The organism is Pantoea sp. JZ2 (genome assembly GCF_035191405.1).
Lineage (GTDB): Bacteria > Pseudomonadota > Gammaproteobacteria > Enterobacterales > Enterobacteriaceae > Pantoea > Pantoea stewartii.
The window spans coordinates 2,925,482-3,384,517 of record NZ_CP045247.1 but is presented as its reverse complement, the minus strand read 5'-3'; the positions used below and the strand labels follow the sequence as shown (position 1 = coordinate 3,384,517).

The 459,036-nt window shown below is 53.8% G+C and carries 438 protein-coding genes, 8 tRNA genes, 8 pseudogenes and 1 riboswitch (2 of these 455 only partly in view); of the genes and pseudogenes, 285 read left to right on the top strand and 169 right to left on the bottom strand.

Going from position 1 to position 459,036, the window contains the following annotated elements:
• Positions 1–106 carry the 3' portion of a nicotinamide riboside transporter PnuC gene (gene pnuC / locus GC087_RS16235; RefSeq protein WP_324028707.1) on the top strand. 617 nt of this gene lie to the left of the window's left edge, so 106 of the gene's 723 nt are visible here — the last part of the coding sequence; its start codon lies off the left edge, out of view; it ends in the stop codon at positions 104–106.
• Here the strand turns inward: pnuC and zitB are convergent.
• The 4 genes from zitB to GC087_RS16215 form a co-directional block, all read right to left on the bottom strand.
• Positions 100–1,122, bottom strand: a complete 1,023-nt coding sequence (zitB, locus tag GC087_RS16230; protein ID WP_033737748.1) for a CDF family zinc transporter ZitB — start codon at positions 1,120–1,122, stop codon at positions 100–102. The genes pnuC and zitB overlap by 7 nt on opposite strands.
• The gene (locus GC087_RS16225; protein ID WP_324028706.1) at positions 1,100–4,171 is read right to left on the bottom strand and encodes a hybrid sensor histidine kinase/response regulator; all 3,072 of its coding nucleotides are present in this window, start codon (positions 4,169–4,171) and stop codon (positions 1,100–1,102) included. Before GC087_RS16225 ends, zitB begins: the two co-directional genes overlap by 23 nt.
• Positions 4,153–4,737, bottom strand: coding sequence for a LuxR C-terminal-related transcriptional regulator (locus GC087_RS16220; protein ID WP_006118477.1), 585 nt, complete (start codon positions 4,735–4,737; stop codon positions 4,153–4,155). The genes GC087_RS16225 and GC087_RS16220 overlap by 19 nt, the downstream gene beginning before the upstream one ends.
• Positions 4,738–4,838: 101 nt before the next feature.
• Positions 4,839–5,192, bottom strand: a complete 354-nt coding sequence (locus GC087_RS16215) for a YbgS-like family protein (protein ID WP_006118479.1) — start codon at positions 5,190–5,192, stop codon at positions 4,839–4,841.
• A gap of 290 nt (positions 5,193–5,482) precedes the next feature.
• On the opposite strand from GC087_RS16215, the gene aroG reads away from it, so the two are divergent.
• The gene (aroG, locus tag GC087_RS16210) at positions 5,483–6,535 is read left to right on the top strand and encodes a 3-deoxy-7-phosphoheptulonate synthase AroG (protein WP_324028705.1); all 1,053 of its coding nucleotides are present in this window, start codon (positions 5,483–5,485) and stop codon (positions 6,533–6,535) included.
• A 60-nt stretch (positions 6,536–6,595) separates the two neighbouring features.
• Here the strand turns inward: aroG and gpmA are convergent, their stop codons facing one another.
• The 6 genes from gpmA to modE all read right to left on the bottom strand — a co-directional run bounded on the left by gpmA (position 6,596) and on the right by modE (position 13,268).
• Complete coding sequence (gene gpmA / locus GC087_RS16205; protein ID WP_006118488.1) at positions 6,596–7,348, bottom strand: 2,3-diphosphoglycerate-dependent phosphoglycerate mutase; 753 nt, start codon at positions 7,346–7,348, stop codon at positions 6,596–6,598.
• 148 nt (positions 7,349–7,496) lie between these two features.
• Positions 7,497–8,531: a galactose-1-epimerase gene (gene galM / locus GC087_RS16200; RefSeq protein WP_006118489.1), complete on the bottom strand. Its 1,035-nt coding sequence runs from the start codon at positions 8,529–8,531 to the stop codon at positions 7,497–7,499.
• On the bottom strand, positions 8,525–9,673 hold the full coding sequence (gene galK, locus GC087_RS16195; protein WP_006118490.1) for a galactokinase: 1,149 nt from the start codon (positions 9,671–9,673) through the stop codon (positions 8,525–8,527). Before galK ends, galM begins: the two co-directional genes overlap by 7 nt.
• Positions 9,670–10,716 (bottom strand): galactose-1-phosphate uridylyltransferase, encoded by a 1,047-nt coding sequence (galT, locus tag GC087_RS16190; RefSeq protein ID WP_039341534.1) that lies wholly within the window; start codon positions 10,714–10,716, stop codon positions 9,670–9,672. Before galT ends, galK begins: the two co-directional genes overlap by 4 nt.
• A 220-nt stretch (positions 10,717–10,936) precedes the next feature.
• On the bottom strand, positions 10,937–12,409 hold the full coding sequence (gene modF, locus GC087_RS16185) for a molybdate ABC transporter ATP-binding protein ModF (RefSeq protein WP_324028704.1): 1,473 nt from the start codon (positions 12,407–12,409) through the stop codon (positions 10,937–10,939).
• 76 nt (positions 12,410–12,485) lie between these two features.
• Positions 12,486–13,268 (bottom strand): molybdenum-dependent transcriptional regulator ModE, encoded by a 783-nt coding sequence (gene modE / locus GC087_RS16180; protein WP_006118493.1) that lies wholly within the window; start codon positions 13,266–13,268, stop codon positions 12,486–12,488.
• Between the two features lie 141 nt (positions 13,269–13,409).
• Here modE and GC087_RS16175 point away from each other — a divergent pair, with 141 nt between their 5' ends.
• From GC087_RS16175 to modC, 4 genes are all read left to right on the top strand, one after another.
• Complete coding sequence (locus GC087_RS16175) at positions 13,410–13,565, top strand: AcrZ family multidrug efflux pump-associated protein (protein WP_006118494.1); 156 nt, start codon at positions 13,410–13,412, stop codon at positions 13,563–13,565.
• Between the two features lie 135 nt (positions 13,566–13,700).
• Positions 13,701–14,474 (top strand): molybdate ABC transporter substrate-binding protein, encoded by a 774-nt coding sequence (gene modA / locus GC087_RS16170; RefSeq protein ID WP_324028703.1) that lies wholly within the window; start codon positions 13,701–13,703, stop codon positions 14,472–14,474.
• Entirely contained in the window at positions 14,471–15,166 is a 696-nt protein-coding gene (modB, locus tag GC087_RS16165; RefSeq protein WP_054634292.1) for a molybdate ABC transporter permease subunit, read from the top strand. Before modA ends, modB begins: the two co-directional genes overlap by 4 nt.
• A complete protein-coding gene (gene modC / locus GC087_RS16160; protein WP_054634291.1) occupies positions 15,160–16,221 on the top strand; it encodes a molybdenum ABC transporter ATP-binding protein ModC in 1,062 nt (353 codons plus the stop codon). Before modB ends, modC begins: the two co-directional genes overlap by 7 nt.
• A gap of 34 nt (positions 16,222–16,255) precedes the next feature.
• Here modC and GC087_RS16155 read toward each other — a convergent pair whose 3' ends face one another.
• Positions 16,256–17,074 carry a pyridoxal phosphatase gene (locus GC087_RS16155; protein WP_263758902.1) on the bottom strand — a complete coding sequence of 273 codons (819 nt, stop codon included), beginning with the start codon at positions 17,072–17,074 and terminating at the stop codon, positions 16,256–16,258.
• Between the two features lie 155 nt (positions 17,075–17,229).
• On the opposite strand from GC087_RS16155, the gene pgl reads away from it, so the two are divergent.
• The gene (gene pgl / locus GC087_RS16150) at positions 17,230–18,228 is read left to right on the top strand and encodes a 6-phosphogluconolactonase (protein WP_006118499.1); all 999 of its coding nucleotides are present in this window, start codon (positions 17,230–17,232) and stop codon (positions 18,226–18,228) included.
• A gap of 49 nt (positions 18,229–18,277) precedes the next feature.
• Here the strand turns inward: pgl and GC087_RS16145 are convergent, their stop codons facing one another.
• Complete coding sequence (locus GC087_RS16145) at positions 18,278–18,754, bottom strand: kinase inhibitor (protein ID WP_033737738.1); 477 nt, start codon at positions 18,752–18,754, stop codon at positions 18,278–18,280.
• A 73-nt stretch (positions 18,755–18,827) separates the two neighbouring features.
• On the bottom strand, positions 18,828–20,120 hold the full coding sequence (bioA, locus tag GC087_RS16140; RefSeq protein WP_006118501.1) for an adenosylmethionine--8-amino-7-oxononanoate transaminase: 1,293 nt from the start codon (positions 20,118–20,120) through the stop codon (positions 18,828–18,830).
• A gap of 85 nt (positions 20,121–20,205) precedes the next feature.
• Here bioA and bioB point away from each other — a divergent pair, with 85 nt between their 5' ends.
• The 4 genes from bioB to bioD are packed head-to-tail and all read left to right on the top strand — an operon-like array spanning position 20,206 to position 23,795.
• Positions 20,206–21,237: a biotin synthase BioB gene (gene bioB / locus GC087_RS16135; RefSeq protein WP_058707651.1), complete on the top strand. Its 1,032-nt coding sequence runs from the start codon at positions 20,206–20,208 to the stop codon at positions 21,235–21,237.
• Entirely contained in the window at positions 21,237–22,388 is a 1,152-nt protein-coding gene (bioF, locus tag GC087_RS16130; RefSeq protein WP_324028702.1) for an 8-amino-7-oxononanoate synthase, read from the top strand. The genes bioB and bioF overlap by 1 nt, the downstream gene beginning before the upstream one ends.
• A complete protein-coding gene (gene bioC / locus GC087_RS16125; RefSeq protein WP_324028701.1) occupies positions 22,372–23,127 on the top strand; it encodes a malonyl-ACP O-methyltransferase BioC in 756 nt (251 codons plus the stop codon). Before bioF ends, bioC begins: the two co-directional genes overlap by 17 nt.
• The gene (gene bioD / locus GC087_RS16120) at positions 23,124–23,795 is read left to right on the top strand and encodes a dethiobiotin synthase (protein WP_205949948.1); all 672 of its coding nucleotides are present in this window, start codon (positions 23,124–23,126) and stop codon (positions 23,793–23,795) included. The genes bioC and bioD overlap by 4 nt, the downstream gene beginning before the upstream one ends.
• Here the strand turns inward: bioD and GC087_RS16115 are convergent, their stop codons facing one another.
• On the bottom strand, positions 23,796–24,518 hold the full coding sequence (locus tag GC087_RS16115) for an ABC transporter ATP-binding protein (RefSeq protein WP_033737785.1): 723 nt from the start codon (positions 24,516–24,518) through the stop codon (positions 23,796–23,798).
• Positions 24,519–25,400: 882 nt separating this feature from the next.
• Here GC087_RS16115 and uvrB point away from each other — a divergent pair.
• Positions 25,401–27,422 carry an excinuclease ABC subunit UvrB gene (gene uvrB, locus GC087_RS16110; protein ID WP_033737734.1) on the top strand — a complete coding sequence of 674 codons (2,022 nt, stop codon included), beginning with the start codon at positions 25,401–25,403 and terminating at the stop codon, positions 27,420–27,422.
• Position 27,423: 1 nt separating this feature from the next.
• Here uvrB and GC087_RS16105 read toward each other — a convergent pair whose 3' ends face one another.
• Complete coding sequence (locus GC087_RS16105; RefSeq protein WP_006118508.1) at positions 27,424–28,329, bottom strand: gluconeogenesis factor YvcK family protein; 906 nt, start codon at positions 28,327–28,329, stop codon at positions 27,424–27,426.
• 201 nt (positions 28,330–28,530) lie between these two features.
• Positions 28,531–28,664: riboswitch (molybdenum cofactor riboswitch) on the top strand.
• On the opposite strand from GC087_RS16105, the gene moaA reads away from it, so the two are divergent.
• The 5 genes from moaA to moaE all read left to right on the top strand — a co-directional run bounded on the left by moaA (position 28,653) and on the right by moaE (position 31,351).
• The gene (moaA, locus tag GC087_RS16100) at positions 28,653–29,642 is read left to right on the top strand and encodes a GTP 3',8-cyclase MoaA (RefSeq protein ID WP_172912616.1); all 990 of its coding nucleotides are present in this window, start codon (positions 28,653–28,655) and stop codon (positions 29,640–29,642) included. (Overlaps the previous riboswitch by 12 nt.)
• Before the next feature lie 14 nt (positions 29,643–29,656).
• Positions 29,657–30,172 carry a molybdenum cofactor biosynthesis protein B gene (gene moaB, locus GC087_RS16095; RefSeq protein WP_006118510.1) on the top strand — a complete coding sequence of 172 codons (516 nt, stop codon included), beginning with the start codon at positions 29,657–29,659 and terminating at the stop codon, positions 30,170–30,172.
• A 2-nt stretch (positions 30,173–30,174) separates the two neighbouring features.
• Positions 30,175–30,660 (top strand): cyclic pyranopterin monophosphate synthase MoaC, encoded by a 486-nt coding sequence (gene moaC / locus GC087_RS16090; protein WP_033737733.1) that lies wholly within the window; start codon positions 30,175–30,177, stop codon positions 30,658–30,660.
• Positions 30,653–30,898, top strand: coding sequence for a molybdopterin synthase sulfur carrier subunit (gene moaD / locus GC087_RS16085; RefSeq protein WP_006118512.1), 246 nt, complete (start codon positions 30,653–30,655; stop codon positions 30,896–30,898). The genes moaC and moaD overlap by 8 nt, the downstream gene beginning before the upstream one ends.
• Complete coding sequence (moaE, locus tag GC087_RS16080) at positions 30,899–31,351, top strand: molybdopterin synthase catalytic subunit MoaE (RefSeq protein WP_033737732.1); 453 nt, start codon at positions 30,899–30,901, stop codon at positions 31,349–31,351. It abuts the gene before it with no gap.
• On the opposite strand, the gene GC087_RS16075 is transcribed toward moaE, so the two are convergent.
• Positions 31,348–32,133 (bottom strand): OBAP family protein, encoded by a 786-nt coding sequence (locus tag GC087_RS16075; protein ID WP_006118514.1) that lies wholly within the window; start codon positions 32,131–32,133, stop codon positions 31,348–31,350. The two genes, moaE and GC087_RS16075, sit on opposite strands and share 4 nt — an antisense overlap.
• 106 nt (positions 32,134–32,239) lie before the next feature.
• Here GC087_RS16075 and GC087_RS16070 point away from each other — a divergent pair, with 106 nt between their 5' ends.
• Together GC087_RS16070 and GC087_RS16065 are read left to right on the top strand one after the other, a co-directional pair.
• Complete coding sequence (locus tag GC087_RS16070; RefSeq protein WP_324028700.1) at positions 32,240–33,334, top strand: DUF1615 domain-containing protein; 1,095 nt, start codon at positions 32,240–32,242, stop codon at positions 33,332–33,334.
• A 95-nt stretch (positions 33,335–33,429) separates the two neighbouring features.
• Complete coding sequence (locus tag GC087_RS16065; protein ID WP_324028699.1) at positions 33,430–34,137, top strand: Bax inhibitor-1/YccA family protein; 708 nt, start codon at positions 33,430–33,432, stop codon at positions 34,135–34,137.
• A 38-nt stretch (positions 34,138–34,175) separates the two neighbouring features.
• On the opposite strand, the gene GC087_RS16060 is transcribed toward GC087_RS16065, so the two are convergent.
• The 3 genes from GC087_RS16060 to GC087_RS16050 are packed head-to-tail and all read right to left on the bottom strand — an operon-like array spanning position 34,176 to position 37,143.
• Positions 34,176–35,141, bottom strand: coding sequence for a lysylphosphatidylglycerol synthase domain-containing protein (locus GC087_RS16060; protein WP_033737727.1), 966 nt, complete (start codon positions 35,139–35,141; stop codon positions 34,176–34,178).
• Positions 35,141–36,385, bottom strand: coding sequence for a cardiolipin synthase ClsB (gene clsB / locus GC087_RS16055; RefSeq protein ID WP_033737726.1), 1,245 nt, complete (start codon positions 36,383–36,385; stop codon positions 35,141–35,143). Before clsB ends, GC087_RS16060 begins: the two co-directional genes overlap by 1 nt.
• A complete protein-coding gene (locus GC087_RS16050) occupies positions 36,382–37,143 on the bottom strand; it encodes an endonuclease/exonuclease/phosphatase family protein (RefSeq protein WP_324028698.1) in 762 nt (253 codons plus the stop codon). The genes clsB and GC087_RS16050 overlap by 4 nt, the downstream gene beginning before the upstream one ends.
• A 177-nt stretch (positions 37,144–37,320) precedes the next feature.
• Here GC087_RS16050 and GC087_RS16045 point away from each other — a divergent pair, with 177 nt between their 5' ends.
• The 3 genes from GC087_RS16045 to dusC all read left to right on the top strand — a co-directional run bounded on the left by GC087_RS16045 (position 37,321) and on the right by dusC (position 40,294).
• Positions 37,321–37,713 carry a YbhQ family protein gene (locus tag GC087_RS16045; protein WP_033737724.1) on the top strand — a complete coding sequence of 131 codons (393 nt, stop codon included), beginning with the start codon at positions 37,321–37,323 and terminating at the stop codon, positions 37,711–37,713.
• A gap of 224 nt (positions 37,714–37,937) precedes the next feature.
• Positions 37,938–39,287 carry an ATP-dependent RNA helicase RhlE gene (gene rhlE, locus GC087_RS16040; RefSeq protein ID WP_006118521.1) on the top strand — a complete coding sequence of 450 codons (1,350 nt, stop codon included), beginning with the start codon at positions 37,938–37,940 and terminating at the stop codon, positions 39,285–39,287.
• A gap of 2 nt (positions 39,288–39,289) precedes the next feature.
• Positions 39,290–40,294 carry a tRNA dihydrouridine(16) synthase DusC gene (dusC, locus tag GC087_RS16035; protein WP_052133227.1) on the top strand — a complete coding sequence of 335 codons (1,005 nt, stop codon included), beginning with the start codon at positions 39,290–39,292 and terminating at the stop codon, positions 40,292–40,294.
• Between the two features lie 12 nt (positions 40,295–40,306).
• Here dusC and ppk2 read toward each other — a convergent pair whose 3' ends face one another.
• Together ppk2 and GC087_RS16025 are read right to left on the bottom strand one after the other, a co-directional pair.
• Positions 40,307–41,224 (bottom strand): polyphosphate kinase 2, encoded by a 918-nt coding sequence (gene ppk2 / locus GC087_RS16030; protein WP_039341492.1) that lies wholly within the window; start codon positions 41,222–41,224, stop codon positions 40,307–40,309.
• Positions 41,225–41,238: 14 nt separating this feature from the next.
• Entirely contained in the window at positions 41,239–42,843 is a 1,605-nt protein-coding gene (locus GC087_RS16025; protein ID WP_006118524.1) for an inorganic phosphate transporter, read from the bottom strand.
• A gap of 162 nt (positions 42,844–43,005) precedes the next feature.
• On the opposite strand from GC087_RS16025, the gene GC087_RS16020 reads away from it, so the two are divergent.
• On the top strand, positions 43,006–44,028 hold the full coding sequence (locus tag GC087_RS16020) for a transporter (protein WP_033737718.1): 1,023 nt from the start codon (positions 43,006–43,008) through the stop codon (positions 44,026–44,028).
• Between the two features lie 115 nt (positions 44,029–44,143).
• Here the strand turns inward: GC087_RS16020 and GC087_RS16015 are convergent, their stop codons facing one another.
• Both GC087_RS16015 and GC087_RS16010 read right to left on the bottom strand, forming a co-directional pair.
• Positions 44,144–45,283 carry a L,D-transpeptidase family protein gene (locus tag GC087_RS16015; protein WP_033737717.1) on the bottom strand — a complete coding sequence of 380 codons (1,140 nt, stop codon included), beginning with the start codon at positions 45,281–45,283 and terminating at the stop codon, positions 44,144–44,146.
• 195 nt (positions 45,284–45,478) lie between these two features.
• Positions 45,479–47,293 carry a glycoside hydrolase family 15 protein gene (locus tag GC087_RS16010; RefSeq protein ID WP_164483077.1) on the bottom strand — a complete coding sequence of 605 codons (1,815 nt, stop codon included), beginning with the start codon at positions 47,291–47,293 and terminating at the stop codon, positions 45,479–45,481.
• Between the two features lie 156 nt (positions 47,294–47,449).
• Here GC087_RS16010 and GC087_RS16005 point away from each other — a divergent pair, with 156 nt between their 5' ends.
• The gene (locus GC087_RS16005; RefSeq protein ID WP_324028697.1) at positions 47,450–48,223 is read left to right on the top strand and encodes an SDR family oxidoreductase; all 774 of its coding nucleotides are present in this window, start codon (positions 47,450–47,452) and stop codon (positions 48,221–48,223) included.
• Here the strand turns inward: GC087_RS16005 and GC087_RS16000 are convergent.
• A complete protein-coding gene (locus GC087_RS16000) occupies positions 48,217–48,795 on the bottom strand; it encodes a DedA family protein (protein ID WP_033737714.1) in 579 nt (192 codons plus the stop codon). The genes GC087_RS16005 and GC087_RS16000 overlap by 7 nt on opposite strands.
• Positions 48,796–49,001: 206 nt before the next feature.
• On the opposite strand from GC087_RS16000, the gene GC087_RS15995 reads away from it, so the two are divergent.
• The 3 genes from GC087_RS15995 (at position 49,002) to GC087_RS15985 (ending at position 53,300) form a co-directional block, all read left to right on the top strand.
• Positions 49,002–49,589, top strand: coding sequence for a Yip1 family protein (locus tag GC087_RS15995; protein ID WP_033737713.1), 588 nt, complete (start codon positions 49,002–49,004; stop codon positions 49,587–49,589).
• 175 nt (positions 49,590–49,764) lie between these two features.
• A complete protein-coding gene (pbpG, locus tag GC087_RS15990) occupies positions 49,765–50,712 on the top strand; it encodes a D-alanyl-D-alanine endopeptidase (RefSeq protein ID WP_263758862.1) in 948 nt (315 codons plus the stop codon).
• 134 nt (positions 50,713–50,846) lie between these two features.
• Positions 50,847–53,300: a DUF3772 domain-containing protein gene (locus tag GC087_RS15985; RefSeq protein WP_033737711.1), complete on the top strand. Its 2,454-nt coding sequence runs from the start codon at positions 50,847–50,849 to the stop codon at positions 53,298–53,300.
• 50 nt (positions 53,301–53,350) lie between these two features.
• Here the strand turns inward: GC087_RS15985 and dld are convergent, their stop codons facing one another.
• Complete coding sequence (dld, locus tag GC087_RS15980) at positions 53,351–55,054, bottom strand: D-lactate dehydrogenase (RefSeq protein WP_324028696.1); 1,704 nt, start codon at positions 55,052–55,054, stop codon at positions 53,351–53,353.
• 151 nt (positions 55,055–55,205) lie between these two features.
• Between dld and bglX the strand changes: the two genes are divergently transcribed.
• From bglX to GC087_RS15940, 8 genes are all read left to right on the top strand, one after another.
• Positions 55,206–57,503: a beta-glucosidase BglX gene (gene bglX / locus GC087_RS15975; protein WP_033737709.1), complete on the top strand. Its 2,298-nt coding sequence runs from the start codon at positions 55,206–55,208 to the stop codon at positions 57,501–57,503.
• Positions 57,504–57,699: 196 nt separating this feature from the next.
• On the top strand, positions 57,700–58,806 hold the full coding sequence (locus GC087_RS15970) for a suppressor of fused domain protein (protein WP_039341470.1): 1,107 nt from the start codon (positions 57,700–57,702) through the stop codon (positions 58,804–58,806).
• A 178-nt stretch (positions 58,807–58,984) separates the two neighbouring features.
• The gene (locus GC087_RS15965) at positions 58,985–60,880 is read left to right on the top strand and encodes a methyl-accepting chemotaxis protein (RefSeq protein ID WP_058701065.1); all 1,896 of its coding nucleotides are present in this window, start codon (positions 58,985–58,987) and stop codon (positions 60,878–60,880) included.
• A gap of 147 nt (positions 60,881–61,027) precedes the next feature.
• The gene (idi, locus tag GC087_RS15960; protein ID WP_033737707.1) at positions 61,028–61,561 is read left to right on the top strand and encodes an isopentenyl-diphosphate Delta-isomerase; all 534 of its coding nucleotides are present in this window, start codon (positions 61,028–61,030) and stop codon (positions 61,559–61,561) included.
• 231 nt (positions 61,562–61,792) lie between these two features.
• Positions 61,793–62,650, top strand: coding sequence for a glycine betaine ABC transporter substrate-binding protein OsmF (locus tag GC087_RS15955; RefSeq protein WP_050504735.1), 858 nt, complete (start codon positions 61,793–61,795; stop codon positions 62,648–62,650).
• A 2-nt stretch (positions 62,651–62,652) separates the two neighbouring features.
• The gene (locus tag GC087_RS15950) at positions 62,653–63,828 is read left to right on the top strand and encodes an ABC transporter permease (RefSeq protein WP_058701064.1); all 1,176 of its coding nucleotides are present in this window, start codon (positions 62,653–62,655) and stop codon (positions 63,826–63,828) included.
• Positions 63,821–64,768 carry an ABC transporter ATP-binding protein gene (locus GC087_RS15945; RefSeq protein ID WP_058701063.1) on the top strand — a complete coding sequence of 316 codons (948 nt, stop codon included), beginning with the start codon at positions 63,821–63,823 and terminating at the stop codon, positions 64,766–64,768. The genes GC087_RS15950 and GC087_RS15945 overlap by 8 nt, the downstream gene beginning before the upstream one ends.
• On the top strand, positions 64,756–65,487 hold the full coding sequence (locus GC087_RS15940) for an ABC transporter permease (RefSeq protein WP_033737703.1): 732 nt from the start codon (positions 64,756–64,758) through the stop codon (positions 65,485–65,487). The genes GC087_RS15945 and GC087_RS15940 overlap by 13 nt, the downstream gene beginning before the upstream one ends.
• 172 nt (positions 65,488–65,659) lie before the next feature.
• Here the strand turns inward: GC087_RS15940 and GC087_RS15930 are convergent, their stop codons facing one another.
• Positions 65,660–66,394 (bottom strand): MerR family transcriptional regulator, encoded by a 735-nt coding sequence (locus GC087_RS15930; RefSeq protein ID WP_006118575.1) that lies wholly within the window; start codon positions 66,392–66,394, stop codon positions 65,660–65,662.
• Between the two features lie 147 nt (positions 66,395–66,541).
• Here GC087_RS15930 and GC087_RS15925 point away from each other — a divergent pair, with 147 nt between their 5' ends.
• The 4 genes from GC087_RS15925 (at position 66,542) to ybiB (ending at position 70,976) form a co-directional block, all read left to right on the top strand.
• Entirely contained in the window at positions 66,542–67,105 is a 564-nt protein-coding gene (locus tag GC087_RS15925; protein WP_058701062.1) for a helix-turn-helix domain-containing protein, read from the top strand.
• Positions 67,102–67,620, top strand: coding sequence for a GNAT family N-acetyltransferase (locus tag GC087_RS15920; protein WP_058701061.1), 519 nt, complete (start codon positions 67,102–67,104; stop codon positions 67,618–67,620). Before GC087_RS15925 ends, GC087_RS15920 begins: the two co-directional genes overlap by 4 nt.
• Before the next feature lie 197 nt (positions 67,621–67,817).
• A complete protein-coding gene (gene dinG, locus GC087_RS15915; RefSeq protein ID WP_324028695.1) occupies positions 67,818–69,980 on the top strand; it encodes an ATP-dependent DNA helicase DinG in 2,163 nt (720 codons plus the stop codon).
• A gap of 27 nt (positions 69,981–70,007) precedes the next feature.
• Positions 70,008–70,976, top strand: coding sequence for a DNA-binding protein YbiB (gene ybiB / locus GC087_RS15910; RefSeq protein WP_058707632.1), 969 nt, complete (start codon positions 70,008–70,010; stop codon positions 70,974–70,976).
• On the opposite strand, the gene GC087_RS15905 is transcribed toward ybiB, so the two are convergent.
• The 3 genes from GC087_RS15905 to hutH form a co-directional block, all read right to left on the bottom strand.
• Positions 70,973–72,136 carry a M20 aminoacylase family protein gene (locus tag GC087_RS15905; protein ID WP_164483081.1) on the bottom strand — a complete coding sequence of 388 codons (1,164 nt, stop codon included), beginning with the start codon at positions 72,134–72,136 and terminating at the stop codon, positions 70,973–70,975. The genes ybiB and GC087_RS15905 overlap by 4 nt on opposite strands.
• A 410-nt stretch (positions 72,137–72,546) precedes the next feature.
• Positions 72,547–74,229 carry a urocanate hydratase gene (hutU, locus tag GC087_RS15900; protein ID WP_006118568.1) on the bottom strand — a complete coding sequence of 561 codons (1,683 nt, stop codon included), beginning with the start codon at positions 74,227–74,229 and terminating at the stop codon, positions 72,547–72,549.
• 10 nt (positions 74,230–74,239) lie between these two features.
• Positions 74,240–75,796 carry a histidine ammonia-lyase gene (gene hutH, locus GC087_RS15895; protein WP_185199729.1) on the bottom strand — a complete coding sequence of 519 codons (1,557 nt, stop codon included), beginning with the start codon at positions 75,794–75,796 and terminating at the stop codon, positions 74,240–74,242.
• Positions 75,797–76,099: 303 nt separating this feature from the next.
• Between hutH and hutC the strand changes: the two genes are divergently transcribed.
• A complete protein-coding gene (hutC, locus tag GC087_RS15890) occupies positions 76,100–76,855 on the top strand; it encodes a histidine utilization transcriptional repressor HutC (RefSeq protein ID WP_039341448.1) in 756 nt (251 codons plus the stop codon).
• On the opposite strand, the gene GC087_RS15885 is transcribed toward hutC, so the two are convergent.
• Both GC087_RS15885 and GC087_RS15880 read right to left on the bottom strand, forming a co-directional pair.
• Entirely contained in the window at positions 76,839–77,384 is a 546-nt protein-coding gene (locus GC087_RS15885) for a HutD/Ves family protein (RefSeq protein WP_324028694.1), read from the bottom strand. The genes hutC and GC087_RS15885 overlap by 17 nt on opposite strands.
• Positions 77,381–78,736: a formimidoylglutamate deiminase gene (locus GC087_RS15880; RefSeq protein WP_324028693.1), complete on the bottom strand. Its 1,356-nt coding sequence runs from the start codon at positions 78,734–78,736 to the stop codon at positions 77,381–77,383. The genes GC087_RS15885 and GC087_RS15880 overlap by 4 nt, the downstream gene beginning before the upstream one ends.
• Before the next feature lie 84 nt (positions 78,737–78,820).
• Between GC087_RS15880 and hutI the strand changes: the two genes are divergently transcribed.
• Together hutI and hutG are read left to right on the top strand one after the other, a co-directional pair.
• Entirely contained in the window at positions 78,821–80,038 is a 1,218-nt protein-coding gene (hutI, locus tag GC087_RS15875) for an imidazolonepropionase (RefSeq protein WP_054634266.1), read from the top strand.
• Positions 80,035–80,823, top strand: a complete 789-nt coding sequence (hutG, locus tag GC087_RS15870) for an N-formylglutamate deformylase (protein ID WP_033737692.1) — start codon at positions 80,035–80,037, stop codon at positions 80,821–80,823. The genes hutI and hutG overlap by 4 nt, the downstream gene beginning before the upstream one ends.
• A 191-nt stretch (positions 80,824–81,014) precedes the next feature.
• Here hutG and GC087_RS15865 read toward each other — a convergent pair whose 3' ends face one another.
• Positions 81,015–81,644 (bottom strand): flavin reductase family protein, encoded by a 630-nt coding sequence (locus GC087_RS15865; protein ID WP_375093134.1) that lies wholly within the window; start codon positions 81,642–81,644, stop codon positions 81,015–81,017.
• 325 nt (positions 81,645–81,969) lie between these two features.
• Between GC087_RS15865 and GC087_RS15860 the strand changes: the two genes are divergently transcribed.
• Both GC087_RS15860 and rlmF read left to right on the top strand, forming a co-directional pair.
• On the top strand, positions 81,970–83,076 hold the full coding sequence (locus tag GC087_RS15860; RefSeq protein WP_324028692.1) for an SDR family oxidoreductase: 1,107 nt from the start codon (positions 81,970–81,972) through the stop codon (positions 83,074–83,076).
• A 206-nt stretch (positions 83,077–83,282) separates the two neighbouring features.
• Positions 83,283–84,206: a 23S rRNA (adenine(1618)-N(6))-methyltransferase RlmF gene (gene rlmF, locus GC087_RS15855; protein ID WP_324028691.1), complete on the top strand. Its 924-nt coding sequence runs from the start codon at positions 83,283–83,285 to the stop codon at positions 84,204–84,206.
• An 80-nt stretch (positions 84,207–84,286) separates the two neighbouring features.
• Here rlmF and glnQ read toward each other — a convergent pair whose 3' ends face one another.
• The 5 genes from glnQ to rhtA all read right to left on the bottom strand — a co-directional run bounded on the left by glnQ (position 84,287) and on the right by rhtA (position 88,559).
• Positions 84,287–85,009: a glutamine ABC transporter ATP-binding protein GlnQ gene (glnQ, locus tag GC087_RS15850; RefSeq protein ID WP_039341430.1), complete on the bottom strand. Its 723-nt coding sequence runs from the start codon at positions 85,007–85,009 to the stop codon at positions 84,287–84,289.
• On the bottom strand, positions 85,006–85,665 hold the full coding sequence (glnP, locus tag GC087_RS15845; RefSeq protein ID WP_033737688.1) for a glutamine ABC transporter permease GlnP: 660 nt from the start codon (positions 85,663–85,665) through the stop codon (positions 85,006–85,008). The genes glnQ and glnP overlap by 4 nt, the downstream gene beginning before the upstream one ends.
• 79 nt (positions 85,666–85,744) lie before the next feature.
• On the bottom strand, positions 85,745–86,491 hold the full coding sequence (gene glnH, locus GC087_RS15840; protein WP_205952901.1) for a glutamine ABC transporter substrate-binding protein GlnH: 747 nt from the start codon (positions 86,489–86,491) through the stop codon (positions 85,745–85,747).
• A gap of 331 nt (positions 86,492–86,822) precedes the next feature.
• Positions 86,823–87,326, bottom strand: coding sequence for a DNA starvation/stationary phase protection protein Dps (dps, locus tag GC087_RS15835; RefSeq protein ID WP_033737686.1), 504 nt, complete (start codon positions 87,324–87,326; stop codon positions 86,823–86,825).
• A 321-nt stretch (positions 87,327–87,647) separates the two neighbouring features.
• Positions 87,648–88,559 carry a threonine/homoserine exporter RhtA gene (gene rhtA, locus GC087_RS15830; RefSeq protein ID WP_324028690.1) on the bottom strand — a complete coding sequence of 304 codons (912 nt, stop codon included), beginning with the start codon at positions 88,557–88,559 and terminating at the stop codon, positions 87,648–87,650.
• A 369-nt stretch (positions 88,560–88,928) separates the two neighbouring features.
• Here rhtA and ompX point away from each other — a divergent pair, with 369 nt between their 5' ends.
• Positions 88,929–89,441, top strand: a complete 513-nt coding sequence (ompX, locus tag GC087_RS15825) for an outer membrane protein OmpX (RefSeq protein WP_033737684.1) — start codon at positions 88,929–88,931, stop codon at positions 89,439–89,441.
• Positions 89,442–89,447: 6 nt separating this feature from the next.
• On the opposite strand, the gene GC087_RS15820 is transcribed toward ompX, so the two are convergent.
• Complete coding sequence (locus GC087_RS15820; protein WP_324028689.1) at positions 89,448–89,621, bottom strand: hypothetical protein; 174 nt, start codon at positions 89,619–89,621, stop codon at positions 89,448–89,450.
• A 227-nt stretch (positions 89,622–89,848) separates the two neighbouring features.
• Positions 89,849–90,034, bottom strand: a complete 186-nt coding sequence (locus GC087_RS15815; protein ID WP_033737683.1) for a hypothetical protein — start codon at positions 90,032–90,034, stop codon at positions 89,849–89,851.
• Between the two features lie 212 nt (positions 90,035–90,246).
• Here GC087_RS15815 and mntR point away from each other — a divergent pair, with 212 nt between their 5' ends.
• From mntR to GC087_RS15780, 7 genes are all read left to right on the top strand, one after another.
• Positions 90,247–90,705, top strand: coding sequence for a manganese-binding transcriptional regulator MntR (gene mntR / locus GC087_RS15810; RefSeq protein WP_033737682.1), 459 nt, complete (start codon positions 90,247–90,249; stop codon positions 90,703–90,705).
• A 24-nt stretch (positions 90,706–90,729) separates the two neighbouring features.
• Positions 90,730–91,839: an SLC13 family permease gene (locus GC087_RS15805; protein ID WP_324028688.1), complete on the top strand. Its 1,110-nt coding sequence runs from the start codon at positions 90,730–90,732 to the stop codon at positions 91,837–91,839.
• Between the two features lie 143 nt (positions 91,840–91,982).
• Positions 91,983–93,131: an HlyD family secretion protein gene (locus GC087_RS15800; RefSeq protein WP_324028687.1), complete on the top strand. Its 1,149-nt coding sequence runs from the start codon at positions 91,983–91,985 to the stop codon at positions 93,129–93,131.
• Positions 93,128–94,696: a DHA2 family efflux MFS transporter permease subunit gene (locus tag GC087_RS15795; RefSeq protein WP_033737679.1), complete on the top strand. Its 1,569-nt coding sequence runs from the start codon at positions 93,128–93,130 to the stop codon at positions 94,694–94,696. Before GC087_RS15800 ends, GC087_RS15795 begins: the two co-directional genes overlap by 4 nt.
• Position 94,697: 1 nt before the next feature.
• Positions 94,698–96,227 carry an efflux transporter outer membrane subunit gene (locus GC087_RS15790; RefSeq protein ID WP_324028686.1) on the top strand — a complete coding sequence of 510 codons (1,530 nt, stop codon included), beginning with the start codon at positions 94,698–94,700 and terminating at the stop codon, positions 96,225–96,227.
• Between the two features lie 702 nt (positions 96,228–96,929).
• Positions 96,930–97,331: an H-NS family histone-like protein gene (locus GC087_RS15785; RefSeq protein ID WP_014606234.1), complete on the top strand. Its 402-nt coding sequence runs from the start codon at positions 96,930–96,932 to the stop codon at positions 97,329–97,331.
• A 321-nt stretch (positions 97,332–97,652) separates the two neighbouring features.
• On the top strand, positions 97,653–99,245 hold the full coding sequence (locus GC087_RS15780; protein WP_039341417.1) for an ABC-F family ATPase: 1,593 nt from the start codon (positions 97,653–97,655) through the stop codon (positions 99,243–99,245).
• Positions 99,246–99,338: 93 nt separating this feature from the next.
• Here the strand turns inward: GC087_RS15780 and moeB are convergent, their stop codons facing one another.
• Positions 99,339–100,106 carry a molybdopterin-synthase adenylyltransferase MoeB gene (gene moeB / locus GC087_RS15775; protein WP_324028685.1) on the bottom strand — a complete coding sequence of 256 codons (768 nt, stop codon included), beginning with the start codon at positions 100,104–100,106 and terminating at the stop codon, positions 99,339–99,341.
• Entirely contained in the window at positions 100,107–101,342 is a 1,236-nt protein-coding gene (gene moeA / locus GC087_RS15770) for a molybdopterin molybdotransferase MoeA (protein ID WP_324028684.1), read from the bottom strand.
• Between the two features lie 218 nt (positions 101,343–101,560).
• On the opposite strand from moeA, the gene GC087_RS15765 reads away from it, so the two are divergent.
• The 6 genes from GC087_RS15765 (at position 101,561) to GC087_RS15740 (ending at position 108,349) form a co-directional block, all read left to right on the top strand.
• The gene (locus GC087_RS15765) at positions 101,561–102,520 is read left to right on the top strand and encodes an isoaspartyl peptidase/L-asparaginase family protein (protein WP_033737675.1); all 960 of its coding nucleotides are present in this window, start codon (positions 101,561–101,563) and stop codon (positions 102,518–102,520) included.
• On the top strand, positions 102,483–104,372 hold the full coding sequence (locus tag GC087_RS15760) for a dipeptide ABC transporter ATP-binding protein (RefSeq protein ID WP_324028683.1): 1,890 nt from the start codon (positions 102,483–102,485) through the stop codon (positions 104,370–104,372). The genes GC087_RS15765 and GC087_RS15760 overlap by 38 nt, the downstream gene beginning before the upstream one ends.
• 54 nt (positions 104,373–104,426) lie before the next feature.
• Positions 104,427–105,962, top strand: a complete 1,536-nt coding sequence (gene gsiB / locus GC087_RS15755; RefSeq protein WP_082999195.1) for a glutathione ABC transporter substrate-binding protein GsiB — start codon at positions 104,427–104,429, stop codon at positions 105,960–105,962.
• Positions 105,963–106,071: 109 nt separating this feature from the next.
• Positions 106,072–106,998 (top strand): glutathione ABC transporter permease GsiC, encoded by a 927-nt coding sequence (gsiC, locus tag GC087_RS15750; RefSeq protein WP_058701044.1) that lies wholly within the window; start codon positions 106,072–106,074, stop codon positions 106,996–106,998.
• On the top strand, positions 106,998–107,903 hold the full coding sequence (gene gsiD / locus GC087_RS15745) for a glutathione ABC transporter permease GsiD (RefSeq protein ID WP_039341402.1): 906 nt from the start codon (positions 106,998–107,000) through the stop codon (positions 107,901–107,903). Before gsiC ends, gsiD begins: the two co-directional genes overlap by 1 nt.
• Positions 107,900–108,349 (top strand): DUF4385 domain-containing protein, encoded by a 450-nt coding sequence (locus tag GC087_RS15740; RefSeq protein WP_033737673.1) that lies wholly within the window; start codon positions 107,900–107,902, stop codon positions 108,347–108,349. Before gsiD ends, GC087_RS15740 begins: the two co-directional genes overlap by 4 nt.
• On the opposite strand, the gene rimO is transcribed toward GC087_RS15740, so the two are convergent.
• Entirely contained in the window at positions 108,346–109,674 is a 1,329-nt protein-coding gene (rimO, locus tag GC087_RS15735) for a 30S ribosomal protein S12 methylthiotransferase RimO (RefSeq protein WP_039341398.1), read from the bottom strand. The two genes, GC087_RS15740 and rimO, sit on opposite strands and share 4 nt — an antisense overlap.
• A gap of 375 nt (positions 109,675–110,049) precedes the next feature.
• Here rimO and GC087_RS15730 point away from each other — a divergent pair, with 375 nt between their 5' ends.
• The gene (locus GC087_RS15730) at positions 110,050–110,685 is read left to right on the top strand and encodes a carbonic anhydrase (RefSeq protein WP_033737671.1); all 636 of its coding nucleotides are present in this window, start codon (positions 110,050–110,052) and stop codon (positions 110,683–110,685) included.
• A 159-nt stretch (positions 110,686–110,844) separates the two neighbouring features.
• Complete coding sequence (locus GC087_RS15725; protein WP_058707616.1) at positions 110,845–111,981, top strand: PQQ-dependent sugar dehydrogenase; 1,137 nt, start codon at positions 110,845–110,847, stop codon at positions 111,979–111,981.
• A 1-nt stretch (position 111,982) separates the two neighbouring features.
• On the opposite strand, the gene GC087_RS15720 is transcribed toward GC087_RS15725, so the two are convergent.
• Positions 111,983–112,639, bottom strand: coding sequence for an HAD family hydrolase (locus tag GC087_RS15720; protein ID WP_039341391.1), 657 nt, complete (start codon positions 112,637–112,639; stop codon positions 111,983–111,985).
• Positions 112,640–112,912: 273 nt separating this feature from the next.
• On the opposite strand from GC087_RS15720, the gene GC087_RS15715 reads away from it, so the two are divergent.
• Positions 112,913–114,115, top strand: a complete 1,203-nt coding sequence (locus GC087_RS15715; RefSeq protein ID WP_110267737.1) for a serine hydrolase — start codon at positions 112,913–112,915, stop codon at positions 114,113–114,115.
• 91 nt (positions 114,116–114,206) lie between these two features.
• On the opposite strand, the gene ybjG is transcribed toward GC087_RS15715, so the two are convergent.
• Together ybjG and GC087_RS15705 are read right to left on the bottom strand one after the other, a co-directional pair.
• Complete coding sequence (gene ybjG, locus GC087_RS15710) at positions 114,207–114,812, bottom strand: undecaprenyl-diphosphate phosphatase (RefSeq protein WP_033737669.1); 606 nt, start codon at positions 114,810–114,812, stop codon at positions 114,207–114,209.
• A 366-nt stretch (positions 114,813–115,178) separates the two neighbouring features.
• Positions 115,179–116,867, bottom strand: a complete 1,689-nt coding sequence (locus GC087_RS15705) for an aspartate:alanine antiporter (RefSeq protein WP_033737775.1) — start codon at positions 116,865–116,867, stop codon at positions 115,179–115,181.
• 254 nt (positions 116,868–117,121) lie between these two features.
• On the opposite strand from GC087_RS15705, the gene ybjM reads away from it, so the two are divergent.
• Positions 117,122–117,487, top strand: a complete 366-nt coding sequence (gene ybjM, locus GC087_RS15700) for an inner membrane protein YbjM (protein ID WP_039341385.1) — start codon at positions 117,122–117,124, stop codon at positions 117,485–117,487.
• Between the two features lie 105 nt (positions 117,488–117,592).
• On the opposite strand, the gene GC087_RS15695 is transcribed toward ybjM, so the two are convergent.
• Positions 117,593–117,856 carry a GrxA family glutaredoxin gene (locus tag GC087_RS15695; RefSeq protein ID WP_033737667.1) on the bottom strand — a complete coding sequence of 88 codons (264 nt, stop codon included), beginning with the start codon at positions 117,854–117,856 and terminating at the stop codon, positions 117,593–117,595.
• A gap of 236 nt (positions 117,857–118,092) precedes the next feature.
• Between GC087_RS15695 and GC087_RS15690 the strand changes: the two genes are divergently transcribed.
• The 10 genes from GC087_RS15690 to rlmC all read left to right on the top strand — a co-directional run bounded on the left by GC087_RS15690 (position 118,093) and on the right by rlmC (position 126,970).
• Positions 118,093–118,347 carry a DUF1418 family protein gene (locus tag GC087_RS15690; protein WP_054687954.1) on the top strand — a complete coding sequence of 85 codons (255 nt, stop codon included), beginning with the start codon at positions 118,093–118,095 and terminating at the stop codon, positions 118,345–118,347.
• Positions 118,348–118,363: 16 nt separating this feature from the next.
• On the top strand, positions 118,364–119,086 hold the full coding sequence (gene nfsA, locus GC087_RS15685) for an oxygen-insensitive NADPH nitroreductase (RefSeq protein ID WP_033737665.1): 723 nt from the start codon (positions 118,364–118,366) through the stop codon (positions 119,084–119,086).
• A gap of 22 nt (positions 119,087–119,108) precedes the next feature.
• Positions 119,109–120,011 carry a 30S ribosomal protein S6--L-glutamate ligase gene (gene rimK, locus GC087_RS15680; RefSeq protein ID WP_033737664.1) on the top strand — a complete coding sequence of 301 codons (903 nt, stop codon included), beginning with the start codon at positions 119,109–119,111 and terminating at the stop codon, positions 120,009–120,011.
• An 86-nt stretch (positions 120,012–120,097) separates the two neighbouring features.
• Positions 120,098–120,577 (top strand): type III secretion system chaperone family protein, encoded by a 480-nt coding sequence (locus tag GC087_RS15675; protein WP_033737663.1) that lies wholly within the window; start codon positions 120,098–120,100, stop codon positions 120,575–120,577.
• Positions 120,578–121,067: 490 nt separating this feature from the next.
• A complete protein-coding gene (gene potF / locus GC087_RS15670; protein ID WP_058701039.1) occupies positions 121,068–122,177 on the top strand; it encodes a spermidine/putrescine ABC transporter substrate-binding protein PotF in 1,110 nt (369 codons plus the stop codon).
• A gap of 110 nt (positions 122,178–122,287) precedes the next feature.
• Positions 122,288–123,421: a putrescine ABC transporter ATP-binding subunit PotG gene (potG, locus tag GC087_RS15665; protein WP_033737661.1), complete on the top strand. Its 1,134-nt coding sequence runs from the start codon at positions 122,288–122,290 to the stop codon at positions 123,419–123,421.
• 9 nt (positions 123,422–123,430) lie between these two features.
• Positions 123,431–124,393, top strand: a complete 963-nt coding sequence (gene potH, locus GC087_RS15660) for a putrescine ABC transporter permease PotH (RefSeq protein ID WP_039341374.1) — start codon at positions 123,431–123,433, stop codon at positions 124,391–124,393.
• Positions 124,390–125,235, top strand: a complete 846-nt coding sequence (gene potI / locus GC087_RS15655) for a putrescine ABC transporter permease PotI (RefSeq protein WP_324028682.1) — start codon at positions 124,390–124,392, stop codon at positions 125,233–125,235. Before potH ends, potI begins: the two co-directional genes overlap by 4 nt.
• A gap of 73 nt (positions 125,236–125,308) precedes the next feature.
• Positions 125,309–125,776: a YbjO family protein gene (locus GC087_RS15650; protein ID WP_033737659.1), complete on the top strand. Its 468-nt coding sequence runs from the start codon at positions 125,309–125,311 to the stop codon at positions 125,774–125,776.
• 48 nt (positions 125,777–125,824) lie between these two features.
• Positions 125,825–126,970, top strand: coding sequence for a 23S rRNA (uracil(747)-C(5))-methyltransferase RlmC (gene rlmC / locus GC087_RS15645; protein ID WP_324028681.1), 1,146 nt, complete (start codon positions 125,825–125,827; stop codon positions 126,968–126,970).
• A gap of 60 nt (positions 126,971–127,030) precedes the next feature.
• Here rlmC and GC087_RS15640 read toward each other — a convergent pair whose 3' ends face one another.
• The 6 genes from GC087_RS15640 to GC087_RS15615 form a co-directional block, all read right to left on the bottom strand.
• A complete protein-coding gene (locus tag GC087_RS15640) occupies positions 127,031–127,762 on the bottom strand; it encodes an arginine ABC transporter substrate-binding protein (protein WP_058701038.1) in 732 nt (243 codons plus the stop codon).
• Positions 127,763–127,878: 116 nt separating this feature from the next.
• A complete protein-coding gene (gene artM / locus GC087_RS15635; RefSeq protein ID WP_058701037.1) occupies positions 127,879–128,547 on the bottom strand; it encodes an arginine ABC transporter permease ArtM in 669 nt (222 codons plus the stop codon).
• Complete coding sequence (gene artQ, locus GC087_RS15630; RefSeq protein WP_033737656.1) at positions 128,547–129,263, bottom strand: arginine ABC transporter permease ArtQ; 717 nt, start codon at positions 129,261–129,263, stop codon at positions 128,547–128,549. Before artQ ends, artM begins: the two co-directional genes overlap by 1 nt.
• Positions 129,264–129,269: 6 nt before the next feature.
• Positions 129,270–130,001: an arginine ABC transporter substrate-binding protein gene (gene artJ, locus GC087_RS15625; RefSeq protein ID WP_033737655.1), complete on the bottom strand. Its 732-nt coding sequence runs from the start codon at positions 129,999–130,001 to the stop codon at positions 129,270–129,272.
• A 15-nt stretch (positions 130,002–130,016) separates the two neighbouring features.
• A complete protein-coding gene (artP, locus tag GC087_RS15620) occupies positions 130,017–130,745 on the bottom strand; it encodes an arginine ABC transporter ATP-binding protein ArtP (RefSeq protein ID WP_110267732.1) in 729 nt (242 codons plus the stop codon).
• A gap of 222 nt (positions 130,746–130,967) precedes the next feature.
• Positions 130,968–131,507, bottom strand: coding sequence for a lipoprotein (locus tag GC087_RS15615; protein WP_058701036.1), 540 nt, complete (start codon positions 131,505–131,507; stop codon positions 130,968–130,970).
• Positions 131,508–131,612: 105 nt separating this feature from the next.
• Here GC087_RS15615 and GC087_RS15610 point away from each other — a divergent pair, with 105 nt between their 5' ends.
• A complete protein-coding gene (locus GC087_RS15610) occupies positions 131,613–131,933 on the top strand; it encodes a heavy metal-binding domain-containing protein (protein WP_039341355.1) in 321 nt (106 codons plus the stop codon).
• 20 nt (positions 131,934–131,953) lie between these two features.
• Entirely contained in the window at positions 131,954–132,754 is an 801-nt protein-coding gene (locus tag GC087_RS15605; RefSeq protein WP_416383438.1) for an N-acetylmuramoyl-L-alanine amidase, read from the top strand.
• Between the two features lie 90 nt (positions 132,755–132,844).
• Here the strand turns inward: GC087_RS15605 and ltaE are convergent.
• From ltaE to GC087_RS15590, 3 genes and pseudogenes are all read right to left on the bottom strand, one after another.
• Positions 132,845–133,843: pseudogene (gene ltaE, locus GC087_RS15600) on the bottom strand (low-specificity L-threonine aldolase); the annotation flags it as partial.
• A 62-nt stretch (positions 133,844–133,905) separates the two neighbouring features.
• Positions 133,906–135,627, bottom strand: coding sequence for a ubiquinone-dependent pyruvate dehydrogenase (gene poxB, locus GC087_RS15595; RefSeq protein ID WP_033737651.1), 1,722 nt, complete (start codon positions 135,625–135,627; stop codon positions 133,906–133,908).
• 123 nt (positions 135,628–135,750) lie between these two features.
• Positions 135,751–136,650, bottom strand: coding sequence for a LysO family transporter (locus GC087_RS15590; protein WP_058701034.1), 900 nt, complete (start codon positions 136,648–136,650; stop codon positions 135,751–135,753).
• A 135-nt stretch (positions 136,651–136,785) separates the two neighbouring features.
• Here GC087_RS15590 and GC087_RS15585 point away from each other — a divergent pair, with 135 nt between their 5' ends.
• Positions 136,786–138,435 carry a DUF2813 domain-containing protein gene (locus GC087_RS15585; protein ID WP_324028679.1) on the top strand — a complete coding sequence of 550 codons (1,650 nt, stop codon included), beginning with the start codon at positions 136,786–136,788 and terminating at the stop codon, positions 138,433–138,435.
• 67 nt (positions 138,436–138,502) lie between these two features.
• Here the strand turns inward: GC087_RS15585 and cspD are convergent, their stop codons facing one another.
• Positions 138,503–138,727 (bottom strand): cold shock-like protein CspD, encoded by a 225-nt coding sequence (gene cspD, locus GC087_RS15580; RefSeq protein WP_006118603.1) that lies wholly within the window; start codon positions 138,725–138,727, stop codon positions 138,503–138,505.
• 318 nt (positions 138,728–139,045) lie between these two features.
• Between cspD and clpS the strand changes: the two genes are divergently transcribed.
• Complete coding sequence (gene clpS / locus GC087_RS15575) at positions 139,046–139,366, top strand: ATP-dependent Clp protease adapter ClpS (protein WP_006118604.1); 321 nt, start codon at positions 139,046–139,048, stop codon at positions 139,364–139,366.
• Between the two features lie 53 nt (positions 139,367–139,419).
• Positions 139,420–141,696 (top strand): ATP-dependent Clp protease ATP-binding subunit ClpA, encoded by a 2,277-nt coding sequence (clpA, locus tag GC087_RS15570; protein ID WP_006118605.1) that lies wholly within the window; start codon positions 139,420–139,422, stop codon positions 141,694–141,696.
• A 90-nt stretch (positions 141,697–141,786) separates the two neighbouring features.
• On the opposite strand, the gene infA is transcribed toward clpA, so the two are convergent.
• The 5 genes from infA to trxB form a co-directional block, all read right to left on the bottom strand.
• Positions 141,787–142,005 carry a translation initiation factor IF-1 gene (gene infA, locus GC087_RS15565; protein WP_002211347.1) on the bottom strand — a complete coding sequence of 73 codons (219 nt, stop codon included), beginning with the start codon at positions 142,003–142,005 and terminating at the stop codon, positions 141,787–141,789.
• A gap of 344 nt (positions 142,006–142,349) precedes the next feature.
• Positions 142,350–143,042, bottom strand: a complete 693-nt coding sequence (aat, locus tag GC087_RS15560; RefSeq protein WP_033737648.1) for a leucyl/phenylalanyl-tRNA--protein transferase — start codon at positions 143,040–143,042, stop codon at positions 142,350–142,352.
• A 33-nt stretch (positions 143,043–143,075) separates the two neighbouring features.
• Entirely contained in the window at positions 143,076–144,806 is a 1,731-nt protein-coding gene (gene cydC, locus GC087_RS15555) for a heme ABC transporter ATP-binding protein/permease CydC (RefSeq protein WP_058701032.1), read from the bottom strand.
• Positions 144,806–146,572, bottom strand: a complete 1,767-nt coding sequence (cydD, locus tag GC087_RS15550; protein WP_058701031.1) for a heme ABC transporter permease/ATP-binding protein CydD — start codon at positions 146,570–146,572, stop codon at positions 144,806–144,808. Before cydD ends, cydC begins: the two co-directional genes overlap by 1 nt.
• Before the next feature lie 135 nt (positions 146,573–146,707).
• Positions 146,708–147,676, bottom strand: coding sequence for a thioredoxin-disulfide reductase (gene trxB, locus GC087_RS15545; RefSeq protein WP_324030646.1), 969 nt, complete (start codon positions 147,674–147,676; stop codon positions 146,708–146,710).
• Positions 147,677–148,200: 524 nt separating this feature from the next.
• Between trxB and lrp the strand changes: the two genes are divergently transcribed.
• From lrp to GC087_RS15515, 7 genes and pseudogenes are all read left to right on the top strand, one after another.
• On the top strand, positions 148,201–148,695 hold the full coding sequence (gene lrp / locus GC087_RS15540; RefSeq protein WP_006118610.1) for a leucine-responsive transcriptional regulator Lrp: 495 nt from the start codon (positions 148,201–148,203) through the stop codon (positions 148,693–148,695).
• 229 nt (positions 148,696–148,924) lie between these two features.
• Positions 148,925–149,326 (top strand): annotated as a pseudogene (locus GC087_RS25840) (DNA translocase FtsK 4TM domain-containing protein); the annotation flags it as partial.
• A gap of 534 nt (positions 149,327–149,860) precedes the next feature.
• A pseudogene (locus tag GC087_RS15535) lies at positions 149,861–152,275 on the top strand (DNA translocase FtsK); the annotation flags it as partial.
• A 182-nt stretch (positions 152,276–152,457) separates the two neighbouring features.
• Positions 152,458–153,069, top strand: a complete 612-nt coding sequence (gene lolA, locus GC087_RS15530) for an outer membrane lipoprotein periplasmic chaperone LolA (protein WP_006118612.1) — start codon at positions 152,458–152,460, stop codon at positions 153,067–153,069.
• 7 nt (positions 153,070–153,076) lie between these two features.
• Positions 153,077–154,420 (top strand): replication-associated recombination protein A, encoded by a 1,344-nt coding sequence (locus tag GC087_RS15525; RefSeq protein WP_006118613.1) that lies wholly within the window; start codon positions 153,077–153,079, stop codon positions 154,418–154,420.
• A gap of 91 nt (positions 154,421–154,511) precedes the next feature.
• Positions 154,512–155,804 (top strand): serine--tRNA ligase, encoded by a 1,293-nt coding sequence (serS, locus tag GC087_RS15520; protein ID WP_058701029.1) that lies wholly within the window; start codon positions 154,512–154,514, stop codon positions 155,802–155,804.
• A 316-nt stretch (positions 155,805–156,120) separates the two neighbouring features.
• Positions 156,121–157,275, top strand: coding sequence for an MFS transporter (locus tag GC087_RS15515; RefSeq protein ID WP_324028677.1), 1,155 nt, complete (start codon positions 156,121–156,123; stop codon positions 157,273–157,275).
• Between the two features lie 96 nt (positions 157,276–157,371).
• On the opposite strand, the gene pflA is transcribed toward GC087_RS15515, so the two are convergent.
• The 4 genes from pflA to ycaO form a co-directional block, all read right to left on the bottom strand.
• Positions 157,372–158,112: a pyruvate formate lyase 1-activating protein gene (pflA, locus tag GC087_RS15510; protein WP_324028676.1), complete on the bottom strand. Its 741-nt coding sequence runs from the start codon at positions 158,110–158,112 to the stop codon at positions 157,372–157,374.
• 153 nt (positions 158,113–158,265) lie between these two features.
• Positions 158,266–160,548, bottom strand: coding sequence for a formate C-acetyltransferase (gene pflB, locus GC087_RS15505; RefSeq protein ID WP_006118617.1), 2,283 nt, complete (start codon positions 160,546–160,548; stop codon positions 158,266–158,268).
• A 72-nt stretch (positions 160,549–160,620) separates the two neighbouring features.
• Positions 160,621–161,481 (bottom strand): formate transporter FocA, encoded by an 861-nt coding sequence (focA, locus tag GC087_RS15500; RefSeq protein ID WP_033737642.1) that lies wholly within the window; start codon positions 161,479–161,481, stop codon positions 160,621–160,623.
• A 376-nt stretch (positions 161,482–161,857) separates the two neighbouring features.
• The gene (gene ycaO / locus GC087_RS15495) at positions 161,858–163,621 is read right to left on the bottom strand and encodes a 30S ribosomal protein S12 methylthiotransferase accessory factor YcaO (RefSeq protein ID WP_324028675.1); all 1,764 of its coding nucleotides are present in this window, start codon (positions 163,619–163,621) and stop codon (positions 161,858–161,860) included.
• A gap of 319 nt (positions 163,622–163,940) precedes the next feature.
• Here ycaO and serC point away from each other — a divergent pair, with 319 nt between their 5' ends.
• The 11 genes from serC to kdsB all read left to right on the top strand — a co-directional run bounded on the left by serC (position 163,941) and on the right by kdsB (position 176,914).
• A complete protein-coding gene (gene serC, locus GC087_RS15490) occupies positions 163,941–165,026 on the top strand; it encodes a 3-phosphoserine/phosphohydroxythreonine transaminase (RefSeq protein ID WP_006118621.1) in 1,086 nt (361 codons plus the stop codon).
• Between the two features lie 80 nt (positions 165,027–165,106).
• Entirely contained in the window at positions 165,107–166,393 is a 1,287-nt protein-coding gene (gene aroA, locus GC087_RS15485; protein ID WP_324028674.1) for a 3-phosphoshikimate 1-carboxyvinyltransferase, read from the top strand.
• Positions 166,394–166,582: 189 nt separating this feature from the next.
• Entirely contained in the window at positions 166,583–167,263 is a 681-nt protein-coding gene (gene cmk, locus GC087_RS15480) for a (d)CMP kinase (protein ID WP_006118623.1), read from the top strand.
• Between the two features lie 121 nt (positions 167,264–167,384).
• A complete protein-coding gene (gene rpsA / locus GC087_RS15475) occupies positions 167,385–169,058 on the top strand; it encodes a 30S ribosomal protein S1 (protein ID WP_033737767.1) in 1,674 nt (557 codons plus the stop codon).
• Between the two features lie 82 nt (positions 169,059–169,140).
• Positions 169,141–169,425 carry an integration host factor subunit beta gene (ihfB, locus tag GC087_RS15470; RefSeq protein ID WP_003849360.1) on the top strand — a complete coding sequence of 95 codons (285 nt, stop codon included), beginning with the start codon at positions 169,141–169,143 and terminating at the stop codon, positions 169,423–169,425.
• 200 nt (positions 169,426–169,625) lie between these two features.
• The gene (locus GC087_RS15465; protein ID WP_324028673.1) at positions 169,626–171,881 is read left to right on the top strand and encodes a DNA internalization-related competence protein ComEC/Rec2; all 2,256 of its coding nucleotides are present in this window, start codon (positions 169,626–169,628) and stop codon (positions 171,879–171,881) included.
• A gap of 34 nt (positions 171,882–171,915) precedes the next feature.
• Positions 171,916–173,664, top strand: coding sequence for a lipid A ABC transporter ATP-binding protein/permease MsbA (gene msbA / locus GC087_RS15460; protein ID WP_033737638.1), 1,749 nt, complete (start codon positions 171,916–171,918; stop codon positions 173,662–173,664).
• The gene (lpxK, locus tag GC087_RS15455; protein ID WP_324028672.1) at positions 173,661–174,662 is read left to right on the top strand and encodes a tetraacyldisaccharide 4'-kinase; all 1,002 of its coding nucleotides are present in this window, start codon (positions 173,661–173,663) and stop codon (positions 174,660–174,662) included. Before msbA ends, lpxK begins: the two co-directional genes overlap by 4 nt.
• 21 nt (positions 174,663–174,683) lie before the next feature.
• On the top strand, positions 174,684–175,901 hold the full coding sequence (locus GC087_RS15450) for a winged helix-turn-helix domain-containing protein (RefSeq protein ID WP_324028671.1): 1,218 nt from the start codon (positions 174,684–174,686) through the stop codon (positions 175,899–175,901).
• Between the two features lie 84 nt (positions 175,902–175,985).
• A complete protein-coding gene (locus GC087_RS15445) occupies positions 175,986–176,168 on the top strand; it encodes a Trm112 family protein (protein ID WP_006118631.1) in 183 nt (60 codons plus the stop codon).
• Positions 176,165–176,914: a 3-deoxy-manno-octulosonate cytidylyltransferase gene (gene kdsB, locus GC087_RS15440; protein ID WP_039341301.1), complete on the top strand. Its 750-nt coding sequence runs from the start codon at positions 176,165–176,167 to the stop codon at positions 176,912–176,914. Before GC087_RS15445 ends, kdsB begins: the two co-directional genes overlap by 4 nt.
• A gap of 100 nt (positions 176,915–177,014) precedes the next feature.
• Here kdsB and elyC read toward each other — a convergent pair whose 3' ends face one another.
• The gene (gene elyC, locus GC087_RS15435; RefSeq protein WP_324028670.1) at positions 177,015–177,788 is read right to left on the bottom strand and encodes an envelope biogenesis factor ElyC; all 774 of its coding nucleotides are present in this window, start codon (positions 177,786–177,788) and stop codon (positions 177,015–177,017) included.
• A gap of 125 nt (positions 177,789–177,913) precedes the next feature.
• Here elyC and cmoM point away from each other — a divergent pair, with 125 nt between their 5' ends.
• The 7 genes from cmoM (at position 177,914) to GC087_RS15400 (ending at position 188,581) form a co-directional block, all read left to right on the top strand.
• Positions 177,914–178,705 (top strand): tRNA uridine 5-oxyacetic acid(34) methyltransferase CmoM, encoded by a 792-nt coding sequence (cmoM, locus tag GC087_RS15430; protein WP_110267717.1) that lies wholly within the window; start codon positions 177,914–177,916, stop codon positions 178,703–178,705.
• A complete protein-coding gene (gene mukF, locus GC087_RS15425; protein WP_033737632.1) occupies positions 178,702–180,024 on the top strand; it encodes a chromosome partition protein MukF in 1,323 nt (440 codons plus the stop codon). Before cmoM ends, mukF begins: the two co-directional genes overlap by 4 nt.
• Positions 180,005–180,730: a chromosome partition protein MukE gene (gene mukE, locus GC087_RS15420; protein ID WP_006118636.1), complete on the top strand. Its 726-nt coding sequence runs from the start codon at positions 180,005–180,007 to the stop codon at positions 180,728–180,730. Before mukF ends, mukE begins: the two co-directional genes overlap by 20 nt.
• Positions 180,727–185,193, top strand: coding sequence for a chromosome partition protein MukB (gene mukB, locus GC087_RS15415; protein WP_324028669.1), 4,467 nt, complete (start codon positions 180,727–180,729; stop codon positions 185,191–185,193). Before mukE ends, mukB begins: the two co-directional genes overlap by 4 nt.
• Before the next feature lie 169 nt (positions 185,194–185,362).
• On the top strand, positions 185,363–187,177 hold the full coding sequence (gene ldtD, locus GC087_RS15410; protein WP_324028668.1) for a L,D-transpeptidase LdtD: 1,815 nt from the start codon (positions 185,363–185,365) through the stop codon (positions 187,175–187,177).
• A gap of 186 nt (positions 187,178–187,363) precedes the next feature.
• Positions 187,364–187,915 carry a peptidoglycan L,D-endopeptidase MepK gene (locus GC087_RS15405; protein ID WP_033737630.1) on the top strand — a complete coding sequence of 184 codons (552 nt, stop codon included), beginning with the start codon at positions 187,364–187,366 and terminating at the stop codon, positions 187,913–187,915.
• A gap of 36 nt (positions 187,916–187,951) precedes the next feature.
• Positions 187,952–188,581 (top strand): MBL fold metallo-hydrolase, encoded by a 630-nt coding sequence (locus tag GC087_RS15400; protein ID WP_058701021.1) that lies wholly within the window; start codon positions 187,952–187,954, stop codon positions 188,579–188,581.
• Positions 188,582–188,622: 41 nt separating this feature from the next.
• Here GC087_RS15400 and GC087_RS15395 read toward each other — a convergent pair whose 3' ends face one another.
• The 4 genes from GC087_RS15395 to pncB form a co-directional block, all read right to left on the bottom strand.
• Positions 188,623–189,813 (bottom strand): amino acid aminotransferase, encoded by a 1,191-nt coding sequence (locus GC087_RS15395; protein WP_033737628.1) that lies wholly within the window; start codon positions 189,811–189,813, stop codon positions 188,623–188,625.
• 209 nt (positions 189,814–190,022) lie between these two features.
• On the bottom strand, positions 190,023–191,156 hold the full coding sequence (ompF, locus tag GC087_RS15390) for a porin OmpF (protein WP_058701020.1): 1,134 nt from the start codon (positions 191,154–191,156) through the stop codon (positions 190,023–190,025).
• Positions 191,157–191,456: 300 nt separating this feature from the next.
• A complete protein-coding gene (asnS, locus tag GC087_RS15385) occupies positions 191,457–192,857 on the bottom strand; it encodes an asparagine--tRNA ligase (RefSeq protein ID WP_039341285.1) in 1,401 nt (466 codons plus the stop codon).
• Positions 192,858–193,014: 157 nt separating this feature from the next.
• Complete coding sequence (gene pncB, locus GC087_RS15380) at positions 193,015–194,220, bottom strand: nicotinate phosphoribosyltransferase (RefSeq protein ID WP_039341282.1); 1,206 nt, start codon at positions 194,218–194,220, stop codon at positions 193,015–193,017.
• Positions 194,221–194,461: 241 nt separating this feature from the next.
• On the opposite strand from pncB, the gene pepN reads away from it, so the two are divergent.
• Complete coding sequence (gene pepN, locus GC087_RS15375) at positions 194,462–197,077, top strand: aminopeptidase N (RefSeq protein ID WP_324028667.1); 2,616 nt, start codon at positions 194,462–194,464, stop codon at positions 197,075–197,077.
• 32 nt (positions 197,078–197,109) lie between these two features.
• On the opposite strand, the gene ssuB is transcribed toward pepN, so the two are convergent.
• The 5 genes from ssuB to ssuE are packed head-to-tail and all read right to left on the bottom strand — an operon-like array spanning position 197,110 to position 201,370.
• Positions 197,110–197,898, bottom strand: a complete 789-nt coding sequence (ssuB, locus tag GC087_RS15370) for an aliphatic sulfonates ABC transporter ATP-binding protein (protein WP_033737625.1) — start codon at positions 197,896–197,898, stop codon at positions 197,110–197,112.
• Positions 197,895–198,686 carry an aliphatic sulfonate ABC transporter permease SsuC gene (ssuC, locus tag GC087_RS15365; protein WP_033737624.1) on the bottom strand — a complete coding sequence of 264 codons (792 nt, stop codon included), beginning with the start codon at positions 198,684–198,686 and terminating at the stop codon, positions 197,895–197,897. The genes ssuB and ssuC overlap by 4 nt, the downstream gene beginning before the upstream one ends.
• 10 nt (positions 198,687–198,696) lie before the next feature.
• On the bottom strand, positions 198,697–199,845 hold the full coding sequence (ssuD, locus tag GC087_RS15360) for an FMNH2-dependent alkanesulfonate monooxygenase (protein WP_324028666.1): 1,149 nt from the start codon (positions 199,843–199,845) through the stop codon (positions 198,697–198,699).
• A 10-nt stretch (positions 199,846–199,855) separates the two neighbouring features.
• Positions 199,856–200,809 (bottom strand): sulfonate ABC transporter substrate-binding protein, encoded by a 954-nt coding sequence (locus GC087_RS15355; RefSeq protein ID WP_006118649.1) that lies wholly within the window; start codon positions 200,807–200,809, stop codon positions 199,856–199,858.
• 9 nt (positions 200,810–200,818) lie between these two features.
• On the bottom strand, positions 200,819–201,370 hold the full coding sequence (gene ssuE / locus GC087_RS15350) for an NADPH-dependent FMN reductase (RefSeq protein ID WP_039341268.1): 552 nt from the start codon (positions 201,368–201,370) through the stop codon (positions 200,819–200,821).
• Between the two features lie 756 nt (positions 201,371–202,126).
• On the opposite strand from ssuE, the gene GC087_RS15345 reads away from it, so the two are divergent.
• From GC087_RS15345 to GC087_RS15330, 4 genes are all read left to right on the top strand, one after another.
• Positions 202,127–203,107, top strand: coding sequence for a glycosyltransferase family 2 protein (locus GC087_RS15345; RefSeq protein ID WP_324028665.1), 981 nt, complete (start codon positions 202,127–202,129; stop codon positions 203,105–203,107).
• Positions 203,108–203,190: 83 nt separating this feature from the next.
• Complete coding sequence (locus GC087_RS15340) at positions 203,191–204,492, top strand: flippase (protein ID WP_039341264.1); 1,302 nt, start codon at positions 203,191–203,193, stop codon at positions 204,490–204,492.
• 134 nt (positions 204,493–204,626) lie between these two features.
• Positions 204,627–205,637, top strand: coding sequence for a quinone-dependent dihydroorotate dehydrogenase (pyrD, locus tag GC087_RS15335; RefSeq protein WP_033737618.1), 1,011 nt, complete (start codon positions 204,627–204,629; stop codon positions 205,635–205,637).
• 142 nt (positions 205,638–205,779) lie between these two features.
• Positions 205,780–206,322, top strand: a complete 543-nt coding sequence (locus tag GC087_RS15330; RefSeq protein WP_006118654.1) for a cell division protein ZapC — start codon at positions 205,780–205,782, stop codon at positions 206,320–206,322.
• 1 nt (position 206,323) lies between these two features.
• Here the strand turns inward: GC087_RS15330 and GC087_RS15325 are convergent, their stop codons facing one another.
• Positions 206,324–207,433, bottom strand: coding sequence for a YcbX family protein (locus tag GC087_RS15325; RefSeq protein ID WP_324028664.1), 1,110 nt, complete (start codon positions 207,431–207,433; stop codon positions 206,324–206,326).
• A 108-nt stretch (positions 207,434–207,541) separates the two neighbouring features.
• Between GC087_RS15325 and rlmKL the strand changes: the two genes are divergently transcribed.
• The 6 genes from rlmKL to rmf all read left to right on the top strand — a co-directional run bounded on the left by rlmKL (position 207,542) and on the right by rmf (position 215,509).
• Positions 207,542–209,656 carry a bifunctional 23S rRNA (guanine(2069)-N(7))-methyltransferase RlmK/23S rRNA (guanine(2445)-N(2))-methyltransferase RlmL gene (gene rlmKL, locus GC087_RS15320; protein WP_289366488.1) on the top strand — a complete coding sequence of 705 codons (2,115 nt, stop codon included), beginning with the start codon at positions 207,542–207,544 and terminating at the stop codon, positions 209,654–209,656.
• 5 nt (positions 209,657–209,661) lie between these two features.
• Positions 209,662–211,587 carry an ABC transporter ATP-binding protein gene (locus GC087_RS15315; RefSeq protein ID WP_033737615.1) on the top strand — a complete coding sequence of 642 codons (1,926 nt, stop codon included), beginning with the start codon at positions 209,662–209,664 and terminating at the stop codon, positions 211,585–211,587.
• Between the two features lie 16 nt (positions 211,588–211,603).
• Positions 211,604–212,872: a membrane integrity-associated transporter subunit PqiA gene (gene pqiA, locus GC087_RS15310; RefSeq protein ID WP_033737614.1), complete on the top strand. Its 1,269-nt coding sequence runs from the start codon at positions 211,604–211,606 to the stop codon at positions 212,870–212,872.
• Positions 212,859–214,502, top strand: coding sequence for an intermembrane transport protein PqiB (gene pqiB, locus GC087_RS15305; RefSeq protein WP_033737613.1), 1,644 nt, complete (start codon positions 212,859–212,861; stop codon positions 214,500–214,502). The genes pqiA and pqiB overlap by 14 nt, the downstream gene beginning before the upstream one ends.
• Complete coding sequence (gene pqiC, locus GC087_RS15300; protein ID WP_033737612.1) at positions 214,499–215,083, top strand: membrane integrity-associated transporter subunit PqiC; 585 nt, start codon at positions 214,499–214,501, stop codon at positions 215,081–215,083. Before pqiB ends, pqiC begins: the two co-directional genes overlap by 4 nt.
• A 258-nt stretch (positions 215,084–215,341) precedes the next feature.
• A complete protein-coding gene (gene rmf / locus GC087_RS15295) occupies positions 215,342–215,509 on the top strand; it encodes a ribosome modulation factor (protein ID WP_006118662.1) in 168 nt (55 codons plus the stop codon).
• Positions 215,510–215,578: 69 nt separating this feature from the next.
• On the opposite strand, the gene fabA is transcribed toward rmf, so the two are convergent.
• Complete coding sequence (fabA, locus tag GC087_RS15290) at positions 215,579–216,097, bottom strand: bifunctional 3-hydroxydecanoyl-ACP dehydratase/trans-2-decenoyl-ACP isomerase (protein WP_006118663.1); 519 nt, start codon at positions 216,095–216,097, stop codon at positions 215,579–215,581.
• Positions 216,098–216,165: 68 nt separating this feature from the next.
• The gene (locus GC087_RS15285; protein ID WP_324028663.1) at positions 216,166–217,992 is read right to left on the bottom strand and encodes an AAA family ATPase; all 1,827 of its coding nucleotides are present in this window, start codon (positions 217,990–217,992) and stop codon (positions 216,166–216,168) included.
• 95 nt (positions 217,993–218,087) lie between these two features.
• On the opposite strand from GC087_RS15285, the gene matP reads away from it, so the two are divergent.
• Positions 218,088–218,555 (top strand): macrodomain Ter protein MatP, encoded by a 468-nt coding sequence (gene matP, locus GC087_RS15280; RefSeq protein ID WP_146212551.1) that lies wholly within the window; start codon positions 218,088–218,090, stop codon positions 218,553–218,555.
• Positions 218,556–218,637: 82 nt separating this feature from the next.
• Here the strand turns inward: matP and ompA are convergent, their stop codons facing one another.
• Together ompA and sulA are read right to left on the bottom strand one after the other, a co-directional pair.
• Positions 218,638–219,708, bottom strand: a complete 1,071-nt coding sequence (gene ompA / locus GC087_RS15275) for a porin OmpA (protein WP_033737609.1) — start codon at positions 219,706–219,708, stop codon at positions 218,638–218,640.
• 351 nt (positions 219,709–220,059) lie between these two features.
• The gene (gene sulA, locus GC087_RS15270) at positions 220,060–220,551 is read right to left on the bottom strand and encodes an SOS-induced cell division inhibitor SulA (protein ID WP_039341244.1); all 492 of its coding nucleotides are present in this window, start codon (positions 220,549–220,551) and stop codon (positions 220,060–220,062) included.
• Positions 220,552–220,761: 210 nt separating this feature from the next.
• Here sulA and GC087_RS15265 point away from each other — a divergent pair, with 210 nt between their 5' ends.
• Positions 220,762–221,388 (top strand): TfoX/Sxy family DNA transformation protein, encoded by a 627-nt coding sequence (locus GC087_RS15265; protein WP_324028662.1) that lies wholly within the window; start codon positions 220,762–220,764, stop codon positions 221,386–221,388.
• Here the strand turns inward: GC087_RS15265 and yccS are convergent.
• Together yccS and GC087_RS15255 are read right to left on the bottom strand one after the other, a co-directional pair.
• Entirely contained in the window at positions 221,385–223,532 is a 2,148-nt protein-coding gene (yccS, locus tag GC087_RS15260; protein ID WP_058702708.1) for a YccS family putative transporter, read from the bottom strand. The genes GC087_RS15265 and yccS overlap by 4 nt on opposite strands.
• The gene (locus GC087_RS15255) at positions 223,513–223,956 is read right to left on the bottom strand and encodes a YccF domain-containing protein (protein ID WP_033737606.1); all 444 of its coding nucleotides are present in this window, start codon (positions 223,954–223,956) and stop codon (positions 223,513–223,515) included. Before GC087_RS15255 ends, yccS begins: the two co-directional genes overlap by 20 nt.
• Before the next feature lie 123 nt (positions 223,957–224,079).
• Here GC087_RS15255 and helD point away from each other — a divergent pair, with 123 nt between their 5' ends.
• Positions 224,080–226,134: a DNA helicase IV gene (gene helD / locus GC087_RS15250; RefSeq protein WP_324028661.1), complete on the top strand. Its 2,055-nt coding sequence runs from the start codon at positions 224,080–224,082 to the stop codon at positions 226,132–226,134.
• Between the two features lies 1 nt (position 226,135).
• Here the strand turns inward: helD and mgsA are convergent, their stop codons facing one another.
• Together mgsA and GC087_RS15240 are read right to left on the bottom strand one after the other, a co-directional pair.
• Positions 226,136–226,594, bottom strand: coding sequence for a methylglyoxal synthase (gene mgsA, locus GC087_RS15245; RefSeq protein ID WP_039341234.1), 459 nt, complete (start codon positions 226,592–226,594; stop codon positions 226,136–226,138).
• Positions 226,595–226,662: 68 nt separating this feature from the next.
• Positions 226,663–227,301 (bottom strand): YccT family protein, encoded by a 639-nt coding sequence (locus tag GC087_RS15240; RefSeq protein WP_033737603.1) that lies wholly within the window; start codon positions 227,299–227,301, stop codon positions 226,663–226,665.
• Positions 227,302–227,468: 167 nt separating this feature from the next.
• Here GC087_RS15240 and GC087_RS15235 point away from each other — a divergent pair, with 167 nt between their 5' ends.
• Positions 227,469–227,882: a CoA-binding protein gene (locus tag GC087_RS15235; protein WP_033737602.1), complete on the top strand. Its 414-nt coding sequence runs from the start codon at positions 227,469–227,471 to the stop codon at positions 227,880–227,882.
• 33 nt (positions 227,883–227,915) lie between these two features.
• Here the strand turns inward: GC087_RS15235 and hspQ are convergent, their stop codons facing one another.
• Both hspQ and rlmI read right to left on the bottom strand, forming a co-directional pair.
• Complete coding sequence (gene hspQ / locus GC087_RS15230; RefSeq protein ID WP_006118675.1) at positions 227,916–228,233, bottom strand: heat shock protein HspQ; 318 nt, start codon at positions 228,231–228,233, stop codon at positions 227,916–227,918.
• A 60-nt stretch (positions 228,234–228,293) separates the two neighbouring features.
• Positions 228,294–229,484 carry a 23S rRNA (cytosine(1962)-C(5))-methyltransferase RlmI gene (rlmI, locus tag GC087_RS15225; RefSeq protein WP_033737601.1) on the bottom strand — a complete coding sequence of 397 codons (1,191 nt, stop codon included), beginning with the start codon at positions 229,482–229,484 and terminating at the stop codon, positions 228,294–228,296.
• Positions 229,485–229,565: 81 nt separating this feature from the next.
• Here rlmI and yccX point away from each other — a divergent pair, with 81 nt between their 5' ends.
• Complete coding sequence (gene yccX, locus GC087_RS15220; protein ID WP_054634208.1) at positions 229,566–229,844, top strand: acylphosphatase; 279 nt, start codon at positions 229,566–229,568, stop codon at positions 229,842–229,844.
• Here the strand turns inward: yccX and tusE are convergent, their stop codons facing one another.
• Together tusE and yccA are read right to left on the bottom strand one after the other, a co-directional pair.
• Positions 229,845–230,171 (bottom strand): sulfurtransferase TusE, encoded by a 327-nt coding sequence (tusE, locus tag GC087_RS15215; RefSeq protein ID WP_006118678.1) that lies wholly within the window; start codon positions 230,169–230,171, stop codon positions 229,845–229,847.
• Between the two features lie 101 nt (positions 230,172–230,272).
• Complete coding sequence (gene yccA, locus GC087_RS15210) at positions 230,273–230,929, bottom strand: FtsH protease modulator YccA (protein ID WP_006118679.1); 657 nt, start codon at positions 230,927–230,929, stop codon at positions 230,273–230,275.
• 222 nt (positions 230,930–231,151) lie between these two features.
• On the opposite strand from yccA, the gene GC087_RS15205 reads away from it, so the two are divergent.
• From GC087_RS15205 to agp, 3 genes are all read left to right on the top strand, one after another.
• Positions 231,152–231,239 (top strand) — tRNA-Ser (locus GC087_RS15205).
• Between the two features lie 71 nt (positions 231,240–231,310).
• Positions 231,311–231,398 (top strand) — tRNA-Ser (locus GC087_RS15200).
• Positions 231,399–231,659: 261 nt separating this feature from the next.
• Positions 231,660–233,267 (top strand): bifunctional glucose-1-phosphatase/inositol phosphatase, encoded by a 1,608-nt coding sequence (gene agp, locus GC087_RS15195; RefSeq protein WP_324028660.1) that lies wholly within the window; start codon positions 231,660–231,662, stop codon positions 233,265–233,267.
• Between the two features lie 67 nt (positions 233,268–233,334).
• On the opposite strand, the gene GC087_RS15190 is transcribed toward agp, so the two are convergent.
• The 3 genes from GC087_RS15190 to wrbA are packed head-to-tail and all read right to left on the bottom strand — an operon-like array spanning position 233,335 to position 235,614.
• Complete coding sequence (locus tag GC087_RS15190) at positions 233,335–234,708, bottom strand: NAD-dependent succinate-semialdehyde dehydrogenase (protein ID WP_033737598.1); 1,374 nt, start codon at positions 234,706–234,708, stop codon at positions 233,335–233,337.
• 55 nt (positions 234,709–234,763) lie between these two features.
• Entirely contained in the window at positions 234,764–234,994 is a 231-nt protein-coding gene (locus tag GC087_RS15185; protein WP_039341215.1) for a YccJ family protein, read from the bottom strand.
• Between the two features lie 20 nt (positions 234,995–235,014).
• The gene (gene wrbA, locus GC087_RS15180) at positions 235,015–235,614 is read right to left on the bottom strand and encodes an NAD(P)H:quinone oxidoreductase (protein WP_006118683.1); all 600 of its coding nucleotides are present in this window, start codon (positions 235,612–235,614) and stop codon (positions 235,015–235,017) included.
• Between the two features lie 469 nt (positions 235,615–236,083).
• On the opposite strand from wrbA, the gene GC087_RS15175 reads away from it, so the two are divergent.
• The 3 genes from GC087_RS15175 (at position 236,084) to GC087_RS15165 (ending at position 238,781) form a co-directional block, all read left to right on the top strand.
• Positions 236,084–236,989 (top strand): DMT family transporter, encoded by a 906-nt coding sequence (locus GC087_RS15175; RefSeq protein ID WP_324028659.1) that lies wholly within the window; start codon positions 236,084–236,086, stop codon positions 236,987–236,989.
• 134 nt (positions 236,990–237,123) lie between these two features.
• Complete coding sequence (rutR, locus tag GC087_RS15170) at positions 237,124–237,759, top strand: HTH-type transcriptional regulator RutR (protein ID WP_033737596.1); 636 nt, start codon at positions 237,124–237,126, stop codon at positions 237,757–237,759.
• 47 nt (positions 237,760–237,806) lie between these two features.
• Complete coding sequence (locus GC087_RS15165) at positions 237,807–238,781, top strand: metal-dependent hydrolase (protein WP_054634203.1); 975 nt, start codon at positions 237,807–237,809, stop codon at positions 238,779–238,781.
• Positions 238,782–238,820: 39 nt separating this feature from the next.
• On the opposite strand, the gene cycA is transcribed toward GC087_RS15165, so the two are convergent.
• The gene (gene cycA, locus GC087_RS15160; protein WP_039341206.1) at positions 238,821–240,215 is read right to left on the bottom strand and encodes a D-serine/D-alanine/glycine transporter; all 1,395 of its coding nucleotides are present in this window, start codon (positions 240,213–240,215) and stop codon (positions 238,821–238,823) included.
• Positions 240,216–240,500: 285 nt separating this feature from the next.
• On the opposite strand from cycA, the gene GC087_RS15155 reads away from it, so the two are divergent.
• From GC087_RS15155 to GC087_RS15145, 3 genes are all read left to right on the top strand, one after another.
• Entirely contained in the window at positions 240,501–241,196 is a 696-nt protein-coding gene (locus tag GC087_RS15155; RefSeq protein WP_162286217.1) for an extensin-like domain-containing protein, read from the top strand.
• Positions 241,197–242,104: 908 nt separating this feature from the next.
• Positions 242,105–242,827, top strand: coding sequence for an autoinducer binding domain-containing protein (gene sdiA / locus GC087_RS15150; protein ID WP_033737592.1), 723 nt, complete (start codon positions 242,105–242,107; stop codon positions 242,825–242,827).
• A 121-nt stretch (positions 242,828–242,948) separates the two neighbouring features.
• A complete protein-coding gene (locus tag GC087_RS15145) occupies positions 242,949–243,560 on the top strand; it encodes an acyl-homoserine-lactone synthase (RefSeq protein WP_006118772.1) in 612 nt (203 codons plus the stop codon).
• A gap of 33 nt (positions 243,561–243,593) precedes the next feature.
• Here GC087_RS15145 and GC087_RS15140 read toward each other — a convergent pair whose 3' ends face one another.
• Positions 243,594–243,818, bottom strand: coding sequence for a DUF2594 family protein (locus GC087_RS15140; protein WP_006118773.1), 225 nt, complete (start codon positions 243,816–243,818; stop codon positions 243,594–243,596).
• A gap of 430 nt (positions 243,819–244,248) precedes the next feature.
• Between GC087_RS15140 and uvrY the strand changes: the two genes are divergently transcribed.
• From uvrY to GC087_RS15090, 10 genes are all read left to right on the top strand, one after another.
• Positions 244,249–244,908: a UvrY/SirA/GacA family response regulator transcription factor gene (gene uvrY, locus GC087_RS15135; protein WP_006118774.1), complete on the top strand. Its 660-nt coding sequence runs from the start codon at positions 244,249–244,251 to the stop codon at positions 244,906–244,908.
• A complete protein-coding gene (gene uvrC / locus GC087_RS15130; RefSeq protein WP_033737591.1) occupies positions 244,901–246,733 on the top strand; it encodes an excinuclease ABC subunit UvrC in 1,833 nt (610 codons plus the stop codon). Before uvrY ends, uvrC begins: the two co-directional genes overlap by 8 nt.
• 68 nt (positions 246,734–246,801) lie before the next feature.
• On the top strand, positions 246,802–247,350 hold the full coding sequence (gene pgsA / locus GC087_RS15125; protein WP_006118776.1) for a CDP-diacylglycerol--glycerol-3-phosphate 3-phosphatidyltransferase: 549 nt from the start codon (positions 246,802–246,804) through the stop codon (positions 247,348–247,350).
• Between the two features lie 190 nt (positions 247,351–247,540).
• Positions 247,541–247,616: transfer RNA gene (locus GC087_RS15120), tRNA-Gly, on the top strand.
• A gap of 40 nt (positions 247,617–247,656) precedes the next feature.
• A tRNA-Cys gene (locus tag GC087_RS15115) sits at positions 247,657–247,730 on the top strand.
• Positions 247,731–247,740: 10 nt separating this feature from the next.
• Positions 247,741–247,827: transfer RNA gene (locus tag GC087_RS15110), tRNA-Leu, on the top strand.
• Between the two features lie 344 nt (positions 247,828–248,171).
• Positions 248,172–248,489 carry a hypothetical protein gene (locus tag GC087_RS15105; protein WP_324028658.1) on the top strand — a complete coding sequence of 106 codons (318 nt, stop codon included), beginning with the start codon at positions 248,172–248,174 and terminating at the stop codon, positions 248,487–248,489.
• 630 nt (positions 248,490–249,119) lie between these two features.
• The gene (locus GC087_RS15100; RefSeq protein WP_237166121.1) at positions 249,120–249,359 is read left to right on the top strand and encodes a YrhK family protein; all 240 of its coding nucleotides are present in this window, start codon (positions 249,120–249,122) and stop codon (positions 249,357–249,359) included.
• Positions 249,360–249,478: 119 nt separating this feature from the next.
• Positions 249,479–249,751: a hypothetical protein gene (locus GC087_RS15095; RefSeq protein ID WP_324028657.1), complete on the top strand. Its 273-nt coding sequence runs from the start codon at positions 249,479–249,481 to the stop codon at positions 249,749–249,751.
• Positions 249,752–249,892: 141 nt separating this feature from the next.
• Positions 249,893–250,090, top strand: a complete 198-nt coding sequence (locus tag GC087_RS15090) for a DUF6404 family protein (protein ID WP_006118780.1) — start codon at positions 249,893–249,895, stop codon at positions 250,088–250,090.
• Positions 250,091–250,125: 35 nt separating this feature from the next.
• Here the strand turns inward: GC087_RS15090 and GC087_RS15085 are convergent, their stop codons facing one another.
• From GC087_RS15085 to GC087_RS15070, 4 genes are all read right to left on the bottom strand, one after another.
• Positions 250,126–251,631: a SulP family inorganic anion transporter gene (locus GC087_RS15085; protein ID WP_324028656.1), complete on the bottom strand. Its 1,506-nt coding sequence runs from the start codon at positions 251,629–251,631 to the stop codon at positions 250,126–250,128.
• Positions 251,632–251,764: 133 nt separating this feature from the next.
• A complete protein-coding gene (locus tag GC087_RS15080; RefSeq protein WP_058708512.1) occupies positions 251,765–252,025 on the bottom strand; it encodes a biofilm/acid-resistance regulator YmgB/AriR in 261 nt (86 codons plus the stop codon).
• Positions 252,026–252,397: 372 nt separating this feature from the next.
• Complete coding sequence (locus GC087_RS15075; RefSeq protein ID WP_033737585.1) at positions 252,398–252,805, bottom strand: PTH2-like family protein; 408 nt, start codon at positions 252,803–252,805, stop codon at positions 252,398–252,400.
• Positions 252,806–252,841: 36 nt separating this feature from the next.
• Entirely contained in the window at positions 252,842–253,687 is an 846-nt protein-coding gene (locus GC087_RS15070; protein WP_324028655.1) for an AraC family transcriptional regulator, read from the bottom strand.
• A 162-nt stretch (positions 253,688–253,849) separates the two neighbouring features.
• Between GC087_RS15070 and GC087_RS15065 the strand changes: the two genes are divergently transcribed.
• The 6 genes from GC087_RS15065 (at position 253,850) to GC087_RS15040 (ending at position 258,937) form a co-directional block, all read left to right on the top strand.
• Complete coding sequence (locus tag GC087_RS15065; protein ID WP_033737583.1) at positions 253,850–254,278, top strand: MarR family winged helix-turn-helix transcriptional regulator; 429 nt, start codon at positions 253,850–253,852, stop codon at positions 254,276–254,278.
• Positions 254,279–254,280: 2 nt separating this feature from the next.
• The gene (locus tag GC087_RS15060) at positions 254,281–255,960 is read left to right on the top strand and encodes an MFS transporter (protein WP_324028654.1); all 1,680 of its coding nucleotides are present in this window, start codon (positions 254,281–254,283) and stop codon (positions 255,958–255,960) included.
• A gap of 2 nt (positions 255,961–255,962) precedes the next feature.
• Positions 255,963–257,057, top strand: coding sequence for an HlyD family secretion protein (locus tag GC087_RS15055; RefSeq protein WP_033737581.1), 1,095 nt, complete (start codon positions 255,963–255,965; stop codon positions 257,055–257,057).
• On the top strand, positions 257,054–258,472 hold the full coding sequence (locus GC087_RS15050) for an efflux transporter outer membrane subunit (RefSeq protein ID WP_324028653.1): 1,419 nt from the start codon (positions 257,054–257,056) through the stop codon (positions 258,470–258,472). Before GC087_RS15055 ends, GC087_RS15050 begins: the two co-directional genes overlap by 4 nt.
• 115 nt (positions 258,473–258,587) lie before the next feature.
• Positions 258,588–258,731, top strand: a complete 144-nt coding sequence (locus tag GC087_RS15045) for a hypothetical protein (protein ID WP_006118788.1) — start codon at positions 258,588–258,590, stop codon at positions 258,729–258,731.
• Positions 258,732–258,763: 32 nt separating this feature from the next.
• Complete coding sequence (locus tag GC087_RS15040; RefSeq protein ID WP_006118789.1) at positions 258,764–258,937, top strand: hypothetical protein; 174 nt, start codon at positions 258,764–258,766, stop codon at positions 258,935–258,937.
• Here the strand turns inward: GC087_RS15040 and GC087_RS15035 are convergent.
• On the bottom strand, positions 258,928–260,088 hold the full coding sequence (locus GC087_RS15035; RefSeq protein WP_033737580.1) for a glycoside hydrolase family 1 protein: 1,161 nt from the start codon (positions 260,086–260,088) through the stop codon (positions 258,928–258,930). The genes GC087_RS15040 and GC087_RS15035 overlap by 10 nt on opposite strands.
• Positions 260,089–260,244: 156 nt before the next feature.
• Here GC087_RS15035 and GC087_RS15030 point away from each other — a divergent pair, with 156 nt between their 5' ends.
• On the top strand, positions 260,245–261,705 hold the full coding sequence (locus GC087_RS15030) for a phospholipase D family protein (RefSeq protein ID WP_324028652.1): 1,461 nt from the start codon (positions 260,245–260,247) through the stop codon (positions 261,703–261,705).
• A 32-nt stretch (positions 261,706–261,737) separates the two neighbouring features.
• Here the strand turns inward: GC087_RS15030 and mdoC are convergent, their stop codons facing one another.
• Positions 261,738–262,862: a glucans biosynthesis protein MdoC gene (gene mdoC, locus GC087_RS15025; protein WP_033737578.1), complete on the bottom strand. Its 1,125-nt coding sequence runs from the start codon at positions 262,860–262,862 to the stop codon at positions 261,738–261,740.
• Positions 262,863–263,142: 280 nt separating this feature from the next.
• Here mdoC and GC087_RS15020 point away from each other — a divergent pair, with 280 nt between their 5' ends.
• The 3 genes from GC087_RS15020 (at position 263,143) to GC087_RS15010 (ending at position 267,609) form a co-directional block, all read left to right on the top strand.
• Positions 263,143–264,681: a glucan biosynthesis protein G gene (locus tag GC087_RS15020; RefSeq protein ID WP_324030644.1), complete on the top strand. Its 1,539-nt coding sequence runs from the start codon at positions 263,143–263,145 to the stop codon at positions 264,679–264,681.
• Positions 264,674–267,226, top strand: coding sequence for a glucans biosynthesis glucosyltransferase MdoH (gene mdoH / locus GC087_RS15015; RefSeq protein ID WP_033737576.1), 2,553 nt, complete (start codon positions 264,674–264,676; stop codon positions 267,224–267,226). Before GC087_RS15020 ends, mdoH begins: the two co-directional genes overlap by 8 nt.
• Before the next feature lie 158 nt (positions 267,227–267,384).
• Positions 267,385–267,609, top strand: coding sequence for a YceK/YidQ family lipoprotein (locus GC087_RS15010; protein ID WP_044241856.1), 225 nt, complete (start codon positions 267,385–267,387; stop codon positions 267,607–267,609).
• Here GC087_RS15010 and GC087_RS15005 read toward each other — a convergent pair.
• The 3 genes from GC087_RS15005 to GC087_RS14995 all read right to left on the bottom strand — a co-directional run bounded on the left by GC087_RS15005 (position 267,600) and on the right by GC087_RS14995 (position 269,611).
• Complete coding sequence (locus GC087_RS15005; RefSeq protein ID WP_033737574.1) at positions 267,600–268,001, bottom strand: MysB family protein; 402 nt, start codon at positions 267,999–268,001, stop codon at positions 267,600–267,602. The genes GC087_RS15010 and GC087_RS15005 overlap by 10 nt on opposite strands.
• Positions 268,002–268,166: 165 nt before the next feature.
• Positions 268,167–268,517, bottom strand: coding sequence for a DUF3147 family protein (locus GC087_RS15000; protein ID WP_324028651.1), 351 nt, complete (start codon positions 268,515–268,517; stop codon positions 268,167–268,169).
• Positions 268,518–268,687: 170 nt separating this feature from the next.
• Positions 268,688–269,611: a Kdo(2)-lipid IV(A) acyltransferase gene (locus tag GC087_RS14995; protein ID WP_324028650.1), complete on the bottom strand. Its 924-nt coding sequence runs from the start codon at positions 269,609–269,611 to the stop codon at positions 268,688–268,690.
• A gap of 260 nt (positions 269,612–269,871) precedes the next feature.
• On the opposite strand from GC087_RS14995, the gene GC087_RS14990 reads away from it, so the two are divergent.
• Positions 269,872–270,921 (top strand): oxygen-dependent tRNA uridine(34) hydroxylase TrhO, encoded by a 1,050-nt coding sequence (locus GC087_RS14990; RefSeq protein WP_033737572.1) that lies wholly within the window; start codon positions 269,872–269,874, stop codon positions 270,919–270,921.
• A gap of 39 nt (positions 270,922–270,960) precedes the next feature.
• Here GC087_RS14990 and GC087_RS14985 read toward each other — a convergent pair whose 3' ends face one another.
• The 8 genes from GC087_RS14985 to GC087_RS14950 form a co-directional block, all read right to left on the bottom strand.
• Positions 270,961–271,536 (bottom strand): YceI family protein, encoded by a 576-nt coding sequence (locus GC087_RS14985; RefSeq protein WP_324028649.1) that lies wholly within the window; start codon positions 271,534–271,536, stop codon positions 270,961–270,963.
• Position 271,537: 1 nt separating this feature from the next.
• Entirely contained in the window at positions 271,538–272,113 is a 576-nt protein-coding gene (locus GC087_RS14980; RefSeq protein ID WP_324028648.1) for a cytochrome b, read from the bottom strand.
• A 291-nt stretch (positions 272,114–272,404) separates the two neighbouring features.
• Positions 272,405–273,523, bottom strand: coding sequence for an N-methyl-L-tryptophan oxidase (gene solA / locus GC087_RS14975; protein WP_006118801.1), 1,119 nt, complete (start codon positions 273,521–273,523; stop codon positions 272,405–272,407).
• A 96-nt stretch (positions 273,524–273,619) separates the two neighbouring features.
• Positions 273,620–273,874, bottom strand: coding sequence for a biofilm formation regulator BssS (bssS, locus tag GC087_RS14970; RefSeq protein ID WP_006118802.1), 255 nt, complete (start codon positions 273,872–273,874; stop codon positions 273,620–273,622).
• A gap of 245 nt (positions 273,875–274,119) precedes the next feature.
• Positions 274,120–274,392: a hypothetical protein gene (locus GC087_RS14965; RefSeq protein WP_006118803.1), complete on the bottom strand. Its 273-nt coding sequence runs from the start codon at positions 274,390–274,392 to the stop codon at positions 274,120–274,122.
• Between the two features lie 142 nt (positions 274,393–274,534).
• Entirely contained in the window at positions 274,535–274,780 is a 246-nt protein-coding gene (dinI, locus tag GC087_RS14960) for a DNA damage-inducible protein I (RefSeq protein WP_006118805.1), read from the bottom strand.
• 62 nt (positions 274,781–274,842) lie between these two features.
• Positions 274,843–275,886, bottom strand: a complete 1,044-nt coding sequence (pyrC, locus tag GC087_RS14955; RefSeq protein ID WP_006118806.1) for a dihydroorotase — start codon at positions 275,884–275,886, stop codon at positions 274,843–274,845.
• Between the two features lie 157 nt (positions 275,887–276,043).
• Positions 276,044–276,607: a lipoprotein gene (locus GC087_RS14950; RefSeq protein WP_058701396.1), complete on the bottom strand. Its 564-nt coding sequence runs from the start codon at positions 276,605–276,607 to the stop codon at positions 276,044–276,046.
• A 408-nt stretch (positions 276,608–277,015) separates the two neighbouring features.
• On the opposite strand from GC087_RS14950, the gene rimJ reads away from it, so the two are divergent.
• The 5 genes from rimJ to GC087_RS14925 all read left to right on the top strand — a co-directional run bounded on the left by rimJ (position 277,016) and on the right by GC087_RS14925 (position 283,045).
• Positions 277,016–277,606, top strand: coding sequence for a ribosomal protein S5-alanine N-acetyltransferase (rimJ, locus tag GC087_RS14945; protein WP_033737566.1), 591 nt, complete (start codon positions 277,016–277,018; stop codon positions 277,604–277,606).
• A 15-nt stretch (positions 277,607–277,621) separates the two neighbouring features.
• On the top strand, positions 277,622–278,266 hold the full coding sequence (locus GC087_RS14940; RefSeq protein WP_324028647.1) for a YceH family protein: 645 nt from the start codon (positions 277,622–277,624) through the stop codon (positions 278,264–278,266).
• The gene (locus GC087_RS14935) at positions 278,267–279,187 is read left to right on the top strand and encodes a Gfo/Idh/MocA family protein (RefSeq protein ID WP_324028646.1); all 921 of its coding nucleotides are present in this window, start codon (positions 278,267–278,269) and stop codon (positions 279,185–279,187) included.
• A gap of 121 nt (positions 279,188–279,308) precedes the next feature.
• Positions 279,309–280,847, top strand: coding sequence for a murein biosynthesis integral membrane protein MurJ (gene murJ / locus GC087_RS14930; RefSeq protein ID WP_324028645.1), 1,539 nt, complete (start codon positions 279,309–279,311; stop codon positions 280,845–280,847).
• A gap of 503 nt (positions 280,848–281,350) precedes the next feature.
• On the top strand, positions 281,351–283,045 hold the full coding sequence (locus GC087_RS14925) for a methyl-accepting chemotaxis protein (RefSeq protein WP_058708502.1): 1,695 nt from the start codon (positions 281,351–281,353) through the stop codon (positions 283,043–283,045).
• Between the two features lie 275 nt (positions 283,046–283,320).
• Here GC087_RS14925 and GC087_RS14920 read toward each other — a convergent pair whose 3' ends face one another.
• From GC087_RS14920 to flgA, 3 genes are all read right to left on the bottom strand, one after another.
• Entirely contained in the window at positions 283,321–283,752 is a 432-nt protein-coding gene (locus GC087_RS14920; RefSeq protein WP_324028644.1) for a flagellar protein FlgN, read from the bottom strand.
• A 5-nt stretch (positions 283,753–283,757) separates the two neighbouring features.
• The gene (flgM, locus tag GC087_RS14915) at positions 283,758–284,060 is read right to left on the bottom strand and encodes a flagellar biosynthesis anti-sigma factor FlgM (protein WP_006118814.1); all 303 of its coding nucleotides are present in this window, start codon (positions 284,058–284,060) and stop codon (positions 283,758–283,760) included.
• Between the two features lie 102 nt (positions 284,061–284,162).
• Positions 284,163–284,822 carry a flagellar basal body P-ring formation chaperone FlgA gene (gene flgA / locus GC087_RS14910; protein WP_324028643.1) on the bottom strand — a complete coding sequence of 220 codons (660 nt, stop codon included), beginning with the start codon at positions 284,820–284,822 and terminating at the stop codon, positions 284,163–284,165.
• Positions 284,823–284,975: 153 nt separating this feature from the next.
• Here flgA and flgB point away from each other — a divergent pair, with 153 nt between their 5' ends.
• From flgB to flgL, 11 genes are all read left to right on the top strand, one after another.
• The gene (gene flgB / locus GC087_RS14905; protein WP_006118815.1) at positions 284,976–285,389 is read left to right on the top strand and encodes a flagellar basal body rod protein FlgB; all 414 of its coding nucleotides are present in this window, start codon (positions 284,976–284,978) and stop codon (positions 285,387–285,389) included.
• Positions 285,390–285,391: 2 nt separating this feature from the next.
• Entirely contained in the window at positions 285,392–285,796 is a 405-nt protein-coding gene (gene flgC, locus GC087_RS14900; RefSeq protein ID WP_324028642.1) for a flagellar basal body rod protein FlgC, read from the top strand.
• A gap of 12 nt (positions 285,797–285,808) precedes the next feature.
• Positions 285,809–286,480 carry a flagellar hook assembly protein FlgD gene (flgD, locus tag GC087_RS14895; RefSeq protein ID WP_006118817.1) on the top strand — a complete coding sequence of 224 codons (672 nt, stop codon included), beginning with the start codon at positions 285,809–285,811 and terminating at the stop codon, positions 286,478–286,480.
• A gap of 26 nt (positions 286,481–286,506) precedes the next feature.
• On the top strand, positions 286,507–287,754 hold the full coding sequence (gene flgE, locus GC087_RS14890; RefSeq protein ID WP_039341129.1) for a flagellar hook protein FlgE: 1,248 nt from the start codon (positions 286,507–286,509) through the stop codon (positions 287,752–287,754).
• Between the two features lie 20 nt (positions 287,755–287,774).
• The gene (locus tag GC087_RS14885) at positions 287,775–288,533 is read left to right on the top strand and encodes a flagellar basal-body rod protein FlgF (protein ID WP_033737560.1); all 759 of its coding nucleotides are present in this window, start codon (positions 287,775–287,777) and stop codon (positions 288,531–288,533) included.
• Between the two features lie 17 nt (positions 288,534–288,550).
• Positions 288,551–289,333: a flagellar basal-body rod protein FlgG gene (gene flgG, locus GC087_RS14880; RefSeq protein ID WP_006118820.1), complete on the top strand. Its 783-nt coding sequence runs from the start codon at positions 288,551–288,553 to the stop codon at positions 289,331–289,333.
• Between the two features lie 65 nt (positions 289,334–289,398).
• Positions 289,399–290,103 (top strand): flagellar basal body L-ring protein FlgH, encoded by a 705-nt coding sequence (locus GC087_RS14875; protein ID WP_170317968.1) that lies wholly within the window; start codon positions 289,399–289,401, stop codon positions 290,101–290,103.
• A 9-nt stretch (positions 290,104–290,112) separates the two neighbouring features.
• A complete protein-coding gene (locus GC087_RS14870) occupies positions 290,113–291,222 on the top strand; it encodes a flagellar basal body P-ring protein FlgI (RefSeq protein ID WP_006118822.1) in 1,110 nt (369 codons plus the stop codon).
• Positions 291,222–292,166 carry a flagellar assembly peptidoglycan hydrolase FlgJ gene (gene flgJ / locus GC087_RS14865; protein WP_324028641.1) on the top strand — a complete coding sequence of 315 codons (945 nt, stop codon included), beginning with the start codon at positions 291,222–291,224 and terminating at the stop codon, positions 292,164–292,166. The genes GC087_RS14870 and flgJ overlap by 1 nt, the downstream gene beginning before the upstream one ends.
• Positions 292,167–292,289: 123 nt before the next feature.
• The gene (gene flgK, locus GC087_RS14860; protein ID WP_185199787.1) at positions 292,290–293,930 is read left to right on the top strand and encodes a flagellar hook-associated protein FlgK; all 1,641 of its coding nucleotides are present in this window, start codon (positions 292,290–292,292) and stop codon (positions 293,928–293,930) included.
• A gap of 14 nt (positions 293,931–293,944) precedes the next feature.
• Positions 293,945–294,907 carry a flagellar hook-associated protein FlgL gene (gene flgL, locus GC087_RS14855; RefSeq protein WP_324028640.1) on the top strand — a complete coding sequence of 321 codons (963 nt, stop codon included), beginning with the start codon at positions 293,945–293,947 and terminating at the stop codon, positions 294,905–294,907.
• A gap of 300 nt (positions 294,908–295,207) precedes the next feature.
• On the opposite strand, the gene rne is transcribed toward flgL, so the two are convergent.
• A complete protein-coding gene (gene rne / locus GC087_RS14850) occupies positions 295,208–298,477 on the bottom strand; it encodes a ribonuclease E (RefSeq protein ID WP_324028639.1) in 3,270 nt (1,089 codons plus the stop codon).
• Positions 298,478–299,048: 571 nt separating this feature from the next.
• Here rne and rluC point away from each other — a divergent pair.
• A complete protein-coding gene (rluC, locus tag GC087_RS14845) occupies positions 299,049–300,005 on the top strand; it encodes a 23S rRNA pseudouridine(955/2504/2580) synthase RluC (protein ID WP_039341117.1) in 957 nt (318 codons plus the stop codon).
• 12 nt (positions 300,006–300,017) lie between these two features.
• On the opposite strand, the gene GC087_RS14840 is transcribed toward rluC, so the two are convergent.
• Positions 300,018–300,605 carry a Maf family protein gene (locus GC087_RS14840; protein ID WP_006118828.1) on the bottom strand — a complete coding sequence of 196 codons (588 nt, stop codon included), beginning with the start codon at positions 300,603–300,605 and terminating at the stop codon, positions 300,018–300,020.
• A gap of 140 nt (positions 300,606–300,745) precedes the next feature.
• Between GC087_RS14840 and yceD the strand changes: the two genes are divergently transcribed.
• The 14 genes from yceD to ptsG all read left to right on the top strand — a co-directional run bounded on the left by yceD (position 300,746) and on the right by ptsG (position 312,976).
• Entirely contained in the window at positions 300,746–301,267 is a 522-nt protein-coding gene (gene yceD / locus GC087_RS14835) for a 23S rRNA accumulation protein YceD (protein WP_006118829.1), read from the top strand.
• Positions 301,268–301,281: 14 nt separating this feature from the next.
• Entirely contained in the window at positions 301,282–301,452 is a 171-nt protein-coding gene (gene rpmF, locus GC087_RS14830; RefSeq protein WP_003849870.1) for a 50S ribosomal protein L32, read from the top strand.
• 25 nt (positions 301,453–301,477) lie between these two features.
• Positions 301,478–302,518: a phosphate acyltransferase PlsX gene (plsX, locus tag GC087_RS14825; protein WP_033737556.1), complete on the top strand. Its 1,041-nt coding sequence runs from the start codon at positions 301,478–301,480 to the stop codon at positions 302,516–302,518.
• Complete coding sequence (locus GC087_RS14820) at positions 302,519–303,472, top strand: beta-ketoacyl-ACP synthase III (protein ID WP_006118831.1); 954 nt, start codon at positions 302,519–302,521, stop codon at positions 303,470–303,472. It begins immediately after the preceding gene.
• A 16-nt stretch (positions 303,473–303,488) separates the two neighbouring features.
• Positions 303,489–304,421: an ACP S-malonyltransferase gene (gene fabD, locus GC087_RS14815; protein WP_006118832.1), complete on the top strand. Its 933-nt coding sequence runs from the start codon at positions 303,489–303,491 to the stop codon at positions 304,419–304,421.
• A 10-nt stretch (positions 304,422–304,431) separates the two neighbouring features.
• Positions 304,432–305,166, top strand: a complete 735-nt coding sequence (gene fabG / locus GC087_RS14810) for a 3-oxoacyl-ACP reductase FabG (RefSeq protein ID WP_006118833.1) — start codon at positions 304,432–304,434, stop codon at positions 305,164–305,166.
• Positions 305,167–305,318: 152 nt separating this feature from the next.
• Positions 305,319–305,555, top strand: coding sequence for an acyl carrier protein (gene acpP / locus GC087_RS14805; protein ID WP_003849865.1), 237 nt, complete (start codon positions 305,319–305,321; stop codon positions 305,553–305,555).
• A gap of 85 nt (positions 305,556–305,640) precedes the next feature.
• Positions 305,641–306,882 carry a beta-ketoacyl-ACP synthase II gene (gene fabF, locus GC087_RS14800; RefSeq protein WP_033737555.1) on the top strand — a complete coding sequence of 414 codons (1,242 nt, stop codon included), beginning with the start codon at positions 305,641–305,643 and terminating at the stop codon, positions 306,880–306,882.
• Positions 306,883–307,003: 121 nt separating this feature from the next.
• Positions 307,004–307,819 carry an aminodeoxychorismate lyase gene (gene pabC / locus GC087_RS14795; RefSeq protein WP_039341093.1) on the top strand — a complete coding sequence of 272 codons (816 nt, stop codon included), beginning with the start codon at positions 307,004–307,006 and terminating at the stop codon, positions 307,817–307,819.
• On the top strand, positions 307,816–308,835 hold the full coding sequence (gene yceG, locus GC087_RS14790; RefSeq protein WP_006118836.1) for a cell division protein YceG: 1,020 nt from the start codon (positions 307,816–307,818) through the stop codon (positions 308,833–308,835). Before pabC ends, yceG begins: the two co-directional genes overlap by 4 nt.
• Entirely contained in the window at positions 308,825–309,460 is a 636-nt protein-coding gene (gene tmk / locus GC087_RS14785; protein WP_039341090.1) for a dTMP kinase, read from the top strand. The genes yceG and tmk overlap by 11 nt, the downstream gene beginning before the upstream one ends.
• A complete protein-coding gene (gene holB / locus GC087_RS14780) occupies positions 309,457–310,446 on the top strand; it encodes a DNA polymerase III subunit delta' (RefSeq protein WP_324028638.1) in 990 nt (329 codons plus the stop codon). Before tmk ends, holB begins: the two co-directional genes overlap by 4 nt.
• An 11-nt stretch (positions 310,447–310,457) precedes the next feature.
• Positions 310,458–311,249, top strand: coding sequence for a metal-dependent hydrolase (locus tag GC087_RS14775; protein WP_039341084.1), 792 nt, complete (start codon positions 310,458–310,460; stop codon positions 311,247–311,249).
• A gap of 290 nt (positions 311,250–311,539) precedes the next feature.
• Positions 311,540–312,976 carry a PTS glucose transporter subunit IIBC gene (gene ptsG / locus GC087_RS14770; protein ID WP_006118840.1) on the top strand — a complete coding sequence of 479 codons (1,437 nt, stop codon included), beginning with the start codon at positions 311,540–311,542 and terminating at the stop codon, positions 312,974–312,976.
• A gap of 114 nt (positions 312,977–313,090) precedes the next feature.
• Here the strand turns inward: ptsG and GC087_RS14765 are convergent, their stop codons facing one another.
• Positions 313,091–314,665, bottom strand: a complete 1,575-nt coding sequence (locus GC087_RS14765; protein ID WP_324028637.1) for a methyl-accepting chemotaxis protein — start codon at positions 314,663–314,665, stop codon at positions 313,091–313,093.
• A 616-nt stretch (positions 314,666–315,281) separates the two neighbouring features.
• Between GC087_RS14765 and hinT the strand changes: the two genes are divergently transcribed.
• The 9 genes from hinT (at position 315,282) to GC087_RS14720 (ending at position 323,148) form a co-directional block, all read left to right on the top strand.
• Positions 315,282–315,632 (top strand): purine nucleoside phosphoramidase, encoded by a 351-nt coding sequence (hinT, locus tag GC087_RS14760; RefSeq protein WP_006118842.1) that lies wholly within the window; start codon positions 315,282–315,284, stop codon positions 315,630–315,632.
• A gap of 20 nt (positions 315,633–315,652) precedes the next feature.
• Entirely contained in the window at positions 315,653–316,021 is a 369-nt protein-coding gene (locus GC087_RS14755) for a YcfL family putative periplasmic lipoprotein (RefSeq protein WP_033737550.1), read from the top strand.
• 10 nt (positions 316,022–316,031) lie between these two features.
• Positions 316,032–316,634 (top strand): penicillin-binding protein activator LpoB, encoded by a 603-nt coding sequence (lpoB, locus tag GC087_RS14750; RefSeq protein ID WP_324028636.1) that lies wholly within the window; start codon positions 316,032–316,034, stop codon positions 316,632–316,634.
• Complete coding sequence (gene thiK / locus GC087_RS14745) at positions 316,618–317,430, top strand: thiamine kinase (protein WP_324028635.1); 813 nt, start codon at positions 316,618–316,620, stop codon at positions 317,428–317,430. Before lpoB ends, thiK begins: the two co-directional genes overlap by 17 nt.
• 39 nt (positions 317,431–317,469) lie before the next feature.
• A complete protein-coding gene (gene nagZ / locus GC087_RS14740; protein WP_039341068.1) occupies positions 317,470–318,510 on the top strand; it encodes a beta-N-acetylhexosaminidase in 1,041 nt (346 codons plus the stop codon).
• Positions 318,511–318,549: 39 nt separating this feature from the next.
• Positions 318,550–319,092 (top strand): alpha/beta hydrolase YcfP, encoded by a 543-nt coding sequence (gene ycfP, locus GC087_RS14735; RefSeq protein ID WP_006118847.1) that lies wholly within the window; start codon positions 318,550–318,552, stop codon positions 319,090–319,092.
• A 202-nt stretch (positions 319,093–319,294) separates the two neighbouring features.
• Positions 319,295–320,599: an NAD(P)/FAD-dependent oxidoreductase gene (locus GC087_RS14730; protein WP_072209544.1), complete on the top strand. Its 1,305-nt coding sequence runs from the start codon at positions 319,295–319,297 to the stop codon at positions 320,597–320,599.
• A 276-nt stretch (positions 320,600–320,875) separates the two neighbouring features.
• A complete protein-coding gene (locus GC087_RS14725; protein WP_033737545.1) occupies positions 320,876–321,418 on the top strand; it encodes a glycine zipper 2TM domain-containing protein in 543 nt (180 codons plus the stop codon).
• Between the two features lie 425 nt (positions 321,419–321,843).
• Positions 321,844–323,148, top strand: a complete 1,305-nt coding sequence (locus GC087_RS14720) for an MFS transporter (RefSeq protein ID WP_324028634.1) — start codon at positions 321,844–321,846, stop codon at positions 323,146–323,148.
• A gap of 139 nt (positions 323,149–323,287) precedes the next feature.
• Here GC087_RS14720 and mfd read toward each other — a convergent pair whose 3' ends face one another.
• Complete coding sequence (gene mfd, locus GC087_RS14715) at positions 323,288–326,737, bottom strand: transcription-repair coupling factor (RefSeq protein ID WP_058701382.1); 3,450 nt, start codon at positions 326,735–326,737, stop codon at positions 323,288–323,290.
• Positions 326,738–327,145: 408 nt separating this feature from the next.
• Here mfd and lolC point away from each other — a divergent pair, with 408 nt between their 5' ends.
• The 5 genes from lolC (at position 327,146) to pepT (ending at position 333,053) form a co-directional block, all read left to right on the top strand.
• The gene (gene lolC / locus GC087_RS14710) at positions 327,146–328,345 is read left to right on the top strand and encodes a lipoprotein-releasing ABC transporter permease subunit LolC (protein WP_033737765.1); all 1,200 of its coding nucleotides are present in this window, start codon (positions 327,146–327,148) and stop codon (positions 328,343–328,345) included.
• Positions 328,338–329,042 carry a lipoprotein-releasing ABC transporter ATP-binding protein LolD gene (gene lolD, locus GC087_RS14705; RefSeq protein ID WP_324028633.1) on the top strand — a complete coding sequence of 235 codons (705 nt, stop codon included), beginning with the start codon at positions 328,338–328,340 and terminating at the stop codon, positions 329,040–329,042. Before lolC ends, lolD begins: the two co-directional genes overlap by 8 nt.
• Positions 329,042–330,286, top strand: a complete 1,245-nt coding sequence (gene lolE / locus GC087_RS14700) for a lipoprotein-releasing ABC transporter permease subunit LolE (RefSeq protein ID WP_324028632.1) — start codon at positions 329,042–329,044, stop codon at positions 330,284–330,286. The genes lolD and lolE overlap by 1 nt, the downstream gene beginning before the upstream one ends.
• 121 nt (positions 330,287–330,407) lie before the next feature.
• Complete coding sequence (gene cobB / locus GC087_RS14695) at positions 330,408–331,241, top strand: Sir2 family NAD+-dependent deacetylase (RefSeq protein ID WP_033737540.1); 834 nt, start codon at positions 330,408–330,410, stop codon at positions 331,239–331,241.
• 582 nt (positions 331,242–331,823) lie between these two features.
• On the top strand, positions 331,824–333,053 hold the full coding sequence (gene pepT, locus GC087_RS14690; RefSeq protein ID WP_324028631.1) for a peptidase T: 1,230 nt from the start codon (positions 331,824–331,826) through the stop codon (positions 333,051–333,053).
• Positions 333,054–333,124: 71 nt separating this feature from the next.
• On the opposite strand, the gene GC087_RS14685 is transcribed toward pepT, so the two are convergent.
• The 8 genes from GC087_RS14685 to rluE form a co-directional block, all read right to left on the bottom strand.
• On the bottom strand, positions 333,125–334,249 hold the full coding sequence (locus GC087_RS14685) for a ribosomal protein uL16 3-hydroxylase (protein WP_006118859.1): 1,125 nt from the start codon (positions 334,247–334,249) through the stop codon (positions 333,125–333,127).
• A gap of 57 nt (positions 334,250–334,306) precedes the next feature.
• A complete protein-coding gene (gene phoQ / locus GC087_RS14680) occupies positions 334,307–335,776 on the bottom strand; it encodes a two-component system sensor histidine kinase PhoQ (RefSeq protein ID WP_033737764.1) in 1,470 nt (489 codons plus the stop codon).
• A 2-nt stretch (positions 335,777–335,778) separates the two neighbouring features.
• A complete protein-coding gene (gene phoP / locus GC087_RS14675; protein ID WP_033737538.1) occupies positions 335,779–336,447 on the bottom strand; it encodes a two-component system response regulator PhoP in 669 nt (222 codons plus the stop codon).
• Between the two features lie 106 nt (positions 336,448–336,553).
• A complete protein-coding gene (purB, locus tag GC087_RS14670) occupies positions 336,554–337,924 on the bottom strand; it encodes an adenylosuccinate lyase (RefSeq protein ID WP_324028630.1) in 1,371 nt (456 codons plus the stop codon).
• Between the two features lie 43 nt (positions 337,925–337,967).
• A complete protein-coding gene (gene hflD / locus GC087_RS14665; RefSeq protein WP_205956313.1) occupies positions 337,968–338,609 on the bottom strand; it encodes a high frequency lysogenization protein HflD in 642 nt (213 codons plus the stop codon).
• A gap of 34 nt (positions 338,610–338,643) precedes the next feature.
• Positions 338,644–339,756 carry a tRNA 2-thiouridine(34) synthase MnmA gene (gene mnmA / locus GC087_RS14660; RefSeq protein ID WP_039341044.1) on the bottom strand — a complete coding sequence of 371 codons (1,113 nt, stop codon included), beginning with the start codon at positions 339,754–339,756 and terminating at the stop codon, positions 338,644–338,646.
• Positions 339,757–339,795: 39 nt separating this feature from the next.
• Entirely contained in the window at positions 339,796–340,269 is a 474-nt protein-coding gene (locus tag GC087_RS14655) for an NUDIX domain-containing protein (RefSeq protein WP_033737534.1), read from the bottom strand.
• A 48-nt stretch (positions 340,270–340,317) separates the two neighbouring features.
• Entirely contained in the window at positions 340,318–340,977 is a 660-nt protein-coding gene (rluE, locus tag GC087_RS14650; protein WP_324028629.1) for a 23S rRNA pseudouridine(2457) synthase RluE, read from the bottom strand.
• 110 nt (positions 340,978–341,087) lie between these two features.
• Here rluE and icd point away from each other — a divergent pair, with 110 nt between their 5' ends.
• Together icd and GC087_RS14640 are read left to right on the top strand one after the other, a co-directional pair.
• The gene (icd, locus tag GC087_RS14645) at positions 341,088–342,338 is read left to right on the top strand and encodes an NADP-dependent isocitrate dehydrogenase (protein ID WP_324028628.1); all 1,251 of its coding nucleotides are present in this window, start codon (positions 341,088–341,090) and stop codon (positions 342,336–342,338) included.
• A 479-nt stretch (positions 342,339–342,817) separates the two neighbouring features.
• On the top strand, positions 342,818–343,480 hold the full coding sequence (locus GC087_RS14640; RefSeq protein WP_324028627.1) for a CDP-diacylglycerol diphosphatase: 663 nt from the start codon (positions 342,818–342,820) through the stop codon (positions 343,478–343,480).
• Positions 343,481–343,790: 310 nt separating this feature from the next.
• Here the strand turns inward: GC087_RS14640 and GC087_RS14635 are convergent, their stop codons facing one another.
• The 8 genes from GC087_RS14635 to GC087_RS14600 form a co-directional block, all read right to left on the bottom strand.
• Complete coding sequence (locus tag GC087_RS14635) at positions 343,791–344,924, bottom strand: site-specific integrase (RefSeq protein WP_324028626.1); 1,134 nt, start codon at positions 344,922–344,924, stop codon at positions 343,791–343,793.
• Positions 344,899–345,150 carry an excisionase gene (locus GC087_RS14630; protein WP_324028625.1) on the bottom strand — a complete coding sequence of 84 codons (252 nt, stop codon included), beginning with the start codon at positions 345,148–345,150 and terminating at the stop codon, positions 344,899–344,901. Before GC087_RS14630 ends, GC087_RS14635 begins: the two co-directional genes overlap by 26 nt.
• Positions 345,151–345,294: 144 nt before the next feature.
• Positions 345,295–346,701, bottom strand: coding sequence for a DUF4942 domain-containing protein (locus tag GC087_RS14625; protein WP_324028624.1), 1,407 nt, complete (start codon positions 346,699–346,701; stop codon positions 345,295–345,297).
• Positions 346,702–346,912: 211 nt separating this feature from the next.
• Positions 346,913–347,416 carry a siphovirus Gp157 family protein gene (locus GC087_RS14620; RefSeq protein ID WP_324028623.1) on the bottom strand — a complete coding sequence of 168 codons (504 nt, stop codon included), beginning with the start codon at positions 347,414–347,416 and terminating at the stop codon, positions 346,913–346,915.
• On the bottom strand, positions 347,413–349,677 hold the full coding sequence (locus GC087_RS14615; protein WP_324028622.1) for a phage-associated endonuclease: 2,265 nt from the start codon (positions 349,675–349,677) through the stop codon (positions 347,413–347,415). Before GC087_RS14615 ends, GC087_RS14620 begins: the two co-directional genes overlap by 4 nt.
• Entirely contained in the window at positions 349,670–349,933 is a 264-nt protein-coding gene (locus tag GC087_RS14610) for a hypothetical protein (RefSeq protein ID WP_324028621.1), read from the bottom strand. Before GC087_RS14610 ends, GC087_RS14615 begins: the two co-directional genes overlap by 8 nt.
• Before the next feature lie 81 nt (positions 349,934–350,014).
• A complete protein-coding gene (locus GC087_RS14605; RefSeq protein WP_324028620.1) occupies positions 350,015–350,302 on the bottom strand; it encodes a DNA breaking-rejoining protein in 288 nt (95 codons plus the stop codon).
• Positions 350,303–350,371: 69 nt separating this feature from the next.
• The gene (locus GC087_RS14600) at positions 350,372–350,566 is read right to left on the bottom strand and encodes a cell division protein FtsZ (RefSeq protein ID WP_324028619.1); all 195 of its coding nucleotides are present in this window, start codon (positions 350,564–350,566) and stop codon (positions 350,372–350,374) included.
• A gap of 248 nt (positions 350,567–350,814) precedes the next feature.
• Between GC087_RS14600 and GC087_RS14595 the strand changes: the two genes are divergently transcribed.
• Complete coding sequence (locus GC087_RS14595; RefSeq protein ID WP_324028618.1) at positions 350,815–351,057, top strand: hypothetical protein; 243 nt, start codon at positions 350,815–350,817, stop codon at positions 351,055–351,057.
• On the opposite strand, the gene GC087_RS14590 is transcribed toward GC087_RS14595, so the two are convergent.
• Together GC087_RS14590 and GC087_RS14585 are read right to left on the bottom strand one after the other, a co-directional pair.
• Entirely contained in the window at positions 351,019–351,312 is a 294-nt protein-coding gene (locus tag GC087_RS14590; protein WP_324028617.1) for a hypothetical protein, read from the bottom strand. The two genes, GC087_RS14595 and GC087_RS14590, sit on opposite strands and share 39 nt — an antisense overlap.
• A 176-nt stretch (positions 351,313–351,488) precedes the next feature.
• On the bottom strand, positions 351,489–351,896 hold the full coding sequence (locus GC087_RS14585; RefSeq protein WP_324030642.1) for a helix-turn-helix domain-containing protein: 408 nt from the start codon (positions 351,894–351,896) through the stop codon (positions 351,489–351,491).
• Positions 351,897–351,971: 75 nt separating this feature from the next.
• Between GC087_RS14585 and GC087_RS14580 the strand changes: the two genes are divergently transcribed.
• The 25 genes and pseudogenes from GC087_RS14580 (at position 351,972) to GC087_RS25835 (ending at position 366,207) form a co-directional block, all read left to right on the top strand.
• Positions 351,972–352,232, top strand: a complete 261-nt coding sequence (locus GC087_RS14580; RefSeq protein ID WP_324028616.1) for a Cro/CI family transcriptional regulator — start codon at positions 351,972–351,974, stop codon at positions 352,230–352,232.
• Entirely contained in the window at positions 352,210–352,698 is a 489-nt protein-coding gene (locus tag GC087_RS14575) for a toxin YdaT family protein (RefSeq protein ID WP_324028615.1), read from the top strand. The genes GC087_RS14580 and GC087_RS14575 overlap by 23 nt, the downstream gene beginning before the upstream one ends.
• Positions 352,691–353,602: an LvrA C-terminal domain-related protein gene (locus GC087_RS14570; RefSeq protein ID WP_324028614.1), complete on the top strand. Its 912-nt coding sequence runs from the start codon at positions 352,691–352,693 to the stop codon at positions 353,600–353,602. The genes GC087_RS14575 and GC087_RS14570 overlap by 8 nt, the downstream gene beginning before the upstream one ends.
• Positions 353,603–353,604: 2 nt before the next feature.
• Positions 353,605–354,351, top strand: a complete 747-nt coding sequence (locus GC087_RS14565; RefSeq protein WP_324028613.1) for an ATP-binding protein — start codon at positions 353,605–353,607, stop codon at positions 354,349–354,351.
• A gap of 37 nt (positions 354,352–354,388) precedes the next feature.
• Complete coding sequence (locus GC087_RS14560; RefSeq protein WP_324028612.1) at positions 354,389–355,192, top strand: ParB/RepB/Spo0J family partition protein; 804 nt, start codon at positions 354,389–354,391, stop codon at positions 355,190–355,192.
• 336 nt (positions 355,193–355,528) lie between these two features.
• Positions 355,529–355,726, top strand: a complete 198-nt coding sequence (locus GC087_RS14555) for a hypothetical protein (protein WP_324028611.1) — start codon at positions 355,529–355,531, stop codon at positions 355,724–355,726.
• Between the two features lie 57 nt (positions 355,727–355,783).
• Positions 355,784–356,383 (top strand): DUF1367 family protein, encoded by a 600-nt coding sequence (locus GC087_RS14550; protein WP_324028610.1) that lies wholly within the window; start codon positions 355,784–355,786, stop codon positions 356,381–356,383.
• A complete protein-coding gene (locus GC087_RS14545) occupies positions 356,380–357,033 on the top strand; it encodes a phage N-6-adenine-methyltransferase (protein ID WP_324028609.1) in 654 nt (217 codons plus the stop codon). The genes GC087_RS14550 and GC087_RS14545 overlap by 4 nt, the downstream gene beginning before the upstream one ends.
• Entirely contained in the window at positions 357,030–357,410 is a 381-nt protein-coding gene (locus tag GC087_RS14540) for a hypothetical protein (RefSeq protein WP_324028608.1), read from the top strand. Before GC087_RS14545 ends, GC087_RS14540 begins: the two co-directional genes overlap by 4 nt.
• Complete coding sequence (locus tag GC087_RS14535; protein ID WP_324028607.1) at positions 357,395–357,694, top strand: DUF1364 domain-containing protein; 300 nt, start codon at positions 357,395–357,397, stop codon at positions 357,692–357,694. The genes GC087_RS14540 and GC087_RS14535 overlap by 16 nt, the downstream gene beginning before the upstream one ends.
• Positions 357,694–358,377 (top strand): bacteriophage antitermination protein Q, encoded by a 684-nt coding sequence (locus GC087_RS14530; RefSeq protein ID WP_324028606.1) that lies wholly within the window; start codon positions 357,694–357,696, stop codon positions 358,375–358,377. The genes GC087_RS14535 and GC087_RS14530 overlap by 1 nt, the downstream gene beginning before the upstream one ends.
• Before the next feature lie 115 nt (positions 358,378–358,492).
• The gene (locus tag GC087_RS14525) at positions 358,493–358,822 is read left to right on the top strand and encodes an ATP-binding protein (RefSeq protein WP_324028605.1); all 330 of its coding nucleotides are present in this window, start codon (positions 358,493–358,495) and stop codon (positions 358,820–358,822) included.
• Between the two features lie 13 nt (positions 358,823–358,835).
• Positions 358,836–359,870 (top strand): ATP-binding protein, encoded by a 1,035-nt coding sequence (locus GC087_RS14520; RefSeq protein WP_324028604.1) that lies wholly within the window; start codon positions 358,836–358,838, stop codon positions 359,868–359,870.
• Between the two features lie 173 nt (positions 359,871–360,043).
• Positions 360,044–360,120, top strand: a tRNA-Ile gene (locus GC087_RS14515).
• Positions 360,121–360,198: 78 nt separating this feature from the next.
• Positions 360,199–360,274 (top strand) — tRNA-Thr (locus tag GC087_RS14510).
• A 3-nt stretch (positions 360,275–360,277) separates the two neighbouring features.
• A tRNA-Gly gene (locus GC087_RS14505) sits at positions 360,278–360,352 on the top strand.
• Positions 360,353–360,717: 365 nt separating this feature from the next.
• The gene (locus tag GC087_RS14500) at positions 360,718–361,044 is read left to right on the top strand and encodes a phage holin, lambda family (RefSeq protein WP_324028603.1); all 327 of its coding nucleotides are present in this window, start codon (positions 360,718–360,720) and stop codon (positions 361,042–361,044) included.
• A complete protein-coding gene (locus GC087_RS14495) occupies positions 361,041–361,661 on the top strand; it encodes a glycoside hydrolase family 19 protein (RefSeq protein ID WP_324028602.1) in 621 nt (206 codons plus the stop codon). Before GC087_RS14500 ends, GC087_RS14495 begins: the two co-directional genes overlap by 4 nt.
• 207 nt (positions 361,662–361,868) lie before the next feature.
• On the top strand, positions 361,869–362,081 hold the full coding sequence (locus tag GC087_RS14490) for an Rz1 family lipoprotein (protein WP_324028601.1): 213 nt from the start codon (positions 361,869–361,871) through the stop codon (positions 362,079–362,081).
• 138 nt (positions 362,082–362,219) lie between these two features.
• Complete coding sequence (locus GC087_RS14485) at positions 362,220–362,399, top strand: DUF826 domain-containing protein (RefSeq protein WP_324028600.1); 180 nt, start codon at positions 362,220–362,222, stop codon at positions 362,397–362,399.
• Positions 362,400–362,437: 38 nt separating this feature from the next.
• Positions 362,438–363,040, top strand: a complete 603-nt coding sequence (locus tag GC087_RS14480) for a hypothetical protein (protein WP_324028599.1) — start codon at positions 362,438–362,440, stop codon at positions 363,038–363,040.
• On the top strand, positions 362,997–363,905 hold the full coding sequence (locus GC087_RS14475) for a glycosyltransferase family 9 protein (protein ID WP_324028598.1): 909 nt from the start codon (positions 362,997–362,999) through the stop codon (positions 363,903–363,905). The genes GC087_RS14480 and GC087_RS14475 overlap by 44 nt, the downstream gene beginning before the upstream one ends.
• Positions 363,902–364,519, top strand: a complete 618-nt coding sequence (locus tag GC087_RS14470; protein ID WP_324028597.1) for a methyltransferase domain-containing protein — start codon at positions 363,902–363,904, stop codon at positions 364,517–364,519. The genes GC087_RS14475 and GC087_RS14470 overlap by 4 nt, the downstream gene beginning before the upstream one ends.
• Positions 364,520–364,776: 257 nt before the next feature.
• A pseudogene (locus GC087_RS14465) lies at positions 364,777–365,268 on the top strand (ParB/Srx family N-terminal domain-containing protein); the annotation flags it as partial.
• Complete coding sequence (locus GC087_RS25835) at positions 365,257–366,207, top strand: DNA methyltransferase (protein WP_416383437.1); 951 nt, start codon at positions 365,257–365,259, stop codon at positions 366,205–366,207. The pseudogene GC087_RS14465 and the gene GC087_RS25835, both read left to right, overlap by 12 nt.
• Here the strand turns inward: GC087_RS25835 and GC087_RS14460 are convergent.
• Positions 366,204–366,428, bottom strand: a complete 225-nt coding sequence (locus GC087_RS14460) for a hypothetical protein (protein ID WP_324028596.1) — start codon at positions 366,426–366,428, stop codon at positions 366,204–366,206. The genes GC087_RS25835 and GC087_RS14460 overlap by 4 nt on opposite strands.
• Before the next feature lie 68 nt (positions 366,429–366,496).
• Here GC087_RS14460 and GC087_RS14455 point away from each other — a divergent pair, with 68 nt between their 5' ends.
• From GC087_RS14455 to GC087_RS14355, 21 genes are all read left to right on the top strand, one after another.
• Positions 366,497–366,760, top strand: a complete 264-nt coding sequence (locus GC087_RS14455) for a hypothetical protein (RefSeq protein WP_324028595.1) — start codon at positions 366,497–366,499, stop codon at positions 366,758–366,760.
• Positions 366,760–367,788: a terminase small subunit gene (locus tag GC087_RS14450; protein WP_324028594.1), complete on the top strand. Its 1,029-nt coding sequence runs from the start codon at positions 366,760–366,762 to the stop codon at positions 367,786–367,788. The genes GC087_RS14455 and GC087_RS14450 overlap by 1 nt, the downstream gene beginning before the upstream one ends.
• A gap of 9 nt (positions 367,789–367,797) precedes the next feature.
• Positions 367,798–369,123, top strand: a complete 1,326-nt coding sequence (locus tag GC087_RS14445; RefSeq protein WP_324030640.1) for a terminase large subunit domain-containing protein — start codon at positions 367,798–367,800, stop codon at positions 369,121–369,123.
• A gap of 15 nt (positions 369,124–369,138) precedes the next feature.
• Positions 369,139–370,569, top strand: coding sequence for an anti-CBASS protein Acb1 family protein (locus tag GC087_RS14440; protein WP_324028593.1), 1,431 nt, complete (start codon positions 369,139–369,141; stop codon positions 370,567–370,569).
• Positions 370,523–371,359: a hypothetical protein gene (locus tag GC087_RS14435; RefSeq protein ID WP_324028592.1), complete on the top strand. Its 837-nt coding sequence runs from the start codon at positions 370,523–370,525 to the stop codon at positions 371,357–371,359. The genes GC087_RS14440 and GC087_RS14435 overlap by 47 nt, the downstream gene beginning before the upstream one ends.
• Positions 371,340–372,677: a DUF2213 domain-containing protein gene (locus GC087_RS14430; protein ID WP_324028591.1), complete on the top strand. Its 1,338-nt coding sequence runs from the start codon at positions 371,340–371,342 to the stop codon at positions 372,675–372,677. The genes GC087_RS14435 and GC087_RS14430 overlap by 20 nt, the downstream gene beginning before the upstream one ends.
• On the top strand, positions 372,670–373,287 hold the full coding sequence (locus GC087_RS14425) for a hypothetical protein (RefSeq protein ID WP_324028590.1): 618 nt from the start codon (positions 372,670–372,672) through the stop codon (positions 373,285–373,287). Before GC087_RS14430 ends, GC087_RS14425 begins: the two co-directional genes overlap by 8 nt.
• 10 nt (positions 373,288–373,297) lie before the next feature.
• Positions 373,298–374,326: a hypothetical protein gene (locus GC087_RS14420; RefSeq protein WP_324028589.1), complete on the top strand. Its 1,029-nt coding sequence runs from the start codon at positions 373,298–373,300 to the stop codon at positions 374,324–374,326.
• A gap of 65 nt (positions 374,327–374,391) precedes the next feature.
• Complete coding sequence (locus tag GC087_RS14415) at positions 374,392–374,862, top strand: hypothetical protein (protein WP_324028588.1); 471 nt, start codon at positions 374,392–374,394, stop codon at positions 374,860–374,862.
• Positions 374,862–375,302: a hypothetical protein gene (locus GC087_RS14410; protein ID WP_324030638.1), complete on the top strand. Its 441-nt coding sequence runs from the start codon at positions 374,862–374,864 to the stop codon at positions 375,300–375,302. The genes GC087_RS14415 and GC087_RS14410 overlap by 1 nt, the downstream gene beginning before the upstream one ends.
• The gene (locus GC087_RS14405; protein WP_324028587.1) at positions 375,299–375,727 is read left to right on the top strand and encodes a hypothetical protein; all 429 of its coding nucleotides are present in this window, start codon (positions 375,299–375,301) and stop codon (positions 375,725–375,727) included. Before GC087_RS14410 ends, GC087_RS14405 begins: the two co-directional genes overlap by 4 nt.
• The gene (locus GC087_RS14400) at positions 375,714–376,658 is read left to right on the top strand and encodes a hypothetical protein (protein ID WP_324028586.1); all 945 of its coding nucleotides are present in this window, start codon (positions 375,714–375,716) and stop codon (positions 376,656–376,658) included. The genes GC087_RS14405 and GC087_RS14400 overlap by 14 nt, the downstream gene beginning before the upstream one ends.
• Positions 376,658–377,986: a hypothetical protein gene (locus GC087_RS14395; protein WP_324028585.1), complete on the top strand. Its 1,329-nt coding sequence runs from the start codon at positions 376,658–376,660 to the stop codon at positions 377,984–377,986. Before GC087_RS14400 ends, GC087_RS14395 begins: the two co-directional genes overlap by 1 nt.
• A 26-nt stretch (positions 377,987–378,012) precedes the next feature.
• A complete protein-coding gene (locus tag GC087_RS14390) occupies positions 378,013–378,441 on the top strand; it encodes a hypothetical protein (RefSeq protein WP_324030636.1) in 429 nt (142 codons plus the stop codon).
• A complete protein-coding gene (locus GC087_RS14385; RefSeq protein ID WP_324028584.1) occupies positions 378,441–379,058 on the top strand; it encodes a hypothetical protein in 618 nt (205 codons plus the stop codon). The genes GC087_RS14390 and GC087_RS14385 overlap by 1 nt, the downstream gene beginning before the upstream one ends.
• A gap of 64 nt (positions 379,059–379,122) precedes the next feature.
• Positions 379,123–381,009 (top strand): lytic transglycosylase domain-containing protein, encoded by a 1,887-nt coding sequence (locus tag GC087_RS14380; protein ID WP_324028583.1) that lies wholly within the window; start codon positions 379,123–379,125, stop codon positions 381,007–381,009.
• Between the two features lie 3 nt (positions 381,010–381,012).
• Positions 381,013–381,672, top strand: coding sequence for a hypothetical protein (locus GC087_RS14375; protein ID WP_324028582.1), 660 nt, complete (start codon positions 381,013–381,015; stop codon positions 381,670–381,672).
• A complete protein-coding gene (locus GC087_RS14370) occupies positions 381,672–381,938 on the top strand; it encodes a hypothetical protein (protein ID WP_324028581.1) in 267 nt (88 codons plus the stop codon). The genes GC087_RS14375 and GC087_RS14370 overlap by 1 nt, the downstream gene beginning before the upstream one ends.
• Positions 381,938–382,948, top strand: coding sequence for a hypothetical protein (locus tag GC087_RS14365; RefSeq protein ID WP_324028580.1), 1,011 nt, complete (start codon positions 381,938–381,940; stop codon positions 382,946–382,948). Before GC087_RS14370 ends, GC087_RS14365 begins: the two co-directional genes overlap by 1 nt.
• A gap of 7 nt (positions 382,949–382,955) precedes the next feature.
• Positions 382,956–383,564 (top strand): phage baseplate protein, encoded by a 609-nt coding sequence (locus GC087_RS14360; RefSeq protein ID WP_324028579.1) that lies wholly within the window; start codon positions 382,956–382,958, stop codon positions 383,562–383,564.
• Positions 383,561–383,908 carry a hypothetical protein gene (locus GC087_RS14355; protein WP_324028578.1) on the top strand — a complete coding sequence of 116 codons (348 nt, stop codon included), beginning with the start codon at positions 383,561–383,563 and terminating at the stop codon, positions 383,906–383,908. Before GC087_RS14360 ends, GC087_RS14355 begins: the two co-directional genes overlap by 4 nt.
• A 372-nt stretch (positions 383,909–384,280) precedes the next feature.
• On the opposite strand, the gene GC087_RS14350 is transcribed toward GC087_RS14355, so the two are convergent.
• Positions 384,281–384,526, bottom strand: coding sequence for a hypothetical protein (locus tag GC087_RS14350; RefSeq protein WP_324028577.1), 246 nt, complete (start codon positions 384,524–384,526; stop codon positions 384,281–384,283).
• A gap of 27 nt (positions 384,527–384,553) precedes the next feature.
• On the opposite strand from GC087_RS14350, the pseudogene GC087_RS14345 reads away from it, so the two are divergent.
• From GC087_RS14345 to GC087_RS14330, 4 genes and pseudogenes are all read left to right on the top strand, one after another.
• Positions 384,554–385,779, top strand: a pseudogene (locus GC087_RS14345) (baseplate J/gp47 family protein).
• Positions 385,763–386,389, top strand: a complete 627-nt coding sequence (locus GC087_RS14340; protein ID WP_324028576.1) for a hypothetical protein — start codon at positions 385,763–385,765, stop codon at positions 386,387–386,389. Before GC087_RS14345 ends, GC087_RS14340 begins: the two are co-directional and overlap by 17 nt.
• Entirely contained in the window at positions 386,386–387,885 is a 1,500-nt protein-coding gene (locus tag GC087_RS14335; protein ID WP_324028575.1) for a phage tail fiber protein, read from the top strand. The genes GC087_RS14340 and GC087_RS14335 overlap by 4 nt, the downstream gene beginning before the upstream one ends.
• A complete protein-coding gene (locus tag GC087_RS14330) occupies positions 387,882–388,322 on the top strand; it encodes a tail fiber assembly protein (RefSeq protein WP_324028574.1) in 441 nt (146 codons plus the stop codon). The genes GC087_RS14335 and GC087_RS14330 overlap by 4 nt, the downstream gene beginning before the upstream one ends.
• A 38-nt stretch (positions 388,323–388,360) precedes the next feature.
• Here GC087_RS14330 and GC087_RS14325 read toward each other — a convergent pair whose 3' ends face one another.
• The 3 genes from GC087_RS14325 to GC087_RS14315 all read right to left on the bottom strand — a co-directional run bounded on the left by GC087_RS14325 (position 388,361) and on the right by GC087_RS14315 (position 390,028).
• Positions 388,361–389,413: an acyltransferase family protein gene (locus GC087_RS14325; protein WP_324028573.1), complete on the bottom strand. Its 1,053-nt coding sequence runs from the start codon at positions 389,411–389,413 to the stop codon at positions 388,361–388,363.
• 128 nt (positions 389,414–389,541) lie between these two features.
• A complete protein-coding gene (locus tag GC087_RS14320) occupies positions 389,542–389,817 on the bottom strand; it encodes an XRE family transcriptional regulator (RefSeq protein ID WP_324028572.1) in 276 nt (91 codons plus the stop codon).
• A 37-nt stretch (positions 389,818–389,854) separates the two neighbouring features.
• Positions 389,855–390,028 carry a hypothetical protein gene (locus GC087_RS14315; protein WP_324028571.1) on the bottom strand — a complete coding sequence of 58 codons (174 nt, stop codon included), beginning with the start codon at positions 390,026–390,028 and terminating at the stop codon, positions 389,855–389,857.
• Positions 390,029–390,321: 293 nt separating this feature from the next.
• Here GC087_RS14315 and GC087_RS14310 point away from each other — a divergent pair.
• From GC087_RS14310 to GC087_RS14300, 3 genes and pseudogenes are all read left to right on the top strand, one after another.
• Positions 390,322–390,495, top strand: a pseudogene (locus GC087_RS14310) (NADP-dependent isocitrate dehydrogenase); the annotation flags it as partial.
• A gap of 268 nt (positions 390,496–390,763) precedes the next feature.
• Complete coding sequence (locus GC087_RS14305) at positions 390,764–391,846, top strand: glycosyltransferase family 9 protein (protein ID WP_324028570.1); 1,083 nt, start codon at positions 390,764–390,766, stop codon at positions 391,844–391,846.
• Positions 391,847–392,828: 982 nt separating this feature from the next.
• The gene (locus GC087_RS14300) at positions 392,829–393,332 is read left to right on the top strand and encodes a hypothetical protein (protein ID WP_172912352.1); all 504 of its coding nucleotides are present in this window, start codon (positions 392,829–392,831) and stop codon (positions 393,330–393,332) included.
• A 112-nt stretch (positions 393,333–393,444) separates the two neighbouring features.
• On the opposite strand, the gene GC087_RS14295 is transcribed toward GC087_RS14300, so the two are convergent.
• The 6 genes from GC087_RS14295 to GC087_RS14270 are packed head-to-tail and all read right to left on the bottom strand — an operon-like array spanning position 393,445 to position 399,861.
• The gene (locus tag GC087_RS14295) at positions 393,445–394,173 is read right to left on the bottom strand and encodes a fimbrial assembly chaperone (protein WP_324028569.1); all 729 of its coding nucleotides are present in this window, start codon (positions 394,171–394,173) and stop codon (positions 393,445–393,447) included.
• Positions 394,139–395,470 carry a fimbrial usher protein StbD gene (stbD, locus tag GC087_RS14290; RefSeq protein WP_324028568.1) on the bottom strand — a complete coding sequence of 444 codons (1,332 nt, stop codon included), beginning with the start codon at positions 395,468–395,470 and terminating at the stop codon, positions 394,139–394,141. Before stbD ends, GC087_RS14295 begins: the two co-directional genes overlap by 35 nt.
• A gap of 3 nt (positions 395,471–395,473) precedes the next feature.
• Positions 395,474–398,053: a fimbrial outer membrane usher protein gene (locus GC087_RS14285; RefSeq protein ID WP_416383420.1), complete on the bottom strand. Its 2,580-nt coding sequence runs from the start codon at positions 398,051–398,053 to the stop codon at positions 395,474–395,476.
• Positions 398,004–398,762, bottom strand: coding sequence for a fimbria/pilus periplasmic chaperone (locus tag GC087_RS14280; protein ID WP_205955406.1), 759 nt, complete (start codon positions 398,760–398,762; stop codon positions 398,004–398,006). The genes GC087_RS14285 and GC087_RS14280 overlap by 50 nt, the downstream gene beginning before the upstream one ends.
• A 59-nt stretch (positions 398,763–398,821) precedes the next feature.
• Positions 398,822–399,361, bottom strand: a complete 540-nt coding sequence (locus tag GC087_RS14275) for a fimbrial protein (protein WP_039341028.1) — start codon at positions 399,359–399,361, stop codon at positions 398,822–398,824.
• Between the two features lie 23 nt (positions 399,362–399,384).
• The gene (locus GC087_RS14270) at positions 399,385–399,861 is read right to left on the bottom strand and encodes a helix-turn-helix domain-containing protein (RefSeq protein ID WP_226374480.1); all 477 of its coding nucleotides are present in this window, start codon (positions 399,859–399,861) and stop codon (positions 399,385–399,387) included.
• A gap of 908 nt (positions 399,862–400,769) precedes the next feature.
• On the opposite strand from GC087_RS14270, the gene GC087_RS14265 reads away from it, so the two are divergent.
• The 3 genes from GC087_RS14265 to GC087_RS14255 all read left to right on the top strand — a co-directional run bounded on the left by GC087_RS14265 (position 400,770) and on the right by GC087_RS14255 (position 404,177).
• Complete coding sequence (locus GC087_RS14265) at positions 400,770–401,036, top strand: hypothetical protein (RefSeq protein ID WP_033737525.1); 267 nt, start codon at positions 400,770–400,772, stop codon at positions 401,034–401,036.
• 114 nt (positions 401,037–401,150) lie between these two features.
• Positions 401,151–402,350 (top strand): FAD-dependent oxidoreductase, encoded by a 1,200-nt coding sequence (locus GC087_RS14260; RefSeq protein ID WP_162287051.1) that lies wholly within the window; start codon positions 401,151–401,153, stop codon positions 402,348–402,350.
• 546 nt (positions 402,351–402,896) lie between these two features.
• The gene (locus GC087_RS14255) at positions 402,897–404,177 is read left to right on the top strand and encodes an MFS transporter (RefSeq protein WP_324028566.1); all 1,281 of its coding nucleotides are present in this window, start codon (positions 402,897–402,899) and stop codon (positions 404,175–404,177) included.
• Positions 404,178–404,211: 34 nt separating this feature from the next.
• Here the strand turns inward: GC087_RS14255 and GC087_RS14250 are convergent, their stop codons facing one another.
• From GC087_RS14250 to GC087_RS14240, 3 genes are all read right to left on the bottom strand, one after another.
• Positions 404,212–404,460: a glycine zipper domain-containing protein gene (locus tag GC087_RS14250; protein ID WP_006119721.1), complete on the bottom strand. Its 249-nt coding sequence runs from the start codon at positions 404,458–404,460 to the stop codon at positions 404,212–404,214.
• 228 nt (positions 404,461–404,688) lie between these two features.
• A complete protein-coding gene (locus GC087_RS14245) occupies positions 404,689–405,255 on the bottom strand; it encodes a hypothetical protein (RefSeq protein ID WP_324028565.1) in 567 nt (188 codons plus the stop codon).
• Between the two features lie 65 nt (positions 405,256–405,320).
• Positions 405,321–405,650, bottom strand: a complete 330-nt coding sequence (locus tag GC087_RS14240) for a hypothetical protein (protein WP_033737760.1) — start codon at positions 405,648–405,650, stop codon at positions 405,321–405,323.
• A 208-nt stretch (positions 405,651–405,858) separates the two neighbouring features.
• Between GC087_RS14240 and GC087_RS14235 the strand changes: the two genes are divergently transcribed.
• From GC087_RS14235 to GC087_RS14225, 3 genes are all read left to right on the top strand, one after another.
• A complete protein-coding gene (locus GC087_RS14235) occupies positions 405,859–406,038 on the top strand; it encodes a hypothetical protein (protein ID WP_006119718.1) in 180 nt (59 codons plus the stop codon).
• A gap of 194 nt (positions 406,039–406,232) precedes the next feature.
• On the top strand, positions 406,233–406,616 hold the full coding sequence (locus tag GC087_RS14230; RefSeq protein WP_033737521.1) for a hypothetical protein: 384 nt from the start codon (positions 406,233–406,235) through the stop codon (positions 406,614–406,616).
• 22 nt (positions 406,617–406,638) lie between these two features.
• A complete protein-coding gene (locus GC087_RS14225; protein WP_205956322.1) occupies positions 406,639–407,055 on the top strand; it encodes a GNAT family N-acetyltransferase in 417 nt (138 codons plus the stop codon).
• Here GC087_RS14225 and GC087_RS14220 read toward each other — a convergent pair.
• Together GC087_RS14220 and ldcA are read right to left on the bottom strand one after the other, a co-directional pair.
• Positions 407,047–407,712 carry an MBL fold metallo-hydrolase gene (locus tag GC087_RS14220; RefSeq protein WP_033737520.1) on the bottom strand — a complete coding sequence of 222 codons (666 nt, stop codon included), beginning with the start codon at positions 407,710–407,712 and terminating at the stop codon, positions 407,047–407,049. The two genes, GC087_RS14225 and GC087_RS14220, sit on opposite strands and share 9 nt — an antisense overlap.
• A 22-nt stretch (positions 407,713–407,734) precedes the next feature.
• The gene (gene ldcA, locus GC087_RS14215; RefSeq protein ID WP_006119713.1) at positions 407,735–408,658 is read right to left on the bottom strand and encodes a muramoyltetrapeptide carboxypeptidase; all 924 of its coding nucleotides are present in this window, start codon (positions 408,656–408,658) and stop codon (positions 407,735–407,737) included.
• Between the two features lie 155 nt (positions 408,659–408,813).
• Between ldcA and emtA the strand changes: the two genes are divergently transcribed.
• Complete coding sequence (gene emtA, locus GC087_RS14210) at positions 408,814–409,446, top strand: membrane-bound lytic murein transglycosylase EmtA (RefSeq protein WP_006119712.1); 633 nt, start codon at positions 408,814–408,816, stop codon at positions 409,444–409,446.
• Between the two features lie 45 nt (positions 409,447–409,491).
• Here emtA and GC087_RS14205 read toward each other — a convergent pair whose 3' ends face one another.
• Complete coding sequence (locus GC087_RS14205) at positions 409,492–410,439, bottom strand: sugar-binding transcriptional regulator (protein ID WP_324028564.1); 948 nt, start codon at positions 410,437–410,439, stop codon at positions 409,492–409,494.
• A 310-nt stretch (positions 410,440–410,749) separates the two neighbouring features.
• Here GC087_RS14205 and GC087_RS14200 point away from each other — a divergent pair, with 310 nt between their 5' ends.
• Genes GC087_RS14200 through GC087_RS14190 form a run of 3 tightly spaced genes read left to right on the top strand, consistent with a single transcriptional unit; the run spans position 410,750 to position 414,007 of the window.
• Positions 410,750–411,580, top strand: a complete 831-nt coding sequence (locus GC087_RS14200; protein ID WP_006119710.1) for a transketolase — start codon at positions 410,750–410,752, stop codon at positions 411,578–411,580.
• Positions 411,573–412,517, top strand: coding sequence for a transketolase family protein (locus GC087_RS14195; RefSeq protein WP_006119709.1), 945 nt, complete (start codon positions 411,573–411,575; stop codon positions 412,515–412,517). Before GC087_RS14200 ends, GC087_RS14195 begins: the two co-directional genes overlap by 8 nt.
• A 2-nt stretch (positions 412,518–412,519) precedes the next feature.
• On the top strand, positions 412,520–414,007 hold the full coding sequence (locus tag GC087_RS14190) for an FGGY family carbohydrate kinase (protein WP_283787185.1): 1,488 nt from the start codon (positions 412,520–412,522) through the stop codon (positions 414,005–414,007).
• Positions 414,008–414,056: 49 nt separating this feature from the next.
• On the opposite strand, the gene GC087_RS14185 is transcribed toward GC087_RS14190, so the two are convergent.
• Together GC087_RS14185 and GC087_RS14180 are read right to left on the bottom strand one after the other, a co-directional pair.
• Entirely contained in the window at positions 414,057–415,190 is a 1,134-nt protein-coding gene (locus GC087_RS14185; protein ID WP_033737515.1) for a mechanosensitive ion channel family protein, read from the bottom strand.
• 97 nt (positions 415,191–415,287) lie between these two features.
• On the bottom strand, positions 415,288–416,022 hold the full coding sequence (locus tag GC087_RS14180) for a flagellar brake protein (RefSeq protein WP_006119706.1): 735 nt from the start codon (positions 416,020–416,022) through the stop codon (positions 415,288–415,290).
• A gap of 210 nt (positions 416,023–416,232) precedes the next feature.
• On the opposite strand from GC087_RS14180, the gene GC087_RS14175 reads away from it, so the two are divergent.
• Positions 416,233–416,481 carry a GlsB/YeaQ/YmgE family stress response membrane protein gene (locus tag GC087_RS14175; protein WP_033737514.1) on the top strand — a complete coding sequence of 83 codons (249 nt, stop codon included), beginning with the start codon at positions 416,233–416,235 and terminating at the stop codon, positions 416,479–416,481.
• 76 nt (positions 416,482–416,557) lie between these two features.
• Here the strand turns inward: GC087_RS14175 and treA are convergent, their stop codons facing one another.
• Positions 416,558–418,243: an alpha,alpha-trehalase TreA gene (gene treA / locus GC087_RS14170; RefSeq protein ID WP_324028563.1), complete on the bottom strand. Its 1,686-nt coding sequence runs from the start codon at positions 418,241–418,243 to the stop codon at positions 416,558–416,560.
• A 216-nt stretch (positions 418,244–418,459) separates the two neighbouring features.
• On the opposite strand from treA, the gene ghrA reads away from it, so the two are divergent.
• The 5 genes and pseudogenes from ghrA (at position 418,460) to GC087_RS14145 (ending at position 421,734) form a co-directional block, all read left to right on the top strand.
• A complete protein-coding gene (ghrA, locus tag GC087_RS14165; RefSeq protein WP_324028562.1) occupies positions 418,460–419,401 on the top strand; it encodes a glyoxylate/hydroxypyruvate reductase GhrA in 942 nt (313 codons plus the stop codon).
• A gap of 37 nt (positions 419,402–419,438) precedes the next feature.
• Positions 419,439–420,176 carry a phosphatase gene (locus GC087_RS14160; protein ID WP_006119703.1) on the top strand — a complete coding sequence of 246 codons (738 nt, stop codon included), beginning with the start codon at positions 419,439–419,441 and terminating at the stop codon, positions 420,174–420,176.
• 413 nt (positions 420,177–420,589) lie between these two features.
• Positions 420,590–420,793: a hypothetical protein gene (locus tag GC087_RS14155; protein ID WP_152998346.1), complete on the top strand. Its 204-nt coding sequence runs from the start codon at positions 420,590–420,592 to the stop codon at positions 420,791–420,793.
• 149 nt (positions 420,794–420,942) lie between these two features.
• Positions 420,943–421,137 (top strand): annotated as a pseudogene (locus GC087_RS14150) (histidinol-phosphatase); the annotation flags it as partial.
• Between the two features lie 27 nt (positions 421,138–421,164).
• The gene (locus tag GC087_RS14145) at positions 421,165–421,734 is read left to right on the top strand and encodes a TorD/DmsD family molecular chaperone (RefSeq protein WP_324028561.1); all 570 of its coding nucleotides are present in this window, start codon (positions 421,165–421,167) and stop codon (positions 421,732–421,734) included.
• Between the two features lies 1 nt (position 421,735).
• On the opposite strand, the gene GC087_RS14140 is transcribed toward GC087_RS14145, so the two are convergent.
• Positions 421,736–423,097 (bottom strand): CoA transferase, encoded by a 1,362-nt coding sequence (locus GC087_RS14140; RefSeq protein ID WP_324028560.1) that lies wholly within the window; start codon positions 423,095–423,097, stop codon positions 421,736–421,738.
• Positions 423,098–423,144: 47 nt separating this feature from the next.
• The gene (locus GC087_RS14135) at positions 423,145–424,029 is read right to left on the bottom strand and encodes a DMT family transporter (RefSeq protein WP_324028559.1); all 885 of its coding nucleotides are present in this window, start codon (positions 424,027–424,029) and stop codon (positions 423,145–423,147) included.
• Positions 424,030–424,205: 176 nt separating this feature from the next.
• Here GC087_RS14135 and GC087_RS14130 point away from each other — a divergent pair, with 176 nt between their 5' ends.
• On the top strand, positions 424,206–424,928 hold the full coding sequence (locus GC087_RS14130) for a glutamine amidotransferase (RefSeq protein ID WP_058701362.1): 723 nt from the start codon (positions 424,206–424,208) through the stop codon (positions 424,926–424,928).
• On the opposite strand, the gene GC087_RS14125 is transcribed toward GC087_RS14130, so the two are convergent.
• The gene (locus GC087_RS14125) at positions 424,916–425,479 is read right to left on the bottom strand and encodes a class I SAM-dependent methyltransferase (protein ID WP_039340985.1); all 564 of its coding nucleotides are present in this window, start codon (positions 425,477–425,479) and stop codon (positions 424,916–424,918) included. The genes GC087_RS14130 and GC087_RS14125 overlap by 13 nt on opposite strands.
• 234 nt (positions 425,480–425,713) lie before the next feature.
• Between GC087_RS14125 and GC087_RS14120 the strand changes: the two genes are divergently transcribed.
• The 3 genes from GC087_RS14120 to GC087_RS14110 all read left to right on the top strand — a co-directional run bounded on the left by GC087_RS14120 (position 425,714) and on the right by GC087_RS14110 (position 429,271).
• On the top strand, positions 425,714–427,234 hold the full coding sequence (locus tag GC087_RS14120; RefSeq protein ID WP_324028558.1) for an acetaldehyde dehydrogenase ExaC: 1,521 nt from the start codon (positions 425,714–425,716) through the stop codon (positions 427,232–427,234).
• A 174-nt stretch (positions 427,235–427,408) separates the two neighbouring features.
• Complete coding sequence (locus tag GC087_RS14115; RefSeq protein ID WP_039340978.1) at positions 427,409–427,597, top strand: hypothetical protein; 189 nt, start codon at positions 427,409–427,411, stop codon at positions 427,595–427,597.
• A gap of 465 nt (positions 427,598–428,062) precedes the next feature.
• Positions 428,063–429,271 (top strand): cupin domain-containing protein, encoded by a 1,209-nt coding sequence (locus GC087_RS14110; RefSeq protein ID WP_324028557.1) that lies wholly within the window; start codon positions 428,063–428,065, stop codon positions 429,269–429,271.
• Between the two features lie 42 nt (positions 429,272–429,313).
• Here GC087_RS14110 and GC087_RS14105 read toward each other — a convergent pair whose 3' ends face one another.
• From GC087_RS14105 to GC087_RS14075, 7 genes are all read right to left on the bottom strand, one after another.
• On the bottom strand, positions 429,314–430,006 hold the full coding sequence (locus GC087_RS14105) for a DUF4440 domain-containing protein (RefSeq protein WP_324028556.1): 693 nt from the start codon (positions 430,004–430,006) through the stop codon (positions 429,314–429,316).
• 51 nt (positions 430,007–430,057) lie between these two features.
• On the bottom strand, positions 430,058–431,008 hold the full coding sequence (locus GC087_RS14100) for an alpha/beta hydrolase (protein ID WP_058701358.1): 951 nt from the start codon (positions 431,006–431,008) through the stop codon (positions 430,058–430,060).
• Positions 431,009–431,135: 127 nt separating this feature from the next.
• The gene (locus GC087_RS14095; RefSeq protein WP_324028555.1) at positions 431,136–432,608 is read right to left on the bottom strand and encodes a glycoside hydrolase family 1 protein; all 1,473 of its coding nucleotides are present in this window, start codon (positions 432,606–432,608) and stop codon (positions 431,136–431,138) included.
• Positions 432,609–432,618: 10 nt separating this feature from the next.
• Positions 432,619–434,466 (bottom strand): beta-glucoside-specific PTS transporter subunit IIABC, encoded by a 1,848-nt coding sequence (locus GC087_RS14090; protein WP_324028554.1) that lies wholly within the window; start codon positions 434,464–434,466, stop codon positions 432,619–432,621.
• A 123-nt stretch (positions 434,467–434,589) separates the two neighbouring features.
• Positions 434,590–435,444: a BglG family transcription antiterminator LicT gene (gene licT / locus GC087_RS14085; RefSeq protein WP_039340960.1), complete on the bottom strand. Its 855-nt coding sequence runs from the start codon at positions 435,442–435,444 to the stop codon at positions 434,590–434,592.
• 465 nt (positions 435,445–435,909) lie between these two features.
• Positions 435,910–436,470: a hypothetical protein gene (locus GC087_RS14080; protein ID WP_324030634.1), complete on the bottom strand. Its 561-nt coding sequence runs from the start codon at positions 436,468–436,470 to the stop codon at positions 435,910–435,912.
• A 255-nt stretch (positions 436,471–436,725) separates the two neighbouring features.
• Entirely contained in the window at positions 436,726–437,646 is a 921-nt protein-coding gene (locus GC087_RS14075; RefSeq protein ID WP_324028553.1) for a LysR substrate-binding domain-containing protein, read from the bottom strand.
• Between the two features lie 119 nt (positions 437,647–437,765).
• Here GC087_RS14075 and GC087_RS14070 point away from each other — a divergent pair, with 119 nt between their 5' ends.
• The 11 genes from GC087_RS14070 (at position 437,766) to GC087_RS14020 (ending at position 449,992) form a co-directional block, all read left to right on the top strand.
• Positions 437,766–438,155: a tautomerase family protein gene (locus GC087_RS14070; protein WP_324028552.1), complete on the top strand. Its 390-nt coding sequence runs from the start codon at positions 437,766–437,768 to the stop codon at positions 438,153–438,155.
• A gap of 391 nt (positions 438,156–438,546) precedes the next feature.
• A complete protein-coding gene (gene dgcN, locus GC087_RS14065) occupies positions 438,547–439,554 on the top strand; it encodes an N-acetyltransferase DgcN (RefSeq protein WP_324028551.1) in 1,008 nt (335 codons plus the stop codon).
• Between the two features lies 1 nt (position 439,555).
• On the top strand, positions 439,556–440,521 hold the full coding sequence (gene dgcA, locus GC087_RS14060; protein ID WP_023328925.1) for an N-acetyl-D-Glu racemase DgcA: 966 nt from the start codon (positions 439,556–439,558) through the stop codon (positions 440,519–440,521).
• A gap of 15 nt (positions 440,522–440,536) precedes the next feature.
• On the top strand, positions 440,537–442,402 hold the full coding sequence (locus tag GC087_RS14055; protein WP_324028550.1) for an ABC transporter ATP-binding protein: 1,866 nt from the start codon (positions 440,537–440,539) through the stop codon (positions 442,400–442,402).
• Positions 442,403–442,424: 22 nt separating this feature from the next.
• Entirely contained in the window at positions 442,425–443,966 is a 1,542-nt protein-coding gene (locus tag GC087_RS14050; protein WP_277281806.1) for a glutathione ABC transporter substrate-binding protein, read from the top strand.
• Between the two features lie 81 nt (positions 443,967–444,047).
• Positions 444,048–444,980: an ABC transporter permease gene (locus tag GC087_RS14045; RefSeq protein WP_324028549.1), complete on the top strand. Its 933-nt coding sequence runs from the start codon at positions 444,048–444,050 to the stop codon at positions 444,978–444,980.
• On the top strand, positions 444,977–445,861 hold the full coding sequence (locus GC087_RS14040; protein WP_033737479.1) for an ABC transporter permease subunit: 885 nt from the start codon (positions 444,977–444,979) through the stop codon (positions 445,859–445,861). Before GC087_RS14045 ends, GC087_RS14040 begins: the two co-directional genes overlap by 4 nt.
• A 2-nt stretch (positions 445,862–445,863) precedes the next feature.
• Entirely contained in the window at positions 445,864–446,907 is a 1,044-nt protein-coding gene (locus GC087_RS14035) for a DmpA family aminopeptidase (RefSeq protein WP_324028548.1), read from the top strand.
• Positions 446,904–447,725, top strand: a complete 822-nt coding sequence (locus tag GC087_RS14030) for a M55 family metallopeptidase (protein WP_205954465.1) — start codon at positions 446,904–446,906, stop codon at positions 447,723–447,725. Before GC087_RS14035 ends, GC087_RS14030 begins: the two co-directional genes overlap by 4 nt.
• 571 nt (positions 447,726–448,296) lie before the next feature.
• Positions 448,297–449,205 (top strand): LysR family transcriptional regulator, encoded by a 909-nt coding sequence (locus GC087_RS14025; RefSeq protein WP_172912623.1) that lies wholly within the window; start codon positions 448,297–448,299, stop codon positions 449,203–449,205.
• A 328-nt stretch (positions 449,206–449,533) separates the two neighbouring features.
• Positions 449,534–449,992 carry a hypothetical protein gene (locus GC087_RS14020; RefSeq protein ID WP_324028547.1) on the top strand — a complete coding sequence of 153 codons (459 nt, stop codon included), beginning with the start codon at positions 449,534–449,536 and terminating at the stop codon, positions 449,990–449,992.
• A gap of 59 nt (positions 449,993–450,051) precedes the next feature.
• Here the strand turns inward: GC087_RS14020 and GC087_RS14015 are convergent, their stop codons facing one another.
• Together GC087_RS14015 and GC087_RS14010 are read right to left on the bottom strand one after the other, a co-directional pair.
• The gene (locus GC087_RS14015; protein ID WP_133745147.1) at positions 450,052–450,234 is read right to left on the bottom strand and encodes a hypothetical protein; all 183 of its coding nucleotides are present in this window, start codon (positions 450,232–450,234) and stop codon (positions 450,052–450,054) included.
• A gap of 83 nt (positions 450,235–450,317) precedes the next feature.
• On the bottom strand, positions 450,318–452,237 hold the full coding sequence (locus GC087_RS14010) for a methyl-accepting chemotaxis protein (protein ID WP_324028546.1): 1,920 nt from the start codon (positions 452,235–452,237) through the stop codon (positions 450,318–450,320).
• 1,783 nt (positions 452,238–454,020) lie between these two features.
• Between GC087_RS14010 and GC087_RS14005 the strand changes: the two genes are divergently transcribed.
• The 4 genes and pseudogenes from GC087_RS14005 (at position 454,021) to ycgZ (ending at position 456,253) form a co-directional block, all read left to right on the top strand.
• Positions 454,021–454,188, top strand: a complete 168-nt coding sequence (locus GC087_RS14005) for a con-10 family general stress protein (protein ID WP_324028545.1) — start codon at positions 454,021–454,023, stop codon at positions 454,186–454,188.
• A gap of 126 nt (positions 454,189–454,314) precedes the next feature.
• A pseudogene (locus tag GC087_RS14000) lies at positions 454,315–454,573 on the top strand (hypothetical protein).
• 253 nt (positions 454,574–454,826) lie between these two features.
• Positions 454,827–455,666 carry an MBL fold metallo-hydrolase gene (locus GC087_RS13995; protein WP_185199838.1) on the top strand — a complete coding sequence of 280 codons (840 nt, stop codon included), beginning with the start codon at positions 454,827–454,829 and terminating at the stop codon, positions 455,664–455,666.
• Between the two features lie 365 nt (positions 455,667–456,031).
• Positions 456,032–456,253, top strand: a complete 222-nt coding sequence (ycgZ, locus tag GC087_RS13990) for a regulatory protein YcgZ (RefSeq protein ID WP_162835474.1) — start codon at positions 456,032–456,034, stop codon at positions 456,251–456,253.
• Between the two features lie 327 nt (positions 456,254–456,580).
• Here the strand turns inward: ycgZ and GC087_RS13985 are convergent, their stop codons facing one another.
• The gene (locus tag GC087_RS13985; RefSeq protein ID WP_324028544.1) at positions 456,581–457,390 is read right to left on the bottom strand and encodes a Brp/Blh family beta-carotene 15,15'-dioxygenase; all 810 of its coding nucleotides are present in this window, start codon (positions 457,388–457,390) and stop codon (positions 456,581–456,583) included.
• Complete coding sequence (locus GC087_RS13980) at positions 457,387–458,100, bottom strand: bacteriorhodopsin (RefSeq protein ID WP_039340894.1); 714 nt, start codon at positions 458,098–458,100, stop codon at positions 457,387–457,389. Before GC087_RS13980 ends, GC087_RS13985 begins: the two co-directional genes overlap by 4 nt.
• 912 nt (positions 458,101–459,012) lie before the next feature.
• On the opposite strand from GC087_RS13980, the gene GC087_RS13975 reads away from it, so the two are divergent.
• Positions 459,013–459,036, top strand: the start of a protein-coding gene (locus GC087_RS13975; protein WP_324028543.1) for a nuclear transport factor 2 family protein. Its footprint extends 384 nt past the window's final position; the window shows 24 of its 408 coding nt (coding positions 1–24); its start codon is at positions 459,013–459,015; its stop codon lies off the right edge, out of view.

The following is a 459,036-nucleotide window of genomic DNA, read 5'->3' as shown; positions in this document are numbered from 1 at the left end:
GATGTCGCTGGAGTACGCCATTCTGACGTTAATTGCGCTGAACGGCTCACGCATGTGGATCATCAGCGCACGCAAACAGGGTTCGCGTGCGCTCTCGGCTCAGTGATGATGGCTGTGATGATGAACGTGGTCACTGTGGTGAGGTGAATGATCACTGTGCTGATGGGACGTTTCAGCAGCATGATCCGAATGCCCGCCATGATGATGGCCCTCTTCAATGACCTGTCCGTTCAGCTCACAGTCAGGGCCCACGCAGGGCTGAAACTCCATCTGTACCGTAGCATGCTCAATCTGATAATGGTCATGCAGGTACGTGTGGATGCGGCGCAGCAGGCCATCATGATCGCGCGGTGGAATGACCTGGACGTGCAGCGTTAAGATCGGTTGCTCGCCCACCTGCCAGACATGTACATGATGGACATCGCGCACCTCGGGAATGTTCCGCTTCAGATCGCGCCGCAGTTTCTTCACATCCAGCGACGCAGGCGCGCCTTCCAGCAACTCATGTAAACTTTCCCGCAGCAGCGACCAGGCGCTACGCAGCACCAGCATCGACACGACGATGGATAAGATGGGGTCAATGGGCGTCCAGTTGGTAAACAGAATAATCACCGCGGCGACAATCGCGCCCACCGAACCAAGCAAATCCCCCATGACGTGCAGCGCAGCCGCCCGCACATTCAGGTTCTTTTCTTCACTGCCGTGATGCAGCAACCAGAAAGACAGAATATTCGCCAGCAAGCCGGCAATCGCAATGCCGAGCATCAGGCCGCCTGTGACGGGTTGCGGATGGGTAAACCGTTCCACCGCTTCCCAGACAATCAAAATGGTGATGCCGATTAAGGCGAGGGCGTTTACAAACGCGGCCAGCGTGGTCAGACGTAGCAGGCCAAAGGTATGACGTTCATTGGGTTTGCGTTTGGCAAACTGAACCGCCAGTAAGGCCATTAACAGGGCGGCGGTATCGGTCAGCATGTGACCGGCATCGGCCAGCAGCGCCAGCGAGCCCGACAGCCAGCCGCCAATCACTTCTGCCACCATAAAGAGTGCCGTCACGGCAAACGCGGCCATCAGCCGCGTACGGTTAGTGTCCTGACCGCTATGAGAGTGGGTGTGTGCCATACGTGTCCAGTTTATGTAGTAATCTTTCGGTCAATGATATCAGCAATTGCCACTCTGCTGAGATGTTGTGATGCTGTCTGGCGCGATCGGTCAACTTCTGACAAAGCGCTACGCCCTCATCAATGCCAATCAGCAGCCAGCTTCCTTTCAGGCGATGCGCGGACTCGGCTAACTGTCTTTCGTCACCGCTGGCAATGGCCGCGCGCAGTTGTGCCATGTCTTTCTCCACGGTATCACGTAAGGTTTTGCCCAGTCGGCTAAGATAGTTCTCGTTTTGCTGCGCCAGTGTCCACAGGTTGTTATCCAGCGCGGCCAGCGGATCGTCATGGAAGGCGGTCAGCAGGTCGCTGATATCCTGTAGCTGTACCGGTTTAATCAGCACCCGTTCATGCGGCTCAGTCTGTACATTCAGTAACTGCGCATCAGCAGAGCACAGCACCCGCAACGGCCTTCCGCCTCGCTGACGCTGGCGACGACGCAACACGCGCAGCAGGAGCATACCGTCCGGGCGCGGCATCATCTGATCGATAAACAGCAGGTCGTAAGGGCGCCGGGCATCGGCCAGCAACAGGTCGCGGCCCTGCTCAAAACAGTCCGCCTGAATCGCAAAGCGCGCCAGCTGCTGCTGCATCACGATCAGGTTTGTCGGATGATCATCCACTACGGCCACGCGCAGTTGCGGAAAACCTGGCAGCGTGGCCGGATCGCCCTCAGGGACGCTATCGCAGGGAATCAGCGGCAGGATAAGTGTGACCTCGGTGCCTTTGCCGGGCTGAGAATGCAGGTGAATCTCACCGCCCATGCGCTGCACCATTTCCCGACAAATAAACAGCCCCAGGCCACTGCCCTGAACGGAAAGCGCTTTGCCCGACGGGGCCTGGTACCAGGGATCGAACAGTCTGAGCTGTTCTTCAGGGGGAATCCCGCTGCCGTTGTCGCTGACGGTTAACTGCAATTTGTCCGTAGCCGACAGCGTCAGGCGGATCAGGCCGTGCCGGGTGAATTTAAAGGCATTGGTTACTAAGTTGTTGACGATCTGCTGCAGGCGGTCCGCATCCAGCATCACCGCGTCAGGCAGCGGCGTCAGGGCCTCTACCTGTAAATGCGGGCCATCCGGCCGCATCAGCGGATGATAGAAATGGCGCTGCTGCGCCAGCCAGGGTGCCAGTGCCAGCGGGCGGGGCGACAGGGTGAAACTGTTGTTTTCAATGCGCGCGTGATCCTGCAAATCATTCAGCAACGTCATCAGGGACTGCGCGCTCTGGTACAGAAGCTGCAGGTTTTCACGGCTGCTTTGCTGTTTTTCCAGCTCCAGTAGCCCCAGGATCGCCTGCATCGGCGTTCGCAGCTCATGGCTGACCGTCGCTAAAAACTGGCTCTTCATGGCATTCGCGTGTTCCGCCTGTTCGCGCTGTTGGCGATCCCGCCGTTGCTGCCAGTAACGCCGGGCCAGTAACAGCAGTAACACGACAATAGCAACGCCTGCCGCCGCCAACACCGCGACGGGCAGCACGCGCATCGCGCCCACGCTGCCGGGCTGGGGCGGCATTGACCAGCGATCGCGCATCTGGTTTTGCGTATCGACGGGAATCTGCTGTAACGCGCGATCCAGCAGCCCACGCAGAACAGGCTCATCAGGTGCCACTCCGATGGCCACAGGCCAGGCGATATCGCTGGCCGCGAAAGCCAGATGAATGTGGGGATCGTTACGGCTGGCAATGCGCCAGCGCGCAGACAGGACGTTATCGACCAGCGCGTCAATCTGACCGGTAGCCAGCGCGTCGTACAGGCTGTTGCGATCCGCAAAGCGTTGAACCGGGATGGTGTCAGGGACGAGGCGCTGGGCCAGATCATCCTGCAGGATACCAATACGTTTGCCTGCCAGATCGCTCCAGTGAGAGCCGGCTGCGGGCTGGCGGCTGTAAATACCCCAGAGTGCCCGCCAGACGGGCAGGCTGGTGCTTTGAGTTTCACCGTTGAGCGGTTGCATCAGCTGTAACATCACCTGATGCTGTGCCAGCAGCGTGGTCGCCTGTTGCGGATTACTGACCCAGTGCGGGGTAAAACGTAAACCGGTGCTCTGTGCGACCGCATTGAGCAGATCGATACCGTAACCGCGGGGCGTGCCGTTGCTGTCGCGATAGCTCCAGGGATAGTTATCGGCTTCAGCGGCGTAGGTAACCTGGGGATGGGCTGCTATCCATTGCCGCTCGCTGGCGCTCAGCATCAGCGTTTGTGTGTCCTGATACCGCGGCAGGCTGCTGCTCCAGCGCGCCTGTAACGTGCTCATCAACTCTGCGGGTAACTGGCGCAGGCTCTGATTCAGCCACGCAATCAGCGCGGGATCGCGGGAAACCGCGCGCAAAGTCAGTTGCCCGGCATCAATCCCCGACGCGATTTGGTAAATTTGTCCCTGCTGTAGCTGACTCAGCAAAAATCCCGCGCTGGTTTCATCGGCGACCACATAGTCGTTTTGCTGATTGAGCAGCGTGTAGAGCGCCTGAAGATCGCTGCCGTAGGTGCGCCAGTGGTGGCGGGCAGCCAGCGCAGGCGGAAGCTGTGCCAGGGTTTGCTCGCTGATCGCCAGTTGTGCATTATCACTGTTAAACATGACGGCACGCTGGTTCTGCTGATTACGGTAAATACGTAACGGGCTGCTAAACCAGCTGTCGCTGGCAACGGCGCCCGCGGGAAAGGGCGGGGCCAGCATGCCTAACGCAAAATCAATCTGCCCCGCCTGCAGGGCGCTCAGCAGAGCCGGCTGGGTGGCATAGAGGTGAAGGGAGAACTGCGCCCCGGTTAACTGGTGCAGCGCCGCCAGATAATCGGCGTCAATCCCGTACAGATCGTTGCCCACATGCATGGCCCAGGGCGCCGTATTCTCATCCAGCAGGCCCACACGCACCACTTTGCCCTGCATCAGCTCTGCGCCTTTTACCGGCATCATCATAGGCAGATTGATACTGCTGACCGGACGCACGTCGGCCTGGGCCAGCGGCGCCAGCAGGAGCAGGAGAAGTAACCAGCGTATCACTGCTGTGCTTTCCACAGATCGGCCAGCTCGACAACAGAACGCGCGCCGGTTTTTTCCAGAATATTCTTTTTATGCGTACTGACGGTTTTATTACTGATATGCAACTGTTCGGCAATTTGCAGGTTGGACAGGCCGCTGGCCAGCAACGCCAGCACCTGGCGCTCTTTACTGGTTAACGGTAATTCGGGTTCGCTGCTGTGGCCTTCAGGAAAGGCTGACTGGCCGCCCAGTACGGCAAGAATGGCACTGAGTAAATGCGCCATCCGCTGGCTTTTCACCACATAACCCGCCGCCCCCAGCGCCTGCGCACGCCGGATGTAGTGGCTGCTTTGCTGGGCAGAATAGATCAGTACAGGACAATCGGGTAAGTGCACTTTCAGGCGGCGCAGAATCTCCAGTCCGTCGCCATCGGGCAGGCCGATATCCAGCACAATGATATCCGGAGGAAGCTGGAGATAAGGGCGAGCGGCGTGCTCGCTGCTGGCCGAAATAAGCTGAATGGGGACAGGCGATTGCGAGAGTGCCGCGTCCAGCGCCACTTCAACCAGTGGATGATCGTCAATCAGAAGCAGTGAGGCCATGAACATTTCCCTGTAAATTTCACAGGCTCAGCATAGCGGAAGTCGCAGCGGGATAAAATAAAGGAGAGCCGCGGCTCTCCTCATAATGCACACAGTATACTTTACTGCGTCGTGCCGTCAGTTTTGGTATTGACGTGGCCGCCACCTTTTTTGGTGTGCACTTTTTTGTTGATATCAGGACATTTGCCATCTTTACACTGGCTATTCTGATCAATTTCGTTCGCGGTCATATGCTTGCTGCTGGAGGTGCTGTCTCGGGTTGGAGACGACATCTCAGTACCGGTATTATTAATTTTGCTGTTATCGACTTTATTCGGTGGCAGGTTCTCATTCGCCCCGCCCGCAACGGCACCTGCTGCTGCAGCCTGGTTAGAGTTTCCGTTGGCAGCCATTGCTGCGCCGCTGCCCAGAGTCATCGCTGCCGTCAGAAAAATTAGTGCAAACTTATTCATCATTATGCTCCCGTTAATCAATGATATTTGCTGTCTCTAACCCGCTGTCAGGTTTCAGACAAAAAGCGACCTGAGCAAAATAAAATTCCGCTGGTTAGCTTAAAGACAGGTATTAATAAACGTAAGCCACCGATCCTCAGTAGTTACCCTTAAAAGTCTAGACGCATAACCCATTTATGCAAATTTTACACATGCATTTTACATGGATTCAGAATTTACACCCTGTGCGCTTCCGGCTACATTGGCTGGGTTGAGCCCGGCGCGCGCCGGGCCAGAAATTATATGGAATCAGTATGAATTACCAGAATGATGATTTACGCATTAAAGAGATAAAAGAGCTGTTGCCCCCCGTTGCCCTGCTGGAAAAATTTCCTGCAACCGAACGTGCCGCGCAAACCGTTTCTCAGGCGCGTCAGGCCATTCACAAGATCCTGAACGGGGCCGATGATCGGCTGCTGGTGGTAATTGGACCCTGCTCTATCCACGATACCGAGGCCGCAAAAGAGTATGCCGCACGTCTGTTAAACCTGCGTGAGCAGCTGAAGGGCGAGCTGGAAGTGGTAATGCGCGTTTACTTTGAAAAACCGCGTACCACCGTTGGCTGGAAAGGGCTGATCAACGATCCCTATATGGATGGCACCTTCCAGTTAAATGATGGCCTGCGCCTGGCGCGTAAGCTGCTGCTGGAGATTAACGATTCTGGCCTGCCTGCGGCGGGTGAGTTCCTGGACATGATTACGCCGCAGTATGTCGCTGACCTGATGAGCTGGGGCGCTATTGGTGCCAGGACGACAGAGTCGCAGGTGCACCGTGAACTGGCTTCCGGTCTTTCCTGCCCGGTCGGTTTTAAAAACGGGACCGATGGCACCATTAAAGTGGCGATTGATGCGATCAACGCAGCCGGTTCACCGCACTGTTTCTTGTCCGTGACCAAATATGGCCACTCTGCAATTGTGGAAACGCGCGGCAACAGCGACTGTCACATCATCCTGCGCGGCGGAAAAGAACCTAACTACAGCGCCAGCCACGTCAGTGCCGTGAAGGCCGGACTGGAGAAGGCTGGCTTACCGCAGCAGGTGATGATCGATTTCAGTCACGCAAACAGCAGCAAGCAGTTCCAGAAGCAGATGCAGGTGGCTGATGATGTGGCACAGCAGATGATCAATGGCGAGCGCGGCATCATTGGCGTGATGATTGAAAGCCATCTGGTGGAAGGCAATCAGAGCCTGGAAAGCGGTGAACCGCTGGTTTACGGTAAGAGCGTGACTGATGCCTGTATCGGCTGGGAAGATACCGAAAAGGTATTACGTCAGCTGGCCGATGCGGTCAAACAGCGTCGCGGTTAACCGTGAGGCCATAAAAAAGGGCCAGACATCGCAGTCTGGCCCTTTTTACAGGTCAGTACATTACTTCGCTTTACCCTGGTTTGCCACGGCCGCCGCTTTCGCTGCGATCTCATCGGCGTCACCCAGGTAGTAGTGTTTGACGGGCTTGAAGTTCTCGTCGAATTCGTAAACCAGCGGAACGCCGGTAGGGATATTCAGCTCAAGAATCTCGTCTTCGCTCATGTTATCCAGGTATTTCACCAGCGCGCGCAGTGAGTTGCCGTGTGCGGCGATAATCACTTTCTCACCACTTTTAATACGTGGCAGGATACTTTCGTTCCAGTAAGGAATAACGCGATCGATGGTCAGTGCCAGACTTTCCGTGGTGGGCAGTTGCTCAGGGGACAATGACGCATAACGCGGATCGTGTCCCGGGAAACGCTCATCACTGCGATCCAGCTCCGGCGGGGTCACGGCGAAGCCACGACGCCACTGTTTGACCTGCTCGTCACCATATTTAGCGGCGGTTTCAGCTTTATCGAGCCCCTGTAACGCACCATAGTGACGCTCGTTCAGACGCCAGGATTTTTCAACGGGCAGCCAGGCCTGATCCAGCTCATCCAGAATATTCCACAGGGTATGGATGGCGCGTTTCAGCACGGAGGTGTAGGCGAAATCGAACACGAAACCTTCTTTCTTCAGCAGCTGTCCGGCTGCTTTAGCTTCGGTACGGCCTTTGTCAGAAAGGTCTACATCATACCATCCGGTGAAGCGGTTTTCGTTGTTCCACTGGCTTTCGCCGTGTCGCACCAGAACCAGCTTAGTTACAGCCATAGCTTAACTCCTTAATACTTGATGTTTCTGAGATAATGGAAACCTGTTGTCGCCAGCCCGCTGGCCGACCATTGCGCTCTACCATAGCGGAAAACAGCGCACTGCGTAAGTCTGTCTGTGACGCACTGCGCGTTTTTCACCCGGCGGCTCAGTGTGAGGTAAAACGATAGCGCGTAACGGATTCCCAACGATCCCCCGGCTGCAGCCAGCAATCATCCTGTGGCCACTCGGGATGATTGGGCGAATCGGGTAAAAACTCACTCTCCAGCGCAATCCCCTGGTAAGCAGTATAGCTTTCCTGCTCCCGGGCGCGCGTGCCAGCCAGATAGTTGCCGCTGTACAACTGCAGGGCAGGGGCCGACGTCGTTACACTTAACTGCAGCTTGCCGTCCTGCGACCATAACGCTGCTGCGGGCTGGCTTGCATCGCCCGCGCTGTTAAGTAGAAAGGCATGATCGTAGCCTTTAACCGCCTGTTGATCGGCATCGGCAAGGAAATCCTGCGCCAGGCTTTTGGCCTGACGGAAGTCAAAGCTGGTGCCGTCCACGGCTTTCAGCGGGCCGTTGGGAATACCCTCGCTATCGACGGGCAGATAACGATCGGCGTGCAGTTGTAAGCGATGCTGGCGCGCATCGCCATGATGCGCATCAAGATTAAAGTAAGCATGGTTAGTGAGATTCACCGGACAGGGTTGATCGCATCGGGCTTCATAGTGGATGGACAGGCAGTTATCGTCATCCAGCACATAGCGCAAATCCGCGATCAGATTTCCCGGATAGCCCTGATCGCCGTCAGGCGAATCCAGACGATAATGCACTTCGTTTTCTGACTGGCTGATAATCTGCCAGCGGCGTTTATCGAACCCGTCCGGACCACCGTGTAACTGATGCTCACCCTGGTTGGCGAGCAGTTGTCGGTTAAGGGTATTGAGTTTTGCCCCGGCGATACGGTTAGCGTAACGGCCAACGGTCGCCCCCAAATAGGCATCCTGATGCAGATAATCGGACGGCGTGGCACAGCCTAAGAGGGCCTCGCGCACGCTGCCGTCCTGAAGTGGCACGCGCGCCGACAGCCAGGTTGCTCCCCAGTCCATAAAGGTGGCCACCATTCCGTGCGCATTACGCAGCACGGTGATGCGCCATGGTTGACCATCCGGCGCATGGGAATTGACATCGCTTAACATTGACCTGCTCCTTCTGAAGCTTTACACACGTAGAAGGTCTCCTTGATGCCCGTTTTAGCTTCGTACTGGCTGGCGACGGCGGCCTGCACCTGATCAACCAGCTCAAGCGGCATCAGCGCAACGATACAGCCCCCGAAGCCGCCACCGGTCATACGGACACCACCACGATTGCCGATCTCGGCTTTAACAATTTCAACCAGCGTGTCGACAGGCGGCACGGTGATTTCAAAGTCATCACGCATTGAGGCATGCGATTCCGCCATCAGTTCCCCCATGCGCGTTAAATCGCCACGCGAAAGCACCTCTGCGGCTTCCAGCGTACGGGCATTTTCGGTAATGACATGGCGCACGCGCTTCGCGACGTCAGGATCTAACTGCGCGACCGCCGCCTCAAATTCCGCCAGGCCGACATCGCGTAGTGCTTTCTTATTAAAGAAGCGCGCACCGGTTTCACACTGCTGGCGGCGGGTATTGTATTCGCTGCCCACCAGGTTTCGGCGGAAATTAGAGTTAATGATCACCACGGCCACGTCTTCCGGCAGGGAAACCGGTTTGGTGCCGAGTGAGCGGCAATCCAGCAGCATGGCATGATCTTTTTGCCCCAGCGCGGAAATCAGCTGATCCATAATGCCGCAGTTACAGCCCACGAACTGGTTCTCCGCCTCCTGACCGTTTACCGCAATGGCGGCGCCATCCAGCGGCAGGTTGAACAACTGCTGAAAAACGGTCCCGACGGCCACTTCCAGCGAGGCAGAGGAGCTGAGGCCCGCGCCCTGAGGCACGTTACCGCTAATCACCATATCCACGCCGTTAAAATCAGGCGCGCGCTTCTGTAAATGCTTCACCACGCCGCGCACATAGTTTGCCCACATCGGCTCGCTCACGCTGGTAATGGGATCGTCCAGTGAGAAGCTGTCCTGCGCCTGATCGTAATCCACGGCCACAACGCGTACCTGACGATCGTCGCGTCTGGCACAGGCGATAACGGTTTGGTAGTCAATGGCACAAGGCAAAACGAAACCATCGTTATAATCCGTATGCTCGCCAATCAGGTTGACGCGGCCGGGTGCCTGAATCGTGTGAGTGGGCGCATAGCCAAAGGTGTCGGTAAAGACCTGCTGCGTGATGGTTTTTAAGCTCATTGTTGTGCCTCACGGAAATGAATGTCACTCACGGCGCGCAGACGTTCTGCTGCCTGCTCCGCGGTTAAATCGCGTTGGGTTTCAGCCAGCATCTCGTAGCCGACCATAAATTTGCGCACCGTGGCTGAACGCAGCAGCGGCGGATAAAAATGGGCATGAAGTTGCCAGTGGGCGTTTTCCTCGCCGTTAAACGGCGCACCGTGCCAGCCCATGGAGTAAGGGAAGGCGCACTGGAACAGGTTGTCATAGCGGCTTGTCAGCAGCTTAAGGGCTTTCGCCAGATCGTTGCGTTGCGCCTCGCTCAAATCGGTCATGCGTTTCACGTGCGCTTTGGGCAGTAGCAGGGTTTCAAAGGGCCAGGCGGCCCACCACGGCACCACGGCGATCCAGTGCTCGGTTTCCACTACGGTGCGGCTGCCGTCTTGTTGTTCACGCGCACAGTAATCCACCAGCAGCGGCGAGCCGGTTTTTGCAAAGTACTGACGTTGATGGTCATCTTCGCGCTGGGCCTCGTTAGGCAGGAAGCTGTTGGCCCAGACCTGGCCATGCGGATGCGGATTCGAACAGCCCATGGCGGCGCCTTTGTTCTCAAACACCTGCACCCACGGATAATGCTGACCCAGCTCTGCGGTCTGTTCCTGCCAGGTGCGCACGACCTCTTCCAGCGCGCTCAGGGACATTTCAGGCAACGTTTTACTGTGATCGGGCGAAAAGCAAATCACGCGGCTGGTGCCGCGCGCGCTTTCGCAACGCATCAGGAGATCATCGCTTTCGGGCGCATCCGGCGTATCCGTCATCAGCGCAGCAAAGTCATTGGTGAAAACGTACGTACCTTTGTAATCCGGGTTCACATCGCCGGTAATGCGCGTATTTCCTGCACACAGAAAACAGTCTGGATCGTGTGACGGCAGGGCATTTACCGCGGGCGTTTCCTGCGCACCCTGCCAGGGACGTTTGGCCCGGTGAGGTGAAACCAGAATCCATTGGTCGGTCAGGGGATTGTAACGGCGATGGGGATGATCGGCCGGGTTGAATTTTTGCATGTCGCATCCTGGTCAGCGTCAAAATAAAAAAATCATCGCTAAAAAATAGCACATCAAACGGCATGAAAGCGTGATCGAGTCTGAATAAATGGTATCGTTTACACAAGATGACTATTCTTATTTAAAGGCGAAAAGGCACATTATAGTCATGGAATGGGGTTTTAAATGGTAACGTTTACATTGCGGATAATATCCCCGCCGTTTGCACGGCAGGGTTGTGTCAGATCACATCTTGCTGATAACGGTAGCCGCCTGTGCCATCAGGGAGAAAATGCAGGCGATGCGTAATACAGTGCGGGGCATCTTCGGCATGATGCGAAACAAACAGCAGCTGGGTCCGGCCTTCCCCAATCAGAATATCCACAAAGCGGCGCACCAGTTGCCGGTTAAGCGGATCCAGCCCCTGCAAGGGCTCGTCAAGGATCAATAACGTGGGATGCTTAACCAGCGCGCGGGCGATTAAGACCAGCCGTTGTTGCCCCCAGGACAAACTGTGGAACGGCGCATTCGCCATCGCATTATCCATCCCTGTCAGCGCCAGCCACTGTTGCGCCAGCGCCATCTGGCGGTCAGATACAGCCTGATAGAGACCAATCGAATCGAAAAAGCCCGATAAAATCACGGTGCGCACATTCACGCTGACCCGGTAGTCCAGATGCAGGCTGCTGCTGACATAGCCGATATGCTGCTTGATGTCCCAGATGGTCTCGCCGCTGCCGCGGCGAATGCCGAACAGGGTCAAATCATTGCTGTAACCCTGCGGATGATCCCCCGTCACCAGGCTCAGTAAGGTGGATTTACCCGCGCCGTTGGGGCCAATGATGTGCCAGTGCTCACCGGGATTCACCTGCCAGTTCAGGCCGTTGATCACGGGCTGATCGTTATAGGACACCACCGCGTTGCGCAGGATCACGCGCGGCGCATCATCCGCCAACGCGGGCAACTGATCGGGCACATCGGCCTCCGGCAACGCCATACCGTCCAGCTGTTCACTGCGAGCCAGCTGGGCGACCAGGGTCTGGGCCAGAATGGTCTCGCGTGGCCCGACCTGCGTCAGGCTGCATTCGGCCAGAACGCCCACCTGATCGACATAATCCGGAATATCGTCAAAGCGGTTCAGCACCAGCACCAGCGTGACGTCAGCCTCATGCAGCGTTGCTAAGGTGGCCGTCAGATTCGCGCGGGAATCCACATCCAGGCCGTCAAAAGGTTCATCCAGAATCAGCAGATCAGGCTGTGCCATCAGCGCCTGGCACAGCAGCGTTTTTCGCGTCTCGCCTGTCGACAGGTATTTAAAGCGGCGACTGAGCAGACTACTGATGCCAAACTGCGCCGCCAGACGTTCACAGCGTGCGGCATCTTTCACCGCATCCTGAATAATTTCCGCCGTGGTGCGGCCGCTGTCGTCCTCACCTTCGCTGAGTAAATCGGTATTGTTACGTTGCCATTCCTCGGCGACCAGCTTCTGTAGCTGCTCCAGCGACAGGCGCCACGGGCGCTGAAAATCGTGCGTCACCTTACCCGATAACGCGTGAAGCTCACCTGAAAGCGCGCGTGCCAGCGAGGACTTGCCGCTGCCGTTTGCGCCAACAAACGCCCAGCGCTCACCCCGGCGAAGATGCACATCGGCCAGGGACAGCACCCGGGTATCATTAAGGTGAAATATGCCTTGCGAAATTTGCAATGAAGCCATGATTTGTTCCATTTTATGCAGCGTTAACTGACGTTTTAGCGACTGCAAACAGGGATGTCAAACCGGCCGGTGAAAATCACCGCAGTGAGGCAACAATCGCATGACTGGCGCTGAAGCTGGCGATAACATTCATGCCGATGTGAAGCTGACGCTGTTCCGTTTCACGGTTATCCAGCGTGGCACACAACGTTTCGCCACTGGGTAAGGTCATCAGCACTTCACTCACCTGCTGGCCTTTTTCGATAGCGGTCAGCGTTGCGGCAAGCTGATTCTCGGCATCAGTGGGCGCGGTATGCACACTGACCCACGGGGCCTTGATTAATACCAGCACCTCTTTTCCGGCGTGCAAATTCAGCCGTTCTGCGCTGCGCTCGGTCAGGGCAATGTTGAGCCGCGTCACGCCATCGGCAAGCAGAATCGTCAGATGCTGTATCACCTGCTGAGCATCATTGTGCACGACGGTACCAAACAGTTGATTACGTGCACTGGTTTGCAGGGAGGAGCGGGCGATAGCCGCGAGTAAGCTGTCGAGCGGCAGGGTATCCTGCTGCAGCGCATCGAAGGCATGTTGCTGAATCTTTTCCATCAGGCCAAACAGCTGTACCAGTCGTTCACCGTAGCGGGTTAACTGCGCGCCGCCACCGCCTTTGCCCCCGGTCGCGCGTGCCACGACTTCCTGCCCGGCCAGGTGGTTCATGTCGCTGATGGCATCCCAGGCGCTTTTGTAACTGATGCCCGCCAGTTTAGCGCCCTGACTGATGGAGCCGGTTTGCTGCACGCGTTGCAGCAAGGCAATGCGGCGGGGATCGGCAAACAGTTTCTGCTGCAGGCGAATATGAAGGGTGAGGTCGGCTTGCATGGTGGCTCCTGCAAAAGGTAAGTCGCGTGATCGGGCTGATGATAACGAGCTTTGCGCCTCAAAGTAAAAGCACGAAAAGGTCTGCGCAAATTTTTACTGAGCCGTTACAATCTCTTTTTTATCCGCAAAGTGGGACTTTCCATGCTGGAACTCATTAAAAGCCTCGCCGTGGCAGTGATTATGGTACCTGTGGTTATGGCGATTATGTTAGGCCTGATTTACGGTCTGGGTGAAGTGTTTAACCTCATCTCTAAAACGGGTCGCCGCGACAACACTAACGCCCGCTCTCAGCATTAATCCTCCAGCAACGTCCGTCTCAGCACGGACGTTGCTGTTTTACGTCCACGCTTTTCTTCCTCTTTTAATCATTTTGTCTGGCTGTCAGGCCGTTCGCTGTATTATTTTATATATAACGATCACTGGAGAAAAATCATGCGTTTAACCTTACTACGTTCCGCAACTGCCGCCGTAATGGCCCTGTCACTGGCCGTTCCGGCGCTGGCAGCCGATAAAATTACCGTCTTTGCGGCGGCCTCACTGACAAATGCGCTTAACGAGATTGCGGCACACTATAAGAAAACACATGGGACAGAGGTGGTGTCGTCATTTGCCTCGTCGTCAGTCCTGGCCCGTCAGATTGAGCAGGGCGCGCCCGCCGATCTGTTTATCTCAGCCGATCAGCAGTGGATGGATGATGCGGTCGCGAAAAAAAGCATGATCGACACAACCCGCTATACCCTGTTGGGCAACGATCTGGTTCTGATAGCGCCACGCAGTGAGAACGCCAGGCCGGTAACGATTAACGATAAAACCGACTGGAAACGTCTGTTGAAAGGCGAACGTCTGGCGGTCGGCGATCCCGATCATGTGCCGGCGGGCATCTATGCCAAAGAGGCACTTGAGAAGCTGGGTGCCTGGTCTTCACTGTCACCTGTGGTGGCGCGCGCCAACAATGTGCGTGCCGCCCTGGCGCTGGTGGAACGTAATGAAACGCCTTACGGCATTGTGTACGGCTCTGATGCGGTCGCCAGCCAAAAAGTCCAGGTGGTCGGCACCTTTCCGGAAGACAGCCATAAACCGGTCGAATATCCTGTCGCGATTGTTAAAGATCACGACAACGCGGCCGTTAAGGCTTTTTATAACTACCTGAAAGGGCCGGAAGCGGCCGCAGTGTTTACCCAATACGGATTCACGCCTAAAAAATGATACTCAGTGATGTTGAATGGCAGGCCGTGATGCTCAGCCTGCAGGTCTCCGGCATTGCCGTCCTGTGCAGTCTGCCCTTCGGCATCCTTATGGCATGGGTTCTGGTCCGCTGCCAGTTTCCGGGTAAAGCGCTTCTGGACGGTGTGATTCACCTGCCGCTGGTGCTGCCGCCTGTGGTGGTCGGTTATCTGTTACTGATTGGCTTGGGCCGACGCGGCTTTATTGGTGAAAAGCTGTATGAATGGTTCGGCTTTAGCTTCGCGTTTAGCTGGCGCGGTGCGGCGCTGGCGTCGGCGGTGATTGCCTTTCCGCTCATGGTGCGGGCCATTCGCCTGGCGCTGGACGCCGTGGATATCCGGCTGGAACAGGCGGCCCGGACGCTGGGCGCGGGCCGCTGGCGGGTCTTTTTTACCATTACGCTGCCGTTAACGCTGCCCGGTATTATCGTCGGTACGGTGCTGGCCTTTGCCCGCTCGCTGGGGGAATTCGGTGCCACTATTACATTTGTTTCCAACATTCCTGGTGAAACGCGCACGCTGCCGCTGGCGATGTATACGCTGATTGAAACGCCCGGGGCAGAAGGGGCCGCTGCGCGTTTGTGCATTATCGCGGTGGTGCTGGCACTGGCCTCCTTGCTGGTGTCTGAATGGCTGGCGCAATGGGGCCGGAAACGGATGGGGGCCGGATGCTGACGCTCGATTTCACACAACGGCTGGGCGAACACGAGCTGAAGATCAACGTGACGGTTCCCGCCAACGGCATCACGGCAATATTTGGCGTGTCGGGTGCGGGTAAAACCTCGTTAATCAACGCGATTGGCGGGCTGACCCGGCCGCAGCGCGGGCGCATTCAGCTGCATGACCGTGTGTTGTTTGACGCCGAACAGCAGATTGCCTTGCCGCCTGAAAAGCGCAACGTGGGTTACGTTTTCCAGGAGGCGCGACTGTTTCCGCACTATCGTGTCCGGGGTAACTTACGCTATGGCCTGGCAGCCAGTATGAAAGGGCAGTTTGACACGCTGGTGGACTTACTGGGACTCGAACCCTTACTGGACCGTTTTCCGCTCTCGCTCTCGGGCGGCGAAAAGCAGCGGGTGGCCATTGGGCGGGCGTTGCTCAGCGCCCCTGATATCCTGTTAATGGATGAACCCCTGGCCTCGCTGGATTTGCCGCGCAAGCGTGAGCTGATGCCTTATCTGCAAAAACTGGCAAAGCAGGTAGATATCCCGGTGCTGTACGTTTCTCACAGCCTCGACGAAATTCTGCAACTGGCTGAGACGGTGCTGGTTCTGGATCACGGTAAGGTGAAGGCCTTTGGCCCGCTGGAGCGGGTCTGGAGCAGCAGTGCGATGCGCCCCTGGCTGCCGGTCAGCGACCTGACCAGCGTACTGCGCGTTCAGGTGCTTGAGCATCATCCAGATTACCCGATGACGGCGTTATCGTTGGGCGATCAGCATATCTGGGTCAGTCGGGTAAATCAGCCGGTCAAAACGCCGTTACGGATACGGATTGCGTCGGCCGATGTTTCGCTGACGCTGCAACCGGCAAAACACAGCTCTGTTCGCAATGTGCTGCCGGCACAGGTGGTGGAGTTAATTGAGGTGGGCGATCAGGTGGAGGTTAAGCTGCGCATCGGTATCAGCGAACTCTGGGCGCGCATTTCTCCCTGGGCCCGGGACGAACTTAACATTCGCCCCGAGCAGTGGCTGTACGCACAGATTAAAAGCGTCTCTGTCACACCGGAATGACCCGCTGAAACCGTACTCACCGGGTCAGTGAAACTTACAGAACGAGCTGATAAAGCGTCTCGGCAATGCCGGTTTCCAGATTCGTACCGATGACCCTCTTCGCGCGGGCTTTAATGGCGTCATCCGCATTGCCCATGGCCACGCCCAGCCCCACCGTTTCCAGCATGCTCAGATCGTTGTAGTTGTCGCCGAAGGCAATGACGTCCTGCATTGTCAGCCCGACAGATTCGACCCACTGCGCCAGGCGCTTGCCTTTGCTGTTGCCGCCGCGGGCAACGTCGACCTGATCGTGCCAGGACCATTCGCAGGCCAGACCCAGCTCGTCTTGCGTACGCTGCGCAAACTGCTGCAACGCTGCTGTGTTGTCGTGAGACAGGGCAAACTTCCAGATCGACTGCGCCTCTCTGGCGGCCTGCGCCAGGCTGTCCACCTGTCTGAACACCGGACGCTGATGTGGAGGTAATGACTCACTCCATTTCAGCGTACGAATCACATGGCCGGTCGGCGTTTGATAGAGCATCGCATCGTCCACATACAGCAGACCGTGAATATGATGTTCATCCAGCATCTCGATCACACGTACCGCAACGTCGGTATCGAGCGGATCGGCAGCCAGGACTTTTTTCGCCGGATAATCGTACAGGTAGGTCCCGTTACAGCAGATGGCGGGCGTATCCAGATTGAGCGTCTGGTAGAAAGGATGAATGGCACAGTGATGGCGTCCGGTCACGATAATCACCTTGATGCCCGCTTTGCGCGCCTGGGTAATCGCTTCTGTGGATTGGGGCAGAATGGTTTTTGTCGGGGTCAACAGCGTGCCGTCAAGGTCGAGGGCGATTACACGATAGCTCATTAATCCTCTCATCTGGATAGGTTAGCGAAACAGCAAGTCTACACCTGACTGTGGCCCGGAAACAAAAATCAGGGCACAAATCATTCCAGCGAGACAGAAAAAAACGCGCTACAGTGACCTGCAGAACAACATGAGTCAGCGAAAAAGGAGAATACATGAAGCAGGTTGTCTACACCGCCAGTCCCGAGAGTCAACAAATCCATGTCTGGCAGTTGAACGATGAGGGCACCTTGACGCTACTGCAGGTAACGGATATCGCCGGTCAGGTTCAGCCTATGGTGGTCAGTCCGAAAAAAGATTTCTTGTATGTGGGCGTGCGTCCGGATTTCCGCGTGCTGGCCTTTCGTATTGCGCAGGATGGCACCTTAACGGAAGCGGGGCAGGCGCCGTTGCCGGGCAGCCCCACCCACATCTCCACCGATCACGCTGGCCGTTTCCTGTTTTGTGGCTCCTACAATGATGCCTGCGTCAGCATCAGCCCCATCGGCGCTGACGGTGTGCCCCAGGCTCCGAGCCAGGTGATCGACGGTCTGGCAGGTTGCCACTCTGCGAACATCGATAATGCCGACAGCACGTTATATGTGCCCGCGCTCAAACAGGATCGCATCTGCCTGTTTAACCTCGGGGCGGACGGTCAGTTAACGCCGCATTCCCAGCAACAGGTCACTACGGCAGAGGGCGCGGGCCCGCGTCATATGGCGTTTCATGCCAACGGCCAGTACGCCTACAGCGTTAATGAACTTAACAGCACGGTCGAAGTCTGGTCACTGAAGAATGCACACGGCAAAATGGAATCGGTGCAAACGCTCGATATGATGCCGCCTGATTTTACCGGTACGCGCTGGGCCGCCGATATTCACCTGACGCCGGACGGACGTTTCCTGTACGCCTGCGATCGCACCAGCAGCACCATTACGGTGTTCAGCGTGAGTGAAGATGGCGCGCTACTGACGGTGGAGGGGTTCCAGCCGACCGAAACGCAGCCGCGGGGCTTCAATATCGACCACACGGGCCAGTATCTGGTGGCGGCAGGACAGAAGTCGCATCACATTGAGGTATACCGCATTACTCAACCGCAAGGGCAACTTGAACCTGTCGGCCGTTATGCCGTTGGACAGGGCCCAATGTGGGTTGTGGTACATCAGCTGGCTTAACGTTCAGCGTTGCCGCTCCCGGGCGGGAGCGGCAGAAGAGCACGCGCAATCAGACGTAATGAACGGTCAATGACGCGCTGGCTAATACGTGAAAATGCACGTTGAAGCCCACCATCGCGCCGCTGGCACCTGCATCGACCTCAATGCTCTCCACATCCAGCGCATGGACGCTAAAAATGTAGCGGTGCGTTTCACCCGCCGGTGGCGCGGCCCCGCCGTACCCGGCCTGGCCGAAATCTGTGCGGGTTTGCACGGCACCTGCAGGTAAGGCGGCTTTACCGGAACCCGCACCCTGCGGCAGCGATGTGGTATCGGCCGGAAGATTGGCGACCACCCAGTGCCACCAGCCTGAGCCGGTCGGGGCATCAGGATCGAAACAGGTCACGACAAAACTTTTTGTGCCTTCCGGCGCGTCTTCCCAGGCAAGATGCGGTGACACATTTTCGCCCTGATAGCCCATCCCGTTGAAAACATGCTTTTCCGGCATTTTGTCGCCGTCGTGTAAATCCTGACTATAAACTCGCATCACATCTCCTTGGGTTTATGGTGACTGCGTCTTCATCTTAACCAAAACCGCCTGGACGTCCAGCCTTCAGGGCTCAACGCAGAAAATGGCCGGGGTTCGCCAGGGCTGCGGCCATGGCCTGGATCAGCGTATCCAGTGCTTCAGGCGCGATGATATAGGGCGGCATCAGGTAGATCAGACGACCAAAGGGCCGAATCCAGACGCCCTGACTGACGAAAAACTGCTGCAGGGCGGCCATATTCACTGGACGGTGAGTTTCTACCACGCCAATCGCGCCCAGCACACGAACATCGGCTACCGCTGGCGACTGGCGCAGTGGCGTCAGTCCCGCCTGAAGCTGACGCTCGATAGCGCTGACCTGCCCGCGCCAGTGGCCTTCCTGTACCATTTTCAGGCTCTCCGCCGCCACGGCGCACGCCAGCGGATTGCCCATAAAGGTTGGGCCATGCATAAAGCAGCCCGCCGGACTGCGGCTGATGGTATCGGCGACATCACGTGTGGTCAGCGTGGCGGCCAGGCTCATCGTGCCGCCGGTCAGGGCTTTGCCGACGCACAGGATGTCCGGTGTGATCGCCGCATGTTCGCAGGCAAACAGCGTGCCGGTGCGGCCAAAGCCCGTGGCGATTTCATCAGCGATCAGCAGGATGCCGTAACGATCACACCACTCGCGCACCTTCTGCAGGTAGCGCGGATGGTAAAAACGCATGCCGCCCGCGCCCTGTACGATGGGCTCCAGAATCACCGCGGCCAACTGATGCTGATGCTGTTCGATCAGCCGGGCGAAATCCTGAAAATCTTCTTCATTCCAGGCCGCGTCAAAACCACATTGCGGCGCCTCGGCAAAGTGGTGCTCGGGCAGATAGCCGCGCCACAGGCTGTGCATGGAATTATCCGGATCGCACACCGACATCGCCGCAAATGTATCACCGTGATAGCCACGCTTGAGGGTTAAGAACTGCTGACGCGTTTCTCCCCGACCCAGCCAGTACTGCAACGCCATCTTCATTGCCACTTCGACGGCAACGGAGCCGGAGTCTGCAAGGAATACGCACGCCAGCGCGTCAGGTGTCATCGCCACTAACTGACGACACAGCGCCACCGCGGCGGGATGCGTAATCCCGCCGAACATCACGTGGGACATCTGGGCCATCTGCTGCTGCAGGGCCTGGTTCAGGCGTGGATGGTTGTAACCATGAATCGCCGCCCACCAGGAGGACATCCCGTCTACCAGTGTGCGCCCATCCGCCAGCTGCAGCGTGTAACCCTGCGCCGCCACGACCGGGTAACAGGGCAACGGTTGCTGCATGGAGGTGTAAGGATGCCAGATATGCTGGCGATCGAATTCGGCGTCCTGAAGCGTAAACATCGTAGTTGTAAACCAAAATAAAAAGATTTAGTTTACAAGTATAACCACGTTAACTGTCGGGATGACACCTTTTTTGGAGTACGTAATGTCACAACGTTGGACGCTAGCCCAGGCACAGGCCCTGTTTGAACGCCCGTTTCTTGAACTGATGTTTGAAGCACAGCAGGTACATCGCCAGCACTTCGATCCGCGTCAGGTTCAGGTCAGCACGCTGCTGTCGATTAAAACGGGTGCCTGCCCGGAAGACTGCAAATACTGTCCGCAAAGTGCCCGCTACAAGACCGGGCTGGAATCAGAGCGCCTGATGGAGGTGGATGAGGTCCTGCGTTCGGCGCAAAAAGCGAAAGCGGCCGGATCCAGCCGCTTCTGCATGGGCGCGGCGTGGAAAAACCCCAGCGATCGCGATATGCCTTATCTGGAAAAAATGGTCGAAGGCGTGAAAGCGATGGGCATGGAAACCTGCATGACGCTTGGGACGCTGAGCGACAGCCAGGCCCAGCGTTTAGGTCGCGCCGGGCTGGACTTTTATAACCACAATCTGGATACCTCGCCGGAGTTTTACGGCAACATCATTACCACGCGCAGCTATCAGGAACGACTGGATACGCTGGGCAAGGTGCGCGAGGCTGGTATCAAGGTCTGCTCGGGCGGGATTGTTGGCCTGGGCGAAACGGTTAATGATCGCGCCGGGTTGCTGGTGCAGCTGGCCAACTTACCGACGCCGCCGGAAAGCGTGCCGATCAACATGCTGGTCAAGGTGAAAGGCACCCCGCTGGCAGACAATGACGATGTCGAACCTTTCGATTTTATCCGCACGATAGCCGTCGCCCGCATCATGATGCCTACCTCGCACGTGCGTCTGTCGGCGGGCCGCGAACAGATGAATGAACAAACCCAGGCGATGTGTTTTATGGCCGGGGCTAACTCGATTTTTTACGGCTGCAAGCTGCTGACCACGCCAAATCCGGAAGAAGACAAAGATATGCTGCTGTTCCGCAAGCTCGGACTGAATCCGGAACATACCCAGACCGCCCATGGCGATAATGCGCAACAGCAGCAGCTCAGTGAGCAACTGCTCAATGCCGACACAGAAAAATTCTATAACGCGGCGCTGTAATGGGCTGGCCGCAACGCATACAGCAGGCGCTCGCGCAGCGCCGTGCTGAAGAGGACTGGCGCGAACGGCGCGTGGTTGACGCCAGTCAGACGCGCCTGATCCGCTATGCAGGCCGGGATTATCGTCACTTTTCCAGTAATGATTATCTTGGGTTAAGCCAGCATCCGGCGGTGATTGCCGGATGGCAACAGGGCGCGGCACTGGCCGGGGCGGGGGCAGGCGCATCCAGCCATGTCACCGGTTTCCAGGCTCTTCATGCCACCCTGGAAGCGCAACTGGCCGGGTGGCTGGGTTATCCCCGGGCATTACTGTTTATTTCCGGCTTTGCCGCCAACCAGGCGGTCATTCACCTGCTCGCCGGGAAAAACGATCGCATTCTTGCTGACAAGCTGAGCCATGCCTCGTTGCTGGATGCTGCAAGTCACAGCCCTGCGCAACTGCGTCGTTTCGCCCATAACGATCCGGACAGTCTGGCTGTGCGGCTGAGTGCGCCCTGTGAAGGGCAAACGCTGGTGGTCACGGAAGGGATCTTCAGCATGGATGGTGACAGCGCGCCGTTACAGACGCTGGCGGCGCAGTCGCGTGAGGCAGGGGCCTGGTTACTGGTTGACGATGCGCACGGCATTGGCGTCACAGGTGAGCAGGGGCGCGGCAGCTGTTGGCAACAGGGCATTAAGCCCGAACTGCTGGTGGTCACCTTCGGTAAAGCCTTTGGCGTCAGCGGCGCGGCATTGCTGTGTGATGACGCGACGGCCGACTATTTTGTGCAGTTTTCGCGCCACCTCATCTACTCAACCGCCATGCCGCCAGCACAGGCCAGCGCGTTACTGGCCGCCCTGAAACAGGTGCAGGCAGGCGATGGACTGCGCCAGCGCCTGAGCCGCAACATTGCCCATTTCCGCCGGGGCGCCTCCTCCTTGCCCTGGTCGCTTATGCCGTCATCCAGCGCCATCCAACCGTTACTTGTTGGCGATAACGCCCAGGCGATGGCCTTGTCGGCCCGTTTAGCCGAAGCCGGTTGCTGGGTCAGCGCGATTCGTCCGCCTACCGTACCGCCGGGCACGGCACGTTTGCGCATCACGCTGACCGCCGCACATCAGCCAGACGATATTGATGTCCTGCTGGAGGCACTTCATGACGCTGCACATTGATAAACGTGCCGTAGCCAGAGCCTTTGGGCGCGCGGCGTCGTGTTACGACAGGCATGCCGAACTGCAACGGATCAGCGGGGATACGCTGCTGGCATGGGTGCCTGCTCAAACCGGTCCACAGGTGCTGGATGCGGGCTGTGGCACCGGCTGGTACAGCCGGCTATGGCGCGACCGGGGGAAACAGGTCATGGCGCTGGATCTGTCGCCGCAGATGTTGCATCAGGCCCGGCAAAACGCGGTGGCGCATCATTATCTGGCGGGCGACATCGACGCACTGCCGTTAGCCGATCAGAGCATTGACCTGTTATGGAGCAATCTGGTGGTGCAATGGAGCGACGATTTACCGGCCGCGCTCAGGCAGTTTACGCGGGTACTAAAACCCGGCGGCTGTATGCTGTTTTCAACGCTGAGCGCGGGATCGCTGCATGAGGTTCACGAGGCCTGGTCGCATCTTGACGCGCATGTGCACGCCAATCGCTTTCTGCCGGCGCAGGCGATCGCCGCAGCCTGTGCCGCACAACGGCTGCGCTGTCACGCGCAAACCGTCACCCTGCATTTTCCCGATGCGCTCAGCGCCATGCGCTCTCTGAAGGGCATTGGCGCAACGCATCTGCATGCCGGACGGGCCGATTATGTGCTGACGCGTCGCCGTCTGGCACAGCTTGAAGCCCACTGGCCACGGGACGAACAGGGTTTCCGCCTCAGTTATCATTTGATGTATGGAGTAAGTGAATCATGACACGCTGGTTTATCACCGGTACCGATACTGAAGTCGGTAAAACCGTTGCCAGTAGCGCCCTGCTGCAGGCGGCGAGCGCAGCAGGCTACCGCTGTGCGGGCTACAAACCGGTGGCCTCGGGCTGTACGTTAACCGCAGAAGGCATCCGTAACAGCGATGCGCTGGCGCTGCAACGTTACAGCAGTGTGCCGCTCTGCTATGAGCAGGTGAATCCACTGGCCTTTATGGAGCCGACATCGCCGCATATCGTCAGCGCAGAGGAAGGCAGGCCAATTACCTTTTCAACGCTATCGGCAGGGCTTCGCGAGCTGGAGCCGCTGGCTGACTGGATTCTGATTGAAGGCGCGGGCGGCTGGTATACGCCGCTGTCTGAGACGCAAACCTATGCCGACTGGGTTGAGACTGAACGGCTACCGGTGATTTTGGTGGTGGGTGTAAAACTGGGCTGTATTAATCATGCCATGCTGACCGCCGAGGCGATAAGGGCGCGTGGACTGCGACTGGCTGGCTGGATTGCCAATACGGTTCAGCCGCCCGGCCAGCGCTATCAGGCATACCTTACGGCCCTGAAGGAGCGACTGCCCGCGCCTTGTCTGGGTGTCATTCCCTGGTTAGCGGATGACAGCCAGCAGGCGGACTGTGGTCACTATCTGACGCTACCGGATTAATCACGCCATCGTCAGCCATTTATCGAGCGTACCGTCATCCAGCAGGGTGACGTTACCCTGCGCCACATTACGCCCGCGATGCAACAGCAAAAAGCTGTCAGCGACGCGCCGAATCAGGGAAACCCGCTGCTCCAGCAGCAGAATCGTCAGGCCGTAATCCCGGTTAAGACGCCGAATCAGGTTACCCATCTCTTCTTCCAGCCAGGGCGCCATGCCATCGGCGGGCTCATCCAGAATCAGCAGGCGTGGCTGTAATACCAGCGCGCGGGCAAGGGCCAGTTGCTGCTGCTGGTAAACCGGCAAATCCCCGCTGCGCTGTTGACGCAGTGAATAGAGAGCCGGCAGAAGATCAAAAATCATTTCCGGAATAGGCCGGTGATTTTCGCGCGATTCAGCGCCTGCCAGCAGGGCAATCAGTAAGTTATCTTCTACGCTCATCTGTGTGAAAATATGTCGTCCCTGTGGCACGTAACCAATGCCCTGACGTGCACGTTGATCGGCAGGCTGCGACAGCAGGTCCTCTGGCGGCGAGCCATCCTGCTGCCAGCTAATCGTGCCGCTGTTGATGGGAAGCTTACCCATGATGCAGTTCACCAGCGTGGTTTTTCCCATGCCGGGACGTCCCAGTATGCCGGTACAGGTGCCGGGGGGCAGGTCAAGGTCCACATTCCAGAGAATATGATTTTTTCCGTAAAACTGATTCACCGACCGTAAACTTAGCATCTGACGCGCTCCTTCCAGATAATTAACCTGAATGTTTTGCTGCTCATAACGGGTAAATCGCACTACCAGAATAGCAGGGCTATGGCTGCTGCTGTGGCGCATGACATCCTGATCACAGAGCATGCAATTACCGGGCCAGAGTCGGAGTGAACGAAGTTTGCGCGCTTAACATGCGGAATTTTGACGGTTTAAATATAAGTAAAAGTGAACAATTGACGGGCGGGACGACTGCGTAGCGCGATGAGGGTGCAGGAAAAATGAGCGTCAGGTGCAGTTGCCCATAAATGGCGCAGGCAGTCTGCTGTAAAAAACAGCAACCTGAAAAGCCAGACGATCAACGTTGAATGCGCGCCATGCATCGCGCTAAAACAACGCTATTGGCGTTAAAAATTTCGCTAAAAAAAATTTTTTTTCATCAAAACGCGGCGGCAGAAAAAATTATGCACAGCCGATATTCCAAGGCCTCTCATCAGTTATCCACTATTCCTGTGGATAACCTTGTGCATTAGATAATGAAAACAGGTTAGAAGCGAGGAAATACGCGGCCTGGTCACGTAATGATGACAATCTGGGCTTTTTTTACTTACTATTAAAAATCAGTGTGTTAGTAAAAAACAAGCCTGCCGGATTGGACGCGATTCATCAAACTGCAATTTTATGACACAGGCTTGACAAATGTTAAATCAATACGTGGCTTGGGGATAACCTTGCGCAACAAAAACGGGTGTTTGCCTGGGCAAAAGTGCCAGAGTCAAGTAAAACCTGGCGACAATACTGTGTATCATCACTGGTATTATATCCAGTATTTTTTTCTGGCAAAATTGCCATAGCAGAGTAAAATAATGGGCTGCCCGCCGTCTTTCTTCTGCAGGAACCGCATTCATGAGTAAAGATTTTAAACTGAACTCCGCTTTCAAGCCTTCTGGCGATCAGCCGGAAGCGATCCGCCGTCTGGAAGCCGGACTGGAAGACGGCCTGGCGCACCAGACGCTGTTAGGCGTAACCGGATCGGGTAAAACCTTTACCGTTGCTAACGTTATTGCCGACCTGAATCGTCCTACCATGGTGCTGGCTCCTAATAAGACGCTGGCGGCGCAACTGTATGGCGAGATGAAGGAGTTCTTTCCCGAAAACGCCGTAGAGTTTTTTGTCTCGTACTATGACTACTACCAGCCCGAAGCTTACGTGCCCAGTTCGGATACCTTTATTGAAAAGGATGCGTCGGTGAACGAACATATCGAGCAAATGCGCCTCTCCGCGACGAAAGCGTTGCTGGAACGGCGCGACGTGATTGTCGTGGCCTCCGTGTCTGCCATCTACGGCCTGGGCGATCCCGATCTGTATCTGAAAATGATGCTGCACTTAACGCGCGGCATGATTATCGATCAGCGCAGCATCCTGCGTCGCCTGTCGGAGTTACAGTACACGCGTAACGATCAGGCGTTTCAGCGCGGGACGTTCCGGGTCCGGGGCGAAGTCATTGATATCTTCCCGGCCGAATCTGACGATATGGCCCTGCGGGTTGAATTATTCGATGAAGAGGTGGAGCGGCTGTCCCTGTTTGACCCGCTTACCGGTCAGGTCGAATCGGTGGTGCCGCGCTTTACCATTTACCCTAAAACGCACTACGTTACGCCACGTGAGCGTATCCTGCAGGCCATGGAAGACATCAAGGTTGAACTGGCCGAACGGCGCAAGATCCTGCTGGAAAACAACAAACTGCTGGAAGAGCAGCGTATTACCCAACGGACGCAGTTTGACCTCGAAATGATGGGGGAGCTGGGATACTGCTCTGGTATCGAAAACTACTCCCGCTATCTGTCTGGCCGCGGACCGGGGGAAGCACCGCCGACCTTATTTGACTATCTGCCGGCGGATGGCCTGCTGGTCGTCGATGAGTCGCACGTAACCATTCCGCAGATTGGCGGCATGTACCGCGGGGACAGGGCGCGTAAAGAGACGTTAGTCGAATATGGCTTCCGCCTGCCTTCGGCGCTGGACAACCGCCCCATGAAGTTTGAAGAGTTCGAGGCGCTGGCCCCTCAGACCATTTATGTCTCCGCCACGCCAGGCAAATACGAGCTGGAAAAATCGGGCGATGAGGTGATCGATCAGGTGGTGCGTCCGACGGGGCTGCTGGATCCGATCCTTGAGGTGCGGCCCGTGGCGACTCAGGTGGACGATTTGTTGTCAGAGATCCGCCAGCGCGTTAACGTCAATGAACGCGTACTGGTCACGGTGCTCACCAAACGTATGGCCGAAGACCTGACGGAGTACCTGGAAGAACACGGTGAAAAGGTGCGCTATCTGCACTCTGACATCGATACCGTCGAGCGCATGGAAATTATTCGCGACCTGCGCCTGGGCAAATTTGATGTGCTGGTGGGCATCAACCTGCTGCGTGAAGGGCTGGATATGCCGGAAGTCTCGCTGGTGGCCATTCTGGATGCCGATAAAGAGGGCTTCCTGCGTTCCGAGCGCTCCCTGATCCAGACCATCGGGCGCGCTGCACGTAACATCAATGGTAAAGCGATCCTCTACGGCGATAAGATCACGCCTTCCATGGCGCGCGCCATTGAAGAAACCGAGCGCCGTCGTGAGAAGCAGCAGCGCTACAACGAAGAGAATGGCATCGTACCGCAGGGCCTGAATAAGAAAATCACCGATATTCTGGAACTGGGCAATAACGTGGTGAAAACGCGGGGTAAAGCCAAACCCGGCAAGCGCAACGCCGCCGAGACAGAGACGGATTACCTGGCGTTGTCACCGCAGGCGTTGCAGAAAAAGATTCACGAACTGGAAGGGCAGATGCAGCAGCATGCGCAAAACCTGGAGTTCGAACAGGCTGCTGGCCTGCGCGATCAGCTCCAGGAACTGCGCACCTTGTTTATCGCGGTGTCCTGAGTCAGTTAAACCGCTGGATGGCGTGCTCCAGCGCGCCGCGCAGCAGCTGGCGGTCGTGACGATATTTAATATCTGCGGCCTCCAGTGGCTCCTGGATGATCAGGCGGTTGTCGATCAGACTGACGTCCGTGGCCGGTCCGACAACCACGGCGTCGATGACCCGTTTACCAATCGCCTCTTCCATTATTCTCAGCTTATCCGCCACGGTCAGCGCCGCCGCCGCCGGACTGAGTTCACGGCCCAGGTTGCCGATAAACACCATGTTCGCGGGCGTGCGGCGCAGCGCCTGCGCCATCTCTTTCATTAACAGAATGGGCATCAGGCTGGTGTAGAAGCTGCCTGGCCCAATCAGAATCAAATCGGCTTCTGCAACGGCATCGAGCGCTTCGCGCGTCGGTTGCACCACAGGATGCAGCATTAACGCCTGTGGTGGTGCGCGCATCTCATCGATGGCGGTTTCACCATAAACGGCATTGCCTTCGTCATCCGTTGCCATCAAATCCACCGGATGTTCAGACATCGGGATTAAAAACGCGTCAACTTTTAGCAGATTTCGGATGATATTGACCACTTCCAGCGGACGCACGCTCAGATGATCCAGCGCTTTCAGTATTAGATTGCCCAGATTGTGCCCGGCCAGTTCGCCATTGCCGGTAAAGCGGTATTCGAACATCGCGGACGCGACGCTGGGCTCGGTAATCAACTGGTTAATGCAGTTGCGCAAATCGCCCCAGGCAATACCGCCTTCAGCCCGACGGATGCGGCCGGTGGAGCCACCGTTATCAGTGGTGGTAACGATGCCGGTCAGGCGCGAACCCAGTGGTGACAAGGCCGACATCACGCGACCTAATCCATGTCCGCCGCCCAGTGCCACGACGCGATCCAGGTCCGCCAGTGTTCGATTCATATTTCTCCTTTTTCGCGTCTGCAGAGGCGTGAAACGCGCAGGGTGCAGACGAGGATGATGTGTGTCAGTTTATGACCGGCAGTTTACCGTATCCCGGGCGCGAAATACGGTGAAAGTTAACGTTACTGCGCACACAGAGTAAAAGCCGTGGATGGCGCATTTACCCTAATCGCGCTACCATCTGTATACCGCGTTAATCAGCCGGTTAACGTACACTCAAGCCTGAATGCCTACGTCTGCGGATAGGGGATTCAGGCCGTAGCCTCCGCGCTGCCAGGGTGCAGGAAGAAATGACTGCATCTCCCGAACTGGAAAGGTGTTCTCTGGTGTCACAATTTACTGATGCATTTGCGCGTAAGTTTTATTACTTGCGCCTCTCGGTCACGGATGTCTGTAATTTCCGTTGTACCTATTGCCTGCCGGAGGGTTATCAGCCAAACGGTATCCGCAATAAAAGCTTTCTCTCACTGGATGAAATTCGCCGTGTCACGCGCGCCTTTGCGGCGGCGGGCACTGAAAAAGTGCGTCTGACCGGCGGTGAGCCCTCTTTACGTCGTGATTTCACCGACATTATCGCCGCGGTTAACGAAAATGCTGCGATTCGCCAGATTGCGGTCACCACCAACGGCTACCGACTGGCGCGCGATGTTAAGCAGTGGCGCGACGCGGGACTGACCGCGCTGAACGTCAGCGTGGACAGCCTTGATGCACGTCAGTTTCATGCGATTACCGGTCAGGACAAGTTCCACCAGGTGATGGCCGGGATTGACGCGGCTTTTGAGGCGGGTTTTAGCCAGGTCAAAGTCAACAGCGTGCTGATGCGCGATGTCAACAGCCACCATCTGGCGACCTTTCTTGACTGGATCCGTACGCGTCCCATCCAGCTGCGTTTTATCGAACTGATGGAAACCGGCGAGGGCGGTGCGCTGTTTCGCCAGCAGCATGTCTCGGGCGAAGTTATCCGCGATCAGCTGATTGCTCAGGGCTGGCAGCGTCGTATCAGCGGCCGCAGTGATGGCCCGGCCCAGGTGTTTTATCATCCGGATTACGTTGGTGAAATCGGGCTGATCATGCCGTATTCCAAAGATTTCTGCGCCAGCTGCAACCGTCTGCGGGTTTCCGCACAGGGAAATTTGCATCTCTGCCTGTTTGGCGATGGCGGGATTCCTTTACGCGATCTGCTGGCCTCTGACGACCAGCAAGATGAACTTCAGGCACGCATTGCCAGCAGCCTGGGCCAGAAGAAGCAGACGCATTTCCTGTTACAGGGAAATACCGGTATTACACAAAATCTTTCTTATATTGGCGGTTAACTGCAGGAGCAGACATGGGCAAATCAGCCAGCACGTTTCAACCGTTACAGCTCGCTATGCTGACGGTCTCTGACAGCCGTGATGCCAGCAGCGATACCTCCGGCGATTATCTGCGTGAAGCGGCAGCCGAGGCGGGCCACAGCGTGATCGATCACGCCATTGTTCCCGACAATGTTTACCGTATTCGCGCGATTGTGTCGCGCTGGATCGCCAGTGAAGATGTCCAGGTGGTCATTATTAATGGCGGCACCGGCTTCAATGCGAAAAACAGCACGCCTGAGGCGCTGCTGCCGTTGTTCGATCGGGAGATTGACGGCTTTGGCGAGCTGTTCCGCATGGTGTCTTACGAAGACATTGGCGGCTCGACATTGCAGTCCCGTGCGGTGGCCGGTCTGGCTAACCAGACGTTGATCTTTGCGGTCCCGGGCTCAACGTCAGCCTGTACCACCGCGTGGGAACGCATCATCGCTGACCAACTGGATGCGCGTACGCGTCCCTGCAATTTTGTCACTCATTTAAAGAAGCTTTAAGCATGTCACAACTTACCCACATCAACGCCGCGGGCGAAGCCCACATGGTGGATGTTTCCACCAAAGACGATACGGTACGCGAAGCGCAGGCCGACGTGCTGGTACTGATGAAGCCAGAAACGTTACAGATGATCATGGAAGGCCGTCACCACAAGGGTGATGTGTTCGCCACAGCGCGCATTGCCGGTATTCAGGCGGCAAAACGCACCTGGGAACTGATCCCACTCTGTCATCCGCTTATGCTGAGCAAAGTGGAGATCAACCTGGTCGCGGAACCCGAATTGAATCGGGTTCGCATCACCTCGCTGTGTCGGCTGACGGGGAAAACCGGGGTAGAAATGGAAGCCCTGACGGCGGCTTCCGTGGCGGCGCTGACCATCTATGACATGTGCAAAGCCGTCCAGAAAGATATCGTGATTGATCGGCTGCGCCTGCTGCATAAAAGCGGCGGCAAAAGCGGCGATTTTCAGGCGGCAGCCCATGATTAAGGTGCTGTTTTTTGCGCAGGTGCGGGAGCTGGTGGGCACGGACTCGCTGACGCTGGCCGCCGACTATCCCGACGTCGCGGCGCTGCGGACAGCGTTGTCTCAGCAGGGCGAACGCTGGGCGCTGGCGCTCGACAGCGAACGATTACTGGCGGCGGTTAACCAGACGCTACGCCCCATGACGCACCCTTTACAGGACGGCGATGAAGTCGCCTTTTTCCCACCCGTTACCGGAGGATAAATGGACACGCAAATTCGGGTCGGTCCCGCGCCCTTTGCGATGGCGCAGGAATACCAGTGGCTGGCAGGGTGCGACGAAGACGGCGCGGTTGTCACGTTCACGGGCAAAGTGCGCAATCACAACCTGGGCGATGATGTTGCGGCCCTGACGCTGGAACATTATCCCGGTATGACCGAGAAGGCGCTGCAGGAAATTACTGACGAGGCGCGCCAGCGCTGGCCGCTTCAGCGCGTCTCTGTCATCCACCGCATTGGTGAACTGTTTCCCGGCGATGAGATTGTCTTTGTCGGCGTCACCAGTGCGCACCGCAGCAGCGCCTTTGCCGCTGCGGAATTCATCATGGATTACCTGAAAACCCGCGCCCCGTTCTGGAAACGGGAAACCACCGGGCAGGGCGATCGCTGGGTCGATGCACGCAGCAGCGATCACGAGGCTGCGCAGCGCTGGGATTAAGGCGTACCACGCTGTTCGGCGGGAGCAAACTGCGTGTTGCCGTGCGCGTGTTCACCGCCGCCTTGTCCTCGCCGAAGCTGAATAACGTCACCGTCCTGCCAGGCATTGGCGCCGGGCACCACGGGATGTGCGACGATATCCGCCCGTTCAGCACGAATTTTTTGACTGTCGATGTCAAAACGGCGGTCGCGATCGGCCAGCAAGCGCGCATCCATTTGCCCGTCGGCGGTAAAGCCCATCATCAGCGCCGGAATGCCAATGGGCAGTTGCTTGTCGCGGTCGGTGTGCCAGGTATGCCAGGTTTTCCCGTACGTGTTGACGATGCGCGTCATCAGCGCTTTTTCTGCGACGGCCGGCAGGCCGGGCGCGACCAGTGAACCGGATTTCACCTCGTACTGATGACTGTGCCACAGTTTTTTCTCTTCGGCGGGCAGGGTGCGGTACAGGCGCTCACTGATAATATATTCCACGCCCATCAGGCGCGCATCGCGCGTATTACCGTCATAAATCACCGCCTGCATCACATCATCATTCAGGACCGTCACATAGTGATGGGCTTCCATCTGGCCGTTCTTGTCGCCGTTATAGAAATGAAAACCATCCAGATAGGCATTGATTGCATCAATGGGCGGGCGGGACTGCAGCACGGCCGCGCCGCTGTCCAGCGCTTTTAGCGTCGGTGAAGTGGGGGCGCCCGGCGAACTGACCTGAGCCGGTGTGTTATTGCCGCCGCAGCCGGCCAGCAGCAGGCTCAGTGCGATAAGTGTCCAGCGTTTTGACATAAAACATCCCTTTTTCGTGAAAAGAGATAACCTTAGTTCATATCATCGCATCTGCCCTGCGAAGCGGCGCAGTGTTAAGCTACTCTTTTTGCCTCAGAGGACAGGTATGTCATTCATTTCATTCCCCAAACGCCTGACGTTGCTCGCTATCCTGATACTGGCGGGCTGTAGCAGCAAAAAAACACCAGAAGCGCCCGCCAGGCAACCTGAGGATGTCAAAGCGCAGATTCAGCGCCTGCTGCCCGCCGGTGTCAGCGATAAATCAGGCTGGGCTGACGATATCTATACGTCGTTCCTTACCCAGGGCCTGACCGCCAGCGACAGTAATTTGTGCGCGGTTATTGCGGTGGCGGGCCAGGAGTCAGGATTTGACGCCAACGGCACCGTACCCGGTATGGCAAAAATCGCCTGGGAGGAGATCGACCGCCGGGCGGCGAAGGTGCATGTTCCGGCGTTTTTAGTGCGCACCGCGCTGTTAATCAAGTCCAGTAATGGCGAAAGCTACGCTGCGCGGCTGGATAAGGCGAAAAGTGAAAAAGATCTGAGCGCCATTTTCGACGACTTTATTGAGATGGTGCCCATGGGGCAGAAGCTGTTTGGCAACCTCAACCCTGTTCATACCGGCGGACCGATGCAGGTGAGTATTGCGTTTGCAGAAGCCCATGCCAAAGGCTATCCATGGCCGGTTGACGGTTCCATTCGCCGTGAAGTTTTCACGCGTCATGGCGGCGTCTATTTCGGCACAATGCACCTGCTGGGCTATCCGGCTGACTACAGCAAGCCGCTTTACCGGTTCGCGGACTACAATGCGGGCTGGTACGCCAGCCGCAATGCGGCGTTCCAGGCGGCGGTAGCCCGCGCGACAGGGATGAAGCTGGCGCTGGATGGCGATCTGATTCAGTATGGTTCGGACACGCCAGGATCGACGGAGCTGGCGGTGCGGACGCTGGCGAAACGCATTGATATGAGCAACAGCGAAATCCGCCACGATCTGGAGCGGGGCGAAAAGGCGGACTTCAGCGACAGCGATCTGTGGAAGCAGGTTTTTACGCTGGCAGACAAGATGGCCGGAAAGCCTTTGCCACGGGAAATGTTGCCGGGCATCAGACTTGAAAGTCCTAAAATTACCCGCAATTTAACTACGGCATGGTTTGCTCAACGCGTCGACAGTCGTTATCAGCAGTGCCTGTCACGTCGATAAGTACGGCGTTGTGGCACAGTTGAACAGAGCTGTGCCACACTTACTCAGACAGCCCGTTTTGGGGCACAACATATTTGTTTAACAAGAGGTGCATCATGGACCGATATCCACAGAATGATTCAATAGTTCAGCCTGCATCTCGTGGGTTGCAGGCTTATATGGCACAGGTTTATGGCTGGATGACCTGTAGTTTGTTACTCACTGCCTTCGTCTCCTGGTTTGCCGCGCGCACACCGGCGGTGATGGAGCTGGTGTTTGCAAATCGCATCACCTTCTTCGGCCTGATCATTGTGCAACTGGCGCTGGTGTTCTTCCTCTCAGGTATGGTGCATCGCCTGAGCGGGGCCGTGGCAACGGGGTTATTTATGCTCTATTCGGCCCTGACCGGGCTGACCATGGCCAGTATCTTTCTGGTGTACACCTATTCGTCCATTGCCAGCACGTTCTTCGTCACGGCCGGGATGTTTGGTGCCATGACGTTCTACGGCTACACCACAAAACGTGATTTAAGCCGCCTGGGCAGTCTGCTGTTTATGGCGCTGATTGGTATTCTGCTGGCCTCGCTGGTGAACTTCTGGCTGAAAAGCCCGGCATTGATGTGGGCCATTACCTACATCGGTGTGGTGGTGTTTGTTGGCCTGACCGCGTATGACACGCAGAAACTGAAAAATATCGGTGAGCAGATTGATGCGCGTGACACGGAAAACCTGCGCCGCTACTCAATCATGGGCGCGCTGACGCTCTATCTTGATTTTATCAACCTGTTCCTGATGCTGCTGCGTATTTTTGGCAACCGCCGTTAAAAAACAGGCTGCTCTGGTGAACCAGAGCAGCCTGTTTACTACGATTTTTGTAGCTTCTGCTCGTTCTTATGGCGCATATGTTTCGCACGGCTCTCCAGTCCCAGATACAGCACCAGTGCCAGGAGCAACGGCAAAATAAAGTACAGCACGCGGTAAGCCAGCAGCGCGGCGATGATGGTCCCGTGTGAAAGGTTCTCGCCGCCCAGCAGCGCCACGAATACCGCTTCAAGCACCCCAATCCCCGCCGGAATATGAATAATTACGCCTGCGATACTACTGATTAACAGTACGCCCAGCACCATGGGATAACCGGCATCCCGGCCCAGCAGCAGCCAGATAATCGTGCCCATAACCAGCCAGTTGGCGCAGGAGACGGCAAACTGAAACAGCGCCATGCGCAGGGAAGGCAACTGCAGGGTTTGCCCTTTCACTTTCCAGCGACGACGTTTAGAAAACGCGCACGCCCAGAGATAAAACGCGACGAGCACCAGCAGCGCGGCACCAATAAGCCGTAGTGTGGTTTCGCCGATAAACCAGCCGCCGGGAATGGGAACCAGGCCTGCACTGAAGATCACGCCCGCCAGCAGGATGTAGCCCAGCCAGTTAGTGGCGATGCTGAGGGAGAAAATGCGCGTAATCGTCGCACTGTCCAGGCCGAGCCGCGAATAGAGCCGGTAGCGCATAGCGACACCGCCAACCCAGGTACTGAGCGTCAGATTAAAGGCGTAGCAGATAAATGACACCAGCATTACCTGACGTTTGGCCAGCTTATGACCACAGTAGGCCCGACCAATCAGGTCGTAGCAGCCGTAAACCAGATAACTGACGATAACCAGTGCCGCCGCGGTCAGCACCACAAAGCGGTTGTAGTTAACAATGACCTTATAGACGTCATCCCAGTTCACTTTGCGTGCATAGATCACCAGCAACACAATGACGGCGACGAAGAAGAGCCCGGTCAGGATTTTTTTTGCCAGTTTCCAGCGTGGATGCGTGTTTGCCATCAGGAATTGGCTCCTTCATTGTTGGCTTCGACGCGATCTTGCGTCTCCATTTCGGGCTGAACCGGCGGATCCACCTGAGCCAGCTTTGGCGTATGCGCCGGTAACCAGCCGGCGATAGCCGGGAAGTGACGCAGAAAGTGGAACACGACAACGCCTTTCGTCAGCTGCCACCAGGTGCGTGGTGGTAACTTATCCTCTTCGACGCGCTGACAGTCTTCAGCCAGTAAATGCTCAAGATTATCGCGTAATGTCTGGTTAAAGTTGCGATCGTGAATGATCAAGTTGGCTTCAAGATTGAGGGACAAACTCAAGGGATCGAGGTTGCTTGAGCCAACGGTAGCCCACTGCTGATCTTTCACCGCCACTTTGCCATGCAGCGGTCGGCGGCAATATTCATAGACTTCCACGCCCGCATCCACCAGATAGTTATAAAGCAGCTCAGCGCCCACTTTCACAATCGGCATATCCGGCTCACCCTGCACAATCAATCGCACGCGTACGCCGCGCTGTGCCGCATTGCGCATCTCCTTAAGCAAACGGTAGCCAGGGAAAAAGTAGGCGTTGGCGATAATGACGTCCTGTTTGGCGGTGCGCAGCATGTCCAGATAATGCTGCTCAATATCATCCCGGTGCTGATCGTTGTCGCGATAGACAAACAGGACCTGCGCGTCGCCGGGCAGGGTGTTTTTGGCCGGACGATGTGAACGCTGTCCCCACCAGCGGCGAGTGGTGGCCTGACTGCCAATCGCCTCTTGCAGGTAGCGGGTAATGTCGGCGACCACCGGACCTTTGACCTCCACGGTATAATCCTGTTTGGCTTCCGGGCCAAAATCCGTGTAGTGCTCGGCGGAAAAGTTGATGCCGCCGACAAAGGCGATAACGCCGTCCACGACCACAGTTTTACGGTGCAGACGGCGAAAGACGTTAGTTCGCATGCCCATGATCAGCGGACGCGGATCGTAATAGATAAAGCGCACGCCCGCCTGCGTCAGACTGTTGACATAACTCTGGGACAGCTCGGAGGAGCCGTAGCCATCGACCATCATTTCGACCTTGACGCCGCGCTGCGCCGCCGCCAGCAGCACCTTGTGCAGGGCGTTGCCCACATCGTCTTCGAACAGGATAAAGGTTTCCAGCAGTACGCTGTGTTCGGCACGTGCAATCGCGCCAAATACCCGGGGGAAAAATGCGTCCCCGTTTTCCAGCAGGCGCAGTTTGTTGCCGTCTTGCCACTCAAAATTCATAGATGGATCTCCACCGCCAGCGGCGCGTGATCGGAAAGGTGTGACCAGGGTTTACGCGGCAATGCCCAGGGTTGACTGATCGTCGCATTGCGCACGTAAATACGATCCAGTCGCAGAAGGGGAAAGCGTGCCGGAAACGTCCGCGCAGGTCGTCCGCTTTTCAGGCTAAAGACCTCTTTTAGTCCCGCCCCTTTTTGCAGTATGTTGTTGGCTCGCCCCTGCCAGTCGTTAAAGTCACCGGCGGCGACGACAGGTGCGTCAGCGGGTAACGCCATCACCATGTCGTTTAACATCGCCAACTGGGCACGACGGTGTGCCTCTTTTAGCCCCAGGTGCACACAGATGACATGCAGCGTGCCCCGGCCATCGGGCAGGGTAAGCTGGCAATGCAACATGCCGCGATTTTCGCTCCCGGCAATTGAAACATCGCGATTGTCGTACTCAGCAATGGGAAAACGCGACAGCACGGCGTTGCCATGATGTCCCTCCGGGTAAACCGCATTGCGCCCATAGGCAAAATCGTTCCACATCGTGTCGGCCAGAAACTCGTAGTGGGAGGTATCAGGCCAGTTTTCATGTTGCAGAGGGTGAATGTCATGGGTTCCCATCACCTCCTGCAAAAAGACGATATCTGCTGACGTTGCGCGCACCGCTTCACGCAATTCGGGCAAGATGAAGCGTCGGTTAAACGGGGCAAAACCTTTATGGGTATTAATCGTCAGGACTTTAAATGAAAATCCTTGCTTGATTTGTGGCATACTCGCGACGCGCTCCTTTTCATCTTCATCAACAACAAAGTGTAGTCTTTGTCACAAATGGAGGGTGAAGAAGAGGAATAATTAGGGCGTTATCTGAAATTTGCTTTACATTGAGAAACCGTCCCTGGCCGGTTACGGTTGCATATGTGCAACGTGCCAGGTCTGCAGGAGAGAGAAATGAAATTGTCGAATCGCTTTCAAATTATTACCGGTCAAACCTGGGCCCACATCGCGATGCACCTGCTGGTGATTGCCGCACTGGTCTGGGGCTGGAAACATAAAGCACTGGTCGAAGTGTGCAGTACCCTGGTGGTGGCCTATGCAGCGGTGTTTATCGCCATGCTGATCACGCAGCGTAGTGCCCGTTTACGTACCCTGGGTGATTACCTGGAAGAAGCGACCACCACGTACTATTTCGGTGCCGCGATGATGACGCTGTTCCTGGTGTCGCGCATTTTCCACAACAACTTACTGTTAGCCAGCCTTGGCGTGGTGATGTTGTTGGGGCCCGCGCTGGTGTCGTTGCTGGCGAAAGAGCCGGCAGGACGCATTGAGAAAAAACGCAGCTGAATCAGGCTGTCGCGCTAAAAAAGCCACCGCAAGGTGGCTTTTGTCGTTGGGAGATATGTAATCAATTGTGAGCTATCTCGCACAGGGGCGGTAAAGCTGTTACACTCCGCCGCTTATGCATCGTAGTTTGCACCCTTTTCACGCGTCAGCCTCAGCTGGCGTCACTATCCCTCTGAAAACTACACCGCCAAACGCGGTCAGAGTGGACCGGAGTAATACTCGTCATGTCTTTTGACTCTCTCGGCCTGAGTGCCGATATTCTGCGTGCGGTAGCTGAGCAGGGCTACAGCGAACCGACGCCTGTTCAGCGCCAGGCGATTCCTGTTGTGCTGTCCGGCCGCGATCTGCTGGCAAGCGCGCAGACCGGCACCGGCAAAACCGCCGGGTTTACCTTACCTTTATTACAGAAACTGTCCGCGAATACCGGAACAGTGCGCGGCCGTCGTCCGGTGCGCGCGCTGATTCTGACACCGACCCGTGAACTGGCCGCTCAGGTCGGTGAAAACGTCAGCGACTACAGCAAATATCTTCCGCTGCGTTCGCTGGTGGTGTTTGGCGGCGTCAGCATCAACCCACAGATGATGAAGCTGCGCGGCGGCGTCGATATTCTGGTGGCCACGCCGGGCCGTCTACTGGATCTGGCTCATCAAAACGCCGTTGACCTGTCTCAGGTTGAAGTGCTGGTACTGGATGAAGCGGATCGCATGCTCGATATGGGCTTTATCCACGATATCCGCCGCGTACTGGCCAAACTGCCAGCTAAACGTCAGAACCTGCTGTTCTCGGCGACGTTCTCAGATGAGATCAAAACCCTGGCAGAAAAACTGCTGCACAACCCGGAGCAGGTTGAAGTCGCGCGCCGCAATACCGCGTCTGAGCAGGTTTCTCAGCAGGTGCATTTTGTTGACAAAAAGCGCAAGCGGGAACTGCTGTCTCAGCTGATTGGCGAAGGTAACTGGCAGCAGGTGCTGGTCTTTACCCGCACCAAGCACGGTGCCAATCACCTTGCCGAACAACTGGGTAAAGACGGCATTACGGCCGCCGCAATCCACGGTAACAAGAGTCAGGGCGCACGTACCCGTGCACTGGCCGACTTCAAATCCGGCGCGATTCGTGTGCTGGTTGCGACGGATATCGCGGCCCGCGGTCTGGATATTGAAGAACTGCCGCACGTCGTGAACTATGAATTGCCAAACGTGCCTGAAGACTACGTACACCGCATTGGGCGTACCGGTCGTGCCGCCGCAACGGGTGCAGCGCTGTCGCTGGTTTGCGTCGACGAACACAAACTGTTGCGTGATATTGAGCGCTTGCTGAAGCGTGAAATTCCACGACTGGCTGTGCCGGGCTATGAGCCGGATCCCAGCATCAAAGCGGAACCGATTGTGAACGGCCGCCAGTCACCGTCTTCACGCGGCCGTGGTCGGGGGCAGGGCGGACAAGGTGCCGGCGCGGCGCGTCCTCAAGGGGACAAGCGCGCACAGCCGCGTCGTCAGGGACCCGCAGCGGGCCAGTCTGACAAGCCTGCGTCTCGTCCACGTCGGCCCGCGCCTAAACGCAGCGGAAACGTCTGATCATGCGGGTTTTACTGGCACCCATGGAGGGCGTACTGGATTCTCTGGTGCGCCAGCTGTTGACGGACGTCAACGACTACGATTTGTGCATCACGGAATTTTTGCGCGTCGTCGACCAACTGCTGCCGGTAAAATCCTTCTATCGCCTTTGTCCCGAACTGCATCATGCCAGCCGGACGCCGTCGGGTACGCTGGTTCGTCTGCAACTGCTGGGGCAGCATCCCGAGTGGCTGGCGGAAAACGCGGCCCGCGCGGTTGAGCTGGGCTCGTGGGGCGTGGATCTGAACTGCGGTTGCCCGTCGAAGCTGGTCAACGGCAGCGGCGGCGGGGCGACGCTGTTAAAAGATCCCGACTTAATCTACCGCGCGGCCAAAGCCATGCGGGCAGCTGTACCTGACTCCTTGCCCGTTACGGTTAAGGTGCGCCTGGGCTGGGATTCCAGCGCCCGCAGCATGGAAATTGCGGATGCGGTAGCGCAGGCCGGTGCCAGCGAACTGGTCGTCCACGGCCGTACCAAAGAAGACGGCTACCGTGCTGAGGCTATTAACTGGCAGGCGATTGGCGAGATTCGTCGGCGACTGTCTATTCCGGTTATCGCGAATGGCGAAATCTGGGACTGGCAAAGCGCCCAGGATTGTCTGCGAATCACAGGCTGTGATGCGGTGATGATTGGGCGTGGTGCGCTTAACGTGCCTAACCTGAGCCGGGTCGTCAAATACAATGATGCGCCCATGGCCTGGCCGGAGGTGGTGGTGCTCCTGCAACAATATACCCGGCTTGAAAAACAGGGTGATACGGGCATGTACCATGTCGCACGTATCAAACAGTGGCTGGGCTATTTGCGTAAAGCCTACGTCGAAGCGGGTGAGCTGTTCGCTGAGATTCGCGCCTTAAAAACCTCAGCCGATATTGCTACGGCGATTGACCGCTATGCGGCATTACAGCGGCAGACCTGTCAGTTCTCTTCAGCCTCACCGGAAGTGAGAGCGGGACAGCGCGGCGCTTAGCCGCGCACGCGATCAATACTTTTCTGGCACGATCATATTTTCCGGCACCTCGTTGCGGTGGTAGTCCTGTGAGCGTTCACGCGGCGGCAGAATGATTTCGTCGTGTGGGGCGGCTTCATAAGGCACCTGCTGCAAAAGGTGGCTGATGCAGTTAAGGCGCGCCCGTTTCTTGTCTACGCCCTGAACAACCCACCAGGGGGCTTCCTGAATATGGGTGCGGCTCAGCATCTCTTCTTTTGCTTCCGTGTAATCTTCCCAACGGCGGCGGCTTTCCAGATCCATTGGGCTGAGCTTCCACTGCTTGAGGGGATCGTGGATACGGCTCATGAAGCGCAGCTCCTGCTCCTCGTCCGTGATCGAAAACCAGTACTTAATGATTTGAATCCCGCTGCGGGTCAGCATTTTTTCAAACTCGGGCACGCTGCGATAAAACTCCGCCACGTCGGCATCACTGCAAAATCCCATGACGCGCTCCACGCCTGCCCGGTTGTACCAGCTGCGGTCAAACAGCACCATCTCGCCCGCGGCGGGCAGATGCGCGATATAACGCTGAAAGTACCACTGGGTTTTTTCACGATCGTTGGGCGCGGGCAGCGCAGCCACCCGGCAGGTGCGCGGATTAAGGCGTTGCGTAATGCGCTTAATCACGCCTCCTTTACCGGCCGCATCGCGGCCCTCAAACAGAATGACCAGCCGATGGCCGGTGCGCATTACCCAGTCCTGTAGCTTCACCAGCTCACCCTGCAACTGCAGCAGCTCGCGAAAATAACGACGGCGCCAGGCTTTTTCATCGCTGCCCGTGGGCGCGGCCTCGCTAAAGCGCAGATCGTCGAGCTCCAGCTCCAGCTCTTCGTCGTAGCTGTCATAGAACTCCTGCATTAAACGCTGATTAAAAGCGTCGCGATTGAAACTGTTGTCGTGTGTTGCCATGACAATTCACCTGGTCAGATATGAATGAACAGCCCGTAGAGCAGGGCAGAAAGTAAAATCGAGACCGGCAGCGTCAATATCCAGGCGACGGCAAGATTGCGCAGGGTGGACATCTGCAGGCCAGAGCGGTTCGCCGCCATGGTGCCCGCCACGCCTGATGAGAGCACATGCGTCGTGGAGACCGGCAGACCAAAGGCATCGGCCGCGCCGATGGTCGCCATCGCCACCAGTTCGGCGCTGGCCCCCTGCGCATAGGTCAGATGGGTTTTGCCGATGCGCTCACCCACGGTGACCACAATACGTCGCCAGCCCACCATGGTGCCCAGCCCCAACGCGATTGCCACCACCACCTTCACCCACATCGGAATAAAGCGTGTGGCGCTGTCCAGCTCTGTTTTCACCGCCTTCAGGTTACGTGCCGTCTCGTCGGGGAGCGAGACATGGGCGGTTTGCAGGTGCTTGATCGATTCTGCGGCCAGGTACATTTGATTGCGGGTATTGGTCACGGACTGGGCCGGAATATTGTCCATCGAGCCGTAGCGGCGAATCTGGTCGCTGATATCCCGTAACGTCATGCCAAGCGCGGGCAAGACGTTCGGATTGACCGTGTCAGTGCTGACAAAGGCCGTCAACACATTGCGTGAATCCGGGGCGGGCGTGGCGGCCGGTTGAATATGCAGTAACTGGCGCGCCGTCACGTCACTCAGTGCGGCAACGCGCGGGATTTGCTCGGGCGGAAGTGAACGGTTCAGTGCATAGGCGATGGGCATGGTGCCGACCAGGATCAGCATGATGAGTCCCATCCCTTTCTGCCCGTCATTCGACCCGTGAGCAAAGGAGACGCCGGTGCAGGTCAGAATCAGCAGGCCACGAATCCAGACCGGCGGCGGCTCGTTGCTGTGCGGGGCTTCGTACAACTGGCGGTTACGAATCAACAGCTTCATGGCCCACAGCAGCAGGGCGGCGCAGACGAAGCCCACGACGGGCGAGAGCAGTAAGGCATAGCCGACCTTCAGCGCCTGATCCCAGTCAACGCCACTCAGGCCACTGCGACCATGCAACATCGCATTCGCCACACCCACGCCAATAATCGAGCCAATTAAAGTATGTGACGACGACGAGGGCAGGCCAAAGTACCAGGTGCCCAGATTCCAGATAATCGCCGAGAACAGCAGGGCGTAAATCATGGCAAAGCCGTTGCCGCTGCTGGCCTGCAGGATGAGTTCGACGGGCAGAAGCGAAATAATGCCAAACGCGACCACGCCGCTGGAAAGCATCACGCCAAGAAAGTTGCACAGCCCTGACCAGACGACGGCCGCACCGGGCGTCAGCGAATGCGTGTAGATCACCGTAGCGACCGCGTTGGCGGTATCGTGAAACCCGTTAACGAATTCAAAGCCCAGCGCAATCAGCAGCGCCAGGCCGAGCAGAAAGAAAGGCACATAACTGGTGACGGGCGTGTTAGTTTTTTCCACATCGTGAAACAGATTAAATCCGGCAAAGGCCAGACCGGCTATTAACAGGACATAAAAAGCCGTTTTGGTTGCGCGGCTGCCTTTGCCGTTGAAATCGGGACGTCCCTGCGTCGTGCCTGAAGAGGATAAACTGTTTTCGCTCATGCCGTACCTCTTAGCGGATGCAGATGCGGAGTTACATCTGGTTAACGCTGTGTGATACCCGCTTTTTATGACAAAAAAATGATCCAGGCGGCACAGGTCATTTTGCTGTAACAAAACTTCAGCAGGCTGTGGATCTTAATTGATGATGCTGACAGGATTGCCATGGCGACAGACGTTGTTCTCACCCCACAAAAACGTGATTTTGATGATGATGTGGCCGGACTCATCCATGGTTATCGCTTTTCTCCTGATGCCCTCCCTCAACGCCTGAATGCCCGTGAAGCGGTAAAACTCGGTGAACACCCTCCTGAAGAAGGCTTTCTCTGGTTACATATCAATCTGAATCACGCGCGGGCACAGCACTGGGTGCAGGGCCACTTTCAGGTTGATGATGATTTTTTTGACGAGATTCATTCCGCCTCGCCGCGCACCCGGTTAGCGGAACAAAGCAATGCCCTGCTGGCGGTACTGAACGACGTCACGCTGAGCCAGGAAAATCGCAGTACGCAAAATGCGACCCTGTGGATCTGGTGCCGTCATAATCTGGTCGTGAGCGCACGTTATCGCTCGTCAGTGATGATCGAAAAGATGCAGCAGGGGCTGGCGAAGCATAATTTTCCCAGTGCGGAGGCCCTGTTACTTTACCTGCTCGGTGAACAGGAGTTGCAGCTGGAACTGGTGGTGCGTCGCATCAGCCAGGTAGTCGATAACATTGAAGAGCGTTTATTAAGTCCGGCAATCAAGGCCAACCGCAGTGAGCTGGGGCATTACCGGCGCATGCTGCTGCGCATTCAGCGCCTGCTGGCACCCGAACCGGCGGCGCTGTTCCGGTTGCTTAACCGCCCACCCGCCTGGCTCAACCGCGACACGCTCCGCGAGCTGCGGGCGTTCACGGAAGAATTTAGCGTGGTGCTGAACGACCTGGCCAGCCTGATGGAGCGCATCCGTCTGCTGCAGGAAGAAATTGCAGCACGGTTGATGGAGCAGAGTAACCGGACACTTTATCTGCTGACCGTGATTACGGTGCTTGCACTGCCGATTAACATTGTGGCGGGATTTTTTGGTATGAACGTGGGCGGCATTCCGCTGGCGTCGAACCCGCACGGGTTTTTACTGCTGGTTCTGATCGTCCTGGCCTTCACGCTGCTGGCCGGCTGGCTGAGTTTTCGCCGTCCATCCAGATAGTGGTGTTGACAGTGGAGCCCGTGACCAATAAAAAAGCCAGCGTGGCTATCGCCAACGCTGGCTTTTCACTGACCTGACGACCGGGCCTGAATGGCTGGCCCGTAACAGGCGAATGTTACTGCGCCGGCTGTGGCTGGGCAGGTTGCGACTGCTGTGGTTGCTCTGGCTGCGGCTGCGAAGGCTGCACAGGTTGAGCCTGTTGCGGCGCGGGCTCTGACTGGACTGCGACCGGGTTAGCAGGCTGCGACATCACTGGCGTCATGGGCTCTTCTTTCGGCTCAGCATCTTCACCTTCATTGAAGGGAACAGGCGCAGGGGCCACGCTGTTTTCTGGCGCATTAACCTGTACAGGCATACCAGAGCGGTTCTGGATGGCCTTATCAACCTGAGACTGATTCACGCTACCGTCTACCAGTACTTTGCCAACCGCCTGAGTCAGCGTAATCGGCACCAGTTCACGAGAGTTAAACTGCTCTTCCGTGGTCGACAGCGGATTATGCACTTCCATCCAGCGTGAACCGTCTGGCTCAACAGACGCTTTCACCGGCTGGTTGATAAACTGCACGCGCGTGCCAACTGGCACGTGATCGAACAGCCATTTGATATCATCGGCACGCAGGCGGACACAGCCGTGGCTGACGCGCAGGCCGATACCAAAGTTGGCGTTGGTGCCGTGAATGGCGTACAGACGCCCGATGTAGAGTGCATACAGCCCCATTGGGTTATCCGGGCCTGCCGGGAACACGGCCGGCAGATTTTCGCCACGTGATGCATATTCAGCGTGCATCGCTTTGGTGGGCGTCCAGGTCGGGCCATCTTTTTTACGTTGAACGGTTGTGGTCCAGTTCAGCGGCGTATCTTTACCCAGCTCACCAATACCGATAGGCAGAACGACCACGGTTTTCGTACCTTTCGGGTAGTAATAAAGACGCATTTCAGCACTGTTAATCACGATGCCTTCACGCGGGGCGTCAGGCAGGAGTAACTGCTGAGGGATAATCAGTTTGCTGCCAGGCTTAGGCAGATAAACGTCAACACCCGGATTGGCTTCCAGCATATTGCTGAGGCCCATCTGGAACTGTGCTGCAAAAGCTTCCAGAGGCAGTTTACTGTCCTGAGGAATCGTAATCTCAATGTTTTGCCCGGTCAGACGGCTGTTCGCCGGCGGTAAGGGATAAACAACCGCAAGGGCTGACTGACTGAATGCCGCCAAAGCCAATGCAAGTGAAGCGAACGCGCGAATGCTTTTTTTCATATTTTACAAGTCTTTATCGCCATGTTTCAGGCTTGTCAATGTATCGAACCCATGCTGGTCACTATGACCTGCTGCGCATTATATGTTCATTAAACTGATGTTGTGAATCAGGATTTTTACCGCATCGAAATACTTTACCTGACTTACCTGCGTTATCCGCCTTTGTTCATTAACATTTTGGGCGAAAAACGCCCTCTACGGCTGCCATAACGTGACATCTCCGTTTAGCTTGCGGTTCAGGAAAAAGGCGGCGCTAATCAGGGCGAGATGCGTCAGCGCCTGCGGCATATTGCCTAGTGCCTGGCCGTGGCTGTCGAACTCTTCGGCATATAACCCCAACGGATTAGCGTAGCTCAGTAATTTCTCGAACTCAAAATGGGCTTCGCGTACGCGTCCGGCACGTGCCAGACATTCGACGTACCAGAACGAGCAGGCACCAAATGAACCTTCTCCGCCAGTGAGCCCGTCCGCCGGGGTTTCATGGATGTTATAGCGGCGCACCATCCCATCGCTGACCAGATTCGCCTTGATGGCATCCAGCGTGGCAATCCAGTCAGGGTCGGTTGCGCCGACAAAACGCACCAGCGGCATCAGCAGCATGGAGGCATCCAGGTAATCGCCATGGCGGGTCGAAACAAAATGGCCGCGTTCGCTGTTCCAGAAGTTTTTCCAGATATCGTCGCGAATCTCGCGCCGGGTACGGTCCCACCGCTCATAAGGCATCGGCAGGGAACGTTTCATGCCAAGACGCAGCCCGCGATCCATGGCCACCCAGCACATCAAACGGGAGTGCAGGAAGTGCTCCGGTTCACCGCGCATTTCCCAGATGCCAGCATCCGGCTGATGCCAGTTATCACAGAGCCAGTCCAGCATCTCTGAGACATGGTTCCAGCCCCGTTGAGAGATGGCTTCACCATATTTATTGGCAAGGTAAATGGCATCCATCAGTTCGCCATAGATATCCAGTTGTTTCTGTTGCCAGGCATCGTTGCCTATCCTGACCGGGCAGGAATCGGCATAGCCGGACAGGTTGAGCAGCGACATTTCCTGCAGTTCCGTGCTGCTGTCCAGGCGATACATCACCTGTAAACGCATCTCGTCATGATGGCTGTTCTCCACACAGCGACCAACCCATTCGGTGAAGTGCTTGGCCTCATCCACGTAGCCCAGGCGCATCAGCGCGTACATGCTGAAGGACGCATCGCGTATCCAGGAGGCACGGTAATCCCAGTTACGTTCGCCCCCCAGCTCCTCCGGCAGGCCAAAGGTTGCGGCGGCGGCAATGGAGCCGTGCTGCCAGGAGGTCAGTAGCTTCAGCACCAACGCTGAGCGCTGGACCATTTCCTGCCAGCGGCCACGATAGGTACTGTGGCAACTCCACTCACGCCAGTAGCTCAGCGTCTCTTCGAAACAGTTCGCGGTCGCCAGTTTTTCAACGTGTGCGTCATTTACGCTGCCGAATTCAAATTCGGCGTGTTCACCCGCTTTTAACTCGAAACTGGCGGTGGCGTTATTACCTTCCAGGGTCATCACGACCGTGGCGGCCAGCCGAAGCGAGGGCTGATCCGTCGCATGAAAATCGATACAACCGCGCTGAATCTCGGCGCGGGTTTCCGCGCGGGCGTAATCATGGCGAGGCGAACAGACCATGTTAAACCGGGCCTGGCCCCGCACCATTTTCACCCGGCGGATAATGCGTGGCAGTTTGTCCTGACGGTCGCAGATGGGCATGTAGTCAGTAATTTCGGCCACGCCTTCTTCGGCCAGCCAGCGCGTTTGCAGAATATTGGTATCCGGCAGGTAAATTTGTTGCCGACGGGCGTTTTGCCACTCGGGTGCGATTGAAAACAGGCCCGCTTCGTCACTGTCCAGTAAGGCCGAAAACACCGACGGGCTGTCCAGCTCCGGCCAGCAGAGATAGTCGATCGTGCCATCGTTTGCGACCAGTGCACAGGTGCGGAGATCACCTATGACACCATGATCGTCAATCTTGCGTTTAACCTTACTCATCGCGTTCTCCCTGTCAGTGTCTGACTTAACTATAGCCAGGTACCTGCATACCGCTTCGTTCGGGCACAGATCGTTAACCTGGCGAGCCCGTTGTCCGCGTCCGGCACAATTTTCAGCCCGGTATATACTTTTCATACACTTCCAGAGGAGACCGTTATGACAGCACCCCAACGAAAAGTGGCCATTGTGACCGCATCGGATTCGGGCATCGGCAGCCGTTGTGCTGAGATGTTAGCCGAACAGGGCTTTGATATTGGCATCACCTGGCGTTCAGACGAGGAAGGCGCACAGCGGACCGCCCGTCGGGTAGAAGAGACCGGACAACGGGCAGAGACGATTCAGCTCGATCTGGCCGATCCGCCAGAAGGCGGCAAGGTGTTGCAGCAGTTGATCGACAAACTGGGCCGTATCGATGTGCTGGTCAACAATGCCGGGGCAAATTTTAAAGCCGACTTTATGGACGTGACCTGGGAAGACTGGCGTAAAACCTTCAGCGTGGATGCCGATGGCGTCTTTATCTGTGGGCAGGTGGCGGCACGTAACATGATCAAACAAGGGCAGGGCGGACGCATCATCAACATCACCTCTGTGCACGAGCATACGCCCCTGCCGGGCTCAGTGGCCTACACCGCGGCAAAACATGCGGCAGGCGGCCTGACCAAATCGATGGCGCTGAGTCTGCTGCCCCACAATATTCTGGTCAATGCGGTCGCCCCGGGGGCGATTGCGACGCCGATGAACAAGATGTCCGACGCGGATGCGCATAACGTAAAAATGCCGGAAATTCCTGCCGGCCGCCCTGGCGATACGCACGAAATTGCCAGTATGGTAGCCTGGCTGAGTTCCGAGTGGGCGACCTATACCACCGGTCAGTCGTTTATTATCGACGGCGGCTTTATGCTGGCCAACCCGCAGTTTAAAGGCTACTGATCGGCCCGGTGATGATTCCAGCGGCGAATCGCCCAGCGCAGCACAAACGCAAAGACCACCGCCGCGCCCAGCCATAGCAGGTGTTTAAAGTGTTGGTCGAGTTTGTGCAGCCAGGGGGCGATAATGCCGCCTGCAAAATAGCCGAGCGTAACAAACAGCAGTGCCCAGACAGCCGCCCCGGTGACGTTGAGGAGAAAAAACTTCAGCGGCTTCAGGCGGCTTGCGCCAATAATGATCGGCCCAATAATACGAAAGCCATACATAAAACGTGCGCCAATCACGAACAGGCTGGGACGACGCTTAATCAGGCGGTTCGCCTTCACCACTTTATCCTGATGTTTTTTAAAGCGTCGCAAAATGCGGGTACCAAAACGCCGCCCAATCCAGTAGAGCATCTGATCGCCCACCACGCCGCCCGCCATCGCCGCCAGTACGACGCCACTGTAGTGCAGTAGCCCTTCGTGAGCGGCAACCCCGCCCAGCAGCAAAAACGTTTCGCCCTCGGCAATACAGCCAATAAACAGCGCAAGATAGCCGTACTGCGTAATTAACCCATTGATATCCAAATGCAAGGCTGAACTCCCTGTGTGAAGATTTTTCTTTCAGTCTATACCCGATTTGCCAGGACAGCGGATTAAGACCCCGTAAGCGATCTTTTTCGCCGTTTTTTTGCGCAGAGGCCCCAGAAATTATCCTGCCGATTATACTCAAATGACTGCTGCCCCCTTGTGGAAATGTTAACAGATCGGGTGGCCCAATCGGTCAGAGGAGTAAGCGTATGAACCATGTCTGGGGTTTGTTAGCGCATCCGAACCAGGAAATGCGCACTATCAAGCAAGAGAACGAAACGGTTTCGCACCATTACACTCACCATGTGCTGCTGATGGCCGCTGTGCCGGTGATCTGCGCCATGATTGGCACCACTCAGTCAGGCTGGAACCTGGGAGAAGGGCAATATGTGCAGCTTAATTTGCTGACGGCGTTGGGCCTGGGGATTCTGTTCTATCTGGTGATCCTGGGCGGCGTCGCCGTTATGGGGCGGGTGATTCACTGGATGGCGCGTGACTATCCCCATCGTCCCAGCATGGGGCGCTGCACCGTATTTGCGGGCTATGTCGCTACGCCCCTGTTTTTGAGCGGCCTTGTCGCGCTTTATCCGCTGGTCTGGCTATGTGTGCTGGCGGCAGCGCTGGCGCTCCTGTATACCGGGTATCTGCTGTATGTCGGCATTCCGCTGTTTCTGAATATTGACCGTGACGAAAGTCTGCGTTTTTCCAGTTCAACACTCGCTATTGGTGTGCTGGTCTTCGAAGTGCTACTGGCTCTGACCGTGGTGTTATGGGGCTATGGCCCGCGTCTGTTTTAACCTGCCGTTGCCGCCTACAGGGCGGCAACCTTTTTTTAACGCTCAGAAACAATCTCACCAGGAAAATTCCCTGACTTCAGCGTATGATGCTGCGGCCAGCCCGCGCTCTGCCTGTTCAGGCGTTGGCGGCCTGTGTTTACACAGCGCACAATCTTAACCGGGTCTTTTTTCCACGATGCCTGCAAAAATTCGCTTTTCACTGTTGTCGCTGGCGCTGCTCGTTTCCGGGCAGGTTTTTACCCTTTCAGCACAGGCGACCACCACGTTGTCGCAGATGGCCCCGATTGCTCAGCCGCAAATCGCCTCAGGGAGCGCCCTGATTGTCGATCTGACCAATGGTAAAGTCCTGTTCTCCAGTCACCCGGATCGGGTGCGCCCCATCGCGTCCATCACGAAGTTAATGACGGCCATGGTGGTACTGGATGCGCACCAGCCGATGAACGAGATGGTGAAGGTCGATATCAGCCAGACCCCCGAGATGCGTGGTGTGTTTTCGCGCGTCAAACTGAACAGCGAAATTAGTCGCCGCAGTATGCTGATGCTGGCGCTGATGTCCTCGGAAAACCGCGCGGCAGCCAGTCTGGCTCACGCTTATCCGGGCGGGTACGATGCTTTTATCCGGGCAATGAATGCCAAGGCGCGCGCGCTCGGCATGATGCACACGCATTACGTTGAACCCACGGGCCTCTCTATCAAAAACGTGTCCAGTGCCCAGGATCTGGTGAAGCTGCTGAAAGCGACGCGTGAATATCCGCTTCTGGGTGAGCTCAGCACGACCAAAGAAGAAACCGCCGTGTTTGCCCATCCGAGTTATGCGCTACCGTTCCGCAATACCAATCACCTGGTGTATAAAAATGGCTGGCATATCCAGTTAACGAAAACGGGTTACACCGATCAGGCGGGGCACTGTCTGGTCATGCGGACGATGATTAAGAACCGCCCGGTCGCGCTGGTGGTACTCGATGCGTTTGGCAAATATACCCATTTCGCCGATGCGAATCGTCTGCGCGACTGGCTGGAAACCGGCAAGGCTGCGCCGGTTCCGGCGGCTGCACTGGCCTATAAAAAACAAAAAGCGGATGAGGTTGCCAGCAACGCAGCCAGTGGGGCCGCTGTAGAATAATCCTCAGCCGGGGCGCTACGTTTCCCCGGCTGAGATTGACCTGTATTCCTATAGTTTCATGGCAGACGAAAATCTAAACTACCCGCAAATGGCGAGGGTGATTCGCCTGATTACTGTGCCGGAATCTCATTGATATGCTCAAGTTACGTTCATTTAGTGTTCTGATTTTTTTCGCGTTGATGACGCTCGCACCCGCGCTGAGTTTTGCCGACGATGCGACGCAAGCCACGCAGCAAACCGACGACAAACCCAAGGTGGATGCCTCTGTCGAGCTGCCGAAAATGCAGAAGATCCTCGATAAAATTAAAAGCCAGGTCTCCGTTGAAAGCGACGAAAATAAGCTCAGTCGTCTGAATGAGATGGCGCTGGAGCTATCAGGCAATACGGATACGCTTGCGCAGGCGTTACAGCCCGATCGTCAACAACTGGAAGCGCAGCTGGCCGTGCTCGGTCCGGCACCCAAACCGGAAAGCGGCGTCAAAGAGACACCGGACGTGACGCGCAAACGCAGCGCGCTGGAAAGTCAGAAGAGCAAGCTTGACGATCAAATCAAGCAGGCGGAAGGCATTAAAAACAGTGCACTGATGCTCTCCTCACAAATCGTCAATCTGCGCCGCGACCAGCTAAAAAATAAACTCGCCCTGAATTCAGGCAGTATTCTGGGGCCGCGCTTCTGGGCGCCCGTGTTAAGTAGTCAGGATCTGGATGCGGAAAAAATTGGCGATTTTCTCAATGAGCTGAAAGACACGGCCGCACTCTCCTGGGAGCCAGGCTGGCGCATTGGCACGGTTGGCTGGTTGCTGGCCGCGGTGCTGGTGATGACGCTCGGCCGTCGCTATGGTGAAGAGTTCCTGGCCTGGGTCAGTATCAATAAATTGCCTGAAGGGCGTTTGCGCCGTAGTTTTCTGGCAACTGCCGTGGCGCTGACCAGCCTGGCGGCCGTTGTCCTGACCTTCGTCTTTATTTCGCAGGCCTTTACGCGCCGCGATGAAGTCTCCAGCGATGTGCAGGACTTTATTTACCGTCTGGTCGAACTCAGCGTCTACTGCGGCCTGATTGCCGGGCTGGGTCGTGCCTTTTTATCTACGCGTCGTCCCAGCTGGCGTCTGCCGACGATTTCGAACGAAGTCGCCATCGCGCTTAAACCGTTCCCGCCGATTACGGCCCTGCTGGTGTTTATCTTTCAGATGGTCGAGTCCTTTAACTACACCGTCGGCACCAGCCTGAATACCAGTATTTTTGCCAACGGCCTGACGGCATTACTTATCGGCACTACGGCACTGGCGATCAGCATGCGCACCAAGCGCGTTCGTCGTCGCCTGGCGCAGTCGGGTACGCCGCCGGAAGCGCGTTCTACCCTGGTTGGATTGATTCAGATGGCGCTGACGATCACCGCGCTGACCATCCTGGCCTCGCTGGTGATCGGCTACGTCACGCTGGCGCGTTTTCTCAGCTATGAGCTGGTGTGGTGCGGCATTTTGTTTGGCTCATTTTATATTCTCAGTCATCTGGTCAACGACGGCTGTGAGAGTCTGTTCTCGATCAGTAACACGACAGGTAAACGCATCCAGAGTTCACTGAACATTGATGAACGTCATCTGCAGCAGGTGGCTACCATTCTGGCGGCGATAGGTAAAACGTTCCTGGTGCTGTTTGTGGCGCTGGCGCTGCTCAACGGCACCTTTGCCTCGTCCACGCCGATTGAGTTGTTGCAGAAAGCCATCGAATTCTGGGGCGGTAAAGGCCTGGAGTCGCTGAATATCGTTCCGGCGCACCTGGTTAATGCATTGCTGTGCCTGATTGTCGGGATTTACGTCTTGCGTTCAGTGCGGCGCTGGCTGGACAACGACTTCCTGCCCAAAACCACCATGGACAGCGGGATGCGGGTGTCCCTGGTGACGCTGTTCAGTAACGTGGGCTATGTGCTGATTATCCTGCTGACCCTGTCGATTATGGGGCTGCAATGGAACAAGCTGGCCTGGATCGTCAGTGCATTATCCGTCGGTATCGGTTTCGGCTTACAGGAGATCGTTAAGAACTTTATTTCGGGTCTGATTCTGCTGACTGAGCGCCCGGTGAAAGTGGGCGATCTGGTGACGATCAGCGGCGTGGAAGGGGATATTCGTCGCATCAATGTGCGTGCGACGGAAATTCAGCTGGGCGATAAATCTACGGTGATCGTGCCTAACTCGCAGTTTATTTCTCAGAACGTCCGTAACGCGACCATGGGTAACGCGCAGGGCGTGGTGACGATTACCCTGACGTTCCCGCTCAATATTGACCCCGTGCAGGTACGTGAAATTCTGCTTAAGGTGTATGAAGAGAATGAGCGCATTCTGGAGACGCCGGAACCGTCAGTGTCGTTTAAAGATCTTACCGCGCAGGGCATAGTACTCAGCGTAACCGGTAACGTGGCCAGCCAGCGCCAGATTGCAGGCGCAAAAAGCGATCTGCTGTTTGATATTCTGACGCGATTACGTAAAGAAGGGATCGTCCTGTCGACGCCGCAGACCATGATTATCGAACGTCGCCAGCTGCTGGCCTCGGATGTCAGCGATGACGTAACGGTCACAGAGCAACCGCGTTAATGAAACAGGCAGCCCTATGGCTGCCTGTTTTTTCATGGCCTTTTGAGGCGTCAGGGCTGCCTGACCGCCCAGCCTTTCAGCTTACTGGTTTTGCCAATACCGGGGTTAAAGCTGTTGGTCGGATCGAGCTGACGATAGAACGCGGCCAACTGCGGCTGGGCCTGATAGAGATGGCCGACGTTATGCTCTGCCGGATACTCCGCGCCGCGCGTCTTCAGAATCGCCAGCATTTGCGCTTTCAGGGCATGGACATCCACCCCTTTTTTAACGATGTAGTCCTGATGGAAGACATGGCAGAAAAAATGGCCGTAATACAGCTGATGACTGAGTGACTGCGTTATCCCGGCAGGCAGGGTTTCGAACCAGTCTCTGTCATTGCGGCGCAGCGCAATATCCAGCGCCAGAATATCTTCCACCTCTGTGGCGTGAACGGCGTGATAACGCACTGCCGCACCGGCAGCGGCAAAGCGGTGCAGGAAAGCGTGCGCGCCTTCTTTGCCTTCGCACTCAAAAAACTCTCCGCCACCTTCACGGAAAAACTCCCGCAGGTAGTTGCGCGCCTCTTCGACGCCGTCACCCGACATTTTCAGCATTAAATGATGCTGGTATTTATCGCGATACTGTTTCATGCGTTTCGGCAGATGCGCCGGAAACAGGCGACTCAGCCGTTGCAGCAGCCGGTCAGTCAGATGCGGTTTTATGAAAGACAGTTTATTAAGCCAGCCGTCAACCCGACCTTTAAGCGTAAAAAACAGGGGAATCTTGTCGGTGCCCAGCTTGTCAATCATCAGGAATGTATCTTTGCCGTACACTTCGGCGATATCGTAGATATCCCGGTGCATATATTCCGCGGCAACGGGCAGGTTTTTAAAATGGGCCAGCATATGGCAGCGCAGGTCGCTGAGCACGGCGGCATCGTTAGTGCCAATATAGAACACCTGCTGCTGCGGTTCCTGCTCAAATGTGTCCAGGCGTACCGCGAAAACCGCCAGCTTGCCTGCGCAGCCGGACGCTTCAAACAGACGACGGGCATCCGCGTTAAAACGGGCGGGCGTATCGGCATTCACATCGCGCACGCGGTCAGCATAATCATGATCGGACGCGTGACGGCCATCATGCAGGACATCGTCCGGCTGCCAGCGATCGTCATCCAGACGTCCCAGAATCTCTTCCGGCGAGGTGCCCAGGTCAATGCCCAGATGATTGACCAGCTTCAGTCGCCCCTGGGCATCAATCTGAGCAAACAGCGCCATTTCACTGTAGGCCGGGCCGCGTTTGATCAGCGAGCCGCCAGAGTTATTACAGATGCCACCCAGCACCGACGCACCAATACAGGAAGATCCAATCACCGAGTGCGGCTCACGGCCCAGCGGCTTCAGGATCTTTTCCAGTTGATACAGGGTACTGCCCGGAAAGGCCAGGACCTGTCGGCCCTTATCAATGAGCTGTAGCTTATCCAGCTTCAGTGTGCTGATAATCACCAACGGACGATCGTAGTCGTCGCCCTGCGGCGTCGAGCCTTCGGTCAGGCCGGTATTGGCCGCCTGCATCAAAATGATTGCATCCGCAGCGACCAGCGTTTGTAGTACGCGCCACAGCTCCAGCAGCGTAGCCGGAAACACCACGGCCAGCGCCTCGCCTTCACCAGAACGAAAGCCTTTACGATAGCGAGCCGTGTGCGCGGCCTCAGTCAGAATGTTACTTGTGCCAACCAGACGGCGCAGATCGGCAATCAGGACAGACGATGTCATCATGGGCAATTCCCTTGTCGTATGCATGCGTCCTTACTGTAGCACGTCAGTTGCGTCGGGCGCAGTGTGATAGCCGCAGGCGACATGCTATGCTCTGATGATGCCATCCTGCATTTAGTCGATATTGCGCAGTTACTTAAGAGAACCCAACCCGATGAAATGGATTTGCGCTGTTAGCCTCGCTGTTTCCCTTGCGCTGCAACCTGCACTGGCCGGGGAGCCCACCGTTCAGCATCCGATGACCGAAAAGGCGCGTGATGCCTACGTCAATAATCTGCTTAAAAAGATGACGCTGGATGAGAAAATTGGCCAGTTGCGTTTAATTAGCGTGGGACCGGATACGCCAAAAGAAGCCGTGCGTGAGATGATCCACAAGGGGCAGGTGGGCGCGATTTTTAATACAGTTACGCGCCCGGATATCCGGGCGATGCAGGATCAGGTGATGCAGCTCAGCCGGCTGAAAATTCCGCTGTTTTTCGCCTATGACGTCGTGCACGGTCAGCGGACGATTTTCCCGATTCCGCTGGCGTTAGCCTCCAGCTGGGATCTGGATGCCGTTAAAGAGGTTGGGCGCATTTCAGCTTATGAAGCGGCAGACGATGGGTTAAATATGACCTGGGCGCCGATGGTTGACGTCAGCCGGGAGCCGCGCTGGGGACGCGTGTCCGAAGGCTTCGGCGAGGACACCTATTTAACGTCCGAAATGGGACGCACCATGGTGAAAGCGATGCAGGGCAAAAGCCCGGCAGACCGCTACAACATTATGACCAGCGTTAAGCACTTTGCGCTGTACGGCGCGGTTGAAGGCGGACGGGATTACAACACCGTGGACATGAGTCCGCAACGCATGTTCCAGGACTATCTGCCGCCGTATAAAGCCTCTCTGGATGCCGGCAGCGGCGGCGTCATGGTGGCACTCAACTCCATTAATGGTGTGCCCGCCACGGCCGACAGCTGGCTGCTGAAAGATCTGCTGCGTCGTGACTGGAAATTTAAAGGGATCACCATCAGCGACCACGGTGCGATCAAAGAGTTGATTAAACATGGCGTGGCGAGCGATCCTCAGGATGCGGTGCGTATTGCCCTCAAATCCGGTGTCGATATGAGTATGAGCGATGAATATTACAGCAAATACTTACCGGACCTGGTGAAACGCGGCATCGTCAGTCGGGCGGAAATCGACGATGCGGCGCGCCACGTGCTTAACGTGAAATACGACATGGGGCTGTTTAACGATCCCTATAGTCATCTGGGGCCGAAAGAGAGCGATCCCCAGGACACCAATGCGGAAAGCCGCCTGCATCGTCCCGAAGCCCGGGATGTGGCACGCAAAAGTATGGTGCTGCTGAAAAACCGCCTGAATACGTTACCGCTGAAAAAATCCGGCACCATTGCCTTGATCGGGCCGCTGGCAGACAGCCAGCGCGATATCATGGGCAGCTGGTCAGCGGCAGGTGTCGCGAAACAGTCTGTTTCGCTGTTGCAGGGGATGCAAAATGCGACGCAGGGTAAAGCGACGCTGCTGTATGCCAAAGGATCCAACGTGTCAGACAACAAAGGTATTCAGGACTTCCTGAATATGTATGAACCTGCCATCGTCGTCGATCCGCGCTCCGCACAGGCCATGATCGATGAGGCGGTAGAGAAGGCAAAACAGGCAGATGTCGTCGTGGCCGCCGTGGGGGAAGCGCAGGGCATGGCGCACGAAGCGTCCAGCCGTAGCGATCTGATGATTCCACCTGCGCAGCAAAAATTACTGGCTGCGCTGAAGGCAACAGGCAAGCCGCTGGTCATCGTACTGATGAACGGTCGTCCATTGGCGCTGGTCAACGAAGATCGTATGGCCGATGCCATGCTGGAAACCTGGTTCAGCGGGACAGAAGGGGGCAATGCCATTGCGGATGTGCTGTTTGGCGATTACAACCCGTCCGGCAAGCTGCCGATGTCCTTCCCGCGTTCCGTGGGACAAATTCCCATCTATTACAACCATCTGCCGACCGGCCGGCCTTATAACTTTGCCAAGCCAAACAAGTACACGTCCCATTATTACGATGCGGAAAATGGCCCGCTCTATCCGTTTGGTTACGGCCTGAGCTATACCACGTTTACCGTGTCGCCGGTGACGCTGTCCGCTGAAACCATGCCGCACAACGGCAGTGTTGAAGCCAGCGTGACCGTAACAAACAGCGGTAAAGTTGACGGGGCCACGGTCGTCCAGCTGTACCTGAACGATCCGGTAGCCAGCATGAGCCGGCCGGTAAAAGAGCTGCACGGGTTCAAACGGATCATGCTTAAAGCCGGGGAGTCGCAGAAAGTGACCTTCAGGATTGACGTTGATGCACTGAAATTCTGGAATCAGCAGATGAAACACGTTGCTGAACCGGGCAAATTTAACGTCATGATTGGTCTGGACTCAGTACGCACCCAGAACGCCCAGTTTACCTATCAGTAAGCCCCGGCACGAACCGCGCGTCCGGTTCGTGCTGATTAACGCTTCCCCGTTCCGGGGAAGCGCATCCCGTTTCTGCTTCAGCCATCCTGCCCGGACCTCCCCACTTTGAGAGTTTTACCCTTGTCTGACATGGCGACAGGCATGATCCTGCTCTATCCTCGGGGAAAATGGATTCCTCAAGCACGAATGAGGCGCTATGACGTACCAAACACTGATTGCCGAAGCCCACAATCAGCAGCGCACCCTGACGGCCATTGTCGAACAGGATGCGCGTACTGCTTATTTCTATATCTGGCCCACTGACCTGTTTCGTAGCCAGTTTGCGGTGCGGGGCTGCTGGTTACGTAACCTCCTGCCCGCGCCGGTTGAGGACGATCACCAGGCGATGGCGCAGGGCATTGCCCCCCTGTTAAGTGCCGAATACTGTCGTAACCTGGAAGCGGAGCCGCCGCTGGATCCGGCCGGGCTGCAAATACTCTGGGAACCGGGCGACGCGGGCGCAGCACTCTGGTACTACGGTCAGCTTCTTGCCGTGATCCCGGGCTGGAGTCTTTATCAGGATAAGCAGGTCAGTTTTTCTGCAGGCTGTATTAAAAAGAACCGGCTGACCGCACCCCTGGGTTCGGCGTCCACTAACCATTATTACGCCCTGGCCGAACAGCAACGGCAGTTCTGGCGTGAATGGCATGACGGCAGCGAATGGGACAAGGTACAGCAGGATCTGATGACCTGTTATCAGGCACAGTTTGGCGAGTCGGTAAAATACTACGCGATCGATCAAGGCAACTGGCCGCCAATGGCGCTGTCGCAGCATTATCACAACGGCATCTGGTATTTTCTGACGCTGGGGATGAGTATTCGTCCCATGCCGCAGGTGGATTTTCTGTTTGATGAACTGGCACCGCACTATCGCCGGGCAGAGCTGGGGATGGCTGTTGATGGCGAGGTGATGACGGAGAGCAATGCGGTGCAAATGGCCAGTGCGCTGGCAGAATTTGTGCATTTACCATGGGCGCGCCTCACCTGGCTCGGCGAAGGCCATACGCTGGCTTCGGAAGTGGCTCCTGTGGGATTTGAAAGCTATCTGTTAGCCAACGAGCTGGCACCGGAAAGCGCGCAGTTTGTCCTGCCGAGGCGCGATGGCGACAGGCCAACGTTACTGTGGGCCACGCCGGTAACCGAAGCGGAGCGTCAGTTTGCTCAGGCTGAACCCCAGGGCGGGCAACAACTGCGTGAACGCCTTTCCGCTGGCGGAAATACCCATATTTTCCGGCCACGCGAGCAGGTCGTCGAGGCGGGATAAGCCGCGCAATCGGGTGCCGCCTGCCGCCAGGGGTAAGAAAGTTACGCACCTGGCGCAATTAAATATCTTTATTGTTAAATGACTTGTTAAATTTGTGATCTAGTCTACTCAAGTTCCCCTTTGCTGTGCCGTTAACCCGGATCAGGCAATGGCGCCACAAAAGGTCAGGGGAACAATGATGTTAAAGACCACGCAATCCCGCTTCACCGCAACACTTATCGGCTTCTTTGTTGCGTTAATGTTGGTCACTATCTGGGTAATTAATCAGTTTGTTGCGCCTCAACTGGTGGAAAATGAAAGCCGCCTGATTCGTTATCAGGTGGATTCACTGGCTACCGGCATTGTTGAGCAAATGAACCGTGTGCAGGCGCAGCAACGCGCCATCACCGAGGCTGCGGCCGTCATCGACAGCGCGGCGATCGACACCTTATTACCGGCGCTGGTCAACCAGTATCAGGACAGCAACGTCTTTGGCGGCGGTATCTGGCCCTTACCTAATCGTCGCGAAGCCGGAAAAGAGAGAGACAGCAGCTTTTTCGCGCGTGATGCCAGCAATAAGCTGCAGGTGAATACCTACTGGAACTCTGAGGCGGCTGACAAGTACTGGGAGCAGCCCTGGTACAAAGACGGGATGGCTGCACCAAAAGGGCAGTGCGCCTGGGCTAAGGCTTATCAGGATGCCGCCAGCCCACAGCCGCGTACCAACTGTGCGATGGCCATCTACCGCGACGGTTCCATCTGGGGCGTCTCAACCATCGACGTTACGTTGGGTTTTTTCAACCAACTGGCTAAAAAAATGGGCGAGGCGATTCATGGAGACGTACTGATCGTTGAGTCTGACGGCAAAGTGGTCGGCAACGCAGCGCTGGCGAACGGTACGCCGAAACTTGAGAACCTGAGCGATCTGCAGAATCCAATGGCTGGGCCATTGAAAACCCTGCTGGCTCACGCAGGCACCCAGCCGACAGAAACCACTTACAATAGTCATGACGGTGAACAGACGCTGTTTTTACAGGCTATTCCGGGCAGCCCGTGGTATCTGGCCAGTAGCGTTCCGAGCAGCCTCCTGAAAGCACAGTCCCACAACATGCTGATGCGTCTGGGCCTGGTACAGATCCCGCTGGCAGTTATTCTGTTACTGGTGCTGTTAGGCTTTGTCCGCGCGATGATGAAGCGTCTGAGAATGCTGAATCAAAATATTGAAGCCTTGTCGACAGGCGGTGCGGATTTGACCCAGCGCCTGCCGGCCAGCAACAGCCCGGAATTCAACGCGGTGGCACAGAGCTTCAATAATTTTATCAGCTACCTGCAAGGGTTAATGCAGCAGGTTGGCAGCAGCGCACTGGCCATTTCAGCCGCATCACGTGAAATTGCCAGCGGTAATACGAATCTGTCGTCACGGACGGAAGATCAGGCCAGCTCGATTGTTGAGACCGCGGCCTCAATGGAACAGCTGACCGGCACCGTGCGTCAGAACGCCGATAACGCCACACATGCGAACCAGCTGGCCGGTGAGGCGTCACAGGTGGCGGCACGTGGCACAGAGGTGGTTCGGCAGGTCGTCAGCACCATGGGTGAAATCCATCACTCTTCACGTAAAGTCGTGGATATCATTAGCGTGATCGACAGCATTGCCTTCCAGACCAATATCCTGGCGCTGAACGCCGCCGTTGAAGCGGCGCGTGCCGGAGAACAGGGCCGGGGCTTTGCCGTGGTGGCATCAGAAGTCCGTAACCTGGCGCAACGTTCCGCTAACTCCGCCCGTGAGATCAAAAAACTCATCGAAGAGTCCGTAGCCAATATCGATGCGGGTAGCCAGTTGGTCGAGCAGGCCGGGCAGACGATGGACGAACTGGTGCAGGGCGTCAGCAGCGTGACCACGCTGATGAGCGAGATTATGGCGGCCAGCCGTGAGCAGAGCATGGGCATTGAGCAGGTCAACGTGGCCATCAACCAGCTAGACAGCACCACGCAGCAAAACGCCGTGCTGGTTGAAGAAGTCTCCTCAGCCGCCCAGGCGATGGAAGCGCAAAGTCTGCAACTGGAACAGGTTGTGAAAAGCTTTAAACTGTAACGCCCATCGGGCCAGCCTCCGCTGGCCCGACATTTTTGCCGATCGGCTTCACCCTCTGACAGATTTGTGCATAAACAGCACAATTTTATCCCCTCAACCTCGCCGATCTTGTGCCAGAATGATGAGGAACACATTCAAGGAATCCTCATGTCTGCTATTGAAGTCATCCTCGTCGACCATCTTGATCGCCCCACTGGCAAAATGGAAAAGCTGGAAGTACATGAAAAAGGATTACTGCACCGTGCCGTGACGGTGTATGTTTTTAACGCCCGTCAGGAATTGCTGCTTCAGCGTCGCGCCAGCGATAAATACCATTGCGGCGGCCTCTGGAGTAATACCTGCTGCGGCCATCCTTATCCTCATGAGTCGACTAAAGACGCGGCTGAACGTCGGTTACGTGAAGAAATGGGCATGACCTTGTCGCTGACGCCGATCTTCGAACTGAGCTACAACCTGCCCCTGAGTAATGGTCTGACAGAGCATGAATACGGCCATGTGTTTTTTGCGCTCAGCGATGAGCTGCCCCAGCTTAATCCGCAGGAGGCCGACGCTTTCGACTACCGTTCGATGCAGGATATCGCCCGGCAAATGCAGCAGCAGCCGCAGCAGTTTACGCCCTGGTTTCTTCATACGTTCCCGCGTATTCCTGCCTACCTTGAGCATTTCACTTTCCCGGCATAACGATCTCGCCCTGGCTGATGTGGTCAGGGCCGGTTTCGTCACAAAACCCATCGCGCAACGCTGTTGCCAGGCTACGCTTTTATTGCAATGAATAAAAACGGTGGGGTGCCCGTGCGCGTTTCGCAGTGCTGACAACCAACGGCGACTCCAGGTGAATAACGTGATAAGGAAAGCAACATGGCAACTATTCGCGGTTGGGCGGGCATCGGTGCAGTAGTGTTTAGTCTCGGGATGGCGCATGCGGCCGAACCGGTTCGTGTCGGTTCCAAGATTGATACCGAAGGCTCACTGTTGGGAAATGTGATTCTGCTGGTGCTGGAAAAGCATGGTGTCAAAACCGTGAATAAAATCCAGTTGGGCGCCACCCAAGTGGTACGCGGTGCCATTACGGCGGGGGAACTGGATATCTACCCGGAATACACCGGTAATGGCGCGTTCTTTTTTAACGACGAAAAAGACAGTGCCTGGAAGAATGCCCGTCAGGGTTATGAGAAGGTCAAAAAGCTGGATGCAGAGAAAAATCACCTGATCTGGCTGACGCCCGCGCCCGCCAATAACACCTGGACCATTGCGGTGCGCAATGATGTGGCCGAAAAAAATCAGCTTAATTCACTACAGGACCTGAGCGCTTATCTCAAAAAAGGCGGTACGTTTAAGCTGGCTGCCTCGGCGGAATTTATTGAACGCAGCGATGCGTTGCCGGCCTTTGAAAAAGCCTATGACTTTACGCTTAAGCAGGATCAACTGTTATCGCTGGCAGGCGGCGATACGGCGGTGACTATCGGTGCGGCCGCCCAGCAAACCTCCGGGGTAAATGCGGCCATGGCCTACGGCACGGATGGCCCGGTTGCCGCGCTGGGCCTGAAAACCCTGAGCGATCCCAAAGGCGTGCAGCCCATCTATGCGCCCACACCCGTTGTACGTGAAGCAGTGCTCAAAGCCTATCCGCAAATGGATGCCTGGCTAAAACCGGCGTTCAGTGCACTTGACGAAAAGACATTGCAACAGCTCAACGCCAAAATTGCTGTGGAAGGGCAGGATGCCAGCAGTGTGGCAAAAGCGTGGCTGCAACAGCAAAAGCTGCTGTAACGGTGTCGCTTACGCGGTCGGTCATCAACTGGCCCTGGCGACAGCCTGTGGCTCTGGTCCTTGTTTTGCTCCTGAGTCTGGTGCTGGGCGGGCTGCCGTTTGTCATTGTGGCGGCCAACCGGCTGGTCAGCGGCCAGTCCCTGATGCTCTGGCAAACCGCACACGGCAGCCTGGTGCTCCCGCTGTGGCTGATGCTGGTGGCACTGTTATGGATACGATCGTCTTCCCTGCGCAGCGCCCTGCAATTCCTCACCGCCGCCCTGCTGTTGGCGGCGCTGACTGGCGTGTGCGGCGATCAGGCAACATGGGTGGCGGAGCAGGGTAGCCGGCTCGCGCGTACCCGGTTTGCCAGCGGCATGTGGTGTGCAAGTGCCATTACGCTACTGCTCATCACGGATACGGTGCGTCAGTTAACCAAACATAAGCGCTGGCAGCTCGTGCTGAATCTGTCGGTCTGGATCATCCCTCTGTTTCTGCTGTTCAGCGGTCAACTTTCACAGCTGTCTCTGCTTAAAGAATATGCCAGTCGTGAGGCGGTGTTCGATGCCGCTTTACTGCGCCATCTGACGTTATTAGTCGGCACCGTTCTGCCTGCCTTACTCATCGCGTTGCCGCTTGGCATAGCGCTCTACCGACGGCCTGGCTGGCAAAGCAGTGTGTTTGGCGTACTGAATGTCGTTCAGACAGTGCCCTCAGTGGCGTTGTTTGGTTTACTGATTGCCCCGCTGGCGGCGCTGGCAAAACGTGTTCCCCTGGCAGGTGAATGGGGCATCAGCGGCATTGGGATGGCGCCCGCGATCATCGCCCTGGTGCTCTATGCGCTGTTGCCGCTTGTGCGCAATGTGGTGACCGGTCTGCAACAGGTGCCTCCGGACGTGCGCGAAACTGCGCGCGGCATGGGACTGAGCCGCCGCCAGCAGTTCCTTGCCGTTGACGTCCCCCTGGCGTTGCCAGTGTGGCTGGCAGGATTACGTGTGGTGGTGGTGCAGACGCTGGGCATGGCGGTGATCGCGGCGCTGATTGGCGCAGGCGGATTCGGCGCCATTATTTTCCAGGGATTGCTGAGCAATGCGCTGGATCTGGTGCTGTTAGGCGTGATCCCGGTCATTGCGCTGGCGGTCGTGCTGGATGCGTTATTTCGGGTAGTGATAGCCCTGCTGGAGCGAAGCGATGATTGAGTTTGAGCGCGTCACAAAATACTTTGCGGGCCAGGCGGCGGTGAAAAATCTTTCTCTGACGCTTGCCGAGGGAAGCTTTAGCGTTCTGTTGGGTACGTCGGGTTCCGGCAAGTCGACCACGCTGAAAATGATTAACCGGCTGGTGGAGTACGATCAGGGCGATATTCGCTTTCGGGGGACGTCGATTCGTCAGCTGGATGCGCAGGCCCTGCGCCGACAAATGGGCTATGCGATTCAGTCGACGGGGTTATTTCCCCACTGGACGATCGAAAAGAATATTGCCACGGTGCCCGCCTTGCTTGGCTGGCCGAATGCACGCCGCCAGGCACGAATTGCGGAACTCATCACGCTACTGAATTTGGATCCGGCCTTATTGCGTCGCTATCCGCATCAGCTTTCCGGCGGGCAGCAGCAGCGCGTCGGGGTTGCCCGGGCGCTGGCAGCCGATCCCCAGGTGTTACTGATGGATGAACCGTTTGGTGCATTGGATCCGGTAACGCGCAGCGCGCTACAACAGGAAATGTTACGTATCCATCAGGTCTCCGGCTGCACGATTGTGTTGGTGACGCATGATATTGATGAAGCCCTGACGCTGGCCGACAACATCGTGCTGCTCCATGACGGTGAGATCGTTCAGCAGGGGAAACCGCTGACGTTGCTGACCCGGCCAGGCAACGATTTTGTCCGGGATTTTTTTGGCCGCAGTGAAAGAGGACTGCGGCTACTGGCGCTCGGACAGGTCGGCAGCGTGGTGCGTCATGGCGAATGGCTGGAAGCAGAACCGCTCAGGGCAGATCTGACGTTACGTGAGGCGCTGTCGCAGTTTATCAGTCGCGGCACCGATAAATTGCCGGTAGTCGATGGCGATCGCCGCCCGCTTGGTGTGCTTCACTTCGCTGACCTGCTGCATCATGCGGAGACGGGCCGATGCGACGGTTAGCCGATCCGCTGCTGTGGCTGGTGCTGCTCTATCTGGGTCTGCTCTGGGCGATGCCCTACAGTGGCCCGCTGTTTGCCGCCTGGTTTCCTGAACTTGCGCGCCCACTCTACCAGCAGGACAGTTTCTGGCAACTCACCCTGGCGCACCTGTTTTTAGTGGTCGTAGCCAGTCTGCTGGCAACCGTTATCGGCGTCGGCTGTGGCGTGCTGGCGACGCGTCGCAGTGGTCGCGCTTTCCGCCCTCTGCTGGAAACCATTGCGGCAGCCGGTCAGACCATCCCGCCTGTGGCCGTGCTGGCCATTGCGATCCCGGTGATGGGATTTGGCGCCTGGCCCGCGATCGTGGCATTACTGCTCTATGGTTTGCTGCCCATCCTTCAGGGCACCTTAGCAGGGCTGGACAACGTGCCTGCCAGCAGCCGGGAGATTGCCGTAGGGGTGGGAATGAGCCGTTGGCAGCGCTTATGGCAGGTGGAGCTCGCCCTGGCCGCGCCGGTGATTATTGCGGGAATGCGCACGTCGGTGATTATCAATATCGGTACGGCAGCCATCGCCTCTACCGTAGGGGCAAAAAGCTTGGGATCGCCCATCATTATTGGATTAAGCGGCTTTAATACCGCCTATGTGCTGCAGGGCGCTTTACTGGTCGCACTGTTGGCGATTGTCTGTGATCGCCTGTTTGAACGGCTACAGCGCAGATTTAGCGTGAATGGACGATGAGCGAATAGCCAACCAGCATCAGCCCACTGGTTCCGCCAAGCGCCAGAATAGCAAACAGCGTGGCGAAAAAGGTTTTTTTCCAATTCATAAATAACCTGAAGGTGTTGATGTGAAGGCGGGGATGATAGCGCGCGCAAGGCAGCCGTCATAGTGCCGAGCGTGCGTTTTTGTGTCAGTGAGCCTCATGCAAAAGAACAGAGAATCCCTGCTCCTGCCAGTGCGACAGTTGTTCCTGCTGACGACGCGTCAGTTTTTTCCCCGTAAAAACAAACATATTCAGCCCGGGAAACAGCTCCGGTCGCGGAACATCCAGCGGTTCTGACAGCACATCAATCCGCCAGCCATGCTGGGATAACCGCCAGCCTTCCAGCCAGATGCGGGTTCGATCCTCAATGCCCCAGCCAATGATCAGCGCTTCCTTGCCTGCCTTTTTGCGATTACTGGCAAGACAGAACGCCACATAGTCGATCAGAATGCCGTCCAGCAGGCTGCACATCGTGCGGGCCGTATTCTGATCAAGGCTGAGTTTTTGCCTTACGGGCATAAAAACATGATCGATCAACGAATCGACTGCATATTCGCGACCAATTAAGGCGATTTTATTGCGTAGCTTTGCCGGTCTTACATGGCGCAGTATGCTGATAAGCTCGTCCTGCATGGCCGTCCAGCCATCATGCGTATCAACATCGCCGCCTTCCAGTAGGGCTTTTACCTTGCCTACCGGGACTCCACTCTCAATCCAGCGCATAATTTCCTGGATGCGCTGAACATCTTCTTCATCGAACTGTCGATGACCGCCTTCAGTACGTTGTGGTTTCAATAATCCATAACGTCGTTGCCAGGCGCGTAAGGTAACCGGATTTATGCCACAGCGCTCGGCGACGTCGCCGATACTGTATAAGGTCATATTTACCTCTTTCACTGACCTGAATGAAACCACCATAGCGAAGCCTGTTAAGTTGTACAACCAATTTTTAAATGTACAACTTGACGGCTGCGCTTAAATGGTGTCCTATCTCATTTATGAGAATTAAATTTCATAATAGAGATAAAAATGGCTGCTGATAATACTGAACAACGCCTCGCGGCTCGCCTGGCAGAACTGCGCATAAAACAGGGCTGGTCACTGGATGAGTTATCCACCGCAACAGGCATTAGCCGGGCAACATTATCGCGTATTGAGCGCGCTGAAACCAGTCCAACCGCTGCTCTCCTGAACCGCTTATGCGTCGCTTACAGTTTAACAATGTCACGCCTGTTGAGCGAAGTTGAAGAAGGTAACGATCTGCTGATTCCGCGCGATCGCCAACCGGTCTGGCAGGACGAAGCCAGCGGTTTTATTCGCCGTAACGTATCGCCGCCTGCGGCCACCTTCCGATGTGAGCTTATTGAGGGAACGCTGCGACCGGGTGCCCGTATTGATTATAATGCGCCGCCCGTGCAGGGCATGGAGCAGCACATCTGGCTGCGACAAGGGCAACTGACGGTAACGATGGGCGCGCAGAGCTGGACACTCGGTGCGGGCGACAGCCTGCGTTTCCATCTTACGGGCGCATCCGGCTTTCAGGCGCATCTGACTGAGGGTGCGCGTTACCTGCTGGTGGTATGTAAACCATGACACTCTATGAATCACTCAGCGCCGGTGCGGCGCACCAGGCGTTAAGCGAGCTGGTCGAGGTTTTACAGGCCTGTGTCGCCGACGGGGCCAGCGTCGGGTTTATCGATCCCGATGACCGGGCGGCCATTCATCAGTTCTGGCAACGTCAGCTTGCCGGACTGGAACAGGGCCAAAGTGAGCTGCTGGTCGCCCGTCAGCATGGCATGGTTGTCGCGACGGTTATGCTGAACGCGAGCGCAATGCCGAATGGCCGACACCGGGCCGAGATCAGTAAATTATTAGTGCATCCCCGCGCGCGGCGGCAGGGCATTGCACGCCAGTTAATGCAGCAGGCAGAGCAGCGGGCACGCCAGCAGGGGAAACGCTTACTGGTGCTGGACACGCGGCGTGGCGATGTCGCCAGCGAGCTTTACCTGGCGCTGAACTGGCAGGTGGCCGGATTTATTCCTCTCTATGCGGAATCCATTCACGGTGAGATGGACGCGACCACGGTGATGTTTAAGCTGCTGACGTAGCGGATGTGCTGCGAGAGTGCGCCGGGTCAACGGGATCGGCAATCAGACATGCACTGCGCCGCGCGGTTTGTCCGGTGCTCAGCCCGCTCGCCTCGCCGCCCGTTTCTGAAGCGGGCACGAAAAAACAGACCTGAAAGCTGACGACACCGCAATACTGTGTAAAAATACAGGCCAATGAGTAACACGGTAATCTAAACATGGCCCTGACAGCAGCAATAAAAAGCCAGATAGCACAGTGGTACAAAGCGCTGCAGCAACAGGTGCCCGATTTTATTCCTCGCCCGGCCCAGCGTCAGATGATTGCTGAGGTGGCAAAATGCCTGTCGGGTGATGACGGTCGTCACCTGGCCGTGGAAGCGCCTACGGGCGTGGGCAAAACCCTTTCTTATCTGATCCCCGGTATCGCCGTCAGCCGTGCCGAAGAGAAACGGCTGGTGATCAGCACGGCCAACGTGGCCTTGCAGGATCAAATCTTCAGCAAAGACTTGCCGTTGCTGAAAAAAATCATTCCGGATTTAACCTTTACAGCGGCCTTTGGGCGGGGACGTTACATCTGCCCGCGTAACCTGGCTGCGCTGGTGGCGGATGATCATCAGCAGGCTGATTTGCTGTTCTACCTGGATGATGACGCGGTCAGCAGCACCAAAGACGAGCAGATCCTGTGCGGACGGCTGCAAAAGTCACTCGATCGCCATCAGTGGGATGGCCTGCGCGATCACAGCGATGAAAACGTCAGCGACAGCCTGTGGCAGCGCCTGTCGACGGATAAAGCCAGTTGTCTGGGCGTGCATTGTCGCTGGTATCGGGAGTGTCCGTTTTTTATCGCGCGACGTGAAATCGAGCAGGTCGATGTGGTGGTCGCCAACCACGCGCTGGTGATGGCGGCAATGGAAAATGAATCGGTATTGCCGCCCGCCAAAAACCTGATGCTGGTGGTGGATGAAGGCCACCATCTGCCTGACGTGGCGCGGGATGCGCTGGAGATGAGCGCGGATATTACGCCGGGCTGGACCAGCCTGCAGCTCGATCTGTTTGTCAAACTGGTCGAGGCGATAATGAGTCAGATGCGGCCCAAGTCGCCGCCTCCGCTGGCCAGTTCTGAACGCCTGAAAGCGCACTGTGATGAACTGCGCGAGTTACTGACCGTGATAAGCGATGCATTAAGTCCGCTGTTACCCGCGCATAATCAGCCCGGCGAGTTTCGCTTTGTACTGGGCGCGTTGCCGGAGGATGTGCTGGCGCTGTGCGCGCGTCTGTTTAAGCTGAGCGATGCGCTGCGCGGGCTGGCAGAGGGACTGATCAACGCGCTGAGTGAACAAACCGGCAGCGTTGATCTGGTCCGTCTGCATCGCAATTTATTGCAGCTTAACCGCCACTTTGGCTGGTTTGAATCGGTCAGCAAACTGTGGCGGCTGGCCGCGATGGAGAAAGCCTCTGGCGCACCCGTCTCCAAATGGATTACCCGCGAGCTGCGTGAGGGGCAGGCACATCTCTTGTTTCACTGCGCAGGCATTCGCGTCTGCGATCAACTGGAAAAAATGCTGTGGCGGAAAATCCCGCATGTGGTGGTGACCTCTGCGACACTGCGCTCATTAAACAGTTTTACCCGCCTGCAGGAGATGTCCGGGCTGAATGAAAAGGCCGGGGACCGCTTCGTGGCGCTGGACTCGCCGTTCAGCCACGTCGACCAGGGTAAGCTCGTTATCCCGCAGATGCGCTACGAGCCGCTGATGGCGAATGAAGCAGCCCATATCGCCGAGATGGCGGCCTTTTTTCGCCAGCAAATGCAGACCGATAAACACAAAGGCATTCTGGTCCTCTTTGCCAGCGGTCGGGCCATGCAGCAATTTGTCGAGGCGTTGCCCGAGTTGCGCCTGATGATGCTGGTGCAGGGCGATCAACCGCGTAGCCGGCTGATCGCCCTGCACCGTAAGCGGATAGAACAGGGCGAAACCAGCATTCTGATTGGTTTGCAGTCCTTTGCCGAGGGGCTGGATTTAAAAGGCGAGCTGCTCAGCCAGGTGCACATTCATAAAATCGCTTTCCCGCCCATAGACAGTCCGGTAATTTTAACCGAGGGAGAGTGGCTAAAAAGTCTCAAACGCTATCCGTTTGAAGTGCAAAGCCTGCCCAGCGCCTCCTTTACGTTAATTCAGCAGGTCGGGCGCTTAATTCGCAGCCACCAGTGCTATGGCGAAATCGTGATTTACGATCGCCGTCTGCTGAGCAAAGCTTACGGTGCCCGGCTGTTAGCCGCGTTGCCCGTGTTCGCCATTGAACAACCGGTGACGCCTGAGCCTGAAGCCCTGAAGGCCCGATCCAAACCTGGCGCGCGCAAACCGCGTGCGACGCGGCGTTAAGTCGGTACCACTGAACGGAAACGAGTGATGGAACTGAATAAAATTATCAAAGAAGTCGGGCGTGGTAAGAACCATGCACGTGATATTGATTTCGACAGTGCCGTTGCACTTTACGGCGCTATGCTGGACGGCAGCGTACCGGATCTTGAAATGGGCAGTATTTTAATTGCCCTGCGTATCAAGGGCGAGGGCGAGGCGGAGATGCGCGGATTTTATCAGGCGATGCAGGCGCGTATGCTGCGCCTGCAGGCACCCGCAGGCCGTCCGATGCCCGTGGTCATTCCCAGCTATAACGGTGCGCGTCGTCAGGGCAATCTGACGCCCCTGCTGGCGCTGGTGCTGAACCGGCTGGGTTTGCCGGTGCTGGTTCACGGCGTCAGCGACGATGCGACGCGCATCACCAGCGAAGCGGTGTTTGCGGCGCTGGGCATCATGCCGGTCACCACTGCAGAGCAGGCACAGACGTTGCTCGACAAGGGCGAACTGGTGTTTATCACCATCGATCACCTCTGTCCGCCAATGGCAAAACAGCTGTCGCTGCGCTGGCGCATGGGCGTCCGCAACAGCGCCCATACGCTGGCAAAACTGGCCACCCCGTTTGGCGAACGCGAGGCGCTACGCCTGTCGAGCGTCTCGCATCCCGAATACGTGCCGCGGGTGGCAACGTTTTTTAATGATATCGATGCCCCGGCTATTTTGCTGAATGGCACAGAGGGCGAGGTTTACGCCAATCCGCAGCGCTGCCCGTCCATCAGCTACGTGGGCGGTGCTGGACAGCAGGCCGAGGTCTGGGTGGAGAGGCAGCCGGAAATCAGTGTAGCGCTGCCCGCGGACAAATCGGCAGAGGAGACCGCGCGCTGGACGCAGGAGGTGCTGAATCAGCAACGTCCACTGCCCGCCTCGCTGCGTCTGCAGATTGCCTGCTGCCTGCGTGCCAGCGGTGAGGCGGCGACGCTGCAGGCCGGTCTGGACAGGCTCGCGGCAGCGGGTTTTTAAGCGCGCGTCTGTGGCAGAGCCTGTTCCACCAGGTTCTGCCAGAACTGGATTCCGGTCGGAATCAGCGCATCGTTGAAGTCATAATGGGCATTGTGCAGCGGTGCGGAGGGCGTTGCGCCATCGGCACCCAGCCAGAAGTAGGCGCCAGGGCAGGCTTCCAGCATACAGGCAAAGTCTTCCGAGGCCATGGACGGATTCACCTGCCAGCGCACCTGGCCTTCGCCGAAGGTACTAACGGCAACGTCATGCACCTGCTGAGCCGGGCCAGCATGATTCGCCGTTACCGGATAGCCGGGCAGCCAGTGAATGGCCCCACACACGCCAAAAGGTTTCGGCAGCGTCGTCACAAAATCATCAACAAGGGCATGAACCCGTTTGCGCACGTCGTCCTGCAGACAGCGCACCGTTCCGCGCAGAACAATCTGTTCCGGAATCACGTTAATCGCCTCACCGCCCTGAATCTGGGTGACGCTGACAACCGCAGATGACAGCGGCGACAGGCGACGTGAGGGAATAGTTTGCAGCGCCAGGATCAGTTCGGCGGCGACCACCATCGGATCGGCACCGCTCTCCGGCATGGCCGCATGGCAACTCTTACCGCTCAGGGTGATTTCAAAGGCGTCCAGCGAGGCCATCATTGCGCCGGGATTGACGGCCAGCGATCCCAGCGGTAAGCCCGGCCAGTTATGCATCGCGTAAACGGCATCCATCGGGAAGCGCGTAAATAAGCCCTCTTCGACCATTTTGCGTGCACCGCCCAGATTCTCTTCCGCCGGCTGAAAAATGAAATGCACAGTGCCGCTGAAGCGACGCGTAGCCGCCAGATGTTTTGCTGCCGCCAGCAAAATTGCCGTGTGACCATCATGGCCGCAGGCATGCATCACGCCGGGCGTGGCAGAGCGCCAGGCCGCATCACCTTTCTCGTTGATCGGCAGCGCATCCATATCCGCGCGCAGGCCGATAACCGGTCCGGCGCCATTTTCCAGCGTGCCCACCACGCCGGTGCCAGCCAGACCGCGAAACACCTGCAGGCCTGCAAGTTCCAGCTCCTGCGCGACCTTATCGCTGGTCTGATGTTCCTGATAACCCAGTTCAGGTTCGCGATGAAACTGATGGCGCCAGCGCAGCGCTTCGTCAAGCAGGGCAGGGGAAAGAGTCATGCAGTATCGCGCTCCATATCATTCAGGAAGCTTCACTTTAGAGATCTGACAGCGGTACGTCTATTACCGAAAAGGCGAAATAGGATGACAGGCTAAATCAAAATGGAATAAGTAATAAGCAAGTGTACAAAAATGCAGTCGTTTATGCCGGTTCTCGTTTCACGCACAGAAAGCCAATACCGATAAGGCTGTCTTAGCAGGACGGATCGGCCAGCAGGGGCACGGCACAGGCTCCCGGTAAGATCCATCGTACTCTGGCATTCGATGACGCCGTGGGTTCAACACGGTTTATGGGCGTATCATCCGGATTGTCCTAGGTTCATTACCGTCTGACGTGGCTCGATGTGACAGCAGGCTGGGGCTGTGCGGTTCCGGCATGGTGCTCGCCGGAACCGCGCGTTTTGATACCGTTATTGCATCGGTAAGTTCAGTCCGTGCTTTTGGGCACAGGTCTGCGCCAGTTCATAGCCGGCATCGGCATGGCGCATCACGCCAGTGGCGGGATCGTTCCACAGCACGCGGCCCAGACGCGCATCTGCTGCTTCACTGCCGTCACACACAATCACCACGCCGGCGTGCTGAGAGAAGCCCATGCCCACACCGCCGCCGTGGTGCAGACTGACCCAGGTCGCACCGCCCGCCGTGTTAAGCAGGGCGTTCAGTAATGGCCAGTCAGAGACCGCGTCCGAACCGTCTTTCATCGCTTCGGTTTCACGGTTGGGCGAAGCGACGGAACCGCAGTCGAGATGATCGCGGCCAATGACTATCGGCGCTTTCAACTCGCCGGTGCGCACCATGTCATTAAAGGCCAGCGCCGCAAGATGGCGTTCGCCCAGCCCCAGCCAGCAGATACGTGCCGGTAACCCCTGGAAAGCGATGCGTTCCTGCGCCATATCCAGCCAGCGATGCAGCGTTTTATGTTCAGGGAAGAGCGCTTTGAGTTTAGCGTCCGTTTTATAGATATCCTCCGGATCGCCAGACAGGGCCACCCAGCGAAACGGTCCTTTGCCCTCGCAAAACAGGGGACGGATATAGGCGGGCACAAAACCGGGGAAATCAAACGCGTTGCTGACACCTTCATCCAGCGCGACCTGGCGGATATTGTTGCCATAATCCACAGTAGGGATGCCCATGTGACAAAAGTCGAGCATCGCCTGCACATGCACCGCCATGGAGGCGCGGGCGGCTTTTTCTACGGCTTTAGGATTCGCCTTACGTTCCTGCTCCCAGCGCGACACATCCCAGTCAATCGGCAGATAGCCGTTGACGGGATCGTGCGCCGAGGTTTGATCGGTCACGATGTCCGGCTTCGGCCCACCGGCTTTGGCGCGTTTCACCAGCTCCGGCAGGATTTCTGCCGCGTTGCCTAACAGACCCACGGAGATTGCCTTTTTCGCCTGCGTGGCCGCGTGGATTAACGTCAGGGCTTCATCCAGCGAGGTGGCTTTGTGATCGACATAGCGGGTGCGTAAACGGAAATCGATACGCGATTCCTGACATTCAATGGCCAGCACGCAGGCCCCGGCCAGCACGCCGGCCAGCGGTTGGGCACCGCCCATGCCGCCTAATCCGGCCGTCAGGATCCAGCGTCCACTTAAATCATTGTTGTAATGCTGACGTCCGGCCTCGACAAACGTCTCGTAGGTGCCCTGTACAATCCCCTGCGCACCGATGTAAATCCAGGAACCGGCGGTCATCTGGCCGTACATCATCAGCCCGGCCTTATCGAGTTCATGGAAGTGATCCCAGTTGGCCCAGTGCGGCACCAGATTGGAATTAGCCAGCAGTACGCGTGGCGCATCCGCATGGGTGCGAAACACGCCAACCGGCTTGCCCGACTGGATCAGCAGGGTTTCGTCGGGTTGCAGCACTTGTAGCGAACGTAAAATTTGCTCAAAGCATGCCCAGTTACGCGCGGCTTTACCAATCCCGCCATAGACCACCAGATCCTCCGGGCGCTCTGCCACATCGGGATCGAGGTTGTTCTGAATCATGCGGTAGGCCGCTTCAATCAACCAGTTTGCGCAGTGCAGTGTATTTCCACGCGGCGCACGAATCTCGCGTGCTACCACTTTTGCCAGGGTTTCGCTCATGACGGATTCCTTATTCAACTGAATGGGTGCCCATGCTGGGTAACAATGCGGTGAGTGCCTGCGGCCAGTCGCAGCGGCTTGCCCACTGGCGCATCGCTTCGATGTCCGGTGCCAGCAGGCGGTCTTCCTCAAGGAAGGCGACGCGTTCGCGGATCGTGCCAATGGCCTGTTCTATCAGTGCAGAACTTTGCAGGGGACGATGAAACTCAATGCCCTGGGCCGCTGCCATGGCTTCAATGCCGACTACCGCCGCGCTGTTAAAGCACATGTCGCCCAGTCGGCGGGCGGCATAGGTGGCCATCGACACGTGATCTTCCTGATTAGCCGAGGTAGGCAAACTGTCGACGCTGCCGGGATGCGCCAGCGATTTATTTTCGGAGGCGAGCGCCGCCGCGGTGACCTGAGCAATCATAAAACCGGAGTTCACGCCGCCGTCGCGGACCAGGAAAGGGGGCAGACCGGACAAACCGGTATCCAGCAGCAGGGCCAGTCGACGTTCAGAGATGGCGCCCACTTCGGCGACGGCCAGGGCAATAATGTCTGCGGCAAAAGCCACGGGTTCAGCATGGAAGTTGCCACCGGAGATCACATCACCGGTTTCGGTGAACACCAGCGGGTTATCGGACGCGGCGTTGGCTTCAATCTGCAGGATGCGGGCGGCATGGCTGAGGTTATCCAGGCACGCTCCCATGACCTGGGGGACGCAGCGGACGGAGTAGGGATCCTGCACGCGCCCACAATGGGTATGAGAACCCAGGATCTCGCTGCCTTCAATCAGGGCGGTGACGGCGGCCGCCACGGCAATCTGGCCATGCTGGCCACGCGCCTGATGAATACGCGCGTCGAACGGTTTTAATGAGCCTTTAATCGCTTCCAGCGACAGCGCGCCCGCCATTAAGCCTGCGGCAAACAGATTTTCCGCTTCGAACAGGCCGCGCAGGGCCAGCGCAGTCGATACCTGGGTACCGTTGAGTAAGGCCAGCCCTTCTTTGGGACCCAGCACAAACGGCGTCAGGCCCACTTTTGCCAGACCTTCCGTCGCCGGAATGTGTTTACCGTTGACCCGTACTTCACCTTCACCTAGCAGCATCAGCGACATGTGCGCCAGTGGGGCCAGATCGCCAGAGGCCCCCACCGATCCTTTGGCGGGAATGCACGGCATCACGCCCGCATTGAACAGGGCCAGCAACGCCTCCACCAGTTCAATCCGCACGCCAGAATGACCACGGGAAAGGCTGATGATTTTGCTGGCGACCACCAGGCGCGTCACGTTATCGGGCAGAAGTTCCCCCAGGCCGACGCTGTGAGACAGCACCAGGTTTCGCTGCAGATCGGCAAGACGGCTGGCGGGGATTTGAGTCTGCGCCAGTTTACCGAAACCGGTATTGATGCCGTACACCACGCTACCGGAGGCCACAATCGCTTCAACGGTTTGTTGCGCTTCAGTGATGGCGCGGCGAGCGCCGTCATCAAGGCTGAGTGTGACGTTGCCTTGATATATTGCGCGCAACATCGCGAGATCGACCTTGCCTGGCACCAGACGTAATCCCTGAGACGAACCTGACATACTTTGCTCCTGTCTATACAAGGGTTGGCTTATTCTCTGGCCGTTCTGTTGACCCGAATAGCGGAATAACGCGAGTGAAACATAACTGTCTATTCTTGTCTATACAAGTTGCAATCGGCATGCCAGACCGATCACAAAATTGATCAGGCATTAACAGAGGGCTAACGTGGGCAGCAGGCGGGTTTCCTGCACCGCTGTAAGGCAACAGGTGCACGGTTTACGTGCCGATCTCGGGCTGGAATGTATATACATCCAGCCCGTCAGGCAGTAAACTTTGGGCATTATCAGCTTAAGGAATACGATATGGCCGAGCACACGGCAATTGCACAACTGGCAGCGGCCATGAGTGACGAACCCGCACCCATCTATCAACGGGTTAAACAGGCGATCATCAGCCAGATTCGTGAAGGCCACTGGAAAGCTAACCAACGGGTGCCTTCAGAAAGCGAGCTGGTGAATGAGCTTGGCGTAAGTCGTATGACGATTAACCGGGCATTGCGGGAATTAACCAGCGAAGGATTTCTGGTACGTATGCAAGGCGTTGGTACGTTTGTCGCGGAGATGAAAGGCTATACAGCCATGCTTGAGGTGCACAACATCGCGGATGAAATTGCGCAGCGGGGTCATCAGCACAGCTGCAAAATTCTCACCATTGGTCAGAATAAAGCCGATCCGGAGCAGGCTTCCGTTCTGGGCCTGACAACCGGACAAACGCTGTTTCATTCTCTGATTGTGCATTATGAAAATGACATGCCGGTGCAGCTGGAAGATCGGCTGGTGAATCCACAACTGGCCCCGGATTACCTGGCCCAGGATTACCACACGCTCACGCCTTATACGTACCTGATGCGCGCGGCACCGTTGACGGCGGGTGAACATATCGTTGAGGCGGTGATGCCGGATGCGCGACAGCGTAAATATCTGGCGATTGATGAGCACGAGCCTTGTCTGCTCATCCGTCGCCAGACCTGGAGCGATAACAAGATTGTGACCTATGCGCGTTTACTCTATCCCGGCTCGCGTTACAAGCTGCTGGGGCGCTTTAAAGGGCACGGGTAAGACGAATAAACAGTAACCTCGCATCCTGGCTGTCCGGCTGCAGTCGGGTGGGATGATCGACCCACCAGACGCCCTGCTGCTCCGCTAATGGCGCATCGTTCACGATGCGCCATTCTCCTGCCAGCACCCAGGCCACACCGTGCTCGCTGCTGACGGAGTCGGTGACGACGTCAGCCTGTGCCCGCCATTCGCCTCGTCGTGTCATGATGTTAAAATCCTGACTGGGCGCTTTACCCTGCAACTGAGCCTCAAGTGCCTGCTCCCCCGCAAAAGCCCAGGGCCTTTCCGGCAACAGGCGATGCGCGACGTTCTCGCCACGCAGCAGAACAGGGCTGCCGTTTAGCAGAGTGATAATGCGATCGACACCGGTAAACGCCGAGAAGGGCCCGTCGCTGGCGATGGTGGCAATACTGGCGCGCCAGGCGAAGTCGCTTGCCCCGGGCGGATAGCCGATAATTTCACGTGTTTCGCCACCGCCGTTGCGCCAGCGACTGACGGGTAAGCTGTCTAAAGAAAAAACGCTTCTCATCGCAACGCTGCCATTGCCTGCGCGAAACGGGCTGCACAGGCTTCTTCTTCTGCATGATGGCCATCGCTGATCACCCGGTTACCCGCCACATACACGTCGCGAATCTGCTCGCGCTGGCCAGCAAACAGCCAGCGATTGAGCAGGGCAGACTCATCCACACTGCCCAGCCAGGCGTCATCGCGTAATACCAGCCAGTCGGCGCGTTGCCCGACGGCCAGCGCCCCACTCTTTATTCCGCAGGCCTGGGCACCGCCCGCCGCGGCCTGTTGCCACAGCAGATCGCCGACTGAGGGCTGGTCGGGCAGCGTGATGCGATTGCGACGATGGTCGCGCAGGCGTTGGGCATATTCAAGCCAGCGCAACTCCTCCTGAACACTGAGCGAAACATGACTGTCGGAGCCAATGCCCCAGCGTCCGCCCTGGGCGATATAGTCCACGGCGGGAAAAATACCGTCACCGAGGTTGGCTTCCGTAGTCGGGCAGAGCCCGGCAACCGCTCCGCTGGCGGCAAGGCGCGTCACTTCGCTGTCATCAAGATGCGTTGCATGAATCAGGCACCAGCGTGCATCGACATCGAAACGCGTCATCAGCCAGCTCACCGGACGCTCGCCGCTCCAGGCCAGACTGTCATTGACCTCCTTCTCCTGCTCGGCGATGTGAATATGGATGGGTAACGTGGTCTCGCTGGCGCTGAGCACGGCATGCATTTGCGCTTCACTGACTGCGCGCAGTGAGTGAAAGCAGAGGCCTGCGTTGTGCAGGGGTTTATCTTTTATCCATGTCTGAAGACGTACCTGCTGTTGCAGATAGCTGTCGGTCTGCTGAATAAAGCGCTTTTGTCCCGGCACCGGCGGCTGAGCGCCAAAACCGCTGTAGCTGTAAAGCACCGGTAGCAACGTCTGACCTATGCCTGCCGTCTCTGCCGCCGCAATAAGCTGTCGCAGCATGGCATCGTCCGCATAAGGTTTACCGTCAATATCGTGATGCAGATAATGAAATTCTGCGACCTGGCAATAGCCGCCTTTTAGCATATCGATATACAGCAGGGCGGCGATATCACCTACCTGCCCGGGCGTCAGACGCTGCACCATGCGATACATCCGATCGCGCCAGGTCCAGAAGCTGTCCTGCGGATCGCCCGCCACTTCAGCCAGACCGGCCATGGCACGTTGAAAAGCATGTGAATGCAAATTCGCAATAGCGGGAATCACGTTACCGGCTAAACGTGTCGCTTCCCTGTCATCACCGTCGGGCGTAATCGCATCAATCATGCCCGCCGCGTTGACGCTGATACGCACCTGTTTATGCCAGCCTCCGGCCAGCCATGCGCGTGGCGCAAAAAAAGTTGCCATGGTTGATCCTCAAGGGATGTGGTTGTATATACATATACATACTTTAAAGTTTGCTGTAAACGGCAAGCGCATTGTGAGGCGGGAATGGCAGAAAAACTCCAGGTAGACAGCGTGTGGAGCGGGGCAGATGTGGTAACCATGCAAAGCGGCCACTATCATCTTATCGAACAGGGTGCGCTGGCAGTAAAGGCGGGCAGGCTGGTATGGGTTGGGCCCGCCGCCGCGATGCCGGCTTTTGAGGCGCGTGAACATCATCGTCTGCCGGGCGGGATCATCACGCCGGGTTTAGTGGACTGCCACACGCATCTGGTTTTTGGTGGCGATCGCAGTCAGGAGTTTGAGCAGCGCCTCAACGGCGTGAGCTATGCCGATATTGCGGCCCAGGGCGGCGGCATCCTTTCTACCGTTCGGGCCACCCGTGACGCCAGTGAACAAACGTTAGTGGCGACAGCCCGCTGGCGGTTGAATCGCTTGCTGGCCGAGGGCGTGACCACCGTCGAGATTAAATCCGGCTACGGTCTGGATGAAGAAAGTGAATTACGTATGCTGCGTGCCATTCGACAGCTCAGTCAGGAGGTGGCTGCGGATGTGCAGGCCACCTGCCTGGCCGCTCATGCGGTTCCGCCCGAATTTAAACAGGATCCCGATGGCTGGATCACGATCATCTGTGACCGCCTGTTACCTCAGATCAGCGCCGAAGGCCTGGCGGATGCGGTGGATGCATTTTGCGAACATCTGGCGTTTACCCCGCAGCAGGTCGCCCGGGTATTTGACCGGGCAACGGCGCTGGGCATGCCGGTGAAACTGCATGCCGAGCAGCTTTCCTCTTTGGGCGGTGCGGCGCTGGCCGCCCGTTATGGCGCGCTGTCCGCCGATCATCTGGAATATGCAACGGAAACGGATGTTCAGGCAATGGCAGAACAGGGTACGGTAGCCGTGTTATTGCCCGGCGCGTTTTATCTGCTGCGGGAAACGCAGCGCCCGCCGGTAGCGTTGTTCCGACGCTATGGTGTGCCCATGGCACTGGCGAGTGATGCCAACCCCGGCACATCGCCCGCGCTGTCGCTGCGCCTGATGCTGAATATGGGCTGCACCCTGTTCGGCATGACACCGGAAGAAGCGCTGGCAGGCGTGACCCTGTGGGGGGCAAAGGCGCTGGGGCTGGAGGCAAGTCATGGTTCGCTGGAGGCGGGAAAAGTGGCCAGTTTTGTTCACTGGCCGCTGGCCCGCCCGGCGGAACTGGTTTACTGGCTGGGCGGTGAACTGCCCTGTACCGTTATCTACCGCGGAGAAGTACAATGACACCTTTTCATTTTACCCAAGGGACTATCCCGCTGCTGGTCAGTATTCCCCATGCCGGCACGATGTTAACACCGGAAGTTGAAGCCGGGCTCAGCGATGCCGCCCGTGACTTACCTGATACGGACTGGCACATTCCACAACTTTATGATTTTGTGCGTGATATGGGAGCCAGTCTGGTCATTGGCCGCTACTCACGCTTTGTTGTCGATCTCAATCGTCCCTCAGACAATCAACCGCTTTATACGACCGCCACCACCGGCCTGTTTCCGGAAACCCTGTTTGACGGCACGCCGACATTTGTTGCGGGCAAAGCCCCCACGGATGCACAGCGACAGGGATATATTCAGACAATCTGGCAGCCTTATCATCAGCAGATCCAGCAGACGCTGGCGCAGATGAAAGCGGAATTTGGCTATGCGCTGCTGTTTGACGCTCATTCGATTGCCAGTGAAATTCCACGACTGTTTGACGGTCGCCTGCCGGATCTCAATATTGGTACCAATGACGGGGCCAGTTGCAGCAAACGCGTCATCGACGGGCTGACATCGGTATGCAGCGCGCAGGATCGCTATAGCTGGGTCGTCAATGGCCGTTTCAAAGGCGGCTACATTACGCGCGCTTACGGTCAACCCGATCGGCAGATCCAGGCGGTGCAACTGGAGCTGTCGCAAATCAATTATATGGACGAGACACCGCCCTTTACCTGGCATGAAGCCCGCGCGGCAGAACTGAAAAAAGTCCTGAAGCCGCTGTTACACAGCTTTGTGGCGCAGGGCAAGGGCTGACGGCGACGTTCGTGATGCGTAGCGCCCGCCTGTCAGACGCAGGAATGCCACAGTAAAGCGCACTGGTCCGCGACGCGCCTGGCGGCAACGGCGCGAAGTCGTTACCCGCTGGCAGGACGATCACTGGCTGGCACCTGAGATCGCCCGTGCGGTCAAAACGTTACGAACGCATTCGGCAGAACTGCTCTGACTTAGCTGCGGCGCGCATCGGGCCGCACCAGGTCAAAGCGCTGTGCTTCACTGATGCCATAATACGCGCTGGGCCCACCGGCGCGTAAAATCGGTTCCGCTTTCGCCGTCTGATAAATACCGTTTTCCAGCAGGCTTTCGTCAATATGGATGGCAACGGCTTCGCCCAGCACCAGCCAGCTGTCGATGGCGCGCCCGCCGGCATCCTGTAACTGAATCAGTTGTGTCAGCCTGCATTCAAAATTCACCGGACTTTCCTGTACCAGACAGGCCTTGACCTGCGAGGCGGCCAGAGGGGTTAAGCCTGCCAGGGCAAACTCGTCCTGATCGGCTGGGGCAGAAATTGAGCTTTCATTCATGGCCTCCGCCAGCGGTCGGGTCGCCAGATTCCAGACAAATTCTTTTGTTTCAGCAATGTTTTGCACACTGTCTTTCCAGCCGCTGCTGGCGAAGCCAATAATGGGCGGCTGGTAATTGAAACAGTTAAAAAAACTGTAGGGCGCAAGGTTGCGCACGCCTTTGGCGCTGGTGCTGCTGATCCAGCCTATTGGACGTGGGCCAATGATGGCATTCAGTGGATCGTGAGGCAAACCGTGTCCGGCGCGGGGCTGATAGGAATAGCGTTTATGCATCGTCATCTCCTGGATAAAAACAGAGTCTAGCCTGGCCTGTCCGCCATGCGTTAAACCGTCAGAGCCGCACCGCTTTTTTGCGCATTGTTAACCAGATTAGTCTGGTTCAGCGACAGGAGGGAATGTTCTGTACTACAGCGTTAATAACGTTAAATATCAATATATTAATTATTTATTTGATGAGAAATCCGCGAAAAGATGTGTTTAAAAAGTAAACGAAAGTTAAACGGAATCATTTTATACATTTTGTGCTAATGAAAGTTTCGTATTTGTTTAACGAAACTGAGGCATTATGCAATCTCATCAATTGTTCTCGTGGTCGAATATGAAAAAAATTCTTGTTACAGGATCTTCTGGATTCGTTGGTGGTGCAGTCGTGGCAGAATTGCTGATGCGCCAGGATGTTGAGTTATTGCTGCTCGTCAGAGCCAGCGATGCTAACCAGGGACTGGAGAGGGTTAAAGATAATTTAACCAAGTTTTCATGTTCGGCGCAGGCGATTGCGCGCCTGACAGCAGATCAGATTCTGGTCGGCGATTTGCTGGCCCCGGAGCTTTTCCTGGATGATGCGCGCATCGATCAGATCAGCCACGTTATCAACTGCGCAGCGATTGCGTCATTTGGTGAGAATAACGATATCTGGCGCGTCAACGTGGAAGGGACGTTTAAACTGGCCGCCAGAATGGCAGCCTTGCCTGAATTTGTTAAATTCGTCCACGTCGGCACGGCGATGTCGTCTGCCCCGGATCACGGTGAGATTGTAAAAGAAGATCTGGTGCTGTCTTCACGCGAAGATCACATTGTCGATTACACCTATTCCAAGTCGTATATCGAAAATAAGATCAAACAGGAATTGCCGCATCTGCCACTGGTCATCGCGCGTCCGTCCATTGTGGTGGGCCACTCTCAGGAAGGGTGCACGCCGTCAGGCAGCATCTTCTGGGTGTTTAAAATGGTCATGAAGCTGGAGAAATTCCTCTGCTCACTTGATGACCGTGTTGATGTCATCCCGGTAGACTACTGTGCCAAATCGCTGGTGTTCCTGATGGATCATGGCTGCACCAAGGAGATGGTTTATCACATCTCTGCCGGCGAGCGCAGCAGTAATACCTTCTCTGAAATTGATTCGGCTTTTGCCAGTGCAGAAAAAAGTGCCCCGTTGGCATCGAATTATCTGCAGGTTGATTTCAGCGAAATCGTTAAAGAGCGTAAGAACTTTAAAAAGATCTACGGACCCTGCAACGAACGTCTGATGTTGCGCGCAATGCGTCTTTACGGCGAGTTCGCCCGTCTGAATGTAGTGTTCTCTAACGACAAATTACTGCGTCTGGGCATGAGCTCACCGCCAGGATTCACCAGCTATATTGACCGCTGTGTTGAAACCACCCGGGGCATGCCGATTCAGGATTTAATGCGCGTCGATTTTAAATAATCCCGCAGACTTAACGCCCCGCCAGCATTGTTGCTGGCGGGGCGCATTTTGCTTTTTTGCTCACCTCGCTTTCCTGCAACGACGCCGTACCCTCGCGATTTCGCACGTCCGCAACGTCGGCCTGCTGGCCGCTCTGTCCGAGAATGCGGTTTATTTTCTGCCCGCCACAGCGTATTGTACGCGCGCCTGAAAATATGAGAGAACGTATGAAAAAGTCTGCCAGCCCGTCCCCTTTCCATGCCCGTAACCGCCACCAGGGTGAATATGATTTTGCCGCGCTGACGGCAGCGCACCCGCCGCTGGCAGAAAAAGTCCGGCCCAACGGCTATGGCGTCATGTCGGTGGACTTTGCCGATCCTGAAGCGGTCATGCTGTTGAATCAGGCGCTGCTTAAACGGTTCTACGGCCTTGACTGGCAACTGGCGCCTGGTTCGTTGTGCCCGCCCGTGCCGGGGCGCGCTGACTATCTTCACTACCTGGCCGATTTACTGGCACTGGACAACCAGGGCAGGATCCCGCCGGCGGACATCCTGGATATTGGCTGCGGGGCGAACTGTATTTATCCCCTGATCGGCGCGGCGGAATATGGCTGGCGTTTTACCGGCACGGATATTGATGACGAGGCACTAAAAACGGCGACAAAAATTGTCGCGGCGAACCCGGGCATGCAACGCCTGATCCGCCTGCGTCGGCAAAAAAATCCCGCCGTGGTGCTGAATGGCGTGGTGAACAAGAATGAAAACTTCCATGCGGTCATCTGCAATCCGCCTTTTCACGCTTCTGCGGCAGAGGCGGCGGCCGGTTCACAGCGCAAAACGCGCAACCTGGGACTGGCACCGGCTGCACCGCTGAACTTTGGCGGCCAGCACAATGAATTGTGGTGCGAAGGGGGAGAAAAGGGCTTTGTCGGGAAAATGATCGCTGAAAGCGCCAGTCTGGCTCAGCAGGTCGTCTGGTTTACATCGCTGGTATCGCGCAAAGAGCATTTACCCGCGCTGGAGAAACAGCTGAAGGCGCTGGATACCCAGGTGGTACGTGTGGTCAATATGGCGCAGGGGCAGAAGCAGAGCCGGTTCCTGGCATGGAGCTTTATGTCCGCCGCCCAACGCGCGCAGCGATTGTCCCGCTAACGCAGGCGCTTACGTCAGTTCGCCGCATCATCGTGTGGCGTCGCCAGAGAAAAACGGGCCGCCTGACGGCCCGTTCGCACTCAGGAAACGTGCTGTAAAAATTCGCGCAGACGCTCGCTGGGCGGATCACTGATCAGACGGTCCGGATCGCCGTCTTCGGCAATACGGCCTTTATCAATAAAGATCAGGCGCGACGCCACTTTCCGGGCAAAACCCACTTCGTGTGTGACGATAACCATTGTCATACCTTCTTCAGCCAGATCCTGCATGACTTTCAGCACTTCGTGACGCAGTTCTGGGTCCAGCGCGGAGGTGGGCTCATCAAACAGCATCATTTTGGGTTTCACCGCCAGTGCCCGGGCAATCGCCACGCGCTGTTGCTGCCCACCCGAAAGCTCAGAAGGGAAATGGTTGGCGCGCTCGGCCAGGCCCACTTTCGCCAGCAGGCTATGGGCCAGTTTTCGTGCGTCTTCTTTGCTGGCACCGCGAACGCGAATCGGGCCAAAAGCCACGTTATCCAGCGCACTCATCTGCGGGAAAAGGTGGAACTGCTGAAACACCATGCCGGCTTCCTGACGAATAAGGCGATCGTCTACTTTGGGATCGTTAACGTTCAGGCCATCGACGATCAGTTCGCCGCTGGTGATCTCTTCCAGCTTGTTGATGCAACGCAGCAGCGTCGATTTACCCGAACCGGAGGGGCCGATAATCACGACGACTTCACCCTGATTAATCTTCAGGTCGATATTGTGCAGCACCTGGGTTTGGCCAAAATGCTTTGAGACGTTTTTAAATTCAATCACAGGATTTTCACCCTTTTCTCAATACGGCGCAGCACAAAGCTCAACACCAACGTAATCACAAGATAAATAACGGCCACTGCGCTCCAGATTTCCAGCGCGCGGAAGTTACCGGCAATAATTTCCTGTCCCTGGCGGGTCAGTTCGGCCACACCGATCACAATAAACAGCGAGGTGTCCTTAATGCTGACAATCCACTGATTGCCCAGCGGGGGCAGCATACGACGCAGCGCCAGCGGCATGATGACGTAGCGCAGGGTTTCGCGGCCTGACAGGCCCAAAGCCAGCCCGGCCTCGCGAAAGCCTTTGTTAATGGACAGGACCGCACCGCGGGTAATTTCCGCAATATAGGCACCCGAGTTAATCATAATGGTTACCACCGCGGCGGTGAACGGATCGATGCGTAAATCCGGGAACGCCATAGGCAGGGCAAAATAGATGAACATAACCTGCACGACGATGGGCGTACCGCGAATGATTTCAATAAAAACCAGGGCGATATTATTGCTCAGCCAGCCACCGTATGCGCGGGCAAAACCCGCGACCAGGCCGATGATCAATCCACCGACCAGGCCAATAATGGAAATAATTAAGGTCAGTTTTGCGCCTTCGAGTAGCGCGGGCATGGCTGGCCAGATGACGCTCCAGTCAAAATCCATGGTGAAACTCCGCTGTTGTTGCGATGGAAAAAAGCAGGGACAGGGTCCCTGCTGAAAAATAAAAAAACGGGCTCAGTGATTATTTCGGTTCAGTTCCGAACCACTTTTTATAGAGTTGATTGTAGGTACCGTTCTCTTTAAGCGTTTTCAGCGCCCCGTTCACTTTTTCACGCAGTTCATCACTGCCTTTCGGGAACGCAATGCCGTACTGCTGGGCTTCAATAGAATCACCTACAGCTTTGAAACGGCCTTTACCTGCGGTGTTGATGAAATAGAGGATATTGGGCGTATCGTGCAGCACTGCGTCAGCGCGGTTGGTGCCCAGTTCCATGTAAGCGTTATCGATATTCGGGAACTGACGCAGATCTTTCGTTTTGATGTGCGTCTTCGCATAATCTACGGAACCTGTGCCGCTCTTCACCGCCACCACTTTGCCGTTCAGATCGTCAATGCCTTTGATGTCTTTCTCGTTGTTACGCACCATGACCAGCAGACCGCTTTTGTAGTAGCCATCAGAGAACTCAATGGCTTTCTTGCGCTCGTCAGTAATGGTAATGCCAGCCAGTGCCACATCGACGTTGTGCGTCTGAAGGGCAGGGATGATGCCGCTGAAGTCCATCGGCTTCAGGGTGTAATCCAGTTTCAGTTCCTTCGCAATGGCATCCCATAAATCCACGTCAAAGCCGACATATTTGTCACCTTGTTTGAATTCAAACGGGACAAAAGCCGTATCGGTGGCGACGATCAGTTTCTTTTCTGCTGCGGTAGTGGAGAGAGAGAAGGCCAGCGCCAACGCGGCCACAGAGATGTTAAATAGCGATTTCATCATTTTTCCTTATTGCGACCAGGCACAGGGCCCGGGTTTGCGAGCTATCATTTGCGGGCTATCATATGAAAAAAGTATGCCAACTTTTCAAAATGTAAAAAATATAATGATCAGGAGATCATCGCTGACACGATTCTGCAACCTGTCGCGCCGATGCACTATTATGGTGATCCATCATAGTGCGAAGCGCTAAAGTGGTGCAGGAGTAGTGTGCATCAGAAGGCGAAAACGGGAAGGGCGCAGCGTCAGAAATTTTAACAAAGTCATAAATTATAGTAACGCAGACGTAAAAAAGGCGGGTTTCCCCGCCTGGTAATAGCCTGTAAGACCGTTATTCGATATTAGACTCAATGAACCACAGGAATTTATCCAGGTCACGAGAAGCCGCGGTAAAGATATCGGCGGTATCTTCATCTTTCACTTCAGAAATCGCTTTGCGCGTATCGTTAGCCACCACAGCATAACGGTCGGCCAGCGCTTTCAGATGATCCTGTACGCTGTGGATATTAAGCGGATAGCTTTTCAGTGGCGTTTTATCGTTGACGACCTGAGTGGTACCCAGTGCTACACCACCCAGTTGCACCACGCGTTCCGCGATAGTGTCCTGATGATCGGTGATGGTGGTACGGAAACCGTCCAGCATTTCGTGCACACCGATGAAGTTCGCGCCGCGCATGTTCCAGTGCGCTTGCTTAGTGATCAGGGACAGATCGATGAACTCCACGACCAGGCGATTGAGCACCTCAATGGTGGCGCGCTTTTCGTCATCTGCCACGTCATTACGGGTATAAAGTAGATCAGAAGATTTTGTTTTAACCAGTTTAGCGGTACTCATTGTTTCAGTCCTCTCTTTCAATGGTTGTCCTAATCAAGTACGAAACTAAGTATAGCAGCGATTTGTCGCCTTGCAGGATTGGCTTAATCAATGGATGAAATAGCATTCACCTTAGCGTGCGTGGGTGCGCGGGTGAAATAGTTAATAAATTGTTAAAATTAAAATTTCATAAAGCACTTTAAATACATAAGGTTAAATAAAAATTCAATCGAATGATTTTTACCTGTATTAAATATTAACTTTCTATTACACATTAACTGAAATAATTATCAGCATGAGAGTTATTGTTATTTAGCCTGCCTTTCAGCAGGCGGAAACCTGTTATTTCTTTTTATTATCAGATAATTCTATTGCATTTAACTGGCGCTTTCTGGGACGCATGGTCAGAGTAGCGCCGGACGAGGCCAGGATAATCGCCAGCAGCGCCAGACACTGTACGCCAGAAAGGCTCTCATTCAGATAAAGCATGCCAGACAGTGCCGCCACCGCAGGCTCAAGGCTCATCAGCGTACCAAAAATGCGCGCAGGTAAACGGGTCAGTGCCATCATTTCCAGTGAATAGGGAAGCGCCGTTGAAAGAAAGGCCACTAAAATGGCAACCGGCACGATGCTCCATTGCCAGATGCCGCTTGCGGCAAACGTCAGCCCTACGGGAACAAAAATCAGCGAAGCGATCAGGGAGCCGATGGCGACCGTTGCCGCGCCGTGCTCTGCGCCCGCGCGCTGCCCTGACAGAATATAGACTGCCCAACAGACACCGGCACCGAGCGCAAATAGTGCACCTATCGGATCGACGGAGGTAATACCGGTACTGAACGGCAGTAAAAACCACAGCCCAATGACCGCCAGTATGACCCAAAGAAAATCGAGTGGCCGACGTGAGCCGAGCAGCGCAAGCGTAAGCGGGCCAACAAACTCCAGCCCGACCGCGATGCCAAGCGGTACCGTCCCAATAGACAGGTAAAATAAAAAGTTCATTGTACCCAATGCTAAGCCATAAATAATCAGCGGCATGCGCTGTTCAGGACGAAAACGCAGTCGCCAGGGCTTGAAGATAAGGCAAAGGATGACGGTGCCAAAGCCCAGGCGCAATGCGGTGATGCCGGTGGCACCCACGGTGGGAAAAAGTGTTTTTGCCAGTGAGGCGCCGCCCTGAAGCGACAACATCGAGATAAGTAACACGACGACAGGGAGTAAAGCTGGCGTGAGCGATTTGAGTGGCGAAACTGACATCCTGTTGATACTTCCCAATCAATGAGCTAACAAGATGACCAGTGTAAAGGAAATGTTGGTCAAAAAGGGGACGTAAACTGATTTTAATTTTGTCTGTTTGCCTGCTTTTTAAGCAGTTTTTCCGGCTGGAAAGTAAATTAATGTCAGGTTTTTTTAGGAATTTACTTAAAGAATGAAAATTTGTTTGGGGTCATTATTGCAAGGGTATGACGGTTTTTATAAGAAAAATGAATGACATAGGAAACTCCATTAACTTTCTGTTACACCAAACACTGTGTTAGACAACAAAATGCGGGCAGAGTTTCTCGCTATTTTTTGTTATATTTTTAGCGTTGTCAGGAGAGAAGTACTTTCACATTTGAGGTGGTTATGAAAAAAATTGCATGTCTTTCAGCATTAGCCTGTGTGTTAGCAGTCGCAACAGGTTCCGCCATGGCACAGAGCACCGTAACCGGTGGCTACGCACAGAGCGACTACCAGGGCGTTGCTAACAAAGCAAACGGCTTCAACCTGAAATATCGCTATGAAGACGGTTCTAACCCACTGGGTTGGATCGGCTCATTCACTTACACCGAGAAAGATCGTACCGAAGACGGCATTTACAATAAAGGCCAGTACTACGGTATCACCGGTGGTCCAGCATTCCGTCTGAATGACTGGGCAAGCATCTATGGTGTGGTTGGTGTTGGCTACGGCAAATACCAGGCTAACGACACCACTTCACGCGACAAAGCTGACACCAGCGACTACGGTTTCTCTTACGGCGCAGGTATGCAGTTCAACCCAATGGAAAACGTTGCACTGGACGTTGGCTATGAGCAGAGCCGCATCCGTAGCGTTGACGTTGGCACCTGGATTGCTGGCGTAGGCTACAGCTTCTAAGCGAGCTTAGTCGAGATTAAAAAAACGGCCCTCTTCAGGGCCGTTTTTATTGGTAACAAAAACCCGCGCTAATAACCTGCCTTTGTCTTTGTCTTTGTCTTTGTCTTTGTCTTTGTCTTTGTCTTTGTCTTTGTCTTTGCCACCGCGACTGTCCCTGTATCTGTCTTCTCCGCGCCGCATTACGTTCTGACATTAACCCGCGCCCCGGACTTCCCTGGCAGGAAGCCTTTTTTCCAGGCCCGCACAGAACAAAAGAAGGGCGCCTTACACAGCGGCTGTATTTTGACGCTTACCTTTACAGGAACAGCGCTAAGCGCAGGGCACAGAAGCGTGGATCAATGCAGGCGCGCGGCGAGGAAAGGAAAACAGGCCGCGCGTGGGTAATGAATCTGAATGTGAAAACGGATTCAGCCGCGCCAGATCAGTTTTTGGCAGTAGCGCGTTTCCGGCTGCTGGCCCAGCAGACGCTCAATAAGCATGAGGCGCAGCGTAAAAGGGGAGCGCGTCAGCAGGCACCACCAGGATTTTCCTGATGTTGTTTTTTCGGCCTGGAAGCATTTGCTGCAGTCGATACAGCTTTTCAGAGTGCTCATAGCATCACCTCCCATAAAATTTAACGCAACGGTAAGCAGAGATCGTGCTTTAATGCATCACTCTGTTTACATTATCGACAAATATAGCACTGGCTATACCGTTTAGCCAAGGCTAACGACGAAAAATTTGAGCTTATTTGCGCCTGGTTTACAATGAGCGCAGCTAAATCCACACGGAAGGGCTGGTGTGGAAAAAATAAAGAGGAAGCTGAATGAGTCGTCGTGCCAAAAGCGTGGTTTCTGCCCCGCAAGGACCACTAAAAGATATTGAAGAGCATGTCGAAGGTTTTCGGCAGGTGCGCGAAGCGCATCGTCGTGAACTGATTGATGACTATGTTGAGCTAATCTCTGATTTGATTGGTGAGTTTGGCGAGGCGCGCCAGGTCGACATGGCCGCGCGTTTGGGGGTTTCGCAACCGACCGTCGCCAAAATGTTAAAGCGGTTAGGAACTGCCGGCCTGGTCGAGCAGGTGCCTTATCGCGGCGTCTTTTTGACGCGTGAAGGGGAAAAGCTGGCTGAAGAGAGCCGCGCCCGCCATCACATCGTTGAAACCTTCCTGTTAGCGCTTGGCATTAGTCCGGAAACGGCACGCCGCGATTCTGAAGGCATCGAACATCACGTCAGTGATGAAACCCTGGCCGTATTCCAGAAATTTTACCAAAACAATTAATCCTCAGTTAAGGCGCCGGACATCATGCCCATTGTGCTTCGCTCATTTCTGCATGACTATATATTGCACTTGTTAGTCGTTGTTGGGGTTGTTCTGCTGTTTCTTGCTCATTACCACTGGGCGGATCTGCCTGCCGCAGTGGACTGGCACACCATCATCACCCTGAGTGGACTGCTTATCCTCACCAAGGGGTTAGAAACCAGTGGGTATTTTGATGTTCTGGGCGGTCGGTTAATTGCGGGGTTTAAGCATGAGCGCACGCTGGCCCTGTTTATGGTGCTGGCGGCGGCGGTGCTCTCGACCTTCTTAACCAACGATGTGGCCCTGTTTATTCTGGTGCCGCTGACGCTGACATTGCGCAAGTTTTCCCATTTACCGATTTCCCGCTTAATCATCTTCGAAGCGCTGGCCGTAAATGCCGGTTCGTTGCTGACGCCGGTGGGCAATCCGCAGAATATTTTGCTGTGGAGCCACGGCTCGCTGAGTGTAGTCGGTTTTATCTGGCAAATGACGCCGCTGGCCGTCTGGCTGCTGTTAAGCCTGCTGGTCGTCACTTGGTTTAGTTTTGCCAAACGCGCGATTGAAAAACATGAGAACGCAGAACAGCACAGCTGGCAGAAGCCACTGTTTGCCGTCAGTCTGGCGCTTTACGTCTTGTTTATCGCCGCGCTGGAGTGGCACCTGACCGGCTGGGCGCTACTGCTGATTCTTGTCTGCTTTTTTATTATGGCGCGCCAGGTATTGCTGAATATCGACTGGAGCCTGCTGGTGGTCTTCATCGTCATGTTCCTGGACGTGTTCTTGCTGACACGCTTGCCTGTTGTGCAGGCCCATTTTGATGCGATTGCCCATCTTGCCAAAGGGGAGCTTTACCTGTTGGCGATTGGCTTGTCACAGGTAATCAGTAATGTGCCTGCCACGATCCTGCTTTTGCAGAAAGTGCCGCCTTCAGACGTCCTTGCCTGGGCGGTCAATATCGGTGGGTTTGGCCTGCTACCGGGTTCGCTTGCCAACCTGATTGCGCTGCGCATGGCGAAAGATCGTGCCATCTGGTGGCGCTTCCATCTGTTCTCCGTTCCCTTACTCGCATGGTCAATGCTGACCGGCTGGCTGTTGCTCAAACTGGTTGCCTGACGCGAACCTGTCCTGCCCTCGTGGCAGGACGTGCGGACTTTCTCAAGTTAAGTAAAGTTGTACTGGATTTTGTCAGTTTTCGATCTAATGTTTAGTTGACTTTCTACGCCCAGGACTGAGGGCCTTAGCCAGCGACGGACACTATGAGCGAGAACAACAACAACCGTGACCCACACCAGAAAGATACAGAAAACGCGCCCGATAAAAACAGCCCAGAACACGATAGCCAAAGCGATAACGACGAGAAACCGCGTAAGCGTCCCGGCAAAAAGCCGTTAATTATTTTGGCGGTCGTCGTCGTGGTGATGTTGATCGTGGCGTTCTTTTTCTGGTTTACCACCCGTAATGAAGAAACGACTGACGATGCGTTTACCGAAGGCAACGCAGTGACTATCGCAGCGAAAGCCTCGGGTTACGTCGTAAAATTGCTGGTGAAAGACAACCAGCGCGTGAAGAAGGGCGATCTGCTGGTGGAAATCGATCCCAGCGATAACGAAGCCCAGCGCGCGCAGGCAAAAGCACAGCTTGGCCTGGCCATGGCACAGTTGCACCAGGCTCAGGCGCAACTGGCACTGTCGCGCGTTCAGTACCCGGCGCAACGCGACCAGGCGCTGGCCGATCAGGCCAAAGCCGAGGCCAACTACCTGAATGCGCAGGCGGATTACCGTCGTCAGCGCGGCGTCGATCCCCGCGCCACCAGTCAACGCAATATTGATTCAGCCTCGGCGCAGTTACGCTCCGCGCAGGCACAACTGCAAAGCGCCAAAGCTCAGTTGGAAGTCGCCTCGCAGGTGGCCCTGCAAATCCGTCAGCAGGAAACCAATGTTGAAGCGCGTCAGGAACAGGTCGAGCAGGCAAAAGCCCAACTGAATGTGGCCGAGCTGAATCTGTCTTACACCCAGGTTCGTGCTCCTTACGACGGGTTTGTGACTAAGCGAAATGTCCAGTTGGGAACGTTGGTTCAGGCGGGCAGCGCCTTGTTCTCACTGGTTTCCCCGGATATCTGGATCACCGCCAACTTTAAAGAGTCACAGCTGGAGCGAATGAATCCCGGCGACAAGGTAACCATCAGCGTGGATGCCTGGCCTGACATGAAACTTGAAGGCCACGTCGACAGTATCCAGATGGGCACCGGTTCGCGCTTTTCGACCTTCCCGGCGGAGAATGCCACGGGCAACTACGTGAAAATCGTTCAGCGCGTGCCGGTCAAAATTGTGATTGATAAAGGACTGGATCCTAACCGTCCACTGCCACTGGGCTTATCGGTTGAACCGAAGGTAACCGTGGAATGAGTGAATCGCAGAGCTGGAAACCCGCCAGTAATCCGTGGCTCGTGGCCATTACGGTAACGCTGGCGGTATTTATGGAAATCCTGGATACCACCATCGTGAACGTGGCCCTGCCACATATCGCCGGTTCGCTCTCATCCAGTTACGATGAATCCACCTGGGTGCTGACCTCGTACCTCGTGGCGAACGGCATTGTGCTGCCCATCTCTGCCTTCTTCAGTCGTTTATTTGGCCGTAAACAGTTTTTCTTAATCTGTATCGTCATGTTCACGATCTGCTCATTCCTGTGTGGTATTGCCACCGAACTCTGGCAGATCATTCTGTTCCGCGTCCTGCAAGGGTTTTTCGGCGGCGGCCTGCAGCCTGTGCAGCAGTCGGTGCTGCTCGACTACTTTAAACCTGAGGATCGGGGCAAAGCGTTTGGCCTTTCCTCGATTGCGATTATCGTGGCGCCTGTTATCGGCCCGACGCTGGGCGGCTGGATTACGGATAACTACAGCTGGCGCTGGGTGTTCTTTATCAATATCCCGGTCGGTATCCTGACGATCATGGCCATTTTGCCGCTGCTGGAAGATCCGCCATGGGAGCGCAAGTGGGCCAAGGGCAAACTGAAAATTGACTACATCGGTATCGGTTTAATTACGCTGGGCCTGGGCTGCCTGCAGGTGATGCTGGATCGGGGTGAAGATGAGGACTGGTTTGCGTCGCACTTTATTGTGTTATTCGCGGTACTGGCGCTGGTCGGCATTGTCGGAGCCGTCTACTGGCTAATGTATGCCCGCAAACCGGTAGTCGACATTCTGGTAATGAAAGACCGTAACTTCTGGGTTGCGGGCCTGCTCATGGCCGGGATGGCGATGATTCTGTATGGTAGTTCCGTCGTGCTGCCTCAACTGGCCCAGCAGGATCTGGGTTATACGGCGACCTGGTCAGGGCTGGTGCTTTCACCCGGAGCCGTGCTGATTGTGCTGACGATTCCGCTGGTGCTTAAGCTGATGCCGGTCGTGCAAACCCGCTATATCATCGCATTTGGTTTTAGCTGCCTGGCCCTGGCGTTTTTCTACTCGTCCACGTTAACGCCCAATGTCGATTTCTCCACGCTGGTCATGATGCGCAGTGCGCAGTCTATTGGCCTGGGCTTCCTGTTTGTGCCGCTGACCACCATTGCCTTCATTACCATCCCACAACGCCTGAACGCGGATGCATCAGCATTATTTACGATGTTCCGTAACGTTGCGGGTTCGATTGGCATCTCGTTATCCACGGCGGCAATTACGGAGCGGGAGCAGGCGCGTTCGGCCCACATGGTGCACAACATGACGCCGTTAAATGAACAATTTAACATTACCGTTCAGCACTGGGCGCAGGCGATTCGCGACTTTACGTCGGCGGTGGGCGATCCCGTGACGCTGGCAACCGGCCAGCTCTATAAAGAGATGATTGTCCAGTCACGCATTCTGGCTTATATCGACGTCTTTTCAGGCTTAAGTATTGTCGCCCTGATTTTGATTCCATTTTGTTGGCTGCTGTCGCCCGTCAAAAGCGAAGGCAGTGCAGGAGCACACTGATATGAAGGTTATGACTACGTATAGCCTGAATCCCTTTACCTTGTTGCTGACGTTATCGCTGGCAGGTTGCAGCGTGGGCCCGGACTACCAGGCGCCAAAACCTCAGCTGCCGGGCAGCTACCACGCGCTGGATTCTCAGGAGCGCTCGAAACCGCAGACGTCGGCAGTGGATACGCGCTGGTGGCGTAACTTCAACGATCCCCAACTGGACAGCCTGATTGCCCGCGCAATCGCGGGTAATCTGTCGTTACAGCAGACCGTCCTGCGCATTGCGGGCGCGCGCGAGCAGTTATCTCAGGCGCAGGGCGGCTTGTTTCCCAGCCTGAACGGTTCGGCAAAAGTCACGCGTCAGCAACTGGGGCTGGAAGGTTTGCTGAAAGCGAATGGGGTCAATGACCAGGTGGACAGCACTGTCGCCAGCCAGTTGAACGGGCTGACGCAGCCCGTCACCTTATATCAGGGCAGCTTCGATGCCAGTTGGGAACTGGATCTGTGGGGCAAGGTACGACGTCAGATCGAATCAGCCAATGCACAGCAACAGGCGGCCATTGAGCAACGTAACGATGCGCTGGTGTCGCTGGAAGCAGAAGTTGTCCGTGCCTGGTTACAACTGCGTGGGGCGCAGGCAACCGTCAACACGCTGCAACAGCAAATCGCGGTGGCGGATCAGACCTGGCAACTGACACAAAGCCAGCAGCGCAATGGCCTGGCACCCTTAACCGATGTGGAAAATGCCCGGGCGCAGTTGAGCAGTTTACGGGCGCAGCTACCGCAGTATCAGGCGCAAACGCGTCAGGCGATGAACGGTCTGGCTGTGCTTATCGGTAAAACCCCCGGTGCGCTGGATGCAGAACTGCAGACGCCGAAAGCGCTGCCAGCCTTGCCGAATGCGGTCGCGGTCGGCATTCCCTCAACCTTAGCGCGTCGACGCCCGGATATTCGCCAGGCAGAGGCGAAACTCCATGCGCAAACCGCCGGGATCGGCGTTTCTGTCGCACAGCTGTTCCCCAGCCTCTCTCTTACCGGACAGTTGGGCGTGCGCAATACCGATGCCAGTTATCTGGACGACTGGAGCAGCCACTTCTATAGCGTGGGGCCTTCGCTGTCGATTCCCCTTTTTCAGGGAGGCCGGCTGGTTTCCAGCGTGAAGCTTGCACGTGCTCAGCAGGCCAGCGCGGCGCTGGATTATCGCCAGACGGTGCTGACGGCTTTGCAGGATGTCGAAAACGCCCTTGTGAGTTACCGGGCCGATCAGCAGCGCGTCACGGCGCTGGACGAAACGACCGGTGCACTGCAACGGACCTTTGATTTGGCGAGCGACAGCTATCGCCAGGGATTATCGACCTTCCTTGAGGTGCTTGATGCGCAGCGCCAGCTCGCCCAGGCCGAGGAGCAGGCAACACAGGCGCGCATGCAAAGCGGGCTGGATCTGGTGGCGCTCTACAAAGCGCTGGGCGGCGGCTGGGAAACCTATCAAAACGTTCAGCTCCCTCAGTATGACGTGTTTGGACCTGCGACCCAGGTAAATTAATCCTTCAGGCCGTGGCCTTTCGGCAGACCACGGCCTGTTATCAGACAGTGTAATACCTGCGCTTTATTATTTATCTGTTATATCGTTCAGTAAACTCATTTAATCACCCTTAAAGCTGGTGGTTTAAAAGGGTTGCTGGCTATTTAGCCGGCGCACTTACTGTGAAGCATAAATTGTCTGTAAATGTATTCAACCTTATAACGGCTATGAAACGCCGTCGCCTTGCCTGTGCCGATGCAGCATTTTTGTCGGGGAGTGAAGGGGGACAAAGGCAATATCCCCACATTTTATTCGCCATAAAGCCGATATTATTGTGGCAAAGCGCGATAAACCTCGTACCCGACGTCAGCTATTTTGTTCACAGACCGCGTGTTCCGGGCGGAGAACGTCTGAGTCAGGACAGGCAAATTAATCCAAATTCTTCACCGGTGTTAAAAAATATTCAGCGTTAAAATTTAAAAGCGCATAGCGAATTCATACAGTAAGTGTAATCAATGAAATCGTTTACATTGTGCAAGGATAGCAGGCATTTAGTGTTAATTTGAGGTTAATTATCTCTCCACATAAGCATTCTGAATACTTCACTGACATTTAAAAAACCTATCGGAATTATCTGTAGTAATAAATTAATTTATTTTTTTATTTGAATTAGGTAATCTTGACGCTACAGTTTAATTAAACCCCTTAATCAAGGATATTGTGATGAGTGACGCATTTAAAGTTCTAAACAACATTCGCACATTACGTGCCCAGGCTCGTGAACTGCCACTGAGCGATCTGGAAGAAATTCTTGAGAAATTGACCGTTGTAGTAACGGAACGTCGTGAAGAAGCGCACGCTGAAGAACAACAGAATCGTGAAAAAGAAGAGAAGTTATCGAAATATCGCGAAATGCTGTTGGCTGATGGCATCGATCCTAATGAATTATTAGGTGCGCTGGAGCAGGGTAAAAAACGCACTAAGCGTGCGCCACGTCCGGCTAAATATTCTTACACCGACGAAAATGGCGAGAAAAAATCATGGACCGGCCAGGGCCGCACGCCAGCAGCAATTAAAAAAGCGCTGGACGAAGGTAAAAGCCTGGACAGCTTCCTGATCGATTAATCGACACAATCCTTGTAAGTGGTAGCCGGCGACATTTATGTCGCCGGCTTTTTTTATTTAAAAAACCCTGCTCTTTGCTTTATTACTCTCGCTGTCATGCACCCGGTGTGGCGTGCGCAGGTAGGGCTTCCCCTCTGCGCAGCGTCCGGTACGTTTAGCCAGCGGCTGGGTTAAGCGGCAAACGTACGGGCAGTGAAAATAAAAAGTCATGCGTTTTCAACAGACACTCATGCAAGGGTAGCCGGAGACTGGCGTGCGCTACGTCACATCTGGCATAATAGCCGCCGTTTTCCATCCACTCTCTTCACTAAGGTCAATGCCGTGTTAGTTAGCAGCAATATCACCATGCAGTTTGGCAGCAAGCCACTGTTCGAAAATATCTCCGTTAAATTTGGCGGCGGTAATCGGTACGGTTTAATCGGTGCGAACGGCAGCGGAAAATCCACCTTCATGAAGATTTTGGGTGGCGATTTGGTGCCGTCGGGCGGCAATGTTTCCTACGATCCCAATGAACGTATTGGTAAATTACGCCAGGACCAGTTCGCTTTTGAACAATATAGTGTGATTGATACGGTAATCATGGGGCACCATGAATTATGGGAAGTGAAACAGGAACGTGACCGTATTTATTCCCTGCCCGAAATGAGCGAAGAGGAAGGCTACAAAGTCGCAGACCTGGAAGTACAGTATGGCGAAATGGATGGTTACAGCGCGGAATCGCGCGCCGGTGAATTATTACTTGGCGTGGGCATCCCGGTTGAACAGCATTACGGGCCGATGAGCGAAATTGCGCCAGGCTTTAAATTACGCGTTCTTTTAGCCCAGGCCTTGTTTTCTAATCCGGATATTTTGCTGCTGGACGAACCGACCAACAACCTGGATATCGACACCATCCGTTGGCTGGAGCAGGTGTTAAACGAACGCGACAGCACCATGATTATCATTTCGCACGACCGTCACTTCCTCAATATGGTCTGCACGCACATGGCCGATCTGGACTATGGCGAGCTGCGCGTTTATTCCGGTAATTATGATGAATATATGACCGCGGCCACCCAGGCGCGTGAACGTCTGTTAGCGGATAACGCCAAGAAAAAAGCGCAAATTGCCGATCTGCAGTCGTTTGTCAGCCGCTTTAGTGCCAACGCTTCTAAATCGCGTCAGGCCACCTCGCGCGCTAAACAAATGGATAAAATAAAACTGGAAGAAGTGAAAGCCTCCAGCCGTCAGAATCCATATATCCGTTTTGAACAGGATAAGAAACTGTTCCGTAATGCGCTGGAAGTGGAAGGCCTGACGAAAGGCTTTGATAACGGTCCTCTGTTCAAAAATCTTAATCTGCTGCTGGAAGTCGGTGAAAAACTGGCGATATTAGGGGCTAACGGTATCGGTAAATCCACGCTGTTAAAAACCCTGGTCGGCGAACTGACGCCAGAAAGCGGCAGCGTTAAATGGTCCGAGAATGCCAAAATTGGCTATTACGCGCAGGACCACGCAGACGATTTTGCTGACGATCTGACGGTTTTTGACTGGATGAGTCAGTGGAAGCAGCCGGGCGATGATGAGCAGGCCGTACGCGGTATTCTTGGCCGCCTGTTGTTTTCTCAGGACGACATTAAAAAGCCCGCCAAGGTGCTGTCGGGTGGTGAGAAAGGGCGCATGCTGTTCGGCAAGCTGATGATGCAGAAGCCTAACATTCTGATTATGGATGAACCCACCAACCACCTGGATATGGAATCCATCGAGTCATTAAACATGGCGCTGGAAATGTATGAAGGCACGCTGATTTTCGTTTCCCATGACCGTGAATTCGTCAGCTCACTGGCGACGCGTGTTATGGAAATCAAGGCGGATCGCATCGTCGATTTCACCGGGAATTACGAAGACTACCTGCGCAGTCAGGGCATCGTTTAAGACCTGCGGGGTAGCGCTGACTACCCCGTTTTCTTTCGTGCATTGACCCGCCTTTTGTAATCGCTCACGCTCAGCGTTCAATCAGACCGGCCTTTAGCCTGTGCACTCAGAATGGCCACAGACTTCACAATTCGGATCCTGTGCGACATGCATCGTGCGAAACTCTGCGCGCATGGCATCATACATGAGCAAACGTGAGCGCGCGGGCGTGCCAAACCGGGTCAGCAGCTTTATTGCTTCCATCGCCTGCATGGCACCGACAACGCCCACCAGCGGCGCCATTACACCGGCTTCCACGCAGCTGAGCACCTGAGCGCCAAACAAACGGCTGATACAGCGGTAGCAGGGCGCACCAGGCTGCCAGTCAAACACACTCAACTGACCTTCCATGCGAATCGCCGCGCCCGAAACCAGAGGCACCTTCAGTTCATAACAAAGCCGGTTAAGCTGTTCACGCACGCTGACATTATCCGTGCAGTCGACCACAACCTGCTGCCTGGCGATGAGCGCCCGCAACGCGTTATCGTCCAACTGGCCGTGGACAGAATATAACTGACAGTGGGGATTGATCTCCGCCAGGCGTGCCCGGGCGGATTCGACCTTGGCCCGACCAATATCCGCATCATGATGCAGAATCTGTCGCTGCAGGTTTGAGAGCGAAACCGTATCAAAATCCAGCAGAGACAGGTGACCGACGCCTGCTGCCGCCAGATAAGGTGCGGCTGCACAGCCTAAACCGCCCAGGCCCACGACCAACACATGGCTGGCCTTCAGGGCTTCCTGTCCGTCAAAGTCAAACCCCCGCAGGACAATTTGCCGGTTATAGCGCAGCATTTCCTCGTGGCTGAGTTCGGGTAGCATTTATCCCTCCAGCAGGGCGTTGAAGGGCTCAACATCTACCCATTCTCCCGCCTCGACATAGCCGCGCTCACGCTCCAGTACGATAAAGCAGTTAGCCTGTGAAAACGAGCTGTACACATGCGAACCCTGGGCACCCGTGCTGATGACTTCTGTTTCACCCTCAGCATTTCGCCGCAGCACACCGCGCTGAAAATCCAGACGGCCTGGCGATTTTTTCAGTGCGCTTGCTGTACGCACGCGCTGACGTGGCGGTAAAGCCGAAGCTGACTGTCCGGTCAGACGGGCCAGCAGGGGCTGCACCAGTTGATAAAAGGTCACGACGGCCGAGACCGGATTGCCGGGCAGGCCGCAGAACCAGCTGTTTGCCAGGCGGCCAAAGGCGAAAGGTTTGCCCGGTTTAATGGCCAGCTTCCAGAAGCGAATACTGCCCAGTTCCTCCAGCATCGCCTTAGTAAAGTCGGCTTCACCAACAGAGACACCGCCGGTGCTGATGACCACATCGGCCTGGCGATCGGCGTCCATAAAGGCAGCCCGCAGGGCGACCGGATCGTCGCGAACAATGCCAAGATCGATTACCTCGCAGCCCAGCTTATGCAGCATGAGGGAGATGGCAAACCGGTTGGTGTCATAGATTTGCCCGTCAGACAGCGGCTGGCCCACGGGTTGCAGCTCATCCCCGGTGGAGAAAATTGCCACGCGCAGTTTGCGCAGCACCTTCACCGTGGCGATGCCTAATGAGGCCAGCAACGGCAGTTCCGCAGCGCCCAGGCGCACGCCAGGCGCAAGGACCTGATGGCCTGCCCGGATATCATCGCCGATCAGGCGGATGTTTTGTCCGGCTTTTACGGGCGCATCAATAACAATCTGTTCGCCCTGCAGGTGGGTTTGCTCCTGCATGACGACGGCATCGCAGCCGTCCGGTACCGGCGCGCCCGTCATGATTCTGATAACACTGCCCGCAGGCCAGTCACCCGAAAACGGCGCACCGGCAAAGGCTTTACCGGCAACCGTTAAGGGCTGACTCTCTTGCACATCAGCAAGCCTGACGGCATAACCGTCCATGGCTGAGTTGTTAAAAGGCGGTACATCAATGGGGGAGGTCACGCTGCAGGCGGTGATGCGCCCGGCCGCGTCGGTCAGGGGCACATCCAGGGATTCGGTGATGGGCGTCAGTTGCGCCAGCATCTTCTGTTGCGCGTCTTCAAGGGAAATCAGTCCGGCAGTAAAGCTTTCCATTATTGTCTCAGTCTGTCTGTTGCAATTGCTGACTATTATGGTGGCTTTTATCCTCAGAGTCACATCGGTATAAGCCACAACGAAAGGTTATTAGCGCGGGACCAGTTTCCGCTTTACAAGCTATGGCGGGCTTTCTATATTCAAAAATACGCTAACAAGACGTAAAACCATTCAAAATCAGTGTTTTTCCTTCTGATGCAACCACAGGGTAACGCAGTATGGCTAAAGCAGTGATCGCCATTCATGGCGGCGCAGGCGCAATTACGCGTGCTGCCATGAGCGCAGAGAAAGAACAGGCTTATCGTCAGGCGCTTCACGATATTGTGACACATGGCCAAACCCTGCTGGCGCAGGGCGCATCCGCGCTGGATGTGGTGACTGAAGCGGTGCGCAGGCTGGAAGAGTGCCCGCTGTTTAATGCGGGTAAAGGGGCTGTGTTTACCCATCAGGGCACACATGAGCTGGATGCCAGCATCATGGATGGCAGAACGCTGCAGGCTGGGGCAGTGGCGGGCGTCTCCCGGCTGCGCAACCCGGTACTGGCAGCGCGTGCGCTGTTAGACCACAGCCCGCATGTCCTGTTGATCGGGGAAGGGGCCGAAGCCTTTGCGTTTGCGCAGGGGCTTGAGCAGGTTGAACCGGATTTCTTTTCCACGCCTGAACGCCTGGAGCAACTGCAACGGGCGCTGCGCAGCGATGCCGCTGTGCTTGACCACGATGGCGCCGCCCAGGGCGGCGATCCTCTTGACCCGGATCGTAAGTTTGGCACGGTCGGTGCCGTGGCGCTGGATTTGGCGGGAAACCTGGCGGCGGCGACATCGACCGGCGGCATGACCAATAAACAGCAGGGGCGCGTAGGCGACTCACCGTTGCCTGGCGCAGGCTGCTATGCCAGTAACGACAGCGCGGCGGTGTCCTGCACCGGCACTGGCGAAGTGTTTATCCGCACCCTGGCGGCCTACGATGTGGCGGCACAAATGCGTTACGCCGGGCGGACATTACAACAGGCCAGCGTCAATGTGATTCATGACAGCGTGCTGGAGCTGGGCGGCAGCGGTGGGCTGATTGCGGTTGATCGGGAGGGCAATGTGGCACTGCCGTTCAACAGCGAAGGCATGTACCGGGCTGTTGCCCGGGTGGATGACGTCGCAGAGGTCGCAATTTACCGTGAAAGCTAACAGCCAGCCTGACAGGCTCCCTCTGTCTCCCGAACAGGTGTTGGCGGTGCGCGACCTGAACGTACGTTTTCACCATGACGGCCAGGTGACCGAAGCCGTGCGTCATCTTTCACTTGATGTGTTTCGCGGCGAAACGCTGGCTTTAGTGGGCGAGTCCGGCTCGGGCAAATCCGTCACCTCACTGGCGATCATGCGCCTGTTGGCGCAGGACAGCGCAGAGGTCAGTGGCGAGATACGGCTGCGTCGACGCAGTGGTGAGGCACTGGATCTGATGCGGATGCCGCGCGGTCAGATGCGCAGGGTGCGCGGCGCGGATATGGCCATGATTTTCCAGGAACCGATGACCTCGCTGAATCCGGTGTTTACGGTAGGCGATCAGATCGCAGAATCCATTCGACTGCATCAGGGTAAAAGCCAGTCCGAAGCCCTGACGGAAGCGCGTCGTATGCTGGATCGGGTACGCATTCCTGACGCACAAAGTATGCTGCGCCGTTATCCTCACCAGCTTTCCGGCGGTATGCGGCAGCGCGTGATGATTGCGATGGCCCTGTCGTGTAAGCCTGCGCTGCTGATTGCCGACGAGCCGACCACTGCTCTGGACGTGACGATTCAGGCCCAGATCCTGCAACTGATCCGCGAGCTGCAGAAAGAGATGCAGATGGGCGTGATTTTTATCACTCACGATATGGGCGTGGTGGCGGAAATGGCGGACCGCGTCCAGGTGATGTATCGCGGTGAGGTGCTGGAAAACGCCCCTACCGCCGAGCTGTTCAGCGCACCGCAGCAGCCTTACACCCGGGCGTTGCTGGCCGTTGTCCCGACCCTGGGTGCGATGCAGGACCAGCCGCTGCCCGCGAAATTTCCTCTCCTGCTCAACGATGCGGCACCCGACGTACCGCAAAACACCGTACGTCACGATCGCCCGCCCATCCTGCAGGTGCGCAATCTGGTCACGCGCTTCGATATTCGCTCAGGATTACTGAATCGCGTAACGAGCCGGGTGCATGCGGTCGAGAACATCAGCTTTGATCTGTATGCAGGCGAAACGCTGGCGCTGGTAGGGGAGTCCGGGTGCGGTAAATCGACCACCGGACGTTCACTGCTGAAACTAGTCGCCAGTCAGGGAGGCAGCATTACCTTTGACGGGCAGCGTATTAACGATCTTTCGGGAGCGGCGCTGGCGCATCTGCGGCGCGATATTCAGTTTATCTTCCAGGACCCTTATGCATCGCTCGATCCGCGCCTGACGGTGGGATTTTCGATTATGGAGCCGCTGCTGGTTCACAAGGTGATGCCACGACGCGAAGCGGAACAGCGCGTGGCCTGGTTACTGGAAAAGGTTGGCTTACTGCCGGAACACGCAAAGCGTTATCCGCATGAGTTTTCGGGTGGCCAGCGTCAGCGTATCTGCATCGCGCGGGCACTGGCGCTGAACCCCAAAGTGGTGATTGCCGATGAGTCGGTGTCCGCGCTTGATGTCTCCATTCAGGCACAAATCATCAACCTGATGCTCGACCTTCAGCGTGAATTTGGTATCGCCTTTTTGTTTATTTCCCATGATATGGCGGTGGTTGAGCGCATCAGCCACCGCGTAGCGGTGATGTATCTTGGACAGATTGTGGAAATCGGCCCACGTCAGTCGGTATTCGGGCAGCCACATCATCCGTATACCCAAAAATTAATGGCCGCCGTGCCGGTTGCCGACCCGACACGTCGGCAACGCGAGCGCAGTCTGCTGGTCGATGAGATCCCCAGCCCGATTCGTGCACTGGGCGATGAACCCGAACGGGTTTCGCTGATGGAAGTGGCCCCCGGTCATTTTGTGGCTCGCTCTGCCACCAGCGCGATCTGAAATAATACGCTATCGCCACGGCGATAAATCAGACAGGGATTACAGGAGAAAACAATGCAGATAACGATGCGTAGAAGCTTACTGGCAGCAGGGATATTAAGTAGCGTCATGACGCTGCCCGCCTGGGCCGCGGGTGATGCGGTGATCGCCGTCGCCTCTAATTTCACCACGCTTGATCCCTATGACGCTAACGACACCTTGTCCCAGGCGGTCGCGAAATCATTTTATCAGGGGCTGTTTGGCTTTGATAAAGATATGAAACTGACCAATGTGCTGGCGGACAGTTACACGGTGAGCGGCGATGGCCTGACCTATACCATCAAGCTGCACTCAGGCGTGAAGTTTCAGGATGGCACCGACTTTAATGCCGAGGCGGTCAAGGTCAACCTGGATCGGGCCAGTAATCCCGACAACCATCTCAAACGTTATAACCTGTTTAAATACATCGCCAGCACGGAAGCGGTCGATCCCACGACGGTGAAAATTACGCTGAAGCAGCCGTTCTCGGCCTTTATTAATATTCTGGCGCACCCTGCGGCGGTGATGATTTCCCCTGCCGCCCTGAAAAAATACGGTAAGGACATCGGTTTTCATCCGGTGGGCACCGGGCCGTTCGAATTTGTGACCTGGAATCAGACCGATTTTGTGAAGGTGAAGAAATGGGACGGCTACTGGAAAAAAGGCTATCCCAAACTCGACAGCATTACGTGGCGCCCGGTCGTGGATAACAATACGCGTGCGGCCATGCTGCAGACCGGTGAAGCGAACTTTGCCTTCCCGGTGCCTTATGAGCAGGCCAAATTGCTGGAGAAGGACAGCAAGCTGGACGTGGTGGTATCGCCCTCCATCATGCAGCGCTACATCAGCCTGAATGTGACACAAAAACCGTTTGATAATCCGAAAGTGCGTGAGGCGCTGGAGTACGCGATCAACCGCCAGGCACTGGTTAAAGTTGCGTTCGCCGGTTATGCCACACCTGCCACCGGCATAGTGCCTCCCTCTATTGCCTATGCGCAAACGTATCCGCCCATTCCTTACGATCCCGCTAAAGCAAAAGCGTTGCTGAAAGAAGCGGGTTATCCGAACGGTTTCGACACCACGCTCTGGTCGTCGCATAACCACAGCACGGCACAGAAAGTGTTGCAGTTTGTTCAGCAGCAACTGGCACAGGTCGGCGTGAAGGTGAAAGTGACCGCGATGGATGCGGGACAGCGCGCAGCGGAAGTGGAAGGCAAGGGCCAGAAAGAGAGCGGCGTGCGCATGTTCTACACTGGCTGGTCAGCCTCAACGGGGGAAGCCGACTGGGCGCTGACGCCGCTGTTCGCAACCGCAGCCTGGCCACCGGCGATCTTCAACACGGCGTTTTACAGCAATCCGAAGGTGGATAAAGACCTGGCCGACGCGCTGAAAACGACCGATCAGGCGGAAAAAGCCAAACTGTATAAAGATGCGCAGGACACCATCTGGAACGATCATCCGTGGATCCCGCTGGTGGTGGAGCAACTGGTGTCCGCACACAGCAAAAACCTGAGCGGTTTTTACATGATGCCGGACACGTCATTCAGTTTTGATGACGCCGAGATGAAGTAAGTCGCCGGACCTGTTCTGTCCTGAACAGGATGTGTGATGCCCGGTGCCTCGTCAGCAATGAGGCACCGGGCAGGTCAGCTGCGCTGCTGACTGTTGTGTGGGATGTCACATGGTTAACTATTTTCTTAAACGCCTGCTGGGCCTGATTCCCACGCTGTTTATCGTGGCAGTGCTGGTGTTTCTGTTTGTCCATCTGCTGCCGGGCGATCCGGCGCGGCTGATTGCCGGACAGGAAGCCGATGCGTCTGTGGTGGCATTGGTCCGTCAGGAGCTGGGCCTGGATAAACCGCTGCCGGTGCAGTTCGTGCACTTTATCGTCAATGCGCTGCAGGGGGATTTTGGTCAGTCGCTGGTTTCCCGGCGTCCGGTTTCGGCGGAAATCGCTACGCGTTTTATGCCAACCCTGTGGCTGACGCTCACCAGCATGGTGTGGGCGGTGATCCTGGGCATGGCGATCGGCATTGTTTCGGCCGTATGGCGCAATCGCTGGCCGGATCGCCTCGGCATGACGCTCGCGGTTTCGGGTATCTCTTTTCCGGCTTTTGCCCTGGGCATGTTACTGATGGACGTGTTTTCCGTCCAGTTGGGCTGGTTGCCTACGGTGGGCGCAGACAGCTGGCAGCACTATATTTTGCCCTCTCTCACGCTGGGCGCGGCGGTAGCGGCTGTGATGGCCCGTTTCACCCGGGCATCCTTTGTGGAGGTGATGCAGGAAGATTACATGCGCACCGCGCGTGCCAAAGGCGTCAGTGAGTACCGCGTGGTGATTAAGCACGGTCTGCGGAATGCCATGATACCGGTGGTCACCATGATGGGCCTGCAGTTTGGTTTCCTGCTGGGTGGCTCGATTGTGGTTGAGGTCGTGTTCAACTGGCCGGGGCTGGGACGCCTGCTGGTGGATTCGGTACAGATGCGTGACTATCCGGTGATTCAGGCAGAGGTATTGCTGTTTTCGCTGGAGTTTATTTTGATCAATCTGATTGTCGATATGCTGTATGCCGTCATTAACCCGGCGATTCGCTTTAAGGACACCTGATGAAAAACTGGCGACGGGAAGCGGCACTCAAACACATGCCACTGCTGGACAGCAACCGGGTAAGAACGCCCTGGCGGGAATTCTGGCGACGCTTTCGTCGTCAGCCGGTCGCTCTGCTGGCGGGCCTGTTTGTCCTGGTGCTGATCGTACTGGCGTTTACGGCACCGTATGTTGCGCCATTCGATGCAGAAAATTACTTTGATTACGACCGACTCAACGACGGCCCCTCACTGGTGCACTGGTTTGGCGTGGATTCACTGGGACGCGATATCTTTAGCCGCGTGCTGGTGGGAACCCGAATTTCGCTTCTCGCCGGCTTCGTTTCCGTCGCGATAGGGGCGATAGTGGGGACGCTGGCAGGACTGCTGGCGGGCTACTATGAAGGCTGGTGGGACAGGATCACCATGCGCATCTGCGACGTGCTGTTTGCGTTTCCCGGCATTTTGCTGGCCATTGCCGTCGTGGCCATCATGGGCAGTGGCATCAGTAACGTCATTATCGCCGTGGCGATATTCAGTATTCCTGCCTTTGCCCGCCTGGTGCGCGGCAATACGCTGGTACTGAAACGGCAAACCTACATCGAGTCAGCCCGCAGTATCGGAGCGTCAGACTGGACGATCATGATACGTCACCTGCTGCCCGGCACGGTATCCTCTATTGTGGTGTACTTCACCATGCGCATCGGGACCTCGATTATCACCGCCGCAAGCCTGTCATTTCTGGGGCTGGGCGCGCAGCCACCGACGCCAGAGTGGGGCGCGATGCTCAACGAAGCGCGCGCGGATATGGTTATCGCGCCGCACGTGGCGATTTTTCCGGCACTGGCTATTTTTTTCACGGTTTTAGCCTTTAATTTGCTTGGCGACGGGCTACGTGACGCACTTGATCCTAAACTGAAGACATGAAACCTTTTGACTATGAACAAGACTTCAGCACTATCGACTTCCGCAAACATCCTGAACGTTATCAGGTCGGGCGCGGTGAGCAGGGCGTGCTGATGGTCCAGCCCTATAAAGGCGAAATCCTGCCGCACTGGCGTTTTCGTACCGTTGAGGTTGCGAAAGCCTCGGCAGAAGAAATCATGCGGCTGTTCGAAGCCTATCGCCAGCAGGATGACTTTGTGGGCATGGACATGGCGCGCAAATTTATTCAAATGGGCTACACCCGCGCGCGCCGCTACAGCAACCATAAGGGCGGACGAAAATACGATGCGGAGGGCAAGGAGTTGCCCCGGGGCAGGGACGAAGAAAAGGCCGCTGCGGCGGCCATTTTCAAAGCGTACTGGGATAAGCTACGGGCAGATGACGACTATCTGGCGCGCAAAAAAGCGCACCAGCAGAAGTATGGTTAGACGCGGCTCGCCCACAAATCGTATTCGTCAGCATGTTCCACTTTGACACGCAGAACATCGCCCGGCTTAACGTTGCTCTCGCCATTCAGATAGACGGCACCATCGATCTCTGGCGCGTCAGCCATGCTGCGACCAATCGCGCCTTCTTCATCGACTTCATCGATGATGACCATAATTTCACGGCCGATTTTTTCCTGCAGGCGCTCGGCAGAGATCTGCTGCTGCAACTGCATAAAGCGGTCATAACGTTCCTGTTTCACTGCGTCATCGACCGGATCGGGTAACTGGTTTGCCGTTGCGCCTTCAACCGGGCTGTACTGGAAGCAACCCACACGATCCAGACGCGCTTCTTTAATAAAGTCGAGCAGCATCTGGAAGTCTTCTTCGGTTTCGCCGGGGAAGCCTACAATAAACGTTGAGCGCAGCGTCAGCGTCGGGCAGATCTCACGCCAGCGCTTAATGCGCTCCAGCGTGCGTTCCACGGCACCCGGACGCTTCATCAGCTTCAGAATGCGTGGGCTGGCGTGCTGAAGCGGGATATCCAGATACGGCAGAATCTTGCCTTCTGCCATCAGTGGAATCACGTCGTCCACGTGAGGATAAGGATAAACATAATGCAGGCGAACCCACACGCCGAGTTTCGCTAACTGCTCGCACAGGCTCACCATGCTGGTTTTCACCGGCGCGCCGTTCCAGAACCCTGTGCGGTGTTTCACGTCCACGCCGTAAGCCGAGGTATCCTGCGAAATGACCAGCAACTCTTTCACGCCCGCTTCAACCAGCCGTTTTGCTTCGTCCAGCACTTCGCCAATGGCACGACTGTCGAGATCGCCGCGCATAGACGGGATGATACAGAAGGTGCAGCGATGGTTGCAGCCTTCAGAAATTTTCAGGTAAGCGTAATGACGCGGCGTCAGCTTCACGCCCTGTTGCGGCACCAGGCTCAGGAACGGATTATGTTGGGGCTTCGGCACGTAGCGGTGCACGTGCGACAGCACTTGTTCATAGCTGTGCGGACCGGTGATTTCCAGTACCTTCGGGTGCACTTCGCGAATCTGGTCGACTTTCGCTCCCAGGCAGCCGGTCACAATCACCTTGCCGTTTTCGTTCAGGGCTTCACCGATCGCTTCCAGCGATTCCTGGACGGCGCTGTCGATGAATCCGCAGGTGTTGACGATAACGATTTCCGCATCGTCATAGCGTGGGACCACCTCATAGCCCTCGGTGCGCAGTTCCGTCAGAATGCGCTCAGAGTCGACAAGGTTTTTGGGGCAGCCAAGCGAGACAAATCCCACGCGCGGCGGCAGTGTAGTAGTAGTGGACATAAGGTGGTTTCCGGTTCAGCACAGCAATGGCGCGCGATTTTACCTGTGTTGCGATGAAAATTGTAGCGTTATCTGACCTCAGGCATAACAGTGTAAAGTCACGCAAAAAACCGTAAAGGGTTCCCGAGAGTGACAGGCGTTTAAGCCGATGATCGGAAAGGAAGAAAACCGCAGTAACCCGCCGTTTTGCAAAAGGATTTCTAATAAATAGCTAAAAATTAATTCGTTAATTTTCTTATCAACGCAGGTGATAACGCCATTTGACGGTCATATTGTTGGTTGATATTTGCTTGTTTTCATTAATAATGATTCGCTTAACAAGTGCTGAGAGCCTGGCCTTTCAGACAATGACGTGGATAATGTGAGAGCAAAATAATGAAAGAGATCATTAACGGGTTTCTGAGTTTTCAGCAGACTGTCTTTCCTGAAAGAGAGGCGCTGTTTAAAAGTCTGGCCTCAAATCAGAACCCGAAAGCCCTGTTTATCTCTTGCTCAGACAGCCGTCTGGTGCCGGAGCTGGTCACGCAGCAGGAACCCGGGCAGCTATTCGTTATCCGTAATGCGGGCAACATTGTGCCGTCTTTTGGGCCGGAGCCGGGTGGCGTGTCAGCCACCATTGAGTATGCGGTGATGGTGCTGGGCGTTTCTGACATCATCATCTGTGGTCACTCTAACTGCGGTGCGATGAACGCGATTTCGTCCTGTGCCTGCATGGACAGCATGCCAGCCGTCGAGCACTGGCTGCGCTTTGCCGATGCGGCCAAAGCGGTGGTGGAGCAGCGTGACTATGAATCACCCGAGAAAAAGCTCAACGCTATGGTGCAGGAGAACGTGATTGCGCAGCTAAACAACATGAAAACCCATCCTTCGGTGTCGGTAGGGTTACGTCAGGGCAAGCTGCGTCTGCATGGCTGGGTTTACGACATTGAGTCGGGCACCATTCTGGCGCTCACGCCCGGCGGTAAAGAGTTCATCTCGCTGGCGGATAATCCCGAGACCTTTTTCGAGTAAGTTCCGTTTGCCCGCGCCGTTCAGGTCGCGGGCCCCTTACCGCCTGTTTTTTCATCCCGTCTTTATCACGCCCACGCTGTTTAATCTTTTGTAAATCCTCAACATCATGCCGGACAGGCTGACTACGCTTAAACACACTGCCTCTGTCTGGAGAATGCTATGACCCGTGTTTCCACCCTACTGTTACTGAATGGCGCGTTACTCGTTTCCAGCCCGTTATGGGCGGATGATCTGACGGTGAAGGTGCTTCAGGATAAGCTGGACCATCCCTGGTCGGTGGCCTTTTTACCGGATAACCAGACGTTACTCATCACTGAACGCGCCGGCCAGTTGCGTAGCTGGCGACCTGATACCGGTTTATCTGAGCCGATTAAGGGCGTGCCCGCGGTGTGGGCGCAGCGACAGAGCGGCCTGCTGGATGTGGTGCTGGCCCCGGATTTTGCCCAGAGCCGTCGGGTGTGGCTCAGCTATACCAAAGCGGACAGCGACGGCAAGGCGGGGGCCGTCGTTGGTTATGGCACACTCAGCGACGATCATCGCCAGCTGACCGATTTTCATGAAGTCATCAGCCAAACGCCCCGGCTCTCAAGCGGCAACAATATTGGAACCCGGCTGGCCTTTGACCGTCAGGGGTTTGTGTGGATTGCCTTCGGGGATAATTTTGTCAGCAGCGCCGCCCAGGATCTCGACAAGCTGCAGGGAAAACTGCTGCGCCTGAACGGCGACGGTAGCGTTCCCAGGGATAATCCTTTCGTGGGCAGGCAGGGTGCCCGGCCTGAAATCTGGGCCTACGGTTTACGTAACCCACAAGGCCTGGCGCTTAATCCCTGGACACAGGTCATGTGGGAAAGCGAGCACGGCCCACGCGGTGGCGATGAGGTCAACGTGATCGAAAAAGGGAAAAATTATGGTTGGCCGCTGGCGACCTACGGCATTGATTACAACGGCAGCAAGGTTCCTGAATCGAAAGGCACGCACGTGGCGGGCACGGAACAGCCGGTATTTTACTGGAAAGTTTCACCAGCGCTAAGCGGCATGGCCTTTTATAACAGTGCCCGTTTCCCCCAATGGAAAAATTCACTCTTTATCGGGGCGCTGAAAGAGAAGCAACTGATTCGACTGCGTGTCAACGGTGAAAAAGTCGTTGAGGCGCAACGCCTGCTGGGTGAGCGAAACGAACGTATTCGCGATGTTCGCCAGGGGCCGGATGGGTATCTGTATGTGTTGACGGATGAAGCTAACGGCAAGCTCCTGAAGGTAGGGCTGGCGCAGGACGCCAGCGCCTCCCGCGGTTAACTTAACGCGCCCAGTGGTAAACCGGCCAGCCGCGTTTTTCGGCTTCCTGGCGTAACGGTTCCGCAGGGTTAATCACGTGAGCATAATCGGCCTGCACCAGCATCGGCAGGTCGTTCAGAGAATCACTGTAAGCCCAGGTATGTGAGTAGTGTTCATCCGGCCGCTGGGCTTTCCATTCTTCCACCCGCGTCACTTTGCCCTGCTGAAAGGTCATCGTTCCGTAGGTGTTGCCGCTGTAGCGCTCATCCACCACTTCCACACCGATGGCGAGGGCACCGCAGGCCCCTAACTGGCGGGCAATCGGCGTCACCAGATGTTCACCGCTGGCGGAGATAACAATGATTCTGTCGCCACGTGACTGATGCCATTTGAGACGTTCCCGGGCTTCAGGATAGACGCGCGGCATAATGTCGCGATGAATAAAGCGGCGGATCCAGCCCTCAACCGTCAGGGTCGCCATGCCGCTTAACGGGGACAGCGTTTTATGCATATAGTCTTCAATGGACAGCGTCCCGGCGTAATACTGACGCATAAGCGCCTGCTCTTCCTCAATCAGCTCACTGGACGCAAAGCCTTGTGAAACCAGCCAGCGCAGCCACAGGCCGGTGCTGTCTTCACTAATCAGCGTTTCATCCAGATCAAACAGTGCCAGGTCCATACGGGTTCTCCTCGAGTGAATAGCGTCAGGTTAACCCAGTTTTGTGACGGCCTTAACTTTCTGATGAAAATTTCGGAATTTAACGCATTTTTATGGACGACACTGTTGCCGGAAAATGGCACGCGCGCGGCGGTCATGCCAGGGTTAATCTACTAAAATCTATAAAACTTTACGATTAAGCGGTTTTTTTCAGTCACGCCAGCGGGTAGCGTTCTGACAGAGGGTTTCACGCCTTTGACTTTCCGTTTTAACAAGGACAATCCGGTCAAGCTCATGACAAAAACTAGCTTCTCATCTCACCTGCGGCGCGTCGCTGCCACCTCTTTGCTACTGATTGCACCGATGACTGTATTGGCAGTACAGGCACCGGATGCTCCTCAAATTGATGCCAAAGCCTGGATCTTAATCGACTATGCCAGCGGCAAGGTCCTGACCGAGTCCAATGCGGACCAGCGGCTTGATCCAGCCAGCCTGACCAAAATGATGACCAGCTATGTGGTTGGGCAGGCAATTAAAGCCGGCAAAATTAAGCCAGATGACATGGTGACCGTAGGACAGGATGCCTGGGCGACCGGCAACCCCAAACTGCGCGGATCGTCGCTGATGTTTCTTAAACCGGGCGATCGTATTCCGGTGCATGAGCTGAATAAAGGCATTGTGATCCAGTCAGGCAATGATGCCTGTATCGCGCTGGCCGACTATGTGGCAGGCAGTCAGGACGCGTTTATCGGGCTGATGAATAACTACGTTAAAGCGCTGGGGCTGACCAATACACATTTCATGACGGTACACGGTCTGGATGCGGAAGGGCAGTACAGTACCGCACGGGATATGGCGCTGCTTGGTCAGGCGTTGATCCGCGACGTGCCGGAAGAGTACGCACTGAATAAAGAGAAAGAGTTCACCTTCAATCATATTCGCCAGATGAACCGCAACCGTCTGCTCTGGAGCACCAACCTTCACGTTGACGGCATCAAGACGGGCCATACGTCAGGCGCAGGTAATAATCTGGTCGCCTCGGCAACCGAGGGCGATATGCGACTGATTTCGGTGGTGCTGGGCACCGCCAGCGATGCCATTCGCTTCCGTGAAAGCGAAAAGCTACTGACCTGGGGTTTCCGCTTCTTTGAAACGGTTACGCCAGTAAAAGCGGATGCCCCGTTCGCCCAGCAGCGCGTCTGGTTTGGTGATCAGAGTCAGGTCAGTCTGGGCGTGGCGAAAGATGCCGCGCTGACCATTCCAAAAGGTCAGATGAAAAACCTGAAAGCCAGCTATACGCTGTCATCGCCCCAGTTAGAAGCGCCGCTGAAAAAGAATCAGGTCGTCGGCACCATTAATTTCCAGCTGGATGGCAAAACCATTGAACAGCGGCCACTGGTCGTGCTGCAGGATGTGCAGGAGGGCGGCTTCTTCAGCCGGATGATCGATTTTGTGATGATGAAGTTCAACGGCTGGTTCGGGAAGTGGTTCAGCTAACAATCAGGGACGCAATGGCGTCCCTTTTTTACGGCAGGCGGCCCGTTCGGCCCTGAAATCCACGTACGTTTGCGCCGACATCAGCAAAAGATTAACTCTGCGTCCAGCCTTTACGAATCGGTAGCGCAAACAGCAGTCGGTAAGCGGGGTTAAGAACATTCAACAGGCGTTCACCATAAAGCTGCCAGGCAAGATGCGACGCCAGACAACCCAGCATACCTACCAGCAAGCCGCCCAGCATATCCATTGGCCAGTGCACGCCCAAATAAATACGTGACCAGGCGATTGCGGTACCTACGACCATCAGGATGACGCCTGACCAGAGGCGGTGCCAGAAGAGAAAGGCCAGCGCAAAAGTAAAAATGGTGGTGCCATGATCGCTCGGATACGAGTCGTCAGGTGCGTGATGAAGAAACTGATAACCGAAACCAATGGCGAAAGGCCGCGGATGCGGTAACAGTTGACCAACGCACCAGGATATCGCCAGTGCGTAAAGCAGCGCGATGCCGGTTTTCAGCACCAGCACACGCTGTGACGCAACCTGATCGCGCGGGCCCCATAACCACAACGCCACAATCAAAAGTGGCACGATGGCAATGACGTCTCTGGCAATAAACGTGGCAAGCTGCAGTAACCAATGAGGTGAGTCGGGCGTCGCGTTAATCGCCGTGAACAGGGTACGGTTTAATTCTTCCATTACGTGAACGGTTCCTCGTTTTACTGATGTTCAGATTTTCTCGATCCAAAAAAAGCCTGACAAGCAGGTCAAACCGGATGGAGTCTGTCGCATCTGCCAGCACACATTGCTAACAAATTAAGTCAGCTATCCTGAATCCAGATGCCCGGCGAGTCCATCACAAGGTTCTTAATCTGCACAGAGGTTGCAACGCGGTTTAACTTTTATGACTTTTTTGTGTTAAATAGGACGGGAGAAAAGCAGGCATAAAAAAACCCGCCGGGAAAAAGACCAGCGGGCTCCACAATTTGGGGATTTCAAAGAAAAGCAGTGGCACTTATTCAGACTGTGATCAAAATAAAAAGTTCTGGACGTCAGTAAAAAATTTTATAAGGGCAATAACGGCCAGATAATGACGATTAGCGTGCCGGCCAGCGTCAGCAGGACGTTGGCAATAGCATAGGTGCCGGCATAGCCTAAAGCCGGAATATTGCTGCGCGCGGTATCACTGATAATTTCCATGGCTGGCGCGCAGGTGCGGGCACCCATAATCGCCCCAAACAGCAGTGCCCGGTTCATGCGCAGTATATAGGCACCAAACAGGTAGCAAATCACCACCGGCAGCAGGCTGACCAGCAGGCCGCACAACAGCATCAGCGCCCCGTTACTGGAAATACCGTGATCGATTCCACTGCCTGCACTCAGGCCAACCCCTGCCATAAAAACCATCAGACCAAACTCTTTGACCATCGTCAGCGCACCCTGCGGAATATAGCCAAAGGTAGGATGGTTAGCCCGCAGGAAGCCCAGCATGATACCGGCAAATAACAGCCCGGCCGCGTTACCGATGCCAAAACTGAAGTTGCTGAACTGGAACGTGATCAGTCCTGTCATCAGGCCGATGATAAAAAAGGCGCAGAAAGCCAGTAAGTCGGTCATCTGGCTGTGAATAGCAATAAAGCCGATGCGATCGGCGACGCTTTTCACCCGGCGGGCTTCCCCGCTGACCTGCAACACATCGCCTTTGTTCAGCATAATATTGTCGTCGATAGGCATTTCTATCTGACTGCGAATGACGCGGTTTAAAAAGCAGCCGTGATCGGTCAGGTTAAGTTTGCTCAGCCGCTTGTTCACGGCATTGTGATTTTTAACCACAATCTCCTCGGTCACGATTCGCATGTCGAGCAAATCGCGATCAAAGACTTCTTTCCCGTTGCGGAAACTGGGATCCAGGCGCGCGTGCGCATCCGGGTAGCCCACCAGCGAAATGTCATCGCCCAGCTGGAGCACAGCATCGCCATCGGGGCTGGCGAGAATACCGTTGCGTCGGATACGTTCGATATAGCAGCCCGTCTGGCGATAGATGCCCAGCTCGCGCAGATTTTTACCGCCGCTCCATTCCACCAGCTCCGGGCCCACGCGATAGGCGCGAATAACGGGCAGAAAAACCTTACGCTGACTGTCGGCATCAAGACCGCGCTCACGCGCAATCTGTTGAGCACAGGTGGACAGATCCTGATGCTGCAGACGTGGTAGGTAACGTGCACCGAAAATCAGGCTGACCAGCCCCACCAGATAGGTAACCGCATAGCCCAGACTGAGTTGATCCTGCATGATGCCTAACTGCCTGGGGTCGCTAATGCTCTGACGCAGCGTATCGCCCGCGCCCACCAGGACTGGCGTCGACGTCATCGAACCCGCCAGAACACCGGCGGTGAGACCGATGTCCCAGCCGAAAAGCTTGCCAAAGCCCAGCGCCAGCAGCAGAGCACTGGCGACCATGACAATGGCCAGCATGAAATAATTTTTCCCGTCCCGAAAGAAAATAGAGAAAAAGTTAGGGCCGGCTTCAATGCCGACACAAAAAATAAACAGCATAAAGCCCAGGCTCAGGGCATCGGTATTCATCGAGAAGTGTTGCTGGCCTAATAATAACGAAACGACTAATACGCCAATGGAATTTCCGAGCTGGACGGAGCCAAAACGTAATTTTCCTAAGCATAGTCCCAACGCCAGTACGAAAAATAATAACAAAATGTCATTACTTCTTAACAATTCTGCGATGTTAACATTCAACATTTTAACTTCTTGTTTACGTGTAACGTATTGAAGAGTGGTCTGTTTTTCGCTATCTTGTCCAGACCGTAAGCGTGCCGTTACGTCATCCATAATGACTGCGCGGATAACGCGGGTAATATTCTAATCAGAAAATACTTTCTCAGCCATTGGCAACTTTCATTCGTACACAAAACGACTGTTTATTTTTATTTCCACCAGGCTCATCAAGGTCAAAAGCGATGTTTTGGCGTGTTTTAAATGAGTGGGGAGTTATGCCGCAGCGTTATTATTTTTGGGCGACCTGTCTGTCAGGAGGTCTGCTTTATTGTCTGGTGTTTATTTTTGCCCAGGATTTTTGTGCCCTGGATAAACATGCGTTGCACAGTCAGCCTGCATTGTTGCTTTTTTTACTGCCGGGTGGATTGATGGCGTTTATGCAGCACTCGGCACCGCTGAAAAGTACGTTGATCATGGCCTCTGTTGGCACCTTGCTGGCGGCGCTCTTGCTGCACGGTATTTTCGCTGTGCCGGCACGCTGGGACTATATTATGGTCTGGAGCCTGAGCGGGATGTTCTGGGCAGGATGCGGCGCATTGCTGGTCAGACTGATGAAGCTGATTGTGGCAATCAGACAGTAAGGCCGGAACGGCCTGCATCAGAGACCCGGCACTCTGCCAACGGCATCTGATGCAGGCAACGAAGAACTCACCCGTGAGGTCAGCGCGCTGACCGGGTGAGCGAAATCAGGCCACGAAGCCCAGATTCTCTTTCGTCCATGCGGCAAACTCGGTATAACCACCAATATGCTGCTCATCCAGGAAAATTTGCGGCACGGTGCTGACCGGTTTCCCCGCACTGGCCTCTAAATCCGCTTTAGTAATGCCTTCCGCCTGAATATCTACGTATTGATAGTTGAAATCATCACGCTCAGCTTGCAGTTTATCAGCCAGTTCTTTTGCGCGAACGCAGTACGGGCAGCCGGGACGACCAAAAATAACAGCAATCATCGAAAACTCCTTGCAAGGGACGTCGTGTGAGTGACACGGAATCACGTCAGAAAAGCGGCCTATGATGCCCGCTCGTTGCGCTTAAAGAAAGCAGGAATTACCTGTTAGTCTAATGCCCGTCCTCGATGAATCCGTCGCACGTCGGCAGAGCGGAACAATCCCGACACCTCTGATGTGCAAATTTGCGGATGTTAACCATAATTGGGGGGCGATTGGCCTTGAGGCAGGAGAAACGCATGCAAAACGTCGCTAAATTGCCGAAAGCACTGCTGGTGATGGAAGCGCTGGGTGGGTTACTGATTGCCAGTGCATTGCTGGTTGTGAATCACTGGTTCCCTGGCCTGCCGGGCCGCCTGGCTACACCCGGGCTGGCTACCGCGCTGTTTATCATCGGCATTCTGCTAATGTTGCCTGCCGCCTGGCTCCTGATGTGGCGCAGTGCGAAAGCGCTTGCGCCGCAGTTGTTCAACCTTTCCGACAAAAAAAGATAAATCAGCTGGAGACTTTATGACACCGACAATCGATTTACTGTGCAGCCACCGTTCAATTCGCGCGTTCACTGACCAGCCGGTAAGCGCTGAACAGCGCGAAGCGATTATTGCTGCGGCGCAATCGGCGTCCACGTCCAGCTTTTTGCAGTGCTCATCCATCATCCGTATCACCGATCCGGCCATGCGTGAGCAGCTGGTGACATTGACAGGCGGACAGACATGGGTAGGGGAAGCCGCTGAGTTTTGGGTATTTTGTGCTGACTTTAATCGTCATCTGCAAATTTGCCCCGATGCGCAGCTGGGCCGCGCAGAACAACTGCTGCTGGGCTGTGTCGATACGGCGCTGATGGCGCAAAATGCCATGGTTGCAGCAGAGTCGCTGGGGCTGGGCGGCGTTTTTATTGGTGGCATCCGTAACAATATCGCTCAGGTAACAGAACTGCTGGGGCTGCCAAAATTTGTCCTGCCGCTGTTTGGTTTTTGTCTGGGCTATCCCGAATCGGTGCCGGATGTGAAGCCGCGTATTCCCCAGGCCATGTTAGTGCATGAAAATCGCTATCAACCAGTGGATCCGGCCGTGCTGGCTGATTACGATAACCGGACGGCGATCTATTACGAACAACGCGACAGCAACCAGCGCAGCGAAACCTGGAGTCAGTTGATTCAGCGCCTGATTATTAAAGAAACGCGCCCGTTTATGCTGGACTACCTGCATCAGCAGGGCTGGGCAACACGCTAATACAACCCAAGGATTTTAATTGATGAAAATGGCTATTCTGTCGCGCGATGGATCGCTCTATTCCTGCCGCCGTTTACGTGAAGTCGCCGAACAGCGTGGTCATTTTGTACAAATCATTGATCCTCTTTCCTGCTACATGAACATCAATTCTGCCTCGCCCGGTATCCATTACCGTGGCGAGTTGCTGGGTCACTTCGATGCCGTGATTCCCCGTATCGGTACCGGAATCACCTTCTATGGCACGGCGGTGCTGCGCCAGTTTGAGATGTGCGGCAGCTATCCACTCAATGAGTCCGCTGCGGTCACGCGTGCCCGGGACAAACTGCGTTCCCTGCAACTGCTCGCCCGTGATGGCATCGACATGCCGGTGACCGGGTTCGCCTCGTCGCCCGATGATACACAGGACCTGATCGCCATGGTGGGCGGTGCGCCGCTGGTGGTAAAGCTCGTCGAGGGCACGCAGGGCATCGGCGTGGTTCTGGCGGAAACCCGCCAGGCGGCTGAAAGTGTCATCGATGCGTTTCGTGGACTGAATGCGCATATTTTGGTGCAGGAGTTTATTCAGGAAGCGCGCGGATGCGATGTACGCTGTCTGGTGATTGGCGACCGGGTCGTGGCGGCGATTGAGCGTCAGGCAAAAGAGGGCGATTTTCGTTCGAATTTGCACCGGGGCGGTAAAGCCCGCATCGTTGACATCAGTGAGCAGGAACGTCTGATGGCCGTTAAAGCGGCGGCGGTGTTGGGGCTGGATGTCGCGGGTGTAGATATTCTGCGTTCAAATCGCGGTCCACTGGTGATGGAAGTGAATGCCTCACCCGGTCTGGAAGGTATTGAAACTACAAGTGGTCTTAACATTGCAGGTATGATGATCGATCATATTGAGCGGTACGCTACCCCCGGGCACCGTCCTAAAACCGCAGGTTGACCCGCGCTTTTCAGTGGTTTTCATGGAAACTCACCACATTTTTCCGTAAGCTAAGTCGCTTATTTATCACCCCATGGGATTTTACAATGGATTCTCTTGTCGTTCCGGATATCGACCTGCTGCGTCGTTGGCTGGATCAGCAAAATATCACTTGGTTTGAATGTGATGCTTGTCAGGCGCTGCATTTGCCGCATATGCAAAACTTCGACGGGGTGTTTGACGCTAAAATCGACCTGGTAGACAACGTCATTCTGTTTTCAGCACTGGCGGAAGTGAAGCCGACGGCGTTAATTCCGCTGGTGGGTGACCTGTCGCAAATTAACGCCAGTTCGTTAACGGTGAAAGCGTTTATCGATATTCAGGATGACAATCTGCCGAAGCTGATTGTGTGCCAGTCGATGATGATCACAGCCGGATTAACCTTCGGCCAGTTTTCGCATTTCATGAAGCAGAGCGAAGAAGAAATTTCCATGGTCATCATGGAAGCCTTCGCCAACAACCTGCTGATGATGGGTGAAGATGAAGAGCATGTTGCCACCAGCAGCATGCATTCCGTTCTTCACTGATCCTCACCGCCGTGATTAAGCCGTCTGCCAGGACGGCTTTTTTATGCCTGTCACGCTGCCTGTCCCTGGCACAGGCTTTCCTGCTGCACGCGTCATAATCGTTTTTTTCCTTCAGCGTCAAATATTCTCAATGTTATCAATTGTGAAGGAGGTAGATTATTTTGTAACCGTAATGTTTTATTCTGCATTAAGCCCTTAATTGCCAGATTTATGACGTTCTTTATGCCGTAAAAGCCGAACCTCATAGCTTAAACATGCATAAAATATTACGTTCAGGCGTTTTTTACGCTGAGGTATGGTTAACCCCGAACGGGGCGGCTATGCTTGCGGTGCGGCACTAACCGCAGGAATACCGTGCTGGTATAGGTTTTTACTATTAAACGTCCACTGAATAATGATTCATTGTGTCACTGATTTTTAAATCATAAAAACGCAATGTCGGATCACTGATGTGCAGCGTTGTTATAACCCGCTCAGGAGGATTAAAAACATGTTCAACCAACGTAAAAAATGGTTGTCAGGTGTGGTTGCTGGGGTGCTGATGGCTGCTTCAGCCAGTACCATGGCGGAAGATAAAACGCTGCACGTTTATAACTGGTCGGATTATATTTCGCCCGATACCGTGCCGAACTTTGAAAAGCAGACCGGCATTAAAGTGGTTTATGACGTGTTTGATTCCAACGAAGTGCTGGAAGGCAAACTGATGGCCGGCAGCACCGGCTACGATGTGGTGGTGCCTTCGTCCAGCTTCCTGGCGCGTCAGCTGCAGTCTGGCGTGTTCCAGCCGCTGGATAAAAGCAAACTGCCCAACTATAAAAATCTTGATCCGGCGTTGATGGAGAAGGTTGCCCAGCACGATCCGGGTAATAAATATGCCATTCCGTATTTGTGGGGCACCACCGGCATCGGCTACAACGTTGAAAAAGTCAAAGCCGCACTGGGTGCGGATGCGCCGGTCAACAGCTGGGATCTGGTGCTGAAACCTGAGAACCTGGAAAAACTGAAAAGCTGTGGCGTCTCGTTCCTGGATGCACCTGAAGAAATTTTCGCGACCGTGCTGAACTACCTCGGCAAAGATCCGAACAGCAGCGATCCTAAGGATTATTCCGGTGCCGCGACCGATCTGCTGCTGAAGCTGCGTCCAAATATTCGTTACTTCCACTCGTCGCAATACATTAACGATCTGGCCAACGGCAACATCTGTGTGGCGATCGGCTGGTCCGGCGATATTCTTCAGGCAAAAAATCGCGCGGAAAAAGCGAAGAACGGCGTCAATATCGGCTACAGCGTACCGAAAGAGGGCGCGCTTGCGTTCTTCGATATGATGGCGATTCCTAAAGATGCCAAAGATGTGGATGCGGCTTACACCTGGCTGAACTACATCATGGACCCGAAAGTCATCGCTGATATCTCCAACAAAATGAATTATGCCAACGGCAATAAAGCGTCTCTGCCGCTGATTAATGCTGATATCCGCAACAATCCGGGCATTTACCCTACGCCGGATGCCATGGCCAAATTGTTCGTACTGAAGGTACAGGATCCGAAACTGGATCGTGTGCGCACGCGTGCATGGACTAAGGTTAAAAGCGGTAAGTAACGAAACGGCATGTCCTGCTACAGCAACAGAGGCGCAGTCCCGGCCTCTGTTGTGCCATTTTTAGCGGCACTGTTTGCCGCGTTGTTCCGCCTGGCTCCGGAGAGATATGAGTGAACGATGCCATCCCACGCCCGCAGACTAAAACGGCAAAAGCGTTAACGCCGTTACTGGAAATTCGTAATCTGACAAAATCCTTTGACGGCCAGCATGCCGTGGATGATGTCAGCCTGACTATTTATAAAGGCGAAATTTTTGCCCTGCTCGGCGCCTCCGGCTGCGGTAAATCGACCTTACTCCGCATGCTGGCAGGCTTTGAACAGCCCACCAGCGGGCAGATTGTACTGGATGGACACGATCTGTCGCATGTCGCGCCCTATCAGCGTCCCATTAATATGATGTTTCAGAGTTACGCGCTGTTTCCCCACATGACGGTGGAGCAGAACATTGCGTTCGGGCTGAAACAGGACAAGCTGGCTAAAGGCGAAATTACCAGCCGTGTCGAAGAAATGTTATCGCTGGTACATATGCAGGAGTTTGCTAAGCGCAAACCCCATCAACTTTCGGGCGGTCAGCGTCAGCGCGTGGCGCTGGCGCGCAGCCTGGCAAAACGGCCAAAACTGCTGCTGCTGGATGAGCCAATGGGCGCGCTCGATAAAAAGCTGCGCGATCGGATGCAACTGGAAGTGGTGGATATCCTGGAACGGGTGGGGGCAACCTGCGTGATGGTGACGCATGATCAGGAAGAAGCCATGACGATGGCGGGGCGCATCGCCATTATGAACCGGGGCAAATTTGTGCAGATCGGCGAGCCAGAGGAAATTTATGAGCATCCGACCAGCCGCTACAGCGCGGAATTTATCGGTTCGGTCAATGTGTTTGAAGGTCTGCTGCGTGAGCGTCAGGCGGATGGCCTGGTGATTGACAGCCCGGGCCTGAAACATCCGCTTAAAGTCGATTCGGATGTGTCGGTGGTCGATAACGTGCCGGTACATGTTGCGCTGCGCCCGGAAAAAGTGATGCTGTGCGAAACGGTGCCGGCGGATGGCTGTAACTTTGCCGTCGGTGAAGTGGTCCATATTGCCTACCTGGGCGATCTGTCCATTTATCATGTGCGCCTGCACAGCGGTCAGATGCTGAGCGCCCAGTTGCAAAATGAACATCGCTACCGCAAAGGGCTACCGACATGGGGCGATGAAGTCCGCCTGTGCTGGGACAGCGACAGCTGCGTGGTGTTGACGGTTTAAGGAGGCGGGATGAGCCAGATTTTTCAACGCACTAAAGCCCCTGCCAAACTGCTGGGCACGCCGCTGCAGCGCTGGGCAACGCGCGTCAAAATGCAGCACGGGCGCAAGCTGGTCATTGCCTTACCTTACATATGGCTGACGCTGTTCTTTCTGCTGCCTTTCCTGATCGTACTTAAGATCAGTTTTGCCGACATTGCGCGCGCCATTCCGCCCTATACCGAACTGGTTAACTGGGCTGACGATCAGCTGAGCCTGGTGCTCAATCTGGGCAACTATGTCACGCTCAGCGACGATCCGCTCTACATTGACGCCTATCTGCAGTCATTAAAAGTGGCCGCTATCTCGACAGTGATTTGCCTGCTGATAGGTTATCCGCTGGCGTGGGCGGTCGCGCACAGTAAGCCTTCAATGCGATCCATCCTGCTGCTGCTGGTGATTCTGCCCTCATGGACATCGTTTCTGGTGCGGGTTTATGCGTGGATGGGGCTGCTGAACAATAACGGTATTCTTAATCGTTTCCTGCTGTGGCTGGGGGTGATCGATCATCCGCTGATCATCCTGTATACCAACACGGCGGTGTACATTGGCATCGTCTACTGCTATCTGCCGTTTATGGTGCTGCCGATCTATACCGCGCTGACGCGCATTGATTATTCGCTGGTGGAAGCTTCGCTGGACCTGGGCGCGCGTCCGCTGAAAACCTTCTTTAGCGTGATTGTGCCGCTGACCAAAGGCGGCATCATTGCCGGATCCATGCTGGTGTTTATTCCGGCGGTCGGCGAGTACGTGATCCCTGAGCTGCTGGGCGGCCCGGACAGTATCATGATTGGCCGCATTCTGTGGCAGGAGTTCTTTAACAACCGTGACTGGCCGGTGGCGTCGGCACTGGCGGTGATCATCTTACTGATTTTGATTTTGCCGATTATCTGGTTCCACAAACACCAAAACCGCGAAATGGGAGAGAAGGGATGAACAATCTGCCAACGATCCGCTCTCCCTGGCGCACAGTCATCCTGGCCTGCTGCTTTTTATTTCTCTACGCGCCGATGCTGCTGCTGGTGATTTACTCCTTCAACAGCTCGCAGCTGGTGACGGTGTGGGAAGGTTTCTCCTTCCACTGGTATCAGGTGTTGTTCCAGGACGATGCCATGATCGATGCGGTGGTGCTGAGCCTGACCATCGCCGCGCTTTCTGCCACCATGGCGGTGGTGCTGGGCACCATGGCGGCGGTAATTATCGTGCGCTTTGGGCGTTTTCGTGGGCATAACGGCTTTGCCTTTATGCTGACCGCACCGCTGGTGATGCCGGATGTGATTACCGGTCTGTCGCTGTTACTGCTCTTTGTGGGGCTCGGTAATGCGCTGGGCTGGCCAACCGAACGCGGCACGCTGACCATCTGGCTGGCGCACGTGACCTTCTGTACAGCCTACGTGGCGGTGGTGATTAACTCGCGCCTGCGTGAGCTGGACCGTTCCATTGAAGAGGCGGCGATGGATCTGGGCGCGACGCCGTTGAAGGTGTTTTTCGTGATTACGGTGCCGATGATTGCACCCGCTATCGTCACCGGCTGGCTGCTGGCCTTTACCTTATCGCTGGACGATCTGGTGATTGCCAGCTTTGTCACCGGGCCGGGCGCGACAACGTTGCCGATGGCGATTTTTGCCACGGTGCGTCGTGGGGTCAATCCGGAGATTAACGCCCTGGCGTCACTCATCCTGTTTGTCGTGGGCATTGTCGGTTTTATCGCCTGGCGCGTGATGGCGCATGAAGAAAAACAGCGTTTAAGCGATATTCAGAAAGCTAAACGTGGCTGAAATGCCTGACGTTTGCCAATATAGATAAAGGCTGGTTTATCCAGCCTTTTTATCGCGTGGCGGAGTCGAGGACATGTCGGAAACCCTGAAGCACAGTTCTGTTTTACCGGATGCGCCGGTGCCCGTTACGGTGGCCGGCATCGCCATTATTGCCACGCGCTGCCTCAGCGTGCTGATGCTGGTGAACGCGCTGGGCTATACCGAAATCATCAACTTTCTCCATCGCAGTGCGCAGTCCTGGGATTCCACGTTGATTTTCATTGCCAGTCAGATCATTTTTTTATTTGAGCTGCGCTGTGCCTTTACCCTGATGCGCGGGAGCAATCGCGGGCGCTGGGGATTTGTCGTGGTGCAGATTGTGGTGTTGTGCTACATGCTGATGGCCTCCACGGGCGGGATCTATCCGGAAATTTTCAGTATTGACGGCGAAAGTAATCTGCAGATCATTCACCACACCTTGCAGCAAAAACTGCCCGACCTGGCGGTATTCCTGCTGTTGTTTCTGCCCGCCAGTAGCCGCGCATTTTTTCGCAAGCGGTGATACAATCGCGCTCCGCTCACCCTCCCGACAGGCAATACAGGCTTTACCATGCAATGCGCGCTCTATGACGCTAACCGCTGCCGCTCATGCCAGTGGCTCGAAAAACCCTATTCACAGCAGCTTGATGAAAAACAGTCTCTGCTGGCCCAACTGCTGGCTGATGTTCCGGTTGCAACCTGGCTGCCGCCGGTCGCCTCGGCCCAGGAAGGGTTTCGTAATAAAGCGAAGATGGTGGTCAGTGGAAGTGTAGAGCGGCCTGTTTTTGGCATCGTGCAGCGCAACGGCGAGGCCGTCGATCTGTCGGACTGTCCGCTTTACCCTGACCGTTTTTCACCAGTGCTGGCAACCTTAAAACCGTTTATCGCGCGCGCGGGGTTAACGCCATACAACATTGAACGCCAGCGCGGTGAGCTGAAGTATCTGCTGCTGACGGAAAGCACGCAGGGCGGCATGATGCTGCGCTTTGTTCTGCGCTCGCACACGAAGCTGGCACAACTGCGAGCTGCGCTGCCCTGGCTTCAGCAACAGCTGCCGCAACTGACGGTGATCTCCGCCAATATCCAGCCGGTTCATATGGCCATTCTGGAAGGGGAGGAGGAGATTGCGTTAACGCCGACCCAGTCGCTGGCAGAAACGTTCAATGGGGTGCCCTTGTGGATCCGCCCTCAGAGTTTTTTCCAGACCAATCCTCAGGTCGCCAGTGCGCTGTATGCCACGGCGCGCGACTGGGTCCGTGCGCTCCCGGTAACCAGCATGTGGGATCTGTTCTGCGGGGTGGGCGGATTTGGCCTGCATTGTGCGTCGCCGTCCCTGCAGCTTACCGGGATTGAAATCAGCGCCGAAGCGATTCGCTGTGCAGAACGCTCTGCCGCTATGCTGGGCCTGGATAATGTCAGTTTTGCCGCGCTGGATTCCACCGCGTTTGCATTGGGACGCGAAGCGGTGCCGCAGCTGGTGCTGGTCAATCCACCGCGTCGGGGGATTGGCCGTGAGTTGTGTGAGTATCTCCGTGCGATGGCACCGGATTATGTACTTTATTCAAGCTGTAATGCACAGACCATGGCGCAGGATATCGCCCGGCTCAGTGACTACAGGGTAACGCAGGTCCAGCTGTTTGATATGTTCCCGCACACCGCGCATTATGAGGTGCTGACGCTGTTGACGCATCAACGTCAGGGCGGGCCAGCCAGGTAAGCTGCTGAACTGAGGACAGTGCAGAACCGGTCAGCAGAGCACGCGGCTGGCCCATAAACCTTATTCAGGAAACCATTGCTGGTTGATTTTCTGCCAGGTGCCGTTGGCTTTAAGTGCCGCCAGTGCCTGGTTAAGTTTCTCACGCAGGCCGTCGTTACCTTTGCGTACCGCAATGCCTAAGCCGGTCCCAAAATAATCGGCGTCCGTCACATGCTCACCCACACTGGCCAGATCGCTGTTGGTTTTTAACCACTGATTGACCACCGCGCTGTCGCCAAACACGCCGTCAAGACGGCCGCTTTTCATATCCAGAATGGCATTCTGATAGCTGTCATAAGCCACCACCTTGATGTCCGGATGTTTGTCCTGCAGGTATTTCTGATGTGTGGTGCCGTTTTCGACGCCTACACGTTTACCGTTCAGATCACTTATCGCGCTGAATGTGCCTTTCGGAGCAATCACAATCGCCGAGTTGGCATAATAAGGCTGGGTGAAATCGACCTGTTTGCTGCGCTCGGCCGTGATGTCCATGCCGGCAATGACGGCATCATATCGGCGAAACTTCAGCGAGGGGATCAGGCTGTCAAATGCCGTATTGGTAAACGAGCATTCCGTTTTCATCTGCTGGCAAAGGGCCTTTGCCAGATCAATATCAAAGCCGACAATCTGGTTGTCGCTGTTCAGCGATTCAAAAGGGGGATAGGTAGCAGAGGTGGCGAAACGAATTTTCTCAGCGGCCTGCGCGCTTACCGCCAGGCTTACCAGTACTGCAGCAATCATCCATTTTTTCATTACAGGCTCCCTGGCCATCAGTCACATAACATACAGGGGAGTAAGATGCCAGATAATGAATTTTTATGCAATAAATGTGACTGAAAATTACTCAGGCAGGTTTCCCTGCCTGAAGATCAGTCGCGACGCTCGAAGGCCAGAGCGCGTTTTTCGATCAGGCGCATCAGAAGGGTAAGCAGGCCGTTAACGCACAGGTAAATCAGCCCCGCAGCCGCATAAACCGTGACATCGTAGGTCCGGCCATACAGTAACTGACCGTGTCCCATGACTTCCATCAGCGTAATCGTAAACGCCAGCGAGGTGCCCTTAAAGACCAACACGACTTCATTGGAGTAAGAGGAGAGTGCACGCTTAAACGCATAAGGCAGCAAAATGCGCAGGCTTTGTCTGGGCGTCATGCCCAGCGCCTCGCAGGACTGCCACTGACCGGAAGGTATCGCCCGCACCGCACCGTAAAACAGCTGCGTGGTATAGGCAGCACTGTTCAGCGACAACGCCAGCATGGCACACAACCAGGGTTGTGACAGCAGATGCCACAGCCACGGCAGTTTTTGCAGGCTGGGAAACTGACCGGGCCCGTAGTAGATCAGGAAAATCTGCACCAGCAGCGGGGTGCCGGTAAACAGGGTGATAAATCCTTTAATCAGGGGCGAAAACAGCGGTGTTTTCAGGGTCAGTGCGATGGTAAACATCAGCGACAGACACAGCGCGACCACCAGCGATGCCGCAGTCAGTGTCAGGCTGGTATGAAGCCCTTTCAACAGTTCGGGTAAATATTGCAGCATCAGCTGTTCCCCCGTTCAAAACGGGTCGTACGGTGTTCAATACGACGCAGCACTGCCTGGCTAAACAGCGTAATCACCAGGTAAATGGCCGCCGCAATCAGGAACCAGGTAAAGGGTTCCTGCGTACGCGTAGCGATGCTTTTGGTTTGCAACATCAGGTCGTTAACGCTGATAAGCGACACCAGCGCAGTGTCCTTCAGCAAGACCAGCCACTGGTTACCCAGACCGGGCAGCGCATGACGCCACATCTGCGGCATGATGAGACGGAAAAAGATCGCCGACCTCCTCATGCCCAGCGCCTGGCCCGATTCCCATTGACCGACCGGCACGGCTTTTAACGCACCGCGCAGCGTTTGTGACGCATAGGCGGCGTAAAGCATAGCCAGTGCAATCACGCCACACAGGAACGGGCTGACATCAAAATTTTCGATCTGCATCTTAACCGGTACGCTGAACAGACCGAAATGTAGCGTAAAACCGTCAGACAGCGTCAAAAGCAGTTGCGAGGCACCAAAGTAGATAAACAGCACCACCAGAATCTCTGGCAGGCCGCGAATCAGGGTGACCAGTGCGGTGCCTGCCCAAGCGAGCGGACGCAGCCGCATTGACTCCCAGCCAGCAAAAATCATCGCCAGCACAAGGCCAGCGATGAGGGCACAAACAGCAAGGCCGACGGTCATGCCGGCGGCGCTTGCAAGCGGAATTATTTCATTCATCAGAGATTACTGCTGAAACCATTTGTTGTAGATGGTTTTGTAAGTACCATTGGCCTTGATTTTATCAAGCGCGGTGTTGAACTTGCCTTGCAGCTCGGTATTGCCCTGACGAACGGCGATGCCCAGGCCGGTGCCAAAGTAGGCTTTATCCGTGACTTTCTCACCCACCGGGGCCAGATTCGCGTTTTGTTTCAGCCACTCGTTCACCACGGCGCTGTCGCCAAAGACCGCATCAATACGGCCATTTTTCAGGTCAAGCACGGCATTCTGATAGCTGTCATAAGGGACAACGGTGATGTCACTGTGTTTGTCGGCCAGGTATTTCTGATGTGTGGTGCCGTTTTGCACGCCTACACGTTTACCTTTCAGCGCATCAACACTGGCCACTTTGCCTTTCTGCGCCACGAAAATCGCGGAGTTATCGTAGTAAGGCTTGCTGAACAGCACCTGCTTTTCGCGCTCAGGCGTAATGTCCATACCGGCCATAACGGCATCGAAACGGCGGAATTTCAGGCTTGGGATCAGGCTGTCAAAAGACTGGTTGGTAAAGGTACAGGTTGCATCCATCTCTTTACACAGCGCATTCGCCAGATCGACGTCGAAGCCCTGAATTTTGTTGTTGGCATCGACAAATTCAAACGGAGGATAGGAGGCCTCGGTGGCAATACGAATAGTTTCAGCGGCGGAGGCGCTTAAACTCAATCCGGCAAGCAGTGCAGCAAGTACGACTTTTTTCATTTTTAGCATCCTGACTTAGTGCGAAAGATAATGTGCAAACGCCTCGGTTTGCGGCTGTGTAAAGCGGCTGGCATCACCCTGTTCCACGATATGCCCGTTTTCCATATAAACCACACGGCTGGCCGTTTTACGGGCCACGTCCACTTCGTGCGTCACGATAACCTGTGTAATCTGCGTCTGAGCCAGTTCGCGGATAATACTGACGATCTGGGCGGTGATTTCAGGGTCGAGCGCGGCAGTGGGTTCATCAAATAACAGCACCTGCGGCTCCATCATCAGCGCACGGGCAATGGCTACGCGTTGCTGTTGCCCGCCAGAAAGGTGCAGGGGGAAACGGTCGCTATAGCTGGTCAGGCGCAGACGATCGAGGAGCTTGTCGGCTCTGGCGCGTGCGTCGGCCTTGCTCAGGCCCAGTACACGGCAGGGGGCTTCCATCAGGTTTTGCAGCACCGTCAGGTGCGGCCAGAGATTATATTGCTGGAAGACCATCCCGACATTTTGACGAAGCTCGCGTATCGCGGCCTCTGAAGGGGTTTTGCTGAAGTCGAAATCATTACCTGCAATGTGCAACTGGCCTGAGCGTGGGCGCTCAAGCAGATTCAGCACGCGCAACAGCGAACTTTTCCCTGCGCCGCTTGGGCCAAGCAGCACCAGCGTTTCGCCCTGCGGACATTCCAGGTTAATGTCAAACAGCGCCTGGTGAGCACCGTAGAAACAATTAATCGCGTTTAGTTGAATACTCATGCGCCAATTTTGAATAGCTATTAGTTTTGCGGATTTTAACGTCACCAAAATAGTTATGCAATTAAGGTGGCTTAAAATTTACGAATAAGCGGTAAACACACAAAAGATTAGCACAAGATATCGCGAGACAAGGCGGTGAGAAGACGGGGAACCGGAGGTGGCGCGGGATAAAAACGCACGGCCTGGCAGCCGGCGTTTTTATCTGCAGATGTCAAAAAGCGTTTATTTCTTTGTTTTTTCAAGCAGCTGGCTAAGCGATCCTCCGCCAGGATGCGGGACATCTGCCACATAGCGGACATCATCGACGACCCAGCAACTGCCCTGATGAATCATCAGCACTTCGTCCTGCCACTGTTTGTCACCGCGGCTCATTTTCACGCGCAGGGGAATGTTACGGGCATCCCGGTTAGGAATCGTGGAAGCATCGGCAACGTCAACCCCGGTCGGCCCCTGAGCCAGGCTGGAGAAGAGATCGCCGTTGCGCCACGTCGCCGCATCCGGACGTTGACTGGCTTGCAGCAGCGCCTGATAAAGTCCATCGCTCAGGTAAGGGCGATACTGTGCCAGCGTCGCGGTATCAGGCAGGCCGGATGAAGGATGCTCAATACGCATGTCGTAAAAACGCTGGGCGACGGTGTCCGGGCCACCTTCCACGCAGGGGGCCATGCGCGGGCCATTATCCTTGATTACCGGCTCGACCGTCGTACAGGCACTCAGCAGCAGCGCAGCCGGGAGCAAAAGCGCAAAACCTTTGTTTCTCATCTCGATTTCCTTATTGTTCTCTGGCAAGGTGCTTTTTTAACATAGAGTATAGCCCTGCTTTTAGGTGAAAGAGCCTTTGACCCGTTTCGGTAACAGGAGAGTACGATGAAATTGTCAACAACCCCGACGCTGGAAGGACACAGCATCACGGAATACTGCGGCGTAGTCACCGGTGAAGCGATTCTGGGGGCCAATATATTCCGCGATTTTTTCGCCGGGATTCGCGATATTGTGGGCGGCCGCTCGGGCGCTTATGAGAAAGAACTGCGTAAAGCGCGCGAGATCGCGTTTAAAGAGCTGGAAGAGCAGGCCAGAGCGCTAGGGGCGAACGCGGTGGTGGGCATTGATATTGACTATGAAACCGTAGGGAAAGACAGCAGCATGCTGATGGTTAGCGTCAGCGGCACGGCGGTTGTTATTCGTTGAAACGCCTCCTGTGCTGTCTGATGGCGCTGCTGCTGGCGGGTTGCCACTCAGGCATTGAATCACGATCGGGCTACTGGGTTGATTTGCGCCATCCCGCACAGGGCGCGCGTCCGCGCGTGAAGGTGGTGGTGATTCACTATACCGCTGAGGATTTCTCCTCCTCGCTGACTACGCTGACTGACCGTGACGTCAGCGTGCATTATCTTATTCCCCGCCAGCCACCGCAGCGCAACGGTAAAGGCATTATCTGGCAACTGGTACCGGAGCAGGATCTGGCCTGGCATGCCGGCGCCAGCTTCTGGCGCGGCGCAACCCGTATTAACGACACCTCGGTGGGCATCGAACTGGTGAACAACGGCTATCGCCGGACGCCGGCCGGAGTGACGTGGCAACCGTTTCCCCCTGCGCAGATTCGCACCCTGGCGGCGCTGGTACGCGATATAACGCAGCGCTATGGCATCGCACCGGAAAATATTGTGGGCCACAGCGATATCGCGCCGCAGCGTAAGCAGGATCCCGGCCCGCTGTTTCCCTGGCAGCAACTGGCCGCTGAAGGCATTGGCGCGTGGCCCGATCCACAACGCGTGGCGTTTTATCTGGCCGGACGCGATCGTTACGCCGCTGTGCCAGCCGTAACCCTGCTGGAGTGCTTGCAGCGTTATGGTTATCAGGTAACGGAAGGAATGAGCGCGGACGAGCAACAGAAACTGATTGCCGCCTTTCAGATGCATTTTCGTTCTGCAAATATTCAGGGCTTCGCGGATGCCGAAACCCTGGCGATAGCGCAGGCCCTGCTGGAGAAATACGGCACAGCGCAATAATCCCTCGATCACGGCGCTGTGGCGAGGTCAGCGGCCTGCGTAAGGCGAGGCGGGCAGGTTCACCGCATCCGTTGCCGCATCAGGACGGTGCTGTGCCAGGAAGGCCCGCCAGTGACCGAGCACCGTTTCAAGCGCGGGACGCTCAGCATCCAGATGGGTCACAATCCGTGTTACCGGGCCCACACTCATCAGGACGTTGTGCGCATGCATCCACTGGCCCAGCGCCGTAACCTGATCGACCGGGATGCGCACGAACAGCATATTCGTCTGCTGCTCAGCGACGTCAATCCCCATCTTTCGCAGTTCCTGTCCCAGCCAGGCGGCGTTGTCGTGGTCCGTTTGCAAACGCGTAACGTTGTGTTGCAGCGCATACAGGCCCGCCGCCGCCAGAATACCGGCCTGGCGCATGCCTCCGCCCGCCATTTTGCGCCAGCGGCGTGCACGTTCGATATAGGCTGCCTCGCCGCAAAGTAGCGAGCCTACCGGCGCGCCCAGGCCCTTCGACAGACAAATGGTCAAGGTATCGCAATAGCGGGCAATGTTTTCCAGCGTGGTTTGCTGTGCGACGACCGCATTGAAAATGCGAGCACCGTCGATATGCAGCGCCAGTTTATGTGCTCGGGTAAAATGCCAGGCCTGCTCCAGGTAGGCAGCGGGTAACACTTTACCATGATGGGTATTTTCCAGGCTCAGCAGCCGGGTGCGGGCAAAATGGATGTCGTCGGGTTTAATAACGTCTGCCACGACATCCAGCGGCAAACTGCCGTCTGCTGCTGCGAGAATGGGTTGGGGCTGGATACTGCCCATCACCGCCGCGCCGCCGGCTTCATATTTATAATTGTGCGCCTGCTGGCCCACAATATACTCTTCGCCGCGTTCGCAGTGGCTGAGCAGGGCCACCAGGTTCGCCTGCGTGCCGGTAGGGAAAAACAGCGCTGCCGCTTTACCACTCAGACGTGCGGCTTCGGCTTCCAGTGCATTGACGGTGGGATCATCGCGATAGACGTCATCGCCGGTTTCAGCGGCCATCATCGCCTGTAACATCGCGCTGCCGGGACGGGTGACGGTATCACTGCGTAAATCGATCATCGGGCGCTCCTGGTCTGCGGAAAACAGGCGGGCAGAGAACCCGCCCGCAAGAGCACTCTGTTTTACCGTAGCCAGTTGGTTTTTGCCAGCTCCAGCACTTCGTCACCCCGCCCATTGATGATGGCACGAAGCATATAGAGGCTGAATCCTTTGGCCTGTTCCAGCTTGATCTCCGGCGGCATAGCCAGCTCTTCCTTCGCGGTGATGACATCCACCAGCACCGGGCCGTCATGGGCAAAGGCCTGTTCCAGTGCGCCATTGAGTTCTGACGCTTTTTCAACCCGAATACCTTTCACGCCGCAGGCCTCGGCAATGGCCGCAAAGTCAGGATTATGCAGATCCGTCCCGTCAGTCAGGTAGCCGCCCGCTTTCATTTCCATGGCGACAAACCCCAACGAACTGTTGTTAAAAATGACCAGTTTGACAGGCAATTTCAGCTGTGCGACGGTCAGAAAATCACCCATCAGCATGCTGAATCCACCATCGCCACAGAGCGCCACGACCTGACGGTCCCGGTTAAGCGACTGTGCACCCATCGCCTGTGGCATGGCGTTCGCCATCGAACCGTGATTAAACGATCCGAGCAGGCGACGCTTGCCGTTCATCTTCAGATAACGCGCCGCCCACACGGTCGGCGTGCCCACATCGCAGGTAAAAATAGCATCTTCGTCAGCCAGTTCACTGATTTGCTGAGCCAGATACTGCGGGTGAATGGGCTGCCTGTCGTTCGCGGTGGCCAGCGCATCCAAATCCTTACGCGCTTCCGCGTAGTGTTTCAGCGCACTGTCGAGATGATGCTGATCGGTTTTCACCTGCAGCTTCGGCAGCAACGCGCGCAGCGTCGTTTTGACATCACCGACGTACGCCTGGTCGACATGACAGTGCGATCCCAGACTGCCGGGATTAATATCGATTTGAATGATGTTGGCTTTCTCAGGATAGAAGGCGCGATAGGGGAACTGAGTACCTAACAGCACCAGCGTATCCGCATTCATCATGGCATGATAACCCGAGGAGAAACCGATTAGCCCGGTCATGCCCACATCGTACGGGTTGTCATATTCGATATGCTCTTTGCCGCGCAACGCATGCACAACAGGGGCTTTCAGCGTTGCCGCCAGTTGCACCACTTCCTCATGCGCACCGGCACAGCCGCTGCCGCACATCAGCGTAATATTGCGGGCGTCATTCAGTGTTTGTGTCAGGGTCGCCAGTTCATCGGCAGACGGCAACACGACGGGTAGCTGCGGTGGATACCACTCTGCACGCGCAGCATCGGGAGCGGGTTGCAGCGCCACATCGCCCGGCAGCACCACCACGGAAACCCCACGGTTCAGAATCGCTTTGCGCATGGCAATGCCCAATACCTGGGGCAACTGCTCGGGATTGGAGACCAGTTCGCAATAGTGACTGCACTCGCGAAACAACTCTTGTGGATGCGTTTCCTGGAAGTAACCGCTGCCGATCTCACTGGACGGGATGTGGGCGGCAATGGCCAGTACCGGAACGCGATTGCGGTGGCAGTCGAACAGCCCGTTAATCAGATGCAGGTTACCTGGCCCACAGGAACCCGCGCAGACCGCAAGCGTGCCACTGGCATGCGCTTCCGCACCCGCAGCAAAAGCTGCCACTTCTTCATGGCGGGTAGGCATCCACTCAATGGTGCCCATTTTGTTCAGACTGTCAGTGAGTCCGTTTAACGAGTCACCTGTGACGCCCCAAATACGTTTTACACCGGCGTTTTCCAGCGTTTTGGCCACCAGCGCCGCGACGGTTTGTTTCATCTTCATCTCCTTGGTCATTCGTTGCCATCCCGGGGAGGGCAGAATTAAACAGCTACCAAGAAGCGTAGACGAGAGTCATTCAACTCTACCGTAAAAAATTGCATCAAAAGTTGAATTTCGCGCTCAGGCTGCGAACAGCGCAATAAGCACGGGCGCGGCCAGGCTCATAATAAATCCATGCACGATCGCCGCCGGCACAATATCGGTACCGCCTGCACGTTGTAAAACGGGCAGGGTAAAATCCATCGACGTCGCGCCGCACAAGCCCAGCGCGCTGCTGCGGTGGCGGGCGATCAGCGCGGGAATCAGCATAATGGCGATAAGCTCTCGCAGCAGGTCATTAAAAAACGCGGCACTGCCGATCACTGGCCCAAAGGCTTCTGTCATCAGAATGCCGGAAAGGGAATACCAGCCAAAGCCACTGGCGAGTGCCAGGCCGGTTTTAAGGGGGAGCCCCAGTATCAGCGCCGCTATAATGCCGCCCAGTAAGCCACTCAGCAGGACGACACAGGCAACCGTCATCCCCCGGCGATTCAGGATAATCTGACGCAGCGTCATGCCGCTGCCGCGCAGTTGAATACCGACCAGCAAGAGCAGGAAGATCAAGGCATATTCACTGGCTGCGGATGCATGGTGCAGCCAGGGCCATTGCGTAAGGCCCAGCGCAAAGCCGAGGACTACGACGCCGCACAACGTCAGCGATTCCAGCGCCATATGTAAACGTGACGGCAGTTTTTGCTGTTTATGATGATGTTGCCAGGGCATCCGCTGTTCCAGCCAGCGCAATGCCAGCAGGTTGCACAGTAAAATACAGCCCGCAGCGACGGATGCCGTATAAAAAACGGTGATCAGATTGCTGCTAAGGTTGTCCAGAAAAGCCAGGCTGATGCCCATAAAAAACAGAATGACGTAGACCATCCAGCCCAGCAGACGATTTACCGCCTTAAGAAACCTGGCCTGCCGGACGGGTAACAGCCAGCCAGCGAAGAGCGGGAGTAGAATCAGTAACAGTCCTGAATACATAATGAAAAGATCGTCCATGTTAAAATTGACGCTACGCTAACGAAAAAGCACAGGGGAGTAAACCCTGACGGTAAAGTCACCTGACCGCCAGAGCAACGCGTTCCCTTCTTCGGTCAGCTCAGAGGATAAAGCGCTATGAATCTGGAACATATCGATATCCGGGGATTTCGCGGCATTAATCAGCTTTCTCTTCCGTTAACGCGCATTAACCTGTTGATCGGCGAAAATGCCTGGGGGAAATCCAGTCTGCTGGATGCACTGAGTCTGCTGCTGTCACCGCACACGCGCGAGTATGTTTTTACGTCTGACGATTTTCATTTTACGCCAGGTGACAGGGACGACCAGGTGCATCGCCTGTCTGTGGTTTTTCATTTTCGTGAGGATGAGGCAGAAACCAGCGGACCACTTGCGCCTTTCTGGCGAGGCGCGATACCCGGACAACGCTATCTGCGTTACAGCATCCAGGCCAGACGACACGCTGGCCAGATTCGATCCTCGCGACGCTTTATCGACAGCGAGGGCCAGGTGTTGCCAGAAGCGGGAACGGCTGAGGCGATCGATGTTCTTCTGCGTATGAATCCGGTATTACGCCTGCGCGATGCGCGTTTTAGCCGCCGCCTGCGTCCCGTTGCCAGCCGGGTGGATGAACGTCTGACGACATTAAATCAGCTGACGCAGGAGCTGGATAACCTGACGCGCGATCTGGACCGTCATCCCCAACAGTTGAGCGATGCGGTCCTGCGTCAGGGCGTGCAAACGCTACAGCAGCTGATGGAGCACTATTTTCTGGTGCAGCATCCGGATCACGGGAGCCAGGCGTTCCGCGTCGATCCACAGTCACGGGATGGCGTTGAGGGCTGGCGTTCGCTGGATCAGCTTAATCATCTGATTGCTGCGACCGATGTGCGCAGCCGTCAGCTGATTTTGCTGCGGATGTTTAGCTTACTGATGCAGGCAAGGGGCAATGAGCCGTTGCTCCCGGGTGCGCGACCGCTGTTGTTAATTGAAGATCCGGAAACACGACTGCACCCCATCATGCTTTCGGTGGCCTGGAACTTGCTTGCGCTGCTGCCGTTGCAGAAGATTGCCACGACCAACTCGGGCGAGTTATTGTCGCAGGTGGCGGTAGAGGATGTGTGTCGACTGGTACGCGAACCCACGCGCGTGGCGGCGTGGCGCATCGGCCCTGAAGGATTGAGTGCAGAAGACAGCCGTCGCATCGGCTTTCATATTCGTGTTAACCGCCCCTCAGCGTTGTTTGCCCGTTGCTGGTTGCTGGTGGAAGGTGAAACCGAAGTCTGGATTATCAATCAGATGGCACGACAATGCGGTTATCACTTCGCGGCAGAAGGGATAAAAGTCATTGAATATGCGCAGTCAGGTCTGAAGCCGTTGCTGAAATTTGCCCGACGCATGGGCATCGCCTGGCATGTCCTGACGGATGGCGACATGGCAGGAAAAAAATATGCCGCCACGGCGCGCAGCCAGCTTCAGCCGCATGATAATGAAAAGCATCATCTGACCCAGCTTCCGGCGGCCGATATGGAACAGTTCCTCTACAACAACGGCTTTAGCGAGGTTTACCATGCGGCAGCGCATCTGCCGTTAAACGTGCCTGTTAATTCCAGGCGTATTATTACCAAAGCGATTCATCGCGCATCAAAACCGGAACTGGCCATCACGGTCGCTATGGCGGCCGCAGAACGCGGAACCGCGTCTGTTCCGACCTGTCTGCAAGAGATGTTTGTTCGCGTCATCCAACTGTCGCAGGGGAAGGCGGGTTAAGGCATAAAGTAAAAATGCCAGCGCATCAGGCTGGCATTTTTGACGGAGCGGTCCAACGTTGGGGATGTCAGGCCACGGCCTGCTGCGCTTCTACGGGTACAATAAGACTGGCATGGTTGCCCTTCGGGCCTTGATGAACGTCGAAATGGACCTGCTGGCCCGCTTTTAACGTCCTGTAACCATCCATCTGTATTGTTGAGTAGTGTGCGAAGATATCTTCGCCGCCCCCGATTGGACAGATAAAGCCGAAACCTTTGGCGTTATTGAACCATTTAACGGTACCTGTCTCCATGCTTTTACTTCCCTCGCAAGACATTTTATAAGTAGGTGAGGTGACGTAAGCTGTGAGTCGGGTTTGATTAAAACTCAATCAGCTTGTGAAGCTAGAATGTAGAAAAATCGCCGCGATCGTCAAGCAAACCACCGGGCCAGGTGGGGAGAAAATCATCAAAATTTGAGGTAGTTAACGCTATTTGAAATTTTGTGATACAGGTCGCGTAACGAATTTTTGACTGACCGATTCATTAGCGGCAGTGCACTTGACACACGTGTTAAACTCTACAGATGACACCGGGTTTGATGATGACGTACTGACTCACAACGGAACACTATGGCAAACACTAAAGACTGGCTAAATTTCGAACACTTAGCCGAAGGTAAAGTACGCGAAGAGTTAAAGCCACCTTCGATGTATAAAGTCATTCTGAATAATGACGATTATACACCTATGGAATTTGTTATTGACGTTCTGCAAAAGTTCTTTTCTTATGATATTGAACGTGCAACGCAACTGATGCTGAAAGTTCACTACCACGGTAAAGCCATCTGTGGTGTATTTACCGCAGAAGTCGCTGAGACGAAAGCGGCACAGGTGAACAATTACGCGCGGGACAATCATCATCCGTTGCTGTGTACGCTTGAAAAAGCCTGAGCCTCTCTCCATACAGGAAGCAGGTCAGAGCGATTAACTGGAGGAGGTGCCTAATGCTCAATCAAGAACTGGAACTCAGTTTAAACATGGCTTTCGCCAGAGCGCGTGAGCACCGTCATGAGTTTATGACCGTCGAGCATTTGTTACTGGCATTGCTCAGTAACCCGTCGGCAAGAGAGGCACTGGAAGCCTGTACGGTGGACATTGTGGCTCTGCGGCAGGAGCTTGAAGCCTTCATTGAACAAACCACGCCTGTGCTGCCCGCCAGTGAAGAGGAGCGCGATACGCAACCGACGCTCAGCTTCCAGCGCGTGTTGCAACGCGCCGTGTTCCACGTTCAGTCATCCGGACGCAGCGAAGTCAATGGCGCGAATGTTTTGGTCGCCATCTTCAGCGAACAAGAATCCCAGGCAGCGTATCTGCTGCGCAAACACGAAGTCAGCCGCCTCGATGTGGTGAACTTCATCTCTCACGGTACGCGCAAAGACGAACCGGGCCAGGCACCTGGTGCTGAAAATCCGGTTAACGAAGAGCAAGCAGGCGGGGAGGAACGTATGGAAAACTTCACCACCAATCTTAATCAGCTTGCTCGCGTTGGCGGCATTGATCCGCTGATTGGCCGCGACAAAGAGCTGGAACGTACGATTCAGGTTCTGTGTCGTCGCCGTAAAAATAACCCCCTGCTGGTGGGTGAGTCGGGCGTCGGTAAAACCGCGATTGCGGAAGGATTAGCCTGGCGAATCGTTCAGGGCGACGTGCCAGAGGTGATGAAGGACTGCACCATTTACTCGCTGGACATTGGTTCGCTGCTGGCGGGCACCAAGTACCGTGGTGATTTTGAGAAACGTTTTAAAGCGTTGCTGAAACAGCTTGAGCAAGATAACTCCAGCATCCTGTTTATTGATGAAATTCACACCATTATCGGTGCGGGCGCCGCATCGGGTGGACAGGTGGATGCCGCTAACCTGATTAAGCCGCTGCTCTCCAGTGGCAAAATCCGCGTGATGGGATCAACCACGTATCAGGAATTCAGCAATATTTTTGAGAAAGATCGTGCCCTGGCGCGTCGTTTCCAGAAAATTGACATTACCGAGCCCTCTGTTGAAGAGACGGTGCAGATTCTTAATGGTCTGAAAACCAAATACGAAGCGCACCATGATGTACGTTACACCGCGAAAGCCGTGCGCGCGGCGGTGGAGCTGGCGGTGAAATACATCAACGATCGTCATTTGCCGGATAAGGCTATCGACGTCATTGATGAAGCCGGTGCCCGTGCGCGCCTGATGCCTGCCAGCAAACGTAAGAAAACGGTGAATGTGGCGGACATTGAAACGGTGGTGGCGCGTATTGCCCGTATTCCGGAGCAAAGTGTGTCAGCAACCGATCGCGATACGCTGAAAAATCTGGGCGACCGTCTGAAAATGCTGGTATTCGGTCAGGATAATGCCATTGAGGCATTGACTGAAGCCATCAAGATGAGCCGCGCAGGTCTGGGTCAGGATCGCAAGCCGGTAGGGTCGTTCCTGTTTGCCGGTCCTACCGGTGTGGGTAAAACCGAAGTGACCGTCCAGTTAGCTAAAGCGCTGGGCATCGAACTGCTGCGCTTCGACATGTCCGAATATATGGAACGTCACACCGTCAGCCGTCTGATTGGTGCGCCTCCCGGCTATGTCGGTTTCGATCAGGGCGGCTTGCTGACCGATGCGGTGATCAAACATCCTCACGCCGTTGTGCTGCTGGATGAAATTGAGAAAGCGCATCCGGACGTGTTCAACCTGTTGTTGCAGGTCATGGACAACGGCATGCTGACTGATAACAACGGTCGCAAAGCGGACTTCCGTAACGTGGTGCTGGTGATGACCACCAACGCCGGCGTGCGTGAAACTGAGCGTAAATCTATTGGCCTGATTCATCAGGACAACAGTACGGATGCAATGGAAGAGATTAAGAAAATCTTTACGCCTGAATTCCGTAACCGTCTGGACAACATTATCTGGTTCAGCCACCTGTCAACGGACGTCATTCACCAGGTGGTCGACAAGTTTATTGTTGAACTGCAGGCGCAGCTGGATGCGAAAGGCGTTTCGCTGGAAGTCAGTGACGAAGCGCGTGACTGGCTGGCAGAGAAGGGCTATGACAAAGCGATGGGTGCCCGTCCAATGGCACGTACCGTGCAGGAAAGCCTGAAGAAACCGCTGGCGAACGAACTGCTGTTTGGTTCTCTGGTCGACGGGGGATCGGTTTCCGTTGCGCTGGATAAAGAGAAGGGGCAACTGACCTACCACTTCCTCAGCGCGCAAAAACGCAAAACGGAAGGGACGGTGCACTAAGCACCGTTTCACAGAACGAGAAAAGGCCGGATAAAATCCGGCCTTTTTTTTGTCCGCCTGCGCGCACGCAGGCAGCAGCATCAACGCAACTCAGCGACTACGGAAGACAATGCGGCCTTTGCTCAGGTCGTACGGGGTCAGCTCGACAGTCACTTTGTCGCCCGTCAGGATGCGGATGTAGTTTTTACGCATTTTACCGGAGATATGAGCGGTAACCACGTGTCCGTTCTCAAGTTCTACGCGGAACATGGTGTTAGGTAACGTATCCAGTACGGTACCTTGCATTTCAATATTGTCTTCTTTGGCCATCGAATCCTCTGGGTGTACTACCTTTCAGTTGAATCGGCAAGATAATGCCCAATTCAACAAGTTATGTAAAGAACCGTCGGCAATAAAGCCAACGCATCGCCGTGCTTCGCGTGTCAACGCGAGCATGTCGGTTAAATTCGGGTGTTTATGTGACGTCTGCGGGGGATTAGCGGGCTAAGAATCTGAATCAACCGGTAACACGCGCACGATTGAAACAGTTCCGAGAGTGCGATGAGATTCCCAGCCTGGCAATTCCGGCTTGAAAACCAAGCGCGGACGACATACCAAACCTGGCTATTATATCACTTAACCGACTTTATGTGTGCAAAACATCTACGCAACTTTTAAAAAAGGGTTTGATTACGCCAGCAGCCGCTGTCAACGGCCAGGGATGCCAGGTTTTTTACCTGCTCAAGATAATGATCGCGTGCAATCTCAACCGCTCCCAGCGAAGCGGTATGGGGGTTAAGTATCTGACAATCCACTAACTGGCCCCCGTGCTTAATAAAATGCTGACAGAATACCAGTAAGGCCGTTTTTGACGCATTGGGTTGCAGGCTGAACATCGATTCGCCGCAAAAGATTTGTCCCAACGCCAGACCGTACATGCCACCTGCAAGGGTTTGATCGCGCCAGACTTCAATCGAGTGCGCGTGGCCCAGTTCATAGAGCTTCTGCCAGGCGCGTTTCACTTCAAACGTAATCCATGTACCTTCTTCGCGGCCCAGGGCACAGCCGTCAACGACATCGCCAAAGGCCTCATTCATCGTCACCCGATAAGGTGACTGCTGATGAAACCGCTTCATACTGCGACTGAGATGGAACTGCGTCGGGAATAACACCGCTCGCGGATCGGGTGACCACCACAAAATCGGATCGCCGGGCGAGAACCAGGGAAAAATACCCTGCTGATAGGCACTCAGCAGGCGTGCAGGGGAGAGATCGCCGCCCATCGCCAGCAGGCCGTTCGGCTCGCGCAGCGCGGTTTCCGGTGGCGGAAAGCGCAACGACTCTTGTGACAGTTGAACCAGTCTCATCGCGGTAATGTACCCCTCAGCGTTTGCTCAGCACTATAGCGCAAAGCGCTGCTGGAAACGCCAGTAACGTCCACCTTTTGCGACTAATTCAGAATGATTTCCCTGCTCGACGATCTTACCGCTGTCCATAAGGCAAATTCGGTCCATTTGCGCCAGGCCGCGCAGACGATGCGTTACCATAATGACCGTTTTACCCGTGGTGATCTGCTGCAGAAGGGCGAGAATCTGCTGCTCGGTGGTGGCATCAAGTCCTTCAGTCGGCTCGTCCAGAAGCCATAAGTCGCCGTTGTGTAACATCGCCCGGGCGATGGCCAGGCGGCGTAGCTCTCCACCCGACAGCGGACGGCCGCCTTCACCCAGCCAGGCATTAAGCCCTTCTTCATTTTCCAGCAGGCACTGAAGCCCGGTTTGCACCAGTGCATTTTCAAGCATTGCATCACTGGCGGTGGGGCAGGCCAGCAACAAATTGTCCCGTAGCGTCTGACTAAACACATGGACGCGCTGGGTGACTACGCTGATGCGCTGGCGAAGTTGGGCTTCATCCCAGTCCGCAAGCGGTACGCTGTTCAATACGATTTCGCCCTGTTGCGCCTCCCAGGCGCGGGTGAGCAGCCCAAGCAAGGTGGACTTGCCGCAGCCTGTGGGGCCGAGAAGGGCAATACGTTCACCGGCTTTCATCGTCAGTGAAAACTGATCCAACACCTTTTCAGGTCGTCCCGGATAACGGAAATCCAGCGCGTCAATCCTGAGTTGCAGCGCACCGGCGGGAACCGTGCTTGTGGATGGAAAGAGGATGGCAGGCGACTGATCGATAACGTCATTGACGCGTTGTGCTGCTGTGATTACCTGAGACAGGGGCAAAAAGGCGCTCGCGATCGGCGCCAGTGCTTCAAAAGCTGCCAGGGCACAAAACACCACCAGGGCAATGAGCGGTCCGGGCAGTTGCTGCTGCGCAATGCTTGTTGCGCTCAGCCAGAGCAGGGCAGTAACAGTGAGGCCACTGCATAACAGCAGCAGACTTTGCGCCAGCGCCTGTAAACGCTCCTGCTGACGTTGTGCGTCCTGCCACTGCTGCTCATCTTCGTCCAGCCTGGCCCGCCAGCGGGTAGCGTTACCATACAGTGTCAGTTCTGCCTGTCCCGCCAGCCAGTGCATTAACTGCTCTCGCCAGCGCGATCGCTGCCGGGCAATCGCGATGCCGGTGGGCGCGCCCAGACGGTAGAACAGCGGGGGAAAAAGGCAGAGCAGCGTAAGCAGAATGCCGCCCAGCACCAGCGCCAGGTGCAGATCAATCAGGCTGAGGCCGGCTGTTACCACGACGATAACGATAAACGTGCCCAGCAGCGGCGAGAGGACCCGCAAATAGAGATGATCCAGCGTATCCACATCACCAACAAAACGATTAAGCAGATCGGCCTGACGAAAGAGCGCGAGCTGGCCGGGAGAAAGCGCAATCAGGCGGCTAAACGTGAAGACACGCAGATGCTGTAAAACCCGAAACGTTGCGTCGTGACTTACTAACCGCTCAAAATACCGGGCGGCGGTACGGGTAATCGCTGCGCCGCGCACGCCAGCGGCGGGAAGCATATAGTTGAAACTGTACAGACCAGCCACACCGGCTACAGAAGAGGCGGCCAGAAACCAGCCCGACAACGTAAGCAAGCCGATACTGGCTAACAGCGTGACAATCGCCAGCACGATCCCTGACGTCAGACGGAAGGGATGACGCAGCCATAGCCGCAGAAAGGGACGCAGAGCCGTCATCAGAAAATCTCCTGTTGCCGGTGTTGTAATAAATCACTGAACGGACCGGACGCAGTCAGCGTCTGCCAGTCGCCCTGCTGCACGATCTGACCGGCCTGCATTACCCAGATCGCATCCCATGTCTGAAGCAGATCAATTTGGTGGGTGATCATCAGTGTCGTCTGGCGCGTGGCCGCCTGATTTAATGCCTGCATCACATGATGTTCACTTTGACTGTCCAGGCTGGCAGCGGGCTCATCCAGTAACAATAACTGGGCGGGTTTATACAGCGCGCGGGCTACGGCAATGCGCTGTGCCTGACCGACCGATAAGTGATGACTGGCATCCCCCGGTTCGGTATCCAGTCCGGCAGGCAGTCGGGAAAGAAATTCATCGATCCCACATGATGCGGTTAAAGCACTTAGCCGTGCGGGATCGTGCGGCGCATCCATGATGATATTGTCCCGTAACGTTGCGGCGGGTAGCTGGGGATTCTGGCCGACCCAGGCAAGATGCCGATGCCAGTCATGGCGTGCGATACGGTGAAGTTCAATGCCGTTAACTTTCAGCGATCCCTGATAGGGTAAAAAGCCCAGCAGGGCATTTAACAGTGCGGTTTTGCCTGCACCGCTTTTGCCCACCAGCGCGACGCGTGTGCCTGCGCGCAGGGTGAAGGTGAGCGGGCCGCAGAGCCGATGGCCATTGGGCGCGTGCACCGTCAGATTTTCTGCCACCAGCTCTACTGGCGCCGTTGCGCTAAAGGCGTCGCTGGCGGATGTGTTTTCGGCCTCTGGCGTTTCCTGCATAAAGCGTTCAAGCGCATCGGCACCGCCGATTGCCTGCGCTTTAGCATGGTAGAACGTGCCCAGATCGCGCAGAGGCTGAAAAAATTCCGGGGCCAGAATCAGTACCAGGAAGCCGGCAAACAGCGTCACGCCGCGGCCATAATCACCAAAGTGCAGTTCGCCCAAATAGGAAAAGCCAAAATAAACGGCGACAACGGCGATGGACAGCGACGCAAAAAATTCCAGTACTGACGAAGAAAGAAAGGCCAGACGCAGAACCTCCATCGTCCGTTGACGGAAATCCGTCGTGGCGTCAGCAATCGCCTGTTTTTCGGCGTCTGCCCGATGAAACAGACGCAGGGTTTCCCGGCCACGCAAGCGATCCAGAAAGTTGCCACTCAGGCGTGCGAGCGCCACAAAGTTACGGCGATTAGCCTCGGCCGCGCCCATGCCGACCAGGGCCATAAAAAGCGGGATCAACGGCGCGGTCGCGAACAGGATCAGACCTGCCGCCCAGTTTAACGGAAACAGGGTGAGCAATATGCAACAGGGAATGACCGCCGCCAGCGTCATCTGCGGCAAATAACGCGCGTAATAGGCCTGCATATCCTCGGTTTGCTCAAGCAGTAACGTTGCCCAGCTGCCGGCGGGCTTGCCCTGTATCCAGGCCGGACCCAACGCTGCCAGACGATCCAGCACCTGTTTACGCAAAGCCTGACGGATGGCCTGCCCGGCACGAAATCCAGCCTGCTCCCGGGCATAATTCAGCGCGGCGCGCAGAACAAAGCACAGGATCAGAAGTGAAAATGAGGACAAAAGGGAGGCTGGAGAATGCCTGTCAATAATCAGCGCCTGCAGTAGCGACGCTAAAAGCCATGCCTGTATGATAATCAGAAGCGCGCCAGCGCAGCCCAGCAACGACGTAACGCGCAACCAGGGGCCAGCATGATGACACTGTTGACGAAGCCAACGAGTAAGATGCTGCTGACGCGATTTATTCATGCGAAACCCAATGTGGCAAAGACAAATGAAATGAGGCTGGTCCTCACACCCGGCGCCTGAATTTAGCATGGTGATAATAAAAAAGGCGACTGAAAAACAGTCGCCTCAAACAATTAAGATCAGGTTATTAACAACTTACTTATCGTTCTTAACCAATCCGTCAAGATAACGCTCTGCATCTAACGCAGCCATACAACCGGTACCGGCAGAGGTAATGGCCTGACGGTAGATATGGTCCATGACGTCACCCGCGGCAAACACGCCAGGGATACTGGTTTGCGTGGCATTACCATGCAGGCCGGACTGTACCTTGATGTAGCCGTTTTCCAGCGCCAGCTGACCATCGAAAATCGCCGTATTCGGGCTGTGTCCGATAGCAACAAACAGGCCGGCAACGTCCAGCGTTTCGGTCTCTTCGGTATTCAGCGTTGAACGTAGCGTCAGCCCCGTCACGCCCATCTGATCGCCGACCACTTCTTCCAGCGTTCTGTGTGTATGCAACACGATATTGCCGTTGCTGACTTTTTCCATCAGGCGGTCAATAAGGATTTTCTCTGCGCGGAAGCTGTCGCGGCGGTGAATTAAATGCACTTCAGAGGCGATATTCGCCAGATAAAGTGCTTCTTCAACCGCGGTATTTCCGCCACCGATAACGGCGACTTTTTGGTTGCGGTAGAAGAAACCATCACAGGTCGCACAGGCCGAAACGCCTTTGCCTTTAAAAGCGTCTTCCGACGGTAAGCCCAGATAGCGTGCTGATGCACCCGTGGCAATAATCAGCGCATCGGCAGTATATTCGCCACTGTCACCGGTCAGACGGAAGGGACGGTTCTGCAGATCGACCGTATGAATATGATCGAAAATAATTTCCGTGTTAAATTTCTCGGCATGCTCATGCATACGTTCCATCAGCGAGGGACCTGTCAGATCATGCGGGTCGCCCGGCCAGTTTTCCACTTCCGTCGTGGTGGTCAGCTGACCGCCTTTTTCCAGCCCGGTAATCAGTACTGGATTCAAATTGGCGCGTGCAGCATAGACGGCCGCGGTATAACCTGCCGGACCAGAGCCCAAAATGAGCAACTTACTGTGTTTAGCCGTACCCATGCGTTCCTCAGTTTTATTCACCTGACATAACCTGCGATTGTAGGGAATATGCCGTAGCAATGACAACACTTGCGCACTTTTGTTAGCGATTGCTGCAAACGGCGTAGACGATGAATGGCTTTTTCGCCTGCTTCCTGTGCCAAAAGGGGGCAAAAATTCAGTTTACAGACCACCATCGCACGAAAATACTCATTTAAAAACAGTGACCCAGCGAAGTGTCTGGCATCTTGTCCTGAATTTAGACATTTTACTTTGACAATCGCCTGCGCATTTGCGAAAACAGTGTGAGAAGCGAATAACTTAGTCTGAACAAAACGGGTGTTGCCGCCGGGTTTTGGGCAGAGTACCGAACGAATTTTATCGTCTGATATTGGTCATGACGCATGCGGTGGACAGACAGCATGCGTCATACAAATAGGTACGAATGCGCTCAGACGCCGTTATTTCACTTCAAAAATGCCCCGAACAATGACCGTTTTCAGGGGATGGCAGGTAAAGGGAAGGAATGAAGAGAGACAATAATAATGGTAGATAATAAGAAACGCCCCGGTAAGGATCTCGACAGGATCGACAGAAACATTCTCAATGAATTGCAGAAAGACGGTCGCATCTCAAACGTGGAACTTTCCAAACGTGTAGGATTATCTCCTACACCTTGTCTTGAGCGTGTACGCCGTCTTGAACGCCAGGGATTCATCCTTGGCTATACTGCGCAACTCAACCCTCACTACCTGGATGCTTCATTACTGGTATTTGTTGAGATTACTCTGAATCGTGGCGCACCTGATGTGTTTGAGCAATTTAACGCCGCTGTGCAAAAACTTGAGGAAACTCAAGAGTGTCACCTGGTTTCTGGTGATTTCGACTACCTGCTTAAAACGCGCGTGCCTGATATGTCCGCTTACCGCAAGCTGCTGGGTGAAACCTTGCTGCGCCTGCCAGGCGTAAACGACACGCGTACTTATGTGGTGATGGAAGAGGTCAAACAGAGCAATCGTCTGGTGATCAAAACGCGCTGATGCGTGGCAGGTGCAAAGCCTGGGAAATTTCGGTACACTCCTGTGAATACATACAGGACCAGCGTCGGGTGAGCCCGACGCTGTCGTTTCTTACTTTACAGGCACCTGGAGAGATCTCTTGAGCCAGGAATACACAGAAGATAAAGACGTTTCGTTACAGTCGCTGAGCAGCGGACGCCGTCTGCTGGAAGCGTTACTTATTTTGGTGGCATTGTTCGCCATCTACCTGATGGTTTCCCTGGTCAGCTTTAATCCTTCCGATCCGAGCTGGTCGCAAACGGCCTGGCATGAACCTATCCATAACATGGGTGGCACAGTCGGCGCATGGCTGGCTGATACGTTGCTTTTCATCTTTGGTGTGATGGCCTATGCCATTCCGCCGGTCATACTGGGGCTGTGCTGGATAGCGTTTCGCCAGCGGGATAACCAGGATTATGTGGACTACTTTGCCATTGGTTTACGCTTAATCGGTGTCCTGGCCCTGGTCGTCACCACCTGTGGGATGGCCGCGCTCAACGCGGACGACATCTGGTATTTCGCTTCCGGAGGCGTCATTGGCAGCCTCGTCAGTAATGCCATTTCACCCTGGTTCAGTCCGGCAGGTGGCACACTGACTTTGCTCTGCATCTGGGCCGCAGGGATCACGCTATATACGGGCTGGTCATGGTTAACCATTGCGGAAAGAATCGGTGGCGTGGTCATGGGCGTGCTGACATTCGCCAGCAACCGCTCACGTCATGATGAACCCTGGCATGAAGAGGACGAAGCAGACGATTATCACGAGAGCGCACCCGTCCTTCATGCTCAGACGGACGACGACGATGACGTATTGCTAACCGCGCCGCGTAAGGCGCAGCCCGATCTGGATGCGCATGATCCACTGTTAGCCAGGGCCGCCACCGCCACCCGCGCCGCTGTTGCGGCCACAGCCGAAGTATCTGCGACCACGACACCGACGGCAAGCGCTCAGGCTACTGCCACAGCACCTGCGCAGCCTGCTGCCGCAACAATGGCGGCAACGCCTGTCAGTGCGCCATCAGCTTCACCTGAGCCTGAACAGGTTGCAGCGACGCCTGAACCTGTTTCGCCTGTTGCGGCATCGCCTCATCCTTCCCCGGTGACGCACACTGCACCGCGCGAGCCGATGCCACAGGAGAAGCCTCTCACTGAACCGCCGCGCTACCGCTTTGAGTTACCGGACGATGCACCGGCGGCTGCCCCGCACTTTACCGCTTATGAGGATGACGAACCCAAAATGGGTAACTGGCGTGAAGCCACGTCAGCAGCCTCGCTGAACAGCGCTGCTGTCGCCGGTGCTGCGGCAACCGCAGCATCGTCAGCATCCTCACCGCTGTTTGAGCCTGTCCCTGAAACGGTGTCGAATCCACAGGTGAAACAGGGGATTGGTCCGGCGCTGCCGCGGCCTAATCCGGTTAAACTGCCTACCCGACGTGAGCTGGCCTCGTACGGCATTAAACTGCCTTCACAGCGTATGGCGGAAGAAAAAGCCAAACGTGCTGAACTGCCGTCATCACAACCTACGAAAGAAGATGCGTCACTCACTGACTGGTCAGCAGAGGAGCAGGATGCGCTGCAACAGGCAGAGTTGCGTCAGGCGTTCCAGTCAGAGCAGCAGCAACGCTATGGCGAAAGCTGGCAGCAGGACGACGCGCACGAGGACGATGAGCTGGCATTGCAGCAGGCCTCGCTGGCGCGTCAGTTCGCACAGCAACAGCAACAGCGCTATGAAACGGTGCCTGAAGACAATGCACCCGTTTTCAATCTGGATACGTCAGCGGCCTTCGATTTCTCCCCAATGAAGGACCTGGTCGACGATGGCCCTGTCGAGCCGCTGTTCACCATTGCAGCATCGCCGGACGTCAGCGAGGTCGCGCCACAACATGAGCCCTGGCAGCACGTTCAGGCGGCACCAGAACAGCCCGCGGCTCAGCGTGTAGAATCAGCCCAGACCTTTGCGGCCGATCACTTTGCCGCGCCTGCGCAGCAGCCGGAGCCGGTCACGGAGGCGAAGCCATCCGTGCATGACAGCCTGATTCACCCCTTCCTGATGCGTCACGAGCAGCCACTGGAAAAACCTTCTACACCCTTACCGTCACTCGATCTCCTGACCGCGCCGCCGGAAGAGGAAGAACCGGTTGATATGTCCGCCCTTGAGCAGACAGCAAGACTGGTTGAAGCGCGTCTGGGTGACTACCGCGTCAAGGCCGAGGTGGTGGGCATTTCGCCAGGACCTGTGATTACCCGTTTTGAACTGGATCTCGCGCCGGGCGTGAAAGCGGCGCGTATCTCTAACCTGTCACGCGATTTGGCCCGCTCCCTGTCGACTACGGCAGTGCGTGTGGTTGAAGTGATCCCTGGCAAACCCTATGTTGGACTGGAATTACCCAACCGACATCGCCAGACCGTTTACCTGCGTGAAGTGCTGGATTGTCCAAAATTCCGTGACAACCCCTCGCCGCTGTCTGTGGTGCTGGGTAAAGATATTGCCGGCCAGCCGGTCGTTGCCGATCTGGCTAAAATGCCACACTTACTGGTAGCCGGTACAACCGGTTCCGGTAAGTCCGTCGGCGTGAATGCGATGATCCTCAGCATGCTGTATAAAGCCACGCCGGAAGATGTGCGCTTTATTATGATTGACCCCAAGATGCTCGAGCTTTCCGTTTACGAAGGCATTCCGCATCTGCTTACCGAAGTCGTGACCGATATGAAAGATGCGGCGAACGCGCTGCGCTGGAGTGTCGGTGAGATGGAGCGTCGCTATAAGCTGATGTCGGCGCTGGGTGTACGTAATCTGGCCGGCTACAACGAAAAAGTGGCGCAGGCGGATGCAATGGGGCGGCCGATTCCCGATCCGTTCTGGAAGCCAGGCGACAGCATGGATATGACGCCGCCAGTGCTGGAAAAACTGCCTTACATCGTGGTGATGGTGGATGAGTTCGCCGATCTGATGATGGCTGTCGGTAAGAAAGTGGAAGAACTGATTGCACGTCTTGCACAGAAAGCGCGCGCGGCTGGAATCCACCTTGTTCTGGCAACCCAGCGTCCGTCAGTTGACGTCATTACCGGCCTCATCAAAGCCAACATACCTACCCGTATCGCGTTTACTGTCTCAAGTAAAATTGACTCGCGAACCATCCTTGATCAGGGCGGTGCAGAATCGTTACTGGGGATGGGCGATATGCTTTACATGCCGCCCAACTCATCAATGCCGGTGCGTGTTCACGGTGCCTTTGTGCGCGATCAGGAAGTACATGCTGTCGTGCAGGACTGGAAAGCGCGCGGGCGTCCGCAATATATTGAAAGCATTACGGCGGGCGAAGAAAGTGAAGGCGGGGGCGGCATTGACAGCGATGAAGAACTCGATCCGTTGTTCGATCAGGCTGTTGCCTTTGTGGTGGATAAGCGACGCGCCTCGATTTCGGGCGTACAGCGTCAGTTCCGTATCGGTTATAACCGTGCTGCGCGCATCATTGAACAGATGGAAGCACAGGGCATCGTCTCGTCACCGGGCCACAACGGTAACCGTGAAGTGCTCTCTCCACCACCCCATGATATGTAAAGCCTGAACGATAAGCTTTGAAACACAAAACAATGAGCCAGTTTCCACTGGCTCATTGTTTTTTAGCGGTTAACCCCCATAGTTGATTAGTGTTTCGGTTTTTTCTCCTGTATTAAACGCAGGACAGCGACCAGGCTTAGTCACGTGATCAACGGGAAACGATTTAATAAGGATTTAAGCAGATGAAATTACGCGTAATCGCCTTAGGCCTGCTGGCCGCTTTGGGGTCAGCCAACGTTCTCGCCGATGCGTCGAGCGACCTGCAACAGCGCCTTAATAAAGTTAACAGCTTCCACGCCAGCTTTACTCAAAAGGTGACCGATGGAAGCGGTGCCAACGTGCAGGAGGGTGAAGGCGAGCTCTGGGTTAAGCGCCCCAGCCTGTTCAACTGGCATATGACCGCACCCGACGAGAGCATCATTATTTCTGACGGGAAATCGTTATGGTTCTATAACCCGTTTGTTGAACAAGCTACGGTCAGCCTGTTAAAGAATGCGACCAGCAATACACCGTTTATGTTGATTGCCCGTAACCAGGCCAGTGACTGGCAGCAATACAACGTAAAACAGCAGGGTGACAAATTTGAACTGACGCCGAAGAAAAGCGATGGCAACCTCAAGCAGTTCACGATTGATGTGACGCCAGATGGCACCATTAATCAGTTTAGCGCCGTCGAGCAGGATGGGCAGCGCAGTAACTACCAGCTAAAGAGCCAGAAAAACGGCCCGATTAGCCCGGATAAATTCACATTCACCCCGCCAAAAGGCGTCACGGTGGATGACCAACGTCAGTGAGGTGGTAGTGGGTAACCTGTCCCTGGATTTTTCCAGTGAAGATTTTAAACCGCTGGCCGCGCGTATGCGGCCAGCAACCCTGAAGCAATACATTGGACAGCAGCACCTGCTGGCTGCGGGTAAACCGTTGCCGCGCGCGATCGAAGCGGGGCACCTGCACTCCATGATTCTCTGGGGACCGCCAGGGACAGGAAAAACAACGCTGGCCGAGATTATCGCTCACTATGGCAATGCGGACGTTGAGCGTATTTCTGCGGTCACCTCTGGTGTCAAAGAGATTCGTGAAGCCATTGAACGCGCAAGGCTGAGCAAGCAGGCGGGCCGCCGCACTATCCTGTTTGTAGATGAAGTCCATCGCTTCAACAAAAGTCAGCAGGATGCGTTTCTTCCCCATATTGAAGACGGCACTATCACGTTTATCGGTGCCACGACAGAAAATCCCAGCTTTGAGCTGAACTCCGCACTGCTGTCACGTGCTCGTGTCTATTTACTTAAATCCCTGACCACAGAAGATATTGAGCAGGTGCTTGACCAGGCGATGCAGGATGCCAGTCGGGGTTATGGCAACAGCGATATCCTGTTACCTGACAATACGCGGCGTATGATTGCGGAACTGGTCAACGGCGATGCACGTCGTGCCCTGAATACGCTGGAAATGATGGCCGATATGGCCGAAACCAACGGCACAGGCAAACGCGAGCTGACGCCCCAGTTGCTGACCGAAGTGGCGGGGGAACGGTCTGCCCGGTTCGATAATAAAGGCGATCGCTTTTATGACCTGATTTCTGCCTTGCATAAATCCGTCCGGGGATCGGCGCCGGATGCCGCCCTGTACTGGTACGCCCGTATTATTACCGCCGGTGGCGATCCGCTGTATGTCGCGCGTCGGCTACTGGCCATTGCGTCTGAAGACGTCGGCAATGCCGATCCACGAGGCATGCAGGTGGCTATCGCGGCCTGGGACTGTTTCACCCGCGTTGGCCCGGCAGAAGGGGAGCGCGCGATTGCGCAGGCCATTGTCTATCTCGCCTGTGCGCCAAAAAGTAACGCCGTCTATAACGCGTTTAAGGCGGCGATGCGTGATGCACGCGACCATCCAGATTTTGATGTTCCCGATCATTTGCGCAATGCCCCCACGAAGCTGATGAAAGAGATGGGGTTGGGCGAAAGCTATCGCTATGCGCATGACGAAGCCAATGCCTATGCTGCGGGTGAAGTCTATTTCCCACCCGAAATGGCGCAAACGCGTTACTATCATCCCACTCAACGCGGTCTTGAAGGCAAAATTGGCGAAAAGCTGGCCTGGCTGGCTGAACTCGATCAAAATAGCCCGACAAAACGCTACCGCTGAAACAGACGTTGCGGTAATGTGGTCAATGTTTTCAATGCATTCCAGCGGGAGTGCGTCCCCTTCTTTTAACTCATAAATACACAGGATAAGCATGCTCGATCCCAATCTGCTGCGTAATGAGCCAGACGCAGTCGCAGAAAAACTGGCACGCCGAGGATTTAAACTGGATGTGGAAATGCTGCGTTCGCTCGAAGAGCGTCGCAAAGTCTTGCAGGTTGAAACGGAAAACCTGCAGGCTGAGCGCAACTCCCGCTCCAAATCCATCGGTCAGGCCAAAGCACGTGGGGAAGACATCGAGCCACTGCGTCAGGAAGTGAACAGCCTGGGCGAACGCCTGGATGCGGCTAAAGCAGAACTGGACGCGCTGCAAAATCAGATCCGCGATTTCAGCCTGGCGCTGCCGAATCTTCCTGCGGATGAAGTGCCGCTGGGGAAAGACGACACGGAAAACCTGGAAATCAGTCGCTGGGGTGAACCCCGCCAGTTTGATTTTGAGGTGAAAGATCACGTTGAGCTGGGTGAAGCGGCTAAAGGGCTGGACTTTGCTGCGGCAGTGAAACTCACCGGCTCACGCTTCGTGGTTATGCAAGGCCAGGTTGCTCGCCTGCACCGTGCGCTCAGCCAGTTCATGATTGACCTGCACACGGAACAACATGGTTATCTGGAAACTTACGTCCCTTACCTGGTCAACCATGCGACCTTATACGGTACAGGCCAGTTACCTAAGTTTGGTGAAGATCTGTTCCATACCCGCCCGCTGGAAGAAGAATCCGAAAGCAGCCATTACGCGCTCATTCCGACCGCTGAAGTGCCGCTGACTAACCTTGTGCGGGATGAAATTGTTGAAGAAGAGAGCCTGCCGCTGAAGCTTACGGCACATACACCCTGCTTCCGCTCTGAAGCAGGCTCCTATGGCCGTGATACGCGTGGGCTCATCCGTATGCACCAGTTCGACAAAGTTGAAATGGTGCAAATCGTCGCGCCTGAAACCTCTATGGATGCGCTGGAAGAGCTGGTTGGCCATGCTGAAAAAGTGTTGCAACTGCTGAACCTGCCGTATCGCAAGGTCTTGCTGTGCAGCGGTGATATGGGCTTTGGTGCGACAAAAACCTACGATTTAGAAGTATGGTTACCGGCGCAAAATACCTACCGTGAAATCTCTTCTTGCTCAAACATGGGGGATTTCCAGGCTCGCCGTATGCAGGCGCGCACCCGCAATAAGCAGGATAAAAAACCGCGTCTGGTGCATACCCTGAATGGCTCGGGCCTGGCCGTAGGACGTACGCTGGTTGCCGTGCTGGAAAATTACCAGCAGCAGGACGGCCGCATCGCCGTGCCAGAGGTATTACGTCCTTATATGAACGGCCTGGAATTTATTGGCTAAGCGTTCACCCTGTGTAAAATAACCCAGCTCAGGCTGGGTTTTTTTATCTTTACCGCGAGGCATCCTCAACACGTTTAAAATTTATCACAAATAAACATTATCGATGACGACGCGGGCAGAAAGCGTAAAAATCCAGATTATCATAGAGATAGCGCAAAGTTATCTGATGCCTGACAGATGGCTAACTTACTGAAGATAAATAATTTAAATGGTCACGCAGCAAAATGTGCTGCACCCTCATTCCTCCCGTTGACTTTACAACGCGCGATGGCAAACTGCGCGCAATTTCCTTCATTTCTTTTGGTTTTTATCCCCTATGTCGACCTGGTCACGTCCTGTGATATTGCTGCTCTGCGGCCTGTTATTAGTGACAGTTTCCATTGCGGTACTGAATACGTTAGTGCCCCTTTGGCTGACGCATGATGCGCTGGCAACATGGCAGGTAGGCGTGGTGAGTTCGTCGTATTACACCGGTAACCTGCTGGGCACTTTAGTGGCTGGCTGGCTGATCAAGCGATACGGTTTTAACCGAAGCTATTATCTGGCGACCGGCCTTTTTGCGCTGTCGACACTGTGCATGCTGGCGCTGGAAGGATTCTGGGCATGGACATTGCTGCGCTTCACGGCCGGTATCGGCTGCGCGTTAGTCTGGGTCGTGGTGGAAAGCGCATTGTTATGCAGTGGAACAGTACGTAACCGTGGGCAGTTGCTCGCTGCCTATATGATCGTCTATTACCTGGGTACGGTTGCCGGACAACTGCTGGTGAGCAAACTGTCTACCGAATTACTGAGTGTGATTCCCTGGGTAACCGCCACGGTCATCAGCGCCATCTTACCGTTAATCTTCACACAGGTTTCCGCCAACAGCGATACCGTAGAAGCTACGCCAGGCGGACGAATTTTACCTATGCTGCGTCGTCGCAGTTCTCGTCTCGGCATTAACGGCTGTATTATTTCTGGCATTGTTCTGGGATCGCTGTACGGCTTAATGCCGCTCTATCTTTCTCATCAGGGTATGAGTGATGCCAACGTGGGTTACTGGATGGCCTTGCTGGTGAGTGCCGGCATTGTCGGGCAGTGGCCGATTGGTCGGCTTGCTGACCGCTTTGGCCGCATGATGGTACTGCGAGTGCAGGTATTTGTGGTGATCCTCGGCGCGATTGCGATGCTGACAAATGCCGCGATGGCCCCCGCCCTGTTTGTGCTGGGGCTGGCAGGTTTTACGCTTTATCCGGTCGCCATGTCATGGGCCTGCGAAACCGTGGCGCACCATGAACTGGTGGCAATGAACCAGGCGCTGTTACTGAGCTACACCGTGGGCAGCCTGGCCGGACCAAGCATGACGGCCATGCTGATGCAAAGTTATTCCGACCGTCTGCTGTTCGTTATGATCGCGGCGGTAGCGCTGGTTTACTTAGTCATGTTACTGCGTAAGGCCGATCATCATGCCACGCCAGTGGCACATGCCTGATCATAACGATAACCAGGCGGTGACACTTAACCTTCGCCGTCTGGCTGCGCTGACTGTCAGACGGTTATCGTTTACTGACTGCGGTGACGTGGCCTGTCAATACATCACGTCATGTCCGTAGCTGGCAAGAATATGCTTGACCCGTTCCATGGTCGCTTTACTGGGCGGTTTTACACCGTCGAGCTTGTACTCTTCACCCATCGCAATCCATTTATGCTTACCCAGCTCGTGATAAGGCAGAAGCTCAATCTTCTCCACATTTGCCATGTCCTGCGTAAATTCACCTAAGCGATGGACACTGTCATCATCATCAGAATAGCCGGGCACGACGACGAAACGAATCCACGTCCGTTTTCCTTTCTTCTGAAGATAGCGCGCAAAATCGAGTGTGCGATGATTCGACACACCGACAAGAATCTGGTGGATGTCATCGTTCATCTGCTTGAGGTCAAGCATTACCAAATCTGTTGCATCCAGTAATTCATCAATAACGGGATCGTAGCGGCGGACAAAGCCGTTGGTGTCAAGGCAGGTATGAATGCCCTCAGCTTGGCACGCGCGAAACCAGTCACGCACAAACTCCGCCTGCAAAATGGCTTCGCCGCCTGAAGCCGTCACCCCGCCACCGGACGCATTCATGAAATGGCGATAAGACAGAACGTCCGCCATGAGCGCGTCGACGGTAATTTCTTTGCCGCAATGCGTGTCCCATGTATCACGGTTGTGGCAGTACAGGCAGCGCATCAGGCAGCCCTGAAAAAAGGTGATAAAACGGATGCCGGGACCGTCTACGGTTCCGCATGATTCAAATGAGTGGATGCGACCAATGGCAGACATTGCGATGTATTCTCCTGATGAGCCTGCGAAGCAGGTGGCGCACTCTCCGGTGCGCTCTGAACGGGAAATCAATTTTGGTGGTTATCCGTCATACAGACAGCGACCAAACCTGACTCGAAAGAAGAGGCTCCATGAAGGAGCCTCAAGGGCGAACTAGAGTGACTGGGTAAAGGTACGGGTAATCACGTCCTGCTGCTGCTCTTTAGTGAGCGAGTTAAAGCGAACGGCATAGCCCGAAACGCGGATGGTTAACTGAGGATATTTCTCAGGGTTATCCATCGCGTCCATCAACATTTCCCGGTTCATCACGTTAACATTCAGGTGCTGGCCGCCTTCAATACTGGCCTCATGATGGAAGTAACCATCCATTAGTCCTGCCAGATTGGTTTTACGTACATTATCATCTTTGCCAAGCGCATTAGGCACGATGGAGAAAGTATAAGAGATACCGTCTTTAGCGTACGCAAAGGGTAATTTCGCTACCGAGGTCAGCGATGCTACCGCTCCTTTCTGGTCGCGACCGTGCATGGGGTTAGCGCCAGGGCCAAAGGGGGCGCCTGCACGGCGGCCGTCTGGCGTATTACCGGTTTTCTTGCCATAAACGACGTTAGAGGTAATGGTCAGAACGGACTGCGTTGGCACCGCGTTGCGATACGTTTCCAGTTTCTGAATTTTCTTCATAAACCGTTCAACCAGGTCGCATGCCAGGTCGTCCACGCGCGGATCGTTGTTACCGAACTGGGGATAGTCGCCTTCGATGTCGAAATCAATTGCCAGGCCATCTTCATCACGCACGGGTTTCACTTTGGCATATTTAATGGCTGAGAGTGAATCCGCAGCCACAGACAGTCCGGCGATACCGCAGGCCATGGTGCGGTAAACATCACGATCGTGCAGCGCCATGAGTGACGCTTCATAGCTGTATTTATCATGCATGAAGTGGATGATGTTCAGTGCGGTGACATACTGTTTTGCCAGCCAGTCCATGAAGTGATCCAGACGGGCCATCACGACGTCGAAATCGAGCACTTCATCCATGATTTTGGCTTCTTTCGGCCCCACCTGCATTTTCAGTTTTTCGTCCATGCCGCCGTTGATCGCGTACAGCAAGGTTTTTGCCAGGTTGGCGCGGGCACCAAAGAACTGCATTTGCTTGCCGACGATCATAGGGCTGACACAGCAGGCAATGGCGTAATCATCGTTGTTAAAGTCAGGACGCATCAGGTCGTCATTTTCATACTGCAGTGACGAGGTGTCGATTGAAACTTTAGCCGCATATTTTTTGAAGTTAACGGGCAGTTTTTCAGACCACAGAATGGTCATGTTTGGTTCAGGGGAGGGGCCCATGGTGTAAAGCGTGTTCAGGAAACGGAACGTGGTTTTACTGACCAGCGTGCGACCATCAACGCCCATCCCTGCCAGCGATTCGGTGGCCCAGATAGGGTCGCCAGAAAAGAGCTCATCGTATTCCGGTGTACGCAGGAAGCGGACCATGCGCAGTTTCATGACCAGATGGTCAATCAGTTCCTGTGCCTGCTCTTCGTTCAGTTTACCTGCCTGGAGGTCGCGTTCGATGTAGATATCGAGGAAAGTCGACACCCGGCCAAAAGACATGGCCGCGCCGTTCTGTGATTTAACTGCAGCCAGATAGCCATAATAGGTCCACTGAACGGCTTCAGCCGCGTTGGTGGCCGGGCCAGAAATATCATGACCGTATTTGGCTGCCATCGCTTTAATTTGTTCAAGCGCACGATGCTGATCAGCAATTTCTTCCCGCAGGCGAATCGTGGCTTCCAGGTTTACGCCGTTTTCAAGATCGTTTTGCAGTGAGGTGAACTGAGCAAACTTATCCGCCATCAGATAATCAATGCCGTATAGGGCAACACGACGATAATCACCAATGATGCGTCCACGACCATAAGCATCAGGCAGGCCGGTCAATACGCCAGATTTACGGCAGCGTAAAATGTCAGGTGTATAAACATCAAAAACACCCTGGTTATGCGTTTTGCGGTATTCCGTGAAAATCTTTTTCAGAGACGCGTCGAGTTCACGACCATAGACCTTGCATGAGCCTTCAACCATTTTGATACCGCCAAAAGGAATAATGGCGCGTTTCAACGGGGCTTCGGTTTGCAGGCCAACAATTTTTTCCAGTGATTTATTGATGTAACCGGCATCGTGGGAAGTGATGGTTGAGGCAAGATCGGTATCAAAATCGACTGGTGCATGGGTGCGGTTTTCAATTTTGATGCCTTCCAGCACGCTCTCCCACAGTGTTGTGGTGGCCTCGGTGGCACCGGCCAGAAAGGACTCGTCGCCTTCATAAGGCGTATAGTTTTTCTGAATAAAGTCGCGTACGTTGACGCTGTTCTGCCATTCGCCTTCAGTAAATCCCTGCCAGGCTGAAGCGAGTTTTGCATTACGTTCGGTCATAATATACCTGCCTTATTTAAGGAGACTTTTGCTCTCGGGCGTACCAGGCTGCGATATGCCGTTGAGACAGGATTAGTGCGTTTCTTTACCACCGCGTAAGTAAATTACCCAGTAGGTCAATCCGACTAGCAGGCCGCCGCCAATGATGTTACCGAGCGTGACCGGAATCAGATTGTCGAAAATAAAGTTTTTAACGGTGAGGGCCGGGAACTGTGCTGCTGTGGCCCCTGCGGCCTGCCAAAACTCAGGCCCGGAAAAGTCGCGTATCACGATCGCGAAAGGAATCAAAAACATATTGGCGATACTGTGTTCAAAACCACAGGCGACAAACATGGCCACCGGCAAAATCATAATCAGGCTTTTATCGGTCAATGTCCGTCCTGAATAGCTCATCCAGACCGCCAGGCAGACCATCAAATTGGCCAATGTGCCGAGGCAAACGGCTTCGATAAAAGTATGATGCATTTTATGGTCGGCTGTTTGCAGGACGTTTAATCCCCACGCGCCGTTTGCCACCATCTGTTCACCGGAGAACCACATGAGCGTGACGAAAAATAACGCGCCAGCCAGGTTACCGATATAAACGGTTATCCAGTTTCGTGCCAGTTGCCCCCAGGTGATGCGTCCACTGGCTTTGGCGACCACAATGAGGACGGTAGATGTGAAAAGATCGGCACCGCATACCACGACCAGTATGAGTCCCAGTGAAAAACAGATGCCGCCGATCAGTTTTGCCAGGCCATAAGGCACAGCACCGCTGCCCGTGGTAGCCGTGATGTAAAACACGAAAGCAATCGAGATGAACATGCCCGCAGTAAAGGCCAGAAAGGTCGTGGTGAGGGGATGTTTAGTGGCTTTATAAACGCCAGCATCTTCAGCCACTTTCGCCATCGCGGCGGGTAATAACAGATTAAAAGGATTGTCAGCTTTCACACTAACTCACTCCAAAAGTTGTCTGAAAAAATGATAACAAAGGCAACAGTTACAGAAGTTGATTTGGATCATGATCAGCCATGCAAGGACGGAGCGTGTTTCACTGAAAGACGGGATTTTTGCGGTTAATTTATTGAAATATAATGATTAAAAATATTTTAAATTATGCATTTTTTGTTTAATAGATGGCGGTGTGCCGTTTGGACGATCTCTGCAGAGTTAACGAAATGCATCTGTTATGTTGCTTTAAATAATGATGATAAAAACGCTGAACAATACATCCCTTAAATACTTATTCTCAAAAAAGAAAGGCACCCATTAAATAAGGTGCCTGTGAGATTATTATCGCTTTATCCTGAAACAGAGCCGCGAAAGATTAGGCGTTTTTCCAGTAAAGACGTTTCGCCTTTTGCAGCTTTTCATAGGCAGCAAGCAAAGCCTGATGAGCAGGGAAAGCCTTAAGATCGCTGTCTACCGGCTGGAGGCCATTGAAGGCCGCCTCACCGCTGATTGCCGCCGAGGCGGCGTCGACAGCGTCAGCACCATACATACGCACAAAGGCTGCGTGATACTCAAGCGGATTCCGCTCATCTTCCATCGCCAGCAGCAGCAGAGTTTGCAGACAGCGGTAATAATTTGCACGCTCCGGGCTGAATACGGAGCCATTAAATTCCATTGTCCATTCCGTCCAGATCAGCGCCTGATCGAGATCACCGCCAGCCAGGGCCAGCATGGCTTTGAGTTCACCAATGCGCAGCGTGTACCAGCCGTTATCTTTGCCTGTCGCCAGTCCCAGCAACTCGCGGACACGCGTGAAGTCATCAAAACCTTCTTCGTCCAGCTGAGAAATTAAATCCAGGTACTCTTCCGGATTCCAGTTGCTGCCGGGCAGGGCCAGAAGCGTTTCACGAATACCTGCACCCATGCTGTTATTCGCCAGCAACAAGTCTTCAGCCGGATAAATATCTGACATACCGGGCACAATAATGCGGCAGGCATACACACCGAGGTGCTCATAATCAGCGATGTAAACGTCCTGACCTTCGGCTTTGAAAATCGCCATGAGCGTACTGAATTCCTGCTCGGTGGTGCCATCAAATTTCCAGTCAACGAAGGGATAATCCGCTGTTTCTTTAAACAGATCCCAGGAGATCAGGCCGCTTGAATCGATAAAGTGGGTTTCCAGGTTGGCGTGCTCTGCCACTTCTTCATCATCAAACGTGGGCGGCGTGAACACATCCAGATCTTTCAGGCTGCGGCCCTGAAGCAGTTCGGTAACGGTACGCTCCAGCGCGACACCAAAATCAGGGTGCGCGCCAAAAGAGGCGAAACAGGTGCCGTTGGCAGGATTAAACAGCACAACGCAGATAACCGGATATTTCCCACCCAGTGACGCGTCATAGGCAAAAATCGGGAACCCTTCGTCTTCCAGACGGGCGATGGCCTCAACCACATCGGGGTAACGCGCCATCACGGATTCAGGAATGGCAGGCAGGCTGATGGACTCGGCGATGATACGATTTTTAATATAGCGCTCGAAAACTTCTGACAGCCCCTGTACCCGTGCCTCGTTGGCCGTGTTGCCGGCGGACATGCCGTTCGACACATACAGGTTACCGATAATATTCATCGGAATATAAACGGTCTGCTGATCGGACTGACGGGTAAAGGGCAGGGCGCAGATGCCGCGTGCGCTGTTACCCGACTGGAGATCGATTAAATCTGAAGCGGAGAGGGCGTTTTCAGGATCGTAAAAGGCGCGCAGGCGCGCATCCAGAATGCCTTCAGGCAGGCTGTCGTCTTCAGGCAGAGCAAACCATTTTTCATTGGGATAGTGAACAAAATCCCCTTGGGCGATACTGTTGCCAAGCCAGAAATCAGCAAAAAAGTAATTCGTGGACAGGCGTTCAAAATATTCCCCCAGCGCCGAGGCCAGAGCGGCTTTTTTGCTGGCGCCCTTACCATTGGTGAAGCAGAGGGGGCAGTCGCGATCACGAATGTGGACAGACCAGACGTGTGGCACAGGATTCAGCCAGGAGGCTTCTTCAATATTAAAACCCAGATCCTGTAATTTGGTCTGGAAGCGTGAAATGGAGTCTTCCAGGGCGGCATCTTTGCCAGGGATAAAAGTTTGCGTCATGGTGCCGCTCTCTCTGTAAATGCTGTAAATGGGGAGACATAAAGCGCGCAATGATACGTTTTTTACCGTCTGTTCGCTATCAAGACGCCGCAATTTTACCGTCGTTTTTCTCATGCTTTGTCATCTGAGCCAAAGCCGGGATTGCATGAAAGGAAGCCGCCTCACAATATTTCGTGCCGGATTACATTGGTAATATAACCTTCGGTGCGTCATGCCGAAAAAATGTGACCACAGTTCGATTTATGATTGCAGCCACCAGAAGGCAGTGATAAAACCGAATCGTTATTCATAACCGTTCGATATGACAGTGGTGAGGGAAATGACGCAAATTTATAATTTTAGCTCTGGGCCAGCGATGCTGCCGAGCGAAGTACTCCGCCGTGCAGAACAAGAACTGACAAACTGGCATGGTCTGGGAACTTCAGTAATGGAGATCAGCCACCGCAGTAAAGAATTTATTCAGGTGGCAGAAGAGGCTGAAGCGGACTTCCGCGATCTGCTGAAAATTCCTTCCAATTACAAAGTATTATTCTGTCATGGCGGCGCACGTGCGCAGTTTGCTGCTGTACCGGGCAATTTACTCGGCAGTGCGACCAGTGCGGACTATGCAGATGGAGGCTACTGGGCTCACAGTGCCATTAAAGAAGCGGAAAAATATTGCTCACCGCGGACGCTGGATGTCAAAACGACCCAAGAGGGTAAGCGCGCCATCCTGCCGATGCGCGAATGGGATGTCAGCGACACGGCCGCCTATTTGCATTTTTGCCCAAATGAAACCATTGACGGTCTGGCTATTGACGAAGAGCCTGACTTTGGTGACAAGGTTGTGGTCGCCGATCTTTCCTCCACGATTCTGTCACGCCCAATTGATATCAAGCGCTATGGTGTGATTTACGCAGGTGCGCAGAAAAATATTGGTCCGGCTGGCCTTACTCTGGTTATCGTACGGGACGATCTTCTCGGCAACGCGCATCAAAGCGTGCCTTCCATCCTTGACTACACCGTTCTGGCTGAAAATGATTCCATGTTTAACACGCCACCTACGTTTGCCTGGTATCTGAGTGGCCTGGTCTTTAAGTGGCTGAAGCAGAAGGGTGGTGTCGCTGAGATGGAAAAAATTAATCAGGCAAAAGCCGGATTACTCTATGGTCTCATCGATAACAGCGATTTTTACCGTAACGATGTGGCACTGCAAAACCGCTCCCGGATGAACATTCCTTTCCAACTGGCTGATGCCTCGCTGGACAGCCTTTTCCTGGAAGAGTCATTTAAGGCAGGTCTCCACGCATTAAAAGGTCACCGTGTTGTGGGCGGCATGCGTGCCTCAATCTACAATGCGATGCCATTGGAAGGCGTTAAAGCGCTGACCGATTTCATGATTGATTTCGAACGCCGCCACGGCTAAGTCTTTCACTGTCAGTGGAATGACTGACACCCGACTCCGCCCTCTGGCGGAGTCATCGTTTTTTAAGGATTACGTTTCACATGCAAGATTCCCTGACCCTTCAGCCCATCGCTCGCGTTAATGGTACGGTTAATTTGCCCGGTTCCAAAAGCGTGTCAAACCGTGCGCTTCTGCTTGCTGCACTGGCGAAAGGTAAAACCCGATTAACTAATCTGCTGGACAGCGACGATGTTAAGCACATGCTTAATGCGCTTGATGCACTGGGTGTTGAGTTCACGCTTTCCAGCGATCGTACGGTGTGCGAGGTGACAGGAAAGGGTGGGCCGCTGCATGCATCACAGCCCACAGAGCTGTTTCTGGGCAACGCCGGCACTGCCATGCGGCCGCTTGCGGCAGCGCTTTGCCTGGGTGTGCAGGATGTCGTCCTGACGGGCGAACCACGCATGAAAGAACGCCCTATCGGGCACCTGGTCGATGCACTACGGCAAGGTGGGGCTACTATAGACTATCTCGAAAATACAGATTATCCCCCAGTCCGCCTGCGGGGTGGGTTTACTGGCGGCGACGTTACAGTAGATGGCAGCGTATCCAGCCAGTTTTTGACCGCGCTTCTGATGATGGCTCCGTTAGCTGAAAATCCTACCCGTATCAGCATTAAAGGTGAGCTGGTTTCCAAACCTTACATCGATATTACTCTGCACCTGATGCGCTGCTTTGGTGTCGAGGTTGAGAATCAGCAGTATCAACACTTCCTGATTAAGGGTAAACAGCACTACAAGTCACCAGGTGAATATCTGGTGGAGGGGGATGCGTCTTCTGCCTCCTATTTTCTTGCCGCAGCCGCAATCAAAGGCGGTACCGTGCGTGTCACCGGCATTGGTCGCAACAGCGTACAAGGCGATATTCGCTTCGCGGATGTACTCGAAAAGATGGGTGCATCAATTGAGTGGGGCGATGACTATATTGCCTGCACGGCCGGGACATTACGCGCCATTGATATGGATATGAACCATATTCCTGATGCTGCCATGACCATTGCCACTGCGGCATTGTTTGCAGAAGGTACGACGCAACTGCGCAATATTTATAACTGGCGAGTTAAAGAAACGGATCGTCTGACGGCTATGGCAACCGAGTTGCGTAAAGTCGGTGCCGAGGTGGAAGAAGGGCACGATTTTATTCGCATCACGCCGCCTGAGACGTTGAAGCATGCCGACATCGGCACGTATAACGATCACCGTATGGCGATGTGTTTCTCGCTGGTTGCGCTGTCCGATACGCCCGTTACCATTCTTGATCCAGGCTGTACGGCAAAAACCTTCCCTGATTATTTTGAACAGCTGCAAAAAATTAGCGAAAACGCCTAATCCCCTCGCCCGATGTCGTGCATCGGGCTCATCATCTTCAGGACGCTTTTCCACGCCAGAGGCCTTTTTCCTGGCTAAATTTCTCATTGCCTCTTCTCAAAAGGTAACTAAGCGTCACCGGGCAGCGTATAATGCCCGACATTTGTGACGGCCAACCGGCCAAAATGCGCGCAGCAACAGGAGGGAATGATGACAGCAACTGCCCCGGTCATAACAATTGATGGGCCAAGTGGCGCGGGAAAGGGCACCCTGTGCAAGGCGATGGCGGAAGCATTACAGTGGCATTTACTGGATTCCGGCGCAATTTATCGTGTACTGGCCTTAGCCGCATTACATCATCAGGTCGATATTGAGTCTGAAGAGGCGTTAGTGCCTATCGCCGCCCATCTGGATGTGCGTTTCCTTTCTCATCATGGCGAAATGCAGGTCATCCTGGAAGGGGAAGACGTCACCAGCGAAATTCGTACCCAGGAAGTCAGTAATACCGCCTCACGCGTCGCGGCTTTTCCTCGCGTTCGGGAAGCGCTGTTACGTCGTCAACGCGCGTTTCGCGAGGAACCCGGTTTGATTGCAGACGGGCGGGATATGGGCACCGTCGTTTTCCCCGATGCGCCTGTAAAGATTTTCCTTGATGCCAGCCCGGAAGAACGTGCTCAGCGACGTATGCTACAGTTGCAGGAGAATGGCTTTAATGTTAACTTTGATCGCCTTTTAGCCGAGATAAAAGAACGCGACGACCGCGATCGCAACCGCGCTATCGCACCGTTAGTCCCTGCCGCTGATGCTTTGGTGTTGGATTCAACCCAGATGTCCATCGAGCAGGTTATTGATAACGCGTTAAATTATGCCCGCAAAACGCTTGGTGTGTAATCTTCCGGCTTAAACGAATGTATTAACCCTGTGCCACGGATCCGGTGCAGGGCATGTGAAACAACCCCATCCGACATGATGTCAGATGGACGTTAAATTGAAGAATCCTAAGATTATCAATATGACTGAATCTTTTGCTCAACTATTTGAAGAATCCCTGAAAGAAATCGAAACCCGCCCGGGTTCCATCGTTCGTGGCGTTGTTGTCTCTATCGACAAAGACGTTGTTCTGGTTGATGCGGGCCTGAAATCTGAATCTGCAATCCCTGCAGAGCAGTTCAAAAACGCAGCCGGCGAACTGGAAATCCAGGTTGGTGACGAAGTTGACGTTGCTCTGGACGCAGTGGAAGATGGCTTCGGTGAAACTCTGCTGTCACGTGAGAAAGCTAAGCGTCACGAAGCTTGGATCACGCTGGAAAAAGCTTACGAAGAAGCTGAAACTGTTACCGGTATTATCAACGGCAAAGTCAAAGGTGGCTTCACAGTTGAGCTGAACGGTATCCGTGCGTTCCTGCCAGGTTCACTGGTTGATGTGCGTCCAGTACGCGACACACTGCACCTGGAAGGCAAAGAGCTTGAATTCAAAGTGATCAAGCTTGATCAGAAACGCAACAACGTCGTGGTTTCACGTCGTGCGGTTATCGAATCTGAGAACAGCGCAGAGCGCGATCAGCTGCTGGAAAACCTGCAGGAAGGCATGGAAGTTAAAGGTATCGTTAAGAACCTCACTGACTACGGCGCATTCGTTGATCTGGGCGGTGTTGACGGCCTGCTGCACATCACTGACATGGCCTGGAAGCGCGTTAAGCATCCAAGCGAGATCGTGAATGTTGGCGATGAAATCAACGTTAAAGTCCTGAAATTCGACCGCGAGCGTACCCGTGTATCTCTGGGTCTGAAGCAGCTGGGCGAAGATCCATGGGTGGCTATCGCTAAGCGCTATCCAGAAGGCACCAAGCTGACTGGGCGTGTAACCAACCTGACTGACTACGGCTGCTTCGTTGAAATCGAAGAAGGCGTTGAAGGCCTGGTACACGTTTCAGAAATGGACTGGACCAACAAAAACATCCATCCGTCTAAAGTTGTAAACGTAGGCGATGTGGTTGAAGTGATGGTTCTGGACATCGATGAAGAGCGTCGTCGTATCTCCCTGGGTCTGAAGCAGTGCAAATCTAACCCATGGCAGCAGTTCGCTGAGACCCACAACAAAGGCGATCGCGTTGAAGGTAAAATCAAGTCAATCACTGACTTCGGTATCTTCATCGGCCTGGACGGTGGCATCGACGGTCTGGTTCACCTGTCTGACATCTCCTGGAACGCGACTGGCGAAGAAGCCGTTCGTGAGTACAAAAAAGGCGACGAAATCGCTGCCGTTGTACTGCAGGTTGATGCAGAGCGCGAGCGTATCTCTCTGGGCGTGAAACAGCTGGCAGAAGATCCGTTCAACAACTACATCACTTTGAACAAGAAAGGTGCTATCGTCACCGGTAAAGTGACTGCAGTTGATGCGAAAGGTGCTACAGTTGAATTGGCAGACGGCGTTGAGGGTTACCTGCGCGCTTCTGAGGCTTCAATGGACCGTATCGAAGACGCTACACTGGTTCTGAACGTCGGTGACGACGTTGAAGCTAAATTTACCGGCGTTGACCGTAAAAACCGCGTAGTGAGCCTGTCTGTTCGTGCGAAAGACCAGGCTGACGAGAAAGAAGCTATCAACACTGTTAACACCAAACAGGAAGAAGGCAACTTCTCAAGCGCAATGGCTGAAGCGTTCAAAGCGGCTAAAGGCGAGTAATCGACCTTGCACCGGGCGGATTCATCCGCCCGGTTTCGGTAAAGGCTGTCATACATTCCTGTAGGGATTAACCGGAGGTTACATGACCAAGTCAGAATTGATTGAAAGGCTGGCGGGACAGCATACTCATATACCGGCGAAAGTCGTTGAGGATGCAGTCAAAGAGATGCTTGAGCACATGGCCACAACGCTGGCACAGGGCGAACGCATTGAAATCCGGGGATTCGGCAGCTTTTCGTTGCACTATCGCGCACCGCGCACTGGCCGTAACCCGAAAACGGGTGACAAAGTGGATCTGGAAGGTAAATACGTTCCCCACTTCAAGCCGGGCAAAGAACTGCGTGACCGTGCTAACATCTACGGCTAAGCCGATACCGAAACGCCTAAACGACATCTCCGGATGTCGTTTTTTTTGCCCGCGTGATTATGTTCGCTCTCCCGCAAAAAAATGCGTCTGCGCTGCAACGAATTATCCTCTCTGGAAACCCTTTCTTAATTCACTCTTTACGCGCTTTACCCTGAAAGTCTGAAGGACATACTTACGCCAGTTCATCAGCGGGATACGGTATGTTGACATGGATTGGACTGGCGAGACTGGCCTCGCTGACCGCGTTACCCTTACTGATCGTGCCTCAGCTCCCTTCGCGAACGTTTATTGTCGTGATGCTGCTGTGTGGCACTTGTCTGGTAGGGATGTCCGTACGTTATGTCAGCATCGCAGGCTATACGCTTTTGCTGGCCGCCTGGGGGCTGGTTAATGCGCAATCCCTGGTCAACGACACGGAATGGATGAGTACCCGACCCGCCTGGTTTGTCGTGCAAATTGAAGAGGTAAAACAAGACGCGTCACGTATTCGGGTCAGAATGTTGAAAGCGGGAAACCGGATTTTCTTTCCTCCCCGTTTTGCCTGGCTGTCACTGCAGGATAACGCTACAGCCTATTGTCCGGGGCAGCGCTGGCAAATGCGGCTCAGGTTACGCGCTGTTCATGCCAGACTCAATGAGGGAGAATTCGACGCACAACGCTTTGCCATGGCGAATCATACCCCGGTGCAGGGGCGCATTATCAAGCAACATCCTGTGCAGTCTGAATGCAGCTGGCGTTGGCAGCATATTCGTGGCCACAGGCAACATTACGAACATTTACCCGCTTCGGCTACGCTGGAGGCACTGGCTTTTGGCATTCGCGACAATCTGAGTGAGGCAACCCGTCAGCTGTTACGTGATACCGGAACGGCGCATCTTATGGCCATTTCAGGTATGCACATTGGCCTGGCCGCGGGCACCGGATGGCTACTGGCGCGGGGCAGCCAGTTTTTGTTACCGGCACGCTGCATTAGCTATCTGTATCCGCTCATTGTCAGTTGGCTCTGTGCCGCACTCTATACGTGGCTTTCAGGGGCCCAGGCGCCAGCGCAGCGGGCATTACTGGCACTGACGCTATGGGCAATAACACGTATAACAGGTATACAGCTCAGCCCCTGGCAAATCTGGACGCTCTGCGTAGGGTTGTTGCTGGCACTGGATCCGCTTACCGTCCTCTCGGACAGCTTCTGGCTGTCGGTGCTGGCGGTGGGGATGTTGCTGACCTGGTATCGCTGGTTTCCTCTGGCCGAGCGCTTTCGTGACAGGCGGCGCTGGTTTTTACTGCAACTCCTTCATCTGCAACTGGGTATGATGATCCTGATGGTGCCGCTTCAGGCCGCATTATTTAATGGCATCAGCCTGACCGCGCTGTTCGCTAATCTGTTTGCGATTCCTGTCGTGTCGTTTATTACGGTGCCATTGATACTCATCACCCTGTTGCTACCTTTCCCGGCATTATCAGTGTGGGGGTGGCAGGCGGCCGATCTGTCCCTGCGGTTTCTGTTCTCCGGCCTTGCCCTGCTACCGGCAGGCTGGTGGCCGCTGCAAGGCGCACCTTTCCTGATAATAGTCATATGGGGAGGGCTACTCCTGTGGCGTTCCGGCGTACTGTTCTCCATGCCGTTCAGTTGTAGCGCTGTCGCACTGGCAATCCTGTTTTCCCGCCATGCTAAGCCGGAAGCGCTATGGCGCATTGATATGCTGGACGTGGGGCATGGATTGAGCGTCGTCATCAGCCAGGGCGATGAAGCGGTGCTCTACGATACCGGTCCACGCTGGAAATACAGCGATGCAGGGAGCCGCGTTATTCTGCCCTGGCTTGAACGTAAAGGACTCAGACTGCGGGAGGTTATTCTCAGCCACCGGCATCTTGACCATACCGGCGGGCTGTCGGCTATTCTGCAACATGTCCCTACTGTACGGTTGCGCAGCGGACTTACAGAAAGCGGGCATTTACCCTGTGTACGCGGTACCACATGGCGCTGGAAACGGCTACATTTCCGGGTGCTCTGGCCAGCAACGTCTCCCAACCAGGGGAAAAACAACGATTCATGCGTGGTGAGTGTGGATGATGGAAGCGTCCGTTTGTTACTCACGGGCGATCTGGAAACCGAGGCGGAGCGGCAGTTAGTGCGGCTGGAAAAGCAGCAGTTAAAGGCGGATATTCTGCAGGTACCTCATCATGGCAGCCGGACATCCTCATCGCGCTTACTGCTGCGCAGCATCGCCGGCCATACCGCCATCACCTCTGTAGCACGCTATAATGCGTGGCGAATGCCCGCGAAGTCCGTGCTGCGAAATTACCGTGAACACGCTTATGACTGGCGTGATACCGGTCAGTCCGGACAAATTAGTATCAAAATAGAGGCAAACACCGTGCAGGTTTTTTCCTTCAGAGAACAATTAGTGCCCCGTTGGTATCATCAGTGGTTTGGCGTCAAACGCGAATCTAGGTAGAATGACCGGCTATTTCCAACAACGTGAATAAATAATGCATCAAGATAAAGATCTCTCAACGTGGCAGACATTCCGTCGACTCTGGCCGATGATCGCACCCAACAAAGCTGGCTTAATTGTGGCGGCTACTGCCCTGATTATTAATGCCGCAGGCGATACGTTAATGCTCTCCCTGTTGAAGCCTTTGCTGGATGACGGCTTTGGTAAAGCGGACAGATCCGTGATGCTGTGGATGCCGTTGGCAGTCATCGGCTTGATGCTGGTTCGTGGCGTAAGCAGCTATATCTCCAGCTACTGCATCTCATGGGTGTCAGGCAATGTGGTGATGAATATGCGCCGTCGTCTGTTCAGCCATATGATGGGCATGCCGGTTGCGTTCTTCGATCAGCAATCCACGGGTACGTTACTCTCTCGCATCACCTATGATTCGGAACAGGTCGCCTCGTCGTCATCGGGGGCGCTGGTCACCGTGGTGCGTGAAGGCGCTTCGATAATTGGCCTGTTTATCATGATGTTTTATTACAGCTGGCAGCTGTCGTTGATTCTGATTGTTCTGGCTCCAATCGTATCCTTCGCGATTCGTACCGTATCAAAGCGCTTCCGCAACATCAGCAAATCGATGCAAAACACCATGGGACAGGTGACGACCAGTGCCGAGCAGATGCTGAAAGGGCACAAAGAAGTGCTGATTTTTGGTGGCCAGGACATTGAATCCGAGCGTTTTGCCAAGGTCAGTAACCGCATGCGTCAGCAGGGGATGAAGCTGGTTTCAGCCTCTTCAATCTCCGATCCGGTTATTCAGCTCATTGCTTCTCTGGCTCTGGCATTCGTTCTGTACGCCGCCAGTTTCCCCAGCGTGATGGATACGCTGACTGCGGGGACCATTACGGTGGTCTTCTCATCTATGATCGCTCTGATGCGTCCGCTGAAATCGCTGACAAATGTGAATGCGCAGTTTCAGCGTGGTATGGCGGCCTGTCAGACGCTGTTCTCCATTCTCGACAGTGAGCAGGAGAACGACACCGGTACGCGTGAAATCACGCGCGCAAAAGGTGATGTCGAATTCCGTGGGGTGACCTTCACCTATCCCGGCCGTGAAACACCTGCGTTGAAAAACATTAACCTGATGCTGCCTGCCGGAAAAACCGTTGCCTTAGTCGGGCGCTCCGGCTCAGGTAAATCGACTATCGCCAGTTTGCTGACGCGTTTTTATGATATTCAGCAGGGCGAGATTTTACTGGATGGCCATGACCTGCGTGAATACACCTTAGCGTCGTTGCGTAATCAGGTCGCACTTGTGTCGCAAAATGTGCATCTGTTCAACGATACCGTTGCCAATAACATTGCCTATGCGCGCAGTGAACAGTATAGCCGCGAGGAAATCGAAAAGGCGGCGACGATGGCACACGCGATGGACTTTATTAATAAAATGGACAAGGGGCTGGATACCGTCATCGGGGAAAATGGTGTGCTGCTATCAGGCGGTCAACGCCAGCGTATCGCCATCGCCCGCGCTCTGCTGCGTGACTGTCCTATCCTGATTCTCGATGAAGCCACCTCTGCGCTGGACACCGAGTCCGAGCGTGCTATCCAGTCTGCCCTGGATGAGCTGCAGAAAAACCGCACCTCACTGGTGATTGCGCATCGCCTTTCTACTATTGAAAAAGCGGATGAAATTGTGGTGGTGGAAGAGGGCAATATCATCGAACGCGGTACGCACGCCGACCTGCTGGCGGAAAAAGGTGCTTATGCCCAACTCCATAAAATGCAGTTCGGCCAATGATTGAGCGCATCTGGAGTGGCCGATCGCCATTATGGTTAGTCCTGTGGCCACTCAGTGTGCTTTATGGCGCCATTACGGCGCTGATCCGCCTCAGTTTCCGGCGTGGCTGGCGTAAAAGCTGGCGTGCGCCCTTGCCTGTTGTCGTGGTGGGGAATCTGACCGCGGGCGGGAATGGTAAAACACCCGTGGTCATCTGGCTGGTTGACGCCCTGCAGCAGCGAGGATTACGGGTAGGTGTGATTTCCCGCGGCTACGGGGGGAAAGCAGACCGCTATCCGCTGCGTGTCACTGCGGAAACCGCCACCGATCAGGCGGGTGACGAGCCGGTGCTGATTGCACAGCGCACAGCTGCACCCGTTGCAGTGGCACCGCGACGCCGTGAGGCGATTGAAGCCCTTCTGCAACATCATTCACTGGATCTCATCGTGACTGATGATGGCCTGCAACATTATGCGCTCCAGCGCGATCGGGAAATTGTGGTGGTGGATGGCGTGCGACGTTTCGGCAACGGCTGGTGGTTACCTGCCGGACCCATGCGGGAACGGGCATCCCGCATTAAGACGGTAGACGCGGTGATCGTTAACGGTGGTGAAGCGCAGCAGGGCGAAATTGCCATGCAACTGCAGGCGGGGATGGCAACCCATCTGCTCAGCGGTGAACAACGACCGCTCAACACGTTGCACGATGTCGTCGCCATGGCCGGCATTGGTCATCCGCCGCGCTTTTTTCATACCTTAAAACAGCACGGTCTGACGCCCGTTGCGGAGATCGCCTTTGCCGATCATCATGCTTACAGCGAAGAGGAACTGTCGCGTCTGGTCACGCCCGGCCAAACGCTGTTGATGACGGAGAAAGATGCCGTTAAATGCCGCGCATTCGCGCAATCCTCATGGTGGTATCTTCCCGTCGATGCCCATCTGCAGGCTGAGGCAGCGAAGCTACTGTTAGACGATATACAACGCCTGTGTGGCACGTATTCATCACGGGAGCCGCACTAATTCCCACTGAGAAGGAAGAGAATGGGCACGCATTCACTTTCACGACAGCAGGCACGTAATATTCAGCTCGCGGCGCAGGGGTTATTGCGTCCGGTGAAACGTCGGGCACGTTTTCAGGATATTTCAGCCTGCATTAGCCGCATGTCGCTGTTGCAAATCGACACCATCAATGTGGTGGCCCGCAGTCCGTATCTTGTCTTATTCAGTCGCTTAGGCGACTACCCGCCCGTCTGGCTGGACGAGTCGCTGGCGCAGGGGGAGATTTTCGAATACTGGGCGCATGAAGCCTGTTTTATTCCCCGCGCAGATTACCGGTTACTGCGGCACCGCATGCTGTCGCCGGAGCGCCTGGGCTGGAAATACAGTGCAGACTGGGCAACGGAACATCAGCAGGAAATCGCTGATCTACTTACCTATATACGCGACAACGGGCCCGTCAGATCGGCTGATTTCGCCAGTGGTAAAAATCATAAGTCAGGATGGTGGGCATGGAAACCCCACAAGCGGCATCTCGAAAACCTGTTCAGTTCAGGGGAGCTAATGGTGTCGGCGCGCCATAATTTTCAGCGCGTCTATGATTTACGCTCACGTGTCATGCATGACTGGCAGGATGCGCTGCATGCTATCAGTGAGGATGACGCTGTCCGCCTGATGTTAGTGAACAGCGCACGCAGCCTGGGCATTTTTCGCCGTGAGTGGCTGGCAGACTATTACCGGCTAAAGCGCGCGCCCGTTAAAGACTTTGTCTTATGGGCACAGGCGGCCGGCGAAATCATGCCGGTTGAGGTCGACGGCATGGGAGAGATGTGGCTGCATCGGGACGCTCAGGCCGCATTAGCCACGCCGTTGATCGCAACACATACCACGCTGTTATCCCCTTTCGATCCGCTGGTATGGGACAGGAAACGTGCGCTTGCGTTGTTTGACTTTGACTACCGCATTGAATGTTACACGCCTGCGGCCAAACGTAAATATGGCTATTTTGTCTTACCGGTGCTGCATCGGGGCCAACTCAAAGCCCGTCTGGATGCACGGATGGTGCGCTCAACAGCCTTGCTGGAAATTAACAACATCTGGCTGGAACCTGACGTCGCGGTAACCGTTCCCTTTCTCAATGACGTGCAACGTGCTATTGAACGCTTCGCCCGTTGGCAGGGGGCCGAAACGGTCTTGCTAAAGAATGCGCCTTCGGCGTTACTGACACACTGGCCAACGCGCTGGCAGCTTAACAATTCCTGATGCAGCGCGGGTGTGATTTACCCGCTCTCATCAGCGCTGTGATATGCTTTAGTCCTTACGCTCTCGGTCCGAGATGGAGGACATATGGATCACCGTTTACTCGAAATCGTTGCCTGCCCGGTTTGTAATGGCAAATTGTACTTTAACAAAGAACAGCAAGAGCTGATCTGCAAGCCCGACGCGCTGGCTTTCCCTGTGCGTGACGGTATTCCGGTACTGCTGGAAAACGAAGCCCGTACGTTATCGGTTGAAGAGATCCATCCATGAGTTTTATTGCCATCATTCCTGCGCGTTATGCTTCCACCCGTTTACCGGGTAAACCCCTGGTTGATATTCATGGCAAGCCAATGGTGGTGCATGTGATGGAGCGCGCCCGGGAATCGGGTGCCAGCCGTGTGATTGTCGCGACCGATCATCCTGAGGTGGCCCGCGCTGTCGAGGCTGCCGGTGGCGAGGTGTGTATGACACGCGCCGACCATCATTCCGGTACGGAACGCCTTGCAGAAGTGATTGAAAAATATCAGTTCGCGGATGACCAGATCATCGTCAATGTTCAGGGCGACGAACCCATGATCCCCGCTGATATCGTCCATCAGGTGGCGACCAACCTGGCTCAGGCTGACGCCGGCATGGCGACGCTGGCGGTGCCGATTACGGATGCGGAAGAGGCGTTCAATCCCAACGCCGTCAAGGTGGTCATGGATGCCAGAGGCTACGCGTTGTATTTTTCACGCGCGACGATTCCCTGGGATCGTGAACGTTATGCGCAGTCCCGGGAACAGATCGGTGACACGCTGCTGCGCCATATCGGCATTTATGCTTATCGTGCCGGGTTTATTCGTCGCTATATCAGCTGGGAACCCTGTCCGCTTGAGCAGATCGAACTGCTGGAGCAGTTGCGCGTGCTGTGGTACGGCGAAAAGATCCACGTTGCGGTGGCAAAAACGATTCCGGGCGTTGGCGTGGATACGCCAGAGGATCTCACCCGGGTCCGCGCCGCGATGCTTCGCTGACCTGTTCCGCTTCTTGTGCGATGACCGTCTGCGTACGCGGCTGAGGCGCCGGGTTACGGTCGCACTCAGCCTGCGCCATGACGGATGTGCGCCTTTGCGTCTATCCATCAGAGGGTGGGGCGGATGAGAAGCGTTGCAATGCGCTCCCCAGCGTTTCATAGATCGCGCGTTCGCTGTGACTCATCCACAGCGGGGAAGGATAAAAACGCTCCCACCAGTTAAGTGGTGAAGTAATCGCCAGCTGATTGGCGGGCGCTGCAATCGGCTTGAGGCCTGCCTGATTGAAAAACCGCATCGCGCGCGGCATATGATTAGCTGAGGTAACCAGCAGGAAAGGGTGGTGCCCGATGAGCGTGCTGACAGCCTGCGCCTCCTGTGCGGTATCTTTTGGCTGATCCAGCAGACGAATGTGCGATGAAGGTACGCCCAGGCTTTCGGCAACCTGTGCGGCGACCCAGGCATTACTTTTGGGATTTTGCCCTGCCGCAGCACCGGTAAAGACCAGGGTAGCATCCGGATGGCGCTGCCACTGACGCACACCTTCTGTCACGCGAGGCAAACTGTTGTTCAGCAGGTTCGAGCTGGGCGCCCAGGCCGGGTTATAGGTATAGCCGCCCCCTAACACCACGATGTAATCGACTTTTTCAGTCCCATTCCACGTCGGGTAATGCGATTCGACGGGCAACAGTAAGCGATCGGCGACCGGCTGTAGGCTTATCAGTAATAACATCAGCCAACTCACTGAGATAAAGATTTTACCGCTTTTCTGCCAGCGGCTGAACCAAAGCAGCAAAATGCCGACAGCCATTAAAAGAAGCAGAAAAGGCAGGGGCAGTAACAGGTTGCCAAATGCCTTTTTCAGCATAAAAAACATGTAAAATCCCTCTTGTTGTCCGAAAAAACAGCAGCCAGAGCAGAAGAAGAGCATGAAAGCTTCATTCTTACGGCACCTGTGACAAAATAGCATACGTTTTACCGCAGCATACCGGAGTCCATGCCATGCAGGATCGTAACTTTGACGATCTCGCGGATAAATTTTCGCAAAATATTTACGGCACCACCAAAGGCCGGGTGCGTCAGGCAATCGTCTGGGATGAGCTTGAAGCCTTGCTTCCCAGCCTGACGTCCTCGTCTCCCTCACTGAACGTGCTGGATGCGGGCGGTGGCATTGGGCAAATTTCCAGTGGACTGGCCGCGCGGGGCCATCAGATTCTGCTGTGCGACCTCTCAGGTGAAATGTTGCGGCGTGCCCAGGAAAATGCGGATGCGCTGGGTGTGAGCCATAACATGCAATTCAAACAAATTAGCGCGCAGCAGGTCGGTGAACATTTGGATAAGCCGGTGGATCTGGTATTGTTTCACGCTGTGCTTGAATGGGTCGCTGAACCGGAAACCGTGCTGAAAGCCCTGTTTGATACATTGCGGCCGGGAGGCGTGCTGTCATTGATGTTTTATAACCTGCATGGGTTAACATTACGCACCCTGACGCTGGGCAATTTTGGTTACCTTCGTACCAACTTAACCAAGCGTAAGAAGCGCACGCTGTCACCGGACTTTCCGCGCGATCCTGACGATGTGTCACGCTGGTTACAGGCCTGCGGTTTCCAGATTGAACAGCGTGCCGGGATTCGGGTGTTCAGCGACTATATGAAGCCGCCTAAAGGCGAGCCAAAAAGCGACGACGAAATCATTGAGATGGAGCGGCGTTTTTGCCGTCAGGAACCTTTTTTAAGCTTAGGGCGTTACATCCACGTGACCGCGCGCAAACCCGGGCAGAAGGACGAATTATGAGTGAATTTTCCCAGACGGTACCGGAGCTGGTATCCTGGGCGCGCAAGAACGACTTCTCCCTTGCGCTGCCCGTTGAACGTCTGGCTTTTTTGCTGGCCATCGCCACGCTGAATGGCGAGCGCATGGACGGAGAAATGAGTGAAGGTGACCTGGTCGATGCGTTTCGTCATGTCAGCAAAGCGTTTGAACAAACCAGCGAAACCGTACTGGTGCGGGCCAACAACGCCATCAATGATATGGTGCGTCAGCGCCTGTTGAACCGTTTCACCAGTGAATTAACTGAAGGCAATGCAATTTATCGTCTGACGCCGCTGGCCATCGGCATCACGGATTACTATATCCGCCAGCGCGAGTTCTCCACGCTGCGGCTTTCCATGCAGCTTTCCATCGTTGCCGCTGAACTTAAGCGTGCCGCCGACGCGGCGCAGGAGAATGGCGATGAATTTCACTGGCATCGTAACGTATTCGCGCCGCTGAAATACTCCGTAGCCGAAATCTTCGACAGCATTGATATGACGCAACGCCTGATGGATGAGCAGCAGCAGGCGGTGAAAGCGGATATTGCGGAGCTACTGAATAAAGACTGGCGCGCCGCGATTTCAAGCTGTGAAATGTTACTGTCGGAAACTTCCGGTACGCTGCGTGAATTGCAGGATACGCTGGAAGCGGCTGGTGACAAACTCCAGGAAAATCTGCTGCGTATTCAGGATGCGACGCTGGACAGCCCGGATTTGGGCTTCGTCGATAAACTGGTGTTCGATCTGCAAAGTAAACTCGACCGCATCACCAGTTGGGGACAGCAGGCCATTGACCTGTGGATTGGTTATGACCGCCACGTGCATAAATTTATCCGCACCGCTATCGACATGGACAAAAACCGTGTTTTTGCCCAGCGCCTGCGCGTATCCGTACAGAACTATTTTGACTCACCCTGGGCGCTGACTTATGCCAATGCCGAACGTCTTTACGATATGCGTGACGATGAGCTGACGCTGCGTAATGACGAAGTGATGGGCGAATTACCTGCTGAACTGGAGTTCGAAGAATTTAATGAAATTCGCGAGCAGCTGGCGGCCATGATCGAAGAAGCCTTAACGATTTATAAAACGCAGCAAAAACCGCTTAACCTCGCCGCCGTCATGCGCGACTATCTGGCCCAGTACCCGCGCGCGCGTCACTTCGACCTTGCGCGCATTGTCGTGGACCAGGCGGTGCGATTAGGTGTAGCGGAAGCCGATTTAGCCGGTTTGCCTGTGGAATGGCAAGCCATTAATGATTACGGAGCCAAGGTGCAGGCACATGTCATCGACAAATATTGAACAAGTGATGCCGGTTAAGCTGGCACAGGCACTGGCAAATCCGATTTTTCCGGCGCTGGACAGCCAGTTACGTGCCGGTCGCCATATTGGCATTGAAGAGCTGGATAACCACGCTTTTCTGATGGATTACCAGCAGTATCTGGAAGAGTTTTACACGCGCTACAACGTTGAGCTGATTCGTGCTCCAGAGGGCTTTTTCTATCTGCGTCCACGCTCAACCACGCTGATTCCCCGTTCCGTGCTTTCCGAACTGGACATGATGGTCGGGAAAATCCTCTGCTATCTGTATCTCAGCCCGGAACGCCTGGCGAATGAAGGCATTTTCACGCAACAGGAACTCTATGATGAACTGCTGTCCCTGGCGGACGAAAGCAAGCTGCTGAAGCTGGTTAACCAGCGTTCAACCGGGTCGGATCTCGATCGGGCTAAGTTACAGGAAAAAATGCGTGCGTCCTTAAGCCGCCTGCGCCGTCTGGGCATGGTGTGGTTTTTTGGCAACGACAGCAGCAAGTTTCGTATTACCGAGTCTGTCTTCCGCTTTGGTGCCGATGTCCGTAGCGGTGATGATGCGCGTGAAGCGCAACTGCGCCTGATCCGCGATGGCGAAGCGATGTTGCTGGACAACACGACGGCAGCCACAGAGGCTGATGACAGTGAAGAGAATGACAGCGATGCGGGTGATATCGCGGAGGAAGAGCAGGCATGATTGAACGCGGCAAATTTCGTTCGCTAACCCTGATCAACTGGAACGGGTTTTTTGCCCGAACCTTTGATCTGGATGAACTGGTCACCACGCTGTCGGGCGGGAACGGGGCAGGTAAGTCCACCACAATGGCAGCCTTTGTCACGGCGCTGATTCCTGACTTAACCCTGCTGCATTTCCGTAACACCACCGAAGCGGGCGCAACCTCAGGCTCACGCGATAAAGGCCTGCACGGTAAACTGCGGGCAGGCGTCTGCTACGCGATGCTGGACGTAGTGAACTCACGCCATCAACGTGTGGTGGTCGGGGTCCGGTTACAGCAGGTGGCAGGACGTGACAAAAAGGTTGATATCAAGCCCTTTAGTATCCATGGCCTGCCCACGGATACGCTGCCCACAGACATGCTCACGGAAATTCTGAACAGCCGTCAGGCGCGCGTGTTACCGCTTAATGAGGTCAAAGAACGCGTCGAGGCGCTGGAAGGTGTCCAGTATCGGCAGTACAGCTCGGTAACGGACTATCACGCGATGATGTTTGATCTGGGGATTGTGCCGCGTCGTCTGCGTACCGCCAGCGACCGCAGTAAGTTTTATCGCCTGATTGAAGCCTCTCTGTACGGCGGTATCTCTAGCGCCATCACCCGTTCTCTGCGCGATTATCTGTTGCCTGAAAACAGTGGCGTGCGTAAAGCGTTCCAGGACATGGAAGCTGCGCTGCGCGAAAACCGTATGACGCTGGAAGCGATCCGCGTAACCCAGTCTGATCGCGATCTGTTTAAGCACCTGATTTCTGAAGCCACCAGCTATGTATCGGCCGACTATATGCGTCATGCCAACGAACGACGCATCCACCTGGATAGCGCACTACAGCTGCGCAATGAACTGTTCACCAGCCGCAAGCAGCTGGCGTCGGAGCAGTATCGCCACGTGGAAATGGCACGAGAGCTGGCTGAACACAGCGGGGCAGAGAACGATCTTGAAATTGATTATCAGGCGGCCAGCGATCACCTGAATCTGGTGCAGACGGCAATGCGCCAGCAGGAAAAAATTACCCGTTATGACAGTGATATCGAGGATCTGACACTTCGCCTGGAAGAACAGAGTGAAGTCGTGGCCGAAGCGCGTGAAATCCAGGAAGAAAATGAAGCCCGTGCTGAAGCGGCCGAACTGGAAGTGGATGAGCTGAAAAGTCAGCTGGCCGATTTTCAGCAGGCGCTGGACGTGCAGCAAACCCGTGCCATTCAGTATCAGCAGGCGTTACAGGCTCTGGAACGTGCGCGTTCGCTGTGTGAATTGCCTGAGCTGAACATTGACAACGCGGCGGAATGGCAGGCCAGCTTCCAGGCCAAAGAAGAAGAAGCAACCGGGCAGTTGTTGCGCCTGGAGCAGAAACTGAGTGTGGCCGAAGCGGCGCACAGTCAGTTTGAACAGGCCTTATCGCTGGTGACCAGCATTGCCGGTGAGGTCAGCCGTAAAGAGGCCTGGCAAGTCGGGCGCGATCTCCTGCGTGATGCCAGCAATCAGCGTCACCACGCCGATCAGCTTGCTTCACTGCGCCTGCGTCTGAGCGAACTTGAACAGCGCCTGCGCGAGCAGCAGGAGGCAGAACGTCTGATGGCGGAATTCTGCAAGCGTCAGGGGCAGCAATATGAGCCCGATGCGCTGGAAGGATTGCAGCGTGAACTGGAAGCCCAAATCGAGCAGCTGAACAGCAGCGTTGCCGATGCGGGCGAACAGCGTATGTTGATGCGTCAGGAGCTGGAACAGCTCCGTCAGCGCATCGCGACGTTGACCGCGCGTGCGCCGCACTGGCTGGCTGCGCAAGAAATCCTGACGCAGCTCAGCGAGCAAACCGGTCAGGCGTTGACCAGCAGCCAGGACGTTACGGAATACATGCAGCAGCTGCTGGAGCGGGAACGTGAAACCACTGTTGAACGTGATGAAGTGGCCGCAAGGAAACGTGAAATTGAGCAGCAGATTGAGCGCTTGAGCCAGCCGGGCGGTGCGGAAGATCCGCGACTGAACCAGCTGGCCGAACGCTTTGGCGGTGTGCTGCTGTCTGAGATTTATGACGATGTCACGCTCGACGATGCGCCTTACTTCTCCGCCCTGTACGGCCCGTCACGTAACGCCATTGTGGTGCCCGATCTTTCGCTGGTGCGTGAGCAACTGGATGGCCTGGAAGAGTGCCCGGAAGATCTCTATTTGATCGAGGGCGATCCGCAATCCTTTGATGACAGCGTGTTCAGCGTCGACGAGTTACAAAATGCCGTCGTGGTCAAGGTGGCCGAGCGCCAGTGGCGCTATTCCCGCTTCCCTAAAATCCCGCTTTTCGGCCGGGCGGCACGCGAAAACCAGCTGGAGTTGCTCAATAACGAACGCGATCGTCTGGCGGAACGGTATGCCACCCTGTCGTTTGACGTTCAAAAGACGCAGCGGCTTCATCAGTCATTCAGCCGTTTTATCGGTAGCCATCTGGCGGTCGCCTTTGATGACGATCCCGAAGCGCAGATTCGTCAGCTCGGCGCCCGTCGGGGTGAGCTGGAACGTGCGCTCAACCAGCATGAAAGCAACAATCAGCAGCAACGTCAGCAGTTTGACCTGGCCAAAGAGGGCGTTGCGCAGCTTAACCGCCTGTTGCCGCGCGTTAATCTGTTACTGGACGACACGCTGGCAGACCGTTGCGAAGAGATCCGTGAGCAGGTGGAAGACGCGCAGGAAGCCGCACGCTTCCTCCATCAGCATGGGGCGAAGCTGGCCAAACTTGAACCGATGCTGGCGGTGCTGCAGAGCGATCCGGAACAGCACGACCAGTTGCAGGCAGATTACCAGCATGCACAGCAGCAGCAGCAACGCGCGCGTCAGCAGGCTTTTGCGCTGACCGAGGTGGTACAGCGTCGCGCTCACTTCAGCTATGACGACTCGGCCAGTATGCTCGGTGGCAACACCGATCTGAGTGATAAGCTGCGCCAGCGTCTGGAGCAGGCGGAAGCGGAGCGCAGCCGCTGCCGTGAGCGCCTGCGCGCCCATCAGTCGCAGCTGACCCAGTATTCTCAGGTGCTGGCATCGCTGAAAAGCGCTTATGACGCCAAACGCGACATGCTGAAAGAGTTGCAGCAGGAGATGCAGGATATCGGTGTGCAGGCCGATGCCAGCGCGGAAGAACGCGCCCGTATCCGCCGTGACGAGCTGTATACCGCGCTCAGTCACAATCGTGCCCGTCGTAACCAGCTGGAGAAACAGCTCACCTTCTGCGAAGCCGAGATGGACAATCTGCAGAAGAAACTGCGCCAGCTTGAGCGCAACTATCATCAGATCCGCGAACAGGTGGTCAGTGCCAAAGCAGGCTGGTGCATGGTGCTGCGTCTGGTGAAGGACAATGGCGTGGAGCGGCGTCTGCATCGTCGGGAGCTGGCTTACCTGAGCGCGGATGAGCTGCGTTCAATGTCGGATAAGGCACTCGGTGCGCTGCGCCTGGCGGTGGCGGATAACGAACACCTGCGCGATGTGCTGCGCCTGTCGGAAGATCCCAAACGGCCAGAGCGTAAAATTCAGTTCTTTATCGCCGTGTATCAGCATCTGCGCGAACGTATCCGTCAGGACATTATCCGTACCGACGATCCGGTTGAAGCCATCGAACAGATGGAAATCGAGCTGAACCGTCTGACGGAAGAGCTGACTGCCCGCGAGCAAACGCTGGCCATCAGTTCACGCAGCGTGGCGAACATTATTCGCAAAACGATTCAGCGTGAACAGAACCGTATTCGCCAGCTGAACCAGGGGTTACAGACCGTCAGCTTTGGACAGGTACGCAGCGTGCGGCTCAACGTGAACGTGCGGGAAACACACGCGATGCTGCTCGATACCTTGTCCGAAGAGCATGAACAGCATCAGGATCTGTTTAACAGCAACCGACTGACCTTCTCGGAAGCGCTGGCAAAACTGTATCAACGCCTCAATCCACAGATCGATATGGGACAGCGCACGCCACAGACAATTGGTGAAGAACTGCTGGATTACCGTAACTACCTGGAGATGGAAGTCGAGGTGAATCGTGGCTCCGATGGCTGGCTGCGTGCAGAAAGTGGTGCGCTCTCTACCGGTGAAGCGATTGGTACCGGTATGTCGATCCTGGTCATGGTCGTGCAGAGCTGGGAAGAGGAATCACGCCGTCTGCGTGGGAAAGATATCTCACCCTGCCGCTTGCTGTTCCTGGATGAAGCCGCCCGTCTGGATGCGCGTTCAATCGCCACGCTGTTTGAACTCTGTGAGCGCCTGGAGATGCAACTGGTCATCGCTGCACCTGAGAACATCAGTCCTGAGAAGGGCACGACCTACAAACTGATGCGTAAAGTGTTTAACAACACCGAACACGTTCATGTCGTGGGATTACGGGGTTTCGCCGCCGATCCGCTGCCTGCCAAACGCGGCAGTGAAGCCGATTCGGCCAGTGAAACGACGACATAATATTCGTGCGGCAAGGATAGTCAAAAACAGCGCCATTGGTTAATCTGGTAACGGCATTTGTCGCAGGAGGCAAATGCCGTTTTTGTTTGTATACTCAGTCATATGAGTAACAGCCCGATTGCAGCTTTTTCCTCTCAGGCTGCGCGGTAGATTAATGAAGGGGGCAGGGATGTTACTGAATAAAGGCTTAACAATTCATCAGGTTAGTTCATGGCTGGTGCTGGCACTTGCCCTGAGTCCGTGCGTGCCGTCCCAGGCGGCTATCATCGCGGCCATGCCCGGTGTCCATTCGACCCAGGCCACCACCTCTGTTTCTGCCAGTCAGCAAAAAATTCGCCAGGCGTTTGCCAGTGACAGTCAGCCTTTTTACGGTGCTTCACTGGCCGCCCTGTATGCCGCGCGAAATATGCAACCGATCTGGCAGGATCATGACGCCGTGCAGAAGTTTCAGCAGCAGCTGGCTGAGGTAGCGTTATCCGGCGTCCAGCCACAATTTACCCGGTGGGTGGAGCGTCTGACCGATCCATCCATTACCGGATTCGCCCGCGATGTGACACTGTCCGATGCCATGCTGGGTTATCTGCAGTTTGTCTCATCGGTTCCCGCACAGGGGGAAACGTGGCTCTACAGTACGGTGCCCTATAAGTTGGCGGTGCCGTCGGTGTCCGTCATTAATGCCTGGCAGAACGCCGTGAATGCGGGGCGGGCAGCGGCCTTTGTGAATTCGCTGGAACCGCAACATCCGCAGTATCCCTTAATGCACAAAGCGTTAATAAACCTGCTTAACGATAAACAGCCGTGGCCGCAAATCAAAAATCGCGACACGGTAAGGCCGGGTCAGGTCAGTGATGATGTACCGGCACTGCGGGAAATCCTGCGGCGCAGCGGTATGTTAAGTGCACAGGCGACGGCACCTGCGCCGAATGACGATGCGGTTCCTACTGCGCCAGTTACGGTCAGCCACAGTGAACCTGTCGCGGTCAGCCCGTCTGCCGTTGCCGTGAACGCTATTCCGCCGCCACCGCTAGGCGCGCCGGACAACGTACAAGTGGCACCTACGGCGACAAGTGGCGTCAATGTCTATGACGATAATCTGGTCGCAGCGGTAAAACGCTTTCAACAGTGGCAGGGGCTGGACGCGGATGGAGCCATTGGTCCGCGTACACGTGAATGGCTGAATGTGTCACCTCAGCAACGTGCCGCCCTGCTGGCGCTGAACATTCAACGCCTGCGTTTGCTGCCGGATGATATGCACAACGGCATTATGGTCAACATTCCCAATTACTCGTTGAATTATTACAACAACGGCACCAGGGTGCTGACATCGCGGGTGATTGTGGGCCGGCCAGACCGTAAAACGCCACTGATGCGCAGCGCGCTCAACAACGTGGTGCTGAATCCGCCCTGGAATGTGCCTACCACGCTGGTGCGCCAGGACATCATTCCAAAAGTGAAACAGGACCCGACGTACCTGTATAAGCATGGATATACCCTGCTGTCGGGCTGGAGTGCGGATGCGGAGGTGATCGATCCCACCATGATCGACTGGAGCATGGTGTCAGCCTCGTCGTTCCCGTACCGAATTCGTCAGGCGCCGGGGCAGACCAATTCACTGGGCCGTTTCAAATTTAATATGCCCAGTTCAGATGCTATCTATTTGCACGACACGCCCAATCATAATCTGTTCCAGCGTGATATTCGCGCACTCAGCTCGGGCTGCGTGCGGGTCAACAAAGCGTCAGAACTGGCGGGCATTCTGCTGCAGGATGTAGGCTGGAATGATGCCCGTATCTCAGGGACGTTAAAACAGGGTGATACGCGCTATGTGCCTATTCGCCATCGGATACCGGTTAACCTGTATTATTTAACCGCCTGGGTCGCGGATGATGGTAAAACGCAGTTTCGTACAGATATTTACAATTATGATAATACTGCCCGTTCCGGGAGTCTGGTGCTGAGTCGCGCGCAGCAGTTGCTCCTCTAACGGTTGATTTTTAACCGTAAGTGCGCATTGCGCGTGGGAAGATGACCTGAAAAAGGCGGTGTCTCCGATGAGGCGCCGTCTTCCAAACTTGCCAGACATGGGTTGACGTGCTATCGCGAGAAAGTTATGGTTCCGCCAGTGCGTTTTTGCACGTGTCATTGGCTCTGTTCTCAGGTAAAACGCTTCATGTCTACAATTGATTCTGTCCGTCGCAAACTGTTGTTTTGCGGAAGTGCCGCTGCGGGACTGGCTTTGTTGCCGACGTCAGCGATGGCTTCACTCTCTACGTCACGACCGCGCGTCTTAACGCTGAATAACCTTCACACGGGTGAAACCCTCAAAACAGAATTCTTCAACGGTAAAAGTTACGACAAGAGCGAGTTATCGCGTCTTAACCATTTTTTCCGTGACTACCGCGCCAATAAAATCAAAAGTATCGATCCCCACCTTTTCGATCAGCTCTACCGCCTCCAGGCGCTGCTGGAAACGCGTAAGCCCGTTCAGCTGATCTCGGGCTACCGCACTCTGGCCACCAATAATATGCTGCGCGAATCTGGTCCTGGTGTCGCAAAACACAGCTACCACACCAAAGGTCAGGCGATGGATTTCCATATTGAGGGGATTAGTCTGGCGAATGTCCGGAAAGCTGCGTTAAAAATGCGGGCGGGTGGTGTAGGATATTACCCCAGCAGCAACTTTGTACATATTGATACCGGTCCGGTCAGGCACTGGTCGTAACGTCGGCAACGCTGCGGGTGCCGACCATGGAGCGTTATGAATTATCACATTATCCCCGTTACCGCCTTCGCGCAGAACTGTTCGGTTATCTGGTGCGACACCACACGTGAATCTGCGATAGTGGATCCGGGTGGTGACGCCGATACAATCAGGCAAACGCTGAAACAGCTTGATTTAACGCCTGGCCAGATCCTGCTGACGCATGGTCATCTTGATCATGTCGGGGCCGCGGCGGAACTGGCGGCCTGCTGGAACATACCACTGGTAGGCCCGCACAAACAGGATGCGTTCTGGCTTGAGGCATTGCCCACGCAGAGCCAGATGTTTGGACTTGAGTACTGCGCGCCGCTTACGCCCGATCGCTGGCTGGAAGAGGGGGACACTGTTCAGGTTGGTCAGGTTAATCTTGAGGTTCTGCACTGTCCTGGTCATACGCCAGGTCATATCGTGTTTTTTGACCGACAGGGGCGTTTACTGGTTTCCGGTGATGTGATCTTTAACGGTGGTGTAGGACGCACCGACTTTCCGCAGGGTAACCATCAGCATCTGATTGATGCCATCAAAAACAAAGTGTTGCCGCTGGGAGATGATGTGACGTTTTTGCCCGGTCACGGTCCGCTATCCACTTTAGGTCGTGAACGTCTGACGAATCCTTTTCTGCAATAAAAAATGGGCCAGTCAGGCCCATTTTTTTCATAAGGACAGGATTACAGCACGGCGACAATCGCTTCACACAGGGCAGACATATTATCGGGCGTCATCCCGGCCACGTTCACCCGGCCTGAGTTCACCGCATATACGCCAAACTCTTCACGCAGACGAATGACCTGATCTTTGGTCAGCCCGCTGAACGAGAACATACCGTTCTGCTTAATGATAAAGCTGAAATCCTGCTGCGCCCCTTTTTCCGCCAGCGTATTCACAAACAGCTGACGCATGCGCTGGATACGCTGACGCATATCGGACAACTCCTGCTGCCAGATGGTACGGAGCGCGTCATTTCCCAGGATGGTTGCCACCACTGCCGCACCGTGTGACGGTGGGTTAGAGTAGTTCGCGCGAATCGTGTACTTCACCTGACTGAAGGCGGTATCGGCCGTGGCTGCATCGCTCGCCACCAGCGTAATCGCACCCACGCGTTCATTATACAGACCAAAGTTTTTGGAATAGGAACTGGCCACAATCAGCTCCTGATGGCTGGCCGCAAACAGGCGCAGACCTGCTGCATCTTCTTCCAGCCCACGGGCAAAGCCCTGATAGGCGAAGTCAAACAGCGGCAACCAGCCATTGGCTTTGGAAAGCGCAGCCAGCTGTTGCCACTGCTCTGCTGTCGGATCGATACCGGTTGGGTTATGGCAGCAGCCGTGGAACAGCACCACATCACCGGCTTTAACCTCTTTCAGCGAGGCCAGCATGCTGTCAAAGTCCAGCGTATGGTTGACCGCATCATAATACGAGTATTCACACACCTCGAGACCCGCGGCGTTAAACACGTTTTTATGGTTCGGCCAGCTCGGGTTGCTGACCCATACGCGCTTCACCGACGTCTGCGTGGCCAGAAAATCCGCAGCGACACGCAGTGCACCTGTCCCGCCTGGCGTCTGCGCGGAACGTACGCGGCCCGCCGAAATCAGGGCGTTGCCTTTACCAAATAACAATTCCTGAGTGCAGTGTGCGAAATCCGGCAGACCGTCAATGCTCAGGTAATTTTTGCTGGTCTCGTTTTCCAGCAGATATTGCTCTGCTTTTTTAACGCTGGTGAGCACCGGGGTTTTCCCGGTTTCATCTTTATAAACGCCAATACCGAGATTAATTTTATTCGGGCGGTCATCGGCACGAAACAGATCGGCCAGGCCAAGGATAGGATCGGCAGGTGCAGCAGAGATCGATTCAAACATGAGTCGGGTCCAGTAGCGTGAACTTTAGCAAATGAAGCATCAGGTTAACGTCAGCACGGCGAAATGCCAACCGTTTGCGATAAAATTCATTGTCCGGTCGGCAGAATTACCGGTACTTATAGGGAGAAGGGGGCCACGTATCGGCTGCGCTGAATAAAGGCAATAAAAAACGGAGCCGAAGCTCCGTTTTTTGTACTGCATCAACAAACTTAGAACTGGTAAACCACACCCAGGCCGACTACGTCGTCGTTAGGAATGCCCAGTGGGTTGTTTTTGTCCAGCTGGTTGATTTTATAATCAACGTAGGTGGCCATGTTTTTGTTGAAGTAGTAGGTTGCGCCCACATCGAAGTATTTGTAGATATCCGCATCGCCGATACCTTCAATGTCTTTGCCTTTAGACTGAACGTAAGCCAGTGAAGGACGCAGACCGAAGTCAAACTGGTACTGTGCAACCAGCTCGATTTCTTGAGTTTTGTTAGCGAATGCATCACCGCTAAATGTCTGGCCGTTTACGTTGAACACACCGCTGATTGGTGTAGAGTTGCGGGTTTCACCGTACATCGCTGCCAGGTATACATTGTTAGCGTCATATTTCAGCGCAGTTGCCCAGTTTTCTGCATGCTTACCAGCACCAACGCCAGCGCCACGAGCGGTTACTGCGTTGTTGTTACTTACGGAACCGTCAGACTGGGTATTGGTACGATCGCTGCTGCTATAGGCACCTACGATACCCACGCCGATCGGAGAGGTGTACGAGGTTGAAATACCGTAGCCGTCGCCATTAGCACGACGAGGATCGGTACGATCGTTTTTGCCTTGATACTGAAGCGCAAAATTCCAGCCATCTACCAGACCAAAGAAATTGGTGTTGCGGTAGGTCAGCAGACCGCCGTTACGACCGTTCATGAAATTATCTGTGTAGCCTGAGTCGCCACCAAATACTGGCAGCATATCGGTCCAGCCGATTGCATCATAAACCACACCGTAATTACGGCCGTAGTCGATTGAGCCGGCATCGCCGAATTTCAGACCCGCAAAGCCCAGACGGGTTTTGTTACCGCTCTGCGCGTCAGAACCTTCAGAGTTATTACCCTGGATGTTGTATTCCCACTGACCGTAACCAGTCATCTGGTCATTGATCTTGGTTTCGCCTTTGAAGCCGAAGCGAATATAAGTCTGATCGCCGTCATCACCTGAGTTATCAGAGAACTGGTGACGTGCATCCACTTTACCGTACAGGTCCAGCTTATTGCCGTCTTTGTTATAAACTTCTGCTGCATTGGCTGCGCCAGCGGCGAGCAGAGCAGGGATAACCACTGCCAGAATGTTGCGCTTCATCATTATTTATTACCCTCATTGGAGTTATTTGGACACCTGCCACTGCCGTCAAGAAATCTTTACATGAACCTTGAAAGAAGTTTGGTGTCTCCTGTGTCTGCACGCATCTTTCCATCCCCCATCGGGTAATTCTACTGCGAAAATGCTACAAAAGTCGTAATCTTGTTTCAAAGATAAAAAATATATTTCTAAATGTAAAAATAACGGAACTTTGTGAGTCATATCAAAATTTACAAAAATAAAAAAAGGCCGGCGAAGCCGACCTCTTTATATATATGAATTTCTTATATTAAATGCTGAAAATCAGAAGCTCGCATTACGTGGCGTACGTGGGAATGGAATAACATCTCTTACATTTTGTACGCCTGTGACATAGGCGATTAAACGTTCGAAACCTAATCCGAATCCGGAATGGGGAACGGTGCCATAGCGACGCAGATCACGATACCACCAGTAATCCTCTTTTTTCAGCCCCATCTCTTCCAGACGCGCATCCAGTACATCCAGACGCTCTTCACGCTGTGAACCGCCGATAATTTCACCAATGCCAGGCGCTAACACATCCATCGCGGCCACGGTTTTACCGTCTTCGTTAAGGCGCATGTAGAACGCTTTGATGTCTTTCGGGTAGTTTTTCACAACGACAGGCGCTTTAAAGTGTTTCTCCGCCAGGTAACGCTCATGCTCAGAAGACAAATCAATGCCCCAGGAGACAGGGTTCTCAAACGTCTGGCCGCAGTTCATCAGAATCTCGACGGCATCGGTATAGTCGACCTGCGCAAAGTCTGTGGTAACAAAGCGCTCCAGACGAGCGATGGCGTCGTTATCAACGCGCTCGGCAAAGAACGCCATGTCGTCTGCACGTTCTTCCAGGACGGCTTTAAATACATACTTCAGCATGGCTTCCGCCAGATCGGCCGCATCATCCAGGGAGGCGAAGGCTATTTCCGGCTCCAGCATCCAGAATTCGGCGAGATGACGGCTGGTGTTGGAGTTTTCGGCCCGGAAGGTGGGGCCAAAGGTATAAATTTTTGACAGCGCACTGGCGTAGGTTTCGCCGTTGAGCTGGCCGGATACCGTCAGGAAAGCTTCCTTACCAAAGAAGTCTTCTGAAAAGTCGACTTTGCCCTGATCGTCACGCGGCAGGTTTTCCAGATCCAGCGTTGATACGCGGAACATTTCACCCGCACCTTCGGTATCGGAAGCGGTAATCAGCGGCGTAGAAACCCAGAAATAGCCGTTCTCATGGAAGAAACGGTGCAGCGCCTGCGCCAGCGTGTGACGAACACGGGCTACGGCACCAATCAGGTTCGTGCGTGGACGCAGGTGGGCCACTTCACGCAAATACTCAATGCTGTGACGTTTAGCCGCCATAGGATAGCTGTCGGGATCTTCCACCCAGCCTACCACCTCCAGCTTTGTCGCCTGGATTTCAAACGCCTGCCCCTGGCCCGGAGATGCCACAACGGTACCCGTGACAATGACGGAGCAGCCGGTAGTCAGGCGCAGCACTTCGTCCTGGTAATTATTCAGAGAATTATTGACGACGGCCTGAACGGGATTAAAGCAGGAGCCGTCATACACGGCGATAAAGGACAGACCGGCTTTTGAATCTCTTCGGGTACGTACCCAACCACGTACGGTGACTTCACTGTCAACCGCGACGCGACCGTGCAGTACATCCGCTACAGGCACTACGCTCATAAATATCTCTCTATATAGAAGAAGTGTGTGAATGAATTCCCCAGACTGGGGTGTTGCTATGTTACTTGCGAGTCAACAGGAAACAAGCAAAATTCAGGGGGAAGGGCAGATTTATTGCCAGGAAAGCGGGGCGCAGCGCGCCCCAGTCACATAGCGCTTAGCTGGCTTTTTTTACCAGTGGCAGGTCAAAGGCTTTTCTCAAGGCTCTGACGAAGGCTTTATCCTGACAAATGGTTTTGCCCGGACTGTCTGACAGCTTGGCAACTGGCTTCCCGTTACACTGCACCAGCTTAATGACAATATTGAGTGGCGTCACGCCGGGAATATCGCAGGTCAGTCGGGTGCCAATGCCAAACACCACGTGAGTACGCTGACCAAAGTGGCGATAGAGCGCCAGCGCTTTATCCAGATTCAGGTTGTCGGAGAACACCAGGGTTTTACTCTGTGGATCTATGCCCAGTTGCTGATAATGCGCCAGGGCTTTTTCACCCCATTCAACCGGGTCGCCCGAATCATGGCGTAAACCCTGGTAACGGCGGGCGAAGACCGGGCCGAAGTCGCGCAGGAAGGCGTCCATAGCGATGCAGTCCGTTAACGCAATACCCAGTTTGTCATCATATTCATCCAGCCAGGCCTGTAACGCGGCCCGCTGGCTGTTCGCCAGCACCGGACTGATTTGCTGAAAAGCCTGAAACCATTCGTGCGCCTGCGTGCCGACAGGCGTCAGTTCAAGACGGCGGGCCAGATCATAGTTGCTGGTGCCCATCAGCCAGGGAAAGTCCTGCTTCAGCGTACTGACAATGGCTTCCTGCACCGACCGGGAATAGCGGCGACGGGTACCAAAATCCATCAACCGAAAACGTGACATATCGGTATCCGCAATTTGCGTTTTAAACGTCGCCAGTTTCTGGTGCAGAAAGTCCACGGCCTGCTGACTGCCGGTGTGTGGTGTACGATGGCGATGCACCACTTCGCTGATCAAGGCCAACAGGGGAACTTCCCACATGATGACCTCACGCCAGGGCCCCTGAATTCGGATGGCCAGCTTGCCGTTGTGATTTTGCACGTCGACCTGCTGGGGGTCATAGCGAAAATTGCGCAGCCAGTTAAGGTAGTCGTCAGCAAAGAAGGGGAGGTCAGATAACCAGGCATATTCGGCGTCGGTCAGCGCCAGCGTCTGCATGGCACTGATCGCTGCACGGATTTCGTCAGCATAAAAACCCAGTAACTCATCGCTGCGGCAGCGAAACTCCGCCGCTACCGTAACATCATAGTAGCGGTGGAAGACGGCTTGCTGCATATGAAGCTTATACGCGTCAGTATCCAGCAGCGAAGTCAGTATCGGGGAAGCATGTCCTGTCATGGCGCGTTTCGGCATCCTGTTCGGTGGCGCAGAGCCCGGTGTATTAAACGTCACAAAGACGCAAAAGTATAAATCACTAACAGACGGCGATCACAGCATATTTCAGGATAGCGAGTCGAGGCCGAATTGTGTCATTGTTAAGAAAGTGTAGCCATTTTGCCCACGACATGCATTACGCATGGCAAGCTTAACGCATCAGGCTTAGACTTTGACGGGTAAACTATTCATTGCGAGACGAAATATGACGCAGCAGCCAAAAATAAAATATCGCCACGATTACCGGGCTCCCGATTATACCATCACCGATATTGATTTAACCTTTGAACTGGATGAGTCGACCACGCGCGTCACGGCCATCAGTCAGGTTAAACGCCAGGGTGATAACGGGGCTGAATTGCGTCTGGACGGTGAAGATCTGACCCTGATCTCGCTGGAAGTTAATGGCCAGGCCTGGACGGCTTATAAAGAGGAAGAAGGCGCACTGGTACTCAGCCAGTTGCCAGACAGTTTCACGCTGAAAATCGTGAATGACATCCATCCTGACCGCAACAGCGCGCTTGAAGGATTGTACAAGTCCGGTGAGGCACTTTGTACGCAATGTGAAGCCGAAGGCTTCCGCCATATTACCTGGTATCTGGATCGGCCGGATGTGCTGGCGCGTTTCACGACCACCATCATTGCCGATGGCAACCGCTATCCTTTCCTGTTGTCGAACGGCAACCGTATCGACAGTGGTCATGACGAGCAGGGACGTCACTGGGTTAAATGGCAGGATCCGTTCCCGAAGCCCTGCTATCTGTTTGCGCTGGTGGCAGGTGATTTTGACGTGCTGCGCGACAGCTTTACCACGCGTTCGGGGCGTGATGTCGCACTGGAGATCTTTGTTGACAGAGGCAATCTGGACCGCGCCGACTGGGCAATGACCTCGCTGAAAAACAGCATGAAGTGGGATGAAGAGCGCTTTGGCCTGGAGTATGACCTCGACATCTTTATGATTGTCGCGGTGGACTTCTTTAATATGGGCGCGATGGAGAATAAAGGGCTTAACATCTTTAACTCCAAATATGTGCTGGCAAAAGCCGAAACCGCAACCGATAAGGATTACCTGGGGATTGAGGCCGTGATAGGCCATGAATATTTCCACAACTGGACCGGCAACCGCGTCACCTGTCGTGACTGGTTCCAGTTGAGCCTCAAAGAGGGCCTGACCGTCTTCCGCGATCAGGAGTTCAGTTCAGACCTGGGATCGCGCGCCGTTAATCGTATCGATAATGTCCGTATCATGCGCGGCGCGCAGTTTGCTGAGGATGCCAGTCCGATGGCGCACCCGATCCGGCCGGATCAGGTGATCGAAATGAATAATTTCTACACCTTAACCGTGTATGAAAAAGGATCGGAAGTGATCCGCATGATGCATACCTTGCTGGGAGAGGAGAACTTTCAGAAAGGGATGCAACTGTACTTCAAACGGCATGACGGCAGCGCCGCCACCTGCGATGATTTTGTTCAGGCGATGGAAGACGCGTCTGGCGTTGATCTGTCTCAGTTCCGCCGCTGGTACAGCCAGTCAGGTACACCAACCGTCACGGTACGCGACGACTACAATCCGGAACTGGAGCAGTACACGTTGCACGTTACGCAACACACGCCACCGACAGCCGATCAGAAAGAAAAGCTGCCGCTACACATCCCGCTGGATATCGAACTGTATGACGGCCAGGGCAAGGTGATTCCGTTGCAGCGCGATGGCCATCCTGTGCATCACGTCCTGAACGTGACGGAAGAGTTCCAGACGTTTACGTTTGATAACGTCTATTTCCAGCCGGTGCCGTCACTGCTGCGTGAATTCTCCGCACCTGTGAAACTTGATTATAAGTGGAGCGATGCCCAGCTCACCTTCCTGATGCGCCATGCCAGTAACGATTTTTCCCGCTGGGATGCGGCGCAAAGTCTGCTGGCAACCTATTTACGTCTCAATGTTGCGCGTCATCAGCAGGGGCAGCATTTGTCACTGCCGCTGCACGTTGCCGATGCTTTCCGCACCGTGCTGCTTGACGCAGACAGCGACCCGGCATTGACGGCGCTGATTTTGACGTTGCCGAGTGAGAACGAAATTGCCGAGCTGTTTGAGATTATCGATCCGCAGGCCATTGCGCTGGTGCGCGAAGCGTTGGCCCGTACGCTGGCGCGTGAACTGGCGGATGAATTCTTTGCCGTGTATAACGCCAATCAGCAGGCGGACTATCACGTTGATCATGCGGAAACAGGCAAACGGTCACTGAAAAACATCTGCCTGTACTATCTGGCGTTTGGTGACATGGATCTGGCCGATAAACTGGTTCAGGCACAGTATCAGCGCGCGAATAATATGACCGATTCCCTGGCGGCACTCTCGGCCGCCGTGGCGGCGCAGTTGCCGTGCCGTGACGCTTTACTGGCTGACTATGACGATCGCTGGCATCGCGATGGCCTGGTGATGGACAAATGGTTTATGTTGCAGGCCACCAGCCCGGCGCAGAATGCGTTACTTAACGTGCGCCGGTTGCTGTCGCACCGTTCGTTCAGCATGGGGAACCCCAACCGTATTCGTTCATTGATCGGTGCCTTCGCATCGGGGAACCCCTCGGCCTTCCATGCCGAAGATGGCAGCGGCTATCGCTTCCTGGTCGAGATGTTGACGGATTTAAATACCCGAAATCCGCAGGTTGCGTCGCGCATGATTGAGCCATTGATTCGTCTGAAACGTTACGATACTCGCCGTCAGGCGCTGATGCGCCAGGCGCTGGAGCAGCTACAGGGTCTGGAGAAACTGTCGGGCGATCTGTACGAGAAAATTACCAAGGCGCTTAACGCCTGATAAAAAACGGCGGGCCATGGCCCGCCGTTTCATCAGCGCTGTTGCGCATAGCGCGGCGGTTTATCTGCCGCACTGCGACGCATCACCCGATCCAGCACCTCCGCTTCCAGCTCGGCCAGACGGGCGGAACCCCGCCGCCGGGGACGCGGCAAATCAACCTGCAAATCCAGCCCAATCCGACCTTCCTCAATCAGCAGAACCCGATCCGCCATTGCAACCGCCTCACTGACATCATGAGTGACCAACAGCACCGTAAAATTGTGTTGCTGCCACAGTGATTCAATCAGCTCCTGCATCTCAATTCGGGTTAACGCATCGAGCGCGCCGAGCGGCTCATCCAGGAGTAGCAGACCGGGACGATGAATCAGGGCGCGAGCCAGCGCCACGCGCTGTTTCTGACCGCCAGACAGGGCGGCAGGCCAGTCACTGGCGCGATCGGCCAGCCCAACGGCCGCCAGCGCCTCGTGTGCGGCTTCCCGCCAGGCATTGCCCCGCAGACCAAGTGCCACGTTATCAATCACTTTTTTCCAGGGCAGCAGTCGCGCATCCTGGAACATCAGACGGGTTTCGTCGCGCGCCGTGTGCAATGGCGCAGTGCCGGCCAGTAGCTGACCCTCAGTGCTGTTTTCCAGCCCGGCCAGCAAACGCAGTAGGGTACTTTTGCCGCAGCCGCTGCGGCCCACGACGGCCACAAATTGTCCAGACGGTATGTGCAGGTCAATGTTATTAAGAATCGTACGCTCGCCATATTTTTTGCTGACGCCCTTTACACCAACCGGCGTACCGGCCGTCAGACGCGCCGGGATAGCGGAGTTAATCATGCTGCTTCCTCCTTATGTTGATAAGCCGGATGCCAGCGTAACCAGACACGTTCCAGCAGTAGCGCACTGACATCGGCCAGTTTCCCCAGCAGGGCATAAAGAATAATGGCGACCATCACCACATCGGTTTGCAGAAACTCACGGGCATTCATGGCCAGGTAGCCAATCCCGGCGTTAGCGGAAATGGTTTCAGCCACAATCAGCGTGAGCCACATTAATCCCAGACCAAAACGCACGCCGACCATGATGCTCGGTAACGCACCCGGCAATATCACCTGCACAAACAGGCTCCAGCCTGATAAGCCATAGCTGCGTGCCATTTCAACCAGCCCCCGATCCACGTTGCGAATGCCGTGATACGTATTCAGATAAATCGGGAACAGTGTGCCCAGCGCCACCAGAAAAATTTTGGCGGTTTCATCGATACCAAACCACAGGATGACCAGCGGGATAAGCGCCAGATGAGGCACGTTACGTAACATTTGTACCGAGGTATCCAGCAGGCGCTCGCCCAGACGTGAGGTGCCGGTAATCAATCCCAGCACTAACCCGATCGAACCGCCGATGCTAAAGCCCAGCAGCGCGCGCCAGCTGCTGATAGCCAGATTCCGCCACAGCTCGCCGCTGGCGGCCAGTTGCCAGAAGGTGGTGACGATCTTCTCCGGTGCCGGCAGGATACGGCTGGAGAGCCAGCCGGTCTGCGACGCAATCTGCCAGACCACGACCAGTAACACCGGTAACAGCCAGGGCACAAGCGCCGCTGAGAAGGATTGACGTAATCGGATCATGGCGATCTCCTCAGGCCCGTGCGGCTTTTTTCTCGGGGGTAAAATCGTTTGCAACTGCTTCACCGTGCGCCTGAACGACCCGAGGTTGAGGCACTTCAGGTATCTTCAGATCCAGGTGGGGAAACAGCAGCTCGCCCACGCGATAGGCTTCTTCCAGGTGCGGATAGCCGGAAAGAATAAAGGTTTCAATACCCAGCGCTTCGTACTCTTTCATTCGCGCCGCTACGGTTGGAGCATCGCCCACCAGCGCGGTACCGGCACCGCTGCGAACCAGCCCAACGCCAGCCCAGAGATTGGGGCTAATCTCCAGTTTGTCACGGCGACCTCCGTGCAGGGCGGCCATGCGTTGCTGCCCAACGGAATCGGTACGCTGGAAGGCGCTTTGCGCTCTGGCAATGGTGGCGTCATCGACGTTAGCAATGAGTTTGTCGGCGGCCTGCCAGGCTTCTTCATTGGTTTCACGGACGATGACATGCAGGCGGATACCAAAACGAACCTGGCGGCCCTGAGCAGCGGCTTTCGCGCGCACCTGTTCAATTTTTTCTTTTACCAGTTCAGGCGGCTCGCCCCAGGTGAGGTACACATCAACCTGTTCAGCGGCCAGATCCTGAGCGGGCTCTGATGACCCGCCAAACCACAGCGGTGGACGAGGCTGCTGCACCGGCTTAAACATCAGGCGCGCCCCGCGCACATGCACATGCTTGCCCTCGTAGTCTACTGTTTCACCTTCCAGCACCCGGCGCCAGACGCGGGTGAACTCGGCCGATTCGGCATAGCGTTCACGATGGTCGAGGAAAACGCCATCACCTGCCAGCTCTTCGGGATCGCCGCCCGTTACCAGATTAAACAGTGCACGTCCGTTAGACAGGCGATCGAGCGTCGCGGCCTGGCGGGCGGCCTGAGTCGGTGAAATCACGCCAGGGCGCAGGGCAACCAGAAAACGCAGGCGCTGAGTGACCGGAATTAATGAGGCGGCCACCAGCCAGGCATCTTCACACGAGCGGCCGGTCGGGATCAGCACGCCACCAAAACCCAGGCGATCGGCTGCCTGCGCGACCTGCTGCAGATACGCATGATCGACCGGGCGCGCACCTTTGGCCGTGCCAAGGTAGTGACCGTCACCATGGGTGGGCAGGAACCAGAATACGGAAACACTCATTTTTCTCTCCTTATTGCGTCACGCTACGGGGATGCCAGATGCGATCGGCAATTGATACTTTCACGGGAATCAGGTGATTGGCATAAAACAGATCGGCGGTTTTCTGTTGTAACGCAACAGTGTGCGCGCTGACCGGACTGACCGGGCTAGGGGGACGATGATCCAGATTACTGGCAATGACCGCCTCAGGCAGGCCAATGGAGGTGGCAAGCAGATGAATGCTCTGGTCACGTTCGCTGCGCGTCAGCGCTTCCGCATCGCTAAAGGTTTTGAGCGTTGCTAAGACAAAGTCATTATGGTTCTGGGCGAATGCGCGCGTCGCAAGGTAGAACGGACCGGTCTGATTGAGTGTGGTACCGTCTTTTAAAACGCGAACGTGCCCCTGAAGCAGCACTGCGGAATAATAGGGATCCCATATCGCCCAGGCATCAACGTTACCCTGCTGAAAGGCCGCGCGGGCATCGGCAGGCGTAAGATAAACCGGCTGTATATCTTTGATTGACAGGCCGGCCTCCTCCAGTGCGCGCAGTAACAGGTTGTGCGAGCTGGAGCCTTTCTGAAAGGCCACTTTTTTGCCCTTCAGGTCGGCCACCGATTTCAGCGGGCTGTCCTGGCTGACCAGAATCACCTCGGCTTTGGGCTTAGGCGGCTCCGAGCCGATATAGAGTAAATCTGCCCCCGCCGCCTGGGCAAAAATGGGTGGAATATCGCCGGTACTGGCAATATCAATACTGTTAACGTTCAGGGCTTCCAGCATTTGCGGCCCGGCTGGAAATTCAACCCACTGTATTTTGGTCTGAGGGAAACGCGTTTCCAGTAACCGGTGAGCTTTTGCCAGCACCATACTGACCGATCCTTTCTGGTAGCCGATACGCACCTGTTCGGGGGCTGGCTCAGCAGCATAAACCTGAGTTCCCGTTATCAACATCCCTGCCAGTAACCACGCGCTTACTATCCGTTTCATGCTTAATCCTTATACTGCCCAGGCAACCGGTTGATGACGGCGTGACAACGCCAGTGAGAAAGAATCCACCGCCTCATCCAGGCGGGTGGCCAGAAGGGGATCCAGTTCTGGCTGACGATCGTAATGCGTGATCTGTTTATCTTCGGCATAAACCCCATGAAGCACTTCTTCCGCTTTCAGCGCGTTTAAAACGGGCTTGAGCGCGTAATCCAGCGCCAGCATGTGGCCTGCGCTGCCACCACTGGCAAGCGGCAGCACGACTTTGTGGGCCAGTGCGCGTTCGGGCAACAGATCCAGCACCGTTTTCAGCGCACCCGAGAAAGACGCCTTGTAAACGGGCGTAGCAATCACCAGACCATCGGCGGCAGATAAATCCTCACTCAGCGCCAGAATCGCCGGGGAATCAAAGCGGGCGTTAATAAGGTCTTCCGGCTGAAAGTTATGAATATTCCACGGAATAACTTCCACACCGCGCGCTTCCAGTTTGTGCTGGCACAGCGCCAGTAACGAGGTGGACCGTGAAGGAAACCGTGGACTGCCTGCCAGGGTAAGCACTCGCATTCACTACTCCTTATAACTGAAAGTTATTGATTATCTGTTGTTGAGAACTCAGGCTTTCATCCTGGCAGAGGCCACGGCAGGGCTTAAATGATTTTTCTGACAATCTAAAGGTGAAAACCGCAAAAGGAAGATAAGGCTTGGCATCTGGAATCCAGGAGAAAACCGCTACGACAAATCTTAAAAACGGCCTGGTACGCAACGGGATACATTAATCCGGATGAATGAATTCTCTGTCGCAGATGGATTTCGTACATTTGGTTACTTGAATATCGCAAGATTGAAATAAATCCATGAAAGAAAAGAATGGTCTTCTCTGACTGTGGGTTATCAAAATGGACAAAGCGAAAAAGATTCGATGTTTCAACGGGGTTTTGTGATGCAGTAAGCCTGGGTTTAAGACGGGTTCCACAAAAGTGTCAGATAAACAGGGCCAGCATTTATAAAAATTTTAATGGAATTTCACAACTGGTTACAGGCGGCAGGGCGAAAGTGAAAAGGGGACTGATGTATTTATTAAATGATTTCTCAACAAAGTGACGAAAGGTAAGTGATTAAACTTTAGTTTTTCTTACGATGGTTTTTGCCTGTGCTGCCTCCGCACGATATTGAGGCAGGCATTTTGCGGCATCAGGCATTAAAATAACGCTGCTCAATGTAAGCGCCTGTTATTTTAAATATAACTATTCGCCCTTAGTCAGTGCCTGTCTCAGGCTGGTGGATTTTATTTTTCATTTTCTAACAGCAGAGAAATCATGTATGTCTGACATCCTGTTATCGGTCATTATTCCAACGTACAACGTTGAGAAATATATTGTTGAATGCGTTGACTCCCTGGTAAGTCAAATTCGCGCGCCGAATGAAATTATCATTGTTAACGACAGTTCGACTGACGGGACAGTGGCGTTAATTGAACAGCATTATGCGCACCTGCCCCATGTCAAGGTGATCACGATTCCGAATGGAGGAGCAGGCAATGCGCGTGACAAAGGCGTAGAGGCCGCTAAAGGACAGTTTGTTTTTTTCTGCGATCCTGATGATGTGGTGGTGGACGGCCTTGTCAGCGAACTGGCTCAGGTCATTGAGCATTATCCGGATACGGATTTGTTTTGTTTTAATTCCAGTGCTTACCGTGAAGACAAACCGGAAATTACGTGGCCGAAAGTCAGGCACGGCCTGTTTGGCATTCAGCGCCCGCAGGATGTCCTGTTGGGATTGTTACAAAACGGTTCGTATACTTCCGCCGCCTGGAATTATGTCGTGAAAAAAAGCGTCATCCAGCAGCATCAGTTACGTTTTATCGATCGTGTTCATGAAGACCATAATTTTACGTTATCGGTGTTTATGAAATGCAATCAGGTCTGGGTAAGCCGTCAAACCTATTACAAACAGCGCATCCGTGGCGGCTCACTGACCAACAGTAGCAAAAACCCGACCTTTTTTATTCAACGCTACAATGCATTTATTACAACCTTCAACACATTGTGCCGTTCACTGCATAAAAGTGAATTGAAAAAGGATTTAGAAAAAGCCTACCTGTTTCATTCCTTCCGGTTGATGATTTATTTGTCGCTCTACAACCGGACGCCCGTTCCTGACTATGTGCTTAATGCGATTCGTTATTTCGGGCGCAGAGTTAAAGCCAGTAGTCTGAAAGAGTGGCTGCTGTTCAACAGTCCGGAAACCTTCATTTTATTGCAAAGCCATAAAGTGAAAAAAGAACTCAAACGCGTTCCGTAATTCCGAAAAATGGCAAGTGATATTGTTTGCACCTGAGCGAAATGAGAAGGTGAGGCATGCAATGTGTATAAGGTTGTTGCGACATGGCAAAAGTGCTCGATAAAAGTTTAGTAGTCAATATCTTATCTTTGCTGGCGTACCGGGGAGCTTCTTTCCTGTTTCCGCTGGCGACCTTACCCTACCTGGCGCGCGTGCTGGGTGTCGATCATATGGGGATTCTGGCGTTGGCCATCGCCTGCGTACTTTACTGCAGTACGATTTCTGACTGGGGGTTCAATGTTTTTACGACTAAAGACATTGCCCACCACCGTGATGACAAGGCGCGCGTGACGCAACTCTTCTGGTCAACATTCAATGCCAAACTGATGCTGCTGCTGCTGACCAGCGGCACATTGCTCACGGCGACCTGGTTTAATCCGTCCTGGCATTCATTGTTTTTTATTATTCTGGCTAACTGCACCACATTAGTCGGTTCACTGTTTTCCTTTGGCTGGCTGATGCAGGGTTTTGAGAAGCTGGGTAAAACGGCGATGATCGCCACCTTTGGCAACTTTTGTGCCATCCCGCTGACGTTTTTACTGGTGAAAACACCAGACGATACCTGGCTGGCGGCGCTGATACCGGGCGCGGTATCCATTATTAACGCCATTATTACGCTGAAGTTTGTGCTGGAAATGAAGGTGATTGGCGCGTATCGCTTCGAACCGAAAGAGATCAAACAGCGCATTACCGACAGTGCAGATGTGTTTATCGCCATTGCCGGTGCTAACCTGTTTAACAGCGTAAACGTCGTGATTCTCGCCAGCTTTACCTCCCACTACATGGTGGGGATCTACAACGGTGCGGACAGGCTGCGCAAAGCCGCGAATTCTGTACCGGAGCAGATTGGCAGCGCGTTTTTCCCGCGCGTCAGCCATCTGTTTGGTCGCGATAAAGCGGCTGCGGTTGCTGCCACACGTAAAAGCCTGATGCTGTCTTTTGGCCTCAGTCTGTCTATTGTGATCTTTACCTGGCTGTTTGCCGATCAGGTGGTGTCATTGCTGTTAGGCAAAGACTTCCTGCCGTCAGCCGATGTTCTCCGCGTCTTTGTGCTGTGCTTCCTGTTCGGCAATATCGCCTATCCCGCCGGACTGCAGATTCTGATTCCGCACGGGCTGGCGCGTCAGCGCATGATGGTGATGATGGTCGCGGGCGTCGTCAACGTACCTGTTTGCTGTTTGCTGGCGTGGAAATTTGGCGCGATCGGCGCAGCATGGTCAATGGTGCTGGCGGAAGTGCTGGTCTGTATCGGTATTTTTGGCATTATGGTTCGCCACAATATCTGGCGTGACTATGCGTTTCCGGACAGGATGAATTCGCGCACGGCAAACGATTCCGTTGTGTAAGATCAAATCTGCGTCAAACAGTTTCCTCGCTTAACGCCCCACGATTTACTTTTGCGCCAGAGCACCTTACCATTCTGGCGCACAATTTCCTGTGCACTGATTTCCACCGTCGCTTCCGTCTTCCAGGAGAGTGCATGTTTTACTCAATCGTCCGACCGGCGTTATTCAGGCTCGATCCTGAGCGCGCGCACCATCTCACCTTTCAGCAGTTACGCTTTATGAGCGGCACGCCGCTGGAAGCCCTTATCCGCCAGCGTTTACCCTCGCGCCCCGTGACCTGTATGGGGCTGACGTTTGATAATGCGCTGGGCCTTGCGGCCGGGCTGGATAAAAATGCCGAGTGCATTGATGCGTTTGGCGCAATGGGATTTGGTTTTGTTGAAGTGGGAACGGTCACGCCACGGGCTCAACCAGGTAACGATAAGCCGCGCATGTTTCGCTTAGTTGAAGCCGAAGGGATTATTAACCGCATGGGATTCAATAATCTCGGCGTGGATAATCTGGTGGAAAATGTCAAAAAATCCCGATTCAAGGGCGTGCTGGGCATCAATATTGGCAAAAATAAAGATACGCCAGTGGAGCAGGGCAAAGACGATTATCTGCTGTGCATGGAGAAAATTTATGCCCATGCCGGTTATATTGCCATCAATATTTCGTCACCGAATACGCCAGGTTTACGTTCTCTGCAATATGGTGAGGCGCTTGACGATCTGCTCAGTTCCATCAAAGCAAAACAAAAAGAACTGGAAAAGCGGCATCTCAAATATGTGCCTGTCGCTGTAAAGATCGCGCCGGATCTTTCTGAAGACGAGTTGATCCAGGTGGCTGACAGTTTAGTTCGCCACCAAATTGATGGCGTCATTGCCACAAATACCACACTGGATCGTACCCTGGTGAATGGACTGAAATATAGCGAGGAAGCCGGGGGATTAAGTGGACGTCCGGTTCAGTCGCGCAGCACCGCCGTCATTCAGCGTCTGTCACAAGAGCTGCAGGGGCGTTTGCCCATTATTGGCGTGGGCGGAATTGATTCACTGACCGCGGCACGAGAAAAAATCGCTGCCGGCGCCACGCTCGTTCAAATTTATTCTGGTTTTATTTATAAAGGTCCGGGCTTAATTAAAGATATCGTGACCCACATCTAAGAGAATCGCTCTATTAATGCGCCGGGGGGTTTATTTCTCTCTCCGGCTCGTTTATATTTTGTCCTGTTGCACGATTTTTCAGCATTCATTATTCTTCGACAGATATTTTGCCTTTAGCACAGCGGTAAATACAGGGCACACGATGAAAATTAAACCCGATGACAACTGGCGTTGGTATTATGACGCCGAGCACGACCGTATGATGCTCGATCTGGCTGACGGTATGCTTTTTCGTTCCCGCTATGCACGCAAAATGCTGACACCGGATGCTTTCACGGAATCCGGATTTTGTGTTGATGACGCCGCGCTCTATTTCACCTTTGAAGAGAAGTGCCGCCAGAGCCCGTTAAGCAGTAATCAGCGCGCCGAACTGGTGTTAAATGCGCTGGTGGCCGCCCGCTTTCTAAAACCCCTGATGCCCAAAAGCTGGCATTTCTCCGCACATCGCCAGCCAATGCAACCTGCGGTCGGCGAGATGGTTGAGGTCACGCTGGCCGAGAATGGCGAGCAGGCACGTTTGCTGGTGGTTGAAAATGGCGATAACGCCGCGCTCTGCCTGCTGGCGCAGCCCGCGTTAACGCTGGCGGGCAAAGGAATGGTGTTAGGGGATGCGATTAAAGTGATGAACGACCGTCTTCAACCGCATCAGCAGGAAAAAACCACGCGTTATGCACGCGCGGTGTAACTTACTTCACATCAATATCGCCGGCAGGAATACAACTGCAACTCAGTATTGTGCCATCATCACGGATGGCACTCTGTTTTAAGGGCTTCACTTTTCCCGCCACCAGGGTGATTTTGCAACTGCCACACAAACCTGCCCGACACGAGTAGGGAATGCGGAACCCCTGGGCTTCGAGCTGCTCAAGCAAAATTTGCTGGTTATCGCCGCTGAATGTCTGGCCCTGATACGAAATCGTCACCGCATTGGGGGATTGCTGCTGCGGCTTGAGGGTTTCCACAACCTCTCCCGCACCATAGGCGCGTGGCGGCTGGCGTTTGACGACCTTGACGTCATCACCGACACGAATAATCCCACTGTTTAGCGCAATAAGGTTCAGGCCAAAATCAATGTCACCACTGCCGTCCTGTGCGGTGCGAAAGCCCTGAAGTGTGGCGAGAGGTTGTCCGTCAGGATGTTTCTGGCCATTTTCAACGCTAACCGTAGTAAACACGCAACGACTGCAGGGCTTAGGGACGGCAAAATGTACCTGACCTACCGTAATCTCCGCCCAGTTGTCTTCATCCCAGGCAGGCGCACCGCTGACCACCAGGTTAGGACGAAATTGCTCAACGCGCACGCTGGCCGGACAGCGCTGCTGCAGATCCCGCAGAGAGGCATTATTCACTAACAGATAAGGATAGCCATCGGCAAACCCCAGCGGCACCTCGGTGAAGCGCTTCACGCGGCGTGACGGCTGTGGTCCAGTCCAGCGCAGTTGGACCGGTCTTGGGAAAAAGGCACTCAGCCACTGGTTGATCGCCTCGGGCGCGATACGGGCGGTAAAGGTGTTTCCCCATACCTCTGTTGGCGCTTCCGTTTGCGTAAAATCGGCGAAGCGAATCAGCGACTGACTGCCGTCGGGCGCCTGTAAAAATAATCCCTCAGGGGTGACGGCGGGCGTAAACTGCACCATTTCCGGGAACTGGCGCGCAGTAATAAAAGTGCCATCGGGTTCGGTCACCATAAAAATGCGATCGAAGGTCAATCCGCTGTTGGCAGCCCAGGCATGGGAAACCTGCAGCCCCCGCATTGATTTAACAGGATGAATAAACAAGCGGGAAAGCGTAATCATGACAGTCTCCTGAAGCAGGCGCGCAAGACAAAAGAAGCTAACTTTATGACATAGGTCTGCGATTCGCTATAATGCGCAACAATTTTCTCAAGAGTAAAAAGTGACGATATGAATTCTCTGTTTGCCAGCACGGCGCGTGGGCTCGAAGAGCTGTTAAAAAATGAGCTGGACGCGCTGGGCGCGCAGGACCTGCAAGTGGTACAGGGAGGCGTTCACTTCAAAGCTGACGATCGCGTCATGTATCAAAGCCTGATGTGGAGCCGTCTGGCGTCGCGCATTCTGCTTCCGCTGACGGAGGTGGGCGTGTACAGCGATCTCGATCTTTATCTTGGTGTGCAGGGCATTGACTGGCCTGCTACCTTTGGCAGCGATAAAACCTTTGTGGTGCATTTTAACGGGACTAACGAGGCGATCCGTAACAGTCAGTTTGGCGCGTTGCGTGTCAAAGACGCGATTGTTGACAGCTTTACCCGCCGCAATCTGCCACGACCAGACGTGGATCGTGAACAGGCGGATATCCGCATTAACGTCTGGCTCGACGACGATCGCGCCAGCATTGCACTGGACCTCAGCGGCAGCGCGTTACACCAGCGTGGTTATCGCCAGCAAACCGGTCAGGCGCCGTTGAAAGAGAACCTGGCCGCAGCCATTGTGATGCGTTCAGGCTGGCAAACGACTACGCCGCTCATCGACCCGATGTGTGGTTCCGGTACGCTGCTGATTGAAGCGGCACTGATGGCCTGCGATCGTGCGCCAGGTTTACTCCGGAGCCAGTGGGGCTTTACGGCCTGGGCCGGCTTTAACGAAAGCCTGTGGCTGGACGTTAAACGCGATGCGCAGGCGCGGGCCCGTGCGGGCACGGCGGCCTGTCAGGCACGTTTTTATGGTTTCGATAATAATGGCCGGGTGCTGGAATGGGCGAAAGCCAACGCCCGCCGCGCAGGCGTTTTCGAGTTGTTCACCTTTGGGCAACAGGACCTGCTGAAGCTGAACAATCCGCTTGAGAACGGCGTAACGGGCACGGTACTGAGTAACCCACCGTACGGTGAGCGTCTGGAAAGCGAGCCTGCGCTTATTGCCCTGCACAGTCAGTTGGGGCGGCTGATGAAGCAGCATTTTGCGGGCTGGAACTTATCGCTGTTCAGCGCCTCACCCGAGCTGCTCAGTTGCCTGCAACTGCGCGCCGATCGACAGTTCAAGGCGAAAAACGGACCACTGGACTGCGTACAGAAGAATTATCAGTTATCTGCCGCCAGTGGTGAGCGCGCCAACCAGATTGCCGAAGATTACGCTAACCGCTTGCGTAAAAACCTGAAGAAGCTCGATAAATGGGCGCGCCAGGAAGGGATTGAGTGCTATCGCATTTATGATGCCGATCTGCCTGACTACAACGTGGCGGTGGATCGCTATGCGGACTGGGTAGTGGTACAGGAATATGCGCCACCGAAAACTATCGACGCAAATAAAGCCCGTCAGCGCCTGTTCGATGTTATCAGCGCGACGCTCAGCGTGCTGGAGCTGCCGTCCAGCCGCCTCATCCTGAAAACCCGCGAACGCCAAAAGGGCAAAGCGCAGTATCAGAAACTGAGCGAGAAGGGCGATTATTTCGAGGTGCAGGAATTCAATGCCCGCTTCCTGGTGAATCTGACCGATTACCTGGACACCGGGTTGTTCCTCGATCACCGTATCGCGCGCAAAATGCTGGGCCAGATGAGCCAGGGCAAAGATTTCCTGAATTTGTTTGCCTACACCGGCACCGCCAGCGTCCATGCGGGGCTGGGCGGCGCGCGTTCTACGACCACAGTGGATATGTCGCGCACCTATCTGGAATGGGCGGAACGGAACCTGCGGCTGAATGGCCTGACAGGCCGTCAGCATCGCTTATTGCATGCGGACTGCCTGAGCTGGCTGAATGAAACTGATGAAAATTTCGATCTGATCTTTATCGATCCGCCTACGTTCTCAAACTCTAAACGTATGGAAGAGAGTTTCGATGTGCAGCGCGACCATATGATGCTGATGCGCAATCTGAAGCGTCTGCTGCGCAAAGGCGGCACCATCATGTTCTCGAATAACAAACGTGGTTTCAAAATGGATCTGGACGGCCTTAAGGCATTAGGCCTTCAGGCGCAGGACATCACACAGAAAACCCTGTCACAGGATTTTGCGCGTAATCGCCAAATTCACAACTGCTGGCTGATTACACATGCCGGTAAGGAATAAGCTACATGTCATTAATTAGTATCCACGGCGCTTATCTCTCCTTCAGCGATGCGCCGCTGTTAGATAACACCGAGCTGCACATCGAAGAGAATGAGCGCGTGTGTCTGGTTGGTCGTAACGGTGCGGGTAAATCCACATTGATGAAAATCATCAACGGCGAGCAACCGCTGGATGATGGTCGCATCATTTATGAGACCGATCTGGTCGTCGCACGTCTGCAACAGGATCCGCCGCGAAATATTACCGGCTCGGTTTACGACTTTGTGGCAGAAGGCGTACAGGAACAGGCGGAGCATCTGAAAGCCTACCACGCGATTTCCCATCAGGTCATGGAGGATCCGAGCGACAGGAACCTCAATGAGATGGCACGCTTGCAGGGCATTCTGGATCACCACAATCTGTGGCAACTGGAAAGTCGCATCAATGATGTGTTGCAGCAGATTGGCCTGTCGCCGGATACGGAGCTGTCGTCGTTATCGGGCGGCTGGTTACGTAAAGCCGCGCTCGGACGCGCGCTGGTCAGTAATCCACGCGTACTGATGCTGGATGAGCCAACGAACCATTTGGATATTGAAACGATTGACTGGCTGGAAACCTTCCTGAAAAGTTTCAGCGGCAGCATCGTGTTTATCTCTCATGACCGTTCGTTTATTCGCAATATGGCCACCCGTATCGTGGATCTGGATCGTGGCAAACTGGTTTCGTGGCCGGGTAACTACGACGCCTATCTGGAAGGCAAAGAAGAAGCCTTGCGCGTTGAAGAAATGCAAAACGCCGAGTTTGATCGCAAGCTGGCACAGGAAGAAGTGTGGATACGTCAGGGGATTAAGGCGCGCCGTACCCGTAATGAAGGCCGCGTCCGCGCGTTAAAAGCCCTGCGTCGCGAGCGCTCAGAGCGCCGTGAGGTGATGGGTAAAGCCAATATGCAGGTCGGCGAAGCGTCCCGTTCCGGCAAAATTGTCTTTGAGCTGGAGAATGTCGATTACGCGGTAGACGGCAAGCAACTGGTCAACGATTTCTCGGCGCAGGTTCAGCGCGGCGACAAGATTGCCCTGATTGGCCCAAATGGCTGTGGCAAAACCACCTTACTGCGCCTGATGCTGCAACAGCTTAAGGCCGACCATGGCCGCGTGCATTCAGGCACCAAGCTTGAAGTGGCCTATTTCGATCAGCATCGTGCAGAACTCGATCCCGACAAAACGGTGATGGATAACCTCGCCGAAGGGAAGCAGGAAGTGCTGGTGAACGGTAAGCCCCGCCATGTGCTGGGTTATCTGCAGGACTTCCTGTTCCATCCCAAGCGGGCGATGACACCTGTCAGAGCGCTGTCCGGTGGGGAACGTAACCGCCTGCTGCTGGCGCGTTTGTTTCTGCGCCCAAGTAACCTGATGATCCTCGATGAACCGACCAACGACCTTGATGTGGAAACACTGGAACTGTTGGAAGAGCTTATCGACGGCTATCAGGGCACCGTGCTGCTGGTCAGCCACGATCGCCAGTTTGTGGATAACACCGTGACGGAGTGCTGGATCTTTGAAGGCAATGGTGAGATTGGCACCTTCGTCGGGGGTTATCACGATGCCCAACAGCAGCGTGCGGCCTATAAGCAGCAAAAAACGCAGGTGACCGCGAAAGCGAAAGAGGCAAATCGTGCCGCTCAGTCTGCTGAACCGAAAAATGAATCTGCCAAACGCAGCGCGAACAAACTAAGCTATAACCTGACGCGTGAGCTGGAGCAGTTACCGCAAAAACTGGAACAGTTAGAGGCGCGTATCGGCGAACTGCAGGCAAGCATGAGCCACCCGGATTTCTTCAGCCAGCCGCACGATAAAACGCAGCCGGTGCTGGATGAACTGGCTCAGGTGGAAGCGCAGCTGGAAACCGCGTTTGCGCGTTGGGAAGAACTGGAATCAATGAAAAACGGCGGCTAGCGATAAGGGTCAGGGAATGTGTTCTGCAGACAAAACCAGTGCGTGGATGCTTTGTCCACAATGCGACCTGATGGTCAAACTGCCGGATATCCCTGTTGGCAGCCGCGCGTCATGCCCGCGCTGCCACACGTCCCTGACAGTCAACTGGTCAGAGCCACGCAAACGTCCCACCGGCTATGCGCTGGCGGCACTGTTTATGTTAGTCCTGGCCAATCTGTTCCCGTTTATCACTATGAAAGTGGCCGGGCTCTCCAGCCAGATTAGCCTGATGCAAATTCCTGGTGTCATGGTGGCCGATGACTATGCCAGCCTGGCCACCCTGTTTCTGCTGTTTGTTCAGGCGATTCCGGCGTTTTGCATGGTCACGCTGGTCCTGCTGGTGAACCAGGTCAAGATGCCTCTTAGCCTGAAACTGGGGCTGGCGCGTATTCTGTTTCATATGCGGAGCTGGGGCATGGCCGAAATTTTTATGGCCGGTGTGCTGGTAAGTTTTGTGAAGCTCATGGCCTATGGCGAAATCAGCCTTGAAACCAGTTTCTGGCCCTGGTGTCTGTTTTGTCTTTTACAACTGCGGGCGTTTCAGTGCCTGGACCGTCGCTGGCTCTGGCTGCAAATTGAGCCACCGCCGCCTTTGCCGCATGCGCCACAGCCCGGCATTAGCGGACTCAGGCAGGGGCTGCGCTCCTGTCCTTGCTGTACGGCGATCTTGCCCGTGGCGCAGCAGGAATGCCCCCGTTGTGGCGTAGTTGCCCATGCCCGACGTAAGCACAGCCTGCAGTGGACCATGGCACTGCTGATCACCTCCGTTATGCTCTACGTGCCGGCCAATCTGCTGCCCATCATGATTACGGAAACCCTGGGCTCCGCGATGCCGTCCAACATCATGGCTGGCGTCATTTTGCTGTGGGGCGATGGCTCTTATCCGGTCGCGCTGGTGATTTTCATCGCCAGTATTATGGTGCCGTCTCTGAAAATGCTGGCGATTGGCTGGCTGTGCTGGGATGCCAGTGGGCGAGGGCAGCGCGACAGCCACAAAATGCACCGGATTTATGAAGTCGTTGAGTTTGTGGGGCGCTGGTCAATGATTGACGTCTTTGTGATTGCCGTGCTCTCTGCGCTGGTGCGCATGGGGCAATTAATGAAAATTTATCCGGCATGGGGAGCGGTGTTGTTTGCGTTGGTGGTGATTCTGACCATGATTGCGGCAATGACGTTTGACCCGCGCTTAACTTGGGATCGTGCTGGTGAGAAAAACATGAAGGAGCCGCATCTTGACGGAAAATAATCACGGTTATGCCAAAGTGGACCAGATCAAGCGCTGGTCACCGGTATGGATCGTCCCTATTGTCACGTTATTAATAGGCGGCTGGATTCTGTTTTATCACTTCAGCCATCAGGGGCCCGAAGTGACCCTGATCACCGAGAGTGCAGAAGGGATCGAAGCGGGCAAAACCACGATTAAAAGTCGCAGCGTGAACGTTGGCGTGGTGGAAAGTGCGGTGCTGACGGACGATCTTCATCATGTGGAAATTAAAGCCCGACTGAATGCCGGTATGGAAAAACTGTTGCACAGCGACAGCGTCTTCTGGGTAGTTAAACCGCAGGTGGGCCGTGAAGGGATCACCGGTCTGGGCACGTTACTTTCCGGGGCCTATATTGAGCTGCAGCCCGGCACCAAAAAAGCGCCTCTGGAGCAGTACACCCTGATGGATTCACCGCCGCTTGCCCCGCCGGATGCCAAAGGTATCCGGATTACGCTCGACAGTAATAAAGCAGGCCAACTGAATCCGGGCGATCCGGTTCTGTTCCGCGGTTTCCGTGTCGGCACCGTTGAAACCAGCACGTTCGACACGGATAAACGCCTGATGACCTATCAGCTGTTTATCGCCGCGCCTTACGATCGCCTGGTAACGACCAATGTGCGCTTCTGGAAAGACAGCGGCATCGCGGTCGATATGTCGGCCTCAGGGATGCGCGTCGAAATGGGATCGCTGACCACGCTGTTTAGCGGCGGAGTGAGTTTTGACGTCCCGGACGGGTGGGATTTAGGCAAAGCGGCGCAGAATCAGGCTGAATATCATTTGTTCGACGATCAACGCAGTATTCAGGATTCGCTGTACACCAATCATATCGACTATCTGATGTTCTTCTCGGATTCGATTCGTGGCTTGCAGGTGGGCGCGCCGGTTGAATTCCGCGGCATTCGTCTGGGTACCGTTGCGGAAGTGCCGTTCATGAATGCGGGCACCGCTCAGGCGTTAAATAATGATTATCGCGTGCCGGTGTTGATTCGTATTGAACCCGATCGCTTTATTAACCGTTTAGGGCAAAACTTTGATCTTGAGCAGCATTTGCAGGATGGTAAGAAACGTGGCCTGCGCGCAACGTTGAAAACGGGCAATTTGCTATCCGGTGCGCTGTATGTGGATATCGACTTCTATAATAACGCACCGCCGTATACCGGTCCGGATAAAGTCGCGGGATACGAAGTGATTCCAACAGTAAGCGGCGGCCTCAGTCAGATCCAGCAAAAACTGATGGCGGCGCTGGATAAGATTAACAGTTTACCGCTGAACAACATGGTGACGGAAGCCACGGGCACACTGAAAGAGAGCCAGAAGACGCTCAGGGATCTGCAGCGTACTATTGATAACATCAATGTGGTGACCAGCAGTCCGGCGATGAAAACCTTGCCAGAAGAAACGCAGCAGACGCTTCGTGAGCTGAACCGAAGCATGAAAGGGTTACAGCCAGGCTCCCCGGCTTACAGCAAGCTGGTGGGCGATATGCAACGGCTTGATCAGGTGCTGCGTGAACTTCAGCCCGTGTTAAAAACGTTAAATGCGAAAAGTAATGCGTTAGTGTTTGAGGCCAAACCGGGACAGGATCCCCAGCCAAAGAGGGCGAAACAATGAAAAAAGGATTAATGCTTTTTGCCGCTCTCGCACTGAGTGCCTGTAGCAGTACGGTCAATACCACCTATTATCAGCTGCCCTCGGGGGCAGCCTCAATGCAGGTGATAAGCAGCGAGGCGAATGCGCAGCCGACATTATGGGTGCAGCAAATTACGGTCCCCGACTATCTGGCGGGCAATGGGCTGGTCTATCAGACCAGCGACGTAAAATATGTCATTGCCGCTAATAATCTGTGGGCCAGCCCGCTCGATCAGCAATTGCAACAAACGTTGATCACTAATCTGACGAAAGCGTTACCCGGCCGTCTGGTTACCCAGACGCTTATCGGTCAGGAGCACGATACGCTGAGCGTAACGGTGAATGATTTCCAGGGCCGTTATGATGGCAAGGCGGTTATCAGCGGTCAGTGGACACTGGAACATCAGGGGCGCTTCACAAAGCAGGCTTTTAATCTGGTGCTACCGCAGCGGGAAGATGGCTATGATTCGCTGGTTAAAACGCTGGCACAGGGCTGGCAGCAAATCGCACAGCAGATTGCACGCGGTGCAACCACGGCAGAGTCAACCGCAACAGGGCTTTAGTTAACGTGTTGTTTCAGCACATATAATTTTTCTGACGTTTTCCAGGCTTTCTTTATAAATCATACGGATATCGTCACAGTTTCATAGGTTGAAACAGAAAGTATATGTCTGGAGCAGGTCATATTTGTGACACTGGCGTGAATATTGCGCATTGATCTTTTCATACAGAGCGAGTAAAACAAAAGGGTGGCTGAACATTAATTCACCACCTTTTTCTTTCCACCAGATTCCACAGACCTTACATGAGGGACACGGAGTATGAAGAGACAGAAACGAGACCGCCTTGAGCGCGCCCATTCACGTGGTTATCAAGCTGGCATTACAGGACGCTCTAAAGAGATGTGTCCGTATCAAATGATAGACGCTAAGTCTCACTGGTTGGGAGGTTGGCGACAAGCCATGGAGGACAGGTCGGCTGCGGCTTAGCCGGATGTCACTGAAAAGGGATATAACCTCCGCACTGTGCGGAGGTTTTCGTTTCTGTGGAATGAAACGTCAGAATGCAGCAGTATCTTTGAACAGGCCAACTTTCAGATCGCTGGCTGTATAGATCAAATTCCCGTCAACAAACACTTCACCATCTGCCACGCCCATAACCAGTTTACGGTTAATCACGCGTTTAAAGTGAATGCGGTAGGTGACTTTTTTCGCGTCTGGCAGAACCTGACCGGTGAATTTAACTTCACCCACGCCCAGCGCGCGGCCTTTTCCTTCGCCACCCAGCCAGCCGAGATAGAAGCCAACCAGTTGCCACATCGCATCCAGGCCCAGACAGCCAGGCATCACCGGATCACCAATGAAATGGCAGCCAAAGAACCACAGATCTGGATTGATATCCAGTTCAGCTTCCACGAAGCCTTTATCATATTTCCCGCCGTCCTCGGTCATTTTGACCACGCGGTCCATCATCAGCATATTGCCGGAAGGGAGTGGCGGACCATTTTCGCCGAACAGTTCACCGCGACCAGACAGGATCAGGTCTTCTTTGGTATAGGATTCGCGTTTATCTACCATGTTCTTATTAAGCCTTCTTTTAGTGAATCACGAATATTAGCGAACAGTTGTACACTGAGCAAATGAGATTAACGGTGGTTGAACCAGTTAAGCCATCTCAACGGCCATGCCCGAGGGGTGGGCTCAGGCTGATTCATCTGACTGATGCGCTCCTGAATCGTACGCAGCAGGCATTCGCCTTCGCCGTCTTCCGTGTTCCAGACTTTTCCGGTCAGTAAGGGCAACGCTTCATCAGCCGTATCGATTGCCCAGATATGGAAACGACCGGCTTCGACCGCACTCACAACCTGCTGATTCAGACTCAGGTGGCGCACATTGCAGGCAGGAATAATCACACCTTGCTGACCCGTGAGCTCACGCTGATGGCAGATGTCGAAGAAGCCTTCAATTTTCTCATTCAGGCCACCGACCGGCTGGACGTTACCAAACTGATCGACCGAGCCCGTGACCGCAATTTGCTGATTTAGCGGTGTATCGGCAAGGGCACTGATCAGAGCACACAGTTCTGCCAGCGACGCGCTGTCGCCGTCAACTTCCGAATAGGATTGTTCAAACACCAGCGAAGCAGAAAAAGGCAATTGCTGATCTAACTCCAGCTCCGCAATAAGATAGGCCTGCATAATCATCATGCCTTTAGCATGAATATTGCCGCCCAGCTCCGCTTTGCGTTCGACGTCGGTAAATTCTCCGTCGCCAGGATGAACCACGCAGGTGATACGGCAGGGATCGCCCCAGGCCCGCGGGTGACCGGGATATTCCACGACGGAAAGACCGTTGATCTGGCCCACCACTTCGCCTTCCGTTTCGACCAAAATCTGGCGCAGCAAAATCTCATCACGCATGCGTTCATTCAGATAATTTTCGCGCCACAGACGTGCTTCCAGCGCGTCACGCAAGGCTTCAGCGTTTAGTGTTTCACCCATCAACGCGGTCTCACGCAGCTGACGCAGCAGCCAACGTGGACAAAGGGGATAGGTTTCCTGATCGCCACTATAGCGAACGCCTTCTTTGATGAGCTCAGGCCAAAAGTCCTCATCTGGCGCAGCGATATCAGCCTGTGCGGCCAAATCTACTGTCCAGCGGCACCATGCCAGCACATCATCTTCATCCACAATTTGAAGGTTTTCTTCAAATTCAGTGTAAATCGCCATCTCATGCGCTTCGGCATCCAGCTCCTGAAAATCAGCGAGCGTATCGCGTTCGCCACAGAGCACCAGATTTAACTTCAGCGGAAGCGGCGGGACAGAGACAGGCAAAGGGCGGCGCTCATCCTGCGACAGCCATTCGAGGTAGCCTTGCTCAATGCTCCTTTTCAGCCGCAGCCAGAGCAGGGGCTGAGCGAGGAGCGCACGGAGTGAAAGCACCAGCGTTCCGCCATTGGCACGATGGATCAGACCAGGTTCCAGCTGAATACGATCTTTATGTACCCGGACACAGCCAAACAGCTGCTCCTGCTCAATCCAGTCGGCAAAATGCACACCACCCTGGCTGGTAAAAGGACGCTGACTGTCAGTGGGCGGCTGCAACGTGACGTTGTCGGCCAGGATATGATAATCCCCGCCCGCCAGGGACGAAGCGGTGCCCATTACGCGCTGTGCCGCACTGGCGATCAGCGAGAGATAATCGCGGTTTTCCTGGCTGCGAACCAGCAGCAAAGGAAAACCCTGACTCTGATGGTGCAAGTGGGCCAGCGCATTCAGCAATCGGGGCTGCACCGTTGCTAAAGCATCGGTTTCTTCATCAGCAATTCGGGAGAAAACGGATTGATATTGCGCGCTATCCGGCTGTAAGGTTTGCCACGTGAGTTGAGTGCTGGTCAAAATAATCGCATTTGTCTGTTTTGAGAAAAGCAAGATTATACAGGATTCACTGTGCTTAAGCACTGCGGAGTTCAATCAGAAGTTGTGACACTGACGACATGTTTTTCGTTGCTGCATCCAGTAAAAAAGCTGTTATTCTTAGTTCGTTACGTGATCACGATGAGATTCCGATGAAATACCAGCAGCTCGAAAATCTTGAATGTGGATGGAAGTGGAAATACCTGGTGAAAAAACATCGGGAAGGTGAACTGATCACGCGTCACCTTGAACTCAGCGCGGCACAGGCGGCAGTCGATAAGCTGTTAATGATGGAGAATAATCCCGTCGACGTTAACGACTGGATTAGTCAACACATTCATCCCGAACTGGACAACCGGCTTAAACAAACGATCCGTGCGCGGCGAAAACGGCATTTCAATGCCGAGCATCAGCACACACGAAAAAAATCCATCGATCTGGAATATCTGGTCTGGCAGCGGCTGGCCGGCCTGGCGCAACGGCGCAACTGCACCCTGTCTGAAACGATTGTGCAGCTAATTGAAGATGCCGAACGCAAAGAAAAGTACGCCAGCCAGATGTCGACGCTGAAGCAGGATTTGCAGGCTATACTGGGCAAGTCGGATACTGACAACGGGTAGTTTACGGAGCAATATTCAGGCCTGCTCCGGATTAAAGGACAAAAAAAACCCCGCATGCGCGGGGTTTTTTATCACGTATAACTTAAGCCTGAGGCTGAGTTACCACGTCTTTGATACCTTTAACGTCGATTTCTACACGACGATCTGGCGCCAGGCAGTCGATCAGGGCTTTACGGCCTTTCACGCTGTCACAGGTGTTGCCAGTCACTGGGTTAGATTCACCCATGCCGCGAGCAGAGATCTTGTTAGCAGGGATACCTTTAGATACCAGGTAATCTACTACAGACTGAGCACGTTTCTCAGACAGTTTCTGGTTGTACTGCTCTGAACCGATGCGATCGGTGAAGCCCAGAACAACGACTGAACCGTCTTTAGGATCCATTGAGCTCAGCTGGCTGTACAGCTGATCCAGAGCCTGCTGACCTTCTGGCTTCAGCGTTGACTTGTTGAAGGTGAACAGAACGTCTGATTTCAGAGTAAAGCGCTTAGTCTGAACAACTGGCGCTGGTGCTGGTGCTGGAGCCGGAGCTGGCGCAGCAACATCATCCTGACCGAAACGGTAAGAAACACCCAGGCTCAGCATGCCGTTGTCTGGACGAGCACCAACGGTCTGTGCGTCACCGATGTTGTTCACCCACTGGTAATCCAGACGGGTTGCCCAGTTTTTGGTCAGAGCATACTCAACACCAACCGCTGCCAGTGGAGAAACACCGGTGTCGTGGTCGCTGATGCGGTTGCCGCCAACTACTTGCTGGGTAGAATCTGCACGCCATACCATACCACCCAGGCGGGTATAAACGTCGAGATCGTCAGCGATTGGGTAGCTCAGTTTAGCAGCCAGTTGGATGCCCTGTGCTTTGAAAGCGCCGTTAACCTGGTTGCCTTTGTTAGGCATACGGCCTAACCAGTCATAACCCAGCTCGAAACCCAGGTATGGGTTAGCCTGGTAACCGGCGAATGCGCCAGCACCCAGTTGGCTTTCGTGAGTTGGGCCGTCGTTATTTTGGTAACCGTGACCGTAGTAGCCAGTGTCGTGATACTGAGACCAGCCCAGTTTAGCACCGGTGTACCAGGTGTTATCTTTAGGGGCGGCCTGCGCTACGGTAGCGAAGCCAGCCAGTGCCACTGCAATTGCGATAGCTGTCTTTTTCATTTTGCGCCTCGTTATCATCCAAATAGGCAATGAGCATAAAGGTTGCTCTTGGTTTAATCCTTCGCCGGGTCAAAACGCTCGCTTATGACTCTACCGCAAAAAACGGAGGTTATTGAGCACCCTGGCGAGATAAAGTCTACAACGAGATTGGAAACTTACAAGTGTGATGTGAGGCACTTATGTAAAAAAACAGTGTTTTATACATAAATTCTAACAATTTAGGGTGAACTTCTGTGATGGGGGTAACCCGCAAAATGGGGGCTAAGCCATTGTCATTACTGGCAGGAGCAGAATCAGTGTCTTAGCCCAACGCGAGAGAAAAAATTTCTTGAGATAAATCTCATTTTTTACTTAATGAAACAAATCAGACTGAATTTTTAGCCGACTTTCTGGTCTGACTGGCGTTTTAGAGGACTCACCCGAGCGCAGGATGAGTCCTAACGCTTCACCTTCAGCCGCAGCGAGCTCCAGTTCCCGACGCTCATCTTCATCCAGATCGTAGGGAATCCAGGCTAAAACGACACTGTAATTTCCCGTACGCAGGGCCTTAATCATGGCCTCGACGGCGTTGTAACGTTCAGCGTCGGCGATATGCATACTTTTCTCCAGGGGCAAGCCTGCTTCCTGCATCCAGACCCGACTCAACTTATGCGCAGGTGTTAACCAAAGCTGCCAGCGGGATTGCTGGCTCAGTTGCTGAAGCAACGGTAACAGCAGCATCTGCATCATTCCCGGTTTTTCGCTATAGCGCAATTCAGTAATCCAGCCGCTCTGAGAAGCGGGGTCAGAAGGCGAAGCGTAACGGTGAGTCGGGCATACATTACGGGGATGTTGGGTGCGCATAAATTAATCACTCAGCAGTTGACTGTATGGATATACAGTAATGACATCCTGGATAAAGATCAACCTGAATTTCTGAAAATGCCTCGCAAAATTCGCATAATGTTGACGCCAAAGTGATTTATTCATTGAACCTGCAACTGAATTTTCTTATCTTCTAACCGACTGAATAGTAACGTTTTTAACAGGTTTTTGTTACAAGGAGGTGATGATATGAAGAAAGAACAGCGGGTCGTTTTGCGATCAAAACAACAACTGGCGCCTTTAGGTAATGTCGAATCCCGTACTCAGTTTGGCGGTTACGCCTTAGCTGTTGAGCGCGTCGTGTTTGCCTTGATAAAAGACGATCAGCTTTATCTGCGCGCCAGCGAAGCCCTGCGGGAATATGTGGCTAAACGCCCCTTGGAGCCGCTTATTTTTCGCAAACGCGGTATGCCGGTCAGCCTGAATTATTTCAGGGTCGATGAAAATTTATGGTGTGACCCGGAGCATCTGGTTGCGCTCTCAGCGGCCTCACTACAGACCGCCCGTCGGGAACAGGATGACCGACAAGGCCGGGTGCGTTTAAAAGATCTGCCTAATGTCAGCTTACGGCTGGAAATGATGTTGCATGAGATAGGCATTTGCAGCGTTAAACACCTGCACGAGGTCGGAGCCAGGGCGTGCTGGTTAAAACTAAAACGTTATAACCAGCACCTCGGTTTCAAAACCTTGCTGGCGCTTCAGGGTGCTATTTCGGGCCATCATGAAGCCGCTCTCCCGCCAAGGGTTAAAGCGGAGCTGGGTGAATGGTACCAGGCTGCGCTCAAAACAGTGGAAGAGGCGAAGAAAGGGCCTTAGTGAGAACCTAAAGCACGCCGCAGGCGAGCGATTTCCGGCAGCAAGGCAACCAGTAACCCCAGTTGCTGCAGTACCAGCGGCGTAGGCGAATCAGACCCGGCGGTAAACCGGGTAAGGCGTTGTTCCAGTTCCCGACGCATTTCCTCAGCCCGGCTGTCACTGACGATGTCGGTTTGCAGCACATCTTCGACATAGCACACCGTGTCGTCGAGAAGTGCCAGCAGCGCTGGATCAGTGACTTTATCGCGGTGCGCCCCCAGCGCGGAGATATAGCTGAGCAACGAGTGGTTCAGGCAAAGTAGCTGAAAGGCCGATTCCCGCAGCTTAGGGTTGGTACGGGTTTCACTGCTCATATTCGACACGACGGAGGCCAGTTCCGCGTCAGCATTGTGTGCATCGCGGCGGGCAATACGGTAAGCGAGGCGATTATCTTTGCCCTGATGGTATTGTTCCATAATGGCATCCAGATAACGGCAATTGGCATTGAGTGTGCGCGTCGCCACCGCCGGAAGCTGGCGAAAACGCCAGTCTGGCCAGATAAAGGTGACGGCCAGCCAGGCCAGCGCACAGCCCAGTAACGTGTCCACTACCCGGGGCAGGGCCACCTCAAAGCCTTCGCCTAACAAATTAAAACAGAACAACACCAGCAGAGTAATGAACAAGGTTGCATGAGCATACTGCACCTGACGAAACGCAAAGAACATGACGCCCGTGACCACAATCAAGACCAGTTGGCCTTCAATGGAAGGGACCAGCCAGAGCAGGGGCAGTCCAAGCGCAATGCCCGCGAGCGTGCCGCCAATGCGTAGCGCCAGTCGGCGTTGGGTTGCGCTATAGTTAGGCTGGCAAACAAACAGACTGGTCAGCAGGATCCAGTAGCCGCGCTCCAGCCCGGTAATCTGGATAAATCCGTATCCCACACACATCACAATCGACATGCGTACGGCGTGGCGAAACAGGGCAGAGGCCGGACTCAGGTGAAGGCTGAGGCGCAGTTTAATATCACTCCAGCCACTCAGTTCTTCGCGTGACAGCAGGTTGTCGCTGTGCTGCGGATCAACTGCCTGCGCCTGCTCGGTTTCGATTGAGGCCAGTTGTGCATCGATGGCCTGCAGGTTGCGAAGCAGCCAAAGCAGTGCACCGGTATGGGCGGCATCCGGCTCGCTCTGTGCCAGCCGGTGAATCGCATTTTCCAGACGTTCAAAAACACGCTCAAAGCGGCCATCATGTTCCCAGCGTTCGCGCAGCAGAATCGCCCGGGCAAGCTGGCGACAGGCCTGTGCCTGCATATTCAGTAAACGCTGAAAGCGAAACAGGATCTCGTTGTAACGCCAGTCGCCACGCAGAAGATGGTACTGCAGATGCGAAGAGCTGGCGCGTTCATGGATATCCTGAGCCACGAAGTAATAGTGCAGGCTGCGTCGGGTACCGCGTGAGCCTCTGTCACCTCGTAAACGGCTTTGCAAGGTGGTCTTGGTCAGATTGAGCTGTGCAACAAGCTGGCTGTTTACCATCGCGGCTTTAACAAATGCAGCATCATCCTGTTCACCCGCGTCAGGATCAAAAAGATTGGCTTTGGCATCCAGATAGTGGGCCAGCTGTGAAAAACTGGCTGCCAGTTGTTCCTGCACCGGACGAATCGGAAACATTAAATGGCCCAGCAGCGTCAGCAGGTTATACCACAGTGCCCCAACCAACAGCAGCATGGGCTGCATATACCATTGTGAGAACAACCCAATGCCCAGCATGGTGTAAACGGCAATCAGTAAGGCGCCAAATGCAATGGTGGCATAGCGCTGTCCCAGCGCGCCTAACAGAATGAATCCCCATGTTGAACCTGCCAGGCCGATAATAAATACCAACGGATGCGGGAACAGCAGCTCTACTGAAACCGAAGCGATGCAAAAACAAAGTAAGGTAATCAGCAGGTTTTTAAGCCGCCCGGCCAGCCTGTCATCCAGATCGGCCAGCGCGGCGGCAACCACGCCGAGGGTTAACGGAATCGTCCACTCAATTTGCTGCAGTATCCAGGGCACAGCCGCACATCCTGATAAGGCAAACAGAATGCGCAGCAGATAACGCCAGGTGCTGTTAAAAAGATACTTTCGCCACCCGGACAGCATACTAATAGCGGCGGCGGGCATTGGCATCACGCGCGGCACGCGCCTCTTCCACAGAGACGACCCGACGTCCTACCGGCCAGAGTGCAATGGCGGCAATCTTGAAATTGGCGAGGCCCACCGGAATACCAATAATGCTGATGCACTGCACGATGCCGACAGAAATGTGCGACAGGCATAACCACCAACCGAAAAAGATAAACCAGAAAATGTTCAGAAACGTGCCGCCGGTGTTCATGATAGAGCTTTTATTCTCCGGGCGCAGAACGTCAACATGGACCGCTTCATTGCCAAACGGCAGAAATGACAGCTTAGTGATCTCCCAGCAGGAGCGCGTTAAGGGCAGGGTAAAGATCAGGACGATACTGATGAGCGTGGCGAATAACCAACTCAGCGTGGTGAAAAATCCACCCAGGACAAAATTAAGAATATTTAAAACAGTACGCATAACAGGCTTTTCCTTTTGCACTCCGCAATCTGTGCCGCCAAGTTTAGCGTGTTTTAAGGCTGGAGCGTCAAGAGTCTGACAGGTAAACTCCGATTACTCTCTATCTCGGTCGTTGGTGTCGGCGTGGAACTTAAAGCAACATCCATGGGCAAACGGCTTGCCCAGCATCCTTATCATCGTGTTCGCCTGTTATCCGCGGGCGTTGAGGTCAGCGGCGACAAACACGAATATTTGATCCCCTTCAATCAGTTGTCCGACATCACCTGTAAACGGGGAATGGTGTGGGGTGAACTGGAATTCTTACTGGCGGACAACAAGGTTGTGCGTTTGCACGGTACGGAATGGCAGGAGACGCAGCGTTTTTTCCACTACCTCATGCAGTCGTGGCAAAGCTGGAGTCAGGAAATGAGTGAAGTATGCGCCGCGGTTTTACAGGCGCTGCGCGACGACATTCAGGGATTCAGCGAACAGGAGCGTTGGCTGAAGCGCAGCGAACTTCAGGCGATCAAAGATAAGATCCGCAAACAGTTTGACGCGTTACCTTTGCCGCTTTCCCGCATTGAGCAGTTTGATTCCTGCCGTGAAAACTGGGCATTTTGCCAATACTGGCTGCAGCAGGGCGAGACGGCGATGACGCAGCGCAATCGTGACTGGACGGCGGCCATGTTGACCCGCTACCGGGATTTTTTCGCCACGGTGGAATCCACCCCGCTGAACGAGTCACAGGCAGAAGCGGTGGTTAACGGCGAAGACGCTGTGCTGGTGCTGGCGGGCGCTGGCAGCGGCAAAACGTCAGTATTAGTGGCCCGCGCGGGGTGGCTGTTACAGCGCAGACTGGCCGCAGCCGATCAGATTTTGTTGCTGGCATTTGGTCGTCATGCGGCGGAAGAGATGAATGACCGTATTCAACGCCGCTTAGGGGCCGGGGATATCCAGGCGCGTACGTTTCATGCGCTGGCCCTGCATATCATTCGGGAAGGAAGTCATAAACAGCCGGTCATCAGTAAACTCGAAAGCGATCCCGACGCGCGTCGGACATGGCTGATCGACCACTGGCGTCAGCAGTGTAATGAAAAAAAAGCTCAGGCGAATGGCTGGCGGCAATGGTTGCGTGATGAACTGGAGTGGGAGGTCAGCGAAGGCCCTTTCTGGCAGGATGATCGTTTAGCACAGCGCCTGGCGTCTCGTCTTGAACGCTGGCTTGGCCTGATGCGGATGCATGGCGGCGCACAGGCCGCCATAATTGAGGATGTACCTGACGCGCTGCGCGACGTATTCAGTAAGCGGATTAAATTGATGGCACCCCTTCTGAAGGCCTGGAAAAGTGCGCTTAAGGACGAGGGCGCAGTCGACTTCTCCGGGCTGATTCATCAGGCCATCGCGATCCTCGAAAAGGGCCGCTTTGTCAGCCCCTGGAAGCATATTCTGGTTGACGAATTTCAGGATATCTCGCCACAACGCGCGGCTTTACTCAGCGCGCTGCGTCAGCAAAACACACGCACGACATTGTTTGCGGTGGGCGATGACTGGCAGGCAATTTACCGGTTCAGCGGCGCAGAGATGAGTCTGACAACGGCATTCCATCACTATTTTGGTGAGGGCGATCGTTGTGTGCTGGATACGACCTATCGTTTCAATGATCGTATTGGTGAAGTGGCGAATCGGTTTATCCAGCAAAATCCGCATCAACTGCGTAAGCCCTTAAACAGTCTGACGAAAGGGAATAAAAAGTCGATTGCTTTGCTCCCGCACGATCAGCTTGAGGCACTTCTTAACAAGCTAAGCGGTTATGTTAAAGCGGATGAGCGCGTACTGCTGTTGGCCCGCTATCACTATTTGCGTCCTGAACTGCTGGATAAGGCAAAAACCCGCTGGCCAAAAATGCGTATCGATTTTATGACCATTCATGCCAGTAAAGGTCAGCAGGCCGATTACGTCATTGTGCTGGGTCTGCAGCAAGGCAAAGAAGGGTTTCCCGCGCCGCAGCGTGAGTCCATTATGGAGCAGGGGCTGCTGCCGCAGCCCGAAGACTTCCCTGATGCAGAAGAGCGCCGGCTGGCGTATGTTGCCCTGACGCGCGCGCGGCAACAGGTCTGGTTGCTGTTCGATAAACAGCAACCCTCAGTCTTTGTCGATGCGTTCCGGGCACTGGATGTACCCGTATTACGTAAAGCCTGAATCAGTTCAGGCGTTCGGCAAGGTAGCGCGCGTAATCCGGGATTCGTACGTCCACTGTCTGCGAAAAAAGCGGTGACTGAATAATAAAATCGGCCGTTGCCCGATTGGTGGCGACCGGAATATTCCACACTGTCGCCAGACGAAGCAGGGCCTTAACGTCAGGATCGTGGGGCACGGCATTAAGCGGATCCCAGAAAAACATCAGCGCATCTATTTTGCCTTCGGCAATGAGCGCACCAACCTGTTGATCGCCGCCCATTGGGCCACTGAGCATCGCGTTCACGTTCAGACCGGTGTGACGGTTGATGAGATTACCGGTCGTCCCGGTTGCGTAAAGAATATGGGGTTCAAGTGCGGATTGGTTACGTGTAACCCAGTCCAGCAGAGAAGCTTTGCAATGGTCATGGGCGACCAGCGCGATATGTTTTTGTTGACCAAGCGTTCGTACGGTGTAGTCCATAACAGCATCCTGATGCCAGTGAGCCCAACAGCCCGTTGCCGCAGTTTACCTTGTACGCTTTCTGTCTATCAACTTGCCCGCAGCATTTTGACCAGATTGATAAATTGCTGGCGGGTTGCTTCATCAAAACGTTCAAACCAGCGCTGAATTGTAGGCGTTGTGCTCTGAACGGACCAGGCGAGGTCCGCCGTCAGTTGGGCGGAAGGAGAGGGCGCGGTAAGATTCGCGAATTGCGGCACAGAGGCCGCCAGGCCCATGCGATTATACTTAACCATGGCTTTTTCGATGTCCACGCCCGGGCTGGTGGGCAGCCGATCGCGCACGCTGAATATTTCTTTGCCCTTCTCGTCCACCAGCCTGAAGGCCAGCGTTCGGTCGAAGTTATGTCGCTCGCGCGCACTGGTCAGCGGTGGCAGGCGAATCGTGATGGTTTTTGCCGCCGCAGTGAATGCCACGATCATGGGCACGGACTGGTAGCCCGGTAGCGCCGTCTTACGCGGATCTGCCGGTTGTTCTACCCGAAATAAAAATTGATGTTGACCCCGTTCAAGCTCCAGGCTGTCGGCCCCTTTCAAGAGAGAGCCTGATATCTTACGCCCGTCCAGTACCATTAGCGTAATCTGCGGATCAAGTTTTAACGTAATTGCAGAACAGGACGCCGAAACGAGGAGGGCAATAAACCCCGTTACAGCCATTGACAGCTTCATTTCGACTCCGGTCAAAAGTGGGTGGATGTAGCAATTTTTTACATTATGGCATTAAGTTTACAATTATACATATATATTCGAGCGAAGCGGCACAATATGTCTTTACGCCAGGGGCGAACTCTGTAACGCCTCATCTACACTAAAGATTAAAGTGAAAGGAGATGGACATGAATGATCAGACTATTCGTGATGTACTGACCCGGACAAAACGCATCGCGTTGGTGGGGGCGAGTGATCGTCCGGAACGCCCCAGTTATGGCGTAATGAAGTATCTGCTTGATCAAGGCTATGAGGTTATTCCGGTGAGTCCGAAGCTGGCAGGCAAAACCCTGTTAGGGCAGACAGCCTATGGATCGCTGGCAGAGGTGCCGGGAAAAATCGATATGGTGGATGTGTTCCGTAATTCAGAGGCGGCATGGGAAGTGGCTCAGGAAGCCATCGCTGCCGGAGCCGATTCGCTCTGGTTACAAATTGGGGTAATCAATGAGCAGGCCGCCGTGCTGGCCCAGGATGCGGGAATGACGGTGATTATGGATCGTTGCCCCAAAATCGAGATCCCGAGACTGGGGCTGGGACACTAATATCAGGCGCGGCAACACCGTTGCCGCCCGCTGTTAATGGCGCAGATGAGGAGCCTGAAGCTGTTTACGTACCGAGGCGGCCAGTTCATCCATTGAGGGCTGTTCAGGATGTTCCGGGCTGGTTTCACCGGCCAGCTGAATTTCGGCCACATAGGTATGAACCTGACTGCCTTGTTCATCTTCCATCACCACATGATACCAGGGCGCACTGCGCATGGTATCGGCGGCACCAATTTCATCCAGGTGCGGCTCATCTAACGCGTATTCAGGATCGACATCGACAATGACACCCAGCACGCCGGAGAGGCGATGACGAACCTGCTGACCAATACCAAATTTACTGGCAATCATGATGACCTCCGAAAAAAACTGTCCTGCCTGTTATATGGGGGCAGGGACAGTCATTTCAAGTCACATGACGCGGCAGGCGAAGCCTTTCAGGTAAAGTCCTTCAGGATAGGTTGCAATCACGGGATGATCGGCCGCCTGGCGGAACTGTTCAACAAACTGCACGTCACGGCCGGCATCCAGTGCGGCATCTGCGATGATTTTCTGGAAAAGGTCGGTAGCCATTAAGCCCGAACAGGAGAAGGTCATCAATATTCCGCCGGGATTCAGTAACTGAATGGCCAGCATGTTAATGTCTTTATAGCCACGGCAGGCTCCCATGAGCTGGCTTTTATTCTCCACGAACTTAGGCGGATCCATAATGATGAGATCAAATTTTTCACCCTCATCACGGTAGCGGCGCAGCAGTTTAAAGACATCATCGCGCTGAAATTTAGCACGCGCGAGATCCAGCTTATTCAGCTCAACGTTTTGTCGTGCAACATCCAGCGCGTCCTGAGACGTATCTACGCTGATAACTTCCTGACAACCGCCGATTAGCGCTGATACGGCAAAGCCACCGGTGTAGGAGAAACAGTTAAGCACGCGAGCATCTTTGGCATAGCGCCGTGTGGCATAACGGCTGTCGCGCTGGTCAAGGTAATAGCCTGTTTTATGCCCACCCTGAATATCCACCAGCAGTTTCATATCGTGTTCGGTGATCGGCAAGAGTGCGGGAGGATACTCACCGGTAACGGTGCCCTGCGCCAGTTCCAGCCCTTCTTTTTTACGGACAGCGACATCAGATCGATCGTAGATCGCACAATCCGGAAAGCACTGCTGCAGCGCTGAAATGATAGCCGGGCGTTGGTATTCTGCGCCGGCGGATAATAACTGCAGCACCAGAAAGCGTCCGAAACGGTCAATAGTCACGCCAGGCAGACCATCCGACTCGCCAGCGATCAGGCGATAGCTGTCCAGCCCATCGCGCTCAGCCAGCCATTCACGCCAGACCAGCGCGTGCTGAAAACGCCGCACGAAAAAGGCGATATCGATGGATTCGTCCTGCTGCCAGCTCCAGACGCGGGCGCGAATCTGTGACTGCGGTGAATAGGCGGCGCGAGCCAGCCATTTGCCATTACTGTCACAGACATCAATGGTTTCACCTTGTTGCGCTTTGCCTTCCAGACGAGCAACGGCCCCAGAGAAAACCCAGGGATGGCGACGGAGCAGGGACTTTTCACGTCCCTTCGCGAGAATCAATCGAACGGTCATATTTGCTATGCTTACCTGAAAAAATGAGGCGCTATTGTCCAGTGGATAATGGCAAATTGCAACGAAAGGCAGGAGAAGGCCATGGCGAAGGTCTGTTACAAAGCCTGGGTACAGGGCACGGTGCAGGGCGTGGGTTTCCGTTACAGCACCCAGGCGAAAGCAAATAAACTTAACGTGCAGGGTTACGCACGGAACCTTGAAGATGGTCGTGTGGAAGTCCTGGCCTGCGGCGATACCGAACAGGTCAATGCATTACTCGACTGGTTAAAAGCGGGCGGGCCGCGCACAGCCCGTGTAGAAAAGGTCCTGGTGGAGCCGCATCATGCCGCTGACATGCCGCACGGCTTCACCACGGGTTGATTACAGGCATTTTGCCGGTTTTGGCAGACCGGCAATTTTGGTTGCCTGCTTAGCAGGGCCCTCGGGGAAAAGGCGAAACAGGTAACGGCTGTTTCCTTTTTCTTCGCCATACTTTTTTGCCATCGCCTTCACCAGCATTCTTACGGCGGGGGAAGTATTAAATTCCAGATAAAAGTCGCGTACGAAGCGCACGACTTCCCAATGGGCATCTGTCATGGTGATGGCTTCTTCTGCCGCAATCTGGAGCGCCAGGCCTTCGCTCCAGTCCTGATGGTTTTTCAGATAACCTTCGGCATCGACAGCAATTTCGTCACCGTTGTAATTCATAGTGCATCCTCAGATTCGTTCGGGCTGCAGTTTACCAAACTGGCCTCACAGAAAAAGCAAAAACCCCGCCTGAGCGGGGTTTTCAGTTTACATGCAGTGCGTTAGTTACTGCGTGAGAAACCTAAAATGCTTAACAGGCTCACGAAGATGTTATAGAGGGAAACATACAGGCTGACCGTTGCACGAATATAGTTGGTTTCGCCGCCATGAATGATGTTGCTGGTTTCCCACAAAATAGCCCCCGCCGAGAACAGAATGAACAGGGCGCTAATCGCCAGTTGCAGCGCTGGCAAGTGCAGGAACAGGTTCGCCACAACGGCGACCAGTAACACGACAAAGCCCGCCATCATCATGCCGCCAAGGAAGGACATATCCCGTCCTGTCGTCAGCACATAGGCAGAGCAGCAGAAAAACACCAGTGCCGTTCCGCCGAGCGCCAGGGCGATCACGTCACCCATCCCTGCGGCCAGATAGGTGCTCAGGATAGGACCCAGACAGTAGCCCAGGAAGCCCGTAAATGCGAAAGCAGCTAAAATTCCCGTCGGGCTGTCAGCCAGACGGTAGGTCAGGAACATCAGACCATAGAAGCCCACCAGCATCAGGATCAAACCCGGGGCGGGCAGGGCCAGCAGTGTACTCGCTGTTGCGGTCAGCGCGGAAAAGGCGAGGGTCAGGCCCAGCAGAAAATAGGTGTTACGCAGGACCTTGTGCGTACTCAGTAATGACTGTCGCGATGATGATGAAACTATTCTGTCCATGTTGCGCTCCTGTAAGGCAGAACACCAAATATGCGTTGAGATTACGCAGCGCGATAAAGCGGGAAAAGAGGTTTTACCCTTCTTTACGCGAAAAAAACGCTAATTCTTTGAGCACACTGGCGATTTTGACAACGAATAACGCTTTTTTGACTGTTTTTCAGGCGAACGGATTATTACAGGCTTTACATCTCCATAGGGGATGTTTATAGTGCGCGTCATTGCGGAGGGGTGGCCGAGCGGCTTAAGGCAGCGGTCTTGAAAACCGCCGATGGGAAACCATCCGAGAGTTCGAATCTCTCCTCCTCCGCCACTTCATCTCTTAAAGAGTGAAGTGGCAAGACAGCGTTATCGCATCTTGCCTTTGCAGTAGTATGACAACCCGGAGGGATGGCCGAGCGGCTTAAGGCAGCGGTCTTGAAAACCGCCGATGGGAAACCATCCGAGAGTTCGAATCTCTCTTCCTCCGCCACATTCACAGGCCAGCACAGCGTGCTGGCCTGTTTCGTTTTACGTGCCTGACACATTTCTTCATTATTATCCCTGCCTTTTCAGTAAACTGGACTGTTTTTACCCGCGTCCGGTATCTCTGCTATAGTCCAGTAATTGTTTTTACTGTCACCTGGCGCTTTTCAGGGGCAAGCTGAGTTACACTATCCGTCACGTCGCTCTATGGCGAGCTAATCGGTTGATAGCCAGAGTGTTTTTTTACTGAATGAATGGAATAGGCACAATGATCAAGAAACTGAGTCTTTGCGCATTGTCGGTACTCGCTGCATTACCGATCGGGACGCTGGCCCACGCCGCGGATAACGAGATGCAGCTCCAGCAGGTACTGATGTTTAGCCGCCATAATCTGCGTGCGCCGCTTGCGGATAACGGTAGCGTACTGGCACAGTCCACCAAAAAAAGCTGGCCAGAGTGGGAGGTGCCCGGCGGGCAACTGACCACCAAAGGTGGCGTGCTGGAAGTCTATATGGGTAACTACACGCGCCAGTGGCTTGCGCAGCAGGGCCTGGTGAAGAACGGCGCCTGTCCGGACAGCAACAGTGTGTTTGTCTACGCAAACAGCCTGCAACGTACCGTAGCGACGGCCCAGTTTTTTGTAAATGGTGCCTTCCCGGGCTGTGATATTGCGGTGACCCATCAGGATGAAATGGGCAGCATGGATCCGGTATTTAATCCCGTGATCACCGACGGCAATGAAGAATTCATCAAAAAAGCGCTGGCGGACATGACCGCCGCTAATGAGAAGCTGGCCCTGAAGCCAGCGTATCAGCGTCTGGACAAAATTGTCGACTACAAGTCTTCTCCGGCCTGTAATAACAAAAAGCAGTGCGATCTGAGCAGTGGGCAAAATACCTTTATTGTTGAAAACGGCAAAGAGCCTGGCGTGAACGGACCGCTGAAAGTGGGGAATTCCCTTATGGATGCCTTTACGCTGCAATATTACGAAGGCTTCCCGCTGGATCAGGTTGCCTGGGGGCAAATTAAAACCCCTGAGCAGTGGCAGTCACTGTCAGCGATCAAAAACGGTTATCAGGACACGCTGTTTACCACACCAGATGTGGCACGCAACGTCGCGGCTCCGCTGGTGGACTATATCCGCAGCCAGCTCATCGATCAGGATAAAGCTGACTCACCCAAAGTGACCCTGATGGTAGGGCATGACTCCAACATAGCGTCATTGTTGAGCGCCTTACAGGTCAAACCTTATGATCTGCCAGAGACTTATGAGAAAACGCCCATCGGTGGACAGGTGGTGTTTGAACGCTGGCATGATGCCAAAAACAACAAAGACCTGCTGAAGATGGAATACGTGTATCAGACCGCCGATCAGTTGCGCGATGCCCAGGTGTTAAGTCTGAAAACGCCACCGAAGCGCGTCACCCTGCAACTGGCGGGTTGCCCGACTGACGCGAACGGTTACTGCAGCTGGGAGCAGTTTACCCAGGTGCTGAACAGCGCGCTGCAGGGGACTGCGTTGCAACCGGCGGCGGCAGAGCAGCCAGCGGCCAGTGCCAACGCGGGCGCGGCGAATCCTGCGGCGTCAAAAGCTGACGATAAAGCCAGCGCCGATAAGGCGACGGCTGATAACGCTGCTGCCCAGAAAGCGGCTGACGATAAGGTAAAGGCGGACAAAGCGGCTGACGAGAAAGCGAAAGCTGATAAAGCCGCCGCGGATAAAGCCGCTGTGCAAAAGGCGGCGGATGAGAAGGCCAGCGCTGATAAAGCTGCTGCCCAGAAAGCGGCGGATGACAAAGCCAAAGCGGAAAACGCCGCCAACGCGCAAAATAAAACGGATAACAGTCCTGCGAAGCAGCCCGCTGCAGCCAACTAATAGCTTTCGGTCACTGAAAACAAAAAACCCCGTTAAGACGGGGTTTTTTTTACGCTTCAGGCTGCGCTTATCCGGCCACAACCACCAGTTTCTGGTTCGCAAACTCTTTGATACCCAGATCGGAAAGTTCGCGTCCGTAGCCAGAACGCTTCACACCGCCGAAAGGCAGCTCCGCAGAGGTGTCGCTCTGCGAGTTGATGAACACCATGCCCGTTTCAATGGCGGAGGCCAGTTTACGGCCACGCGCAATATCGCGTGTCCACACGGAACCGCCCAGCCCATAGTGTGAATCATTGGCCAGGGCCACCGCCTCGTCATCACTGGCGACCACATAAACCTGCGCCACCGGGCCAAAAAACTCCTGAAAATAGGCAGGGTTATCGCGGGTGATATGGGTAAGCAGCGTGGGCTGGTAATAGCACCCTACGCCCGCCACCGCTTTACCACCTGTGACCAGCTTAGCGCCGTTTGCGACGGCTTCATCAACCTGTTTAACCAGACGATCGCGCGCATCAGCCGACGAAAGCGGTCCCAGAGTGGTTTTCTCATCCAGCGGATCGCCCAACACCGCTGCGTTAAGCGCCGCACTGAATTTATCGATAAAGGTATCCGCAATCTTCTCGTTCAGAATAAAACGCTTGGCTGCTGTACAGACCTGACCGCAGTTGCTCAGTCGCGCCTGCACGCCCTGACGAACGGCTTCATCCAGATCGGCATCCTCCGTGACCACAAAGACGTCATTGCCGCCCAACTCCAGCGTGGATTTTTTCAAATGCTTACCGGCCTGTTCAGCAACGGCGCTTCCCGCCCGTTCGGATCCTGTCAGAGCCACGCCCTGTACCCGGTCATCGGCAATCAGTTCCGCAACCTGATCGGTAGAGATAAACAGGTTGGTCCAGGCACCCTCAGGCGCGCCCGCTTCCTTCACCAGCTTTTCGAAGACATCGGCACAATGCGGCACGATGTTGGCGTGTTTAGCCAGTACCGGATTACCCAGTGCCAGATTTGGTGCCAGCACGCGCATCAGTTGGTAGTAGGGGAAGTTCCACGGTTCGACCGCAACCAGCACACCAATGGGATGATACTCAACCCAGGCGTCGCCCAACTCACTTTCATAAGGTTGTGGCTTCAGGATGCGTTCTGCATGCTCAGCGTAATAGCGGGCGATTTGCGCGCAGATTTTGACTTCGCCACGGCTTTGGCCAATCAGCTTGCCCATCTCTTTACTGGCAATAGTCGCCAGTTCTTCCGCACGGTCATCAATCAGATCAGCCAGTTTTTTCAATACCTGAAGTCGTGGCTGAATAGCGCCTTTACTCCAGTCAGAGTGGAACAGCCGATCCGCCGTTTCCAGCGCTTGCGTCACGGCCGCGCTGTCATGGGAAGGCCAGCTTTTCATTAACTGATTGTTTGCCGGGTTGATGCTTTGATAGGAAGACATAGAATTCTCCGTGGTCAACGATAAAAAAAAGGGCGGGGCCAGGCCCGCCATGCCGTCAGACGTTCTTTCGCTCAACCGTTTTGTCGTCCCACGTGAGGACGTCCTGATCGGTTTTTTCAAACGCGCGGATTAATACGTCATCGCTTCCCTGTTGACGCCAGATCTCTTCCGCCAGGCGCTCGTCATAGTTTGCGACTTCAAAAATGGCCTCGGCAATTTCGGGCGAGGTGTGACGCAAAGTGGCCCATTCACCTACGTGATGTGCTTTTGACTGATTCGTCGACATACTGATCTCCTTCTGGAAGGTTAGTCCTTAAGTTTTGCTGCCAGCCCGGCAACGTGTTCGCCCTGGAAACGGGCAATAATCAATTCTTCCTGGGTTGGCTGACGTGAACCGTCACCACCGGCCAGCGTAGTGGCACCATAAGGCGTACCGCCGCGGACCTCAGAAATGTCAAACATCTCTTTGGTACCATAGCCGATAGGCACGATGACCATGCCGTGGTGGGCGAGGGTGGTCCAGACAGACGTAATGGTTTGTTCCTGTCCTCCTCCGGTACCGGTGGAGGTAAAGACGCTGGCAATTTTGCCGTAAAGCGCGCCAGAGGCCCACAGGCCGCCTGTCCGGTCCCAGAATGTTCGCATCTGCCCTGACATGTTGCCGAAACGGGTAGGGGTGCCCACGATGATGGCATCATAGTCAGGCAGTATCTCTGGCGTCGCTTCAGGCGCGGATTGCTGAGTTTTACCGCCAACTTCCGCAAAGCGTTGTGCATCCATGGTTTCGGGGACGCGCATCACATCTACCTGGGCGCCAGGTACCTTGCGTGCGCCTTCCGCGACAGCGTTCGCCATGGTTTCAACGTGTCCATACATTGAATAGTAAAGCACCAGAATCTTAGCCATTGATCTCTCCGGGAGTTAGTCAACACATCGAAAAGTATAGAAGAGCTTTACCTGACTGTGAGAAATCACCGGTCAGACAGTCAGCGTAACGACACTGAAAATGCTGAGAATGGGTTTTTTTAAGGATTAATCGTCGTCTTTTAAGTCAATTCTTAGCGTAGAGTCTGTTTCTAAATGTAATTTTCAGCGATCCAGAGACCTAAAAGGTGGAATGTCACACAGGCTTCCACGCACATGTCCTTCGATGAACATCAAGCCGCCTCACGTGAAGCGATGTGGCACTGAACGTTCATGCATCAGAAGATCGCAAACAGGTGCAGGTATGTTCACCTGTTATCGCTCCAGCCCAGACCGTGTCAGGCGACAGGGTGCCGCCTGATGCGAGGCGACAGTCACGCGGCAGCAAACGGAATTGCATTCGCCCGGAGCACTGATCACAATAGCGCCTGAAAACAGATACAGGTGAATTATGTCGGATACGACTCGCAAACTGACTGTCGGTATTACGCGTCAGGAACTGGTCCTTATTTTTATTACGGTAATCTGGGGGGGAACGTTTCTGGTCGTGCATCAGGCGATGCATTATTCAGGTCCGTTCTACTTTGTCGGTTTACGCTTTGCTACCGCTGCGCTGTTACTGGCGTTTTTTTTCCGCCGCTATCTTGCTGCCGTCTGTTGGCGCGAAGTCAAAGCGGGCACGATGATCGGCCTCACGATTGCGGTGGGCTACGGCTTACAAACCTGGGGCATGCAGACGATATCCAGCAGTCAGTCAGCGTTTCTCACCGCGCTTTATGTTCCCGTGGTGCCGCTGTTGCAGTGGCTGTTTCTGCGCCGTCCGCCAAAACTGATGGCGTGGTTGGGTATTTCACTGGCGTTCTGCGGATTGATTCTGGTCGCGGGGCCGCAGGATGGCCGAATTGCGCTGAATCAAGGGGAAGCCGCGACGTTACTCAGCACGCTGGCTATTGCCGGAGAAATCATTCTTATCAGTCGTTATGCCGGTCAGGTTGATGTGCGTCGGGTGACCTTCATTCAACTGACTGTCGCTTCACTGTGTGCCTTCTGCTTTATGATCCCGAATGGTGAATCCGTGCCTGCGTTATCGGCCCCGCTGTTAGTCAGCGCGGTCGGGCTCGGCGCAGCCAGTGCGCTGATACAGGTAACAATGAACTGGGCTCAACGCAGCGTATCACCGACACGCGCCACGGTCATTTATGCCGGTGAACCGGTCTGGGCGGGTGTGGTGGGGCGTTTAGCAGGCGAGCGTCTGCCGGCCGCTGCCATTCTTGGCGGTATCCTGATTGTCTGCGGGGTCATTGTCAGCGAGTTGCGCTGGAAACGTAGCATGCCATCGGCCTCTTCCGATGAATAGTGGCGCGAGAATAAGTGCTTATGGCCCTGTCAGTGTGGCCCTTTCCCTGCGCCGTATATCACAGCTGTCGGCACGTTACCGCCTGAAAACAGTCTGTTGCCGTGATGCGTAACGGTAACGTGAAGGAGATACGTATGAAAAAGGCTACGCCCGGGCCAACGCGTCGTGCGGTCGCCGTTGCAGCGAAACGTGCGGCAATTCTGCAGGCTGCCCTGACCTGTTTTTCCCAGTTTGGTATTCACGGGACGCGGCTGGAGAAAGTCGCGGAGCAGGCTGGCGTCTCCAAAACCAATTTGCTGTACTACTATCCCTCTAAAGAAGCGCTTTATATTGCCGTATTAAAAGAGATCCTGGATGTCTGGCTGGCACCGCTACGTGCCCTGACTTACGAGCAGGAGCCGTTGCGCGCCGTGCGTCAGTATATTCGCCTTAAGCTGGAGGTTTCTCGCGATTATCCACAGGCATCAAAGTTGTTTTGCCTGGAAATGCTGCAGGGTGCGCCCTTGCTGAAAGGTGAACTGGCCGGCGATCTGAAGACGTTGATGGACGACAAAACAGCGATAATTGAGCGCTGGATAGCTGAAGGACGGCTGGCGGCAATTGCGCCTCAGCATCTGATCTTTATGCTGTGGGCGACGACACAGCATTATGCTGACTTTGCCAGCCAGGTCGAAGCGATCACGGGGAATCAGCTCAGCAATCCTGTTTTCTTCGAGGAAACGGTGGAGAACGTTCAGCGCATTATTATTGAAGGCATTCGCGTTCGTTAATAAAACGCGATCAAACTCAGCCCTGTAACAGACAAGGGAGTGGCGTGATGGATTCTGTTTCACAATGTGTTCTGGGCGCATCCGTGGCGCTGGCTGTGATGGGGCGGCGCGTACCTGCCTGGCAAGCCGCGGCGGTAGGCGCAATCAGTGGCACATTGCCCGATCTGGATGTGTTTATCGACCACGGTGATGCTATCCGCAACATGACGCTGCACCGGACTGAAAGTCATGCCTTACTCTATCTGACGTTGTGTTCACCGTTGCTCGCCGCGCTGGTCGCGCGGCTGTTCAAATCCGGCGTGACATGGATCGCCTGGTGGCCTGCTATTTGGCTGGCGCTGATCACGCATCCCCTTCTTGATTTGATGACAGTCTATGGCACTCAGCTTGGGCTGCCTCTCACCGATCATCCTTATGCGATTGGCAGCATGTACATCGTCGATCCGCTTTATACATTGCCGCTTATCATCGGGCTCTGTGTCGCTTTGTGGCGGCGTAACAGACGGGGATTACGCTGGAATCACGCGGGGCTGGCACTCAGTACCGGCTACCTTGCCTGGAGTATGGTCATTCAGCAGGTGGCTGATGAACACATTAAACACTCACTCGAACAGCAGGGGGTGGCGACTGACAAGGTGTTGGTCACCCCAACGGCATTCAATACGCTGGTCTGGCGCAGCGTCATCATCACGCCTGACCGCTATGGCGAGGCTTACTGGTCTTTGCTGTCGCCTGCTCGTCCTGTCACGGTAACGTGGCGGCCGCGTCATCCTGAGCTATTCGTCCCGTTTAAAGGAAACTGGCTGGCAGAACGTGTTGCCTGGTTCAGCCATGGCTTTTATGCCATGGATGAGCGTGACGGGCAGGTCACCATTGCAGATTTGCGTATGGGAGAAGGGAGCCATTACACGTTTACGTTTGGTTTGGGCACGGCGGAAAGCCCTGATTTGCAGCCACAGCGCCTGCCGTCTGGTGAACGGGCCCTGCGCCGCGGCGTCAGTCGTATACTTGAGCGGTTATAAAAAAGCCCGACGTGCGTCGGGCTTTTTTCAGTCTCTATATCAACGACGCGTGCGTCGACGCAGTTGCCAGCCTGCGGCGAGCAGGATAAACCACAACGGCGTGACCATGAGTGCCTGTCGCGTGTCTTCCTGCAGTGTTAGCAGCACCAGTATAAAGACAAAAAACGCCATACATGCCCAGCACATGAATTTGCCTAAAGGCATTTTAAATGTCGAGGCGGCATGACGTTCCGGAAATTTTTTGCGATATGCAAGGTAACTGCACAGGATAATGGTCCACACAAACATAAACAGAATGGCAGACACGGTGGTCACCAGCGTAAAGACCGTCATCACATTCGGGATCAGGTAAATCAGAGCCACACCACACAGCAGGCAGAAGCAGGAAAAGAACAAGCCGGTCGTGGGCACCGCGCGTGACGATAAACGACCAAAAGCACGGCTGGCAACGCCCTGCTGCGACAGACCATACAGCATGCGGCTGGTGGAGAAAATACCGCTGTTGGCTGAGGATGCCGCCGACGTCAGGACCACGAAGTTAACAATGCTGGCCGCAGCTGGCAGGCCAATGAGCACGAACATTTCCACAAACGGACTGCGATCGGCCATCACTTCGGTCCACGGTGTAACGGACATAATCACCAGCAGCGCCAGAACATAGAACATAATGACGCGCAGCGGAATGGCATTAATGGCCCGCGGTAAAACCCTGTGCGGGTCATGCGTTTCGGCCGCCGCTGTACCCACCAGCTCTATACCGACAAACGCAAAGACGGCTATCTGGAATCCGGCAAAGAATCCGCTCAGTCCTTTCGGGAAAAGCCCCCCGTGATCCCAGATATTACTCAGTGCAGCGGTGCCACCACCCGGCGACGGGTAATGAATGGACACCAACACAATGCCGGTAATGATCAGCGCGACAATCGCCACGATCTTGATGATGGCAAACCAGAACTCCATCTCGCCAAATAATTTCACCGTGGCAATGTTTAAGGCCAGGAAAACAAAAACACATAGCAGTGCGCTCATCCAGATCGAAAAGCCGGGAAACCAGAGCTGGAAGTAGGCGCTTATAGCCACCACGTCGGCAATGCCGGTAACAACCCAACAGAACCAGTATGTCCAGCCGGTGAAGTAGCCGGCCCAGGGACCCAGTAAGTCAGCCGCAAAGTCGCTAAAGGATTTATACTCAAGATTCGACAGCAGTAATTCGCCCATTGCCCGCATGACAAAAAACAGCATGAAGCCGATGATCATGTAAACGAAAATGATCGAAGGCCCTGCCAGACTAATTGTTTTACCCGAGCCCATGAACAAACCGGTGCCAATCGCACCGCCAATAGCGATGAGCTGGATGTGTCGGTTATGAAGATTACGTCGCAGCGTGTCATCGCCCTGTGAGCTCGCCTGCGTTTGAGTAGATTGATCAACCATGAAAGTGTCTTTCCTGTCTTGATGTTGTGTCAGCTCTGGTGGCTGTTGAGAATACCGGATTGCCGGGAGCAATTTGGCATAAGATAGTGGAAGTGTTAATGAAAACGGTAATTGTTTTTTAACAATATCGGACAACGCTGGCATTAAAACGGCGCTTTCACTTAACGTTGGCGATTTTTACGTCAGATTAGGTAATATTTCATCACCCTGTGTCATCTTTTAAGCGTATCCTGCCGTGTGCTTTTACACTACATCCGTACAGCTTCTTTCAGCTACAGAGGTTCTATGCGCACACTTGTTCTGCTTATCATCATGACCGGAGTGGGGTGGATGAGTTTGCCATGGTTAAAACAGCACCTTCCTGCGCAATTTAATCCCTTTACGCCACTCTCTGTAACGGATCCGCCGGGCTGGATGACGCGATTAAAACTCAAAAGACTGCAAACTGATCCCGCCGCCTGTCTTGACGTGATGCAGCGTGCACAGCAGGCCGGCGTTGTACGTTTCAGTCAACGGCCGGCGGTGACAGGGGCCTGTCCGTTGTCCGGCCCCCTCAGGCTGCAAAATTTTGGGCCCGTCTCGCTCAGCAGCAGTTTCCTCGCCAGTTGCCCAATGGCCGTTGCGGCTACAATGTACGTGGCTTACAGCCGCGAGCAAATGTTACATCTGTCTGGCAGTGATCTGACCCGAATTGAACATGTCGGAAGTTATGCCTGCCGCAACATCTATCATCAGGCCACCGGACGCCTGAGTGAACATGCCAGCGCGGATGCCTGGGATATTACCGCCTACCAGCTTGCTAACGGCGAGCGGTTGGTGCCAGGAAAAAACTGGCAACAACCTGGCCAGAAATCACTATTACTTCATGCATTATGGCGATCGGGTTGTAACTTTTTTGGTAATGCGCTTGGGCCTGATTATAATCGCGCGCATGCTACACATTTTCATCTGGGCATGCGGGGGGCGGGTTATTGCAGGTGAGATTAACCTTTACTTTCACCGTAAAACTGTGTCGTGGGTTTAATATTATTTTCTTCTGTTCTGCTTTTTTACTGTTTTAAAAAGGGTGTCACATCTGCTTATTTTTTCTCATGGCGTCAGTGTTATTTAAATCATTCACCCGGTGTTATCACCGTTCATTGCCTGCTAAATGACCAAATTGAGAGAGTATACTGCATTATTATTACCTGACTGGGTGAATGATGCCGTTTTAACAGGGCGATAAATTTGAGTTATCTGTACATAAATAAAGGAGGATGACAGTGTCGTTAAATAATTATTTTTCTCTTTTCAGATGCGTTATTTATTAAATAAGTTATCTGTACAAGCCCGCACCAGGCCAAAATGACAGCGGTCACAGGTCTGCGCCATCCGCCAGGCGTCTTGCCTGTAAAGACGGGCAGTGCCGTTATGCAGGCCGTTCAACAGGCCTTGTACGGCCGTCTGCCCTACGACGCAGAGCCATAAGCCATCTTTTGTAGGACCAAAAGATCCGGGTAAAACGCGTACCAGAAAAGGGGTACTTTCCCTGCCTGACTGCAGAAAACATGCGGTGGTGATTGCCTGAAAAAGACATCGTGTTTTACAAGATATGATCTGCGTTTTTTTTCAGCATAATACGTTGCCGGGCGCAACTTATCGAGTGAGATTTGTTGATCATGGCTATGTTAAATGATTGAAAAAATATAAGAAAAATCTTATTATTTCCTCTATTGCACTCGCCTGAGTTATCCCGAAGCGTTTGCTTACCCTGTATTTTTATCCTTTTCTCTGCAGGTCGTTGTCGCCAGAATGAAAATAATGCTTTTTATGACGTCGCAACAAAGAGTAAATTAATTACATAACGTGTTAATCAGAAATACCCGGCAAGTTGTTGAATTTGAGGCAATATGATAGGTGAAGATTATTTTTCCTGGCGTGAAAATGTCGAACAGCACTTTCAGGTATTAACGGCAGCTCCGCAATTAAAGGGGCTTTTACAGGATTATATCCAGTCACTGGGCTTCGATTTTTTCGCTTTTTTTATCCAGCATCGCGTTCCTTTTACGCGTCCGCGAGTTTATTTGCATGATACTTACCCCGAAGCGTGGATTAAACGTTATAAGGAACGGAATTATTATGCCATTGACCCCGTGTTGCAGCGCTGCCTGCGTGCTGGAAAGGGGGTGGAATGGACACCTGAACTCTTTTGCTCGGCGAAGGAAATGTGGCAAGAAGCGGGTAATTTTGGGCTGCTGAGCGGATTTTCTTGTTCTGCAATGGCGTCAAATCGAGCCGTTGGTATATTATCTATAGGTTCGCATCGTCCCTTTATTACTGACTGTCGGCAAGTGGAGCTGGAGGTAAAGTTGCACTTCCTCGCCGAGCAAAGCTTGTGCTTACTTGAACGCCTCAATGATGAAGCGCTGATGGTTCAGGGAAATGATTTCAGCCAGCGTGAGCTGGAAATTTTGAAATGGACCGCAGAGGGAAAAACCTCTCAGGAAATTTCACTTATTTTGTCGATTTCTGAACACACCGTAAATTTTTACCAAAAAAATATGAAAAAACGTTTTAATGTTTCCAATAAAACGCAGATTGCCTGCTATGCCGCAGCAATTGGTGTGATTTAAAAGAAAAGCAACTGCCAACTTTAGTAGTTCCTTACCTGAAGGGACTTCTCTACCCTGCGCGGGTGCGCTTTTGGCAGGCGCATAGAAATCATTGCAAACATGGGGATGTCAGAGGCGCATGATGAAAATAGTTCAAACGCAGTTAAAGGATATGCCATCCTCTTTGCTTGCCGAACTTGGCAGCTACCGTTACAGCGTGTTTGCGCGGGGTGAAGGCTGGTCGATTCCACCGCGTCTGAGTACACCAGGGCAAGAATATGACCGGTATGACCGCTCTGATGTGACCTGGTTAATCGCCTGGAGCGTGCGAAGCGGCATTAGCGGCTGCGCCCGCCTGATGCCCTGGACGGAACCCGAGCAAACGGAAGGCATTGTTTTGCCGTTCGATCATGAAAAGGTCTGGGAAATGTCCCGCTTCTCTGCACGACTGGAAGTGGATCCTGAGCTACCGCTCAATATTCTGTGGCATGCGGTACAGCTGGCGGAGCTGAACGGCATTGAATGCATTATCAGTTCGGCTACGCCGATGCTGGAAAAAATGTTTGAAGAACATCAGGTCGTCTATGAACCTCTGACGCCGGGTTTAATTCTGTCAGAGGATAATCTCTTTGCCATCCGTATCCCCGTCAGTCAACCTGCGCTGGCAGAGAAATACCGTGGTACGCGGCGTTTCAGCCCGGAAGAGGTGCTGCCTTCACTCGGCGTGTCCGTTAACTGGCATTCGAACGGTTAGCGCGCTGCCCCCGGGCGGGGGCAGCACAAGCCATTACTGGCGATAAGCCGCTTTGATTTGTTTAATGGTGTTACTGAACACGTCTGCCTGCGGCTTTTCGCCCAGGGTTTTCACATAACGTTCCATATTAATGATTACTTTTCCGGCATCAGCCTGGCCCATCCCTTTCAGGATCAAAGTAATCATCATCTTAAGGCAAGCCACTTCATCAGATAATTTTTGCGTTTCCTGCGAGGTAGCGAAATCTTCATCGCTCATGAATTTCTCCTTGGTGATTAACATCGTCTCTACAATCTTTACGCGCAGCAATCGGTGAGTATATCACACGAAAGACCACTTGCTGTTAGCGTGGGCAACGCAGGCTGTTTAACTATGTCAGTTCAGTCATATTAATTAATCACGGATGTGAATAGTAGCTGACGAGAGCGTCGCAGTTTGGTAAAAATCTCATAAATACAATATCGTCTGATTGTTGTAACTGTTTGATAAAACATTTTTTTTACATTATACAGGCTGTCATGTCTGTTCCTGCAGGCGTAAACAAGAACAGAGCCAGGTTGCATGAAGATAAAACACTGACGCGATCTGACCTGCCACTTTGTATCTGTGCTTTTAATGCAAAAACAGGTATGATTGCCGCTTGCAATCGTTAAATGCTACCTCTTTATTAGCTGCGGAGTGCTTCGCGTTGATCACTGTCCTTCTTGTCGATGACCATGAGCTGGTACGTGCCGGCATCCGCCGTATTCTTGAAGATATCAAAGGTCTGGTGATCGCTGGCGAAGCGTGTTGTGGCGAAGATGCAGTTAAGTGGTGTCGGGCTAATCAGGTTGACGTCATCTTAATGGACATGAATATGCCGGGTATCGGTGGGCTGGAAGCCACGCGCAAAATCGTGCGCTACAACCCGGATATCAAAATTATTATGCTGACGATTCACACTGAAAACCCGCTGCCTGCCAAAGTGATGCAGGCCGGTGCGGCAGGTTATCTGAGTAAAGGTGCCGCGCCGCAGGAAGTGGTGAACGCCATTCGTTCGGTTAAGGCCGGCCAACGCTACATTGCCTCGGACATTGCTCAGCAAATGGCGTTAAGCCAGATTGAGCCGCAAAAAGCCGAATCTCCCTTCAGCTGTTTGTCGGAAAGGGAATTGCAGATTATGCTGATGATCACCAAAGGACAAAAGGTGACGGAAATTTCCGAGCAGCTGAATCTCAGTCCTAAAACCGTTAACAGCTACCGCTACAGAATGTTCAGTAAGCTGAATATCAGTGGCGACGTAGAGTTAACGCATCTGGCCATCAGACATGGCCTGTTCAATGCGGAGCCGTTAATCAGTAGTGAGTGACCTCTTTAATCCCAAAAATTTTCTCAGTACGGTCACCAGCGAGCCAGGTGTTTACCGGATGTACGATCTGTCCGGAACGGTTATCTATGTCGGCAAAGCGAAAGATCTGAAAAAGCGACTGACAAGCTACTTTCGCACCCAGGTGGGTAGCCGAAAAACCGAAGCGCTGGTAAGTAACATCCATCACATTGATGTCACCGTAACCCACACTGAAACCGAAGCGTTGTTGCTTGAGCATAATTACATCAAGCTTTATCAACCGCGCTATAACGTTCTGTTGCGTGACGATAAATCCTACCCCTACATTTTTCTGAGTGGCGACACACACCCGCGTCTGGCAATGCACCGGGGCGCTAAGCACGCCAAAGGGGAGTATTTCGGTCCGTTTCCTAATGGTTATGCGGTAAGAGAGACGCTGGCGTTGCTGCAAAAGGTCTTTCCGATACGGCAATGTGAAAACAGCGTTTACCGCAACCGCACGCGCCCCTGTTTGCAGTACCAGATTGGCCGCTGTCTTGGCCCTTGCGTGGCAGGGTTGGTCAGTGAGGAGGAATACGCCCAGCAGACAGATTACGTCAGACTGTTTTTAGCGGGCAAAGACGATCAGGTGCTGAATCTGCTGGTGACGCGCATGGAAGAGGCCAGTCAGTCACTGCGCTTCGAAGACGCGGCCCGGCTGCGCGATCAGATTCAGGCCGTCAGACGCATTACCGAGAAGCAGTTTGTCTCTAATCAGGGCGACGATCTGGATGTGATTGGCGTTGCCTATGACGCCGGAATGGCGTGTTTGCACGTCCTGTTTATCCGCCAGGGGAAAGTACTGGGAAGCCGAAGCTATTTTCCCAAAGTGCCCGCGGATACGGACCTGGCTGAAGTCGTCCAGACCTTCGTCGGACAGTTCTATTTGCAGGGTAGCGAAATGCGCACCTTGCCCAGCGAGATTTTACTCGATTTCACTTTGCCCGAACGTGAGTTGCTAGCAGACTCATTGACAGAATTAGCCGGTCGACGGGTAAACATTCAAAGTAAACCCCGCGGCGATCGCGCGCGTTACCTCAAGCTGGCTCGGACCAATGCCGGTTCGGCATTAAAAACGCGTCTGTCGCAGCATTCCACGATTCATCAGCGCCTCACCGCGTTGGCCGAATTTCTCAAACTGGAGAAGATTGGCCGCATGGAGTGTTTTGACATCAGTCATACCATGGGTGAACAAACCATCGCTTCCTGCGTCGTGTTTGATCAAAACGGCCCGCTTCGCGCTGACTACCGCCGTTATAACATTACCGGCATCACACCCGGCGATGACTATGCGGCTATGAATCAGGTGCTACGCCGCCGTTATGGCAAAGCGATTGAGGAAGAAAAAATTCCCGATGTGATCCTGATAGATGGGGGCAAAGGTCAGCTGGCACAGGCAAAACAGGTGTTTGCAGAGCTGGACGTGCCCTGGGATAAATCCCGCCCCATTTTGCTGGGCGTTGCAAAGGGCACCGATCGTAAAGCCGGTCTGGAAACCTTATTTTTCGAGCCAGAAGGCGAGGGCGTTTCTCTGTCACCCGATGCGCCAGCGCTTCATGTCATTCAGCATATTCGTGATGACGCTCACAATCATGCAATTTCAGGGCACCGTAAAAAACGGGCCAAAGTCAAAAACACCAGCGCACTGGAAAGTATCGAGGGCGTGGGACCAAAACGGCGACAGCAGTTGCTCAAGTACATGGGCGGCCTGCAACCGTTGATGAATGCGTCGGTCGAGGAGATCGCCAATGTGCCCGGTATATCGCATGCGCTGGCGGAAAAAATCTACTACTCGTTGAAACACTAGCATTGAAACAGGGGGGGCAATGTAGGAACATACGTTAAACACCACCCAATCCAGACAGTTACCAGCATATGCAATTTAACATTCCGACCTGTCTTACCCTGTTTCGCGTCGTTCTTATTCCGTTCTTTGTGCTGGCTTTCTATCTGCCTTTTCACTGGGCGCCCTTTGTTACCGCGTTGATTTTCGTTGTTGCCGCCGTGACCGACTGGTTCGATGGCTTCCTGGCTCGCCGCTGGAAGCAGACAACCCGCTTTGGTGCGTTTCTCGATCCGGTGGCGGATAAGGTGATGGTGGCCATTGCTTTGGTACTGGTTGCGGAATATTTCCATGCCTGGTGGATCACGCTGCCCGCTGCCACGATGATCGCCCGTGAAATTATTATTTCAGCCCTGCGCGAGTGGATGGCAGAGATAGGTAAACGGAGCAGCGTTGCGGTTTCCTGGATCGGTAAAGTGAAAACCACCGCGCAGATGTTTTCGCTTTTTGCTCTGCTGTGGCGTCCGGACAGTATGGTGGTCGGTGTTGGCGTGGTCGCGCTGTACATTGCCGCGGTGCTGACGTTCTGGTCCATGTTCCAGTATTTAAGCGCTGCCAGAGGCGATTTGCTCGAACCGTGATCGATGCGATTCAAAAAGCAGCAAACGGACGCAATGTGGGGATAATTTTATTGACTCACCGCGTCATCTCAGTAGAATGCATCGCATCGAACGGCAGCACAGCTGCAGAAGCTAAGAAAAATCAGTAAGTTCGATAAAACGTAGTAAAGTCTGACCCTTCAGCAGCGAGTTATCTGAACAGTAGGATTATGCGGGAATAGCTCAGTTGGTAGAGCACGACCTTGCCAAGGTCGGGGTCGCGAGTTCGAGTCTCGTTTCCCGCTCCAAATTCGCAGGCCAGGCAATCCTGGCGGCAAATCGGTTTTAGGCGCGTTGGCAGAGTGGCTATGCAGCGGATTGCAAATCCGTGTACCTCGGTTCGACTCCGGGACGCGCCTCCAGTTATACCTCGCCCGGGTGGTGAAATCGGTAGACACAAGGGATTTAAAATCCCTCGATCGTAAGGTCGTGCGGGTTCAAGTCCCGCCCCGGGCACCATATTGAAACACCAATAAAATCAAGTCGTAGCAATGTCGTTTAAGCCGCCTCTTTGGGCGGTTTTTTGTTTTTATAAGCCCTTCCTGCTATGTCATTTCTGATTCTGGTCTCAGGCTCCTGTTAAACCCCTTTCTCCCTTTGCCGTTTGTCTCCTCCTGTGCTGACCTGACGCTGTTTTTTATAACATGCCACGTCTGGCAATCCAGCAATCCAGCAATCCAGCAAAGGCATCAAGATGACGTCTGCACGATGAGTGGAAACAAGCCCGGTAGACTCAGAAAGAGAGGCTTTACGGGTACAGGCAGCATGATATCGATTACCGAAAACGCTCGTCCTGAATGTGGGTGACAGTATCAAAACCAGTAACAGTTTTGACTATGCTCTCTATCCCCGTTTTGACAGACATGACGGTGACAGACGGCATTGCCTGGTATTTTCGCCTTTTGCTACGGGCAGTCCTGTCACGCATCATTGCCGTTTCTCAATCAAAACGGAATGGATTACCTTTGATCAATACATTCAGGGCCAAAATAAACGCGAGGAAAAGTGGGCAGATTGAGAAGGCTGCGGATTTTAAATGGCTCAATCCGTTCATTAAAAAAGCCTGCGTTACACAGGCAGAAATCGTTACAAGGGAAAATCCAGTTGTCAGCATGCGCTGACCCGGCAAGCATACTGTGAATGGGGTTTTTAGATACAGGTGAATAACTTTTGATCAGTAAAAGGCACGATGTGTATGTTGCAGGCATAAAAAAGCCCACTCGGATGTGGGCATAGCAAAATTGGCTATTAATGTAAGGTTCTAACAATTACTTCCTTACTATCGGCAATCCCGCGCCAGGCTTTAGCCGCCGTAAAAAATAAACCTTCATATTGCCGACAGCCTTCGGTGCGAAAGGCGGGCAACGTGCTCTGTTCTTATCCCGTGACTGACTTTTACAGCGTGTCGCTATTCTTTTGCAAGATTAATCGTGCTGGCAGAAGCGGCAGAGTCAGATTCAGAGCAGGTGTCCCTAAGACTTAATGGTGCCGTTAAGCGCTTATCCGTCGTTTGAGCAATGGCAGTGTGTTCCCTGACAATCAACATAAAAATGGCGTGGAGATGTTTTGGCAGGCGTTAAACGATATGTTCTTACGCTCGGATACGACTTTTTTCCCGCGCGGCGGGGTTACTGTGGCGGACAGGCTGAGGCCAGCAGGTTACCTTTCTTCTCTGTGTACTAATCTTGTCTGCAGTCATTTCATTATTCAGAGAAGGGCAAGCCGTGCCGGGAAACAAAGCAGAAATCACTGTGGGTTCAGATCATATCATCATCGCTCGACGTTACCGCGCTCTTGGCGCGCTCAACGATCTCTTTATCGCAGTATGGTTCCTGACGGGCAGCATCCTGTTTTTCTTCGACTCGCTGATGACAGGTGGAACATGGTTATTTGTCGTGGGGAGCCTTCAGTTATTACTTCGCCCGGCAATCACCCTGGCAGAACTGGTACACGTAAAGCGCATCGATCAACATCCACAAAAACCTCAGTAGTCCTTTACCCCTGTATCACGGACAGATAAACGCATTCAGCCTGCCTGATATATGAACGACTCAGGCAGGCTAAATGAAAGGTGAGGCGATTTCAGGAGATCACCAGGTGCGGGCGGGCGGTGGTGGCGGTTGCTGCCCGGTTGCAGGCGGCGGTGGTGCAACGGTGCCTGCCGGTGGTGGGGGCAGTGCCTGACCCGGTGGTGGTGGCGGAGGCGGAGGCGGGCGATGATCGTGTGGCGGTGGGGGTGGCGCACAGCCGGGGCCCGGTGGTGGCGGTGCGCACGCGGTCAATGTTGAGGCAGCGACAACAGCAGCGAAAAAAGTCAGACGACGATTCATGCTATTTCCCTTGTGAAATTAACAGTAAGCTAATTGTAGTTAGCTGTTACTAAACATAACGGGGGTAAAGCAGAAAAGCGAAGCGATTCCGCCCTCTATCCGTTTTTTGAGATACTTCTCATCTCGCGCGTTTAATCCGGTTTTTTGTTTCAACGCCAGCTAAAGTAGCGCATCACAAAAGAGGAGTGGCGTTTATGAATGGCATTTTGAAATTCGTCCGCGGCTGGCTGATTTTTTCAGTGTTATGGGGCGTCTTCATGTGGTTTATGTCATGGCAGGCGCAGGGCAAAGAAATTGGCCTGGCTGTTTTGATGAGTCTTTATGCTGGCCTGTTATACCAGGCATTAATTACGATGGTCGCGCGCTATCGGGCACGGCGACAGCAGGCGTAAGAGGGGCCTGCTGCGTGCCGCAGCAGGCCAGTGTCTCACCTCAGATTACCGCTCAGGCGGCGATGAAAATCGCTGCTGCGCATATCCAGACCTTCAATGGTGACGCTGGCACCATGACGCTGATAACGGTATTCGATACCATCCAGTGCAGCGACGGTGGAGGCATCCCATATCTGTGCGTGCGTTAAATCAATGGTGACAGATTTAGGGTCATGTGCGTAATCGAAGTGCTCAAACAAATCGTTACTGCTGGCAAAAAACAGCGGTCCGCGAACATCGTAGCGCACAGACTGTCCGTCCTCACTCAACGTTCTTTCCGCATGAATCACATGCGCGACGCGCCGGGCAAACAACATCATTGCCACCACTACCCCCGCCAGCACCCCCAGCGCCAGATTACTGGTTAATACGGTAATACCTACCGTTAACAGCATGACCAGCGTTTCTGACCAGGGCATCCGTTTCAGCGTCGCGGGCTGCAAACTGTGCCAGTTGACCGTCTTGACGGCGACAATCATCATGATGCCGGCCAGCACCACCATCGGGATCTGCGCCATGATGTGGCTCAGGCCCGTCACCAGCAGTAACAGCACGAGGGCGGCGGCAACCGTTGAAACCCGGCTGCGTGCTTTACCCAGTTCCACGTTGACAATGGTCTGTCCAATCATGGCGCATCCGGCGATACCGCCATAAAAACCGGCCAAAATATTACCTATACCCAGCCCCCAGGATTCGCGACGTTTGCTGGACGGTGTATCTGTAAGGTCATCCACCAGCTTGGCGGTCAGCAGCGATTCCATTAGTCCTACAAACGCCACGCTCAGCGCGGTGGGCCAGACGATGGATAAGGTCTGCCAGTTGAGCGGAACGGTCAGTGCCGTAAAGTCTGGCAGACCTGCGCTCATGGGGCCTTCATCACCCACCGTCGGGACGCGATAGCCCATCGCCAGCGCCACGGCGGTCACGACCACGATGGCCACTAAGGGAGAGGGCACACTTTTCAGCACGCGGGGCAGGAGCAGCACGATGGCCAGCGTCACGGCGAAGAGTGCCCACACCAGCGGCGATTGCCCCCAGACATGCGGGACCTGAGCAAAGAAAATTAAAACGCCAAGCGCATTCACAAAGCCGATCATGACCGAACGGGGAATATAACGCATCGCACGTGACATACCTGTCACGCCGAACAGAATCTGAATGATCCCGGCCATCACAACGGCAGGAAGAATATAGGCCACGCCATGCACATGGACCATAGGCCCAATCACCAGCGCAACCGAACCCGCTGCGGCGGTTACCATGGCAGGGCGGCCGCCAAGCAAAGACAGCGTCAGGCAGAGTACGACAGAGGCCACCAGGCTGACCTTCGGATCGACACCGGCGATAACCGAAAACGAGATCACTTCCGGAATAAGCGCCAGCGCCGTGATCACGCCGGCCAGGCATTCTCGCGTCAGCAGTGCAGGCGAGCGTAAGACGCGGCCGACACTGACATCGTTTTCCACAACGGCTGTTGTGGCGACATCATGTTGTTGATTCATAGTGTAAACAGGCTCTTTTATTTTAAGCTTGCGCGAAAGGCAAGGAAGACAGGATTTGGTGAAGGGCGAATGTTACCGACAGCTCAGAGAAGAAGCCAGAAAAAGCGAAATGACTCCATCCATGGAGAAAGGATTATACCGTCAGGTCGTCTGGCGTTTTATACACCACCATCTCAAGCAGATGACGATAAACGTCCAGTGAGACTTCGTCGCGCTCCAGCTCGAGGCGATGAATCAGTTTCGAAATAATGGCTTTATTATTGACGGCCATACCTGACTGTAAGATTTCCGCGACAACGAGACCAAGAATCTCCATATCGCTGTCGGGTTTATTCGCCGCAGCGGTGAAGTAATCCGCGATCTCTTTATCCGTTTGGGGCAGTGTGTTTTGCATGTGTCAGCCTTTGAAAAAGTCGGCTACCCGGTAGGGTGCGCGACAAACAGACCTAAAAGCCATCGCATAAAAATACAATGGCGCCAAACTCAACAAGCAGGTCATCAAAATCAAAAAAGAAACCTCTGAGGGTGGAAATCCATTACACCTTCAGAGGCGACGCAGATGCATCATTCGTTACAGAGTCGTGATCACAACTCGTTGTATGTAAAGTTATACAATTAAAGTTTATTTGTACAAGTAGATTATTAAGCATAAAATGCTAATCCTTAACAATTAGGATGTTAAGAATTTTGTTTGTCGCTTTCCTGTACAGGAAATGTGTACAAGCGGGCCAGGCCGACGGGAAAGCAGCGTGCTTTCCCGGGAGGGTTAACTAAACAGGTTGAGTTTTGCAGTGAGTTTGCGAACCGCTTTTTTGTCGCCCACTATCGCCATCCCAAGCAGGCGCCATTCCGGGGCGGGCAGCGTCTTCATCGTGTCACTGAAGGCCTGGTAGTCGGTGGTTGACTGACCCTGCTCGGGAAAGACCACAATGTCACAGTCTGTCTGTTCACTCTGACGCCACACGGTGCTGAGTTGCGCACTATCGGCCCCCAGGACAGGAATGCCAACGGGGATGAGTCCCGGATAGCGCTGCGTTGTCGCATCTTCCAGATCTTCACCGACCAGACTGGGATGACGTTGTCCCAGCGTCAGAGCGATAACGGCGGCAGCATTGGTGGCTTTGCCGGCCGGTAACGCACTGTTCAAAATCATGACACATCGTAAGTCGCTCATTATCTTCTCCTGACACAAAATGCCATTGTGGCAAGGCTAGTGATCAGCGTCTGGAAGATTTGTGCACAGTTGCTGGTAACGTGCAGGCGTCAGCTGGCAGGCGCGTTTAAACCAGCGCCCCAGATGACTCTGGTCTGCAAAGCCAAGATCGGCAGCCACCTCAGCGGGTAAATGGCCCATAGCCAGCCGTCGGCGTGCCTGACTGAGCCGCCACTGTACCAACCAGGCGTGGGGCGGCAGGCCCCACTGCTGCTGGAACAGGCGGGAAAGCCGAAAACGATCCACGTTCAGCGCCTGTGCCATCTGGGCAATGCCGGGGTTATCGACGTGGTAAGCAATAAGCCAGTCTCGTGCCTGATGGGCCAGTGTCGGTGCCACATCCGGCCGCGTATTGCGCCAGACAGGCAAGTGACGAAGATGGCGGAATAGCCGCTCCAGCGCCGCATCTTTGATTAACTGCGGGTGATTGTGCCAGAGCGCGTCGAAGGCGTGCCAGACCGCCCAGGAGAGCCATTTCTCATCCTGAAGCGTGGTGGCAAAACGCAGTTCACTGCCGGGCGCACTGTCCAGACAGCCAGGTGCAAACCGCTGGTGCAGATGATGAGGTGACAGATAGAGCATGCGGTAGGTAAAGCCCTGTGCATCAATGGCATCGCCATCGTGAAGCTCTTCAGGTTCCAACATAAAGACCGTGCCCGGTCGGCTCCGATGGCGTTTCTGACGGGAGTGGAACTGCTGCACGCCTTGCTCCGTCACGCCAATTAAGTAACTGTCATGCCAGTGAGGATCGTAAGCATGTCCGGTAAAATGTGCCCGTATCGCTTCGATGCCGCTACGCGCGTCGCGGCGCAGATCGACCCAGTTATGGGTGGAGGTGTTCACGCTTTTGTCCTCCCCGAGGTGTTGACAGCAGGATCATGACTGGACATTTTGACGTTGTTATCCAGTATTTAACAGTACAGATGCTTTTCTTTCGCATTTTGCTTTGCGTATAATAACTTAATCAATTAATTAGAACTCTAATCATTAGGCAACTACTTATAAATGTCATCTAACCGTACCTTTACCCACCTGCTGCACCTGACCGCCCATGCCTGGCGCCTGGCCGTTGACCGCCATCTTAAAGACAGCGGTCTGAGCACCAGTAGCTGGATGGCGATAGGGCTTATCGCCAGTGAACCTCAACGCCTCACGCAAACCGAACTGGCGCAGTTAATGGGCCTGGAAGATGCGAGTATGGTGCCGTTGGTGGATCGCCTGGTGAAACAGGACCTGTTATCCCGGGTCCAGCCCGCCGAAGATCGGCGCAAGCGTCATCTGGTGCTGACCGAGAAGGGCAATGAAGCGTTCGCAAAAGTAAAGACGCAGGCCGATGCGCTGCGCACGCAACTGCTGGCGGATATTGATCCTCAGGAAATCGCCCTGGTAGAGCGCGTTTTACAGACGCTGCTGACCCGAATGGGAAGTATGTAAGTATGGCCCGGCGCAATCCCTACGCTGCGCGTGAATGGTTGCCTCATGAAAAACCCATGCTGCCGGGCTCGCCTTCGACGCCAATCCATTCCCCACCCAAGCGTGTTGCCTTTGGGCTGATAGGGTTGCTGATCTCGCTGACCGGCGCGTTAAGTAATGCGCTGGTTACGGCTAATCTGACCAATCTGCAAGGCACCTTCGCGGCTTATTCCAACGAAATTGCCTGGCTGCCCGCGGTGTATGTGATGGGGAACATCTCCATCAACCTGCTGTTGGTAAAATTTCGCCAGCAGTTTGGTTTACGCGTATTTACCGAAGCGTTTTTGGTGCTGTACGTCCTGGTCGCCTTTTTCCATCTGTTTGCCAACGATCTGAGTTCAGCGATTATCGTGCGCACGGCCCATGGCATGGTCGGTGCGGCACTAAGCTCGCTGGGCATTTATTACCAGGTTCAGGCCTGGCCTGCCAGGCATCGCTTAAAAGCGCTGGTCATTGGTCTCACCGCCTCACAGCTCGCTATTCCGCTGGCGCGCCTGTTCTCCAGTGAGTTGCTACAACTGGACGAGTGGCGAGGGCTGTATCTGTTTGAGCTGGGGTTAGCGCTGATTGCATTAGGAGCGGTGCTGGTGGTTAAGCTGCCGCCGGGCGATCGTATTAAAGCTTTTGAAAAGATGGATTTCCTGACGTTTATCCTGCTGGCTCCGGGCATGGCGTTGCTGTGTGGCGTGCTGTCGCTGGGCCGTATTGAGTGGTGGTTCAGTACGCCCTGGCTGGGGATCTGTTCAGCCCTGGCGCTGGTGCTGATCGTCAGTGCCTTTGTGATTGAGCACAATCGCCGCAATCCACTCATTAACACGCGCTGGCTCAGCAGTGGAATGATCGTGCGTTTAGGCATTGTGATGATCATGATTCGCATTGTACTGGCAGAGCAGAATACGGGGGCAGTTGGCTTCCTGCAGCAGATTGGATTACAGAATGATCAAATGCACGGCCTGGCGCTTGTCATCATGGCCGGTGTGGTGGCGGGCATTGCCGCCAGCGCGCTGACTATCAAGCCTACCCATCTTAACTGGCCGATCGTTGCATCGCTGGTCGTCATGATTATCGCCTCACTGATGGATGCGCAATCCAGCCCGGTCACACGCGCGAACAATATGTACCTGAGTCAGTTTCTGCTGGGGTTCGGCAGTGCCTTTTTCATGGCGCCGGCCATGCTGATGGGGATTGGCAGCGTCGTCACGCAGCCTAAAAATCTGGTCAGTTTCGTGGTCCTGTTCGGCATGAGCCAAAACCTGGGCGGTTTAATCGGATCCGCGATTCTGGGGACCTTTCAGGTCTGGCGTGAAAAATACCACTCCAGCCTGCTCGGCGATCAATTATCGTTACTGAATCCCAACGTCAGCGACCGGCTTACACAATATGGTGGGCTCTTTAGCAGCCAGATTGGCGATAGCGCGTTATTGAGTGCCCAAAGCACCAGCCAGCTTCAGTCCGTCGCCACCTTGCAGGCGAACGTCCTGGCCTACAACGACACCTATCTGCTGACCGCAACCCTGGCGCTGGTTACGCTGATGTGGGTGTTGTGGCGTTTAACACGTCGACGCTACCTTGACTGGCGACAGGCCAAATTTCATCTGGCAGAGCAGCGTCAGCTCGCCGCCGCACAAGAACGAACGGAGTAAGTATGAGTCAGCAGGATGAACTTCAGGCAGCAGAACGCGATCGGGCCAATCGTCGTCGTATTCTCTCCATCGCCCTGGGGAGCGGCATTGCGGTCATTGGTGTGCTGGTTATTCTGTATGCCTGGCAGCTATGGCCTTTTACCAGTCCGGTCCAGAGCACGGAAAACGCCTATGTACGCGGCCAGGTCACCTTTATCAGCCCGCAGGTGAGCGGATATCTGACTGCTGTGAACGTGGCCGATTTGCAGCCGGTCAAAAAAGGTCAGGTGCTGATGACGATTGACGATCGTATTTATCGCCAGCGAGTGCATCAGGCGCAGGCACAACTGGCCATGAAGCAGGCCGCTCTGAGCAACAACCAACAGCAGCGTCTCAGCGCGCAGGCCACGATCCAGAGCAACAAAGCCGCTCTGGAAAACGCCAGAGCGCAGGCGGTGAAAAGTGGCCTGGATCTGAAGCGGGTAGAGAATCTGGCCGCGGATGGTTCGCTCTCCGTGCGTGAGCGGGATGCCGCACGCGCAGCGAACGCGCAGGGGCTGGCTCAGCTTCATCAGGCGGAAGCCCAGGTTGCGGTCGCTCAGCAAAATCTGCAAACGGTGATCGTAAACCGGGCGTCGCTGGAGGCGGACGTTGCCAGTGCGCAGGCGGCGCTGGAGCTGGCTGAAATCGACCTGGCAAACACCCGTATCATATCACCCGATGCGGGTCAGTTAGGGCAGTTATCGGTGCGTAAAGGCGCCTATGTGACGGCCGGGACGCGCCTGACCTCCGTGGTGCCTGCACATAAGTGGATCATCGCAAACTATAAAGAAACCCAGCTTGCGCATATCCGCGTGGGGTTGCCGGTGACGATTCGTGTCGATGCGCTGGATGGTAAACGTTTCGACGGTCGCGTTGCCGATATCTCGCCAGCGGCAGGCTCAGAATTCAGCGCTATCTCACCGGATAACGCGACCGGTAACTTTGTGAAAATCGCCCAGCGTATTCCCGTACGCATTGACGTCGCGCCGGAGGTGCAGCAACAGTTACGGCCCGGCATGTCAGTCGAGGTCAGTATTGATACGGCGGCCTCACCAGTCAGTGAGACCGCACCATGAAGGGCGCTCGGTTAGTGGCAGGCATGCTGGCCGCCCTGTTAGCAGGGTGCAGCACCCAGATTGAGAAAGCCCCGGCCTCGTTACCCATTCCGTCACAATGGCGCGAACAGGTTGGGCCTTCCGCGCCGCCAGAGGCGGCCTGGTGGCAGGCGTTTGGCGATCGGGATCTGAACCGACTGGTGGAGCAGGCATTACAGCATAATCCCGATATTTTGATAGCCCGTTCGCGGGTGGATCAATATCGTGCGCAACTGCGTGGCGCTGAGGGCGATAACTTTCCTACGCTCAGTGGCGGGGTTGCGGCAACGCGTCAACGTGCCCTGTCGGCTGTGACCGGGCAGCCTTATGAAACCTCCGTTTTTCAGGGGCAGCTTCAGGCCAGTTACAATGTCGATTTGTGGGGCGCACAGGCCGATACGATTGATGCCACCCGTGCCACGCTGGAGGCGCAGCAGGCGGCCGCGTCGGCCGCAGAACTGACCATCGCCAGTTCCGTTGCATCGGGTTATATGACGCTCTGCGCGCTGGATGAACAACTGCGCGTGACCGAAGCGACGGTGGCCATACGGCGTAACTCGCTCCGACTGGCGCAGCGTCAGTTTGAAACAGGTTATACGTCCCGGCTGGAGTGGATGCAGGCCTCATCGGAGTATCAGTCCGCGCAAGCCCAGGTGCCGCAGTTACAGCATCAGATTGCTCAGCAGGAAAACGCGCTCAGTATTTTAGTCGGCATGAACCCTCGGGAGGTAGCCCGTCACCGCGACTTTACTGTCCTGATGCCACAGACGATACCGGGCATTTTGCCGTCAGCCTTACTGAATCGTCGCCCGGATATCGTCCAGGCGCAGCGCCAGCTGCTGGCCGCCGATGCCAGCCTGGCTGCGTCAAAGGCGAAGTTACTGCCGGGAATTAATCTGACAGCGTCGGGCACATTACAGCGTTCCGTTTTGCATCAGCTGGTGGACGATCCGTTCCGCCTCTGGAGCGTAGGAGGCAGTATTCTGGCACCGTTGCTGAACCGTGAAGCATTGACTGCCCAGGTCGATGTCGCTATGGCTTCTCGCAATCAGGCACTTTACACCTATGAGAAAGTGGTAAGAAACGCGTTCTCCGAAGTCAATAACGCGCTGGATGCCATTCGCCAGGGCGAAGCACAGCGTGAAGCGCTCCAGAAGCAAGAGCAGTTTGTCGCCGAGGCACTGCGTATTGCAACGAATCGCTATCAAAATGGCTATGCTTCTTATCTGGACGAACTGGATGCGCAACGCACCCTGTTTGCCACGCAGCTAAATCTGGTAACGGTAAAGAATAATCTGTTGCAGGCCCAAATCGCGTTATACAGTGCACTCGGCGGGGGCTGGTCGGGCGAAAACCAGAGTGGGGCACGGCATCAGGCTGACGCCAGGGGGCCGTAATCGTCGCCCATCAGTTTGCCAGCGGTCTGTTTTGTAAAATCACGGCTAACGCGACGGGGCTGTTTTACACTGTCGCGCACTATCGCCCCATTATGCCGTTTTGACCAGGAAGAGCATGTTCTTACCCCACCCACCAGAAGAGCATGAGGAACCCGTGGCTCAGCCGCTTGCCGATGCGCACTTCGCGATTGTGGTGCTTGCAGTGACGTCGGTAACGCTTATAATTTTCGTTCTGATCGTCACGCTTTGGATGAGCTAGTGTTTATCAACCGGACCTGAAAGGAGTGAGGGATGGAATCGCGCGATGATAAACTGATTGCGATTATTGGGCTGCTGACGGCTTGCCTGATTGGTGTCACCTTTCTGTTTCTGATGACATGGTTTAACGACAGCCGTCTTACCACGCCCGTCGACCATGTCGATGCACAAACCTGCTATCCTAAACCGCCCACCGGTCAACGCTGAACGCGCTGACTGAATTTAATCTGCTGGCTTCGTAGTACCAGTGCCAGATTCTCGTGTACCGTTCGGTTGCCGTTCGGATCGGCCAGCCCTAACAGTGAGCCTGGCGACCGTCTGTCATCGGCCCAGGCCGGATACTCAACCACCGGGTACAGAGAAATCCCTTCCATCGCGATACCCTGATCCAGCGCGACCATAACATTTTCACTGACTTCCTGCAGCCAGGGGGCCCGTGCCTCGCCTTCTGCGCCCGTCTCAGCGATTAACATGGGGCGCTGATAGCGTTGCCAGTACTGGGCCAGTAAGAGGTGGAGTGGGGCCCGTACGGGATCGTCTCTGTCCATGGGCTGATCGGGAAAATACCAGTGGTTATCGGGGTAATAATTCAGACCCAGAATATCCAGATACTCTTCGCGCCCGCCCAGTTCCTTATCAAGGCGACCGGCCAGCATATCCCAGGCCTCAAACTGAGCCTGATGTTGGGCATCGGCCCCGGGTTTACTGTCGGGGTTATCAGGATGATGGGCAATCTGTACCAGCGGATCGGTAAGGACAAATCGCGCCGCGGGAATCACGTCGCGAATCGCCTGTATCGCCGCCAGAGAGGCACGGACCAGTTGCCGTTTTAACTCTTTTCCGCGCTGACTGACGTGAGGATTAAACCAGGCCACCTCCGCACCTGCCCAGGACCAGAACGATATTTGGTTAATCGGGGTAAAAAAGGGCTGTTCGATTCCCCGATCGCGCAGCAATGTCGCCATCGCACGGGCATAACGTTCAAAATGATCGACAAAGCTGGCTTTCCAGATAGTGAGATGGTCCGGATAGCCAAAATGGGCCAGCTCCCAGATGACCTGCAACTGTTGATCCCGCGCCGCATCGACCATGGGTAAAAAGCTACGCCAGTCGTACTGGCCTGGCGTTTTCTCAATCAGATGCCAGCGCGCACCGTCACGTGCGGTCAACAGATGCAAATCGACCAGCGCGGCATAGTCTTTTCTGAACAACATATCGTGGCCACTGCTGATCACCATATCCAGGCGTTTACCTGGCGTGCGGCAGGCGGTAGAGCAGGGAAAACTGCCCTGAAAAAAGCTTTGAAACAGACGGGGTTGATGGTGTACGTGATCGTCAGTGATAGGCTGGTTGCGCATATTCCTCTCCTGCCGGACAAATGTCGGTCACAGATCGTTGGAGTAAGTCTAGACTAAAAAACATTGCCTTCAGTCTTGCTGCTGAGCAACCGCGACTGGCATCCCGTGCCGCGCGAAGGAATAATAATAAATGACCGTAAGATTCAGGGACTCTCCATGACCGAAGCGTTTAATCTTCCCCAGCCTGCACCGAGCCAGAGTTGGCTTGAGCAACGGCTTGTTCCGCCCGGGCTGCGTCATCCGGGGCTAAGCGGTATTCATCCGCTGAGTGACGGGCTGGATGCCTTTGCTGCCCGTTACCTGCTGATGGAAAAAGCGACAAAGACGCTGGATATTCAATACTATATCTGGCAAAACGACATGTCTGGTCGGCTCCTGTTCAGCGCCATGCTGGATGCAGCCAATCGCGGCGTGAAAGTCCGGCTCCTGCTCGATGATAACAATACGCCAGGGCTGGACGATACGCTGGCGCAGCTTAATCATCATCCAAATATTACCGTCAGACTGTTCAACCCCTTTTCCTTTCGCACGTTGCGCGCCTTGGGTTACCTCACTGATTTTGCACGCCTCAATCGTCGTATGCACAATAAAAGCTTTACCGCCGATGGCATCACCACGGTGGTGGGTGGGCGCAACATTGGCGATGAATACTTTGGGACAGGTAACGAACCGCTGTTTGCCGATCTCGACGTGCTGGCAATTGGAACCGTGGTCAAGGAAGTGGCGGAGGATTTTGAACGCTACTGGCACAGTAAACCGGTTTCCCCTTTGGACGATGTGCTGGAACAGGACGTGACGGCACATCCTGAGGTCGTTCTGCCTCCCCAATGGCGTGAGAACGAGGGCGTTCAGCACTATCTGAAGCGACTGAGCCATTCGCCACTGATTCAGCAACTGACGCAGGACAGCTTACCGTTTGTCTGGGCAAAAGCCCGGCTGTTGAGTGACGATCCGCGCAAGGGGCTGGGTAAAGCCCGTCGCAAATCGCTTCTGCCCCAGCGCATGCTGGAGGTTATCGGTTCACCCCAGCGTCAGTTTGATATCATTTCCGCCTACTTTGTTCCCACCCGCGCGGGCGTGGCGCAGTTATTGTCGCTAAAGCGTAAAGGCGTGAAAATTGCGATTCTGACGAACTCTCTGGCAGCGAACGACGTTTCTGTTGTGCATGCCGGTTATGCCAAGTGGCGCAAAAAGCTCCTGCGTCATGGCATCGCGCTGTATGAGTTAAAGCCGCAGGCGGGCGTAAACGATGCGCCGCACGATCGCGGGTTAACCGGGAATTCTGGCTCAAGCCTGCATGCGAAAACCTTCTCGGTAGACGAAGCCATTCTTTTTATTGGCTCGTTTAACTTTGATCCGCGTTCCGCCGTGTTAAACACGGAGATGGGACTGGTGATCGAAAGTGAAACCCTGGCCACGGAAACCCACCGGCGCTTTAGTGAATCCATGCGTGACAGAGCCTGGACATTGCAACTGGATAAGTGGGGCCGGGTAAACTGGCTGGAATATCCAGGCGAAGCGCAGCAGGTTGTGCATAAGCATGAGCCCGGCTGTAGCTGGTGGCAACGTCTGCAGGTCCGGCTGGTCTGGCGGCTGCCTATTGAGTGGCTACTGTAATAAAAAAGGCGACCCGGACGGTCGCCTTTACCTTAACGCTTTTGCGGTTTACCGGAGAACAGAAAGCGCAGCAGAGGAATGCGCAGGTGCAACTCATACAAAATAAAGGAGGCACCAAACACCATTAAGAGGCCCAGAAAAAAGCCAAACGTGTTGTTGTGCAGATGCGGCGTCATAAAAATTCCGTACAGCAGGGTCAAAGGGTGATGCACCAGGTAAATGAACAGGGAGGCATTAACCAGGTACATGATCTGAGGAGAGTGAGAATTCAGCCATTTATGACCCAGGCTGTAACAAACGTTCAGCATGCAAAGCCCCATCATGCTGCTGATCAGCGCGTCGGTTTCATACAGCCAGCCTTCGCCACTGTTCAGCCGTTGGTTTGCAATGTAGGCGACCAGCATCACGACGGCCCCGACGTACAGCAGCGGGTTTGCCCGGACAAACAGCGTTTTCAGCGCCTGATGTTTCCAGCTGAGGGCACCCAGCATAAAAAACGGCAGGAAGAACAGACACTGCATAACGGCAAAGTTAAACAGCGCATCGCCCAACAGGGAAGGGTGGGCATAAAAAATCGCCCGCCGTACTGCTCCCCAGAGCACGGCCCACAATAACAGCCCCAGAGCCAGCTTTGTCCAGCCGACACGTTGGTAGTCAATATTGCGCTGTTGATCGCGTAGCCAGCGGAAGGTGAGCATGCCCAGTGTGGTAAGCAGCACCAGCACCAGCAAAAACCACAGGTGCGAGATCAACTCCCACATCAGCGTATTGTACTTGTCATACAGCGATAAATTGTTCCAGTTCGACAGCTTCGGTGTCCAGGCTTTCAGCATAAAGAACTGCGGCAGCGTGATCAGCGGAACCGCGGTGAGCATCGGAATCCCGACGCGCTCTAAGCGGACTTTCAGAAAGCGCTGAGGCTGATAGCGCAGATAGAGCATATAAGAGAAGTAGCCCGAGATAACAAAGAACACCTGCATACGAAACGAATGAATAAAATCATTGAGGGTAGTGAGCCACAGTGAGGCATCGTGGCTGTTGACGGCCCATGACTGAGACGAATAGATCAGGGAGACGTGAAACGGCACGCCTAACAACATCAAACAGGCCCGAATGGAGTCGAGAAAATATTCACGCTCAGGTTTTTTTGTACTCATAAAGTTCCAGTTCGTTAGTACGTTTTAGGCGGTTTCGCCCTGAAACCGTTTTATGTTGGAGGGAAATTCTAGCTGGAGATAACAGAGTATACTATCAGTTGAATCTCAGTTGAGCCCGTAACGTTTAATTGTCCTAAAATCACCTCGCGAGTAGATGATTATCGGGAACATTGTTGTGCATATGCTGTCAGAAAGCCGAATTATCCATTAAGATAAGCGGGTTTGTATTAAGCACACGAAAGGGGGGGATGTGCTGACTAATGTAAAAAATAATGTGGGGCTGACGAAAATGCGCTGGATTGGCGCAGCGGTCCTGCTGGCTTTGTATGCCAACAACAGTTGGGCGTTTAACTTTGATGATGTCGCGAAACAAGCGAAAGAGTTGTCTGGAAAAAGCTTTGAAGCGCCAAAAAGTAATTTACCCTCTCAGTTTCGTGACATGAAATTTGCTGATTATCAGCAGATTCAGTTCAACCACGATAAAGCGTATTGGGGCAAACTGCGTACGCCGTTTAAGCTCGAGTTTTACCATCAGGGCATGTACTTTGATTTGCCGGTGAAGATCAATGAAATCACAGCCAATACCGTACGTGAGATCAAATACAATCCTGACTATTTCAACTTTGGCAACGTGAAGCACGATGCTGATGCGGTTAAAAACCTTGGCTTTGCCGGTTTTAAAGTCCTGTATCCGTTGAACAGCAAGAATAAGAAAGATGACGAAATCGCCAGCTTCCTGGGGGCCAGTTATTTTCGTGTGATTGGTGCAGGCCAGGTTTATGGTCTGTCTGCCCGTGGTCTGGCGATCGATACCGCGCTGCCGTCAGGTGAAGAGTTCCCGCGTTTCAAAGAGTTCTGGATTGAACGTCCAAAACCCCAGGACAAGCAGTTAGTGATTTATGCGCTGCTGGATTCTCCACGTGCCACCGGTGCCTACCGTTTCACGATTCACCCAGGCCAGGAGACTACCGTCGATGTTAAGAAGCAGGTCTATTTGCGTGACAAGGTCGGTAAACTGGGCATCGCGCCGTTAACCAGCATGTTCCTGTTTGGCCGCAATCAGCCATCGACGGTCTCGAATTTCCGCCCTGAACTGCATGATTCGGACGGTTTGTCAATCCACAGCGGCAATGGTGAATGGATCTGGCGTCCACTCAACAACCCGCGCCATCTGGCGGTCAGTACCTACACGATTGAAAATCCGAAAGGCTTCGGGCTGCTGCAGCGCGGACGTGATTTCAATAATTATCAGGATCTGGACGATCGTTACGATCTGCGCCCAAGCGGCTGGGTTGAGCCATTAGGCGAGTGGGGCAAAGGCCATGTTGAGCTGGTGGAAATCCCTACCGCTGACGAAACCAACGATAACATCGTGGCGTTCTGGACACCGGAAAATCTGCCGGAACCCGGCAAAGCCATGGACTTTGACTACCGTCTGCACTTTGGCCGTAATGAAAACAAGCTGCATTCAGATGATGTTGCCTGGGTCAAAGATACGCTGCGCTCGGCGGGCGACGTGAAGCAGTCAAACCTGGTTCGTCAGCCGGATGGCACCGTGGCCTTCACCATCGATTTCGTAGGGAAAGACATGAGTGAAATGCCGGCCGACAGCCAGGTTGCGCCTCAGGTCAGCGTAGGTAAAAACGGGGAAGTGGTGGAACAGAGCGTTCGCTACAATCCGGTTACCAAAGGCTGGCGCCTGGTTCTGCGTATCCGGGTTAAAGATAACAAGCAGGCGACTGAAATGCGTGCCGCGCTGGTAAGCGGTGACAAAACATTGACGGAAACCTGGAGCTATCAGTTACCTGCCAATGAATAATCTGACTTTTACACCTCAACGCTATGTAGAAGCCCTGCCGCTGGATGCGGCAGGAAAAGCGCGTCTGGCGGCGTCTTTACAGAATGCCCAGACGTTTCATCAACTGCACGAATCGCTGGGTCAGGATGTGGCCGCCAGCGATCGTCCTGACGATGCACCGCTGAAGTCCGTTTCATCACGTGTTGAAATGGCCTGGCCTGATTCCCTCGCGGGTGGTGCACAGCTAGGCAAAGACTATCTGGAACGTACCACCCTGAAAGCGATGCCAAAGGTGAAGCGTTCACTGATGTTTCCGGAAGCCTGGCGCACTAACCCGCTGGCACGTGCCTGGGACTCATTACGGGGTCATAAGGCGGTTCCGCGTTATGCCACGGCGGAAGAGCAGCGCGCAGAAGAAAAATGGCGCCATGTCGGTTCTGTTCGCCGCTATATCCTCCTGATTCTTACGGTGTTTCAAACCGTGGTGGCCACGTGGTACATGAAGACCATTCTGCCTTACCAGGGCTGGACGCTGCTGGATCCGATGGACATGATCAACCAGAACTGGCAGCAGTCTGTCATGCAGATTCTGCCTTATGTGTTGCAGACGGGAATTTTGTTCCTGTTTGCGATTCTGTTCTGCTGGGTGTCGGCGGGCTTCTGGACAGCACTGATGGGCTTTTTACAACTGCTGATCGGTCGGGATAAATACAGCATCTCTTACTCGACAGTCGGGGATGAGGCGCTGAATCCAGAGCACCGTACCGCGCTGATCATGCCCATCTGTAATGAAGATGTGGGCCGTGTGTTCGCAGGCTTGCGCGCCACCTGGGAATCCGTTGTGCGTACAGGCAACGCTGAGCACTTCGATGTCTATATCCTGAGTGACAGCTACGATGCCGATATTGCTATTGCTGAGCAAAAGGCCTGGATGGAGCTGGTGCGTGATGTCGGTGGGGCAGGAAAGATCTTCTACCGCCGTCGCCGTCGTCGTGTGAAGCGTAAGAGCGGCAACATTGATGACTTCTGTCGTCGCTGGGGCAGCAACTATAGCTACATGGTCGTACTGGATGCGGACAGCGTCATGAGCGGGGAATGTCTGACCGGTCTGGTGCGCATGATGGAAGCGAACCCGAATGCCGGGATCATTCAGTCGTCACCAAAAGCGTCCGGAATGGACACGCTGTATGCGCGCTGCCAGCAGTTTGCGACGCGTGTTTATGGGCCGTTGTTTACCGCGGGTCTGCATTTCTGGCAGTTAGGGGAATCGCATTACTGGGGCCATAACGCCATCATCCGTGTGAAGCCGTTTATTGAGCACTGTGCGCTGGCACCGCTGCCCGGTGAAGGGTCTTTTGCGGGATCCATTTTGTCTCACGACTTTGTGGAAGCGGCACTGATGCGCCGTGCGGGTTGGGGCGTATGGATTGCCTATGATCTGCCTGGCTCGTACGAGGAATTGCCACCGAATCTGCTGGATGAGCTTAAACGCGATCGCCGCTGGTGTCATGGTAACCTGATGAACTTCCGGCTGTTCCTCGTTAAAGGGATGCATCCGGTCCACCGTGCGGTCTTCCTGACGGGCGTGATGTCATACCTTTCAGCCCCGCTGTGGTTTATGTTCCTGGCGCTGTCCACCGCCCTACAGGTGGTCCACACGCTGATGGAACCGACCTACTTCCTGCAGCCTCGACAGCTGTTCCCGGTCTGGCCGCAATGGCGTCCTGAACTGGCGATTGCGCTGTTCTCCACCACGCTGGTGCTGCTGTTCCTGCCGAAGCTGCTGAGTGTGGTGCTGATCTGGTGTAAAGGCGCGAAACCTTACGGTGGCGCACTGCGTCTGTTTGTGTCGCTGCTGCTGGAAATGCTGTTCTCGGTTCTGCTGGCACCGGTGCGCATGCTGTTCCACACCGTATTTGTGGTCAGCGCGTTCCTGGGCTGGGAAGTCGTCTGGAACTCACCGCAGCGTGATGATGATGCAACGCCCTGGAGCGAGGCCTTTAAACGTCATGGCTCGCAGATGGCATTGGGTATCGTATGGGCAGCCGGAATGGGCTGGCTGGATCTCAACTTCCTGTGGTGGCTGGCGCCTATTGTCTTCTCACTGATTCTGTCACCGTTTGTCTCAGTGATGTCGAGCCGTTCGGGGCTGGGCCTGAAGACCAAGAAGGCGAAGCTGTTCCTGATTCCGGAAGAGTATGATCCGCCAAAAGAGCTGATCGATACTGACCGTTACGTCGAGCTGAACCGCCAGCGCGTCCTGAAAAACGGCTTTATGCACGCGTTGTTTAACCCGGCGTTTAACGCACTGGCGACAGCGCTGGCGACCTCACGGCACAAGCACAGCCAGTTGTTAGATCATGCGCGCGATCGGCGGGTTGATCAGGCACTGAGCGATGCGCCCGAGAAGCTGGGTCGTGAACAACGTTTGCAGCTGATCAGCGATCCGGTGGTACTGGCGCGCGTTCACACCCGTTTGTGGGAAAGTGGCGAGAAATACCATCAGTGGGTAGAGAGTTATCAAAAACTTTCGCTCAATCCTGACGCGCTTCCGCATCAGGCATAATGAAAAAAGCGGCAGAGATGCCGCTTTTTTTTGCCCCTGGCCCGACACAGACAGCAACATTATTTTGCAGTTTTACGTAAACAGGATGGTAACGCCACCTGAGTCGTGATTAAAATGACGGCTGTCTAACCTGAGTCGCTATTGTGAATAAACTCGTTATGTTAACGCTGCTGTCCCTCGCTATCGTTACGCTGAGCGGCTGTGGCAGTATTATCAGCCGTACCGTGCCCGGACAGGGACACGGTAACCAGTTTTATCCCGGCGTAAAGTGGGACGTCAGAGAGGGGGCATGGCGGATTATCACCATTCTCGACCTGCCGTTATCACTGATCGTCGATACGTTGCTTATTCCGGTCGACGCCAGCCATGGACCTTACACGTAACCGCGATCGGAATCGCTGTTATCGTCTTCCCACTCTTCGGCGGCAGCCTTACCTTCTTCACTGTCCAGTGGGGGCTCAAGCTGAAATTCGCCATCGTCCCATTCATGCAGCGTGTTTTCCGCTAACCACTCCTGACGCAACTCAATTTCATCGAAGTCACCGTCAAAAATTGCCTGAGCGGCTTCACCACTGCGAATCGGTAAACATTCGCCTGAATCCCCTTCGTCTTCGAAGAACTCTGCCTGCCACATGATATCGCCATCCTGCATAACATATTTTTGCAGACCGAACTGATTGATAGCTGCATCATCTTGCTCAAGGTCTGGATGGTTGGCGAGAAACTCTTCACGCGCAGCGTCAATCGCTTCTTCCAGTGTAGTGAACATACTCATGCTTCTCTCCTTGCCTGATTAACGTGATTTCAGTGAAGGATAGACCAAAATCGCAGGAGAGAAAGTCAGTACGTCAGAGGGCGAATATGTCTGACGGTTCGGCAGGCAAAATGATGTGATGAAATCAGGCGGTACATCCTGCTGGCTGTCTCGCAGAGAAGGCCATCACAGCAGTTCGATGCCCCAGCGTTTCAGCAGAACGGCCCAGAGAACGAATACGATAAGCGTCAGGACGCAGCTCAGTCCCAGGGTAAGCCAGAAGCCTGTACGCTGATACAAAAAAGGAAACAGGATAAACATGGGCAAGGTCGGCACCACATACCAGAAGGTGTACCAGGCGTGGGCGGCAATTTTGGCCTGCGTTTGTCCTTCCAGTTTCATCCAGACAAGCACCAGAATCGTGACCAGTGGCAGCGCCGCAAGCAGGCCGCCAAGACGATCGCTGCGTTTTGCCGCTTCCGAGATCACCACCACCATCAGGGCCATTATTGCATATTTTGAAAGCAGCCAGAGCATCGTTTTCTCCTGTTCAACCGCAACGCATTATCCAGCTTAACATGAAGGGCATGCCCGACGGTGGAATGGGGGCAGGGCGAGGTCGTACCGCCAGGTCGGGTGCAGAACAAACGGTTTACCACCCCGTAAGGGAAAAGCGCTGCCCGCATCGGTGTCGGGCAGCGGTGAGGTTAATAGCGCGAGGGTTCGCCTTCAGGGCGGGTTTTAAAGCGGCGATGCAGCCACATGTACTGCTCAGGTGCCAGCAGTACGCCTTCTTCCACCACTTTATTCATGCGCGCGGCGGTGTCTTCTTCGCTGGTCAGCGGAAAATCAGCGCTGACATCAGGCAAAATGATCAACTCGTAACCGCGTCCTTCCGGCAGACGGCGCGGCACAAACGGGATAACCGCCGGTTTTCCGGTACGCATTAACATATGTGTCCCTACGGTGGTGGCGGCTTTGTCGACGCCAAAGAAGGGGACGAACACGCTGCTGCGGGGACCATAATCATGATCGGGCGCATACCAGATGATATCCCCACGTTTTAAGGCCCGGATCATGCCTTTCAGGTCCTTACGATCCAGCATGCCTTTATTGGAGCGCATACGACCGCGGGTTTGTAACCAGTCGATTAATTTATTGTCATTCGGCCGGTAAACGCCAATACCGGGATTATGAATGCCAAACATACGCGCGCCAATTTCCAGCGTCAGGAAATGCATACCGATAAGTAACACGCCGCGCTGGGTATCATGGGCCTGCTGAATATGTTCCAGACCGGAGGGTGTGTGCCATTTATGAATCCGCCAGTCGGGCCAGAACCACGCCATGCCGGTTTCAATCAGACCCATGCCCACAGATTCAAAATTATGCTTAATCATGGCTTCACGATCGTTGGTCGGCATATCCGGAAAGCTCAGTTCCAGGTTGCGGCGAGCAATGGCCACACGTCGCTTCATAAACCGCATAGCGATACGGCCAATACCGCTACCCAGCGCGTAGAGCAGGGGATAAGGTAACAGGACAAAAATATAGAGAAAAATGATACCCAACCAGGTCAACCAATAGCGGGGATGAAAAAGTGCACGTGAAAATTGAGGCAATTGGGTCATCTTGAATACTGTTATCCTGCGTCGTGCACCTGCGGTGCTGTTATTCGTCAGTTGCGGTTATTGTGCCATTTTTTTCCCCGCGGCTGAAATGTTAGAGCATTTCTCCGGGTGTTGCAGAAGATGAAAATGAGGGCACAACACCATCGCGCAACGAAATTTACCGTTTTACCTATCAATTTTTCTTATACGCTTCGCATTTTTTTCATTTCAGGTATCATGTGCGCGCTAAATTTCTTCTATTGATAACAGGAACGAACACCATGCCAGTGTTACACAACCTTGTTTCCAATAAAGAGCTGAAGGCGCGTATGTTGGCCGAAACCGAACCGCGCACCACAGTCTCTTTTTACAAGTACTTCACCATTGCCGATCCCAAAGCCTTTCGCGATGCGCTCTATGTCGGGTTAACCGCATTAAAGGTGTTTGGTCGCATCTACGTTGCCCATGAGGGCATCAATGCGCAGATCAGCGTGCCAGCCAGCCAGTACGAGGCTATGAAAGCCTTTTTGTACGGCTTTGATCCCGCGCTGGACAATCTGCGCATGAATATTGCGCTGGATGATGATGGCAAGTCGTTTTGGGTGCTGCGCCTGAAAGTGCGCGATCGCATCGTGGCTGACGGGATTGAGGACGACACCTTTGATGCCAGTAATGTCGGCAACTACCTGAAAGCGGCCGAAGTTAACGCCATGCTCGACGATCCTGATGCGGTCTTTGTCGATATGCGCAATCATTATGAGTATGAAGTCGGGCGTTTCGATAACGCATTAGAGGTGCCTGCCGACACGTTCCGCGATCAGCTGCCCATGGCCGTGGATATGCTCAAAGACAAGAAAGACAAAAAAATCGTGATGTACTGCACCGGAGGGATTCGCTGTGAAAAAGCCAGCGCCTGGATGCGACACAACGGTTTTCAGGATGTTTATCATGTCGAGGGTGGGATTATTGAATATGCACGTCGGGCGCGGGAACAAAATTTACCGGTGCGTTTTAAAGGTAAAAACTTTGTTTTTGATGAACGCATGGGCGAGCGTATATCGGATGATGTTCTGGCGCATTGTCATCAGTGTGGTGAGCCCTGCGATACGCACGTCAACTGCGTCAATGATGGTTGTCACTTACTGTTTATACAGTGCGAAAGTTGTGCCGAGAAGTATGAGCACTGCTGTAGCCCGTTGTGCCAGGAAGAAGCCCGTCTGTCGCCTGAAGAACAGCGTGCCCGTCGGGCGGGACGTGAGAATGGTAATAAAATCTTTAACAAGTCGCGTGGCTTGCTGAATATGACCATTCCGGCACCGACGCGGAAATAACCGACCCCGCCTGAAGGCCGACTTCAGGCGGGTGTTTTGTTACTGACGGACGCCTTCAACAGAGATAATTAACTCGACGTTCTGCGAGGCAGGGCCCAGGTCATGGGTGATATTAAAGTCTTTCAGCGCAATCTCGCCTTCAGCTTCAAAACCGGCACGATAACCGCCCCACGGATCTTTTCCTTCGCCCATCATTTTGGCTTCCAGCGTCACCGGTTTTGTCACGCCATTCAGCGTTAAATCCCCGGTGACCGCCAGTTTGTCACCGTCTTTTTTCACGGAAGTCGATTTGAACGTCGCGGTGGGATGTTTCGCCACGTTCAAAAATTCAGGGCCACGAATATGTTTGTCACGCTCGGCGTGGTTGGTATCCACGCTGTTGGTTTTAATCGTGACATCGACTTTATCGGCGGTGGGATTGTCTGCATCGAAGGTGAATGAGCCATCAAAATCTTTAAATGTCCCATACAGCCAGCTGTAGCCCAGATGCTGAATACGGAACTGAACAAAGGCGTGCTGGCCTTCTTTATCGATTTTGTAATCGGCGGCATTAGCGGTCATTGATCCCAGCAGCAGGCCAGTAGCGGTAACAGCCAGAAGCGTTTTTTTGAACATATCATTTTTCCTTTTCAGAGGGAGAGTGGATGCGCCGTCCCAGCATCCTTTTCAGGGTGATATCGCGGTCAATAAAGTGATGTTTTAACGCGGCAAGACCATGCAACACCGACAGCACCACGATGTTCCACGCCAGCCACAGATGAATATTTCCTGCTAAATCCGCCTGTTCACCCGCTCCACTGAATAATGCCGGTAACGAGAACCAACCGAAAACAGACACGGGTTTGCCATCCGCAGTCGAGATCAGATAGCCACTTAACAGAAGGGCAATAAGCAGGCTGTAAAGCAGCCAGTGCACGAACACTGCCGCGAAGCGCACCGCAGGAGAATAGCTACGCAACGGTTCAGGGGGCGGCGAAAGCACACGCCATACCAGTCGGATGACCAGCGCCAGCATTAATAACACGCCGATGCTTTTATGAATGTCAGGCGCGTTATGGTACCAGCTGTCGTAATAACTCAGGCCAACCATCCACAGGCCCAGCGCGAACATGGCGTAAATAACCACGGCCATTGACCAGTGCAGAAAAATCGTGAGTAAACCGTAACGGGTGGAGGAATTTGTCAGCGACATTGTGCTACAGCACTAAAGGAATACGTGGAAACAAGAATCTACAGAATGAAACACAAAATCAATGATGCTTACTTTTCTATAAATTTATTGTTGCTGGTGCAATGGGTTTGGTGAACCGATTTGACTAAGCGCAGGATTATTGAATAAACGCCCTTGTCTGGCGGCGGCATGATGTGACTGAGGGAGAAAACATCTCTGAAACACCTGGATGGCAGAAGAAAAAGCGGTAAAACGGGCTGGCGTGTAAATCTGTGTCAATGCGGCGCGGTGCACTGCACGCGCGCCGTACGGTCAGGCGTGAAAACGCGATAAACGGAAAGGGGTAAGATCGAAACTGAACGGTTTATTCTGTGCAAACTGACTGGCGAGTTCACCCAACACGCTGGCAAATTTAAAGCCATGTCCGCTTAAACCGGTGATGATCAGACGATTCGGTTCGCCCGGCAGTGTATCAATGATGAAATCCTCATCAGGACTCACGTCATAGCTACAGGCTTCACCGTGCAGGCAAACCCCAACGCCCGGTAAAAACTGACGGAGAAACCGGAAGGCTTCACTGCCATCGGCGGAAAGGCTGCCGAACGGCTTGCGGTCTTCAGGTGTTGTCATTAGCTGACCACCATCATGACGACCGACTTTTAAAGCATTGTTGTCCGCCGGGAAACCATAATACTGACTGCCATCCGGCATTTCGCAGGTGAAGCCAGGAAACGCATTGTTTTCACTGTAGCGGCCATCAGCCTGATACCAGGCAAACACTTTACGCGTAGGGGCGATGGGCAAATCGGGGACCAGTTTACTCACCCAGGTGCCCGTACTGACCAACAGTTTGCGCCCGCGGTAAAGGCCATCGAGCGTGGTAACCTGTTGCAATTCGCCGTCACGCCGGATCTGAGTAACCGGGCAGTTAAACAACTGCGCGCAGCCCTGTTTTTCTGCCAGCTGTATCCAGCTTCGAACCGCCTGTTCACTTTTTAAAAAGCCAGAGTTTGGTTCGAAAACGCCCAGATATCCGTCAGGAACCGCCAGCTGTGGCCAGCGCTTGCGCACGTCAGCCGCCTGCAGCACCTCGACAGGGAGCTGCCAGGTTTGGGCGCTGCTTACGACGTTTTGAATAAATTCAGACTGGACAGGCGCAAGATTCAGGACACCGCAACGATGCATAATGCGCTCGCCCGCCTGCTGTTCCAGTTCATCCCACAACGTTTGCGCACGCAATACCAGCGGTACATAGCGTTCGCCCTCGCCATAGGCATGACGAATCAAACGGCTTTCTCCGTGATGAGCACCCTGATGATGGGGAGGATGTGCGCTGTCAATCATCAGCACGGAAAGGCCAGCCTGGGTCGCATAATAGCCAGCCGCTGCACCCACTGAACCGCTACCGACCACAATGAGATCGTAAATCATGAAAATGGAACTCCTGAAAGGGTTACATAATCAATAGCATACCAGAAAGTCCATGAAAAAAGGCACCCGGGTGGGTGCCTCGCTGATGCAGCAGTATTAATGCTTCTTTCGTAGTCGTTCTACTTGCTCGGCAGATTCAATCTTAGCGATACCCGCTTCGAGAATAGAGATAAATTGCCTGGCTACATCTGTCGTCAGCCAGTAGGTCGGGCCGACGTCCGCGTCTTCTTCAGTTTGATCCTGCGACGAAAGGGAGTGCAGACGGATCATCATCGCATCATAGCTGTCAACAGTACTGATATCCCAGCCCACCAGAGGATGGGTCTGAATTACATCTTTCCGACTGTCCATTATAACCTCCTTATTACTCGTTAAACGAAGTGCATGATGAGGTTCAATGCGGCTTTTAATCTCCACTGCGAAACAATTATAACAGCAAAATGGCGATTCACTGATTAAAACGTATCATGGAAAGCCTGAATGCAGAATGATTATCTCTAAAACAGTCAGGCTGAGAAGATATAATACCTGAATACCGGGCGTGCAATTGTCCTAATTGAACAATAAAAAAGGCTTATTAAGGTCGTTAAACAGGGTTAAAGAGGGGAAGTTTCAACGCCTGCTGAACCGCTACGTTTTTGTAATGTCTCTGCAAGGCGCGCAAACTGCTGCTGCAATTGCTCATCATGGTTTTGATTTTGCGCTTCAAGCGAAAGATTATGCACCAGTAACTGACTGGCCCGGTCATCAAGACAGAAAATCAGGCTGGAAAAGGCGTTTTCCAGCACCGTCAAGCGGCGTTGCTGTTCACCGATGAGCGTCAGCAGCTCGCCAAAGGTCATGGCTTCTTCGGGTTTATCTGTAGTCATGGGATGAAACTCCTTTTATGCATGATCAGCGCCAGCATAGGGCATTGGTCATTCGGAGTCCAGATGGGCAAGCGGTTAGTCAGGCATAAATGAAGATAAAAAAACCGGGTGGCGAAACCCGGTAAAAACAGCACAGTGGCGGTTAATCGGTAATGAACCAGTCGTCAGCGCTTTCCCACGTTTGCTGCAGGATTTCACTGATTTGTTCACGCGTGTCTTTGTCACCGCCCATTACGCTCAGCTGATTCGCCGTGGCGTAACGCACTTTGACCTGATTGGTGAATTGCGGAAATTGTTCATCGATCCGGCGCGACAGCTCCTGGCTCAGGGCTTCCATCGCACCAGCGGGAAGAGGTTGGGTTTTGGCAACGGTAATTTCAACACGCATAAAAGCCTCCGCATAAGATACTGTATATAATTACAGTATAAATATAGCGGAGGCAAGCGAAATTATTTTATACGCCAGTTGAGGGTTTCCCCGGCCAGGAAAGGCACCAGCGTATGAGAGCCCATTGCAATGCTTTCTTCTACCGTCCATGGCTCACGCACCAGCGTAAGGGTGCCTTCGTTCAGTGGCAGGCCATAGAAACGCGGACCATTTTCAGAACAAAATGCCTCAAAATGCTGCAGGGCATTGAGCTCTTCAAATACGGTGGCGTACGCGGGCAGGGAGGTAGGGGCGTTGAACACACCCGCACAGCCGCAGCTGCTCTCTTTCAGATGGCGCAAATGAGGCGCGGTGTCGGTACCCAGAAAGAAACGGGGATGACCGGAGGCGACAATCCTGCGCAGCGCCTGCTGATGCGTATTGCGTTTCAGGATCGGCAGACAGTACAGGTGAGGGCGGATACCCCCGACTAGCATATGGTTGCGGTTGAACATCAGATGCTGCGGCGTAATCGTTGCCGCCAGGTTTTCATTGGCGCTTTCCACATAGTCAGCTGCATCTTTGGTCGTGATGTGTTCCATCACCACTTTCAGCGCGGGGAACTGTTTGCGTAGCGGTTCCATCACCGTTTCAATAAAGCGGGCTTCGCGGTCAAAAATATCGATGTGCGAGTCCGTCACTTCACCGTGCACCAGCAGCGGCATTCCCAGCGTTTGCATCCGCTCCAGCACTGAGGCAATCGAAGCAATATTGGTGACACCATGGCTTGAATTGGTCGTGGCATGAGCGGGATACAGTTTGGCGGCCGTGAACAATCCCGACTGAAAACCGCGGGCCAGCTCATCGGCCTCTAACGAGTCGGTCAGGTAGCAGGTCATCAGGGGGGTAAAAGCGTGCCCGTCAGGTAAGGCAGCCAGAATGCGATTGCGATAAGCTTCGCCCGCCGCGACGCTGACTACCGGCGGAACCAGATTGGGCATGACGATAGCACGACCATTGACTGCGCTGGTATAGGGCAGCACAGTGTTGAGCATATCATCATCACGAAGATGGATATGCCAGTCATCTGGACGGCGGATAGTAAGTTGCTGAGGGTGTGCGGTCATGAATGCGGCTCCGGCAAGTAGAATAAACGAAAGGCGTGTTTAGGCCGGGTTATAAGCATAAGGACTTAGGCAACCGTTTGCACCTGTTTTTCTTTTTTTAAAAAAATCCGCGCCTGAAGGCGCGGATAAGATGACGGTAAAGCTGCCTGTCAGGCGGTTATTCGGTGAAGGGGATGACCAGTTCACCAGGCTTCACTTCCAGCCCTTTCGCGAATTTTTTCGCCAGCGATTCCGCTTTACTGCGATCGGCGCTCAGCACGTAGGCCGGGTGCTGATCAAAGTAGCTTTTTAACGACTGATTCAGATAAGGCGTCAGGGTTTTCATAATAGAGGCCATTTTCTCGGGCTGAACCTGCGCATCGACGATTTCCATATCGCGCAAATATATGGCTCCTTGCTGCTGATCAAACACTGGCTGCGCACGCATTTTGAGCTGCATATCGGCCTGTTGCGGACCAAAGAGTGAGGAGACATTAATTTTGGCATCGCCCGATAAGGTGACTTTGCCTGGCACGTCCCGACCAATCTGGCTATTCAGGTTAGTTAACACAATATGGGCATTGACCAGACCTGATACGCCAATGTCTTTTTCGAAGTTATTATGTTTTTGCAGGGCCTGATTGACTTCCTGTTCGCTAATTGTGTATTGCGTTAACTGATTACAGCCACTCAGTAAAACCGCTAAAAACAGGGCAACCAGCCCGTGAAAAACCGTCTTCATACTTCCCTCGTTTAACTGAAAAACTCGCTCGTGGCATAGCCTGCCTGAATGCAAACCGTCTGTCATCAGGAATGGGATGATATGGATTTGCCGAAAATGCCTTCCGGAAGAAAGTGTCCCGATCTTCCGCTGTTAAAACGGGAGGCTTGCGGCACCCACGGCTTCTTACGCGGCGGGGCAGTGACAGCGCACAGGGTTAAGAAACCGATGTGGTTACCGAACCAGTTTTCTGGATCGGAGATATGAACAGGTCTTTTGACGCGTCTGCGCTGCACGGTGGGCCGGACGATAATTCAGCGACCTGGCTGTTGTGGTATGCGTAACGTTTTACCGCAGACCTGGCGGCGGTTATAGTGAAAGTTATCAATGACTGGCATTTCCTTCCCGCCATGGACTTCAGGAGAGATGATGTTTGGCTATCGTTCTGCCGCACCAAGGGTGCGACTCACGACCGAGCGGCTGGTGGTAAGACTGGTTCATGAACGCGATGCATGGCGTTTAGCCGACTATTACGCGGAAAACCGTGACTTCCTTAAACCCTGGGAACCGGTGCGTGATGACAGCCACTGTTATCCCTCTGGCTGGCAAGCCCGGCTGGGCCTGATCGCTGATATGCATAAACAGGGCTCGGCGTTCTATTTTATTTTAATGGACAGCAATGAAACGGAAGTGCGTGGCGTGGCGAATTTTAGCAATGTCCTGCGCGGTGCCTTTCATGCCTGCTATCTTGGCTATTCGCTTGGCGAGAAGTGGCAAGGGCAGGGCCTGATGTTTGAAGCGCTGCAGTCGGCGATTCGCTATATGCAGCGCCAGCAATATATCCACCGCATCATGGCAAACTACATGCCGCATAACCAGCGCAGTGGTGACCTGCTGGCCCGCCTGGGATTCGAAAAAGAGGGCTATGCTAAAAACTACCTGATGATTAACGGTCAGTGGCAGGATCATGTCCTGACTGCGCTGACCAGCAAGGAATGGACACCCAATCGTCGTGGGTAAAATGAGGAGTTCGCAATGAAGATGACCTTGTCGGCGCATGCGTTGCGCGTGCTGGGTTGCCTGCTGGAAAAGCAAATCACCACACCGGAACAGTATCCTCTTTCATTAAATGGCGTGCTTACCGCCTGTAATCAAAAATCTAATCGCGAGCCCGTGATGACGCTGAGCGAAAGCGACGTGCAGGATCAGCTCGATCTCCTGATTAAAAAGCATCTGGTGACCGCCAACAGCGGGTTCGGCCAGCGTGTGGTGAAATACGAGCAACGCTTCTGCAATTCCGCCTTCGGTAATTTACAGCTCAGTAGCGCAGAAGTTGCCGTTCTCACATTGCTGTTCCTGCGTGGCGCACAAACCCCTGGTGAACTGCGGACCCGGAGTGGGCGTTTGCATGAGTTTGCCGACGTCAGCGACGTTGAACAGACGCTGGACACGTTGATGTCGCGCGCTGAGGGGCCCATGGTCATGCGCCTGGCGCGGGAGCCGGGTAAACGTGAAAGCCGTTTTATGCACATGTTTGCTGATGAGGCCGAACTCGGGGCGCTGGAGCAACACCCAGCCACGGCGGACGATGCCGCGCTGCGGGATCGGGTTGAGGCGCTTGAGCAACAGGTTGCCGATCTTCAGGCACAACTGGCGCAATTACTGGATAGAGAACAATAAATGACGATTCGCATTGGTGTTGTTGGGTTGGGCGGTATTGCCCAAAAGGCCTGGTTGCCTGTGTTATCGCAGGCAAATAACTGGCAGTTAGTCGGTGCATTTTCGCCGAATCAGGCCAACGCCCGCATCGTCTGTGACCGCTACCGTATCACCTGCTTCCCTTCACTGACCGATCTGGCTGCCGCCTGTGACGCCGTATTTGTGCACAGCAGTACGGCCAGCCATTACGACGTGGTCAAAGCACTGCTCCAGGCTGGCAAGGATGTCTGTGTCGACAAACCGCTGGCAGAAACCCTGAATCAGGCAGAGGCCCTGGTCGCGCTGGCCGAAAAGAAACAACGAAAGCTAATGGTGGCGTTTAACCGGCGTTTCGCGCCCTGCTATCAGCAACTGAAAACACAAATGCACTCCGCCGCTGCGCTGCGTATCGAAAAACACCGCAGCGACAGCGTGGGTCCACAGGATCTGCGCTTTACACTGTTAGATGATTACCTGCATGTCGTTGATACGGCTCTGTGGCTGGCAGGAGGCCGTGCGCTGCCCCGTCAGGGCCATATTGCGACCAATGAACAGGGACAGATGCTTTACGCCGAGCACCATTTCAATGCGGGTGTATTGCAGGTAACCACCAGTATGCATCGTCGGGCAGGCAGCCAGCGCGAACGTATCAGCGCCATCTGTGATGGCAAATGCATTGATATTCATGACATGCGCGACTGGCAGGAAGAGTGCGGTGCAGGCGTAGTGATCACGCCACCTGCCGCCTGGCAGAGCCACCTGGCTCAGCGCGGATTTGTGGGCGTGGCAGAACATTTTGTTCACTGCATCGAAAATCAGACAAAGCCGGAAACGAGTGGTGAGCAGGCGCTACTGGCGCAACGTATCGTCGAATCCATGTGGCGTGACGCGGAACGGGAATAACGCCTTGTAACACTCAGTGCTGGTCATTTCACGCGATCGCAGTAGACTATCGCCCGACGTGTGACAGGACCCGTGCTAAGTCACTCATTTTGCCGATTCTTTTCAGGATGCCCCGTCAATTATGAATTTGTTGAAATCGCTGGCAGCGGTCAGTTCAATGACCCTGTTTTCCCGCGTGCTGGGTTTTGCCCGGGATGCCATCGTGGCACGGGTGTTTGGTGCCGGCATGGCGACCGATGCGTTCTTTGTTGCGTTTAAACTACCTAATCTTCTGCGGCGTATTTTTGCTGAAGGAGCCTTCTCGCAGGCATTTGTTCCTATTCTGGCCGAGTATAAAAGTAAGCAGGGCGAAGAGGCTACGCGGCTTTTTGTGTCCTACGTTTCCGGTCTGCTGACCCTGGCGCTGGCGCTCGTGACCGTCGCAGGCATGGTTGCCGCCCCCTGGGTCATCCTGGTGACGGCACCGGGTTTCGCCGATACAGCTGATAAATTTGCCCTGACCAGCGCGCTGCTGCGCGTCACTTTCCCCTACATTCTTCTGATTTCGCTGGCTTCGCTGGCTGGGGCCATATTAAACACCTGGAACCGTTTTTCGGTGCCGGCGTTTGCCCCCACGCTGCTGAATATCAGCATGATCGGCTTTACGCTGTTCGCCGCACCGCACTTCCATCCGCCCATCATGGCGCTGGCGTGGGCGGTGGTGGTCGGCGGACTGCTGCAACTGGGCTATCAGTTACCGCATCTGAAAAAGCTGGGCATGCTGGTCCTGCCGCGGATCAACCTGCGTGATGCTGGCGTGTGGCGCGTGATGCGCCAGATGGGGCCGGCAATTCTTGGGGTTTCAGTGAGTCAGATCTCACTGATCATCAATACGATTTTTGCCTCGTTCCTGGTTTCGGGCTCTGTCTCATGGATGTATTACGCTGACCGCCTGATGGAGTTTCCGTCCGGCGTGTTAGGCGTGGCGCTGGGCACGATTTTATTGCCTTCTCTGGCAAAAAGTTTCGCCAGTGGCCACCATGAAGAGTACTCGCGCTTAATGGACTGGGGCCTGCGTTTGTGCTTTTTACTGGCGTTGCCCAGTGCGGTGGCGCTGGGTATGTTATCCGGTCCACTGACTGTCGCGCTGTTCCAGTACGGAAAATTTACTGCCTTTGATGCCGCTATGACACAGCGTGCGCTGATTGCCTACTCGGTGGGATTGATGGGACTGATCGTTGTTAAAGTCCTGGCGCCGGGCTTTTATTCCCGTCAGGACATTAAAACGCCGGTAAAAATTGCGATTGTTACGCTGATCGCGACCCAGCTAATGAATCTGGCCTTTATTGGCCCGCTGAAGCACGCCGGACTGTCACTCTCCATTGGTCTGGGTGCCTGCCTCAATGCTGGGTTGCTCTACTGGCAATTGCGTAAAAAGAAAATCTTTCAACCTCAGCCTGGCTGGGCCGGTTTTCTGATTCGCTTACTGGTGGCGGTAATCGTCATGGCGGCCGCGCTGTCAGGCATGCTGTACTGGATGCCGGACTGGGAGCAGGGCAACATGCTATGGCGCCTGTTGCGGCTGGCTCTCGTCTGTGCGGTAGGCGGCGGCGCTTATTTCCTGGCCCTGGGCATGATGGGCTTCCGACTGCGGGATTATGCTCGCCGTACCGCCGTCTGACCATGAAACCCTTCAATGGTTAATGCCGTAATCCAGGCCGTAATGGATAACATTACGGCCTTTTTGTCATAAACCTGCGCAGTGCTGGCCGGACTAACAATGGATTCTGTGCCAGACCGGTCATTTCATCACGCCCGGCGATGCCACGAACCTTTGTCATCCCTTTTGCTGGCCTGGAACAGCTATCGCAGCAGACCTGTAGGCATCTTCAGGTGAATAATCCGCTCAGCGGGTTGCCAAAGAGACGATACCCGATAATGGATGGGGCACGCCGTTACTGACTCATCAGGCGCAAGGCGTTAATACGGCGCGTCGAAAAGCCTGTCTACAGCGTATTGTCATAAAAAATTCATGTTTTTTCGTTGCTATTTAGCGTCTGACATCGCTTCGGGCGGTAAGCCCATAATGTTGTAAGAAACTGATTCAAAAGTCCGTTTTGGCGTAAATCCTGTCCTCTTCCTGCCGATGAGTACCTTTAGTCCATCATTGAGAGGAAGATCAAAATGCATACCCGCGCTCATGAAAACGCGATGCCAGGTTTCTGGTACAACCTCAATCTTATTCCCTTATTCAGCCTGATTTTTGGCGGCATCTTATTTCTGTTCGTGTGCAGTAGCACGATATCCGCCTGGTTTCTGACGCAGGGGCAACATTCCCTTGACGTGTCAACGGATGAAATTTCGGTAAGGCAGGGATTACTCGACAGCTCAACGCATATGCGCTCTGCCAGGCTCAATATTATTCAGGCCGGCGCAGCGGCACGTATTGCCGACACGGATAACTACGCCGCTTTCCTCAGCGCCACAGAGGGCAGCATTAAAAAGGCAGAAAATGGGCTGAATATTTACCTTAACCGTCCGGTCAGGACGCCAGTCGGCATCGAACTCGATAAACAACTGCAGGCGCGATTTAAGGATTACCTGCAAAAAGGGTTGATGCCGATGATTGAGGCAGCCAAACAGAACAGTTTTGAAGAGATCATTGCGGATGAAACGGCGGCTGACAAACTCGACAAAGCGTATAAAGACGTGTTGATGAAAGCCATTCAGATGCGCAATCAGCGCTCGATGGACATTAAACAGCAGGCGGTTGAACAGGTTAAAACAGGCTATACCACGATGTTAGTGGCCTTTATCGCATCCGTAGTGATTGTGCTACTGGCTTTTGCTCTGCTGAGAAAAGTGGTAATTAAGCCTTTAAGACAGTCACTTCACCGTATCGATCTGATTGCCCACGGCGATTTGACCGTACCACCCTCGGCCTGCGGTCGTAACGAGCCGGGTATGTTACTGTCGAACCTGCAACGTATGCAGTCATCGCTTGCCCAAACTGTCGGCGCTGTCCGCGATGGGGCCATTGCTATCTTTCAGAGCGCGGGGGAAATTGCCTCCGGCAACACCGATCTCTCCTCCCGAACGGAACAGCAGGCCGCGTCGCTGGAACAGACGGCTGCCAGTATGGAACAACTGACCGCGACGGTTAAACAGAATGCCGACAATGCGCATCACGCCTGCCAGCTGGCGTCCGATGCGTCCGAAAAAGCCCAGTCGGGTGGAGAGATTGTTAATCGCGTCGTCAAAACCATGGACGATATCTCCGGCAGTTCGAAAAAGATCGCTGAAATTACCAGCGTCATTAACAGCATCGCCTTTCAGACGAATATTCTGGCATTGAATGCCGCGGTCGAAGCCGCGCGGGCAGGGGAGCAGGGACGCGGATTTGCGGTGGTCGCCAGCGAAGTGCGCAGCCTTGCTCAGCGCAGCGCGCAGGCTGCAAAAGAAATCGAAGGGCTTATCGCCACTTCTGTCGGACTGGTTAACAACGGCACGGAACTGGTTAGCGATGCCGGTACCACCATGATGAAAACGGTAGACGCATTCCAGCGTGTGAATGACATCATTTCTGAAATTGCCGTCTCTTCAGACGAGCAGAACCGAGGCATTCAGCAGGTCAGCCACGCGATTACAGAAATGGATGCAGTAACCCAGCAAAATGCGTCACTGGTTGAAGAGGCTTCAGCCGCTGCGGCCTCCCTTGAGGATCAGGCAGATAAACTGACGAAAGCCGTGGCCGTCTTTAAACTTGAACGAGCCCCGTTAACACCGTCTGACGCCCCCACTGTAGTCGTTGCTCCCGCCGTTCCTGCTTTTGCAGCAGCGGCACCGAAGAAAGGTCATGACAACTGGGAAGCGTTTTAAGACGAATGCCTGCCAGATCGTGGCAGGCTAAATCGGCGTCCGCTTCTGATCAGAACAGGCAGTATGCGCAGGGATGCGCTGGAGCAGAGACGTTATCCGGGATGCCGGAGGTGCAGGATGTATAGCGCGTTGGACGCTGCATCTGTTGGTCGAAGGGGACAGATATTCTGCATAACAGAGCCGCCGCCCTGTGACGACAGCATGAAAAAATCCGTCATCCACGCGTGATGACGGATTCTTCAAAAATGGACAGCGTGATCAGCAGACTGACGTTATCAGATTTTACGGCTCAGCGTCGCCTGGCCCTGACCTTTTCCATCCGGTCCGTAGAACGCTTGCGTCTGATGCGGCTTAAGCACGTCTAACGCATCATGCGTGAAGGTAATCTGGTGCTGTAACAGGATGCCGTTGTGCGTGTTGGCACGGTGTAACCGACGTGTATGCTGCTGAATACCTTCCCAGCGGCGCGCCATGTCACTCTGACCACGATAAGGTGCAGATGTCCCCAGACTTTTCTCGTTGCTACGGCGCATCTCATCCAGATAGTTCAGCGTCGTCAGCAGCGCGCTTTTATCTTCGGTAATGCGCTGCAAATTGTTGCTGTCAATCATTCCGGACGACAACTGTTGTTCTTCTTCATCCAGAACGGTCGCCAGAGACATCAGCACTTCCTGCATCTTATCTAATGTGGTCAGCAAATTACTCATGGGGATTATTTACCCTCTAAATACGCCTTAGTGTCGGCAATCAGCGCATCGGCGATCTTGCCGGTATCCATCTTCAACTCGCCATTACGAATAGCGGTTTTCAATTGTTCAACGCGTTGGACGTTAATGTCCTGGCTGCCTGGCTTCATCAGCTGCGCCTGGGCGCTGCTCAGGCTCACCTGAGCGGCGGCTGGCGTGGTCGCTGTTGCGCTGTCACTCTGGCGCACACGCGCAGTTTGCGGCTCGCTGCTGTCACGTGTTTGCACGGTGCTGGCGGGCTTTAACGGTTGTGTTCTTTCGATGCTCATATTCGGGCTCCTGTAAGGTCAGGGGGTCTGCCACCTGAATCATAATAGCGTAATCGCTTTGCTGATTCTTCTATCGGCAAATAAACAGGCTTCTTTAATGTTTTATAGTGTTATAAGAATTTTCCCATCATCACTGACCCGACCGCTCACAACCTGACCGTTCCCCATACGTACACGAACCCATTGCGCGATAGTGCCATTGCTTAAGGCTTTCCCCTCGCCGCTGGCATCAAATCCGTCGCCACTGGCAACCACCATGACATCCTGACCTGCTTTTACACGCCACGGCTGGCGCAGCATCGACTGACTCACCGGCTGTCCCGGCTGAATGTCACGCAGCACCACAGAATCGGCGACGGTCTCATCGTTAAGCAGGGTGCGCGGCGGCAGCGTATCCAGACGTCCCTCTTCGATACGGAAATCGTCTTTGCTCACGGTTGCGCCGCGGGCGATTAAATTTTTCGCCACCAGATAACGGCCAGTGACCTGAACCTGGACCTGAATATAACGTCGATTTTCTCCGCAGTTGGCTGCCACGCTCATATTGCCCCACGGGCGGCTGTTGCCGGGCAGCGTAAATTGCGGCGTATCACATAAGGGCCACTGTGCCTGTGGCGTGCGAATGACGACGTTTATGCCCGTGGCATGCTCAGGATCACGGGCTTTAAAAAACTGGTTCAGTTGGGCGCTGAAATCGCCTGCCATAACGGGTAAGGCAAACAGGGCCAGCAGGCTGGCTAACAGGGCTGGATATCCACGCATGTGCTTTTCCTCACTGATGATGGCAATGAGTGTACGCGTTTGAAAAAAAACTCAAGAGTTAAAATAGCGACGATTTGAGGCGTTATTCAGACGATGGCTCTTGCTTTTTCCCAATTATGCTGCCAGCTCGAAATTCTCATTTGCGGAGGAAGCATGCTCGACAAACTCGATGCGGCGCTACATTTCGGTACCGAAGCCCTCAACCTGCGAGCTCAACGTCAGGAGATTCTGGCATCCAACATTGCCAACGCCGACACCCCAGGCTATCAGGCCAGGGATATCGACTTTGCCAGCGAGCTGAATCGGGCAATGGCGAATGGACGTGCTGAAGGCAGTAGCCTGGCGCTCAAAGTTACTTCGTCGCGTCACATCGAAGCGCAGACGAACACGGCACCGTCGATGGATTTGCTGTATCGCATTCCGGATCAGCCATCTGCGGACGGTAACACCGTCGATATGGACCGCGAACGTACTCAGTTCGCGGATAACAGCCTGAAATATCAAACCGATCTCACACTTATCAGTAGCCAAATCAAAGGCATGATGAGCGTGTTACAAGGGCAATAATCATGGCATTGCTGAATATTTTTGACATTGCCGGCTCAGCGATGACCGCGCAATCACAGCGATTAAACGTCAGTGCAAGTAACCTGGCAAACGCCGACAGCGTGACCGGCCCGGACGGGCAGCCTTATGTGGCAAAGCAGGTCGTTTTTCAGACCGATGCTGCGCCGGGTGCGGCCACCGGTGGCGTAAAAGTGGCGCAGGTTGTTGATGATCCTACGCCCGCGAAACTGGTGTATGACCCGGGTAACCCGATGGCGGATGCCAAAGGCTACGTGAAGATGCCTAACGTGGATGTGCTAGCGGAAACGGTCAACACCATGTCGGCATCACGCAGCTACCAGGCGAACGTCGAGGTGCTGAATACCGTGAAGTCGATGATGATGAAAACGCTGACCCTGGGTCAGTAACGGAGAAAAATAATGACTATCGCGGTAGGCGTTAATGAAAAGCTGGACCCCACGGTCCTTAGCTCATCCAGCACCGGCACAAGTAACAGCGCCCAGGATCTGCAAAACCAGTTCCTGACCATGCTGGTGACGCAGCTGCAAAACCAGGATCCCACCAATCCGATGGATAACAGTCAGTTGACAACACAGCTGGCACAGATCAACACCCTGAGCGGTATTGAAAAACTGAACACCACACTGGGATCGATTTCGGGTCAGATCAGCACCAGCCAGTCACTGCAAAGTTCGACGCTGATTGGTCATGGCGTGATGGTGAATGGTTCACAGATTCTGGTCGGTAAAGGCACGACAACGCCGTTTGGCGTGGAGCTGACTAACGCAGCCACCACCGCCACGGCGACGATTACCGATGCACAGGGCAATGTGGTCAGCACCCAGGACCTGGGCGCACTGACCGCCGGCGTTCACACGTTCTCGTGGGACGGCAAATTACCGGATGGCAGCGTCGCGCCAGATGGAAAATACAAAGTTGCGATTGCTGCCAGTAACAGCAGCGGTCAACAGGTGGCTCAGCCACTTAACTATGCCTACGTCAATGGCGTAAGCACAGCGGGTAATACCGCAAAACTGGATCTCGGCACCATGGGCTCCGCCACCCTTGACGACGTACGTCAGATTCTCTGATTCACCTGTAGACAGGAGATATTTAAATGTCATTTTCACAAGCGGTCAGCGGTCTCGGCGCTGCCTCAAGTAACCTGGACGTTATCGGTAACAACATCGCTAACTCCGCCACAGCAGGCTTTAAGTCCAGCACCATCGCGTTTGCCGACATGTTTGCCGGTTCAAACGTGGGTCTGGGGACTAAAGTCGCTGCCGTGATCCAGAACTTCAACGATGGTTCTACCACCACCACCAGCCGTGGGCTGGATGTGGCGCTGAGCGGTAACGGTTTTTTCCGTTTGACCAACTCGGCGGGTGCGGTGTCCTATTCACGTAATGGCCAGTTCACTCTGGACCAGAACCGTAACCTGGTGAATACCCAGGGTCTGAACGTAACCGGTTACCCGGCTTCAGGCGTGCCTCCGACTATCCAGACGGGTGCGAACCCGGTTGCGCTGAAAATTCCTACCACGCAGATGCCTGCTAATGCCACTACCACGGCAAACCAGGTGGCGAAACTGAACTCGACTTCAGCGGTATTAGACGACACCAAGTTTTCTGCCACCGATCCGACGACGTACAGCGCGAAGAACACCATCACTATGTACGATACGCAGGGTAATGCGCACTCGCTTGACCTGTATTTCGTTAAGACCGCAGACAACACCTGGAAAATTCACGGCATTGACTCCACTGCGGGTTCAAACGTAGGGAATTACCAGATGAGCTATAACGCCAACGGTCAGCTGACTGGCGTATCTTCACTGGATGCAAACGGCAACGTGGTGGCAGGCTCAACAACAGCCAGCACCGCGACCGTCACGATTCCTGGCGTAAATGGCGCGAACGGCACGACTGTCGCGTTAAACTTTGTGGGCAGTCTGCAGCAAAATACCGGGGCGACCACCTTTGGTAACGCCACGCAAAACGGTTATGCGCCTGGCGATTTGACCAGCTATGCCATCAACAACGACGGCACCATCACCGGCAGTTACTCAAACCAACGTACGCAGTTACTGGGACAGATCGTCCTGGCCAGTTTCTCTAACCCCGAAGGCCTGAAATCGCAGGGCGATAACGTCTGGGCGGAAACCAATGCGTCTGGTCAGGCAGCGGTTGGCCTGGCAAACACCGGCACCTTTGGGTCACTGACCGCGGGCGCGCTGGAGTCCTCGAACGTCGATATGAGTAAAGAGCTGGTCAATATGATCGTCGCGCAACGCAACTACCAGGCGAACGCGCAGACCATCAAAACGCAGGATCAGATCCTTAACACTCTGGTCAACTTACGTTAATTCGCTAACGGGATTGCTCTATGGATCACGCGATATATACCGCGATGGGCGCGGCCAGTCAGACACTGGATCAGCAGGCGGTTACTGCCAGCAACCTCGCCAACGCCTCAACGCCCGGTTTCCGGGCGCAGCTGAACGCGTTGCGTGCTGTACCGGTCACTGGTTGGTCACTGCCCACGCGCACGTTGGTCACGGCGTCCACGCCGGGTGCCGACATGAGTCAGGGGGCCATGGATTACACCCAGCGCCCACTGGACGTGGCAATGCAGCAGGATGGCTGGCTGGCTGTACGCACCGCCGACGGCAGCGAAGCCTATACCCGCAACGGCAATATGCAAATTCGTTCGGACGGTACGCTGACGGTGCAGGGCAATCCCGTAATGGGCGAAGGTGGTCCGATTGTGATCCCTCAAGGTTCTGAGATCACCATCGCGGCTGATGGCTCTATTACCGGGCTGAACGCTGGCGACTCACCTAATGCGACTGTACAACTGGGCCGTCTGAAGCTCGTCCAGGCAACCGGTAAAGAGTTAGAGCGTGGGGACGATGGCATGTTCCGTCCCACCGCCGCGACGCAGGCGACACGTGGCGCAGCCCTGCAGGCCGATCCGACTATGCAGGTCATGCCGGGTGTGCTTGAGGGCAGTAACGTGAAGCCGGTGGAAACGATGGTCGATATGATCGCCAATGCCCGCCGTTTCGAGATGCAGATGAAGGTCATTAACAACGTTGACCAAAACGAACAGAAAGCCAACCAGTTGCTCAGCATCGGCAGCTAAGGCGCGAGGATAAATACATGATTCGTTCTTTATGGATCGCCAAAACCGGTCTTGATGCACAGCAGATGAACATGGACGTGATCGCCAACAACCTGGCCAACGTCAGTACTAACGGGTTTAAGCGCTCACGTGCCGTGTTTGAAGATCTGATGTACCAGACCATGCGTCAGCCGGGCACGCAGTCATCTGAGCAGACGACGCTGCCGTCAGGTTTGCAAATCGGTACTGGTGTACGTCCGGTGACGACCGAGCGTTTGCATACGCAGGGCAACCTGTCGCAAACCAACAACTCAAAAGATATCGCCATTAACGGCCAGGGTTTTTTCCAAATCCAGATGCCAGATGGAACTTCTGCGTATACACGTGATGGTTCATTTCAGGTTGACCAGAACGGCCAACTGGTGACCAACGCGGGTTTCCCTGTGCAGCCTGGTATTACCATTCCAGCCAACGCCACAAGTATCACCGTGTCGCGTGATGGTGTGGTGAGCGTAACCCAGCAGGGGCAGACGCAGGCCGCCCAGGTCGGTCAGTTAACGCTGAGCACCTTCATGAACAATGCGGGTCTCGATAGCGTGGGTGAAAACCTCTACAAGGAAACGCAGGCATCGGGTGCGCCGACAGACAGTACGCCTGGGCAGAACGGTGCCGGTTTGCTGTATCAGGGTTATACCGAAACCTCTAACGTAAACGTCGCGGAAGAACTGGTTACGATGATCCAGACGCAGCGTGCTTACGAAATTAACAGCAAAGCGATCAGCACCTCCGATCAAATGCTGGCGAAGTTGACACAGCTGTAACACGAACAGGGCCAGCTAAGGCTGGCCTGAAGACTAGTCATGAATAAGGTCGTAACTCCGTGGCGATGCAACATATTCTTAAGCCTGGACATTGGTTAGTAGTCACCGCACTGCTGACGCTTAACGGTTGTGCGTTGGTGCCACGCACGCCACTGGTGCAAGGAGCGACTACGGCTCAGCCGTTGCCCTCTGCGCCACCTGTGGTAAATGGGTCCATTTTTCAGGGTGTTGCGCCGCTCAACTACGGCTATCAGCCGCTGTTTGAAGATCGCCGCCCACGTAATATCGGCGATACGCTGACTATCACCTTGCAGGAAAACGTCAGTGCCAGCAAAAGTTCGACCTCGAATGCCAGCCGTAACGGCAGCGGCAGTCTGGGTATCACTGCAGTGCCTACCGGTTTAGAAGGTTTAGCCGGCGCAACGGGCGAAAAAGCCAACTTTGCGGCGGGTGGCAAAAATGATTTCGCAGGCAAAGGTGGGGCATCTGCCAACAACACCTTTACCGGCACCATCACCGTCACGGTGGATCAGGTTCTGTCGAACGGCAACCTGCACGTGGTCGGAGAAAAACAAATTGAGATCAACCAGGGCACCGAGTTTATTCGTTTCTCGGGCGTGGTTAACCCACGCACCATCAGTGCGAGTAACGCCGTGTTGTCTACAGCCGTGGCCGATGCACGTATTGAGTACGTCGGAAATGGTTATATCAATGAAGCGCAAAATATGGGCTGGTTGCAGCGCTTCTTCCTGAATATCTCGCCGTTCTAAGAGGTTGCAATGAAAAAGCTAACATTATGGCGTGTCGGTCTGGGATTACTTTTAGGCGTAAGCCTGATGGCGCGTGCCGATCTGATCCGCGACTTAACCACCGTACAGGGTGTGCGTGATAACCAACTGCTGGGTTATGGCCTTGTCGTGGGCCTGGACGGAACAGGCGATCAGACAACGCAGACGCCGTTCACGACCCAAACGGTCAGCAACATGCTGTCGCAACTGGGCATTACCGTGCCGCCGGGCACCAACATGCAGCTCAAAAACGTCGCCGCCGTGATGGTTACCGCCAGGCTGCCTTCGTTTGCCCGCCAGGGCCAGACGCTGGATGTCGTGGTGTCGTCCATGGGTAACGCGAAAAGCCTGCGCGGCGGCACGCTGTTAATGACGCCACTGAAAGGCGTGGATAACCAGGTTTATGCGCTGGCCCAGGGTAACATTCTGGTCGGCGGCGCGGGTGCCGCAGCAGGCGGCAGCAGCGTTCAGGTCAACCAGCTTAACGGTGGACGGATTACCGATGGGGCAACGGTTGAACGTGAACTGCAGAGCAACTTTGGTTCGCAGAATACGATTAACCTGCAGCTGAACACCGAAGATTTCTCCATGGCGCAACGAATTGCTGATGCGATCAACGCCCGTGGCGGATACGGTTCGGCCCAGCCGCTGGACGCCCGTACGGTCCAGGTCCGCGTGTCCCCGAATAATGGTGCGCAGGTTCGTTTACTGGCTGAGATTCAGAACATTGATGTCTCCGTGCCGGTTGAGGATGCCAAAGTCATCATTAACTCACGCACCGGCTCTGTTGTGATGAATCGTGAAGTGAAACTGAACACCTGTGCGGTCGCTCAGGGCAACCTGTCTGTCACAGTCAATCAGCAGCAAAACGTGAGTCAGCCGAACACGCCGCTGGCGGGTGGACAGACTGTCGCTACTACCAATACGCAGATCGATCTGCGTCAGAGCGGCGGTGCGTTGCAACGGGTTAACTCCAGCGCCAACCTGAACAGTGTGGTGCGTGCGCTGAATGCGCTGGGTGCATCGCCTATCGAACTGATGTCTATTTTGCAGTCAATGCAGAGCGCGGGTTGCCTGCGCGCAAAACTGGAAATTATCTGATGAACGATACGCAATCGCTGATGAATGCGGCTTTTGACAGCCGCTCGTTGAACGACCTGAAACGCGATGTCACTGCCGATCCCAAAGGGAAAGCACTGCAGGTCGCGCAGCAGGTTGAAGGAATGTTTGTTCAGATGATGCTGAAGAGTATGCGTGAAGCGTTACCGCAGGACGGCATTCTCAGCAATGAACAGACCAAGCTTTTCACGTCAATGTACGATCAGCAGATTGCGCAGGACATCGGTAAACGTGGCCTGGGCCTGGCGGATATCATCGTTAAACAGATGGAACCCGCCAAAGCCCCGGACGAGCGCGCCGGTACGGTGCCGATGAAGCTGGATAACAGTTTCATCATGAGCACCATTGGCGCCACGCCGCTGGAGCAAATGGTGCGCAAAGCTATGCCGCGCCTGCCCGCGCCTTCGCCCACCGGCCTGCCGAGCGACAGTCGTGACTTTATTGCCCAACTGACTCAGCCCGCTCAGGCCGCCAGTCAGCAGAGTGGTATCCCTCATCACCTGATTCTGGCGCAGGCTGCACTGGAGTCAGGCTGGGGGCAACGTCAAATCCTGACCCGTGATGGAAAGCCGAGCTATAACGTCTTTGGCATCAAAGCCAGCGGGAACTGGAAAGGCGAAACGACCGATATCATGACCACAGAATATGAGCACGGTGAAGCTAAAAAAGTGCGTGCGACATTCCGGGTTTACAGTTCTTATTTCGAAGCATTAAACGACTACGTCAAACTGCTTTCAAATAACCCACGTTATGCGGCTGTCACCAATGCACAGAGCGCGGAGCAGGGCGCCCAGGCATTGCAGGCTGCGGGCTATGCCACCGATCCGAAATATGCGCAAAAACTGATGGGAATGATTCAGCAATTCAAGAGCATGGGTGAAAAAGTGGTGAAAGCTTATAGCCAGGATTTAAGCACATTGTTCTGAGAATTGTGCCTCAAGTTTCACTTAAGCATGCCGATAATAGCAGCAAGAGCCAGGCGCGCCAGCGCACGCTGGCGACCACACTGATGACAGCGACCCGTGTAGCGGGGAATGTAAGGAACCGAGATGTCCAGCATAATTAACTCCGCAATGAGCGGGCTCAGTGCCGCACAGGCCGCCTTAAGCACCACCAGTAATAACATCAGCAATTACACCGTTGCCGGCTATTCACGTCAGACGACGATTCTTGCAGAAGCCAACAGTACCCTGCAGGGAAAAAGTTATTACGGTAACGGGGTTAACGTAACCGGTGTTCAGCGTGAATACGACAGTTTTATCGCAGCGCAGCTGCGTGGGTCTTCAGCCACCTACAATGCGGCAAATACGCAGTATTCGCAGGTCTCCAATATCGACGATCTGATGTCAACCTCGACGACAAACCTCTCGAGCGCGATTCAGGGCTTCTTTAGCAACATGCAGAACGTGGTCAGTAATGCCAACGATCCTGCTGCGCGTCAGTCTTTGCTCAGCAACTCCCAGGGCCTGGTCAACCAGTTTCAGACCCAGGCGCAATACCTGACCAACATGCAAGACAGCGTGAATACCAACGTGGCCTCTGACGTAGATCAGATCAATACCTTTACCAGCCAGATATCCAGTCTTAACCAGCAGATTGCCAAACTGACAACCGGTAATGGCGCCGCTCCCAATGACTTACTGGATCAACGTGATCAGTTGGTTAATGGTCTGAATAATATCGTCGGTGTGACAGTGTCACAGCAGGATGGAAGCTACACGGTTTCCATGGCCAACGGCCTTTCTCTGGTCAGTGGCTTCCAGTCAACCAAGCTGGTGGCAATGCCATCCAGCAGCGATCTGACGCGCACCACGGTGGGCTATGTTGATCCGCAGGCTGGCAATGTGCAGATTCCGGAATCTTCCATTACCACCGGCTCACTGGGTGGGATGTTAAGCTTCCGCTCGCAGGATCTGGACCTGGCACAAAACCAGCTGGGACAGCTTGCCGCCGCCTTCACCACCAATTTCAATACCGTGCACAAGCAAGGCTATGACAGCAACGGTAACCAGGGCGTCGACTTCTTTACTATCGGCAGCCCAACAGCGCAGGGCAACAGCAAAAATACCTCTTCCGCCACCTTAACCGCGGCGTGGAGCAATACCAATGCGCTGCAGGCTTCCAATTATACCGTGACTTATGACGGAACAAACTGGTCAGCCACGCGTCTGTCAGACAACACCAAAACGACGCTCACGCCCACTACTTCTGGCGGCGTCACCACGCTCAGCCTGGACGGGATGAGCCTGACGGTCAATGGTACACCAAACGCCAAAGACAGTTTCCTGGTAAAACCCGTTCAAAATGTGGTTAACGGGATGTCAGTGGCGATTACCAGCGGCTCGCAGATTGCGGCGGCGGCGGCACCAGGCGGTGAAAGTGATAACCGCAATGCCCAAAATTTACTGGCGCTACAGGATGCCAAAATCGTCAACGGTAATTCTACGTTGTCCCAGGCCTATGGCGCGATGGTGAGTACCGTTGGTAACAAAACACAGGCCCTGAAAACGGCCAGTACAACGCAGCAGAACGTGGTGACGCAGTTAACAAACCGTCAGCAGTCTGTCTCCGGCGTTAACCTGGACGAAGAGTATGCGAACCTGACCAAATACCAGCAATATTACATGGCGAATGCGCAGGTTTTAAAAGCGGCCAGCACCGTTTTTGACGCCCTGCTTAGCATTAACTAAGAGCAGAGGACATCATGCGACTCAGTACAAATATGATTTTTGACCAGCAGGTTCGCGGCGTAAGTGATGCGCAATCGTCCTGGTTGAGTGCGGGCAAACAGCTGTCTACCGGATACAGAGTGTCTAACCCGTCTGACGATCCTATCGCCGCTTCACGAGCCGTGGTGCTGTCGCAAACCCAGGCGCAGGCAAGCCAGTATGCGGTTGCCCGTACCTTCGCCGACCAGGGCTTATCCCTGGAAGAAAACACGCTGGACGGTGTGACAAACAGCATTATGAGCGCGCAGTCGATGATTGTGGCCGCCTCAAACGGCTCATTGAGCGACGATGACCGCGCCTCGTATGCGACGCAGCTGGAAGGGGTGCGTGCGCAGTTACTGAACCAGGTCAACAGCAAAGACGCCAACGGGCGTTATATCTTTGCCGGCTATAAAACTGATACGCCACCGTTTGTGGATGGTGCCGGCGGTGTGACCTATCAGGGCGGAACCGACGCGATTACGCAAAAAGTCGATACGGACCGTACGATGACGATCGGTCATACCGGTAACAGCATCGTAATGTCGATCACCAGCAACGCGGTGAAAGAACCGAACGGTGGCACCAGTGAAACGAATTTATTCAATATGCTGGACAGTGCTATCAGTGCGCTAAAAGTGCCCCAGAATGGCGCGGATGATGCCACCAAAGCGACCTTTTCAGCGGCAATGGATAAAACCAACCGTGGTCTGAGCAACTCGCTTAACAACGTGCTCAGCGTGCGTTCCGAGATCGGAACACAGCTGAAAGAGCTGGATACGTTGAATGCGCAGGGTGACGATCACAAAGTGATTTATGACTCGCAGATGAGTAGCCTGGTGGATGTGGATTACACCCAGGCGATTTCAAGCTACACCATGCAACAACAGGCGCTGCAGGCTTCTTATAAGACCTTCACTGATATGTCTCAGATGTCATTGTTCCAGTTAAATTCATAAAAATTTTAGGCGTACTTTAACCGGGTGCGCTTAGTTTTTCCCATCGTCCTACAGGGACGGTGGGATTTTTTTTGTCTGCGTAATGCCTCTTTCGCTGCTCAATTAACATGGCGACCTGTGCGGAGAACCTTTGCTGCATGATTGACGCCGCGCTGCACGGATCAGGCTAATGTAGCCCTGATTACATACCTCAGGATGATCCCTCCGTGGTGTTTCTGCCCGCATACCTCACCCGAAATGTCCGTAACAGACAATAAAAAACCCGGCCGGAGCCGGGTTTATCACGTCTGCGAACCGTGCTTATGGCTTGGTCGCAGGGGCCGTTGCCTGGTGGGTAGCACTATGGCCGCCCGCAGAACCTTTGCCTTCAAAATTGAAGGAAGGACGCTGCCAGTCGCTGTGACGCGCAGGCTCTGGTTGCCATGCTGGCGCAGGCGCTTTGGTCATTGGGGCTGACGCAAAGTGCTTCCAGCGCGTTTCCGCATTGGCCTGGAGGGCTTCTACAGCAACGTCGCGCGCAGCCACAGGCGCATGCGGTTCGGTGATGGGTGCAACGGTTTCCTCTGCAGCAACCGGTGCATTTAACACCGCGTCAACCTGAGCTTCGGTTGTCGGGCTCACCGCCGTACCGGCCTGCTCTGCGGGCTCAACGTGCTCGTGTTGGGCAACCTCAGGCGCGGCGGTCACGTCGGACTTATGCGCGTCTTCACCCGTAACATCGGCAGGTTGTGCCTGCTGCGCGACGGCGTCGGCGCGGGCTTCTGCAGCCGCAGGAATCACAGAGGGTTCCTGATGCACAGGGGCATCAATCGCCTGCGTGTCATCCGTATTCACCACAGTAACCGGCGTGTCTGTCTGGGGTTCAGCAACCTGTACTGGATCTGGCTGTGAAACCGGCGCCTCGTCTACGGCCGCTGCCACAGGCAGGGCGATAGCAGGTGCTGTGTCTGCATGGCTGTCGTCCTGTGCGGTTTTCACGGCATCCTGTGTGGTCTGCTCTTCGTTCGTCTGTGCGACCGGATAGCGCACCCAGACTTTGCCTGACGCCATCTCAGGTGAGGCCGAAGCGGCTTCTAATGGCATAGCAGACTGTGTTGGGTAGCGCTCATCGCGGTAACGACGGCGACGCTGACCACTGACGCGCAGATGACGCGGTGAACGACGAGAGCGACGCGGCATGTTGGCGTTCTCACGCGCTTCGGTTTCGTCCGCGTCGTCGACCTGTGAGGCTTCTGCAACCGGCTGAATCTTGCGGGCTTCAACAGATTCTGCTGACTCGACGGCAGCATGCTGAGGCTGATCATTGTTGTCGACAACACGCACTTTTTGCGTCAGCTGACGCGGTTTGCGGCGTGGCATAGCCTGAACGCGCTCATCGTCCTGTGCTTCAGCCGCAACGGGCTCAGCGGTTTCAACGGCCTGATCAACCGCGCTGTTCGCTTCCTGCTGGGCACGTTTCTCTTCCTGACGACGACGCTGACGTTCAGCACGCTGTTCACGACGCTGCTGCTGTTGCTCATCGCGTTGCTGGCGAGCTTCATCGCTCAGCGCCGGACGTTCATCACGCGCCTCATTAGACTGCCCCTGACGCTTATTACGACGGTTGTCTTCACGCGGTTCACGATTGTCACGGGTTTCGCGGTTGTCACGAGATTCACGCTGCTGAGTGGTGTCACCATTACGTGGCGTGCGCTCACGGCGGTTATTGTTACGGCGGTTGTTACGACGTTCGCCACGCTGATTGCCGTTCTCCTCACCGCTGGTTTTCTGCGGTTCGGTCACTTCAGCAACGGGCTCTGCTGTGGCAGGCGCAGGCTCACCGGCGAACATTTTTTTCAGGCCCGCCAGCAGGCGACCAACAAAGCCTGTTCCGTTGGATGGCGTTGCAGAGGCGGTTTCAGGAACCGGCGCAGTTCGCGCTTTGGTCGCTTCCGGCGCTGCTTCCGTCGGTGCCGGTGGCGCATCAGGCATCACAAATGCCGCCAGGGCCGGTTGTTCTGGACGACGACGTTCGGCATGTTCTTCTTCCGAAGGCATCGCCATTTCGGCTTCGTGCAGCTTAGGCAGGTGATAGCTCAGCGTCTGCGTTTCTTCACCTTTCCGCACGCGCAACACGGAGTAGTGCGGCGTTTCCATCCGGTCGTCCGGTACGATAACCGCACGCACGCCGCCCTGGCGTTTTTCGATAGCATTGACCGCTTCACGTTTTTCATTCAGCAGGTAAGAGGCCACAGGCACCGGGACAATAGCATGCACTTCTTTGGTGTTGTCCTTCAGCGCTTCTTCTTCGATCAGGCGCAGAATAGACAGTGACAGCGACTCGTTATCACGAATGGTGCCGGTACCGCTACAGCGCGGGCAGACATGATGGCTTGACTCGCCCAGTGACGGGCTGAGACGCTGGCGGGACATTTCCAGCAGGCCAAAACGTGAAATATGGCTGATCTGAATACGGGCGCGATCCTGACGGACCGCCTCACGCAGACGGTTTTCTACCGCGCGCTGATGGCGAACCGGCGTCATATCGATAAAGTCGATAACGATCAAACCGCCGAGGTCGCGCAGGCGTAACTGGCGGGCGATTTCATCTGCTGCTTCGAGGTTCGTGTTAAACGCGGTTTCTTCGATATCGCCACCACGCGTAGCGCGTGCCGAGTTGATATCGATGGCGGTCAGTGCTTCGGTGCTGTCGATAACAATCGAGCCACCGGAAGGCAGGCGCACTTCACGCTGGAAAGCGGACTCGATTTGCGACTCGATTTGATAGTGGCTGAACAACGGGATTTCGCCGGTGTAGAGCTTGATCTTGCTGGTAAAGTCCGGACGGCCCAGAGCCGCAATATGCTGACGCGCCAGTTCCAGGACCTTCGGGTTATCGATAAGAATTTCGCCGATGTCCTGGCGCAGGTAATCGCGGAATGCGCGCACGATTACGTTACTTTCCTGATGAATCAGGAAGGGCGCAGGACGGCTGTCAGCGGCTTTCTTAATCGCTTCCCAGTGTTTCAGACGGAAGCTGAGATCCCACTGCAGCGATTCGGCTGATTTGCCTACACCTGCGGTACGGACAATCAGCCCCATACCATCAGGCAGTTCCAGTGCCGAAAGCGCTTCTTTCAGTTCGGTACGGTCGTCACCTTCAATTCGACGAGAAATGCCGCCCGCGCGCGGGTTGTTCGGCATCAATACCAGATAACTTCCTGCCAGCGAGATAAAGGTGGTCAGGGCGGCGCCTTTATTACCCCGTTCTTCTTTATCGATCTGAACAATAACTTCCTGGCCTTCACGCAGCACATCCTTAATGTTTGGACGACCGTGAGCGTTGTAGGAAGCAGGGAAGTATTCGCGAGAAATTTCTTTGAGAGGGAGGAAACCGTGACGTTCTGCACCGTAGTCGACGAAAGCCGCTTCAAGGCTGGGTTCGATACGGGTGATTTTACCTTTGTAGATATTGGCTTTTTTCTGTTCGTGTCCGGGACTTTCGATATCCAGATCGTACAGACGTTGACCATCAACCAGGGCAACGCGCAACTCCTCCTGCTGAGTTGCGTTAATTAACATTCTTTTCATCGTAACGTACTCGTTATTCTTTCATGAGTGATTAAAGCTGCGGGCATAGTTACCCTGGACGAGTATCAACCGATGGCCCCGTGACTTAGTGCAATGTCGTCAACCTCACGGTTATCGACCGCGCGAGGGGCGCAAATAACGTCGGTGGCCTGTTTTTCATAAGGAACAACAGCACCAGATAGTGGAAATGCGAGAGATAATTCTGTAAACCCGTGCACTCCATCTCATGTCCAGGCCGCAACCCGCAGCCCGCTAAGTGCCTGATTTCGCATTACGTCTTACGCCATTGCTGCGTGTCTGCTCAATCCGACAAAATAACTAATTTCGCTTTTTTTCTTATCTGAATCCTCAGCTAAGAAACCTAAGCATTATTCCACTGCTAACCTTCATATAGCAAGGTGACTTTAACTGACTGATCAATTTTCTTTACATTTTAAGAACCCTGCGACAGAAAGCGCATTCAGGCTGTTGAAAATGCCAGCAATCTGATTGCTCATCCCGACGCTACGCAGAGAGTTAAGCACATAAAAAGGGGTGGCGCTATCAGGGGACACTATTTAGAATCGCCGCCATGAAAACAGAGAATCCCGGCGTACAGTTTGTCGCCATCACGGCTGAAAACGCCGGACAACGTATTGATAACTTTTTGCGCACCCAGTTAAAGGGCGTGCCGAAGAGCATGATTTATCGCATCGTGCGAAAAGGTGAAGTGCGCGTGAATAAAAAACGCATCAAGCCTGAATATAAACTCGAAGAGGGCGATGAGGTGCGCATTCCGCCAGTACGTGTGGCGGAGCGTGATGAGGACGCTGTCTCGCCCAAACTGGCCAAAGTTGCCTCACTGGCTAACGCCATCCTCTTTGAAGACGATCATTTGCTGGTCATGAACAAACCGTCCGGTACAGCCGTACACGGCGGCAGCGGCTTAAGCTTTGGTGTGATTGAAGGACTGCGCGCCCTGCGTCCGGAAGCGCGCTTTCTGGAGCTGGTACATCGCCTTGACCGCGATACGTCCGGCATTTTACTGGTGGCCAAAAAGCGCTCAGCATTGCGTTCGCTGCATGAACAGCTGCGTGAGAAGGGCATGCAGAAAGATTATCTTGCGCTGGTGCAGGGCAACTGGCCCTCCCATATCAAAGTGGTTCAGGCGCCGCTGCTGAAAAATATTCTGCAAAGCGGTGAACGTATGGTGCGTGTCAGCAGTGACGGCAAACCGTCGGAAACCCGCTTTAAAGTGGAAGAACGTTTTGCGTTTGCCACGCTGGTCAAAGCCAGTCCGGTAACCGGGCGTACGCACCAGATTCGTGTACACACCTTGCACGCCGGTCATCCCATCGCCTTTGACGATCGTTACGGCGAGCGCGACTTTGACAGCAAACTGGCCTCTACGGGGCTGGATCGGCTCTTCCTGCACGCGGCTGCGTTGACATTTACGCACCCGAATACAGGGGAAACCCTGCGTATGGAAGCGCCGCTGGATGACACGTTACAGCAGTGCCTGACGAAGCTGCGCCAGCAAAAAAACTGACGCAGGGCGGCATCACGCTCCCAGGGGATTGATGCCCGCTTCACGCAGCATCGCGCTGAGCGCGATAAGCGGCAGTCCCACCAACGCATTCGGATCGCGCCCTTCAAGCCGGTCAAATAAGCAGATGCCCAGTCCTTCACTTTTGAAACTGCCGGCGCACTGTAGCGGTTGCTCTTTCTTTATATAGTTGGTGATGTCGGCCTGACTCAGCGTGCGGAAATGCACGGTAAAAGGTTCGCAGCACTGCATCAGCCGCTGGCTGGCAGGGTGGTAGAGGGCGAGGCCGGTGTAAAAGGTTACGCGGTTGCCACTGGCAGCGCGCAGTTGTGCTTCTGCGTTCTGCGCCGTATGGGGTTTTCCGGTAATCCTGCCGTTAAGGACGCAAACCTGATCGGAACCAATGATCCAGTGATGTGGATAACGCTCAGCCAGCGCCTGAGCTTTGGCTATGGCCAGGCGCGTAACCAGATCCTCTGCGCGTTCATTTTCTAACGGCGTTTCATCTGTCTGGGGTGAATCTACTGTAAAAGGCAGGCCAAGCTTGCTCAGCAGCGCCTGACGAAACGGTGAGGTTGATGCTAAAAGAATCGATGCTGTCATTTTTTTTCAATATTGATAGCGAATTGGTGGCAGTCATTTTAAACTGTGCGCCGCACTGGATGCGAATAGTGGTTGAAAGATGCTGTCCAACGGCCTTTTTCTTTGACTCTATGTGATTACAAAGTTAATATGCGCGCCCTATGCAAAAGGTAAAATTACCCCTGACGCTGGACCCCGTCCGCACCGCTCAAAAACGCCTTGATTACCAGGGTGTTTATACCTCGCAACAGGTAGAGCGTGTGGCTGAGTCGGTCGTCAGTGTGGACAGTGATGTTGAATGTGCCATGTCGTTCGCGGTTGATAACCAGCGTCTGGCAGTACTGACGGGTACTGCTGATGTTGAGGTTACGCTTCGTTGTCAGCGCTGCAACCAGGTTTTTCCACATCATGTTCACGTAAGCTATTGCTTCAGTCCTGTTTCATCTGATGAGCAGGCCGAGGCGTTGCCGGAAGCGTACGAGCCGGTTGATGTCAACGAATTCGGTGAGATCGACTTGCTGGCGGTTATCGAGGATGAAGTTATTCTCGCGCTGCCTGTGGTTCCGGTGCACGATTCTGAACACTGTGAAGTGTCCGAGGCGGACATGGTCTTTGGCCAATTGCCTGCAGAGGCAGAAAAACCAAACCCATTTGCCGTATTAGCCAGTTTAAAGCGTAAGTAATAGGAGTAAGGTCCATGGCCGTACAACAGAATAAACCCACCCGTTCTAAGCGTGGTATGCGTCGTTCGCACGATGCGCTGACCACTGCTGCTCTGTCAGTAGATAAAGTTTCTGGTGAAACTCATCTGCGTCACCACATCACTGCGGATGGTTACTACCGCGGTCGCAAGGTTATCGTTAAGTAAGATCTTTGCTTAGCAAGGCGATACCTTGACACGTTTGACCCTGGCTATCGATGCCATGGGCGGGGATTTCGGTCCCTGCGTGACGGTGCCTGCAGCATTGCAGGCACTGGCCTCTCATTCGGAACTTATCCTTCTTCTGGTCGGAGACCCCGACATTCTCACGCCATTGCTTGCCAAAGCCGATTCCGCCCTGCTGGCGCGTTTGCAGGTTGTCCCTGCCGAATCCGTTATTGCAAGTGATGCGCGACCCGCACAAGCCATACGTAACAGCCGCGGCAGTTCAATGCGAGTGGCGTTAGAGTTGGTGAAAGAAGGGCGGGCAGAGGCCTGCGTCAGCAGCGGCAATACCGGCGCGCTGATGGGGCTGGCGACATTATTACTGAAGCCGCTGGACGGCATTAAGCGTCCGGCGTTGATGACCGTTTTACCCCACCAACATCAGGGAAAGACGGTCATTCTGGATTTAGGTGCCAACGTCGATTCTGACAGTGCGATGCTGGTGCAGTTTGCGGTAATGGGCGCGGTCATGGCCGAAGAAGTGTTGGGCATAGCGCATCCCCGCGTGGCACTTCTCAATATTGGCCATGAAGAGCATAAAGGGCTTGAAAGCATTCGCGATGCGGCGTTAAGTCTGAAGGCATTACCGCAAATTAATTACATTGGTTACCTTGAAGGTAATGATTTGCTGACCGGCAAAACGGACGTGCTGGTTTGTGATGGTTTCGCTGGAAACATCACACTGAAGACAATGGAAGGCGTGGTAAGAATGTTCCTTTCTCTGCTGAAATCATCGGGAGAAGGTGAAAAGCGGTCGTGGTGGCTGACGTTGCTGGGGCGCTGGGTTAAAAAGCGTTTGGTCAGGCGTTTCGGCCATCTCAACCCCGACCAGTATAATGGCGCTTGTCTGTTAGGATTGCGCGGGACAGTGATCAAGAGTCATGGCGCAGCAAATCAACATGCCTTTGCCATGGCGATCAATCAGGCCGAGCAGGCGGTGAGGCGGCAGGTTCCTGAACACATTGCCGCCCGTCTGGACGCTGTATTAGCCAGGAGTGACAAAGCCTAGATGTTTACCAAAATTATCGGTACGGGCAGTTATTTGCCCAGCCAGGTCCGCACCAATGCCGACCTGGAAAAAATGGTGGAGACCTCGGACGAGTGGATAGTTACCCGTACCGGCATCCGTGAGCGCCGTATTGCTGCGCCGGATGAGACTGTTGCAAGTATGGGCCACCAGGCAGCACAACGTGCCCTGGAGATGGCGGGCGTCGATGCCAATGACGTGGGCCTGATCATTGTGGCGACCACGTCTTCCAGTCATGCCTTCCCCAGCTCTGCCTGCCTGATTCAGCAAATGCTTGAAATCAAGGATTGCGCCGCGTTTGACCTGGCTGCGGCCTGTGCAGGCTTTACTTATGCGTTAAGCGTTGCCGATCAATACATCAAAAATGGTGCAGTGAAACATGCGCTGGTCATCGGTTCTGATGTCCTGGCGCGTACGCTCGATCCTGAAGATCGTGGCACGATCATTCTGTTCGGTGACGGTGCGGGCGCAGTGGTACTGGGTCAAAGTGAAGAGCAGGGCATCATTTCTACCCATCTGCATGCTGATGGCCGTTACGCCAAATTGCTGACGCTGCCTTATCAGGATCGCGCGCATCAGGATCAACCCGCTTACCTGACAATGGCAGGTAATGAAGTCTTCAAAGTGGCCGTGACAGAACTGGCGCACATCGTTGATGAGACCTTGCAGGCGAACAACATTGCGCGTGAAGAGCTGGACTGGCTGGTGCCGCATCAGGCAAACCTTCGCATTATCAGCGCCACGGCGAAAAAACTGGGCATGACCATGGAAAAAGTGGTAGTCACGCTGGATCGTCATGGAAATACCTCAGCCGCATCGGTGCCCAGCGCACTGGATGAAGCCGTGCGCGATGGCCGCATCAAACCCGGACAACTTATTTTGCTGGAAGCCTTTGGTGGTGGATTCACCTGGGGTTCTGCGCTGGTTCGCTTTTGATTGACAGGAACTGAAAATGACGCAACTTGCTTTTGTTTTCCCAGGTCAGGGCTCACAGTCTGTGGGCATGTTGACAGAACTCGCTGCCGCTTATCCGGTGGTTGAAGAGACGTTCCGTGAAGCCTCTGAGGCCCTCGGTTATGATCTGTGGCAGTTAGTGAGCCAGGGGCCCGCGGAAGAGTTGAACAAAACCTGGCAGACGCAGCCTGCGCTGCTGGCCGCTTCTGTGGCGATTTACCGTGTCTGGCAGCAGCAGGGGGGCAAACAGCCTGTGCTGATGGCGGGCCACAGCCTGGGCGAATATTCTGCGCTGGTCTGTGCGGGCGTACTGGATTTCGCGGACGCAATCAAACTGGTTGAACTGCGCGGTAAACTGATGCAGGAAGCCGTGCCAGAAGGCACCGGTGCCATGCAGGCGATCATCGGTCTTGATGATGCGGCCATTGCGAAAGCCTGTGAAGAAAGTGCGCAGGGTGAAGTCGTTTCGCCGGTGAACTTCAATTCGCCAGGCCAGGTCGTTATCGCGGGTAACAAAGATGCGGTAGAACGTGCAGGCGCGGCCTGTAAAGCGGCGGGCGCCAAGCGCGCGTTGCCGCTGCCGGTCAGCGTACCTTCGCATTGTGCACTGATGAAGCCTGCGGCGGAAAAACTGGCACTGACGCTGGAAACGCTCACCTTTAAAGCACCCCAGGTGCCGGTGATTAACAACGTCGACGTGAAAGCCGAAACGGATGCCGACGCGATTCGTCAGGCGCTGATTCGCCAGCTTTACAGCCCGGTACGCTGGACAGAAAGCGTAGAGGCGATGGCTGCGCAGGGCGTGACGCAACTGATTGAAATGGGTCCGGGTAAAGTGCTCACTGGCCTGACCAAACGTATCGTAGATGGCCTGTCTGCGGCAGCGGTGAACGATACTGCGTCATTGACTGCGGCACTTGCACAGGAATAAGAGGAAAATCATGAGCTTTGAAGGTAAAGTAGCGCTGGTAACGGGCGCGAGCCGCGGCATTGGCCGTGCGATTGCAGAAACCCTGGCTGCACGTGGTGCAAAAGTGGTGGGAACTGCAACCAGCCAAAGTGGTGCCGATGCGATCAGTGCTTACCTTGGCGATAAGGGACTGGGCCTGCTGTTAAATGTGACAGATGCCGCTTCCATCGACAGCGTTTTAGAGAAAATTCGCGCTGAATTTGGCGAAGTGGACATTTTGGTCAATAATGCAGGCATTACGCGTGATAATTTACTGATGCGTATGAAAGACGATGAGTGGCAGGATATCCTTGATACCAACCTCACATCAGTTTTCCGTCTTTCTAAGGCGGTGATGCGTGCCATGATGAAAAAGCGCATGGGACGTATCATCACCATTGGTTCCGTTGTCGGAACCATGGGTAATGCGGGTCAGGCAAACTATGCTGCAGCAAAAGCGGGTTTGATTGGCTTTAGCAAATCACTGGCGCGGGAAATCGCGTCACGTGGCATTACCGTCAACGTCGTGGCTCCGGGCTTCATAGAGACCGACATGACGCGGGCACTGAACGAAGATCAACGTTCCGGTATTCTGGCAGAAGTGCCTGCGGGTCGCTTAGGCGAAGCGCAGGAAATTGCTAATGCTGTTGCATTCTTAGCCTCTGACGAAGCAGCCTACATCACGGGTGAGACGCTGCACGTCAATGGCGGCATGTATATGGTCTGATAATCACGAAATCATTTGCATTATTTGCGTATAAAACCGCACAATAGCGTAAATCGTGGTTAGACCAGCCGGGATTTTGTTGCATCTTTTTCAACATTTTATACACTACGAAAACCATCGCGAAAGCGAGTTTTGATAGGAAATTAAATAGTATGAGCGATATCGAACAACGCGTTAAGAAAATCATCAGTGAGCAGCTGGGTGTGAAAGAGGAAGAAGTGACCAACTCTGCATCTTTCGTAGAAGACCTGGGTGCCGATTCTCTTGATACCGTTGAGCTGGTAATGGCTCTGGAAGAAGAGTTTGATACTGAAATTCCAGACGAAGAAGCTGAGAAAATCACTACCGTTCAGGCAGCGATCGACTATATCAATAGCCACAAAGGCTAATGAATATCTTCAGGCGGTCAATTGACCGCCTGAGTTTTATGTTTGCCCCACAATAGTCATTTTTTTCCCTCCCTGGAGGACGAACGTGTCTAAGCGTCGTGTAGTTGTGACTGGTCTTGGCATGTTGTCTCCTGTCGGCAATACCGTAGAGTCTACCTGGAGTGCTCTCCTTGCCGGTCAGAGCGGCATTAACCTGATCGACCATTTTGATACCAGCGCCTATGCAACACGCTTTGCAGGTCTGGTAAGAGATTTCAATTGCGATGACTTTATTTCCCGTAAAGATCAACGCAAGATGGATGACTTCATTCAGTACGGCATCGTGGCAGGCATTCAGGCCATGCAGGACAGCGGTCTTGAAGTGACCGAGGAAAATGCAGGCCGGATTGGCGCGGCAATTGGTTCGGGCATTGGTGGTTTGGGTCTGATTGAAGAAAACCATACCTCGCTGGTGAACGGCGGTCCGCGTAAAATCAGCCCTTTCTTCGTGCCTTCAACAATCGTCAATATGGTGGCGGGACATCTCACCATCATGTATGGCCTGAAAGGCCCCAGCATTTCCATTGCGACCGCCTGTACTTCTGGCGTTCACAACATTGGTCATGCGGCACGTATCATCGCTTATAACGATGCTGATGTGATGCTGGCAGGTGGCGCGGAAAAAGCCAGTACACCATTGGGTGTAGGTGGGTTTGGCGCGGCGCGTGCACTGTCTACACGTAACGACAACCCACAGGCGGCAAGCCGCCCATGGGATAAAGACCGTGATGGTTTTGTACTGGGCGACGGCGCGGGCATTATCGTACTGGAAGAGTACGAGCATGCTAAGAAGCGTGGCGCTAAAATCTACGCGGAAATCGTGGGCTTTGGGATGAGCAGCGATGCCTACCACATGACCTCGCCACCGGAAGACGGCTCTGGCGCAGCCGCAGCGATGATCAATGCGCTGCGTGATGCACAGATGACGCCTGACAGGATCGGTTACGTCAACGCGCATGGCACGTCAACGCCAGCAGGCGATAAAGCCGAAGCGCAGGCGGTGAAATCAGTGTTTGGTGAGGCTGCCAGCAAGGTTATGGTCAGCTCAACTAAATCAATGACCGGCCATTTACTGGGTGCGGCAGGCGCGGTTGAATCGATCTATTCGATTCTGGCGCTGCGCGATCAGGCGGTTCCACCGACCCTGAACCTGGATAACCCGGACGAAGGTTGCGATCTTGATTTCGTTCCTCACACTGCACGTCAGGTGTCTGGACTGGAATATACGCTGTGTAACTCTTTCGGTTTCGGTGGCACTAACGGTTCACTGATTTTCCGTAAAATCTAAACCTGGCGTTTATGATTGCTTAAAAGGCCCGCTATGCGGGCCTTTTTTCTGTCCAGCGACGAAGAGAAACCGATAAAATCACCGTCATGACAACCACGATATCGATACGGGAGACGCGGTAATGTGGATTAACGGCATCGAACAATCTCATCTCACGGCCCGCGATCGCGCCGTACAATTTGGCGATGGCTGCTTTACCACGGCCGCTATCATCAAGGGCAATATCGCGCTGTTTGACTGGCATATTCAGCGGCTACAGCAAAGCTGCGAACGCCTGTGGTTACAGAATGTTGACTGGCAGGCTCTGGCGGGGGAAATGTTGCAGGCGGCCTCGGGCCATGACAGCGCGGTGCTCAAAGTCATTATCAGCGCAGGCAGTGGGGGACGCGGTTACAGCCGTGCGGGCTGCAGCGGGCCGACGCGTATTGTCTCGGTCTCTGACTGGCCCGGGCACTATGCTGCGTTAGAAAATACCGGTGTCAGGCTGGTGGTCAGTCCGGTCCGGCTGGCACGCAACCCCCAGTTTGCCGGGCTAAAACATCTCAACCGGCTTGAACAGGTGATGATTCGTGCCCATCTTGAGCAGACAGACGCGGATGAAGCCCTGGTGCTTGACACCGAAGGTTGGGTGGTGGAATGCTGTGCGGCCAATTTATTCTGGCGGAGCGGCAACACGATCTTTACGCCCCGGCTGGATCAGGCTGGCGTTGACGGCATTATGCGGCAGAATCTGATAGCGCAAATACGTGCAGCAGGACAGAGTTGTCAGGTGGTGCAGGCGACGCTGGCGGCGCTGTTAGCCGCAGACGAAATTGTCATCTGTAATACGCTCATGCCCGTCTTGCCCGTTCGACAACTTGATGCGGTGACCTTTCATCAACGCACATTGTTTAACCAGCTACAGGCAAGCTGTAAAACGATAATGGAAGCAGAATGAGTCGAAGCAAAAAAATTATTGCGGGTGTGCTGGCAGTGCTGCTGGCGGCCGCAGGCGTCAGCTACTGGCAGGTGAAGCAACTTGCTGCCAGCCGTCTGACCCTTTCCCAGGAAACGATTTACACGCTGCCCGCCGGGACGGGCCGTGTGGCGTTAGAAGCCCAGCTGGAAAGTCAGCATATTATTCCCCACAGCATCTGGTTTGGCGCGTTGCTGAAGTTTGAGCCTGAACTGGCAAAATTCAAAGCCGGGACCTATCGTCTGGAACCGTCAATGACGGTGCGCGAGCTACTGGCGTTGCTGGCCAGCGGCAAAGAGGCCCAGTTCCCGCTGCGCTTTGTAGAAGGACAACGCCTGCAGGAGTGGCTGAGTGAATTACGCCAGGCACCTTATGTAAAACATACGTTGCCTGATGATAAGTATGCCACCGTGGCAAAGGCGCTCAGGCTGGATGAAAATCAGCTGGAAGGGAGCTTCTGCCCGGATACCTATCTGTATACCGCCAATACAACGGATATTGCGTTGCTGACGCGTGCGCATCAGCGAATGCAAAAGATGGTTGATGAAGTCTGGCAAGGCCGCATGGACAACCTGCCCTACAAGAATGAGCAGGAGATGGTGACGATGGCGTCGATCATTGAAAAAGAGACGGGCGTCAGTGAAGAGCGGGCGAAAGTGGCCTCTGTGTTTATTAACCGACTGCGGACGGGCATGCGCCTGCAGACCGATCCGACCGTGATTTACGGTATGGGCGCAGCCTACAATGGCACGCTGACACGCAAAGATCTGGAAACAGCGACGCCGTACAATACCTATATCATCAGTGGTTTGCCGCCAGGCCCGATTGCGATGCCGAGTAAGGCTTCATTGATTGCCGCCGCCCATCCGGAAAAAACCAACTACCTCTATTTTGTGGCGGATGGCAAAGGTGGACATACGTTCACGACCAATCTTGCCAGCCACAACAAGGCCGTCCAGGCTTACCGGCTTGCGTTAAAGGAAAAAAATGGACAGTAAGTTTATTGTGATTGAGGGCCTGGAAGGCGCGGGAAAAACCACGGCCCGTGAGGCCATTGTGGCAACGTTACAGGCACACGGGATTGAAGACATCGTCTTTACCCGTGAACCCGGCGGTACGCCGCTGGCTGAACAGCTCCGTATTCTGGTGAAGCAGGGCATTGAGGGCGAGCAGGTGACCGATAAAGCGGAACTGTTAATGCTGTACGCCGCCCGTGTCCAGCTGGTCGAAACCGTGATTAAACCGGCCCTTGCGCGCGGCGCCTGGGTGGTGGGCGATCGGCATGATCTCTCCTCTCAGGCTTACCAGGGCGGCGGCCGTGGGGTTGATGCCGGACTGATGCGTACATTGCGTGATACGGTGCTGGGGGATTTTCGTCCTGACCTGACGTTGTATCTGGATGTCACACCGGAAACAGGATTACAACGTGCCCGCGCTCGTGGTGCGCTGGATCGCATCGAGCAGGAGTCACTGCGCTTTTTCGAACGCACGCGTGACCGCTACCTGGCCCTGGCGGCGGAAGATGCGACGATTCGGACAATCGATGCGACGCAGCCTCTGGAACAGGTGACCACCGCGCTGCAATCCACATTGTCTGCCTGGCTGGCGGAACAGCGGGCATGAACTGGTATCCCTGGCTAAACCAGCCTTACCGGCAGGTGATTGCACAGCACCAGGCGGATCGCGCGCATCACGCGCTGCTGGTGAATGCCATGGAAGGCATGGGCGATGATGCCCTGGTGTGGGGAATGAGCCGCTGGCTGATGTGTCAGTGCCGCGACGGACTGAAAAGCTGCGGTCACTGTCATGGCTGTCAACTGATGCAGGCAAACACGCATCCTGACTGGTACCGGCTGGAAGCCGAAAAAGGCAAAGCCACGCTCGGCATTGATGCCGTGCGCCAGGTGACGGAAAAAATGTACCACCATGCACAGCAGGGCGGGGCTAAAGTCGTCTGGCTGCCCGATGCGTCGCAGCTCAGTGATGCGGCAGCGAACGCCTTGCTGAAAACCCTTGAAGAACCGCCGGCAAACAGCTGGTTCTTTCTGAGCAGTCGTGAACCTTCGCGTTTGCTGGCGACGCTGCGCAGCCGCTGTATGGTGTTAACGCTGGCACCGCCAGACGAAGCCCACAGTCTGGCATGGCTCAGAAAGCAGGGAGCGTATGACGAGTCACACTTACTGGCTGCGCTGCGCCTGAGTGCGGGCGCGCCCGGTGCCGCCCTGGCGCTGCTGGATGAGCGAGCATGGCAGGCAAGGCAGGCACTCTGTGATGCCCTTGCCAGCGCCCTGCAACAGGACATCCTGCAACTGCTTCCAGTACTGAATACTGATAACCCAGGCACGCGCATAGGCTGGCTGCTGGCGTTGATACTGGATGCCATCAAGTGGCAGCAGGGTGCGACACAGTGGCTGATCAATGTGGATCGTCAGGATGTAGTGGCGATGCTGGCGCAGCATTTCTCGCAAACGGCGCTGAACAACAGCGCTCAGGACTGGATGCGCTGCCGCGAAACGCTGTCAGAGGTTGCGGCAGTGAATCGTGAACTTTTGTTAACTGACAGGCTACTGAGCTGGGCGGACAACCTGAAGCCCGCAGTACCCGGCTGACTGAGAAAACTATGTTTATTGTTGATTCCCACTGCCATCTTGATGGCCTTGACTATGAAAAAAACCATCAGGATCTTGATGACGTGATCGCCAAAGCGGCAGCGCGCGACGTCAGGTTTATGCTGGCGATTGCCACAACGTTACCTGGCTTTAGCACGTTAAAGGCGCTGGTAGGCGGTCGCGAAAATATCGCACTCTCCTGCGGTGTACATCCGCTGAACCAGGAGGAACCTTACGATGTCGACGAATTCCGTCGGCTGGCCGCCGATCCACAGGTGGTGGCCTTGGGTGAAACCGGACTGGATTATTATTACCAGCAGGAAACCAAAGCGCAGCAGCAGCACTCGTTTCGCGAGCATATCCGTACCGGGATCGCGCTGAACAAGCCGATCATCGTGCACACGCGTGATGCGCGTGAAGATACTCTGGCGATTCTGCGTGAAGAACAGGTTGAACGCTGCGGCGGTGTACTACACTGTTTTACGGAAGATCAGGCGACAGCGGCGAAGCTGCTGGATATGGGGTTCTACATTTCTTTCTCAGGGATCGTGACGTTCCGCAATGCTGAGCAGATACGCGAGGCGGCACGCTATGTTCCCCTTGATCGTATTCTGGTTGAAACCGATTCGCCCTATCTGGCACCTGTACCTTATCGCGGCAAGGAGAATCAACCGGCCTATACACGCGATGTAGCGGACTATCTGGCGGTACTGAAAGGCGTGGATATCGAGACGCTGGCGGCAACCACCACGCAGAATTTCTCCACGCTTTTCCATATCCCCATGAGCCGCCTCGGCGCCTGACAGTTAGTTTATTTCAGGCTTTGTAATAAATACGAAATATCCGCTGCTGACTCTGTTTTTGTCCAACAGAGTCAGAGGATTTCGCTGAAAAAATAGGCGGTTATGCACGTATGTTTACCCGTCTGAGCGCTCTGGTTTGCGAAACGTGATAGCCGTCAAAGTAACGAGGCGTAATTTATTTTACCCTTCGTAATAAATCAAAATGGCGGATAACGTCAACCGGTAAAGAACCTCCCTCTTTACCACGCGCACTGCGCGAAAAACGCACTCATACTCAGGAGTTTCACGTTATGTTCAAAAACGCTTTTGCCAACTTACAAAAAGTTGGTAAATCGCTCATGCTGCCGGTGTCGGTTCTGCCTATCGCCGGTATTTTATTAGGAGTAGGTTCCGCCAATTTCAGCTGGTTACCTGTGGTCGTCTCACATGTTATGGCGGAAGCGGGCGGCTCGGTCTTTGCGAATATGCCGTTGATTTTTGCCATCGGTGTTGCGCTGGGCTTCACCAATAACGATGGCGTTTCGGCCCTGGCGGCGGTAGTGGCTTATGGCATCATGGTGAAAACCATGGCCGTGGTGGCACCGTTAGTGCTGCATCTGCCTGCGGCAGAAATTGAGGCCAAACACCTGGCGGACACCGGTGTGCTGGGCGGTATTATTGCCGGCTCCATCGCGGCTTACATGTTCAACCGCTTCTATCGCATCAAGCTGCCTGAGTATCTGGGCTTTTTTGCGGGCAAGCGCTTTGTGCCGATTATTTCCGGTCTGGCGGCTATCGCGATGGGCCTGGTACTGTCATTTATCTGGCCGCCGGTCGGTTCAGCGATTCAGGATTTCTCACAGTGGGCAGCCTATCAGAACCCTGTGGTCGCTTTTGGTATTTACGGCGTGGTTGAACGTGCGCTGGTGCCATTTGGTCTGCACCACATCTGGAACGTCCCTTTCCAGATGCAGATTGGTGAATATACCAATGCGGCAGGTCAGGTCTTCCACGGCGATATTCCGCGCTATATGGCGGGTGACCCAACCGCAGGTAAACTGTCGGGGGGCTTCCTGTTTAAGATGTATGGCTTACCTGCGGCCGCCATTGCGATTTGGCATTCGGCAAAACCAGAAAACCGGGCGAAAGTGGGCGGCATCATGATTTCGGCTGCACTGACCTCGTTCCTGACCGGGATTACCGAGCCGATCGAATTCTCGTTCATGTTCGTTGCGCCTGTCCTGTATGTCATCCATGCGATCCTGGCCGGTCTGGCGTTCCCGATTTGTATTCTGCTCGGCATGCGTGATGGCACCAGCTTCTCTCACGGACTGATCGACTTTATCGTTCTGAGTGGTAACAGCAGCAAAATCTGGCTGTTCCCGATCATCGGGATGATTTATGCGGCGGTTTACTACACCGTGTTCCGTGTGCTGATCGTTAAGCTGGATCTGAAAACGCCAGGCCGTGAAGACAGCGCCAGCGAGCAGTCGTCATCAGCAACCGGCACCGAAATGGCGGGCAAACTGGTTACGGCGTTTGGCGGTAAAGATAACATTACCAACCTGGATGCCTGTATTACCCGTCTGCGCGTCAGCGTGGCGGATGTCAGCAAGGTCGATCAAACAGAACTGAAAAACCTGGGTGCACGCGGTGTGGTCGTGGCAGGTTCAGGGGTTCAGGCCATTTTCGGCACCAAATCTGATAACCTGAAAACCGATATGGATGACTATATCCGTAAAATGTAACAGGCCGTAGCGTACGTTTTTGCCTTTCATAAACAGCGTTGAGTTCCGACTCAACGCTGTTTTTTTATGGCATGACATAACGGCATGACGGCGATAACCTGTTTTGGGCTGGCTTTAGCTGGCCTGACGCGTCACAAATTTAGAGGTCGTCTGCAACAGCAGATCGGACAACCGTTGCAACTGAGCTGTGGCCGCCGCCGTTTCTTCAACCAGTGCCGCATTCTGCTGCGTATCGCTGTCCATCTGCGCCACGGCAATGCCGACCTGTTTCACGCCGGTGCTCTGCTCATGGCTTCCGGTGCTGATTTCGGCAACCAGATCGTTAACGCGATGAATCTCTTTCACCACCGCCTTCATGGTCTCGCCCGCCACGCTGACATTATTCACCCCGGTTGCTACCCGCGAGTGGCTCTCCGTAATCAACGCTTTGATTTCCTGAGCCGCCACGGCACTGCGTTGTGCCAGACTGCGAACCTCACCGGCTACCACAGCAAAACCCCGTCCCTGATCGCCCGCCCGGGCCGCTTCGACCGCCGCGTTAAGCGCCAGGATATTGGTCTGAAAAGCAATGCCGTCAATCACGCTAATGATTTCCCCTATCCGGCTGCTGCTGTCCTGGATAGCGTGCATGGTCTCTTCTACATCCGAGACGGACTGGCCGCCGCTGGCCACAATCTGAAACGCGTGTTTGACGACATCATTGGCCACCCGCGCATTATCTGCATTGCTCTGTACTGCCGAAGAGAGCTGTTCCATTGAGGCGCTGGTTTCTTCCAGTGCAGATGCCTGAGACTCGGTACGGCGTGACAAATCCTGCGTGCCGTTGGCGATTTCTGCGGAGGATTTTGCCACCTGCTCAGCGGCGTCCTGAACTTCACTGATCAGATCGCGGATGTGCTGACGCATCACAGACAACTGAAAAATCAGGCTGGAGGTATCACCGGGTTTTGTTTCGTTGTGCCCGTGAAGGTCACCACGCGCAATCAGTCCCGCCATGTGGACCGCCACTTCCGGTTCCGCCCCCAGTTGCTTCATGACGGAGATAAAAATCAGCGTACCGAGTACGCCGCCGGCGAGGAAGGTCAGACCGATTAACAGAATGAGCGTGAACGAGGTACTGTCTATGTGGGAAACATTGTCATCAATGACCTGATGCACAGAGGCGTTGTAAATCTTCACGGCCTCCAGCAGCGGATCTCTGACAGCGACGTGCAGACGGTCGGTGTGCGTGGCAATTTCCTTCAGGGCGCCCGGAATGTCGTTATTGTTCGCCAGCGCATAAACCCGCTGCATAGAGGCCAGATAGTCCGGCCAGGCCTGCAACACTTTTTGCGTAATCGCGACCAATGCGGGATCCTGGGACTGTTTCAGAAAATCCACTGCGGTCTGGACCGACTGCTGTGATTTTTGGTTAAATTTTACCGTATTTTGACGGGATTCGGCCGCGGTGACGTTGCCACCCGGAAAAACATACGCATAGCCCCGACGAAAGTGGGTCGCCATTTCGCGGGCCGCCACGTTCATCATCTGAACCGGTTCAAGCCGCGATGTGTATAACTGCTGTTCTGACGCCGCCAGTGTTCTGAGAGAATGAAGACAGATAACGGCAATAATGACCATGGCGATGAGGAAAAAAGCGGTGAGAAAAATCAGTCGGTGTGACAGTTTAACGCGTTGTAAGAATCGCATAATTAACATCCTGTTTAACGGTTAATTGTAATCGTTTTCATTCAGGCACGTTATTGCGCATCAAGATTTAACGGCCTGAAGCGGTGTAAAACGCGACGGGCTCGGGATCAAACTAATCCGACACGTTATTTATAGTTTCGGCAAGAAATGATAGGGCTTTAATGATCAAATGTTGCAACCTTTTGCTGTTACCCCCGCTCAGTAATGCAGGGACTTAAGCAACGCCCGTCACGCTGTGGATGAGCCGACTGTTGGGGTCAACAGTGCGTAGAGCAGAAAGGGCTGTTGTTGCACGGAAAGACAGCGGGTGATATCCGTCAACCCGGCCAGGACAGCAGGGGAGCGGAGACTGTGGCAACGACCCAACGTTTGCAGGGCTGCTGCGCGTGAAAACCAGAGATACGTGATCGTTTCATTACCCGGCAGGTCGCAGGAAAGGAGACGATACTGACTGTGGGGTGATAAAAATGGAAAGGCCCGTTTCGTGCCCTTACAAGGGCGGAAATGCGTTAAACACCGCCACTTAATGTAAGAAAGAGCGGCGCGAGGTTGAAAGAAAACGAATTTCTCCCGCATACTGAGAGATTATCTACCCAGGCTAAAGGAACTGCTCTCTATGGCTGAAGAAACGATTTTCAGTAAAATCATCCGTCGCGAAATTCCCGCCGACGTGGTTTATCAGGATGAACTGGTCACGGCGTTTCGCGATATCTCGCCTAAAGCCCCCACGCACATCCTGATTGTCCCTAACATTCTTATCCCGACCGCCAACGATGTTGAGGCGGCACATGAGCAGGCGCTTGGCCGGATGTTCACGGCGGCGGCGAAGATTGCGCGTGAAGAAGGGATTGATAAAGAGGGTTATCGCCTGATCGTCAACTGCAATCAGCACGGTGGTCAGGAAGTTTACCATATTCATATGCATCTGGTAGGCGGTAAACCGCTTGGTCCGATGCTGTCACATTGATCCCTGAAGGGGACCTTGCTATGCGTTCATGGCTGACAGGACTGGCCGTTTTGCTGAGTCTGACCGGTTGCAGTAGTGATAAACCGATGATCAATACGTCTCAGTCGCTGGTGATGGAATCATCCGTGCTTTCAGCGGGCATTATTACCGATGAGCCCACGCTGGATGACCACGACGGTCAGAAACGTGCCAGCAGCATACTCTACAATCAGCGTGAAACGCCGGTTGTGGTGCACTATCGTTATTACTGGTACGACGATAAAGGGCTGGAAATAACGCCGCGTGAACCCGCGCAGATTGTCACGGTGCCGCCTGACGGCAGCGTCGCTGCGGTGTCGCAACTGGGTAACCTGACGGCCAGCAAGGTTCGTCTCTATATCTATCTCTGAGGACTGTTACGTGATTCGCAGTGTTAATCGTATTGGCGCACTGATGATGGCGCTTATTCTTTCGGGCTGTGTGTTGAAACAGCAGCAGCCTGCCCCCGTGGAACAGCAAACTCAGCCCGAGGAACAGACTCAGCCCGTTCCTCAGCCTGAGCCGCAGCCGGTTCCTCAGCCTCAACCCGTTCCGCAGCCGCCAAAGCTGGTGACAATTAACTGGGATGCCACCGTACAGCCGCTGGTCGCCCAAATGGTGCGTGCCGCAACTGTGCAGCCGGGCAGCGTGCTGTTGGTAGATCGTATCAAAAACAACACCAACGGTTCACTCCAGTCGGAGAAGGCAACCAGTGCCATTCAGACGGCGCTGAACAACAATGGTAAGTTCAGCCTGGTGTCGCCGGAGCAGCTGGCGCAGGCCAAACAGGCGCTGGGGCTTTCGCCGGACGACAGTCTTAACTCACGCAGTAAAGCGATTGGCCTGGCGCGTAACGTTAACGCCCAGTATGTGCTTTACAGCACGGCGAAGGGTGACGTCAAAACGCCGACCATCCAGATGCAGCTCATGCTGGTGCAGACGGGCGAAATTATCTGGTCGGGCAACGGTGTCGCCCAGAATTAATACCGCTTTTTTACAGCTGATTCAGGCTACAACGGGTGAGCAGCCGGTCAACCTGACCTCACTCGCGGGCTTAACCGGGCAGAGTTGTCGCATCCTGACCGCACAGGGACGCTATCTTCTCCGCCCGGCACCGCATCCCGCGATACCGTTCGTTAATCGCCAGCGCGAGCACCGTGTGTTGCGCAAGTTGCAGCCCAGCGGGCTGGTGAACGCGCCGCTGGCGGGTAACCGCCATGGCCTTATCCTGCCCTGGCAGGAAGGTGAGGTGCTGGATGAGGCGGGTTTTCGTGCACAGCGGTACGAGGTGATTACGCTCCTCCAGCGGCTTCATCACCAGCCGCTGACCGGTTATCGTGTCGTGCTGTTACCCCTGCTGTGGCAATACTGGCAGCAGTGCCAGCAGCGTCAGTATTGCTGGCTGCGCCAGCTAAAACGGCTGACAGAGCAGGGTGAGCCGCGTCCGTTGCGCCTTGCCCCGCTGCATATGGATGTTCATCCTGCCAACCTGATCCAGTCATCGCAGGGGCTGCATCTTATCGACTGGGAATATGCCGCGGACGGGGATGTGGCGCTGGAGCTGGCCGCCGTCTGTTTAGCCGTGCCGGATCAGCAAACGGGTTGGCTAACCGACTATGCTGAGCGGATGCAGTTACCGCTGGCTTCACTTCAGCGTCAGGTTCGTCGCTGGCAACCATGGCTGCACCTGCTAGTGGCCAGCTGGTATCAACTGCGCGCAGAACAGAGTGGCGATGCCCAATTACAACAGCTGGCTCAACAGAGCTGGTCACAGATTTAACGGCTTTGCGCAGAGGCGCAGAGAGACAGGATACAGGTTATGACAACACGTTTTCCCGGCCCACTCATGCTGGACGTTGAGCGTTTCGAGCTGGATGCCGAAGAGCGCGACATACTGCGCCATCCGCTGGTAGGTGGCGTGATTCTTTTTGCCCGCAATTACCACGATCCGGCGCAACTGGCCGAGCTGGTCCGTCAGATCCGCGCCGCGTCGCACACTCGTCTGGTTGTGGCCGTCGATCAGGAAGGTGGGCGGGTACAGCGTTTTCGTGACGGCTTCACCACACTACCGGCGATGCAGTCATTTGCTGCGCTCCACGATATGAGCACGGCAGGGGAGTTGGCCCAGCAGGCAGGCTGGCAGATGGCCGCCGAAATGATAGCGATGGATATCGACATCAGCTTTGCGCCGGTGCTGGATATCGGCCACATCAGTGCGGCCATTGGCGACCGCTCATTTCACGCGGATCCGCAGATCGCCCTCGCGATAGCGCGCCGCTTTATTGCCGGTATGCATGAGGCGGGAATGAAGACGACCGGTAAGCATTTCCCCGGTCATGGTGCGGTCAGCGCAGATTCCCATAAAGAAACCCCGCGCGACAATCGCCGTGAAGCCGAGGTGCGCGAGCACGATATGGCCATTTTTCGTACGCTGATTCATGAACAGGCGCTGGATGCCATTATGCCTGCCCATGTGATCTACAGCGAAGCGGACCCGCTTCCTGCCAGCGGATCACCCTACTGGCTGAAAACGGTGTTACGCCAGGAACTGGGCTTTAAGGGCGTGATTTTCTCTGACGATCTCTCCATGGAAGGTGCCGCCGTTATGGGCAGCTATGCGGAGCGTGCGCAGCAGTCACTGTCTGCCGGTTGTGACATGGTTCTGGTTTGTAACGATCGCAAGGGCGCCGTCAGTGTCATAGATAATTTGACCCTGATCGAAGCGGAGCCAGTCATGCAGTTGTATCATCGTGGAACCCTGAGCCGGGAGAGCCTGAAAGCGAGTCGCCGCTGGAAAGACAATGCGCAGCAGCTCAGTGCGCTACAGGCGCGCTGGCTGGCACATAAAGCCGCGTTATAGCCATCAGGTTGCCCGGCGCGACAGCCATAGAGGATAAACATGATTATTTATCTGCACGGTTTTGACGCGACGAGCCCGGGCAACCACGAAAAAGTGTTGCAACTGCAGTTTATCGATCCTGATGTCAGACTCATCAGTTACAGCACCCGTCATCCTAAACATGACATGCAATTTCTGCTGAAAGAAACGGATAAGATGCTGGGCCTCAGTGATGATCCCCGTCCGCTGATCTGCGGAGTCGGCTTAGGAGGCTACTGGTCCGAGCGTATTGGTTTTTTATGCGGTATCCGTCAGGTCCTGTTTAATCCCAACCTCTTTCCCTTCGAGACCATGGAAGGCAGGATTGATCGTCCTGAAGAGTACCTGGATATAGCCACCAAGTGCGTCAGCGATTTTCGCGAGCGTAATCGTGACCGCTGCCTGACCATTTTAGCGCGTCATGATGAGGCGCTTGACAGCCAGCGCACCGCGACGCTGCTCCAGCCTTATTACCCCCTTATCTGGGACGAAAGCGAAAGCCATAAGTTCCGGAATCTCTCGCCCCATCTCCAGCGAATCAACGCCTTCAAAACCACCGTGTAACACAACGCGGCAACCGCACGATGCCGGGCTTTATGCCAGGAACAGTCTGCTAAATTTGATGTACATCAATTTTCTGAGGCCCATCCGGGGCCGTCATGGTATTCTGCCTTCAGATAGCGATGTTATGTCGCCAACCCTATGTTTATTAAGGTTTAATTTAACCATTGATTAACTTTTGGTTCACAATTTGAGGGGGTCCTTGTTGACTGCATCTGTTAAGAAAATTGTTATTGTTGGCGGCGGTGCCGGCGGGCTGGAAATGGCCACGCAACTGGGCCACAAGCTGGGGCGTAAAAAGAAAGCCGAGATCATTTTGGTCGATCGCAACCACAGTCACTTGTGGAAGCCGCTGCTGCATGAAGTCGCTACCGGATCGATGGATGAAGGGATTGATGCGCTGAGTTATCTGGCGCATGCCCGTAATCACGGTTTCCAGTTCCAGCTGGGTTCGCTCACTAACATCAACCGCGAAAAGAAAGTGATTCAGCTGGCCGAAGTGGTCAATGCGCAGGGGGACGTATTAGTGCCCGAGCGCGAACTGGCCTACGACACGCTGGTGATGGCGCTGGGCAGTACCTCAAACGACTTTGGGACGCCGGGCGTCAAAGATCACTGCATTTTTCTTGATAACCCGCACCAGGCTCGCCGTTTCCATAACGAAATGCTCAACCTGTTCCTGAAATTCTCGGCCAGTGAAGGGGCGCTGGAGAAGGTCAATATCGCCATCGTCGGGGGCGGAGCAACAGGCGTTGAGCTGTCGGCGGAGCTGCATAATGCCGTGAAGCAACTGCACAGCTATGGCTATAAGGCGCTCGACAGTGAAGCGCTGAACGTAACGCTGGTGGAAGCGGGCGAACGTATCCTGCCAGCCTTACCACCGCGTATTTCGGCGGCGGCCCATCAGGAACTGTCAAAGCTGGGTGTTCGCGTGCTGACACAAACGATGGTCACCAGCGCAGATAAGCAGGGCCTGCACACGAAGAGCGGCGAATTTATCGAAGCCGATTTAATGGTCTGGGCAGCGGGCATCAAAGCGCCTGATTTTATGAAAGGCATCGGTGGACTGGAAACGAATCGCATTAATCAACTGGTGGTCAAAGACACGCTGCAAACCACGCTGGATGAGAATATCTACGCTATCGGCGACTGCGCCTCCTGTGCCTTGCCGGGTGGCGGATTCGTGCCACCGCGTGCGCAGTCAGCTCATCAGATGGCGTCCTGTGCGCTGGATAACATCCTGCTGCAGTACCGGGGCAAACCGTTGAAAGCCTACGTCTATAAAGACCACGGCTCGCTGGTGTCGCTGTCGCGCTTTAGTACGGTAGGAAGCCTGATGGGCAACCTGATGCGTGGCTCTATGATGATTGAAGGGCGCATCGCTCGTGTTGTCTATATCTCCCTGTACCGCATGCATCAGGTCGCTCTGCATGGCTATATCAAAACTGGCCTGATGATGGTGGTGGGGAGCCTGAACCGGGTGATTCGCCCCCGGCTGAAACTGCACTAAGAGTACGGGGCGGATTCGCCTGACTTCGCCACCGGTGCTGTTCCGGTGGCGAAACCCGCGCACGATTTTACGCTGTCATTCCTGTTCAGAACTCTCCGAAAACGTGGTAGTACCACTGTTGGCGCGATTTTCTTCCCAAATTCCGATATTGCAAAAGCTTTACATCTGTAAAACTTATCTCAACCAAACGGCGAGTCGCGCACGCCGGTTCTGCCAGTGCTGTGAGGGATATCCAGCGGCAGAAATGCGCGGTAACACTTTCAGGAGGAACTTCCTGTGAATAAATCAATGTTAGCGGGTATCGGTATTGGCGTGGCAGCGGCACTGGGTGTTGCCGCCGTAGCAAGCATTAACGTGTTTGACCGCGGTCCTCAATACGCACAGGTGCTGTCAGCAACACCAATAAAAGAATCTATCAAACAACCGCGTCAGGAATGTCGTAACGTGACGCTGACGCATCGTCGTCCGGTTCAGGATGAAAACCGTATCGCCGGTTCAGTACTGGGTGCGGTAGCGGGCGGTGTGCTGGGTCATCAGTTTGGCGGCGGTCGCGGACGCGATGTCGCAACGGTAGCCGGTGCGCTGGCAGGTGGTTATGCCGGTAACCAGGTTCAGGGCGGCCTGCAGGATCGTGATACCTACACGACGTCTGAACAGCGTTGCAGAACCGTATACGACAAACAAGAAAAGATGCTGGGTTATGACGTAACCTACAAGATCGGCGACCAGCAGGGTAAAATCCGTATGGAAAACGATCCGGGTACGCGTATTCCGGTTGACCGTAACGGACAATTGATCCTGAACGGCGACAAGGCTTAAGGGCAAAGCTTGCCGCATTGCGGTCACACAGCACACATAACAAAAATGATAAGCGCATCTCCGGATGCGCTTTTTTTTGCTTATCCGAACGCTAAAGTGCGCAACCGAACGATAGCCTCTTCCAGGCTGCTCGCCGTGCGTGGCTGACCTTATGCATCAGATCCCCGCTGCCCGGTAAATATGGCTGCGTTAAAGCGGCGGCGTCAGGCTGACATTTTCATTCACGCGATTCACAGACAGTCACGTCAGGACAGTTTTTGTAACACATTACTTGCTGGATTTTTACATATTTAGAACAAAGTGCACAGTCAGGGAAAGAGCATTACGCTTAATTACTCTTTCTTATCAAATGCATTGAGAAAGCAGGCTAACCGTTGATAACAAAACCGGTTTGCTTCGGTGCAAAAGTAAAAGGGAACAGTTCAATGCGTGATAACACCTCAGTCGAGCACAGCACGGTGCGCAAGATGGCATGGCGGCTGATGCCGCTGTTTACGGTAGGCTATTTTCTGGCGTCCCTGGACCGCGTCAACGTCGGCTTTGCGGCATTACAAATGAATGGCGACATCGGCTTATCCGCTGCCGCATACGGCCTGGGTGCAGGGCTGTTTTTCTTTGCCTACTGCCTTTTCGCCGTGCCCTGCAATATGGTAATGACAAAAGTGGGCGCAACCCGCTGGCTGTCTGCCGTCATGATTGCATGGGGATTGCTGGCGGCGGGCATGTCAATGGCGCAGGGCCCGGTATCTTTTTATCTTCTCCGGTTTTTACTGGGGATCGCGGAAGCCGGCTTTTTCCCGGGCGTCATTTATTACTTTACGCTTTGTTTTCCCAAACGTTATCGCGGACAAATGGTGGCCATCCTGATGATGGCACTTCCGGTGTCCAGCGTGCTGGGTTCACCACTGTCCGCCGCACTGCTTAATTTCGATGGCCTGATGAACCTGCGTGGCTGGCATTGGTTATTTATCCTTGAAGGTGCGCCGGCTGTCGCGCTGGGCTTCCTGACTTTTCTGATGTTGCCGAGGCAGCCTCTGGAGGCTAAATGGCTGAGCCCGCAGGAAAGCAGCTGGTTACGTCATACGATGGCGGAAGAGCAGAAAAGTACCGCCCCGACAACCCCGCGCGTCAGCCTGTTCGCCACGTTGTTCAGTCCGCGCGTGCTGCTGCTGACGCTTATTTATCTGGGCGGAACCGCCGTTACCAATGGTCTGGCATTATGGCAACCTCAAATCATTAAAACCTTTAACCTGAGCGTTATTCAGATTGGCTTAGTCAATGCCATTCCGTTCGCGGTGGCGAGCCTGGCGATGTATCTGTGGGGACGTCACTCTGACCAGACAGGCGAGCGTCGTCTGCACACCGCTTTTCCGTTATTGCTGGGAGCGACCGGTCTTGCGGCCAGCATGTATGTTACCCATCTCTGGTCGATGCTGATGGTGCTTTGCCTGACCATTACCGCAGCGTCGATGATTAAGGGCCCGTTCTGGGCGATGGCAACCGAGATGATTCCCGCCAGCGCGGCGGCTGTGGTCATCGGGCAAATCAATGCCCTTAATAATCTGGGCGTGTTTGTGGGTACCTGGCTAATTGGCTTAATTCGCACCAGCACGGGGAGTTTTACATACGCGCTGACGCCCCTGATGCTGGTCACGTCCTGTGCCTGCCTTGGCGCGCTGTTGATTGGCCGACGTCAGTCACCGCGTGATCCGCATAAAAAGCCTGTCTGACACCACGGCATGAATACACGCTCCTGATGAAAAGCGTGGCGGCGGAAACAGGCGCATGATACGCACTTCTCAGCCAACCATAAAAAAAGCCGCCGTAAGGCGGCTTGTCAGCTGCATGAATGCAAAACGATGAGCGAGTTTAAGACGCGACCTGATTTTCCAGTAACTGGTTCATAAATGACTGCACCCAGTCCATGCGCACCTTTCGTTCCGTCAGCTCACGGGTAAAGCGTAACCGTGTCGGACCTTCCAGTTTCCACTGCTTTGCATCTTTCTGCAGCAGACCAATCAGCCAGGCCGGATCGACACTGTTCTGCGGAGCAAAATCAAAATAACCGCCTTTGTCGCTGGCTTCAATTTTGCGCACGCCCACCGCTCGCGCTTTCATGCGCAGCACGGCGATGTCCAGCAGATTACGCGCCGGATCGGGTAACAGACCGAAGCGATCGATCATTTCCACCTTCAGCTCCTGCAACTCCTCTTCCGTTTCGGCACTGGCTACGCGTTTATACAGCGATAAACGGGTATTCACGTCCGGAATAAAGTCTTCCGGCAGCAGGGCAGGCATGCGCAGTTCTACTTCGGTCTGATTACTGGTGAGATCTTCCAGCGAAGGCTCGCGACCGGCTTTCAATGCATCGACCGCATTTTCCAGCAGTTCCATGTACAGCGAGAAGCCCAGGGTTTCCATCTGACCACTTTGCTCTTCACCCAGCAGTTCACCGGCACCCCGAATTTCGAGATCGTGCGTAGCCAGCGCAAAGCCTGCCCCCAGATCTTCCAGGGAGGCGATGGCTTCCAGACGTTTTTGCGCGTCGGTCGTCATGGCTTTGGGATGTGGGGTCAGCAGCCAGGCATAAGCCTGATGGTGCGACCGGCCCACGCGACCACGCAACTGATGTAGCTGTGCCAGCCCGAAGTGATCGGCCCGTTCAATAATGATGGTATTCGCCGTCGGAATATCAATGCCGGTTTCGATGATGGTGGTACATACCAGAACATTGAAACGCTGATGATGGAAGTCATTCATCACCCGTTCCAGATCACGTTCGCGCATCTGTCCGTGACCAATGGCAATGCGCGCTTCCGGCACCAGTTCCGCCAGCCGCTGCGAGGCTTTCTCGATATTTTCGACATCGTTATACAGGTAATAGACCTGACCACCGCGCAAAATTTCACGCAAAATGGCTTCGCGAATCACTAAGTCGTCGTATTCCCGTACAAAGGTTTTTACCGCCAGACGACGCGCGGGTGGCGTGGCGATGATGGACAGGTCGCGCATCCCGCTCATGGCCATATTCAGCGTACGGGGAATCGGCGTGGCGGTCAGCGTAAGGATATCCACATCGGCGCGCATCGCCTTGATGCGCTCTTTATGACGCACGCCAAAGCGGTGTTCTTCATCGACGATCAGTAAGCCCAGATCGTGCCACTTAATGTCGCTCATCAACAGCTTGTGAGTGCCAATCAGCACATCAATTTTGCCTTCGCTGGCCTCCTGCAAAATCTGATTCTGCTCTTTGGCGCTACGGAAGCGTGACAGCATTTCGATGCGCACCGGCCAGTTAGCGAAGCGGTCACGGAAATTATCGTAATGCTGCTGAGCCAGCAGGGTGGTGGGAACCAGCACCGCCACCTGCTTGTTGTTCTCCACCGCCAGGAAGGCCGCGCGCATGGCAACTTCGGTTTTACCAAAGCCCACATCACCGCACACCAGACGATCCATGGCCAGCGGCTGGCACATGTCACTTAACACGGCATTGATGGCCTGGGTTTGATCGGGTGTGGTTTCAAACGGAAAACTTTCGCAGAACAGTTGATACTGCTCACGGTCATGTTTGAAGGCAAACCCGGCCTTGGCGGCACGCTGAGCATAGATATCCAGCAGTTCAGCGGCCACGTCGCGCACTTTCTCCGCCGCTTTCTGCCGCGCGCGCGACCAGGCATCGCTGCCCAGTTTATGCAGCGGTGCATTTTCGTCGGCACCGCCGGCATAACGACTGATAAGATGCAGGGAGGAAACCGGGACGTACAACTTGGCGTCATTGGCATAGGAGAGCATCAAATACTCTGCCTGAATGCCGCCGGCTTCCAGCGTGGTCAGGCCGATGTAGCGCCCGACGCCGTGTTCAAGGTGCACCACAGGCTGGCCCGGATGCAGTTCCGCCAGGTTGCGAATCAGGATGTCCGGATTAATGGTGCGGCGCGTATCCTGGCGGCGGCGGCTGATGCGTTCGCCCAGCAAATCGCTTTCACAGATGAAAGCCAGCTTCCCCTGTGTATCCACAAAGCCCCGCTCGCTGGCACCGATCATCAGACCATACTGTGCCTCCCGGGCCTCGCGCAGATGACGAATGGGTTTCGGCCGTACTTTAATGCGCGCCAGCAACTCCTGCAGGCTTTCACGGCGGCCTTCGCTTTCAACGGAAAACACCACGTCACCGGTAAACTGTTCCAGGAACTGACGTAAATGATCCAGCGGCGCTTTCGCCTGCGCCTGAACGGACAGATCGGGCAGGGATTCATAGCCCAGGTTGGTATTGGCGGCCCGGGCCGGCAGCACCTCATGGGTCATACGGATACGCGGCCAGGCTTTGAGTTCCCCCATTAAGGCATCCGGGCGCAGCCACAGCGTGGTCGGCTCCAGCAGCGGGCGCATGGGATCGACACGGCGGTTTTCGTAACGCGCATTCGCATCCTGCCAGAAGCGCTCGGCACTGCCTTCCAGATCGCCACAGTTCACGATCAACGTGTTGTCAGGCAGATAGCTAAACAGCGACGGTAACGGCTGGTCGAAGAACAGCGGTTGCCAGTATTCAATACCGGCCGGCAGGGTGCCTTTGCTCACCTGCTGATAAATATGCTCTGCCTCACGGCGCACATCAAAGTTTTCACGCCAGCGGCTACGGAACAGTTCAATGGCTGTTTTATCGCTGGGAAATTCATGGGCCGGCAGCAAATTAATGGCGGGAACGGCTTCCAGCGTTCGCTGGCTGTCGACATCAAACAGGCGCAGGCTGTCGATCTCGTCATCAAAAAAATCGATACGGTAGGGCTGATCACTGCCCATCGGGAACAGATCGAGCAGGGCGCCGCGTGTGGCGTACTCGCCGTGCTCCATCACCTGATCGACATGGCGATAGCCGGCCTGTTCAAGCTGGTCGCGCAGGCGGTCGCGTGACAGTTTCTGGCCCTGCTGCATCACCAGCGCATGACCGTGCAGGTAGCTGTGAGGACAAACACGCTGCATCAGCGTGTTGACCGGCATAATCAGCATGCCGCGTTGCAGCGTGGGCAACTGATACAGGGTGGACAGACGTGCCGAGATAATATCCTGGTGGGGTGAGAAGCTGTCATAAGGCAGCGTTTCCCAGTCCGCAAGGTGGGTAACAGGTAAATCGGTAAACTGACGAATCTCGTCCAGCAGACGCAGGGCGGTTTGCGTATCGGGTGTAATCATTAACACCGGACCTGCATGGCGCTCAGTGATGCTGGCACACTCAACCGCGTGCGCAGCGCCAGTCAGCTGACCGAGCAGGCGTTGGTCGCCTGATTTCACGGGCAGGGTATAGCGAGTCGGTTCGGACATGTGATCTCGAGGTTGCTCCATTTTTACCAGGGCGTCATCATTCCATAATACGCCATGGGGATCACCTCTGCGGCAGATTTTTTCTGCCGCTTCGCCTGATGCAGGCGATGCAGAAGGGTTGCTGTGTGTAAATCTTTTTTGCGAACAGGGCTCGCAGGAAAGTGAATCGGGTACATCAGAGTCACGGTCATAGCCGTCACCGCTTTACCCGAATAAGTATACCGATGTGGGGCGTGGATGATCGTACGATAAACATCATCTTTGTGGCTTAATCCTGTGCATCAAACCGTCTGCTAACCTATTCTGATACAACTTTGCAGCAGACTCAGAGGGTTAGAGGTTTCATAAAGTGCACAGCTCCTTTATCATCCTCTCTACTTATTTTCCAGCAACTGCACATTGGATACCATGTATCAACCTGTCGCGCTATTTATCGGTCTGCGCTACATGCGCGGAAGAGCAGCGGATCGTTTCGGTCGCTTTGTCTCCTGGCTCTCCACCATTGGTATCACGCTTGGCGTGCTGGCCATGATTACTGTGCTGTCTGTGATGAACGGTTTCGAGCGCGAGCTTGAGGGCAACATCCTGGGCCTGATGCCACAGGCGCTGATCACCAGCAACACGGGCAGCATCAATCCGCAGCAATTCCCTGCCTCTGCACTCAAGCTCAACGGCGTTGACCGCATCGCGCCGCTGACCACCGGTAATGTGGTGCTGCAAAGTGCACACAACGTCTCAGTCGGGGTGATGCTGGGGATCCAGCCGGACGAAAAGGATCCCCTGACGCCTTTTCTCGTTAACACGCCGCAAAGCGTGTTACAGCCCGGTCAGTATAACGTCATCCTGGGCGAACAACTGGCCTCGCAGCTGGGCGTGAAACGGGGTGATCAGATCCGCCTGATGGTGCCGTCCGTCAGCCAGTTCACGCCCATGGGGCGCGTGCCGAGCCAGCGCCTGTTTACCGTGGCGGGCACGTATGCGGCTAACAGCGAAGTTGATGGCTATCAGATTCTGGTTAACCAGCAGGATGCGTCGCGCATTATGCGCTATCCCGCGGGCAACATCACCGGCTGGCGTCTGTGGCTGGATAAGCCGCTTGAGGTTGACAGCGTGAGCCAACAGGCTCTGCCCGCGGGCATGGTCTGGAAAGACTGGCGCGAACGCAAAGGGGATTTATTCCAGGCCGTGCGTATGGAGAAAAACATGATGGGGCTGCTGCTGAGCCTGATCATTGCCGTTGCGGCCTTCAATATCATCACCTCGCTGGGCCTGCTGATCATGGAGAAGCAGGGTGAAGTGGCCATTCTGCAAACCCAGGGATTAACCCGCCGTCAGATTGTCGCCGTTTTTATGGTGCAGGGTGCCAGTGCCGGGATTATTGGCACGTTGCTCGGGGCGCTGCTTGGCGTCCTGTTAGCCAGCCAGCTTAATAACCTGATGCCGGTCATTGGCCTGTTTTTGGACGGTGCCGCGCTGCCTGTGGATATTAATCTGTGGCAGGTGGTGACTATCGCCTTCAGCGCAATGGTGATTGCGCTGCTTTCTACGCTTTACCCTTCATGGCGCGCTGCCGCCGTACAACCCGCTGAGGCTTTACGCTATGAGTAACTCTCCTTTGTTGCAGTGCCGCGACCTGTGCAAACGCTATCAGGAAGGAAGCGTACAGACCGACGTACTGCGCAACGTGAATTTTGATGTGCAACCTGGTGAACTGATGGCGATTGTCGGCAGTTCAGGATCAGGAAAAAGTACCCTGCTGCACCTGCTGGGCGGGCTGGATACGCCCACTGCGGGCGATGTGGTGTTTGACGGATGTTCGCTGAACAGCATGTCTTCTTCTGATAAGGCCGAACTGCGTAACCGCGAACTGGGCTTTATCTACCAGTTTCACCACTTGCTGCCCGACTTTAGCGCGCTGGAAAACGTCGCGATGCCGCTGCTGATTGGCAAAACCGCTAAAGGCGAAGCCCAGGCACGCGCGCGGGAAATTCTGGCCGCCGTCGGGCTGGAACACCGCGCCGCCCATCGTCCGTCTGAACTGTCTGGTGGTGAGCGTCAGCGCGTGGCGATTGCCCGTGCGCTGGTGAATCGTCCCCGCCTGGTCATGGCTGATGAGCCCACCGGTAACCTGGATGCCCGCAATGCGGATGCCATTTTTGAACTGCTGGGGGAGCTGAATGTGCGTCAGGGCACGGCGTTTCTGGTGGTCACCCACGATCTGCATCTGGCAAAACGCATGACGCGTCAGATGGAAATGCGCGACGGCCAGCTCAGCGATCAGATTATCCTGGCGGGAGCGGTCTGATGGGATCGTCGCTATCACTGTTACTGGGGCTGCGTTTTAGCCGTGGCCGTCGTCGCGGCGGCATGGTGTCGCTGATCTCGGTGATTTCCACCGTGGGCATTGCACTCGGCGTTGCGGTGCTGATCATTGGCCTGAGCGCCATGAACGGCTTCGAGCGTGAGCTGAATAAACGCATTCTTGCCGTGGTCCCGCACGGTGAAATCGAAGCCGTTAATCAGCCTTTTCAGCGCTGGCAGTCATTGATCGCGCCGATTGAGCAGGTGCCTGGCATCGCGGCTGCCGCGCCCTATGTCAACTTTACCGGCCTGATTGAAAGTGGCGCGAAGATGGAAGCGTTGCAGGTGAAAGGCGTGGATCCGGCACAGGAGCCACGGCTGAGTGCCTTACCTTCTTTTGTCACCGACAATGCCTGGTCATCCTTTGCGGCAGGGAAACAACAAATCATCCTCGGTGGTGGTATCGCAATGGCGCTCAACGTGAAGCAGGGCGACTGGATCACCATCATGATCCCGAACAACGACGGTGAGAATAAGCTCCTGCAACCCAAACGTATTCGCCTGCAGGTGAGCGGTATTTTGCAGCTGAGCGGAATGCTGGATCACAGCCTGGCTCTGGTGCCGCTGGCGGACGCGCAGCAGTATCTGGATATGGGTGACAGCGTGACCGGCATCGCGCTGAAGATGAACGATCCCTTCCAGGCGGCCAAACTGGTGCGCGCGGCGGGTGAAGTAACGCACGCTTACGTGTATATCAAAAGCTGGATTGGCACCTACGGTTATATGTACCGCGATATCCAGATGATTCGCGCCATCATGTACCTGGCCATGGTGCTGGTGATCGGCGTCGCCTGTTTCAACATTGTGTCGACACTGGTGATGGCCGTTAAAGACAAGAGCAGTGATATCGCCGTTCTGCGGACGCTGGGCGCAAAAGATGGCCTGATTCGGGCAATTTTTATCTGGTACGGCCTGCTGGCAGGCCTGCTGGGCAGCGTGAGCGGCGTGGTGGTCGGTGTACTGGTGGCGCTGAATCTGACATCGCTGATGAAAGGTCTTGAAACGCTGACCGGTCACCATTTGTTAGCCGGCGATATCTACTTCATCGACTTCCTGCCGTCTGAATTGCACTGGCTGGACGTGTTTTCAGTACTGATTACCGCTATTGTGCTAAGCCTGCTGGCAAGTTGGTATCCCGCACGGCGCGCCAGCCGCATCGATCCGGCGCGTGTCCTGAGTGGACAGTAGTCGTACCAGACAGCGCCGTTCATGCTGCGCTGTCGGCCCTGTTCTTTAGATTGTCGGGCCAACTGGCCCAAACTTTGTTGATTGACCTGCGGACGTTTTACTCACCGCACCAGGAGACTTTATGCGTACACCTCGTCGCCGTATACGACTTGCCCGCCTGAAGAAAACACGCAGGAAAGTGCATCAGCGCTTTCGCCAGCGTATTTTCGAACGCGATCGTCAGGCCGAACTGGCGGCGCACCCGTTGCCGCGCATCGTCGTGTTAACGGGGGCAGGGATATCCGCCGAATCCGGTATCAGGACCTTTCGTGCCGCGGACGGATTATGGGAAGAGCATCGGGTTGAAGATGTCGCCACGCCAGAAGGTTTCCGACGCGATCCGGCGCTGGTGCAGCGCTTTTATAACGCGCGGCGTCAGCAGCTTCAGCAGCCCGAGATCCAGCCGAATGCCGCGCATCTGGCGCTGGCAGAACTGGAACAGGTGCTGGGCGACAACTTTTTCCTTGTCACGCAAAATATCGATAACTTGCACGAGCGCGCGGGCAACAGCCGTGTGCTGCATATGCACGGCGAATTGTTAAAAGTGCGCTGTGCCAGTAGCGGACAGGTGATCGACTGGCAGGAAGACGTCACGGAGAACGACCGGTGTACCTGCTGTCAGTTTCCCTCTGTCCTGCGCCCCCATGTCGTCTGGTTTGGCGAAATGCCGCTGGGTATGGAAGACATCTACCAGGCGCTGGAACAGGCCGATCTGTTTATCGCCATCGGCACCTCAGGCCACGTGTATCCCGCGGCGGGCTTTGTTCATGAGGCAAAGCTGCAAGGCGCGCATACGGTGGAACTGAATCTGGAGCCCAGCCAGGTGGGCAATGAGTTTGCCGAAAGTCACTACGGGCTCGCAAGTGAAGTGGTTCCCGCCTTCGTACATAAGCTGTTGCACGGGCTGCACAAATAATCTTGTGTGTGATGCCACCGCACACCTGAAAGAAAACACTTTCAGCAGTAAGACGGTCGCGCCACACGCCGGCCTCAGGGTTTACGGCAGCCCAGCGGCGGCAGGGAGTCAGGCCGCCTGTTGATGCACGGGTTAACGGCCTGCGTGCGGTTTCCGAACGGCATGCGGCTGTTGCCTGCCTCCTCTCATCCTCAGTCGCGTTAAACTCCGCCGCCGTATGATTAAGCGCAGCCGGATGCTTCCTGGGGCGCATCACATCGGCATCACAAAGGTTACAGGTGCCCGAAACGGCTGTGCGTGTTTGCCTTATTAATATTTCTGTCTGCTGACACAAGAGCCTGTCAGCAAAGAAAAGGGCCGCGATAGCGGAAAAAAACGCGCCCCGGTTTTGACTCTGAATCTGGCTGATGCAGGGCAGGGTTGCGTTAACCGCCGCAAAAACCAGCGATTGCCCGTTTTTTTATGCTGTCTGGCGTGCGGAATATGCCCCGGCAGCCTTAACCTGAACGATAATGATTTGACGCAACACGATGTCTTGCCGGTTTATCAATAATGACCGGCGGTAAATTTTAAGGATGGCATATGAAGCAACTATTAGAACGCTTTTTGCGTTATGTGGCAGTAGAGACGCAGGCAAAACCGCAGGCACGTCAGGTGCCCAGCAGCGAAGGTCAGTGGGTACTGGCCCGCCAGTTGCAGGAAGAACTGCTGGCCCTGGGTTTTGTGGATGTCAGCCTGAGCGATCACTGTTGTGTGATGGGCACACTACCGGCCAATGTGGACTGGCCAACGCCGGTGGTGGGCTTTATTTCGCATATGGATACCTCACCGGATTTCACCGCGAAACATGTTAATCCGCAAATCATCGAAAACTACCGGGGCGGCGATATCGCGTTGGGCAATGGTGATGAAGTGCTGTCACCGGTCATGTTCCCCGTGTTGCATAAGCTTATCGGTCACACCCTGATCACCACCGATGGCAAAACCCTGCTGGGCGCGGATGATAAAGCGGGCATTGCCGAGATCATGACGGCCATGGCCAGACTGGCGGAAGGCGATATTCCGCACGGTGCCATTCGCGTTGCCTTTACCCCAGACGAAGAGATTGGGCGGGGCACGTCGCATTTCGATGTTGAAGGCTTTGCAGCTGACTGGGCCTATACCGTCGACGGCAGCGATCTGGGCGAATTTGAATACGAAAACTTCAATGCGGCCTCGGCGCTGGTCAAAGTCGTGGGCAACAATGTTCATCCCGGGTCTGCGAAAAATGTCATGGTCAATGCGCTGGAGCTGGCGACGCGTTTCAGTGCAGCGTTGCCTGCGAAAGAGAAGCCGGAATGGACAGACGGTTATGAGGGCTTCTTTCATCTGCACCAGATGAAAGGCACGGTTGAGCACGCTGAGCTGCACTACATCATTCGTGATTTTGATACCGAGGCGTTTGAACAACGCAAACGCACACTGCAGCAAATTGCGGATGAGATCAATAAAGACCTGCATCCCGGCTGTGGTATTACGGTAGAGATCAGCAACAGCTACCGCAATATGCGCGAAAAAGTCGAACCTTTCCCGCACATTATCGATCTGGCCTTGCAGGCGATGCGCGACTGCGGCATCGTGCCGGTGGTGAAACCGATTCGCGGCGGTACGGACGGTTCGTCCCTGTCATGGAAAGGATTGCCCTGTCCAAACCTGTTTACCGGGGGCTATAACTACCACGGCAAGCACGAGTTTGCCTCGCTAAACATCATGGCGCAGTCTGTCGACGTCATCGTTCGCCTGGCAGAACTGGCCGGTCAGAAGAAAGGTTAAAACAACGTCTCCTCGTCCGGGCAGGGCGAGGAGACGGCGTAAACGGATGGGAACACCACTTCTCCAGCGGTTTATTCAGCGCCGAAATACCAGTAACCCGCGTTAATCAGCCCGGCAATCTGCGCCAGCACGGCCGGATCGTCAAGAGCCTCCCCCAGATCATCCAGGGTAATTTCATCGCGATGTGCCAGCACTGACATCACGCGCGGATCGGCGCATTCGACGCGCTCGCCGTTGATATAAATCGCATCGCCCAGCGTCAGGACGCGTAATCCACCCAGACGGGACAATACATCGCCCTGTTGCAGCGCATCATAGATTTCATCGGGCTGATAAGGCGGTTCCGGTGGCGCAACGTCAAGTTCGTGGCGTGATTGTGAAATAAATTCGCCCAGCCACTGCTCAAAATGCGCAGGCTGATTCACCACATCCAGCATCACCTTGCGTAAGCCTTCCACTTCTTCAGGCAAAATCAGCGACGGGCAGTCGCGCGAAGGCACATCGGGATCGGTATAACGCAGGCTGCCCAGCTCGTTAGCCAGCGCATAATCGGCGAAGCCGCTGATGAGTTCACGTCCGCTGGGCGCGCGGAATCCTACAGAGTAGTTCAGCGCATTTTCGAGGGAGTAGCCTTCATGCGGGAAACCCGGCGGAATATAGAGAATATCGCCCGGTTCCATTTCTTCATCGATAATGGCGTCAAACGGCTCGACCTGCAGCAGGTCAGGATGCGGGCAGTGCTGTTTCATCGGCACTTTTTCCCCGACGCGCCAGCGGCGGCGGCCGGTGCCCTGAATAATAAACACATCGTACTGATCGAAATGCGGACCCACGCCGCCGCCGGGCACGGAGAACGAGATCATCAGATCGTCAATGCGCCAGTCCGGCAGAAAGCGGAAAGGGCGCATCAGTGCGGCAGAGGGCTCATGCCAGTGATTGACCGCCTGAACCAGCAGTGACCAGTTGTTTTCGCCCAGGTGATCGTAGCTTTCAAATGGACCATGGCTGACCTGCCACTTTCCGTTTGGCTGGCTGACCAGCCGACTGTCGACCTCATTTTCCATGGCTAAGCCCGCCAGTTCATCCGGCGAAATGGGATCGATAAAATTTTTAAAGCCACGCTTTAGCACTACCGGGCGCTTTTGCCAGTAACGCTGAATAAAATCGGGCCAGTTGAGATCGAGCTGATAATCCATAAAGAAAGTCCGCTAAGGGCTGAAAATACCTGCAAGTATAACAGCCCGCAGCCTGAACTACTCGCGGCGATGTTCCATTTCCTGGCGCTGAAATACGACTTCCATGCGCGCACCGCCTAACGGGCTGCTGGAGGCGATGACATTACCGGCGTACTGCTCAAGGATATCTCGCACCACGGCAAGCCCGAGCCCCTGGCCTGGTCGCATGGTGTCGACGCGCTGTCCCCGCACGAAAATCAGGTCGCGTTTACTTTCCGGAATGCCCGGACCGTCATCATCAATATAGATGTGCAGCGCATCTTCGGTCTGATGAGCACTGACCTCAATAAATTCCAGACAGTATTTGCAGGCGTTATCCAGCACATTGCCCATCACTTCCATAAAGTCGTTCTGATCGCCAAAGAAGGTGATTTCCGGGGAAATATCCAGGGTAATTTCCACCCCTTTACGCTGATACACTTTATTCAGTGCCGAGCACAGGCTGTCCAGTAAACCCGATACCGAATGCAGATCACGCTGCAGGGGATTATGATCGGCCTGCATGCTGGCTCGGTGCAGGTAATAACCGACCTGCTGAGAGATGCGGCTGATCTGCTCCAGCATCACCGGCTCGGCCTGTTCGATGGTTAACTCTTTTCCGCCGCGCAGCGAACGCAGGGTACTTTGCAGGACCGCCAGCGGTGTTTTCAGGCTGTGGGTCAGGTCGGCCAGCGTCGTGCGGTAACGCGTGTAACGTTGACGCTCGTTGGTCAGCAACAGATTGAGGTTACGCACCAGCGAACGCAGCTCCTGCGGGGGCTTATCGTCCAGATTTTCACGCTGTCCGGTTTCCAGTTCGCGTACCTGAAGCGTCAGATGCCCAATCGGCCGTAAACTCCAGTGCGCCGCCAGCCAGAGCAGCGGGACAATTAAAATCAGGTTAGCGGCCAGAACATAGCTGAACCATGACCAGACCACATCGGAATGCTGTAGCTCTTGTGGAATGGTATCGACCACCACAATGGTCAGGGCGGGCAGGTTGGTGGTGGCATCGTAGCGGTTGACGGCAACCGAATGGGTAAACGTATCCTGATCGTCATCGTCGTTATCATCCCACGCATGAAGCTGCTGCTGTGCCGTCAGATTGTCGCCCATGGCGGCCCGGCTGGTGCTGTTGTTGGTATCAATCTCGTAGAAATCAGGTTTTAACAGCCATTCGGGTTGAATCTTCTCACGAATTTCCGGCACATCACGCTGCTGCCAGAGCAACTTGCCGTGTTCATCATAAATAAATACCAGGGTGGGGAAATTAAGCATGGTGCGCTCGGGCTGCGCAATTGTCAGCTTATTATCTTTCCACTGTGCCAGGGTAAAAAATAAATTGCTCTCGCCTCGCATCACACGATAGGTGTTTTTATCAAAACTCACCACATAGCCAATCACGGCGACCATGCCATAAGAAAGCGAGAGAATGAGAACGATGGCTGCGGAGGCCAGTAAAAAGCGTGTCCGCAGCGAAATAGGGCGATAACGTTTAAGCCAGGACATCATCAGAGATCAAAGCGGTAACCCTGGCCGCGAACGGTAGCGATAACTTCGTCAGAATGCAGCGCGAGGATTTTTTTGCGCAGGCGGCCCATTAATACATCGATCGTGTGGCTTTCACGCAATTCGGCATCGGGATACAGCTGCAACATTAATGAATCTTTACTCACCACTTTGCCCGCATTACGAATTAAGGTTTCCACGATGGTATATTCAAAGGCGGTCAGCTTAACCGGGCTTTCATTCACCGTCAGTTCGCGACGCGATAAATCGACCTGAAACGGCGGCATGGCAATAATTTGCGACGCATGACCACTGTTGCGGCGCATTAATGCCTGGAGGCGTGCGGCAACTTCTTCAATATGAAACGGTTTTGTGACGTAATCATCCGCACCGGCTTCCAGCGCTTCGACTTTCGCCTGCCAGCCTTCACGGGCGGTCAGCACCAGAATAGGCTGACGCACGGCATCATTGCGCCAGCGACGAATTAACGACATGCCGTCTTCACCGGGTAAGCCCAGATCGACCAACGCGATATCAGGTAAATGTTCCTGGAGAAAATAATCGGCTTCTTTGGCATCTTCAGCAGCATCAACCTGATGACCCATTTCTCGCAGTTGTACTGAAAGATGGTGGCGCAGCAGGGCATTATCTTCCACAACCAGAACACGCATAGGATTTCCTTAGCATCAGATCGAAACGAATTTAAATAAGTATAAGCGAAATGAATTAAACAGCAGGTTAACGCAGACCGGCGGGAACCGGTCTGCAGAAGGGATATTATTTCAGATCATCAACCATTTGAATCGCACGGCCAAGATAATTTGCCGGGGTCATCTGTTTTAAACGGGTTTTTTCTTCTTCAGGCAGCGCCAGGCTGTCGATAAAGGCCTGCATACCTGCGGCGTCAACACGTTTACCGCGGGTTAGCTCTTTCAGCTTCTCGTACGGTTTTTCGATGCCGTAACGGCGCATCACGGTCTGAATCGGCTCGGCCAGCACTTCCCAGTTGTGATCCAGTTCATCCAGCAGGCGCTCGCGGTTCACTTCCAGTTTTGAAATACCTTTTAAGGTGGCCTGATAGGCGATCAGCGCATAGCCTACGCCGACACCCAGGTTACGCAGCACGGTAGAATCGGTCAGATCACGCTGCCAGCGGGAAACCGGCAGTTTGCTGGCCAGATGCTGCATGACCGCGTTGGCCAGGCCCAGATTGCCTTCCGAGTTTTCAAAATCGATAGGGTTTACTTTATGCGGCATGGTCGACGAGCCGATTTCGCCCGCAACGGTTTTCTGTTTGAAGTGGTTGAGTGCCACATAGCCCCAGATATCGCGATCAAAGTCGATCAGGATGGTGTTAAAGCGGGCGATACAGTCAAACAGCTCGGCAATGTAGTCGTGCGGCTCGATTTGCGTCGTATAGGGATTCCAGGTGATGCCCAGCGAGGTAACAAACTCTTCACTCAGCTGGTGCCAGTCGGCTTCCGGGTACGCCGCAATGTGCGCGTTGTAGTTGCCCACGGCGCCGTTGATTTTGCCCAGCACTTCAATCTGCGACAGCTGAAGCAGTTGACGTTCCATGCGGTAGGCGACGTTGGCCATCTCTTTACCCATAGTCGATGGCGTAGCGGGCTGGCCGTGCGTGCGAGACAGCAGGGGAATATCACGGTATTCCTGCGCCAGGCCTTTTATGGCGGCGATCAGCTGCTGCCAGTAAGGCAGAATGACATCGCGGCGTGCTGTTTCCAGCATCAACGCATGGGACAGGTTATTAATGTCTTCAGAGGTGCAGGCAAAATGAATAAATTCCGACACTGCATGCAGGGCGGGCACATCCGCCACTTTTTCTTTCAGGAAATACTCAACCGCTTTCACGTCATGGTTGGTGGTGCGCTCAATGGTTTTGATGCGTGCGGCGTCTGCTTCGCTGAAACGGGCGACGATCTCGTCAAGGAAAGCGTTTGCGTCAGCATCAAATGCAGGAACTTCCTTGATCTCTGCGGTCGCAGCCAGTTTTTGTAACCAGCGAACTTCAACCTCAACGCGGAACTTCAGCAAACCAAATTCGCTGAAAATTGCGCGCAGCGGGCTGACTTTATCGCCGTAACGACCATCGACAGGTGAGACGGCGGTCAGAGAGGATAATTCCATCAGTGCAACTCCTGATTCATTTAACGGTGTTTGCCTCACTGACTCAGTAAGTCAGTGGCAGGCGGGATAAAATCGATTTGGCTTCGCGCAGTAAACGCTGGCGCGAAAACATCAGCTGCAGTCGGCCTCCGCCAACCTGTTGCCACAACACGGCGGCACGAATGCCGGCCAGCAGCGTGGCGCGAACTTTACTCTGTAGCAGGGAATTCTGTAGCACTGCCGGCGATCCGGTTACCTGAATACGTGGGCCGAGCGGGCTAATCACATCGACATAAATGCCCGCCATGGCGCTCAGAATAGTGTCGGATTCCAACGTGTAATGCGCCAGCTGACGATCGAGCTGGCTGATACGCTGGGCCAGGGTGTTCATAGCCTGCTTGTTCGCATTGAGCTTGCGCTCCAGTACCATCAGGCTCAACGTGTAACGGGTCAGTTCGGCACCAGCGCCCTGACGTTGCGTGCTGTTCAGCACGGCCATCAGGGTTTCCAGCCCCAGGCGCAGGTTGGCTTCGTTGTTACCAAATACCGCCAGGGTCGAGGGAGGATTCAGGTCCAGTACGCTGCGCAGTGACACCGCCAGCGCCTCCGGCTGACAATGTCCCTGATTGGCTAACTGCTGCACCAGATGGGCCGCCTGGCAAATGCCCGCCAGTGCAAAGGTAATGTCCTGATAGTTTTTTGCCACGGTTACTCCTGTTTACGCGTTATTCCCACCGGTATTATGCGGCAACCCAAGGCAAACGTTCTTCGATGATACCGCCACCCAGGCAGACTTCATCAAGGTAGAACACCGCAGACTGACCCGGCGTGACCGCAGCAACGGGCTCATCAAACCGGACTTCAATTTTATCCTCGCCGTGCGGGATAATTTCGCAGGGGATATCGGTCTGACGGTAGCGGGTTTTCACCGTACAACGCAGCGGTGCGGTTAGCGGCTGACGATCAACCCAGTGTAACTGCTGGGCAATCAGACCCACTGACATCAGTCGGGGATGGTCGCCGCCCTGCGCCACGATCAGGCGGTTGCGCGCCACATCTTTATCAACGACGTACCAGGGATCGTCTTTGCTTTCTTTAAGACCGCCAATGCCCAGCCCTTTACGCTGGCCGAGCGTGTGATACATCAGGCCCTGGTGCTCACCCACAACCTGTCCGTCGACGGTTTCAATTTCACCCGGCTGGGCAGGGAGGTAGCGCGCGAGGAATTCGGTAAACTTGCGTTCACCGATGAAGCAAATGCCGGTGGAGTCTTTTTTCTTCGCCGTCACCAGCTCAAGTTGTTCAGCGATGCGACGCACTTCAGGCTTTTCCAGCTCGCCGACCGGGAACAGGCTCTGCGCGATTTGCTGGTGGCTGAGTGTGTAAAGGAAATAACTCTGGTCTTTGTTACCATCCAGACCGCGCAGCAGGTGGCTGCGGCCATCGATATCCTGACGGCGGACATAGTGCCCGGTGGCGATGAAGTCTGCACCCAGATCCTCTGCGGCAAACTCCAGAAACGCCTTGAATTTGATTTCTTTATTACACAGGATATCGGGATTGGGAGTGCGGCCCGCTTTGTACTCTTCCAGGAAGTGTTCAAAGACATTGTCCCAGTACTCTGCCGCAAAGTTCACTTTGTGCAGTTTAATACCTAACTTGTCGCACACGGCTTGCGCATCCGCCAGATCGTCAGCGGCGGTACAGTATTCCTCGCCATCGTCTTCCTCCCAGTTCTTCATGAACAGGCCTTCAACCTGATAGCCCTGCTGTTGCAGTAACCAGGCGGAAACGGAAGAATCGACGCCGCCGGACATTCCGACGATCACTTTTTTCTGGCAGTTATCAGACATCACAAGCTCGCAAAACAGTAAAACAGGCGGCGCATTCTATCACGCTGAACGCGGGTGCGCACCTTCATGAAACGGCCAGTTGAACGGGCTGATCAGGTCGAGCGGATAGCGTACGCCCTGTTGCCAGCGGCGTACGCTTTCGGCAACCAGGGGCGAACGCAGGTTAGAGGCCGACAGAATCTGCTCTGGCGCGACCCACCAGCAGCAATCAATGTCGCTGTCCTGCGGAGCCGTTGGCTGGATATCGTCCAGATCCACGCCAAACAGAAACCGCACAAAAGGCGTATTATCCGGGGCGATCCACTGGTTTATGCCGATAAAATACTGCATTTCGGCCCGAATGCCGGTCTCTTCAAACAATTCCCGTGATGCGGCTTCATGCAGCGTTTCATCGGCTTCAAGATGACCGGCAGGCTGATTCCAGGTGGCGATGCCGTTGACGCGTTCTTCAACGACCAGTAATGCACCCCGAGCCTGAACCAGGCACGCGACGGTGACATGCGGTTTAAACATCGATCCTCCTGAATTGTTAACTTAAAGTTATGGAAATGATAATGGCAGTCAGTCTTGTGCGCTGATATCGCGCCAGGCACCCGGAGCCAAATTGCCCAGAGTAAACTCGCCCATGGCATAGCGCACCAGACGCAGGGTTGGAAAGCCAATATGGGCCGTCATACGTCTGACCTGACGGTTACGACCTTCAAAAAGCGTTATTTTCAGCCACTGTGTTGGAATGGCTTTGCGCTCGCGAATCGGCGGCTGGCGCGGCCACAACCAGTCGGGCTCAGCCACTTTTTCGACGCCAGCCGGTAACGTCGGGCCATCTTTCAGATTAACGCCATCGCGCAAAGGTTGTAGATCGCTTTCCTCAGGCGCGCCTTCCACCTGCACATAGTAAATCTTGCCGGTGCGCTTGCCGGGCTGCGTCAGCGCCGCCTGTAGCGGGCCATCGTTAGTCAGGACCATCAGTCCTTCGCTGTCGCGATCGAGTCGGCCCGCCGCGTAAACGTCACTCACGTCGATAAAATCTTTGAGGGTGCGGCGGCCAGCTTCATCGGTAAATTGCGGCAGAACATCAAAGGGTTTGTTGAACAGAAGCACGCGGCGGACGGCAGGCGGCGATGACGCCTTGCGATGCACAGGACGTGTTTGTCGGCTGAATCGTTTATTTGGATGAGAAGTCTGATTAGTTTTTCGCATACGCTTTGCAGTCTGGAACATTCAGCGCATTATAACGCGAAATTGCGGTGATTGGCGTGGCGTGAATATTCAAGTAGTATTGACGCGCATCTTACAAATCATTAACAAAAAATCGCTCGAAGGAGAGGTTAATGGAAAGCAAAGTAGTTGTTCCGGCGGAAGGTCAGAAAATCACCCTGAATCAAGGTAAACTGGTTGTCCCAAATAACCCGGTTATCCCTTACATCGAAGGGGATGGTATCGGCGTTGATGTGTCACCAGTGATGCTGAAAGTGGTTGATGCCGCTGTGAAAAAAGCCTACAACGGCGAGCGTAAAATCTCCTGGATGGAGATTTATACCGGTGAAAAATCGGTTGAACTCTACGGTCAGGATGTCTGGCTGCCGCAAGAAACCCTCGATTTAATCAAAGAATACCGCGTAGCGATCAAAGGCCCACTGACCACGCCAGTTGGCGGTGGCATCCGTTCTCTGAACGTTGCGCTGCGTCAGGAACTGGATCTGTACGTTTGCCTGCGTCCGGTGCGCTACTACACCGGTACACCAAGCCCGGTAAAACGCCCTGAAGACACGGATATGGTGATCTTCCGCGAAAACTCCGAAGATATCTATGCCGGTATCGAATGGAAAGCGGGCACGCCAGAAGCGGATAAAGTCATCAAATTCCTGCGTGAAGAAATGGGCGTGAAGAAAATTCGCTTCCCAGAAAACTGCGGTATCGGTGTTAAACCGTGTTCGGAAGAGGGCACCAAGCGCCTGGTCCGTGCAGCAGTGGAATACACCATCACTAACGATCGTGATTCACTGACGCTGGTACACAAAGGCAACATCATGAAGTTCACCGAAGGCTCCTTCAAAGACTGGGGTTACCAGTTAGTGAAAGACGAGTTCGGCGGTGAGCTGATCGATGGCGGCCCATGGATGAAATTCAAAAATCCAAACACCGGTAAAGAGATCATCGTAAAAGACGTGATCGCCGATGCCTTCCTGCAGCAAATCCTGCTGCGTCCGGCAGAATATGACGTTATCGCCTGTATGAACCTGAACGGTGACTACATCTCTGACGCCCTGGCGGCGCAGGTGGGCGGTATCGGTATTGCACCAGGCGCAAACATCGGTGACGAATGTGCGCTGTTCGAAGCCACCCACGGTACGGCACCGAAGTACGCAGGTCAGGATAAAGTGAACCCAGGTTCCGTGATTCTGTCCGCTGAAATGATGTTGCGTCATATGGAATGGTTCGAAGCCGCAGACCTTATTGTCAAAGGCATGGAAGGCGCAATCGCTGCCAAGACCGTGACCTATGACTTCGAACGTCTGATGGATGGCGCTAAGCTGCTGAAATGTTCAGAGTTTGGTGAAGCAATTATCGCAAACATGTAATAAGATTTTCGTAACTCGAAGCCAACACGTATGGAAAAACGTGTTGGTTTTTTCGTTTTTAAAACACTTTCCCCAAAATTCCCCCAAAATCTTTCCCCAAAATAAGTCTTTTTTTTTATGAAGTGGAAGCGGTCCATTAATTTTTAATCTATATTATGGAGTAATCCAGTGCATTTATCTCTAACGCTATCCAGTAATCTGCTCCCCCACGGCTAGCTTTAACTGATCGTAAGCCTGAGAGAGCTAAAAGATCCGAAGTCAGTAATGGGAGTGAAATCTGCCATATGCTTTAGAATTGAGACCATTCCGGTAAGCGCGAGCAGATTTACTACTCGGGTAATGAATATTGAAGTTAACCTTTAAAGAACTCTAAGGCGAATATCATACATCACATACTATTAGTTATAGATTTACCGATAGAAATTTCAGCAATGTGTACTACAATAAATTAGGTCCATAATTAATAGGATTATCATACGATGCACATAAATAGAAACTTACTTTGGGAAAAAATCACTTATCAGTGTGTTCCAAACTATCTGAATTCAGGGAGGTGCATACCTTGTCAGATTGTTGACGTGATGAATAAATTTGTAATTTATAAGGTGGACGGAGCGATAAACCACTATTTACTGCTTCCGATAGAAAAAGTTACTGGACTTGAAGATGATTTTTTTTTGACACTAAATAAAATTTTTGCGCTGGCATGGGACAATACATTTCTTCTTAGCCGTGAGGGAATCGATGATAGGCGCCCTTGCCTTTTATCAGTTAATCCTGCAGTTAAGCGCTCTCAGGATCAGTTACATATTCATATCTCATTTATTTCTCCTGACGCTGAAGAAAGTCTTATTGAACGCTATAAATTTATAAAGCAAAACATCTGGAGCGATACTCCTTTTGGAATACAAGATCAAAACCTCTATCTAAAAAAAATAACCAAATCTAATTTTTTCAGCAATTCTTACAGTTTTCCGCAGGATGCAAATACATTGTGTAGCGAGTTAGGCAAGGACAGAAAATATTTGACACTAGGAGTGACTTCTTTAGATTCAGATTTTTTTATTCTAATGGCAGGTTTTTGTGAAAAAAATATTGTTGCAAGTTGTGAAAAATTAAGTGAAGAATTTGGGGGGTTTTAATTCCTGTATTGTCATATATTTATCTAATTACTTTTTATTGCTGAGGTCTTTGTTGTCAACAATGTAAATTGCTTCATGTTTCTTTAAAAATTCAATTCAAGCTTTAATGATTAGGATAAATTATAACCTTGGGTTGTAGGTGATCTCATTAAATGTCACTAAGGGAAGTTTTTTTATAACTAAACGCTTTACTAATTTTGGAAGGTTTGTTTTTTTCTTTCCTATAAACTGATGGTTTTTATTTTTTAAAAAGGTTGAAAGATTTTTTCTGCCATCTTTTTTAAATAATTTGATTATGAAATTAACTATTTCATAAGTTAATTATTAACCAGCCCTTACCCCTGTCATCATTGTATTTGTCAGTCATTTGTTGAGACTTATGGCCTAGCAGTTTTTGCGTGTCTATACCTTGTTCTCTATAAATACGTTCAGAAAGAGAGCGTTGCTCATGGAAAGTTGGAGCTGAGCCATTAGTCCATTTCAGGCCACAATTGTTCCTGGCTTTTTTGAAAGTTGTAGTGATTGAACTTGCAGAGACCTTTCCACCTCGCACAGCCCTAGAAGTGGAGTGACGAAAATGGACCAGATATTTACTCACGACAGCATCGCGACATCTGGCGATTACTTCCCTTAAAGAGATATTAATTGCTTCACATCTTAAACTCAGAGGGATAGCTACTCTGCACCCGGTTTTTTCTTGAGTAACATGAAGCATATCATCCCAGATGTCTGAAAACTTCATCTCAGAAATATCACCAATTCGCTGCCCGGTGACAACCGCAAGCAGCATTGCGCATTGTAGATATGGGGGGTGCTTTTCAGCCGCAGAGTAAATCTCTTTCCACTCTTCAAAGGAAAGGCGTTCACGTTTTACTCTGTTACGCGGCTGGCGTGTTGCCTGCGCTGGGTTGTAACCTGGAGGCACATGCCCGGCATGCTGGGCTTCCTTGAACACGTCGATCAGTGAAGTTCGGACAACCTGTGCCATGCGGTTATAGCCCTGAGCCTTTACCGCATCGACGATTTCCGCTATTTCCATTGCAGTAACATCTTTTAAATACATCATCCCTGAACGCTGGCGCAGCAGTTCAACAGGTTTTTTCTTTTGTTTTACTGAGTTCATTTTGATATCTCCAGTGTCAAGCCGTTCCTGCTGAATGGCAAGGTAGCGATCAAGCCAGGTTGTAACTGTGATAAATTCTCTCGACTCCCGAATACGGGCAATCTTTTCATTAACGCTCAGGATCTGCCGGGTCCGCTGTTCGGCGATGATGTCATTGGCTTCACTGGCAACCTGTTTGGCTTCCTCGGCATCTGTGCCGAGGCTGTGAAACTTACCCGTTACTGGATGTTTATATTGCCAGTACACCCGTCCCGTTCGCTTATCCAGCTTTGAGTACAGATTGGGGATGGTTATTTTATGGGTTCGTGGTCTGGCAGCCATCTTCAATAATCCTTCTCAGCTTAGGGTTTGCGGTCGGTGCGATTTTTGGTTCGGCTAAAATGCCGATAAATCGGGCTTCACGATCAATCATCCACTCTCTGCCTACTTTTCTGGCTGGTGGTGCCATCATGTGGCTCTTGGCATATTTTTTTAATGTGCGAAGGCTGGGGGCTAAACTTCCAAATTCTTCCGTCGCCCATTCTTCTAAGCTCACCATTCTGGCCATACTCGTACCTCATACAGCCGATCAGTAATTTAGCGCTGACCGGGCTTTAAAACTGATTATCAAAAATCACTTGCGATCGGCTTTCAGCATGACGACTGAAACGCCGGTACCGTCAAACTCGTTATCAATTAGTCCAGACCAGCTTCATGACCAGCCGGGCAAAATATCTTTTTTCCGCATACTTCCGGGCAGGATGGCCACAAGACGGCCGCCGGGTTTAACCAGGCTGGCAGCAGATTCCACATGCGCTTTGGCTCGCCCTTCGCTGAACGGTGGGTTCATTACCACTTTGTCAAAGCGACTGCTGGTGGCTTCGGCCCACTGGATGAAATCAGCCTGTTCGACGGCGTAACCTTTCGCCTCCAGTACCCGACAGTGCAGCGCTGATATTTCTACACATTGGATCTGGTCTGCCGGCATCAGCACGGCAAGGTTTCCGGTGCCGGCACTCGGCTCCAGGCAAGAATCGCCATGCTGAATATCGGCTTCGGAAACGGCCCACTCAGCCAGCGATTCAGGGGTAGGGTAAAACTGGTGAGACTGATGATCCGGAATACACCCGGACGCGATAATCTCGCCCAGCACCCGGGCGGGGTCATAGTCGAACTCCCAGATGTTGATATTTTTATTTGGGCCCGCTTTAATCAGCACACCGCCGATGGTTTCCAGTATTTTCCCCGCCTGGCCCCGGATCGCTTTGTCTTCGTCGCGCCAGTCAAATCGGCGGTTGTATGGATTGGTAGTCAGAGGCTGTGTCGGCTCATCCCAGCGGTTACGATGAATCGGGGTGTGCCTCTCAGCCTTCAGCCCTGCCAGCACTTCCAGAACGGCGAAGGGGAGTGGCTTACTCATCAGCACGAAATCTTTGAGCTTTTTCTTTGGTTTCTGGCGGAATTGTGGCGGGATTGCCAGCGGGTACAGGTGCGCCAGAATGCAGTTGAGTCGCCAGGCCATATCCGGGTGTACTTCGAGGTGTGCTGTGCCTTTCAGATAGGCCCGGACACGCAACGCTCCACCGTCCAGCATCAGCCATTCACCGTGGCGGCAGCGGGCTTCCTGTAAGGCGTCGTCGGTTACACGCCAGCGGGGTTCATCGCGGCCCATAAATTTAGCAATCACCTGCCGCAAATCTTGGATATACCCGCTCATATCGTGATTTGTCATGCCGTAATCGGTGAACACCCGGGCAAGGATCATGCGCTTGCCGAAACCTTCCGGCCTGTTGGTAATGTGGTCGCCGGAAAGAGCGCGGAAAATACCATCCACTCGCTCGGAGAAAAATTTCTGACGTGAGTTAAGCAGTTCCATGATTGTCGGCCGCACGGTCTCTTCTTCGAAGTCGGGCGTTTTCATTTCCCGGATCTGCTCGTTCCACTCGGTGCGTCGGTTGCTCGGCATATACTCGTACACGTCGGTCATGTTCAGGGCTTTTTGCCAGAATGTTGCATTCAGGCTGGCGATAACCCCGTCAGTGAATTCAATACTGGTGCCGCACTCGATGTTGTCTTCGAGCCACGCCAGCAAAACCTCTAATTTGTGTTGTTTGACCATCTTCTCTTTGCTTTCCTTTTCGTTGCTTTCACTTCCGGAGGCTGCTCGACAATGCCGTGGTGCCGCCGGTACCCGTTACGCATATGCCAGATGATTTCTTCGGTGTGGTCTTTGAAGTCATCGGGTTCCGTTCTCCTGGGGAACAAAAGGCTGCTGTATTCGTCGCTCATATCTCTGTCTCAGTGAGCGGCCATTGCTGGCCGCATCCGGGTTAGCGCACCTGCAAAGATTCGGAGCCGACTTCGAGGTGAGCGCCTTTAATGTCTTCACCCGCCTCGATGGCCTCTTTAATTTTTTTCTTATCTGGTGCGACGACGGTGGCGACATCAACCAGTTCGTCGGGAAGCTGATCCACGTTGTCGATCACTACAGAAATTGAACCCTTGCGCACGGTGAGTGTGTTGCGTTCCGTTTTGAACGTTTTGAGTTCAGCGGCCTGTAAGCATTTCAGAATGTAGGATTTGAGATTTTTGGCTTGGCCCTCAAACGATTTCTTACGGTCGCTGAGGCGCTTCACTTCTTCGTCTACAGTCTTGGCCTGGCCTTCAAGGTTGCGGACCAGTGTCATAATCCCGTCAAATTTGTCACCCAGCGCCAGTTCTTCACCTTCGATGGTGTCGGCAATGTCCTCCGGGGAAAATTCCCCAGCTTCAACGAGAGCCATCAGTTTGGTCATGTTGGCGGCGATGGCGATTGCGGTAGTGTTCTGGCTCATGCTGATTGCTCCTGATTTTCTGTAAGGGTTTTGATACGTTGATCTTTAATCTGTGAGAGGCGGCGTAAGCGGCCTGACAGGTACTTGGCGTGTTCACTGTCACCTTTGGCTTCAGCCGCTTTCCGGTGTACTTCCACTTCACGCGCCAGGGTGTCGAATACCTTCTTGGCTTCGTTGGGGCTTACGGCGCTTTCGATGGTGTTTGCTACCCGGGTCAGTTTCTCGTCCAGTTCATTGCGCAGACGGCTAACGTCCTCTGCTTTTTCGCTGGCATTTTTAATAGCGAACTCGGTTGCGTTTTCCTGCTTGTATTCGGCCTGGTCATACAGGCCCAGCCACACATCAGCAGAGAAGCCCAGAAGGGAGAGAGCCTTTTTGATTGCATCGGTGAGAGATTTTTTCTGTGCTTCCCCGTCACAGGTAATTCCGTGTTTGGTTTTGTACAGATATTTAGTTGCGCCGTAGGCTTCAAAGCGTTCCGCTACGCCATCGTCTCTCAGGTACCAGAAAGCGATTTTGATGCTGTGGTTTTGCTCGGTGATAAGCGTGCCGTCACCGTCCCGCAGCAGGCGGTTTCCGATAAATTTCTTATCTTCGTAGATGGCTTCGCTCATTGGTGCGCCGGGGAGCATTCGATCTTCCAGAACTTCGAAACCCCAGCCAGTGCCAATAGGCCCAAAAATTTCGGTAGCTCGCATGATCATGTACTCAGCATTGATGCTTGTACCTTCGAATCCAGCGCCAGCAAGGTCTTTGGTAAAACGGGGATCCGTGCGCATTACGCTGCGCCAGATTTTCATGTTGTCGCCTTTTTCAGCGAGATCATGCTCCAGTGCTGCACCAATGGACTGGAAAGTAGTGGTGGAAGGCTGTACCGCCGCTACTTCCGTTTTTTCGACTTCATTTGAGGCGCTTTTTTCATCGGTTTGCGGCTGCTCTAGGGCGAGCCCTTCAATGCTGAAACGTCCGTTCCCGAGGTTATTGATACCGGGTTGATCACTGTTGGTTTGCTGCTTAACTGGCGGCGCATCCTTCAGTGCCTGGTATTCTTCTTTGGTGATCTCGATACAGCCTTGTTCAATAACGGCTTCGAGTTTAGCCAGCTTGTTGGCACGGCCGGGCTGGTCATCGGCGGTGCGATAGTAGAATGGTCCGGTACGCTCTACAGGTGGCGCAGTTTCCACCGTCCCCGTTGCTGACACATCATCAGAGTGTTGCGTCGCCACTGTAGAAATTTCTGGCGATTCAGATTCCAGTGGGCCAGTTGATGCCGCCGTGTTCTGTTCGGTTTCATTATTCATTTCCTCATATCCAGAAAAATATGACGTTATATAATTGCTGAATTCTTGTTGGTTTTTATATATTTCAGGATCCGAGGGGCTTCTGACTACATCGAAAATAACGTTGCGACTGTATTTAAGAATTTCAGGTACAAGGCGTAATTTCATTGACCAACGTTTAAAATCCTCTCTATCATCTTTAATAATTCCGTTAGCCCACCTCACGATAGTACTTGAAGGCGCCGATGGGTCTACATCGCCCGGCCATAATGCACTTGCAATTTCGATATCAAGAGTTTTATATGTGTGTTCGTAGGGGCGTGGAGCTATTACAGAAGAACTAATTGGTTTTTTTTCTTCAGTATCAACTTCACTAATTTCCCCATCCTTACGTTTTTGCTCATGCTTTTTTAACCATCCGGCCAGAACAGCTTTGATCTCCGGCCACTTTTTGGTAGGCGCACAGTTTTCACGAACATAGTTGATGACATCTAGTATGCGCTCAGGATACATAGCCGGAATTGGAGGCATTTTGGAAATAGCCTCAACGATATGGCTATCAAATGTTGGTGAGTTACCTTGCTGCAATTCAATAGCTGCGCCAAGCTGGTCACTGGTGATTTCAGTAGTGTTATATTTCACCAGTACGGCGACGCGAATTGATGGCTGTAGTTTGTTGAAGTCAACAGGCTTGGCTTGAGCTTTCATTACTGGATGGCCCAAATCAATGTCCCATCCGTGATCGAATAAGAAGGTTTCATCCCATTCTTCGGTAGGGCAGGGAATACCGTCAGCTTCGGCATACATACGGAATTCGAACTGAGAGTCGTCACCATCCGGAAAGGCTTCCATGAATAACAGCGCCGCCTTCGCTTTTGCCTGTTTATCATTTACGGCCTCAAAAGAATGGGCGATTCGCATTTCGCCATTTTCTTCAGCAGCTTCTTCAAGGCCAAACCAACAGCCAATATATTTAGACATTTTCACCCCCGTTATTTACGGTTTGATAAGTTTCATTTAATTTATTCAGTACGTTTTCAGGTAATACGTACGGAAGGTTTTGTTTATCGCAAATCTTTAATTGGCTTATTACGTAAGTTGCCATTTCCTCTGTGGTGAGATAACCCTGAGCGATTAACTCAATAATCATTTTTTGCATTGCACTTGGCGCAATGCTTAATGTGATTTCATCACCGTTTGTCAGTGATAATTTTTTGAACGCGAGAGTAATATCCAATTTATGGCTCCTCATTTATCAGATTAAGCACTTAACAAATGCTTATGCTGATAAATGCCCCGCGCTAACGGGGCGTATGAATTAGTGTGTCCGTGAAGATGCAAACCCGGCACTAAAGGCATTTTTATAAGCAGCATATGTACCGCTTTCTTTTTCAGCTTCGTGAAGCTGGATATGTACACTCGTCAGTTCATCAACTGCCTTGTGAACACAACCGTATTGACCGAGAACGTAGCCGCCATCGAGAATAACGGTTGTGTTTGATGGGGCAGTGTGAATTACTCCGGTAATAGAATCTTCACAATTGAACAACGCCAGTTCTTTATTAATGGCGGATAAGCTGAGGTTAATAATGCTGATGGTTTTCATATTTGCTCCTGAAAAAAATTGTGGAATTTCCTGCCGGATTAACGGCATATTTTTTTGGTGTGGCTTAGGTTAATTTATTAAAGGTAAACCGCGCTTATTAAGCATGACTTCAATAATTTCGCTGGTGATTCTCGTAACTTCTGATGGCGTCATAGCATATAAACCTCTAGAAATATTTGCTGATGCTCGCCAGTATTTGCCTTTGTGTTTAATCATCGTGCCTGGAACTACGGCATGACGTGGCATTAATGCTGTACCGTACATGTTCGTCTCCATTGTTAAGGTTGCCGGTTACGTTTCCGGCGTTCTCAGAGAGAACCGTTCCCCTGGTGAGGGCATGAAAAATCGCTTCTGGTTTAGCTGGCTGTGGGCGGTAATCGTGGACTTTATGCACACAGCGATAAGCGGTCGGTTCTCCGTCACCACAGCCAGCTAAATTAGTTGCCTGTCTTTTTGCCACTTCAGGCTCGGTGGTATACTGGAGTTCTCACACAACCAGTAAGGAAATATTTATGAGCCAACTCTCTGAACAACTTGCAAAAATTAAACCTGCGTGTATGGAAGCCCGGTTAGAAGCAACTATCCTCATTCTTCAGGAGCTTGTTAAACTCCTGTCCTCTGAACAGCGCGAAAAATTAAATGAAGCTTTAATCGCGCGTTGTCCAAACGTTCAAAACGCTTCGGGCGGTGACGCACGCACAATTGATTATCATCTTTCACAACTCATCCAGCAGAGCATCAGCAGCAGAGATTAATTTTTTTAAGGCGTTTTCGGTAATCGTGTTATGTGGATGTAAAGTTTTGATTTCTACAATCGCGTCAGCGAACCTCTGGGTAAGGATGTCTGTCGTTTCTTTTTTCATGACAGAAATCCTGCTGGCCAGATCCAGTGCCAGCCTGGCATCTTTAGGCGTTATGCCACTCTCTTTCGCCATAGTTGCAGCCGTTTCAGCCAGTGTAGAAGCCAGAGTGAGTACATTCTGACTTGAGTAAAGTACTTTCTCGCCCATCTCACATCTCCTCGTAAACCCTTAACGCCGGGTGGCGGAACATTTCTGAGAAATCACTGTGTGGTTTCGATGGGACAAACTTAATCAAAAGTAAGTCTATTGGCAAGGGCTTGGCTTAAAAAAAATTAAGTTGAAGGGCAATAAAAAAGCAACCTATTGATATGGTTGCTTTTTTATTATTGTTTTTTTGCGGCGTTTTGTTTTCTGACGTTAAGCAATTCTTCAAAAAGGTGGTTGAAATTTTCAACCCTTGCCTCTAACTCTCTGATTTGATTCTCTTTTTCAGATTCCGGCAAGGAATCGAATAGGTCGAGAAGTCGCTTCTGCCTGTCATCCAGCTCTACAGGAATTTGTTCTGCTGGTAACGGTACCTGATCCTCATCTCCAAACAGAAGCCAAGTAGGAGAGCATTTTAACGCTTTGCTTAATGCGAAAAGATTCTTTCCTTTTGGAGCCGTCTCCCCGCCTTCCCACTTGTAAACAGTGACGTAAGAGACTTTAACTAGGTCAGCAAGGCGCTGCTGGCTATATCCCAGTTCTTTGCGTCGTAACGAAATTCGTTCGCTAAGGGTATGTGTGTTCATTTGCTTAATATAAATCAAGTTGACTTACTCTATGTTAAGTTATAACTTCTTACTATCTTGTAAGGAGAAACACAGATGTTAACTACTGACGCGATCAAGTTTTTTAGAACAAAAACCAAACTGGCAAAAGCTGCTGGGGTATCTCAGGCAGCAGTTTCTCGTTGGGTTAGGGCGGGTTTTATACCTCAAGGATCGGCAGCAATTTTATCTTCGGCGTCATTGGGGGCGTTGAATTTTGATCGTGGCTTTTACCAGCGATTAAAGGTTGAGCGCATGGAAAAGCGTAAAACAAAACGGGAGAAGGAACTGAATCATGAAAATCAGTCCTCCGATTGATGTTGTTGCATCCGAACTGGAAGCTTGGGCGCTTGAAGATGGCTGGAAAGCGGTCGGGATGGCCATAGCGGATCAATATCACGCCGATGGTGGTGGCGATATTCTTCCGGCGGTCAATACCGGCGACGGGCTTAGAAACGCAATCCAGCGTGTAAAGCGGATTTTCAGGGGATTTGATGGCCCTCGTTATGCATCGCTTGCGGTCGAATTAAAGCCTGTTGCGTTGTCCGTATTGCCTGCCGAACGGCGAGCCCGTATTGAGTCGCCTCGGGATCCTGCGCTGTTGGCTACGGTCGCAGCAAAAGAAAGTATTGAGGCGGTAAATGCTGTTCACCTTCGCGCCGCACCAGCCGTTGCATTGAAAGAAATTAACGAAGCTATATCTGCGTTTATGGCGATGAAGTCGGTGATCGAACCGCTTTGTCGCGCCGATGCGCGGGAAGTATACCGGGGAAGCTATGCGTGATTACGCAACCGTATCACCTCAATTTTGGTTGGGGAAAACAGGTCGAGAACTGAGAAGCGCGGGAGCTGAGGCACAGGTTGTCGCGTTTTACCTGATGACTTCACCTCACGCGAACATGCTTGGCTTGTATTACCTGCCGGTGCTGTACCTGGCCCATGAAACAGGATTGGGCTTGGAAGGGGCATCGAAGGGGCTTGATAGGGCCATCAAAGCGGGGTTTTGCAGCTATGACGAGCATTCCGAGATGGTATGGGTGCATGAAATGGCGGGGTATCAGGTTGGACGTTGCTTGAAGCCCGGTGATAACCGTTGTGCAGGTGTTCGCAATGAATATGCGTCACTGCCTGAGAACCCCTTCCTGTCTGGTTTTTTCGACCGTTACCAGGCTGATTTTCATATGACTTTAAAGCGTGGTGAAGAAAGGGGGTATGAAGGGGCTTTAGGGGGGCTTCCAAGCCAAGATCAGGATCAGGAACAAGATCAGGAACAAAAAGAATATAAATCGGGGCATGGCGATGCCACACCCCCTGATGAAATTCCGCCGGTAAAAAAATCTGCACCAGCCGAGAAAAATAAATATCCGTCAGAGTTTGAAGAAGTTTGGTCGGCCTATCCGAAACGAGCTGGTGGTAACAGCAAGGCTGATGCGTTCAAGGCATGGAATGCACGAGTTAAATCCGGTGTTGCGCCTCAGACGTTGCTCGATGGTGTACTGCGGTATGCGGTGTACATCAAAACCACAGGCCGACTGAATACCGAGTATGTAAAACAGGCCGCTACGTTCTTCGGTAAGTCTCAGCATTACGAAGAAACGTGGGCAGCCCCGAGCACTGGACAGGGTGGGCGAGACATAAACGGAATCTCACAACCTGACAGTAAAATTCCTGACGGTTTTACGGGGTGATCATGAAAAATATTTCGGCAGGTGGCGCACTGGAGCGCTTGAAAAAACTTATCCCGGCAGGTGTGCAGCCGAAGTTTTCCAACGCTGAAGAATGGCGCCGATGGCAGGACGAGGAGGGGCGCAAAAGGGCTGAGGAAGTGGACCGACTTAACCAGAAAGTTCGGGCCGATAAAATTCTCGGACGTTCAGGGATCCAGAACCTGCACCGAAATTGCACGTTCAAAAATTACGAAGTGAAAGGTGATGGCCAGCGCCATGCACTCAGTCTGGCGAAGAGCTATGCGATGAACTTTGGCAACGGCTTTACGAGCTTCGTGTTCAGCGGCAGCCCTGGTACCGGGAAAAACCATCTTGCAGCGGCGATAGGTAATTACCTGCTGGCACAAAACCGCTCTGTGCTCATTGTCACTGTAGCAGACCTGATGTTGCGCGTACGTGCTTGTTATGACGGAGGGCAATCTGAGGCCGCGTTACTCGACGAATTGGATCGTGTAGACCTGCTGGTGCTGGATGAAGTCGGGATCCAGAAGGGTTCGCAGCACGAGAAAGTTTTGCTGAATCAAGTTGTGGATCGCCGCCTGGCTGCGATGAAGCCTGTCGGGGTACTAACCAACCTGAATTATGACGAGCTGGCTGCCACGCTGGGCGAGCGCGTCGTAGACCGTCTGAAGATGGACAAAGGCATGTGGGTGAATTTCGCGTGGGAGAGCTACCGCAACAAAGTAACTCACCTGCGCTTAGTAAAATAAATTGAGGAAATAAATAAATGGCTAATTCTTTTGAAAAATGACCACTTCCGGTGTAATCAAGCGCCTGCATTCCGGCATGTTTATTCGTCTGGAAGATATTCACGTCAAAGACGGCTTCAACAAGCGTGAGAACGACGAACGGACGCAGCAGGCCGATGATGAGCTGTTTGAGTTTCTGGCCGCTGGTGGCCGCGTACCTGCGCTGGAGGTGATTCCGCGTGATGAGGGTGGTGTATGGATTGTTGAGGGCCATCGCCGCAGCAGGTGCTACCAGCGGTGCCGTGATGCGGGTAAACCGGTTGAGTTCATCAGCATCGTACCGTTCGAGGGGAATGACGTTGACCGTGTAGCGCGGATCATGACATCGAATAACCAATTGCCGCTGACTGCAATTGAACAGGCCGCTGTTGTGAAAGAATTGGCTGCGTTCAACCTGACGAAACAGGAAATAGCCCAGAAGGTGCATAAATCAGTGGCAACCATCGAGAAGCTATTAACGCTGGCGATGGCTAATCACGACGTTCAGCAGAGCGTGAAAGCCGGAGCAGTATCTGTGGATGTTGCCGTTGACCGTGTGAAAGAGCACGGAGAAAAAGCGGGTAAAGTACTCGAACAGGATAAAGCCATTGCCGCCGCAGCCGGAAAGAAAAAAGTTACCCGCAGCATCATCGCGCCCGAAATCAGTGTCAAGAAGGCTCGCCGGGCTGTTGAGTTATTGGCACTGGCGCTGATCAGTGACGATGGCGTTATCACCCTTGATGGATTGGCGCTTGCCGAAGTGCTGGAAATAATCGACGAACAAAAAAAGATTGCAGCCGACCGAAGCAGGTTTGCAGCTTAAACAAGCATACGGATTATGAACTGCGAATACGGAACGCTAGCAGAGAGGTCGCGGCGGTCATGTCTTGTGAGGGCAACCGGTGGTGAGTGATCTTCGCTACCAGAGTGTTTAGCTATTTGATTGTTTGAAAACTATGCAAACAATCAATTTTTATCGTTATGGTCAAAAAGGGATGAATATTCGCTAGAATTAATACTGGGATTATATACAGTTTCTTGGCGTTACTTAACTCAAATGACCCTTATGATTTGATTGAGTTAATCGCATGTGCTGGCTTGACTGATTAGCCGCGAAAAGAACAGTGAAAGTTACCCAAGAATATGCAGGAGCAAAGTGATGATCATACCTGACCACTTGGTTCGTGGCCTTAATAATAGCACAAGACCTGTTGTGCTTTTTAGAAACCAATACGGCAATGTTGTTTATGGCTTTGTGCTGCACCCTGATGAATTTGTAACCAGTGTGCAGCAAATGGCTGAAGCGCGTAAAACTGCCGGAATATCGGCTGTTGATGATGCTGATAATCCACTATAATCTATACACAGGTCTGAACAACCTGCTGAGAAACCACTGTGTCACCGGAGAAAACCGATGGCACAGATTCAACTTCAAAAAATTGGTCCAGAAACCCTGACCCCGGCAACGCCCGAGGCCAGCGAATTTTTTCAACGTATCAAAATTGGTGAGTGGATTCACGCCGACTTTAAGCGTGTTCGCAACTACCAGTTTCACAAACGCTTTTTCAAACTCCTACAGCTTGGCTTTGATTACTGGACACCCACCGGTGGCGCTATTCTTCCTGAAGAGCAAAAGTTGGTTAACGGCTTCGTCGATTTTCTTTGCCGGCAGGTGGGCCAGCAACATAGTGTTGCGCTTTCCGACGCCGCAGAGCAGTACCTTGCCGATGCCGCACACACGCGAACGCGTGACATTGCCCTGCTCAAATCCTTCGAAGCTTACCGCGAATGGGTGACCATTCAGGCCGGTTTTTACACCGAGCACATTTATCCTGATGGCAGCCGCAACCGTCGGGCAAAGTCGATTTCCTTTGCCAAAATGGACGAGATTGAATTCCAGCAATTCTATAAATCAACGCTGAATGTGCTATGGAACTGGATCCTGTTCCGTAAATTCTCATCGCCAGCCGAAGTCGAAAACGTTGCTGCTCAGTTACTGGAGTATGCCGCGTGAACCTGAATCCATACTGCAAATCACTCGAAACGCTGCGTAACCGTCAGTCTCACAAATTGAAAGAAGTCGGCGATCAGTGGCGAACACCAGATGCGATTTGGTGGGGAATAAACGCCAAATTTGGCCCGTTTTCACTTGACCTGTTTGCCGACTACCACAACACCAAATGTGATAACTACTACACCTCCGAAGATAATGCGCTGGCGCAGGACTGGTCCGCTCGCCTCGGAGTCCTCGGTGGTGCCGCATACGCTAACCCGCCATACAGCCGTGCTCAACAATTTGAAGGCGAGTACATCACTGGAATGGTGCCGATCATGCAGCACGCCGCCGCGATGCGGGAACTGGATGGGAGGTATGTCTTTTTCATCAAGTCAGCAACAAGTGAAAGCTGGTGGCCGGAGAACGCCGATCATATCGCTTTCGTGCGTGGGCGCATCAGCTTTGATCTACCGGACTGGTATATCCCTGCTGAAGGTGAACCGTCTGAATCCACGGCGGGGTTTGGCATGGCGATCGCAGTTTTCGATAAGACCTGGACCGGCCCGGCGATCAGCTATATCAGCCGCGAAGAACTGGAAGCGATGGGCCGCATGTTTTTGTCTCAAATTCAGCGCGCAGCGATGAAATTAGTCGGGGTGTCTGCATGAGAGGAAAAACCTGCATTTTTTGTGGTGCTCATTCTACGCTGCTCTGTGACGGACATCTGGGCTACCCACCCAGCGAACATCAGCCAGAGTGCATTTCCCCGTTTGATCCTTACACCTGTGATGCCCCCATGTGCCGCCACTGCGCCACCCTGAAAAGCACCATGCATATCTGCCGCCGTCGCGGTGGTTGCATCATTGATACCGTCGATCACTGTCCGGCGTGTGTAGCGAACCTGCCGGAAGATCACCGGCGCATCATCCATTCACCAGAACAGGCCGCAACTGTCCGGGCGGCGCACTGGATAAGCAACCCGACAGAATTTCAGAAATGGGAACGGCTGATCAGTGGTGGAGGTCAGCAATGCCTCGATCTGTGAATCTCCGCAAAGAAGCCCGTGGACGCGAATGTACCGTTCGTATTCCAGGTCATTGCACCTTCAATCCTGAAACCAGCGTACTCGCTCATTATCGCCTTGCCGGAACCTGCGGTACCGGCTGCAAGCCTGATGATTTACAGGGGGCTATTGCATGTAACGGATGCCACGATGTTATCGACGGCAGAGTTAAAACCAATGAATACACATACGAAGAATTGCGCCTGATGCATGCAGAGGGTGTATTTCGTACATTCGCAATCTGGAAAAAAGAGGGGTTTATCTGATGGATCCGCAATTAATTGAATACGCCCGGATTGAGCTTACCCGTGCACTGATGGATAACTCAGGTAAATCGAAAGGGCAGTTGCAGGCTTTTAGTGAACATCCACCAGCAGATAAGGATGGTAACCCTCGGCGCCCGCTTCATGTCGTAGAGCTGGACGATGGGCGGGGCGGCATCCGTTTAGTTAAGGCTGAGAACTCTGCTCTGTATGTGGTTGAAACCCGAAGTCGTCGCAGGCCGATGCCGCCGATTAACGATTATGAGTTTGCTACTGCATCGTGGCGCCGCGCGGTTAACCTCTTGCCCGAACATCAGCAAGCCTGGTTGCGTTACTGTTACGGTTTCGATCTGACGTTCAACTATCAGACTTTAATTTGTGAATCGATCTGGGTTATTCATCAGCGGAAATTGCCTGATGGTCTGTTGAAGAAGACTAAAAAAAGGATCATTTCCCTCGTATGGTTGGCCGCGCAAGAAATAGCAGCAATGAGGCAAAATGACACATATAAAATTTATGCTGGTGCTGGGCTGGCACGACTGATGAGCGTCAACCGTTCAACATGGTTGAGAGTTTACGCACCTCATTGGGCGATGCTAAAAAAGTCGTTTTCTGCGCTGGACAGGTCAGCGCTACAGGCTGTGTTTGAATTGCGTGAGGAAGCATTATCTCAGGATTCTACTTAAATAGGATACAATGAAGACCATATTTTTCCTCTTCCATGAATGTAGAACCATCAGGCGAGTTTATTAGTGGGCCTCCCTGAGTCATAATATCTGTATCATTTATAGGAGATTAGCAATGCCGCTTTTAGCTCTCACAAGGGATGAGTTTTACAATCGGTTGTATAAAGTTGTTAGACCTTCACAGCCAATCGATGCTTCTGAGTTTCTGTTTGGCCGCGATCATCAATATGAAGCAATGCGAGCCGCTCTATACGCTCCTGGGCGGCATAGCTTTATCTTTGGGAATCGTGGTGTTGGAAAATCTTCTTTAGCCCACTCTATCGCTTTCGATCTTCAGGAACAAGCGGATCCAATCCTTTTAAGTTGCGACGAAGACACGACTATGGAATCAATTGTTACTGATGCCTTACGTGAAGCAGGTATGTGTGGTGTAAATAAAAAGTGAATGGGTGATTTCCTTGAGTTTAGGGGTGGGAGGAACTGGGGTAAAATTTGAGAAGAAGGGTACTTCAAGCTCTCAAAATATCACAATATCTGACACATCCTCAGCAGTATTTGCACTTGAATATTTACAAAAAATTCACTCAGACAAACCATTTATAATAGTTGATGAATTTGACAGGATACAAAACGCTAAAGAACGAGAGAAGTTCGGTACGTTATTAAAACAACTAGGTGATAAAAGATGTTCGGTGAAGTTTATATTTACTGGGATTGCCGCTGCATATGAAGAGTTGCTTATGGGGCATGCGTCCAGCTCAAGACAAATTCATGAATTAAAGCTAGATCCCTTACATTACTCAGGTTGCTTCTCAATTATTGATAGGGCTTTTAGTGAGTTTGGTTTATCTGTTCCTGATGAGCTAAGAATAAGAATTGCAGGCATTAGCGATGGCTATCCACATTATGTTCATCTCATCTGTGAAAAAATGCTAGTTAAAGCTTATGAGAAAGGTTTGGATACGGTTAATGAGCATTTGTTCTTTGAGGGTCTAAACGATGCCGTGACATCAGTTGCACAATCATTAAGAGGGCCTTATGACAAAGCTACTTATGCAAGAGACCGCAATTACACATATTTACTATGGGCAGTTGCAGATTCAAAAAATTTTTTAAGACAATTAAGTGGTATTAGATATTCATATTCAAATGTAATGGATCAGGTTTCATGGAAAATTAAGGATGAGACATCGCTACTTACCGAAGCAGGAATATCCAGAATGCTGAGGAATTTCAAAACTTCTGAATATGGAGAGGTTGTCATCCCTGCTTTTGGGGGTAAAAGGCGAGGATGGTATACTTTTAAAGAAAATATGCTTAGAGGTTATATAAGAATGTGTGCCGAGGCAAATAGGATAAGGCTTGATTTTGATATAGGTCCCTCAAACGAACCAACCGCCCAAGCAAGGATGCGCATTAGGGGAGGCAAAACCGTCTCTCAAGTTGAGGCAGAAATCGAGTTTGAGCAACGTAACAGTAACGTCGAAGATTAGCAATCTGTCCATCCGCTTGCAAAATGCAACGAAATAAGCCATATTTAACGCAATTCTGATATTTTACCAGAGTTATAAGAACCCGCCTTTGAGCGGGTTTTGTTATTTCTGGATACGAGTAAAAAACCATTGTGTTTGCATGGTTACTTTGACTTATGTATGATTCCGCTCCCGGCCCTTTAGCTCAGTTGGTCAGAGCGTGCGACTCATAATCGCCCGGTCGCTGGTTCAAGTCCAGCAAGGGCCACCAAACCGCCACTAGCTCATCGGGAAGAGCGACAACCTTGGTGTTGTAGTACGGGGTTCGAGGCTCCGGTGGCGGACCAACGCCGACTTAGCTCAGCAGGTAGAGCAACTGACTTGTAATCAGTAGGTCACCAGTTCGATTCCGGTAGTCGGCACCATATGCGGGCATCGTATAATGGCTATTACCTCAGCCTTCCAAGCTGATGATGCGGGTTCGATTCCCGCTGCCCGCTCCAGTTAACGCTTTTCGGTCTGCGATGATGGGTTCCCCGGAGTGACTGAAAAGCTTCCCCAGTTTTGAATGGGCGCTGCTTTTTGTAAAATTGCTGTGTGAAAATACTGCCCTTTGGGTTCAGCGCTCATCCAAAAGCATCTCGTCAAAGTCCAATTAACTCGGGTGGTTTGTTGGATGAGATGCCTCACTATTTAAGAAACCTCACTTCAGTGGGGTTTTGTTTTTTAAAGGCCTCGGCACTCGCCGGGGCTTTCTCATATTAAGGCCGCTGACAGGTCAATTTAGTGCAACGCCTTTCCCCGTTGCCGCTCCTGGATATTCGGGGATTTTTTTATTCTCACACGGCGCCCCGTTCCGGAGGTGACTATGGAAAAACACGGAATAATTGAGCAAACAATGAAATGGTTGGCTGTATACCTGCCGTCGGTTTATGCCGGGCTGACGGCTTTAGGGATTTCGGCATTGATGGATATAAGGGCTGGAAAGCCCAAAATCTATACAGCAACGGGGGCGCTGGTTTGCGGAATTGCAGCCTTAGCAGTATCCGCAATTCTGGAATATCTGGGCCTTCCTGCAAACTCAGGTGCATTCGTTGGTGGCATGATTGGATTCATTGGTGCTGACCGATTGCGGGATATTGCCCTCGCATTACTTGCAAAGCGAACAGGCATTAGTACGGAAAAAAATGAATGAATAAATCACAGTTTCAGAAGGCGGCTAATATCAGCGCCGAATTAGCTGCGCGTTGGTTTCAGCCAATTGATGCGGCAATGACTGAGTTTGGCATTACCTCCGCTGACGTTCAGGCAATGTTTATCGCTCAGGTAGGGCATGAGTCCGGTGGTTTCACCCGCATTGTCGAGAATCTGAATTATTCGGCTGATGGTTTGCTGGCTACGTTTGGGAAATATTTCGACGCAGAAAGCGCTCAGAAATACGGACGCACCACTGAACACGCAGCTAACCAGCAGGCAATAGCAAATATTGTCTATGCAAACCGAATGGGTAACGGTTATCCGGGATCAAATGACGGCTGGAATTATCGTGGCCGTGGCCTGATACAGATCACCGGCCACGACAATTACCGGGATTGTGGTGCTGGTCTGGGTGCCGATTTGCTGTTAATTCCGCAATTGCTGGAACAGGATGAGTATGCCGCCCGTTCGGCTGCATGGTTTTACGCCTCAAAGGGTTGCCTGAAGCATGGTGGTGATATTGAGGCGATCACGAAGATTATTAATGGCGGTGCCAATGGCCTTGAGGATCGGAAAGCCAGATATCAGGTTGCGCTGGTGGCGCTCAAGGTATGAATAAATACCTTATTGCTGCACTGGCAGTCGCTGTTCTCTCTCTGGGCTGGGCCGCTGACCACTATCACGATAAAGCCGTCGCCTGGCGAAAGGATTATCGTGCTGCATATCAGATTACGAGGCAACAATCCGACACCATTACCGACATTCAGGAGCGCCAGCAGAAACTGGCAGAACTGGACCGCAAACATACCCAGGAACTTACTGATGCAAAAAATCAGATTGATGATCTGCAACGTGATGTTGCCGCTGGCCGTATGCAGTTGCAGCTCAACGTCCGCTGTCCCGCAGCCGTGCCAGCAGGTAAAACCACCGGCTCCGCCCGCGTGGATGATGCAGCCGGCGCCAGACTTACTGACGCCGCTAAGCGGGATTATTACACCCTCCGAAAACGCATCGAAACAGCCCGTAAACAAATAGACGGGCTACAGGATTACATCCGGCAGGAATGCTTTAACTGACCAGCGTAATGCTGGTTTTTTTATACCCATACCGCAGGGGTTAACCATGTGGATTAAAGACTGGCTATTTGGCCACAAAACTCAAAAGGAGCCTGAAATGGCAGAAGTAAAAGATATCGTCACTGACGCACTGGTAAAAAACGCGCTGAAATCCGATGCAGTCACTACAGCGGTAAAAACGCAGATTAAAGCTGACCTTGATACTCAGATTGACGCTGCGGTAGATACCGCGCTGACTGACATCCTGGGCGCGGCTGAAGACGCAGATCAGCAGTAAGCATTACAGAAGCGCCTCACATTCGGGGTGCTTCGATAATGTTTATTCAGGTGGTCATCATGCCTACAACTTTTATCTGTATCGCCAGCGGCCCGTCACTGACAGCGAGCGACAGCGCTCTAGCCTCCGACTCTCGTTATCCGATTATTGCGGTTAATTCGAGCTGGAGGGCAGTGCCGAATTGCCAGCATATCTTCGCTGCTGATTTTACCTGGTGGGATCATTACTACGACTCGCTGGAGACCAGCGCCGAACTTTGGAGCCAAAGCAAAAGGGCCCACGCTCGGTTCGGCGTGAAGCTGTTCAGTCCGTCGGACAACGGTCCGTTTAACTCCGGCCAGCGTGCCATTCAACTCGCCGCACACCTCGGTGCTGATAGGGTGATCCTTCTAGGCTACGACTGCAAACTGGCGAACGGAGCACACTGGCATGGTCGCCACCCGGCAACAATGCACAATCCGGTACCGCGCGAAGTAGAACGCTGGCACACCGACTTTTCTTCTCTCGCTGATGCTCTGCCGGGCGTAGAGATTATCAACGCGTCACGCGAGACCTCGCTGACTTGTTTTAAACGCTTACCACTTGAGGCGGCACTTTATGCCTGGAAAACTGTACTTCGACGGGATGCACGGCATCGGTGACAATATCAATCAGCGCTGCTTTATTAAGGCACTGGTCAAACAGGGAAAAGAGGTCTGGCTGAGAACGCCACTTCCGGAAATTTACGCCGGGATCCCCAACCTGCATTTCGTGAAAGCCAATACGCCATTGCGTACGCAGCGCAAGAATGAGCAAAGTACATCGGTAAGATTTGAATCCGAGCCGCCAGGCATTCCCCGCCAGCGCATTTTTTACGGTAATGGTCATCTTCAGGCCGGGAGCATTTTCGACGCTATGCAGCAGCAATTTGGCACGCTGCCGGCAGCAATGGATTTGCCGCATTATCCTGCGCCGGATATCCCAGTACCGGATGGTAAGCCATTAGCGGTTATACGTCCCACCACCGAGCGTACCGAGTGGCACAATGCCAGCCGCGGCCCGCTGAACAAATATGTGGATGAAGTTTCCCGGTTGCTGGCGTTACGCGGTTTCCATGTTATCAGCATTGCAGATAACGAACCGGGGCAGGAGTGGATACCGGATCTTGAACCGTTCGCGCACAGGAAATTGCATGATGGCCAGCTTTCTATCACGCAAATGCTGGCGCTGGTGGAGCGGGCCGATATTGTGCTTACAGGCGCATGTGTCGTCATGCACGCTGCGCTTGCTTACGGTAAACCGATGATCTGCTTACAGGGTGGCAATGGCGGTAATAATCACCACTCTAAAGTTACAGATCCCCGCTGTATGGATTTATCCCGCGCGTTGTTTGTATACCCGGACAATTATTGCCGGTGTCAGGAGATGAAACACTCCTGCGACAAAACAATCAGCGGGCTTTCTTCACGGGTGCAGTCATTTATCGAAAACGTCTATCAGGCATCACGTAAGCGAGTGGCCGCATGAAGTATTTCTCTGAGCAAATCAAACACGGCCTGACATGGCTGCCTGAACTTGGCATGGGGCGTTATCCGGTACCGAAGTCGGTCCGACCGTATGATGAAGAATATTTTTCACGGTACCAAAAATTGGCCGACACCGAACTTGGTAGAGAGTTGACGGCGGCGCGGATCCAGTTAGTTGCGCGGCACTACAGCGGTGTGGTTCTGGATGTGGGCATCGGTGCAGGACAGTTTGTTGAAGCGCGACCGGACACGAGGGGATTCGATGTAAACCCTGCTGGCGTTGAATGGTTGAAAAAGCGGGGCCAGTGGTCGAGTTTATACCATGACCGATATCCGGCGCTGACGTTCTGGGATTCACTGGAACATATCGATCGGCCTGAGGTCGCTATCGCCCGGGCGGAAAAATGGGTATTCGTTTCGGTACCCATCTTTGAGGGGGCAGGGCATGTTCTCCGGTCCCGTCATTTCCGCCGTGATGAGCATATCTGGTACTGGACCCATGACGGCCTCATGAAGTGGTTTGCGGCCAACGGGTTTAAGCTGGTGGAATACAACACCCGCGAAAGCGAGCTTGGTCGTGATGGCATTGGTAGCTATGCCTTTTGCCGGATTTAAAACAGCAGCCACTACAGGGTGTCATTATGATGGCGCCCGATAGTAATTGTTAAAGTAGTAGTGGTACCCGCCGCGCACCCTGCGCATTGCCAGAAATATTTAACTTTTAGTTGGAGAATTTCCCTTTGGGAAATAGAGAATGGGCGACCGCCGGTAGTTGGAGCTACTGACGGCCATTGCACCCATACGCTAGGTCATGAGTACAACCGAGGCCCACCAGCTTGTACAAGCCGGGTCATAGTATTGGATCAACCCACATGACCAAAGCAAAAAATCAATCAACCCTTGCGATTGTTTATAAATCGCTCAACTCACTGATTGCTTATGCCAGAAATGCCCGGACGCACTCCGATGAACAGGTGAGCCAGATTGTCGCCAGTATCAATGAGTACGGTTGGACGAATCCGGTGCTGATTGACGAGAACCAAGAAGTGATCGCCGGTCATGGTAGATTGCTGGCCGCTGAGCAGCTTTTTGTTGATGAAGTGCCAACGATCACCCTGTCCGGGCTAAGTGAGCAGCAGAAAAAAGCCTACCGCCTGGCAGATAACAAATTACCGTTAAACGCCGGGTGGGATGATGAATTATTAAAGCTGGAGTTAAGCGATTTGCTGGACAGCGGCTTTGACATTGATCTCACGGGGTTCAGTCAGTCAGAGATCGACGAACTTTTCAATGTTGATGACAATCTGTTACCAGGCGAATCAAAAGCGGGAAACCTGACCGAAAAATTTCTTGTGCCACCGTTTTCGGTGCTCAATGCCCGCGAGGGCTGGTGGCAGGAACGTAAGCGAAGCTGGATCTCCCTTGGCATACAGTCAGAATCGGGTCGTGATAGCGAACTACTGTTCAATAAATCTTCACAAAGCGGCGCGGTTTACGATAAGAAAAATACGTATGAGGCAAAGATTGGTAGAACGGTAAGCTGGGATGCGTTTTTCCAGGCCCACCCCGATTTGCAAACGTTGCCGACGACCAGCATTTTCGACCCGGTAATTTGTGAACTGGCCTATCGCTGGTTTTCGCCTGATAGCGGGGTGGTGATCGATCCGTTTGCTGGTGGTTCTGTGCGGGGTGTTGTCGCTGCGAAACTTGGGCGTCAATATCTGGGCTGCGATTTGAGAAGTGAACAGGTTGACGCGAATCGTCAGCAGTGGGATCAGATTGATACCGATGGCGGTATTGCCCCGCACTGGCATTGCGGTGACAGTCGAGACATACACCAGCACTTCAAAGGGACGCAGGCTGATTTTCTGTTTAGCTGCCCGCCGTACGCTGATCTTGAGGTTTATTCTGACGACCCAGCTGATATTTCGACGCTGGATTACTCTGAGTTTGTAAGCGCCTATCGGCAAATCATCAAAAATGCGCTATCCCTGCTGAAAAATGACCGGTTCGCGTGTTTTGTTGTAGGGGAAGTGCGCGATGCGAAAGGCATCTACCGCAATTTCGTCAGTGATACCGTATCGGCATTTTGTGATGCAGGCGCAGCCTATTACAACGAGGCGATCCTTGTAACCCAGGCGGGTAGTCTGCCTGTTCGGGCCGGTAAGATGTTTTCTGCCAGCCGCAAGCTTGGCAAGACTCACCAAAATGTACTGGTGTTTGTAAAAGGCGATCCCCGTAAAGCGGTAGAAGCCTGTGGTGAAGTCGATGTCACTGACATTTTCCCCGACGAGCCAGATTAAAGACGATATTTCGCTTTTAAAGCGTTAACACCAGCAGCAATCAATAATGCCGGATCTCTTCCCATCTGTATTTGAAACTCCGGACGTAGCACGGCTTCTTTTGCCCGTGTGATGGTTCGCGCTTCATTACCCAGGCGGGGAAAGCTTCCGGCAAGTTTGATAGCCGCTTCCCACTCGTTTTTACTGGCCAGTTCCCTGAGAACGTCGATTTTCTTTTGCATGGCGTTTTCCTCCGTGCTCTGGACGATAGCGAAGTCACCGCCCCCGTTCGAGGGGATGCGGGGGAAATATGCAGACTTTACCAATAGTGAAAATTGAGGCATTGGCCGCACGCCGCCTGAACGAACAGCAGATTGCTGATGTGCTGGATATTTCTCTGGATGAACTGAAAAAGGACAGGGGGAAAATATCCTTGTTCAGAGAGGCGATCAGGAAGGGGCGGGCAAAGGGAGAGGCCGAATTACGCGGCGCGTTATACAAACGCGCCCGTAACGGTGACGTTTACGCCTATAACGAGCTAATGAGACTTTCACGCAGTAAGGACAGTGATTGATGAGCAAACCCGACTGGAAGGCGCTGCAATCTCAGTTTGCTGCCGCTCACGCCAGTACGGGTATAAAGCTGAAAGACTGGTGTGAACAGCAGGGATTGGTTTACGACACAGCCCGCCGCTACATAAAAAAGTCTGCGCAGAATAATGCGCAAAAAAAAACTGCGCAGGTAGTTGCGCAGAATCCTGATAAAGCTGCTCCAGAGCAGGGAAAGGGAAAAGGGAGGGCAGTAAAAAACTGCGCAAAACCTGATCCCGAAAGATCCCGTTTTTGCGCAGATCTCTCGGATAAAGAAAAACTGTTCGTTTCCTACTATCTGGAGTGCCGCAATAAGTACGAGGCATACCGGAAGGCAGGTTATACCGGAGGCGGCAGAAACGCCCGAATGCTGTATCGCAAGCCTTCGGTGGCGAGAGCTATTAACCAGGGTATTGAACAATTAACCGAGCAGGCCATATTAAACGCCCAGGACATTCTCAGGCACTGGCATGAAATCGCGATTGCCGATCCCGGCGAGATTTCTCAGATGCGCCGTGTGTGCTGCCGTTACTGCTGGGGATTCGATAACCGTTATCAGTGGATTGATGAAACTGAGTATGACAAGGCCGCCTCCAAAGCAGCGAATGACAGCAAGCCGCCGCCGGATCAGTCAGGTGGATTTGGTTTTGTGGCTAATGACGATCCCAACCCTGATTGTCCTAAATGCGCAGGTGAGGGCATTGAAGATGTTTTCCTTGCTGATACGCGGGATTTAGTTGGCCCGGCTCGTCGTCTTATCGCCGGGGTGAAGAAAACTAAATTCGGCATCGAGGTCATGACGCGTGACCAGGACGCTGCACTGAAAAACCTCGCAGCTTTCCACAATCTGGCCTCCAGCGAACAGGATAGAGAACTTCGGTTACTCGAAATCGAACGTGTCCGCCTGAGCAATGAAAAAATCAAAGCCGAAATCGAAAACCTCCGTAATGGAGCGAACGGTAACGAGCAGATCATTATTCACAATTCGCTGAAGCCGCCAGGCGCTGAATAAGCAGGGTGTATCGTGGCGGAAATTTTCTTACCGGAATTACATTCCGAGCAACTTCGTGTCTGGACGGAAGGTTCTGAGCACCGATACAACGCTATTCGTTGTGGTCGCCGTTGGGGCAAAACCGTAATGCTGGTTGATATAGCGATAAGCTATGTCACCAATAAATTCGTTATACCAGGAACAAAGAGATCGATAGCCGGGCGAGTGGGGATATTTACCGCGCAATATCGGCAATATCAGGAAATCTTTGACGAACTGGTTGAATACCTTAAGCCGCTGATTAAAACGCAGTCTCGCAGTGAGAAGCGAATTCTGTTGAAGAATGGCGGCAAGATAGATTTCTGGGTTACTGACGATAACAAACTGGCAGGCCGTGGCCGTAAATATCATTGCGTCCTGATCGATGAAGCTGCGTTTACCAAATCACCGGAAATGCTGGAAGAAATCTGGCCCCGCGCTATCAAACCAACGCTGGTGGATTATCGTGGCCGCGCCTGGGTATTTTCCACACCTGACGGTATTAACGATCAGAACTTTTTCTACGCCATCTGTAACGACCCGGCTCACGGCTTCCATGAGCATCATGCACCGTCTTCATCAAACCCTCACCTTCCGGCAGATGAGCTGGCGGAGATAGAGCGAACTACAGACCCCCGTGTATGGCAGCAGGAATTTCTGGCCAAGTTTATCGACTGGTCGAAAGAAGCGTTGCTGGACGTGAATAAGCTGCTGGTGGATGGCCTGCCCGTCGATATGCCAACTACCTGCGACATGATCTTCGCGGTGGCTGATACCGCACTGAAAGGCGGTACCGAAAACGACGGCACCGGGTTCGTTTACTTCGCTTATGAAGAAACCTACTCAGAACCGCGGCTGACCATCATTGACTGGGATGTGACGCAGATTAAAGCGTCGTTACTCCCGGAATATATGCCGGGTGTTTACGACAACCTCGAACGGCTGGCGAAGATTTGCCGCCCCCGTCATGGGAGCCAGGGCGTTTTCATGGAAGACGCTGCAATGGGTGCCATCCTCAACCAGAAAGCCGAAACCGAAGAATGGGATATGAAGCCCATAAAATCGGTATTGACCTCTAAGGGGAAAGACGAAAGGGCAGTTTTGGCGTCCGGTCATCACTGGCAGGAAAAAGCAAAAATCGCCAAACCTGCTTTCGATAAAACGGTCGAGTTTAAGAAAAAGACCGCTAACCACCTCTGGCGCCAGATTGCCGGTTTCCACCTGGCCGACCCGAAAGCGCATAAACGCGCTGATGACCTTTTCGACTGCTACACGTACGGCCTGATCATCGCGTTCGGGAACTACGAGGCACTGTAAACAGGGACTTCTGTAATGGCAGAAATTCAGATTAATACCAACCTTAGCTCTGAGCTAATGCAGATACTCGATAGCGACGCTATCAAGCCGGGTACCGATGTTGGCTATAACACCTGCAAGCTGCTCTGGCAGTTCCATCCCCTCGGCGGGAAGCTGGTGGAAAAGCCGATCAACATGGCGATGTGCAAACCGCGCTCCTATAACGTCGAAACGGACCCAGATGAACGTGTCGTTCGTCAGTTTCGCGAAGTATGGGAGCGTATGGGCCTCAATGAGAAGATAAAAAATCTCTTTTACGTGTCTCGTTGCTATGGCGCTGCCGCTATCGGGGTGGGAACGGATGGTGTGACGTGCCGAGAGCCTCTTCCAACATTTGGGCTTCGGGAGGATGACGTGTATATCAACGTCTGGGACCCCCTGAATGCTTCCGGCAGCATGGTCACAGACCAGAACCCGAACAGCCGGTACTTTCAACAGGCGAATTCAACGCTAAAAATAGCGTCAAAAAGCTGGCATCCATCGCGCACTCTGAAAATTTTCCACGGCACACCTATTTACCTCGAATACCAGAATTCAACGTTCGGCTTTACTGGCCGCAGCGTGTTTCAGCGTGTTCTGTATCCGATGAAGTCTTACATCGGGACGATGGTGGCAAACAACCTTGTGGCTAAAAAGGCGGGCGTGCTTGTCGCCAAAACTGAACAGAACGGCTCGGTAGCCAGCGGCATCATGGCGGCGGCCACAGGTAAGAAAAGGGAAAACGTCAAAATCTCGGAAAATGAAGGGGTGCTCAGTATTGGCACGAAAGACGATATCGAATCGTTGAACCTTCAGAACATCGATAAAGCGCTCTCTACAGCCCGCGACAACATTATCAGCGACATCGCCGCCGGTAGTGACGTTCCGGCCATTCTCATTAAAGAGGAAGCCTTTTCCAATGGGTTTGGGGAGGGTAAAGAGGATTCTAAAGCCATTAGTCAGTACGTCGATGGAGTACGTCAGGTTATTGAGCCGGTGATGGATTACTTCGAGCGCCTGGTACGTTACATCGCCTGGAGCGAAGATTTCTATACCTCACTGAAAAACGATTACCCGGACATCATAACTGAGGATTATCAGACCACATTTCGTATGTGGGAGCGTGAGTTTAATGCGGAATGGCAGGAACTGGTGGAAGAGTCTCCTGACAAGCGCCGGGAGAGTGACAGTAAAGTTGTTCAGCAGGCTGGAGCTTTGTACTCCATTGTGGCGCCGCAACTTGATCCCGAAAACAAGGCAATGGTGACGGAGTGGTTGGCCAGCGTGACAAATGCAACTGAAACCTACGGTGACTCGCCGATGATTATTGATAAAGAAGCCCTTTCGAAATATCAGCCTCCACCACCGCAGGATCTTAATAATGGCATACAAACGAACCAGCCGAACGAAACCGAAGAGGAAACCTAAAAGCTTCTACGAGGTGCTGACCGATGCGATTAATTATTACGTTGATAACGGATGGGATAGTCAAAAATCATTGCTGTCCTGGTGCCAGAAACTTCGGGTGGCAGCCAGCAGAGAATCCCCAAGCGATGATGTAACGCGTAAACACCTCACTTCCATTTATAGCCGCCTCGTCGTTCATGGAGGCGCTTTGCGGGACCAGCCTCCAGACGGTCCCAAACAAATCACTCTCGATAAGATTAAGCCTGAACTCCGTAAGGAGCTTGATCGGCGAATCTTCGCCAGCACAAACCTTATCAAACTGAACCGTGAGCAGGCCATTGAGCGAACTGTGCAGCGTTTTCAGGGGTGGGTGACGTCTATCCCTCCTGACGGAGTGAGCGAGATTGATAAAAACGCACAGAAATCGGCTATTCGAAAATCAGTTACCGATCTGGATTTTATAAGTCGCCGGGTGGCAATCGACCAGGGCCACAAACTCGCGAGCAACGTGAAATACCTGCTTTCCGTGCAAGGGGGCGCTATCGCGTTTCGCTGGCATTCAAACTGGCGGAGGCCTGGCTACGACTATCGCGTTGACCACAAACATCGCGACACGCTGATTTATCTGATCCGCGACTCGTGGGCGGTACAGCAGGGATTGATTAAGCCAGAAAACGGTTATTACGACGAAATTACCGCTGCTGGCGAAGAGCCATTTTGCAGTTGCCAGGTGTTTCCGATTTATGCCCCTCAGAAATTACCTGTCGAGTTTTTAACGGAGAAAGGGAAACGTGAATTTAACCGAACTTGAATTAGCACAGCGAATACGGGACGGCACTGCGCCTTCTCCAATGAAGTTTTCGAACATGTGGCTGGTCAACCTGCGCATAACTGGTACCGGGCTGGCTTACCGAACGGGACTAAAAGAACACGTCTGGCGTGACCCAAATATCTACCTAAACGACGCGTTTTTGCAGCGTTGTAATGGCCTCCCGGTCATCGCCAACCATCCAGATGACGCTGTCCTCACTGAACAAGATTTTACCGCGCGAATAGTTGGTTCGGTGATGCTCCCCTATATCCGCGGGGATGAGGTTTGGGCTGTTTGCCGCATCTACATCCGGGACATCGTTGACCAGATTTCGAAGGGGGGCGTTTCTACAAGCCCGGCGGTCGTATTCAACAACGCATCAGGCAATGTGGAAGTTATGGACGGCGACACCAACTTTCTTATCGAAGGGGTGCCGTACCTGGTCGATCACATCGCTCTGGTAACAGAGGACCACGGCTCTTTGGGAGTGTGGGACAAAGACAAGATCCCCGCAGGGGTCGAGGTTTCTAACAAAGGTGACATTGATATGGAAGAGAAAATGCTGGAGACCCTCATCGCTAAAGTAGTGGGCGATGCGGTGGGCGGTATTAATCAGGGGCTTGAGCGAGTTACGGCTCGTATGGACTCGCTGGAAAACGGCATTAAGGCGCGAGCCGATGCTGACGCGGCCAAAGAGAAAGAGGAAAAGGAAAAAGCCGATCAGGAAGAACAGAAAAAAGCGGATGCCGCTGCCGAGGAGCAGAAAAAGGCAGATGAAGCGGAAGCACAGCGCAAGGCTGAGGAAAAAGCCAAAGCGGATGAAGCCGAGGAAGAACAGCGAAAAGCTAATCAGGCCAAGGCTGATGAAGAAAAAGCCAAGGCCGAGGAGGAGGAAAAAGCAAAAACTGACTCTGACATGACTGAAGCACGCGTTAAAGCTGACTCCGCTTACGTGGCATGTGGCAAACAGGCACCAACTCCATTCTCCGGTGAAAAACCGCTGGATTATCGCAAGCGCGTGTTGATGGGGATGCAGAAGCACTCAGAAAAGCACAAGGACGTGAATATTCGCGCAATTGCGGATTCTGCGACTCTCTCCGTGCTGGAAGAGGCGATCTACAGCGAAGCGCGTAAATCCATCGAAAACGAAATGAATAACACACTGGGCCAGTTACACCAGCGTGTTCGGATGGATGAAGCCGGGCGCCGTATTACCGAATACCAGGGCGATCCCAACGTCTGGTTAGCGGCATTTAAAACTCCGGGGCGTCGCCTCGTCAAAATCAACACTCCAGGGAGCATAAACAACCATGGCTGATATTAATTTCGACCCGTTCAAAACACAGGGTTCATTCGCTGGCAGCTTTAACGTCGAGTCGCGTGGCCTGACTCAGGGTGACGCGCAGGACGACCCTGCGATCCGCCTGCAACTTTGCTCCGGCACTCTGGATAAAAACCTTGATGCGCCCGTCTGGGGCGGCATTGGTGTGGTTGAGTGCGTTTCCACTGTCGCTGAAAACGTAAGCGGCTCAAACATCAAAAAAGCCACGGCTTCGGTCTGTAATGCTTTCACCGTGTTCAACCAGGCGTATCACGGCATCACGACTGCAAGCAATCCGGTACCGCTTTATCTGGCTGGCGGCTCGGTTCACTACTATCGCGTCGGTTCAGGTGCGCGTATTCCATTGCCGATCAGCGCAGCGGTCGCGGCACTTGCCACTGGTGATGATCCGGTCGGGGCTGATGGTTTTGTCTGGGATATGACAGAAAACTGCGTGGACGTGTATTCCAGCAGCTCGTCGCCTAACCCGAAAGTGAACATCAGCCTGTTGATGGTTTCCCAACAGGGCAACCTTACGGTGAAAAAAGAAGCCAGCGGCAACGTGGTCTGGGAAAACAGCAAGCCTTGCGGCCTGTTCTTGATTTAAGGAGTTATTAATGAGCGCATTCGCACCAGCGATTACCACGGTATCGCCTTCCATGATGCAGCCGGAAATTGTCATGCAGTACAGCATGGCCTCCGGCGCATTCGAACTCCTCCCGGGTGGCGCACCATCCGCCCGTATCGGGTCAAGCGATCTGGTTGTTTACCAGAAATATCTTCGTGCAACGACTCAGGCGCATGTCGGCCAGTCACTGCCGGGCCAGTTACCTTCTGCGAGCATCGTTCCGAGCTATGACCAGATGATGACTTACCGCATTTCGACTCGCTCCCAGTACAGCTATCTCGATACTGATGCTGCGAGTCGTTGGGGGTATTCGCTTAACAGTGGTCTGCAACTGGCAAACCGTCAGGGCCACGCGCAGCAGCTTCGTAACATGCTTATTTACGGTGTGAAGGCGTCCAACAACGAAGGGATCGCCAACTCACCAAATGCCACCACGGTAAACCTCGGCAGCGACAGCCAGGGCAACGATTCGTACACCACCTGGGATTCCGGTGAAATGGCGAAATTTGTGCTCGGTCTTATTGCCGATCAGAAAAGCCGCATGATGTTGCTTGGCCAGGCGCTGTCGACCGTTGTTCTATGCCCTCAGCGATTCATGAAGGCACTTGAATGGACGGGCGTCGTTGAACTGACCAGTTACCAGCGTCCCGGTGGCGGTACTGAAACGGTCGGCACTATGATTAAAAACATCGCCAATGGTGCCAGCGGAGATGATGTGATCTTCTGCCAGGACGACACGCTGATTGGCAAGGGGGCGGGCGGTACTGATCTCATTATCGTGACCAACCCGGAACTGGTTGTGCCTGAGGCTCGTCAGGAACTCAATACCAACATTTTCTCGACACTGATGCCGAATCAGAAAGCCGTGAACGTGATGTTCTGTGACGTTGCGGCGCCGACTGAAATTCCGTCACCGATGCCGGATGGCGGCATTACAACGCTGTACACCATGCGTGCCACTCCTGGCTGGAACTTCCGTTCCGAAGGCGTGACGCTGCTTTCTGCTAAATACGCGTAATACCCTCGTTGTTTTAACTGGTGAATTTGGGGAGATAAAACTCCCCATTTTTTTGAGGAAAATTCATGAAACTTTTTATCGCTAACTGCTCCCGTCAGGCTCATACGTTCAACTATAAACTGCCCGAAAAATCACAGTCTTTCGGCGTGACGATCCCCGCTGGTGGTCAGCACATGATCGATAATCAGTCGGACGTTATTCACCACATTATTAAGCAGCATGAGCCATATGGCTTCCAGCGTTGTGACAAAGTAGACAAAGCTTTTTCCGGCATTTGCTATTCCATTGATAAACCGGTGACCGTTGGACGTATAGAAGAGAATGCGGAGCAAAAAACCGAAAATCTCGATGATCTGTCTCAGTCCATTCTCGAAGCAAACGCCGTGTCTATGAGTAATGCCGTTGATAAGGCTGTCATGCAGAGCGGTGAAACGCCTAAACCGGGTGAAGTTGTCGTAGAAATCACAGGTGAAGCCGTCAACGCTGAACAGGCCAACCCGCCGAAACTGAATAAAACGGTGAAGGTACAAAAATGATGACCACGCGCCCGACGTTTGACGGATTTATCCACTTTGTTCGTGGCGTGATGGGCGTTCCTGAAACAGCGATTTCCGATGATGCTCCCACACTGAAATGCTGTTATTGCTCAGCACTTGAACTCATCCCGAAAAATCTGGGGCTGGAGTGCCTGCCCATTATCTACACGAACACCGTTTATAACGCTGGTGGTTCGCTTTTGTTGCGATATGGTCCCGGTGATTTCTTCATAGAACAGCGTAAAAAACTTGGCCTGAATACACCCGTGTACGGGCTGGTTAATTCCGCTGCTGACCAGGATACATCGGGTTCAATGGCAATCAGTGACGCTCTCAGTAATCTGACGCTGGCTGATCTGATGCTGATGCAGGATCCGTATGGCCGCCAGGTTATTGCGGTACTGATGGAACTTGGGCCGGTATGGGGGTATACGCCGTGAAAGTCTGTTTGGGTGTCGTTGATATGCCGTATGACTATGGCGATACGTCTGCCACCACACACGAAGTTGCCGAGGATCTACAGGACCGATACCAGCTTTTTACCCATTTCTTCGAAACTCACAAAAAAGAGATTTGCGCGGAGGTGGGCGAGGCTTTGGCCTGGTCTCTTATCAATCACATTCAGCATGGAGCGCCTTTAACTCAGGGGGAATTGCTCGGGGAAACCATGCAGCAGTTCAATATTTTTCTCGAACAGGAAGAAATGGCCGGGTTATCCGTTGACGGTGTTCCGACACTGGCTGCGCTGGAAGGTAAAAACTCACGTCTGAAGATTGAACGCGGTGAACGGCGACCATCGTTTATCGATGGAGGCCTGTTTAAATCATCTTTTGTTGCATGGATAGGTAACGATGCCGAGTCTTGATGAAATTGCCGAGAGTACCGGCACGCAACTCTCAAGCGTTCTCCAGTCAGCAGTCGAAACCATTTCATCCGGGCAGGAGATCACCTTTCGCCTCTACGTGCGACAAGTTCTCCCGCTCGATGGTTTTGTGTACTGGGTTAATGCCGAAATTATCACACCCGACGAGCTGGAGCGTATGGGTATTGCTAACCCGCTAGTCACTACGATAAAGGGTAGCCTGCACAGGCAGGTCGTCACTGAGCAATCGGCAACGTCTTCCCGTGACGTGAATAACATCATCTTCACGCCAATTGCAAAGGCCGACGATTTCAACATTGAAGATCCTAACGCCATTTATCTTGGTGAATACGAAGGGACACAGTTTGCCTTTTCCCGGATGGAGAGCCGGTACACGCAATCGGGCATATTCCATTATCGCGGTATGGCAATCCTCCCGACTATGCGTTCGCAGATCATCGACAGCCCGGACGACATCAGTGACGAACAGGTTATATCGAACAGCACCCCCATCTGGCTTGCGCTGAAACAGTTCGCCACGGTTTACCCGTCCTTCCTGGTTCCCTCAAACCTGAAGCCGCCATACATCGCCGCCGACGTTCGAAATACGGTACCGCTGCAAATGGCAGCCGCCGTGCGGGGCAATGCTCGTTACCAGTTTGCGCAGGATTCGGTCCGCGTGACGCTCTACGGTTTCAGCAACCAGATGGCACTGGACTTCGTTGACTATGTGGTGAACAAGGCGCTCGATGACGAGGAGTTTGGCATAACTAACGTGCCGATCGTCAGCGACGCGAAATCAAACCAGGTGGAAATAAACGCGCTGGCGAAAAAGAAAATCGTGGATTTCGACGTGAATTATTACCAGGCCACGACGCGGGACATTTCGCATCAGCTTATCAAAGAAGTCATTTTTAACTACGAGGTCAGATAATGAGCTTCAACATCGTAACAGTTAACGTCTCGCAGACGATTGGCGCAATTCCGTCAAATTTACAGCAAACGTCCGCCGTCCTTTCGTTCGGCGCGACGCTTCAGGAACCCGGTAAACCTGTATTATTAACGCAGCCGTCGGATATTACCGATCTGGTGAATTATCCCATCAGTTCGCTGGAAGCCGAGGCTCAGTCGTTCGGAACCGACATTACTCTGGCTCTGCCGGCCGATGTCTCTCTTACACGTGACCCGGGGAGTGAACTGGAGATCACCGTCCAGAATTGTTCACCAAAAGCCTGGAACGGTACGTATCTGGCAACAGTCATCGATAGCAAAACGCTGACCTGGACGCTCAGAGATTCTTCCCTTGATGGTTCTCCAACTACGTTAGGCCAGTTTTCCATCAACGGGAGCGATGCGCTTGTTACCGCTGTCGAAACATTCTTTGCTCAGGGTAGTTCTGTGGGTACATATCTCCTTGAGCTTGGGTTTCAGGATGACCTTCCAAAAGACGAAGTAGCAGCGCTTAAAACGTACATGCAGGAGCCAGTTAAGCGTTTTTATGCCTATCTGGTACCGGAGGCATGGAAAGCTAACGACGATTTTATCACCCTTGCGAAGCTGTATACCTCCAACGAGTCGATGCAGTACTTCTTCGCGCTGGAAGACACGCCGGATGATACCAACTACGTGACGCCATACGCCGGTATTAAATCCATTATTGCGATGGCTGATGATACCTATCCGGTGACAAATGCGGCCGCTGCTGCAATGTGGAATTTTGTTTCTCCGTCACCGTCAGAGATCAACAAAGTGCCTCCCATGGCATTCCGCTACCTTCAGGCCGTAAACGCAAATAAGGCGAAAGCCAGCATTCTGACCACGATGGTGAAGCAAAACATCAACTACGTGGACACGGGTGCGGAGGGCGGTATTGCGAACACCATGCTGGTGAAGGGCGTCACCAGCGACGGTAACGATATGACCTACTGGTACAGCGTGGACTGGGTGCAGATCAATGTCGATATGATGCTGGCGAATGCAGTCATCAACGGCAGCAATAATCCCATCAATCCGCTGTATTACAACCAGGACGGTATTGATCGTTTGCAACAGGTAGCGCAGGGCGTCTTCAACACTGGTGTTTCTTATGGCCTGGTCAACGGGCAAACCCCGGTTAACGCGGTAGCGTTCAAAACCTACGTTAAAAACAACCCGAACGATTATGGAATTGGCCGCTACGCCGGACTGTCTGCCACTTACACCCCAATGCGTGGTTTTACCGCAATTATTTTCAACATTAACGTGACCATGCAGCTTTCTTAAAAAGGAGTTGAACCGTGCCAAATCCAATGATCCCCGTTGGCGTTCTTAACCGCGTTCGCGCCAGTATTAAATTTACCGATCACCCTGAACTGAATGTATCGGCGTCTTTTCTTGCGAAGGAGGGCGTTGAGTTAGTTTTCCAGGGAAACATGACTGATTTCCTGCCGGCAATGACCGGAGCCGTTCAGTCGCCGCAGCCGTATCTTGTCATGCAGTCCAGGGTTCACCTGTTGCGCAGTCAGGCGCTGGGTGCTCAGTACAAGGCACAGTGGGAAAAGAACACCGCTATCGGCGATGCAAAGGTCTATTCAGACAGTACCACTTTTGGTGATTTTACTGTGCTGAACACCGCTATCACCAATGTGCAGGATATGTCGTTTGCCGGTGGTGAGCCGGGTGTTGCTGTCACGATCACCGGCACCTATTACATCAATGCTGAAATGTGGGATATCTGATGAAAATTGCACGGAATATGAATTTTGTTCTGCCTGTTGAGACGGACATGGGGGCGGGCTATGTTCACGCAACCCCTATTTCAAAAGAGGTTTACCGTCAACATTTCTACATTCTGAGTAAAACGTTTTCTGCGATTTTCTCTGAAGGGCTTGGCGTCGTTGCGGGACCACGGGTTGCTTACCTGATGCTGGAGAAAATCAGTCAGGATCTGGGCGTGTGGGACGGCGATACCGGCGTCAGGAACACGCTGCTTAATGAGATTATCCGCCTGTCCAACCTCGTCTATCCTGTTGAGGGAAAGGGCTGGGACACGGCTCCTCTGGATGTCGCCATCGGGCGTAAGGTTATTGAGCCTGAAGAAGCTCTGGGTGAACTCGTTTTTTTTACATGTGTCTCGTCGATAAACAAACCTCAACAGGCGAGAGAGGTGATGGAACAGGTGGGTGGACTGTGGGGCAGTGCAATTTCATCCTCGACGCTTACGGAATGGATTGCTTCGTTGCCGACATCGACGCATCCCGCCAGTTCTGGCGAGACGGTGAAAACGTTATCAGCGACGTCCTCGACTACTGCGCCGGAATCGGCTTCTCTGAACTCTGGAGCAATACCGGAATAAACCTTAAAACGGCGGCTCAATTGCGTGAACTCATGAAATTTAAGCCGCCGGGGAGTATTTTCTGATGACAGGAAACCAGCTTCCGGTGCTCACACTGGATTTCAGCGACGAGAAGATCCAGAAACTCCAAGATATTGCCGATAAATTTAAAAATGCCCTGAGTATCGGGCCAGGTGGATTGCCATATCCCTCAGCGCCACAGCCAGCACCCACGACATCCCTTTCAGTCCCAACGGCTTCTCCTCCGGCAACGCCGCGGCAGGGAAGTGGTGCAGGCGGCCAAAAAACGCCTAGCGATACCGGCTTTGAGAAGTTCCTGAAGAGTCTCAACAAAGAGGCACAGGGAACACTCAAGACCTTTACGCTTATCAACAAAACCCTTGGGGCGACCACAAACACGCTGAGAGGTCTGTTTACCACTACCGTATCCTGGGGGGCAAAGATTGCCGCTGCAAGTGGCGGTGGCCTGTTCGGTTACGGCTATATGGCGCAGAGAGTAAGCCGGCAGTATCAGACCTCTCAGGGATTAGGTGTAAGTACCGGGCAGAAGCAGGCCGCGCATAATGTTTACGGAGCCCGTATCTCTGCTGCTGACGGGATGATGATGTCGTTAGCGGCTGCGCAGAATGATCCACAAAACCCCTTATATTCGGGGTTGATAAGCATGGGGATTAACCCCAGAGAGGGTGCAGCCGCGAATATGCCTAAGCTGCTGTCCGCTGTGGCGACGATGCTTAAGCAATATAAAGGAACGGGAGTATCTCAGTCGATATTGCGAAGTCACAGGCTGGATGGGGTTGTTGATGTCGCCACGGCCAACCAGATTCTGGCGAACAGTGACAGGATCCCTCAGCTCAATCAGCAGTTTTCCGAACAATCGCAAAAGCTGGATCGGGCTATGGGGAGCGGGACACAGCAGAGCTGGCAGGATTTATCAGCAAAATTTGCCTACAACGCTGATCGGATAGGGAATTCATTTCTTAAGGCACTGGCAAAACTCAGCGGCCCGATTGGGCTTATTTCCGACAACCTTACCAGCAGCATTGATAAGTTTCTTAATGGGAAAAACGGCAAAGCGCTGTTCGATACATTAGCTAGTGGTTTGCAAAAGCTTGGAAATTGGCTCGGTAGTGATGATTTTCAGACTGATCTAAAGACGTTTGCTGATTGTGTGAAAACCATAATTTCGGCACTTGGACAAGCCATTAAGTGGATTGCGGGTAACGTTCCTGATGTGAATTTTAATGGGGCTGGTGTTGGGGCTGATGAAGCTAATCCCGCTTTTGTGGCGTTTGGTAATAAATATCTCGGTGGAAATCTTCCGGGGGCTAACCCGCTTACAAACCAATATACCGGTGAATATTTCAAGCAGGACGATGTTTATACGAAATACCAGATGCCTGATGCGATGAAGACAAACGTACAGACATTTGTGGAGGCCGCAAATAAAACTGCAAATCTTCCAAATGGCTTGATGTCTGCTATTGCTCAGAAAGAATCTTCATGGAATCCGTTAGCGCTGAACAAAGTCAGCGGTGCAGCAGGACTGTTTCAGTTTATGCCTGAGACTGCCAAAGCCTACGGACTGGAGGGAAATGACGTTTTTGATCCGAACAAAGCTACGGTCGCTGCTGCACGTTATCTCAATGATCTTAACCGGCGATACAAAGGCGATATAGCGAAAATGCTCACCAGCTATAACGGTGGGCGTATCGACAGGGAAGGAAATCTCAGTCTCAAAAAAGAGACTGTAGATTACCTGTTGAAAATTCTACCGCAAGTACAGGGGGCTACAGAGCAACATCCGGGAATTATGCGCCAACTGGATGCAGCAAATACCGTTCTCTCCCGCGGTGGCAAAAATGACCGCGCCACTATAACTCTTCAGGTTGAGCAGAAGCCAGGCTCTGACATTCTGGCTCAGGTCGTTGGGCAGTCGATTCCGAGGTGATAAATGGCACTGAATTATTTTGGGCAGGCGTTCAGACTGGCTTTCGAAGTGTCCCCCATTATGCTGGTTGATGGTATCGCCAGCGATATTCCCGGTGGTGTGATGCCGATAGCAGTTCTGACCGAAGGATTGAGTGTTACTGACGGGCTACTGCATGGTGAGATAGGCAAAGGCCCAACGGCGCATTTTACACCTATGGCGGGCACTACGCTGGTTCAGCAGGACATTGGAAATCTGAATTCTTATAACCAGGTGACGGCAGCGAATGCTGTTGTCAGGAAGCCGAACAGGGTATTGATGCAGATGCTGAGACCCGTCTCGACTCAGGATGGTGGGTATGCCACCAAGGGAATGACCTTCAGTGCACTGAAGTTAGCACTCGACATGCATAACCAGCAGGGAGGGTGCTATACGGTCATGACGCCATCGTTTATTTTCACCGGGTGCCTGCTTCGTACACTGACAGATACATCCGGTTTTTCAGAACAAAATAAACAAGTGCAATATTCATGGCAGTTTGAGTTCGAACAACCACTTATTTCACTGGAACAAGCCGATTCTGTTCTCGGTGATTTAATGAGTAAATTTGATTCCGGCGTACCTTCACCCAAAGGGCTGTCATGGTCTGGTGTTTCACGGCAAATAGCGCAGGAGTTTGGATAATGACAACGATTATTCCCTTCAAACCCAATGGCAAAGAAACCTTTCGATTTACAGTATCCGTGGGTGGAACAACATTATTTGCGACTGTTCCATTTAATCTTTATTCGAACCGCTATTATCTGAAATTAACGGATGGAGCAGGTAATATTGTTGCGTATTGCCCTCTGGTTGGGTCACCAGACGACTACGATATAAATCTGGCATTGCCTTATTCCCCCGGCTCTTTAATTTACCGGGTCAGCAGTAATCAGTTTGAGGCTCTTTGATGCGATATTATCATCTGAAAATCACTGATCCTAAAACCGGAAAGCCGCCCGTCGATGCTTACGGAAATCCTGTAGGCCCGTTCGATACCAGCAATACGCCAGGTAGAGGGTTACATATCGAGTTTGATGTGATGATTACCGGTCTTGATACGGTGAGTTCGGGAACAATGCTTGCGATCTATGGTTTACCAATAGATGTGCTGAGGCAGAGTGTGAAACTACATGGTTGTCAGGTTAGTTTGATTGCCGGTTTTACCAAAGGACTGCCGCTGGCTGATGAACATCAACAGGGAGAAATTATTAATGGTGATATTTACAGTGCATATGCTAACTGGGTCGGAACTAATCAGTCACTGAACCTTATTATTAATCCCGCTATCAGGAGGCTCGATAACGGAAAGCCTTTGCGCATCAGTGATAATGGCAGGAAAGGGGAAAAACTTGGCGATGTCTTAACTCGTGCGCTGAGTAAAATTTACACCAGGAAAAAAATAATATGTACAGTAAGCAACAATCTGATTCTTCCTGAAGATTGTTCACTTGAGTACGGTTCGGATGTTTCTTCACTTGCAATAGCGGTTCGCAGCCTTTCGATTGCCACTATGCGTGATAATAACTATCTGGGCGTGGGTATTACCATGCAGTCTGACACCATACGCATTTACGATAACGCGTCGGTTAGCTGGGGAACGCCAAAGGCAATACAGGGATATGAGCTGATTGGACAACCAACGTGGTCGGAACCCTTCGTAATGACATTCAAGTGTCCATTACGGGGCGATTTGCGATGCGGAGATGTAATCGAAATGCCGCAGGGTATGATTTCCGGTCCATCATCAGTTTTGATGATGAATACAACGCCATACAGTGCAGTGCCAAAAGATAATGTCATTTTTTCAGGGGAATTTCTGATTACGTCAGTAAGACATATTGGTGCTTTCCTTGTCGCGGATGGTGATGCGTGGGCAACGGTATACGAGGCAATCGCGGAGAACTGGACATCAGTATGAGGTAAAAATGTCAAATGCTCAGAAAACGCCATTCATCAGTACGCTTTCGGGGATGATGTCAGATGTGAATCGCTCGCAGGCCGCATTGAAAGGGCGTGAACTGCCCTGTCATGTTGTGGGGGTAAGAGGCCAGATTGTTACGGTTCAGTTCGATATGCTTCCCGAGGGCATTAATTTTCCACAGATTACAATTCCTGTTGCTACATTTCCCTATATCCGCTATCCGATTCAGGCAGGTGACCGCGGGGTGACCATCGCGGCAGATGTTTCACTGCGGGGTGTTTCTGGTCTGGGGCCTGGTATAGCGAATCTTTCATACACACTGTCCCTGACCCCGCTGTTTTTTGTACCGATTGCAAATGCAGAGTGGCCAGGGGAAAATCCGAATAAAATTGTGCTGTATGGTCCAGAGGGAGCATTAATCAAAACGTCAGACGGTAAAACATCGGTTTCGATAGACAGCGATAAGATCGCGTTGAGTATCGCCGGACAGACTCTGGAACTGTCCGCTTCTGGCCTGATTCACAATGGCGTTAACATTGGTGCGACCCATAAGCACAATGTGAATGGTGTTGAGTCTGGCAGCAGTACCGTCACTACAGAGGTGCCAAAGTGAGAACATGGGGGCGCGTTACCGACGAGAACGGAAAAAAGCAGTGGGTAGCCGTTGAGACAGACGAAAATGGCGACTCTTCTTATGTCTGGCTGACAACGTTGATACAAACTTTAAAACTTGGTTTGGGTGAGTCACCGTTCTATGCGCAATATGGCATACCTGCACAGCAGTCCATCGTCCAGCAGGTTTATCCAGATTATTACGTCAACATGACGCAACAGCAGTTTGCGGGGTACTTCGCATCACTGGCTATCACGAAAGCAGATGGGGCAAATAACCCCACCTACAATATCGCTGTTGTGTTTCTTAATGGCACCAGTTACCAGACTGAGATAGCAGTTTGACGTTATCCTTTTGGATAACGGTCATGTGCAAGATATGATTTTTAAAGGAACTAAACTTTTTATACTTCACTACATATTTTGTTTGCACAATTCAATAGCCTTCCCATAGGCTTTAGAAAAACCACCCATTGGGAAGAACATTTTCTTAACTGACATGGTGCTATCAGAAGGTGGTTGTATCCAGAATGAAAAATATCCTTTATCTTTGGCTTTTAACAATTCGTCTGCGTCCATCGACTCGATTGGAGTAAATAAAAAACCCTCACTCACTACAGGTTTTGTTATCGAGTTTTTTGTGTTCTGACCGCTTACTTTATATTTTACAGGTAAAAAAGGCACGCCAGAGAAGTCGGGTTGTTTATAGCCAATAAACTAATTGGTGGTAACCTTTCCCGGATTGCATTTTTCTAAAGGAGATATGTCAATGAAAACAGTTTCTCTTTGCTGGGGTAAATTTGATTCAGTTCCAATGCGATAAGTGATCGTATTGGGCATGGTGAATTCAACCACAAACCATTTCCCGTAATGTAAAACATTGCTTGCGTTATTTTCTGCATCTACAGCACTTGCTGCGCCAGAAAAAAGCAATGGGAGTAAAAGGAATAAAGTTTTTTTCATTTTTAATTTCCATATTATGAGGTAAGCATGTCTGACCTACCCATCATCATGACCGAGGCAGGGGCACAGCCCACGCCACCAAAAACACTTCTCTCAAATCTTATCAGCAGAGTGGCGGCAAAGGTACCTGGTTATACAGCCAATTTGCCAGCCGGGTTGATTACTGACCTGGCAAGCACTGCAACAGGTGCAATTGCACTCATCGATCATGCGCGTGTTGATCTCATCAATTCATGCAGTCCCTATGGGGCCAATATCCCGCTACTCTTGCAGTTGGGTAACATTTACGGCGTGCAGCAGGGGAAGGGAACAAACACATCTGTGTACGTGGTATTCTCCGGGGTACCGGGCTTCCCTGTACCGAAGGGTTTTACTGTTGGCGATGGAAATAACCAATATGCGGTTGTGCGTGATGCGGTAATTCCAGCGTCCGGCCAGACGGCACCTGTTTATTGTCTGGCAACATCGGAAGGCTCCTGGGCAGTACCGGCAGGCAGCGTGACGCAGGTCATCACATCTGTACCCAAAAACCAGCCCGTAACCTGTACGAATCTTACCGCTGGCCTACCTGGCGCGGGAGAGCAGTCTTATGCCTCCTATCGTTCACAGGTAATGCAATCGGGAATGCAGACAACACAGGGCACACCAGCCTGCCTGCGCACTGAGCTTGAGAAAGTTAACGGTGTGCAGGCCAATTTGATTTCTTACCGTCAGGCAGCGCTCGGGAAATGGGTTGCGGTCGTGGGGGGGGTGATCCTTTCGAGGTGGCGTGGGCCATCTACAAAGCCGTGCCCGATATCTCTGTACTGACAAATGACGTCTCTAACCCGTCAGGGGCAGACGTTGAGAAAAAAACGATACAGATATCCGTTTACCCCGATACCTACACGCTGCCTTATGTTGTTCCTTCATCACAGAATGCGACGGTGCTGATCACCTGGAATACCGCATCCACAACCTATATCGATCCAGACGGGATAGCTAATGCGGTGCAACAGCCCATTGCGGATTACATCAATGCGATTGCGGTTGGTCAGCCTGTCAACCTCTTTGAGATTCAGGATATTTTCATGCAATCAGTTGCCAGTCTGGTGCCTGCCTCACTGATTTCGATGATCGAGATTCAGATAGGCGTAAACGGTTCCATAAAGGCCCCGGATGGCAATTCCAGCCTCGTTTACGGTGACTCATATTCATACTTTTCAACGTCTGCTTCACAGATTCAGGTTAAACAATATGAAGGCACCAGTTGATAAAATAATTCCCTCTTACCCCTTCGTGCAATACAACGACGACCCTAATATTGTGGCTTTTTTTGATGCTTATAACGAGATTGCCCAGGAATATCTTGAATCCTTAAACGGTCTGAATTTACCGTGCTGGACATCGCCGGCCATCACAGGTGAACTCCTGGACTGGACAGCGCTGGGTATCTACGGACAGGAGAGGCCACTCTTGCAGGTTTCCGAAGAGGCGATTGCACGCGGCGTTTACAACACCATCGAATACAACACCATACCCTATGCGCGAATGAAAAACTTTGTGCCGGGGTCTGCATCCTACGTACCTGATGATTATTTCAAGCGGATCCTTACATGGAATTTTTATAAAGGTGACGGCCTGCATTTCTGCATTGACTGGCTTAAACGGCGTGTGGCGAGATTCGTGCACGGTGCCAACGGTATCGATCCGCCGTTACAGAGCACATTTGACGTGAGTATTACCGTTGATTCAGGGGTTTTCTCAATAGCCATACCGGACTACGGAAATGGGGTGGGGTATTTTCTCAAGGATGTAATAGACCAGTCGCTGGTCAGTCTCCCCTTTATTTATTCATATTCTACAACGGTGGTTGAAAAATGATTACGGGATTTGGAAACAATGTGGTTTCAGCTCTTGCAGCAGATATAACGGCCAGTCAGACGACAATTCAGGTCATGCCCGGCGCAGGAAAACTCTTTGATGGCCTGCTGAACTCCGACTATGTTAATGCGTCAACCCCCCTTCAAACCTACGCAAAAATTACGCTGACCGACGCAAAAGAGACTGTCTTCGAAGTCTGCCATCTGATGGCGGTAAATAATGACATTCTGACTGTTGTGCGGGCGCAGGAGGGCACCACCGCGAAAGGCTGGGTTCTGAACGATGTCATCGGCAACTTTGCTACCCGTGGTTCAGAGAATCAGTTCGTACAGATTGAACAGCTACAGAGCGGACAATATATTTCGGGAACTGCCGGGGGAACGGCTAATGCGCTGACGCTTGAGCTACCCGCTACGTACTTTGTTAATGGGGCAACAGACTGGTCACTGAAAACGCCGGTTGTTGTCTATCCGACGCAGACTAATACCGCCGCCTGCACCCTGCAGCTTGTAATGGGTGGTCGCGTTCTGGGGACGCTTCCATTATATAAAGGTAATGGTTCACAACTCGATGCGGGTGATTTGGTTGCTGGCGTACCTGTTTGTTGCTTACTTGATGCAACTAAGAAATTTTTCAATGTTATAAATCCGGTTGCGGCCTATTTCGGTAAAGTCAGATCGGTTAACACAAAAAAACCTGATATTGATGGTAACGTTCAGGTCAGTGCCAGTGATGTTGGTGCTGTCCAGCAGGGCGGCGGTGAACGGATGTCCACTAACAAGGTAATGCTTGGCTGGGATAACCAAAAGCTGCTGGGTCAGGTTGACAGCTTCCTGCTGGGTGAGATGTTTTATGAAAAAAATCCCCCAACCCCTGCGCAGGTCGGCGCTGTGCCGCTTTCCGGCGGCACCATGACCGGTGAACTCAGCACAACCAGTCAGAACGGCTACAGGATAAAAGCCGGAAACCAGGCGTTTTTTCTGCGTTTTGACGGCAATGATTTTTACATTCTTAAAACGGCGGCAGGTGACCCGGATGGTGGCTGGGATGATGCCCGTCCGCTGCGTATCAATGCCGGAGACGGGCGCGTTTATCTGGGCGCAAATACGCGAATCGAGGGGAATATATACGTGCAGGATGCGTTCCTGCAACCAGACGGTAATCTTTACGGCAGCTTGTGGGGAGGCTTTCTACATGACTGGATACCGGGCCAGGTCGGTTCGGCTGTCGCAAATCTTGTGAATCGTGAGGCTGGTGGCGTTGGCTCACTTTGCTTCGCACGACTCAACACCCTAAACAAAACGGTTGGATACGGTGACCTGATAGCTGCTGGTGAGTTAGTGCCGGGGGGCGTTACTGCGTATCAGTCTAATTACGGTGGTGACTGGTCGGCATTGTCGGGCGGTGGTGGTCTGGCGGGAACATGGAGGTGTCTTGGATATGCATGGACAACTGATAAACATCTTTCGGTTTCTCTTTATGTAAGGGTTTCATGATGAAATTTAAGATTAAGGATATTCGTAATCTCTGCTTTGGTAATTCGGAGAAAACTATAGTTAATTGCGAAGTGCTTTTTGAAAATATGTCAGGTATTTACATGCCTTTTACAGCCCGACCTGATGATATTGAAGAATGTGGTCGCGAAATATTTGCACAATGCGTTGCCCTAAAATGGGGGGCAATTTCAGAATACATTGCTCCTGTAGTAGACTGGAAGGGTAGGGCAGAAATACAGCGTGGAGAAATGCTTGTTAAAGCAAAAGAAATGACTTCGGATTGGCGCACTGAACTTCAGCTTGGGATTATAAATGAAGTAGATAAGATAAAATTAATTAATTGGATGACTTTCATAAAAAAAATAAATGCTATGGATTTTGATAATGTTTCCAGCAGAGAGGCATATGAGAAAATAGACTGGCCTTCTATAGAGTGAGCCGCCCTTGAGAAGTCAAGAGCAACTCATGAATCAAATTAATTGAGATTGCTACGCAGCGTGGTTTTTTCGCAAAATAGCGAGTTTTTGAAACAAGTCAAACTGCTTTCGATATATCTGTAAGAAAGACAGGACAGATACAAAGTACCCACAATAGAAAGGGTGAACAGAATAATCCTTGCTTCAATGTGTGTGAATATGTTGACATTGTTTGTAATGTGCTTGATTAGTTTTAGTAAGACACCGCTGACTGCGTTATGCAATAAGTAAATCGAGAATGATATATTCCCAAGTCTAATAAGTATTTTGGGGTACTTGAACTCTGTTATTAGCTCAAGTTTGAGTAATGCCAAGGTTAATGCGGCGGCAGGAAGCCCCCACATAGCAACTCTTGAATTTGTAAGGATAGGGGAAAAGTAATTTATAAGGAAATATGTTGCGGATGCAATTATCAAAACTACCCATGTTAAAGTGATTTTCTTTGACATTTTTTTATATATAAAGCAAATCAAGATTCCTATGATAAACTCCAGTATTATCGGATTTGTCATAAGGTTTATATAGTTATATTTAAAATAGAATCCTGAAAAACCGTAGTTGGCAGGAAAGCCAAACATAAGCAGAGGTAAAAGAACAGTAAGAACTATGAATCCTGAAGCAATTAACCATTTGGCACGCCCAAAAAAAATTGATATGGCAATAACTAAGTAGAAGTATATTTCATAATTCAACGTCCACCCCTGACCCACTCTAGCGCCGCCGTAAAGGGGGCCATAACTATCAGGAGGTAAGCCACCAAGAGGAATGAACAGGAGTGATTTTCCGGTTTCAATAAAGGATTCTAGGCTATGACCAGCACTTAAAATTGTAACCAGATAGTATAAAGGCACGATTCTAATTATACGTTTGAATAGGTATTCAATGCCTGCTCTGTAACCTTGAACATTAATGCCTACTGTGTATGCTGCAATGAATCCTGATATAATGAAAAACATATCAACTCCAGACCAGCCATGCCCAAAAAATAAAGCTAATTTATTTTCTGGGTTAAGATCTAAAGTTATTCCGTAGTGAAAAAGCATTACTAGCATCGCAGCTATTCCACGTAGAGCCTGTATGGATTCAATTTTTTTATTCGAACACGAGATCATTTTTTCTATAGTCCCTTATTTTATAGCAAACCTATTGCGAGGCTTAACGTTTTTCTCGTCCACTCACTTTATGAACCGCCACACGGGAAGCGTGCACCAATCTCACGCATCTTTTCCAGCACTCGCTCAATTTCATCATCACTCAGCGCCAGTTGTGCGGCCATAAAAAAAAGAATATGTGGAGACATGGCACGAGGGGAAATCCCACCAGTGTATTTACGCCACTGGCTGTTACTTGCGACTCCAGCCAGATCAGCCATTTGGCTCCCAGTATACCCAAGATCTTCCTTCAGAATATCCAGCTCTTCCGGTGATGGCGGGGTGTAATCCTTTATCAGTCGCATATCGCACCTGTTAAAAAGCCCCTTTAAGGGGCTTCTCTTAAATAAATTTGATAATGATGGTGGTTACTGTTGCCACCGCACCGATTAGCCCTGTTGCGACAGCTACCGGATACCACATTGTTTCCCGGTTAATTTTTGCTGTTTCGGCCATTAGTTTAGCGATCTCAGCGTGAATTTTTTCCAGTTCTGCGGTGCTCATATCGTTTGTCATCTGTTCGTCCTTTCGGGTATCGGGCTGCGACGTATTCGCTACCTCATGTGATAAGTTATAGCCCCTTTGGTTCTATTTGTCAAACGATTTATGCGGATGTGTTACGTGATAGCAGATGGTAAGTCTATTATTAACTATACGTAAATGTGATTGCCGTTAGTGTTAAACTAGGCTTCCCCAAAATTAAAGATAACTATTTGTAATTATTACTGTAAATTGACGCCTGTTATTGTCCTATTACCGTGATGTTTTGAATGGAAAGTTATTAAAATTCATGCAATTAACATAAGATTGCAAAAATACTGTTGCGTCATATGGAATGGTTCGAAGCCGCAGACCTGATTGTTAAAGGCATGGAAGGCGCAATCGCTGCCAAGACCGTGACCTATGACTTCGAACGTCTGATGGATGGCGCTAAACTGCTGAAATGTTCAGAGTTTGGTGACGCGATTATCGCGAATATGTAATCCAGAATTTGGGTTAAACGAGAACGGGAGCCGGTTGGTTCCCGTTTTTTATTGAAAGCGAGGTTGGATGAACGGCTGCATGTGGCGTTGCCGATAAAACGCCGTCCGAGGGGAACGCTGGCTTCGCCCTTCACGTTTTATGCTATATACTGCGCCCGCAGTTTTCCGCCAGTCTGCGTGACTAAGAAACATGCGCTTCTTGCCTTGACCACACGGAAAAGGGGCCGGGGGCACAGTAAGGATAATGAGGCGTCAGTCAGGACCACTTATGAGTAAAATCGCAAAGCAAAAAGCCGCCAGATTGTTCCTGTCGCTATGGAGGTTGACGGGTTATCGCGTCAAAAAAATTGACCGCTTTTCTGAGCACCATGATCTCAAAAGCATCGCAATTATTTCGAACACGGCACTTGGCGATTTCATGTTTAACACGCCCGCTATTGGCGCGATAAAAGATCGCTGGCCCGATGCCAAAATCATCATGGTGATTCAGCCACGTAATCTTGCGCTGGTGGAAGGAAGCCCCCTGATTGACAAGATATTATACTGGGACGGAAAAATCGGCGGTATGATGCAACTGGTCAAATCGCTGCGTAAAGAGCAGGTTGAAGCGACCTTTATCCTGCATTCGCGCGCACCCTATGACATTGTTGCCGCCTCGCTGGCCGGGTCTGACTACATACTGAAAGACGTTTATTACGCGGACTACCAGGGCAAAGAAAAATTTATTCTGGAAAATTGTTTGTCCGCGTTTCATGACAACCGAAAGCACGGCAATATTCATCTTATCCGTCAGAAAAAAGACCTGTTGAGTGCTGTCGGTATTCCGATGCCCTCAGAAGCCATGTTTATTCCGGCGCCTTTCAAGCGTCAGGTTAATCACGCGCCGGTCATTGGTATTCATGCTGGCGCATCCAGTATGGAGCGATGCTGGCCTGACAACTATTATTCACAGCTCATCGATACCTTAATTTCCCGACATGATGATCTGACCATTGAACTTGTAGGTGCTCCGGGCGAAAAGGCCCTGAACAAACGCATCATTGACGGCATGAAAGTGCCCAGTGAGCGGGTCAAAAATGTGGCGGGCACCACAAACCTCATTCAACTGGCGGAAAAGATCAGCGGCTTTAAAACGCTGGTGGTGGGCGATACCGGCCCCTTACATCTGGCTGTAGCCGTGCAAACGCCGACCGTGGCGTTGTTCAGTGATCAGAATGCGATTGATGGCGCTGCGCCTGTTCAGGACAGCACAATGCATCAGGTATTGCGCCCTGCAGAATCACATGCGGGGCTACGTGCGATTCGTTGTGATGACGTTTTAGCCGCTGTTGAACGTAATCTTTCAGCGTAGTCATCCTGTCTCGGGGGCCCGGCACGGTCTGTACGTTTATCGCCGTAGCCGGACCACACAGTGTTACAACGCTGTGTGAGTCTCTATCGCGTCCGCATTACCGTAGATATGAATCGCGTTCTACGCAGCGTATCGCCGGAAGAAATAACGGGAATGAAACAGACATGAACGCTCGCGATACGACCATTAGATCTTCATCGCCTATTTCGACGCTCCGTCTCATCTATCCATTTAGCGATTGCAACTAATGACGCGTGGCGATTAATTTTTTCATCCATTTTTTACGAAATAGTCCCCTCGAGGGCAATAACGTGATGCGCCGGTCATACTGTAATCGGGCAGGCATAAAATCCTCATCTCTTCTCTGTCATCTTTACCTCTTTCATATTGACCTTGTATTGCATTTCAAGGCTGCTGTAATGTCAGTTCATCCTCAGTTTAAATAGGTCGCTGTTATTTTTTTCGGAAATTTAAACGGATATATATTTAAATAAAACTGCACTTCATGCATGGGCTGTAAGCTATCCGATATGGCTATTTTGCTATTTTTAGTAAAGCCATTTTCTAAATAAATGCTTAGATGGGTAACTGACTTATAATGGTTTTGCTTCATGGGTTTTTCATTGAAATATTAAGGTTTAATTTCGACTGGCCGACAGTTTTACTGATTTTGAACAATAAACGCATAAGATGATGATGTAGATTGATTGGGTGAAGTTTTTACCCCTTTCCCAAACTTATTCAACGACAGAGAAACTTAATCAGCGATGATATACATGGATTAATGGCATTCAAAGTGAATGGCTGATATGTCACAGCAGGTGCCACTTTTAAATCAAGAATTGATAACTCAACGGTTTGACCGTGGAGTATTGCTTGTGCGCTGTCTGATTTTAATCATGATTAGCAAATCAAAAGACATTCACAGTTATGGCCGTTAAATTTTTCAGAGTGAATTTAAAATAACATAAAGGAGCGATATATGTGGTTTTTCAGAAATGCAAAAATGATCCCATGGAGTCTGAACGGTCATCAGCCCGGAGATGTTCTTTCTATGGGGGCAGTAGAAATCAATCCGGACGTTACGGAGGCGCAAAAAAAATACAAGGTAGCGATGCGCCTTTATCGGGTCGGATGCGATACCGGCATAATACACTGGTCCGGTGGTCCATTTGTCAGCCCTGGATACGTATTCATTAACTACAACGGTACGCGAAATATTTTTCCTTATGGAACTACGGCTGACAGGTTCGACACTGTCGGCGACTTCCTGGAGTATCAAAAGGAGAATGTTAAAATTTACCATAATCTTGTCGAGGACGGTATAATTAATGAAAACATGTTTATTTTGCCCATTAATGGCTATCTGTTTACCGAGGCAATTATGGAAATTATGGTGTATGAAAACGAAGAAGATGAGAGAGATAATATCGAATATGGAAGTTTCCAGTTGAATGCCGTGTTTTGCCCGCTTACGAAAAATTAAAAAGATAAAAACTGCGCTTCATTGAAGAAAGAACCTTGTCAGAGGCACTGCGTTTCAGTGCCTTATCAGCGTTCCATATCATCTCTCTTTGTGCCAAAAATAGGTAATTCAGCTACTTCCCAACTGTCGCGCGAAGCGTGCTGCGATGTTTCTCAACGTTACCGTTCTGATCAATCACTTCATATTCGACGTTTGCGCCGGGATTAACGGAAGTGGTGACGGGAACCACAATATCAGACAGCGGTGCGACCATAATATTTCTCAATACCGCTTTTTCCACTTTCGCGTTCAGGCTCATATACCAGGGCGTAGGGTTAGAAATCATGATTTGCTGGTTTTGTCGGGTAAAGCGTAGTTTTTGTGCATCTTCCGGCCGGGGTGCACCCAGCCCTGTCGGACGTACAAAAACCTTCAGGCGAAGACGCAGCGGCAGAACGACTTTTTTATCGCGCTGGTTGTCAGATTTTTTGAGCGCCGGTATCTGGTAGATATTCAGCCAGTACAGGGTTTCTTTCCCGGGGGGCAAACCAGCGCGTGAGGTGAGCATCAGCTTTATAGAGCGTAATTCGCCGGGCTGCATTTTCAAGACCGGCGGCATAGCCATGACTGGTGTTTTGCTCTTCTCTGGCGGGGCATAGAGATCGCCGTCATCTGTCCAGATTTGTAAAACGGCAGGGCTGTTTTCACTGTTGACCAGATTGACGGATTGCGCAATCTCGTTGGCGTTGAAAATAATGCGGGTTTTATCAATGTTTACAACGGCAACTGCCTGCGTTGACAATAACGCCGTGAGTAAATACAGGCTGCTACTGAAAACTGACCACCACTTGTAACTGTGCATTAACGGTTCCTGAAGTGATAACTTGTCCGGGAATAGCCTCAAGGGAGGCAGTAAAATCGCCGCTGTAGATCTCACCGTTGTCTGATGACGTAAGTGTGGTTAAATCTTTATAGGCATACCATCCACGCGTATTGCCTGTGCCGGTACTGCTTATATCGGGCAACAGGTTGAGAGGAGTACCGGCACTATTGTAGATTTTTATCCCTACGCCAGAGGCTGAACTGCCGTTGCTTTCCCCATAATTTGTGTCAAGCAGCCAGGTTAATCCACCGCTACTGGTGGTGAGACCCAGCGTCTGAGCCATGGCCACAGCCTGAGGCTGATTTACCAGAAAACCCATTGCGACGTTGGCTGATGTCACAGTGGAATTCTTGATCCCGGACGTTGCCCCGGTCTCGCAGCGGAGGGTAATGGAAAAAGGCGCCTGGCTGTTGCCTCCAGCGGCTAAAACACCCACGCTGGTTAATGGCAGAGAGACGACCGCGGGGTAATCGTACACCTCGCAGGCTGCGCCGCGAACATAGGTGACTGTCTTCCACGAACTCCAGCCAACAGGCCAGTCATAGTGCCAGCCATTCCACACCGTGGAATGATCCGCACCGGGATAAAGATTATTACTTTCCAGTCCAGGACCTTTAAATGCAATATATCCGCGGGGTTGATTGTTTGTCTCAAAATAATAGTTGTCACTATTGACGTAATGTTTACCTTCATCGATTTTAAATATTTCGTAGAGCACACTGCTAAATATACTGGCCGGGATGTATATTTTTTGCCCATCGGTATACCAGTCGCTGGCACTAAGCTGCCGTGCTTTCCAGTAGCGGCTGTAATATTCACCCGTGGTAAGGTTGGTCAGTCTGACCGCCACATTTTTGAACTTATCAAAATAAGCGCCTTCAACCTCGCTGGTGGCATATTTACCGGCTTCTTCTCTGTCGCCATTCGTGGAATACATTTCAAAGAGTTTATCCGCATCACCCATGTCGCAGCGGTACAGAATCTGATTCGGCGTAAACGCATCCCTCATCGGGTTGTTGAGCGGATGGCCGACCGCACTGGCCAGCAACGTCCCCGAGGGCTGAAACAGCTTGCCCGAATTGATATTGATGATTGCAGGCAATGCCAGCCGCCCTGTGCACTCATCACAGGCACCTTCCCATCCCTTTGCGGTATAGCCGGCATCTTTAGCGGCCTGGGAAAGCTGGCCCTGACTCGTGACCTTTGTGCAATTCGCCAGAAGTGGAAGCGGTACCAGTAGGGTAGTGATTAACAAAAGCAGGATTCTTGTGAACACGCGCTACTCCTTATTACATAAGCCGGTAAGCTGGATCAGGTGATCGTCTTGCTTTCCGGTAATTTGATAATTCACCAGGCAGGTTTGTTGACCATCGTTATCCCAACTGACTTTAAGTGTGCCGGAGTCGTGGGGGACACGTGCATAAAGCTGACCACCCTGACCGACGACACCAATAACCGTGTTGTTGGCATCACGAACTTCAGCGCCCATAGGGGGCGTTTCCCCCGCATTACTGGTGAGCGAGATCAAGACAGCTTTGCCTTTGATGGTGGCGAAATTTATCCGTACAACAGCCCCCGCATAGGGGACCACACGTTGACTACCGCCGCTCAGTTCGGCATCGGCATTCATGTCCAGCGTGTCCAGACTGATGTTATTTTCGCGATAGGCACTGAGTGAGGGCAAAATGGCATAGCCAAAGCGATCGATGACAGCTCCCTGACCATTTCGTACCAGCGCGCCCTGTGCGCCATCGGCCTGAACCAGGGCGAATGTCTCACTGCTGTATGGGCCAAGTGTAATGCCGCCCCGGTGAAGCACCACGGTGCCGGATGCTCCCAGCCCAGCCTGACGATAGTTTTCGCCCTGACCATAGTTGGCGCGAACAGCGCCCAGACGCGTATTTTGCTGAACGTTTCCGCCGAAGTTCAGTGCCTGTCCACTATTGCCATTGCGATAATGTTCACTGCCGCCATAGACAGAATAAGAAATATCATTGTTGTCACCCGCCGATCCTGACAGGGACAGCGATGAGCTACGTGTTTGTTTTGACTGGTTATAGTAATAGGAAACAGAAGAGGTGTTGTTCCAGGCAAGAGGCATTGAGATATTAAAGGAAAAGGTGTTTTCGGTATAACGTTGCGCGCGAGTGTCGTCCTGGCGATTGAAGAGATCCAGATCGGATCGCGTTGTATTCCAGGTCGTGCGCTGACGTGCGACGTTGAAGCCGTAACTGATCTTTTTCCAGTTGTTGTTATAGCCAAGCTGCAACTGAGTGATGCGGGATTTATTGTTGTAGTAATCGGCTGTGCTGGCGCTCAGGGTAAACATACCGACGTCATCAAATGACTGCCCCAGGGTTGCGGATAACCGGTTACGCTGGTTCATCGAATCGGAGTAGTAGCTGATACCTGTGTCATTCTGCCTTCTGACGCCCAAAACGTCCTGCAGATCGCGAAAACCGCTGGTGGAATAACGGTAAGCGGCTAAAACCAGATTTGTCCCGGTTTCAAAGGTTTTGCTGTAGCTCAGTTCGGCACGCCAGCCGGTCGTTTTTTTGTTTTGCTCAACGCGTGCTTGTGAAAAAATGGTGTTCATACCTACAGCACCGACCGGTGAACCCCATACACCGCCTGCCAGCCATGCCTGATAATCTTTTGCGAGGCGTGAACCGGCCGTCGCCGTGAAGCGGTTACTGATGCCGCGCTGTAAAACCCCTTCAAAAAACGTGTTTTCTACGCTGTAATACTGACGTACACGTCCCAGCGCCAGACCGTATGTCCAGTTTCCTGGACGAACAGAATCCGGTACAGAAGAGTAGGGCACCGTAAAGGTGGAACGCTTACCGTTAGCTTCGATGACCTCAACCTCAAGGTCTCCCTGACCGCTGGTGTTATACAGGTCGTCGATGACAAAAGGGCCGGGGGGAACGCTTGTCTCATAGATCACGTTATTAAGCTGACGCACGATAACGCGGGCATCGGAAGTGGCAACACCCTGAACTTCTGGTGCATAACCCCGTTTGCCCTGTGGCCACATGCGTTCATCAGAGGCGAGTTTGATACCGTTGAATGCAAGGCTACCGAAGAGGGAGTTACTGGTGTAGTTATCACCTAAAGCAAGCTGACTGTTTATCCCCTCTAAAGGCCGCTGGACCCAGCTTCTGACCTGGTTGTACTGGTAACGGCTTCCGGTTCTGCTGTTACGCAAATAGCGCATATTGCCCTGATGACGGAACTGCCATTTTTCCAGATTGGTGCCTGCCGTTATTCCGCTCCACAAATATTCATATCGGTAATTTGACGAGCGATTTTCTGACCAGGTGAAATTGGTGTTGTGGCGCAAAAATAATGCCGTAACGCCCTCATCCCATTCCGATACGGGGATGTAGCCACGCGGAGTCCGGTTCAGGCTTGCCATAGGTAATGTAAAGTGCAAACGAAGCGATGCCTGATCGAAACGCCAGCTGCCCGCTTCTGTCCAGCCGGATAAAGGCCGACAAGATGCTGTCGGTTGTCCGGTGCGCAGGGTTTTTATTTGCAATAGCGTTACGATTTCTTCAGACAGACAAGGTTCTACTCCGCCCTGGTCGTTAAATTTCCTGAAGTTTATTTTTACCCCAGATTTAATCATTTTACTATTGAGGTAAATATCAACCAGGTAATTTCCCTGCGCAATTTCATTTTGATTGAATTGTTCGAGGTTTTTCCCAAATGTCGCCCCTTGAAAAAGCGAGGAGTCAAAATAATATTCTTCGCTGCATACACCGTAAGAGAAACAGGCCGACACGGTAAAAGCTATGAGTTTCGGACTAATTAACTTCAACCGTAAAGTTTTCACTGATTTTAGCTCCCTGATCATTAACTGCCGAGACTGTAATCACCCCTGAGCCCTTAAGGCGTTTACTGTTATTGAACCAGTAAGTTTGCCGGGAAAAGGGCGAAACCATATCCGCATCTCGCTTTAAAGACTGATTACCCACTTTTAATACAACGTCTACTAATGAAGCGTGCCAGGGTTGGGGGTTATCAATTTCAATACCCATACCCTTATTCGCCTGATAGAAGGATGTGACCTTTATACCTTTAAGGATATTTTTAGGCGCGCCAATGCTTTTAGGGCGATAAAACACCTTCATGCGGTTACGTAATACCACCAACATTGCATTTTGCGCGTTATCTTTGGCGATATTAGAAGGCGGAATCTGAAGTGTATTGAACCAGTAAACGGATTCACGATCCTGGGCTTGTGAGACGGCATTTTTTAATATTATCTTGGCAATTTGTCCGGCTTTAGGCTGAATGCGAAATACCGGCGGCGTTATGATAAAAGGCGTGTTTACCTGGCCATCCGGCTGAGAATCTTTATTGCCGTTATCAAACCAGCTCTGAATAACATAAGGAATAGCATCATTATTTTTAAACTGCACATCTACTGAGCGCGCCTGTTCAGGATAAATAATCCTACTGCCCATAATCGTCACGCTGGCATTAGCACAAATGGGAAGTAATAATGCCGGAACTAATGCCAGCGAAACTTTTAAAGCAAATAAGTGTTGGCGAATAAACATAGACAGGTTCTCAATCATTTATTGTGCACTCCGCTTTATGGGAGTGCACCGGGTAAGGATTACTGATAAGTCACGGCATACTGAAGTGAAGCGCTGATGGTACCCGCAGTGGCCACATCAGTAGCCAGATACTGGGCAGAATAGGTCGCTGATTTTTCGGTTTCGCCTGAGCTCAGGGTCAAATCACCGTCACCGGTATAGGTGCTGGTTAAATTAATTTCTTTACCTGCCGGATCCAGCAACTGGATTTCGACGTTTTCGGCATTACCACTGTTTTTCAGGTTACCGGCAGCACTCACATTGTTACCCACAAACACGGTGGATACACGGGTGGAATTTGTGGACCCGGTACAGCCGCTGATCGACACGGAGAAGTCCGTCTTACCGGCAACTTTTCCGCTCGTATCTAATTCATTCACGGCCACGGTTGGCATGAGTACAAGCGGGGCGCTTTCATTACCATTCACACTTACTGAACAGGTTTCATCGCTCACTTCGCCCTGAAAGTTAATAGTGTTAGCAGAATTTGCCAGTGCCTGTCCTGATACCAGAGCCGTGCTGATTAACAGAGGTAAGATCATAGCCTTAGTATTTAACATGATTGTATTTTCCTTTTACATTATTAACTGGAGAACAACTGATTCAGGCTGGTTCCCGTCTTGCGGCGCACTGAATCTTTTATGCAATAAATCTTTTTTACGCCAAGGCGCATTTTTTCTGAAATTTCACCCAGAGATAATCCATGACTCACCAGTTCCAGAAAATTAACCTCATCGCTGGTTAACGGATTAACACCTTTTTTTTCACCTCCTTTTAAACCGTAATAACATGCGTTTATTGATTTTTTCATCTCGGTAATCCCCGTTCCCGGATAGATCACCGTATTGATGCTTTTGTCCTGTTTTTTCCAGAAGGCTGCGAGGGACGCCAGTCGGCGATCGCAAACCAGGATGATGATTAACCCCGGTGATTTTAAATAGTCCAGCCAGTTATGGTTGGTGAAAAAACGGATGTTATGTGATGAAAAATCAACAAACATGCAGCCTTTAATAAATAAACTTTCATATCGTCCCGCCACCAGGGATAAAACGCCATTCATTAAGAAGTAATTCTTTGCGGGCCAAATGGACACTTTCTGGATCGGGCAACGTTTAATTTCTTCTGTTAGCTCGCTGGCCAATTAACATCGGTATCGACAACTAAAGCAATAAATGCTTTCTCGCGTAATCCTTCGCATAAGCCGGTCCTGCTGCTCGTTTAGGAAGGTGTGATAACCATATCATCATTAAATCTTCTGATTCAATGTGTTGGCCAGATGACTCGCGTTTTATGTAGGGAATATTCCGAAGATGGGCTCTTTCATTTCTGTGTCTACAAAAACGCGATTCCTCCCACAGTTGTGCAATTTATTTTGAACTAAAGAAGCACGTGACTTGTAGCAAGTTAAGACGATTTTGTTTTCTCCAGGAATTTTCGGTTAATTCCACCGGCGCGATCAAAAAAACTATCGCACTTTAAGATAAAAATGTGGTGCGTATGACTTTTATCTCACTCTACACGTAGTTTGCTGTGATTTTAATTTTATAAAAAAGCAATATGGATATGATAAGGCTCTGTGTTTGTTGTTTTTAAAATGATAGCTTTTTGTTGTTGTATTTAATATTTGCGCAATAATGCACGAATTAGTCAGGATTTTTTTGTCATGTTGTGTCTACTTACAGACAGATGGCATTTATTTATTAAGCTTGACAATGTAATGATGTCTTGACTTTTTTATTATGAAGTTAAGGGTGGGATGTGAATGGAAAGTTGCATTTAGTGTATAGCTGCCTGTCAATCCAGTCCGTTAATCGGGAGAGCAACTGTTCTCCCTGTTTTGTGAAACGCAAGCGGTGTAAACACCGCAGTACCGTATCGTTTGCAGGCGCTGTTTCGATAACCTCCATCTATCACAATCAACAACGATAACAATTTGCGGGAAGGTGCGCTGGCGATGATGATGTCTGCATGACGACATATCGTATTAAAGTGGGTTACCACAATCCTAACGCGCTGACATTCAGACAACTGGATGCGCAGCTTGCCGACCACGCGTTCTATAGTGCGCGTGCCAATGATGACAGAGGCGGATTCCGTTACTTTCAGGAGTACGAATACTCTTCCGACTCGGCCGATTACTGTGCGGTTTGTTCGCTGGCTTACCATCATGCCTGTCAGGTCAAAAAATGCCCGCTGGTGCTGGTTGAGATAAAACAGTCAGAACCTGAAACCTGATCGGCCAGCGTATGCAGCTTTTTCCGACGGCGATCTGAATAGCCCCACATTCCTTCGGTACGAATATCGTCGATACTGGCTTAGACTCACCAGATACAGTATGAGGGAGTCACTATGTCATCTTCAAAACACGACAGCGCCGACTGTTGTATCATTGGCGGCGGTCCGGCAGGGTTAATGCTGGCTTATCTCCTGGCCCGCGCAGGGTTGCAGGTGGTAGTGCTGGAGAAGCACGCTGATTTTCTGCGCGACTTTCGTGGCGATACCATTCATCCCTCCACCCTTCAAATCATGCACCATCTGGGCTTACTTGATGCGCTGCTCACGCTGCCGCATCAGCGCGTCGAAAAACTGCAGGCAGAAATGGGCGGTGAAGAGGTCACGATGGCCGACTTCTCCCGCCTGCCGGTGCGTTGCCGCTTTATTGCCTTTATGCCGCAGTGGGACTTTCTGAATTTTCTGGCGGAGAAAAGCGCGCAGTTTTCAGGTTTTACACTGCTTAAATCGACCGTGTGTCGTGAGTTGATCACCGAGAATGGTCAGGTGTGCGGCGTACTGGCGGAGCAGGCAGGCCAGCCAATGGAAATTCGCGCCCGTCTGGTGGTGGGAGCGGACGGACGGGATTCCGTTATTCGTGCCCAGGCCGGGCTCAGCAGCCAGCATTTCGGCGCGCCGCGCGACGTTCTCTGGTTCCACCTCAATAAACAGCCCGACGATCCGCTGACCGGCATGGGCCATACCGGCCCGCGCAACAATTTTATCGTCATTGATCGGGGGGATTACTGGCAGTGTGGTCTTACCATTCCCAAAGGCCAGTTTGAGGCCTTACAGGCGCAGGGGCTGGATGCGCTTAAAGACACTATTGCGGCGGTTTCGCCCTTTGCCGCTTCACGTCTGGCGGAGGTCGACAGTTGGGAAAAACTCAAACTGTTGTCTATCCGGATAGACCGTCTGGACCAATGGGCAAAACCGGGCGTGCTGTGCATTGGCGATGCGGCGCATGCTATGTCACCGATCGGCGGGGTTGGGGTTAACCTGGCGATTCAGGATGCGGTGGCGGCGGCGAACCTGTTAACGCGACCACTGCGCAGGGGAACGCTGAAGTTAAGCGATCTCCATAAGGTCCAGAAACGCCGTCAGTTTCCTACCGTGGCGACCCAGTTCCTGCAAATTAAAATGAGCAGCAACAAGCCACGTGCCAGCGGGCAAAGTAAGATGCCCGCCATGATGCGTAAATTCCCGTTTCTGCGCTTCGTGTTTGGCCGGCTTATTGGTTTAGGATTTAGAACGGAAAGGCCGAGGGAATGCCGTTGACAGCTCGCTGTCTGCCTGACGTGAACAGTCGGCGCTAAAGGCTGAGCCGTCGGGCAGCATGGCGGAAGATGCGCAACGTTATACCCGCGAGCCATAGCCCCAGGCTATAACAGACAGCAAGGCTGTGTCTGCTGTCTGGTGGGTTTTTGCATCCGGCGTTTTGCTGCCACGCGGTATCCGGTTTTCCCCCCTGACACGACCTGCTGCGTAAAGCCCTGCGGCGCGTTTAGCGACTATTCCAGTGTACGTGCCTCAGCCTCGCGAATGCTCCCGTCCTGTCAGGCATTCATCGCTTTACGTACTGTGATGCGTAAAATATTCAACGGGTAAGAAACTTCATGCCCGGCTGGCCGAATGTCCTGATGACGCAGCAGCTCTTTACGTACAATGTTCAGCGGTATATTGCTGTCGGCACTGCGCGCAGGGCAGGGCGCCAGGGTGTGATGTGATTATTTTCGTCCGGGAGACAAAATCGTATCGGCTGAAATTCTATACTCTCACTGTCAACGCCGTACTGATTTTGCATAAATCCCGGAGGAACCCTGAATGGAAACGCCTCTTTCACCCGTAAAACACTCAAAACGCGCACTGATCGCGGGTGCGGTAGGCAACTTTATCGAATGGTATGAATTTGCCATCTACGGTTTCCTCGCCACAATTATTGCGCACAATTTTTTTCAGCTTCAGGGCGAGTCAGCGCTGAGTGGCCTGATCCTGACCTGGGCGTCCTTTGCCATTGCGTTCTTTTTTCGCCCCCTTGGCGCCCTGGTGTTGGGCCGACTGGGCGACCGCCTGGGCCGCAAGCCTGTCCTGATTACCGTCCTGATATTGATGACGCTGGCGACTACCGCTATCGGGTTAATTCCCACCTATGCGACGGCGGGCATTCTCGCGCCCGTGCTGCTTACGGCACTGCGTATCCTGCAAGGGCTATTTGCCGGCGGTGAATATGGCGGGGCGGTGGCGCTGATGACCGAATTTGCGCCGCGCGGTCAACGTGGACGCTATGGTGCCTGGCAGTCGCTGACCGTGGCGTTTGGCCTGTTGGCCGGCGTGGGGCTGGTGGCGCTGCTGTCCTGGCTGCTCAGCCCGCAGGCGATGCTGGCATGGGGCTGGCGCATTCCGTTTGGGCTGGCGTTACCGCTGGGCCTGGTTGCGCTATGGTTGCGTCTGGCAATCACAGAAACGCCGGACTTTGTACGCCAGCAACAGCAGCGCGTCAGGGCTGCACCGCGCCAGACGATAAAAATTATTTTCCTGGCGATCGCGCGCGTCATGCTGTGGTCCTCCGCAGGCTATACCTGTCTGGTGATCATGCCCGGCTATTTGCAGTCGGCGCTACATACCGGTATGAATCAGGCGCTGCTGATTGCCGTGATCGCTAATGTGGGCTTCGCATTGACAATTATCCCGGCGGGCATCGTCAGTGATCGCGTTGGTCGGCGTCGTGTCATGGTTAGCGCCAGCGTACTCCTGCTACTTATGGCGATGCCGCTATTGAAAATAGTGCAGGCGGATGGCGTGAGTTTGCTGCTAAAAGCGCTGGTGGTGCTGATAGCGGGGGGACTGGTTGGTTTGCTCGCCGGGCCGGGGCCTGCGATGCTGGCGGAAATGTTTCCAACAACGGTACGTTATACCGGGCTGGGCGTCGCCTATGCGTTATCCAATGCGGTGTTTTCCGGCAGTGCGGGTTTAATTATTACAGGGTTGATTAAGCAGACGGGCAATCTGGATATTCCGGCATGGTATATGATGGCAACGGCACTGGTTTCCATCCCGGCCCTGATGACACTCAATAAAGACGACCACACGCGGGAGCTGACATAAAGGAAAAACGGGAGCAAACGCCCCCGTTTTGAACTTACTTACGACCGAGCAGGAAGCCCAGTACGACGCCCACACCGGCCGCGACCGCCAGACCCGCAAACGGGTTAGACTGCATCTGATCTTTGATGCAATCGGCGGCATCGCGTGCGGCATAGGATGCCTGATTGGTGTAGCGGCGGGCTGCACCACGGGCGCGGTGACGCGGCGAATCGGTGACTTCACCCCATTGTTGCTCTGCGGCACCGGCGACTTCTTTTACGGCATCTTCAATTTTTCCTGACATGCTTCATCTCCTTGGTTATCACAGTCATTTAAAGCGTAGCAAACCTTCGCCACTGTGCTGCGTTTAGACGCATTAATCGTCTGTCAGGGAGGAATTGACCAGATGAAAACTCCGCCTGCTGATGGCCATCGGACTGGCGGAAGGCGCGGAGAGACGGGCATGAAGCGGGCAGCGTGCGTTAACGACACCACGCGAAGGGCCGGGCGAGGAAAATTATTACCAGCTGTTTCACCTGACGGGATGACGTGGATGGGATCGCGTGTTGGGATACCAGCTCACCAGAAAATGCCGCAGATGGTCAAAGCACCACTCGGCATCCCCGGCCTGCTGGCAGTAATACTGAATCGTGATTTTTTCATAATGGCGCTGGCGTTGCTGTAGCGGTGACCAGCCCCAGTCAAGTACACAACGGGCAAAGTTCACCAGCGTGTCGGCTGCCAGCGTGTGCTGCTGCTCTTGTTCCTTCAGATAGTCATAAAAGGCGGCTTCTAGCTGGAGTGCCTCCTTGTGAGAACAGTGAAGGAGTTCGGGCCGAAAGGCGATATCAATGAATCCGCACACCGCGTTTTCCTGCTGCTGCCAGTCGCAGGCCAGGGTCATAAACAGGCCTTCCTGCAGATTCACCTCTTCCAGTAAACGTTGCAGGTTAGGGGAGTGACGAATCACGGCGATCTCGTCCAGCCGTTCTGTCTCCAGGGTCAGGTCGATACCGCAGGGATTAACGGAGCCATCTGCATTGCGGGTAGCAGGGAACGGGAAATCAATATAACCGTTGTTATCCAGCCGTTTTTCCATGATGAGCCTGACCTGTCGCTTGACGTTTCCTGACACTATATCACGCAGTGTCAGGATTGCCTGCTTTACGGACAGGTCCAGGTAATCATGGTGTCCTGATAAGGGTTGATCAGACGAAACTGTTTATCGGACAGGCGTTGCGCGTAGTAACCTTCAGACGTCACCGCAGAGGGGACATACTGAAAGCGATCCAGCGACTGAAGCGGCCCGCTCTGCACGTTTACGCCATCCCGACTGACGCTGAACGCGGTGACCAGATCGAATACCGTTCCCTGCGTTTGCCCCAGTGACTGACCGTAAATTGTGCTGACGTCGCCTGGACACTCCACACCTTTCGGCGAAGAGGAACAGCCTGAGAGCAGTGCCATAAAAATGAAAAATCCTGGTCGCAACATAGCCTGCTCCTGCCCCGGTCCATAGAATGAATGATCGATTTTAGCCTGAAACGCGACAAATAACATGATCATAGCGTTTACGCGCGCCGGGTTGATTTGCCGTTTGTTCAATCGTTAAGCAGTGGGAATGTAAAAGATGACTTTCGGTGCAAATAAACGTTATTCTTGCCATCTTTGCGCGTCGCTTAAGCAAATTCAGGGATAAAAGATGAAAGAAGAAGAAGCCAGTCTAATGATTATTCGCCATGCCATCGATGCGCTGGACGCAGAGAAAAGGCAGCAGGTGATTGCCTGTGCGGCAGAAATCCGCGATGTCATGAGCAGTTTCGACAACGAACCTGCCGGTCTGGCCTTGATGCTGGTCGCGGCGGAGGTTGCGGCAGAGTAAGTTTCATCCGTCGCGCCTGGTATCCGCATGCGCGAGTGTCATCCCGCTGGCGGCAGCCAGTCACGCGTCTCTTACGGCCTGATGTGCCGTTTTTTATTGCGCGGTCGCGCTCACCGCGCGATGCTTTACCCCTGCTTACAGCGTCTTAGCGCCACCTGACATGTGGCCGCCCTTATTTTCAGTGGAGGAATCAGATGAAAGCAGCCCGTCTTGCCCTGTGCCTGATCGCCGGTTTCAGCGCATCCGCATGGAGCGAAAGTGAGTTTCAGATCCAGTGTCCCGGACGTCCCGTTATGACCGTCTCGCGGGCGCAATATGGGCTCAGCACGCTCTACTGGCCGAAACAGCATTTCCAGATTGCCGCAGGCCAGCTGCAAACCCGCACGGATAACGGCGACAAGGTCGCGATTACACGCTTTCGCAACGGCGATCAGTTGATTGTGAACAAAAGCAATCTCGACACCTTCTTTGTCTACCATGACAGCGACGATCTGATCCCGTGCCGCCGTACCACGACGCGTGAGGTCGATGCGCTGAGCCTTGAGCGCTATGATGATCGCCAGCGCAACGACTCCTGACCCGCAGCGATAAGGAAGATAAATGCAGATTACCCTGACTGACACGGTGAGCAGTAAGGATCTGGATGAAATCCGGCTGGGCCTGAATGCCTGGAACAATCAGTTTTACGATGCTGACCTGATTAAACCCCTTGGGCTGTTCATCTGCGATGCGCAGGGCAGGAAACTGGCCGGATTGACCGGCACGACCACCGGCAACTGGCTACGCATTGATTTACTCTGGGTCGCACAGGCGCTGCGTGGGCAAGGCACCGGTCGCCAGTTGGTGCTGGCGGCTGAGCAGGAAGCCCGCCAGCGCGGCTGCCGTTTTGCACAGGTGGATACCGGCAGCTTTCAGGCAAAGCCGTTTTACGAAAAGCTGGGTTACCGTGTCCGGCTGACGCTGGGCGAGTACATTATGCATCATCAGCGTCACTATCTGACGAAAACGCTATGCTGAGGGCAGCGCCTGCTGCCGCAAATCCAGCGGGTGCTGCTCAGCCTCATCAATCGCGGCCAGCCAGCAGGGCAGTGTAACCTTTTGCCAGGACAGATGACCACGCGTGGTGCTCATCAGCACCACATCGGGACGCAGGCTACGGTAAAGCTCCAGCGACGCCGCCAGTTCGGCAGGATTGCTGTCGGGTACCAACACGGTTACCCAGCGGTCATGATCACGCGTCAGCGTATCCCCGACAAATAAATAGGTCGGCCCCTGCGGCGAATGGTAGAGGTAGCTGCAGCTGCCGGGTGTATGGCCGGGCGTGGGCAACAGATGAAAATCACCGAAATGGGTTTCCTGCTGGGTAAAAGTATCGTCCGGCTCCACAAAGCGGCTGATTTGCCCGAGCGAGCGGCTGTGACAGTACAGCGCGCTGCTAAAACGCTTCTGGATTACCGCTGCGCCCGGTGCAGACTCATGCCAGTGAGTCAGATAATGGCGAATCACGCCGTTCTCATCGGCCAGCACTTCATGATCGAGCGGATTTTCCACCCGGCCAATCAGTAAATTACCGCGCGGATGGCGCAGTAAAAACCCATGCATCATGATATCGACGGCATCGTCTTCCGGAAACTCCGGCGTAGAGATCCACAAATCGTCATACAGCGGCTTCAATGTCGATCTCCTGCAACTCCAGTTATGTGCGCAATACGGGATGCCCGCTTGCCTGTAAACTGACCTGTCCCTGATGTACCGCTAAGGTCGCCCTGGCACCCAACGGCAGGGTCACGGTGTCAGGGCCGTGACCGAAATCCAGATCGCTGATAACGGGCAGACCGCTCAGATCGCGGAGGTACTGCCAGACCGTGGCGAAGTCAAACCCGTTATCGTAGTCGGACAAGGCGGTGCTGGTGAAACTGCCGGTGATAATCGCCCGTTGCTGCGCCAGAATCCCACACTGGTGGAGCTGCAGCAGCATACGTTCAATCCGGAACGGATGCTCATTCACATCCTCAATCACCAGAATGCCGTCTGTGATGGCCGGCATCCACGGCGTACCGATAAGCGAGCTGATCATCGCCAGGTTTCCTCCCCATAACGTACCGTGCCAGGTGCCGTTATCGGGCGTGTCACTTTTCCAGTTCACACTGACTGTAGGTGATGTCAGCGCCTGCCAAAAGTGCTGCAGGGTAAATTCGGATAAAACCGCAGCGCCAAAGTTGCCCGCCAGCATCGGCCCACTGAAGCTGATTATTCCGGCGTGTTGCAGTAAGGCCAGTTGAATCACGGTGAAGTCGCTGTGGCCACATAGTGCCAGCGGCTGGTCCGCTAAGCGGCGCTGTAACGCGGCATAGTTGATTGAGGGCAGCAGGCGCGTGGCACCGTAGCCGCCGCGCACTGCCAGCACAATATCAGGTAAGGTCGCCAGATCGGCCAGCGCATTGATATCGTCTAAGCGTTCCGAATCCGTACCGGCAAAACGTTGAAAGCGCCGTGCGATTGCCCCCGTATTTTCAACCTGGTGCCCCGCTGCGCGCAGGCGTTCAACCCCCAGATGGGCTGCAGGCTGATTGTGGCAATAACCTGAAGGGGCGATAAGACGGATTGAACGTGACGTCATAGTAAATTCCTGAAATTAGTCAGTGACAGACGTCACGATAATGACGAAAAAGTGCCAATAAGTCATCCGACTACTGTAATTAGGATAAACGGTAATTTTGCAATTTACCCTGCCAGGTATGATAGCTTCCGCCACTTCTGCGACGAGATAAAAAATTGCTTAAAATTCGCTACTTTGTCATTTCAGCATTATTGCTGACAGGCTGTGCCAGTGAACCGCCGCATACGTATGTTAAAGAGAAGAATACACCGCTGACGCAGGCACCGCCGTCGCGTATTTCGGGCACATGGTCACTCTTTACCGAAAGCGCGGCCAGCCAGTACGGGGTGGATGAGAAACTGATTAGCGCGATTATTAATGTGGAATCCGGAGGAAATCCGGGCGTGGTCAGCCGTTCGAATGCTGTCGGGTTGATGCAAATCAAAGCGGCAACGGCCGGACGTGAAGTGTACCGTACCCAGGGGCGCCGGGGTCAACCGACCACCGCTGAGTTACGCGATCCCGCCAGGAATATTGAGATCGGCACCGCCTATATCAAAATCCTCCAGCAGTCTGCGCTGTCCGGCATCCGCGATCCACTCACGCTGCGTTATGCCACGATTGTTTCTTACGCTAACGGTGCCGGGGCATTGCTTCGCACGTTCTCGCGCGATCGTGACCGCGCGATTGCCATGATTAACGCCATGACGCCGGACGAATTCTACCAGCACGTGCAGAACAAGCATCCGGCTGCTCAGGCACCGCGTTACTTATGGAAAGTCACCACGGCCTACCGGGCTATCAGCTGAGTCGCGTTTTTTCTCCTCACCTGACAGAAGGTGAGGAGAAAACACTTACCCCACCAGCAGCCGGGCCGTCGGATAATCGACGATCAGCACATTGACATAACCGCCGCGCAGGGCTCCGCGAATCGCCTGGGCCTTCTCTTTGCCACCCGCCAGCGCCACCACCTGCTGACACTGTCTGACCTGTTCCAGTTCCATACCAATCACCGGATCTTCGTCGGCCTGCAGCACGGGCTGGCCCTGTTCGTCAAAATAATGCAGACAGATATCGCCGACCGCGCCGCGCGCTGCCAGCGTGCGCAACATGGTTGCATCGTAATAGTTACCGGAGTTGCGCAACAGGGCGGACGGCTCCAGGTCGCCGATGCCGACAATCGCCAGGTCTACTTCGCCGAACTTATTCAGCACCTCGGCCACCTCCGGATTGGCCGCCAGCCGCTGACGGTCGCTCACCGAATGTTCAATCGACTGCGAAGGCAGCAGCCAGGCCGGACAGTTCAGCAGCGCGGCCAGGTTTTGCGTCAGGATAGTCGCCTGCACGTTGCCGTTCGCCCCCACGCCGCCCAGGAGCTGAATCACCCCTTTGCATGAGGCATTCAGCGGATGCAACGCATCGACCATACAGCGAATGGTGCCGCTCCAGGAAGAGATGCCGATCAGCTCATCGGGGCGCAGTCGCGTCTCCAGATAGTGAGCCGCCGCCGATCCAATCGCCTGTTTAATTTCGCTGACAGAAGCCTGTTCTGCCACATCCACTACGATGGCCTGAGGTAACTGATAGGTTTGCTCGATCGCTTTTTCCAGTTCAGGAAAAACGTTGGCGGGGGGAACCACGCTAATTTTCACCACGCCTTCTTTCACACTGCGGGTCAGGATGCGTGAAACAAACGACTGGGACAGCTTAAGTAACTGCGCAATATCGGATTGCTTCCTGCCTTCGACATAGTAGAGCGTGGCAATTTTCACCATGAGCCGCTGTTCGTCCTGCTTCGCCATCTGTTTTTCCTCTCGTGTTCTGCCCGCCATTGTTAACCACTGACGTGAAAAGCACAATCCAGGGCAATTTGTGATCGTTTTCGCTTTTTATCACTTCGTGCATAGACGCCGTCGTTCGTCGGGCGCATAGTACTTGTGAATATAAAATCATTATTGAATATATATTCATAACTGTTAAGGCTGTTGTGTTTCTGCGCGTAATAGCAGGCGATGAAAGGGTAGGTTATTGCTGTCATCACGGCGAAAGAAGGGAGAGTTGTACTCTCTCTGAATATATATTCAAGTTCGACTTAAAATTCAAAGGTGAAATATGAATCCATTTACGCTTTCTGTGGATGCGCTCGAAAAAAAGGCCCGGGCCGTACGCCGCCGCATCATCCAGCTTAACGCGGGCAGTCCGGCAGGCGGGCATACCGGTGCCGATCTGTCACAGGTTGAGATTCTGACCGCGCTCTATTTTCGCATTCTGAATTGTGCACCGGATCGAACGGAAGACGATCAACGTGATATCTATATCCAGTCAAAAGGTCATGCTGTGGGAGGATACTATTGCGTGCTGGCGGAAGCCGGCTATTTCCCGCTGGACTGGCTGCCTACTTATCAACATGCCGATTCTGCGTTGCCGGGCCATCCGGTACGGCAGAAAACTCCGGGCGTTGAACTCAACACCGGTGCGCTGGGTCACGGATTGCCCGTGGCGGTGGGCATTGCGCTGGCGGCGAAAAAGAGCCACAGCCCGCGCCGTGTGTTTGTGGTGACCGGCGACGGTGAGCTGGCAGAAGGCAGCAACTGGGAAGCCGCGCTGGTAGCCGCGCACTATGGCCTGGATAACCTCATCATCATAAACGACAAGAACAAGCTGCAACTGGCGGGTGCAACGCGTGACATTCTCAATACCGATCCACTGGCAGAAAAATGGCGCGCCTTTGGTCTGGAGGTCAGGGAATGCAACGGCAATGACATGGCCGCAGTGGTGAATACGCTGGAAAACCTGCCTGTGAACGGTAAGCCACAGGTCATTATCGCGCACACCGAAAAGGGCTTTGGCATCTCGTTTATTCAGGGACAAGCCGAATGGCACCATCGGGTGCCGAAAGGGGACGAGATTGCGCGGGCACTGGAGGAATTAAACGATGAGTAATGCACAACACCTGGCCAACGTCATGGTCGACGCGTTAACAGATGCCGTACATCGCGGCATCGATGTGGTGCCGGTCGTGGCGGATTCGACCTCCACCGCGAAGATTGCGCCCTTTATTGACGCCTTTCCCGGTCGTCTGGTTAACGTCGGTATTGCAGAACAGGCGCTGGTCAGCACAGCCGCTGGCCTGGCGCTGGGCGGCAAAATCGCTGTGACCTGTAACGCCGCGCCCTTTCTGATTTCGCGCGCCAATGAGCAGATCAAAATCGATGTCTGCTACAACAATACTAACGTAAAGCTGTTTGGACTGAATGCCGGAGCCAGCTATGGTCCGCTTGCCAGCACCCATCACAGCATCGATGACATCGCCGTCATGCGTGGATTCGGCAATATCGAAATTTATGCGCCCGCCTGTCCAGTCGAGTGCCGCCAAATTATCGATTATGCGCTTGACCACAGGGGGCCGGTTTATATCCGGCTGGACGGCAAAGCGCTGCCGTCGTTGCACGACGAAAATTACCGCTTCCGGCCCGGTCAGATTGACCGGCTGCGAGAAGGCCACGATATTGCGCTTGTTGCCATGGGCTCGACGGTACATGAAGCCGTGACCGCCGCAGAGCAACTGGAAAAGCAGGGCGTTTCTGCCGCCGTGATTTCGGTTCCGTCCATTCGCCCCTGTAATACGCAGCAGCTGCACAATCTGCTCAGCCACTTCCGCGCCGTGATTACGGTGGAAGAGCATAACATTAATGGCGGCGTAGGCAGCCTGGTGGCGGAGGTGCTGGCGGAATACGGCTTGCCGGTTAAGCTTCTGCGGCTGGGGATTGCCAACGGCGAATATGCTATAGCCGGCGATCGGGCCGCCACGCGCGCGCACCATGGCATTGATGCCAGCAGCATCGCCGCGCAGGCGTTACGCCTCTGTGCAGGAGGCTGACGATGCGGGAGTCGGTGATTCTGGCCATTGATGAAGGCACCACCAATGCCAAAGCGGTCGCTGTCGATCGAAAGGGACGCATGGTGGCGCGCGGCAGTCAGGGTTTAACGTTACAACATCCGCAACCCGGCCTGGCAGAACAGGATCCCCAGGCGATATGGTCAGCCGTCAGGCAGGCCATCACCGACTGCCTGGCGCAGTGCGACGGAGCAAGCGTGGCAGGGGTGGCTATCAGTAACCAGCGCGAATCCGTACTGATCTGGCAGCGCCGTGATGGCGTGCCGTTAACGCCGCTGGTGAGCTGGCAGGATCGTCGGTCAGAATCGTTTTGCCGGGATTTACAGCAGTCGGGCAGCGCCGCGCGCATCAGCGCTCTGACAGGCCTGGCGGTCGATCCGATGTTCCCGGCCGCCAAACTGACCGGTATGCTGGCAGCCATACCGGACGGTTTCGCCCGTGCAGCGGCGGGGGAACTGTGCATCGGCACCGTGGACAGCTGGCTGACCTGGCAACTGACGGCGGGCACGACATTTGTGACCGATCATGCCAATGCCGCGCGCACGCAGCTTTACAGCCTGCACCGCAATGACTGGGACGATGAACTGCTGTCATTGTTCAGCCTGCCGCGTGCGGCGCTGCCACAGATTACCGCGTCGGCGAGCGTGGCAGGCATGATACGCGTGAGCGATATACCGGGACTCGCACCCGGCACACCGATTCTGGCGCGCATCGGCGATTCTCATGCCGCGCTTTATGCTCAGCGACGCGGCACGGCGGAAGTGGTCAAAGCCACTTACGGCACTGGATCATCGCTGATGATGTCGATGGCCACGCCGCTGCTGACCGATAACGGGCTCAGCACCACCGTTGCCTGGCACGACGGCCAGGCGCGCTTTGCCTTTGAAGGTAATATCACGCACACCGGGTCCGGGGCCGCCTGGCTGGGGACGATGCTGGGCATTCACGATCCCCGGCAACTTACGGCACTGGCTGAAGGCTGTGATGATAATCAGGGCTGCTATTTTGTTCCGGCGCTGTCGGGGCTGGGGGCGCCGTGGTGGGATCTCAAGGCCAGAGGCCTGATCTGCGGCCTGACCGATGCGGCCACGCCCGCCGTACTGGCGCGGGTGGCGCTGGAATCCATCTGCTGGCAGATTGCTGACGTGTTTTTTGCCATGGAAGAGGCCTGCGGCACAGCGCTTCCGGCCTTGTGCGTTGACGGCAGCGCCACGCAAAACCCCTGGCTAATGCAGTTTCAGGCCGACGTATTGCAACGTCCGCTGCACTGCGCGCCGACCGCCGAAGCCTCTGCGCTGGGGGCGGCACTGCTGGCAGGAAAAGGGCTGGGATGGTGGCAGCAGGGCGACGATATGCTGGCCTTGCAGGGCGGGCCGATCATCATGCCGCGCACCCATCTGGCGCAGCACATGCAGGATAACTATCAGGGCTGGAAAAACGCGGTGACCCGCTGTCGCTATCAGCCACAATGAACGGAAAATGAGGGCCAGACTGTAACAGCCAGCCCTCAGTACAGCGAGGTTAACGACTGACGCGTTGCGGGACAGTCTCTTCATCGTCCGGCACCGGTTTAAGATCGACCGGCGGTAAACTTCCGCCGCTGAATTCGACCTGACGGATCGGAAAGGCAAAGCGAATATTGCGTTCTTCCAGCGCCGCCATCAGTTGCAGGTTAATCTCCTGCTGAATATCCATGTAGACGTTGTAGTCGGCGCTCAGCACAAAGTAGACCACTTCAAAGGTCAGCTTCGAGTCATCGAAGGCCAGAAAATGGGCGCGGTCAAAGCGCGTCATTTCAATACCCTGAATGATGGTTTTCACCAGTTCGCTGATTTCGCGCACCTGCTCAGACGGCGTGGCGTAGCTGATACCGAATGTAAACACCAGACGACGTTGCTGCATCCGCTTGTAGTTATGAATCGTCTGCTGCAACAAAATGGTATTGGAACAGACGATCTGCTCACCGCTCAGGCTACGCAGCCGCGTGGTTTTCAGGCCTATATGCTCAATAGTGCCGGCAATATCGCCAAACACGATAAAATCGCCGTGCTCAAAAGGCTTATCAAAGCCAATCGCCAGGGAAGCAAACACATCACTCAGGACGGTCTGAATCGCCAGGGCGATGGCAATACCGCCCACGCCCAGGCTGGCTACCAGCGCCGTGATGTCGATGCCCATATTCGACAGAATCGCCAGCAGCATCATGACCCACACCACGACCCGCAACAGAATCCCCAGAATGACGGTGGTCACCGGATTGCGCACGTGAAGCGGATCGCGCAGCAGGCTTTTTAACCACAGGCGAATGCCGCAGTCGATCCACAACGCCAGTTGCACAATCAGCGCCAGAAACCAGCTGTGAGAAACCGTCGAGCGCCACGAGTCGGGCAAATCGATGAAACGCAGGGCAATCAGCAGCGAAAAAATCAGCAGCAGCAGGTGGCTGGTGCTGCGCAGTATTTCCACCAGGATGCCGGTAAATCGGACGTGGCGGTCTTCGCTGAAGTGCGCAATGCGGTTGGACACGAAACTGATCAGGCTGCGCAGCAACCAGTAAATAACGAGGGTGGCAACGATGACGATGGCGCTGTTGATCCACAGCGTTTGATTAAAAAGAATGGACTGAAAATGACGCAAACTGAGCCAGTTTTCCATTGGGGAGTGTCTCCTTGCTGGTTCCGGTTAAACGAGAAAGCAAGGAAAGCATAGCCTGGATGCGCCGCAGATGTGCGGCGCGGGAAAAGAGCGGAGGTTACTGGAAGCGTTGCGCTTTGTCGCGCGCCAGCCGCTCCAGGCTAAAAATCACCTGCTGCAACTGCCGTTCCTGATGGGGTTCGAGTGCCGTAAAACGGAAGCTCAGCCGCGGCGTAACTTTGGTTTCATTTTTACTGGTAATCATGCTGCGTTCACCAATATGCATTAACGTCGCATTGACGTTGAACTGGCCGTATTCACCCAGTTCCACCTGCAGATTTTTAAAATCGTCGCCGCTTTTCAGGCCGTCCGGCATCGCGTCGTCCACCAGCACGCCGATACCGCCTAACGATAAATCCTGTAATCGCAGTCGGGCAGCCGAGCCGTCAGGCCATGTGCAGTGACACCAGAACTGCGGGTCCATCGGTGCGCTGATGCGGAAGAATTCACGCCGCTGAATTTGCCACAGCACCTCCGGTAACGTTGCCTGAAATGCAGGCAGGCCGTCGAATTCCGTTTTCTCCAGCCCGGGTAATGCAAATTCAACCTTCGCGCCCTGGGTTTCGGCAAACACGGTAATATCGTTGCACTGCAGTGCGTAGTCGTTATCCAGATTATTACTGCCCAGATCAAAAACAATGCGGTTTTCATCCGCCGCCAGCATACGGCTGATAAACTGCCCACGTGAGAAATTCACCAGCAAAGGTGTTTGCGCCTGAAGCAGGTCTTTCATGACGCCCAGAACCGCCAGCGTGCCACGTTTGAGATAATGTTCTTTATCGGCTTCTTTCACTTGCTGGCCCCCGATGAGCAACGCTTTATCATTTATATTTATCCTGTTACTACCCGTTCGTTATCGGCTGACAATAATAAAGCTTTAACACAATAACCACTATCATAACCTTCACGCGCAGCATTTTTAAAATTTCGACTATACTAAGCGCGTGAACCGCTTGATTAATCAGGCGATCGCCATTGACTAACCAAAAGGAAGGAGTAACAGATGGGTATTATTTCATGGATCATCTTTGGTTTAATCGCTGGTATCCTGGCGAAGTGGATCATGCCAGGCAAAGATGGTGGTGGATTCATCATTACTATTATTCTGGGTATCGTGGGTGCCGTTGTCGGTGGGTGGATCAGTACCTTCTTCGGCTTTGGCCGTGTGGACGGGTTCAACTTCGGTAGCTTTGTCGTCGCGGTCATCGGCGCGCTGGTTGTGCTGTTTATCTACCGCAAAGTACGCAGTTAACGTACGCAGATAACCAAAAAAGGCCCGCCTCGCAGCGGGCCTTTTTTATGTTAACGCGATCTCTCGCCTGTTCGCTTTATTTCGCGCTGCTTTGCGCCTCGGGAATATCGTGGGCGCTGTTACAGGTTTTATCTTTCGGACAATATTTATCCAGCAATTTTAACGTGACCCCGTTCGTCCAGCCAAAACCGTCCTGAAGCGGATATTCACCACCGCCGCCGCCGCCAAGATTGTTGCCTTCGACCACGTATTTTTCGACCAGCTTATGCTCTTTATCGTACGTCAGCTGAACGTTACGCAGGAAACGCAGGCCCACCTGCTGCGCCAGTTGCGGCTTTTTATAGTGCTCCAGCCCTTCAACGGCCACCCACTGCAGCGGTGCCCAGCCGTTGGGAGCGTCCCATTGCTGGCCGTTGTTCACTGTGGTGGTCACCAGACCGCCCGGTTTCAGCAGCTGTTTTTCCACCGCGCTGGCGGTGCTGTCAGCCTGTTTGTCACTGGCAATCTGCATATAGAGCGGAAACAGCGTAGCAGCCGTTAGCTGCGGATGAATCTTACGCGTTTTCCAGTCGTAGTCGGCGTACCAGCCCTGTTTGCTGTCCCACAGATAGCGGTTAATCGCCGCCTGACGTTTTTCAGCCCGATCGGCAAAGGCTTTAGCCTGCGCATCCTGTTTATTCAGGCGATACGCCGTCGAGAGCGTTTTTTCCAGATGGAACATCAGGCTGTTGAGATCGACCGGGGCCAGTTGCGTGGTGCGGATGGTCGAAAGGTTATGCGCATCGGTAAACCAGCGTGAGCTGAAATCCCAGCCCGATGCCGCACCGGCGCGCAGATCGCGATATATCTCTGCTTTGTTGCGCTGTGGCGCTTTGTTTGCCGTTGCAATGTCGTCCATCCATGATTCGGTACGCGGCACGTCGCGTGCGTCCCAGTAGCGGTTCAGCACTGTCCCGTCGGCCAGTTTGACCACCCGCTTGCTGGCATTACCTGCGGCGACGCTGTCGCTGTCCGCCATCCAGTAATCGTACTCTTTTTGTAACTGCGGCAAATAACGCACATAGACGTTATCGCCTTCATGCGTCGCCAGCAGATCTACCATCAGGCTAAAGAATGGCGGCTGTGAGCGACTCAGATAGTAAGTGCGGTTGCCGTTGGGAATGTGGCCATAGCGATCCAGCAGCGAGGCGAAGTTGTCCACCATATCCTGCACTTTATCCCAGTGGCCGCTTTCCGCCAGGCCGAGCATGGTAAAGTAGCTGTCCCAGTAGTAAACCTCACGGAAACGCCCGCCTGGCACCACATAGGGTTTGGGCAACGGCAGCAACGAGTCATATTTTCCTGTGTTACTTGTCGTCCGCGTTAACACCGGCCACAGGCCGTTAATATGGTCACGAAGGTTCTGGCCCGCAGGCGGCACATATTTGTCACTGTCGGTGGGCAGGGTGAAATTCGCGGCGACGAAGCGCTTTAAATCAAAACCGCGCTGATTCTTCTGCATCTGCCAGTCGGCCAGAATGGAGGACGGATCATATTTAGGCACGGCATCTGCAAACGTCTTTTGGTCAGGGTAAAATTTTGCCTGTTGTACGGCATTGAACAACGGTCCTAAACGGACATCGGGCGGCTGGGGTTGACTGGTCAGTAATCGGGAATCCTCGGCTGCCCAGGTGCTGAAAACGGTCGCACTTAACAACACGCCAAGCAAAACGGGCGCATGACGTTGAGACCGTTTAGTCGTTGTTACCTCAGTGTTTCTCATCGGTGTTTCTCCTTGTCCGAAATGTGATCATGTGTCACGCATTGACCACTCTCCAACTTTAGACCTTAACCGCAATTTTCACCCTTTCGTCCGGCGGAAATGTGAAGCCGCGTAACTTATTGATGATCATAGCCTGCGAAATTTTGTGCTTTTTTTTCAGGCTCCGCTTGCCCTGAGACCACTTTTCCCCGAGGCTGAGAAAAAAAGAGGATCACTATGGACATCATCTGGTTTCATCCATCGCAACCTGCTGACGACTGGATCAGCGGATTACAGCAGCGCTTACCTCATGCACGTGTCCGTCACTGGACGACCGACGATACGTCCCCGGCAGATTATGCGCTGGTCCGTTCGCCGCCACCGGCCATGCTGCGGGGCCGCAATGACCTGAAAGGGGTATTTGCGCTGGGGGCGGGCGTAGACGAAATTTTGCGTCAGCTGCAGCAAAACCCGGACATGCTGGCAGACAGTGTTCCCCTTTATCGTCTGGAAGACACAGGCATGGCGCAACAGATGCAGGAGTACGCGGTCTGTCGGGTGCTGGGCTGGTTTCGGCGCTTTGATGATTACCAACAGCAGCAGCAGTCGGCCCAGTGGCAACCGCTGCCGTCGTATTCGCGTGACCAGTTTCATATCGGGATTTTAGGCGCGGGCGTGCTGGGGCAACAGGTGGCGAAAAGCCTGGCGGCCTGGGGATTCCCGGTGCGCGTCTGGAGCCGTTCAGCCAAGCAGATTGCCGGTGTGACCAGCTTCGCCGGGCGCGACGCGCTGGACGATTTCCTGCGTGACACTCAGGTACTGATCAATCTGCTGCCCAGCACCGCAGAAACGCGCAATCTGATTGATCAGAAACTGTTAGCCCAGTTGCCGCAGGGCGCGTTTTTCCTTAACCTCGCTCGTGGGGATCAGGTTGTGGAAGCCGATTTGCTCACCGCCCTGGATAGCGGGCAAATAAAGGGCGCCGCACTGGATGTTTTCCAGGTCGAGCCACTGCCTGCCGATCATCCGTTGTGGTTCCATCCGCGCGTCACAATTACTCCGCATAATGCGGCGGTCACCCTGAAAGAGGAAGCGATGGACTACATTGCCCGCGCGATTACTCAACTTGAAGCAGGTGAAAACCCACAGGGCTACGTCGATCGCCAACGTGGCTATTAACGATTCGGGCCGTAACCGGCCCCTACAGGAGCAGACAATGTATCCCGTCGATCTTCACATGCACACAGTTGCCAGCACCCACGCCTACAGTACGCTACATGATTACGTCGCGCAGGCTAAACTGAACGGACTGAAACTGTTTGCCATCACCGATCACGGCCCGGATATGGCCGATGCACCGCACTACTGGCACTTTGTGAATATGCGCATCTGGCCCCGCATCATTGACGGTGTGGCGATCCTGCGCGGCATCGAGGCCAACATCAAAAACCAGCAGGGCGAAATTGACTGTTCCGGCCCGATGCTGGAATCGCTGGATCTGATTGTGGCGGGCTTCCACGAACCCGTCTATGCACCGCGCGACCTTACTCAGAATACCGAGGCGATGATTGCCGCCATGGCGGGAGGGTTAGTGCACATCATCAGCCATCCCGGCAACCCGAAATATCCCGTTGATATCCCGGCGATTACCGAAGCGGCCGCACACTACGATGTGGCGCTGGAGCTGAACAATTCCTCCTTTACCCATTCGCGTCCGGGCAGCGAACCGAACTGCCGGGCGATTGCCGAAGCCGTCGGCAAGGCGGGTGGACGCCTGGCCTTCGGCTCTGATTCCCATACGGCATTTACCCTGGGCAATTTTGAGCACTGCCTGCGTATCGCCAGAGAAGTGGATTTTCCGGAGGATCGCGTGTTAAATGTCACGCCGCGTCGCCTGCTCGATTTTCTGGCACTGCGCACGGGCAAGACGATCCCCGAGCTGGCGGACTTTTAGTTCGTCCTCATCAAGGAATGTTGGTTTAGGAATACACCAACATTCCGGTAAATCTTACCTGCTTACTTTGGCTTTTATGGGTTAGGCAATAAACCTGATGAGCAGGTTAAAGAACATCTCCGCAATCAGTTAGCTTGTGCAAGTTTTCAGGCGGGAGGGGAATAGCAAATTTGTTGCGTCTCTGACACTAGCAATCACGAAGAATGCTCAGATGTGTTACGTATACAACGCATCGTTGTATGATGGCATCAGTTTCGCTGTCAGTATGGCCCTTATCAAAGAAGTCGCCTCAACCCTCCGTATAATGTAAAAACACTTCAGCACAACATATTAATTGATATGAATTCATAACCTGCTAAAGCCCTGTATGGGTTCAATGAGTGAATACTGGCAAACACGCTATAGGATAAATAATGAAATGTGTGAATTGGGCAGGAAAACTCTCTGTACATCTTATTGAAGGTACGATAACCGTGATCATGAGTTTTTTGGCCCTCACTTCACTGTACCTTTTTGAAAGTCTGACGTTAAAACTGTGCGGCTTTGCAGGCTCAGTTCTGGCAGGCTTTATTGCTGCTTATTACCTTGGAAAAGCGAGAGGAGAGCATAAGGAGTGAAAAAAGAGAGGGCTTTTGCTGTTGAAGGCTGCTTTCAGACTTATCGTTGTATCAAGTTACCATTAACATTGCGCTGTAAGAAACGGCAGTGGCCAGCACTACGTTGTTAAACGCAATGCGATATCAATAAAGTATCCATTATGGCAGCGTGCCGGGCGATTGCCGAAGCCGTCGGCTCTGATTCCCATACGGCATTTATACTGGGCAATTTTGAGCACTGCCTGCGTATCGCCAGAGAAGTGGATTTTCCGGAGGATCGCGTGTTAAATGTCACGCCGCGTCGCCTGCTCGATTTTCTGGCACTGCGCACGGGCAAGACGATCCCCGAGCTGGCGGACTTTTAATTTTTCTCCTTCAAGGAATTCTGACTCATGAATGAGTTTTCCATTCTGTGCCGCATTATCGGCTCGCTGTTTAACCGCCATCCGCAGGATCCCCTGCTGGCACCGCTGTTTACGCTGATTCGCGAAGGCAAACTGGCGGCGCAGTGGCCGCTGGAGCAGGATGCGCTGTTGAAACGGTTGCAGCAGAGCAGCGATCCGCAGGCACTGACTGCCGACTATGAGGCGCTGTTTGTTGGCGAATCATGTAACGTTTCGCCCTTTGCCTCACACTGGCCGGAAGGAAAGCCGGAGTCCGAGATCCGCGCCTTTTTAACCTCGCGCGGTATGCCGCTGGGTGAAGCACCGACGGACCATTTTGGCGCGCTGTTGCTGGCGGCGTCATGGCTGGAAGATCAGTCTGCGGCAGACGAAAGCGCCGCTCAACTGGCGCTGTTTGATACGTTTCTGATGCCGTGGTGCGGCGCATTCCAGGGCAAAGTCGAGGCGCATGCCACTACCGCCTTTTACCGCACCCTGGCCGAGTTGAGCCGTGAAGCGATTCAGGCCATGTACGATGAGCTGGTGGAAAGCGCCAGCGAGCAGGGCGACGAAGCCTGATTTACCACGTCGCCGGATGGCTGCCGGGTGGGCAGCCGGGCGTGGCACACTTCAGGGCGGTGCCGGGCAGCCATGCGGCGGAGTGCAGACGCACGCCGATTCCCCACGGTGTAAGTTCCAGGCTGGGCTGATTGTCGCTGTGCTGCGGGATGATCCCCGAATGGGCCATGTCGCTGGCGTAACGGTGCTGCTCCAGCAGCCAGGCGGTGCGCGCCAGCGACAGGCGCGTCTGGCTTCCGCTGCCTTCATGAAGGCGCTGAAGCAGACCGGCCAGCACGGCCGCCGCTATCAGGTAACCCGTGGCATGATCCAGCGCCTGAACCGGCAGAGGCACCGGTGCAGTATGTTGCCTCCAGCGCATGCCCTGTTCGGCAATACCGCAACCCATCTGCACCAGACTGTCGAAACCGCGCCGGTTGCGCCAGGGGCCCTGCCAGCCCCAGGCATTCAGGCCCACGTCCACCAGGCCGGGACACAGGCTTTGCAGCGATTCCGCATCAAATCCCAGCTTTTCCAGCGCATCGGCACGGTAACCGTGCACAAGCACATCAGCCTGTTTCAGCAACCAGATAAACTGCGCACGGTCAGCGGGCTGTTTCAGGTCCAGCACGGCGCGGCGCTTGCCGCAGGCAAGCTCCTCATCCGCGCCCGGCTCCTGCCTGCCGGGTGGATCGATACGCAACACATTTGCCCCCAGGCTGGCGAGAAAGCGCGTGGCCACCGGGCCCGCGATGATGCGCGTCAGATCCAGTACCCTGATGCCCAGTAACGGACGCGCGTCGGGCAACGCCCAGTCGACCGCAGGGCCTTCGGTCATGGTCTGCCGGGCAAACAACGGTTCATGTATGACGGCCAGTCCCTGCGGATGCTGTCGCCAGGCTTCAGCACTGCGCATTTCGGCAGCGCAACCGCCAGCGTCAATCACGGCCTGCTCCAGCTCGGAGGCCTGCCACTGCGCCACTTCCCGCGCCAGCGCATCCCGATCCGGATGCTGACCCAGCACGCTCTCCATCGCCAGGCGATGGTGGGGCGCATTGGTATGCAGACGGATCCAGCCGTTGCGGCAGGCGTAATCGCCCGCGAAGGCATCCCACAGTGCGGGTGCAGGGCGGTTAAGCGGCATAAAACTGTGCTGGAACCAGCGTGAGGCAAGGCGGACATTGATCTGTGCACGGACAGGACGATTGAGTAATTCAGCGATGCCCTGCGTCGCTAATCCCAGACTGGTGGCCGCCAGTTCACTGACGGCATAGGCGGAGGAAAAGGCCGCGTGATCGGTGAAAACGGGCAGCGCGTGTGGCGCAGGGTTGCCATGCAATCCCTGCCACATCTGCTGCCAGAGTGCGTTGGCCAGATGATTCATGCTACAGGCTCCTGAAGCGGACGATTCCTGAAGCATAGCATGTGCCTTTAACGACGTCGTAAGCGCGGAAACCGGGCGTGCATGCGCAGATTACGCAGGTTGATTACCGCAATGGTAGTGCCGAGGATCACCAGCGAGGCACCAATAATTTTGAAACTGTTCAGGCTGTCGCCCAGCACCACAATGCCCATGATCACTGCCAGCACCGGTGTCAGCAGGGAGTAGGGCATAATCAGGTTAACGTTGTATTTCTTCAGCAGTGAATACCACAAGGTATAGGCGACTACCGAAGAGGCAATCGCACTGTAGAGAATGGCAAACCAGCCGCGCCAGCCCGCATGTTGCAGGGCATAAAGCTGATGTGATTCGGACATATAGCTGGCCGCGCCGACAATGGGCAACGCCAGAAACGCGATCCAGCCCGTCATGGTCAGCGGCTTAATCGGGGGCGATTTTTTCACAATCAGATTGCTCACCGCCCAGCCCGTGGCGCTGCACAGCAGGATACAGAGCACCCACCAGGCGGGGATCGTCGGGCTGCCGGACAGCACCACTACACCGCTCAGTGAAATGATAATGCCGATAAGCTGGATAAGCCGCAGCTTCTCTTTCAGGAATACCATCGCCAGCAGCATCGCAATCGGCGTGCCCAGTTGCACCACAATCGCTCCTGTTCCGGCATCGGTATAACGCATGCCGAGAAACAGCAGCGAGAAGTGCATAAAGCCAAACGTAAAGGCCAGCAGTAACAGCCAGGGAAACTGTTGACGGTTAATCCGGCAAAACGGTACCAGGACAATCGCCACGACGAAAAACCGCATCCAGGTCAGGAACAGGGGCGGTAAATCCACTAAGCCCCATTTCACCGCCACGTTATTAAAGGCCCAGATGGACACGACCATCAGAACCGTAAAGAAATGCCGCACTGCCACAATGTCATCCTTTGAAAAAACACGTTACCCGATAATCATGGCATGAACCCGCGCGGTTAAGACAATGATTAACGTTTTTTTTATTTAGTTAACTCTAAAAATTCATAAGACTTTTACAACAGTTGCTGTCAGACTGATTTTCCGAAACGTTAACGCCTGTGAGGATCCGATTCGGTATGACTTATGCACCTGCCTTGCCGCTTGCCCTGATTCAGTTAGATGTTCCTCCTGCCAGTGTGGTCGAAAAAATCGGTGAACAGCCGGTCTGGTTTATTGATGCTCTGAATTTACAGCCTGAAGATTACCTTATCGTCCGTCCGCATCTGGGTGAGCCGTTGCCACAGTTTACTGAAATCTCCGGCGCGGTATTAAGCGGTTCGTGGGCAATGGTGACTGACCATGAGGAGTGGAGCGAACGCACCGCTGCCTGGGTTCGCGCGGGGATGGACGCGCAGTTGCCACTACTGGGCGTGTGCTACGGCCATCAGCTCATGGCGTATGCGCTGGGAGGTAAAGTCGCGGACAACCCTCATGGCTGGGAACGGGGATTACTGGCGCTGAACACGACGACCGCGGCGAAGCACGATCCCCTGCTTGCGACCCTGCCGGATCACTTCGAGGCCTGGCTTTCTCATCGTCAGTCGGTGGTGATACCGCCGCCGCAGTCGACGATTCTGGCACAGTCAGAAAAAGATCCCTGCCAGGTATTGCGCTATTCGCCGAATGCGCTGTCCATGCAGTTCCATCCCGAATTTGATCGCCAGATTATGGATGCCTGTCTGCCCGACGATGTAGACAGCGATGGCGCCGAACTGCAGGGGGCGGACTGGGCACGCAGCATTTTAACCCATTTCTGGCTGCAAACGCGCCCGGCGGTCGACAGCGCTCAGGGCGCATAGTGCCGGGTGCAGCGGTAAACCCAGGCGGGCGGCACGTTTTTTAAAACCCGCTGACGTTCCCAGGTAAAGTAACGGGACAAATCGGGCTGGGTCAGGGATGTGTACTGAAACTGTACAAAGACGCCGTTTGGGCCCAGCGCGTGGAAAACCGCCTGCAAAATCGCCTCGCGCAGTTCCGGCGACAGCGACAGAAGCGGAAGGCCAGAAAAAATAGCGTCATAGCTGCCGTTCAGGTACTCCGCCGAACAGGTGCGTACCGTCATGCGTTCATCATCCAGCGCGTTAAGCTTTTGTGCCAGCGCGCTGCTGATTTCAAATACGTCCAGTGTGGCCTCAGGTGCCATCTTTGCCAGCAGGCGACGCGTCAGCACACCATCGCCTGCGCCTAACTCAGCGATCCGGAATTGATGACGCCAGTCGACCGCTTCCACCATGGTGCGACACAGCGCTTCGGAAGACGGCGTGATGCTGCCCATCTTGCGCGGATTGCGGATGAACTGGTGGACGAAATCTGCTTTTGCGCGCATTAACGTGAAAGCCGAAGCCAACATGCTGACCTACCTCCAGAGTGAACATATCCTCATATTGACCTCATTCGCGCCGAAAGTTTCCAGTTAACAGGCGAAGCGGTAAAAAGTCGGAATTATCTGTAGTGGCTCTGGCGGGTATTTCCTTCGCCGCGGTCACAGTTTAGGGACAACAAACCTGTCAGGCTGGCGCTGATCGAATATGTTAACAACAAGTTTCATAGTTGTTTCACATCACACAGCGTAAGGAGATCCAGCATGCGTTATGCCGCTCCAGGAGAACAGGGTTCTCTCATCACTTTGCAGAAGCACTACGGCAATTTCATCAACGGCGAGTTCGTCGCCCCGGTAAACGGTAACTATTTTACCAATACGTCCCCCGTTAACGGCTCAGCCGCGGGCGAGTTTCCCCGATCGGACAAGGCCGATGTCGATAAGGCCGTGGCGGCCGCCGCCGCAGCCGCTGACGTATGGGGCAAAACCTCACCTCAGCAACGTGCGCTGGTACTGTTAAAAATTGCTGACCGCCTGGAAGAAAATCTGGAATACATGGCGGTCAATGAAACATGGGATAACGGTAAGCCGGTGCGGGAAACGTTGGCTGCGGATATGCCGCTGGCGGTGGATCATTTCCGTTATTTCGCCGGTTGCGTCAGGGCGCAGGAGGGCAGCGCAGCTGAAATCGACGAGTTTACCGCCGCCTATCACTTCCACGAGCCACTGGGCGTGGTGGCGCAAATTATTCCGTGGAACTTCCCGCTGCTGATGGCGGCCTGGAAGCTGGCACCGGCACTGGGTGCGGGCAACTGCGTGGTGCTTAAACCGGCAGAACAAACGCCGCTGTCGATCACGCTGTTTGTTGAACTGATTCAAGATCTGCTGCCGCCCGGTGTGGTGAACGTGGTTCACGGCTACGGAAAAGAAGCCGGTGAGGCGCTGGCCTCGCATCCCGGTATTGCCAAGGTGGCCTTTACCGGATCGACGGCGACGGGCGGACACATTCTGGAGCTGGCGGCGAAAAGCCTGATCCCGTCCACCGTTGAGCTGGGCGGTAAATCACCTAACATCTTCTTCGAAGACATTATGCAGGCCGAAGAGAGCTTCATTGAAAAAGCGGCAGAGGGCGTAGTACTGGGCTTCCTGAATCAGGGCGAAGTCTGTACCTGCCCGTCGCGCGCGCTGGTGCAGGAATCCATCTATGAGCCCTTTATGGCGGCGGTGCTTAAACGTATCAAAACCATCAGACGCGGCGATCCGCTGGATACGGAGACCATGGTCGGTGCTCAGGCGTCACAGCAGCAGTTCGACAAAATACTCTCGTATCTGGAGATTGCCCGTCAGGAAGGGGCCGAAATCCTCACCGGCGGCGGCGTTGAAAAGCTCGACGATGCACTTGCCAGCGGCTACTACATCCAGCCGACGCTGCTGAAAGGCAACAACAGCATGCGCGTCTTCCAGGAGGAGATCTTTGGGCCGGTTGTCGGCATCACTACCTTTAAAGACGAGGCAGAAGCTATCGCCATCGCCAATGATTCCATCTATGGGCTGGGCGCGGGCGTCTGGACGCGGGATATCAACCGCGCCTATCGGGTGGGCCGTGCGATCAAAGCCGGTCGCGTCTGGACTAACTGTTACCATCTCTATCCTGCCCATGCCGCCTTTGGCGGGTACAAGAAATCGGGCATTGGTCGTGAAACCCACAAGATGATGCTTGATCACTATCAGCAGACTAAAAACCTGCTGGTGAGTTACAGCATTCAGCCACTTGGCTTCTTCTGACCTGGTGCGGCGTGCCCTGTGCACGCCGCATTTTCCTCTGATGGTTGTCATATAAGCGTAATCTGCTTGTGACAGGGTGATTAGCGGCTATTATCGATCCTTCGCAGTGATCATTTCGTGCCTGTGTTGACTGGATTACCTGCTTCACTATGGATAACTGAACAGAGACGATTTATGCAAAATGCTTACGACTATCTGAACCTGATGGATGAGGTGCTCGACGGACCGGAAGAGAGCATCATCATCGTTAACCTGCCTGAACGGCACAGCGCTTACCCGTCTTGTGCGCAACAACCTGATGCGCCTTTCTCCGCACGCGCACCCCAACAGGCCGCCAGACCGCGTCGGGACGGCGTGTTCTGACAGGACGTTCATGTCGGGTCACGCAGGTTATGTCAGCCAGACGCCGCACTGCTCCGACTTATTTGCGCCCTGTTCAGGCGGTCAGGACACCACCGTCATGCTGGCCGGATAACCTGATCGCCCGTTATGCAGTCAATTCACCTTATGCCTGCTCAGTCACCCGCCTGCGCCGGTGCACTCACTGGCCTGCACCTGTAACAAAGTGTGACCAAAAACGATACGAAGGCCGGACGCGAAAATTATCTTTTCGTGCCAGTTCTGGGGCAGTATCAATAAGAAAACTTAACCATTCCTAAACCAGCGGCAAAGAGTTCGCACGCGTTGATAACTTCTGCGCCATACCTGTCTTGTGGTTGTCATCAAAATTTACATATCACATAAATAAAATTTAACTTTCCCCGCTATACATTCCTTAGGACAGTGCATGTCGGCGACTTTATCAGCAAGGAACGAGGTAGTGTATTTATGAGTAAATTTACCCGAAGAAGTTTTATGGCTTTTGCGGCGGGCGGCACCGTCGCGCTGGCGGCCGGACAGGTGCACGCGCATGACAGCATCCAGTCTTTTTCCGGCGGGGGCCGCGATCCCGGCCCGCACGATCCGATCCGCGAAGCCGAAAACCCGGATATCGTGAATCCACCGGCGACGGACAGCGGCACGTTACCGAATCTGCGCTTTTCCTTCAGTGACGCGCACGTACGTAAAAGCAGCGGTGGATGGACCCGCCAGGTCACTCAACGTGAGCTCGGCGTCTCCACCACGATTGCGGGCGTGGATATGCGCCTCAATGCAGGGGGCATTCGTGAGCTGCACTGGCATAAAGAGGGCGAATGGGCCTACATGACCTATGGCAACGCCCGAGTCACGGCGTTTGATACCGACGGCACCTGGTTCGTGGACGATATTGGCGTGGGTGATTTGTGGTATTTCCCGCCGGGCATTCCGCACTCTATTCAGGGCCTGGGGCCGGACGGCTGTGAGTTCCTGCTGGCCTTTGACAACGGTGGATTCGATGAAGACAGCACCTTCCTGCTGTCCGACTGGTTTAAACATATTCCGCCCGAGATCCTGGCGAAAAACTTTAAGGTCCCTGTCTCAACCTTTGCGAAATTACCGTCGCCGCAGGACGAATATATCTTTGCCGCACCGGTGCCCGGCAGCCTGTCATCGGTGCAGGTACAAGGGGCAACCAAAGCCAAGCGCACCTTTACTCACCGTATGCTGGCGCAGGACCCGATCAAAGCGCCAGGCGGCACGGTCCGCATCACCGACTCTTCCACCTTTAAGGTCTCCAAAACCATTGCGGCGGCACTGGTCGAGATCGAACCCGGTGGCTTGCGTGAGCTGCACTGGCATCCAAACAACGATGAGTGGCAATACTATCTGGAAGGCGAAGGACGCATGGGCGTGTTTGGTTCATCCGGCCAGGCCAGAACCTTTGATTACCGGGCCGGAGATGTCGGCTATGTGCCGTTCGCCATGGGGCACTATGTGGAAAACACCGGCAAGGGGCCGCTGCGGTTCCTGGAGCTGTTCAAAAGCGATTATTACGCTGACATTTCACTGAATCAATGGCTGGCCGGTACGCCGCGCGACCTGGTGAAACAACATCTGCAACTGGACGATGCGTTTATGGATGCGCTGTCGTTGCAGAAAAACCCGGTAGTGAAATAGCCAGGCGGGCGCATCCGTCTTCAGGATGCGCCGGTATCCGCACTAAAAATCCGGTTCTGCTGCGGGGCTGGCCTGATGAAAAATCATCTGCCAGCCTTGCGTTGCGTGGTACACCCAATGGGACGACCGCCATGCGGCATGTCGGCCATCGGGTCTTGCGGTACGGTAAAGCAACAGGGCGTGATGTGTTCCTGTCTGTATCAGCTGAAAATCGCGGCTGACGATTGCCGGCGCATGCGCTTCAGCTTGTAAGGCCGCAATCGTCTGCGCGCGATTCACCCGCACGCCCGAGCGGGTAATTTCCTGAAATTCAGGGTGCAGTCGCTGCGCCAGCCAGGCTGCATCGTAACGTTTTTCCTGATGCAGACTGCATTCCAGCGCCGTCAACGCGGCAAGCAGTTTCTGATAGCGTCCTGTCTCCGTCTCACAGGGGGCGGAGTGATGTAGCACTGCCACCTGTGAATCGAGCTGAATCGCGGGATAGTGCTCCTGCATGCCTGCCAGCAGTTCCGCATCGGGCCATTCCTCATCTTTGCCCAGATGCTGCGCGACGGATGACAGCGGCATCATGACAACCCGTTCAACAGTCACTATGACGCTGTCAGCAGGATCTTCGTGGTTGATATAACGCAGCGGACCGGGCGTAATGGCCTGTTCCTGCCAGCGTATCGTATGGCGTTTGTTGCCCGCCCGCACCGCTGTCATCAGGCGAGGCACAATGTGCAGCATTTGCATCACTTCACTCCGTGAGCCCTGGATGGACGTTAACCCTGGCCTGGCTGAGTATCAGGGCGCAAAGCGCGACAGCCAGATTTGGCGCAGTTCCCGGGCCTGCAACGATACTGCCGCCGTCTCACTGCCGTGGAAACCATGAAATGCGCCCGGCCAGACGTGCAACTCCACGGCAACCCCGGCGCGGATTAACCGCTGTGCATAGTCGAGGTTCTCATCCAGAAACAGGTCCAGCGTGCCCACGCCAATCCAGGCCGGGGGAAGCCCGCGCAGGTCTGTGGCGCGAGCGGGGGCCGCATAAGGCGAAACGGCTTCGCCACCGGGCGCTTCGCCCAGCAGCGCTGACCAGCCGATGCGGTTGTATTCCCGCGTCCAGACAAACTCGCCGGTCACGGGATTGGGGTGGGTTTCGGTGACCGTGCGGTCATCCAGCATCGGGAACATCAGATTCTGAAAGGCCAGCGTGGGGCCATTCCGATCGCGGGTGAACAGCGCCAGTGAGGCCGCCAGCCCGGCACCGGCGCTGTCGCCCATAACACCGATACGTGCCGGATCAATGCCCAGCATCGCGGCTTCATTCACCATCCAGTTCAGCACCTGATAGCTGTCTTCCAGCGATCCCGGAAATACGGTTTCCGGTGACAGCCGATAGTCCACCGAGACAACCACACAGTTATGTCGCCGTGCCGTCGCGCTGGTCAGCGACAGAGACTGCTCCGGGCTGCCAAACAGATGACCGCCGCCATGAAGATGTAATATGCCCATGCGTTTACCGGCGGCCGCAACGGGCGTGATCACACAGACTCTGACCGACGGATGGCCGGGAAACGCAATCAGGTGTTCATCAATGTTCAGCCCCTGGTCGCGGTAAGACTGGACCTGCTTAAGCGCAGCATCCTGGCGCTGCTGGCGTAGCGTAATGATTGCGTCAGGCGTGAGTTCCAGTGGCGCGCTGTTAGCGAGCAGGGGACGTAGCTCGGGATCGACGAGATGCAGCGTGTTCAACTTAACCCTCTCTTCAGGTTGATGTGACAGCAACGTGTTTCTGCCAGATATGCATGGCAGCGGCTGAGATCAAAATGACCTGCTGACAGCGACTGCCAGCAGGTCACAGCAATGGCGTTCAACCGGCTTAATGACCCGTGTCTTCGCCATTAGAGGCTATCAGTTTTTTATACCAGTGATAGCTCTTTTTTAAGGTACGTTTCTGCGTGCCATTGCCCATATCGTCCTGATCCACGTAGATAAACCCATAACGTTTAGACATCTGCGCCGTACCTGCGCTCACCACGTCAATCGGTCCCCACCAGGTGTAGCCAAACAGGGGAACGCCATCCGCAATGGCCTCTTTCATTTGCGCGACGTGCTGGCGCAGGTAGTCAATGCGGTAATCGTCATCAATACTGCCATCGGCCTTGACGGTATCGACTGCGCCCAGGCCGTTTTCGGCAATAAAGAGCGGCTTTTGATAGCGATCATACAGCTGATTCAGTGCCAGGCGCAGGCCTTTGGGATCGATTTGCCAGCCCCATTCACTGGTTTCCAGGTGCGGATTTCTGATGCCGCCGGTGATCAGGTTGCCCTGCGCGCCGGTGAGTTTTTCAGGATGGGCGCTGACCGTGCTGGACATGTAATAGCTAAAGGAAACAAAGTCCACCGGATGTTGCCGCAGGATTTCATCGTCGCCCACGGCTTTAATCAGCTGTACGCCTTTTTCCGCCAGCATTCTTTCTGCATAAGCCGGATAGTAGCCGCGTGCCTGCACATCGCTAAAAAACAACGACACGCGCTGCATCTCTTCGCACGCCTGCACATCATCCGGATGGCAGGTGTGCGGATACAGGATTTGATAGCTGATCATACAGCCCACCTGCGCACCGGGAATAATGGCGTGGCAAGCCTTTGTCGCCAGCGCGCTGGCGACAAACTGATGATGGGCACCCTGGTATTTATCCTGTTCAATATGCGGGTGACCTTCTTCAATTACGCCAATGCTCACGTAAGGGTGATGCTTAACACAGTTGATCTCGTTGAACGTCATCCAGTATTTCACTTTTTTGCGATAGCGCATGAAAACTGTGGTGGCAAAACGCACATAGAAATCTACCAACTGGCGATTGGGCCAGCCGCCGTAATCCGTCACCAGCGCAAGCGGCATTTCGTAATGTGACAATGACACAATCGGTTCGATCCCGTGAGCGAGCAGGGCATCCAGCACTGCATCATAAAACTGCAGGCCCGCCTCGTTGGGTTCTGCTTCATCGCCGCGTGGAAAGATGCGCGTCCAGGCAATCGACATCCTGAAGCACCTGAATCCCATCCCGGCGAACAGCGCGATATCCTCTTTAAAGTGGGTGTAAAACCCGTTGCCTTTACGTTTGGGATAATATTTTTTGCTCTCCGAATTCTGTGCTTCCGCTACCTGCGCATGGGTCATGCTTAACCACTGATCCAGCCACTGGTCTTGTGGTGTGGATGCGTCAAAGGTGTACACATCCGATACGGACAGTCCTTTACCGCCGACATGCCTGGCGCCCTCAAGCTGATTCGCGGCCGTGGCACCGCCCCACAGAAAACCTTCGGGAAAAGAGGGTGAATACGTCATGCTTTGCTCCTTAAACCGCCGCAGCGGTGAGTGTCAGAAAAGCGTCACGGCAGGCGATATGTCCCCCGGCTTTTACCGGGCGAACCTCGCCATAGCGTTCGCAGTTGGTCACGATTACAATCACGCTCGGATCGATGCCTTCGGCCTCAAGCGCGTTCAGATCGAATGTGATCAGCAGATCGCCGGTGCGGATAAACTGGCCCGGCTGAATATGGCTGGTGAAATGGCGGCCGCCGAGTTTCACGGTATCGATGCCAATGTGGATCAGGATTTCCGCGCCAGTGTCACTTTTCAGCCCCAGCGCGTGGTGGGTTTCAAAGAGCGACTCGACGCGGCCATCAATGGGGGAGCGCAACTTGCCGCCGGTCGGGTAAATCGCCAGCCCTTTGCCAAAAATTTCATCGGCAAAAACCGGATCGGCTAAGGCGCTTAACGGAGTGATCTCACCGCTGACCGGCGCAAAAAGCCTTACGTGGTCCTGCGTATGATGACAGTGTGAGGAGGCTGTGTTGTCCACGTTCTTCCGGGTCGCATCCTCAAAACCCAGTATGACGGTCAGCAGGGCCGCACTGGAAAAGGCAATGACCAGACTCAGCAGTGCTGATAAGAAGGTGGGACCAACCAGGGCGGGAATGCCGGGCAGGCCGCTGAGTGCAAACGCATAGGTTTTTACGCCCATCGCCATCGCAAACGCGCCACCACAGGCACCGCCAAGCAGAGCGGCGGCAAAGGGACGTTTGTAGCGAATGTTGATGCCGTACATCGCAGGCTCGGTGATGCCCATGGCAGCACTGAAGCTGGTGGTAAGCGCCAACGATTTAAGCTTTTTATCCCGGGCCCGCAGAAAGACGCCAAACGCCGCACCGGCCTGACCAAGGTTGGCCACATAGAAAAGAATTTTAAACGGGTCGAATCCCAGATGGCTGATGTTATGGATCATGACCGGCACCAGCACATAGTGCATGCCGGTAATAATAATCAGCGACAACGTCCCGCCGACCACCACGCCCGCGATAATGCCCATGTTTTCGACCAGCCAGATAATGCCCCCGGTCAGCGCGTTACCGGCAAAAATCCCTAATGGCCCGATAGCGATCAGCGTCACCGGCGTGACGATAAGCAGGCTTAAAAGCGGAACAAACATGGTTTTGAGGGCGGCAGGGATAACGCGGTCAATCAGGCGCTCCACGTAACTCAACAGCCAGATTGATAGCAGGACCGGAATGACTGTCGAAGCATAGTTCACCGTGGGAACGGGTAAACCCAGAAAACGTATCGGCTCACCTGCGGTAAAGAGGGTTTGCAGGGCAGGGTGAAAGAGTGATGCCGCCAGCGCAACAGCGACATAAGAATTGGCACCAAAGCGTTTTGCCGCACTGAACGCCAGCGCCAGCGGCAAAAAATAGAACACGCCATCACTGATCGCCAGCAGGATCTGGTAGCTCTGGTTTTGTGTCTCCAGCCAGTGAAACGCCACCATTAGCGCCAGAATGCCCTTGAGAATCCCTGCACCCGCTATGGCCGGAATAATCGGTGAGAAGATGCCGGACAACCCTTCAAGCACTGCGGAAACAGGGTTACAGCGCGAAGCAGGGCGGACAGAAGCTTCCTGAAGCGGAAGCTGACTGAGCAGCGCATCGCACAGTGGTTTGACATCATTACCGATGATGAGTTGAAACTGGTCGCCAGAAATATTAACCCCGATCACGCCATCCAGTGCTTCAAGCGCGTGACGGTCGGCTTTACTGTTATCTCTTAGTAAAAAACGCAGGCGGGTAATGCAGTGAAATAAAGACTGTACGTTATCTTTTCCGCCTATCAGGGGAATAATTTGCTGTGCGGTGTCCTGATAATTCATAAATCCCTCCAGACTGAAGTCGATATGACGTCATCCACAATGACCGGCATAAACCGGGTGGCATATTTTCTGGGGTTTGCCTGATTAAACAGTCACAAGCCGGTAAAGCAATTCAGTAATGCATTATGGGGTGTCAACATCATGCGCACTGCGCTGCACGATGTTTTCAATGTGTACCGTTAGATAGAGTTTTTCTGAGTGACTCATACTGTGGTGATAATGTTTTTTTACGAAGGTGCTGATGGCTTCTACGCACTCAAACGTTCGGGCATATCGCTGTTGTGCCAGCGTGAATAATTCCTCGTCGTCGTTATTTAATACTTCGCCATCAATGACCCGCTGCGCAAAGAATTTTAAATGGGTAATGAAGCGCTGGTAATTCAGACTGTGTTCATCGCGGGTCAGCGTAAAAAAGTATTTTACGATTTGTTGTAACTGACAGAGGAGTTGGGTGATTTTTGTGGTTTTGCCTAAGTTATCATTGAGCCCGGCATTCACGATATGCAGCGCAATACTGCAGGCTTCGCTGTCTGGTAGCACGGTGCCGGTGCGGGCCACTACCATGCCCAGTGCCTGGCGGCCAATCGCATATTCTGCGGTGTAAAAATGACGGACTTCCCATTCCAGTGGGTTGGCGAGCTGCGCGTTATTTTTATGCCGCTCCAGCGCAAAGTAGAGGTGATCGGCCAGCGTGACATACAGCCCTTCGCTTAGTTTATGCTTCAGCGTTTCATGCGCCAGGCTGACGATATCGGCGGTCAACTGGAGAATATCGATGGGAACTTCACTGACCAGATCTTTAAAGCGTGCAGAGATGCCTGAATCTTGCAGCCGAAATATCTTTTCTGCTTCGTGCAGATGAATACGGGCCCCGTTGCGTGTATTAAATCCCAGCCCCCGACCGGTTAAAATCACTTCAAGGCCGTTATCATCTACGGCACTGACCACATTATTATTCAGTATTTGTCTGACCAGCATCGCTCACTCCTGAAACACAATCGGGCAAAACATAAATACAGCGTTGAAGGGATTATCCCTCAGCCTGCATTCAGGTTTTGCCCGATAATCGGTAACAAGCGTGATGCCGGTTAATCCTGGCACCTGGAAAATTGATATTCAATATGAAATTGTGCAGTGAGTCATCTGGCGCGCTGATTTGTGATCCGCTTTACGAAAAGTAATAGATAAAGCCGTTACGTGATCGGGGGGAATGGGCGATGCCGGCGGGTTAGTGCGCTGGCAGGTGAGGGGCAGAGGTGTTGGGTTTGGGTAGCAGGCAGATCAGGAATGAGAAGATACGTGATGGCTGTTAAAAAATGAACGTCTGCTTTGAGCGAGAAGCGGAAGTTCTCAATCGTTCTCACTACGGGTTAAGGCATTACTAACATTACGATGTTTCAATTAACTGGGTTAAGGTCACACCTTTGAGGATACTGAAAAAAATTACCGAAGAAGCAGATCCAACCAATCTGGGTTTTCAATTTTACGTGAATAGGGCAACATTGCGCGATTAATCAACTCAAAGAATTCTGACTCCTCCATCCTTGCGGCTTCGCTTGTGCCAGGCCCCTCCCATTCATCAAAGAGATGCCAGTAAAGCGATTTCAAGGTATCGACCACTGCAGTGAAAATCTTTACGTTAGGTTCAAGCCAATGACACACCAGAAAATACATTTTCTGCTCTGCATCATGGATGGACGCGGATTGGGAAAGTTGACTCATAAATAGCTTGATCCAGACCAATGCTGCTGTTTTTAGCGGTGGCAGGCTTATCTGCTGCTCTGCCATGTACCGTGACATATATAATTCAACCTCGGCCCGTACAGATTGATTATCAAGCCCCAGTGAAGCGAGGATTAAAAGAGTCTCTGAATCATTTCCTTCGATAATTTGATCTTCAGCCCATGCAATGATCATGCAGTCCAGATCATTGTGAAGAAATGGATATTTTCCTGAAAATACAAGCAACCCAAACATCTCATTGAGCGTGTATACAGATGGCATCTGATATTCCCTTTCCTGAATTTTAACATGAACTCTGGCAGTGATAATTTCTGAGTCCATTACCACTTGAACGTTGAGTCTATGTAACTAAATGAAACTCCAATCAATCTTCATTTATCTTACCTATTGATTTAAATACTATAAAGATTAAAAACATACCGATTTTGGCTACATAAGCAGAAGTGTGCAACGTCCGCTCCTGACACAATTCAGCCCATCCGCACATCACCATAACCACCACCATTCAACTTAACTCTACTCCGCAAACCTCGCCCGCAGCCACCGAATAAACGTGGTCACAGCCTTAGGAACCTGCGCAGTATGCGGACGTACTACCCATAAGCTTTCGGCAAATGCGTCTACTGTTCGCCATGCGGGCAGAACCTGCGTTAGTGTCCCTGCAGCCAGCGCGGCTCGCGCACTAAAATCAGGAAGCAGGGCGATACCGAGTCCCTGTAATGCCGCATCGCGGACGGATTCGCTGTTGTTAGTGGCAAAGTTTTCCTCTCCCTTCACCATTACGGTTTCCTCTCCGCCCGTCACTTTATGGAAATGCCATCGCGGCGGTTCCTGTCCGCGCAGATAGTACAGACAGTTATGCCGCTCCAGGTCGTCGGGCTTTTGCGGGGTGCCGTATTGCGCCAGGTAAGCGGGGGAGGCAACCAGAACCGCATGCGTGTCACACAACTTCAGCGCAATGTGGGTCTCCGGAAGTGTCTGGCTGTGACGGATGGCCAAATCAAAACCTTCACGAGTCAGTGATACCAGACGGTCGTTGACATCCAGCTGAATAGTGACCTGCGGGTACTCCCGGACAAAATCGCCAATAACCGGGACGAGCTGCTGGCGCGCAAAGGCTACCGGCGCACTGACACGCACCAGGCCTCTCACCGGGCCGGTTTCATCACGAATGCGTAAAAAGGATTGCTCAATCTGCGCAAAAGGATCGCGCAAGTTATCCACCAGTTTTTCGCCCGCCGAGGTCAGACGGACGCTGCGGGTAGTACGCTGCACCAGTGCTGTGCCGGCCATATTCTCCAGCTCTTTGATTTTCTGACTCATGGCTGCCTTGCTGACCTCCAGCCGATCAGCCGCGCGGGTAAAACTTCCCGATTCAGCGAGTACCGTCAGCCAGTACAAATGCACCCACAGTTCATCCGTGCGGAATGCTTTCATCGGGATTGTTCAAAATAGCGAATAATCATTTCAGTCCTGTCTCTTTTTCTTTTCAACAGCAGTCGTCAACATAGCGCGACATCATACACTTACGATTTAGACCAACCGAGGGTTTATTTATGCCATTGCTGACATTCGACATCATTGAGGGACGTTCTGCTACGGAAATCAGAACAATGCTGGACGCTGCACATCGGGCTGTGCTCACCGCGTTTAACGTTCCCGAACGTGACCGTTATCAGATTGTTCACGAAAATAAAAATTATCAGATGGTGTTCCAGGATACCGGGCTGGGGTTTGAACGCAGCGACCGTCTGGTGATGGTCCGGGTGTTTACCAGCCCGAGAAGTGAAGAGCAAAAAACGCGTTTCATGGCGGAACTGGCACGGGAGCTGGCAGAGCACTGTGGGGTGGATGGGAAAAATCTGATGATCAGCTTTATTACCAATGCGCCGGGTGACTGGAGCTTTGCGGATGGTGAAGCACAGTATCTGACCGGAAAGCTGTAATTACCGCGTTTCCTCTCGGTTGTCAGTCACAGCGTTTTGAGAGGAAAGATAACATCCTCACCACGCCCCAAAGCGTGTTATCCGTGGTACCCGATACCACGCCGGGGCATTATGAAAGACAGCGTCGAAGTAAACGGCCTTGCTTCCCGTTGACTGACATTAAACGATATCTCTCCATTAACTCTCCGGCGGATATTAGCCTTTTCCTATGACTCGCCCCGGCACCGGGGCCGATTTCATCCTGATTCGTTGAAATAACGCGGTTGCCATTACTTTTTTATCTGACTATAGCCTGCCGTTATACCCCGCCACCAAACAAGCATTCGTCACCTTTCAACACGCATGAAATAGTGGTTTCAGAACCTTACCTTTGTCTGAAACGAGAACTCTCATGCTAATCCCACAACCCTATTTACTTTTTCTTGGCGATGTTACCGATCCCCTCGCGGCAAAAACGGCGCGCGGTATTCATATCTGGCGACCGGAACAGTGCGTTGGCGAAATTAAACTGCCGGGCTGTACGGTCAGCCTGGGGCTGGATGAACTTGATATCGCCAGCGCCAAAGCGCGCGGCGCGAAAACGCTGGTGCTGGGCACCGCCAACGCAGGGGGGTATCTGCCCGAACACTGGCTGGATACGGTGAAAAGTGCCATTAAAGCCGGCATGAACGTGGCCAGTGGATTACATCATCGTCTGGTGGATGAGCCCGAGCTGGTCACGCTGGCAGAGACGTTTGGTGTTGCGCTTTTCGATTTACGTCATATGCGTCCGAAGCTGAGTGTCGGTAGCGGTAAGAAGCGTTCAGGTAAGCGGATACTCACGGTGGGGACTGACTGCTCAGTGGGCAAGATGTACACCTCACTGGCGCTGGAAGCGGCAATGCGTGCGCGCGGAATGAAAGCGGATTTTCGTGCCACGGGACAGACCGGGATTCTGGTTGCAGGGGAAGGCATTGCTGTGGATGCGGTAATCGCGGACTTTATTGCCGGTGCGGCGGAAGCCCTGTCTCCTGCCAACGATGATGATCACTGGGATATCGTGGAAGGGCAGGGATCGTTGTTCCATCCCTCTTACGCGGGCGTCAGTATGGGGCTTATGCACGGTGCGCAACCGCACTGGCTGGTGATGTGCCATGAAATGGGCCGTCCGCATATGCGCCATTTGCCGCATCAACCGATGGTTAGCCTGAAAGACTGCGTGGAAGCCAATCTGTGCGCCGCCCAGGTGACCAGTGAGTCTGTTCAACTGGCTGGCTTTGCGATTAACACCTCAAACTACACGGAAGAAGACGCGCGCGCCTATTGTGCTGAAATCCGTGCTGAATTCGGTTTACCGGCAACCGATCCGGTGCGTTTTGGTATCGATGACATCGCCGCGCTGCTTCAGGAGCGGGGCTGAGATGAGACAGGTGCAGATCAACGTGGTGGAACTACCGCTGGCGCGACCGTTTGCTATCTCGCGCGGTGTGCGTACCGCCGTGACGGTTATCCGTGTCACGCTTGAGCAAAACGGCTTTATTGGGCAGGGCGAATGTACACCAACGGCGCGCTACGATGAAACGCCAGACAGCGTTCAGGCCCAGCTTGAGGCGGTACGTGCTGACGTGGAAGCAGGCCTGAGCCGCGATGATCTGCAACACCGTTTGCCCGCCGGTTCCGCGCGCAATGTGCTGGACTGCGCACTGTGGCGACTTGACGCCGCACGGGCCAGTCAAACGCTCTGGCAACAAAGTGCATGCCCGCCGCCACGCTCGGTCGTGACGGCGGAAACCCTCAGCCTCGATACGCTGGAAAACATGGCGCTGGCGGCGGCAGATGCCGTCTCGCGGGGTGCCATCCTGCTCAAAATCAAGCTCGACCGCGATGCGGTTCTGGAAAAAGTGGCGGCGATTCGTGCCGCGGCCCCGCGTGCGACGCTCATTATCGATGCCAATGAAGCCTGGTCGGGAATGGATCTGGAAAGCCTGCTGGTGGCGCTGCAGGCCTTTAACATCGCGATGGTCGAGCAACCGCTTCCCGCAGGTCAGGATCATGACCTGCAACGCTTCCGTCATCCTGTTCCCGTCTGTGCGGACGAGAGTTGCCACACGCGAGAGGACATTGCCAGCCTGCGTCATCGCTACGAGATGATCAACATCAAGCTGGATAAGTGCGGAGGTCTGACGGAAGCGCTGGCGATGGTCGATGAAGCGCACAAGCAGAACATGCGCATCATGGTCGGCTGCATGCTGGGTTCATCCCTGGCAATGGAAGCGGCATTGCCCGTGGCGGTGCACGCAGAGCACGTCGATTTAGATGGCCCGATCTGGCTGGCGGCCGACAGCTCTCCTTTTTTGAATTACTCCGATGGCCGTATCTGGCTGTAACGCGACGAGGCATTGATGACGGACACACGACTCACTTCTTCTGCCACACGTGCTAACGGTGCATCACCGGTGCTTGCTGTTCAGGACCTTAGCGTCTCATTTCGTGGACGCAGTGGTGAGAATCAGGCGCTGAAAGGCATCAGTTTCGCCATTTATCCTGGCGAAATTGTCGCCGTGGTGGGCGAGAGCGGCTCAGGTAAATCAGTCACGTCGCTGGCCGTGATGGGCTTGCTGGCGAGCAGTGGCCGTATCGATCGCGGCAGCATGCAGTTTCGCGATCGCCGCGGAGAAGTTCATGCGTTAGAAACGCTGGATGACAGTCAGCGCCGCACGTTGCGTGGCCGTGAAATGGCGATGATCTTTCAGGAGCCGATGACCTCACTGAATCCGGTGCTGCGTATCGATGATCAACTCACCGAAGCGTTACGCGACCATCATCAGTGCGACAAGAAACAGGCTCATGCGCGCGTACGTGAACTGCTGCGACAGGTACGTATTGCCGATGTCGATCGCGTCATGAAAAGCTATCCGCACGCGCTGTCCGGCGGGATGCGCCAGCGCGTAATGATTGCTCAGGCGCTGGCCTGTGATCCGCAACTCCTGATTGCCGACGAACCCACGACGGCGCTGGACGTCACCGTACAGGCGCGCATTTTACATATCCTGCGTGAGCTGCAACGCGAGAAGAACATGGCGGTGTTATTTATCACCCATGATATGGGCGTTGTGGCGGAAATTGCGGATCGTGTTGTGGTCATGCTGCGTGGCGAAGTGGTCGAGCAGGGCACCGTGTCAGAGATTTTTGCCGCCCCGCAGCATGCGTATACCAAAGCGTTGCTGGCAGCCGTGCCAAAACTGGGCGATATGCGTGAATACGCGTGGCCGCAACGCTTTCCTCTGTTGGGTGCACAACAGGCGGCGCAACACGAACAGCTGACGGCGCGCTACGACAGCGAACCGCTACTCGATGTACGTGGGCTAAAAGTGTATTACCCCATCCGTAGCGGCATCTTCTCGACCCATACGCATCATGTGCATGCGGTTGAGCAGATTGATTTCAGTCTGTGGCCGGGTGAAACCCTGGCCATCGTGGGTGAAAGCGGCTGCGGTAAATCGACCACCGGGCGTGCGCTGATGCGCCTGATCGCCAGTGAGGCGGAAAGCATCCACTTTGAAGGAAAGGAAATCTCTCATCTGAAAGAGGCGGCATTCCAGCCGCTGCGCCGTGAAATTCAGATGGTGTTTCAGGACCCCTATGCGTCACTGAATCCACGTCTGACGGTGGGGTTTACCATTGCCGAGCCGTTGCTGTTGCATGGCATGGTGGACTCACTGGAACAGGCTTCTCCACACATTGATGCGCTGCTGACAAGCGTTGGGCTGTTGCCGGAGCACGCGCGTCGTTATCCGCACGAATTTTCGGGCGGTCAGCGCCAGCGTATTGCCATTGCCCGCGCGATGGCCCTGAAACCGAAAGTGATTATTGCTGATGAAGCCGTATCGGCCCTTGACGTTTCAATTCAGGCGCAGGTGGTGAATCTGATGATGGATCTCCAGCAGCAAACGGGCGTAGCCTGGATATTCATCTCTCATGATATGGCGGTCGTCGAGCGCATTGCCAACCGCGTGGCGGTGATGTACCTCGGCCAGATTGTCGAGCTCGGACCGCGCCAGTCGGTCTTTAATCAACCGCAACATCCTTATACCCAACGTCTGCTGGCCTCCGTGCCGGTGGCGGATCCCGAGAACCGTCAGCCTCGCCGTTTTGATGACAGCGAAATTCCTTCGCCGTTGCGAAAGGTGGGCGAAACGGTCACGAAACCCCGTTATCGGCAGGTTGCACCGCAACACTGGGTCGCTGACGGCATTGCATTGCGATAATCCTTAACGACCAGGAGATTTTATGAAAACGCTGTTCCGCCGTACTTCACTCGCCCTCGCCTTAACGACGACACTGGTCATGACCGCGCAGGCACAGGATCTGCGCATTTCAATGTATGCCGATATTACGGGGCTCGATCCGCACGATACCTCGGATAATGTCAGCTACTCGGTGCAGAGCGGTATCTTTGAGCGCCTGTTTCAGTTTGATCCCCAGATGAAGCTGGAGCCCTGGCTGGCGACCGGTTACACCTCCAACGACAGTGCGACGGAATTTACGCTGACGCTGCGTAAAGGCGTTACCTTCCAGGATGGTACGCCTTTTGATGCGGAAGCGGTCAAAGCGAACCTTGATCGTCTGGCAGACCAGAAAAAAGGGCTGAAGCGCAACAGCCTGTACAAAATGATCGATAAGGTGACGGTGCTGGCACCCGATCAGGTGAAAATCTCACTCAATCAGTCATTTGGTGCTTTTATTAATACGCTGGCGCACCCTTCGGCGGTGATGTGGAGCCCGTCGGTTCTGAAACAGTATCCGGACGAGGCCCAGTTGCGGCTGCATCCGGTGGGGACCGGGCCATTTAAATTCGTAAACTGGACTCCGGGCAAAGCGGTCACGCTGGCGAAGTATGACGGTTACTGGCGGCAGGGCTGGCCCAAAGTCGATCAGGTGATTTTCTCACCCAGCCCGGAAGATGCGACACGGGTTGCCGCGTTGAAATCGGGTCAGGTGGATGCCATTTGGCCTTTGCCTTCGGATCTGATCGCGGCGGTGAAGCAGGACAGCAACCTCGCGATTCAGCGCGATCCGAGCATCTATCTCTATTACATGGCGATCAATACGCAGCATAAACCTCTGGCCGATGTCCGCGTGCGCCAGGCAATCAACTATGCGATTGACCGTCATCTGTGGTTGAAGGTGGCCTTTGCCGGTTTGGGTAAACCGGCCACCTCCGCGATGCCGGAAGGGGTGCAGTTCTATGAGAAGCAGAGCGATCCCGATTACCACTATGCGCCGGAAAAGGCCAAAGCGTTGCTGAAAGCGGCGGGCTACCCGAATGGGCTGGATCTCAAGCTCTGGGTCACCAATGCGACCGCCAGCGTGCGCGCCGCCCAGGTGCTGAAGGCGCAACTGGCCACGGTGGGTATTCGCGCCACGGTGACACCGATGGATTCCGGAACGCGCAACGCGAAGCTGTGGGGCGTTCAGGACCCGAAAAAAGCCGAATTTGACCTCTATTATGGCGGCTGGTCGACGTCTACCGGCGATGCCGACTGGGCTCTGCGTCCGCTGTTCGCCACCGAATCATGGGTACCTACCTCGTACAATGTCTCCTATTTCAGCAATCCTGACGTCGACAAGGCGATTGCTGCCGGGCTGGCGACGGCCGATCCGGCAAAACGTGGTATCGCCTATGCACAAGCGCAAAAGCTGTTGTGGAAAGAGGCCCCCGTGGCGTTCCTTGGCACGCCAGACAATCTGGTAGGCAAACGCAGCACCCTGAGCGGCGTTTCGATGCTGCCTGATGGCAATCTGTTGTTCACTCAGGCGTCGTTTAAATAAGTCGCGGATGTCCCTCACGTGTCCTTGCCGGTTGCGGCGGCACGTGAGGCTCCCCGTCTCACCTTTATTTCAGGGAATGGCATGTTTGCATACATCATTCGCCGATTGCTGGAGATGATCCCGGTTTTGCTGGTGGTCTCGCTGCTGGTTTTCGGTTTCATCAAGCTGCTGCCGGGCGATCCGGCGCGCATTTATGCCGGACCGGATGCACCGATTGAAGCGGTCGAAGCGGCACGTCAGCACCTCGGGCTCAACGACTCGTTGCCGCAGCAGTATGTTAACTGGATAGACAGCCTGTTACATGGCGATCTTGGCACCACGTACCGCACCCAGCAACCGGTGCTGCAGGTGATTAAGCAGGGCTTCCTGCCCACACTGTGGCTCGCCTTAGCCGGTTTCGCCCGGTCTGTGCTTCTCGGCCTGATGCTTGGCGTACTCGCGGCCCTGAAACGAGGGAAATGGCAAGACTGGACGCTAATGAGCGTGGCGGTGGGCGGTATCTCGATGCCGGCGTTCTGGCTGGGGCTGCTGCTAATCCAGTTCGTTGCGATGCCTTTTGGCCTGTTCTCGGTCAGCGGCTTTAACAAGGCCAGCGATATTGTCCTGCCCGCCATCACGCTGGGATCGTCCGTTGCGGCGGTCATGGCACGCTTTACCCGCTCGGCCTTCCTTGAAGTGGCACAGGAAGATTACGTGCGCACCGCGAAAGCGAAAGGGCTGCGTAACCGTCTGGTGACGTGGAAACACGTGATGCGTAATGCGCTCATCCCGGTGATCACCATGCTGGGGTTGCAGTTTGGTTTTCTGCTGGGCGGTTCGATTGTCGTGGAAAGCGTCTTCAACTGGCCAGGGTTAGGCTGGCTGTTAATTGAGTCTATCAAAGCGCAGGATCAGCCGGTCATTCAGGCGCTGGTGATGCTGTTTGTATTTGAATTTATCGTCATTAATCTGCTGGTGGATCTGCTTTACGCGGTCGTCAATCCGGCAATTCGTCTGCGACAGGAGCCGAGATGAGTCATCAATCGCTGACTGATAACCCGCCTCAGGTTATTCGCTCGCCGTGGCGCGATTTCCTGCATGCTTTTGTGCGCAATCCTCTGGCGCTGGTTTCAGGCGGATTTGTCCTGCTGCTGATTCTGGTGGCGATCTTTGCGCCCTGGCTAGCTCCCTGGGATCCGATGGCGCCCGACTGGATGGCGTTATCCTCGCCCCCTTCGGCAGCACACTGGATGGGCACCGATGAACTGGGGCGCGACCTGCTCAGCCGTATTATCTATGGGGCGCGTATTTCGCTGTATGTCGGCGTGCTGTCCGTGACGCTGGGCATGATTGTCGGCGTCGTGCTGGGGTTGCTGGCGGGCTATTACGGTGGCTGGGTCGATATGCTGATCATGCGCGGTGCCGATGTGTTATTCGCGTTTCCCGGCATGCTGCTGGCCATTGCGGTGGTGGCGCTTCTGGGAACGGGCCTGAACAATGTCATCATCGCCGTCGCGGTGTTCAGCGTGCCCGTCTTTGCCCGGATTGTGCGCGCCTCCACGCTGTCATTGAGACAGGCTGCCTATGTGGAAGCCGTGCGCTGTGCCGGTGCACCCGACCGAATCATTATCCTGCGCCATATTCTGCCGGGCACGCTTTCCAGCGTCATTGTTTATTTTACGATGCGCATTGGCACCAGTATCCTCACAGCGGCAGGCTTAAGCTTTATTGGCCTCGGACCGGAGCCGGATGTGCCTGAATGGGGCAATATTCTGGCCATGAGCCGGAGCATGATGATGGCGGGCGCGTGGCACATGAGCGTGTTTCCGGGGCTGGCGATTTTTATCACGGTGCTGGCGTTTAACCTGCTCGGCGACGCGCTGCGTGACACGCTCGACCCGAAACTCAAGGGCTGACGATGGACTTTCAACAACTGCAGTGCGAACTGCTGCTGGATCGCTGGCGTAACGAGCGTCAGTTGGGGCAGCCGCGCAGCGCATGTGGCCCCACTAATCGCATCAGCGATGTGGCTGGTGTGCGCGTCGGCCACGTCACGCTGGCTGAGGGAGAGCGGCAGACTGGCGTCACCGCTATCGTTCCGCCGGGTGATAACCTGTTTCTCACGCCGCTGCCGTGCGGAGCTGAAGTTCTGAATGGCTTTGCGAAACCGGTCGGACTGACACAGGTCGAGGAGCTGGGTGTGTTACACACGCCGATTCTGCTCAGTAACACGCTGGCGGTGGGCACGCTGTTTACCGCGCTGGTACGGGACGCCATCCGTCGTAACCCGGAACTCGGGCGGACGCTACCGACGGTGAACCCGCTGGCCCTGGAGTGCAACGACGGCTGGCTCAATGATATTCAGGCGCTGGCCATCAGTGAGGCGATGGCGCAGGAAGCATTGCATACAGCCGCAGCGGACTTTTCCCGCGGCAGCGTTGGCGCAGGACGCGGGATGAGCTGTTTTAATCTGAAGGGCGGGATCGGCACGGCCTCGCGTGTTATTCCGTCGCTCAATGCCACGCTGGGAGTATTGGTGCTGGCGAATTTTGGCACGCTCAGCGCGCTCACGCTTGACGGTGTGCGACTCGGTGAAGTGATTGCACCACTGCTGGCAGGAGAGGCGCCGCAGCGTGATGCCGGTTCTGTCATCATCGTGATGGCGACGGATGCGCCGCTGGATGCGCGTCAGTTGAAGCGTATCGCGAAGCGTGCCGGTGCCGGCCTCGGGCGGCTGGGCAGCTACTGGGGCCACGGCTCGGGCGATATCGCCGTAGCGTTTTCAACGCAACCGCTGCCGCAACCGCCGCAGGACGCCATGCTGGAGCCGCTGCTTGCCGCCGCGGCAGATGCCACCGAACAGGCTGTACTCGATGCCTTGTTGAGCGCAGAGCCTGTTACCGGCTTTCGGGGTCACCATCGCCCCTCACTGACTCAGATTCTGGACAGGTTAACCACATGAAAATTTTTATTTCTGCCGATATTGAAGGTATCGCGGGCGTTATGCGTCCGGAGCAATGCACACCCGGCAACCCGGAATATCAGTTGGCCCGCGGTCTGATGGAACAGGAAGTGAATGCCGCGATTGAGGGGGCGTTCGCGGGAGGCGCAACGGAGGTGGTCGTCGCAGACAGCCATGCGCAAATGACCAACCTGCGGGCGGAAAATCTTGATCCCCGCGCCCGGCTGGTGCAGGGCAAACCGCGCGGCTTGTCGATGGTTGAAGGCATAGAACAGCAGACGTTCGACGGATTATTTCTGGTGGGCTATCACAGCGCAGCAGGCGAACCCGGCGTACTGGCGCACACCATTAATGGCCGTGCATTCTGGCGTATCCATATCAATGGCCTGGTGATGGGCGAAACCGATATTTACGCCGCTGCCGCCGCTGAGCAGGGCACGCCACTGTGGCTGGTCACGGGCGACGATCAGCTACAGAGCTGGATAGCAGAGTATTACCCAACGGTTGACTACGTTTGTGTCAAACGCGCCATTTCCCATACCTGCGCGGAATCCATTAGTCCCAAAGCGGCACAACGTGCCATAGGCAGTGCTGCACGCGCCGCGCTTGAGCATCAGCGCGATACGAGCACGACCCGGTTGACCGCGCCTTATCATATGCAGCTTCAGGCCAGTAAACCTGTGTTGGCCGATCTGTTCAGCCTGATCCCCGGCGTCACGCGCATCGATGCGGTTACCGTGGGATATCAGGCAGAGCGGATGGAGACGTTGATCAGCTTGCTCAGTGCATTTTCTTACCTGGCGAGTACCCAGGCGTAGCACAGGGACAGCCATGAGGTCAGGGGCGGGTAACCTTCGCCCCTGCAGCTTCCTTTTTTTCAGAAACATCGCCGCCGGGCGCGATCGTGCGCACTGACCGATAATCCGCCACCAGGCACCGTTGACCCTCATGAGATAACCCGGCCGTCTCCCCACTGCACCATGTCAGGGCGAACGCCTGATTTTACCCTTTTCAATAATTCAGCCAGTGAGGGGAAATGGACCGATACCGGCGCGATTTGCACCTGTTTCCCCTTGCATAAGCCCGGCGCCGCCTTATTTCAGCGCAAGGCGGTAGCGGGTCGCTTCGCCTCCCTCTGTTTTACGGTACAATTTTTGCAGCAGGGATTGTCCTGTCTTTACCCGCCCGGATCGTATCGGCAGTAAGGAATAACGACGAGGCAGGACAGATTCAGGCGCTGGCCGTTTCTTTGCCCGTACCGCGGGTGAGATGACAGATGGTTCAGGTTTTCCATTTTGATTCAGACGTTGGCGGTGCTGTAAGTGAAGCGCTGGAAAGGGTGCATCACAGCGGCCTGCGGGTAGCTGAATCCACACAGGGTAAATAATGATGCGGCTCCGTCACATAGAAGTCTTTCAGGCCATCGTACAGACCGGCAGCATCAGCGCAGCCGCGCGCCTGCTCAACGTATCGCAGCCCAATATCAGCCGCGTGCTGAACCATGCAGAACAGCAACTGGGCTTTGCGCTGTTTGAGCGGCGTATCCAGGGCATGAGCGTCACGGCAGAAGGACGACGGCTGCTGCCAGAGGTGGAAGATCTCTACCAACGCTTACAATCCATCACCCAGCTCACTGAACAACTGCGACGCGGCGAAGGGCAAATCGTCCGTGTCGGTGCGGCTCACGCTTTCGGTCAAATGGTGTTGGCACCAGCATTGGTCACCTGGCGACAACAGGTGCCCTCGGTCAGCGTTGAGCTGGTCACGGAACACTTTAGTACCTTATGCCAAATGATCCTGGATGATCAGCTTGATTTCGCCCTGGTCTTTGGTCAGCAGGTGGATGCAGCGCTGCTGGCGGAACCGCTGTTTCAGTCGTCAATGGTAGCGCTACTGCCGCCAAATCATCCCCAGCATGAACCCGTTACGCTGGCATGGTTATGCGCGAATAACCTGCTGATGATGCAGACCCAGGATCCGCTCGGGCGCGTCCTGCACCGCGCGCTGCGCGATAAAAAGCTGAATCCGGCGGTGTCGTTATCGATTAAAACCTACTCGGTAATTGCGGATATGGTACTGGCGGGCGGCGGTGTGGGCGTGGTGGATCTGTTCACGGCTTGCCGCTATGCCGAACAGCTAAAATTACTCCCCGTCGCGCAGCCGTTGCCGTTTGAAGTGATGCTGATCAGCCGTCGTGATCAACCCCAGTCCCAGTCCACGCTGCAACTTAAGCAGGTCATTCGCAACAGGCTGTGGGACATCGCTCGCCAGTGCGAAGCGCAGTTTATTTGTGACTGAGCAAATAAACGGTGGTACGAGCTGCGTTCAGGCCTTTCGCCGCGCCTGAACGGCCCTGGTCGGGCTTTTCAGATGCGCGTTGTGGCTGGCCTGACGACAGGTTGCGCCGTTTTTCCTGCACCGGTTTACGTCATTCCTGATCGGGTAAGGCGACAGAGGGCTTTATGATGGTGCTGTTTAGCCAACCCGTAGCGATTCTGACCCTTCCTTGCAGTTGCCTTCAGATGTCATAAATCTGGCATACAGTTATCCAGTTGCGTTAAGACAACGTCAGCACAACGAAAAAACATTACGTCGTAAAACGCGCTCAACCGAGTGATAGTGATATATGGACGATTTAGAATTAACCCCGGCAAAAATGGCACAGCAACTGAATCAGCACGCTTTGCCCTGGATGGTGATCGGGGGAGCGGCCATGGCGCTTTACGGCCTTGAAAAGGGGCCGGTGAACGATATCGATATTGTCCTGCCTTCGCATGCCGCGGCTTTTCTGAGCAAGAAATACGCCTGGCCCAACTATGCTGATGAGACGTCTTTACGGTTCCGCTCCGACTTTTTGCTGCGACCTGAGACTGGTCCGGTGCCGGTTGAACTCCTCGGTGGCTTCCACATTTTGACAGAACAAGACTGGACAGCTCTCTCAGTAGGCGAAACCGTTACCGTGAGTATCAGATCGCAGCAGGTGTTTTTACCCGTGAAAGCACAACTTACGGCCATTCTTCGCCTTTGTGGTCGTGAGAAGGACCTCAAACGTATGATGCGCCTGAGTGGCACTTACGTTTCGTAAGGTAAGGACGCCTCCTGACTGAAGGGTCTTCACATTTTCTCAGGCACTGAGTGTGCAAATCAAATGAACAGTTTTATTGCTTCGATGATTGCGGCTTTACGCTGACTGCCTGTTTCCTGCTGCAGAATGCTGTAGAGCTTATCAATTAACGTTTTCCGCGTGATTGAATCGGCTTCATAAAACAGGGCTTCGGCTGCCTCACCAACGATAATGTGAGCGGTATGCATTTTATTTTCAGTCACGTATCCTCCCGATGCCGTCAGGCGCATCAACCCTTGCTGAGGCGCGTAACACACAGCGCCCCAGCACGACCTTGCGTTATGCCTTAAAATGTCTCCCAGTTGGCGTCTGAGGTTTTCACTGAAGCCGGAATGTGCCGACTGCGCGCGATCACCGGAGCGCTGGTCACGTTCATTGAAGAGGGCGCCGGTAACCGAAATACGGCCACGGTTTTTTCAAGTTCCAGCGCCTGATCCTCCAGGCTGCTGGCCGCCGCAGATGACTCCTCAACCAGCGCAGCATTCTGTTGCGTCGTTGTATCCATTTCTGTCATCGCCTGCGCTATCTGGGTAATGCCCCGGTTCTGCTCGTCAGACGCGGCAGCGATTTCGCCCATAATATCTCTGACCTGCGTGACGGATTTGACGATATCTCCCATGGTATTACCGGCACGGTTAACCAGTTCGGTACCGTTGTTTACGCGCTCCAGGGATTCCCGAATGAGTGCCTCAATTTCTTTTGCCGCAACAGAGCTGCGCTGTGCCAGGCTACGTACTTCACCTGCTACCACAGCAAAGCCGCGTCCCTGTTCGCCTGCCCGTGCCGCCTCGACCGCGGCATTCAACGCCAGAATGTTCGTCTGGAAAGCAATACCGTTAATGACAGTGATGATTTCTCCAATTTTGCCCGAGCTCTGACTTATCCCACCCATCGTGGCGATCACGTCGCTGATAATTTTCCCGCCACGGCTGGCGTTATGTGATGCTTCGGTAGCCAACTGGCTGGCATGATGGGCGTTCTCAGCATTCTGTTTTACGGTTGAGGTCAGCTCTTCCATACTGGCAGCGGTCTCTACAACGGCTGCGGACTGCTGTTCTGTTCGTGAGGAAAGGTCAGTATTACCTGCTGCAATTTCAGAGGAGGCGCGAGCTACGCTGTTCACACCGTCACGGACTTTCGAAATGATAGTGCGCAGACTGTGATTCATGGCACCGACGGCGGTCATCAGTTCGCCCAGTTCATCAGTACGCGAACTGGTTATTTCTGACGTCAGGTCGCCTGCTGAAATGCGTTTTGCTGAAGAAAGCGTCTCTTTCAGGGGAACGGTAATGCTACGGGTCATTCTCCAGGCGACAACAAGGCTAAGAATAATACAGGTAATCGTGGTGAAACCTATCTGCCAGAGGGCGGTATGTATGTACTCTTCAGCCATCTGAGACTGGAAGAAAGCCAAATCTGTCATGGACTGATTGAGTTTGCCTGCGGCGGCCGTCATGTCGTCTGAGGCGTGTTTCTCTGCGTTAACGGCAAGAAGATAGTTGTTCAACAGCACAGGGCCGGACGTTGTTTTTTGCTCCACTTCGGCTAACAAGGTAGTGAATTCTGAAGCGGACGGACCGGACAGCTGGGTCTTAAGCGATGACAGGGTATCCCTGATGCCAGCAAATTTATCCAGCGATGACGAATCTGGCGTTTTAATAAATGCCTGCACATAAAACGCGGCCTGTTCGATCTTCAGGCTCAGCGTGAGCAGTTGAGCAGCAGCGTCAGCAGGAACGGACGTCTGTCGGGCAGCCAGTTTTTCTGACAGCGCGGCCAGTTCCAGGCGGTTCAGTTCATTCAAGGAGAGGACGGTTTTGTCTGTACTCGCAAGAAAAGTCTGCCGTTTCTCCCGATACTGATTCAGGGCAACGCTGAGAACAGAAAGCTTTTCACGCCCGGCCGTGGACCAGGAGTAGTGCTCCAGGCTTTGCCGTAAACCCGAAAGCTGGTTCATTGCCTCGCCATTGATTTCGATAAACTTCGTCTCACGAGTATACTGAAAAAGTGTGCGGTTAAGCCGGGCTTTAGCCAGTGAATCCAGCATTTGTACGGTAATGTCACGTTTGGCAGAGTTCTCTTTGATATTTAAAAAACATTTGAGCGCCAGCGAAGAGATAATCAGTGAGGCAAGAATAACTAACAGAAAACCCAGAACCAGTTTCCCGCCTATCTTTAAATTGTAAAAGCTTTTTATAATTTTCATTTAATTAACCCTGTGTTGAACGTTACCCCGAGCCTTAGGTTTTCTCAGGCGGTAATCGTATATCGGCACAAAAGATACATTCCTTATGCTTCTTTTGTTTTTTATCTGCCGTTTTTAACTTTCTATGATTTTGATCAATTTTATTGTTCTTTCTCCACAGGTTGAAAATCATGGCGTTAACTATTGCTCGCGTTACCATCTGTATTCTAACTGTGTTTTTTAAACGAGGCGGGATGTCGCCGGCGGCACGTATTACCTTGACAGGTAAAAAGGGCAGTGTGCTTTATTGATGTCGAAATACAGGCTAAGCCTTTTCACACGAAACAGAGTAAGGAAGGTGTCAGTGGTGCCGGGAGAGGCGTAGTAAAGACAGGCTAAGTGTGTGTACGGTTATTTCTGTTAAATAAATTTCAAAAACATCCTGACTCGCTTAATCATTCCCACGTCAGCTCTTTTTAACCAAAGCAATTGCCCGTTTACTTTTCAGGAGCATTTAATATTGCAGTAGACCTGTAAAAAGTCCGGCAGATAATCCTGAGTGGTATTACCGCCTCGTTTGCAACGCTCAGGCATCAGTACAATAATAATTTAACGTGGGTGCCTGCTGGCGCCTACAGCTAAAGTAGCCTGGAACTGTTTAGTTGGTTCACCCCCGCTATTGAGTGGGGGCGTTTTTTTACTTCGGCCCAGGGCTGGCGCAGCATCTGTATTATTTTTGCGATGAAGAAGCTGACGCGCAGGATGAATAATATCCGCAGGAATGTCTGATTAAATTCGCTGAAGCAGGAATCTCACAGGGAAGCTTATGATGTTACATATAAATAAAAATCGCAGTTTTCAACCAGACATGGGCGATTCTCAGTGAAGTCACAAGCCAGCCTCAGTGGGCTTAACCCGAAACTGCCGATATGTGGCAATAGCATCGTCTGGGCGTGAGCCCGTGACTCAGACATGGCAGGTTTCGTTTCGGACGGGTAAAGCGTTAACCCCCGATTACGCCTAATACAGGGCGGCCAGCGTCAATCGTTCTGTAAAAGGATGTTAACGTTAAATGCCACTCTCTTTTTGTCGAGCCCCGAACGTCTCTTTAGGATGTGTAGCTGAATGTCCGCCACCGCCACGGCGCTTATCCCTCTTTTCTTAACCCCTCTCCGCCAGTCCTTGCCGGCTAAGAATAGCGTATAAGGTTTTTTAAAGTACCAGTGAGAACTATTTTTCATGACCGCTACTTTTATTCGCATCGGATAGCGCTTCAACTTTACTCAGTGATAATTCTTTATTTATGACGGTCAATGGGCAAATTTATACAATAATCCTGATTCTTGTACAAAATAATGGCGGCGGCTTTTGAGAGTAATCTTATAAATGTGTTAAGCATCTGGCGGAAAGCCAAAACGCAACGGTAAAGCACTATAAAACATCGGGCGTGTCATGCGTGTATGACAATGAGCATAAGTGAGATAGAAAAAGGGTTAGCAAATAATTGTCTGGATTTTTTTCAGGCGGGAAAATTTCCTTAAGAAATAATTCAGGAAGGTGGGTAATAATCAATGATTCACAACTCGCTGTTCTGTTTGTTTTTTCTTTAACCGTGGGACGAAGTGAGGGTAAGAAACGGAGAGACAGCGTTAAGCCGGATGCGAGATTTGTATAAGGTTGCCCCGTAAAATCCCCAGAAAGAATTCCCGTCACGCTTGCAGTATTAAAAAAGTTTTATAGCCTTACAATGCCATGCTTAGCATGGAAATGAAGCATGTAACTTTTACTTTTAGGAGGAAATATCATGACTGAACATCGTGGCGGTTCCGGTAATTTCGCTGAAGATAAAGAGAAAGCTTCTGAAGCCGGCAAAAAATGCGGCCAGCATAGCGGCGGTAACTTCAAGAACGACCGCGAAAAAGCCTCTGAAGCAGGTAAGAAAGGTGGGCAAAACAGCCATCGTGGCTCCTGATTCACTTTAATTAAAGGACAGACTGGGGAGCAGGGAGCGCTCCATGAACAACACCCGTTGAACGCTGCTGTTATTCGTAGAGATCCTTCTTTTATGTTTATCACTGGCCGGAAGGGTGATTAATCTGTGAAAGTAAAAACGTTACTTGATCTGTTTATTCATGACCTTTCTGACGTTTACAGTGCTGAAAAGCAAATTTCGCGCCTTGATCAGATTATTGATGCCCGCGATAAACGTCGCATTGTTCATCTGAAATGCCACGCTCTGGAGGGACTGGTTGCAGACGCGCATTGCGCTTGCCTCTCCACTCGGCCTGAAAGAAGCATCACAACGGCGTGCGGAGAGGCTTGAAGAGGAAAAATCCACCGATGTAAAACTCAGCTGAGCCACACTAACGATAGCCAGGCCGGAGGCGCTTCGTTCCCCATGCACTGCTTATTACTCATGTACGTTCTGAGCGCCAGGCATCGTGCATTCCGACGGCTGTCTGCCTGCGCTTCTTTTGTTTCAAACACGTGCGTTATCAGGAACAGCCATGCAGTACAGCCATTCACCTCATGCTCTCAGAGCCTTCAGTCATACAGGTTTCCAGATACCGGCTGTCTGAACGTTTACAACATTTTAAAGCTGGGTAAATTATGAAAATTCATCATCTTAATTGTGGATGTATGTGCCCGGTGGGCGGAGCGCTGTTTGATGGTTTCAGTAAAGGCCTTTATGCCCATCTGGTGTGCCATTGCCTGCTGATAGAAACAGATCGACACGGTCTGGTCCTGGTCGATACCGGTTTTGGACGGGATGATATGCGCCACCCAGAAAAACGTCTTTCTGGCTTTTTTCGGTTGCTGAACAATATTCAAAGGCGGGAAGCCCTTACTGCACGCTCCCGCATTGAGGCGCTGGGATTCAATGCTAACGATGTGCGTCACATCGTTCTTACTCATCTTGATTTTGACCATGCCGGGGGGCTCACTGATTTCCCTGGCGCACAGGTACATCTGCTACAAACCGAGATTGATACATCACAACAGCGGCACAGTTGGCTGGCCCGCGAACGCTATCGGCCCGGTCAGTGGACCGGACTTTCTGGCTGGACAGGCTATCAGGTTCAGGGGGAGCAATGGTACGGCTTTGATGCCGTAACCGCACTCAAAGGTCTTCCCGCTGAAATTCTGCTTGTGCCACTGCCCGGCCATACGCAAGGCCATGCCGGTATTGCAGTCAGTCGGTCGGAAGGGTGGTTGCTTCACGGCGGCGACGCCTGGTTCTATCGGGGCGAGATGGCGCTGCAGGATCCCCATTGTACGCCAGGGCTACGTTTCTATCAGTGGATGATGGCCATGGATAACGAAGCCAGAAAGCGTACACAACAGCAGCTTCGTGCGTTGTTGAGGCAGCATCACCAGGATATCACCTTCTTTTGCAGCCATGATGCGAAACAACTCAATGCCCTGAATCCTGGGGCGGAAAAAGAGTGATCATTCCCGATCACCTTTAACGTGTTAAGCAGGGCATTTTCGATGTGAAAGAGAAAATGTCGCTGCGATTAGCGTGTCGGTAACATCATTCTTTCTCTCATCTCGCAGAATTCAGAACCAGTTCAGGAATGCTGTGGCGTCGGTGGTGAACCCACCCGGGATCAGGACTGAAAAGCCTGTCAGACTCTCGTGAGATCAGCCAGGATGGAGGCAAAAGCACGTTTTGCAAAAGAAAACGAGCGTTTCCAAAAATACACCTGTACAGCGGACCATCAAGTCTATAACTTTACCCACACGTAATAGTTAACTCATTAAATATTTCCCCAGAGCCGACATTGTATAAAAACTCGCCCAGACCCGACGCCATGAGCGCCATTGCCCGCTATTTTGAAAGCGCGTCACTGCCTACGCAGCAAGAAACGCTGGGCAGCATTGCATCCGAAATACTTCGAGCAGGAAAAAGCCTGAACCGCACGGCTATTTGCAGCAAACTCGTCCGACGCCTGGAGCTGGCAGGAAGTGCAGAAGAAGAACAGCATTACCGTGAACTGCTGGGTCTCTTGTTCGGTCGTAAATCAGGTAACTGATCCGTTACGGTTGCCAGGCCAAACCTGAATATCTGTCCTTGCCTGCTGATGCCTTGTATCACCTTCACTGCCTGTGCCGCTGTAAACCCCTGGCGGCATTGGCGTCATTCTGACTGAAGCGCACCGCTTCACATGCGGCTCTCCCGGAAAGCGAACAGTGATCCTCGCGTGATAGCGGTATTGCGTGCGTGCAGCTATGCAGCGATTTTCAGCGGAGCCTTAAACCGGTTTGTTGGGAAGCCACAGTAACTGTCTTTCGCGGGGGCATCCTGCAAGAGGAGGGACGCTTCTGCGTGTTTCCGGCGGGGACTGCGCACATTAAGTTCACTATTCATGGCTACCTGGCTCGAAGTAGGGCGTAACCAGCATATGGGGAATAGCGAGCGAAGCGAGCGCAGCAAACAGCGATTTAATGTCTGCGTCACTGGACGGGTACATCATACAGGTTGTCACTGCCGCCAGCAGGATCGCTCCTGCAAACACCGGCCAGGTTGTATAAAGATAGCCTGTGTAATGCGCATAGCCCAGCTGAAGACGGCGTAACCGGGTTTGTGGCAGGGCATGCAGAATCAAAAATCCCATAGAAAAGCCGACAAAAGGCGGAAGGAGCAGCAGCGCCAGCGTCCCGGTAATGAGCCGCACATCGTGACGACTCACGCCGGTAATGAGCAGGCTAATGGCACAAAGTGCGCCCGCAATCGCCATGCATAACGTCACGGAGCCGGGCAGAGTGGGTGCCAGCCCTGCCTGGTGAAGAATGATGTTGTATTCTCGCGGGTGAAAGAGGGCCGGCGTCGCTATCATGCTGACGCCTCTGGCCAGGCGTTCGGTTATCGCTCCCTTTGGGGCATCCTCAAGGGCAAAATGCAGCGCAGATGCCAGCAAGAAACCGGGTAATGCCAGTGCCGGAGACCAGTGCCACCAGAACAGGCAAAGCAGAATGATCACGCCATAAGCAGCCAGAAAGGGCACCTTACGTCCGCGTTTTACTACTGCCAGATCGCTGGCACCGTGAGCCATGCCAATAACACCTATTGCGACAATGGCAAAAATCAACTGCACGGGCATCGGACTGAAAGAGGCAGCCAGCGCTGCCCCCCAAAGTCCTGTCCAGCCGGCAATCTGCCGCAGAGTCATACCCGCACAGCACCATCAAAGGTGGTATGGCGCAGCGCTTTTTCAAGACTGGACGCCGCGTAAAAGGCGTAAAACACCTTGGCGATGATATCAAGAACCAGGAATGCCCATACGGACGCAGGATCGGTGATGATTTTTAATCCTTCCGGACCGACAAGGAAAACGATGGGGTAGATGAACCAGACCACCGTCAGCAATGCGACGTTTTTGTTGTAAGCCTCTGCCATCGCCCTGCCGCGCTCAGCGGCAATCGTGCGTAACGGTCCCCAAAGAAGGTAAACCACGCCAAGAAACGCAGCACATGACCAGAGATACCAGACCCATTTAGCGGCGAACGTTTCCGCCAGCGAAGAGACCAGACCGGTGATAATCATCATCACATCCAGAATGATGATGGCTGTTAAAAAGCCGCCCATTTCACCGGGTTTACTCTGCTCATGAAAGGCAACCATAACAAGCCCTGCCAGTAAAACAGGCGTGGTGACAGACCAGTCAGCATAGCGGGCGAGATAAACGATGCTGCCACTCTCTGTGGCCAGATTTCCGAAACCAAAGGCCATGGCCAGATAAGCGGTGGCGGCAATAAAAGGCACTGAGGCATGCATTAACGTGTGATGTCGAAAGGGAAAGGTTTTTTTGCCTGTGGCATAAATTACCAATGACGCAATTGCCATGACCGAAAACCCGATCAAAAATGCGGTTTGATCCATAATACTGTCTCCTTGCACAGACGCCTTTACAGAACCGTTTGTGCTGCCATAAATTGAAATGAGTCGTTATATTCCGAATGAGAATATGTCTGAAGTATATGGCAACCTGTTCAAAGCGCGAGTGACTGAAGCGTATTTCAAAAACGGCTGGAGAAACAGGTTGAATAAATGCTTTTATATTCGGCGCTGGCCAGGCGAGAAATGTAAAGAGCTGTTTCACCGGTTTTCACTTTTAACAGTTTGCGTCCATCAATAAAAGGTTGTCAGGTGTTTTTTGCCTTTATTATTAATGGTTTATTTTTAAATGGTGATTTTGTGGAAAAGGAGAATAAATAACCCGAAAGGAACAGAATTATATTTTTCACTAGAGAAAATAGAATGGTGTACTAAGCGCGGGATAAGATTTTCAGAGGGCGTTAACCTGCCGCTATTAAAGAGCTTCTCGTATAATCACTGTTAGTGACTATATGGCTGACGCAATCCCCTTTCTCTGTGATGGAATACGCTGGCATTACATTGCTGTTAAGTCAGTCAGCTCACTATTACAATAAGCTGCATTTCATCTCAGAGAGAGCGGTAAAAGCGATTATGCGGCGTTACCCTGTGGAGGGATTATCCAGAATAACTCGCCCGGCATGACTAAATGTTTTTTCAGAACAAAGCGAACAGGTCTGGAAAGCGGTTCGTCTTCATTTTGTCTGAATAAAACCGCGTTAATGATCGCGACATTATCTCAAGTGACGAGGTAAAGGGGAAACCGCCCGCGTTATGCAACATGCTCTTCGAAACACGATCATGTCAGTGACCCGAGTTTTGACCTGCACCATATAACCGCATCTGCAGATAAGCCGCTTGCCGGAACACTAAATTAATCTTGAGGGCCTGGGCTTCAGTTAACGGGAGTGACACTTTATGACGACGCCAACACCTCAGGCT

What these genes read in the sequence shown, in the direction of transcription:
- zitB (WP_033737748.1), bottom strand. Translation starts at nt 1,122, where the DNA reads ATGGCACACACCCACTCTCATAGCGGTCAGGACACTAACCGTACGCGG.
- GC087_RS16220 (WP_006118477.1), bottom strand. Translation starts at nt 4,737, where the DNA reads ATGGCCTCACTGCTTCTGATTGACGATCATCCACTGGTTGAAGTGGCG.
- GC087_RS16215 (WP_006118479.1), bottom strand. Translation starts at nt 5,192, where the DNA reads ATGATGAATAAGTTTGCACTAATTTTTCTGACGGCAGCGATGACTCTG.
- aroG (WP_324028705.1), top strand. Translation starts at nt 5,483, where the DNA reads ATGAATTACCAGAATGATGATTTACGCATTAAAGAGATAAAAGAGCTG.
- gpmA (WP_006118488.1), bottom strand. Translation starts at nt 7,348, where the DNA reads ATGGCTGTAACTAAGCTGGTTCTGGTGCGACACGGCGAAAGCCAGTGG.
- galM (WP_006118489.1), bottom strand. Translation starts at nt 8,531, where the DNA reads ATGTTAAGCGATGTCAATTCCCATGCGCCGGATGGTCAACCATGGCGC.
- galK (WP_006118490.1), bottom strand. Translation starts at nt 9,673, where the DNA reads ATGAGCTTAAAAACCATCACGCAGCAGGTCTTTACCGACACCTTTGGC.
- galT (WP_039341534.1), bottom strand. Translation starts at nt 10,716, where the DNA reads ATGCAAAAATTCAACCCGGCCGATCATCCCCATCGCCGTTACAATCCC.
- modF (WP_324028704.1), bottom strand. Translation starts at nt 12,409, where the DNA reads ATGGCTTCATTGCAAATTTCGCAAGGCATATTTCACCTTAATGATACC.
- modE (WP_006118493.1), bottom strand. Translation starts at nt 13,268, where the DNA reads ATGCAAGCCGACCTCACCCTTCATATTCGCCTGCAGCAGAAACTGTTT.
- GC087_RS16175 (WP_006118494.1), top strand. Translation starts at nt 13,410, where the DNA reads ATGCTGGAACTCATTAAAAGCCTCGCCGTGGCAGTGATTATGGTACCT.
- modA (WP_324028703.1), top strand. Translation starts at nt 13,701, where the DNA reads ATGCGTTTAACCTTACTACGTTCCGCAACTGCCGCCGTAATGGCCCTG.
- modB (WP_054634292.1), top strand. Translation starts at nt 14,471, where the DNA reads ATGATACTCAGTGATGTTGAATGGCAGGCCGTGATGCTCAGCCTGCAG.
- modC (WP_054634291.1), top strand. Translation starts at nt 15,160, where the DNA reads ATGCTGACGCTCGATTTCACACAACGGCTGGGCGAACACGAGCTGAAG.
- GC087_RS16155 (WP_263758902.1), bottom strand. Translation starts at nt 17,074, where the DNA reads ATGAGCTATCGTGTAATCGCCCTCGACCTTGACGGCACGCTGTTGACC.
- pgl (WP_006118499.1), top strand. Translation starts at nt 17,230, where the DNA reads ATGAAGCAGGTTGTCTACACCGCCAGTCCCGAGAGTCAACAAATCCAT.
- GC087_RS16145 (WP_033737738.1), bottom strand. Translation starts at nt 18,754, where the DNA reads ATGCGAGTTTATAGTCAGGATTTACACGACGGCGACAAAATGCCGGAA.
- bioA (WP_006118501.1), bottom strand. Translation starts at nt 20,120, where the DNA reads ATGTTTACGCTTCAGGACGCCGAATTCGATCGCCAGCATATCTGGCAT.
- bioB (WP_058707651.1), top strand. Translation starts at nt 20,206, where the DNA reads ATGTCACAACGTTGGACGCTAGCCCAGGCACAGGCCCTGTTTGAACGC.
- bioF (WP_324028702.1), top strand. Translation starts at nt 21,237, where the DNA reads ATGGGCTGGCCGCAACGCATACAGCAGGCGCTCGCGCAGCGCCGTGCT.
- bioC (WP_324028701.1), top strand. Translation starts at nt 22,372, where the DNA reads ATGACGCTGCACATTGATAAACGTGCCGTAGCCAGAGCCTTTGGGCGC.
- bioD (WP_205949948.1), top strand. Translation starts at nt 23,124, where the DNA reads ATGACACGCTGGTTTATCACCGGTACCGATACTGAAGTCGGTAAAACC.
- GC087_RS16115 (WP_033737785.1), bottom strand. Translation starts at nt 24,518, where the DNA reads ATGCTAAGTTTACGGTCGGTGAATCAGTTTTACGGAAAAAATCATATT.
- uvrB (WP_033737734.1), top strand. Translation starts at nt 25,401, where the DNA reads ATGAGTAAAGATTTTAAACTGAACTCCGCTTTCAAGCCTTCTGGCGAT.
- GC087_RS16105 (WP_006118508.1), bottom strand. Translation starts at nt 28,329, where the DNA reads ATGAATCGAACACTGGCGGACCTGGATCGCGTCGTGGCACTGGGCGGC.
- moaB (WP_006118510.1), top strand. Translation starts at nt 29,657, where the DNA reads ATGGGCAAATCAGCCAGCACGTTTCAACCGTTACAGCTCGCTATGCTG.
- moaC (WP_033737733.1), top strand. Translation starts at nt 30,175, where the DNA reads ATGTCACAACTTACCCACATCAACGCCGCGGGCGAAGCCCACATGGTG.
- moaD (WP_006118512.1), top strand. Translation starts at nt 30,653, where the DNA reads ATGATTAAGGTGCTGTTTTTTGCGCAGGTGCGGGAGCTGGTGGGCACG.
- moaE (WP_033737732.1), top strand. Translation starts at nt 30,899, where the DNA reads ATGGACACGCAAATTCGGGTCGGTCCCGCGCCCTTTGCGATGGCGCAG.
- GC087_RS16075 (WP_006118514.1), bottom strand. Translation starts at nt 32,133, where the DNA reads ATGTCAAAACGCTGGACACTTATCGCACTGAGCCTGCTGCTGGCCGGC.
- GC087_RS16070 (WP_324028700.1), top strand. Translation starts at nt 32,240, where the DNA reads ATGTCATTCATTTCATTCCCCAAACGCCTGACGTTGCTCGCTATCCTG.
- GC087_RS16065 (WP_324028699.1), top strand. Translation starts at nt 33,430, where the DNA reads ATGGACCGATATCCACAGAATGATTCAATAGTTCAGCCTGCATCTCGT.
- GC087_RS16060 (WP_033737727.1), bottom strand. Translation starts at nt 35,141, where the DNA reads ATGGCAAACACGCATCCACGCTGGAAACTGGCAAAAAAAATCCTGACC.
- clsB (WP_033737726.1), bottom strand. Translation starts at nt 36,385, where the DNA reads ATGAATTTTGAGTGGCAAGACGGCAACAAACTGCGCCTGCTGGAAAAC.
- GC087_RS16050 (WP_324028698.1), bottom strand. Translation starts at nt 37,143, where the DNA reads ATGCCACAAATCAAGCAAGGATTTTCATTTAAAGTCCTGACGATTAAT.
- GC087_RS16045 (WP_033737724.1), top strand. Translation starts at nt 37,321, where the DNA reads ATGAAATTGTCGAATCGCTTTCAAATTATTACCGGTCAAACCTGGGCC.
- rhlE (WP_006118521.1), top strand. Translation starts at nt 37,938, where the DNA reads ATGTCTTTTGACTCTCTCGGCCTGAGTGCCGATATTCTGCGTGCGGTA.
- dusC (WP_052133227.1), top strand. Translation starts at nt 39,290, where the DNA reads ATGCGGGTTTTACTGGCACCCATGGAGGGCGTACTGGATTCTCTGGTG.
- ppk2 (WP_039341492.1), bottom strand. Translation starts at nt 41,224, where the DNA reads ATGGCAACACACGACAACAGTTTCAATCGCGACGCTTTTAATCAGCGT.
- GC087_RS16025 (WP_006118524.1), bottom strand. Translation starts at nt 42,843, where the DNA reads ATGAGCGAAAACAGTTTATCCTCTTCAGGCACGACGCAGGGACGTCCC.
- GC087_RS16020 (WP_033737718.1), top strand. Translation starts at nt 43,006, where the DNA reads ATGGCGACAGACGTTGTTCTCACCCCACAAAAACGTGATTTTGATGAT.
- GC087_RS16015 (WP_033737717.1), bottom strand. Translation starts at nt 45,283, where the DNA reads ATGAAAAAAAGCATTCGCGCGTTCGCTTCACTTGCATTGGCTTTGGCG.
- GC087_RS16010 (WP_164483077.1), bottom strand. Translation starts at nt 47,293, where the DNA reads ATGAGTAAGGTTAAACGCAAGATTGACGATCATGGTGTCATAGGTGAT.
- GC087_RS16005 (WP_324028697.1), top strand. Translation starts at nt 47,450, where the DNA reads ATGACAGCACCCCAACGAAAAGTGGCCATTGTGACCGCATCGGATTCG.
- GC087_RS15995 (WP_033737713.1), top strand. Translation starts at nt 49,002, where the DNA reads ATGAACCATGTCTGGGGTTTGTTAGCGCATCCGAACCAGGAAATGCGC.
- pbpG (WP_263758862.1), top strand. Translation starts at nt 49,765, where the DNA reads ATGCCTGCAAAAATTCGCTTTTCACTGTTGTCGCTGGCGCTGCTCGTT.
- GC087_RS15985 (WP_033737711.1), top strand. Translation starts at nt 50,847, where the DNA reads ATGCTCAAGTTACGTTCATTTAGTGTTCTGATTTTTTTCGCGTTGATG.
- dld (WP_324028696.1), bottom strand. Translation starts at nt 55,054, where the DNA reads ATGATGACATCGTCTGTCCTGATTGCCGATCTGCGCCGTCTGGTTGGC.
- bglX (WP_033737709.1), top strand. Translation starts at nt 55,206, where the DNA reads ATGAAATGGATTTGCGCTGTTAGCCTCGCTGTTTCCCTTGCGCTGCAA.
- GC087_RS15970 (WP_039341470.1), top strand. Translation starts at nt 57,700, where the DNA reads ATGACGTACCAAACACTGATTGCCGAAGCCCACAATCAGCAGCGCACC.
- GC087_RS15965 (WP_058701065.1), top strand. Translation starts at nt 58,985, where the DNA reads ATGTTAAAGACCACGCAATCCCGCTTCACCGCAACACTTATCGGCTTC.
- idi (WP_033737707.1), top strand. Translation starts at nt 61,028, where the DNA reads ATGTCTGCTATTGAAGTCATCCTCGTCGACCATCTTGATCGCCCCACT.
- GC087_RS15955 (WP_050504735.1), top strand. Translation starts at nt 61,793, where the DNA reads ATGGCGCATGCGGCCGAACCGGTTCGTGTCGGTTCCAAGATTGATACC.
- GC087_RS15945 (WP_058701063.1), top strand. Translation starts at nt 63,821, where the DNA reads ATGATTGAGTTTGAGCGCGTCACAAAATACTTTGCGGGCCAGGCGGCG.
- GC087_RS15940 (WP_033737703.1), top strand. Translation starts at nt 64,756, where the DNA reads ATGCGACGGTTAGCCGATCCGCTGCTGTGGCTGGTGCTGCTCTATCTG.
- GC087_RS15930 (WP_006118575.1), bottom strand. Translation starts at nt 66,394, where the DNA reads ATGACCTTATACAGTATCGGCGACGTCGCCGAGCGCTGTGGCATAAAT.
- GC087_RS15925 (WP_058701062.1), top strand. Translation starts at nt 66,542, where the DNA reads ATGGCTGCTGATAATACTGAACAACGCCTCGCGGCTCGCCTGGCAGAA.
- GC087_RS15920 (WP_058701061.1), top strand. Translation starts at nt 67,102, where the DNA reads ATGACACTCTATGAATCACTCAGCGCCGGTGCGGCGCACCAGGCGTTA.
- dinG (WP_324028695.1), top strand. Translation starts at nt 67,818, where the DNA reads ATGGCCCTGACAGCAGCAATAAAAAGCCAGATAGCACAGTGGTACAAA.
- ybiB (WP_058707632.1), top strand. Translation starts at nt 70,008, where the DNA reads ATGGAACTGAATAAAATTATCAAAGAAGTCGGGCGTGGTAAGAACCAT.
- GC087_RS15905 (WP_164483081.1), bottom strand. Translation starts at nt 72,136, where the DNA reads ATGACTCTTTCCCCTGCCCTGCTTGACGAAGCGCTGCGCTGGCGCCAT.
- hutU (WP_006118568.1), bottom strand. Translation starts at nt 74,229, where the DNA reads ATGAGCGAAACCCTGGCAAAAGTGGTAGCACGCGAGATTCGTGCGCCG.
- hutH (WP_185199729.1), bottom strand. Translation starts at nt 75,796, where the DNA reads ATGTCAGGTTCGTCTCAGGGATTACGTCTGGTGCCAGGCAAGGTCGAT.
- hutC (WP_039341448.1), top strand. Translation starts at nt 76,100, where the DNA reads ATGGCCGAGCACACGGCAATTGCACAACTGGCAGCGGCCATGAGTGAC.
- GC087_RS15885 (WP_324028694.1), bottom strand. Translation starts at nt 77,384, where the DNA reads ATGAGAAGCGTTTTTTCTTTAGACAGCTTACCCGTCAGTCGCTGGCGC.
- GC087_RS15880 (WP_324028693.1), bottom strand. Translation starts at nt 78,736, where the DNA reads ATGGCAACTTTTTTTGCGCCACGCGCATGGCTGGCCGGAGGCTGGCAT.
- hutI (WP_054634266.1), top strand. Translation starts at nt 78,821, where the DNA reads ATGGCAGAAAAACTCCAGGTAGACAGCGTGTGGAGCGGGGCAGATGTG.
- hutG (WP_033737692.1), top strand. Translation starts at nt 80,035, where the DNA reads ATGACACCTTTTCATTTTACCCAAGGGACTATCCCGCTGCTGGTCAGT.
- GC087_RS15865 (WP_375093134.1), bottom strand. Translation starts at nt 81,644, where the DNA reads ATGCATAAACGCTATTCCTATCAGCCCCGCGCCGGACACGGTTTGCCT.
- GC087_RS15860 (WP_324028692.1), top strand. Translation starts at nt 81,970, where the DNA reads ATGAAAAAAATTCTTGTTACAGGATCTTCTGGATTCGTTGGTGGTGCA.
- rlmF (WP_324028691.1), top strand. Translation starts at nt 83,283, where the DNA reads ATGAAAAAGTCTGCCAGCCCGTCCCCTTTCCATGCCCGTAACCGCCAC.
- glnP (WP_033737688.1), bottom strand. Translation starts at nt 85,665, where the DNA reads ATGGATTTTGACTGGAGCGTCATCTGGCCAGCCATGCCCGCGCTACTC.
- glnH (WP_205952901.1), bottom strand. Translation starts at nt 86,491, where the DNA reads ATGAAATCGCTATTTAACATCTCTGTGGCCGCGTTGGCGCTGGCCTTC.
- dps (WP_033737686.1), bottom strand. Translation starts at nt 87,326, where the DNA reads ATGAGTACCGCTAAACTGGTTAAAACAAAATCTTCTGATCTACTTTAT.
- rhtA (WP_324028690.1), bottom strand. Translation starts at nt 88,559, where the DNA reads ATGTCAGTTTCGCCACTCAAATCGCTCACGCCAGCTTTACTCCCTGTC.
- ompX (WP_033737684.1), top strand. Translation starts at nt 88,929, where the DNA reads ATGAAAAAAATTGCATGTCTTTCAGCATTAGCCTGTGTGTTAGCAGTC.
- GC087_RS15820 (WP_324028689.1), bottom strand. Translation starts at nt 89,621, where the DNA reads ATGCGGCGCGGAGAAGACAGATACAGGGACAGTCGCGGTGGCAAAGAC.
- GC087_RS15815 (WP_033737683.1), bottom strand. Translation starts at nt 90,034, where the DNA reads ATGAGCACTCTGAAAAGCTGTATCGACTGCAGCAAATGCTTCCAGGCC.
- mntR (WP_033737682.1), top strand. Translation starts at nt 90,247, where the DNA reads ATGAGTCGTCGTGCCAAAAGCGTGGTTTCTGCCCCGCAAGGACCACTA.
- GC087_RS15805 (WP_324028688.1), top strand. Translation starts at nt 90,730, where the DNA reads ATGCCCATTGTGCTTCGCTCATTTCTGCATGACTATATATTGCACTTG.
- GC087_RS15800 (WP_324028687.1), top strand. Translation starts at nt 91,983, where the DNA reads ATGAGCGAGAACAACAACAACCGTGACCCACACCAGAAAGATACAGAA.
- GC087_RS15795 (WP_033737679.1), top strand. Translation starts at nt 93,128, where the DNA reads ATGAGTGAATCGCAGAGCTGGAAACCCGCCAGTAATCCGTGGCTCGTG.
- GC087_RS15790 (WP_324028686.1), top strand. Translation starts at nt 94,698, where the DNA reads ATGAAGGTTATGACTACGTATAGCCTGAATCCCTTTACCTTGTTGCTG.
- GC087_RS15785 (WP_014606234.1), top strand. Translation starts at nt 96,930, where the DNA reads ATGAGTGACGCATTTAAAGTTCTAAACAACATTCGCACATTACGTGCC.
- moeB (WP_324028685.1), bottom strand. Translation starts at nt 100,106, where the DNA reads ATGCTACCCGAACTCAGCCACGAGGAAATGCTGCGCTATAACCGGCAA.
- moeA (WP_324028684.1), bottom strand. Translation starts at nt 101,342, where the DNA reads ATGGAAAGCTTTACTGCCGGACTGATTTCCCTTGAAGACGCGCAACAG.
- GC087_RS15765 (WP_033737675.1), top strand. Translation starts at nt 101,561, where the DNA reads ATGGCTAAAGCAGTGATCGCCATTCATGGCGGCGCAGGCGCAATTACG.
- GC087_RS15760 (WP_324028683.1), top strand. Translation starts at nt 102,483, where the DNA reads ATGACGTCGCAGAGGTCGCAATTTACCGTGAAAGCTAACAGCCAGCCT.
- gsiB (WP_082999195.1), top strand. Translation starts at nt 104,427, where the DNA reads ATGCAGATAACGATGCGTAGAAGCTTACTGGCAGCAGGGATATTAAGT.
- gsiC (WP_058701044.1), top strand. Translation starts at nt 106,072, where the DNA reads ATGGTTAACTATTTTCTTAAACGCCTGCTGGGCCTGATTCCCACGCTG.
- gsiD (WP_039341402.1), top strand. Translation starts at nt 106,998, where the DNA reads ATGAAAAACTGGCGACGGGAAGCGGCACTCAAACACATGCCACTGCTG.
- GC087_RS15740 (WP_033737673.1), top strand. Translation starts at nt 107,900, where the DNA reads ATGAAACCTTTTGACTATGAACAAGACTTCAGCACTATCGACTTCCGC.
- rimO (WP_039341398.1), bottom strand. Translation starts at nt 109,674, where the DNA reads ATGTCCACTACTACTACACTGCCGCCGCGCGTGGGATTTGTCTCGCTT.
- GC087_RS15730 (WP_033737671.1), top strand. Translation starts at nt 110,050, where the DNA reads ATGAAAGAGATCATTAACGGGTTTCTGAGTTTTCAGCAGACTGTCTTT.
- GC087_RS15725 (WP_058707616.1), top strand. Translation starts at nt 110,845, where the DNA reads ATGACCCGTGTTTCCACCCTACTGTTACTGAATGGCGCGTTACTCGTT.
- GC087_RS15720 (WP_039341391.1), bottom strand. Translation starts at nt 112,639, where the DNA reads ATGGACCTGGCACTGTTTGATCTGGATGAAACGCTGATTAGTGAAGAC.
- GC087_RS15715 (WP_110267737.1), top strand. Translation starts at nt 112,913, where the DNA reads ATGACAAAAACTAGCTTCTCATCTCACCTGCGGCGCGTCGCTGCCACC.
- ybjG (WP_033737669.1), bottom strand. Translation starts at nt 114,812, where the DNA reads ATGGAAGAATTAAACCGTACCCTGTTCACGGCGATTAACGCGACGCCC.
- ybjM (WP_039341385.1), top strand. Translation starts at nt 117,122, where the DNA reads ATGCCGCAGCGTTATTATTTTTGGGCGACCTGTCTGTCAGGAGGTCTG.
- GC087_RS15695 (WP_033737667.1), bottom strand. Translation starts at nt 117,856, where the DNA reads ATGATTGCTGTTATTTTTGGTCGTCCCGGCTGCCCGTACTGCGTTCGC.
- GC087_RS15690 (WP_054687954.1), top strand. Translation starts at nt 118,093, where the DNA reads ATGCAAAACGTCGCTAAATTGCCGAAAGCACTGCTGGTGATGGAAGCG.
- nfsA (WP_033737665.1), top strand. Translation starts at nt 118,364, where the DNA reads ATGACACCGACAATCGATTTACTGTGCAGCCACCGTTCAATTCGCGCG.
- rimK (WP_033737664.1), top strand. Translation starts at nt 119,109, where the DNA reads ATGAAAATGGCTATTCTGTCGCGCGATGGATCGCTCTATTCCTGCCGC.
- GC087_RS15675 (WP_033737663.1), top strand. Translation starts at nt 120,098, where the DNA reads ATGGATTCTCTTGTCGTTCCGGATATCGACCTGCTGCGTCGTTGGCTG.
- potF (WP_058701039.1), top strand. Translation starts at nt 121,068, where the DNA reads ATGTTCAACCAACGTAAAAAATGGTTGTCAGGTGTGGTTGCTGGGGTG.
- potH (WP_039341374.1), top strand. Translation starts at nt 123,431, where the DNA reads ATGAGCCAGATTTTTCAACGCACTAAAGCCCCTGCCAAACTGCTGGGC.
- potI (WP_324028682.1), top strand. Translation starts at nt 124,390, where the DNA reads ATGAACAATCTGCCAACGATCCGCTCTCCCTGGCGCACAGTCATCCTG.
- GC087_RS15650 (WP_033737659.1), top strand. Translation starts at nt 125,309, where the DNA reads ATGTCGGAAACCCTGAAGCACAGTTCTGTTTTACCGGATGCGCCGGTG.
- rlmC (WP_324028681.1), top strand. Translation starts at nt 125,825, where the DNA reads ATGCAATGCGCGCTCTATGACGCTAACCGCTGCCGCTCATGCCAGTGG.
- GC087_RS15640 (WP_058701038.1), bottom strand. Translation starts at nt 127,762, where the DNA reads ATGAAAAAATGGATGATTGCTGCAGTACTGGTAAGCCTGGCGGTAAGC.
- artM (WP_058701037.1), bottom strand. Translation starts at nt 128,547, where the DNA reads ATGCTGCAATATTTACCCGAACTGTTGAAAGGGCTTCATACCAGCCTG.
- artQ (WP_033737656.1), bottom strand. Translation starts at nt 129,263, where the DNA reads ATGAATGAAATAATTCCGCTTGCAAGCGCCGCCGGCATGACCGTCGGC.
- artJ (WP_033737655.1), bottom strand. Translation starts at nt 130,001, where the DNA reads ATGAAAAAAGTCGTACTTGCTGCACTGCTTGCCGGATTGAGTTTAAGC.
- artP (WP_110267732.1), bottom strand. Translation starts at nt 130,745, where the DNA reads ATGAGTATTCAACTAAACGCGATTAATTGTTTCTACGGTGCTCACCAG.
- GC087_RS15615 (WP_058701036.1), bottom strand. Translation starts at nt 131,507, where the DNA reads ATGAGAAACAAAGGTTTTGCGCTTTTGCTCCCGGCTGCGCTGCTGCTG.
- GC087_RS15610 (WP_039341355.1), top strand. Translation starts at nt 131,613, where the DNA reads ATGAAATTGTCAACAACCCCGACGCTGGAAGGACACAGCATCACGGAA.
- GC087_RS15605 (WP_416383438.1), top strand. Translation starts at nt 131,954, where the DNA reads ATGGCGCTGCTGCTGGCGGGTTGCCACTCAGGCATTGAATCACGATCG.
- poxB (WP_033737651.1), bottom strand. Translation starts at nt 135,627, where the DNA reads ATGAAACAAACCGTCGCGGCGCTGGTGGCCAAAACGCTGGAAAACGCC.
- GC087_RS15590 (WP_058701034.1), bottom strand. Translation starts at nt 136,650, where the DNA reads ATGTATTCAGGACTGTTACTGATTCTACTCCCGCTCTTCGCTGGCTGG.
- GC087_RS15585 (WP_324028679.1), top strand. Translation starts at nt 136,786, where the DNA reads ATGAATCTGGAACATATCGATATCCGGGGATTTCGCGGCATTAATCAG.
- cspD (WP_006118603.1), bottom strand. Translation starts at nt 138,727, where the DNA reads ATGGAGACAGGTACCGTTAAATGGTTCAATAACGCCAAAGGTTTCGGC.
- clpS (WP_006118604.1), top strand. Translation starts at nt 139,046, where the DNA reads ATGGCAAACACTAAAGACTGGCTAAATTTCGAACACTTAGCCGAAGGT.
- clpA (WP_006118605.1), top strand. Translation starts at nt 139,420, where the DNA reads ATGCTCAATCAAGAACTGGAACTCAGTTTAAACATGGCTTTCGCCAGA.
- infA (WP_002211347.1), bottom strand. Translation starts at nt 142,005, where the DNA reads ATGGCCAAAGAAGACAATATTGAAATGCAAGGTACCGTACTGGATACG.
- aat (WP_033737648.1), bottom strand. Translation starts at nt 143,042, where the DNA reads ATGAGACTGGTTCAACTGTCACAAGAGTCGTTGCGCTTTCCGCCACCG.
- cydC (WP_058701032.1), bottom strand. Translation starts at nt 144,806, where the DNA reads ATGACGGCTCTGCGTCCCTTTCTGCGGCTATGGCTGCGTCATCCCTTC.
- cydD (WP_058701031.1), bottom strand. Translation starts at nt 146,572, where the DNA reads ATGAATAAATCGCGTCAGCAGCATCTTACTCGTTGGCTTCGTCAACAG.
- trxB (WP_324030646.1), bottom strand. Translation starts at nt 147,676, where the DNA reads ATGGGTACGGCTAAACACAGTAAGTTGCTCATTTTGGGCTCTGGTCCG.
- lrp (WP_006118610.1), top strand. Translation starts at nt 148,201, where the DNA reads ATGGTAGATAATAAGAAACGCCCCGGTAAGGATCTCGACAGGATCGAC.
- lolA (WP_006118612.1), top strand. Translation starts at nt 152,458, where the DNA reads ATGAAATTACGCGTAATCGCCTTAGGCCTGCTGGCCGCTTTGGGGTCA.
- serS (WP_058701029.1), top strand. Translation starts at nt 154,512, where the DNA reads ATGCTCGATCCCAATCTGCTGCGTAATGAGCCAGACGCAGTCGCAGAA.
- GC087_RS15515 (WP_324028677.1), top strand. Translation starts at nt 156,121, where the DNA reads ATGTCGACCTGGTCACGTCCTGTGATATTGCTGCTCTGCGGCCTGTTA.
- pflA (WP_324028676.1), bottom strand. Translation starts at nt 158,112, where the DNA reads ATGTCTGCCATTGGTCGCATCCACTCATTTGAATCATGCGGAACCGTA.
- pflB (WP_006118617.1), bottom strand. Translation starts at nt 160,548, where the DNA reads ATGACCGAACGTAATGCAAAACTCGCTTCAGCCTGGCAGGGATTTACT.
- ycaO (WP_324028675.1), bottom strand. Translation starts at nt 163,621, where the DNA reads ATGACGCAAACTTTTATCCCTGGCAAAGATGCCGCCCTGGAAGACTCC.
- serC (WP_006118621.1), top strand. Translation starts at nt 163,941, where the DNA reads ATGACGCAAATTTATAATTTTAGCTCTGGGCCAGCGATGCTGCCGAGC.
- aroA (WP_324028674.1), top strand. Translation starts at nt 165,107, where the DNA reads ATGCAAGATTCCCTGACCCTTCAGCCCATCGCTCGCGTTAATGGTACG.
- cmk (WP_006118623.1), top strand. Translation starts at nt 166,583, where the DNA reads ATGACAGCAACTGCCCCGGTCATAACAATTGATGGGCCAAGTGGCGCG.
- rpsA (WP_033737767.1), top strand. Translation starts at nt 167,385, where the DNA reads ATGACTGAATCTTTTGCTCAACTATTTGAAGAATCCCTGAAAGAAATC.
- ihfB (WP_003849360.1), top strand. Translation starts at nt 169,141, where the DNA reads ATGACCAAGTCAGAATTGATTGAAAGGCTGGCGGGACAGCATACTCAT.
- GC087_RS15465 (WP_324028673.1), top strand. Translation starts at nt 169,626, where the DNA reads ATGTTGACATGGATTGGACTGGCGAGACTGGCCTCGCTGACCGCGTTA.
- msbA (WP_033737638.1), top strand. Translation starts at nt 171,916, where the DNA reads ATGCATCAAGATAAAGATCTCTCAACGTGGCAGACATTCCGTCGACTC.
- lpxK (WP_324028672.1), top strand. Translation starts at nt 173,661, where the DNA reads ATGATTGAGCGCATCTGGAGTGGCCGATCGCCATTATGGTTAGTCCTG.
- GC087_RS15450 (WP_324028671.1), top strand. Translation starts at nt 174,684, where the DNA reads ATGGGCACGCATTCACTTTCACGACAGCAGGCACGTAATATTCAGCTC.
- GC087_RS15445 (WP_006118631.1), top strand. Translation starts at nt 175,986, where the DNA reads ATGGATCACCGTTTACTCGAAATCGTTGCCTGCCCGGTTTGTAATGGC.
- kdsB (WP_039341301.1), top strand. Translation starts at nt 176,165, where the DNA reads ATGAGTTTTATTGCCATCATTCCTGCGCGTTATGCTTCCACCCGTTTA.
- elyC (WP_324028670.1), bottom strand. Translation starts at nt 177,788, where the DNA reads ATGTTTTTTATGCTGAAAAAGGCATTTGGCAACCTGTTACTGCCCCTG.
- cmoM (WP_110267717.1), top strand. Translation starts at nt 177,914, where the DNA reads ATGCAGGATCGTAACTTTGACGATCTCGCGGATAAATTTTCGCAAAAT.
- mukF (WP_033737632.1), top strand. Translation starts at nt 178,702, where the DNA reads ATGAGTGAATTTTCCCAGACGGTACCGGAGCTGGTATCCTGGGCGCGC.
- mukE (WP_006118636.1), top strand. Translation starts at nt 180,005, where the DNA reads ATGTCATCGACAAATATTGAACAAGTGATGCCGGTTAAGCTGGCACAG.
- mukB (WP_324028669.1), top strand. Translation starts at nt 180,727, where the DNA reads ATGATTGAACGCGGCAAATTTCGTTCGCTAACCCTGATCAACTGGAAC.
- ldtD (WP_324028668.1), top strand. Translation starts at nt 185,363, where the DNA reads ATGTTACTGAATAAAGGCTTAACAATTCATCAGGTTAGTTCATGGCTG.
- GC087_RS15405 (WP_033737630.1), top strand. Translation starts at nt 187,364, where the DNA reads ATGTCTACAATTGATTCTGTCCGTCGCAAACTGTTGTTTTGCGGAAGT.
- GC087_RS15400 (WP_058701021.1), top strand. Translation starts at nt 187,952, where the DNA reads ATGAATTATCACATTATCCCCGTTACCGCCTTCGCGCAGAACTGTTCG.
- GC087_RS15395 (WP_033737628.1), bottom strand. Translation starts at nt 189,813, where the DNA reads ATGTTTGAATCGATCTCTGCTGCACCTGCCGATCCTATCCTTGGCCTG.
- ompF (WP_058701020.1), bottom strand. Translation starts at nt 191,156, where the DNA reads ATGATGAAGCGCAACATTCTGGCAGTGGTTATCCCTGCTCTGCTCGCC.
- asnS (WP_039341285.1), bottom strand. Translation starts at nt 192,857, where the DNA reads ATGAGCGTAGTGCCTGTAGCGGATGTACTGCACGGTCGCGTCGCGGTT.
- pncB (WP_039341282.1), bottom strand. Translation starts at nt 194,220, where the DNA reads ATGACAGGACATGCTTCCCCGATACTGACTTCGCTGCTGGATACTGAC.
- pepN (WP_324028667.1), top strand. Translation starts at nt 194,462, where the DNA reads ATGACGCAGCAGCCAAAAATAAAATATCGCCACGATTACCGGGCTCCC.
- ssuB (WP_033737625.1), bottom strand. Translation starts at nt 197,898, where the DNA reads ATGATTAACTCCGCTATCCCGGCGCGTCTGACGGCCGGTACGCCGGTT.
- ssuC (WP_033737624.1), bottom strand. Translation starts at nt 198,686, where the DNA reads ATGATCCGATTACGTCAATCCTTCTCAGCGGCGCTTGTGCCCTGGCTG.
- ssuD (WP_324028666.1), bottom strand. Translation starts at nt 199,845, where the DNA reads ATGAGTGTTTCCGTATTCTGGTTCCTGCCCACCCATGGTGACGGTCAC.
- GC087_RS15355 (WP_006118649.1), bottom strand. Translation starts at nt 200,809, where the DNA reads ATGAAACGGATAGTAAGCGCGTGGTTACTGGCAGGGATGTTGATAACG.
- ssuE (WP_039341268.1), bottom strand. Translation starts at nt 201,370, where the DNA reads ATGCGAGTGCTTACCCTGGCAGGCAGTCCACGGTTTCCTTCACGGTCC.
- GC087_RS15345 (WP_324028665.1), top strand. Translation starts at nt 202,127, where the DNA reads ATGTCTGACATCCTGTTATCGGTCATTATTCCAACGTACAACGTTGAG.
- GC087_RS15340 (WP_039341264.1), top strand. Translation starts at nt 203,191, where the DNA reads ATGGCAAAAGTGCTCGATAAAAGTTTAGTAGTCAATATCTTATCTTTG.
- pyrD (WP_033737618.1), top strand. Translation starts at nt 204,627, where the DNA reads ATGTTTTACTCAATCGTCCGACCGGCGTTATTCAGGCTCGATCCTGAG.
- GC087_RS15330 (WP_006118654.1), top strand. Translation starts at nt 205,780, where the DNA reads ATGAAAATTAAACCCGATGACAACTGGCGTTGGTATTATGACGCCGAG.
- GC087_RS15325 (WP_324028664.1), bottom strand. Translation starts at nt 207,433, where the DNA reads ATGATTACGCTTTCCCGCTTGTTTATTCATCCTGTTAAATCAATGCGG.
- rlmKL (WP_289366488.1), top strand. Translation starts at nt 207,542, where the DNA reads ATGAATTCTCTGTTTGCCAGCACGGCGCGTGGGCTCGAAGAGCTGTTA.
- GC087_RS15315 (WP_033737615.1), top strand. Translation starts at nt 209,662, where the DNA reads ATGTCATTAATTAGTATCCACGGCGCTTATCTCTCCTTCAGCGATGCG.
- pqiA (WP_033737614.1), top strand. Translation starts at nt 211,604, where the DNA reads ATGTGTTCTGCAGACAAAACCAGTGCGTGGATGCTTTGTCCACAATGC.
- pqiC (WP_033737612.1), top strand. Translation starts at nt 214,499, where the DNA reads ATGAAAAAAGGATTAATGCTTTTTGCCGCTCTCGCACTGAGTGCCTGT.
- rmf (WP_006118662.1), top strand. Translation starts at nt 215,342, where the DNA reads ATGAAGAGACAGAAACGAGACCGCCTTGAGCGCGCCCATTCACGTGGT.
- fabA (WP_006118663.1), bottom strand. Translation starts at nt 216,097, where the DNA reads ATGGTAGATAAACGCGAATCCTATACCAAAGAAGACCTGATCCTGTCT.
- matP (WP_146212551.1), top strand. Translation starts at nt 218,088, where the DNA reads ATGAAATACCAGCAGCTCGAAAATCTTGAATGTGGATGGAAGTGGAAA.
- ompA (WP_033737609.1), bottom strand. Translation starts at nt 219,708, where the DNA reads ATGAAAAAGACAGCTATCGCAATTGCAGTGGCACTGGCTGGCTTCGCT.
- sulA (WP_039341244.1), bottom strand. Translation starts at nt 220,551, where the DNA reads ATGCGCACCCAACATCCCCGTAATGTATGCCCGACTCACCGTTACGCT.
- GC087_RS15265 (WP_324028662.1), top strand. Translation starts at nt 220,762, where the DNA reads ATGAAGAAAGAACAGCGGGTCGTTTTGCGATCAAAACAACAACTGGCG.
- yccS (WP_058702708.1), bottom strand. Translation starts at nt 223,532, where the DNA reads ATGCCCGCCGCCGCTATTAGTATGCTGTCCGGGTGGCGAAAGTATCTT.
- GC087_RS15255 (WP_033737606.1), bottom strand. Translation starts at nt 223,956, where the DNA reads ATGCGTACTGTTTTAAATATTCTTAATTTTGTCCTGGGTGGATTTTTC.
- mgsA (WP_039341234.1), bottom strand. Translation starts at nt 226,594, where the DNA reads ATGGACTACACCGTACGAACGCTTGGTCAACAAAAACATATCGCGCTG.
- GC087_RS15240 (WP_033737603.1), bottom strand. Translation starts at nt 227,301, where the DNA reads ATGAAGCTGTCAATGGCTGTAACGGGGTTTATTGCCCTCCTCGTTTCG.
- GC087_RS15235 (WP_033737602.1), top strand. Translation starts at nt 227,469, where the DNA reads ATGAATGATCAGACTATTCGTGATGTACTGACCCGGACAAAACGCATC.
- hspQ (WP_006118675.1), bottom strand. Translation starts at nt 228,233, where the DNA reads ATGATTGCCAGTAAATTTGGTATTGGTCAGCAGGTTCGTCATCGCCTC.
- rlmI (WP_033737601.1), bottom strand. Translation starts at nt 229,484, where the DNA reads ATGACCGTTCGATTGATTCTCGCGAAGGGACGTGAAAAGTCCCTGCTC.
- yccX (WP_054634208.1), top strand. Translation starts at nt 229,566, where the DNA reads ATGGCGAAGGTCTGTTACAAAGCCTGGGTACAGGGCACGGTGCAGGGC.
- tusE (WP_006118678.1), bottom strand. Translation starts at nt 230,171, where the DNA reads ATGAATTACAACGGTGACGAAATTGCTGTCGATGCCGAAGGTTATCTG.
- yccA (WP_006118679.1), bottom strand. Translation starts at nt 230,929, where the DNA reads ATGGACAGAATAGTTTCATCATCATCGCGACAGTCATTACTGAGTACG.
- agp (WP_324028660.1), top strand. Translation starts at nt 231,660, where the DNA reads ATGATCAAGAAACTGAGTCTTTGCGCATTGTCGGTACTCGCTGCATTA.
- GC087_RS15190 (WP_033737598.1), bottom strand. Translation starts at nt 234,708, where the DNA reads ATGTCTTCCTATCAAAGCATCAACCCGGCAAACAATCAGTTAATGAAA.
- GC087_RS15185 (WP_039341215.1), bottom strand. Translation starts at nt 234,994, where the DNA reads ATGTCGACGAATCAGTCAAAAGCACATCACGTAGGTGAATGGGCCACT.
- wrbA (WP_006118683.1), bottom strand. Translation starts at nt 235,614, where the DNA reads ATGGCTAAGATTCTGGTGCTTTACTATTCAATGTATGGACACGTTGAA.
- GC087_RS15175 (WP_324028659.1), top strand. Translation starts at nt 236,084, where the DNA reads ATGTCGGATACGACTCGCAAACTGACTGTCGGTATTACGCGTCAGGAA.
- rutR (WP_033737596.1), top strand. Translation starts at nt 237,124, where the DNA reads ATGAAAAAGGCTACGCCCGGGCCAACGCGTCGTGCGGTCGCCGTTGCA.
- GC087_RS15165 (WP_054634203.1), top strand. Translation starts at nt 237,807, where the DNA reads ATGGATTCTGTTTCACAATGTGTTCTGGGCGCATCCGTGGCGCTGGCT.
- cycA (WP_039341206.1), bottom strand. Translation starts at nt 240,215, where the DNA reads ATGGTTGATCAATCTACTCAAACGCAGGCGAGCTCACAGGGCGATGAC.
- GC087_RS15155 (WP_162286217.1), top strand. Translation starts at nt 240,501, where the DNA reads ATGCGCACACTTGTTCTGCTTATCATCATGACCGGAGTGGGGTGGATG.
- sdiA (WP_033737592.1), top strand. Translation starts at nt 242,105, where the DNA reads ATGATAGGTGAAGATTATTTTTCCTGGCGTGAAAATGTCGAACAGCAC.
- GC087_RS15145 (WP_006118772.1), top strand. Translation starts at nt 242,949, where the DNA reads ATGAAAATAGTTCAAACGCAGTTAAAGGATATGCCATCCTCTTTGCTT.
- GC087_RS15140 (WP_006118773.1), bottom strand. Translation starts at nt 243,818, where the DNA reads ATGAGCGATGAAGATTTCGCTACCTCGCAGGAAACGCAAAAATTATCT.
- pgsA (WP_006118776.1), top strand. Translation starts at nt 246,802, where the DNA reads ATGCAATTTAACATTCCGACCTGTCTTACCCTGTTTCGCGTCGTTCTT.
- GC087_RS15090 (WP_006118780.1), top strand. Translation starts at nt 249,893, where the DNA reads ATGAATGGCATTTTGAAATTCGTCCGCGGCTGGCTGATTTTTTCAGTG.
- GC087_RS15085 (WP_324028656.1), bottom strand. Translation starts at nt 251,631, where the DNA reads ATGAATCAACAACATGATGTCGCCACAACAGCCGTTGTGGAAAACGAT.
- GC087_RS15080 (WP_058708512.1), bottom strand. Translation starts at nt 252,025, where the DNA reads ATGCAAAACACACTGCCCCAAACGGATAAAGAGATCGCGGATTACTTC.
- GC087_RS15075 (WP_033737585.1), bottom strand. Translation starts at nt 252,805, where the DNA reads ATGAGCGACTTACGATGTGTCATGATTTTGAACAGTGCGTTACCGGCC.
- GC087_RS15065 (WP_033737583.1), top strand. Translation starts at nt 253,850, where the DNA reads ATGTCATCTAACCGTACCTTTACCCACCTGCTGCACCTGACCGCCCAT.
- GC087_RS15060 (WP_324028654.1), top strand. Translation starts at nt 254,281, where the DNA reads ATGGCCCGGCGCAATCCCTACGCTGCGCGTGAATGGTTGCCTCATGAA.
- GC087_RS15055 (WP_033737581.1), top strand. Translation starts at nt 255,963, where the DNA reads ATGAGTCAGCAGGATGAACTTCAGGCAGCAGAACGCGATCGGGCCAAT.
- GC087_RS15050 (WP_324028653.1), top strand. Translation starts at nt 257,054, where the DNA reads ATGAAGGGCGCTCGGTTAGTGGCAGGCATGCTGGCCGCCCTGTTAGCA.
- GC087_RS15045 (WP_006118788.1), top strand. Translation starts at nt 258,588, where the DNA reads ATGTTCTTACCCCACCCACCAGAAGAGCATGAGGAACCCGTGGCTCAG.
- GC087_RS15040 (WP_006118789.1), top strand. Translation starts at nt 258,764, where the DNA reads ATGGAATCGCGCGATGATAAACTGATTGCGATTATTGGGCTGCTGACG.
- GC087_RS15035 (WP_033737580.1), bottom strand. Translation starts at nt 260,088, where the DNA reads ATGCGCAACCAGCCTATCACTGACGATCACGTACACCATCAACCCCGT.
- GC087_RS15030 (WP_324028652.1), top strand. Translation starts at nt 260,245, where the DNA reads ATGACCGAAGCGTTTAATCTTCCCCAGCCTGCACCGAGCCAGAGTTGG.
- mdoC (WP_033737578.1), bottom strand. Translation starts at nt 262,862, where the DNA reads ATGAGTACAAAAAAACCTGAGCGTGAATATTTTCTCGACTCCATTCGG.
- mdoH (WP_033737576.1), top strand. Translation starts at nt 264,674, where the DNA reads ATGAATAATCTGACTTTTACACCTCAACGCTATGTAGAAGCCCTGCCG.
- GC087_RS15010 (WP_044241856.1), top strand. Translation starts at nt 267,385, where the DNA reads ATGTTAACGCTGCTGTCCCTCGCTATCGTTACGCTGAGCGGCTGTGGC.
- GC087_RS15005 (WP_033737574.1), bottom strand. Translation starts at nt 268,001, where the DNA reads ATGAGTATGTTCACTACACTGGAAGAAGCGATTGACGCTGCGCGTGAA.
- GC087_RS15000 (WP_324028651.1), bottom strand. Translation starts at nt 268,517, where the DNA reads ATGCTCTGGCTGCTTTCAAAATATGCAATAATGGCCCTGATGGTGGTG.
- GC087_RS14995 (WP_324028650.1), bottom strand. Translation starts at nt 269,611, where the DNA reads ATGACCCAATTGCCTCAATTTTCACGTGCACTTTTTCATCCCCGCTAT.
- GC087_RS14990 (WP_033737572.1), top strand. Translation starts at nt 269,872, where the DNA reads ATGCCAGTGTTACACAACCTTGTTTCCAATAAAGAGCTGAAGGCGCGT.
- GC087_RS14985 (WP_324028649.1), bottom strand. Translation starts at nt 271,536, where the DNA reads ATGTTCAAAAAAACGCTTCTGGCTGTTACCGCTACTGGCCTGCTGCTG.
- GC087_RS14980 (WP_324028648.1), bottom strand. Translation starts at nt 272,113, where the DNA reads ATGTCGCTGACAAATTCCTCCACCCGTTACGGTTTACTCACGATTTTT.
- solA (WP_006118801.1), bottom strand. Translation starts at nt 273,523, where the DNA reads ATGATTTACGATCTCATTGTGGTCGGTAGCGGTTCAGTGGGTGCAGCG.
- bssS (WP_006118802.1), bottom strand. Translation starts at nt 273,874, where the DNA reads ATGGACAGTCGGAAAGATGTAATTCAGACCCATCCTCTGGTGGGCTGG.
- GC087_RS14965 (WP_006118803.1), bottom strand. Translation starts at nt 274,392, where the DNA reads ATGACTACAGATAAACCCGAAGAAGCCATGACCTTTGGCGAGCTGCTG.
- dinI (WP_006118805.1), bottom strand. Translation starts at nt 274,780, where the DNA reads ATGCGTGTTGAAATTACCGTTGCCAAAACCCAACCTCTTCCCGCTGGT.
- pyrC (WP_006118806.1), bottom strand. Translation starts at nt 275,886, where the DNA reads ATGACCGCACACCCTCAGCAACTTACTATCCGCCGTCCAGATGACTGG.
- GC087_RS14950 (WP_058701396.1), bottom strand. Translation starts at nt 276,607, where the DNA reads ATGAAGACGGTTTTTCACGGGCTGGTTGCCCTGTTTTTAGCGGTTTTA.
- rimJ (WP_033737566.1), top strand. Translation starts at nt 277,016, where the DNA reads ATGTTTGGCTATCGTTCTGCCGCACCAAGGGTGCGACTCACGACCGAG.
- GC087_RS14940 (WP_324028647.1), top strand. Translation starts at nt 277,622, where the DNA reads ATGAAGATGACCTTGTCGGCGCATGCGTTGCGCGTGCTGGGTTGCCTG.
- GC087_RS14935 (WP_324028646.1), top strand. Translation starts at nt 278,267, where the DNA reads ATGACGATTCGCATTGGTGTTGTTGGGTTGGGCGGTATTGCCCAAAAG.
- murJ (WP_324028645.1), top strand. Translation starts at nt 279,309, where the DNA reads ATGAATTTGTTGAAATCGCTGGCAGCGGTCAGTTCAATGACCCTGTTT.
- GC087_RS14925 (WP_058708502.1), top strand. Translation starts at nt 281,351, where the DNA reads ATGCATACCCGCGCTCATGAAAACGCGATGCCAGGTTTCTGGTACAAC.
- GC087_RS14920 (WP_324028644.1), bottom strand. Translation starts at nt 283,752, where the DNA reads ATGAGTAATTTGCTGACCACATTAGATAAGATGCAGGAAGTGCTGATG.
- flgM (WP_006118814.1), bottom strand. Translation starts at nt 284,060, where the DNA reads ATGAGCATCGAAAGAACACAACCGTTAAAGCCCGCCAGCACCGTGCAA.
- flgA (WP_324028643.1), bottom strand. Translation starts at nt 284,822, where the DNA reads ATGCGTGGATATCCAGCCCTGTTAGCCAGCCTGCTGGCCCTGTTTGCC.
- flgB (WP_006118815.1), top strand. Translation starts at nt 284,976, where the DNA reads ATGCTCGACAAACTCGATGCGGCGCTACATTTCGGTACCGAAGCCCTC.
- flgC (WP_324028642.1), top strand. Translation starts at nt 285,392, where the DNA reads ATGGCATTGCTGAATATTTTTGACATTGCCGGCTCAGCGATGACCGCG.
- flgD (WP_006118817.1), top strand. Translation starts at nt 285,809, where the DNA reads ATGACTATCGCGGTAGGCGTTAATGAAAAGCTGGACCCCACGGTCCTT.
- flgE (WP_039341129.1), top strand. Translation starts at nt 286,507, where the DNA reads ATGTCATTTTCACAAGCGGTCAGCGGTCTCGGCGCTGCCTCAAGTAAC.
- GC087_RS14885 (WP_033737560.1), top strand. Translation starts at nt 287,775, where the DNA reads ATGGATCACGCGATATATACCGCGATGGGCGCGGCCAGTCAGACACTG.
- flgG (WP_006118820.1), top strand. Translation starts at nt 288,551, where the DNA reads ATGATTCGTTCTTTATGGATCGCCAAAACCGGTCTTGATGCACAGCAG.
- GC087_RS14875 (WP_170317968.1), top strand. Translation starts at nt 289,399, where the DNA reads ATGCAACATATTCTTAAGCCTGGACATTGGTTAGTAGTCACCGCACTG.
- GC087_RS14870 (WP_006118822.1), top strand. Translation starts at nt 290,113, where the DNA reads ATGAAAAAGCTAACATTATGGCGTGTCGGTCTGGGATTACTTTTAGGC.
- flgJ (WP_324028641.1), top strand. Translation starts at nt 291,222, where the DNA reads ATGAACGATACGCAATCGCTGATGAATGCGGCTTTTGACAGCCGCTCG.
- flgK (WP_185199787.1), top strand. Translation starts at nt 292,290, where the DNA reads ATGTCCAGCATAATTAACTCCGCAATGAGCGGGCTCAGTGCCGCACAG.
- flgL (WP_324028640.1), top strand. Translation starts at nt 293,945, where the DNA reads ATGCGACTCAGTACAAATATGATTTTTGACCAGCAGGTTCGCGGCGTA.
- rne (WP_324028639.1), bottom strand. Translation starts at nt 298,477, where the DNA reads ATGAAAAGAATGTTAATTAACGCAACTCAGCAGGAGGAGTTGCGCGTT.
- rluC (WP_039341117.1), top strand. Translation starts at nt 299,049, where the DNA reads ATGAAAACAGAGAATCCCGGCGTACAGTTTGTCGCCATCACGGCTGAA.
- GC087_RS14840 (WP_006118828.1), bottom strand. Translation starts at nt 300,605, where the DNA reads ATGACAGCATCGATTCTTTTAGCATCAACCTCACCGTTTCGTCAGGCG.
- yceD (WP_006118829.1), top strand. Translation starts at nt 300,746, where the DNA reads ATGCAAAAGGTAAAATTACCCCTGACGCTGGACCCCGTCCGCACCGCT.
- rpmF (WP_003849870.1), top strand. Translation starts at nt 301,282, where the DNA reads ATGGCCGTACAACAGAATAAACCCACCCGTTCTAAGCGTGGTATGCGT.
- GC087_RS14820 (WP_006118831.1), top strand. Translation starts at nt 302,519, where the DNA reads ATGTTTACCAAAATTATCGGTACGGGCAGTTATTTGCCCAGCCAGGTC.
- fabD (WP_006118832.1), top strand. Translation starts at nt 303,489, where the DNA reads ATGACGCAACTTGCTTTTGTTTTCCCAGGTCAGGGCTCACAGTCTGTG.
- fabG (WP_006118833.1), top strand. Translation starts at nt 304,432, where the DNA reads ATGAGCTTTGAAGGTAAAGTAGCGCTGGTAACGGGCGCGAGCCGCGGC.
- acpP (WP_003849865.1), top strand. Translation starts at nt 305,319, where the DNA reads ATGAGCGATATCGAACAACGCGTTAAGAAAATCATCAGTGAGCAGCTG.
- pabC (WP_039341093.1), top strand. Translation starts at nt 307,004, where the DNA reads ATGTGGATTAACGGCATCGAACAATCTCATCTCACGGCCCGCGATCGC.
- yceG (WP_006118836.1), top strand. Translation starts at nt 307,816, where the DNA reads ATGAGTCGAAGCAAAAAAATTATTGCGGGTGTGCTGGCAGTGCTGCTG.
- tmk (WP_039341090.1), top strand. Translation starts at nt 308,825, where the DNA reads ATGGACAGTAAGTTTATTGTGATTGAGGGCCTGGAAGGCGCGGGAAAA.
- holB (WP_324028638.1), top strand. Translation starts at nt 309,457, where the DNA reads ATGAACTGGTATCCCTGGCTAAACCAGCCTTACCGGCAGGTGATTGCA.
- GC087_RS14775 (WP_039341084.1), top strand. Translation starts at nt 310,458, where the DNA reads ATGTTTATTGTTGATTCCCACTGCCATCTTGATGGCCTTGACTATGAA.
- ptsG (WP_006118840.1), top strand. Translation starts at nt 311,540, where the DNA reads ATGTTCAAAAACGCTTTTGCCAACTTACAAAAAGTTGGTAAATCGCTC.
- GC087_RS14765 (WP_324028637.1), bottom strand. Translation starts at nt 314,665, where the DNA reads ATGCGATTCTTACAACGCGTTAAACTGTCACACCGACTGATTTTTCTC.
- hinT (WP_006118842.1), top strand. Translation starts at nt 315,282, where the DNA reads ATGGCTGAAGAAACGATTTTCAGTAAAATCATCCGTCGCGAAATTCCC.
- GC087_RS14755 (WP_033737550.1), top strand. Translation starts at nt 315,653, where the DNA reads ATGCGTTCATGGCTGACAGGACTGGCCGTTTTGCTGAGTCTGACCGGT.
- nagZ (WP_039341068.1), top strand. Translation starts at nt 317,470, where the DNA reads ATGACAACACGTTTTCCCGGCCCACTCATGCTGGACGTTGAGCGTTTC.
- ycfP (WP_006118847.1), top strand. Translation starts at nt 318,550, where the DNA reads ATGATTATTTATCTGCACGGTTTTGACGCGACGAGCCCGGGCAACCAC.
- GC087_RS14720 (WP_324028634.1), top strand. Translation starts at nt 321,844, where the DNA reads ATGCGTGATAACACCTCAGTCGAGCACAGCACGGTGCGCAAGATGGCA.
- mfd (WP_058701382.1), bottom strand. Translation starts at nt 326,737, where the DNA reads ATGTCCGAACCGACTCGCTATACCCTGCCCGTGAAATCAGGCGACCAA.
- lolC (WP_033737765.1), top strand. Translation starts at nt 327,146, where the DNA reads ATGTATCAACCTGTCGCGCTATTTATCGGTCTGCGCTACATGCGCGGA.
- lolD (WP_324028633.1), top strand. Translation starts at nt 328,338, where the DNA reads ATGAGTAACTCTCCTTTGTTGCAGTGCCGCGACCTGTGCAAACGCTAT.
- lolE (WP_324028632.1), top strand. Translation starts at nt 329,042, where the DNA reads ATGGGATCGTCGCTATCACTGTTACTGGGGCTGCGTTTTAGCCGTGGC.
- cobB (WP_033737540.1), top strand. Translation starts at nt 330,408, where the DNA reads ATGCGTACACCTCGTCGCCGTATACGACTTGCCCGCCTGAAGAAAACA.
- pepT (WP_324028631.1), top strand. Translation starts at nt 331,824, where the DNA reads ATGAAGCAACTATTAGAACGCTTTTTGCGTTATGTGGCAGTAGAGACG.
- GC087_RS14685 (WP_006118859.1), bottom strand. Translation starts at nt 334,249, where the DNA reads ATGGATTATCAGCTCGATCTCAACTGGCCCGATTTTATTCAGCGTTAC.
- phoQ (WP_033737764.1), bottom strand. Translation starts at nt 335,776, where the DNA reads ATGTCCTGGCTTAAACGTTATCGCCCTATTTCGCTGCGGACACGCTTT.
- phoP (WP_033737538.1), bottom strand. Translation starts at nt 336,447, where the DNA reads ATGCGTGTTCTGGTTGTGGAAGATAATGCCCTGCTGCGCCACCATCTT.
- purB (WP_324028630.1), bottom strand. Translation starts at nt 337,924, where the DNA reads ATGGAATTATCCTCTCTGACCGCCGTCTCACCTGTCGATGGTCGTTAC.
- mnmA (WP_039341044.1), bottom strand. Translation starts at nt 339,756, where the DNA reads ATGTCTGATAACTGCCAGAAAAAAGTGATCGTCGGAATGTCCGGCGGC.
- GC087_RS14655 (WP_033737534.1), bottom strand. Translation starts at nt 340,269, where the DNA reads ATGTTTAAACCGCATGTCACCGTCGCGTGCCTGGTTCAGGCTCGGGGT.
- rluE (WP_324028629.1), bottom strand. Translation starts at nt 340,977, where the DNA reads ATGTTCCAGACTGCAAAGCGTATGCGAAAAACTAATCAGACTTCTCAT.
- icd (WP_324028628.1), top strand. Translation starts at nt 341,088, where the DNA reads ATGGAAAGCAAAGTAGTTGTTCCGGCGGAAGGTCAGAAAATCACCCTG.
- GC087_RS14640 (WP_324028627.1), top strand. Translation starts at nt 342,818, where the DNA reads ATGCACATAAATAGAAACTTACTTTGGGAAAAAATCACTTATCAGTGT.
- GC087_RS14635 (WP_324028626.1), bottom strand. Translation starts at nt 344,924, where the DNA reads ATGGCTGCCAGACCACGAACCCATAAAATAACCATCCCCAATCTGTAC.
- GC087_RS14630 (WP_324028625.1), bottom strand. Translation starts at nt 345,150, where the DNA reads ATGGCCAGAATGGTGAGCTTAGAAGAATGGGCGACGGAAGAATTTGGA.
- GC087_RS14625 (WP_324028624.1), bottom strand. Translation starts at nt 346,701, where the DNA reads ATGGTCAAACAACACAAATTAGAGGTTTTGCTGGCGTGGCTCGAAGAC.
- GC087_RS14620 (WP_324028623.1), bottom strand. Translation starts at nt 347,416, where the DNA reads ATGAGCCAGAACACTACCGCAATCGCCATCGCCGCCAACATGACCAAA.
- GC087_RS14615 (WP_324028622.1), bottom strand. Translation starts at nt 349,677, where the DNA reads ATGTCTAAATATATTGGCTGTTGGTTTGGCCTTGAAGAAGCTGCTGAA.
- GC087_RS14605 (WP_324028620.1), bottom strand. Translation starts at nt 350,302, where the DNA reads ATGAAAACCATCAGCATTATTAACCTCAGCTTATCCGCCATTAATAAA.
- GC087_RS14600 (WP_324028619.1), bottom strand. Translation starts at nt 350,566, where the DNA reads ATGTACGGTACAGCATTAATGCCACGTCATGCCGTAGTTCCAGGCACG.
- GC087_RS14595 (WP_324028618.1), top strand. Translation starts at nt 350,815, where the DNA reads ATGAGCCAACTCTCTGAACAACTTGCAAAAATTAAACCTGCGTGTATG.
- GC087_RS14590 (WP_324028617.1), bottom strand. Translation starts at nt 351,312, where the DNA reads ATGGGCGAGAAAGTACTTTACTCAAGTCAGAATGTACTCACTCTGGCT.
- GC087_RS14585 (WP_324030642.1), bottom strand. Translation starts at nt 351,896, where the DNA reads ATGAACACACATACCCTTAGCGAACGAATTTCGTTACGACGCAAAGAA.
- GC087_RS14580 (WP_324028616.1), top strand. Translation starts at nt 351,972, where the DNA reads ATGTTAACTACTGACGCGATCAAGTTTTTTAGAACAAAAACCAAACTG.
- GC087_RS14575 (WP_324028615.1), top strand. Translation starts at nt 352,210, where the DNA reads ATGAAAATCAGTCCTCCGATTGATGTTGTTGCATCCGAACTGGAAGCT.
- GC087_RS14570 (WP_324028614.1), top strand. Translation starts at nt 352,691, where the DNA reads ATGCGTGATTACGCAACCGTATCACCTCAATTTTGGTTGGGGAAAACA.
- GC087_RS14565 (WP_324028613.1), top strand. Translation starts at nt 353,605, where the DNA reads ATGAAAAATATTTCGGCAGGTGGCGCACTGGAGCGCTTGAAAAAACTT.
- GC087_RS14560 (WP_324028612.1), top strand. Translation starts at nt 354,389, where the DNA reads ATGACCACTTCCGGTGTAATCAAGCGCCTGCATTCCGGCATGTTTATT.
- GC087_RS14555 (WP_324028611.1), top strand. Translation starts at nt 355,529, where the DNA reads ATGATCATACCTGACCACTTGGTTCGTGGCCTTAATAATAGCACAAGA.
- GC087_RS14550 (WP_324028610.1), top strand. Translation starts at nt 355,784, where the DNA reads ATGGCACAGATTCAACTTCAAAAAATTGGTCCAGAAACCCTGACCCCG.
- GC087_RS14540 (WP_324028608.1), top strand. Translation starts at nt 357,030, where the DNA reads ATGAGAGGAAAAACCTGCATTTTTTGTGGTGCTCATTCTACGCTGCTC.
- GC087_RS14535 (WP_324028607.1), top strand. Translation starts at nt 357,395, where the DNA reads ATGCCTCGATCTGTGAATCTCCGCAAAGAAGCCCGTGGACGCGAATGT.
- GC087_RS14530 (WP_324028606.1), top strand. Translation starts at nt 357,694, where the DNA reads ATGGATCCGCAATTAATTGAATACGCCCGGATTGAGCTTACCCGTGCA.
- GC087_RS14525 (WP_324028605.1), top strand. Translation starts at nt 358,493, where the DNA reads ATGCCGCTTTTAGCTCTCACAAGGGATGAGTTTTACAATCGGTTGTAT.
- GC087_RS14500 (WP_324028603.1), top strand. Translation starts at nt 360,718, where the DNA reads ATGGAAAAACACGGAATAATTGAGCAAACAATGAAATGGTTGGCTGTA.
- GC087_RS14495 (WP_324028602.1), top strand. Translation starts at nt 361,041, where the DNA reads ATGAATAAATCACAGTTTCAGAAGGCGGCTAATATCAGCGCCGAATTA.
- GC087_RS14490 (WP_324028601.1), top strand. Translation starts at nt 361,869, where the DNA reads ATGCAAAAAATCAGATTGATGATCTGCAACGTGATGTTGCCGCTGGCC.
- GC087_RS14485 (WP_324028600.1), top strand. Translation starts at nt 362,220, where the DNA reads ATGGCAGAAGTAAAAGATATCGTCACTGACGCACTGGTAAAAAACGCG.
- GC087_RS14480 (WP_324028599.1), top strand. Translation starts at nt 362,438, where the DNA reads ATGTTTATTCAGGTGGTCATCATGCCTACAACTTTTATCTGTATCGCC.
- GC087_RS14475 (WP_324028598.1), top strand. Translation starts at nt 362,997, where the DNA reads ATGCCTGGAAAACTGTACTTCGACGGGATGCACGGCATCGGTGACAAT.
- GC087_RS14470 (WP_324028597.1), top strand. Translation starts at nt 363,902, where the DNA reads ATGAAGTATTTCTCTGAGCAAATCAAACACGGCCTGACATGGCTGCCT.
- GC087_RS14460 (WP_324028596.1), bottom strand. Translation starts at nt 366,428, where the DNA reads ATGCAAAAGAAAATCGACGTTCTCAGGGAACTGGCCAGTAAAAACGAG.
- GC087_RS14455 (WP_324028595.1), top strand. Translation starts at nt 366,497, where the DNA reads ATGCAGACTTTACCAATAGTGAAAATTGAGGCATTGGCCGCACGCCGC.
- GC087_RS14450 (WP_324028594.1), top strand. Translation starts at nt 366,760, where the DNA reads ATGAGCAAACCCGACTGGAAGGCGCTGCAATCTCAGTTTGCTGCCGCT.
- GC087_RS14440 (WP_324028593.1), top strand. Translation starts at nt 369,139, where the DNA reads ATGGCAGAAATTCAGATTAATACCAACCTTAGCTCTGAGCTAATGCAG.
- GC087_RS14435 (WP_324028592.1), top strand. Translation starts at nt 370,523, where the DNA reads ATGGCATACAAACGAACCAGCCGAACGAAACCGAAGAGGAAACCTAAA.
- GC087_RS14425 (WP_324028590.1), top strand. Translation starts at nt 372,670, where the DNA reads ATGGCTGATATTAATTTCGACCCGTTCAAAACACAGGGTTCATTCGCT.
- GC087_RS14420 (WP_324028589.1), top strand. Translation starts at nt 373,298, where the DNA reads ATGAGCGCATTCGCACCAGCGATTACCACGGTATCGCCTTCCATGATG.
- GC087_RS14415 (WP_324028588.1), top strand. Translation starts at nt 374,392, where the DNA reads ATGAAACTTTTTATCGCTAACTGCTCCCGTCAGGCTCATACGTTCAAC.
- GC087_RS14410 (WP_324030638.1), top strand. Translation starts at nt 374,862, where the DNA reads ATGACCACGCGCCCGACGTTTGACGGATTTATCCACTTTGTTCGTGGC.
- GC087_RS14400 (WP_324028586.1), top strand. Translation starts at nt 375,714, where the DNA reads ATGCCGAGTCTTGATGAAATTGCCGAGAGTACCGGCACGCAACTCTCA.
- GC087_RS14395 (WP_324028585.1), top strand. Translation starts at nt 376,658, where the DNA reads ATGAGCTTCAACATCGTAACAGTTAACGTCTCGCAGACGATTGGCGCA.
- GC087_RS14390 (WP_324030636.1), top strand. Translation starts at nt 378,013, where the DNA reads ATGATCCCCGTTGGCGTTCTTAACCGCGTTCGCGCCAGTATTAAATTT.
- GC087_RS14385 (WP_324028584.1), top strand. Translation starts at nt 378,441, where the DNA reads ATGAAAATTGCACGGAATATGAATTTTGTTCTGCCTGTTGAGACGGAC.
- GC087_RS14380 (WP_324028583.1), top strand. Translation starts at nt 379,123, where the DNA reads ATGACAGGAAACCAGCTTCCGGTGCTCACACTGGATTTCAGCGACGAG.
- GC087_RS14375 (WP_324028582.1), top strand. Translation starts at nt 381,013, where the DNA reads ATGGCACTGAATTATTTTGGGCAGGCGTTCAGACTGGCTTTCGAAGTG.
- GC087_RS14370 (WP_324028581.1), top strand. Translation starts at nt 381,672, where the DNA reads ATGACAACGATTATTCCCTTCAAACCCAATGGCAAAGAAACCTTTCGA.
- GC087_RS14365 (WP_324028580.1), top strand. Translation starts at nt 381,938, where the DNA reads ATGCGATATTATCATCTGAAAATCACTGATCCTAAAACCGGAAAGCCG.
- GC087_RS14360 (WP_324028579.1), top strand. Translation starts at nt 382,956, where the DNA reads ATGTCAAATGCTCAGAAAACGCCATTCATCAGTACGCTTTCGGGGATG.
- GC087_RS14350 (WP_324028577.1), bottom strand. Translation starts at nt 384,526, where the DNA reads ATGAAAAAAACTTTATTCCTTTTACTCCCATTGCTTTTTTCTGGCGCA.
- GC087_RS14340 (WP_324028576.1), top strand. Translation starts at nt 385,763, where the DNA reads ATGAAGGCACCAGTTGATAAAATAATTCCCTCTTACCCCTTCGTGCAA.
- GC087_RS14335 (WP_324028575.1), top strand. Translation starts at nt 386,386, where the DNA reads ATGATTACGGGATTTGGAAACAATGTGGTTTCAGCTCTTGCAGCAGAT.
- GC087_RS14330 (WP_324028574.1), top strand. Translation starts at nt 387,882, where the DNA reads ATGATGAAATTTAAGATTAAGGATATTCGTAATCTCTGCTTTGGTAAT.
- GC087_RS14325 (WP_324028573.1), bottom strand. Translation starts at nt 389,413, where the DNA reads ATGCTAGTAATGCTTTTTCACTACGGAATAACTTTAGATCTTAACCCA.
- GC087_RS14320 (WP_324028572.1), bottom strand. Translation starts at nt 389,817, where the DNA reads ATGCGACTGATAAAGGATTACACCCCGCCATCACCGGAAGAGCTGGAT.
- GC087_RS14315 (WP_324028571.1), bottom strand. Translation starts at nt 390,028, where the DNA reads ATGACAAACGATATGAGCACCGCAGAACTGGAAAAAATTCACGCTGAG.
- GC087_RS14305 (WP_324028570.1), top strand. Translation starts at nt 390,764, where the DNA reads ATGAGTAAAATCGCAAAGCAAAAAGCCGCCAGATTGTTCCTGTCGCTA.
- GC087_RS14300 (WP_172912352.1), top strand. Translation starts at nt 392,829, where the DNA reads ATGTGGTTTTTCAGAAATGCAAAAATGATCCCATGGAGTCTGAACGGT.
- GC087_RS14295 (WP_324028569.1), bottom strand. Translation starts at nt 394,173, where the DNA reads ATGCACAGTTACAAGTGGTGGTCAGTTTTCAGTAGCAGCCTGTATTTA.
- GC087_RS14285 (WP_416383420.1), bottom strand. Translation starts at nt 398,053, where the DNA reads ATGATCAGGGAGCTAAAATCAGTGAAAACTTTACGGTTGAAGTTAATT.
- GC087_RS14280 (WP_205955406.1), bottom strand. Translation starts at nt 398,762, where the DNA reads ATGTTTATTCGCCAACACTTATTTGCTTTAAAAGTTTCGCTGGCATTA.
- GC087_RS14275 (WP_039341028.1), bottom strand. Translation starts at nt 399,361, where the DNA reads ATGTTAAATACTAAGGCTATGATCTTACCTCTGTTAATCAGCACGGCT.
- GC087_RS14270 (WP_226374480.1), bottom strand. Translation starts at nt 399,861, where the DNA reads ATGAATGGCGTTTTATCCCTGGTGGCGGGACGATATGAAAGTTTATTT.
- GC087_RS14265 (WP_033737525.1), top strand. Translation starts at nt 400,770, where the DNA reads ATGACGACATATCGTATTAAAGTGGGTTACCACAATCCTAACGCGCTG.
- GC087_RS14260 (WP_162287051.1), top strand. Translation starts at nt 401,151, where the DNA reads ATGTCATCTTCAAAACACGACAGCGCCGACTGTTGTATCATTGGCGGC.
- GC087_RS14255 (WP_324028566.1), top strand. Translation starts at nt 402,897, where the DNA reads ATGGAAACGCCTCTTTCACCCGTAAAACACTCAAAACGCGCACTGATC.
- GC087_RS14250 (WP_006119721.1), bottom strand. Translation starts at nt 404,460, where the DNA reads ATGTCAGGAAAAATTGAAGATGCCGTAAAAGAAGTCGCCGGTGCCGCA.
- GC087_RS14245 (WP_324028565.1), bottom strand. Translation starts at nt 405,255, where the DNA reads ATGGAAAAACGGCTGGATAACAACGGTTATATTGATTTCCCGTTCCCT.
- GC087_RS14240 (WP_033737760.1), bottom strand. Translation starts at nt 405,650, where the DNA reads ATGTTGCGACCAGGATTTTTCATTTTTATGGCACTGCTCTCAGGCTGT.
- GC087_RS14235 (WP_006119718.1), top strand. Translation starts at nt 405,859, where the DNA reads ATGAAAGAAGAAGAAGCCAGTCTAATGATTATTCGCCATGCCATCGAT.
- GC087_RS14230 (WP_033737521.1), top strand. Translation starts at nt 406,233, where the DNA reads ATGAAAGCAGCCCGTCTTGCCCTGTGCCTGATCGCCGGTTTCAGCGCA.
- GC087_RS14225 (WP_205956322.1), top strand. Translation starts at nt 406,639, where the DNA reads ATGCAGATTACCCTGACTGACACGGTGAGCAGTAAGGATCTGGATGAA.
- ldcA (WP_006119713.1), bottom strand. Translation starts at nt 408,658, where the DNA reads ATGACGTCACGTTCAATCCGTCTTATCGCCCCTTCAGGTTATTGCCAC.
- GC087_RS14205 (WP_324028564.1), bottom strand. Translation starts at nt 410,439, where the DNA reads ATGGCGAAGCAGGACGAACAGCGGCTCATGGTGAAAATTGCCACGCTC.
- GC087_RS14200 (WP_006119710.1), top strand. Translation starts at nt 410,750, where the DNA reads ATGAATCCATTTACGCTTTCTGTGGATGCGCTCGAAAAAAAGGCCCGG.
- GC087_RS14195 (WP_006119709.1), top strand. Translation starts at nt 411,573, where the DNA reads ATGAGTAATGCACAACACCTGGCCAACGTCATGGTCGACGCGTTAACA.
- GC087_RS14190 (WP_283787185.1), top strand. Translation starts at nt 412,520, where the DNA reads ATGCGGGAGTCGGTGATTCTGGCCATTGATGAAGGCACCACCAATGCC.
- GC087_RS14185 (WP_033737515.1), bottom strand. Translation starts at nt 415,190, where the DNA reads ATGGAAAACTGGCTCAGTTTGCGTCATTTTCAGTCCATTCTTTTTAAT.
- GC087_RS14175 (WP_033737514.1), top strand. Translation starts at nt 416,233, where the DNA reads ATGGGTATTATTTCATGGATCATCTTTGGTTTAATCGCTGGTATCCTG.
- treA (WP_324028563.1), bottom strand. Translation starts at nt 418,243, where the DNA reads ATGAGAAACACTGAGGTAACAACGACTAAACGGTCTCAACGTCATGCG.
- ghrA (WP_324028562.1), top strand. Translation starts at nt 418,460, where the DNA reads ATGGACATCATCTGGTTTCATCCATCGCAACCTGCTGACGACTGGATC.
- GC087_RS14160 (WP_006119703.1), top strand. Translation starts at nt 419,439, where the DNA reads ATGTATCCCGTCGATCTTCACATGCACACAGTTGCCAGCACCCACGCC.
- GC087_RS14155 (WP_152998346.1), top strand. Translation starts at nt 420,590, where the DNA reads ATGAAATGTGTGAATTGGGCAGGAAAACTCTCTGTACATCTTATTGAA.
- GC087_RS14145 (WP_324028561.1), top strand. Translation starts at nt 421,165, where the DNA reads ATGAATGAGTTTTCCATTCTGTGCCGCATTATCGGCTCGCTGTTTAAC.
- GC087_RS14140 (WP_324028560.1), bottom strand. Translation starts at nt 423,097, where the DNA reads ATGAATCATCTGGCCAACGCACTCTGGCAGCAGATGTGGCAGGGATTG.
- GC087_RS14130 (WP_058701362.1), top strand. Translation starts at nt 424,206, where the DNA reads ATGACTTATGCACCTGCCTTGCCGCTTGCCCTGATTCAGTTAGATGTT.
- GC087_RS14125 (WP_039340985.1), bottom strand. Translation starts at nt 425,479, where the DNA reads ATGTTGGCTTCGGCTTTCACGTTAATGCGCGCAAAAGCAGATTTCGTC.
- GC087_RS14120 (WP_324028558.1), top strand. Translation starts at nt 425,714, where the DNA reads ATGCGTTATGCCGCTCCAGGAGAACAGGGTTCTCTCATCACTTTGCAG.
- GC087_RS14115 (WP_039340978.1), top strand. Translation starts at nt 427,409, where the DNA reads ATGCAAAATGCTTACGACTATCTGAACCTGATGGATGAGGTGCTCGAC.
- GC087_RS14110 (WP_324028557.1), top strand. Translation starts at nt 428,063, where the DNA reads ATGAGTAAATTTACCCGAAGAAGTTTTATGGCTTTTGCGGCGGGCGGC.
- GC087_RS14105 (WP_324028556.1), bottom strand. Translation starts at nt 430,006, where the DNA reads ATGCAAATGCTGCACATTGTGCCTCGCCTGATGACAGCGGTGCGGGCG.
- GC087_RS14095 (WP_324028555.1), bottom strand. Translation starts at nt 432,608, where the DNA reads ATGACGTATTCACCCTCTTTTCCCGAAGGTTTTCTGTGGGGCGGTGCC.
- GC087_RS14090 (WP_324028554.1), bottom strand. Translation starts at nt 434,466, where the DNA reads ATGAATTATCAGGACACCGCACAGCAAATTATTCCCCTGATAGGCGGA.
- licT (WP_039340960.1), bottom strand. Translation starts at nt 435,444, where the DNA reads ATGCTGGTCAGACAAATACTGAATAATAATGTGGTCAGTGCCGTAGAT.
- GC087_RS14080 (WP_324030634.1), bottom strand. Translation starts at nt 436,470, where the DNA reads ATGCCATCTGTATACACGCTCAATGAGATGTTTGGGTTGCTTGTATTT.
- GC087_RS14075 (WP_324028553.1), bottom strand. Translation starts at nt 437,646, where the DNA reads ATGAAAGCATTCCGCACGGATGAACTGTGGGTGCATTTGTACTGGCTG.
- GC087_RS14070 (WP_324028552.1), top strand. Translation starts at nt 437,766, where the DNA reads ATGCCATTGCTGACATTCGACATCATTGAGGGACGTTCTGCTACGGAA.
- dgcN (WP_324028551.1), top strand. Translation starts at nt 438,547, where the DNA reads ATGCTAATCCCACAACCCTATTTACTTTTTCTTGGCGATGTTACCGAT.
- dgcA (WP_023328925.1), top strand. Translation starts at nt 439,556, where the DNA reads ATGAGACAGGTGCAGATCAACGTGGTGGAACTACCGCTGGCGCGACCG.
- GC087_RS14055 (WP_324028550.1), top strand. Translation starts at nt 440,537, where the DNA reads ATGACGGACACACGACTCACTTCTTCTGCCACACGTGCTAACGGTGCA.
- GC087_RS14050 (WP_277281806.1), top strand. Translation starts at nt 442,425, where the DNA reads ATGAAAACGCTGTTCCGCCGTACTTCACTCGCCCTCGCCTTAACGACG.
- GC087_RS14045 (WP_324028549.1), top strand. Translation starts at nt 444,048, where the DNA reads ATGTTTGCATACATCATTCGCCGATTGCTGGAGATGATCCCGGTTTTG.
- GC087_RS14040 (WP_033737479.1), top strand. Translation starts at nt 444,977, where the DNA reads ATGAGTCATCAATCGCTGACTGATAACCCGCCTCAGGTTATTCGCTCG.
- GC087_RS14035 (WP_324028548.1), top strand. Translation starts at nt 445,864, where the DNA reads ATGGACTTTCAACAACTGCAGTGCGAACTGCTGCTGGATCGCTGGCGT.
- GC087_RS14030 (WP_205954465.1), top strand. Translation starts at nt 446,904, where the DNA reads ATGAAAATTTTTATTTCTGCCGATATTGAAGGTATCGCGGGCGTTATG.
- GC087_RS14025 (WP_172912623.1), top strand. Translation starts at nt 448,297, where the DNA reads ATGCGGCTCCGTCACATAGAAGTCTTTCAGGCCATCGTACAGACCGGC.
- GC087_RS14020 (WP_324028547.1), top strand. Translation starts at nt 449,534, where the DNA reads ATGGACGATTTAGAATTAACCCCGGCAAAAATGGCACAGCAACTGAAT.
- GC087_RS14010 (WP_324028546.1), bottom strand. Translation starts at nt 452,237, where the DNA reads ATGAAAATTATAAAAAGCTTTTACAATTTAAAGATAGGCGGGAAACTG.
- GC087_RS14005 (WP_324028545.1), top strand. Translation starts at nt 454,021, where the DNA reads ATGACTGAACATCGTGGCGGTTCCGGTAATTTCGCTGAAGATAAAGAG.
- GC087_RS13995 (WP_185199838.1), top strand. Translation starts at nt 454,827, where the DNA reads ATGAAAATTCATCATCTTAATTGTGGATGTATGTGCCCGGTGGGCGGA.
- ycgZ (WP_162835474.1), top strand. Translation starts at nt 456,032, where the DNA reads ATGAGCGCCATTGCCCGCTATTTTGAAAGCGCGTCACTGCCTACGCAG.
- GC087_RS13985 (WP_324028544.1), bottom strand. Translation starts at nt 457,390, where the DNA reads ATGACTCTGCGGCAGATTGCCGGCTGGACAGGACTTTGGGGGGCAGCG.
- GC087_RS13980 (WP_039340894.1), bottom strand. Translation starts at nt 458,100, where the DNA reads ATGGATCAAACCGCATTTTTGATCGGGTTTTCGGTCATGGCAATTGCG.